The organism is Flavobacterium crocinum, from assembly GCF_003122385.1.
Lineage (GTDB): Bacteria > Bacteroidota > Bacteroidia > Flavobacteriales > Flavobacteriaceae > Flavobacterium > Flavobacterium crocinum.
Genome location: NZ_CP029255.1, coordinates 4383028 through 4844400 on the forward strand (window position 1 = coordinate 4383028; position 461373 = coordinate 4844400).

At 35.4% G+C, this 461373-nt stretch carries 275 protein-coding genes, 2 tRNA genes and 3 rRNA genes (2 of these 280 cut by a window edge); 80 read left to right on the forward strand and 200 right to left on the reverse strand.

Annotated elements, in window-relative coordinates:
• The 44 genes from HYN56_RS19300 to HYN56_RS19525 form a co-directional block, all read right to left on the reverse strand.
• On the reverse strand, positions 1-232 hold the 5' end (the start) of the coding sequence (locus HYN56_RS19300; RefSeq protein WP_240622591.1) for a DUF2264 domain-containing protein. 1787 nt of this gene lie to the left of the window's left edge; the window shows 232 of its 2019 coding nt (coding positions 1-232); the start codon lies at positions 230-232; its stop codon lies off the left edge, out of view.
• Between the two features lie 57 nt (positions 233-289).
• Positions 290-1318 carry a glycoside hydrolase family 43 protein gene (locus tag HYN56_RS19305; protein ID WP_240622592.1) on the reverse strand — a complete coding sequence of 343 codons (1029 nt, stop codon included), beginning with the start codon at positions 1316-1318 and terminating at the stop codon, positions 290-292.
• Between the two features lie 76 nt (positions 1319-1394).
• Positions 1395-2522: a glycoside hydrolase family 43 protein gene (locus HYN56_RS19310; protein ID WP_109193678.1), complete on the reverse strand. Its 1128-nt coding sequence runs from the start codon at positions 2520-2522 to the stop codon at positions 1395-1397.
• 3 nt (positions 2523-2525) lie between these two features.
• Positions 2526-3380 carry a glycoside hydrolase family 16 protein gene (locus HYN56_RS19315; protein ID WP_109193679.1) on the reverse strand — a complete coding sequence of 285 codons (855 nt, stop codon included), beginning with the start codon at positions 3378-3380 and terminating at the stop codon, positions 2526-2528.
• Between the two features lie 310 nt (positions 3381-3690).
• Positions 3691-7575 carry a glycosyl hydrolase gene (locus tag HYN56_RS19320; RefSeq protein ID WP_109193680.1) on the reverse strand — a complete coding sequence of 1295 codons (3885 nt, stop codon included), beginning with the start codon at positions 7573-7575 and terminating at the stop codon, positions 3691-3693.
• A gap of 430 nt (positions 7576-8005) precedes the next feature.
• Positions 8006-9988: a RagB/SusD family nutrient uptake outer membrane protein gene (locus HYN56_RS19325; RefSeq protein WP_109193681.1), complete on the reverse strand. Its 1983-nt coding sequence runs from the start codon at positions 9986-9988 to the stop codon at positions 8006-8008.
• Between the two features lie 13 nt (positions 9989-10001).
• Positions 10002-13334, reverse strand: a complete 3333-nt coding sequence (locus tag HYN56_RS19330; RefSeq protein ID WP_109193682.1) for a SusC/RagA family TonB-linked outer membrane protein — start codon at positions 13332-13334, stop codon at positions 10002-10004.
• 653 nt (positions 13335-13987) lie between these two features.
• Positions 13988-15118: a glycoside hydrolase family 88/105 protein gene (locus tag HYN56_RS19335; RefSeq protein WP_109194871.1), complete on the reverse strand. Its 1131-nt coding sequence runs from the start codon at positions 15116-15118 to the stop codon at positions 13988-13990.
• Between the two features lie 289 nt (positions 15119-15407).
• Positions 15408-19505 (reverse strand): hybrid sensor histidine kinase/response regulator transcription factor, encoded by a 4098-nt coding sequence (locus HYN56_RS19340; protein ID WP_146194613.1) that lies wholly within the window; start codon positions 19503-19505, stop codon positions 15408-15410.
• Between the two features lie 182 nt (positions 19506-19687).
• Positions 19688-22801 carry a glycoside hydrolase family 2 TIM barrel-domain containing protein gene (locus HYN56_RS19345; RefSeq protein ID WP_109193684.1) on the reverse strand — a complete coding sequence of 1038 codons (3114 nt, stop codon included), beginning with the start codon at positions 22799-22801 and terminating at the stop codon, positions 19688-19690.
• A gap of 276 nt (positions 22802-23077) precedes the next feature.
• Positions 23078-24409 (reverse strand): BNR repeat-containing protein, encoded by a 1332-nt coding sequence (locus HYN56_RS19350; RefSeq protein WP_109193685.1) that lies wholly within the window; start codon positions 24407-24409, stop codon positions 23078-23080.
• A 268-nt stretch (positions 24410-24677) separates the two neighbouring features.
• Positions 24678-26960 (reverse strand): heparinase II/III domain-containing protein, encoded by a 2283-nt coding sequence (locus HYN56_RS19355; RefSeq protein ID WP_109193686.1) that lies wholly within the window; start codon positions 26958-26960, stop codon positions 24678-24680.
• Between the two features lie 156 nt (positions 26961-27116).
• Positions 27117-27899, reverse strand: coding sequence for a gluconate 5-dehydrogenase (locus HYN56_RS19360; protein ID WP_205727632.1), 783 nt, complete (start codon positions 27897-27899; stop codon positions 27117-27119).
• Entirely contained in the window at positions 27886-29259 is a 1374-nt protein-coding gene (locus HYN56_RS19365; RefSeq protein WP_109193688.1) for a sugar porter family MFS transporter, read from the reverse strand. The genes HYN56_RS19360 and HYN56_RS19365 overlap by 14 nt, the downstream gene beginning before the upstream one ends.
• Positions 29260-29293: 34 nt before the next feature.
• A complete protein-coding gene (locus tag HYN56_RS19370) occupies positions 29294-30556 on the reverse strand; it encodes a glycoside hydrolase family 88 protein (RefSeq protein WP_240622593.1) in 1263 nt (420 codons plus the stop codon).
• A complete protein-coding gene (locus HYN56_RS19375; protein ID WP_109193689.1) occupies positions 30556-32493 on the reverse strand; it encodes a glycoside hydrolase family 127 protein in 1938 nt (645 codons plus the stop codon). The genes HYN56_RS19370 and HYN56_RS19375 overlap by 1 nt, the downstream gene beginning before the upstream one ends.
• A 572-nt stretch (positions 32494-33065) precedes the next feature.
• Positions 33066-35021 (reverse strand): glycoside hydrolase family 97 protein, encoded by a 1956-nt coding sequence (locus HYN56_RS19380; RefSeq protein WP_109193690.1) that lies wholly within the window; start codon positions 35019-35021, stop codon positions 33066-33068.
• A 2-nt stretch (positions 35022-35023) separates the two neighbouring features.
• Positions 35024-36628, reverse strand: a complete 1605-nt coding sequence (locus HYN56_RS19385; RefSeq protein ID WP_109193691.1) for an alpha/beta fold hydrolase — start codon at positions 36626-36628, stop codon at positions 35024-35026.
• A gap of 42 nt (positions 36629-36670) precedes the next feature.
• Positions 36671-38092, reverse strand: a complete 1422-nt coding sequence (locus tag HYN56_RS19390) for a right-handed parallel beta-helix repeat-containing protein (RefSeq protein ID WP_109193692.1) — start codon at positions 38090-38092, stop codon at positions 36671-36673.
• A 60-nt stretch (positions 38093-38152) separates the two neighbouring features.
• On the reverse strand, positions 38153-39802 hold the full coding sequence (locus tag HYN56_RS19395) for a glycoside hydrolase family 43 protein (protein WP_109193693.1): 1650 nt from the start codon (positions 39800-39802) through the stop codon (positions 38153-38155).
• 24 nt (positions 39803-39826) lie between these two features.
• A complete protein-coding gene (locus HYN56_RS19400; protein WP_240622594.1) occupies positions 39827-40930 on the reverse strand; it encodes a DUF4861 family protein in 1104 nt (367 codons plus the stop codon).
• Positions 40931-41034: 104 nt separating this feature from the next.
• Positions 41035-42480, reverse strand: a complete 1446-nt coding sequence (locus HYN56_RS19405; RefSeq protein WP_109193695.1) for a glycosyl hydrolase family 28 protein — start codon at positions 42478-42480, stop codon at positions 41035-41037.
• A 25-nt stretch (positions 42481-42505) separates the two neighbouring features.
• Positions 42506-43630 carry a serine hydrolase domain-containing protein gene (locus tag HYN56_RS19410; RefSeq protein ID WP_109193696.1) on the reverse strand — a complete coding sequence of 375 codons (1125 nt, stop codon included), beginning with the start codon at positions 43628-43630 and terminating at the stop codon, positions 42506-42508.
• Between the two features lie 90 nt (positions 43631-43720).
• Complete coding sequence (locus tag HYN56_RS19415) at positions 43721-45007, reverse strand: alginate lyase family protein (protein ID WP_109193697.1); 1287 nt, start codon at positions 45005-45007, stop codon at positions 43721-43723.
• 149 nt (positions 45008-45156) lie between these two features.
• Entirely contained in the window at positions 45157-46326 is a 1170-nt protein-coding gene (locus tag HYN56_RS19420; protein WP_109193698.1) for an IPT/TIG domain-containing protein, read from the reverse strand.
• A gap of 25 nt (positions 46327-46351) precedes the next feature.
• Positions 46352-48130 carry a RagB/SusD family nutrient uptake outer membrane protein gene (locus tag HYN56_RS19425; RefSeq protein WP_109193699.1) on the reverse strand — a complete coding sequence of 593 codons (1779 nt, stop codon included), beginning with the start codon at positions 48128-48130 and terminating at the stop codon, positions 46352-46354.
• 17 nt (positions 48131-48147) lie between these two features.
• The gene (locus HYN56_RS19430) at positions 48148-51339 is read right to left on the reverse strand and encodes a SusC/RagA family TonB-linked outer membrane protein (protein WP_240622595.1); all 3192 of its coding nucleotides are present in this window, start codon (positions 51337-51339) and stop codon (positions 48148-48150) included.
• Between the two features lie 410 nt (positions 51340-51749).
• Positions 51750-55946 carry a hybrid sensor histidine kinase/response regulator transcription factor gene (locus tag HYN56_RS19435; protein WP_205727633.1) on the reverse strand — a complete coding sequence of 1399 codons (4197 nt, stop codon included), beginning with the start codon at positions 55944-55946 and terminating at the stop codon, positions 51750-51752.
• A 1029-nt stretch (positions 55947-56975) separates the two neighbouring features.
• Positions 56976-57085, reverse strand: a 5S ribosomal RNA gene (gene rrf, locus HYN56_RS19440).
• Between the two features lie 187 nt (positions 57086-57272).
• Positions 57273-60153 (reverse strand): 23S ribosomal RNA (locus HYN56_RS19445).
• Between the two features lie 134 nt (positions 60154-60287).
• Positions 60288-60361, reverse strand: a tRNA-Ala gene (locus HYN56_RS19450).
• Positions 60362-60453: 92 nt separating this feature from the next.
• A tRNA-Ile gene (locus tag HYN56_RS19455) sits at positions 60454-60527 on the reverse strand.
• 126 nt (positions 60528-60653) lie between these two features.
• A 16S ribosomal RNA gene (locus HYN56_RS19460) occupies positions 60654-62167 on the reverse strand.
• Together the 16S, 23S and 5S rRNA genes with 2 tRNA genes alongside form the textbook arrangement of a ribosomal RNA operon.
• A 1014-nt stretch (positions 62168-63181) precedes the next feature.
• Positions 63182-63820 (reverse strand): MBL fold metallo-hydrolase, encoded by a 639-nt coding sequence (locus tag HYN56_RS19470; protein ID WP_146194614.1) that lies wholly within the window; start codon positions 63818-63820, stop codon positions 63182-63184.
• Between the two features lie 204 nt (positions 63821-64024).
• Complete coding sequence (locus HYN56_RS19475) at positions 64025-65623, reverse strand: RagB/SusD family nutrient uptake outer membrane protein (protein WP_109193703.1); 1599 nt, start codon at positions 65621-65623, stop codon at positions 64025-64027.
• A gap of 12 nt (positions 65624-65635) precedes the next feature.
• Positions 65636-68623 (reverse strand): SusC/RagA family TonB-linked outer membrane protein, encoded by a 2988-nt coding sequence (locus tag HYN56_RS19480; RefSeq protein WP_109193704.1) that lies wholly within the window; start codon positions 68621-68623, stop codon positions 65636-65638.
• Between the two features lie 390 nt (positions 68624-69013).
• The gene (locus HYN56_RS19490) at positions 69014-70594 is read right to left on the reverse strand and encodes a M61 family metallopeptidase (protein WP_109193706.1); all 1581 of its coding nucleotides are present in this window, start codon (positions 70592-70594) and stop codon (positions 69014-69016) included.
• A gap of 148 nt (positions 70595-70742) precedes the next feature.
• Entirely contained in the window at positions 70743-72155 is a 1413-nt protein-coding gene (locus HYN56_RS19495) for an APC family permease (protein WP_109193707.1), read from the reverse strand.
• 59 nt (positions 72156-72214) lie between these two features.
• Positions 72215-73465 (reverse strand): NAD(P)/FAD-dependent oxidoreductase, encoded by a 1251-nt coding sequence (locus HYN56_RS19500; RefSeq protein WP_109193708.1) that lies wholly within the window; start codon positions 73463-73465, stop codon positions 72215-72217.
• Between the two features lie 19 nt (positions 73466-73484).
• On the reverse strand, positions 73485-75269 hold the full coding sequence (locus HYN56_RS19505; RefSeq protein ID WP_109193709.1) for a DUF885 family protein: 1785 nt from the start codon (positions 75267-75269) through the stop codon (positions 73485-73487).
• Positions 75270-75307: 38 nt separating this feature from the next.
• Positions 75308-77530 (reverse strand): S9 family peptidase, encoded by a 2223-nt coding sequence (locus tag HYN56_RS19510; RefSeq protein ID WP_205727634.1) that lies wholly within the window; start codon positions 77528-77530, stop codon positions 75308-75310.
• 241 nt (positions 77531-77771) lie between these two features.
• Positions 77772-78782, reverse strand: coding sequence for a 4-hydroxyproline epimerase (locus HYN56_RS19515; protein WP_109193711.1), 1011 nt, complete (start codon positions 78780-78782; stop codon positions 77772-77774).
• Between the two features lie 2 nt (positions 78783-78784).
• Positions 78785-80368 (reverse strand): aldehyde dehydrogenase (NADP(+)), encoded by a 1584-nt coding sequence (locus HYN56_RS19520; protein WP_109193712.1) that lies wholly within the window; start codon positions 80366-80368, stop codon positions 78785-78787.
• A gap of 66 nt (positions 80369-80434) precedes the next feature.
• Entirely contained in the window at positions 80435-81349 is a 915-nt protein-coding gene (locus HYN56_RS19525; RefSeq protein WP_109193713.1) for a dihydrodipicolinate synthase family protein, read from the reverse strand.
• A gap of 183 nt (positions 81350-81532) precedes the next feature.
• On the opposite strand from HYN56_RS19525, the gene HYN56_RS19530 reads away from it, so the two are divergent.
• The 5 genes from HYN56_RS19530 to HYN56_RS19550 all read left to right on the forward strand — a co-directional run bounded on the left by HYN56_RS19530 (position 81533) and on the right by HYN56_RS19550 (position 91230).
• Entirely contained in the window at positions 81533-82387 is an 855-nt protein-coding gene (locus tag HYN56_RS19530) for an AraC family transcriptional regulator (protein ID WP_109193714.1), read from the forward strand.
• A 163-nt stretch (positions 82388-82550) separates the two neighbouring features.
• Complete coding sequence (locus HYN56_RS19535) at positions 82551-84221, forward strand: M1 family metallopeptidase (protein WP_109193715.1); 1671 nt, start codon at positions 82551-82553, stop codon at positions 84219-84221.
• 25 nt (positions 84222-84246) lie between these two features.
• Positions 84247-86397, forward strand: a complete 2151-nt coding sequence (locus HYN56_RS19540; RefSeq protein WP_109193716.1) for a S9 family peptidase — start codon at positions 84247-84249, stop codon at positions 86395-86397.
• Between the two features lie 30 nt (positions 86398-86427).
• The gene (locus HYN56_RS19545; protein ID WP_109193717.1) at positions 86428-87816 is read left to right on the forward strand and encodes an aminopeptidase P family protein; all 1389 of its coding nucleotides are present in this window, start codon (positions 86428-86430) and stop codon (positions 87814-87816) included.
• Positions 87817-88617: 801 nt separating this feature from the next.
• Positions 88618-91230 (forward strand): T9SS type A sorting domain-containing protein, encoded by a 2613-nt coding sequence (locus HYN56_RS19550; RefSeq protein WP_109193718.1) that lies wholly within the window; start codon positions 88618-88620, stop codon positions 91228-91230.
• A gap of 470 nt (positions 91231-91700) precedes the next feature.
• Here HYN56_RS19550 and HYN56_RS19555 read toward each other — a convergent pair whose 3' ends face one another.
• The 5 genes from HYN56_RS19555 to HYN56_RS19575 all read right to left on the reverse strand — a co-directional run bounded on the left by HYN56_RS19555 (position 91701) and on the right by HYN56_RS19575 (position 103795).
• Positions 91701-93659 carry a glycoside hydrolase family 97 protein gene (locus HYN56_RS19555; protein ID WP_109193719.1) on the reverse strand — a complete coding sequence of 653 codons (1959 nt, stop codon included), beginning with the start codon at positions 93657-93659 and terminating at the stop codon, positions 91701-91703.
• Between the two features lie 25 nt (positions 93660-93684).
• A complete protein-coding gene (locus tag HYN56_RS19560; RefSeq protein ID WP_109193720.1) occupies positions 93685-95853 on the reverse strand; it encodes a family 43 glycosylhydrolase in 2169 nt (722 codons plus the stop codon).
• Between the two features lie 37 nt (positions 95854-95890).
• Positions 95891-97993: a beta-galactosidase gene (locus HYN56_RS19565; protein WP_109193721.1), complete on the reverse strand. Its 2103-nt coding sequence runs from the start codon at positions 97991-97993 to the stop codon at positions 95891-95893.
• Between the two features lie 5 nt (positions 97994-97998).
• Complete coding sequence (locus HYN56_RS19570) at positions 97999-100686, reverse strand: DUF5695 domain-containing protein (protein ID WP_109193722.1); 2688 nt, start codon at positions 100684-100686, stop codon at positions 97999-98001.
• Between the two features lie 61 nt (positions 100687-100747).
• Positions 100748-103795, reverse strand: coding sequence for a beta-L-arabinofuranosidase domain-containing protein (locus HYN56_RS19575; RefSeq protein ID WP_109193723.1), 3048 nt, complete (start codon positions 103793-103795; stop codon positions 100748-100750).
• A gap of 485 nt (positions 103796-104280) precedes the next feature.
• Here HYN56_RS19575 and HYN56_RS19580 point away from each other — a divergent pair, with 485 nt between their 5' ends.
• Complete coding sequence (locus HYN56_RS19580) at positions 104281-105375, forward strand: TlpA family protein disulfide reductase (RefSeq protein ID WP_109193724.1); 1095 nt, start codon at positions 104281-104283, stop codon at positions 105373-105375.
• A gap of 136 nt (positions 105376-105511) precedes the next feature.
• Here HYN56_RS19580 and HYN56_RS19585 read toward each other — a convergent pair whose 3' ends face one another.
• Positions 105512-109192, reverse strand: a complete 3681-nt coding sequence (locus HYN56_RS19585; RefSeq protein ID WP_109193725.1) for a family 10 glycosylhydrolase — start codon at positions 109190-109192, stop codon at positions 105512-105514.
• Between the two features lie 518 nt (positions 109193-109710).
• On the opposite strand from HYN56_RS19585, the gene HYN56_RS19590 reads away from it, so the two are divergent.
• Positions 109711-110640, forward strand: coding sequence for an ADP-ribosylglycohydrolase family protein (locus HYN56_RS19590; protein ID WP_109193726.1), 930 nt, complete (start codon positions 109711-109713; stop codon positions 110638-110640).
• Between the two features lie 282 nt (positions 110641-110922).
• Here HYN56_RS19590 and HYN56_RS19595 read toward each other — a convergent pair whose 3' ends face one another.
• From HYN56_RS19595 to HYN56_RS19620, 6 genes are all read right to left on the reverse strand, one after another.
• Positions 110923-113361, reverse strand: a complete 2439-nt coding sequence (locus tag HYN56_RS19595; protein WP_109193727.1) for a DUF4982 domain-containing protein — start codon at positions 113359-113361, stop codon at positions 110923-110925.
• Positions 113362-113482: 121 nt separating this feature from the next.
• The gene (locus HYN56_RS19600; protein ID WP_109193728.1) at positions 113483-115072 is read right to left on the reverse strand and encodes a family 43 glycosylhydrolase; all 1590 of its coding nucleotides are present in this window, start codon (positions 115070-115072) and stop codon (positions 113483-113485) included.
• Positions 115073-115088: 16 nt separating this feature from the next.
• Positions 115089-116459, reverse strand: coding sequence for a glycoside hydrolase family 28 protein (locus HYN56_RS19605; RefSeq protein WP_109193729.1), 1371 nt, complete (start codon positions 116457-116459; stop codon positions 115089-115091).
• 56 nt (positions 116460-116515) lie between these two features.
• Positions 116516-118366: a rhamnogalacturonan lyase gene (locus tag HYN56_RS19610; protein WP_109193730.1), complete on the reverse strand. Its 1851-nt coding sequence runs from the start codon at positions 118364-118366 to the stop codon at positions 116516-116518.
• A 243-nt stretch (positions 118367-118609) separates the two neighbouring features.
• On the reverse strand, positions 118610-120733 hold the full coding sequence (locus HYN56_RS19615; protein ID WP_109194874.1) for a hypothetical protein: 2124 nt from the start codon (positions 120731-120733) through the stop codon (positions 118610-118612).
• Between the two features lie 203 nt (positions 120734-120936).
• Positions 120937-124554: a DUF4450 domain-containing protein gene (locus HYN56_RS19620; RefSeq protein ID WP_109193731.1), complete on the reverse strand. Its 3618-nt coding sequence runs from the start codon at positions 124552-124554 to the stop codon at positions 120937-120939.
• Positions 124555-124798: 244 nt separating this feature from the next.
• Here HYN56_RS19620 and HYN56_RS19625 point away from each other — a divergent pair, with 244 nt between their 5' ends.
• From HYN56_RS19625 to HYN56_RS19635, 3 genes are all read left to right on the forward strand, one after another.
• Positions 124799-126157, forward strand: a complete 1359-nt coding sequence (locus HYN56_RS19625; RefSeq protein ID WP_109193732.1) for a rhamnogalacturonan acetylesterase — start codon at positions 124799-124801, stop codon at positions 126155-126157.
• 123 nt (positions 126158-126280) lie between these two features.
• Positions 126281-129148 (forward strand): glycoside hydrolase family 2 TIM barrel-domain containing protein, encoded by a 2868-nt coding sequence (locus HYN56_RS19630; protein WP_109193733.1) that lies wholly within the window; start codon positions 126281-126283, stop codon positions 129146-129148.
• A 170-nt stretch (positions 129149-129318) separates the two neighbouring features.
• Positions 129319-130827 carry a rhamnogalacturonan acetylesterase gene (locus tag HYN56_RS19635; protein ID WP_109193734.1) on the forward strand — a complete coding sequence of 503 codons (1509 nt, stop codon included), beginning with the start codon at positions 129319-129321 and terminating at the stop codon, positions 130825-130827.
• Between the two features lie 149 nt (positions 130828-130976).
• On the opposite strand, the gene HYN56_RS19640 is transcribed toward HYN56_RS19635, so the two are convergent.
• From HYN56_RS19640 to HYN56_RS19705, 14 genes are all read right to left on the reverse strand, one after another.
• The gene (locus HYN56_RS19640; protein ID WP_109193735.1) at positions 130977-133418 is read right to left on the reverse strand and encodes a glycosyl hydrolase 115 family protein; all 2442 of its coding nucleotides are present in this window, start codon (positions 133416-133418) and stop codon (positions 130977-130979) included.
• A 234-nt stretch (positions 133419-133652) separates the two neighbouring features.
• Positions 133653-134981, reverse strand: coding sequence for a rhamnogalacturonidase (locus tag HYN56_RS19645; protein ID WP_109193736.1), 1329 nt, complete (start codon positions 134979-134981; stop codon positions 133653-133655).
• Positions 134982-135001: 20 nt separating this feature from the next.
• Positions 135002-136405, reverse strand: coding sequence for a family 43 glycosylhydrolase (locus HYN56_RS19650; RefSeq protein ID WP_109193737.1), 1404 nt, complete (start codon positions 136403-136405; stop codon positions 135002-135004).
• Between the two features lie 43 nt (positions 136406-136448).
• Positions 136449-137789, reverse strand: a complete 1341-nt coding sequence (locus HYN56_RS19655) for a hypothetical protein (protein ID WP_109193738.1) — start codon at positions 137787-137789, stop codon at positions 136449-136451.
• 115 nt (positions 137790-137904) lie between these two features.
• Positions 137905-139239 (reverse strand): glycoside hydrolase family 88/105 protein, encoded by a 1335-nt coding sequence (locus tag HYN56_RS19660; protein WP_109193739.1) that lies wholly within the window; start codon positions 139237-139239, stop codon positions 137905-137907.
• 107 nt (positions 139240-139346) lie between these two features.
• Positions 139347-139676 carry an L-rhamnose mutarotase gene (gene rhaM / locus HYN56_RS19665; protein WP_109193740.1) on the reverse strand — a complete coding sequence of 110 codons (330 nt, stop codon included), beginning with the start codon at positions 139674-139676 and terminating at the stop codon, positions 139347-139349.
• A 3-nt stretch (positions 139677-139679) separates the two neighbouring features.
• Positions 139680-140699, reverse strand: coding sequence for a family 43 glycosylhydrolase (locus tag HYN56_RS19670; protein ID WP_109193741.1), 1020 nt, complete (start codon positions 140697-140699; stop codon positions 139680-139682).
• Positions 140700-140888: 189 nt separating this feature from the next.
• Positions 140889-142412 (reverse strand): sialate O-acetylesterase, encoded by a 1524-nt coding sequence (locus tag HYN56_RS19675; protein WP_109193742.1) that lies wholly within the window; start codon positions 142410-142412, stop codon positions 140889-140891.
• A gap of 171 nt (positions 142413-142583) precedes the next feature.
• On the reverse strand, positions 142584-144527 hold the full coding sequence (locus HYN56_RS19680) for a RagB/SusD family nutrient uptake outer membrane protein (protein ID WP_109194875.1): 1944 nt from the start codon (positions 144525-144527) through the stop codon (positions 142584-142586).
• Between the two features lie 22 nt (positions 144528-144549).
• Positions 144550-147684 (reverse strand): SusC/RagA family TonB-linked outer membrane protein, encoded by a 3135-nt coding sequence (locus HYN56_RS19685; protein ID WP_109193743.1) that lies wholly within the window; start codon positions 147682-147684, stop codon positions 144550-144552.
• Between the two features lie 422 nt (positions 147685-148106).
• Positions 148107-150209, reverse strand: coding sequence for a RagB/SusD family nutrient uptake outer membrane protein (locus tag HYN56_RS19690; protein ID WP_109194876.1), 2103 nt, complete (start codon positions 150207-150209; stop codon positions 148107-148109).
• Between the two features lie 41 nt (positions 150210-150250).
• On the reverse strand, positions 150251-153406 hold the full coding sequence (locus HYN56_RS19695) for a SusC/RagA family TonB-linked outer membrane protein (protein ID WP_109193744.1): 3156 nt from the start codon (positions 153404-153406) through the stop codon (positions 150251-150253).
• Positions 153407-153835: 429 nt separating this feature from the next.
• Entirely contained in the window at positions 153836-155368 is a 1533-nt protein-coding gene (locus HYN56_RS19700; RefSeq protein WP_109193745.1) for a RagB/SusD family nutrient uptake outer membrane protein, read from the reverse strand.
• 6 nt (positions 155369-155374) lie between these two features.
• Entirely contained in the window at positions 155375-158518 is a 3144-nt protein-coding gene (locus tag HYN56_RS19705; protein WP_109193746.1) for a SusC/RagA family TonB-linked outer membrane protein, read from the reverse strand.
• 461 nt (positions 158519-158979) lie between these two features.
• Here HYN56_RS19705 and HYN56_RS19710 point away from each other — a divergent pair, with 461 nt between their 5' ends.
• Genes HYN56_RS19710 through HYN56_RS19730 form a run of 5 tightly spaced genes read left to right on the forward strand, consistent with a single transcriptional unit; the run spans position 158980 to position 168763 of the window.
• Positions 158980-161778, forward strand: coding sequence for a glycosyl hydrolase (locus HYN56_RS19710; protein WP_109193747.1), 2799 nt, complete (start codon positions 158980-158982; stop codon positions 161776-161778).
• 11 nt (positions 161779-161789) lie between these two features.
• On the forward strand, positions 161790-162905 hold the full coding sequence (locus HYN56_RS19715; RefSeq protein WP_109193748.1) for a glycoside hydrolase family 88/105 protein: 1116 nt from the start codon (positions 161790-161792) through the stop codon (positions 162903-162905).
• On the forward strand, positions 162902-165871 hold the full coding sequence (locus HYN56_RS19720; RefSeq protein ID WP_109193749.1) for a glycoside hydrolase family 2 protein: 2970 nt from the start codon (positions 162902-162904) through the stop codon (positions 165869-165871). The genes HYN56_RS19715 and HYN56_RS19720 overlap by 4 nt, the downstream gene beginning before the upstream one ends.
• A complete protein-coding gene (locus tag HYN56_RS19725; RefSeq protein WP_109193750.1) occupies positions 165855-167675 on the forward strand; it encodes an alpha/beta hydrolase fold domain-containing protein in 1821 nt (606 codons plus the stop codon). The genes HYN56_RS19720 and HYN56_RS19725 overlap by 17 nt, the downstream gene beginning before the upstream one ends.
• 35 nt (positions 167676-167710) lie before the next feature.
• Positions 167711-168763 (forward strand): GntR family transcriptional regulator, encoded by a 1053-nt coding sequence (locus HYN56_RS19730; RefSeq protein WP_109193751.1) that lies wholly within the window; start codon positions 167711-167713, stop codon positions 168761-168763.
• 1057 nt (positions 168764-169820) lie between these two features.
• On the opposite strand, the gene HYN56_RS19735 is transcribed toward HYN56_RS19730, so the two are convergent.
• From HYN56_RS19735 to HYN56_RS19760, 6 genes are all read right to left on the reverse strand, one after another.
• Positions 169821-170210 carry a hypothetical protein gene (locus HYN56_RS19735; protein ID WP_109193752.1) on the reverse strand — a complete coding sequence of 130 codons (390 nt, stop codon included), beginning with the start codon at positions 170208-170210 and terminating at the stop codon, positions 169821-169823.
• Between the two features lie 433 nt (positions 170211-170643).
• A complete protein-coding gene (locus HYN56_RS19740) occupies positions 170644-171138 on the reverse strand; it encodes a hypothetical protein (RefSeq protein ID WP_109193753.1) in 495 nt (164 codons plus the stop codon).
• Positions 171139-171151: 13 nt separating this feature from the next.
• Positions 171152-171646, reverse strand: a complete 495-nt coding sequence (locus HYN56_RS19745; protein ID WP_146194615.1) for a hypothetical protein — start codon at positions 171644-171646, stop codon at positions 171152-171154.
• A complete protein-coding gene (locus tag HYN56_RS19750; RefSeq protein ID WP_109193755.1) occupies positions 171646-177720 on the reverse strand; it encodes an FG-GAP-like repeat-containing protein in 6075 nt (2024 codons plus the stop codon). Before HYN56_RS19750 ends, HYN56_RS19745 begins: the two co-directional genes overlap by 1 nt.
• Before the next feature lie 5 nt (positions 177721-177725).
• Positions 177726-178175: a T9SS type A sorting domain-containing protein gene (locus HYN56_RS19755; protein WP_109193756.1), complete on the reverse strand. Its 450-nt coding sequence runs from the start codon at positions 178173-178175 to the stop codon at positions 177726-177728.
• A gap of 731 nt (positions 178176-178906) precedes the next feature.
• On the reverse strand, positions 178907-179293 hold the full coding sequence (locus tag HYN56_RS19760; protein ID WP_109193757.1) for a hypothetical protein: 387 nt from the start codon (positions 179291-179293) through the stop codon (positions 178907-178909).
• A 481-nt stretch (positions 179294-179774) separates the two neighbouring features.
• On the opposite strand from HYN56_RS19760, the gene HYN56_RS19765 reads away from it, so the two are divergent.
• The gene (locus HYN56_RS19765) at positions 179775-180980 is read left to right on the forward strand and encodes a hypothetical protein (RefSeq protein ID WP_109193758.1); all 1206 of its coding nucleotides are present in this window, start codon (positions 179775-179777) and stop codon (positions 180978-180980) included.
• A 676-nt stretch (positions 180981-181656) separates the two neighbouring features.
• Here the strand turns inward: HYN56_RS19765 and HYN56_RS19775 are convergent.
• Genes HYN56_RS19775 through HYN56_RS19805 form a run of 7 tightly spaced genes read right to left on the reverse strand, consistent with a single transcriptional unit; the run spans position 181657 to position 190740 of the window.
• A complete protein-coding gene (locus tag HYN56_RS19775) occupies positions 181657-182949 on the reverse strand; it encodes an HlyD family secretion protein (protein WP_109193760.1) in 1293 nt (430 codons plus the stop codon).
• 2 nt (positions 182950-182951) lie between these two features.
• Positions 182952-185144, reverse strand: a complete 2193-nt coding sequence (locus tag HYN56_RS19780; protein WP_109193761.1) for a peptidase domain-containing ABC transporter — start codon at positions 185142-185144, stop codon at positions 182952-182954.
• 36 nt (positions 185145-185180) lie between these two features.
• On the reverse strand, positions 185181-186371 hold the full coding sequence (locus tag HYN56_RS19785; RefSeq protein ID WP_109193762.1) for a lanthionine synthetase LanC family protein: 1191 nt from the start codon (positions 186369-186371) through the stop codon (positions 185181-185183).
• A 41-nt stretch (positions 186372-186412) separates the two neighbouring features.
• On the reverse strand, positions 186413-186601 hold the full coding sequence (locus HYN56_RS19790; RefSeq protein WP_109193763.1) for a class I lanthipeptide: 189 nt from the start codon (positions 186599-186601) through the stop codon (positions 186413-186415).
• Between the two features lie 22 nt (positions 186602-186623).
• Complete coding sequence (locus tag HYN56_RS19795) at positions 186624-187514, reverse strand: thiopeptide-type bacteriocin biosynthesis protein (RefSeq protein WP_109193764.1); 891 nt, start codon at positions 187512-187514, stop codon at positions 186624-186626.
• Positions 187501-189708, reverse strand: a complete 2208-nt coding sequence (locus tag HYN56_RS19800; RefSeq protein WP_109193765.1) for a lantibiotic dehydratase family protein — start codon at positions 189706-189708, stop codon at positions 187501-187503. Before HYN56_RS19800 ends, HYN56_RS19795 begins: the two co-directional genes overlap by 14 nt.
• A 9-nt stretch (positions 189709-189717) precedes the next feature.
• A complete protein-coding gene (locus tag HYN56_RS19805; RefSeq protein ID WP_109193766.1) occupies positions 189718-190740 on the reverse strand; it encodes an alpha/beta hydrolase in 1023 nt (340 codons plus the stop codon).
• 298 nt (positions 190741-191038) lie between these two features.
• Between HYN56_RS19805 and HYN56_RS19810 the strand changes: the two genes are divergently transcribed.
• The 6 genes from HYN56_RS19810 (at position 191039) to HYN56_RS19830 (ending at position 199647) form a co-directional block, all read left to right on the forward strand.
• On the forward strand, positions 191039-192790 hold the full coding sequence (locus tag HYN56_RS19810) for a helix-turn-helix domain-containing protein (RefSeq protein ID WP_109193767.1): 1752 nt from the start codon (positions 191039-191041) through the stop codon (positions 192788-192790).
• Between the two features lie 112 nt (positions 192791-192902).
• Positions 192903-193076 (forward strand): hypothetical protein, encoded by a 174-nt coding sequence (locus HYN56_RS25110; RefSeq protein ID WP_167398333.1) that lies wholly within the window; start codon positions 192903-192905, stop codon positions 193074-193076.
• A 55-nt stretch (positions 193077-193131) separates the two neighbouring features.
• On the forward strand, positions 193132-194835 hold the full coding sequence (locus tag HYN56_RS19815) for a S8 family peptidase (protein ID WP_109193768.1): 1704 nt from the start codon (positions 193132-193134) through the stop codon (positions 194833-194835).
• Positions 194836-194869: 34 nt separating this feature from the next.
• Positions 194870-196573: a S8 family peptidase gene (locus tag HYN56_RS19820; protein WP_167398334.1), complete on the forward strand. Its 1704-nt coding sequence runs from the start codon at positions 194870-194872 to the stop codon at positions 196571-196573.
• On the forward strand, positions 196570-198774 hold the full coding sequence (locus HYN56_RS19825; RefSeq protein ID WP_109193770.1) for a lantibiotic dehydratase family protein: 2205 nt from the start codon (positions 196570-196572) through the stop codon (positions 198772-198774). Before HYN56_RS19820 ends, HYN56_RS19825 begins: the two co-directional genes overlap by 4 nt.
• Positions 198775-199647 carry a thiopeptide-type bacteriocin biosynthesis protein gene (locus HYN56_RS19830; RefSeq protein ID WP_109193771.1) on the forward strand — a complete coding sequence of 291 codons (873 nt, stop codon included), beginning with the start codon at positions 198775-198777 and terminating at the stop codon, positions 199645-199647. It begins immediately after the preceding gene.
• Positions 199648-200196: 549 nt separating this feature from the next.
• Here HYN56_RS19830 and HYN56_RS19835 read toward each other — a convergent pair.
• From HYN56_RS19835 to HYN56_RS19855, 5 genes are all read right to left on the reverse strand, one after another.
• Positions 200197-200769 (reverse strand): hypothetical protein, encoded by a 573-nt coding sequence (locus tag HYN56_RS19835; RefSeq protein WP_109193772.1) that lies wholly within the window; start codon positions 200767-200769, stop codon positions 200197-200199.
• Position 200770: 1 nt separating this feature from the next.
• Entirely contained in the window at positions 200771-210670 is a 9900-nt protein-coding gene (locus tag HYN56_RS19840; RefSeq protein ID WP_109193773.1) for a SpvB/TcaC N-terminal domain-containing protein, read from the reverse strand.
• 79 nt (positions 210671-210749) lie between these two features.
• On the reverse strand, positions 210750-212717 hold the full coding sequence (locus tag HYN56_RS19845) for a T9SS type A sorting domain-containing protein (RefSeq protein ID WP_109193774.1): 1968 nt from the start codon (positions 212715-212717) through the stop codon (positions 210750-210752).
• 30 nt (positions 212718-212747) lie between these two features.
• Entirely contained in the window at positions 212748-213479 is a 732-nt protein-coding gene (locus tag HYN56_RS19850; RefSeq protein ID WP_240622596.1) for an outer membrane beta-barrel protein, read from the reverse strand.
• A 10-nt stretch (positions 213480-213489) separates the two neighbouring features.
• Positions 213490-214191: an outer membrane beta-barrel protein gene (locus HYN56_RS19855; RefSeq protein WP_109193775.1), complete on the reverse strand. Its 702-nt coding sequence runs from the start codon at positions 214189-214191 to the stop codon at positions 213490-213492.
• A gap of 183 nt (positions 214192-214374) precedes the next feature.
• On the opposite strand from HYN56_RS19855, the gene HYN56_RS19860 reads away from it, so the two are divergent.
• The gene (locus HYN56_RS19860; protein ID WP_109193776.1) at positions 214375-215022 is read left to right on the forward strand and encodes a hypothetical protein; all 648 of its coding nucleotides are present in this window, start codon (positions 214375-214377) and stop codon (positions 215020-215022) included.
• Positions 215023-215928: 906 nt separating this feature from the next.
• Here the strand turns inward: HYN56_RS19860 and HYN56_RS19865 are convergent.
• Entirely contained in the window at positions 215929-216657 is a 729-nt protein-coding gene (locus HYN56_RS19865; protein ID WP_109193777.1) for a hypothetical protein, read from the reverse strand.
• 22 nt (positions 216658-216679) lie between these two features.
• On the reverse strand, positions 216680-217333 hold the full coding sequence (locus tag HYN56_RS19870) for a hypothetical protein (protein WP_109193778.1): 654 nt from the start codon (positions 217331-217333) through the stop codon (positions 216680-216682).
• Between the two features lie 483 nt (positions 217334-217816).
• Here HYN56_RS19870 and HYN56_RS19875 point away from each other — a divergent pair, with 483 nt between their 5' ends.
• From HYN56_RS19875 to HYN56_RS19920, 9 genes are all read left to right on the forward strand, one after another.
• Complete coding sequence (locus HYN56_RS19875) at positions 217817-218569, forward strand: LuxR C-terminal-related transcriptional regulator (RefSeq protein WP_109194878.1); 753 nt, start codon at positions 217817-217819, stop codon at positions 218567-218569.
• 318 nt (positions 218570-218887) lie between these two features.
• The gene (locus HYN56_RS19885; RefSeq protein ID WP_109193780.1) at positions 218888-219298 is read left to right on the forward strand and encodes a hypothetical protein; all 411 of its coding nucleotides are present in this window, start codon (positions 218888-218890) and stop codon (positions 219296-219298) included.
• A 6-nt stretch (positions 219299-219304) separates the two neighbouring features.
• A complete protein-coding gene (locus tag HYN56_RS19890) occupies positions 219305-219784 on the forward strand; it encodes a hypothetical protein (protein WP_146194616.1) in 480 nt (159 codons plus the stop codon).
• Between the two features lie 17 nt (positions 219785-219801).
• Positions 219802-220236 (forward strand): hypothetical protein, encoded by a 435-nt coding sequence (locus tag HYN56_RS19895; RefSeq protein WP_109193782.1) that lies wholly within the window; start codon positions 219802-219804, stop codon positions 220234-220236.
• A 151-nt stretch (positions 220237-220387) separates the two neighbouring features.
• Positions 220388-220852: a hypothetical protein gene (locus tag HYN56_RS19900; RefSeq protein WP_109193783.1), complete on the forward strand. Its 465-nt coding sequence runs from the start codon at positions 220388-220390 to the stop codon at positions 220850-220852.
• Between the two features lie 40 nt (positions 220853-220892).
• Positions 220893-221417, forward strand: coding sequence for a hypothetical protein (locus HYN56_RS19905; RefSeq protein WP_109193784.1), 525 nt, complete (start codon positions 220893-220895; stop codon positions 221415-221417).
• A 91-nt stretch (positions 221418-221508) separates the two neighbouring features.
• Positions 221509-221955, forward strand: coding sequence for a hypothetical protein (locus tag HYN56_RS19910; protein ID WP_109193785.1), 447 nt, complete (start codon positions 221509-221511; stop codon positions 221953-221955).
• A 57-nt stretch (positions 221956-222012) separates the two neighbouring features.
• Entirely contained in the window at positions 222013-222282 is a 270-nt protein-coding gene (locus HYN56_RS19915; protein ID WP_109193786.1) for a hypothetical protein, read from the forward strand.
• Between the two features lie 279 nt (positions 222283-222561).
• Positions 222562-222846: a hypothetical protein gene (locus tag HYN56_RS19920; protein ID WP_146194617.1), complete on the forward strand. Its 285-nt coding sequence runs from the start codon at positions 222562-222564 to the stop codon at positions 222844-222846.
• Between the two features lie 60 nt (positions 222847-222906).
• Here the strand turns inward: HYN56_RS19920 and mobC are convergent, their stop codons facing one another.
• The 3 genes from mobC to HYN56_RS19935 are packed head-to-tail and all read right to left on the reverse strand — an operon-like array spanning position 222907 to position 226558.
• Positions 222907-224883, reverse strand: coding sequence for a conjugal transfer protein MobC (gene mobC / locus HYN56_RS19925; protein ID WP_109193788.1), 1977 nt, complete (start codon positions 224881-224883; stop codon positions 222907-222909).
• A 32-nt stretch (positions 224884-224915) separates the two neighbouring features.
• On the reverse strand, positions 224916-226181 hold the full coding sequence (locus HYN56_RS19930; RefSeq protein ID WP_109193789.1) for a relaxase/mobilization nuclease domain-containing protein: 1266 nt from the start codon (positions 226179-226181) through the stop codon (positions 224916-224918).
• A complete protein-coding gene (locus tag HYN56_RS19935; RefSeq protein ID WP_109193790.1) occupies positions 226169-226558 on the reverse strand; it encodes a plasmid mobilization protein in 390 nt (129 codons plus the stop codon). Before HYN56_RS19935 ends, HYN56_RS19930 begins: the two co-directional genes overlap by 13 nt.
• Before the next feature lie 314 nt (positions 226559-226872).
• On the opposite strand from HYN56_RS19935, the gene HYN56_RS19940 reads away from it, so the two are divergent.
• Both HYN56_RS19940 and HYN56_RS19945 read left to right on the forward strand, forming a co-directional pair.
• A complete protein-coding gene (locus tag HYN56_RS19940) occupies positions 226873-227166 on the forward strand; it encodes a hypothetical protein (protein WP_109193791.1) in 294 nt (97 codons plus the stop codon).
• A gap of 227 nt (positions 227167-227393) precedes the next feature.
• Positions 227394-228131, forward strand: coding sequence for a hypothetical protein (locus HYN56_RS19945; RefSeq protein WP_146194618.1), 738 nt, complete (start codon positions 227394-227396; stop codon positions 228129-228131).
• A gap of 115 nt (positions 228132-228246) precedes the next feature.
• On the opposite strand, the gene HYN56_RS19950 is transcribed toward HYN56_RS19945, so the two are convergent.
• The 3 genes from HYN56_RS19950 to HYN56_RS19960 all read right to left on the reverse strand — a co-directional run bounded on the left by HYN56_RS19950 (position 228247) and on the right by HYN56_RS19960 (position 230618).
• A complete protein-coding gene (locus HYN56_RS19950) occupies positions 228247-228675 on the reverse strand; it encodes an IS3 family transposase (RefSeq protein WP_109193793.1) in 429 nt (142 codons plus the stop codon).
• A 2-nt stretch (positions 228676-228677) separates the two neighbouring features.
• The gene (locus HYN56_RS19955) at positions 228678-229859 is read right to left on the reverse strand and encodes an IS3 family transposase (RefSeq protein WP_109193794.1); all 1182 of its coding nucleotides are present in this window, start codon (positions 229857-229859) and stop codon (positions 228678-228680) included.
• A 291-nt stretch (positions 229860-230150) separates the two neighbouring features.
• Positions 230151-230618 (reverse strand): JAB domain-containing protein, encoded by a 468-nt coding sequence (locus tag HYN56_RS19960; RefSeq protein ID WP_109193795.1) that lies wholly within the window; start codon positions 230616-230618, stop codon positions 230151-230153.
• Positions 230619-230888: 270 nt separating this feature from the next.
• On the opposite strand from HYN56_RS19960, the gene HYN56_RS19965 reads away from it, so the two are divergent.
• Entirely contained in the window at positions 230889-231299 is a 411-nt protein-coding gene (locus HYN56_RS19965) for a DUF6965 family protein (protein ID WP_240622597.1), read from the forward strand.
• A gap of 9 nt (positions 231300-231308) precedes the next feature.
• Here HYN56_RS19965 and HYN56_RS19970 read toward each other — a convergent pair whose 3' ends face one another.
• From HYN56_RS19970 to mnmE, 4 genes are all read right to left on the reverse strand, one after another.
• Positions 231309-231554 (reverse strand): hypothetical protein, encoded by a 246-nt coding sequence (locus HYN56_RS19970; RefSeq protein ID WP_109193796.1) that lies wholly within the window; start codon positions 231552-231554, stop codon positions 231309-231311.
• Between the two features lie 222 nt (positions 231555-231776).
• Positions 231777-232919, reverse strand: a complete 1143-nt coding sequence (locus tag HYN56_RS19975) for a site-specific integrase (protein WP_109193797.1) — start codon at positions 232917-232919, stop codon at positions 231777-231779.
• Positions 232912-233484 (reverse strand): helix-turn-helix domain-containing protein, encoded by a 573-nt coding sequence (locus tag HYN56_RS19980; protein ID WP_109193798.1) that lies wholly within the window; start codon positions 233482-233484, stop codon positions 232912-232914. The genes HYN56_RS19975 and HYN56_RS19980 overlap by 8 nt, the downstream gene beginning before the upstream one ends.
• A 385-nt stretch (positions 233485-233869) precedes the next feature.
• A complete protein-coding gene (mnmE, locus tag HYN56_RS19990) occupies positions 233870-235270 on the reverse strand; it encodes a tRNA uridine-5-carboxymethylaminomethyl(34) synthesis GTPase MnmE (protein ID WP_109193800.1) in 1401 nt (466 codons plus the stop codon).
• A gap of 181 nt (positions 235271-235451) precedes the next feature.
• Here mnmE and HYN56_RS19995 point away from each other — a divergent pair, with 181 nt between their 5' ends.
• Together HYN56_RS19995 and HYN56_RS20000 are read left to right on the forward strand one after the other, a co-directional pair.
• Positions 235452-236285, forward strand: coding sequence for a universal stress protein (locus tag HYN56_RS19995; protein WP_109193801.1), 834 nt, complete (start codon positions 235452-235454; stop codon positions 236283-236285).
• 62 nt (positions 236286-236347) lie between these two features.
• Positions 236348-238120, forward strand: coding sequence for a MutS-related protein (locus tag HYN56_RS20000; RefSeq protein WP_109193802.1), 1773 nt, complete (start codon positions 236348-236350; stop codon positions 238118-238120).
• Positions 238121-238466: 346 nt separating this feature from the next.
• Here the strand turns inward: HYN56_RS20000 and HYN56_RS20005 are convergent, their stop codons facing one another.
• Complete coding sequence (locus tag HYN56_RS20005; protein WP_109194880.1) at positions 238467-238883, reverse strand: winged helix-turn-helix transcriptional regulator; 417 nt, start codon at positions 238881-238883, stop codon at positions 238467-238469.
• A 132-nt stretch (positions 238884-239015) separates the two neighbouring features.
• Here HYN56_RS20005 and HYN56_RS20010 point away from each other — a divergent pair, with 132 nt between their 5' ends.
• Positions 239016-239459 carry a PaaI family thioesterase gene (locus tag HYN56_RS20010; RefSeq protein ID WP_167398335.1) on the forward strand — a complete coding sequence of 148 codons (444 nt, stop codon included), beginning with the start codon at positions 239016-239018 and terminating at the stop codon, positions 239457-239459.
• A 156-nt stretch (positions 239460-239615) separates the two neighbouring features.
• On the opposite strand, the gene HYN56_RS20015 is transcribed toward HYN56_RS20010, so the two are convergent.
• Positions 239616-241217: a Na+/H+ antiporter gene (locus HYN56_RS20015; RefSeq protein WP_109193804.1), complete on the reverse strand. Its 1602-nt coding sequence runs from the start codon at positions 241215-241217 to the stop codon at positions 239616-239618.
• Between the two features lie 595 nt (positions 241218-241812).
• Between HYN56_RS20015 and HYN56_RS20020 the strand changes: the two genes are divergently transcribed.
• Both HYN56_RS20020 and HYN56_RS20025 read left to right on the forward strand, forming a co-directional pair.
• A complete protein-coding gene (locus tag HYN56_RS20020) occupies positions 241813-242343 on the forward strand; it encodes a helix-turn-helix domain-containing protein (RefSeq protein WP_109193491.1) in 531 nt (176 codons plus the stop codon).
• Complete coding sequence (locus tag HYN56_RS20025; RefSeq protein ID WP_240622704.1) at positions 242340-243176, forward strand: IS3 family transposase; 837 nt, start codon at positions 242340-242342, stop codon at positions 243174-243176. The genes HYN56_RS20020 and HYN56_RS20025 overlap by 4 nt, the downstream gene beginning before the upstream one ends.
• A 56-nt stretch (positions 243177-243232) precedes the next feature.
• Here HYN56_RS20025 and HYN56_RS20030 read toward each other — a convergent pair whose 3' ends face one another.
• Both HYN56_RS20030 and HYN56_RS20035 read right to left on the reverse strand, forming a co-directional pair.
• Entirely contained in the window at positions 243233-244927 is a 1695-nt protein-coding gene (locus HYN56_RS20030; protein WP_109193805.1) for a ribonucleoside-diphosphate reductase subunit alpha, read from the reverse strand.
• 18 nt (positions 244928-244945) lie between these two features.
• Positions 244946-245920 carry a ribonucleotide-diphosphate reductase subunit beta gene (locus HYN56_RS20035; RefSeq protein WP_109193806.1) on the reverse strand — a complete coding sequence of 325 codons (975 nt, stop codon included), beginning with the start codon at positions 245918-245920 and terminating at the stop codon, positions 244946-244948.
• Between the two features lie 930 nt (positions 245921-246850).
• Here HYN56_RS20035 and HYN56_RS20040 point away from each other — a divergent pair.
• From HYN56_RS20040 to HYN56_RS20070, 7 genes are all read left to right on the forward strand, one after another.
• Complete coding sequence (locus HYN56_RS20040; RefSeq protein ID WP_109193807.1) at positions 246851-248554, forward strand: tetratricopeptide repeat protein; 1704 nt, start codon at positions 246851-246853, stop codon at positions 248552-248554.
• 260 nt (positions 248555-248814) lie between these two features.
• Positions 248815-250311, forward strand: coding sequence for an ankyrin repeat domain-containing protein (locus HYN56_RS20045; RefSeq protein WP_109193808.1), 1497 nt, complete (start codon positions 248815-248817; stop codon positions 250309-250311).
• Between the two features lie 118 nt (positions 250312-250429).
• On the forward strand, positions 250430-250912 hold the full coding sequence (locus tag HYN56_RS20050) for a DUF2271 domain-containing protein (RefSeq protein WP_109193809.1): 483 nt from the start codon (positions 250430-250432) through the stop codon (positions 250910-250912).
• Between the two features lie 138 nt (positions 250913-251050).
• Positions 251051-253234, forward strand: a complete 2184-nt coding sequence (locus HYN56_RS20055) for a PepSY domain-containing protein (protein WP_109193810.1) — start codon at positions 251051-251053, stop codon at positions 253232-253234.
• Between the two features lie 125 nt (positions 253235-253359).
• Positions 253360-254352: an FAD:protein FMN transferase gene (locus HYN56_RS20060; RefSeq protein WP_109193811.1), complete on the forward strand. Its 993-nt coding sequence runs from the start codon at positions 253360-253362 to the stop codon at positions 254350-254352.
• Between the two features lie 268 nt (positions 254353-254620).
• Complete coding sequence (locus HYN56_RS20065) at positions 254621-257017, forward strand: TonB-dependent receptor (RefSeq protein WP_109193812.1); 2397 nt, start codon at positions 254621-254623, stop codon at positions 257015-257017.
• 35 nt (positions 257018-257052) lie between these two features.
• Complete coding sequence (locus HYN56_RS20070; RefSeq protein WP_109193813.1) at positions 257053-258384, forward strand: hypothetical protein; 1332 nt, start codon at positions 257053-257055, stop codon at positions 258382-258384.
• 106 nt (positions 258385-258490) lie between these two features.
• On the opposite strand, the gene HYN56_RS20075 is transcribed toward HYN56_RS20070, so the two are convergent.
• On the reverse strand, positions 258491-259366 hold the full coding sequence (locus tag HYN56_RS20075; RefSeq protein WP_109193814.1) for an NmrA family NAD(P)-binding protein: 876 nt from the start codon (positions 259364-259366) through the stop codon (positions 258491-258493).
• Positions 259367-259447: 81 nt separating this feature from the next.
• On the opposite strand from HYN56_RS20075, the gene HYN56_RS20080 reads away from it, so the two are divergent.
• A complete protein-coding gene (locus tag HYN56_RS20080) occupies positions 259448-259813 on the forward strand; it encodes a winged helix-turn-helix transcriptional regulator (protein ID WP_109193815.1) in 366 nt (121 codons plus the stop codon).
• A gap of 65 nt (positions 259814-259878) precedes the next feature.
• Here HYN56_RS20080 and HYN56_RS20085 read toward each other — a convergent pair whose 3' ends face one another.
• The 16 genes from HYN56_RS20085 to HYN56_RS20160 all read right to left on the reverse strand — a co-directional run bounded on the left by HYN56_RS20085 (position 259879) and on the right by HYN56_RS20160 (position 288174).
• Positions 259879-260844: a M20/M25/M40 family metallo-hydrolase gene (locus HYN56_RS20085; protein ID WP_240622598.1), complete on the reverse strand. Its 966-nt coding sequence runs from the start codon at positions 260842-260844 to the stop codon at positions 259879-259881.
• Between the two features lie 10 nt (positions 260845-260854).
• The gene (locus tag HYN56_RS20090) at positions 260855-261907 is read right to left on the reverse strand and encodes a sialidase family protein (RefSeq protein ID WP_109194882.1); all 1053 of its coding nucleotides are present in this window, start codon (positions 261905-261907) and stop codon (positions 260855-260857) included.
• A 95-nt stretch (positions 261908-262002) separates the two neighbouring features.
• Positions 262003-263334 (reverse strand): sugar MFS transporter, encoded by a 1332-nt coding sequence (locus HYN56_RS20095; RefSeq protein ID WP_109193816.1) that lies wholly within the window; start codon positions 263332-263334, stop codon positions 262003-262005.
• A 169-nt stretch (positions 263335-263503) separates the two neighbouring features.
• The gene (locus HYN56_RS20100; RefSeq protein WP_109193817.1) at positions 263504-265090 is read right to left on the reverse strand and encodes a SusD/RagB family nutrient-binding outer membrane lipoprotein; all 1587 of its coding nucleotides are present in this window, start codon (positions 265088-265090) and stop codon (positions 263504-263506) included.
• Between the two features lie 16 nt (positions 265091-265106).
• Positions 265107-268205, reverse strand: coding sequence for a SusC/RagA family TonB-linked outer membrane protein (locus HYN56_RS20105; protein WP_109193818.1), 3099 nt, complete (start codon positions 268203-268205; stop codon positions 265107-265109).
• A 263-nt stretch (positions 268206-268468) separates the two neighbouring features.
• Positions 268469-271129 carry a glycoside hydrolase family 3 protein gene (locus tag HYN56_RS20110; RefSeq protein ID WP_109193819.1) on the reverse strand — a complete coding sequence of 887 codons (2661 nt, stop codon included), beginning with the start codon at positions 271127-271129 and terminating at the stop codon, positions 268469-268471.
• A gap of 12 nt (positions 271130-271141) precedes the next feature.
• On the reverse strand, positions 271142-273361 hold the full coding sequence (locus HYN56_RS20115; protein ID WP_394336249.1) for a GH92 family glycosyl hydrolase: 2220 nt from the start codon (positions 273359-273361) through the stop codon (positions 271142-271144).
• Positions 273362-273396: 35 nt separating this feature from the next.
• Positions 273397-274881 carry an alpha-L-fucosidase gene (locus HYN56_RS20120; protein WP_109193820.1) on the reverse strand — a complete coding sequence of 495 codons (1485 nt, stop codon included), beginning with the start codon at positions 274879-274881 and terminating at the stop codon, positions 273397-273399.
• Positions 274882-274917: 36 nt separating this feature from the next.
• Positions 274918-276768, reverse strand: coding sequence for a glycoside hydrolase family 35 protein (locus HYN56_RS20125; protein ID WP_109193821.1), 1851 nt, complete (start codon positions 276766-276768; stop codon positions 274918-274920).
• Between the two features lie 12 nt (positions 276769-276780).
• The gene (locus HYN56_RS20130; protein ID WP_109194884.1) at positions 276781-279093 is read right to left on the reverse strand and encodes a glycoside hydrolase family 20 protein; all 2313 of its coding nucleotides are present in this window, start codon (positions 279091-279093) and stop codon (positions 276781-276783) included.
• Between the two features lie 230 nt (positions 279094-279323).
• Entirely contained in the window at positions 279324-280349 is a 1026-nt protein-coding gene (locus tag HYN56_RS20135; RefSeq protein WP_109193822.1) for an isoaspartyl peptidase/L-asparaginase family protein, read from the reverse strand.
• Between the two features lie 90 nt (positions 280350-280439).
• Entirely contained in the window at positions 280440-281558 is a 1119-nt protein-coding gene (locus HYN56_RS20140) for a putative glycoside hydrolase (RefSeq protein WP_109193823.1), read from the reverse strand.
• Positions 281533-282600, reverse strand: a complete 1068-nt coding sequence (locus tag HYN56_RS20145) for a carbohydrate-binding family 9-like protein (RefSeq protein ID WP_109193824.1) — start codon at positions 282598-282600, stop codon at positions 281533-281535. Before HYN56_RS20145 ends, HYN56_RS20140 begins: the two co-directional genes overlap by 26 nt.
• A gap of 7 nt (positions 282601-282607) precedes the next feature.
• Positions 282608-283573: a glycoside hydrolase family 130 protein gene (locus tag HYN56_RS20150; RefSeq protein WP_109193825.1), complete on the reverse strand. Its 966-nt coding sequence runs from the start codon at positions 283571-283573 to the stop codon at positions 282608-282610.
• Positions 283574-284034: 461 nt separating this feature from the next.
• Positions 284035-285912, reverse strand: a complete 1878-nt coding sequence (locus tag HYN56_RS20155) for a sodium:solute symporter family protein (protein WP_109193826.1) — start codon at positions 285910-285912, stop codon at positions 284035-284037.
• A 21-nt stretch (positions 285913-285933) separates the two neighbouring features.
• Positions 285934-288174 carry a GH92 family glycosyl hydrolase gene (locus tag HYN56_RS20160; protein WP_109193827.1) on the reverse strand — a complete coding sequence of 747 codons (2241 nt, stop codon included), beginning with the start codon at positions 288172-288174 and terminating at the stop codon, positions 285934-285936.
• A gap of 130 nt (positions 288175-288304) precedes the next feature.
• Here HYN56_RS20160 and HYN56_RS20165 point away from each other — a divergent pair, with 130 nt between their 5' ends.
• Together HYN56_RS20165 and HYN56_RS20170 are read left to right on the forward strand one after the other, a co-directional pair.
• The gene (locus HYN56_RS20165) at positions 288305-289363 is read left to right on the forward strand and encodes a sensor histidine kinase (RefSeq protein ID WP_109193828.1); all 1059 of its coding nucleotides are present in this window, start codon (positions 288305-288307) and stop codon (positions 289361-289363) included.
• Positions 289364-289434: 71 nt separating this feature from the next.
• Positions 289435-290151 carry a LytR/AlgR family response regulator transcription factor gene (locus tag HYN56_RS20170; RefSeq protein ID WP_109193829.1) on the forward strand — a complete coding sequence of 239 codons (717 nt, stop codon included), beginning with the start codon at positions 289435-289437 and terminating at the stop codon, positions 290149-290151.
• 200 nt (positions 290152-290351) lie between these two features.
• Here HYN56_RS20170 and nagB read toward each other — a convergent pair whose 3' ends face one another.
• The 49 genes from nagB to HYN56_RS20420 form a co-directional block, all read right to left on the reverse strand.
• On the reverse strand, positions 290352-292265 hold the full coding sequence (gene nagB / locus HYN56_RS20175; RefSeq protein WP_205727635.1) for a glucosamine-6-phosphate deaminase: 1914 nt from the start codon (positions 292263-292265) through the stop codon (positions 290352-290354).
• A gap of 549 nt (positions 292266-292814) precedes the next feature.
• A complete protein-coding gene (locus HYN56_RS20180) occupies positions 292815-294908 on the reverse strand; it encodes an alpha-L-fucosidase (protein WP_109193831.1) in 2094 nt (697 codons plus the stop codon).
• Positions 294909-295312: 404 nt separating this feature from the next.
• Complete coding sequence (locus tag HYN56_RS20185) at positions 295313-296725, reverse strand: glycine-rich domain-containing protein (protein WP_109193832.1); 1413 nt, start codon at positions 296723-296725, stop codon at positions 295313-295315.
• Between the two features lie 204 nt (positions 296726-296929).
• Positions 296930-299752, reverse strand: a complete 2823-nt coding sequence (locus HYN56_RS20190; protein ID WP_167398336.1) for a M16 family metallopeptidase — start codon at positions 299750-299752, stop codon at positions 296930-296932.
• A gap of 155 nt (positions 299753-299907) precedes the next feature.
• The gene (locus HYN56_RS20195) at positions 299908-301977 is read right to left on the reverse strand and encodes a protein-disulfide reductase DsbD family protein (protein ID WP_109193834.1); all 2070 of its coding nucleotides are present in this window, start codon (positions 301975-301977) and stop codon (positions 299908-299910) included.
• Positions 301978-302145: 168 nt separating this feature from the next.
• The gene (locus HYN56_RS20200) at positions 302146-303537 is read right to left on the reverse strand and encodes an alpha/beta hydrolase family protein (RefSeq protein WP_109193835.1); all 1392 of its coding nucleotides are present in this window, start codon (positions 303535-303537) and stop codon (positions 302146-302148) included.
• A gap of 18 nt (positions 303538-303555) precedes the next feature.
• The gene (locus tag HYN56_RS20205; protein ID WP_109193836.1) at positions 303556-305547 is read right to left on the reverse strand and encodes a redoxin domain-containing protein; all 1992 of its coding nucleotides are present in this window, start codon (positions 305545-305547) and stop codon (positions 303556-303558) included.
• Positions 305548-305611: 64 nt separating this feature from the next.
• A complete protein-coding gene (locus HYN56_RS20210) occupies positions 305612-307009 on the reverse strand; it encodes a RagB/SusD family nutrient uptake outer membrane protein (protein WP_109194885.1) in 1398 nt (465 codons plus the stop codon).
• A 10-nt stretch (positions 307010-307019) separates the two neighbouring features.
• Entirely contained in the window at positions 307020-310544 is a 3525-nt protein-coding gene (locus HYN56_RS20215) for a SusC/RagA family TonB-linked outer membrane protein (protein WP_240622599.1), read from the reverse strand.
• 170 nt (positions 310545-310714) lie between these two features.
• Positions 310715-311917 carry a FecR family protein gene (locus tag HYN56_RS20220; protein ID WP_109193838.1) on the reverse strand — a complete coding sequence of 401 codons (1203 nt, stop codon included), beginning with the start codon at positions 311915-311917 and terminating at the stop codon, positions 310715-310717.
• A gap of 100 nt (positions 311918-312017) precedes the next feature.
• A complete protein-coding gene (locus HYN56_RS20225; protein WP_109193839.1) occupies positions 312018-312584 on the reverse strand; it encodes an RNA polymerase sigma-70 factor in 567 nt (188 codons plus the stop codon).
• A 215-nt stretch (positions 312585-312799) separates the two neighbouring features.
• Positions 312800-313447 (reverse strand): Pr6Pr family membrane protein, encoded by a 648-nt coding sequence (locus tag HYN56_RS20230; protein ID WP_109193840.1) that lies wholly within the window; start codon positions 313445-313447, stop codon positions 312800-312802.
• A 48-nt stretch (positions 313448-313495) separates the two neighbouring features.
• Positions 313496-314053, reverse strand: a complete 558-nt coding sequence (locus HYN56_RS20235; RefSeq protein WP_109194886.1) for a YdeI/OmpD-associated family protein — start codon at positions 314051-314053, stop codon at positions 313496-313498.
• Between the two features lie 115 nt (positions 314054-314168).
• Positions 314169-315440, reverse strand: coding sequence for a bile acid:sodium symporter family protein (locus HYN56_RS20240; protein ID WP_240622600.1), 1272 nt, complete (start codon positions 315438-315440; stop codon positions 314169-314171).
• A 141-nt stretch (positions 315441-315581) separates the two neighbouring features.
• Positions 315582-316244 carry an aspartate/glutamate racemase family protein gene (locus HYN56_RS20245; RefSeq protein ID WP_109193842.1) on the reverse strand — a complete coding sequence of 221 codons (663 nt, stop codon included), beginning with the start codon at positions 316242-316244 and terminating at the stop codon, positions 315582-315584.
• Positions 316241-317620, reverse strand: a complete 1380-nt coding sequence (locus HYN56_RS20250) for a four-carbon acid sugar kinase family protein (protein ID WP_109193843.1) — start codon at positions 317618-317620, stop codon at positions 316241-316243. Before HYN56_RS20250 ends, HYN56_RS20245 begins: the two co-directional genes overlap by 4 nt.
• Positions 317620-318861, reverse strand: a complete 1242-nt coding sequence (locus HYN56_RS20255; RefSeq protein WP_109193844.1) for a ribulose-bisphosphate carboxylase large subunit family protein — start codon at positions 318859-318861, stop codon at positions 317620-317622. Before HYN56_RS20255 ends, HYN56_RS20250 begins: the two co-directional genes overlap by 1 nt.
• 249 nt (positions 318862-319110) lie before the next feature.
• Positions 319111-321531, reverse strand: a complete 2421-nt coding sequence (locus tag HYN56_RS20260) for a sugar-binding domain-containing protein (RefSeq protein ID WP_109193845.1) — start codon at positions 321529-321531, stop codon at positions 319111-319113.
• 234 nt (positions 321532-321765) lie between these two features.
• Positions 321766-325293, reverse strand: a complete 3528-nt coding sequence (locus HYN56_RS20265; protein ID WP_109193846.1) for a malectin domain-containing carbohydrate-binding protein — start codon at positions 325291-325293, stop codon at positions 321766-321768.
• Positions 325294-325774: 481 nt separating this feature from the next.
• A complete protein-coding gene (locus HYN56_RS20270; protein WP_240622601.1) occupies positions 325775-328534 on the reverse strand; it encodes an alpha-d-galacturonidase in 2760 nt (919 codons plus the stop codon).
• Between the two features lie 127 nt (positions 328535-328661).
• Positions 328662-329546: a sugar phosphate isomerase/epimerase family protein gene (locus HYN56_RS20275; protein WP_109193847.1), complete on the reverse strand. Its 885-nt coding sequence runs from the start codon at positions 329544-329546 to the stop codon at positions 328662-328664.
• A 264-nt stretch (positions 329547-329810) separates the two neighbouring features.
• Positions 329811-330956: a sialidase family protein gene (locus HYN56_RS20280; RefSeq protein WP_109193848.1), complete on the reverse strand. Its 1146-nt coding sequence runs from the start codon at positions 330954-330956 to the stop codon at positions 329811-329813.
• Positions 330957-331099: 143 nt separating this feature from the next.
• Positions 331100-333850 carry a glycoside hydrolase family 78 protein gene (locus HYN56_RS20285; RefSeq protein WP_109193849.1) on the reverse strand — a complete coding sequence of 917 codons (2751 nt, stop codon included), beginning with the start codon at positions 333848-333850 and terminating at the stop codon, positions 331100-331102.
• A 186-nt stretch (positions 333851-334036) separates the two neighbouring features.
• Positions 334037-335125, reverse strand: coding sequence for a hypothetical protein (locus tag HYN56_RS20290; protein ID WP_109193850.1), 1089 nt, complete (start codon positions 335123-335125; stop codon positions 334037-334039).
• 71 nt (positions 335126-335196) lie between these two features.
• Complete coding sequence (locus HYN56_RS20295) at positions 335197-336765, reverse strand: MGH1-like glycoside hydrolase domain-containing protein (RefSeq protein ID WP_109193851.1); 1569 nt, start codon at positions 336763-336765, stop codon at positions 335197-335199.
• A gap of 281 nt (positions 336766-337046) precedes the next feature.
• Complete coding sequence (locus HYN56_RS20300) at positions 337047-339497, reverse strand: glycoside hydrolase family 95 protein (protein ID WP_109193852.1); 2451 nt, start codon at positions 339495-339497, stop codon at positions 337047-337049.
• 287 nt (positions 339498-339784) lie between these two features.
• Positions 339785-341203, reverse strand: coding sequence for an acetylxylan esterase (locus HYN56_RS20305; RefSeq protein WP_109193853.1), 1419 nt, complete (start codon positions 341201-341203; stop codon positions 339785-339787).
• Positions 341204-341354: 151 nt separating this feature from the next.
• On the reverse strand, positions 341355-344135 hold the full coding sequence (locus HYN56_RS20310; RefSeq protein WP_109194888.1) for a glycoside hydrolase family 78 protein: 2781 nt from the start codon (positions 344133-344135) through the stop codon (positions 341355-341357).
• A gap of 150 nt (positions 344136-344285) precedes the next feature.
• Positions 344286-346148, reverse strand: a complete 1863-nt coding sequence (locus HYN56_RS20315) for a sialidase/neuraminidase family protein (RefSeq protein WP_109193854.1) — start codon at positions 346146-346148, stop codon at positions 344286-344288.
• A gap of 310 nt (positions 346149-346458) precedes the next feature.
• On the reverse strand, positions 346459-347376 hold the full coding sequence (locus HYN56_RS20325) for a glycoside hydrolase family 43 protein (protein WP_109193856.1): 918 nt from the start codon (positions 347374-347376) through the stop codon (positions 346459-346461).
• A 255-nt stretch (positions 347377-347631) separates the two neighbouring features.
• Entirely contained in the window at positions 347632-349200 is a 1569-nt protein-coding gene (locus tag HYN56_RS20330) for a glycoside hydrolase family 28 protein (protein WP_109193857.1), read from the reverse strand.
• A gap of 286 nt (positions 349201-349486) precedes the next feature.
• Positions 349487-350890 (reverse strand): glycoside hydrolase family 140 protein, encoded by a 1404-nt coding sequence (locus HYN56_RS20335; protein WP_109193858.1) that lies wholly within the window; start codon positions 350888-350890, stop codon positions 349487-349489.
• Between the two features lie 156 nt (positions 350891-351046).
• Positions 351047-354199, reverse strand: coding sequence for a DUF6298 domain-containing protein (locus HYN56_RS20340; RefSeq protein ID WP_240622602.1), 3153 nt, complete (start codon positions 354197-354199; stop codon positions 351047-351049).
• Between the two features lie 272 nt (positions 354200-354471).
• Entirely contained in the window at positions 354472-356178 is a 1707-nt protein-coding gene (locus tag HYN56_RS20345; protein ID WP_109193860.1) for a polysaccharide lyase, read from the reverse strand.
• 48 nt (positions 356179-356226) lie between these two features.
• Positions 356227-356916, reverse strand: a complete 690-nt coding sequence (locus HYN56_RS20350) for a DUF3826 domain-containing protein (RefSeq protein ID WP_109193861.1) — start codon at positions 356914-356916, stop codon at positions 356227-356229.
• Positions 356917-357191: 275 nt separating this feature from the next.
• Entirely contained in the window at positions 357192-358904 is a 1713-nt protein-coding gene (locus HYN56_RS20355) for a polysaccharide lyase (RefSeq protein WP_109193862.1), read from the reverse strand.
• A gap of 101 nt (positions 358905-359005) precedes the next feature.
• Positions 359006-360985, reverse strand: a complete 1980-nt coding sequence (locus tag HYN56_RS20360; protein ID WP_109193863.1) for a RagB/SusD family nutrient uptake outer membrane protein — start codon at positions 360983-360985, stop codon at positions 359006-359008.
• Between the two features lie 18 nt (positions 360986-361003).
• A complete protein-coding gene (locus HYN56_RS20365; protein WP_109193864.1) occupies positions 361004-364402 on the reverse strand; it encodes a SusC/RagA family TonB-linked outer membrane protein in 3399 nt (1132 codons plus the stop codon).
• Positions 364403-365094: 692 nt separating this feature from the next.
• Positions 365095-366087, reverse strand: a complete 993-nt coding sequence (locus tag HYN56_RS20370; RefSeq protein WP_109194889.1) for a pectinesterase family protein — start codon at positions 366085-366087, stop codon at positions 365095-365097.
• 193 nt (positions 366088-366280) lie between these two features.
• A complete protein-coding gene (locus HYN56_RS20375; protein ID WP_205727636.1) occupies positions 366281-368299 on the reverse strand; it encodes an aceric acid hydrolase in 2019 nt (672 codons plus the stop codon).
• Positions 368300-368534: 235 nt separating this feature from the next.
• On the reverse strand, positions 368535-370994 hold the full coding sequence (locus HYN56_RS20380) for a pectate lyase family protein (protein ID WP_109193866.1): 2460 nt from the start codon (positions 370992-370994) through the stop codon (positions 368535-368537).
• A 15-nt stretch (positions 370995-371009) separates the two neighbouring features.
• Positions 371010-373340 (reverse strand): DUF5703 domain-containing protein, encoded by a 2331-nt coding sequence (locus HYN56_RS20385; RefSeq protein WP_109193867.1) that lies wholly within the window; start codon positions 373338-373340, stop codon positions 371010-371012.
• Between the two features lie 256 nt (positions 373341-373596).
• The gene (locus HYN56_RS20390; RefSeq protein ID WP_109193868.1) at positions 373597-375021 is read right to left on the reverse strand and encodes a sialate O-acetylesterase; all 1425 of its coding nucleotides are present in this window, start codon (positions 375019-375021) and stop codon (positions 373597-373599) included.
• Between the two features lie 301 nt (positions 375022-375322).
• Positions 375323-378709, reverse strand: coding sequence for a glycosyl hydrolase (locus tag HYN56_RS20395; protein ID WP_109193869.1), 3387 nt, complete (start codon positions 378707-378709; stop codon positions 375323-375325).
• 282 nt (positions 378710-378991) lie between these two features.
• The gene (locus tag HYN56_RS20400) at positions 378992-382333 is read right to left on the reverse strand and encodes a glycoside hydrolase family 2 TIM barrel-domain containing protein (RefSeq protein ID WP_240622603.1); all 3342 of its coding nucleotides are present in this window, start codon (positions 382331-382333) and stop codon (positions 378992-378994) included.
• 131 nt (positions 382334-382464) lie between these two features.
• Entirely contained in the window at positions 382465-383589 is a 1125-nt protein-coding gene (locus HYN56_RS20405) for a glycoside hydrolase family protein (RefSeq protein WP_109193870.1), read from the reverse strand.
• A 43-nt stretch (positions 383590-383632) separates the two neighbouring features.
• Positions 383633-385312, reverse strand: a complete 1680-nt coding sequence (locus tag HYN56_RS20410; RefSeq protein WP_109194891.1) for a glycoside hydrolase family protein — start codon at positions 385310-385312, stop codon at positions 383633-383635.
• A 165-nt stretch (positions 385313-385477) separates the two neighbouring features.
• Positions 385478-387664 (reverse strand): alpha-L-rhamnosidase-related protein, encoded by a 2187-nt coding sequence (locus tag HYN56_RS20415; RefSeq protein ID WP_109193871.1) that lies wholly within the window; start codon positions 387662-387664, stop codon positions 385478-385480.
• 424 nt (positions 387665-388088) lie between these two features.
• Positions 388089-388907, reverse strand: coding sequence for an AraC family transcriptional regulator (locus tag HYN56_RS20420; RefSeq protein ID WP_240622604.1), 819 nt, complete (start codon positions 388905-388907; stop codon positions 388089-388091).
• A 101-nt stretch (positions 388908-389008) separates the two neighbouring features.
• Between HYN56_RS20420 and HYN56_RS20425 the strand changes: the two genes are divergently transcribed.
• Complete coding sequence (locus HYN56_RS20425; protein ID WP_109193873.1) at positions 389009-390223, forward strand: MFS transporter; 1215 nt, start codon at positions 389009-389011, stop codon at positions 390221-390223.
• Between the two features lie 330 nt (positions 390224-390553).
• Here the strand turns inward: HYN56_RS20425 and HYN56_RS20430 are convergent, their stop codons facing one another.
• The 3 genes from HYN56_RS20430 to HYN56_RS20440 form a co-directional block, all read right to left on the reverse strand.
• Positions 390554-392134, reverse strand: a complete 1581-nt coding sequence (locus HYN56_RS20430; protein ID WP_109193874.1) for a sodium:solute symporter — start codon at positions 392132-392134, stop codon at positions 390554-390556.
• Complete coding sequence (locus tag HYN56_RS20435; protein ID WP_109193875.1) at positions 392131-393195, reverse strand: Gfo/Idh/MocA family protein; 1065 nt, start codon at positions 393193-393195, stop codon at positions 392131-392133. Before HYN56_RS20435 ends, HYN56_RS20430 begins: the two co-directional genes overlap by 4 nt.
• Before the next feature lie 200 nt (positions 393196-393395).
• Positions 393396-395903, reverse strand: a complete 2508-nt coding sequence (locus HYN56_RS20440) for an L-rhamnose mutarotase (protein ID WP_109193876.1) — start codon at positions 395901-395903, stop codon at positions 393396-393398.
• A gap of 508 nt (positions 395904-396411) precedes the next feature.
• Here HYN56_RS20440 and HYN56_RS20445 point away from each other — a divergent pair.
• Positions 396412-398088, forward strand: coding sequence for a glycoside hydrolase family 28 protein (locus HYN56_RS20445; RefSeq protein WP_109193877.1), 1677 nt, complete (start codon positions 396412-396414; stop codon positions 398086-398088).
• Between the two features lie 12 nt (positions 398089-398100).
• Complete coding sequence (gene pelA, locus HYN56_RS20450) at positions 398101-399282, forward strand: pectate lyase (protein WP_109193878.1); 1182 nt, start codon at positions 398101-398103, stop codon at positions 399280-399282.
• Between the two features lie 393 nt (positions 399283-399675).
• Here the strand turns inward: pelA and HYN56_RS20455 are convergent, their stop codons facing one another.
• The 4 genes from HYN56_RS20455 to HYN56_RS20470 form a co-directional block, all read right to left on the reverse strand.
• Positions 399676-400506 (reverse strand): amidohydrolase family protein, encoded by an 831-nt coding sequence (locus tag HYN56_RS20455; protein WP_109193879.1) that lies wholly within the window; start codon positions 400504-400506, stop codon positions 399676-399678.
• A gap of 6 nt (positions 400507-400512) precedes the next feature.
• Positions 400513-401310 carry an SDR family oxidoreductase gene (locus HYN56_RS20460; RefSeq protein WP_109193880.1) on the reverse strand — a complete coding sequence of 266 codons (798 nt, stop codon included), beginning with the start codon at positions 401308-401310 and terminating at the stop codon, positions 400513-400515.
• Positions 401311-401635: 325 nt separating this feature from the next.
• Entirely contained in the window at positions 401636-402649 is a 1014-nt protein-coding gene (locus HYN56_RS20465) for a zinc-binding alcohol dehydrogenase family protein (protein ID WP_109193881.1), read from the reverse strand.
• Positions 402650-402821: 172 nt separating this feature from the next.
• Positions 402822-403676, reverse strand: coding sequence for a fumarylacetoacetate hydrolase family protein (locus HYN56_RS20470; protein WP_109193882.1), 855 nt, complete (start codon positions 403674-403676; stop codon positions 402822-402824).
• A gap of 365 nt (positions 403677-404041) precedes the next feature.
• Here HYN56_RS20470 and HYN56_RS20475 point away from each other — a divergent pair, with 365 nt between their 5' ends.
• From HYN56_RS20475 to fucP, 7 genes are all read left to right on the forward strand, one after another.
• Positions 404042-405190, forward strand: a complete 1149-nt coding sequence (locus tag HYN56_RS20475) for an ABC transporter substrate-binding protein (RefSeq protein ID WP_109193883.1) — start codon at positions 404042-404044, stop codon at positions 405188-405190.
• Positions 405187-406335, forward strand: coding sequence for a CaiB/BaiF CoA transferase family protein (locus tag HYN56_RS20480; protein ID WP_109193884.1), 1149 nt, complete (start codon positions 405187-405189; stop codon positions 406333-406335). Before HYN56_RS20475 ends, HYN56_RS20480 begins: the two co-directional genes overlap by 4 nt.
• 174 nt (positions 406336-406509) lie before the next feature.
• A complete protein-coding gene (locus HYN56_RS20485; RefSeq protein WP_109193885.1) occupies positions 406510-407649 on the forward strand; it encodes a CaiB/BaiF CoA transferase family protein in 1140 nt (379 codons plus the stop codon).
• Positions 407649-408905 (forward strand): extracellular solute-binding protein, encoded by a 1257-nt coding sequence (locus HYN56_RS20490; RefSeq protein ID WP_109193886.1) that lies wholly within the window; start codon positions 407649-407651, stop codon positions 408903-408905. The genes HYN56_RS20485 and HYN56_RS20490 overlap by 1 nt, the downstream gene beginning before the upstream one ends.
• A 33-nt stretch (positions 408906-408938) precedes the next feature.
• Positions 408939-410012 carry a Gfo/Idh/MocA family protein gene (locus tag HYN56_RS20495; RefSeq protein ID WP_109193887.1) on the forward strand — a complete coding sequence of 358 codons (1074 nt, stop codon included), beginning with the start codon at positions 408939-408941 and terminating at the stop codon, positions 410010-410012.
• Positions 410013-410109: 97 nt separating this feature from the next.
• Positions 410110-410553, forward strand: a complete 444-nt coding sequence (locus HYN56_RS20500) for a MaoC/PaaZ C-terminal domain-containing protein (RefSeq protein ID WP_109193888.1) — start codon at positions 410110-410112, stop codon at positions 410551-410553.
• 195 nt (positions 410554-410748) lie between these two features.
• A complete protein-coding gene (gene fucP / locus HYN56_RS20505; RefSeq protein WP_109193889.1) occupies positions 410749-412056 on the forward strand; it encodes an L-fucose:H+ symporter permease in 1308 nt (435 codons plus the stop codon).
• Positions 412057-412408: 352 nt separating this feature from the next.
• On the opposite strand, the gene HYN56_RS20510 is transcribed toward fucP, so the two are convergent.
• From HYN56_RS20510 to HYN56_RS20525, 4 genes are all read right to left on the reverse strand, one after another.
• The gene (locus HYN56_RS20510; protein WP_109193890.1) at positions 412409-412897 is read right to left on the reverse strand and encodes a hypothetical protein; all 489 of its coding nucleotides are present in this window, start codon (positions 412895-412897) and stop codon (positions 412409-412411) included.
• Positions 412898-413240: 343 nt separating this feature from the next.
• Positions 413241-414647 carry an efflux transporter outer membrane subunit gene (locus HYN56_RS20515; RefSeq protein WP_109193891.1) on the reverse strand — a complete coding sequence of 469 codons (1407 nt, stop codon included), beginning with the start codon at positions 414645-414647 and terminating at the stop codon, positions 413241-413243.
• Between the two features lie 18 nt (positions 414648-414665).
• Entirely contained in the window at positions 414666-417836 is a 3171-nt protein-coding gene (locus HYN56_RS20520; RefSeq protein WP_109193892.1) for an efflux RND transporter permease subunit, read from the reverse strand.
• Positions 417837-417841: 5 nt separating this feature from the next.
• Complete coding sequence (locus HYN56_RS20525) at positions 417842-418996, reverse strand: efflux RND transporter periplasmic adaptor subunit (RefSeq protein WP_109193893.1); 1155 nt, start codon at positions 418994-418996, stop codon at positions 417842-417844.
• A gap of 265 nt (positions 418997-419261) precedes the next feature.
• Between HYN56_RS20525 and HYN56_RS20530 the strand changes: the two genes are divergently transcribed.
• The 4 genes from HYN56_RS20530 (at position 419262) to HYN56_RS20545 (ending at position 422937) form a co-directional block, all read left to right on the forward strand.
• Positions 419262-420311, forward strand: coding sequence for a sensor histidine kinase (locus tag HYN56_RS20530; protein ID WP_109193894.1), 1050 nt, complete (start codon positions 419262-419264; stop codon positions 420309-420311).
• Positions 420308-421042 (forward strand): LytR/AlgR family response regulator transcription factor, encoded by a 735-nt coding sequence (locus HYN56_RS20535; protein WP_109193895.1) that lies wholly within the window; start codon positions 420308-420310, stop codon positions 421040-421042. The genes HYN56_RS20530 and HYN56_RS20535 overlap by 4 nt, the downstream gene beginning before the upstream one ends.
• A gap of 19 nt (positions 421043-421061) precedes the next feature.
• Positions 421062-421355, forward strand: a complete 294-nt coding sequence (locus HYN56_RS20540; RefSeq protein WP_109194892.1) for a DUF3861 domain-containing protein — start codon at positions 421062-421064, stop codon at positions 421353-421355.
• A gap of 355 nt (positions 421356-421710) precedes the next feature.
• Entirely contained in the window at positions 421711-422937 is a 1227-nt protein-coding gene (locus HYN56_RS20545) for a PQQ-dependent sugar dehydrogenase (RefSeq protein ID WP_109193896.1), read from the forward strand.
• A 260-nt stretch (positions 422938-423197) separates the two neighbouring features.
• On the opposite strand, the gene HYN56_RS20550 is transcribed toward HYN56_RS20545, so the two are convergent.
• The 11 genes from HYN56_RS20550 to HYN56_RS20600 form a co-directional block, all read right to left on the reverse strand.
• Positions 423198-423812, reverse strand: a complete 615-nt coding sequence (locus tag HYN56_RS20550; protein ID WP_109193897.1) for a thioredoxin family protein — start codon at positions 423810-423812, stop codon at positions 423198-423200.
• A 12-nt stretch (positions 423813-423824) separates the two neighbouring features.
• On the reverse strand, positions 423825-424301 hold the full coding sequence (locus HYN56_RS20555; protein ID WP_109193898.1) for a TlpA family protein disulfide reductase: 477 nt from the start codon (positions 424299-424301) through the stop codon (positions 423825-423827).
• 453 nt (positions 424302-424754) lie between these two features.
• Positions 424755-425411: an Imm19 family immunity protein gene (locus HYN56_RS20560; RefSeq protein ID WP_109193899.1), complete on the reverse strand. Its 657-nt coding sequence runs from the start codon at positions 425409-425411 to the stop codon at positions 424755-424757.
• Positions 425404-425997: a hypothetical protein gene (locus HYN56_RS20565; protein ID WP_109194893.1), complete on the reverse strand. Its 594-nt coding sequence runs from the start codon at positions 425995-425997 to the stop codon at positions 425404-425406. The genes HYN56_RS20560 and HYN56_RS20565 overlap by 8 nt, the downstream gene beginning before the upstream one ends.
• A gap of 4 nt (positions 425998-426001) precedes the next feature.
• The gene (locus tag HYN56_RS20570) at positions 426002-426754 is read right to left on the reverse strand and encodes a DKNYY domain-containing protein (protein WP_109193900.1); all 753 of its coding nucleotides are present in this window, start codon (positions 426752-426754) and stop codon (positions 426002-426004) included.
• Between the two features lie 13 nt (positions 426755-426767).
• The gene (locus tag HYN56_RS20575; RefSeq protein WP_109193901.1) at positions 426768-427706 is read right to left on the reverse strand and encodes a hypothetical protein; all 939 of its coding nucleotides are present in this window, start codon (positions 427704-427706) and stop codon (positions 426768-426770) included.
• A gap of 7 nt (positions 427707-427713) precedes the next feature.
• Complete coding sequence (locus HYN56_RS20580; RefSeq protein ID WP_109193902.1) at positions 427714-428436, reverse strand: DUF1963 domain-containing protein; 723 nt, start codon at positions 428434-428436, stop codon at positions 427714-427716.
• A gap of 43 nt (positions 428437-428479) precedes the next feature.
• A complete protein-coding gene (locus HYN56_RS20585) occupies positions 428480-428671 on the reverse strand; it encodes a hypothetical protein (RefSeq protein ID WP_146194619.1) in 192 nt (63 codons plus the stop codon).
• A gap of 63 nt (positions 428672-428734) precedes the next feature.
• Positions 428735-429010 carry a hypothetical protein gene (locus tag HYN56_RS20590; protein WP_109193904.1) on the reverse strand — a complete coding sequence of 92 codons (276 nt, stop codon included), beginning with the start codon at positions 429008-429010 and terminating at the stop codon, positions 428735-428737.
• Between the two features lie 15 nt (positions 429011-429025).
• Positions 429026-429727 (reverse strand): SMI1/KNR4 family protein, encoded by a 702-nt coding sequence (locus HYN56_RS20595; RefSeq protein ID WP_146194620.1) that lies wholly within the window; start codon positions 429725-429727, stop codon positions 429026-429028.
• Between the two features lie 126 nt (positions 429728-429853).
• Complete coding sequence (locus HYN56_RS20600) at positions 429854-431008, reverse strand: immunity 26/phosphotriesterase HocA family protein (RefSeq protein ID WP_109193906.1); 1155 nt, start codon at positions 431006-431008, stop codon at positions 429854-429856.
• Between the two features lie 318 nt (positions 431009-431326).
• Here HYN56_RS20600 and HYN56_RS20605 point away from each other — a divergent pair, with 318 nt between their 5' ends.
• A complete protein-coding gene (locus tag HYN56_RS20605) occupies positions 431327-432244 on the forward strand; it encodes a DsbA family protein (RefSeq protein ID WP_109193907.1) in 918 nt (305 codons plus the stop codon).
• A 202-nt stretch (positions 432245-432446) separates the two neighbouring features.
• Here HYN56_RS20605 and tnpA read toward each other — a convergent pair whose 3' ends face one another.
• Positions 432447-432908, reverse strand: a complete 462-nt coding sequence (gene tnpA / locus HYN56_RS20610; RefSeq protein WP_109193908.1) for an IS200/IS605 family transposase — start codon at positions 432906-432908, stop codon at positions 432447-432449.
• Between the two features lie 394 nt (positions 432909-433302).
• On the opposite strand from tnpA, the gene HYN56_RS20615 reads away from it, so the two are divergent.
• From HYN56_RS20615 to HYN56_RS20625, 3 genes are read left to right on the forward strand one after another with little or no spacing between them, the layout of a single operon-like run.
• Complete coding sequence (locus HYN56_RS20615; RefSeq protein ID WP_109193909.1) at positions 433303-433806, forward strand: hypothetical protein; 504 nt, start codon at positions 433303-433305, stop codon at positions 433804-433806.
• A gap of 28 nt (positions 433807-433834) precedes the next feature.
• Entirely contained in the window at positions 433835-434224 is a 390-nt protein-coding gene (locus tag HYN56_RS20620; protein WP_109193910.1) for a hypothetical protein, read from the forward strand.
• A gap of 38 nt (positions 434225-434262) precedes the next feature.
• Complete coding sequence (locus HYN56_RS20625) at positions 434263-434541, forward strand: PrgI family protein (RefSeq protein ID WP_240622605.1); 279 nt, start codon at positions 434263-434265, stop codon at positions 434539-434541.
• A gap of 69 nt (positions 434542-434610) precedes the next feature.
• Here the strand turns inward: HYN56_RS20625 and HYN56_RS20630 are convergent, their stop codons facing one another.
• The 3 genes from HYN56_RS20630 to HYN56_RS20640 all read right to left on the reverse strand — a co-directional run bounded on the left by HYN56_RS20630 (position 434611) and on the right by HYN56_RS20640 (position 437985).
• Positions 434611-434979: a SpoIIAA family protein gene (locus HYN56_RS20630; protein ID WP_091495544.1), complete on the reverse strand. Its 369-nt coding sequence runs from the start codon at positions 434977-434979 to the stop codon at positions 434611-434613.
• Between the two features lie 308 nt (positions 434980-435287).
• Positions 435288-437216: a metallophosphoesterase family protein gene (locus tag HYN56_RS20635; protein WP_109193912.1), complete on the reverse strand. Its 1929-nt coding sequence runs from the start codon at positions 437214-437216 to the stop codon at positions 435288-435290.
• Between the two features lie 133 nt (positions 437217-437349).
• The gene (locus HYN56_RS20640; protein ID WP_109193913.1) at positions 437350-437985 is read right to left on the reverse strand and encodes an HAD family hydrolase; all 636 of its coding nucleotides are present in this window, start codon (positions 437983-437985) and stop codon (positions 437350-437352) included.
• A 212-nt stretch (positions 437986-438197) separates the two neighbouring features.
• On the opposite strand from HYN56_RS20640, the gene HYN56_RS20645 reads away from it, so the two are divergent.
• Positions 438198-439367, forward strand: a complete 1170-nt coding sequence (locus HYN56_RS20645) for a DUF4861 family protein (RefSeq protein WP_109193914.1) — start codon at positions 438198-438200, stop codon at positions 439365-439367.
• Between the two features lie 178 nt (positions 439368-439545).
• Here HYN56_RS20645 and HYN56_RS20650 read toward each other — a convergent pair whose 3' ends face one another.
• Positions 439546-440661, reverse strand: a complete 1116-nt coding sequence (locus tag HYN56_RS20650) for a substrate-binding domain-containing protein (RefSeq protein WP_109193915.1) — start codon at positions 440659-440661, stop codon at positions 439546-439548.
• Positions 440662-440787: 126 nt separating this feature from the next.
• Here HYN56_RS20650 and HYN56_RS20655 point away from each other — a divergent pair, with 126 nt between their 5' ends.
• The 10 genes from HYN56_RS20655 (at position 440788) to HYN56_RS20700 (ending at position 456889) form a co-directional block, all read left to right on the forward strand.
• A complete protein-coding gene (locus HYN56_RS20655; protein ID WP_109193916.1) occupies positions 440788-441237 on the forward strand; it encodes a YhcH/YjgK/YiaL family protein in 450 nt (149 codons plus the stop codon).
• A gap of 4 nt (positions 441238-441241) precedes the next feature.
• The gene (locus HYN56_RS20660) at positions 441242-441904 is read left to right on the forward strand and encodes a bifunctional 4-hydroxy-2-oxoglutarate aldolase/2-dehydro-3-deoxy-phosphogluconate aldolase (RefSeq protein ID WP_109193917.1); all 663 of its coding nucleotides are present in this window, start codon (positions 441242-441244) and stop codon (positions 441902-441904) included.
• 133 nt (positions 441905-442037) lie between these two features.
• Positions 442038-442850 (forward strand): SDR family oxidoreductase, encoded by an 813-nt coding sequence (locus tag HYN56_RS20665; RefSeq protein WP_109193918.1) that lies wholly within the window; start codon positions 442038-442040, stop codon positions 442848-442850.
• Positions 442851-442973: 123 nt separating this feature from the next.
• A complete protein-coding gene (gene uxuA / locus HYN56_RS20670) occupies positions 442974-444158 on the forward strand; it encodes a mannonate dehydratase (protein ID WP_109193919.1) in 1185 nt (394 codons plus the stop codon).
• Between the two features lie 272 nt (positions 444159-444430).
• Entirely contained in the window at positions 444431-446059 is a 1629-nt protein-coding gene (locus HYN56_RS20675; RefSeq protein ID WP_109193920.1) for a hypothetical protein, read from the forward strand.
• A gap of 183 nt (positions 446060-446242) precedes the next feature.
• Positions 446243-450334 carry a two-component regulator propeller domain-containing protein gene (locus tag HYN56_RS20680; protein ID WP_109193921.1) on the forward strand — a complete coding sequence of 1364 codons (4092 nt, stop codon included), beginning with the start codon at positions 446243-446245 and terminating at the stop codon, positions 450332-450334.
• Between the two features lie 327 nt (positions 450335-450661).
• On the forward strand, positions 450662-451843 hold the full coding sequence (locus HYN56_RS20685) for a glycoside hydrolase family 88 protein (RefSeq protein ID WP_109193922.1): 1182 nt from the start codon (positions 450662-450664) through the stop codon (positions 451841-451843).
• A gap of 4 nt (positions 451844-451847) precedes the next feature.
• Positions 451848-454256, forward strand: a complete 2409-nt coding sequence (locus HYN56_RS20690; protein ID WP_109193923.1) for a glycoside hydrolase family 2 protein — start codon at positions 451848-451850, stop codon at positions 454254-454256.
• A gap of 175 nt (positions 454257-454431) precedes the next feature.
• Positions 454432-456228, forward strand: a complete 1797-nt coding sequence (locus tag HYN56_RS20695) for a glycoside hydrolase family 2 protein (protein ID WP_109193924.1) — start codon at positions 454432-454434, stop codon at positions 456226-456228.
• 97 nt (positions 456229-456325) lie between these two features.
• Positions 456326-456889 carry a DUF2911 domain-containing protein gene (locus HYN56_RS20700; protein ID WP_109193925.1) on the forward strand — a complete coding sequence of 188 codons (564 nt, stop codon included), beginning with the start codon at positions 456326-456328 and terminating at the stop codon, positions 456887-456889.
• Between the two features lie 89 nt (positions 456890-456978).
• Here the strand turns inward: HYN56_RS20700 and HYN56_RS20705 are convergent, their stop codons facing one another.
• Genes HYN56_RS20705 through HYN56_RS20715 form a run of 3 tightly spaced genes read right to left on the reverse strand, consistent with a single transcriptional unit; the run spans position 456979 to position 460803 of the window.
• Positions 456979-459180 (reverse strand): xanthine dehydrogenase family protein molybdopterin-binding subunit, encoded by a 2202-nt coding sequence (locus HYN56_RS20705; RefSeq protein WP_109193926.1) that lies wholly within the window; start codon positions 459178-459180, stop codon positions 456979-456981.
• Positions 459181-459188: 8 nt separating this feature from the next.
• Entirely contained in the window at positions 459189-460169 is a 981-nt protein-coding gene (locus HYN56_RS20710) for an FAD binding domain-containing protein (protein WP_109193927.1), read from the reverse strand.
• Positions 460147-460803 (reverse strand): (2Fe-2S)-binding protein, encoded by a 657-nt coding sequence (locus HYN56_RS20715; protein WP_109193928.1) that lies wholly within the window; start codon positions 460801-460803, stop codon positions 460147-460149. Before HYN56_RS20715 ends, HYN56_RS20710 begins: the two co-directional genes overlap by 23 nt.
• 299 nt (positions 460804-461102) lie before the next feature.
• Between HYN56_RS20715 and HYN56_RS20720 the strand changes: the two genes are divergently transcribed.
• Positions 461103-461373, forward strand: the 5' end (the start) of a protein-coding gene (locus tag HYN56_RS20720; RefSeq protein ID WP_109193929.1) for a cysteine desulfurase family protein. It continues 878 nt past the right edge of the window; 271 of the gene's 1149 nt are visible here — the first part of the coding sequence; it begins with the start codon at positions 461103-461105; its stop codon lies beyond the right edge, outside the window.

Below are 461373 nucleotides of genomic sequence, written 5' to 3' on the forward strand. Positions count from 1 at the left end.
CCGGCTGTTTGGGAAACTTCATCGGATCATCCAGATTATGAATATAACTAAAAGCACCTTCTAGCAAATAAAGTCCGGCATCTTTCCAATGCTTTTTTGTCATTCCTGTATAAGGACTCAGTTTATAATCCGGATTAACAATTTTAAAAACGTTATCCGTATTTTCTTTTTGCTGTGAATATAAAGAGAGACTAAACATTGTGGATAAAAACCACATTTTCAAATTATTCATGCTCATTTTTTTTCTAATTTCTAATGCCAACTATTTATTGATTTTCTTCAAAAGGAACTACTTCTGCAAATAAGGTTTTAATACGACTAATTTATCTCCGGACAAATCGATTTCAAATAATTTTGGAATTCGAACTGTTTTATCTCCCACTTTTTTATGGCTATGAACCGACATCAACCATTTACCTTCAAAAGTTTGAAATAACATGCCGTGACCAAAATTTGGCGGTGTAACAGGATCTTTTTCCTGAATCCATGGACCGTCCAAAGTACCGCTTTTAGAATAAGCAACTCCCTGCGTATAAACATCATAAATCCAGCTCGTCCAAATCATTCCCAAACGTCCAGTTCCTGTCTTAAACAAATAAGGACCGTCTGTAACTTTATTGGGTTTGTCATTTCCATTCGCATCTTTTTCCCTGCTCCAAGGAGAATCACTTGCTTTAAAAAGCAGTTTTCCCTCTCCTACCGATCCGCTTAAATCCGGTTTAAGTTCTATTTTTTCAATTGTTCCGTTGCCATTTTGAAGCCATTCATAACAATAAATCATATAAGGTTTTCCATTTTTATCTACCCAAAATGTCCCGTCTAAAGTCGGTTTATTAGCTGGTAAATAGTTTTCATCTTTCATTGGTATATAAGGTCCTTCAGCCTTATCACTAACCAAAATATGACTCGCACGACGTTCAATGTTGTTATTCCCAACTTTATCTATTATTTTGTCTCTATTGGTAAAAGTCGCAAAATCATAATATTTGTTTTTATAAAAATGAAGTTCTGCTGCCCAAATCATAGGATTGGTTCCCATCCAGGAATTAGGATCTGTTTTAACAATATCATACGGACCGCTCCATGATTTTAAATCTTTGCTTTTCCAGAGTAATCCTCCTGTACCGGTCATATAATAGAGATTGGTTTTCTTATCTGCTAAAATTGCCGGATCGCTTAATCTTATGGAGTCTAAAGGAATTGATTCTTTAAATATTCTCTTTTTTTGAGCCTGTGTCGTCGAAAAAAATAAAAAACATATAAACATTGAAAAAACAAGATGTGATTTCTGTTTCAAATAGTTTTGCTGTATTTTCATTTTACTATTTTTTTAGAATAATGAGTTTAGTTAGCCACTCATAATGTATTAATTTAAAACTACTTTTCAATTACTTTTATTGATTTTCTGTAAAAGCAGCTAAATTCCATTTATCCAACAAGTTTAAAATTGGTCTGCCATTTTCAAATTTTATTGGAAGCCATACGTAAGTTCCATCAATAGGATTTTTAGGATTCCATCGATCCGCCATAAAAATAAACTGATCCTTTTTTCCTTGAACAGGAAGAATATAAGTACTTTGCGAATGAAAAGTCAATTCAGCATCTTTACCTATACACGGATTTCCTAAAGTTTCCCAAGGACCAAAAATGGATTTCGATTTAAAAGATCTAGCCGCATTTGGATCCCACCCCGTACAACCGGAAGTTATCATATAATAAATACCGTCTTTCTTAAAAATAGCAGGAGCTTCATTATGTCCCGCCGGTGCTACTCTTGTCCATTTTTCAGTAAAATCCAGATAATCGTCTGTTAACTCAGAAATATGAAGCGTCAAATTTTCTTCTGAAGAATGAATTAAATACGCCTTCTCATTATCATCAACATATACCGTCATATCTCTGGACATTTGCCCTTTGTCAAAATCCCTGCGAACCAGCATTCCGTTATGAATAGCTGACAACCATTCCGGACTCCAGGACTTTAACTGTTTTTCATTTGCCAAAGCTGTTTTAAATTCCTCTTTAAAATCCAAAGGCCAGACACCTTTATTTGGGCGATACGATTTCACAAATTTGAATGGTCCTTTTGGAGTATCACTAATCGCAAGAGCTGCTTTGGCAGCATCATATCCCTGCCCTTTCAGTTCCAAATGAAACCACATCACATATTTACCTGTTTTTTTATTAAAAATCACTTTTGGACGCTCCATAACGCATCCTTTTGTAATTTCAGATTTAGGATTTTGTTCAACTCGCAGCACAATGCCTTCGTTATGCCAATTGTACAAATCTTTTGAGGAATAACAACTGATTCCTTCCAAAGAAGTGTTTCCTGAACGACCTGAAGTTTTATATTCACCGTACCAATAATACGTTCCAGAATCAAAAAGAATTCCGCCACCATGAGCGTTAATATGCACTCCATCTGTATCTTTCCACTGTTTTCCCGGAACAAAATAATTGTTTTGCGAAAAAACAAAAGAACATACAAAACTGATAATGATTGAAAATTTTAATTTCATTTTTTATTTACTTTTTTGATAAACCCTGATATAATCTATTATGTATTTTGATGGAAGATCAGCTTTGGTAAACGTTCCGCCATTTATTCCTCCAACGGCAAGATTCACTAACAAATAGTGAGGCTGTTGAAATGGACTTATTTTTTGATCTGCCGATGGTATTGTCGCATCAACACTAATTTCATTTAATAATTGATTGTCAACGTATAATTTAATCGAATGAGCATCCCAATCCATTTTCCACACATGGAATTGATATGCCCATGATTTGTCTTTAAAATCAGTCAACTTAAATGTTTCACTGTCCCAAGCTGTATTGGGTTCCTTTGATTTCCATGCTGCATTCGCAAGTATTTTTCCTGTGTAATATTCCATGATGTCAATTTCGCCGTTTGCTGGCCAATTGCCCTTTATTCCCAAACTCCAAAAGGCCGGCCACATTCCTTTGCCCACTGGAATTTTAGCCCTCATTTCAAAGCGTCCATATTGCCAGGAATGTTTTCCTCGGGTAATTAAACAGGAAGAAGTCACTTTTATCGAATCTCTGTTTTTAGCAAAATCTTTATACGTTTTAGATATAAAATCTGGGTTTGGTTTATTTTCATTTCTGGCTTCAATAATCAAATAACCGTCTTTACAAACCGCATTTTCTTTTTGATACCACTGATTTTCCTGGTTTCTCACAAAACCTGTTTCGTAATTCCAGTTCTTTTCATCTGGACGGCCATTTGTATTGAATTCATCTGCCCAGACCAACTTATAATCTTCAGAAGTCGAAACTTTTTGTTTGTGCCTGATGAAACTAAAAAGAAGCATCAGGACAATTCCCAACACCAAAAACTTACCAATAAATCTCATTTTTTATCCTTTTTTAATCCTGAATAATCTCTGTTAATTTTGAGATTTTTCTATTATAACAAGAGATCCCGAAAGATCCCTCGTCAACTCTGCATTAATTAAAAACCAAACTTTACTTAACTCTTAAATTAAACACATAGAAACATAGTTGTTTCTTTATCTAAAAAAGAAAACAGAAAGAAACTAGTTTCTAACACATAGTTTGCTATGTATATTGATGCAAATGAAATGCCTTTACACGGTTGCAAAAAACTATGTCCCTATGTGTTTAAAAATAATTTCACTACACTTTACTTATTTTTTTCATATTTTATTTTTTAATAATTCGGACTGTTGCTTCGGGATGTGATTCTATTTTTACCAGATAAATTCCCGAAGGCTGATTTTCAATATTCAAATGAATGCTGCCATTTACGTTTGGATGGTTTGCTGTTGAAATCAGCTTACCATCCAGCGTATAAATTCCAATTGTTTCATTGTCTTCATTTGTTGGTAAAAGAATATCAAACTGCCCATTTGTTGGATTTGGAAATGCGCTAATGATTTTAACAGATTCTTCTGTCAGCATATTTAAGTCCGATATATTTGCGTTTTTAGCACTCAAAGAACCGGAAGTTGTCAATGTTTTAATCTGAATCGCTGCAGAATATTCACTTTCTCCTCCGGCATTTTCTGATGCAATCTTATAGAAGTAATCTTTATTGGCTTCTAAATTAGTATCGTTAAAAATGCTGTCTTTTACATAAGCATTTATAATATCATAAGTTCCATTAAGAGTTGTGGCTCTTTTGATTTTATAGGATTCTGCTCCCGTCACAAGTGACCATTTTAAATTGATTGCTGACGATGATACTGCTTCACCTGTAAAATTGGTTGGAATTGCCGGAATCGAAGGTTGATCGTAAACCAATATTGCCGAATAAGCTGACTCCACATTGTCTTTACCAATAACTTTAATTCTATATTCTGCATGAGTTCGAACCAGATCTATTTTTGAAAGAACATTGTAGTCTGTTGATTCATAAAAAACTGAGAATGTAGTTTCTCCTGTTAGTTTTCTTTCCAAAACATATTTGTTTACTAACTCCTGATTGGTTCCTGTCCATTTTATGGTAATATTTTTATAATCAGAAGAAAGTGTGTAACTCAGTGTTTCTACTTTTGTTTTCCATAATGGAATATATTCTCTGGATGAATTATAAGCTTTCGTCGATGCATTTTTAGCATAATATTGCCCCGCAGGAGTTAAAACCGTATAATCTGTCGCTGTACTGGAAATTACAGGTGCATTCTGTAGCCAGACATAATTTTGCCAATTTGGATTTCTGGTTTTAAAAGCATCGTTAATCGTCACATACATTGCTCGCGCATCCTGCACCCAATTATATATGGAATAACGTTCTACATAATCGGCACTTTCTAAAACAGCTAAAATCGAAGCTAAATCGTTTTTATGCTTTGTTGCATTGGCATCTGTAAGTGTATTTACATCATCAGGAAAATTATTAGCTGTCCAGTTTGCCCCAATATTCCATTCTGTAATCCAGATTGGTCTTTTGTATTTGTCATAAATGTATTGTAAATCACTTTTCCATTGTGCTGCTGTTTTATACCAGTAACAATGAAGTGCTACATAATCTACTCTGTAATTATTAGCCTCAGCCTGAGTCATAAAAGTGGCCATCCAAGGATTATAAGGATCCGAAGTTGCCGGAGAACCTACTCGTAATCCTGATTTCAAAAGAGCCGGCCAATTGCTTATGGCTGCTTCAACGGTCATATTGGCCTGATCCGGACGATCTGGTTCATTAAAGCCTAATAAATGAGTATATCCTTCTTTAGTATAAGCTGGTGTAAATGAAGGCCACCATTGAGTTTGACGAATAGGAACATATTCTACATTTGGCGTGGTATCCATTCCTGTGTTCCAGTTGTAATACCAGGTAATATTGCTTGAATTGATTGCCTCTGTACTTCCGCCGGCAAGTCCTTTTTTAGTAACCTGATGCCATGTCATTGTTCGGACAAACGAAATAGTTCCGTTTAAATTAACAGGCAAAACCGGAACTTCCAAATCTTCATTTTCTGCAATGTAAACCCGGCTGTAGCCTGATCCGTCTGCACTGGTAGCGAAAGTCGCCATATATCCTTTTTTTAATTTGAATGATTTAATGGCATTGTCAAAAGCCCCTAAATTATCAAATGGAGTTACAGTAGCATACTGCTGTGATGATCCTGCAAAATTTTCCTGAGTAAAAACCTGCAACGGCTGATAGTCTGCAACATAAGGCGAAACCACTGTTCCTCCTCCGTAATTGGTAACATTTACATTTGTACCGTTACCTGCCAAAACACCATTTACTGAAATATATTGCAATTGAGAACTGATTACGTCACTCGGTTTTACGTTTTCAAAATACAAACGATTATCTGCTGAAGTTAAGTTTACCGTCGAATTGATTAATGGATTATTTCCATTTTTAAGATATAAAGAAGCCGTTCCGTTTAAAACTACTTTTGATTTTGCAAAAGCTCCTACAGTGGTGTTGCTTGAAATGTTTGTTGTTTGAAGTGAGGGACTAATTATTTTTTCCGGAGCATAAGCAGCATTTTCAAAAGTAACCGAAGTAATCGCCATATCCACAGCACCCGTTGCGTAATTTTTTCCAATTACAATATTGGCTGTTTCCTGTCCCTGAACTTTTAAATCTGCTATTCCAAAAAGTGCTTTGGCTCCTGTAACATTTACATAATACGTTCCTGCACTTTGTGATTGGAATGCCAAATCTCCTTTTCTTAGTTTATTGACAGCTCCCGTTGTAAAGTTTTTAGTTGCTAAAACGGTTCCTCCACCATTAGCAGCTGTAGAAACCGATACCGTCATTTGAGAACCCGGACTTAAATTCGAAATGTATTCATAAATCCATGAAAACTGATATCCTTTTGAGGCTTCTAATTGTACCGGAAATGAATAAACGGAGTTTTCAAGTGCTGTACTGTCCCATCTGATATACATTAATCTGCCACTGTAAACTGAATTATCGGATTCAAAAGTATGACCGGAAGTTACATCCATAAAACGTGCTCCGCTTGTACTGTTCGCTGTATTAAAAATGCTTGGTGAAGCAACATTTGTCCATCCATAAGCAGCGGGAGTTCCTGCATTATCATTGTAATAACCGTCCCAGGTATTAATTAAGTTTGAAGATTTCAGTTTTAAATCGGCAATAGCCATTAATGCATAATCGCCTGTGATGGTTAGGTAATAATTGCCATCCACATTCGACACAAAAGACAAATCTCCTCTTCGCAATTTATTGGCACTTCCTGTTGTAAAGGTTTTATAAGCAATAACTCCAGATCCGTCAGCAGCTGAGGATATTGCTACATTCAATTTAGCGCCTGCTGCAGCATTAGAAATATATTCATAAAGCCATGAAAATTCATATCTCAAACCTTGCTCCAGCTTAACGGGATAACTATAAGTTGCTGCCGAATAACTGGCATTGTCCCAACGAATGTACATGATTCTTCCGCTGTAAACCGAATTATCGGATTCAAATGTATGCCCTGAAGTAACATCCAGATATCGAACACCAGACGTTGAATTGGCTGTATTCCACGGAAGGCTTGTTGAAGTATTTGCCCAGCCATAATCATTTGGTTTTCCCGAATTATTTCCTGTAACCCCTGCCCATCTTCCCAATAAATTATCAGAGCCATACGCTACTACAGCGCCTGAAGTATCATTTAGAAAATCAAGTGTCTTAGAAGTTAAATAATGTCCGTCCTGATAGATATTTGCAACGCCGTCTTTTATTGCATATCTATAAGTTTGTTCCTGTGCGTTGTCTACAGAAGCACTTAAATTTTCGGGCGTTGATAAGATTGTAGCACTATTAAAAGTTGTTTTATCTAAAGAAGTTCTAAATCCGAGGCCGATTGTGTTTTTAACTTCAACATCTAATCCTCTTCCTACAGCAGAATTGACTTTGGCTTTTACTTCCAAAGTAAACTCGCTTTGATTAGATAATGGAAATGATAAAATATCTGAAGTCGAAGCATTTGTAAAAGTCTTCGAACCATTTAATGTTGTCGCTAAAGTTGTTTTTACAGGTAAATTAGGGGCTTGTGCCTGTATATTGAATACAAAAACCGATAACCAGAATAATATAAATATGTATAGTTTTTTCATAATGAAATATTTGTTTTAAAAATTGTTTTAAAATTTTTGTTGAATGCTTTCATTGGTAACCAACAAAACTATTGGCGTAAGAAACTCTTAAACCACCGATTTTAACTTTAAAAACTGGGCAAAAAAATTCCTTCCGCTTTTATTAACGGGCAAAATTGTATTGAAATGTATTGTGGTATTTTATATTGTTAAACCCATGATATTTTGAATCAGAAGGCACAATATAGTATTCATGCGGCTTGTAATGACTGCTTGTATTATCCTCTTTTATAATTGAGGATAATACTTAAACAGTCGGTAATTATAAAAATTTAGTATTTCAGAAAGTGGGATATTTAACCCCTTAAAGAATGTATCTTAAACTGCAGCGAAATAATAACCATTCCAATTAAATTACTGCAGTTCAAATACTTTTTATTATAAAGCTAATTTAAAGTTGGCTTTCATCTGCGACAGCATCCTGCCATTTATCCCAAACCTTAACGCTAGGATCATAACCATCGTAACCAAAGTTCTGACTTAATTTGCCTTTGATATTAGCCGTTATAGCACTGTTTGGTATTGGCCAGTAATTGTTGCGTTTGTCCATGGTATAAAATTTAGTTCCGTTTGGCACCACAATACCGCTTGGATATTTGTTGTAAAGAGTATAGTGGACAATTCGCTGATACCAATAACTTCCGCCGGCATTATCCGTTCCGGACTGTTTGTCCCAATTGGTTTTACTGTAGGTTTGTCCCCATTCATCAGCCTGTCCGCTGAGTGCGAGACAATGCGAAATACGCTTTAGCTCGACATTCCTCCATTCTTCCAGATAAAGTTCTCTTCCTCTTTCTGCACAAATATCGCCGATAGTTACTGTTCCATACATTTGTGATGCACCAGCTCTCGCTCTAATAACATTTACGTCTTGAGCTGCTCCTCCAACATTACCTTGGTAAAAACGTGCTTCAGCTCTCAACAAATAAGTTTCAGCCAAACGATATAAGTACCAATGTGCTTTACTTCCTGTACTTGCTCCCTGAAAATCATTTGCATTTGGATTTGTTTCATTTACTACATCATGCAGATAGATTTTATACAACGGAAAATCAAACCATTCACGCAGTGTATCTTTTGACAACAATGTAGTGCCATTTTTTAATCTGAAGTTTTGTCCATAATATGCAGAAGTCTTGTCGCTGTATTTAAGATTTTCCATATTTACCCAGTTCCCAACGGTACTGTTATGTCTAAGGTCTTGTTTGTCTTCCACACCATTAACCACCCACATAGGATGTTGCGAATAATAAGAAGCACTAATTGTTGCAATACCACGTCCTAAAGCTCTGGCATAATCGTAGTTAGCCTGATAATTGGCGTTATTTGAAGCAAAACGATTTGCCGCTTGCTTTCCGTCAGGAGTAGTAACTGTACCAGAATTCCAGTTCGGACCAAAAATTCTCATAGATGCAAATGGTAAAAAAGATTGTACTCCACCGTTTGGCATTACCAAAATAGCTTCTCTGTTAGCGGCAATAACTTTATTTTCAGGTCGGTGTAAATCCCAAATCACATTTCTGGTGATTGTCCATGTTGCTGGATTTCCTCCTGCATCAAAAGTTCCAAATGAACCCTGCATCAAAGAATAACCCGATTGATTAATTAGTAAATCGGCCTGATTTTCTGCATCTTTAAATCTTCCGGAAGCCAGATAACACTTAATCAATAACTGACGGCATGCTCCCTTGTTTACCACTCCCAGATAAGGCAGTTTTGATTGTTCCGGCACCCATTCTACAGCCTTTTCCATATCAGCCGTAATCATTTCGATAATGGCTTCTTTTTTAGTTGAATAATAACTTTGCTTAGGTACTTCCAAAATCTTTGTAATCAATGGAATATCTCCAAACTGATAAACCAAGTTAAGATAACGGTATGCTCTATGAAAATAAGCCTGACCGATATATTTACGTTTTACTTCTTCTGTCAAACTTGTTACTTTATCAATATAAGTTAAAACGGTATTGGCATGTTTAATTCCCGTATAAGCTTCCGTCCAGTAAAATCCGAAATAGAAATCATCATTTGTTGAAGTTTTATAACTCATGGTAGGCACCATAGTATTAGCAAAATCAGAAATGGTGCTGGTATTATCTGTTTTTCCATATTTTGACATATCAGAGAAAACATATTCGGTACCAATAGGCACACTATTACCAGCATTGTTATAATGAATATAGTTGTTACGAAGCTGTTTATCGGCACTTGCTAAAACGGCCTGTAATCCACTTTCTGTACTAAAAGTTGCTTCCGGTTCGTAAAACGAAAGCGGATCTGGTTCCAGAAAATCTTCTGAGCAGGAAACAAAAAGAGCAGCAACCGCAACTAAAGGCGCTATTCTTGAAATTTTATTTTGTATATATCTTTTCATTATTGACTAATTTTTAAAGTGAAACGTTAAATCCTAAATTGAACATTCGGGTAGCAAGCCCGCCAGTCTCCGGATCACCATAATATTTCCATTGTTTAGAAGCCGACCAAGTTGCCACATTCTGAACAGAAGCATAGATTTTGAAATTTCTCACATGCAAGCGGGTTATAAGATCTTTTGGAAGTGAATACGCCAAAGAAATATTGTCTAAACGTATAAAACTGCGATCGTATAATTTTGCTGTTCCAGCTCCTGCAGGTCCTCTGGCATCAAGACGCGCCCAGTCATTTGTTGGATTGTCAATTGTCCAATACGGATTTACAAACGGATTGTAGTTATTGGTATATAAACTACCATCATTGTACGTGTTCATATAACGTCCATCCATTGATTTGTGTCCCATGTACGAATACATATTGATCGCCAAATTCCAATTTTTATAAAATGTAAATTCATTGCGAAGCGACCAGTTAATTGGTGGTGTTGTCTGCCCTAAAAATTGTTTGTCTTTTTCGTTATAAGTTGGTTTTCCGTTTACATCATCAGCAGTATAGCTGTTTTCTACTTTTGGGTCACCCGGACGCTGTCCGTATAGTGCTGCTTCAACCGCTTCATCTTTTTGCCAGATTCCAATTACCTTATAATCCCAGATTTGAGAAATAGGTTTGCCAATAAACCATCCGTTGGTTTTATCGTCTGCCTCTTTTCTTCCAATAACATTTCCATTGGCATCTTTAATATCTTCCATATTGCCATACAATTTGTTAATCGTATTCTTGTTGTATGAAAAAGCAACCATCGTAGTCCACTCAAAGTTTGGTCTCTTCATATTTAAAGTAGTAAGACTGATCTCAATACCTTTATTTTCAACCTCTCCAAGATTGGTTGCAATCGATGAAAATCCGGTAAACTCAGGTAAACGCTGACTCATAATCATATCGTGAGTAACCGACTTATAAACATCAATTGTAGTTGTAATTCTGTCATTTAAGAAACCAAGATCAAGACCAATATTAGATGCTGTTGTTTTTTCCCATTGCAAATTAGGATTTGCCATACGGTCTATTCCCAGATATTTCATATCTACAATGTTTCCTGAAGCATCGATATATCCCATAGTTGCACCCGTTCCTGAACTTAAATTGGCTAAAGCCAAGTAAGGATCAGCGAGCGATCTGTTTCCATTTTTACCCCATGATAAACGTAATTTACCAGTGCTTAGCGGTTCCCAATGAAACCATTTTTCTTTATTAAAATTCCAGCCCAATGCTACAGAAGGGAAAGTAGCATAAGGATATGAAGCCCCGAATGCGGAATATCCATCACGACGAACTGTTCCAGTAATCATATAACGATCGTCAAAGGAATAGAAAAGTCTTGCCATTAAAGCATCACCTGTCTGATGTGTATCTGTTGCTGTAAAAGTACTATTAGCAAGTGTTGCATTGGCGATATTATGATATCCTAAAGCATCTGATGGCTGGATGTTATTTGCATCAATACGATCCGACCATGTTTTTAAATCTTCTGCTTCCTGAACGAAAGTTGCGATAATATGGTGCTTTCCATTAAATGTATGATCCCATGTTATGGTATTGTTTATGTTCCAGGTGAATTTTTTACCGTTTTCTCTATCCACTCCAATATTAACAGCATTCCAGTTTTTATTGCCAGCCGACTGGAAATAACGATTGTAAAAGAATTCATAGCGTGGTGCAGCATTAAATGAGTACGTAATCCCAAAAGGCAAAGTTACTTTTGTATTAAAAATAGTATTCAATACAGTATATCCTCTGTCAAGATCCATATATTGGCGATCATAATAGTAGTTATATCCACCAATTGTTGGTCCCATTGGTTGTCTTGCGTAATCACCATTTGCTTCTTTGAAGTTAGCAAACGGGCTGTTTCTTAACATATTGGCATCCCAATAATTCGTTCCTGTTCCAACAGATATATCTCCATCTGAACGATCCTGAAAATTAACGTTTGCTCCAAATTCAAGCCAATCAGTAATTTTAGCATCTACTTTCATATTGGCACGAACAGCAGTATAATCATTACCCTGAATAGCACCTTCTGATGTTAAATATCCTAAAGACATATAATAATTTACTTTATCACTTGCTCCAGAAACACTTAAATTATTGTCGCGATTTATTCCTGTTCTAAAAGTACTATTGTACCAATCGTGTGTTTTTCCTTCTGTAAAGTTCTTTAAAAGCGTTGCATCGGTAATTCCTAAACGCAATCCCCAAACTTCATTCAGACTTTTTCCTTGAATTTGTGAAGCCGGCTGATACGCTAACCATTGCGCCTCTGTAATTCCGTACTGACTTAATTGGTCCGGACTTGCATAATAACCCGGTTTACCGGCTGCTGTTCCTGTAACCCACGCCTCGTAGTTTCCGGTTGTTGTATTGGTGCCATACGTTTTAGCAGTTTCCCAATCCTGACGGTATTTTATATATCCTTCCGGAGAATATACGTTTCTGTAAGCACTTTCATTGACAATCGTCAAGTTTGTAGTAACATTAATAATAGGCTTGCCTGCTTTTCCTTTTTTTGTCGAAATAACAATAACCCCAGCTGCCGCTTTAGAACCATATACCGCTGTCGCAGATGCATCTTTTAAGATATCAATCTGGCCAACATCATCAGGATTAATTTCTGAAAGTTCTCCGTAGAACTGCATTCCGTCTAAAATAATAAGCGGCGAGTTATGATTTGCGCCATCAGGATTGTAAACAGAAGTCTGCCCTCGAATCTGCAAAGATCCTCCTCCTTTTGCAGAAGGGTCATAGCCTACTTTTAGACCCGGAACACCTCTTAATAAATCCTGAACAGTTTGTGGGTTTTGGTTTGCCAAAGCTTCTGCTTTAACCTGAACAATTGATCCGGTTAAATCTTTTTTCTTCATTTTACCATATCCCACTACCACCACTTCGTCTAATGAAGCTGCACTATCTTCTAATTTTATATTAATATTCGTTTTGCCGTTTACTGCTACTTCCTGAGTTACAAAACCAACAAACGATATTACTAATATGGAATTCTCATCTCCCGCTAAAGTAAATTTTCCGTCAAAATCTGTTATAGTTCCTTTTTTTGTTCCTTTAATTAAAACTGATGCTCCCGGAAGCGGAACACCTTTACTGTCTTTTACTTGTCCACTAATACTGTTTTGTGGCTGTACTTTTTCTGCTCCTATTTTACTACTCGATTCAGTAGAAAATGCATGTACTTGAGACAATGAAACTAATACACAAAGTAGTGTGAGTTTCTTTTTCAAATCAAATCCAGATCCATAATCAGGAGCCTTAATCTTCCTAATAAAGTTTGTCATTTTTGGTTGTAAGTTTTGGTTAATTGATAAGTTAATTAGTCTACAAAATATAGAAACGAACGACTACAAGTGTGTTTTTTACAATTTTCTTTTTCAAAATTTTTTAAGCACACATTATCGTTTAATTATCAATAGTTTGCATTACAAATCTATAGCAAGACGCCTAAGCAAAAGGGGGTAATTACAACATTAAAAAAGGGGCAAATCCGTATTTTTAGAGGCAAAACGGGATTTTTTTATAGGAATGACAAAAAAAGCATATTCAAAATGTATGATGTATAATTATTTAAAAGCTGGATATAAATAAACAAGCATTATAATCTCTTAATATTTATCTTAAATAACTTTGGAAAAATGAAAAAATGAAGCAATCTCAAAACATATTTTTTGACTAAAAAGAATCTTTATAAAAATTATATCATAAACAATACCCTAGCGGGGGTAAAATATTTATAGAATTTTAATAAGACAAATGAAAAAAAGCTCCGGAGGAGCGACATATTTTTCATAATCTCTAGTATATGTCGCTCCTCTGGAGCTTTTTTTGTAAACGTCTGTTCTTTGCTATAAATATGACGCTTCTCCGAAGCTAAAAAAAAAGGAAGCTATCTTAAAAGACAGCTTCCTTTTCAAATACAATAAAACGAAATTAATTATTTCACATAACGATAAACCTCTGACGCCGCTAATAAAAAAGCGCCAACTCCAAAATCAGCTGTGGAATTTTTATCGACAACTTGTCCCGGAATTGCTTTTTCGCCAATAGGCTGGACATATCCCAAAGTCCCATCTGGCTGCAGCGCAAAAGTGGTTAAGTAATTCCATGATTTTTGCACTATTGGAAGATATTCTTTTTTATCCAAAAAGCCGTTGTTAATTCCCCACATAAAACCATAAGTAAAAAAGGCTGTACCGCTGGTTTCTGGCCCCGGTGCATGTTCAGGATCCAGAATACTTCTTGTCCAATAGCCGCCTTTTTTCTGTGTGGCAGCGAGAGCTTTGGCCATATCTTTAAAACGGCTGATATACTCTTCTCTATGTTTAGCCGATTTTGGTAAATCCTGAATAATTTTGGCATAACCTGCAAAGATCCAGCCATCTCCTCTAGCCCAAAAATCTTTTTTCCCATTAGCACTTTTGTGTTTTGGATACACATATTTAGCATCACGGAAATATAGCTTTGCTTCTTCATCATACATAATGCTGTCCGCATATTGTAAATAAGAATGGAGTTTTTCTAAATACATTTCATTTTCTGTAACGTTGTACAGCTTTGTCATTACCGGCATTACCATATACAAGCCGTCAACCCACCACCAATAATCGTTTTGTGGCGTACTCATTTCATATTCCATCACTTCACGGGCACGGGCAATTTTTTTAGGATCATTTTTTCCTGTAAAGTTGTATAAATCAATATAGGTTTGAAAACAAATCTGCCAGTCTCCAAACAATACATATTTATCTGTTTCTCCGTAGTTGTATTTCCATTCTGATTTATCAGTTGATTTCGCACCCATCCATTGATTCTTCTCCGCCCAAGCCATCGAATAATCTAAATATTTTTTGTTTTGGGTTACTTTGTAAGCTTCCATATTTCCAGTGTGATAAGCGGAAACATGCCAAAAAGCATTTCCTGATTCCGGATGTGTTGACTGCCAACGGTTATTTACTTTATCGATAATAGCAATTACCTCTTTTTTAGATTCTTTTATTCCGTTTTCCTGTTTTACATTTCCTGTTTTACATCCAATAGTCGCAAGAGAAAGAGAAGCTATTGCCATAAAAAATGATTTTTTAAAATTCATCATTATATTTTAAGATTATAAGGTTTACAATTTTAACCCTCTGAGTGAAATTTAAAAAAATAACCTTTAACACATAGAAACATAGATTTTTATGTCGAAAAAAGAGATCAAAAGAAACTAGTTTCCACACATAGACTATGTGCATTTAAATTAGTGAAACGCCTTTTTTTAATCTTCTAAAAACTATGTTTCTATGTATTTAAAATCATTGCACCCAGCCGTTAGTTTTTATGTTTAATTACTTTTTAAAATTCTATTTTAATTATCACGTTGATTTCCAAAAACTTTCATTCAGTATGTATTTATTATCCTTTACGTTTTGATATTTCTTCTTAAACTCGGAAGGATTTATATTGTAAAATTGCTGAAAGTGTTTTCTAAAATACTTAATATCGCCAAAACCGGCAATTGAAGCGGCCTGACTTATCTGTAAATCTGTTGTGATTAATAAGGTCGCTACTTTTCGCAAACGTACATTTCTGGTAAACTCTGAAACCGATTTACCGGTAATCTTTTTAATTTTTTTATATACCAAAGAATAACTCATTCCTAAATGAAATGCCAAATCATGGACGTTGAAATTCTCCACATCCAAATTGGCATCAATTATATCTACAATTCGTTCGATGAGTTTTTTATCTTCATCAGATAATTTTAGATTCGCTTCTTTTTTGGTAACTGAATTAAGCAGATAATTTTGCTCACTATCACGTCGCGCCAATATCCCGCTGATTCTGGCTAGTAAATAGTCATTGTCAAAAGGTTTTGTAATATAATCATCGGCTCCAACTTCGGCTCCTTTAAGTTTCACTTCTTCCGAAGTTCCTCCGGTAAGCAATATCACAGGAATATGTTTTAATTCTTCGTCTGATTTGATATGCTTGCAAAAAGCAACTCCATTCATTTCTCCCATCACAACATCAGAAATAATCAAATCGGGTTGTACTTTTCTAATTAGAGTTAAAGCTATTTCAGCATTTTCGGCTAGAGTAATATGATATTTTGCGGATAATATCCGTTTTAAATAATTTCTTATTTGGGCATTATCATCTACAACCAAAATACTTTTGGCATCTTTAATCAAATCACTGACTGTTTCAGGTTCTTCAATGGTTTTCAATACATTTTCCTGTATCACGGTGTCTTCCAGAGCTTCCTCTAAAAATAAGGTTCTGTCACTTAAATCTTCCCTGATTTCAATATCCCCAAAATGTTCTTTTCCTAAAGGTATTTTAATTTCAAAAATGGATCCGCCATTTTCATTATCATAACAGCTAACCGCGCCATGATGCTGATTTACAAATTGTTTCACCAAATAAAGTCCAATACCAAATCCCTTGCGGTTGTTTTTTATGTTATTATTGGACTGATAAAATAAATTAAATATTTTCTCTTTATCAGCATCTGAAACTCCTTCGCCATTATCAATCACTTTTATGATAACTTCATTATCTGTACAGCGCAAATTAACCGCAACACTTCCGTTCTCCTTTTCTGTAAATTTTAATGCATTCGAAATCAAATTAAACAGAGCCATTTCTATTTTTTCCCGGTCTACATAGACCAATACCCTTTCTTCAGAAATACTAAAACTGTAATCTATTTTTTTGACTTTGGCGTGATGCACAAAACAACTAAAAACTTCTTTAGCCAATTCTACAATATCAATTTGACCAATTTTAAGTTTTCCCGTTTCGGTTTCCGTTTTTCTAAACAAAAGAAGCTGATCTACCAAACTCAACAATCTTCTTGAATTGCTGTAAACCATTTCAATAGCACCAGGATCAATCTGTTGGTCGGTTCCGTAAATGATATCTTTTAAAGGATTAATAATCATGGTTAAAGGCGATCTGAACTCATGAGAAATATTAGTGAAAAAGGTTATTTTTTTCTCATTAAGTTCTTTTTCCTGTTTTGCCAAATCCTGCGAAAGTTTTACTTCGTATTTAAGATTGGCCTGCTGACGCTGATATTTGTCGACTACATAAATAGCAAGACAAATCATCATGAAATATATAAAATAAGCAAAACCGCTTCTGTACCAAGGAGGTAATATGGTAATCGGGAGCGAAATAGCACTTTTGCTCCAGATTCCTTCAGCATTAGTAGATTTGATTTTCAGCACATAATCTCCTTCTGTGATTTTAGAATAGTTGGCACTTCGAATATTATCTACATAATGCCATTGCGAATCCCATCCTTCTAAAAAATAAGCATAAGAAATTTTTTCAGGAAGACTGTATTCTAAAGCAGCAAAATCAATATTGAGCATTGATTCGTCATAAGGTAATTTCAGTTTATCGATTCCAAAAGAAGTTAAATTGGATTGATCATAAACCTTATTATTTACTTTTATTGTCGTGATAACCAGCTTTGGAAAATCATGAATCTGTGTATTAATTTTTGTATTTATGATATTAAAACCTTTGATTCCGCCAAAAAGGATTTCACCCGTTGAAAGTTTAAGCGCCGCATTATAATTAAACTGATTGCTCTGAAGACCATCAGCATCATGATAACTTGTAATATGTCCCGTTTGAGCATTGTAAACAAATATTCCATTATAAGTGCTGCACCAATAATCTCCTTTATTATCCTTTACAATATTTAATACCGAATTATTTGGAATTCCATCTTTTTGGGTTAGAAATTTCTTTTGCAGCGTCTGCGGATTAAAGATCAAAAGCCCTCCTCCTTCTGTTCCTACAAGCATTTTTTCAGGCGAAACAGCAATAACAGATCGTACCGGATATTTAAGATCAATGACTTTGCGTTGCATTGTTTTTGGATTGAATTCGACTAAATCCGTAAAATTCCCTATCCAAAGATTTCCTTTACTGTCTTCTGCAATTGAAATGATTCCTCTGATTTTGGCATCAATAAAATCAAATTTATCCTGTCTTTCATTATAGCGGTATAACCCTTCATCATCTGGAGAAGCCGCCCACAAAACATTATTCTTAGCGCGAAAAAGCACCCAGAAATTCTTTTGATTTGCTCCCACTTTAGGATTAAAAAAGGTGTACTTTTTGAAATTATGAGTCTGCGAATTAAACAAACAGACACCGCCACCATAAGTCGCAAACCAAGTTCCTCTACTGTCAGTTACGATTGAGGAAACAAAATTATTAGATATCGAATTGGTATTATTGGAGCTGTGGGAATAATTTGTGAATGTATTGGTTTTTCTATTCCACAAACTTGCTCCTGCTCCGTCTGTTCCTATCCATAAATGATCGCTGTCCTGCTCAGATAAGGAAAGAATAAAATCACTTGGAATCGTATTTTTTATCTTTTCATTTTTAGAAATGGTCGTAAAAGGACTTTTTCTTTCCTCAATTTTATTAACGCCTCCTCTTAAAGTTCCAACCCAAACTCTATTTTCATTATCCGAAAAAAGCGAAGAAATAGCGTTACTATTTAATTTTTGCTCATCTGAATTGGCATTAAACAAAGAAAAACTATCCGATGCATAACTATATTTTACTATTCCGTTACCATTGGTAGCAATCCAAAGTTCTTTTTTATCCGGTTTGCACATCAAATCGGAAATAGGATTTTGCAATTCCTGATTTGCATAAATGCGATGTGTTTTATTTATTGAATTATACTTTAATAAACCACCATCAACTCCTACCCAAATATTAGAAAATTTATCACACAAAATGCAGTTCCCCTGCTGAAAATCAGATAAAACGACAACCAGTTTTTTGGCCGTTGCATCCATAGTCACAAGACCAACTCCCTGAACAAAACACCAAAACTTACCCAATTGATCAAAATCCATTCCCTGAACATGGTAATCCCATTGCAGTTTTCCTTTTACATAAAGCGGAATCTGAATAATTCTTTTTTGTTTGGCTCCACAATAAAGCAGTCCTTTACCAGCGGTGCCGATATACATAACCGATTTAAAATCCATGATCTTATTAACTACAAAATCTATTGGCTCTGTCTTAGAGTTTTTTGCATTTAGATAATATCTTCTGCTAAAGTGATTGTTGAGATAATTGTAAACACTTATACCACCTTTTGTACCAATCCAAATCTCATCTTTGGTTCCGCAAATACTTACAACTCTATTATTATTTAGTGAATTAGAATCGTTTGGTTCATTTCTGAAATTTAAAAAATTATAGCCGTCATATCTGCTTATTCCATCATAAGTACCAAACCACATCAGGCCTCTTTTGTCTTTGTAAACCGAAGTAACAGCGTTATTGGCAAGTCCGTTTTTTATCCCGATGTAGCCGATAGTATATTTTTCCTGTCCAAATTTAGAAGCAGATAATTCCCCATCCGACTGTGGTTGAGCCGGAAAGCAAACTAAAAGCATTAAAAATAATAGAATTCTGTTTTTCAAAATGTGCACTGGTTAGGTTAGGTTAAGTTTTTGATGAATCTATAAATAGATGTATTATTTTAAAAAAGCATATGTTGTAAAATTTTATTCCTTAAAAGGCAATTATTCAAAAATATTTAAAAATCAGAAAAACCTATGATGTTTACTCATAGGTTTTTCCTTCCAAAAAGACGAACTACTAACTAATTAATCAATGATACTGTGTAGGAATAGCTGTATTTTTTGCCCAACAAACGATATTGTTCATGTGGCAGACTTCCCCAGCTGTCATCGCCTCCAAGACCTCTTTGCTTGTAATCTACATGCAGGTAAACGGCTTCTTTAGAATCTAAGTTTAAATCAGTCGGATGACGCTGTTCCTTATTTTTTCCCGGATCCAAATCTTCTGTCGAAATATTCAGAGCGCTAAAACCAATTGGCTGTGCGCCGTCAATTCTTAAACCTTGTCCTGCATTGTTTTTTAAAGTCAGCCAACGCACATCTGTTTTATATCCCGATTCCTGTGGACGAATAAAATTTCTTGCATATTGATTGCTCACTTTATCTGAATATTCTCCTATAAACGCTGCCGAATTTCTATCTGAATAATTCTCCCAAGGTCCTCTTCCATAATAACGTAAATTATCAAATGATCCGTTTAGTTTCATACGCATTCCAAAACGAGGCATTTCAGGTAAATCTTTTCCTGTCATATCGATTGAAGACGTTATTTTAATTTCGCCATTATTCTGAATCAAATAATCTACTGTATACGGAACATCAGCTTGCGCTAATTTATAAGCTACTTTTATTCCTAATCCTGCTGTATTTTTTTCATCCAAAACAACACTTACAACTGTCGGATTTTTTGATGCTTCTTTCCAAATTCCTAATTTATTTGGCATACCACTTCCAAAATCATTATCTGTTGGAGCACGCCAGAAATAAGGTGTTGGGAAATTTACAATCACATTCTCTCCTTTTTTTGATGCATATGTCAGAATTTGTCCTTTTTTAAGATCAAATTCTCCTTTACTATTTTCTGTTTCAAAAGAAAGAATATTGTTTGCTTTTGAATACTTTAACTTAGACGCATTATTTGGTTTGGTATTCGATGCAAAATAATTTCCTTTTGCTATTTCAAATTGTGCTCTGGCAAATTCAAATCCTTTTGCTACTAAAGGATCATCGTATTTTGAAAAGGCAAAAACATTTAAAAAATATTCTGAATTCTCGTCAATATCGCCTAAAGAAATTGCTATTTTTTTACTTTGTTCCGGTTCTAAATCAAAACTAAATTCACCTGATTTTACTTTTGAACCGTTTTTAATCAGTTCATACTTAAAGTTATAATTGGACAGATTGGTATAATTAAAATGATTTCTGATTATTAATTCCGTTCTGGTATTTAAAAGAATTTCAATGTTTTGATATACTTTTTTCACTTCCTCTAAAGCTGGTTTTGGTGTTCTGTTTGAGAAAATAAGTCCATCTGCACAGCCATTTTCATCATTCTGAAGACCAGCACCTCCTAAATCTCCTCCATAAGCCCAGAAAACCTGTCCTTTATCGTTTTGAGTTTTGATTCCCTGATCTACCCAATCCCAAATAAAACCACCCTGCATGCGTTTACTGTTATTGATAATATCCCAATATTCCTGAAAATTACCACTGCTTTGTCCCATCGCATGCGCATATTCACACATAATGTACGGACGTGTTTTGTCAGAATTTGCATAATTTTTCATGCTTTTAATACTTGGATACATTGGAGCTACTATATCCGTATTTCTATTTTCTCCTGCCTGCTCAAACTGAACCGGACGTGTAGTATCGACTTTTTTCAGCCAATCGTAAGCATCATAAAAAACTGGTCCGTTACCACATTCATTTCCTAAAGACCAAACAATAATCGAAGGATGGTTTTTGTCAACGGCAAACATTCTTTCGATACGATCTAAATGTGCCGGTGCCCATTCCGGCAAATAAGCTGGATGTTTTTTCTGGTCAAACCAATTCTGCCATTCTGCTCCCATTGCATGACTTTCGATATTGGCTTCATCCACCACATAAAAACCATATTGATCACACATCTCATAAATATGAGGATCATGCGGATAATGACTCATTCTGATAGCATTAATGTTGTGTTCTCTCATTAACTGAAGATCCTTCAACGTCAATTTTTCATTAGGAACGTGACCATTTACATCATCGTGTTCATGAATATTAACTCCTTTTACCATAATGACTTTGCCATTTACAAGCAAACGAGCGTTCTTAATTTCAACTTTTCTAAAACCTGTTTTTTTAGAAATAATTTCTAATGTTTTGCCTTTATTGTCTAATAATGTAATGGTATATCGATACAGATTAGGCGTTTCATTGCTCCATAGTTTTACATTTTCGATTGTCTTTTCAAAATGGATATTTTGCTCTTTATCATTGACTTTTTTGCTTTCAGAATAGATTACTTTATCCTGATTGTCAAATAATTCCACCTTTACAGATGGATTTTTTATTTTATTCTTTTCAAAATATTTTAAAGTGACATCCACATTAAAAAGTCCGTTTTTATATTGATTGTCTAAATCACTTTTTACAAAATAATCCCAAACGGTCGTTTTAGGCATTGCCTGCAGATATACCTCTCTTTCTATACCGCTTAATCTCCAAAAATCCTGATCTTCCAAATAACTTCCATCATGCCAACGGATTACCTGAACAGCCAATAAATTTTCTCCTTTCTTTAAAAATGAAGTAATATTAAATTCAGCCGGAGTTTTAGATGCTTTAGTCATTCCTACTTCTTTTCCATTCAGGAATACTCTCGCATATCCTGAAATTGAAGCAAAATGAAGAATGATTTCTTTATCGTTCCATGAATCAGATACATTAAAAGTACGTCTGTAACTTCCAACCGGATTATAATCGCCATTTATAAAAGGCGGATTTTTTGGAAACGGATACGTGATATTAGTATAAATTGGAATATCATAACCTTGCAGTTCCCAGTTAGAAGGCACCTGAATGTTTTTCCAATTGGAATCATTCAAATTTGGCGCATAAAAATCCATAGGTCTTTGAGAAGGATTTTTAACAATATTGAATTTCCAATTTCCATTCAAACTCTGATACAATTCTGATTTTTGAGGATTGTTTGCTTTCAGTTCCGTTTCATTGCTGAATAACAGAAAAGAACTTCTGCCTTTTTCTTTTCCTCTGTCCAAAATCTGAGGATTTTCCCATTCATTATTCTGGGCATAATTATTTTGCAGACTCCAAAACAAAGCAAGTGCTAATACAATTTTTTTCATTTAACTACACAAAGGTTTTTAAAATTTAATACTCCAAAATTTATTTCGACCAAGGCCTATCGCTCAACATCGAAATAAAAATCAACATCACAAATTTAGATAACGACCTATAAGACAAGAGGGGCGCTACAATAAATTAGAAGGGGTATATCAGCATAAACAACCAAAAAGCGAGCTAATTAGACGATAATTTACATTATTCATAATTATTAATTCAAAAAATGTTAAACAAAAAAAATATACTTATGCTAAAAAAACATTCTTTTTAATCCAATATTAATTTTTTAAAACGGGCAGATTTTTTACTTCCAAAACTTGTACAGGTTCCGGATTTACTTTTACTAATCTTTCTCCATCTGCCTGACTTACATTTTGAGAAAAAATATGAAGCTGTTTTTTCTCTTTCCAAAGTTCTTTATCCAAATTCGGTTCCCATTGTCCGACTGTAAAACGGCTTAAATCTGTTAACTGCCATTTTTTATTTTCTAAACTGGTATAAGCCAATGTGATTTTATTATCACGTTCTTCATCTCTCAAAAGCAAATAGAGCATCGATTTATCAACCAAAATCTCAGGACGTGAAATCGGAATTCTCTTGGTTCCGCCTCCGCCTAAACTAAATGGCTTCTTATGAAAATCGGTATTGATTAAATTCCATTTTCCATCAGCCAAATACACTACTTTATATTGCGGAATACCATTATTGTCCCAATACGTAGTAATGTATGGATTTCCATTTTCATCCACAGTCATTGCTGTTTGGTTAATTAAACTGCTGTTTTGCGGTACTTCCCAAGCATGTTCAGCTGTGTTTTTTGTAATTGGTAAATTGTATTTTTCTCCTGTAGATTTTCGCCATGTTTTTCCTCCATCAGCTGAAAAGGCATAACAAATATCATGGTTTGTTGATACATCCCAGCTTTCTCTCCAAACCCATGAAATGTAAATTTCTTTCTCACCTATACACATTTGCCAATACGCACTGCGCTGGTTTTCGCCATCAATTAAATTATTTTGTAAGGATGTCCATAGCTTCGTTTTTACATCATAAGATTTCATAACCAGATTTCCTCTTCCCGAAGCTCCGGAACGATAGCAGAACAATAAATTTCCATTAGGAAGATTATGGAATTCAGGATAAGTAACTTTACTTTCATCAACTCCTGTCATTGCTTTTTCTTCGCCTAATTCTAAAGTAAACGGTTTTTTACTTCTGGCATAACGCAAACGCGTATCATGATGATCCCAGCTCACATGAAGATAACCGTCGCTGTCTATTGCAATGCTGATATCGTTGTGAGCATCTTTTACATTGCCGCTGTAAGGCGTAATTACTTTATCCCATTTGTTTGAATTTAGTTTTCGTTTTGCCAAAACCATTCTGCCTTCCGGATCGTAGTAAGCTGTATATTGATTTCCTTTAAACGAGGTCAGTGCACTATTTCTAAAAATAACCGTATTAACAGAATTGTTACTCCAGCCTAAGCCTACTTCACTTTCTGTAGTTTTTAACTGAGCATTTACATGAAATGAAAAAAACACCAGTATTAAAAACTTTATTTTACTGATTACCTTTCTATTTAATTGTTTATCTAAAGCTATTTCCATTCTCTGTTTTTTTACAAGTGTTAAGATAACACTTCAAATGTAGTAAACTTTTTAAATTTTACATATTTCTAATAAAAAACATAAAAAAATATACTTTCTTAAAAATTACAATAAATACGCCGAGATAAAGCTATTCAATAAACAAAAGAGTTAAAAAATATTGAAATACAAAATTGCTTATAAACAAGATTCCTTAAATAATTGTATTCAATCCTTAGAAGATATTAAACTAATTGAAGTTTTAATACTACCATAATTATCCTGTTCTTTAGTCTTTAATACGATTATCTAATTTAACACTCAAATATTCACCATCTAAATCAAATGTTGATTTTACTCCATTTACAAGCAAAGTATCAAGCTGTTTTGGTGCATAAAATGAAGCATTGATCAATGGTTGTCCATCGATGTTAACTGACATTGTTTTTCCCTCTAATTTTTGAATCATATTTAATTTTGATAATGAACCAAAATAAGCTTTGTTGTCACGTCGCAATGCGCTACCGTAAATTATACAAATTTCCTTAGCATCATTTGGTTTACTATTTTCATCATAAGTTACTGCAAACATATAAGCATCGGTTTCCCAGCCATCGGCCCATATCCAGGAATTGGAATGCATTAAAGTACCATCTGCTAATTGATTGATCATAATATCCGTAATCTTACCATTATTATGCACACGTATTCCTAGCCAGTCTTTGCCTTCAATTTTCTCTATTTTAGGCATTTTATCTGTTTCTTTTTCTTTTAGAACAATAGCAGTTAATCCCTTAATCTTTCTCGCCGCTACTGGAGATTTAACAGCATAATAGGTCGTTTCTCCTTTTAAATCTTCAGAAGGAGCTTTACGTTCTTCAAAACGTGAAAAGGTTGGATAGTCATGTACAAAATTGGAAGGAGTAATATATTCAGGATATATGGGACGAATAGTTAGCGCTGCTTCGTTGTTTTTTACATTAATATCTACTCCACTCTTTTTTACTTCACCTTCTAAATGCCATAGCCATTCGAAATTACCTTCTTTGTAGGTTTTTAAATCATCAACAATATAAATGATATTATCCATCCATAAAAAGTGTCTAAAATTGCGAGTGAAATTATTAGAGGTAGGACCAGTTGCATTGGCTAAAATATATTTTATGGTACCAGCATCCAACAAATTAGTAAGTTTACCATCCAGCATAGATCCTTCGTATTGCTGATTAACAGGCTGACCTTCTCCATTGAACAAGACTACATTATGTGCCTGACTTTGAAAAAAATAGTCGCGGTAAGCAGGATTTGGATACCAGCAATGACCACCATCTGCAATAAGATTTTCACCTTTATAGTACACTAAAAATGAATTAGCATCAGCATGCGAGTGATTCCAGGTATGTCCACTTTTTACAGCTAACATTGTTGCATCATGTTTCCAGTTATTTCGCAAAGTAGCCCAGCCAAAATCAGCAAATAACTGCGAGTTTTTTAGGTTTGGTTCTTTGGGAGCTTTATTAGTATCCGGATAATACAAAAATCCTAAAGGTGTATTTCTATAAAGTCCTTCTCTGTTGTTACCTGTTTCTGTTTGCTTTAAGTACCATAACATATTATCCTCTTTTTGACCTAAAGTATAGAGAAGCAGCATTACATTTTCTGCTGTAATTTCTGCCCTGCTATCACCAAAATTGAGGCTTTGTATTTTATTATCTCCCTGATAGCCGCAATACATAAAAAAATCTGGCGTATTTTTTAATTCCGGTATTTCTAATGGTTTAGTATTGGGATAGGCATTTTTCCAAGCCAACATATACACTAAAGCTTCAGATATACCAAAATTGGCGTAATTAATACTTTCGTACATTCCTCCATTTTTATCGAAACTTTTGGGTTTATTTTGAAGTTCATCACCAGCAAAAGCAAACCATTCGGGTAACTGTTCATAAAACTTTGCTGCTGCAGTAGCTGCCTGAGGTACTTCGTTTGAAATACTCAATGCTAACAATCCAGACATACTGGCACAAGATGTCCACCAATTGTGTCCCATAGAATTAAGCGAATGAATTCGGGTTGGTTCTAAAAACCAATCACCTAAACCAGGTAGGACTCCATAATTGAATAAGCCCTCAGCAATTTCTTTTCTTTCTGTTTCTGAAAGCATATTGTAAATTCCATCATAGGCAATAGCACTAATACGGCATTTATGAGAAAATCCTAAATCTGCTCGCCAAGCTGGTTTCCGCAACATCATTTCATCGGTACTACTCCATTGTTTACCTCTTATTGAATTCAATAATATTTCTTTTGTTTTTTCGGCATATTTTTTATCATTAGACATTAAATAAGCCAAAGCCAAATAATCGGTCTTCAGTAAATCATTTTTAGAAAGCGCATCATCTGCTTGTTTTTTAATGATTTTCCAAGCTTCCTTTAATCTTGGATCACTATCCGTCATTTTTTTTGCGTAGTTGACTCTTTCCGAAGTTAACAATAATGCAGGGTGCTGCATTTTTTGCGACCATAATAGATTAGAAACTATTATAAAAGCCGCTAAAAGTATTTTTTTCATATTCCAATTTTAAAAAATTGTTTGCCAATCTATATTGACGTGGTAATATTTGCAAAAATAGGCTGCTATACAAGATAACAGCCTACTAAATAACTCAGCTAACAATTAACCAAACTTTTTATCCGAGTCTTAAATGAATATTTAGTGGTAAGAAATCTATTCGTTTGAAGGTTTACCAATTGTAGCCAGTATACCTCCATCTACATAAATTACTTGTCCATTAATAAAATTGCTTGCTTCTGAGGCTAGAAATACGGCGGTACCAGCAAGATCTTCAGGCTCTCCCCAACGTCCAGCGGGTGTACGACTGATGATAAAATCATTAAATGGATGTCCATCTACGCGAATTGGAGCTGTTTGTGAAGTGGCAAAATATCCAGGGCCAATAGCATTAACCTGTACATTATACTTAGCCCATTCTGTTGCTAAACTACGAGTTAACATTTTAAGCCCTCCTTTAGCTGAGGCATAAGCACTCACGTTATCACGCCCTAGTTCGCTCATCATTGAGCAGATGTTAATAATTTTACCCGAGCGGCGCTCAACCATATTTTTAGCCACTAATTTGGACATGATAAAAGGACCAATAAGGTCTACATCAACCACTTTTCTAAAATCGGAGACAGGCATATCTAAAGCTAATACTCTTAGAATAATTCCGGCATTGTTTACCAGAATATCAATTTTACCATGATTTTTTTCAATAAGGGTCACTTGTTTCTCTGCTTCTACTTCATCGGTGACATCAAACACATAACCTGAAGCTTTAAATCCTAAATCCTTATACTGCTCGATAGCCGCATCTAAAGGTTCTTTTAGGTTATTTGTTATAATTAATTCGGCACCTGCCTGAGCCAATCCAATCGCCATAGCCATTCCTAAACCATGTGTCGCTCCTGTAATTAAAGCTGTTTTTCCTTGTAAACTAAATGAATTCATTTTCAACTTTTTTATTAGAATTTTGTATAATAGATGATTTTGCGGCTAAACTTTCTGAAAGTTCTTCGAGCGTTCTACCTTTGGTTTCAGGCATTTGAAAGAATACCCATAATAACTGCCAAACCATCATTAGACAGAAAATAGAGAACACTGTAGTTGCGCCAATTTCATTAAACAAAAAAGGGATAAAAGATGGGATCAACGCCGCCAATACCCAATGTACCGAAGTTCCAAAAGCTGTACCTGCCGCACGTAATTTATTTGGGAACAATTCTGAAATAAATACCCAAATTACTGAACCTTGTCCTACTGCGTGAGAAGCAATGAATAAAAAGAAAAACAAAGGAACTGCCATACCTTTCCACTCAAAATAGAATGCCATAGTCACTAGAGCTAAGGAAACAATATATCCAACAGACCCTAAATACATCAAAGTTTTACGACCATATTTGTCTATTAATGAAATTCCTACCAGTGTAAATACTAAGTTTACCATTCCGATTCCGATGCTGCTAAAGAAAGAAGCCGATTTTTCAAGACCTGCCAATTCAAAAATCCTCGGTGCATAATATAAAAATGCATTGATTCCGGAAAATTGATTGAATAAGGCAATAAAGAAAGCCAGCATTAACGGTTTTCTATATTTTTTCATAAAGATAGATTCGTCTACTTTTTCTTTTACTTTTTCATTAGACATAGCTTCTAATTCCAACTCTGCTTCTTCGGGAGTGTTCACTAGTAAAAGAATTTCTTTTGCTTTAGCTGTATCTTTTTTATAATCAAAAATGTAACGAGGACTTTCTGGGATGCCCAAAACCAAAAGTGTGTAAATTAATGCTGGAGCTGCTTGTACTCCCAACATCCAACGCCATGAATTTTCTCCTATATCCTGTAATAAATAATTGGAAAGAAAAGCAATCAGAATACCGAATACGATGTTAAATTGATATAGTGCCACTAACTTACCACGGTCTTTGGCCGGAGCAATTTCGGATACATAGGTTGGAGCAGCAATAGTTGAGGCGCCAATACCTAAGCCTCCAAGGAATCGGAAAACCGTAAAAACAATCGGGGAATTCGCAAAAGCCGTTCCAACTGCCGACAAAAAGAACAACACTCCAATTAAAATCAAAGTGTTTTTGCGACCTAATTTGTTGGTAGGCAATGCTCCAAAAACAGCTCCTAATACAGTCCCCCAAAGTGCAGAAGACATGACTACCAAACCATGAAACAAATCCGAAGAATTCCATAATGTCTGTAATTGTTTATCGGCTCCCGAAATGACAACGGTATCAAAGCCGAAAAGAAAACCAGCCAACGCCACAACGACCGACCAGTAAATGATTTTTTTATTTTTCATTTTAAAAAAGGCAATTAAAATTTTGGTTTTATAATTAGTTGAGTTTATAAGTAATTAATGGCTTTTGACCCTGTGCAATTTTTTTGTAGCGCAATAATGCTTCTACATAATAATAATCGGCGTAGATAATGGAATAATCAATCTCAGAACCAGCGGGTTTATGTCCTGTAGAATGTAATAAAAGTGCTGAATTATGATTTTTACTCTGATATTTTGCTGATAACTCTTTTAACATCCCCAAGGCTTTTTCATTGTATTCATTAGCCAGATTATTATCAGTTGTATAAACACCCAATTCTAATAATGCAGAGGCAACGACAGCTGCCGCTGATGCATCACGGGGTGCCTTTGGAATTGCAGGATCATCAAAGTCCCAATACGGAATTAAATCTTTTGGTAACCGATCTAAATAAACACGGGTTACTTTGTGCGCAAAATCAAGGAATTTAGGATCTTTCGTTTCGCGATATACCATCGTATAACCGTAAATTGCCCACGCCTGTCCGCGTGCCCACATACTGCTGTCACTATACCCCTGATGCGTAACTCCTTTTATTTTTTTACCTGTTTCTTTATCATAAACTACTGCGTGATAGGAAGTGTAATCGGGTCTAAAATGGTTATTCATGGTTACTGTTGCGTGGCTAACTGCCATATCGTATAATTGTTTTGATCCACCATTTTTGGAAGCCCAGAATAACAATTCCAAATTAATCATGTTATCCATAATGGTATTATGCTGAGGCCATTCCATGTTTGCTACATCGCGAGGCCACGATAAAATAGTCCCCACTTTTGGGTTAAATAAAGTTGCCAATGTATCAGCAGTTTTCAGTAATACTGATTTATACTCCGGATCTTTGGTTAAACGATACCCATTACCGTAACTACAAAATACCTGAAAACCTAAATCGTGATCTGTAGCTGGAGAAACCGAAAGCGGTTTTAAATACTCCGTATATTTATCTGCAATTTTTTTCCACTTACTGTCTGCAGTAGCCTCAAAAAGGTACCATAACTCTCCTGGCCAAAAACCACTGGTCCAATCGGTGTAATCTACCATCCGCCATTGAGTGGCATTAGGTGCTATATTTCTAGGTATTAAACCATTATCTGGAATTTGAGCTAAAGCTTTTGAAGTTTGCTTTACACAATAATTTAATTCAGCATCTACATTGAAATCATTTTCTGCTGAAGATTGAACCAACTGCCTACCACAGCTGATAAACAGCATAAATACCCCCAGTATAACTGTTACTTGTTTGTTTAGAATCATAATCTTATTACTGTAATTCATTATTTATTTAGTTCCCAATAAATAGTATATCGCTGTCTGTGTATATCAGAAATTGGTTTTAATACGTCGTTATTTCCCTTAATCTTAAACAATAAATCATTATTGTTTACTTTGGAAATATTCTTTAGTAATTCCTTAGATGAATAGTTCAGCTTGTTTGTAATCGAAACCGGAACATGATAATCGTAGGTATAATAATCATTGTATAATTTAGGATTACTAAAGGGCGCCGGCTCTATCATATCGGCAGTACCTAATTCGGCCGCCAGGACAATTGGTCCATAAGTTACTGCTACTACTTTTGGATTATCCGGAGTAGGTGTAATCTTTAATGGTAAATCAAATGCCACATCGATAGTATCTCCATTTTTCCACTTGCGATTGAGTACGATATAATTACCCGGTTTTACTGTAACTTTTTGCTGTTCACCATTTATTGAAACTTTAACGCCTTCTGTTGCCCAATTCGGATATCTAATATTTATCGGAACAGCTTCTGAACCCGCTGTATTAATGGTTAATTTGATATTATTTTGATTTGGGAAAGCCGTTTCTTGTTTAATCGTTAATCCTTTCTCTTTCCAAACTAATTGAGATGGAATGAAAAGATTGACAAACAAATCCTTCTTACCATGATAATAAATAAATTCTCCATATTTGGCCTGATTTTCAAAACCACTTCCTACACAACACCAAAAGGAATCTTCCGGTGTGCTGTATACTTTATGGGCACCTGGTTTCATAGGCAGGAAATATGCAACCATTCCTGATTGTGGATCCTGCTGTCCCAAAATGTGGTTATACAAAGCCTTTTCGTAAAAATCAACGTATTTAATTTTAGGATCATAGGCAAATAAGTGACGTGTTAGTTTCAGCATGTTATATACATTACAAGATTCGCCAGTGTATCCACTCAAATGTTCTGATTGATGATCAGGTTCAAAAAATTTTTCTTTATCACTATTACTGCCAGTAATAAAGGAATGATGATCTACTACGGTATTCCAAAAGAACTCAGATATTTCTCGATATTTATTTGTACCTTCTAATTCATAAGCCCGAGAAATACCAATCAATTTAGGAATATAGGTATTGGCATGCTTTTTATTCAGATTGTCTTCCTTATCAATCAATGGATTTAAAGCATCGTCATGATAAAAGAACTCTGCAAGGAACTTATAATTTGGATTTGCTGTAATTTGATATAAAGCATAAAAGGAGTCGTTCATACCTCCAAATTCATTACGCAGCATCGTTTTGCGTTCTTCCTGAGTAAGAGGTTTTAATTTTTGATAAGCCCAATCGGCCATTCCTTTAACCACTTCAAAAGCTTCATTACTATTGCAATACAAATACTGATCAATAAGACCTGAGAATAACTTATGTTGTGTGTACCAAGGCGCCCAAACTTTTTGTCCTTTTATAGCTCTATCAATTAAATTTTCGGGAAAAGCGCTGAGATAACTTTTTTGGTCTAGTGCTTTTTGTATTTCAGCTAAACCGGATACAATACTATCAGATTTCACTTTATATTTACTGTCGCCAGTAGAAGCATACAGTAAAGCTAAACCAGAAAGAATATGTCCTGTACTGTGGCCTCGCAACTCACAATCTAAGGATTCCCAACCACCTAATTTCTTCATGGTAAAATAACCTCCTTCATTACCACTGTATATCCCGGCATTATTACGGAAACTGTGCAACAAACGACTCGCACTAATATCCATAATCCATTTGCTCTCCCGGATCATATTATCCTTAAAAGGACTTTCTAATAATTTCACATTCTGAAGATCAAAAGCTGTTAATTGGACATTTTTAGTATCTCCAACTTTTATTTTTGATTGATGCTGGCCGGGATAATGGGACTGCGCAGATGCCGTTATAGTGGTTATCAAAGAAAATACGATATACTTTGAATGGTTTAAATACTTCATTTTATTTTAAATGTTACTTTTTATTTCTTTTAAAAGATGAAATGCTTTTATAGACTAATTTGTAAATTATAAAAATTGATTAATGTTTAAATTAATAGCTGTGTCCGCTTAGCTAAATTTGATTTAAAAACACAATCCCAATATTAGTTCGTTTTAATTTTTAGGAAGATAAATTATGGTTCAAAGAGTATAAATTATAGTTTTATTAATCTACACAAGCTATAAATGAAGGCATTAGCAGAAAGTAATTTATAAAATTAAATACAACGTGTTGAGTTTTAAATTTAAAAAAGAGGTTGTCCTAAAAATTTGGACAATCTCTTTTAATTTTTATCTCATTTTGTTTTAATAGCTCCAGCGGAGCTTAATATTAATAGAAAAGAAAAGACGTTAAAACATGAAGCTCCGGCGGAGCGACATACATGAAACTTTATAAAAATATGTCGCTCCGCTGGAGCTTTATTCTAGGTGGTAAATAAAATTGCTATAAATATTTCGCTTCTCTGAAGCGTATTTTTTTGTCTAATACTTTTTGGACAGCCTCTTTCTAGTTTACCTAGTTAATGGATAATTTATTTTTTAAGCAATTCACTAATTATAATCGCGACTCCTCCACTCGCTTTTAAATTAAAAGAAAGTGTTTCTCCTCCTTTTATGATTTGTTCTTTAACCGCTACTTTCGTTCGCGTTTGAATTGTATCATCATCCTGAAACGTTTTGATAGTGTATTTTTTTCCTTTAGTTAAAAAAGCGGTCGGAATTGTAATTTGACGTGATTGATTGTTTGTAATTGCTCCAATAAACCAATCATTTCCTTTTTTACGAGCTACTGTAATAAACTCTCCTACTTCACCATTAATGACCTTTGTTTCATCCCATACTGTATGGACTTTATCAAAGAATTCTATTTCTGGTTCGCCTTGGTAAAATGCAGGCTGATCGTACCAATAAAAGAATTGGATTGGACTATAATACACCACGGACAAAGCCAACTGATGGGCATGAGTATTTTTAATACGATTGTTGTAATAAGCAATCGTATAATCAGCTGGGCCTGCTAAAAAACGAGTAAAAGGTAAAATAGTATTGTGATTAGCATCCGGCATTTCTTCGTTACCACCAATCCCTTCTTGTGTCATTAAATTAGGATAAGTACGACTGAATCCTGTAGGACGATATTCATCATGTATGTCTACCATCATTTCATACTCGGCACATTTTTTAATTGCTTCATGAAGCCAGGTCGACCAACGCTGATTTCCAACTTGTACAAATCCGAATTTAATACCTTTAATTCCCCATTTTTTATATAATGGTAAAATACTATCGAGCTGTTGCACTAAAGCTCTTTGATTCACATATACCCAAACTCCTATCCCTTTTGACGAAGCATAAGCCGTTAACTCTGGCATATTGAAATCTTTAGTTTCTGAAACCGTAGTAGCATCAGAACTCATTTTCATTTCCGGACCATACCAACCCGCGTCTAAATGAATGTACTGTAAACCTCTCTCTACTGCAAAATCAACACATTTTTTAGCATCGGTCTGAGTTAGTTTTGCAACACGAATTACTTTACCTGGTTTGATAAAAGCTGTATTTTTTATTTGATTTTCCGGGTTTAGATTCAGTATGATGTCATTATTTGTAATTAAATCTATTGCTTTGTCAGCGACCATGATGACACGCCAAGGCGTTGCATAAGCCGGAATTACATCAACACTTCCATACAAAGCGGCCTGAATTGCATTGGGTTTCGTTGAATTTAAAATCAATTTCATTCGAGAATAATCCACCATCTGCGCTTCTGTAATAGCAACGGTGAGTTTGTTGGATAATTTCATGGTTAAAGGACGTTCACTTTGCCCATTCCAGTTTTTAAGAGGCAGTAAATCATAAGGTCCTTGTGCCCAAGGTTCGTAATAAGCCAAAGTACCTTCGGGCATTGTAAACTGCGTTTGCTCTCCAACAATATGCAGAAAAAGACCGTTGGTAGGTTCAGGAAAATAATAACGAAATGCTACACCTTGATTGTAAGCACGAATTACAACATTCATAAAATAACTTTTATTCTTATCGTAACCGTCTGTCAAATTTTTGGAAGTTTCTTGTCCTTTACGAAATGTAAGCGTCAATTCATTATAATGGTCTGTAATCAAAGTCTTCTCTCCATAAAGCGGTTTCCAGGTTTGGTTTACGGTATTTTTAAATACTCCCTTAAAATTAAGATTCTCTCCCCATACTTTACAAGTATCATTCGGTATCCCTAAAGCCGATTCGAAAGTTTGATTTTCAATCAATACCCCTAATTCTGATTCTAAGACTACAGGTTTTCCTTTATAAGAAAGAGAATAATACATTTGTTTCTTACTTGCTGTAAGTTCTTTTTGGTAAAAAGTAAACTCATAATTACCATCAGGCGAATTTAACTTTTGCAGTGTTTCATTTATAATTGTTTGTGCAAAGACTCCTATCTGTATAAAGAATGTTAAGAGCATTAAACTATATTTTTGATGTATGATTTTCATAATTATTCTTTTTTAATAAAAAAATGATTTTCTACTGGTGTCGCTGATTGTAAGTCTATTTGATTTCCATATTGCCAAGCCACTACTGTAACTTTTATTGGAAACTTCGATTTAGGTGGTATTTTCGAAAAATACAAAGTGTTTTCCCTGATGAAAGCCGGGCCTTCTTTAACATAAAATTGCACCGTTGTATTTTGGTCGGAAACAGCTTTTAATGGCACTTTTTTTACTTTTGCAGTAACATCTTTCAGCGCATCAAACTGAATCGTTTGTTGTCTGCCGGATTTGTTAAAAAGTGGAAATTTTATGTTTACTTGCTGTACTGCACTTTTGTACTTCTTATCACCTTCATTATGTCCTAACAACCAAATATCACAACTTCGCTTTGTATTATTAAAACCCAGCTTATCAAAACTAATTTGAAAGGTTGAATCGTTTACCTTTTTAACTGGTCCGCAAATTCTATCCAATTGGAGTTTTGTAACGGCATGCAATGGAGCAAGTTTAGTATGAGTAGAATCGGAAAAAAAAGCACTTAAATTAAAAGTTATTCCATCTGCTTTAGGTACAAATTTGGGCTGAAAATTAGCATGATTCTTTACTGATTCTACAATTTTACCGTTTTGCTTAAACCCAATAAATTGTTGCTTTTTCCCTCTCGCTCTGGTATAAAATGATTCAGTAGCCATTGCCATTTTTTTATCAAAAACCCAGGAACTAGTTGCGCGGTTACCATTGAATTTATCAAAAGAAGCAGGAACAGTCTGGGGAATCGAATCTTTTCGCCATTTATCCATCAACCAGCCCGAACTTGGCTCTACTTCTTTTAATGTAGTAAAGCCACTAATTTTTGATTTTGAAGGGAGTCTATGAATAGCTGCCGCTTTTATATAGTCTGCCATATATTTTACCAACTCATCCGAATAATCAAAATGACCATGTCCTGCATCAGCAAATAGTGTAATCACACTCTTGGGATGCTTAGCTATGTATTTATATGCGGGCTGAATTCTGGCTTCCCACCATTCGTATTCTCCCATAATAAATAAAGCTGGAATACCATCTATATTTCGATTGCCCCAATCCGGATTAGGCTTACTGCTCCCTGTTAAAGTACTTTGGGGCGCATCGCCATGAATTGAAACTAAAGCTAAGGTACGCTGCGGATTAAATGCGGCATAATTCCATGGAAAACTTGCCATCGCAGAATGTCCAATTGGCACAATTGGTGCATGAGCCAACTCCTTATAACCTGAAATCTCTGCTAATGATTCGAAAATACTTTCGACTATTTTATCTTCATTTTTAGCAGTATCATAAGTCCAACTTACAACAGGAGTTACCCAAACCTCCGCAAAACCCAATTCGGCTAATACTTTTCTGAAATATGTGTGTTCGAGGATTCCTTCTTCAACCATATTATGCTGCCCAAAAACAATCCCTTTTACCTGTTTGCAATTTTCGGGAATCCATAAAAAAGCCTGCGGATGGTCATTTGTTTCTGCTGAAATAGTGGTATTTACTTTTACACTCCATTGCCATACCTGACTATAACCACTTAAATTTAAAAAGCTTATAAAAATTAGTAATCTGAATTTAGTGCTCATTCTTCTTTAATTTTCAATTTTATCAGCATCATCACTTCACTTTTACCATTTACCTTTACCATTCATGGTTTGAGTTTCGGTATTCGTTAACTGCGGTAGGGTCGATTTAATTTCAAGATTTTTAGCATCATCATTTTTTATGATGAAACTGTGCTGTAAATCATTAATTAATACAATATTTTCTGTTGGCATTGGTAAAATAGGAGAACTCATTTCTGCGTGAGCCGGCATCCCAAATCCTAACATTATAGGTAAACTTGGCATTGCTGTTTGAGTATCATTTGCATACAGTTTTACCCGATGGTTTTTCCCTGCAATAGTCGCGATAGTGTGTACCAATGATTTTGGCATGCCTGGAACTAATTCTAATTCTACATCAGCACCTACCGTATTTTCTCTAAGATATAACAATGGTCCAAATTGCATGTCTGCCCTGCAATCACGAACTACTACGTTAGATCCTATTAAAAAACCTCTTTCAGTTCCAAAAGCCTGACAGCCTTGCAATAGCGTTTGATTTTTAGCATCATCTGTCCCACCAATTTCAAAACCGGAACGGGTATTTTTGGAAGTGCAATTACGAAGTGTTACTTTGCCTACTCCGCCATACGTACGAAACCCGTCTTCACAAAGTGCTTTTGTATATCCCGGACTAATCATATAACGACCGTCGCGATTTTGATATACACTTTGGTATTTTAATTTTTCGGCTAAACCACCCGACTCTGCCAATATATCGTTGGTTGTACGCATTTCTCCTTCAGCATAACAATCTTCCAAAACCACATTGTCGGTAACATGTCCTTGTGTTTGGATATAAAAACAGTGTCCAAACGCACGGCTAAAAACTTTGCATCGTTTAATTGTATTGTTTTTACCTGCAATCATAATCCCACTTTGTTTCTGCAGACTGGTCAAATTTGGACCTCCTTTTCCAAACAAATCTCCATATCCATAAGTTGAACCGCTTACATACAATTTGACATCTTCCAATAAGGTATTGTCTCCAAAAATTGAAAGTATATTGCCATTACTTCCTATGTTTTTAGGTCCTGTATTTTTAATGGTTAATCCTTTTATGGCATTACCATTTCCATCAATAAAAATACAGCGAGTATAGCCGTAAGGTAAAATTTTATATAATTCGGTATTGATTTCGAAGGTAACTCCCGTAAAATCAAAGGTGTTGTTATTGCCTTTAAAGCGTAAAAACCAACGAGGAGGACGCTTTTGCTGTCCTGTTGCTTCCGGAAATTCTGATAACAATTTAGTTATCCTGTCTTTCGTTAAATAATCTGCAAGTGAATAGACTCCCGGTTTCATCTGAATATTTTGACCGTTCTCTTTGGCAGACTGTTCTAAGGCTTCGAGTGTTTCAACTTGTTTTACCTTATTTTCGGCTTCTGCCGTAACAGCAGTAAATACTAATATTATTGTCGTTAAAAGTGATTTGAAATTCCTCATTGTATTTCTATCTTTTTTGAATTTTAGCAAGTATAATAACCCGCTATATCCTTTTGTTATTTATTTTGTCATTCTGAACCAATCAAAATCGGCATAACCGCCCATACGAACATTATTTAAACTTGTCGCAAAGATTCCAATTTTAGCCGCTATCCATAAGTCTTTATGCGCTTTTGCCGGTTTGCCAATTTCAATAAAATCAATTCCATTTTCACTATAGCTAAATTGACAATTAGCTTCAGGTGCTGTTACTTTCATTCGCAGTTGCACTTCATTCGAAAGTAACGTTTTTTCTTCTATAACTTTCTCTTGTTCACCATTTATCGCATTCTCTGCAATAACCTGCTGCACCCAATATTTATCATCGTGGAAAGCAATAGCCACATAAGAATAAGACTGTCCCATAAGTAACAATCCTGCTTTTTTACCCGCCGCATTCCATTCTGTGGTCAACTTTACTTTGGTTGTTGCTGTAAAATTTGGCGCTGGCAATTTTTGTAAAAGTAAGTTAGGTACATTCCATAAATTGGGCTCATTCTTCAAGCTCATTGCAAACATTCGCAAGTAATTGGTTTCTGGAATCTGTGCATTCCATTTGACAGAACCGTTCGCATACCATTGCCATTGCAAACCTGGCTTACCATCATTGAACTCATCACTTTCTGCCGGATTCATTATAGTTGATTGTAATTTAGAAAAAGGCTTACTATAACTTGCTACAGGTTCACCAATACCATTACCATCAAAGTCTTTCCCCATTACAGGCCAATTGTCTTTCCAGCTCATAGGCTGTAAATGTAAAACCCTGCCATAAACTCCTTGATCTTGAAAATGTAAAAACCATGAATTGCCATCAGGACTCGTAACCCAGGCTCCTTGATGAGGGCCATTTATTTTTGTACTTCCCTGCTCCAGAACCACCTTATCTTCATAAGGCCCATAAATGTTTTTGGAACGCATTGCAACCTGCCAACCGTTTTCAACACCTCCTGCCGGTGCCAAAATATAATAGTATCCTTCTTTTTTATACAATTTGGGGCCTTCCATCGTATGGTGTTTATCGTGACCATCGAACACATTTTTACCCTCATCAATAACCTTAGTTCCTTCTGAATTCATTTTATTAATAGTCAACAGACTATTGATACCTGCGCGACTACCTGCCCAGGCATGTATTAAATAAGCATTGTCATTTTCCCATAATGGACAAGGGTCAATAATTCCTTTGCCCTCCATAACCAAAATAGGTTCGCCCCATTTTCCGTAAATATCTTTGGTTTTGACCATATAAACACCATAATCAGGATCTCCCCAATAAATGTAAAATTCATTTTTATGAAAACGAATTGCCGGAGCCCAAACCCCTTTACTGTGTTGCGGTATATTAAATACTTCTTCAGGCACTTGTTTTTGCAATGCAAAATTGATGATCTCCCAATTGACTAAATCAGTAGAATGCAAAATAGGCAGACCAGGCGTACAATTAAAACTACTGGCCGTCATATAATAATGGTTTCCTACCCGAATCACATCCGGATCGGAATAATCGGCGTATAAAATGGGATTGGTATAAGTACCATCTCCTTTATCAGATTGCCAAACCTGAGAAACATACGTTTTTTGATTTTGTATTGCATTCTCCTTTTGAGCATCCGCTTTTACGACGAAAAGAAACATCAATAAAAAAGTACTGTATTTTAAATTTTGCATTGTAATGATCTAAGGTATTTGTAATTAATTCGCCGTTACCTGCAAAGGATTTTGAATTATTTCAGCTTGTTTGTTAAGCATCTCATCCCATTGCGTAACCTCACTTACCTGTTTACTTCCTGTCCAGACAAAACCGGCATAAAAAGTGATTTTTTGCGATGGATTGGTGACAATTAACAAATTACTTTGGTCAGGGGTTGTTGAGTTATTAGCAAAGGCCTGAGTAACTAATTCCGGATTCAGTACAATTCCTTCGCCTAAAAAAGTTTTATCAATAGGTTCCCAATGACGGAACCATCCCTTTGTTTTGTTGATATTAATTTCACCTTTTTTATCATGCAGTGTAATTCCAATTGTATAATTTGGGAACTGCTCTTTAGCTTTTAAAATAATATCAAATTTTGAAAAATTACTCCCCAAATCCAATGAGATACGTTTGGTTTCCTTAATTTGATATTGACTCCAAGGAGCATAATCTAATTCGAAAATAGTGCGCAGCGGTCCTTTGGCTATTGTTTTATAGCCAATATAATTTTTACCTACTTGTAAACTATCGTTAACCCAAACTCCTGCTCCACCTGTACCACGACTAGCGCCTACGTGGTAAGGGTCATATCCTTCTCCATGATCGATGTGATAATAACCTGCTTCTTTCACATTTTTAGCATACCAATCATCAATGATAGAATAATCTACTTTTTTAAGCCAAAGATCGATTCCACTTGAAAGCGTACCTCCTTCTTTGCCTTCTTCAACTAACTGCTGTGCTACAGGCCCATAAGCTCTGAAAGCTACTCTATTATTTTCCCAGGCATAATCGTCAATACGTTCCGGGACGAACCGGGAATAGGCTACCGCCTTTGATTGTGATTCTTTTACGGTATCAATCATTAACACAAAATCTGCCACGCTTTTTGCTTGTACCTTAGCCTGAAAAAGCAATTCATCTCCTTTACCATCTTTATCGTAATCAATCCACTGGGTAGTTAGAAACTTATCTGTTCCTTTTAATTTGACACGAACATTTTTTTCTGAATTGTTCTTTAATATTTTTTCAATCTGACTACGCTTTACTGTAACAATTTCTTTTCTGTCAAAATTCAAACTGTTACTGACTTTTATTTCCATTTCATCCGATTTATTTGTGGAAATACAAGCTGTGAAGAAGATAACTGTAAAGCAACAGTTCAATATTAGTTTTAATTGATTACGTATTTTCATATTTTAAATGATTACTTTTTTAATTTAAATGAAAGTTCTTCAACATGTTCGCCTACAAAAAAGCCAGCCATATCTGCTGTTTTATACCATTTAGGTTTTTCCTGCATATCATCATATATTAAAACACCATTTATTTTAAGATTTTCAAATACTATATTTTTTATTTTGCGCTCTTCATTATAACCTGCAATAATTGAAGTGCCGGCATTTTTTCCTACGTAATCAATATTTCGAAAAACGACATTTTCGATACCCCTACCAGGAGCTGTACAATATTTCGTATTATAAAAAACCCGAAGATTTAATAACTGTCCTTCTCTAAAATCTTCAACTCTGATATTTTCAAAAAGAACATTTTTAGCCGTATTATTATCCCCAACATTGATGGTTAAACAGCCCTGATAATCTTGCTGTTTTTCTTTGTGATCCAGAATATCAATATTGCTATAAGTTAGATTTTCAAGTAGTTCCGGATTGTTACTGTTTCCATGTGTTCCAATCAAAATAGGATGACCTACATCTGCCCACAGCGTGCTGTTTTTCATGGTAATATTTTTACAGCCTCCTTTGAAATCTTTTCGGGTGCCATATACAGTTGTACAATCGTCCGATGAACGAATGAAAACCTTATCAAATTGTACATTATTGCTAGCCATAACATTCATTCCATCACCCCAGCCAAAAAAACTGATTGTTTTTACATTTTCAATATTCACCTGATCAGATCCTCCTGTTAAACATTGTGAAGCAAAAATACCTTCTACTTTAATATTCTTAGAGTTTGCAATATGGATACCCAGCTTTATTTCCTGATCTACCATACCACGGCCACAAATAGTAACATTGGACACACTATCTAAACGTATTTCTCCTTTAAGGATAGCTCCTCCAGCCAGATAGATTATTTTATTGGACTGAACATTTAATTTTTGATTTGGAATTTCGTGAACTCCTGGACCAAAGTAAATTACATTGGAATCATTCGGTTTGGGAGGGTTTACCTCTAGTGGATTGGCAAAAAGATGCAAATTGTGGAAAATATCATTATTGATTTCAATAGATAAATTAGCTGGATTATTCAGAACAAAATTCATCACATTTCCTTTTACTTTTGAGGGTATAGTAAGGGCTAAGGGCCTAATTCTAGATTGATTCATTTTAGCTTTTACAGCTGTTACCTGAACTTCAACAGTTCCAGAAAAATCAAAAGAAGCCAATGCCGCAGTTTGCACCGAATGTCCCGTACCAACCACTTGATCTACTTTTATATTGTATACAAAAACATCCTGCCATTTTCCTCCCGACTTTCTAACTTTTACAATGAAATCTGAATTTTTGTTTATTTTATCAGGCGCAGGATACACCACTAAGCTGTCTTTAGTGATAGCAAATAATTTTACTGCAACCAAAAAGAAAAAAAGTGTTAATCTTATTTTATGTCTTAAAATGTGGCTCATTTAATTATATTTGAAATTTTTGGGATTAATGTAATGATGTCTTTTTGTATACTTCGCGCACCATAATAGGCAAAACAGGACTACTGTAAAAAGCCGAAAAGCCAGCTTTATTTGCTTCAACCACATTAACATGGGTTATAAAGAAACCGTAGGTATTTGTTCTCTTATCAATCCAAGGATAAGCACCAGCCCAACTGGGACTGCTAATTAAAATTACGTTGCCTTTCTCATCAAGCTCTTCCCGCCACTCTCCTAATCCGTAAATGCTTTTATGTTTTTTAGACCTAACACGCTCTACATATTCTTTATGACCAATTAAAGCGCCTTTGACTTGATCTGCCTGCATTTCTGTTATGGATAACTTACTTAGTATTTGTCTGTCTTGAAATTTACCCTCATGAGCAATCATATCTAAAAAGTGCATATAATCTGCAAGTGTACTTCGAGCACCTCCACCCAGCATAGGACTATGACCTCCTTCATCGTTTACCGGAACAAAATGGGTGTTTTTCATTCCCAGTGGAACAGCAATATTTTCTAGAAAAAGACTTTCAAAATCTTTACCTGTTGCTAACTCTGCCATTCTGCCCGCTACCTGCATCGCCAGTCCACCGTAACTAAACTGCTCACCCGGCTTGGCTTTCGCTGATAAATTGACAATATGTTTAACCGATTCCTTCAAAGTTTGGTAATTATCTATAACAGAATCTTTAGGTTGATAATCAGGAAAACCCGATGTATGAGAAAAAAGCTGTCTTAAAGTAGCTTCGCCTTTACTATCTTTAAATTCAGGCAGCCATTTATTGACTTTATCCTCCCATGAAAGATTTGTTTTTTCGACAACTGAGGCAATGGTAGCTGCTGCTAGCCATTTACCCGCCGAGGCGATAAAAACCTTAGTTTCTTCTGTGTAATTTCCATAGCATTTTTTAAATACAATATTGTCGTTTTTCACAATCATAATTGCAGCGCCTGAATAATAACTACTAGCAATCCACGCTTGAATTTTTCTATCTAAAAGAGAAAAATCATATCTGTACGTAGTTTTTCTCTCAAGGTTGTTTTGAGCTATTGCATTCAAATTACTTACTGCTATAAGAAAGCTTACTCCAACTATATATCTTTTTTTTAAACCTACAAGAACTGGCATCTATAATATTCGATTTATACTTAATACTATTTAAAATACCCGTAAAACAAATTATGCCGCTTACGGGTATTTCTTCAGTTTCATATAATATTATCTTGAATATAGCAATGTCCCAAAACCTAAATCATCATAACCTCCACTATTAGGATCATACTCGCCACTACCTCCTTCAGGATATGCTAAATCTTTTGCCATTTTTACGTATCTGGCTTTAATCCCTTTCTTTACAGTATAATAGTTGTAAATTCTTTCCCAAGCCGGTCTTATTTGACCACGAGCGGCATCATCAGCTGCAGTTGTATGCGTAATATTATCGCAGTTGGTGTATTTATTAAATGGCACCGCTAATCTTGCATAATTAAACTTAGCTTCATATTCTGCGCCTTTAAGGATTAAATTATCCTTGTAACCGTAAATATCCAATCCCTGAGTATCTGCCATTTGAGCAATTGTACCCAATAATCCCACTACCATAAGAGCATGTCCCTGATCACGTCCGGCTTCCTGAATTTGTCCTAAATCAATATCATCATTAGCACCTTTTGGATGTACGTAATTAATTGCCTTGATTAATTGACCATTACCAGCGCCCTTCATTAAATAATTAATTACATAGGTATATTTTGCAACATCATCATTTAATACAGCAATTGACATAATAGAAGCCAGATTGCATAAATCCCAATTAGCCCAATAATGTGAAGAGCAGGTATTGTAATGAGTTTGCAGGAAATCATAATTTACCGGATAAAAGACATCTAACATCCATTTTTTAAATTTTGCCAGATCAGCGACATTCCAGCCCGAATAATCACGCATAATTTCAGCAGCATTGGCAAATTGGTATCCATAAATACCTGCTCCTAAAGCTTTATTAGAGTCACCGCTGATTCTAGTACAAGTAGCAGCCCAGGCATTTAATATTTGAATAGATTTATTGGCATAAGCTACATCTCCTGTTATTTTCCAACGAATAGCTGTAAGATAAGCCGCATGTGCATCATTCATAGCTGTAGAATAGTTGTCTGATGCTGGTTCTTCTTTAGATCCACCACCTCTAATTAAGGTAGCAACCGGGCCTTTCATTACATAAGTAGCAGAAGCATGACTATTACTGATCATTTTATTATAACCAGCTAGCCAAGGATCTACATTATTAGCTACATTGGTTTTCATACGGTCGAAATCTTCCTTCGAGTGTAATAATCCAGGATGCACAAACTTCATGTTAGCAGGAACAACAATATCCTCTGAAGCATTTGCTTGATCATCGTTTTTATCCTGAGGTAAGCCATAATCATAGGAACATGCTACAAAGGCAATAGAACCAAGTAAAGCCCAAACAAATTTGGTTTTTGTTAATTTTATGTTTTTCATATACTTATTTTTTAATAGGTATTACTGTTCAGCCTGAGTTACTTTGATTCACTTAGCATAAAACTTGACAGTAATACGAAATAATTGATTTAATGATGGTAAACCAGCCAAGTAACACAAAATGCTACTTAGCTTGATTAACTCAAATTTTATAAACCTAAAAAAGCTTTTAGTTCTGCCTGATTCTTAAAGGTGCGGATCCAATCTATTTCATAGCCTGTTTCAGCACCTACAATATCAGCTATTTTTAGCTGTCTGGTTGTAAGTTCTGTTAAAGTTGTATAATCTGCAGACAAGTCATAATAAATTACATTTTGAGCCATTAAATCTGTTTTGTATTTATTGTTTCCAAGATTAGTACTTCCTGTAGGAAGAGGGTCTAAAATGATATTTCCCGTGCCTGGCTTAGCTGCCCCCGTACCTTTAAAAGCGATTTTCATTGCAAAAATTGGGTATTCCGGAGCTTGTATATATTTAGCTTTGGCAGTCCCCCCCGGAGAAGGAAATATTCCATTCATAATAGTATATAAATCGGCACGACGTTTACTTGCTGATGTTCCTAATTGAGTCGGATCAAAAGTTACTTTTAATTTGCCATCTTCTATTTTATAGGATGCATTTTGGGCTGGCAGCCATTGCGGATCCGCCGGATCATCAAACTCAAAAATATATTTCCCTTTAGGAGGTGCGATTACAGTTATCGAAGGCCCTGTTATAATTTGATTTTCCAGCCAAACCCTTACTTTGCCAGTAGCTGCACCTTTTGGAACTATCACACTTATTTGAGTATCAGTTACAGAAACTGGTTTAGCAGATACAGCATCTATGGCTAAATCATTTGAAAATTTAACTGTTACTTTTGAAAGATCAGTTCCAAATCCTTTACCGGTAATCACAACTAAATCTCCCACATTTACAGAGGTTGGAGCAATACCGCTTATTGTTCCTCCTGTTACATATTGAAAATCAGATGTAATAGCAGAATTTGTCCAGACTTTCACTGTAATTGGGCCTGTACCTGCATCTTGCGGCACACGTACCTGAACAGAAGTATCTGTATAACTGATAATTTCAGTAGCGGCTATACCGTTAAAATAAATTTTTGCAGCTTTAACATATTGACCAAAATTGGCTCCCATTAAAGTAACAATACTTCCTGAAGCTCCTGAAGTGGGAGATACCGAACTTATTGTTACCGCAGGATAAGTAACCAATGGATCGCCTACGAATTCTCTTTCCTGATCACTGCAAGAAGTAATAAATAGTATACTTACGAATGCTGTGATTGCTTTTATATTGTTTTTTATAATTTGCTTCATTTTGAATACATTTAGAAGTTCCTAATTAATAACCTGGATTCTGTACCAATTTCCCATTCAATTGTATTTGTGTTAATGGAATAGGAAATAAATAGTGCTTACGCTGAAAATTTCTATTGGATGCAGGATCTAACAGCAAGGCTCTAAGATTTCCTTTTCCTGTAGTTACACTAATTTCGCCATAAGGATATGAAGCTGGTTTATAGATATTTGCGTTCCCTTCGTAATCAGTTCCCTGAATAACAGAACCTACAATTGGCTGATTTAATTCTTGTTCTGCAATACCCCAACGTTTTAGGTCGTCATAACGTGAATTTTCGCCAAATAATTCGATGGCTCTTTCGCGTCTTAGTTCTTCCTGCATATTTAAACCATTTGCTGTAACAAAAGCATTAGTTAAAGCAGGCAATCCAGCTCTTTGACGAATTAAATTGATTGATTCGTTTAGTTCAGCATCACTAATTGCACCGTTTAATTCGAATAAAGCTTCGGCATAAATAAGATACACTTCTGCCAATCGAATTTGAGCAAAATCCTGAGACTCTGTATTTGCTGCTCTGTACGTACCGTATTTATAAGAACGGAATTTTCTGTTAGCATAACCTGATCCACTATCTCCACCAGGCCCAAATAATTTAATGGCTCCCTGTGCTGGTGGTGCATCTGTAGCGACATCTACGAAATAAGAAGTCAATCTATAATCTCTGTTTTTGTATTCATCTTGCACATGTTGATAGCCTTGAAACAAAGGCGATTTGTTCACAGGAAGACCATCAGAACATAAAAACATATCCATAAATTTGCGTGAAGGTGCTAATCTCGAAGAAACCGTATGGCTCAAATTTATACCGCCCTGCAGCAAACCAAAATCGTACTTATTATATAAAATATATTCTTTGTTTGTTCCTTTATCCAGACCTGCAGGATTTGAACCAGCATCTTCTAAATTGAATAAATAACACATACTAAAATTGTTTAGCTGTGTATTGTAATTCCAAAGTTGGTAACCTCCGCTAGTCATCACTTCTTTTGCTAATACAATTGCCTCCTGTAGATAAGCATTTACATTCGAAGAAGCTTCTGCTGTACCTGCTCCAGTAGAAGTTCCATCGCCATCTGTAGTGTTACCAACATATTTTTCCCAAGTTGCTTCGTACAATAAAACACGTGCCTTAAAAGCTTTTGCTGCCCAATTACTTAAATGTCCTTTATCAGCACTCGATATATTTTGTTCTGTAGGCAAATTTGGAATCGCTTCATCTAAATCCTTAATAATCTGTTTCATTACTTCGTAACGACTGTTGCGTTTTCCATACAATACCGCATCATTAATATCAACTACTGTAGTTACAATAGGTACTCCTCCAAAACGTTTTAGCAAGAAAAAGTGATGCCACGCTCTAAAGAATTTTGCTGCCGCCACATATTGCGCAATTGCAGTTTTATCACCTGTATACTGCTCTGCCGCTTTTAGTAATATGTTGTTGGCTCTAATATATTTATATGGATTTGTCCAGTAGATATCTGAATTGGTTGCTATTGTATTACCACGACCTTCTTCTTGTGCTAATGAAGTAAGATCTGTACCAAAGTCCATAAAAGAAAATACACTACTGCTATTTATAGCTTTCCAACTGATCATTTTATTATAAAAATCATTGGATGCGGCTTTAAAATCTGCTGTTGATCTAAAATAAGAAGCTTCAGTTTGTGCATCCAAAGGATCTAATTCCAGGTAATCATTTTGACAACTCGAAAACAATAATACTGAAGACAGCATTAAGGTTAATACTTTATTTTTCATATTCTTCATTTTAATAATTAAAAGGAAACATTAAGTCCTATAGCCAATGTTCTGGTAAAAGGATAAATCGTATTTGAACTATCTCCATATTCGGGATCATAACCGTCTTTTACTTTAGAAAATTCAAACAAATCATTTCCTGAAAAATAAATTCTGAATTTATCAATTGGGAAATTTCCAATTTTCAAGTCGTCCAAAGTATAACCAACGATTAAAGATTTCAGCCTAATGTATTGGTTGTTTTGTAAAGCAAAATCATTGCTTGACCAGTTCCACGCTGCTCTGGTTGTATTAGCAGTCATTCTTGGATATTCAGCATCAGTATTTGTTTCTGTCCAGGTCTTACCTATAAAAGCAGTAGTCTGGCTGCCATATAATGTATTAAATGGATATGAAAGAAAACCTGTTCTAAGAACATTCTGTTGTAACATTCCCTGGAAGAAAATAGAGGTATCAAACTTGCCGTAAGTTCCATTTAAATTAAGCCCATAGACATAATGTGCCTGTGTATCTCCCATAAATTTCACATCCTTCACATCAATTTGTCCATCTTTATTTAAGTCTACTCTTTGAGTATCTCCAGGACGCAATACATTAACTCCTGTTGGTAATGCTCCATTATTATTATTTGCAGCATAATAAGCATCTACTTCTGCCTGATCTTTAAATAAATTGGTTGTTTCATATAAGAAAATTGGGTTTAAAGGATAGCCTAAAACACCATTTGTATTAACACCATTTGTAATAGCTGTCGCATTTTCTTTCTTGAGTAAAATGTTCTGACTGTCTCCCATATTGGCAGCAATACTGTATTTGAGTTTACCAATTTGGCCTCTATACCCCAGAGTAGCTTCCCAACCTTTTGTTTCTAACTCACCTGCGTTAGTTTTTGGAGCAGTTCCTCCCAGAACATCAGGATAGATTACATTGGTTAACATCCCATTATTTCTTTTTTTGTATCCGTCAAATGAACCGAAGAGTTTTTTATTAAAGAAGCTAAAATCAACTCCAAATGTATTCATAGCCACACGTTCCCACGAAATATCATTAGAAGTAATGCCGGCAACGGAGCTGGCTGTTTGTAAGGCTGCAGTAGAACCAAAAAGAGCACTTCCGTTGTTGATATTAGATACATAACTGTAATTACTAATCCCTGATTGAGATCCCATTTCGCCGTAAGAGTATCTTAATTTTAGGTAGCTTAAAGGTTTTAGATTTTTCATAAACCCTTCTTCTGTTACTACCCAGCCTGCCTGAACTCCACCGAAATTGTCCCATTTATTTCCAGTACCAAACTTAGAAGAACCATCACGTCTCCAGCTTCCTTCAAGTAAGTATTTATTTTTATATCCATAATTAACTCTTGCCAAATAAGAATATAAACCGTTATGACCACGACCGCCAGCAGCTTCTACTTTTTCTTCAATAGATCCCATGTTAAGATCGTACACCCCATTATCAACAAATCCCTTTCTGTAACCATACAATCTAGTGTCTTCCGTTTTTTCGGCAGTTATTCCTAATAATCCGGAAAAATTATGATCTCCAATTTGTTTTTCATAATTTAAAAAACCACCATAATTTTGATAGGTTATTTGTTTATCTTCTTGTCTGATCGAAGAAGCTGAATTAACCGATTCTGGTGCTAAATCACCGTACCAGCTATATTGTGGTACTGTGATTTCATATCTTAAGTTTGTGTAAAAATCTTTACTGTATGCAACTTTAGTCTGAAACGATAAACCTTTATACAATTTAAAAGTAGCCGATAGATTCATCATAATCTGATCTCTGATTGTTTCATCTCGACCTCCGTCAACTGTAGCGGCCACACTGTTACGATTACCCGCTATATTAAAGTTTGCATACCACTGTCCATACGGATTTCTGGATGGAAAAAAAGGAGGATCTTGTGCTAATGAGCTGTCTAATCCGGTAGAAGGAGAAGATAAATTATATTTTAAATACGACATATTAGTCTCTAAATTCAACCAATTATTAACCTTATAATCGTAATTTAAGCGAACATTATACTGTTTTTTGCCATCATAGGCTGTTTGTAAGGCTCCCATATCTTCTGAATATCCATAAGACACTCGGTAATTGGTATTTTCGGTTCCTCCTGAAATACTTCCGTTATTGAATGTAGAAACAGAGCTGCCAAACATTTCATCATAACGTGGTGCATTTCCTATGTAAATGTCTCCCCAATACAATGTTGAATATATCCCTGCGTAGCCTGACTGCATCAATTGCAGATTTTCTTTAGACTGCCATCCCCAATAATTGGCCTGCGCTCCATCTTCCTTTGCTGCATCTAGCCAAATTGTCGCATATTGCTGCATAGTCGGCGATTGTGGTCGAATGCCTAAAGTGTTTACTCTAGTAGTCGTAGACAAATCAATTTTCATTTTACCGGACTTTCCTTTTTTGGTTGTAACCATAATTACACCATTAGAAGATCGGGAACCGTATAAGGCAGCAGAAGCATCCTTTAATACTGTTACCGACTGGATATCGTCCGGGTTCATATTATAAAAAGCCTCATTATTTATAGCCGGAGTTCCATCGATTACGATTAATGGAGAACCGCCATTAATTGAAGTCGCTCCACGAATCTGCATATTTATAGCTTCTCTACCCGGTCTTGAAGAACTTCTGGTAATCACTAATCCCGGAGTTTCTCCTTGCAAAGCTAAAACAGGATTGGTTACAGCTCTATCCTGAAAGGTTTTAGCTGTAACAGTTTCTATAGAACCTGTGGAAGTTACTTTCTTCTGGGTACCATAGGCCACTACAATTACCTCGTCCAATTTCTTTTGGTCAGCTACTAATGCTACATTAATTACTGATTTACCGGCAACTGAAATTTCCTGGTCCTGATATCCAATAAAGCTAAAAACTAAAACAGCATCAGAAGAAGGCACACTAATCGTAAAGTTTCCATCAAAGTCTGTGGTTGTACCTTGATTGGTTCCTTTAATCATAATGTTAGCACCCGGGCAACCTAAATTATCTTCGGCAGTTACTACTTTTCCTTTTATTATTATCTGCTGCGTTGCACTATTCAATTCAACCGTTTCCATCATTCCAATCTTTCTCTTTTCTAAAGCGAATGCATGAGAAGAAATGCAAACTAACATCGAACAAAGCAGTGCAGGCTTTAGTCGATTAATTGAATTTGTTTTATTTAAAACAAGTTTATTCATTTTGATTTTTTTTGGTCGTTGATAATTAGTTTAAGTTTGTTACTACTATAATCTTTAAGCAGGTTTAGATTTCATAAATACATTTTTTACGGTTAATAATTTTAATACTCGTAATTTTAAATCGAATTAATTATTAAATCGACAAAATCGAACAATGCAATATTAAAAAATTGGCATTCCAGAGCGTATAAACCATGATTCAAAGAGTATAAATTATATTTCAATATCGCGTAATTGCCTATATATTTGCGAGTTTAAGTACTTTTTGTAGTGTTATCTTTATGGTTAATAATAAAGTTTATTAAGTCACTCCTATTTAAAATAATTAAGGTTACTAATCTCGATTTTTAAGACAATAAAAAATCCGATTTGAATACTAAATCGGATTTAAACAAAGTTCTCTGCTGTTTTTAGTCAATAGACTTATCTTCATTTTTTCTTGTTTTATTTTCTTCTATATATTGTGAAGGCGTTACATTAAAAACTTCCTTAAAAGTCTTCGTAAAATATGCCGTTGAATTGAATCCACAATTATGAGCTACTTCTTTAATCGAAAACGAATCGCTAATCAGCAATTCTGCTGCATATTTTAATTTTATGGTTCGAATAAAATTACTTGGATTTTGCCCCGTCAAGGAACTAATTTTTCGATAAAACTGAGAACGTCCCATATTTAAGGCATTCAGCAAATCGTCTAAAGAAAAATCGACGTTAGTTACATTATCTACAACTGCTTTTGTGGCTTTATCCAAAAATTTTTCATCGAGTGAATTAATCGTTATATCAGATGCCGGAATAATTCCACCTACAGCCGCAAAACGTTCGCGGGAACGTTTACGTGCTTCCAGCAAATTATTAACTCGTGCCTTAAGCACATTAATGCTGAATGGTTTTGACAAATAGGCGTCAGCACCTTTTTCATAACCCATTGCTAAGTCTTCATCTAAACTGCGGGCTGTCAGCAGTAAAATAGGTATATGACTAATTTCAAAGTCACTTTTAAGCTGTTGGCATAATTCGAAACCATCCATTTTTGGCATCATAACATCACTAATTATGATGTCTGGAAAATACTTTCTTATTTTTTCTAAACCAGCAACCCCATTGACTGCTTCTTTAACTCTAAATTGTTCGCTGAGTTCTGCTTTAAGATGACTTCGAAGCACTTTATTATCTTCAATCAAAAGTACTAATGGTCTTTTTTTATCTGCATCTGAAGCGATTGCATCCGAATTTATATTTTCATCAGCTATCGAAATTTCATAATCTGCAGATGAAAGCGCATTCATATTTTTACCTTGGGATGTTATGGTTCCTGCTTCTATAATCTTTTTACCGTCTTCTTTTAAATCTGCCGGAAGTCGCACGCTAAAAGTTGTACCTTGTTTATATTTACTTTCAACTAAAATCATTCCCTTGTGCAGTTCAACAAGACTCTTTGTAAAATTCAATCCAATGCCTGTTCCCGCTTTAGATGCATCGGCATGGAAAAAACGTTGAAAGACTTCTTTAAGCTGTTTCTTTTTAAAACCTATTCCAGTATCAGAAATATTCATCTGAATCATTTTTCGATTGATCGAAGGCCTCAAATAATTCCATTTATACCCTATACTGTCTACAAAAATTTCAGATAATGTCAACGTAACAATTCCTCCATTATCTGTAAACTTAATTGCATTAGACAAGAGATTTGCCAGTATTTTTTCAATTTTATCGGCATCAAAATTTCCATAATATTGATCAAATTCTGATTCAAAAACAAAACGGATATTTTTCGATTTGGCTAAATCTTCAAACAAGAAAAAAGTTTCCCTGCTAAATTTTACAATATCCAGATTAGCAATTTCTAAATGAGATTTACCCAAATCCATTTTTCTAAGATCCAATAATTGATCTACCAAATAAAGTAAACGCTTACTGCTTTTTTGGATTATAGCTGCAGATTTTTTTACTTCGTCAGGATCATTAAAGTGAGTCAATATTTTTTCAACTGGATTTAAAATCAGGGTCAAAGGTGTTCTAAACTCATGGGAAACATTGATAAAGAATTTTAGTTTTAATTGATCCAATTCTTGTTCTTTCTCCTCATTTAATCTTCGGGTATAAAACTTTAATCCAAACCAAATCATGGCTGCTCCTGCAATCATATAGAAAACATATGCCCACCATGATTTCCAAAAAGGAGGAGAAACATGAATCTCAATACTTGTTTTACCAGCATTTTCCCATTGACCATCAATAGCAGCCATTACTTCGAAAGTATAGGAACCAGGAGGCAGATTTGCATAATTTGCAATACGATTATTATCTGCATTGATAAATTCTTTATCCAGACCAGACATTTTATATGCATATTTGACACGCTCCGGATTCTGATAATTTAAGGCTACAAAACTTATTGATATATGACCTTCATTATAAGCCAGTTTTAATTTGTCTAAACTATTAAGATCATTTTCAAATAATACTCTATTATTAATCGTATCACCGGCATTAACTTTTTGATTGAACAATTTTATACCAGAAAGAATAGGTTTTACTTTGTCTGAATTCAATACAATATCGTTGGGATTAAACAAATTAAATCCATTTATCCCCCCGGCTATTATTCGTCCATCAAAAGTTTTGGCTATTGATTTACTTTGAAATTCGAGACCTTGCAAGCCATCATGAACATTAAAATTAATAATCTTACCAGACTTAGGACTTAATAGAGACAAACCACTCTTTGTACTAATCCATATATTTTTATTATTATCTTCCTGTAATCCAACCACCAAATTATTTGGAAGACCACTTGAGGAAGAATAGGATTTTCTCAATTGTAAATGCTTATCTAATTGAAACAAGCCCATATCTGTACCAATCCAAATATTTCCTTTATAATCTTCGATTACCTGGTTCACACGATTGCCCTGGACATTTTTAATTTTAATTTCTTCAAACTGGATTTTCTTGGGTATTCTCGCATCCAATTTATCAAGATTGACATAACAAAGACCTATAGATGTTCCTACCCAAAGTCTGTTTTTAGAATCTACAAAAAGCGAAAAGACAAAATTGCTAATTATACTTTTCGGTGAATTCGGACTATTCTTAAACTGATAAAAACGTTCTGTTCGGGTATCGAATAAATTTAGTCCTGCCAAAGATGTACCCAGCCAAAGTCTTTCTTGTTTGTCTTTGGCAGCACACCAGACTGTATTTTGGCCTATTGAAAAAACATTATTCGGATCATTTAAAAACCGTTTTACCTGACCAGTCTCTGTATTAAACTTATTAAGACCTCTGTCCCAAGTACAAACCCATAACTCATCACTATTGCCTTCAATTACATATAGAATTTTATTGGAACTCAATGAATTTGAATTACCTGGAATATTTTTATAATGTTTATACGTTTCTTTTGTATCATCATACATATCAAGACCTCCTCCATCTGTCCCAATCCAGATACGCTGACGACTATCCTGAAATACTGACTGCGCAATTTTTGTACTTAAACTATTTGAAGTTTGTGTTTTGTAGAAATGATGTCCAAACGATGATTTAAACAAAGCTAATTTGCTTACTCCTTTATTGTATGTGGCTATCCAATACGTTCCTTCTTTATCTTGCAGTACTTTTGACGGTTGATTGTTGGGTAAGGAAAATGGATCATCTGGATTTTGAACGAGATGTTTTATCAATCCTTTTTGTTTGTCTAATAAATACAAACCCTCTCCATCTGTAGCAACCCAAATTACACCTTTAATATCCTGATACAGATGAAAAATGGGTACTGAAAAACTGTCCTGACTAACTTTTTTATGCTGTTTTGTAGTCGAATTATAAACATACAAATGCCCTAAATCATTCCCAATCCAAAATTCGTTTTTATTATCAAGTATAATTTGTTTAGGCAAATGATCTAAAAACTGATTGGCTTCAAAATTTATATTTTGACGTTCGAATACATTTGTTTTGGAATTATACTTATGCAAATTATTTCCCGCTGTTCCAATCCAAAGTTGTCCTTTTTTATCTAATATTAAATTTGAAATATTATTATTATCTAATGCATTACTGTTTTTATAATTTGCTTTATAACGAATTGATTTAAAACTTTGAAAGTCATCTGGAAAAATTGACAAATCAATTTTAATCAAACCATTTTTAGTACCAATCCATAGGAGTTTTTTTTGAGCATCAAATTTTAAACAATTGATTTCCTCTCTCGGATTAGCCTTATCGATAAAATTTTTATCCAGATTGATTTTGTAAAATCTCTGCGCTTTTTTGTCAAAGACATTTAAACCATTACTTGTTCCTACCCAGAGATGTCCTAAATAATCTTCAGTAATTGCATTTATACGATTGTTACTAATGGAATACTTATCATTAACAATTGGCCTGAAAACTTCAAATTCATAACCATTATACTTATTTAAGCCATCAATAGTTCCAAACCACAAAAAACCCTCTTTGTCTTGAAATATTTCAACACAAGTACTACTGGACAGCCCTTTACTGGTATCAAAGTTTTCAAATTTTAAATTAGAAAACTGTGCATTAATATTAAAACTGAGTAGTAGAAATATACCTTTAATTAAATCTTTTATTCTCACGTTTATTATAATTTACCTATAGAGACTATTTTCTTTAGGATTTAGATTATATTGTTTTAGCTTTAATTATACTATTTTTTAAAACTAACTTTTTTTATTATATCAAGTATACAAAGCAAAAGACATAAATTTTATTTAAGAAAGCAAACATCTCAACAAAAAAACGGAATGCTATCCACAAAGACAATTTTAAATAAAAGCATTTTAAATATCTTTAAATTATCAATCATTTACTATAAAATAAAAGTCATTTCGCAATAAAAACAAGTCTAAAATGATGCAATCAATCTACTTTTAGCTTAATTCATCTTTTTTTGGAGTAGCAAAATTTGTACTTCGTGATTTGAAGTGTAATAAGATATTCATTTGAACCAAATAACAGTAAATAAATCAAAAAGGTCCATGTAAAAAAAAGAGCTAAAGTGTTGATCTTAACACTGTAGCCCTATCACTATTTACTATAACACTATTTTTCTTTGCATTTCATTATGCTCTCCACTTATTGATAAAATCATAACACTTTGTATTACAAATGTTTAACTTAAAAAAAAAAAAAAAAAAAAAAAAAAAAAAAAAAAAATGAAAACAAAGTATAACAAAAGTCTATGTATTGAAAGTATTTCTTTAAGAAAATATCATTTAGCGTAAAAAGAACTTTTGTACTTCCTAGTCACATCAAATTTAGAAGAATCTAGTTTAATTCTTTCTAAAGTTTGCTAAAGATTGGATAGTCATTTGAAAACTCCAATTGCTTCTGAGAAAATTCATGTACTATAGCTTTTACATCCGAGGATTTTCTTGCTAACATTTTAACCCTTTAGTATCAAAAATTTCATCGTGATTGAAAAATAAAGAAAAGAATTATTCTGTATTAATTTTGCTCGAGTTTTGTATTTTCTATTTCGTAATAATTAATGGCGTTTCCCTCCGGGCCGGGCTGTCCGCTGTATCTTTTGCTTTTTAAAGAAAAAAGCAAAAGTGCTGCAAAACAAAAAATCCTCATCAAAAACATGATGAGGATTCTTAAAAGAAAGGCGACGACATACTCTCCCACAAAACTGCAGTACCATCTGCGCAGGCGGGCTTAACTTCTCTGTTCGGGATGGGAAGAGGTGAGCCCCGCCGCAATAACCACCTTAAGGTTGTTGGTTATTGGTTTGTTGTTTATAGTTTCTCGTTTTAAACGCTTGACTGATAACATATAACCTTTAACCTTCCGCGGTGCGGACAATATTTTAACATACTGAGATAAAGAAACAAATAAGTTTTATTAAGTTTAAGAAAGTTTCCTCCCTCCCTGGTCTGGGACCAGAGAGGGAAAAGTTCGTACATAAGCTTACGGATTATTAGTACTACTCGACTATGACATTACTGCCTTTACATCTATAGCCTATCAACGTGGTCATCTTCCACGATCCTTAAAAGAAATCTCATCTTGTGGTGGGTTTCGCGCTTATATGCTTTCAGCGCTTATCCCTTCCAAACGTAGCTACTCTGCGGTGCCCCTGGCGGGACAACAGATACACTAGAGGTTTGTCCAATTCGGTCCTCTCGTACTAGAATCAGATCCACTCAAATTTCTAACGCCCGCAGTAGATAGAGACCGAACTGTCTCACGACGTTCTGAACCCAGCTCGCGTGCCACTTTAATGGGCGAACAGCCCAACCCTTGGGACCTTCTCCAGCCCCAGGATGTGACGAGCCGACATCGAGGTGCCAAACCCCCCCGTCGATATGAGCTCTTGGGGGAGATCAGCCTGTTATCCCCGGCGTACCTTTTATCCTTTGAGCGATGGCCCTTCCATGCGGAACCACCGGATCACTATGCTCTACTTTCGTACCTGATCGACCTGTATGTCTCTCAGTCAAGCTCCCTTATGCCATTGCACTCTACGCACGGTTACCAAGCGTACTGAGGGAACCTTTAGAAGCCTCCGTTACTCTTTTGGAGGCGACCACCCCAGTCAAACTACCCACCAAGCAATGTCCCCCGCAACGCGGGGTTAGGCCTCAGATAAACAAAGGGTTGTATTTCAACAATGACTCCACAACGCCTGGCGACGCCGCTTCACAGTCTCCAACCTATCCTACACATCATTTATCCAAGGTCAATACTAAGCTATAGTAAAGGTGCACAGGGTCTTTTCGTCCCACTGCGGGTAAACGGCATCTTCACCGTTACTACAATTTCACCGAGCTCATGGCTGAGACAGTGTCCAGATCGTTACACCATTCGTGCAGGTCGGAACTTACCCGACAAGGAATTTCGCTACCTTAGGACCGTTATAGTTACGGCCGCCGTTTACTGGGGCTTCAATTCAATGCTTCTCCGAAGATAACATCTCCTCTTAACCTTCCAGCACCGGGCAGGTGTCAGGCCCTATACTTCATCTTACGATTTTGCAGAGCCCTGTGTTTTTGATAAACAGTCGCCTGGACCTCTTCACTGCGGCCCTGATTGCTCAGGGCGACCTTTCTCCCGAAGTTACAGGTCTATTTTGCCTAATTCCTTAGCCATGAATCTCTCGAGCACCTTAGGATTCTCTCCTCAACTACCTGTGTCGGTTTACGGTACTGGTACTTATTGCCTGAAGTTTAGAGGTTTTTCTTGGAAGCCCTTAGGCGCACTATCTCTTTGTCCGAAGACTCCGAGTACTATCGTATTTCACCAGTTCCTGCGCATTTCACTACAGAACCTATAGCTAGGTACTTCAACGAACTATTCCGTCAGTTCGCGGCGCTTTCATCACTCCGTCACCCCATCACAGCAATAAGTAGTACGGGAATATTAACCCGTTGGCCATCGACTGTCCCTTTCGGGTTCGCCTTAGGACCAGACTAACCCACAGCTGATTAGCATAGCTGTGGAAACCTTAGTTTTTCGGTGTGCGGGTTTCTCGCCCGCATTATCGTTACTTATGCCTACATTTTCTTTTCCAGCCGGTCCAGAATACCTTACGATACACCTTCAACCCTGCTGGAATGCTCCCCTACCACTTACAATTGCTTGCAAATCCATAGCTTCGGTAATATGTTTATGCCCGATTATTATCCATGCTCGTCCGCTCGACTAGTGAGCTGTTACGCACTCTTTAAATGAATGGCTGCTTCCAAGCCAACATCCTAGCTGTCTGGGCAGACAAACCTCGTTCTTTCAACTTAACATATATTTGGGGACCTTAGCTGATGGTCTGGGTTCTTTCCCTCTCGGACTTGGACCTTAGCACCCAAGCCCTCACTGTTATCAATCATTATATAGCATTCGGAGTTTGTCAGGAATTGGTAGGCGGTGAAGCCCCCGCATCCAATCAGTAGCTCTACCTCTATATAACTAAAATAACGCTGCACCTAAATGCATTTCGGGGAGTACGAGCTATTTCCGAGTTTGATTGGCCTTTCACCCCTACCCACAGGTCATCCGAAGACTTTTCAACGTCAACCGGTTCGGTCCTCCACTGTGTGTTACCACAGCTTCAACCTGCCCATGGGTAGATCACACGGTTTCGCGTCTAACACTACTGACTAAAGCGCCCTATTCAGACTCGCTTTCGCTACGGATCCATGTCTTAAACACTTATCCTTGCCAGCAACGTTAACTCGTAGGCTCATTATGCAAAAGGCACGCCGTCACCCCACTTAAGGGCTCCGACCGCTTGTAGGCGTATGGTTTCAGGATCTATTTCACTCCGTTATTCACGGTTCTTTTCACCTTTCCCTCACGGTACTGGTTCACTATCGGTCTCTCAGGAGTATTTAGCCTTAGCGGATGGTCCCGCCAAATTCAGACAGGGTTTCACGTGCCCCGCCCTACTCAGGATACCACTATTCATTACATTTATTACCCATACGGGGCTATCACCCTCTGTGGCCCGACTTTCCAGCCGGTTCCGGTTCTGCATGCATAAAATGTCGTGGTCCTACAACCCCAACTATGCCGTAACATAATTGGTTTGGGCTAATCCGCGTTCGCTCGCCACTACTTACGGAATCACTTTTGTTTTCTTCTCCTCCGCCTACTTAGATGTTTCAGTTCAGCGGGTTTGCCCACCTATCGGTGTACTATGTCTTCAACATAGTGGGTTGCCCCATTCGGATATCTGCGGATCGATCGATGTGTGCTCGTCCCCGCAGCTTTTCGCAGCTTATCACGTCCTTCTTCGCCTCTGAGAGCCTAGGCATTCCCCATACGCCCTTATTTTGCTTATTGTACCAATCTTGTTACTTAAAACAAGACCGTTTTTTTTGTTTTTGTTACTTATAACAAAAACGCTTTCTACTTTCTTATTATTTTCTTATCTCAATATGTCAATGAACTTTTATCTACTCCTTGGAGCAAATCAGTGGAGAATAACGGAGTCGAACCGTTGACCTCCTGCGTGCAAGGCAGGCGCTCTAGCCAGCTGAGCTAATCCCCCATTTCTTTAGTGATGAGTTATTAGTTATGAGTTATGAATTATTGCTCATAAGGTCTCAACCCCTAAAATTTCCTTTTAATTAAGTCAAATAGTAGTCCCGGGCAGACTCGAACTGCCGACCCCTACATTATCAGTGTAGTACTCTAACCAGCTGAGCTACGAGACTCTGTTTTACTTAATTGTTTATCATTTTTTAAATCAACAGCAAGAGTAATACAATCTAAAATTCCAAACCTGTAGAGTGGCATCTTGTTTCCCATTCGTGCCCTGAGGCTAACAAAATGGGCTCTAGAAAGGAGGTGTTCCAGCCGCACCTTCCGGTACGGCTACCTTGTTACGACTTAGCCCTAGTTACCAGTTTTACCCTAGGCAGCTCCTTGCGGTCACCGACTTCAGGCACCCCCAGCTTCCATGGCTTGACGGGCGGTGTGTACAAGGCCCGGGAACGTATTCACCGGATCATGGCTGATATCCGATTACTAGCGATTCCAGCTTCACGGAGTCGAGTTGCAGACTCCGATCCGAACTGTGACCGGCTTTATAGATTCGCTCCCCCTCGCGAGGTGGCTGCTCTCTGTACCGGCCATTGTAGCACGTGTGTAGCCCAAGGCGTAAGGGCCGTGATGATTTGACGTCATCCCCACCTTCCTCACAGTTTGCACTGGCAGTCTTGTTAGAGTTCCCGACACTACTCGCTGGCAACTAACAACAGGGGTTGCGCTCGTTATAGGACTTAACCTGACACCTCACGGCACGAGCTGACGACAACCATGCAGCACCTTGTAAACTGTCTTGCGAAAGATCTGTTTCCAAATCGGTCAGTCTGCATTTAAGCCTTGGTAAGGTTCCTCGCGTATCATCGAATTAAACCACATGCTCCACCGCTTGTGCGGGCCCCCGTCAATTCCTTTGAGTTTCAAACTTGCGTTCGTACTCCCCAGGTGGGATACTTATCACTTTCGCTTAGCCACTGAAGTTGCCCCCAACAGCTAGTATCCATCGTTTACGGCGTGGACTACCAGGGTATCTAATCCTGTTCGCTACCCACGCTTTCGTCCATCAGCGTCAATCAACCAGTAGTAACCTGCCTTCGCAATTGGTATTCCATGTAATCTCTAAGCATTTCACCGCTACACTACATATTCTAGTTACTTCCTGGTAATTCAAGTCCTGCAGTATCAATGGCCGTTCCATCGTTGAGCGATGGGCTTTCACCACTGACTTACAGGACCGCCTACGGACCCTTTAAACCCAATGATTCCGGATAACGCTTGGATCCTCCGTATTACCGCGGCTGCTGGCACGGAGTTAGCCGATCCTTATTCTTACGATACCGTCAAGCTCCTTCACGAAGGAGTGTTTCTTCTCGTACAAAAGCAGTTTACAATCCATAGGACCGTCATCCTGCACGCGGCATGGCTGGTTCAGGCTTGCGCCCATTGACCAATATTCCTCACTGCTGCCTCCCGTAGGAGTCTGGTCCGTGTCTCAGTACCAGTGTGGGGGATCTCCCTCTCAGGACCCCTACCCATCGTTGCCTTGGTAAGCCGTTACCTTACCAACTAGCTAATGGGACGCATGCTCATCTTTCACCGTTGTGACTTTAATTATAAAGTGATGCCACTCTATAATACCATGAGGTATTAATCCAAATTTCTCTGGGCTATCCCTCTGTGAAAGGCAGATTGCATACGCGTTACGCACCCGTGCGCCGGTCTCTATCTCCGAAGAAATATACCCCTCGACTTGCATGTGTTAAGCCTGCCGCTAGCGTTCATCCTGAGCCAGGATCAAACTCTTCATCGTATATTTTAATATTATATAGTCGATGCCTTATTCCAGTCGGTTTGTCTCGAATCTCTCGATTCTATTACTCTTATTCTATTTTGTCTCGTCTTGTGACGAGACGGCTGTCAATTCAATATGTCTACGAACGTAATTTTGTTTCCTTCGCTTGTTTCTCAAAGCGGGTGCAAAACTAGAAATTCTTTTTGTTTCCTGCAAGAAAAATTTAAAAAAAATTGAAACTTTTTTTTCGTCTCAGTTTTTCAACCTTTCCTCCCAATCCCTCAATGAACTTCCCGTATTTGCGGGGTGCAAATGTAAAAGCATTTTTCAAATCTCACAAGCTTTTCCGAATCTTTTTTTTTGAAAATCTCTTCCCATTTGATCCTTCTTTCCTGTCAGTATTTCTGTGAACGTTTTCGCTGTTGCGGGTGCAAAAGTAGCACCTTTTTCCGCTTTCGCAAGCTTTTTTTCTATGTTTTTTTGTCTTTTTTTTGATCTTTTCCCTAACTTACTGGTAACGGCTTGTTTACAGATTGAATTTTTTTAACAACAAGTAAGATTTTTCTCCATTAATCTATTAATTTGATATTTATTGCTCTTTTCGGATTTCTGTTTTTATGGAATTTTCAAACTTTGAAGCCGCTTTTTAAAGATAAACCTTCTTATGAAAACAGCTCCACTAGCCCCGATAGAAGCGGAAATCCTTTTTGTGGCGGGGTTCGCCACAAAAAGATTGCAGCGGATAGCGGGAAATTGCTCCTCAAAATTTAAATCCCAATTTTTGAAATTCAAAATCCCATTTTACAATCTCTTAAATACCATCTTTCTTTCACGTCCTTTATACGCATTAGACGCACTGCGGTGCGTCTCTACGGAAAAATTGAATTACACTATTATATATATGTATAAAAAACAAACCCGACAGATTTTGCAAACTGTCGGGATGTTTATCATTATACATATAATACAAATGGATTTTATTTTCTGATTCTAAACATTCTTTTATTTACAACCGAACATCAAAGTTTCTGGTCAACAGTCATTGTTGTTCTTAATAATTGTTGTTACTGCTCCAGAACTGTATTCCGGTGTACTTACCAAAACAACTGATTTATCTCCAAATAAATCGTAAGACAGACCTTGTGGACCAATACCCGTTTTTGAAAAATTAAATTTTTGAAGATTTAAATCGTTCCAGTTGTCAGATAATAGTTCCATTGATTTTTTTTGAATCTCAGTATTCCATTGCAAATCACTTATCATAACTTTTTTTGCACTTTTCAGATAATTTAATTTTCTGGAATAATTTGATGGAATATCACTTGGAATTAAATAATCTATATCATTTGACTTATACCCAACTTTTGCCAACTTTTCATTAATAATATCTTCCAGCTCTATAAAAGGTTTATTGATTAGGTTTTGAAAAAAACTGAGTTCTTTTTTATCACGCTTAATTTGGTACATATCAGCATGGCACATTTGATCAATTAAAACTAATCCTTTAGGATGCTCTATTAAGTAACTTGACACAGGAAGCCAAACTTTGCATTTTACCTGTTTTGTAATTCCGGTATAAGAAAATGTATAAAAATTATTGTTTTCATTAGAAGGCAAAAAACCTTCTACTCTTACCTGACCATTCTGTAAATTGTGGACTTTAATTTCCATAATCAAATCATTTTTTATTATTTTAACCAAAAACTTTTTAAAAGTTTACAAACTAAACATTAACATGTTTTTAAATAGTGTTTATTTGGATAATCACATAAATCTAAAGATAAAAAAAAATCTCTATGTATACATTTACAGTATTAAAAAGACAGGAAGCAAAAATTAATCTGCTCCCTATCGAAATTATTATTATAGAACTCTTTAATTATAACCTGGATTTTGTTGCAGATTACTATTGGTATCTCTTACAGACTGTGGTATTGGCAAAATACTTCTGAAATCACCATTTGGCGTATGAGTAAACCAAGATTTTTTAGTAAATACTCCAAATCGTATCAAATCTTGTTTTCTATGTGCTTCTCCAATAAATTCCCAAGCAAGTTCATCTAAGAAACCTCCATACTGAATATCAGCGCCTCCTTCTAATTTGGTAATAACACCAGAATCATAAGTTCCATATTTATAAACACTACCTCCATTCAGTTTAGCTCCTGAAACTGTTGCCTTAGCCGGATTGGTATTTTTAAAATCTCTTTGTCTGATTTGTGAAACAATTACTGCTGCTCCTTCAGCATCTCCAGCTCTTAATAGACATTCCGCTTTAATCATCAGTGCATCTGTGTATCTGTAAAAAGGCACATCATTACTTGTTTGCCCAATATCTCCTGTTCCTATTTCATATTTAACCAATCTGTAACCTTCATTAGGCTCACAGCCATTTACGTTTGTCATGAAATTAATATATTCAAATTGTTTACCATCAACCATTATTGGTTCTCCTTTGCTTGTGTATTGCTTACCTCCCAACCAGCAGTCTTTTAATCTTTGATCATCTGGATCGTAAGTATCAATAAATTGAGGAATTCCTCCAGTTCCGTTCCAAGGCCCACCGCTCATTTCAAATGTTGCCTGACTAGGAGCTGCTAAAGATTTAAATGGCCAATAACTTCCTCCGGTTTTAACCTGATCAAAAGGAATAGATAATATTTCTTCCGGAGATCCCTCGTTTTTAATTTTGAAGTTGTCTGCGTAATTACTTGCCAAACTAAATTTTCCACTGTTTATAATATCATTAACCTCAGCCAAAGCTTCATTATATTTAGGAGTACCAATATATACTTGTGCATTTAAATACAATTTTGCCAAAGTCATTTTAACCGCCCATTTTGTAACTTTTCCATAAGTTTCCGTGTTGTTTTCTTCACTTAAAAATGGTAGTGCTGTTTTTAATTCGCTTTCAACAAAATCATACACCTCTTTTCCTGTATTCTGAACTGGAAGATAACCTGGAGGATTGATAAAAGAAGTTACTATAGGAACGTTTCTAAAATTATCTAACAGTAAATAGTAATAAATCGCTCTTAATGCTTTTAGTTCCTGAATTACTTTATCTTTATTTGGGATACCTTCAATTTGTTCTATTTGATATATTGCTCTATTCACACTATTTACTCCTGTATACATATAACTCCAGTTACCCTCTGCATGAGGAAGCGTAGATCCCCAAGTATGCAGATGCATTGTGATGTAATAATCTCCCCAGCCAATACCGTTTCGTTGCGGTGTTACCAAACAGTCTGATGATTCTTCATACAAATCATGTAAACCATCCCAGTTCCAAAAAATTCCTCTAAACGAAGTATAAGCTGGCGCAATAATACTCGTCAAATCTTCTTCAGTAAGCGTTGTGCCTTCAGCAGTTATTTTATCATAAACTGTCTCATCCAAATTTGTGCACCCAGTTCCTAAAAGAAGTAAACCGGAAATAAGGATCTTATATACTATATTTTGATTTTTCATCTTTATTTTTTTTTAAAAAGTTACATTTAAACCTAAAGTAAAACCTCTTGTAGTTGGATATTTATCTCTGTTATCCAATCCTTGCGCCAATACATTGTCTCTAGCAATCTCTGGATCCAAACCTTTGTATTTTGTAATCACTGCCAAATTATTTGCCGAAGCATATACACGCATTGCACTGATAAACTTATAAGGCTTAACGTCGAAATTATAAGTTAGTGTAACATTATCAAGCTTTGCATAATCTCCTTGTTCTAAATAATAACTAACATATGTTTGATTATAATTTAAAACTGCTTTATCATATACTTTATCAAAAGCTGAAGACAACATATTATAATTGATTGTAGGATTTTCGTAGAACATACGCTGAGAGTTCAATATCTGAAAATCGAAAGCTCCAGTCATTACGATACTTAAATCAAATTTTTTATAGGTAAATGTATTCGTCCAACCAGCAACGTAATTTGGTATTCCGTTACCTAAATACTGTTTGTTAGCATCGTTATATAAATCCGGTGTCAATGTTTTTCTGGTTCCATCAGCAGTTTCAATAATCCATTTTCCGTCTGTAGTAATGTCAACCGATTTTAATCCCCAATAATTACCTATGGACTGCCCAACTTCTAATCTATGTGTTGTAAAAGAGATTGGGTCACCAGTATCCCCAGTATTAATAAAGTTTCTATCAATACTATATAAATCATTTGAAAGACTTGTCAACTTATTCTTATTATGTGAAAAAGTCATAGAAGAATTCCAAATAAAATTTTCTGTTTTAACCGGAATTGTATTTAGCAGAATCTCAAAACCTTTGTTTTCCATTTTTCCAACATTTGCAGTAATGCTAGAATATAAATATGGAGGTGTTGGAACAGCATAATCCCACAACATATCACTTGTTTTTTTGTTGTAAACATCAAAACTTCCACTAATTCTGTTATTAAAAAATCCGAAATCAACACCAACATTCACCTCTGCTGTTTTTTCCCAGCGTAAATCCGGATTAGGATTACTTGCGGGTACTAATCCTTTTACCCATTTTCCGTCATTAAAAAAATAACCATCATAATTATATAAAGTCTGAGACAGATACGATTCTCCAGGAATTACCCCTGTAACACCATAACCTCCTCTTAATTTTAAATTGTTTATAGCAGCCACATCTCTAAGAAAAGACTCTTTATTGATACTCCAACCAGCAGAAACAGCCGGGAAATTACCCCATTTATGATTTTGTCCAAACTTAGAAGAACCTTCTCTTCTAATACTAAGCAAAAGATCATATTTATTATTAAAGTTGTAATTAGCTCTTCCAAAGAAACCAATCAATTTATCATCATTTTTATAACTTGCCATAGATGCTTTTCCATCAGAAAGTGCATTACCTGCTCCTAAATTATTATAAGAAAAAGCGTCTGTTGGGAAATCAAAATTAGATGCTGAGAAACCTTCATTGACAGTATATTGATAGCTGTAACCTCCCAGTAAAGTAAATTCGTGTTTATCTAATTTCTTATTATACTTAGAAGTAAGCTCAACGAAGTCTCTGTCTGTCTGGCCAGTACTTCTTGAAGCAACTCCATTTCGACCGTTTATTGTATTTGAATAGTGTTTTTTCGTTTCAGAATATCCATCCAAACCTGAATTTTTATTTTTGGCAAGTAAAGCACTTACATCCCATCCCGGTAATAAATCTAAAGTAATATTAGCCGTAAACCTCTGCCAGGTACTTTGTCTGTCTTGTTTTGTTTCATTTAAGATTGCAACCGGATTGTAATACTGAAATCTATTGGTTTCTGCATATGTGCCATCAGCATTATAAACTGGAGCAGTAGGGTTTCTAATCATTGCCTGTCTGTAAGCATAACCAGCTGTACCAGGTGAAATTCCCATTTTTTGCGTTCCATTCAATAAGTTTAAATTAATTTTTAATTTATCATTAAACATCGTATGATTAACATCAAATGAGAATCTATATTCTTTGTTAAACGTACCATTAAAAACTCCTGTTTGATCTACATAATTTAAGTTCACTACATAGTTTGTTTTAGCAGTTCCACCTTTAAGGTCTAAATTATGATTTTGAGCAAAACTGCTTCTTGAAATTTCATCCAGCCAATTTGTAGTTGCTCCTTCATCTGTAAAAGGCATTTTAGTACCCTGAGCCAATAAACTTCTTAACGCACCTGCATCCAAAAAGTCTGCTTTTTTAGCAAAATTAGATACAGTCGTAAAAGCAGAATATGTTAGGGTTGGCTGTATCTCTTTACTAACTGTTTTTGTTGTAATTAAAATTACTCCATTTGCTCCCCTTGTTCCATAAATCGCTGCAGCAGACGCATCTTTTAATACCTCGATAGAAGCAATTTCATTTGGAGAAACCGTATCGATTCCACCAGGTACACCGTTGATCAAGACCAAAGGAGCCGATCCTCCTTTTAAAGAAGATACCCCACGCAATGAAATATTGGGTGCAGCAGAAGGATCTCCGGAACCATTGCTAATGGTTAGACCTGCAACTTTTCCTTTAATAAGGTCCGAAGCATCTCTAATTGCTCCTCGCGTAAAATCTTTTTCTTTGATACTCGCAATAGCACTTGTAACTCTCGATTTCTTTTGAGTACCGTATCCGACTACCACAACATCGGCTAATTGCTCCGCATTTTCGATTAGCACTACATCTACTTTATTACCTGAAACTGTAACTTCCTGGGATGCAAATCCGACATAAGAAACAACCAATTTAGAATTTGGTTTTTGAAGTGTCATCTGGAAATTACCGTCAAAATCTGACAATACACCATTATTAGATGTATTTTTTTCCATAATTGAGACTCCTGAAATCGGAACTCCATGAATATCTTTTATGGAACCTTGAATCTTTGTTTGTGCAACGGAAGTTAAAAATGTCAAAAGAAAAAAGATGGTAAATCCCAGTTTTTTCTTTAACAGTTTATTTCCAAAATTTTGCAATACTGAATGGTTAGTAAAATTCATAGCTTTTTGGTTTTTGGTTTTTGTTTAGTTAAAAAATGCTTCTTTAATACACTTAATATTAATTGTGTATTTTAAACACTTGTAAAGTTAAATGATAACCAATCTCACGAAAGCCAACAATTTATCCGAAAGCTATATTATATTATCCTCTTATTATCTTTTTTAAGTCAAAACTGATTAAAAAAAATGGTATTCAAAAAAAATATGTTAATTCCATACAACAAAAAGCATGTAATTTCAAAATACATTAAAAAAACATCAATATTAAATACTCAAAATAATCATTTAATAAGATTCATTCAAAAAATCGAGATATTGACAAAAACTAAAAGCCCATCACAATTAATTAAACTAATTTATGATGGGCTTTTAAATATTCTAATTCTAGCTTTACTGTTCTAACCAGCTGCGCAATATTTTCCTTTGGTTATCATTAGCTGATTCTAAAATCTGAAAAGAAAATTTTCTACTATTTGAAACGGTATCTAATTTTTCATTCAGCTGTAAACCTGCATATTTTAAATAATTATTGTAATCAATTGGTTTTGTGGTATAAACATATTCAAAAATGCTATTTAATGAACATCCTGAGATCTTTTCGCAGGATTCCTGAAATTCAGCATCTGTAAAACCGCGCTGTAATTTTTTATAATATTTCCAATATAAAAGACGCATTACATCATCTAAGGATTTTTGATTCTGTGTTGCTTTACGAATAGCAAAATCCAAAACAAGACCAACAGCAGGTCCTTTTTCATAGTAAGAAATAGATTTAGCTGCATTTTCTCCCTGTTTACCAAAAGGGCCGTCACTCCAGGTTTCAAAACTTGCCTGAGTCAAAGATTGATATGATCTGCCTGGAGAATTCTCAAAAGCATTGATGGCACTTTCTAAATTTTGAAATAAAGTCTGCTCACTTATCAAACTAGCTCTCTTTACAATTAGATATTCATAATAAACCGATAAGCCTTCGCTTACCCATAAAAGATTTGTTTTGCTTCCTTTGTCATAATCAAATGGCCCCAATTCAAAAGGTCTGATTCTTTTTACATTATAATGATGAAAATATTCATGAGCCAAAAAACTCATCATTCTGTTCATTGCCTCCGGTTTATGCAAATCTGAACCATCAAAACTAACCGTTGTATTATTGAGGTGTTCGATACCACCCTGCCCCGAGCCAATTCCTATAAATGTATATTGTTTATAAGGTATATCTCCAATTATGGCTACTGCCGATTCAACAACCTTTTTTAGATTGTCCATAAATTTTACTTTATCAAAATCGCCTATTTTATAGCCTATAAAACGGTGTTGGATTCCGTTAACTTTAAAAGAAGGCAATTCTTCTAAATCTCCAATTAATAGTGGACAATCGTATAAAATATCAAAATCCGGAGCTGTAAATTCATTTGTTTTTCCAGCAATTGGTTCTAAGCCTGTTGCGATTTTAAAGTCTTTTTTTATTCCTTCGATTTTTACAGAAACAGAGGTATTAATGTGTCCATCGATATAGACAAACAAACTATTCGGAATTATATAAGCATGTGAAGCATCCAGATAACTATTGGCTACAAACTGTTTATCGGCTTTTACATCATAACTTAAAGTGAATGGTTTATTCTTTGGCGTCTTAATCTGCCAGCTGTTTTCGTTCAGCTTTTTTACAGCTATATTTTTATTATTAACCTTTGCAGTAAAATTTTCTACCATTTTACTGTAATGCATCAATTGATAATAACCCGGCATCCAGTTTGGCATTTTAAAATCAATTGTTTCCTCCTGCCAGCTACTGCAATATAATTCCACATGAAAATAATGATTTTCAGGATCAGGCATCGAAACTACATATTGCAAAACTGGAGATTTCGTTTGTGAAACCACAGATTGAGCAGTTCCCAAAAAAACGAAAGATAAAAGTAAAAAAGCAAATGACTTTCCTTTTTTGCTTTGTGCTAATGAATGTTTCATACAATTAATAAAGTTTAGAGATGTTCATTAAGTGGTATTTTTTCGCCACGAATTACACGGATTTACACGAATTATATTTTTTAAAACACAACGATTTGTGCTAATTTGTGTAATTTGTGGCAAAAAAACTTTTAAACAATAGTTAGATCTAAGATTTGTCTTTACTCACGAAATAATAATAAATCGGAATTCCTAAAAGCACAATTGCCAATCCCGGTATCGAGGAATTGTATTTGTAAATCAAAAGCATAATACAAATAGTCACAGCTGCAATGATATAAATAAAAGGTAAAAACGGATAACCAATAGCTTTATAAGGACGCTCTAAATCTGGTTTTGTTTTACGAAGTCTAAAAATTCCAGCAATGGTTAAAATGTAAAATATTAAAACGACAAATATTACATACTCTAAAAGTTCATTGTATTTGCCGCTTAAACAAAGTGCCGATGCCCAAATACATTGAATCCATAGTGCTTTTTCCGGCACTCCATTTTTATTTAAATGCCCTAATTGTTTAAAAAACAATCCATCTTTAGCCATCGTATGATAAACGCGGGCTCCGGAAAGTATTAATCCGTTATTACATCCGAAAGTCGAAATCATCAATAATATGGCGATGATATAAGTTCCTGAATTTCCAAAAATATGCTGCGATGCTACCACACCTACACGATCGTTTTCAGCATAGGCAATTTCATTTATAGAAAGAACCGACAAATACATCATATTGGTGGCAATATAAATGATGGTTACAATTAAAGTTCCCAAGAAAAGACTTCTTCCGATATTTTTAGAAGGATTTTTTATTTCGCCAGCAATAAAAGTGACATTATTCCAGGAATCACTGCTGAACAAACTTCCGACAAGACTTGCTGCTAAAGCTCCCATAACCGCAAATCCTGAATAAGGAACCAACGTATTTCCATCTAATTTATTAATAGAAAAACCTGTGCTCCAATTTGCTTTCCAAATATCAGCTTTTGCAGCAAGACTAAAACCAAAAATGATAAGTCCAAATAATGCAATTAATTTTACGAGCGTAAAAATAGTCTGAATCATTTTTCCTTCTTTTACGCCTCTTGTATTCACATAGGTAAGAAAAACAACCAGAATTATTGATGTTAATTGTGCTGCTGATATTTGTAAAAAACTGAAATCTATGATAATATTTTTTTCGCTTAACGAAGGAAAAACATAAGCCGCAAATTTGCTAAAAGCAACCCCAACCGCAGCGATAGAACCAGTTTGTATCACTGCAAAAAAACTCCAGCCGTACAAAAAACCGGTAAGTGAATTGAAAGCTTCTTTTAAATAAACATATTGTCCTCCAGCCTTCGGAAACATACTGCTCAACTCTCCATAACTAAGTGCTGCGGCAATGGTTAAAAAGCCCGTAAATAACCAAATCAGTAATAAAGCACATGCCGATCCAACATTACGAACGATATCTGCACTAACAATGAAAATTCCTGATCCAATCATAGAACCCGCAACAATCATGGTAGCATCTAATAATCCTAATGATCTTTTGAAATTATTTTTTTCTGTTGTTGATTCCATATTTCCTTGTTGTTTTGTTTTTTTGTTTTTGAATGAAAATCTGTTTTTAGAAGCTGTATCTACCCAAACCTTTCTACTTCAAAAGCATCAATATTCATACTTGTAGCTTCTCTGTTTACAATTTCTGAAACCAATTTTCCTGTGCCCGGGCCAAGACTTAATCCCATCATAGAATGTCCGGTTGCAACCACCACATTATTGTATTTTTTTATTCTTCCAATATAAGGCAGTCCATCTGCAGAACATGGTCGGTAACCATACCAAATATCTTCTTCTGATGGTTTTTGAATATCAAATTCCGGCAGGAAATCTTTAACTGCATTTAATATTCCGTTGATACGATGATATTGTGGCTTTTCAGTTGTAGGTACTACCTCCATTGTACCTCCAAATCTAATTTTGTTGCCATCCATAGGCGCTATAGCAACTCTGCCTTCAGCCAGAATAATGGGATGATTTACTTTATAATCAGAATTTTCTAGTGTTATCGAATATCCTCTTCCGGGCATTAGTGATACTTTGGCATTTACTAAAGCCGCAATTTCTCTTGTCCACGATCCCGTTGCAATGACAATTTCATCCGCTTCATAAGACTGTTTATCAGTAATTACTTTTTTAACAACATTATTCTCTTTTTCAAATGAAACCACAGTTTCTCCCGATTGAAACTGAACACCATTTGCTACTAAATGCTCCTTTAAAACTTTCATTAATTTATTTGGATAAACATGTGCATCACAATTGAACTGCACAGCTCCTATTGCATTAATTTTGGTTTGAGGTTCTAATGCCTGCAGCGCTTCATAATCCAGTAAGTTTACATCTAAACCTAATTCTCTTCCTTTAGAAACAGTATGTTCTGCGTGTTTAGCAACTGCTTCGGTTTGAAAAACTTCCAGCATTCCTTTGTGTTCGTAAGCAAATTCAAAGCCTGGGATTTTTTTCCACTCTAAAAACTCGTTCTGACTCAATAAGGATATATCTCGAAGCGGAATAGCCGATTTGGCAACATTTGTTTCGGTAGCACTTTTTACAAAATTTAATCCCCAATCCAATAATGCTTTATTAAAAGAAGGCTTTACATAAAACGGACTTTTAGAATTAAACATCCATTTGAATCCCTGCCAGACAATTCCAGGTGCTGCTAATGGTATAAAGTGACTCGGACAGACATATCCTAAATTGCCATAAGAACAATTGTTTTCAAAATTATCTTTGTCTATCACAGTAACTTTACAACCACTTTGCTGTAAATAAAATGCCGAACTCAATCCTATAATTCCTCCACCTATTACTACTACCTGTTTCATAAATGTGCTTGTATCTTAATTAAAATTTGTAAAATTTCCAGTTGGTTTTAAAATCTCTTTGCAAGGATTGATTAGTCAATAATGCTCTCAACAATTCAATTGGCATCGCATTTTCTCTCAAAATAGCATCATGATATTGCTGATACGTCATTTTCCCGCTTGTGACTAATTCTTCTTTTAAGGCAGTAAACTGCAATCCACCCAGCATATAAGCAATTTGGTATAACGGACTGTAACCGCCTACAAATGATCTTCGTACTTCGCCTTCAGCATTGGCACGTTCATGTCCTACGCGATCAACTAAAAAATCAATACATTGCTGCGGACTCCATTTTCCTAAATGATAGTTTAACGAAAAAATAATTCTTGCACAGCGATGCATTCTCCAAAACAGCATGCCGATTTTATCTTGTGGTGTTTGAGGAAATTTCAAATCCCATAACAGCATTTCCCAGTACAATGAATTTCCTTCCACCCAAAACGGAGTATCAAAATGACGGTATGCTTTGTATCGATCTCTCATAAATTGTTGTAGATGATGTCCCGCAATTAATTCGTGATGAATAGTCGCTCTGGAAAAATTTGGATTATTACCGCGCATGCTCATCATCTTTTCACTATAACTCATAGTACTTGTTGGATAGGAAATAATAAGAGATTCTCCGCCTAGAAAAAAGGGATTAATTTTTTGCGCTTCGGGAGACATCATGTACATGCGCCAGCTTTCTTCTGCAATTGGCGGTATGGTCAAAAGATTATTTTGTTTTAAAAAATCTACCGACTGATTGTATAAATCCAACATTGCCTGCGGTTGATCTCCAGGTGCCACAAAAGAGTTTTTAACTTTTTCTTGCGCTGCTTTCCAATTGTCTCCAAAGCCCATTTCACGAGAGGCTTTTAATAATTCGGCATCACACCAGGCAAATTCTTTATTCGCAATAGCCACCAATTCTTCAGGAGAATACGGTATAAACTCCGTTTGCAGCTGACGAATTAATTCTTCTCTGCCAATTGGATTTCCAACAATACCGCTTCCATCTTCTTTTTGAGTACTGGCATCTTTTCTTTTTGACTTTAAAAGCAAAGCATATTCTCCTAAAGCAACATCAACTTCACTGTAAGTTTTGGGAACCCACCAGGAAAATAAGGGATCGTAACCATTATAAAAGTCAAAATAATTCTTTAAAATTTGCTGTAATCCTTTTGCGTGAGAAGTAGCAAATTCTGAAGAAACTTTATCCAAACCTTCAATTTTCTCGACTTTTTTGATTTGATCTTTGATGGTTTTGCGTAAATCTTCCAGTTCTTTCGCAACTAGTTCTCCATTTACTTTAAGTCCTCTTCGGCGTGGTTTTTCTAAGCCATAAATTTTTTCATCAAAAGGAAAATAGATTTTAATCTTATCATATACTTTTTGCTGCTGTTGTAATTCGTATTCTTCGTTGTTTAAATTTCTATTAAATAAAATATAATCCACTTTGCCATTAGTACTCATGGCATCAAAATTTAAACTTTGGAGTTCTTTTTTATAATCTGAAATTAATTGAAGCCGACGAGTTCTTCGTTCTGGAGTATTGTAATTGTTTTCATTATACTGAACACCAAAAGTATCAGCATTACTGTTGGTGGCATAAAACCGCATAATACTTTCTTTATCGGCTTCATAATGCACCATTGTATTGTTTACTTCGCTCGTTTGCAGATACAAATCAGAATCCTGTGCAAAAAGAGATATTGGACTTACAACAATCAAAATCAATAATCTCGGTAAAAAACTGGTTTTATTTTTTATTATTTTAAGCATTTGTGGTTTTTTGGTTTAATTAAAATAAGTTCCGTTTATTATTGATTTAATTCATTAGTGTTTCGGCTTGGAGGATCAACTCCTAATAAATGTTTTACAAAAAAATCTCGTTTTATCTGTCTTCCATAAGGCCCGCCATCACTGTGACCAACGCCTGGCAAAGGCAGAAACTCAAAAGTTTTTCCCGCTTTTATTAAGGCATCGGCAACACGATAAGTAGATTCTGGCGGTACATTTTCATCGGCTTCTCCAATGACTAACAATAAATCTCCTGTAAGTTTACTGGCATTGGTCACATTAGATTGTTCTTTATAATGTTCTCCAACCGGATATCCCATCCATTGCTCATTCCACCATTGTTTATCGACCCTATTGTCGTGGCAACCGCAGGCGGCAACTCCTGCTTTGTAGAATTCCGGATGAAATAATAAACCGCCTAAAGCATTTTGCCCTCCGGCAGAAGTACCATATAATCCCACTCTTGAATCGTCTACATAAGGATATTTTTTAGCCAATGCTTTTATCCATAAAATACGATCCTCAAAACCGGCATCTTTTAAATTTTTCCAGCAGACATCATGAAAAGCTTTTGATCTATTGGCAGTTCCCATTCCATCAATTTGTACGACTATAAATCCTAACTGCGCCAGACTCTGCATCTCAGTTGTGTAGCGATCCATAAAATTTTTAGGCACAAAAGAATCCTGCGGGCCTGCATAAATACTTTCAATTACAGGATATTTTTTATTAGGATCAAAATCTGCAGGACGGCATATTATTCCCCAAATATCTGTAACTCCGTCTCTCCCTTTCGCATGAAAAGGTTCCGGTAAAGACATTCCTGTAGCGAGATAAGCTGTGGCATCTGATTTTTCAAGATCCATTATTTTTTTTCCATCAGAAGTACGATGAAGTTCAATAATCGTAGCCACATTCGGTTCTGAGTAAGAATCGACATAATATTGTTTGTTTTTCGAAAAAGAAACCAGATGATTTCCTTTTGAAGGAGTAAGATTAATAAGTTTCTTTCCATCAAAACCTATTCGATAATGATGAATATAATATGGATCTTCGTTGGAATTCATTCCGCTTGCCGAAAACCAAATTTCTCTTTTCTTTTCGTCAATACTGTCTACACTTCGAACAACCCATTCTCCTTTTGTAATTTGTTTTTTCTCCTTACCTGTTATCGCATCAATTAAATACAAATGTCTCCAACCGTCTTTTTCAGAAGACATTACAATTTCGTTGCTTTCTTTACCATAATGCGTAAACAATCTGGATTCGTAAATAAAAGTATTGGTCTTTTCATCGATTACAGAACGGGTTTCGGCAGTTTGGGTATTTACTTCGAAAATTCTAAATCTTTGATGGCCTCTTTCTACTTTTTCAAACGTAAAGTAATTTGGATTGTCTTTTCTCCAATGCAATTCTGGCGCATCAAAAAAGTCAATTATTGGAGCATTTACTTTTGTTGTTTTTTGATTTTCGATATGAAACAAATACATTTCATAAGTAGTGAAAGGATCTCCCGGCTGTTTATAAGGCTGGGAATGTAATTCGCCTCGAGTAGTATTGGCTACAGAAGTTAAAACATAATGAACGGGCAAATCGGTAAATGGCGTAATATGATAACCTACCGCATATTTACTATCTGGTGACCAGGCTAAGGAGCCGTATGGTTTTTCTTTTGTGCCGTCTTTTGTGAATTGAATTTCATTTCCTCCAGCGATTGGCTTTATAAATACATTATACTCTTTTATAAAAGCCAGCCATTTTTTATTGGGAGAAATACTGTCTGTCTGAAAAGAATTCCATCTTTGCCATTGCCGATTTAGACTGGGATATTTTGTTTTGTCTTTAGACAGGGAATTTATTTTTTGAATGCTATAATCTGAAAGCTTTACCTGATAATAGTTTTTATCATATTTTAAAGCTATAGAACTTGTTTTGGCATCATAATTTAAACTATCAATAACCAGACTTTTTTGAGGAGTTTTAATTAATGTAACTGAACTTAGGGCATTTCTTAATTTTGGTTCGTCAAATAAAATATTTTTAGTTCCTTTTCCGGCATCAACCAAAATGTATTCGATGATGCTGTCTTTTAGAACATTAGAATACCAAAATGATTTTCCGTCGCTTTGCCACTGTGCTCTTATACTGGTCTTGAAAACGGTATTTTTAACTGCTTTATCCAATAACAAAGCTTTTTTATATCGTTCTAAAATCTCGGTTTTAGAAGGCTGATAGGGTATCATTTCTTTAATCTGCGAGTATAGGTTACAGTTCAGAAATGATACAAAGAAGGCAAAAAGGAGTAAATTCTTTTTCATAGTTATTGGAATACGAGGAAACTTCCCTATTTAATTATAGAAACAAAAATAAGTTTGCCAATAGAACTTTAAACTGCCAAAATCAGGTTTTAAAGTCCTATTCACGATACTGAAAATAAGCTGTAAAAACTTAAAAATAAAGAACGGTTAATTCAGGAATATTGAATTACAAAACCTGAAATCCGTGTGCATAAGGATCGTCTTCCTCATCAATGATTATGGTATTGTAACCATACACTTTTGCCCATCCTTGTATACTGGGAACGATGGCTTTAATATCGTCAATTGCAGTTTCTTCTTCTATTCTGCCAACGAACTTACTTCCGATATAACTTTCGTGTATAAATTCGTCTCCTTTTTTAAGCAGTCCTTTTGCATGTAATTGCGCCATTCTTGCTGATGTTCCTGTACCGCAAGGCGAACGGTCTATCGCTTTGTCTCCATAAAAAACAGCATTTCTACCTGATGAAGTCGGATCTAAAGGTGTGCCCGTCCATAACATATGACTCACATCTCTAATAGTATCATTTTCAGGATGAATAAATAAGTTTGGGTATTTTTCGTTAATTCGTGCTCGCACTACCTGACTGTATTGCACAATTTTACTGGCGGTAAAATCCTGAATTCCGGAAAAGTTTTGCTGCGGATCTACAATGGCATAATAATTTCCGCCATAGGCAACATCAAAAGTTAATTCGCCTAATTCCGGGCATTCTACAGTTAAATTTTCGGCTGCCAAATATGATTTAACATTCGTCAATTTAACCCATTCCACTTTTTTACCAACTTGCTTGTATTCAATTTTTACTAAGCCGGCAGGAGCTTCCATATTTATTTTTCCTGGAATTTTCGGACTAATTAATCCTTCTTCAATTGCAATGGTAATCGTGCCTATTGTACCGTGCCCACACATTGGCAGACAGCCTGAAGTTTCGATAAACAAAATACCAAAATCGTTATCTGGATTCGTTGGCGGAAATAAAATACTGCCGCTCATCATATCATGTCCGCGAGGTTCAAACATCAATCCTTTACGAATCCAATCGTATTGGCTTAAAAAATGCTGTCTTTTCTCGCTCATGTTGGTACCAATTAGATTTGGCCCACCGCCAGCAACTACTCTAACTGGATTACCGCAAGTATGTGCATCTACACAAAAAAAAGTTTTTCTAGCCATATTTAAATTGAATCTCTTGTTTGAACATTATTAACTAATCTTGAAATTCCAAGCGGATTTTCATTTTGAAGTGCCTCTGGAAGTTTGTTATTCGGCCAATTCTGATAACTAAAAGGTCTAACCCATCTTTTAATGGAACCAATTCCAACTGCTGTAAACCTGGAATCTGATGAGGAAGGATAAGGTCCGCCATGCACCATCGACGGACATACCTCTACTCCTGTTGGTAATCCGTTAAAGATTATTCTTCCGACACGATTACCCAAAGCATCCACTACTTCTTCATAGTTTTCAATTTCATTTTCTTCTGCCAAAATACTGCCCGTAAGCTGTCCTTCTAATTTTTCAATAATCGCAACCAGTTCAATTTCGTCTTCACATTGTACTAAAATTGAAAAAGGCCCGAAAACCTCTCTATGCAAAACTGGATTTTCTAAAAAGATTTTGCCCGAAACCGTCAGTATTTTTTGTGAAGCGTAATTAGGATTATCTGTCTTAGCATATTCTGCTACGACTTCAATTCCGTCTTGCGAACTTAACAGTTCATTATTGGATTGATAATTTTTATAAATCGACGGATTTAACATACAACTTGGCGAAATCTTTAAAATCTCAACGGCAAGCTGTTCGGTAAACGTTTTTAAAGCATCACTTTTGATTCCGAGCATCAAACCTGGATTAGTGCAGAACTGTCCTGCACCTAATGTTACAGAACCAGCACATGCCACTGCCCATTTTTCAGCATTTTGTTTTAAGGCTTCTGGTAATAATACAACTGGATTTATACTTCCCATTTCTGCAAAAACCGGAATTGGTTCTTCACGCTGTCCTGCTAAATCATATAAAGAACGACCGCCTTTTATACTTCCTGTAAATCCAACTGCCTTAACCAAAGGATGCTTTACCAATGTAACCCCAACTTCAATGCCGCTGCTGTTCAGATTAGAAAAAACACCTTCCGGCATATTCGTTTTTTGAGCTGCTTTAATTACTGCCGAAGCTACCATTTCTCCAGTACCAGCATGCATGGGATGACTTTTTACGATAACCGGACATCCAGCGGCCAATGCAGATGCTGTATCGCCACCGGCAGTAGAATACGCGAATGGAAAATTACTGGATCCAAAAACGACTACAGTACCTAAAGGACGCTTCATTTTACGAAGATCAACCTTTGGCAAGGGAACTCTATCTGGAATAGCAGTGTCAATTGCCGCTTCAACCCAAGAACCTTCTTCAACTAAATCAGCAAAAGCATTTAATTGCCCGATAGTTCTTCCTCTTTCGCCTTCAGCACGGCCTCTTGGCAAACCCGATTCCTGACAATAAACGTCTAAGAGATTATCTCCTAAAGCCAATATTTCATCCGCAATTGTTCTTAGAAATAAGGCCTTCTCTTTACCCGTAGATTTCTGAAATGTCAAAAATGCTTTGCTTGCAAGAGTTACGGCGGATTCTATTTCTTCATTACTTGCTTCAGTAAACTGCCAAAGATTCTCTGTATTTTCCTGCGGATTAAACGTTTTGAAGGTTTTATCGCCGCTGGCTGACAACTGACTCCCTATGTAATTTTTTCCAGTAATCATGTATTCTATAGTATTTGGTTAAGTAATTCTAAAATTGAAAAAAGTTTTTAAAAAACTTCTTTTCTATTACAGGCTTTTATAGTCTGGCAGCGTTGGTCTATTTTTTAATGAATCATTAATAATAGCCAAAACTCTTTCTCTTTCAGCTCCCATAAGTGGTAACCTTGGTGCACGTACGTATTCCGTTCCTAATCCTGTTCCCACTTCCGCTAATTTAATATTTTGAACCAATTGTGCATTGATATCCAATTCTAATAAAGGCAAAAACCAACGGTAAATCGTCAACGCTTCCTGAACTTTACCAGCTTTCGCTAATTTATAAATAGCAACTGTTTCTTCCGGAAAAGCATCTACAAGACCACCAACCCATCCGTCAGCTCCCATTAGTAAACTTTCTAATCCTAAAGTATCAACTCCTGTAAGGACTTTTAATCTGCTTCCAAAACGATTAATGATTCTGGTTACATTAGAAATGTCTCTTGTAGATTCTTTAACAGCCTGAATGTTATCCAGCTTTAAAAGTTCTTCAAACATATCTAAAGTTACCTCGATCTTATAATCAACCGGATTGTTGTAGATCATAATAGGTAAAGAAGTACTTTTTGCAACTTCTGTAAAATATTCAACGGTTTCGTAATCGGTCGCTTTATAACGCATTGGAGGCAACATCATTAAACCTCTTGCTCCATTAGCTTCAGCCTTGTTTGCTGCTTCAATAGCACCGCGCGTAGTTTGTTCTGCAATATTCATTATCACAGGAACCTTTCCACCAACTATACGAACTGTTTCAAGAATAAGGTCTTGTTTTTCTTCTTCTAAAAGTGTACTGGCTTCTCCTAAAGTTCCTCCAAGAATAACACCTTCTATTCCAGCATCTAATTGATAATTAAGGTTTTTTTCAAACATTTTAAAATCTAAAGTGTCTTCAGCTGTAAAATTTGTGGTAACAGCTGGCATTACCCCTTTCCATTGAATATTCATAATTTATTTGTTTTTATTTATTTCAAAGGTATCAAGGGGGGGTAAAAATTTTATCTAGGAATATTATCAAAAACCTATACAATATTATCTCATTTGCAAGATTTTAACAAAAACTAGATTAATTTCAATTCATCTTTTACTAATTTTCATATCTTTCCGTAAAATATAAAAAATAACCAAGTAATGAAAGTTTTTCCTTTTAAAATCCCAAAGTCAAGCGAAGAGGCATTTATCTATCAAGAAGACTGCGAAACTATTTTTTATGATAAATACCATCAGCACGAAGAAATTCAAATTAGTTATATAAAGAAAGGAGAAGGCAAAATTTTAGTCGGAGATATGATTACCGAATATCAAAAAGGCGACATTATTATATTAGGAAGCAATTTACCGCACGTTTTTAAAAGCGACATTTCTGAAAGCAGAGGAATGTCGGTCATGCTTACGGTCTTTTTTACCGAAAATGGATTCGGAAAAGATTTTTTTAATTTACCGGAATTAAATGCTGTAGAACCTTTTTTTACAGCTATTAAAAACGGAATACAAATTAGAGATGCCAAACCATCTATTATAAGGAAGTTTAAAAAGTTTAAAGAAGCCGATAAATACGATCGTTTTATTCTTTTAATGTCTATGTTAAAAGCCTTTAGCCAGTCTGATAAAAAACATCTCTCTAATTATGTTTTCAACAAACCTTTTACAGATGCTGAAGGGAAACGGATGCAGATGGTTTTTGATTTTGTCATGACGCATTATCAAAAAAACATCACTTTAGACGAAATTGCCCAAATTGCCAACATGACCAAAAATGCTTTCTGCAAATATTTCAAAACCCGAACTAAAAAGACTTTTTTCCAGTTTTTGATTGAAATAAGAATTGAACATGCCGCAAAACTGCTTATCAAAAACAAGGAATTATCGATTATTGAAATTTCGGAACTAAGCGGTTTTAACAACATTTCTAATTTCAACAGAAAATTCAAAGAGATTAAAAAGAAAACCCCTTTTGAGTTTAAAAGTTCCCTTATTAAGTCTTAGCCTATTTTACTCCTTTTTAAGTAATATTCTATTATATAAGGATAATAAAAGTCTAGCTTCAATATCCTAAATCTGCATACTTTTGAAAATGTACACTCTTTTTCTTAATGAAATAAGATTTTGAGTTCAGCTACATTTTCAAACATTTCAAACTTAAAATGCCATGATTAGGAACTATTTAACTCTTGTTTTTTTGTGTTTTAATTTCATTTCTTTTGCCCAAAAAACAAAACCATACACACTGGCAGACACCTTAAGAGGCAGTTTAACTCCTGAAAGACAGTGGTGGGACGTACAACGTTATGATATTACTGTGAAACCTGATTATGACACTAAAATAATAGTAGGAAGCAACACTATAACGTATAAAACACTTAAAGAAAAGAGCAATACCAAAATGCAGATTGATTTGCAGAATCCTCTGGTTATTGATAGTGTTATTCAATCTGGGAAGAAATTAAGTTTTGCAAAGGAAAACGGTGTATGGTATATTAAAACGCCTAAATCTAAAATAAAATCCACCAGCAAAGTGGTTATTTTCTTTAGCGGAAAAGTTCATGAAGCCATAAAAGCGCCTTGGGATGGAGGATGGATCTGGACAAAAGATTCCTTAGCACGTCCGTGGATGACGGTTGCCTGCCAAGGACTTGGTGCCTCTGTATGGTATCCGTGCAAAGATCATCAAAGTGACGAACCGAATAATGGTGCAAGTTTAACGATGACTGTTCCTGATTCTTTAACCGCAATTGCCAACGGAAGATTAGAGTTTAAGAGAAGTAATAATGACGGAACAACTTCTTATAAATGGGCTGTTGTCAATCCGATTAGTAATTATTGCATCATTCCGTACATTGGAAAATATGTCAATTTTAAAGAAACTTATAAAGGAGAAAAAGGCAATTTAGACCTGAATTATTGGGTTTTGGATTATAATTTAGAAAAAGCTCAAAAATACATGCCAAAAGAAGTGCATAATATGTTGAATGCATTTGAATACTGGATGGGGCCTTATCCGTTTTATGAAGATGGTTATCAGTTGATTGAAACCTCACATACCGGAATGGAGCATCAAAGTGCTGTTTCTTATGGTAATCATTATAAGCCCGGCTATCGCGGTAATGACGGCTCCGGAACGGGCTGGGGAATGAAATGGGATTTTATTATTATTCATGAAAGCGGACACGAATGGTTTGGAAACAACATTACCACAAATGATCTGGCTGATATGTGGGTACACGAAGGATTTACCAATTACAGTGAAACCCTTTTTGTTGATTATATTTTTGGAAAACAAGCCGGAGATGAATACAACGCCGGAACTCGCAAAGGAATACGAAACGATCGTCCCATTATTCCCGATTATAATGTAAATGCACAAGGAAGCGGCGATATGTATTCAAAAGCAGGAAATATGCTTCACGCCATTCGTCATGGATTGGATAACGATGCCTTGTTTCGAGAAGTTATTCGAGGATTGGGAAAAGAATTTTATCATCAGACTGTAGATTCGAAACAGATTGAAAATTATATTTCGAAAAAGCTTAATTTTGATTACAGTAAAGTTTACGAGCAATATCTTACCACAACACAGATTCCAAACTTTGAATTTTATTTTAATGAAGATAAGACCAAAGTTTTGTATCGTTACAGCAATTGTGTAAGCGGTTTTAATTTGCCGCTGACCTTAAAAAATGAAACTGATAAAGTTAAAATAATACCATCAGATCAATGGCAGAGTATTTCTTTAGCAAATGATCAAAAGTCTTTATTTGACGCAGCTTCTATTACTAAAATGTATTATATAAATCCTGTTTTGGAAACCAATATAAAGTAAAAATTCAATCATTAATCAAAATACGATGAAGAAAACAATCTCTCTTTTTTTCTGTTTTATCCTGTCACTTTTTTTCCTGACTGCAAATGCTCAAAGACCAAAATGGGCGAATAATAACAGTAGTTATTATACCGCAGAAAAAGGAGAAATAATACAGTACGAATTACCAAACTTTACCAGAAACATAATTGTTGATGCCAAGCAGCTTACACCAAAAGGAAGCGCAAAAGCTTTAGAAGTTAAAGATTTTGAATTCAGTAAAAATGAAAAATTAGTTTTGATTTACACCAATTCAAAAAAAGTGTGGAGACTGGAAACGCGTGGCGATTACTGGCTTTTTAATACCGAAACAAATGACTTGCGACAGATTGGAAAAAACAGGCCAGAATCGTCTTTGATGTTTGCCAAATTATCTCCGGACAATAATTCAATTGCTTACGTAAGCAAGCATAATTTATATGTTGAAGACCTTAATTCCGGAAAAGAAACGGCTTTAACAACTGATGGAACAGATCGTTTAATTAATGGAACTTTTGACTGGGCTTACGAAGAAGAGTTCAATTGCAGAGACGGTTTCCGTTGGAGTCCAGACGGAAAAAGTATTGCATTTTGGCAGATTGATGCTACCAAAATCAAAAACTTCTTAATGATTAACAATACTGATTCGATATATTCTTATACGGTTCCGGTTGAATATCCAAAAGTTGGACAAGATCCTTCAGCATGCAAAATTGGAGTTGTCAATATCGCTTCACAACAAACAACATGGATGAAAGTTCCAGGGGATTCAAAACAACATTATATTCCGTTAATGCAATGGATTCCTGATGGTTCTTCGATATTGGTTGAACAACTAAATCGCAAACAAAATGAAGCCAAACTCTTTTTATGTGACCCTAAAAGTGGCGACGCAAGTCCAATTTATTCTGAAAAGAATACTTCGTGGATTGATATATTACCAACTGAAAATGAAGGCTTAAAATGGATTAACAACGGAAAAGAATTTCTTTGGTTAACGGAAAAAGATGGCTGGAAGCATTTATATAAAATCCGCAAAAACGGAAAAACAGAAACGTTAATTACCAATGGAAAATATGATGTTATCGATATTAAAGCCGTTGACGAAAAAAATGGTTTAGTTTATTTTTTAGCTTCGCCAGATAATGCTACACAACAATATTTGTATAAAACAGCATTAAACGGAAAAGGCAAACTAATAAAAGTATCTCCTGCTAACGAAATCGGAACGCATAATTATCGTTTATCTCCCGATGCAAAATATGCTGAACATCGTTTTTCGAATCATAAAAACCAAAAAATATCGGAATGGGTTAATCTTTCTACTCAAAAGACCATTAAAGAAACCGATCGTAATATGACTGCAAGCGGTAATGTCGAAATGATTCAGATTACAACTGTTGACAATATTACCCTTGACGGCTGGATGATCAAACCAACTCCGTTTGATCCTGCTAAAAAATATCCTCTTTTATTTTATGTTTATACAGAACCTGCTGGTGCAACTGTAAAAGATGCTGCGGGTTATGCCAGTACTTTTTTATATGATGGAGATATTGCTGCCGACGGATATATTCAAATTAGCTTAGATGGAAGAGGAACTCCAGTTCCAAAAGGTGCTGAATGGCGCAAATCAATCTATCAAAACATTGGAATTCTAAACACCCGAGATCAGGCAATGGCGGCTAAGGAAATCCTAAAATGGTCTTTTGTAGACAAAGACCGAATCGCAGTCTGGCGATGGAGCGGCGGCGGTTCTACTACGCTAAATCTTTTATTTCAATATCCTGAAATTTATAAAACAGGAATCGCTATTGCCGCTGTACCCAACCAATTGTTGTATGATAATATTTATCAGGAACGTTACATGGGATTACCACAGGAAAATAAAGAACCTTTTATAAAAGGCTCTCCTATTACTTATGCCAATAAACTTCAGGGAAATCTATTGCTGATTCATGGCACTGGCGATGATAATGTGCATTATCAGGGAGCAGAAATGCTGGTAAACGAATTAGTAAAAAACGGCAAACAATTTCAAATGATGAGTTATCCAAATCGTACGCACAGCATCAATGAAGGCGAAGGAACTACCGAACATTTATCGAAATTATATACACAATACTTAAAAGAACACTGCCCGGGTGGAGGCAGATAATATCATTTTTAATACCATTTTGAAAAAAATATGTTTAGCAGAGAAACTTATATAAACAGAAGGCAAGTCTTAAAAAAAGCAATGGGTTCAGGCCTTATTATCCTTCCCGGAAATGAAGAAGTCGGAATGAACTACCGCGATAATATTTATCATTTTAGACAAGACAGCAGTTTTTTATATTATGCCGGAATAGATCGTCCTTCTTTATTTTTAATAATAGATATTGATGCTGATCTGGAAATTCTATTCGGCGATAACCTGACAATCGAACAAACGGTTTGGGTTGGCCCACAAGATTCATTAAATAGTGATGCAGAAAAAACAGGAATCACAACTGTACAGCCTTTCTCATTTGCAGAAGCTGTTCTTAAAAATGCTGTACAACAGAAACGTGCGATTCATTTTCTGCCTCCTTACCGTGCTGCTATTACTTTAAAATTAAGTTCATGGCTCGATATTCATCCTAATGAAATAGCGAAAAAATCATCCATTCCATTATCTAAAGCAATAATTGCACAGCGTTCTTATAAAACGAATGAAGAACTGATTGAGATTGAAAAAGCGGTAGATATAACGGCAGCAATGCACTTAAAAGCAATACAAAGCGCAAGACCCGGAATGACCGAATACGAAATTGCAGGACAAGTCGAAGGCACAGCAATCAGTCTTGGCGGTCATCTTGCTTTTCCGACAATACTAACAGTCAACGGACAATACCTGCACAATCATGCCGGCAGTAATGTCTTAAAGGAAGGACAATTGGTTTTATGTGACTGTGGAGCCGAAAACAATATGCGTTATGCCGGAGATATGACCAGAACTTTCCCAGTTTCGAAAACCTTTACAACGCAGCAGAAAGAAATTTATAATATTGTTTTAAAAGCTGAAGAAGCCGCTATAGCCACTCTTAAACCCGGAACTTTCTTCAAAGATTCACATCTTACGGCCTGTAAGGAGATTTTAACGGGGTTGAAATCTCTTGGTTTAGTAAAAGGCGATTTGGATGAAGCCGTAGCAGCAGGTGCGCATACCCTATTCTTTCAATGCGGTTTAGGTCACATGATGGGAATGGACGTTCATGACATGGAAAATATAGGCGAAGAATATGTTGGCTACACAGAAACTCTAAAGAAAAGCACCGAATTTGGATTAAAATCACTGCGTCTGGCCAAAGAACTTGAAGAAGGTTTTGTTTTAACTGTTGAGCCCGGAATTTATTTTATTCCGGAATTAATTAATCAATGGCAGGCAGAAAAAAAATACAGTGAATTTATTAATTATGATAAAGTTCAGGCGTACAGAAATTTTGGAGGTATCCGTATAGAAGAAGATTTTTTAATTACGAAAGAATCTTATAAATTGTTAGGAAAGCCTCTTGCCAAAACAGCTGAAGATATTGAAGCATTAAGAACTTTCTAGAGCTATAAAGTAATACTATATTGCTTCCAAATAATGTAGATTTTTTATACGAAGAATTAATGAAACACTTGCAATACGTTTATTGCAGGTGTTTTTTCTTTTATAATATTTAATAGAAAGTTCCATTGCAATGAAATAATGTTATAGTAATTCCAGATAGTTATCGGGATGACGAAATGCAAGCAAATTTATTTTATCTTTTTAATCCTTTATCGTAAAGTTTTTTCCCTTTAGTTTGTCATCCTGACAAAGGAAGGATCTCCATAAGCAACTCTACAAAGATGTTCAATTCAGATTCAGCAGATTTTTATTTAACCGCAAATTTCACGAATTTTCGCAAATTCTTTTTCTCTAATCTTTTTATTTTAGGTAGATTCAGTTGATTTTTAACATCCGTTACTTTAGAAATTCCGTAGGAATGAAACCATATTGTAGCAACGGATTTTAATCCGTTGATTCTAAATTTTCATTGTGCCAGAAGTTCCATAGGAACGAAACATTTTTTCTCAAAATTAAACTTCCCAATATGATTCGAGCCGATGGCTCTATTAAATCGTCTCATATCATTTATACCGGATTAAAATCCGGCGCTACAATATGTTCCAAGCCGATGGCTTTTTTTCTTATTGAGATTGTTAAAAAACAAATCGAAAGTAAATACTGATTAACTTTTACTAATTATCAGATAATTAAGTACATATATTTTCATAAGCACTAGTTTAACTTAGTAGGTAAGGAATAAGATTACATTTTAGCCCGTCAAACTTATTTTAAAACAATTAACAACCAAAAACAAACCTTATGAAAGAAAAAAAACTACCCCGATTTTTATCTTTTCTTCTTCTTACGCTTTTTGTGTTAGCAGCAGAAAATTTAAATGCTCAAACGAATTTAGCCAGACTGAGTTCCACAAAAGTCAGTACTTCTCATGTATCGCCCTGGGAAAGTCTGGCGGCTGTAAACGATGGTTTTACGCCTATTAGTTCTGATGACAAAACAAATCCTGTTTATGGAAACTGGGATGGCGATGCCAATTACAATACCTATAACTGGATACAATATGACTGGGATTTTGCTCATCAAATCAATTCTGTTGCACTTTACTGGTTTACCGATTTTGGAGGTATTTCTCAACCTACAGATGCCTATATCAGTTACTGGGATGGACTTGAATGGATTAATGGTGGTGCTGTAGGATTGGCTTTAAACCAATTTAATACTCTTGGAAATTTAAATTTTAAGACCAAAAAACTGAGGGTTTATTTTAAAAGTAATACCGCAACCGGCGTGGTCGAATTTCAGGCTTTTGGTACAGAAACCACTCAATGTGATGCGACCGCATTAACTGCTTCTCTTAAAGTAAATAACGGAACCGAAAAAAGCCTTAATTATGCCGTTGTTTCTCCAACAGATAATGTGCAGTTTTTAGCTTCTATTGCCAATAATCCAACTGGTGGTAAAATGAAATGGACTGGCCCAAATAATTTTACATCAACTAGTCAAAACATTACACTTTCAAATCTACAAGTGGAGAATTCCGGAACGTATCGTTTTTTATACATTAATGAATGTGGGACGGAAAGTGCTTTATCTTTCTACTTAACAGTAAAAGAAAGCAACAGCGATTTCACGACATGGCCAGGTTATGGCACAACGCTTCATTATGATTTTAAAAGCGACTATCCTGATTTTCCAAAACCAACAAAAAACTTAGAAGAAGATTATCCCAATTACAACGGTTGCAATGGCGTTAAATCGACTAATGTGGGTTCATGGACTTTTATACAAGGGCCAAATGCTAACTCTTTAGTAACAGATGCCGCTGTCGACTTAATGTTAAAACGTTTAGACAGTGATTTTACTTTTTTAAGAGATAATATGGGCTGGCCGCCAGATAAATTATACAGAGCAGGTTATCGCAGTTCAGTATATTTATTTGGGTCTGGATTGTGTACTGATAATGCATCGAATACCGATTTAGGCGGATGGCAAAGCGGTGTTGGCACTCCCGATGGAGAAAGTTGGCCAATGGTACTTTTGTCTTATTATCCAGTTGCGAGTTTTGATCCTAATACCACTTTTCCAGATGCACAATATCAAACTGGAGCTTGTGTACACGAAGGTATTCATGCTATTTATGCTTCTTTGCCGGGTTGTAGAAAATCGGCTTGGTTTCATGAAGGTTCAAATGTCTGGTTGCAGACTGTCTTAGACATTAAAAAAACGGGAAGTACAGACTATAGCAATGTAGATCTAGGATGGCTAAGTGCTGGTTCTGTCATTGCGCCTTTTATTCCGATAGAATGTTATAGCGGCTGGCTTCAGGACGGGACATTTGGAGGGCCTTCTGCTGAAGGTGTAGATTCCGGAGTTCAAAATTCTGAAGGAGTTACGTTGAGATTAACCCGAGATATTATTGGAGGAGTTCAGTACAGCTCTGTATTTCCGACCTTTTTAGGAGAAATCGTCGGCGAAAAAAGTTTGCCTTGGGTATGGAATTATTGCGAAGGACGTGTATTAGAAGGTATTGCAAATGGTAATGGCACTGTAAATGGTTTAGGCGAAGATAAAACAAGAAAGATGGTTCAGGAATACAGAGCCAGATTAGCATTGTCTGATTTCGGAAAATTTGAACAGCCTATTTTAAATTTGTACCGCAATAATATGGGACGCGAATTAGGCCCTGAGCAACCTGCACTTATCAATGTTGAAAAATGGAAAGCAACTCCTTATGCTGTAACTACTGAAGATGAAAACGGCTATTTAATTCCGCAGGAAAAAACACTTCCTGGCTGGTCTGGAGCTAATTTTATTCCGATTCATGTACAAGGAAATCAAGCTACCGTATTTTTTGAGCCTTTAGGAGAAAATATGTCGATTCAATTGTGTTATCGCACTAAAGAAGGAAAAACGGTTTATACACAACCCGTTTATGCAGGCGATTGTATTATTTCTTTTTCTCAGGGCGTTCCTGCCAATGGTGTGATATTCGCCGTAATTTGTAATTCAGATTATGTTTTTGAAAATAATGATACCCGTAAAAAGAAGTTTAACTATAAAATTAAACTGGAGGACGGAGCCGTTAGAACTGCCAGCGCAGATAAAAATTGGTGGGACTGGAAAGCCACAATAAGCGATAATCTTTCTGTAGCCGATTTCTCTAATTCATCTTCTCACTTTTTGATTTATCCAAATCCTACCGATAATGCCTCTATGGTTAATATTAAAGTTTCAAATGAAAATACTGGAACTTATAATTTAAAAATAACCAACAGTACCGGGCAATTAGTTTTTGAAAACAAAAACTACAATCTGGAAGAACAATATTATACTGGTAATTTGTCAAAAGGAATCTATTTTGTAACGATTCAATCACAAAATTTCAAACAGACTAAAAAGATTATTATAAAATAATACCATTTCACTACTCATTACAGACTACATCTTTCGTTTGGAAGATGTAGTTTTTTTTGCCAGAAATTTAATTGGAGCTTTGATAAAGAGCCACTAACTTGAAAATGCTTAGAGGGAATCGTAAGAATAATTAAAAAAAGATTTGCTTAAAAATCTTTGCGTTTCTGCGACTTTGCGAGATTAAAACATAAAGTTTTTGTTTCAGCAACAAGAAATTTGCACGCAAAGGCGCTAAGAAGCTGAGATTTTGAACTTGAATCTTAAGATTAAAAAAAGAAATTAAAAAGGGTTAAATAGAATGGAAAGCATCAAGTTCCTATAGCTAAAAATTTTGCCACGAATTGCACGAATTTCCACGAATTGATTTTTTCAAACTCAATGATTTGTGTTTATTCGTGAATTGCTTCGCCAGTCGCTATCGCTCTAGTCGTGGCGGAAAAAAGCTTTTTATCTTACATAAAGTAAAGTCATTACTTTTGTGTAATAATCGCAGACCAGCCTCCTCCGGAAGCCATTTTAGCCGTTACTTTAGTATTCTTATTAACCGCTATAATTTCTTTTTTATAATCTTGAGCGAATGCTTCAGCGTTGATGCCATCTGAAAAAACTTCCATCGAAAAATTTCCTTCTCCCAGGAAAGAAAGATCTATTGGTAATGCTCTGGCATCTGCATCTGTCATTCCGCCGATAAACCATTTATCTCCTTTTTTTCTTGCCACGACAATATAATTCCCAACAGAACCATGAAGTACAACTGTTTTATCCCAAACTGTTGGAATTTGAGTAATGAAATCAACTGTTTCTTGTTCTTTGTAATATGTTGAGGGCGATTCGCACATCATTTGCAAAGGCGCTTCATACACCACATACATCGCCACCTGATGCGCACGAGTTCCCATTGTCATTGGATTATTAAAACTTATGGCAAAATTTTTAGGTTGTTTATTAATCATTGAACCCGGAGTAAAATCCATTGGGCCTGCTGCCATTCTGATAAACGGAATCGTTACTGTATGTTCTGGTGTAATATCTTCGCTCCATTTATTGTTTTCGTTCCCTCTTACTCCTTCATAATTCAATACATTTGGGTACATTCGGTGTAAACCTGCAGGTTTAAATGCACCATGAAAATCTACTAACAATTCCAGTTTAGCACATTCTCTGGCAATCTGCTCATACGAATTGACCATATATTGGTCGTTGCGCTGCATATAATCAATCTTTATTCCTTTTGCTCCCCAACTTTTATAAGTTTCCAGAATTTGCAATAAGTTTTGATCTAATGGTTTCCAAAGTACCCAAAGAATAATCCCGACTCCTTTTTCTTTTCCGTATCGAATCAATTCTTTAACATCCATTGTGGGATTAAAATCAAGAATGTTGGTAGTCGATTTTGTCCAGCCTTCGTCAAGAATTACATATTCTACTTTATTCGCAGCAGCGAAATCTATAAAATATTTATACGTTTCGGTATTTAAACCCGCTTTGAAATCAACCCCATAAATATTATTATCGTTGTACCAATCCCAGGCTACTTTTCCTGGTTTGATCCAATCGGTATTTTTAAGTGCATTTGGTGCTGCTAGCTGGTAAGACAAATTACTCGATACCAAAGTACGATCGTCATCACTGATAATAAATACACGCCAGGGAAAAGCTCTGTTTCCGTTTGTTTTGGCAATATAATCAGCTTCTTTTGTAATGGTCTGCACACGATCGGATTTTCCATCCTTATCCACTGCTTCTAAAACATATTTTGGAAAAATAGCATTTAAAGTGGTGTTTCCATTTCCTTTTAAAAATAATCCCGGATAATCATGAAGTGCCGTTTCCGTAAATAAAACCTTGGCTTTTGGAGTAGTAAACAAAACAGGAAGACTGCAAAAATCCTTGAACGCAATCTCATTTAAAGATTTATCCAAATACAAACGTTCGTTATGAGAATACATCGATTCTTCCTGCGGAAATAAAGAACGTGAACCGTTAGGAAATGATAACGAAACTTTCTCTGAAACTACATTTCGTTTTTCTTTGGCCTCATCTACAAACTGATAAGCCACTCCGTCATTATAAGCACGGAAATTAAGTTTATAATTTCCCTGATATGTAATCGAAAGTTCCGTGTATTCATCTTTAATTTCAGACTCTTTAATTGGTACTATGGCATGTATATTTTGAGATATACTTTTAACCGTTTGTTTTTTAATCTTCGGATTTAATCCAAAATTGGTTTTAGACGAAAAATCCATTCCGGCTTCAGCATTCTCAATAATTAAATTTCCATTTAATGATGCCGACCAGGAAATTTTATCGGAATGATTCACTTTTATCTGAATACGTCCATCAGGAGATTTAACCTCATAAGTTTGAGAAGAAGCTTGATATGCACACAACAATAAGCCACATAAAATCAGTACTCTTTTTTTCATTTTTGAATGCTATTATTTTTTTATACTATTTTACAGAAGGTTCTTTAGTTGCTTTTGGCGCGGTTTGTTTCAGTAGATTTAGTACCTCATCTTTAGTCAAACCATAATCATACATTTTTAAAGAGGCCATAAAACCGGAGTAATTCTCTCCAATATCTGAAGCTCCAATTATAATTTTTGCCTTTTTTATAGCCGATGACAGCATCATATTCTGAGAGTTATCAAGTACGCCATCGACATAAATTTTCTCTACCACTCCATCAAAAGTCAAAACAATATGATGCCATTTATTTGGTTCCGGAACTTTGTTGTATTTCATATCAAAATGACCGTCCAAATGTGGCGCTGCACCATAATGTCCGCTATTGTAAGCCAATGCATTAAACGAATTGGCTAAATTATATTCAGAACGATCACACCATGAGGCCAAAAACTCTCCTTCTTTGGCTACTTCCGGATTTTTTACCCAGACTGCCACAGAATACGAACCATTCCAAGCCAAAGTTTTAGGAACGGGTTTATCTAATATTAAAGCGCCATTTACAAACTCAAATGCCTTAATTTTATCCTCTTTATCCCAGGAAATCTTTACGTCTCCTGTTTTTGTAAACATACCTCCTAAAGAACCTTTATTAGGCAGACTTTTAAATGAATTTTCGTATTTTTCATTAGTTACATCAATATCGATCACCATTTTATGTGAACTTACAGCTGCTGGTTCTGTGTTTGATTTTTTATTTTCTAATGGTAAAGGAAGCTCAAATAATTCGCTATACACTTTTATGTTCCAAACTGCCGCATAAAGCCCCGTTTTTTCTGTGCCTAGAACTTTTAGTTTTAAGAAACGTGCTGTAACATTTTGATCATCAATCATCGGACTTCCAGAAATGCGGTTTTTTGATTTATCAGCATACAACTGCCAATTTTTTCCATCTGTCGAATATTCTAAAGTGTATTGATAATAATAACTGGCAAATTCAAATTGGGTCATGACCCTTTTTATTGGTTTTACACTTCCTAAATCTATAGTTAAATCCTGCGGAAGAGCGTTACTGCCCGCTTTCCACATAGTAGCATTATTATCATCAGTGGCAAAATCAGGCTTATATTCGTAATCGTGTTCTAACGATTGTAAATGATAATAAGATGATGCGGTAGCACGAGCATTTAAAGCTATATTTTCGGGTACATTTGATTTGACAATTTCTCCTATTCCTTTTGAAGTAGGAATCACTTTTGCAATAGTGGAATCATTTTCGAAAATCATTTTATCGATGCAGACTTGTCTTGCCAGACCACCACGTGTCATTGGATAATCATGTTTATGATACACAATGTAATAATCGTTTCCATCTTCTAACACAGAATGATGTCCCGGGCCATGAGTCGTTTTATCTTCGTTCGTACTCAAAATCGGATTATTAAGTCCTTCTTTAAAAGGCCCGTAAGGAGAATCTGAGTAAGAATAACGTACATTATAAGTTTCATCATGACAAGAAGCTCCGGAATACATTAAAATATATTTATTTCCTTTTTTCATCATATAGGCTGCTTCAAAAGGTTCAGGAGTTTGACTTAAAGGAATATTTTTAGAATTCATCATATTCTTCATCGTAGCACTATTCAATTCTCCAACGGCATATCCGCCATTATAATGCACCCAGGTTCCCCAATAACTGTATATTTTACCGTCGGTATCTCTAAAAAATTGTGCATCTAAAGATGGAAAACCTTCTCTTGGATATCCATTTGAAATAACGGGTTCGTCATTTTCATTGAGTTTTTTCCAAGGCCCGACTGGCGTGTCCGAAACATAACCGTAAATATTACAGCCAATTTCGCAGTTTCCGAAATACAAATAATACTTACCATCATTTCCAACCACAATATCCGGCGCCCAAAAATTGGTAATGGGTTTTGCCGTAAAAGACGGAATTTCCATGGTATAATTGTACCAGTTTTTTAAATCTTTACTGTACCAAACCGTTGGAGCTCCAGAAGCCAGCATTTCATTATCGGTCGTGGCATAGATATAATAAATGTCTCCAAATTTTTTAATAGTTGGATCTGCGTAATATCCAGGTAATATTGGATTTCCAGTTGATAAATTACTCACTTCAACTTTTTTTTGAGCAATGACTTGTAAGGTAAAAACGAGTAGTATAAAGTTGTAAAATATGTTTTTGTTTGACATTGCTAATAAAATTAAGTTGAAGCATTTTTAAATGATATTAATATTTCCAGACCAATACATCGGAAGTTTTTACAGCGTTGTTTCCGAAAATTGCCTTGGCACTTTTTGGTAAACTGATTTCGTAGATTTTATCCGAATAATTGACTGCGATTCCAAAACCATCACGATATTCGACCATTACACCTTCAGGATAATCTTCTATTGCTACATTTTGCTTTTGATACAGTTTTCGCAATACTTGTTTTTCCAGTTCTCCATTTTTAGAATCTACGCCAATGTAGGTTACCGTTCCTTTACCCAAACTTCTGGAAATAACAGCTGGTTTTCCGGCATAAAACTCACTTCCATAAGTCGCCCAAACCTCCGTTTCTTTATTCGGTTTTAATAAATCGCCCCAGCTTGTCCATGCAAACTCCTGATTATTGAACTTTATTACTCCCGGAGATTGTGGCATTAATAAATCATACGATTCTATTTCAGAACCTATTAAGCTCCACATCGGTTCGTAAAACTTTGCTTCCCAAAGATGTCCCAAACGATTTTGTATTCCAGATCGACAGCTCAATACCAAGTTTCCGCCATTTTTAGCGTACAAAGTCAATTTGTCAATCATTTTTTGGTCAATCATCTGATAAGCAGGAACAATCAAAAAAGGATATTTAGAAAAATCAGTCGAATCTCGAACAAAATCAACCGGCGCACCAGAAGATTTAGTGGCTTTATAATATTTCAGAAAATGTCCAATAGTGTTCCATTCCTTAGTTTGTTTGTTTAAGTCGATTCCCATCACATTATCCCCATTAAACAAAATTCCTGTTTTGCGTTTTAAATAGTAATCTGGCAATGCTGCTTTAGCATCATACATTTTGCGCAGCGTATTTATCTCTTTAATAAATTGATTGAACTCTAAACCACCGGGAGTTGGTGTTACTCCGTCTGTGCCAACAATCCCGTAATGATATTGCTCATAACCGTACAATGGCGCGCGAAAACGATACGTACAGGCAAATTTACTGCCACCTGCAAAAACATGCCACAGCCACATACGCACAGTTCCCGGCATTGGCTGCGGATTTATACTTCCCCAGTTGACTTGTCCCGGCTGTAATTCCATACAACCGTACATTCCTTTTAAAGGACGAAAAAAATCATTTGACATTCCGATACTGGAATAATCTCCCAAACGATATCCTTGCGAACCGATTCCTAAACTTCCTCCGTAAACCAGATAACGCGTATAACAATCGAAATCCAGTTCTTTACTCATTCCAACAAAACTTTCATTGTAGTTGGATCTGTAGTTCGAAGTAATCCATTGGTCTTTACTTGCATATTTACGAATCGTAATAGCCTGTGAATCCAGAAAAGTGGCTGTTTCTTCATCTGCAAATCGATAATGATCCAACTGCGAATGTAAATTCATTCCCCATTCTTTATGAAGCGGAATGTTAATTTGTTCAAAATCAGTATAAGTGCCACTCCAAAAATTATTTCCCCAAGCCACATTTAAGGCGTCAATCGATTTGTATTTGTTTTTCAGCCAATTTCGATAACGCTGCTGTGCATCGGCTCCATAATCCAGAAAACGTGCAGGTTCATTATCGACCTGCCAGCCCATAATATTTTTATTATTGCCATATCGTTTTGCCAATTCTTCAATCATTTTTAAAGAATAGCTTCTGTAATAATTACTTGAAAACGAAGCATGCTGTCTAGAACCATGATCTGTTTTGGTGCCGTCTTCATAAGTTGCCAATATATCAGGATGTTTTCGAACCAGCCACACAGGCGGTGTAGCGGTCGAAGTACACATTACAATTTTCAGTTTATATTTAGCGGCAATTTCTACCGCTTTATCCAGCCATTTAAAATCATAAACGCCTTCCTGAGGTTCTAACTGCGCCCAGGCAAATTCTCCAAAATGAGTAAATTCAAAACCCATTTCTGAAATCTTTTTCAAATCCCGATCCCATTGGCTTTGATCCCAATGTTCAGGATAATAATAGACTCCAACAGTAGTTAGATCTTTCTTTGGAAAAAATTTATCGAATTTTTGAGCAGCAATATTTAAACTGATCCCTATTCCAAATAGTCCCAGTAAAAATCCTTTGAGAAAGTGTTTTTTTGATTTTAAATGCATTTATATTATAATTTAATTTTAGTCGCTTTATTGGTCAACGGTATTTCATACGCTCCTCTCACTTTTGGATAAGAAAGTTTTATGTCTTTATCAATTCTTAAATAAGCATTTGGAGTGAATTCGTTTTTACTGCTTAAAGTAATTTCCACTTCCTCTGTTTTTGTGTTATAAGTAATGGTGTCGAAAGTTCCTGCATCTAATGTTAACCACAATTGTTTTGGTGCAAAGAATACTTTAGATTTTGCTGCAGTAGTTAATTTTACGCTTACCAAATCGCCTTTTACAGTAACATTACCACCAAAAGCCAGCCAGCCTAAATCAGCATCTTTTGTAATGTAGGTGGCTGTATTTACCGCATAACCATAAAAACCAGAACCATAATCTCCAGACAAATAATCAATTCTTAGCTCTGTTGGATAAGAGTGAAAAGCGGCAGAACCAAATCCGTCTTCGGTAATGTTTGAAATTCCGCCTAAAAGTCCGCCGTAACCTACTTTCAATAAATACAAATCATCCGATTTTTTTCTGTATTGTCTCAAAACCGGAATTGCATTCAAGGAAGATCCATAATGATGAATCTGGCGTTCTACTCTCGATAATTTTCCTCCATATAAGAAATCCCAATATCTACGTGCATTACCATTATACGCCCAATGCGGCATTGTTGGCATATAAGCTAAAATTGCGTTTAAAGTTACATCCGCTTTTTCATCATAACCAAAATAATCCGACCACATATATACTTCTTCCTGGCCCGTAGAATCCCAAGGCATTTCGCTTCCAAAAGGATAATCCAATGCTTTCCAATGATTGGCTCTTTCTTTCATTTTTGCTTCCAAATCAGCGGCCATTTCGGTCATATTTTCATTTTTCAAGTCTTCCAAAATCAACAGGAATACAGAACCTTCCATTTGACCAAACTGAGCATAATAAGGTGCCAGTTGTGTCATTGCAATTGAAGTATGGTAAGCTTGTTTTAAATACCAATCCCAAGTTCTGGTTTCCACCAAATCTTTATTGTATCTCGCTAATCGATACAATGTCCAATAAGCTGCGGCAACGTGAGGATAGTTATACGATCTTCCCGGATCGTTTGCTTCTTTATGTTTCCAGGCCGCCCAGGTTTTATAATCTACATCTGAGCTATAAGTACCTTTTGGTAGAGAGTCTGGTTCATAATAAAAAACACTTTTTTTAACCCCATATTTATTTTTTCCTTCGCTATACTGAATATTGCCCCAAAGTGTTTTATCAACAAATTGCTCTAATTTTTTGATTTCTTCTTTATCAGGCTGAATATGCTGTTTCATAATTGCCGCAAGCCATCCTCCTGCTCCACCTTCGTCACTTAAACCAGCCACCCAAGCTCTGCTGTCTTGAGTCAATTGCTTTTTGGTTTCGTAATCGTAACTAATTACTGAAGGATTTCTTTTGAAAATAGGATCCGGCTGATCGAACCATTGCTCTGTGGTTAAGAAATGACCGAAATCTTTAATCACTTCGTTTTCAGGTTTGATAATTTTATAATTGATGGTTTGTTTTATACCATTTTTATAATTGATTGTCAATACGGCGCGTCCCCATTTTACACCATGAACACTATATTTTTTTAATCCTTTTGGGGTTTTTCCCTCTTCTTTTATCTGCAATGCTCCTTTTGGCTCAATTTCAAATGAGCTTACCTCACTTTTATAATTCAAAAATAATTGTGATTTAATATCCTGAGGTAATACATATCCCGGAATACTGGTTGCAACAGGAAGTTCTTCTTTTACAAGTGTATTTTGGATATCTTCAATTCCTTCAGAAAGCACTAATTTTAGAGAGAAATTTTTAGACTCTTTTGGTTTCAATACTAATGAAGTCGGTGTATTCCATTGCTGTGCATTTTTCCATTCGTTTTCTGCATAAGCTTTACTGTAGACCATCCATTCGTGAAAACCTTCAAAAACAATACTTCTCGGAGTCGGATCATCCAATAAAGGACGATAAGCTTCAAAAGGCATATTTTCTTTTGGCAATACTACTAATGCAGGCCCTTCTCCGCTTAATCTTTTTACTTCCAGATAACCAGCATCCCTTCCTATATATGGATCAAAAAATACATTTTGAGCATGCGTTTCATTCAGTGATTTTCCTTCTAAAATATTATTGAAAACCATTGGAATACCTAATGCGCCAATCTCAATAGGATTATCCGATTTATTCGTAATTTCAAATCGCATTACCAATTGATTACCATCAAGTTCGTAAAAGCGTTTAACAGTAACTGGAATATTACTTGGTAAAGTATTCGCTAAATCCGCTGCCGCTAAGATTTTTGATGAAGTTGCCAAAGGAGTAACCGCTGCTCGTTTTGCTGCTGTAGAATAACTCTGCCAATCGCTATTTCCTTCTTTAATTCTTAAATTGATATCTCCCAGATGATACAATCCGTCTTTGTCTCTAATTTCAAGTCGGTCACTAGGCGTAAAATCAAAGTTTAAGTTTTTAATGGGTCTTAAACCTGCGACTGTCTGCGATGCTTTTACCAGTTTTAATTGAAAAGCAGGCGTATTTATTTTTTGATAAACCTCTGCAATACCCAAAGAAGGTGTTTTTTGTTCAATTCTACTCCAATAATCCTGAGCCTGAATACTTAGTGTACAGCCCAAAAATAATAATAAACCAAGTCTGTATTTTTTGTTTCCCATCTTTGTTTATGCTTGTTTAGTTTGTTTTTTGTTTGGTTTTGGTCTTGTTTTTTATTTCAATCTATTTCAAAGTAACATCCAGATAAACCGAATGGCGTCCGTATGTATTATAAAATGGTTTAAATTGAATTCCGTCAACAACAAATTCTAATTTCTCCGGATCCCCTTTTATTGATTTACTTAAATCTTTAGCATCTAAAGTTATTTTTCGCCATTCTTTAAGCGGTTCTGTTTCCTGAGCCGCCAATAAAACCGGCCCATAAAATAAGCTGGCAATATTCTGCTGATCCATTACAGGATCTAAATGAAATTGAAACGGCATACGTAATTCAATTTTGTCTCCGTCTTTCCATTTACGATTTAAGGTAAGATAACTGCCTGGAACCACTTTTACTTTGACCTCTTTTCCATTTACTTTTACAAAAAATCCTTTCGTTGCCCAATGTGGTACGCGTACATTTAAATCAAATTTTCCTTCTCCTTTGATCGTTAATTGTGTATGATCTTCATTTGGAAAAGAAGTCGTCTGTTCTATCGTTACATTTTTTTCTTTCCATTTTACTGTTGATGGAACATATAAATTAACATATAAAGCATGATTGTCAATGCTTTTAAAATAAATTGAATTCTGCAATTTGGTGCTGCTTTCCAGAGCTGTTCCATTACAGCAGGTAAAACCATCCATTTTTGGATTACCAAATTGTTTTATTGAACCTGGTCGCAAAGGAACATGGTAGGTATTGGCTGGTGTATTCTCTGCTACCGAAGCCAAAATATGATTGTATAAACCTCTTTCATAATAATCCATATATTCCGCACGCTGATCGTAAAGGAATAAACCGCTGGTCAATTTCAGCATATTGTAAGTCGCACAAGTTTCGTTTTGCCCGCCTGCAGAAAATCCGTTCTCGTAAATTGTTGAGGGCTGACTGATAAAACATTCTGCATTGGCAGGATTACTTGCTCCGGCAACGCCTCCAATACTGTACATATAATCGTTTGTAGTTTTATACCAGAAATTGTCAGCAATACGGTAATAATCAGGCGCTTTGGAATCGTGATACATTTCAAGAGCACCTACAATCTGCGGAATATGCTGATTGGCATGCAAACCTCGAAAAGTATCTACATTTTTTGCTAATCCGTTGGAATGTTTAGCATCACCATAAAATACTTTTATGTTATCAAATAGTTGAGCAACTTCAAGATATTGTTTCTCATTGGTTATTCGGTAAAGACGTGCCATCACTTCATTCATTCCACCAAATTCTCCGGCAATATATCTGTTCCACATGCTGATAAGCGTTTCATTAGGCAGTTTTTTCATTCTAGCATAAACCCAATCTCCCATTCCTTTGGATATTTCGAGCGCTTTCTCATTACCGCTTACTTCGTAAACATCTAATAAACCAGCCAAAATTTTATGTAAAGTGTAATAGGGTGCCCAAATCTGAGTTTTCTGCCCTCCGTAATTGGCTCCTTTTTCCAGCATTATAAATTGATCCGGTGGATAAGCACTGATAAAACCTTTTCCCCAATTCCAGTAATCGGTACGAATTCCTTCTGTACTTAAATCAGAATCATAAGCTGTTTTACCTGGGCCAAAAGGAACTGCCGTAGGATCTGATACTGAAACTCCTCCAGCTGTTTGGGGTTTTCCGGACATTTGAGCCAAATCATAAAGCGTATCGACCAGATAATTCATTTTTTTTGCGAAATCTTCGTGTAACGCACTGTCATATCCTGTACTTGCATACGCCTGAGCAATTGCCGTTAAATAATGACCTGTTGCATGACCACGTAATTTAGTATCCTGTGTATCCCAAACCCCTAAAGCTTCTGCATTTTCTGGTTGTTTTTGTCCGAAAGCGTTGCGAAACATATATAAGAAAGAATCAGGATTTGTCGCTGCAAGTGTTTTAATGAACTTCTCTCTATTCTCAATAAATTTTGTGTCATGTCCATGAGAATCTGAGTTTAAAGCTACTTCATCTAATTCGAAAGTTTTCAGTTTAAGTTCCGGTGGTGCAGCTTCTTTCGTCGCTTGTACTGTGACAACTGCTTTAGGTTTTAGATCTGTACCTGCCACTATTCCTGTCACAGTATATTGTCCTGCTTTTAGCACAGAACTGTTATCTGTTGCTGCCGGCCAAATTACTTTAACTTCTGGGCCTTCAATTCCGTTAGCATATATTCCTTTTAAAGTTCCGGGTAATCTGGGAAGGTCTCCAACTACAGTCTGTACTTTGATATCTGAAACGCCCGTTAGATATTGATTATACAATTGAGGAGTTGTCGCAGGATATTTTGGCAGATCGCCTGTTGGCTGTTCCGGTTCCTCTTCTTCTGCTTCATTTTTGAAAGAATTATGATAAATTTTTCCGATCTGTTTTTCTGTCAAAGGAACTCGGTAGATTCTAAAATCATGCAATTTGGCTTTTAAATAAGAATCTTCGGGCGAAATTGATTTACCAATATTCAACACATTATTTTTTGAAGTATTAGAATCAAATAATTGGTCTAGTTTTAATTTCGTAATTTTAGTCGTACCTGTTAAAACACCATTTACATAAGTATTTAAAGACTTTGATGGAATATCAATTACAACTACCAAATGAACCCATTTATTAATTTCTAAAACAGGTCCGTCTATTTTATACTTCTCTCCTGCTGTCGTAATTTCTGTTTGTAGATTGTTTTTTTCTTTATTCCCTGTCGGAGCAACAAAAAAATGGGTTTTATTATTTTTTCCAAAATCAAAAAAATGCTGATTTCGCTGATCAGAAAGCAAATAAATCCATCCCGAAATACTTAATGATTCTTCGTTTGCAAATACATTTCCCGGAATCGTAACATAAGCATTAGCGGACAGAGAAAGTACTTTTCCGAACTGAGAATCATTTTCAAATTTCATTTTTGACTCTACTATTGTACCATGTAAATTATTTCGGGACCAATCTTTTACATTACCATCAAAGACATAACGCGCAATCAATTCTGTTTCGCCAATACCATCCAAAATCTGATCTCCACCTTGTGCCCGTAAAGATGTTGTACTTATGGATCCAAAACTCAACAGGGTAAATAGTAATAGTCCAGGTATTTTCATATTCAAAAAAATTTAATTTTTAGTTTTAGCTTTAAGAAGAATTAAAATGCCTGAAAAACATTTTAATTGTGTAAAATATACATTTATCAAAAATAGCCAATAATTCTTAGCTATCTGAATATTTTGACAATTGTAAAATTAGAAGCAATAAGCCTATTTATACAACTATATTTTATCCGAAGCCAATACTATATTATCTTAAACCAAACATTTTAATAGTTTTACAGAATAATTCCAATATCAAATCTCGCCTATATTAATTAAAGGATATCATTTTGGATAATTTATAATACTCCGAATAATATAGTATCAGTTTATAATAATATTTGTACTTACGGGCTATTCTATTTTAATATAATTTTGTAAGTGAACCCAAAAACACAAGTATTAAAACATTAAAAATCAAAAGTATATAAATAGAGTTCCTAGATATTTTACCTGAAAAACACGGACACTTTTCATTATTATTTTAATTATTTAAAAACATGAATAGTAATAAAACCTTCATAGTCCTATTTTTTCTAATAGCTATTTTTTCCTGTTCTGAAAAGCAGCATGATTCTGGTTTAGTAACTGCTGATTTAAGTACCTTGACAAAAGATTTTGATAAAGTAGTTATTAGAATGTGGGGCTATCCATTTCTTGGAGATTCGATTACAACTTCTGATACCATTAAAGCAAAGGATGGAAAATTCAGTTATCCCTTCAAAGTAAAAGAAGCTAAAATTGCTTGTTTTATTTTATTTAAAGGCAATAAAAAAAAGGCAGAACTCGGCTTTAAAAATAGAGACGAAAATGGTAAAACTAATTTTGGTGATGTTTATTTAGGGAACGAAAACATAGTTATTTCCGGTGTTAAAGAAACTCCCGTGCAGTCTAATAAAAGCATTCCTTTCAAATATTATCTTGTTAAAATTGAAGGTTCTAATGAAGCAGACCTAAGAATGAGAATAATGAATGGTGAAAATTTTACTTCTGCTGAAAGTATAAAATCCAATCCGGGCACTTATGCCGTTTTGCATCAACTCTTTATTGTTAAAGATCAATATTCTTTAAATCATTTGAGAAAATTGTCCTCATTATTTTCAGATGATCTCAAAAAATCTATTTCTTATTCGAAATTACAAGACTACATTACAAAAAGAGAAGAACTGGAAAAATATGGTTATACAAAAGATTTCAATTTTGTAGATACAAACGGAAAGAACTACTCTTTTGAAGATATTAAAAATGGTAAATCGATGACGCTTCTTATTTTCTGGGCAAGTTGGTGCGGACCATGTCGACAAGAAATTCCGGAACTTAAAAAGCTTTATCATAAGTACAAAGACGAAATCAGTATGGTAAGTTTAAGTATTGATCATGACTATAAAAGCTGGAAAATGGAAGTTGAAAAAGAAAATATGCCCTGGCCGAATCTCTCGCAACTACCCGTAAAACCTAATGGCATAAAAGAAAAATACAACATTAATGCAGTTCCAACTTTAATCTTACTGGATGAAAATGACAAAGTGTTGTTAAATTCAATTAATAATTTATCGGAAATAGAAAAAACAATCAATTCTAAATTGAAAAAATAGTAGGCGCACCAAATAAAGTGCGTTAATTTCCTATCAAACTTTTAATAAGATGTATAAAAAGTCATTATGACATAAAACAATACTCTAAAAAAAACTGCCCGGCTCATTGAAAATGAACCGGGCAGTACTATAAAAACTATTTACGTAAGATGATTTTTTTAGAAGTTGTCTTGCCATCAGTTTTAACCTGAAGTAAATAAATTCCCTGTGTAAAACTTCTAAGGTCAAGTTGTTTCTCTGTACCTTCAAAAATACTTTCAAGCAGCTGCTGTCCCAGGATATTAAACAAACGGATTTCAGACTGCATATTACTCTCCAGTTTTAAATTTAATATTCCTTCTGTCGGGTTAGGATATACAATTAATTGATCAGAGCTCTTAATTTGGTCAATATCTTTCACATCGAGCATTCCTGAACAAGCAGATGTATGCTGAATATCATCAATCCATAACGTCATTGTATTGGCGGTATTATTTTGTTTGACCACAATGGCATCTAAGGTTACAGAGGCTCCTCCTATCTTTCCATTTCCTGTTGTAATGGTAGTTCCTACAGCAGTAGGTAAAAACCATTCATAATAATTCCAGTTTCCATTATTAATAATGGTTAACGGAGGCAGTTCCTCCAAACCATCGGTATCATCAATCCAGGCTGTAATAGTCGCTCCTGTGTTCGCAGTACTTGTTTTTAGCCAAAACCCGAAATACCCCTGATTTCCTGTAAAGACCTGATTGTTAGCTGGAGTTCCTCCTCCGGAAAGTAGTCGAACGACCCAGTTTGCATTTGAAGTTGTATTATCATTTAATACTGCTCTTAAACTCCCTGTTCCGTTTTTAAAATTATCCGTTACTCTTGCTAATGTTGATGTTGTTGCAATTCCGGTAGTGGAACCCGAAGCTGTTGGAGCACTCGTAAATCTTCCTGCAGAAGTTTCGAAAGTTTCCAGAATCGTCCTCACACTTGTTCCCACACAAATTGATGTTGTATACGTACTGCTTCCGCAAGCGTTTGTTGCTGTCAGTGTAATGATTTTAGAACCTGCAGTACTAAAATTTACTGTTGGGCTTGCATCTGTGCTGGAAGCCGGAATACCATCAGAAAAAGTCCAGGCATAAGTAGCCTCACCTGTAGTGGTATTTGTAAAAGTCATGCTTTCGCCAACAGCCAGCTGTGCAGAAGGCGTGGTAAAAGATGCTGTAATAGGCTGTGCAGCATTTACACTAACTGCATTTGGCAATGTTTTAGTGCTTGGCCCCACTGCGTTAGTTGCTGTTAACACCACATTATAAGTTCCGGCAGTCTGATAGGTTACAACCGGACTTTCAGCAGTACTTGTATCGGGAGTTCCTCCCGGAAATGACCAGCTGTATGATGTGGCATTTAAAGAAGCATTTGTATAAGTTACCGTCTGACCCGCACATATTGCAGCAGATACAGGAGTAAAAGAAATTACAGGAGACGCATCTAGCGGCAGACAGTCTACAAAGTGAAAACGCACAGCATCTGCCACCACAATACCTGAAGTACCGTCAGTTCTAATTACTACCTTATTGTCTGTCCCGGCACTAAAATTGTAAGTTCCCAGTGAAACCCATGTTCCGTTATTAATCTGCTGATTTACTGAAACAGTCGACGTTCCTCCTTCGTGAATAATATCTACAGGTACATTATTGGCGCGATTGCTTCCAGCAATATGATTGATAAAAACTTCATATCTTGCTCTTCTGGTAATAGATGGAACAAATGACGCCGTTTTAGTTCCTTTTCCTTCGTTGTTATCTTGTAAATAATTTGTTCCCACAAAACCTGCTACTTCAGAGGTTGATGCCCAATTACCCTGAAGTAATGCATCCGAATTATCAATAGTAATAGTAGTTGAAGCCGGTACAGTACAATTTACACTCTTTGGAGTAAAACTTACAGGAACTGAATAACTGGAAGTTCCCGTTGCAGCACTGTAACTTCTTATCGTGTAATAATAAGTTGTGCCTCCGGTAGCAGCCTCATAAACACCCCCATTGGCCTGATCCCAGATATAATTCTTAACAGTATGAACTATATCATTTACAACGACCGTTGCATTTGGCGTTAAATCGGTCGTAAATCCATTTGTTTGGGTCCATCCCTGCGGAGATTTCGCAACCTGAATAGTATAATCACCTTCTGCAAGATTACAGCTCCAGGAGAAATGTACCGGAGACTCCACATACAATTCTCCTTCTGTGGGACTTACAGCTACCGGAATTATAGGAATCCCACTAATCTTAATAGCTGTCGTATTTGCACTTTCATTATTATTTTTATCTAATGCTGTAACCAAAAAATAATGATTTGATTCCGTTAAATGAGCTCCCGTTAGAGTAAGTTCAGTCGTATTGACAATATCCAGAACTTTTGTTCCATCTTGTTTCATATTAGGAATATCTTCTTGTGAAGGGAATGCGTATATAACGTATTTTATGGCAAGATCACCATCACCTGCAGCAGTTGGGGCGTTCCATTTTAAAAGATTTCCTTCAAGCCTGATATTGGTCGGTTCAAGCGGACAGATATTATCTTTCCACGGCATCGAAGGTGGAAAAGATTTATACTTATACTGATTATTCTGGAGGGCTGTCGTAATCCCTTTTTCGTTGCTTATTATATAACGTGCCGAATAAGAAGTCTGTCCGAAGGTATTGGTCATAGTTGCAATACGGTTCTGATCAATCTGATTCTGAATTTCTGAAGCCGGCCAGTTCTGAGAAGATGAACTCGGTAGACGGTCATATCCCTGACTAACATACAAGTGTCTACCATAAGTTGCTGCCTGGTCATTCCACCATTGAGAAAGTTTAACATAATCCTGAGAGCCACCGATCTTCCAGTACAATTGTGGAGAAATAAAATCTACTTTGCCATTTTGTAGCCAGTTGATTGGATCACAATATAATGCACTATAAGAGGAGTTTCCCGTAATTCCGGCCGGAACACCACTTTTCCAGATACCAAAAGGAGCAACACCGAAAACAACATTTTTATTAGAAGCAGTATTGATAATCTGCAGAGCATCATAAACACCAGCAATCATCCTATTTACATTATCCCTGCGCCAGTCATTAATATCGTTAATGCCATCAGGATTATTATTGGTAAACGTTTCGGCATCCTGATTATTGGCCATTCCCTGATCTGGGTAAAAATAGTCGTCAAAAACAATTCCGTCAACATCGTATCTGGAAGCAATATCCTGGACAATGCTTATAATATAATTTCGTACTTCAGGCAAACCCGGATTCAAAATTTTAAGATTCGAATTATTTGAAGCTGTAAAAACCCAGGAGGGATGCAGTTTTGAAACGTGATTGGCCGCTAAAGGATATGTTCCGACAGCTGCGCGATATGGATTTAGCCATGCATGCAGATCTAGGCCTCTTTTCCTGCATTCAGTGATGGCAAAAGTAAGAGGATCCCAGGAAGGATTTGGAGCTGTTCCCTGAGCGCCAGTCAGCCAATACGACCAGGGCTCTATTGCTGATTCGTAAAGAGCGTCACATTCAGGTCTAACCTGAAAATAAACCGTATTGATTCCGCTGAGCGCTAATTTGTCTAAAATTGTAATCAGCTCTGCCTGTTGCACTGCAGGAGCAGCAGCTCTGTTACTAGGCCAGTCTAAGTTATAGACGGAAGTCAAATAAGTACCTCTCAGATCAGCTTTTGGATTAGCATTTAATTCAGGGCCATTATTAGAACATCCCAACGGGATATTAGTCCCCTGGCTTAAAACAAAGCCGTTAAAAATGATGAAAAAGAACAAATTGAGTAATTTCTGCTTCATAAATACAGTGGTTTTGGATTAGTTATCGTAAATATATTACAAATAAAAACGCAAAAACACGCAAAACAAAAATCAACTTAAACAAAATAATGCTAACCAAACCTTACTTAATTGCAAAATACCGCAAAAATAGTAGATTCACAAGCATTATTAAATATAAAAAACCATCCCAATTTAATATTTAAAAAATTTAAAAAAATATTTTTTTTTTTTAAAGAATAAAACTACAAATAAAAACAAAAACAATCCTTATTTTTAATACCCTTTATCAGTTGCTTTATAAAAGCAAGAAAAAAATAGCTTCTAAATTTTATAAAATCGAGCACGTAAAACATGCAAAATAACGCAAAAAATTAAATCTTTATCAATAAACAACTCCTTCGTAACCATCAACTATAGTTGTAAGAAAAACTGTTTTTTATTTGGAAGATTTGACAAATGTAAAATTAGAGTTTAATTTAGCCTCAAACTACTTATAATATAGCAACGTAGTTTAAATTGTAAAAACAAGACAACTCATGAATCACATTGACAATAAATATAGAATTGAAAATGCTAAGAAATCATTATTAGGTGTATCAATTGGAGATGCGTTTGGTGATAGTTTTTTTGGCGATTTAGACAAAATTTCTGAAAGTATCTATTTAAGACAAATACCTGAAACCACATGGGAATTTACTGACGATACAGTAATGTCTATTGCTGTTTTTGAGGAATTAGAAAGAAATGGAGATATAGATCAGGAAAGCTTGCTAAAAAGATTTTGTATCAATCACGATTTAGATACAAACAGAGGTTATGGTGCAACATTGAGAAGGCTATTAAGAGATATACAAAGCGGTGAGAACTGGCAGGAAGTATCAAAAAAAGCATTTGAAGGACAAGGTTCAATGGGAAATGGAGCTGCAATGAGAGTTTGTCCAATTGGTGCTTACTATTTCGACAATCTACAAAAAGTGAAAGAATTATCAATAAAATCAGCTGAAATTACGCATTCAAATATTGAAGCAATTACAGGTGCTATTGCAATTGCAATTGGTACTGCATTAACAACTCAAATGAAGTTTGATAAGTTTATATTGACACCAAATGATTTTATAGATAAAATTTTAAAAGAATTACCGGATAGTGATACAAAATCGAAGATATCAAAATCCAAAAGTGTATCCTATGATTATCATATTGAAACTGTAAGATCTATTTTGGGTAATGGTATAAATATGACTGCTCAGGATACAGTACCTTTTGCAATCTGGTGTACAGCCCATCACTTACAAAATTTTGAAGAGGGGCTCTGGAAAGCAGTATCTATTTTAGGCGATAGAGATACTATCTGCGCAATTGTGGGCGGAATGTCCATAATGTCATCAGATGTGATAAATATTCCTTCTTCCTGGACAAATTCTGTTGAAAATATTGACAAAAGTCTATTTAGAAGAAATGAATAATTTGATTAACAATCATTAAAATCATTGAACTGAAACAAAATTTATCAAACCACAAAAAAGAAGAGAAATTTAGATTTCTCTTCTTTTAATTTTTAGTTTTAATCAGAACAACATCCTATTAAATACTTTTCCTGTAATCTTTATCTTATTAGATCACTTAAAACTAACTAACAAAAGCATTTTAAGGCTTATTTAAAGAAAAAGAAAAAAAAAAGACGAACTGCTTTGTAACACTACTTACAGCTGTTATAAAATAAATAACATTGTATCTAACTACTTTTATCAGTTTACGGATCCGATTTCAATGCTTCCTTTTCTGAGCCCTTTACCGGTTACTTCCAATTGAATTGTACCGGCAGTTTTAATTGATTTAACCAAAACCACCAGTTTTCCACTGAAAAGCTTCATTTTATTGTGATGAAATATTTCCAATGATGTAGCGTCTCCATTACAAGCTGCTCTGTAAGTTCCAGCTCCAGTAACTTTAAATTCCAGTTCATTGACTGCCGTCGGACATGGAATTCCATTTTTATCTACCACCGAAACCGTAACAAAAGAAATATCATCTCCATCAGCTTTGATCGTTTTACGATCTGCTTCTAGCACAATTCGATAGGGATCTCCAGCCGTTCTAACCTCATTTTCCGCTGCTATTTTCCCATTTGAATCAAATGCCACGACTTTTATGGTTCCAGGTTCATATTTTATATCATTCCACATCAATCTGTAACGGTTCTGCGGCGTTGAATTGTTTTTTTTCCGAACTCCCATACTTTTTCCATTTACAAAAAGTTCAGCACTTTCGTAATTGGTGTAAACAAAAACAGGAGTTACTTCGCCTTCTCTTTCTTTCCAATTCCAGTGTGGCAATATATGCAGCGTTTTATCTTTTGTATTCCATCTGCTTCTGTAAAGGTAAAAACGGTCTTTAGGAAGTCCCGCTAAATCTGAAATTCCAAAATAAGAACTTCTAGAAGGCCATTTTTCATCGTAAGGTGTTGGTTCTCCTAAATAGTCAAATCCAGTCCAGACAAATTCTCCAATAACCCAAGGTTTATCGTCCTGAAGCACAAAATCTTCATCAGGAACATTGGACCAGCTGCAGGCTTCCAAATCATAAGAAGAACTTTGAAAATCATCGTATTCTTTATTTTTTGCCTGAACGACAGGAAATTTATAAATTCCTCTTGAACTTACTGTCGAAGCCGTTTCAGAACCTAATATAAGTCCTTGTGGAAATGTTTTATACGCTTCTTCGTAAAGATGTACTCTATAATTTAATCCCGGAATATCGAGCAAAGCTCCAAATCCAGATTCCATAGTTGCTTTTACCTGATCCATACCAACAGTCACGGGTCTTGTAGGATCTTCACGGTGAAAAATGTCCTGCAACCATCTGGCACGTTTTACTCCTTCAGCTCCCCATTGATCTGGAACTTCATTTCCGGAACTCCACATTACAATACAAGGATGATTTCTTGTCGCTCTTACTAAATTCACAATGTCTTTTTCGGCATATTCTTGAAAAAAGCGATGATAGCCATTTTTTACTTTTGGCTTTGCCCATTCATCAAAACTTTCTGCCAGAAACATAAAGCCCATTTCATCAGCCAGTTCCAATTGTTCAAAAGAAGGCATGTTATGAGAGCTTCTAATTGCGTTGCATCCCATATCTTTTAAAATGGTCAACTGTCTTTTAAGCGCCGCTTTATTTACAGCCGCACCAAGAGGCCCTAGATCATGATGAAGACAAACTCCTTTAAATTTCGTTACTTTACCATTAAGACTAAATCCTTTATGGGCTTCGTATTTAATAAACCGGATACCAAACTTTATATTTTGTTCGTCTTTTAAAGTTCCATCCGCAGCATATAATTTAGTTACCGCTGTATACAAATAAGGCGTTTCAGGACTCCACAAATGAGGTTTGGCAACCTCAATTATTTGATGGAATTTTTGATCCTTCATTTCTCCACCTTTTTGTGTAGCTACAACATTGTTGTCTGCATCTTTTATTTGAGTAATCATCGACATATTACTGCCTTGAAATTCGGCTTTAACATCGATAACAGCATTCTCTCCTTTCATTTCCGGCGTCGTAATAAAAGTTCCCCACTGAACAAAATTTTCCTCTTCTTTTATAACAATGCTAACATTTCTATAAAGTCCCGCTCCCGGATACCATCTTGAAGAAAATGGCATATTAGTCAATTTAACTGCCAATAGATTTTCTGAACCTGCTCTAAGATCATTCGTAATATCAATATAAAAATAGCTGTATCCATAACCCCATTCTCCAATTTTTTTTCCATTTAAGTAAACTTGCGGTTCACTCATAGCGCCCTCAAAAATAAGAAGTGCTTTTTTTCCTTTTTTAAACTCAGGAATAGAGAAAGTATTACGGTACCAGCCCGTTCCAATATGCGGAAGTGCTCCAGTACGACCTGTTTTTTCTGTTGGAATTTTTTCTCCGTTTTGTTCAATTGCCGAAACCTGTTTATCCCATTCTTTGTCAAAAGGTCCGTAAATAGCCCAATCGTGAGGCACGCTGACTTTTTCCCATTTAGAAGTATCGAAATCTATAGAAAAAGCATCTTCTTTTACGGCTGCAGAAAAGCGCCAGTTATCTTCTAAAATAACTGTGCTGGATTGTGACATCATCTTTCCAGATGAAAAAATCAGTACAAATGAGAAAAATATTGATTTTAAAACTAATTTCATTTTTATTAGTGTTCTTTAACCATTAAAACTTAGACTTATCAGGACTTTTATTTTCTTTATTTTTGAAAGTATGTAATACAAAATAGCGATTTCTTTAAGAAGCCAAATATCTATAGTAAAATTACATACTCATAAATGTCAAATCATCCACATAACAAAAAGCTCCAGCTTTTCCATCAGCCAAAAAACCAATCTCTACCTTTCCTCCTTTTACAATGATGTTCGAAATGGTTATGGTTTTCCACACTGCGTTTTCTTCTTTAATGGAATAGAAAAATCTTTTGTTACCACTGACAGCATACATTTCTAAATTCTTAAAATCGGTGCTGTTTTTTATTTTGGCAGAAAGCGTATAAACACCGTCTTTCAGTTTTACGAATGGCGAAGAAGCAATAGTTTGAAAAATCTTTCTTTTAAAATCTATTTTATCACTGATTTCGAGACTTTTCTCTCCAATTACCGTTTTTCGTTCTTCTTCGGTATTAAAATGATTTAAAACAGGCGAAATCGAATCCAACGAAATCTTATTTCCCTTAATAACTTCAGAAAACCAGCCCGTCAGCTGAATCTGAACAGGTTTTACAGGACTCGGAATATGTCTGCGGTCAGCTTCAAAGCTTGCATTTTTAATGTAGTTATTATCTTTTGCTACTTCCCATTTTCCTGTTTTTTCTTCCAGATTCCATGAATTCAGCGAATTAAAATAAGGTGTTGTTCCTTCAAACGAAATTGGACACCATTGGTTATAGCCCAATCCGTTTCCTGCAAAATTGGCCCAGCGGTCACCGCAATAGACTATCGTTTCCTGTTTGCTTCCTTTTACAGAAAAGAAAAAACCAGTTTGTGAGATGTGTGCAAAATCGTCTTCTGTCCCTTTCATTACCTGCATCTCGTTTGTCGGAACATAAGGCCCGCGAATATTGTCTGACACCAAATAATAAGCAAAAGAGGCGTCCCAGCCATAAATATTGGACGCAAACATATAATATTTGTTTTTGTATTTAAACATACAGTTTCCCTCACGGCTTTCGCCTTTAAAAACTTCTGTACAGTCCAAAAGATTTATTTTTTCATCTTTGATACCAATTTCAGAAACATAGATTTTATTTCGCCCTCTTCCGTAAGAATAGATTAAATAAGATTTCCCCGTATCTTCATCTGTAAAAACAGTCTGATCACCCGTGTTGCTCGTTCCAATCATTTTTTCCATATTGATTTTCTGATGCCATTCAAACTGAGCTGTCGGCGAGTCCGAAAGTGTAATCAGTACTTCTTTGTCGTGCTGTACAAATAAGGCATATTTTTTCCACTCTTTGATATAAGCAACTCCCAAACGTCCAACCCAGGTTTTTCCGTTTTCATTTACTTTTTCTTTGGTCAAAACATCCCCTTCAAAAGTCCAGTTGACTAAATCTGTTGAGCTGTAGCAGGTTACCGCCTTAAAAGTTGATGTTGGCAGTGTAACAGCAGGATTATTGCGATAAACATCTGCTTCTTCATATTGCACGCCATACCAATAATATTTTTGGATACCGCTTATTGGATCTGTAAATTTAAAAATACCACCACCCTGACTGTAAATAGGTTTTCCATCTTTGGTTTTCCAAAAAGAGTCATTTTTAATATTCAATAATTGCGCTTCAACAACAGAACCGTTAAAGCAGCATATAAAAACTAAAAGTATTTTGAACAGAAGGGTATTGATATTCATCTTTCTAAAATTTAAATCAGTTTTGAGCACTAAAGTTTTTCACATTTTCATGAATGGATTTTTCTCCCTGAACATTCTGAGCCGTTACATTTTTAAGAAAAACATTTTCGACCGGAAGTTCTTTCTGCGCCAAAATTCTTGAAATAAATTTGACGTTTGTAGCTTTTACATTTTCAAGATAAACGTCTTGAATCGGTGTAAGTCTTCTTTCGATTGTTGGAACTAAATTTCGCCATTGGTATAAAACATCGGTTTCAATTCCGAGAATCCCTTCGTCAATTTTTCCTGAAGTTATATTGGTCATGTGAATATTCTTTACATAACCGCCTCTGCGTTCATTGGTTTTAATGAATAAAAGATGATTGAGTTTTGCTCCATCTACAACGGTGCAATTATCAATAAAAACATTTTCGATACCACCCGAAAGTTCACTTCCAATAGCAACTAGTTGATGACCGTTTTTGACAGTGCAGTTTCGCATTACAATATTTTTTGAAGGCGTGTTCAATCTCCAGGCATCTTGATTACTTCCAGATTTAATCGCAATCGCATCGTCTCCTTGGTCAAAAACACAATTTTCTATCAAAACATTCTGACTCATTTCAGGATCTACACCATCGTTATTATGTCCGTGAGCGTAAACATTCAAATTTCGAAGTACCACATCTTTAGACAAAAAAGGATGAATCGTCCAAAACGGACTGTTGGTAATCGTCACACCTTCCATCAAAATATTTTCGCATCTATTAAACTGAATAAACTGTGGACGAAAATTTGCAGTATCGTTTACCATCTGTCTTTCTTTCATGGGTTTATTGTAAGAAGCCAAATAATATAATCTCTTCAGGCTTTCCATATGCGCTTTGGGTCTTGCAAACCATTGTTTCCAAACATCCATTTTTGCTTTTAATTCACCTTCTCCCGTAATAGCTATATTTTTACATTGATACGCATAAATCAAAGGCGAATAATTATAACATTCATAACCTTCCCAAGTCGAACGTACGGCTGGCAGGTAATCTTTTGGGTTTTCTGAAAAAAGCAAAACTGCCCCTTTTTTTAAATGCAGGTTTACATTGCTTTTAAAATGAATTTTCTTTGTTAACCATTCTCCTTCCGGAATAACCACTGTTCCGCCACCCGATTTGCTGGCCTTAGCAATAGCTTTACTGATTGCCTCAGAAGTTTTATTCAAATCTCCCGCAACAGCACCAAAATCTGTAATCAAAAATTCTTTACAGTTGCTGAAATCAGGAATTTTTATCACTGGCATTTCAAAAGGTGCTTTTACAGTCACTTCTTTTAAGGTTACGCCCGAATAGTTTTTCTTAAACGATAAAAAAACAAACGAAAACACTAAAGCCGTAAAAAGTATTATTTTTTTCATGATTGAATTGATTTTAATCTTATGAATTTCTATTCTTTCTAAAATTAACTTTCAAATTATTTTTTTGCTGATACCAGCACAATATTTGGTTTTGGAGCAGGTTTCATGTCTGCTCCCATATAAAAACTGGTATGCGGAGGCTGATTATAACCAACATTCTGCCATGCAATACTCAATCTGTACTGCGGATCGTGCATGAGCGTATATTGTCTGATTTGGGTCGGAATAGTGGTAGAATAAATTCGCAGCTCTTTATTGTCTTCCGACCTCAAAATCAATTCCTCACGCCAATCGCCCAGAATATCTGCCGAAAGTGCCGGTGTCGATTTTGTACCATTATTAGAAACCGCACCATTTGCTGTAAACAAGCGACCTTTTTCATATTTATCGATATAATTCGAATTGAGAATTTCACGCGATGTATCTCCATCCCAATAAATTAAGAAATTAACCGAACTTGGTGCTTTCCCAACAACGTTGCCTTTCATATCATACAAATTTGGAGAACCTGACCACCAGAATTGAGCGCCTTTACGGGCTGGATCAATATTATCTGCAACTCCTCTTCCAACATCTTCATTTAGAGAATCTGTAAATAAAACTTTTCCATCAGCAGCGGCATAAATAGTAACCCCAGGCCCTTTTGTTCCATTTTCTATTTCATGAATTCCAAAAACTTCTAGACCTGGACGATCAGGATCTAAATCTGAAACATGAATGGCATCTCCATGTCTAAAACCCGTTGTGTACAAACCTTTTCCGTTGTCATCAACACACATCGAACCATAAATAATTTCATCTTTTCCATCATTATCCACATCAGTAACGGTAAGATTATGATTTCCCATACCTGAATATGGATTTTCAGAATCTTTACTATCAAAAACCCATCTTGAAGTTAGTTTTTGATCTTTAAAATCCCATGCTGCCAAAACTGTCCTTCCATAATAACCACGACACATTACAACGCTTGGATGAATTCCGTCAAGATAAGCAACACAAGCCAAAAAACGATCCATACGATTTCCTTTAGTATCATTACCACCGCTTCCGCCATGTCCTCCCCAGCCAGCTAAATCGCCCCTTTCAGCAATATAATCGACTGTTGTAATTAGTTTCCCTGTTTTTCCGTTAAAGACAGAAAGATATTCAGGGCCTTTTAAAATTTTTCCAAAAGTTGCTGAATTTGGATCTCGATCAACCCAGTCTTTTGATGCATCACCTACAACATTATTTTGACTGTCTCTGGTGCCGTCTGCTGTTTTACAAACAAACTCTGAAATTCCGTCGCCATCCAAATCGTACACCATAAACTGAGTGTAATGTGCGCCTTCGCGAATGTTCTTTCCTAAATTGATTTCCCACAAAAATTTTCCTTCCAAAGTATAGGCTTGAAAAACAGGAGGATCTGTAATTCCTGTATGTGAATTGTCATGACCTTTTCCTGTCATGTGCACCACAAGATCATACTTTCCGTCTCCGTCTAAATCGCCAACCGAAAGATCATTTGCTGTATAACCTTCAATTGGTTTTAATACAATTGATAAATAATCTTTGTCAGGACTTGAAGCCGGAATAGTAAAACTTCCTTTTGCATCAGATTCTTTTCCTTTTAAAACCGTTTTTACAAACCAAGTATTTTCTTCTTTAGCATTCGCTTTGGTATCTACAAAGTTTGTTGCGCCAATAATGGGTTTTTCATTCAATTTTACTGCTTTTTTAGTACCACTTTTACGATATAAATTAAAAGCCAGATCATCTGGATCAGTTCCTAAAACACGCCATCCAATAAAAAACTGACCCTTGTTTTTTACAGCAATAACGCCTCGATCGAGGTTTTCCATTTGCCTTTGTGCAGAAATAGAAACCGTTAAAAATGAAATTATTAATAGAATTATATTTTTCATGATTCATTATTTATTATAAAAATTTCACGCTCTAGATAGCTATCGGGATTAAAATGATTTTGGCAGATTAGCAAAGATTTCTCAGGTATTCTTGTCATTCCGAGGAACGAGGAATCCTCGTAAGTGGCTCGACAAAGATTGACGATTTACTTTATGGAGTTCCTTGCGGAGATTCCTCGTTCCTCGGAATGACAAACTAAACTTAAAAGCTTAACATCTGAGAACCTTAGCAACTTAGAATCTTTAAAAAAACTTCTTAAATCCTTCGCTTTTTACTTTCCATGTTCCATCTTTCGGGAAACCCGGATTTTCTTCATTTGTTCCGTCCCAACCCGCGCACATCATGGCTACTGCTGTCAGCAATCCTCCATTTCCTGGAAGATAAAGTGTTAATCGTTCTGCCTGATAATTATGTCCATTTTTTAAATAGGTATTCGTAGTTACATTCATAAACAAGGCATCAATTGCCTTTTCCGGCATTTGCAGACGAGCGGCCGACATAGCCGTCATCGGGAAATCCCAGCCCCAGGTTTTATCCCATGACCAAGTATTCCAAACCAAATCGAAAGTATTTTTCATGATTTTCTTATCCAACAAAGAAGTTTCTGGAAGCATTCCGAAAGTTCCTAAAACCGAAGGATGATCGGTTTTAAATTCTGGATTGGTATAAGAATCCGTCGCACTTTCTGTCGCCAGATAAACCTGATCTGAAATTGGCAGTGGAGACAATTTAGCTAAAACCGTTTCCCATTTCTCAGGTACTTTTTGGTTCAATTTTTTCTTCCATGCAATAGCTGTTTTCAAAGCCCAATTCCAATACGCCAACTCATAAGTCGGATTAAACGTTTCCATAGCTTTAAAACGTTCCTGCGCCGGAATAACGCCCGGCCCTAAAACATAACGGTCTTTTTTAGCATCATAATTAGCAAACGAAGCTATAAAATCTGCGGTTGCAAAAACTCTTTCGCTGTATAAATCTAAAGTTGCTTTTTCAGGTTTATTGCGATATATTAATTCAGCATAGGTAATAAAATGAGGTTGCTGCCAAATCAGAAACGAACCTACAGATGACGGACTTTCGTTACCATCAGGATCAGTCATTTTCTGCCATCTTGCTCCTTCAAAACCTTGTCTTTTGGCAATATTTTTTGCTTTATCAAAAACTTTCTGATACCACGGAAGGCTTTTTTCTAATAAATCTGCTCTGTTCCAAAGTGCAAAATGAACACCGTGCCACCAATGCATTTCTAAATGTGGCTTTCCATACCAACTGTTGTAAGTTAATCCTGTTTCCTGCGGAGGCACTTTTCCCGTACATTGTACTTTGGTTAGATACTGCGACAAAACTACCCTGCGTTCCAATTCTTTGGCGCGTGAATCTGTGCTTCCAGAAAAATCAACTGCTGCTCCGCTTTTCCAAAACTGCTCCCAGCCTTTGATACTGCTATTTTCGATAACCAAAAAAGAAGAATTTGAAACTGGTTTTTCCGCTAAAGCGAAAAGACAGCTTAATTCTAATACATCTATATTTGAGGGTTCTAAAACAAAATAATGTTCGCCTGTTTTCTTAATCTGCGCATTTCCTTTCCAATTTAAACTCACATTATACGAAATGCTGTCCATTACATGTTTTACAACAGCCTGTGTTTTAGATTTTTCTGTCAGAGTGCTTTTATAATCCTGTTTTCCTTCCCATTTTGTTCCCATATCAGCCCAATCTCCTGTCGGAAAAGGAATTCTTAAACTGATTTTCAGTCGTTTTTCTTTCAATAAAGCGGACTTAACTTTTACACCAATTTCATCTTTATCCTGATGCGAAGCAGTATAAACGGTTACCGGAGTTCCTTCAACTTCAAAATAACTTTCAATTTCGCCCGTCCATAAATTCAATTTTTGGGAAATCGACTTAAGGTCGCTTGGCTGCACCATGCTTCCGTCTTTTTTAGTGATTTCAAAACCTAAATTCCCCAATTGCAATAAATGCGGATTCTGCCTGAACCAGTTTACCGCCTCAACTCTTCTCGTTGGTTCCTTAATCTGAACAGTATATGAAATGTATCTTCCATACTGTTTGTAATCTCTTAAAGTCTCTGAAAATTTATAGCCGTTTACATTTTTATAACTGTCCCAGCCCCATTCTGACTGTGTTCCCAACGGAATTCCGTTTTGATACGTTTTTGGAAAAGTCTGAAGTCCCGTGGCATCCACCGTAAAGGCAAAAGCGCCATTCCCGACTGTCAAAGAAGCCAGCGTATCGATTGCCGTGATTTGAACATTATGTCGTGTTACCAAGGCTTTGCGGTCTATTTTTTGAGCAAAAAGTGATGCCGAAAATAGGATGGCAATAATTGAAAATTGTTTTTTCATTGGGTTAGTTTTTTGGTTTCTGATTGAAATGAAATTTTTACCGCAAAGCACGCAAGTTTTTTTACTAAGCATTACGTTTTAAAACGCAAAGTTCGCAAAGCTTTATCTACACAAAGCTTTGCGAACTTTGCGTTTTTTTTTAGAATTCCAAAAGCAAAAAAACTTGCGTGCTTTGCGGTTAAATCTCAAGCTGTTCCATATTATTATCTAATTAAAGTCAAACTCATCAAACCAATCACCACATCATTAGCAATGGTTTTCAAAGTCAAACTTTTTAATGTTTTATTTTTATCCAATGGCAAATCCAAAATGGTTCCCGCACCGCCTTCGACTCCATAATTGGTAAGTCCTTTTATAGGTTTAAAATCTTTAAAATCTCTCGAAATTTCTCCCGATTTCAGATAAATTCTTGGTGGTTTTGGAGCATCGGTGGTAAATGCTAGTCCGTCAGTAAAATAATCCTGCTCAATCGGCCACCAGTTTTCCGGATTTTTAAGTGCTAAAACTTCCGAAGTTCCGTCTGTATAATTTACTATGATTTCACCATTTGTCATTCGGCTCTGCATCGGATTTGTCGTTCCTGCAACCATAAAATAAACATGCGATGCTTTTCCGGATAACGGAATCATAACACTTTCCGGATAATTATCCCACATGGAAGTGAAAACAATATTTTTTTGGTCTGCTGCAGAAGGCGTTTTAAATACAATTCCTTCGGAAGAGATAATTTGTTCTTTGTTCTTGGCTTTTTCACGAAGGCCGCTATCATCAATTTTCACCTCTAAATTGGGATAACACCAATTCCCGATTCCCTGTTTCGGAAGCTGTAATGTCGTAGTTTTCGGTCTTGGCGAAAGATATTCATTGGTAAAAACATCGGTAACTTTAGCATTAAAATAAGACGAAAGAGCAATCGATTCCTGTTTATGGGAAGCCGAAAACGGAATATCCCAATTGATTATTTCCACATTTTGAATGGATGAATTGCCATTTTTAATTTCCAATCTGTTGGTTCCCGGCATTAAATCCTGAACCGGAATTTGAACTGTTTTCTTTTCTAAAACATTAAAATTAATTGGCTGGCTCGCTTTTTCATTTGTATTTAAAACCAAAGAACCTTCAATCTTTTTTACAGTATTGTTTTTAATGGAAATTTCCAAAGTATTCCCTTCTGTAAGTTTTGCTGCAGCTTCTAATTTTGGTTTAAAGTTAACTTCAACAGGATCCCACCAAGACATTTCGCCTTGTTTCAGTTTTATAAAAAACACGCTGTTTCCTTCTCCATTAAGCTTTGCATGAAGCTCATTTTGAGTTTTCGAAATAGCACTTAAAACTGACTGCGGATCGTAAACCGAAAGAATTTCAGCTTTAAAAGTCATCAGATGTAAATCTTGACCGCTGGTATAAAATGGGGTCTGTTTTTTTTCTTCTAAAGGAAAGCCTTTCCAGTTTACAATCACATCATAAATAGCACTATAAGGCACTTCAATACAAATTTTCGGTTTTCCGATGTTTTCCGAAATTGCTTTGTATGAAGCAATTTTGCCGTTTATCATGATGTTTTGAATTTTATCAAAAGGTGCATCCAATAACAGTTTTAAACTCATTTTGGACTGAAAACGATTTTCGATTTTATAGCTGTCTTTTTTATTTTCCCTTTTAAAAGAAAAGGAAATATCAGGAATTTCAATTGAGGCTTGATCCCATTGAGAAGGAAAACCCGGAGAAATAGTCAAAGTTCCCGCTAATGCATCGGGCTGAATTCCGTAAAGTCCTTCAACTAAAGTCCTTGAAGCCATTCCGATTGGGTCGGCAAAATCACGATACAACTCGCCACGCATTGCATCTTGGTACAAAAGCTGTTCAAAAGCACCCGGCGATGCTCCCAGATACATACTTTCTATCAAAGCGCTTTCCCATAAATGATACGCTTTTTCGCTTTGTCCGCCCTGCCAAAAAGCCAAAGCTGTATGCAATTGTTCCGCCAATGCCACATTATTGACTGACCAGGTGTAAGGCTGCCAATTGGTTGTACTAATGGTAAACAAGTCAGTTCTATCTAATCCTTCTGCTTGAATCGGGATTCTAGGAATCTGTTTATCCACATAATGCAGCATCTGAAAACTTTCAAAAGGAGTAGCCATTTCTGAATCAATCGTATGATAAATGCTCCAGACTCCGGGAGTTTCGTGCAATAATCTATTTCCTAAAGCGTCTTTATACTCTGCAAAAATTCCTTTATTAGGAAGCCATAAAATCTGATTGGAAGCTTTTAAAATTTTATCAGCCTCTTTTGAAAATGGAAGTCCATCTTCTTGTATTTTTTGGGCTGCGGATGCAATGGTTTTATTGGCATAATAATTATAAGCCGAAGAATGAATTACGCTGCCGCCACTATACTGAAGGGCATCGCTCGCCCAGATAGAAGCGTATGCATCATAAAGACCATCGCCGTCTGCATCGAAATTTCGTTTTTCCCAGTTAATATGCCTTTGAAGTACAGGCCACATTTCCTTCATAAAATCAGTATCTCCAGTCCATTTAAAATGACGCAGCATCTGATCTATAAAAACCAGATTCATATCATAATGATGTGCCACAGTATTTTTATTCGGATTTCTGCTGATGTAACCACTGCTGAACATGGATGTTCCTATTTCTTCTTTCTGTCTTGCAAGATTTTTTTCAGGATCAAACACCACAGGGCCATTTTCAGGACTTGTAACCTGTGAGTTGCTGTAACTCTTAAAATGAGATTTTGCACGATCATGCCATCCTAAAGGATCAGCTGTGTAAGCACCGCGCCAGGCATTAAGATACATTCTCCATGCTACTGCCCCATGCAGATAAGCTGGACTTTCCCAAATTCCGTCAGAAGCAATTGCAAGTGCTCCACCCAATGTATTGATATAAGGATCTGGTGTAACAACTTTTACCCTATTCGCTAAAACTGTTGTCTGCTGCACAGCTTCTTCATAAAGTAATGCAATATTTTTTTGTGTAAGATTTTGTGCTTTTTCAGGAGTCAGAAGCCAATAATTTTCGTTTTGAAAGTTCTTGACTTTTCCCGCAACCACCATTAGTGATTCTGAATTGGAATTGTATAATTCTAAAGGGGAGTTTTGTTTTTCGGCATTTGCCAAATGAACAGCTGAATCAGGAAAATAACCTGTTAAACTCTTATTGTTTCCGTCTTTTTGTTTGTTGCTTTCTGAACCATATTCCAACAGAAAAGACTGTTTTTCTAAAGTATACTTATTATTGATACAATATTCAGGTTTTAAATAAAACACCGATTCGGGGTCGGCTCCGATATCTCCGTCACGACTGAACTTTTTACCTGTCGCTCCACCGTAAACCCACATGAGACTGCACTCTTTTGGCACATTGACACCTGATACTTTCAAAATAAAACCTTCTTTATCTCTTAAAGCGACTACATCAACAATCAGTCTTCCACTTCCCAAAATAGCATCTTGAATTTCGTAATGCATGGTTCCTTGAACATAACTAGTATGAATTTTTGATGCTTCAGTAATCCATCTGCTGTTTTTACCACTTATTAAACCCAATTTAAAATTGCCTCCCATTCCTGGCATGTAGAGTGCAAATTCTGGTAAATCGCCCGCCTCTGCCCTAAATCCAGTATTGGAACCATAAAGTGCTCTATTAAATTTTCGGGTGCCATTTTTTAATACAAAACTATTTCCCTCAGGTGCGTAATGAATTTTACGCGTCATTTTTTCCTGTCCGTTTATTACAAACGAATTCAAGAAAAGAATACCGGTAAATACTGCAACAAGGGATGTTTTAGATTTCATAAAATGGCGAAAAAATTATGTTTTTAAAATAAATACATAACGAAATTATTTATTGATTTTTTTATTAATTCAATATTATTTTCATGCAATTTCCTTGTTTTTTCATTACATCGTATCCTGTACATACCTGACTTATGCAATAAAACTTTACTTTTTTGATCGTTTTTTAACATCATAGTACAGGATACTATATAAAATCATAACAATTAGATTTGAAAATAAAATAAATTAAAATCTTAAAAAATTGACTAAATTTTTCACATATTCCTATTTATTCTTGTTCTCTGTTTTGATCTCGTTTCCTTTGTTTGCGAGCAATTCCACCAAAACTATCTTTCCGGCCAAAGCCGTTTTGGAAGACAGTCTAAAAAAGACAATACTTTTTCAGTTTGGCAACGATTTAAAAATCAAAAAAGGAATTGCGGTAACAAAATCTTTGAAATACAAATCTGATCTAGGATATGGATTTGACTTTAATACCGAATCCAACCTAAAATTAAACTCCAATTCTTTTTCTATTGAAAAGCCTGTCTACTTTTCTGTAAAACTTCCTGAAGGAAATTATCAAGTTGAAGTAGTTTTAGGAAGTCCTCAAAAAGACCTTAAAACAACCATAAAAGCAGAATCCCGCCGATTAATGGTTAATGAGTTTATTGTAACAAAAGGAAAATCGGCAGTACAAGTTTTTAATATAAATGTTAGAAATCCTAAAATTGATGATAATTTGAATGTTACTCTTAAAGACCGCGAAAAAGACATCTTAGATTGGGATGATAAATTAACCCTTGAATTTCTAGGCGAAACAGCCGTTCAGAGTATCAAAATCACAAAAAAAGACAATTTAACGGTTCTCTATCTAGCCGGAGATTCTACTGTTACCGACCAAGATGTAGAGCCTTGGGCATCGTGGGGACAATTTATCACTGCTTATTTTAATGAAAATGTTGTTGTAGCAAATTATGCTTATTCGGGTTCTTCATTAAGTTCTTTTAAAGCCGGCAACCGCTTGAAAAAAATACTTTCCCAAATCAAAAAAGGAGATTATCTTTTTGTGGAATTTGGTCATAATGACGAAAAAATTAAAGGCGCCGGCAATGGACCATGGGAATCGTATTCCAATTTACTAACCGAATTTACTCAGGCAGCTAAAGATAAAGGCGCAACTCCAATTTTAGTTACCCCAACACAGCGCCGTTTTTTTAATGAAAATGGCACTCTAAAAGATACACATGGCGATTTTCCTCCAGCTATGCGTGCTGTAGCTCAAAAAAACAATACCGCTCTTATTGATATTACAAAAATGACAACTGAACTGTATGAAACATGGGGAGACGAAGTGTCTCAAAAAGCTTTTGTACAATATCCCGCCAACACATTTCCTGGTCAGGAAAAAGCACTAGACGACAACACACATTTTAATAGTTTTGGAGCCAACGAAATTGCGCTTTGTGTAATTAAAGGAATCCGACAGCTTGATGTTCCGTTAAAAAAACAAATCAAAAAAGATATTCCAGATTACGATCCGAAAAAACCTAACTATATTTCAAGCTGGACACTGCCAATAAGTGCTCGTTTTGAAATTTCTAAACCAGATGGAAACTAATACCGATTATACAAAATATATAGTCCAATAAATTGTACTATTATTTTGTTATATCGGCATTATACTAGAACATTATTGGTATAAATAATAAATGCAATTAGTATAACCAAAGAACCAACTTTTATGCAACTAAAAAAACTTAAAATTCAGTGGATCACAGCACTGACCATTTTTATTTCGTTACACCTTACAGCGCAGCAGACTGACAAAATCTATCTTTCGGGAAAAGATTTTGAACATCCTGTACAATGGGATTTTTACTGCACCGACGGTAATAACAGTAAAAAATGGTCAAAAATAAATGTCCCTTCTCAATGGGAATTGGAAGGTTTTGGGGAATATACCTACGGTCGCTGGTATAAAGAACTAAACCAAAAAGAACCAAGCAAAGAAGAAGGTTTATACAAATATGAATTTGAAGTTCCAGCGTCTTACAAGGACAAGGAAGTGAAGATTGTTTTTGGCGGTGCAATGACTGATACTGAGGTAAAAGTAAACGGAAAGCTAGCAGGCGCTATTCATCAAGGCGGTTTTTATGAGTTTAAATATGATATTTCATCGTTAGTAACTTATGGTGCTAAAAATATTCTGGAAGTCCATGTCTGGAAACACTCTGCCAACAAATCGGTTAATGCAGCCGAAAGAAGAGCCGACTGGTGGTTGTTTGGAGGTATTTATCGTCCGGTTTGGCTGGAAGTTTCTCCGAAAACAAATATTCAGCATATAGCCGTAAATCCAAAAATGGATGGCAGCATCACAGTTGATTTGGATTTAAAAAATATTGCAAAAAATACCACTTTAGAAGCTTCGCTAAAAGGTTTAAACGGAGAAAGTCTGGAAGCTTTTTCTTTTCCGCTTAAAGCGAAAACTACTAAAGAAAGGATTTCGGCACAATGGAAAAACATCAAACCTTGGAATCCGGAAAGTCCTAATTTGTACGAGTTGCAATTGGTTTTAAAACAAAACGGAAATAGTATTCATGAATACAATAAAAAAATAGGTTTCAGGACTCTGGAGTTTAAAAAACAGGACGGAATTTACGTAAACGGAACTAAAATTGTGATGAAAGGAATTAACCGCCATTCGTTTTGGCCGGAAGGAGGACGAAGCACCAGCAAAAGAATCAGCGAACTGGACGGAAAACTAATCAAAGACATGAACATGAATGCTGTCCGAGGGCATTATCCTCCAGACGAACACTTTCTGGAAGTTTGTGATTCTCTTGGAATTTTTGTTTTAAATGAACTGGCAGGCTGGCAAAACTCATACGATACTGAAACGGGAACGAAATTGGTCGGCGAAATGGTAACACGTGACGTCAATCATCCATCTGTAATTATTTGGGATAATGGTAACGAAGGCGGCTGGAATTATGAAGTCGATAAAGTTTTTGCTGAAAAAGATCCACAGAAACGAATAGTGATTCATCCGTGGGCTGATTTTAACGGCTGGGATACGCATCATTATCCAACTTACTTAACCGGAATGCATCGTTTTAATGCGGGCGAAAATGTGTTTTTCCCAACCGAATTTATGCACGGAACTTATGATAACGGACACGGAGCAGCACTCGAAGATTTCTGGAACCGTTACAAAGAAAGTCCGCTTTTTGCTGGAGGTTTTATGTGGGCAATGCTCGACGAAGCTGTAAAACGTTCTGACTGGACTGGAGATGTAAAATTTGATTCGAAAGGTTCTTTGGCTGCCGATGGAATTTTAGGGCCTCATCGCGAAAAAGAAGGAAGTTATTATACTGTAAAAGAGGTTTGGGCACCAATCCAGTTTCTTCCGAAACAAGTGACTCCAAACTTTGACGGTTCTTTTCTGATTACAAATGATTATTTGTTCAGCAATCTAAATTCGTGCAGAATGGAATTTAAAGTGCTAAAATCTGATGCAGACGTTTTATACAGCAATAAAAATGCACAAGCAATAAGTTCTGGTAAAATTCAAATTTCAGATATAAATCCGGGAGAAACACGTAAAATTCAGTTTGCGGTTCCAAACAATTTTGCTGAGGGAGATGTACTTTCCATTACCGCTTATGACCAGTTTGACAAAGAAATTTATACCTGGACATGGCCAATTCATAAAGCACTTTTTTATGCAAATAAGTTTTTAGCCGTTCAAAATACAAAAGCAAAAGCATCGGCAATTAAAACTGCAACCGAAGTTACTTTAAAAGGAAATAATGTTACCGTTGTTCTCAATGCTGCTAATGGAGAAATTACTTCTGTTAAAAACGGAATTTCAACTATTCCATTAACAAATGGCCCGCGTCCTATCGGAATGAAAGCGAAACTAAAAGACATTCAGGTTTCACAAGAGGGAGATAAAGCAGTTTGTTTGGTTTCGTATGTTGGTGGAATTTCAACTATAAAATGGACAATGGAAGCTGACGGAAGATTTAAAATGGAAATGATTGTACTGAAAAACGAAAAAGCACCAAGCGGTTTTGATGGTTTTGACGGAGCATTTTTTGAAGATAAAATCAATTCTTTCGGAATCACTTTCAGTTTTCCGGAAAAGGATGTCACGGGTATGAAATGGTTTGGAAGGGGGCCATACCGTGTTTGGAAAAACAGAATAAAAGGCACTACCTACGGAATTTGGGAGAAAGATTATAATACTACGATAACAGGAGAAAGTTTTGAAAATCTGGTATATCCTGAATTTAAGGGCTATCACGCCAATGTTATTGGAGCAAATTTAAAAGCAGGAACTTCTTCTTTTAAAGTTTTCAGCGAATCTGATAATCTATTTTTGAGATTATTTACTCCAGATTTGCCTAAAAATGGTTTCCCTGGCAGTTATCCGCAGCCGGCTTTTCCGGAAGGAGATATTTCGTTTATGTATGAAATTCCAGCCATGAGAGATTTTAAACCTCTTGAACAGCAAGGGCCTCAAAGTCAGCCTACCAATATCCGCATCAAAAGCGGAGACGAAGGAATCAAAATGAACCTATGGTTTGATTTTAGAGATAAAATATAGTTTTAAGTTTAAATACTAAAATCTTTTAACCGCAAAGAACGCTAAGATTTTTATCTGTTGATATTGAAAGAAAATAAGTTCGCAAAGCTTTGCGCTCATCGCGTAAACCCTTGCGAACTTTGCGGTTAAATAAATATGCATAACATTATTCAAAATTTATAATTCAAAACATGAAATTATTTACAATACTTACTGCATTACTTTTGGCTGTATTATTTTTCAATTTTACATCAAAACAAGACAACAGACCTACTCTTTTTATGGTTGGAGATTCGACTGTAAAAAATGGAAAAGGAGATGGAGCCGGAGGTCTTTGGGGTTGGGGAGATTTCATTGGGCAATATCTCGATACGACAAAAATCAAGATTGAAAACCATGCTTTGGGAGGCACCAGCAGCCGTACATTTCAGGATAAAGGATTGTGGACAGCAGTTTTAAATAAACTAAAAAAAGGAGATTATGTTCTGATTCAGTTTGGACACAACGACAATGGCCCTGTAAATGACAGTTTACGTGCAAGAGGTACTATTAAAGGAATTGGTTCTGAAACCCAGGAAATCGACAATATCTTGACCAAAAAACACGAAATTGTACATACTTACGGCTGGTATATTCAAAAGGTAGTTCGTGAAGCGAAATCAAAAGGTGCAATTCCGATTATTTGCTCTCCAATTCCGCGCAATGACTGGCAGAATGGAAAAGTACCTCGAAATGACACATCATACGGATTATGGGCCAAACAGATTGCGGAAAAGGAAAACGTAACTTTTATCAACCTAAACGAAAAAATGGCTCTTGAAATGGAAAAATTTGGCGAAACAAAAGTTACCGGAACTTATTTCTATAAAAAAGACCATACGCATACATCAGCAAAAGGAGCTGTACTTTCGGCTTCTGTTATTATTGATGAATTGAAAAACAGTAAAAATTCATTAAAAAAATACATTTTACACAATCCAAAAATTGTACTTCCTGCCAAGAAAAAAGTCTTTTTGATTGGCGATTCGACTATGGCAAACAATAACAATAATCCTGATGCCGTTGGTTGGGGAGTTCCGTTTCCGAAATATTGCGATACGACCAGAATTGAAGTTATCAACAAAGCACGCGGTGGCAGAAGCACCAGAACTTTCGATTATGAAGGTTTATGGAATGAAGTAAAAAACCAGCTGGAACCCGGAAATTTCATTCTCATTCAGTTTGGACATAATGATGCTGGCGATATTGACAAAGAAAAATTCAGAGGTTCCCTGAAAGGAAACGGCGAAGAAACGCAGGAAGTTACCCGTCCAGACGGAACTAAAGAGATTGTTCATACTTTTGGCTGGTATATGGAGAAATTCATTCGCGAAGCCAAAGAAAAAGGCGCAATTCCAATTGTCTTGAGCCAAACTCCACGTAATGAATGGCCAAATGATAAAGTAGAACGAAGAACTGATACTTATGGCAATTGGTCTAAAATTGCGGCAGAAAAACAAGATGTTCTTTACATCGATTTAAATGAAATTGTGGCGCAAAAATATGAGTTACTTGGAAAAGAAAAAGTAAAAGCTTTTTTCCCAAAAGACCACACCCATACTGGTTTGGAAGGTGCACAGTTAAATGCACTTACTGTGGCTGAAAGCATTCAAAAATTAAAAAACTGCAATTTGAGGGATTATATTGAAATTCCTAAATAAAGCAGTTAGGGATTTGAAGTCCTTAAGGTTGAAAACTTATTTTTAGCCACAAATTTCCACAAATTAATTTGTGGAATTTGTGGCTATTTTTTTAACTAAATGTAAAGACTAAACTTTTAGTTTGAACTAGTTTTGAAGCCCCTAAATTTTTATTTCAGCGGAATTTCATAAGTTCCTCCTTCGGCAGCTAAGTAAACTGCTAATTGGTCGAGTACAATTCCGGTTTGATTGACTTCAATCTTAACAATATGTTTTCCTTTTGAAAGATTTGATGCTGGGATTTTTACTACTGCACTGTTTCTAAGCACATTTTCTTTCCAGGTTTTATCACGGTCTTTGGTGTTTATCTTAAAGTATTCTGTATTATTTCCGTCTATCTTGATTCCGATTTCATGGTCAAAATTATTGGAATGTGTTGGAAGCAGTCGCACTTCAATCTCATATTCTCCTGATTTTCGAATTTCAAATTCATAAGAAACAGACGGTTTTTCCTTTTTAAAATAACGCTGCGTAAACGGAAACAAAGTCACGGCATTATCATTATATCCTAAACCTTCAATTGTTTTCCATTGATAATTTTCTGTGTCATTTTTAGAAGTAAATTGATTTGCCTGAATGTGAATTCTATCTGTTGTTTTTACTGACTTTTCTTTAGAATTTTCACTCTTTTTAACTGTTTCAAAAACGGGCAGTTTTCGTGGTTGCATTGACATCATATGATTCCATTTGCCATTGCTTACTTTTTCATTATAAAAACTGGTCAATTCCTGAATTTTCTCAAAAGCCTGAGCTGCTAAAGCATTATACTTTTCTTTTTGAGTTACATCTGAAACTGTAGCTGCTAAATTCCAGTACAAAAATTTGTAATTCATATAAGCAGCACCTTTAACAGGATAAACCATCAATTGAAACCACGCGTCTTTTCTTTCCTCAGGAATAAGCTTTTCCAGTTCGTCTATTTTTTGGACTAGATTTTCATAAGCTTTTATTCGGTTTAAGGATTCTTCTTCAGAAAAATCAGAAAATTTAACAGGAGTTGTTGGCTCCGTCTGGCTCCATCCCATATATTCAGGCTTTCTGAGCATTGCCAAACGGTAATATTCTTTGATAATTAATGCCGACTCTTGACTTACTGCAGCAGAAAATTCTCTTGCCATCCAGTTTTTCAGATATTCATCAATTCCATCAGACTTGATGCTATTGATATTCCATGCCAAATCCAGAAAAAATTCGGTATCGTATTCTGCTGGTTTGATATCACCTACATTGACAATCCACATTTTTTTTGCACCATTTTGATAGGCTTTTGTCATTTCATACCAAATCAAACCCGGCTGTGTAGTGCTCAGCCAAAGATAATCATGAGGACGTCCCCAATAACTAATGTGGTAATACACACCGCTTCCTCCTGTTCGCTTTTGCTCTTCGAGACTGCTCAAACGACGAATGTAACCGTAATTATCATCAGGCCAAACAAGCGTTATATCGTCTGGAACTTTGAGTCCGTTATCATATAATTCCAGTACTTCCTTATACGGAACAAAAGCCTGTGGAATGGCTGAAAGCGGTTTTTTAAAAGTGTTTGAAAGCATCTCACGCTGGTTTAGAATAATCTTTTCTACCATTGCAATCGATTCCTTTAAATCTTTTGCGCCTTCCATTTTACTGTCGTGAACACCGCGCATTCCTAAGGTCATAATTGTTTCATTGTTAGCCGATTTTAATTCATCCAATCGCTCCTGCCAATATTTATCGACCTGAGATTTATTCGTAAAATAGTTGTAATCGCCGTAAATCTTCGGTTTCCATTCGTCAACATTGTTTCTCAGCATCGGCTCGGCATGAGAAGAACCAATCACAATTCGATATTGCTGTGCCATTTCCTTATTCCCCGAAAGGGTAAAAAAACCTCTTGTAGAGGGATGCATGGCGGGCCAAATTGTATTCGCTTTTAGACGCAGGAGTAACTGAAAAATTTTCTCATAGGTTTTAGGGCCGATATCTCCTGTTTCCGGCTCAAAAGTTTTGGCTGCCCAAGGCTGTAATCCCCAGTCTTCGTCATTTAGAAAAATACCTCGATACTGCACAGATGGAGCTTCAACAATTCCTTTTGATGGAAGATACAACGAAAGATTTTCTTTTTTTAACGGATGAACATCTGCCCACCATTTCCACGGAGAAATTCCGATACGTTCGGCAATTTCAAAAACTGCATAAACAGTTCCTCTAACATCTGAACCAACAATAAGAAGATTATCTTTTTCTTTTTTAATTGAAAATTTTTCCCATTGATTCGCTAATTCTTTCTGATAGTTTTTGGATTGAAATAATTTTGAAGAAATCTGACCAACATAAATTCCCTTTTTTGAAACCTTATTTGTAGTAACAATTTCAGGACGTTTTCCTGTTATTTTCTTAATATCGTCTGCTAGTTCGTTTACAGCCCAAACAATTAGTGAATCCGTGTTTTTGTCAATGAAAATGTTTACTGCATGATTGGAATCTGCAATTAAAAACTGCACTGATTCTTTATTCTGACCAAAGCAATTTAAAGCAGTTATTGCGAAAATTAATGTTAGTATTTTCTTCATTTTTATTTTCTTTTGCCACAAAGGCACAATGGCACAAAGTTATTTTTTGGAAAACTCATTATTTGGCTAAAGCCATTCTAGCATATTCAGTACCTCCAGCTAAAGCTGGAGGCAATTCAATTTAATTTTAAAGGTTTAGGTTTAAATTTTGTAAAATCAAACGTTATCTCTTTCACACTTTGGATTTCTTCAATTCAAAACCTTAGTATCTTAGAGGCTTAGCATCTTAGAACTTTAATTCACATGTTGCTTGTTCACATAAACATTCTTAAACGTCACACCATTTATCAAACTCTTGTCAATATTTGTTTTTACTGATTCTATATTTAGGTTTTCGAAAATGAAATTAGACAAGCGAACATTCGGGTCGTTTTCTACTCCATAAAAAGTATCGCATTTCAATTCGATGTTTTTCATAGTCACATTATCGCCGTAGGAAAGCGGAATATCTGGGCGTCCTTTCAAATCAAAGAATTGTTTCCAGGCAAAAACAGCTAATCCTGTTTTGGCTTCTCCTTTAACATCTTCAACTCTGATATATTCGTAACGTTGCGGTGTGTCAGGTCTCATTTTCAGCCACAATAATCTTGAAGCGCCGTCAATTTTACAATTGCGCATAATTATATTTCTATTGTGTATTGCCTCGCTTCCGTTGGTCAAAGCGGAATGGCAGAAACCGAAATTACAGTCTTCAATAATAATATTCTTGTTTGCTCCATTGTTTGGATCCTGGTCTGCATAAGGCCCTTTTCCACCTTTAAGCGCAACAGCATCATCATTAACCGACATATAACAGCCTTTAACCAAAACATTGGTGCAGATATCGACATCAATAGCATCGGTACTTGGCGCTTTATCTTTAACGTGAGGAGAAAAAATATACAAATCGAGCAGTTTAACATTATTGCATTTGTAAAAATGATTCGTCCAAAAACCGGAATTAATCAATTTTACATCCTGAAACTGCACATTATTTGAATTCCACACAAATACTAATCTAGGTCTCGAAACTTCCAGATTGGTGCATTTTGGATTTTCTTTACGACGCGCCCAAAAAGCATCCCAGTATTTTTTCCCATTTCCGTTAATCGTTCCTTTTCCTGAAATTGAAAAATTATCTACTCCGTAAGCATTGACTACAGCCGGGAAATAATCTAAATTCTGTCCTTCCATTCTGGAAGCCATAATAGGAAAATCAGCTATATTATCAGAACCTTTCAAGACACCGCCTTCGCTAACATACAACTTAGTTTTAGGTTTAAAAAACAAAGCCCCGCTCAGGAAAACACCTTTTGGAATTACAATTACGCCACCACCGTTTGTGGCTGCTTTGTCAATTACCTTCTGAATGGCAGCTGTTTGTATTTTAGTGCTATCAGTTCCCACTCCATGGTCTGTAATTTTATATTGTTTACCTAGACTTTTAAGCTCCAGTTTGGTATAATCTTTAAACCATGGCGTGATTTCACTTCCATCGGGAAATTTATCATTGCTGTATTTTTGTGAAGATGCATTTTGAACCATTCCTAAAATGCAAAAAACTAAAGTGAAAAACTTTTTCATTGTACCTTATTTTTGTTTTATTATCTAATGGCAATCTGGGTTATAGAAATATAATTTCCTGTACTGCCGTAATTTGATTTTCTTTTGTCTGACCAATTTGGCCTTTCTCCAGTTCCATAAACTGTCAACATATAAGTATCTTTTTTTAAGACTGGAGATTTATAAACTGTTGTTTCCATTGCACTTTTACTGTACATATCGACAATTGCGCTATTAACGTTTTTTCCTTTTTCATCTGTAATAACAACTTTAGCATAACCGTTTTCACTGCCAACCAAACTCGAAAAACCAATCTGTTGTCCTTTAAATTGTACAGAAAATGAAGCATTTTTATCATCTGATTTGCTTTCTGACATCCTATTCTCTTTTACAACATGATTCCAATTGCCAGAATATTTAATTTTTGAATCTGTGTTTTTTAAGATTTTGTCTGCATTTTTTGGTACAGACACAATTCCAGTCTGTAAATCAATCTGCCAGCTTTCCTGATACTCTGGAATTTTTAAAGAAGTTCCGGAAATAGTAAGCGGCTGCCAGACATAAGTTGCCGAAGAGGCTTGTTTTGGAAAAGACCAACGATCTCCCATAAATATATAACTTGTTGTTTTTGTTCCCTTAACAGGCAAAACAAATGTCGACTGGGAATTCCATGTCAATGTTCCTTCGGGAGCAATTAAACCACGCGATTCCCATGGACCTTTAATTGAATTTGAAGTGTAATAATAATTGTCATTTCGTTCCCAGCTGGTTAGATGCGAGCCAATAAAATAATACAACTTATCTTTTTTAAGCATGGTTGGCGATTCAAAACCTGTTGTCATACTTTCGTTTACTTTTTCTGTAACCGACTTATAATCATCACTCAATTTGTAGATTTCGCCTCCATGAATTAGGATATATCCTAAACCGTCATCGTCTTGAAAAGTTCCCATATCCCATTTTTTGATCGGTTTTCCTTCAAACAAAAGTGGTCCTTTAAATGTATACGGTCCTTCGATATTTTTTGAAACTGCGTAACCTACAAACTGATCTTTATAGGTTAAAGAATCGGCATGCATATACATTACATACTCAGCTGTTTTCGGGCATTTCATCACTTTTACTCTTTCTCCGACACGATTGGGACCTAATTTTCCTTCTTTTTGCACCGGCAAAGCCACGCTTTCAAACTTCCAATTATAAAGATATCTGGACGAATAACAATTAAATCCTGCAAATGCATTACTGTCATCAGAATGAGCTTCTCCAAAAAGATAAAACGTCTCTTTTTCTTTTACAATACAAGCTCCGTGTGCACTAACAATATTCCCATTTTGATCAAACCATGGTATTCCAGAATAAACAGCATCCATTCCACCCGATTTCTGAGCAGAAGAGATCATGATATTAGTAAAGAAAACAATCCAGAATACTGCTTTTTTCATTGTTTATATTTTTGTTTTAATTGGATTTGGGATTTTAATAAAGCTATTTTCTTTTCAACCAGTCTTTTGGCACATTTACAATGCAGATATTCAAAGTTCTGTTATCCTCAGAAAGCATTGCCGACTGAATTTGAATTTTAGTTCCATCCCTGTTAAAAGTCGGGTGAACATGATCTGCTGCGGTTTGTTTATGTCCTGTCGTCAGCATTATCATTTCATTGGTTTTACGATCAATCAGATATAAACTTCTGGAGAAATCATCTCCAACAGCCCATCTTCCGTCAGCAGAACCGTGTACGTGCCATAATCCGCTGCCGCTTTTGGTCTGTCCGGCAATAATCATTTCGCGGGTTCTTAAATTTACAATCGCTAGACCCGTTGGTTTTTCTCGAGTTCCCGAATTTCCCCAATTGCTTTCTTGCCCTGGATTCTCGGGATTTCTGATTTCCGAACTTTCAGTAACTTCAACTGGAGTTTCTTTTTGAATATCAATTTTTCGGTGTCCCATAATGGCCATTGCCACCTCATCTTTAGAAATTACCGCTTCATGTGTTACCCATTCATAATCTGATTCAGGATACAATGGTCTTAGGCCCGTTCCATCTGCCATAACCGTCCAAGTGCGCTGAGGCGATTTACCGCCCGTTTCCCAGCAGAAAACAAGTTCTCCCGGATTCCAGATATTCGATTGAATATGCCCTACCTGAAACGGCACCGAAACTACATGTTTCAACTCTCCAGTTTTTATATTCATACTGCCAATACCTCCAGGGCCTGCTCCCATATTTCTAGGGCCATAGTTTTTTTCAATTTTAACATTCGGATCTAAATGTTTTGCAGCTTCTTCTCTCCCAATTCTAAAATACACACGATCTTCGTTGGCATCCAAAGCCATATCTCCTGATGCTCCCATTTCTGAAGGTGTTATCGCGCAAATACGTTCATATGCTTCAACAGCTTTCATTTTTCCAACTTGGCTATCCTTAAAAACGTTTTCCAGATTTACTTCTATAATCTGCATCGTATTTTCTTCGCCTTTGCGCATATAATACAATTTCATCGATTTTTGCGCCATACACAAAGTACCGCTGTAACCGCCTTCTGTAACCTGGACCATCACGCCTGATTTTTCATTTACCGCAACTGCATCGCCATTGGCTCTTTTGGTTCTAAAAATAAGCCACTCGCCGTCTGCTGTCCATTGTGGATGAGTCGGATAGGTTTTGGAATCACCTGCCGATTTCGTAGTTAAAAAAATCAAATCAACACCCGTAACAGGATCTTTAATTATCTTTTTCTCAGATGGAAAACGTCTTCCTATCTGACCAAAAAATGTCGCCGAAAAAAAAAGTAACAATATAATTGAGATTGATTTGAATTTCATCCGTTTGCTTTTGATTAACTTTCTACTAATTGAAACTATAGTTATGTCTTAAAAATCAGAACGATAAACTGTGAAACACATATCGCATAACCCTTAACCCATAACTCGAAACCTATTATCCTTTAATTTTCAACTGAATAGAACTGTCATTCATTTCAAATTGATTATTTTTTAAAAGTGTGATTATTTCAGCTCCAGCCAATAAAACCGGTCCGTAACCGTGGGCTGCAAATAAGTTTATAGGACGGTAATAGTAAAAAGCAGGGTCAAATGCCATTCCGGTTCCTACGCAGGTTCCTTCTACCTGACCCTTTTCATTTACTTTGGAAGCTACTGCATTCCAAGCCAATAAAACTGCAGGTGCATAAGCCAATTTATCCACATATCCTCGGTTGATTGCTCTTGCAATAGAATAGGTATAAATGGCAGTTGCCGAAGTTTCAAGATAAGAATCGTTTCGATCCAGCAATTGATGCCAAAAACCTGTTCCGTCTTGATATTGCATAAGCCCAGCGATATGTTTTTGAAGCTGCGCCAGAACCTGAGGATATCCCGGATGATTTTTTGGGAGCACTTCCAATAATTCTACCATAGTCATCACTGCCCAACCATTTGCTCTTGCCCAATGAAACTCGGGGTGTGTCTGCATTGACTCTACCCAGCCGTGCATATAAATTCCTTTTTGACTGTTGAACATTCTTTCTGAAAACTGGTTGACTTGTTTTACAGCATCATCAAAATATTTTTTATCTCCAGTGTAATTCCCCATTTGTGCTAAAGCCGGAACACTCATGAACATATCATCCAGCCAAAGTGTATTATTTTGCGGTCTGTTTCTCGCTAGTGTTCCATCTTTTAAACGATATTCTTTTTCGCTTATATATTTAATAAAGTTATTGATAACAGGATCAACATTGGCATTTAATCCTCCTTTTTTAGCTTTGATGAAAGCAGCACAAAGTGCTCCGGCATCGTCTAAAGCATGTGGTTTTAAAACAGTACGAATTGGTGAATCTTGTATATTTTCGCTTTTAAAATTTTCAGCAAGATCCGCTATTAATTTAATTCTCTTATTGGCATAATCTGCATATTCTTTTTTTCCTGTTGCTTCAGTCGCCAAAAGCATTCCGGCATAAGTAACACCCCATTCGTAACTTGTAAGCCTGAAAGAGCCTGGAGAAAAAACAAGTTTTCCTTTTGCTTTTTTGAAATCTTTTACTTCTGAATTATCACTTGCATTGAGAACTTTTGAAGCGGTATTTTCTTCAAGGAAATTATATACCCGATTTAAAACGGCCTCAATATTATTTTTTTCCGGAACAACATAAGGCGTTACATAATCCGGCTGCATGGCATGCAAAGGTGTGGTTACATCATTTGTCTGTGCATTCGCGGAAGCAAAAATTCCAAATGTGGCCAAAGCTATAATTTTTACTGGTGAATAGTTCATAGTTAGTATTTTTGGTTAATAAGATTCTATTTAGCACTGCAATAACAATTTTGGTTTCCCAAAGTGGTCTATTGTCATTGAAAGCGAAGAAGTTATAAAATTATTTTTTAATCTAAATGAAAAACTTCTTTTAACGAAATGGCAATCGGAGAATTATCGGGATTGGTATCCATTATATCCGCCATAAAAGCCCACCATTTTTTTACTAATGGATGGTTCGGCAGATGCTTTTCATCAAAATTGGGACTAATTTTTTGAACTGCAAATAAAATCAGTGTTTCTTCATCTAAAAAAATACTGTAATCCTGTATGCCGGTTTCAGACAATAAAGCCTGTAACTCTGGCCAGATTTCGTCATGTCTTTTTTTATATTCTGCTTCAAAACCCGGTTTTAATTTCATTTTGAAAGCATTCCGAATGGTACTTTTATTTTCCATTTTCTAATGTTTTAAATTGATTTGAACTGATTTGTCACGATTACAGCTGATTTCTCCGTTATGATATTCAAGTTCTGCAACCTGTATAGAGCTTCTTTTGGTTTCATAGTTGTCAACTCCTTTGTTTTCTGGAGTCCTCCCTGGATGAGTGAAATAAAAAACATACGCTTTTCCATCATTTACCACAACATCTGCATGTCCTCCAATTACTTTATCATCCTGACCAGTTCCGGGAAGCTGCAGTATATTTTTTTCCTGCCGATTCCAGTTTAGAAAATCTTCTGAGGAATACACATTCAGTCCTCTCCATGAATCAGAAATCATCCAGTTTTTCCCTTTCCAAACAAAAACTTTTGGGCCTTCGCCACGGTCTTTTATAATTTTTGTAACGCTGTCTTTCCAATTATACAAATCATTACTGTCTGCATAATAAATTGATTTTCCATCATTTTCATTATTGTAAAACATTCTCCAAGTTCCATTTGGCAATCTAAAAACTGAAGCATCAATACATCGGTCAGAAGCCAATTTTAGTTCCGATTCAAACTTCCAATCCATCAAATTGCTGCTGGTAAGATGAATTATCGAACGCGGATGATACCAGTCATTAAATATTCCTGGAACAATCGTTAAATACATATGGTATTTATTTTTGTATTCAATTACATCTGGAGCCCAGTACGTTATATCTTTAAGTTTATAATTGATGTTACAAGTGTCTTTATAGGTCCACTTTGCACCGTCTTTTGAAACTGCAATTCCTATTTTAGTTCCATGCACCCATGTTATTCCTTTGGCTGTAGCATCATTTGCTCTTCTGTTGGTATAAAACATAAACCACAGCTTTTCTTTTTTATTCCAGATAATCGTAGGATCGGCAGCACCGTCATAAACAGGATCACGATACAATGGCTTTGGAGCTGTATGTTTTTGATCTTCTTTATTTTCTTTTTGAGCTATCATTGTCAAAGTGAACAACACAGTTGCAAGATTTAGAAAAAGATTTTTTAGTTTATTTTTCATTTGGTTTTGTTATTTTTTGCTCAATTTTGTCATTCCGAGGAACGAGGAATCACACTCGGGATTCGATAAAGATTGGCGACATACTGTGTCGAGTTTCTAGTGTGATTTGCTCCGCCTATTCGCTATCGCTCGAGTCTCGTTCCTCGAAATGACAAACTAGACTTACTTTTAAACAAACTCTACAAACATTTAATTTTTAATATTTACCCAATCATCGGTCCTAAAAGGCGATGCTGGAAGATTTTCTGTATTAAATAAATTTGGATTCGGAACGGCTTTCCACGCAAAACGCACCGCTTCCGGATTTTTTACTTGTGTTGAAGAAACGATAATTGTTTTACCCTCAATTTTTGCATCGGCAGGATAAAAAACCTGGTCACTTCCTGCAATTTCAAATTCTTTTAAATCAGCTGTCTTTTTAAATCCGTTTTGTACTTCATCAAAAAACAATTGAATCTTCTTCTTTTTGATTTTCATATGATTATAAGCTGGTCCAGAATACACTAGATTCTTTTCGTTATACGTTTTAGATCTTGCCAGTAAAGCCAAACGATAACCAACGGTTTGTTTGTCTATAGGATGAATATTGTTTTCATCTCCGACATCTGTAGTCACAACCATTCCTGTATTTGGAACCGATTTTGAAACCAATAATTGTGCTTCTCTTATATCAGGATTCTGACCTTTGTGTGGCGTGATCTGAACAAAATAAAATGGAAAATCTCCCTGATTCCAATCGCTTCTCCAGTTTTTTATCATAGCTGGAAAAAGACTTCTGTACAAAAATGCTTTTTCGGCATTACTTTCTCCCTGATACCAGATTACCCCTTTTATAGTATAATTGATTAAAGGATGCAACATCGCATTGTACAAGACATAAGAAGTTTTATTCTCTTCCTTTTTCGGTTTTTTAAGCTCCGTTTTGGTTAAATCGTTATTGTTTGAAATTCTTTCGGCTTTTAAATCTGCGTAATATTTTTCCAGTTTCTCCTGAAATAATTTTTCGTTTTTGGCATCATTTTCTAATATTCCCAAAAAATCTGGATTTTCTTCCAAAACCTTTTGCGAAGTCCATGCTTCTGCTTTTGTTCCTCCCCATGAAGAAGAAATTAATCCTATTGGCACTTTCAAATTTTGGTACAAATCGCGTCCAAAAAAATAAGCCACGGCAGAAAATGTCTTGATTGACAGAGGCGAACATTCTTTCCAGTTTGCGCTGACATCATCTAAAGGCTTTTGAGAGGCTTTGGTCGGAATGGTAAATAATCTGATTGATGGAAAGTCGGCGCTTTGAATTTCTTCTTCATAATTTTTGACGCCGGTTTTCCAAGTGCCGTCTTCCTTTCCAACAGGAAAATACATATTTGATTGTCCGGAACAAACCCAGACTTCTCCAATCAGTATGTTTTTAAGAATGATTTTATTTGAAGCTTCAATTGTTATTTCATATGAATTTTCGCTTCCTTGAGGCGTTTCAACAACAGTTTTCCATGTTCCGTCAGTATTAGTTGTAATTTCTAATGCATTCTGCTGCCATCCTAACTTAAGATTTATTTTTTCATTTGGAGAAGCCCATCCCCATAAATTCACTTTTGAATTTTGCTGCAAAACCATATTATCCCCTACCAAAGCTGGTAGTTTTACTTGGGCTGTCAAAGTTAATCCCAGTCCAAAAAAAATAAATAATACAAAAATTTTTACCGAATAAATCATTAGTTATACAATTTTAATCCTAAAATTTTAAAGATATGACACTAAATCATTATTGGTATCCTGTAGTGCCCTGTTTATTGAATGCATCAAATAAATATTTCTGATTATCTTTAAAACATAAAGAACCGCCAGTTTTGAGGCGGTTCTATTATATTTAAAAACTTAAAAAAATTAATACCCCGGATTCTGCATTGCTTCTTTTTCTGCAGCACTTAAAGGCCTGCCACCTGCATAAACACCATCCAAAAAGGTCTGTGGAATCGGACGCAGATTATGATACTCCTGAATATTTGGAGATGCTTCGATATTATAAGCTTTAGCTCTAGCTATCAAAGTTTTAGTCCTACTAAGATCCTGCCAGCGGTGAAACTCGCCGCAAAGTTCTCTGGTTCTTTCATTTAACACTAAACACAGCATTCTGTCGTAATCTGATCCGTAACCTAATTTTGTAATCACCGCCATATCTTCAGCTGGCAGTGCAGCAATACTTGAAATCGTCAAACTGGTTGCATTTGTTGTAACGGCGATATTATTAGATTCATAATATGAATTTTCAGGAATATAAGAAATTGGAATTCCTGCCTGTCCTGTCGTCGTCCACGCTGCAGATCCATCTACATACGCAGCACGATTCTCGCCCGTTTTATAAGCCGCGCGGGTACGAACAGCGTTAATATAAGGCAAAGCATCTGCAAATGAAGCTCCTCCTGCTTTTGCTAAACGAATTTTTGCTTCGGCAGCCATAAGATACGTTTCTGCAGAACGTGCCAATATTATATCACGTGATCCCTTTATATTACTTAAATCGATTCTGTTTCCATCCATATATTTACTTAAAGAAGGAAATCTCACATCGGCCATTAAGCCGATCTTATCTGCTGCATAAGCTACATAAACGCTCGGAATTGTTTTTCCTGTTTTAGGATATATGATAGCATCAGTATTTTTAGTTTTAGCAAAGCGGGTATCAGAAGCATTGTTTACCACATACATAATTCCTAAATCTCCATTTTTATAAATAGCTCCAGAGGCATTATTTACAATACTTTTAGTTTGGAAGCTTTTCCAAAAACGGGAATCGTTTACATGATCAAAAACATCATATACAAAATAAGTAGGTGCCAGACGGCTAAACGGCCTTCCTCCTGCTAAATTACGTCTCATCTGCGGCAACTGATCGTAAGTAGAAAGAAAATACAAATGCTGCTGATTACCGCCTGTAGTCAGAGTGCTGTTATTAAACTGTGCCGATAGTATTAATTCTCCAAGCTTCTCATTTGCTCCATCTGCAATGGTATAATTCCATAAATTATCAAAATTTGGTGCCAGCGGATGATGAGAAATAACCTCATCTGACAAAGTAACTACTTGTTGTAAATCGGCTGTTTTAGTGGCAGAGTTCCAAGCATCATTAATTTCACTTGCACGAAACAAATAAGCTTTTGCTAAATAATGCGCCGCAGCATCTTTCGTAATTTTTGCAGGAGCTCCGGCATTTGAAAGTAAATTATAGGCTTGTGTAAAATCGGCAATTACCTGAGTTAAAACTTCCTGCGGTGTTGCTCTTGTAAATTCTAACTGAACCGTAGTACTTGTTTTAAGAACTAAAGGAACTGCTCCATACTGGTTTACTAATTTTAAATAATTAAAAGCTCTTAAAAAGTAGCCTTCTCCCAAGGCTGTTTTCTTGATAGCATCATTACTTGACACAATATCAGTAGCGGCTTCGATTAACTGATTAGCATTTCCAATTCCAATATACAAATTATCCCAATTAGTATTTGCTGCAACTGTATTGGCATTATTAACTGTCACAAAAGCTTTAAAACCTGATGAGTATGAATTCCAAATCCAGTTTGAAGGATCTCCTCCGGCATGAAACTCATCTGTTCCCGATTGTGAAACGGCAAGAGGCACTTCGCCCACAAATTCGGCAGCCAAAACCTGATAATTTGTTCCTATCGCTAAAGCCTGGATTCCCGCTTCGGTTTTATAATAATCTTTACTATATGCAGTAGTCAGTTCTTCGTCAAGAAAATCTTTGTTACATGAAGTGCTTAAAGCAGCAAGAGCAAGCAGCATCACAGTAATATATCTATTTTTATAATTTTTCATAATGTTGTCTTTTTGAATTATTTTAAAATTCGACATTCAGTCCTAAAGTCATCCCACGGTTTGAAGCTGTTGTCTGCGTATCCAAATCAGTCCACTTCACTTTAGTAAAAATCATCCCTAAATTATTAGCCTGGCAGTATAATCTTAGCTTTGCAAGACCTAATTTTTCTACAAATTCTTTATCAAAACGATACCCAAGAGAAATGTTTCTTATTTTCAAAAATGATCCATTTCTATATCCCAGAACAGGATAATAAGGATCTCCGGTTCCTGCAGAATAAATTGGTTTCTGATATTCTGCATCTGTATTATTATCTGTATAATAATCAATTTTTCTCTGGCTTCCTTTTGCACCTTCATTTTCTCCCAAAGTGTCATATAAATATCCCATACGACCATAAACAAAAATTGAAAAGTCTAAATTTTTATAAGTAAAAGTATTTGTCATACCTACAATGTATTTTGGATCTTTGGAACCAATAATTACACGGTCGTTATTCGCATCAATTTTATAATCACCATTCTGATCTACTGGTCGCGCATTACCAAAAGAGAAAATATTTGAACCTGCAGCGGCATTAAATTTTGCCATTTCATCGGCATCCTCGGGTCTCCATATTCCATTTGATTCAAAACCATAAATTACATTTTGAGAATTTCCAATAAACAAGTTGTTGTTGATATCATCAAATTTTCCATTTTGAAGCGATACGATTTTGTTTTGCTGATAAGAAGCACTGATATTAGTTGTCCATTCAAAATCTTTAAGCGCAACGTTTATCGTATTTAAAGTAAGCTCAACACCTTCTCCTTCAGTCTCTCCAACATTTCGATACGTATCTTTAACCCCAGTAGTTGTTGGCACACTGCTTTTTAGTAATAAATCAGTTGTTTTGCTTGTGAAATAATCCAAAGCTCCGGAAATTCTGTTACTAAACATGGAGAAATCTATACCGTAGTTGAACTGTGCAGTTTTTTCCCAGCCTAAATCAACATTTCCTAAGGAAGTATTATTGGTTACACCAGATCCAGTTGGATACACAATACCAATTAAAGGTGGTTGTGTTGCATATGCAGGAACAGCGGCGTTACCAGTAACTCCATACCCCACTCTAAGCTTTAATTGGTTAAGCCAGCTTACATTTTCAAGAAATTTTTCTCTATTAATTACCCAAGCCGCAGATGCACTAGGAAAAAAGGCCCATCTGTTGTCTGCTGCCAATTGTGATGCTCCATCATAACGCCCGGACGCGGTAAGCAAATATTTATCTGCATATCCATAACTTACCCTTCCCATATAAGACAATAATCCGGTATCTGTTAATCCTGAAGAATATCCGGCAAGTGTAACGTTTGCAGGATTCAAAGCATTCCATTTGTTTGCCGGATTTTTAATATCATTAGCAGACATTGAGCTATTTTCATTATGATATTCTGTCTGGCTCATTAACAACGTTCCTCCAATATTATGATTTCCGAAAGTTTTATTATAAAGAAGCAAATTATCCAGTGTATAAGAGATCGTTTTTTCATTTGCAAGCGAAGCAAAACTTGTTCCCGAACGAATAGCCGATTTACCATCTAAATAAACACCGTCGCGGTAAGAAGTAAGATCCGGACCAAAATTCATTCGGTATTTTAATCCGTCTAGTTTAGAAGAAATTGCTCCTAAGTCAAACTGCGCATATAAACTACCAAAAGCACGAAGTGTTACACGCTGGTCCTGAGACAATTTATATTCATCAACAGGAGTTCGAATAGTGGAATCTCCTCCAGGATTGTCAATTCGGTTTCCATTACTATCATAAGGAACCGCATAAGGAAGATTTGTTCGGGCTGTAGCATAAATTCCCGTCGAACTTGTAACAGCAGTTCTTCCTACATTAGACTGTCCGTATTCGTTTATACCATAACTGGTATTCAGACTTACTCCCATGGAAAACCATTTCGTTGGAGTAATATCTACATTTGCTGTACCACTGTATCGTACATAGCTTTGTCCAAACAGTGTTCCAGTATTATTTAGATATCCAAATGAACCGTAACCTTTCATTTTTTCAGTTCCACCACTCACTGCAATAGTATGTTGCTGCGTATTTCCTGTTCGGGTTACGAATTTGCTCCAGTCTGTTGTAGCAACTTTAGAACCGTCCCATGTTGTTGTAAGATTCCCATTGGCATCTCTCCATCCTTTTTCGACATTTGCCCACGCGGAAGGATCTGCAGAAGCCAGGAAAATCAATCGGTCATTTTCAATAGTTGGAGCATCTCCTTTTGGGAAGGCAGAAGGATTAGAATAATATCTACCCCAACGACGAAATTCAATATACTCAGCTGCAGACATCATTGGAGCGTTTTCATGAATTGTTTCCGTCATTAATGAAGTATCGTAATTCAAAGTAAATCTTCCGTTTTTACCTTTTTTAGTGGTTACGATAATAACTCCATTTGCACCACGAGAACCATAGATAGCCGTTGCTGAGGCATCTTTTAAAACATCAATAGTTTCAATATCTGTAGGATTTAAGAAATCTATACCTCCAGAATTGGCATCGACACTAATTTTACCTGTTGAGGAATCTGTAACCAGTCTTGAGTTTAAAGGAATACCATCTACTACATAAAGAGGTGCATTTGAAGCAGAAATAGAACGAGCTCCGCGAATTGTAATACTACCGACAGTTCCGGGACGTTCATTGGATGAAACATCAACACCTGCCGCTTTTCCCTGCATGGCCTGAACTGCATTTACAACTGGTCGCGATGCAATTTCTTCTGCATTTACACTTACAATTGATCCTGTAAGATCTTTTTTCTTTTTAACACCGTAACCTACTACGACTACCTCCTCCAGAGAATTGTCATCCTCTTTAAGTACAACATTGTAAACAGCTGCCTGTCCAACAGGGATTTCCTGTTTCTTAAAACCGATAAAACTGTAAATAAGAACGTCACCCGAAGCGGCATTAATGGAGTAACTTCCATCCAGATCGGTGCTTACCCCACTCTGACTTCCTTTAATGAGTACATTGACTCCGGGAATTGGTAATCCGGCGGCGTCTTTTACAGTACCTTTCACTACTTTGCTCTGCGCATAAATGCTTGTATGAAATAATACAAGCATGCCTATTAGCAGCACATTCAATTTGTTTTTCATAAAAGTAAAATTTGGTTAAATGATTAGTTACTCAAATTTATCCAGAAGTTAATATCGCTGTGTCCTGTGGTGTCCTGACTTACACACCTAATTTACAGTGTATTAAATACACTTATTAAGATTTTTTTAACCAATAAAATCTTCAAAAGCCTTAATTTTAAAAGGAAACATTAAAAAATCATTAAAATAAAACATACCAACCGAATCTATAAGATTATCGTAATTTTTTGAAAAAATTTTTACCAACAAATAAATTAACAGGTAAAATAACTAAGATTTTAATATTCTAAAGCTTCCTTTTAAAGCATTCGAAAATGCCCATTGGCTTTTCATGATACTACCTGCTTCTTAAGTTCATTAAAATCCAAAAAAAAATCGTCTCAAATGAGACGATTTCTTCTTCAAAACAAAACAAAAACGTACTAATATCCTGGATTCTGCCATGCTGCTTTTTGCGCACTAGACAAATTTGAACCATCATCATTTAACAATCCATCAATAAAAGATTGAGGAATTGGACGCAATTCATGTTTATTAACTGTAATATTTGGTGCAGCCTCAGCATTAAATGCTTTAGCACGTTTAATAAGCATTCCTGTACGAGAAAGAGTTTCCCAACGTTGCCATTCTCCTAAAAGCTCACGAGTTGACTCATTAAGAATAAAGTTTATAGCACGTTCTTTATCTGTTGAAGCTCCAACTTTAACCATAACCGCTTCATCTTCCGCAGGTAAATTATTAGGGAAAGAAGTTAATCTTAAATCAGACGCAGCCGTTGTAACCGCAAGTGTTGGATTAGACAAATAGTAAGTATTCATATCTAAATTTGATGCTGTAAAGGCTGTAGCTGAAGTTCCGGTATTTAAAGGATTTACTTTGAACGCCTGAGAACCATCATTATAATAAGATCTGTTTTCACCCGCTTTCCATTGTGCTCTAACTCTTACTACGTTGATATCCTGCATTGCATTTCCATACTGACCAAGACGAGCATAACATTCAGCACGCACTAAATAAGTTTCTGCAAGACGTGCCATAATTACATCACGATGTGAATCACCTCTTTCAGCTGTACGAGATCCGCACTCTGTTTTATTAATACCTGCAAAGAAGTTACAAATTGGCTGGTTTTTAAATGTAGGTGCTACATAAACTCCATTTTGATATAATACCGAAGAGTTAGGTACAAATTGTCCTTTTTTAACTGCCAAAGTTCCCGAAGTTGCAGTTTGTCTCGCTCCAGTATTCCACTCTGGAAGACGACCATTGACGTCTGTCCAAGTTGGTGCCTGTACGCTACAGCCAAATTTAGCATTGTTATAGGTATTGTCATTTTTAGTATTCAAGATCATTACAATACCTGGATCTCCAACTTTGACCCCTGATGGATTAGGAGCAACTACAGTATTAGCACCATAAACAGTTCTGAATGTTTTCCACATACGTGCATCATTTACGTGATCAAAAATTCCATAAGTATATTCAGTTGGACGGCAACGCTGAAAATCCATGCTTCCTATCCAAACACCACGTCGTACCCATCCTCCAGAAAAACTTGAAAACTGAGGGGCAAAATAACTGTAAGTACGGTTTCCAAAACGACCAACTGTAGCCGCATCTGCATTATGACCTGCAGCCATCAAGATTTCACTTAATTGCTCATTCGGACAGTCAATTCCAGTCCAGTTGGCATATAAGTCACTATAATTAGGCGTCAATGGTCCACGTGCTGTAATGGCATACGAACAAGCATCTATTGCTTCTTTTAGATCAGTATCTTTATAAGCAGCATTCCAGGCGTCATTACGCTCAGATGAACGGAACAATAATGCTTTTGCTAAGAAATGCGCAGCAGTTGCTTTTGTCCATGTAATCCCTTTTCCATAAGTAAAAACTTCACCTTCAAAAAGAGTGTAAGCATTACGGAAATCAGATATTACCTGTTCCCAGCATTTTTCCTCTGTAGCACGCTCATAGTTTCGAACAACTCCTTCAATAGGTTTTGTCTGCAACACAACACCTCCGTATTGCGCAACAAGTCTGTAATAGTTATATCCTCTTAAAAAATAAGCATGCGCTAAGCAGCGATTTCTGATTTTTAAATCTGAGATTACGGTTTCTGCTTTAGCAATGATTGTATTACAAGATGCAATACCATAGTACATTTCATCCCAAAGTGCATTTGGATTCGTCGCATTCCCATTAGCTGCTCCTGTAGAAGTTGATGCCCCTACTGGTCCAAATCTATTGTCATACGTATTCCACATTTCGTTGGTAAGATCATTTGCATTGGTAAACTCGTCTGTACCATACAATGTATTTCCATAAGACCATTCAAAACCAAAATGCCAGCGGATATTACCATAAAGTGACACTGTCAATGCTTGAAGACCTTCGGGTGTATCAAAATAAGCTGTTGAATAAGCATTTGTTTGTTCTTCGTCTAGAAAGTCTTCTGAACACGAAGCAAAAAACACCCCTGTCATTAATAAAAGACCGATTCCTATATTTTTTAAATTATTCATTTTTTCACATTTAATGTTATACTTCAATTCGCCACAATTCATTAAAACCCAACTTCAACGCCCATAACAAAACTGCGATTGAAATACGTTCTATTAGTGTCAAAATCATACCAATCCAGTGACTGGTAAATACTTCCCGGATTAACTGCCTGAACATAAAACTTCATGTTTGCCAGCCCAATTTTATTTGCAAAATCTTTAGATAAATTATACCCCAAAGAAATATTACGAATTTTTACAAATGCCGCCTTTTGGAAACCAAGAAGTCCAGAAAAAGCATCTGCAGAACCTGAAGTTGCCTGGCCTAAAATTGGTTTTTGAAATTCAGCATTTGGATTATCCGGAGTCCAGTAATCTGTTTCACGCTGATTAGCATGAGCGGTTAAAGCTTCACCTCCTAAAGAAGCCGTATACCCCATACGTCCATAAAGATTTATTCCTAAATCAAATCCTTTATAAGTAAAGTTGTTATTCCATCCCATTGTCCAGTTAGGATTACTGTTGCCTACAACTACACGATCAGTACCATCCATTTTATAATCACCATTCTGATCCTTAGGTCTTACATTTCCTGGTGTAAATTTGTAACCATTAGCATTCCATTTCGCCATCTCCGCAAGATCTTCCGGAGTATTCTGCCAGATTCCTTGATTATCATATCCATAACGAACAGCAATAGACTGACCAATGAACCATGAGTTACTTACCATATCTTGCGCACCATTTGCCAAACTAACGATTTGATCTTTTTGCCATGCACCGTTTAAATTAGTTTCCCATGTAAATCCACTTGCAGTTTGCACTGGAATAAGATTTAAAGTTACCTCAACCCCATGATTTTTGGTTTGTCCAATATTGGAAACAATGTATGGATAACCTGATACCGGTGGAATATCAACTTGTAACAATAAATCTTTAGTATCTGATTTATAAACATCAACAGTACCACTAATTCTGTTTTTTAAGAAACTAAAATCAAGACCAAGATTGTATTGTGTCGTTTTTTCCCAACCTAGGTTTTTATTAGGCATTCCCGTTTGAGTAGAGGTATAATAAGGTTCATTTGTAGTAAAACCGATTACATTGCTCATACCGTTAAAAGGAAGAAATATTTGACTGATATTTCCTAATGTTCCGTAAGGATCAACAGAAGAGTTCCCAGAAGTACCAACACCTAAACGAAGTTTTAGATTATCAACCCACTGAACATCTTTCAAGAATTTTTCATTGTTGATACGCCATGCTAGCGCCGCAGAAGGAAAAAAGTCCCATTTATGTCCTTCAGATAACTGCGTAACCCCATCCCAACGTCCTGAAACTGTCAATAGGTAGCGATTATCGTAACCATAATTCGTACGAATCATATAAGAACTAATAGCACGTTCCGTAAGACCTGAACTCATACGAGCATTATTAGCAGCATTTGTAGCATCTACTGATCCCATTGCATTCCATAAAAATGAAGGTTTAGGAATATTATTAGCACTCATTGAAGAGTTTTCTATATTCCAAGATGATGCTGTTTGTAATAATGTTAGACCTACTTTATGTTTCACAGCAAATGTGCGATCATAATTAATAATATTATCCACAGTCCATGATAAATCTCGACGGTTTTGAAGGCGTGCATAATTAACCCCTGCACTACCATTTGAATTTACTTTTAATGATGATGTTCCATCAATATAAGCTCCTTCTCTCCAGTGACGGTAATCTGGTCCGAAGTTTAATTTATAAGTAAGTCCTTCTAACGATTTTGTCATTTTACCGAAGTCTAAACTAGCAGAAAAATTAGCCAAAATACGCATGGTCTGAGATTGCTGTGTACTTTTATTCCACTCATCCATCACAGTATAAACTCCTGATTCACCCCCTGGATTAATAATCAAATTACCATTTGCATTATAAGGAACAGCGATATTATAAATTTGTTTCGCTGCACCATAAATAGCATCTGGAGCAGTACCGCTTCTTGCGCTTAAAGTTGACATACCATAATCTTGCTCACTCCATGAAACATTGAATGAAGCATTCATTTTAAACCAGTCTACCGGAGTAATATTTGAAGTCAGTTTTGCAGTATAACGTTTGTACCACTGCCCTTTTTGAGTACCTTGATTATCCAGATAACCAACAGAACCATAAGTATTTACTTTTTCAGAACCACCACTTGCACTAATAACATGCTCTGTGCTAACTCCTCCTTGAGTTACATAATCTGTCCAATCTGTATTGGTTACCTTTGAAGCATCCCAAGAACCGCTTGCCCATCCTTTTAGCACATTATCTCTAGAGGTCTGGCCATCTAATGCACTATCAAAAATTAGTTTATCATTATCATAAGTAGGGGTTGCTGGATTAGCATATTTAGTTGGATCAAGATTGTACGCAGCCCAACGTCTGAAAGTAATAAAGTCAGACGCACTCATAGATGGCGATCTATCAACAATTTCAGAAGTAGTTACTGTACCAGCATAGTTTAAAGTAAATCTTCCCGCTTTTCCTTGTTTAGTGGTTACAATAATAACTCCGTTTGCGCCACGAGATCCATAAATAGCAGTTGCTGAAGCGTCTTTAAGAATATCCATCGATTCGATATCCCTCGGGTTTAAAGTTTCAATGGCAGAGGCAGACATTAATGGCACACCATCCACAACATACAAAGGATCGTTACTCGCTGTTAAAGATCGGGTACCACGAATACGAACGGTACCAAGACTACCCGGACGCTCATTTGTTGTGATATCAACCCCGGCAATTTTACCCTGTAAAGCTTCAGTCGCATTTGAAACAGGTCGATTCATTAACTGCTCAGCATTTATAGTCGAAACTGCTCCTGTGACATCAGATTTCTTCACAGTTCCATACCCAACAACAACAATTTCATTAAGTTGAGCTATTTCATCGTTAAGCACTACATTAATTTCCGAATTAGTTCCAACAGTCTGTTCAACGGTTTTAGAACCTGTAGAAGAAAAGACTAAAACCTGCCCGGCAGAAGCACTTATTGAATACTTTCCGTCAAAATCAGTGCTTGTTCCCTGCTTTGTTCCTTTGATAATAACGTTGGCTCCCGGAATAGGCAGCCCAGATACGTCGGTAATTGTACCTTTGACCGTTTTGTTCTGTGCGTAACCCAATGTATGCATAAATACACACATACAGAAGACCGCAAATAGACTCCATTTGTTTTTCATAAAAAGTTAAATTTGGTTAGTTAATCAGTTATTCCAAATTTATCCAGAAGCATTTTGCACCGTATCCTGTTGTATCCTGACTTATATACCTAATTTACAGTGTATAAAATACACTTATTAAGTTTTTTTTAACCAATAAAATCTTTGCAAGCCCTGATTTCAAAAGGAAAAAACCAAAAAAACATTTAGAAAAAACAAATCAATATAATAATTAAGATTCTCGTAATTTTTTATATTTTTTTTTACATACTAAGAAAATAATACTCAAAATAAGTGCGATTTCAACATTTAAAAATCTATTTCCACAACATTTAAAATTATTTTTTTCAAAAATACTATCCTGTTTTAATCATATCAAAACAAAAAAATCGCCTCAAATGAGACGATTTCCTCTTCAAAAACAAAAAATAATGCTTGGGGCAAAATTTATTAATCGTAACCAAGATTCTGATCGTACAATCCAGGAACTGCCAGTATTTCTGATAACGGAATTGGATATAACAATGAATTATTATCAATAGTCCTGATTTTATTCTCAGTATCTTCCGCAGCTTTCCAGGCATTCATAATTGTCACAGCTTTGCCTGATCTTATTAAGTCAAACCATCTTGTTCCCTCTGCAAAAAACTCCTTTCTTCTTTCTTCAAATAATTGATCCAAAGTAATATTAGAAGCATTTGCAGCAATACCTGCTCTGGTTCTTACTTTATTTACAATATCATCAACTTCTGCCTGCGAACCTCCGCCACCATGCAGTGTACATTCAGCCATTAACATTAACACATCTGTATAACGTGTAATCATAAAATCGACTCCCCAGTCCTCACGACCGTTTCCGTATCTTGTCGCATCAATATATTTTTTAAAAACCGGAAGTGTATAACTGCCTTTGTATGTTCCGGAAGCCACCGTATAACTTGTTGCAATTCCGAATATTTTTCTTTTATCCGTTGCGGCAAACAGGCTCATAAATCCGTTTGAAATAGGTCGAGATTCTAAAGCTCCTTGTGCCGACAAGTTTAAAGAAGCAAAATAAGGCTCATAACCTAATTCTACCATAAAATTACCTCCTACCGGAGTTGAAATATTCTGCGTATACGGAATTACAAGTACATTTTCTTTATTAGCGTTCCCTTCTGTTTTAAAAATCGGATCGTAGTCTGCTCCAAATGCATACAAACCACTTAACTTAATATCATTTAATTCTTTATATGCCTTATCCCATTCATTTAATCCTAATGTTGCACCATCAATTCCGTAAGTAGGACTTGAACGTGTCATATACACCAATCCTAATAATGCCTTTGCACCATATTTTGTAACACGGCCAAAATTTGCAGTGTCATAGGATGGAGGAAGATCAGTGATAGCCAATTCTAAATCTGAAATAATTAGTTTATAAACATCTAAAACAGCTGTTCTTGGTATTTTTGCTGCTTCTTGTGCTGTTAATGTTTTATCTATTAACGGTACTCGGCCAAACCATCTTACTAAATCAAAATAACAAAATGCTCTCAAAAAATGAGCTTCTGCAGCCATTGCAGTTTTATCAGCAGGATTTGTAAAAATCGCATCTCCTTTTTCTGCTATTTTTTCAAGTAACTGATTGGCTTTATAAATCGCATTGTAATTCGTTAAATAAGCTTCCTTCACATAAGTATTAGAACTTATAGAAGTATAAAAACTGTTGATTCCTTCCCAATCTCTTGATGCCTGTGTTGTAGCCATCAAATTATCCGATCTTGTTTCGCTTAAATTCATTAATCGGTTAGCGTAACCATAAACAGATGTTCCATGAAAAGCTATCGAATATGTTGCATTTCTAGCTTGTACAAAATCGCCCGGAGTCGCATAAAAGTTTTCGATTGTTCCCTGTGACAAAGGCAACTGTGTCAATTCATCTGTACAAGATGACTGTGCAAATAATAAAACACCTGCTGCTATGATGATATATTTTTTCATTTTCTTTTAATTAAAATTAATATTAAGCCCAATTACTAAAGATTTTGCCAAAGGTGCTCCACCATAATCAACAGGAACAGAGAAATCACTATTTGAACTTGCCGAAGTATTCACTGCTTCCGGATTAAAACCTACTTTGTATTTATTCCAGTAAAACCAGTTTTCTCCTGTTACATATAATCTGGCGTTATCAATTCTTGAAATTCCTTTAAGCGCTTGTCTTAAGTTATAACCAATCGAAATACTTCTAATACTCACATAATCCGACTTATACAACCAGTCTGAGTTAGCCTGATAACCAAAAGATGTTCTCCAGTTTCCTCTAACGGCTGGATCCACGTTTAATGAATTTTCTACAGATCCCATTCCGGTACGGTCAATAGCACGTCCTGTTAAGCCGTAAACTGTTCCTCCGTTTTGCCCTTGAACCAAAACATTTAAATCTATATCTTTATATTTAAAAGTATTGGTAATTCCCCACGTGTATTTTGGAGTTGGATTTCCTAAATCAACACGGTCTTCTGAATTGATTTTTTTATCTCCGTTCTGATCCACATATCTTGGATCTCCCAGTACTAATTTATTTCCTCCAATTGTAGTTCCACCTGCATCAATATCTGCCTGAGTCACTACTCCGTTCTGTTTCAATCCAAAAATTGTATACATTGGCTTTCCTACTTCCAGTTTTACAAACGGAACTCCTCCGTCATACGCATTACTGATTTCAATTTTAGACTGACCAGGACCTAATGCTAAAACTTTATTTTCATTGTGACTTATGTTTGCAGAAGTTCTCCATTCAAAACTTGGTGTTTTAACATTTAAAGAGTTCAACTCAAATTCCCATCCCTGATTCTGCACTTCTCCAATGTTAGTTAAATACGTCTGAAAACCAGAATCTCCCGGGACCGGAACTCTTAAAAGCAATTCGCTATTATTTTTCCTGTATAATTCGAATGTTCCGGTAAGTCTGTTTTTAATAAATCCGAAATCCAAACCAATATCAATACTTTTTGATTCTTCCCAATGCAATGAAGGGTTTGGTATAGAAACGGCTCCCTGACCAATTGCGACTGCGCCTCCAATGGTGTAATTGTAAGTACCCAGAGTTGCATATTGCGCATAACTACCAATGTTATTACTTCCATTTATACCAGTGCTTGCTCTAAGTTTTAATTCGGTCAACCAGTCAACATTCTCAAGAAAAGCTTCTTGTTTCACTCTCCATCCTAACGAAAGAGAAGAAAAAGTTCCCCATCTTCTGTCGGTACCAAATTTTGAAGATCCATCACGTCTGATACTAGCAGAAAAAATGTATTTTTCTTTGAAATTATACTGAAGACGTGAAAAATAAGAAAGTAATGTATTTTTCTCGGCAGTAGTAGAACCGATGGATCCCGCAGGAAGCGTTTCTATACTTGAACTGTTATAAAGCGCTCCGGATGACATGGTAGATTTTGTAATTTCATAAGAATTAAAAGACTCTCCTAAAAGCACATTAAAACTGTGTTTTCCAAAAGTCCTATCATAAGTAAGCGTATTTTCATTTACGATATTTTGTCTTCTATAGGTATTATATGCTCCTCTGATACTTGCAATAACATCATTTGGCGTGTAACTTTCATTTACATTGTCTGAGTTATCAAAATTAATAGTACTCTTTAAAGTAAAACTTTTTGCAAACTGATAACTAGCATATCCTGAAATTAGATTTCTGTACATGGAATTTCTTCCTGTTCTTGCTAAAGCGTTAAGCATATTTGTTGTACTAGAACCCCATGCATAACGAGTTGTATATTTTTCTCCTGCAGCGTTTGAAGCACTTTCAAAAACTGGAGTTGCAGTAAGAGCTTTAAACAAAGTATTATCTTTTCCTTCAACCCCCGGATCATTTTTAATGGAATATGAAGGCGCCAAATTGATTCCCATTTTAAAGTTTTCAGACAACTTAACATCTACATTTGCTCTTGCAGAAAAAAGAGAATAATCTGTTCCAATGATGTATCCAGTATTTTTTTGATAATTGGCAGAAACATAATAATTTACAGCATCTGTAGCTCCAGAAGCCGTTAATTGATAATTACTGAATTCTCCAGTACGGAAAACTTTATCCTGCCAGTCAATATAGTCCAATCCCGGATGTCCCGGCATATCCCATCTGTCATCATACAAGTATGTAAAATATCTTGAATTTGATGTAGTAAGTGGAGTCGCAGGGTTTACCGCATTGTAAGCTGCTATTCTTTGTGCTGTAGTCTGACTTGCAGATGCTCCGGCAATTCCGGAACCTACCCATTGTGAATCGATCATTGTTTTTGCACGTTTAATCCATCCTTCTGCAGAGAGCATATCCACTCTGTTTGCTTCTTTATTAACTCCTCCGTAAGTATTAAAAGTAAATTTTGGTTTTCCTCTTTTACCTTTTTTTGTGGTAATAATCACTACCCCATTCGAAGCTCTGGAACCATAAATCGCAGCTGCCGAAGCGTCTTTTAAAACTTCAATCGAAGCTACATCATTTGGGTTCATGTTGTCAAGCGGACTTCCGTTAGAAAAGCCTCCATTGCTGTTTGAACCCTCAGTATAAATTGGGAAGCCGTCAATAACATACAAAGGTTCATTTCCTGCGGTAATAGAACCAGCTCCTCTGATTTCTATACTAAAAGGCTGTCCCGGAAGACCTGTAGTCTGCTTTACACGAACTCCAGCTACCTGACCGATTAATCCTTGGTCAATTCTTGAAATTGGACGTTCTGTAAAAGTTTCTGTTTTAATTCCTGAAATTGCTCCAGAGGTTAGTTTCTTCTTTTGAGTACCGTAACCAATTACCACAACTTCATTTAAGTTTGCGCTCTCAGCTTCAAGCGATACATTGTAACTCGCATTAGCCCCAAGTTTTACTTCTTGTTTAACAAATCCCACAAACGAAAAAACCAATGTTTCTCCGGGTGCGGCCGAAATAGAATATTTACCGTCGAAATCTGTACTGGTCGACCTGCTGGTTCCCTTTACAATTACATTAACACCTGGTATTGATAATTTGGCTGGATCTGTCACGGTTCCTGTAACCGTTTTTCCTTGCGCATAGCCTGATGAATACGCAAACAAAAATAAGATCATAATCAGTAAGAGATTAAGATTGTTCTTCATAGAGGTTTAATTTGGTTAATTAATATTTAGCTAGTAATCCAAATGTATCTAGAAGCAATCCTCGTGGTATCCTGTGGTATCCTGTTAGAATTCAATAAATTACAATACAAACACAATTTTATTATGCCTTTTTTAACGAGATAAATAGTGTCAACATATTGATTTTCAAATAAAAAAATCCTCCTAAAAACAAAATTTTCACATTGAAAATTTATTTCAAAAATTTTTAAACTATTATCTGTTTAGTGGTTTTAAAAAAGAGTATTATTCAAAAACAAACAGCAATAATTGTAAATAATACATTTATTAAATTCTCAAAAAAACAGGACGCTACAGGATAGCATTCTGACTCACAAAAAATATTTTTACTCTCTCATTATATCTAGTTAAGAAAGAAATTAATTCATTAAACAACTAAATATAAACACCTTACCAACTATAACTGACCAACCACTTAAAAAATGAGAATACAAAAATCATATATCGTATTTTTCCTCTTCATAACTCTAATTTCTTTTAGTCAGAAAAATGAAAAATCTCCCTGGCCGCAATCTTCTAATATAAACCAGCCCTGGACAAGATGGTGGTGGATGGGAAGCGCAGTAGACAAACCTAATTTAAAGAGAAGCCTAATCGATTTTTATAAAGCAGGAATTGGGGGTGTTGAAATTACTCCGATTTACGGGGTTAAAGGAGAAGAAAAAAACTTCATCGATTATCTTTCTCCAAAATGGCTGGAAATGCTTGATTATACCATTCACGTTGCAGACAGTCTTCATATGCAGGTCGATATGGTATTGGGTACAGGATGGCCATACGGTGGCTCTCATGTTACGCCTGAATATGCCGCTACCAAACTTATTGTCGAGAAATATCCTCTTAAAAAGAACGAAACAATCGACAGGATAATTAAACTGGAAAACAGCAAAGAAAAAAATCCCGCTTCACTTTTGTATGTTGTAGCTTATGGAAGTGACGGATCTTATATCAATCTCACAGATCAGCTTGCGGGAAGCAAATCGAAATCAAAAGACAAAGGTTTTGACGGAAGTGCTGTTTCGCTTCCAAATCCAGAACCTAACAAACTAAAATGGACTGCAAAAAAAACCGATTATACGTTATATGCCGTTTTTACAGGTAAAACAGGACAGCAGGTAAAAAGAGCTGCGCCGGGAGGAGCTGGTTTTACATTAGACCATTATTCTGAAGAAGCATTAAACGCTTATACTGTTCCGTTTAACAATGCTTTCAAAGGACGTGAAGGAAAAATCAGAGCTATATTTAATGACAGTTATGAAGTTTATGGAACGGATTTTACTCCTACATTTTTTGACGAATTCTTAAAACTTAGAGGTTATGATCTTAAAAAACAACTGCCTTTATTGCTCAATGAAACTGACGATGAAATAAGCAACAGAATACGAAGCGATTACCGACAGACTATTGGTGATTTATTACTGAATAAATTTGACAAACCCTGGACGAAATGGGCCAATTCTAAAAACTTTAAAACCAAACTGCAGGCCCATGGTTCTCCCGGAAATTTAATTGATTTGTACGCTTCCGCTGATATTCCGGAATGCGAAACTTTTGGTTCGATGCCTTTTGATATTCCAGGCTTTAGACGCGAAAAAGAAGATATTCGTCCCGGTGATGCAGATCCTGTTATGCTGAAATTTTCTTCATCGGCGGCGCATATTTCAGGAAAAAATCTCGTTTCTTCTGAAACTTTTACCTGGCTTCGCGAACATTTTAAAGCGGCATTGTCACAATGTAAACCAGAAGCTGAAGATTTGATGCTGAACGGAATCAATCATATTTTCCTGCACGGTTCTACTTATTCACCAGACAGAGCTGCTTGGCCGGGGTGGCAGTTTTATGCTTCAGTAAATTTTAATGCCAATAACAGCATTTGGGAAGATGCTCCTGCCCTATTTTCTTATATCGCTAACTGTCAATCATTACTGCAGCTAGGGAAATCAGACAATGAAATCTTATTGTATTTCCCAATTTTTGATACTTGGAACGAATACAAAAAAGGCACTTTGTTTTTTGAATTTAAAATTCATTCTCTTTCCGAATGGCTGCATGGAACCTCATTTTATGATATGACCAACAAGCTGATGAAAAAAGGATATGGTGTTGATTTTATTTCAGATAATTTCATAGCTGATGCCAAAGTCATTGATGGTAAAATAGTGCTACCAGGAGGAACTTTTAAATCTTTAATTATTCCTTCTTGCAAAAAAATGCCTTTGGCAACGCTTCAAAAATTAATTGAACTGAAAAAAGCTGGAGCTGCAATTATTTTTGAAAATCTGCCAGAATCTGTTCCCGGTTTTTATGATTATAAAAAACAGGAAGAAAAACTGCAGTCTCTTTTAGCTGAAAACAAAGAGGTAAAACCTGTCTCTGATATTTTTACAGCATTAGAAAATGTACAGATTTACCCTGAAACACTTGTAAATACAGGTTTAAAATATACCCGAAGAACAATCGACGGAGAAAAAATATACTATTTAGTCAATCATACCACCAAAACAATTGATGATTTTATTCCATTGCAGATCAGCAATAAAGAAGTTATTATTCTTGATCCTTTAAATAGGGAATTTGGCAATGCCATCGTCAAAAAAACAGGTGATAAAACATTTGTCAAAATCAGAATAGAACCGGGCAAATCTTATTTTCTAAAAACAGAAAACACGGCGTCACAAAAAAAATGGAGTTATTTTGAACCTACTGCCGAAGCTGTTCCTCTAAATGGAAAATGGAAAATTACTTTTGATAAAGGAGGCCCTAAACTGCCAAGCCCAGCCACAATTTCAAATTTGGAATCATGGACAAAATTAAGTCCTGAAGCCGAAGCCTTTTCAGGCTCTGCAACCTATACTTTGGAATTTGACAATCCGAATGTCAAAACAGAATCTTGGAATCTAAATCTGGGAGATGTCCGAGAAAGCGCAAAAGTATGGCTAAATGACCAGTATATTGGCACAGCTTGGTCTGTTCCATATCAGTTAAATATTGGGAAACTAAAATCAGGCAAAAACATTCTTAAGATTCAGGTAACGAATCTTTCTGCCAACAGAATTCGTGACAAAGAATTAAAAGGAGAAGAATGGAAGATTTTTTATGAAATCAATATGGTCGATAAAGATTATAAAAAATTCGACGCTACAAAATGGAGCCCGATGCCTTCCGGATTATTAGGCCCTGTAACCATTACTCCTTTAACCTCTAAACTAACTATTAAATAACGATATCTAAAATGAAGAAATTACTTTTAATATTCGCTATAGGCGCTTTTTATAATGCCACCGCACAGCAGTTTGACAAAAAAATAGTACTCAAACAAATGATTTTGGCCAATGATTATTTTATGCAGAAATGGCCTGAAACAGGAAAAACAATTATTACGAATAAAGAGCGCCCAAGTAATATTTGGACAAGGGGAGTTTATTATGAAGGATTAATGGCACTGCATGAAATTTTTCCGAAAGAGGCGTATTATGATTATGCCATGTCATGGTCTGAGTTCCACAAATGGGGATTCAACGGTGGCAACACTACCCGAAATGCAGATAATTACTGTGCAGCCCAAACCTATATTGATTTGTACAATCTGGAACCGGATTCTAAAAAATTAAAAAATACAAAAGCCAATCTGAATATGCTTTTAAACACGCCTCAGCTTGATGACTGGTCGTGGATTGACGCTATTCAGATGGGAATGCCTGTTTTTGCGAAAATGGGGGTTTTGGAAAAAGACAATCGTTATTTCGAAAAAATGTATCAAATGTATATGTATTCGAGAAATAAACACGGCGACCACGGACTTTTTAATCCAAAAGACGGTTTATGGTGGCGTGATGCCGATTTTGACCCTCCGTACAAAGAACCAAACGGAGAAGACTGTTACTGGAGCCGCGGTAATGGCTGGGTAATTGCGGCTTTAGCAAAAGTATTGACCATTATTCCTGAAAATGCACCTCATAGAGATCAATATGTAAAAGATTTGAAAGCAATGGCTGCTGCACTTGTTCCAATTCAAAGACCTGACGGTTTTTGGAATGTGAGTCTGCACGACCCAACTAATTTTGGAGGAAAAGAAGCTTCTGGAACTGCATTATTTGTTTACGGAATGGCTTACGGCGTAAACAACGGTATTTTGAAAAAAGAAACATATCTTCCTGTAATTGAAAAAGCCTGGAATGCCCTTACAAAAGAAAGTCTTCACGAAAACGGATTTTTAGGATTTTTACAGTCAACTGGAAAAGAGCCTAAAGACGGACAGCCATTATCTTATGAGAAAATTCCTGATTTCGAAGATTACGGATTAGGCTGTTTTTTACTGGCTGGTTCAGAAATTTATAAAATGAAATGATGAAGAAGACTCTCTTATATACTGCGTTAATTCTATTTACTACCGCTTTATTTTCTCAGGAATTTAAGAGAGAAAAATACAATTTCAATTCTGATTGGAAACTGAAAGCAGGTGATTCTAAAAATGCGGAATCGCCTGCTTTTAATGATAATTCTTGGGAAAATGTCACGCTCCCTCATGCTTACAATCAGGCAGAAGCTTTTGAAAAAGATATTGAACATCTTACTACAGGAATTGTCTGGTATCGCAAAAAATTCAAACTACCAAAAGGCATTAAAAACAACAAAGTTTTTATAGAATTTGAAGGAATTCGTCAGGCAGGCTTCATCTATGTAAACGGACAAAAAATTGGACTTCATGAAAATGGCGTAATGGCTTTTGGATTTGATATTTCAAAACTGCTTAAACCTTATCCGCAGGAAAACTGTATCGCACTCCGAATTGATAACGACTGGAAGTACAAAGAACAAGCTACTGGAATACCTTATCAATGGAATAACATTAATTTTAATGCAAACTACGGCGGTATTCCGAAAAATGTATTTCTTCACATTACTGGAAAACTATATCAGACATTACCGCTTTATTCTAATCTAAAAACAACCGGAGTATATATATATCCTTCTCAAATAAATATAGAATCCGAAAATGCGGTTATCAATGTTGAATCCCAAATTAAAAATGAATTTGATACTCCTAAAACGGCAACATTTGAAGTTGTGATAGAAGATTTGGAAGGAAATCAAAAAGCTGTCTTTTCAGGAGACAAAACTATTGTGCAACCTAATGAAACCAAAATTGTCAAAGCACATCAATTAGTTGAAAAACTGAATTTCTGGAGCTGGGGATATGGGTATTTATACAATATAAAAACAATTTTAAAAATTGATGGAAAAACGGCTGATGAAGTGATAACCCGAACAGGTTTCAGAAAAACTGATTTTAAAGAAGGACAATTTTGGCTCAACGATCGTGTATTGCAGTTAAAAGGTTATGCACAAAGAACCAGCAACGAATGGCCTGCCATTGGTATGTCGGTTTCGGCATGGCTCAGTGATTTCAGCAATAGAATGATTGTGGAAGGAAATGGAAATCTGGTGCGCTGGATGCATGTCACACCTTGGAAACAAGATATAGAATCCTGTGACAGGGTCGGACTTCTGCAAGCAATGCCAGCAGGCGATGCCGAAAAAGATGCTCAGGGCGATATTTGGAAACAACGAGTTAATTTGATGCGGGATGCTATTATTTACAATCGAAATAATCCGAGTATTATTTTTTATGAAAGTGGCAATGAATCCATCAGCGAAGCGCATATGCACGAAATGAAAAGCCTTCGCAATACCTATGATCCTTTTGGAGGACGCGCTATTGGTTCTCGTGAAATGCTAGATAGCCGTGAAGCGGAATATGGCGGCGAAATGCTTTACATTAACAAAAGCGCTGGAAAACCGCTTTGGGCAACCGAATATTCAAGGGATGAAGGACTTCGTAAATATTGGGATGAGTTTTCTCCTCCCTATCATAAAGAAGGCGATGGCCCCTTATACCGTGGTAATCCTGCTGAAGCTTACAATCATAATCAGGATAGACATGCTATTGAAAATATTGTACGATGGTACGATTATTATCGAGAAAGACCGGGAACTGGTAAAAGAGTCAGTTCTGGTGGGGTCAATATTATTTTTTCGGATTCCAATACGCATCATCGCGGTGAAGTAAATTACAGAACCAGTGGCGAAGTCGATGCCATGCGGATTCCGAAAGACGGTTTCTGGACACATCAAGTAATGTGGGATGGCTGGGTGGATATTGAAAAACACCGTACACATATTATGGGGCACTGGAATTATTCTGATTCCGTAACCAAAACTATTTATGTGGTTTCAACAGCTTCTAAAGTTGAGCTATTTTTAAATGATTCTTCACTAGGTTTTGGAAATAGAAGCAGTGAATTCTTATTTACTTTTGAAAATATAAAATGGAAATCAGGAACCTTAAAAGCGATTGGTTATGATGAAAACGGAACAATTCTGAGTGAGGATTCTAAAAGCACTTCTGGCGAACCTTATGCCATTAAATTAAAACTAAACACCAATCCCAATGGCTTAACTGCCGACGGTGCTGACACAGCATTGATTGATGTTGAAACAGTTGATAAAGAAGGAAATCGTTGTCCAATTAGCAACAATATGATTTCTTTTACTTTGGAAGGCCCTGCAGAATGGCTTGGAGGTATTGCGCTTGGCCCTAAAAACTATATACTTTCTAAAAAAATTCCAGTTGAAAACGGCATCAACAGAGTTATGATTCAGTCGATGATACAATCAGGTAAAATTAAGATTAAAGCCGTTTCTGAAGGATTACAACCTGCTGAATTAGTTTTTGAAAGCAAACCAATAGAAATTTCAAATGGACTTTCAAAACAGCTTCCAGGAACTGGTCTTCCATCTTACTTAGAACGTGGTCCAACTCCCAAAACATCCTCTTATACCATAAAAAGAAAAAACGTTGAAATCTTAAATGCTGTCTCTCCTTCAAACAATAATGACACTTACAAAAGTTATGATGATAATGAGCTGACGGAATGGAGAAACGACGGAAACATCAATACTGGAACTATAACATATACGCTGGCAAAACCATCAATCGTGAACGAAATTGTCGTAAAACTTACCGGCTGGAGATCTAAAATTTACCCAATCAGGATTTTGGCAGACGGACAGGAAGTTTTTAAAGGAAACACAACTCAGAGTCTGGGTTATATTACAATTCCATTAAAACCTGTCTTGGCTGAAAAAATTACAATTGAATTGATTGGCATTAATACCGAAAAAGATAATTTTTCGAAGATTACGGAAGTAGATCCAACAAAAGAACTTGACTTATTTAAAGATAAAACATCCGTTGATGCGTCGGGACAGTTACGCATTGTAGAAATAGAATTTTATGAAAAAATCGATTAACATCCAAAAACTAAAAGCAACCACATTTTTAGCTTCTTTATTGATCAGTTTTGCTGCTTCGGCACAAAAGAAAGAAATACCATTATGGGATAAAATTCCTGATGAAATTCAGTCAAAAGACTACGTAGAAAAAGTAGATTACAATAAAGACGGAATTGCAGAAGGTGTCAGAAAAGTAACTGTACCAACTTTAACAGCTTATTTTGCCGATCCTGAAAAATCAAACGGAAGTGCTGTCATTATTTGCCCTGGAGGAGCTTACGGAATGCTTGCCATTAATAAGGAAGGTTTTAAAGTTGCGGAATGGCTTAACAATATCGGCATTCATGCTTTTGTGCTCAAATACCGTCTGCCAAACGATTTGATAATGAAAAATAAAACCGTCGCTCCATTGCAGGATGCACAGGAAGCACTGCGTATGGTGAGACGCAATGCTATGAAATGGAAAATTAATCCGAACAAAATTGGCATAATGGGATTTTCTGCCGGAGGACATTTGGCTTCTACTTTAAGCACTCATTATAACGACAAAGTATATATTCCGTCTGATACAACCAGTGCAAAACCTAATTTTTCTATTTTGATTTATCCTGTTATTTCAACTCAGGAAGGTATTACGCATCAGGGATCAAAAGACAATTTGCTTGGAAAAAATCCAGAATCTTCCTTAGTTGATTTTTATTCTAATGAAAAACAGGTAAATGCTGCAACCCCAAAAGCTTTTCTGGTTCATGCAACAGATGATAAGGCAGTTCCTGTAGAAAACAGTATCAATTATTATTTGGCTTTAAAAAAGGAAAAAGTTTCAGCTGAAATGCATTTGTATGAAAACGGCGGTCATGGTTTTGGTTTAGGCGTAAAAGGAACCAATACTTTCTGGCCAAAAACTTGCGAAAAATGGCTTACTGCAAATAATTATACTCTTAAGTCCGATGCTTATGTATTTACTTATTTTAAAGGGAACGGCGAAGACGGACTACATCTGGCATACAGCGAAGACGGTTATAAATGGAATAGTCTTAAAAATGACACTTCCTTCTTAACTCCTGAAGTCGGAAAAGATAAATTAATGCGTGATCCCTGCGTAATCAAAGGTGGAGACGGATTATACCACATGGTCTGGACGGTAAGCTGGACAGACAAAGGTATTGGATACGCTTCGTCCAAAGATTTAATTCATTGGTCGAAACAAGAGTTTATTCCGGTTATGATGCATGAAGAAAAAACCAGAAATACTTGGGCTCCAGAAATCACTTATGACGAAAAAAGCAAAGACTATATGATTTACTGGGCCTCTACTATTGATGGAAAATTTCCTGAGACAAAATCGGAAGAAGAGAAAGGTTACAATCATCGAATTTATTATACCATAACCAGAGATTTTAAAAAATTCAGCAAAACTAAACTGCTTTATGATCCAGGCTTTAATGTAATTGATGCTACTATTGTAAAACAAGATAAACAATATGTAATGTTTTTAAAAGATGAAACCCGAAATCCGGTACAGAAGAATCTTAAAGTTGCTTACAGTAAAAATCTGACCGGATCTTACAGTAAAGCAAGCGAGCCGATTACAGGAAACTACTGGGCAGAAGGGCCGACTGCTGTAAAAATCGACAACAGCTGGATTGTCTATTTCGATAAATATAGGGACAAGAAATACGGAGCGGTTAAAGAAACTGCTAAAGGCTGGGAAGATATTTCGGAGCAGATCAGTTTTCCAATTGGAACACGTCACGGTAGTGTAATAAAGGTTTCTGCAACAGAATTAAATACTTTGAAAAAGGAATCAGGCAGTAACTAACCAATTAATGCTCTATAATTAAAACCATACCAATCATGATACCACCAACAGAACATTCAGAAATAAAAATAGATTCCAATTCCAGTGTTCCTAAATATATTCAGGTTGCAAACAACCTGGCTGAAGAAATTTTATCTGGAAAAATAGAAAAAGGACGTAGACTACCGTCTATTAATGAACTGAGCAAGGCTAAATCTATTTCACGTGATACTGCCGAAAAAGCTTATAAGGAATTAAGAGACCGAAATCTGGCTTTTTCTGTAATGGGCGTTGGTAATTTTGTTGTTATGGATGATGAAAAATCCAATAACATTCTGTTTTTAATCAACAAACCCTGTACCTACAAGATGGAAGTTTATAATTCCTTTGTAACCACTATGGGAAGTGATGTTCATGTTGATATGCATCTTTATTATAATGACGAAAAGTTATTTATTGAAGTCATGAAAAAAAACCTTCATAATTACAACTATTTTGTAATTATGCCTCATTTTCGAAACGCAGTAGAAGGTCACGTGAATTATACTCCGAATGTGATCAGTTTTATTGAAAATATTCCGAAAGAGAAACTGGTGATATTAGACAATTCCTGTGAAGAGATTACCGGTGATTTTACAGCAGTTTATCAGGATTTTAAAACAGATATATTTAATGCCCTGAAGGAAGGAATTAAAAAATTAAAAAAATATAAAAAAATAATTTTTGTCCATCCTGAAAAAGCAGCTTTCCCTTCTCCAGGAGCTCTCGTTGATGGCTTTGTAGAATTTTGCAATGCCTATAAATTTGAATACGAAATTACCGAAAAAATCTATGATGGATTAGAATTTAAAATCAAAGAGGCTTATATTACTATTGAAGATCATGACCTGGTAAACCTAATTCAGCAGATTAAAGAGAAAAAACTTAAAATTGGAAAAGATGTAGGTGTCATTTCATACAACGAAACTCCCTTAAAAGCACTTCTGGACATTACGGTAATGAGTACCGATTTTAAAGCGATGGGGCGAAAAGCAGGTGATCTAATCCTTAGTAAAAAACAGGAAATCTCAAAAAACCCATTTCGGTATATCGAGCGTTCTTCACTCTAGATACAAAAAAAATAGCTTTATAACAGTAATGGCAGCGCTACTCTTGGCATAGTCTGGATAATTTAATAAAAAATTATATATTAAATATCAGAAGAGAGAAAATACGCATGAATAAATCTTCCAATTCAAATAACTCCCCTCTCCAACCAACCTCCCTCACTTGTCATGATCACAATTAAAAATAATCAAAAAGAAAAAGAAAAAACAACTAACTAACTAACTAACTAACTAACTAACTAACTAACTAACTAACTAACTAACTAACTAAAACTAACTAACTAACTAACTAACTAACTAACTAACTAACTAACTAACTAACTAACTAACTAACTAACTAACTAACTAACTAACTAACTAACTAACTAACTAACTAACTAACTAACTAACTAACTAACTAACTAACTAACTAACTAACTAACTAACTAACTAACTAACTAACTAACTAACTAACTAACTAACTAACTAACTAACTAACTAACTAACTAACTAACTAACTAACTAACTAACTAAACTAACTAACTAACTAACTAACTAACTAACTAACTAACTAACTAACTAACTAACTAACTAACTAACTAACTAACTAACTAACTAACTAACTAACTAACTAACTAACACCCTTAAATAAACCTATCTCTCTAACCAACTTCCTTCTCACCTGTCAGTATTAAAAATGAAAGCAGTCCCCAAAAAAAATATGCATCTACCATTGTAAAAATTTCATTTTATTAGCATTACCTAATTTGAAACACTAAGTATGGCAAAAGTGTTTTAGGTCTTGTCAAAAGACAAAAAAGGAAAGAGACGACCTACTGGCCGTCTCTCTTTTTATAAAATTAAATATTCTTTTTCAGTCAGTTAAGTGGTTAAACTATAAATACATCTAATCTGTAACATTACCCTCATGCTTTTTATTTTTTCCATAAAATACATTATATAAACGCAGAATTATTATTACTCAATCTAAAGCTGAACATTCACTTATTTCTCCACTACGAAATAATAAAAAGGCCTCTTAATACGAATATTAAGAGGCCTTAACAGAGACTAAATCTACTTACAAAAATAGACTCACCATAAAAGAAAGCAAACTAATCACCATGAATCTTAGCATATATTTACCGTTTTTCGGTTTATATACTAGTAAAATTTTCTCATACCTTTTATTAAACAACAGTATAAAATAATTAATAATAAGTGGTGGCAGAAAATATAATAGTAATGCTTCAATATTAATTTCAAATCTTTTTAGCACATAATTTTCCGAATATATTGAGTAATTTAAACCCTCCGGTAGTATTTTTTTCAAAGTGATAATTATTGCCATAAATAATACACTTAAAAAGGCACTTAAAAACATCATCGTTTGAAATTTCCATTTACCATTATTTGACTCCTTAGATTTAGTGATCACATCAACACAAAGTTGATCATAAATTTTTATCATTTTATTTTATTTTTCACAAGTATATAAATCTTAGGCAAATGATCCAATTCTATAAACAGCTACTCTTGTCGCCAAAACAGTCCAGCAGGCTGGATTGCTTACCAGTCCAAAAGTAACAATTGTAACGCGCACCTCCCCCTTTATTTAATAATAAGGCCTCACTTTTTTGAAAAGGTTTCCAGGAAGTAATATCTTTTAGCAATTTAGTGGCTAGAGATAATTGATAATAAGAATTAAAATTTTATTTATAATATTCCACTTTACATGTTGCAAAGTAAAACCAAACTCTTTACTTGACACAACCTCCTAAAAGAGAAATTAATTTAAACAGATATTATTGAATAATAATGAAAAAAGACAGTTAAAAACTGTCTTTTTTTCTAAACTTAATAGGCAAAACATAATTCTGTTTTTACTATTTCCTCATTTGTTATCACTTTCTTGTAACCATATTTACTACATCGTGTTCAAAAAAATCACTTAAAAAATAGAAAACGTTATTTCCTTCTTTTAATAAGCAGCATTTGCAATCATTCAAATACTCTTTATCTTTTAAAGGAAATATATCATTCAAAATTGTAATATCTGATAAAAGCATTCTTTTTTTCTCTGATTTAAACAATACAAATTTGAATATACGCACCTCAAATGTTTTCAAAGTCAAAGCATTATGATCGATTTCTATAGCTTGAACAGTTCTATTGATTACTTTCCCTTTTCGGCATAATCCTAAAAAAGTTACGGTGTTTATTACAATTATACCAGCTTCAAACAACCAAAACTTTTTATGCTCAAAATTATCCGCCGCCACAATTGCGAAACTGCATGGGAGAATCACAAAGAGAAAAGTAGAAAAAAGATTAGCCAAAATTAATTTCTGTATTTTTTTTACAAAAGCAGCAAGCTTGTAATTGGCCCTATATGTCATTTTCAATATTTTTTTAGCTTTTTAATACATCATTTACTACAGCATCATCAAACTCTTTGTATAAAAGATAAAATTCCGTCTCCCCTGATCTTAAAATATAACATTCAACAATACCCGGTTTTTTATTTTCTCTCATTGGGAATTCATTCAGTGCGATTTGAAGCTTCTTACGATCAATCCTTAAGTTTTTTCCTTTGAGCAGAAACAACCTAAATATCCTAAAATCATAGGTTTTAATAAGTATTTCTGAATCATTTCTTTCGATTTCTTTTATTGTCCTGTTGAATATTGATGCAAATCTGATATAGGAAGACATAAATAATATAGTAATTACCACAACGCCCAACAAACCCAATATCGCATTATTGCTTAAACCATCCTTATCCCCTCTAGAAATTCCAAAACCGATAAAAAGCATAAGGAATATACCATAAACATTAATTTTTAAAAGTCTTTTTCTGTAATATAAAACCCAGGAATCAAGAGTCCTGTTTGCACTGTAAACCATTATTTATTTTTATTTTTCTTATATTCTTCACTCATGTTTCTGTAATCGATAATCGTATACCAATTTGTACCTATTGCTGAATAACTCCAAAATCCAGGTCTTAAATAAAAAGCATCTACATACGCACCTCCATTTCCTAAGGTTACAAAGAATACTCCCAAATCATTTGCAACCTGATAATACAACTGCATTTTTCCAACTTCTGTAGGTTTAGCACCATTCATTCCATCAACTAATTTACCAAGCAGTGCACCGGAATTGGAAGGAAAAGCATCCGCAATTGGTTCTTCATGTGAAAGATACATTCCTAGTCTTGCTGAATTAGCTGCTATTCTATACACTCCATCCACAACGAGTGCTGTACTAAAGCCAGCTGTGAAACCTTCAGCCGTCAAACCAGCAACAACCTCTACGCCTCCCCCCAATACACCAACACCTGCATTGACTACACCATACCAATTAGTCTTTTCAATGTAATCATCTACGCTCTCTTTTAAACCTGATTTGTCATCACTGTCATACCCCCAATCCGTGTTCCATTTTATTCCAAATACAAATCCGGCATTATTGGATGCGGCTCCCCAGTCGCCCGTCTGCTGATATTCACTATATGCTCCCGCAAAATGGGCTATACCAGATGCGATTAATGCTCCTCCGGCGTAAGATGCTACGCCACTCGTAACTAGGGTCAGAACAGCTCCGCCAACAATTTCTACAGCAGCCAGAATATCATTAAAGGTTATCTTAAATTTTTCCCCAGTAAAATCAGTATACATCAGGGGATTATTTAAAACATAACTGTAACGATTATGGTTTTGCGTATTATAGATATCCTGAATAAAATTATCAGGCTGCATAAAACGATGCAGTTTTGGGTCATACAATCTTGCATTCATATTAATCAATCCCACACTCTGCAAGTGCTCATGACCAGTATAACCGCGATCTAAAATGGTTAAACCCCCAAGATCAATTCCTGATCCATCCTTTACAGCTATTATGTTACCCCACGCATCAAACAGCCTTTTTTCCACTATAGTCCCTGACTGATCTGATACAGCAACTATCGAATTTTGGTAATCACGCAGCAAATATAAATATTTCGGTGTAGTCCCATCACTTTTTAACACTAATGGCGCACTGTAGGCATCTCCTCCAATATAGGTAACAAATTCTACAGCTCCAGATGCTTTATCCAGCTTAATTTCCATTGTGCCGTCTGCAGAATAATGTTTTTGATATTGCCTTAATGTTTTTTCATTCTGCAATCCACCATAAAACATTCCGCTTCGCATATTATTGTCATTATATATAAAGCTTATCCTGTCAACACCTGCTTCTTCAATTTCGATCGGAGTTTTAAAAGTATTATAACTTACAACCAATGAAGGTCTTCCTGAATAATACGTCAAGGCCTGCTGTGTCGGATCGATTGATGTGTTGCGATACGGCTGGTCTGAAGAATTGTAATTATAGGTTCCTAAATTATTCTGTGTAATTCTTCCAAGATCATCATAGGACTGCCCCTCCTGATTCCCCGAGGCATTTGTAAATTCAATTAAACGGTCAGCAGAATCGTATTTAAATGTCTCATTCCAGTTAAACAAGCTGTTTGTCCTGCTGTTCAAAACTCCTTTCTGCCCATCAAAAGCAGTATTCAAAGTCAGCAGATTATTGGTAGGCGTTGCTGCCTGATCAAATTTGAATTGAGATGCATAGCCATTAGAATCATAACTATTTGTGATAGCAACTGGTCCGTTTAGAGCTGTCAATATTTGCCCTTTTGCATTTAGCGTATTTGTCTGCCATAAGATGGCTCCAGTCTGTCCATCTAATATTTTCCAGCGCGTACCATTGCTATATTTATATTCAATTTTACTTGTACTTGATGCACCGGCCAAAGCAGTAGACGTTTCAGTCGCTATTCTTCCAAATCCATCATAAGTAAAGTTTTTTGTAAATTGAGCATAAGGTGTTGTCTCAACTGTTGTGATTATCCTTTTTAAACTATCATAAGTAAAATCATTTATGGTTGATGTACTGTTGGCCAGATCATCAAATTTACTTTTAACCAGTAATTTCGAATTGCCTTCATAAGTATAGTAAGTTTTGGAACTAGATGTGCCTGCATTCCCAGTTACAGTTTTATCCTTAATTCTTCCAATATCATCTATTGTAAAATCTGTAACTCCATTAGCATTGGTCTCTTTGGTTAATTCACCAAAATCATTATACTCATACCTGAAAATTCCGGCAGACGAATCCTTTAATTCCGTCTTTCGTCCCCAGCCATCCTGAAATATTTCAGAAACTGCTCCTGAAAATTCAGTCTTTCTCAGGTTCCCATTTGCAAAATAAGTATAATAGACTGATCCTCCGGGAGTATCTGTCACGGAAACAATTTTGCCCATTGCATTTTTTGTTACCTCTTTCGATTTTGAATTCTCTGTAATTGTCGATTTTGTAGTAAGCGGGGTATAATCACATTTTATCATCTTTCCGGTTGATGAAGTACTTTTTACAAACCTGCCATACTCATCGTATTCAGTTTCATTATATAAGGACGCACTACCGCTTAAATAAGGCTCACTAATTTTGTAATTTCTGTTATAAATGTCATATGCATAATCTACAGATGAAAAATTACCTGTCACGTCTTTAACCTTCACTTTTATTTTTCGTCCCAAATCATCGTAGGTTTCTTCCAGACTGCTCGAATCATCTCCTGTTTTTGTTATTATTATTTTTTCCGCACTGCGGCTGTAGGTATACGTATTGCTTTTACCCAGATAATTTGTATCGGTTAGTTTTTTAAACCAGCTGTCGTAAGTATAAGATGTACTTAAATTAAATTCATTTACTTCTGAATTTAATACCCCTGAGCTTAAATTATAATCATATGTCTTGAATAAACCGTTAACATCAGTACTTTTAATTATAAATCTTCCCGAAACATCATAAACGAAACTGTATTCTCTTGGCGTAAGATTTCCGGCTGTTATCGTTTTCTTTATTATATTACCAAAGTTGTCATAGTCATTCTTTTCTGTTACGAAACTTGTGGAAGCATCTCCCTTTTTTCTTATTTTCTCTAACAATCCGTAATTACCGGACTTATATTCATACTGCTCTTCAGAAGACATTACACTTCCTGTTACAGAAAGAGTCTCCGTCTTTCCAGAAGGCACGCCAACATAGTAAGGCAGAGCATTTTCTGTGTTATAAGATGTTGTAATAGATGCTGTCTGGGTGACAGCACCACCATCCTTGAGCACAGTGGTTACTGTCAAGGGTAAATTAAACTGATTATAACTTGTTGAAATCTCCTTGCTTGTACCGTCTAAACCGTTATATTCTGCTGATGATGTATTTTTTAATTTAAAAACCTTATTGCTCTGAAGCACGTCATTATTATACGTAAATACCGATCTGGAAACAAATGATGAAGGTGTAGAAGCTAGTGGAGACTGGTAATCAAGCACTGAAAAACTTTCAATCTCTGCTCCTCTTAAGGAGATATCTCGTTTAGAAACTGTTGAAATTACCCTTCCATTGTTAGAATGCCAATTTGTTCTTGTAGTCGACTTAAACCCAAGAAAACCCAGTCCATCGGATCTCGAAACAGCACCCGCATAACCAAAGAGTTGCTTTTTGTTGTCATTGGCATTGGCACTTTGTTGTTCTAATTTAGTTACAATCTTATAATTAGGAGCCGCAACAATATCTATATAAGGAAATGTTTCGGCAAAAGGTGTCGGAGTATAAAATGATTGGTCCGGAATCTCTTTTAACGGACTATAACTAATTATTTTCCTAACTCCATTACCGTTCTTAACTACACTTAGAGAATATTCCGCACTAAAATCAAATTTCGAGTCAAAAGCATAAATCTGACTGTCACTAATAAGCCCTATTGATGAATACTGGTTATTTGTCTTCGGAGAAAGAAATATCGCAAGCGGATAACTCTTTATCGCTGTTGATGCCGTAGTCTGATAAGTCGGCGTTGCTGAAGCCCTAAACTCAGACCCCAAATTCTTGTACACTGTAATTAGTGCACTTCCAGTTGAATTTGATTTAGTAAAAACGGATCTAAACTGAACTATATCCGTCTTTCCATCAGCATTTATATCTAACGGAATAAGATCACAGGTATTCACCGCCGTACTGTTATCCGTATATCCCATATTGGCAAACAAATAGGTCTGAGGGGATTTTACAAATGCAGTACCTGTTGAAAGAAATTTAAGATAATCATAAGATGTGGCGCCCGCACTCTTTGTGATTATAAAATCCATTTTGCCATCACCGTTATAATCACCGGGCAAAATTGTCTGAGCAGTTTTTATATCGGTATCGACAAACTGAAATAACAACTCAATCTGATTATTATTATTCAAAGAATAAACATAAACTTTTCCGTTCATGAAATGAAGAAGATCAGTTTTCCCGTCACCATTAACATCAAAAGTCTCCATTCTACTGTCAGAACTGTTATAATAGTACGGAAGAGTTCCCGCATCATTTACAAAATTGTCAGTTTTTCTTCTGTCCAGATCCACAAAATACATTTTACCTGTGCTGCTTGAAAAGGAATAACTTTCAGATTCCCCTGTACGCGGATCTACCTCACATGCCCATTCATTAATATCCTTGTCCAAAGCAATGACATCTGTGAGACCGTCACCATTAAAGTCTCCACTAAAGAAAAACTTCTCTTGTGCCCTGTTTAGATAATCATAGCAACTCTGCGCATCTCTTCGTGGAAAAACTGCTTTTTTAGTGTTTTCCAGTCCAAAACCATAAGTAGAATTAAAATAGGTATTAAAGTTTACTGCATTGGCATCTGATGCATCTAACTGTGCGACAGTCACTCCCTTATAATAATACATTTTACCATTTGGAAGCAAACCGGATGATGGAAAAATATTTTCAAAAGCACCGCAGGACACTTTTTCAGGATACGTAAATGAGCTACTTCCCACATCTTTAAAAAGCCAGAATTCCTTTTTCTGATTAGTTCCCGTTGTAGGATACAAAGCAAAATCAACATTGCCATCGCCATCAAAATCTCCGGAAATAGCAGCCGCATTCTTAGAATTGACAGATCCCAAGGGCGTATTGGAAACTGTTGGTTTTGGCTGTATAACTTCACCACTTATTGCATAATAAAAAGCTGTGGGAGGATAACTCTTAGTACTATCACCATTCTTTTCGGTGATGTAGGTCAACTGCTCGTAATTTAGAGAAGTAGTATTATAATCTATGACATAATTTTTGAATTTGACACCATTTCCGATCACATTAATGCTGGTTAATTTCTTAGTCCTGCTAAAACTTTGCCCGCCAACATACCCTTGTTCAGGTCTTATCCTTGTACCGTAATTAAATCTTATTTCATTTATCGGCGTTGCAGCTGATAGGCTTCCGTATGTTACGGATGAAATATCCAGTATATTGTTTGTCTGCGAATAATTATAGTTAATTCGCACTCCCTGCGCATTCTCCCAGTATGTTATCGACCATTCCGTAATTGAACGGGAATCAGTGGAATTGCCGTAAAAAGCTTTGGAACCGTCAGGATACTCAACTTTGAAATAAGCCGGTCCATAATTTGCCCCATTAGGATGTACTCCCAAGGAAGTAATTTTTATGTTTGAAAAATTTTCAGTTTCATAAATAGTCTGATCAGCTCCATAGTTTCCTGATGTGCCATTTTTAATAATTAATCGATTCCCGTCAAGAGAAAAACGATCCAGATTATCAAAGTCAACAGGATCTATAACCCCATCATGAAATTTCGTCGATGCAATTCTCTGAATTGTCGAAATCCCTCCAATATTCCAGCCATAATAACCTGCATTTCCATTTCCGGACTGGCTATTATACATCAAACTTATTTGGGGCACAACTCCGTTTATTCCCGGAGGACAACTTACGGGCATTGTATAATTTGCAGCTCCGGACAAAGTAACGGATAACTCCCCTGGTGTCGAACCTACTTCTGAATTTTGGGCTGAAATAGTAAAATTAAGTCCAAGTAATAAAAAAAATGTAATGTAAAATTGTTTCATATTTCCTACTGCTTAATAATTTTAATTGATTTTTCATCCCCATTTTTATACTTTAAAGCAATAAGATATACTCCCTGGGAATACTCCGCAAAAGAGACATTTAAAGTGTTTAGGTTTTCCAGATTGTTATAAGATCTAAGTAATTGTCCGCTAACTGAATAAATAAGTGCTGAAGAAAGCATATTCAAATCTACTGATTCCCATTTCAGATAAAGCTCTTCCTTAACGGGGTTGGGATAGTATGAGATATTATCTCCAGGGAAAAACTGCTGGAGATCTTCATCTACAACTGCTTCAATTTCCTTAATCTCTCTTGCTGGTTTCGAACTGCATCCGGTAAGGCATAAAGTCCGTATAGTTTGATTTCCTGCCAAATCATAAGTGAAGGTAATTTTTTGCTGCGAGTAAGTTACCGCATAGACAGCAAAAAACGTCAAAGTAATAAGACGTTTCATAAAAAATAAATAATTTAAAAAAATAAACACTTGTTAAAAAAAATGCAAAAGAATAAATTTAATATTACAAATCAAGTAACTCAATGTTAAATTTTAAAAAAAAAAAAATCGACCAAATGCTTAATTGTATCGATTAAAAACAAAAAATAGAACACTAAGAAATAAAAAACTTACTTTTTAGTGTTTAACAATTAAGGAAATTCAAGCTCTAAATTTTTATTTATTCCTACATTGGAGTTGCCACAAAAAGTTAAGACAAATAATAATGTTTTTCTCAGATAGCAACGCCCCCTGTATTTGAAGAGTGTTTCGACGTTTTAGGCGGAGCCGATAATAAATTTACTATAACAAAAAATCTTTTTTATTACCTTTGACCTTATGCGGACCAGCAGGTTTAAAAGTTGACCTGTTAGTTGCCCCATACAAATGAAAAGCTGAAATACCCAGTATTTACGGGGGTTTATTATACCAAGCGGGAACCTCTTTCTTCACCCCACTATTTCAAAAATACTTTTCAAATCCCCATCTCTTTCCAACCAACCTCCCCTTCACCGGCCAAAATCAAAATAAAAAAATCTGAAAAATCAAGAACAATCTAAACAAAGAGAAGAAAACACATAACTAACCAAAACATTTCATCATAACAAAAAGTATCCGGCAAATAGAAAATCACTTTAAGCCTCTGTTAAATAAAAAACCTATTTTTGAAAAAAGGAAAGTCTATATATTTGTCAAACATTCTGACTCAATTGAGTCTTCAAAAAGTCTGCTTTTTCGCAGTAAGCGGCACCTGGAAAAAATTTATCTTTTGATCCTTCGGAATATTTAATAACACTATACAGATATTGAATTGCTTTATTTTTATCGGATTGATAGTAGAATAATGGAGTTTGATAATTAGCCTTAGCTTTTCTATTATCAATGTTTTCTCTTATGGCTTCTGTCCTATAAGCCTTTGTACAAAAGATTTGTTTTCTTGGGTTATGCACACCATCAAAATACAAATCGTGTAATTGATCCTTAGACAGTGTTGGCTGATCTTTTTTGGGAGAGTGAGCAACTACGAAAACAGGAAGTAGTACAGAATATACGATTTTGATAAATTTATACAGAATCATTATTGAGCTGTCTCACAAAAACAAGGCATCTCTAAAGAATTATATTAATAAACAGTTTGTTTTTGAATCGATCACAAATCATTAACCATCAATACTTTACATATTAATTTTACAAAATTCCTGAATTACGTACCGATATTCCCGAATTTCGACATACAAGATTTGCTGGTGCTTTCGTGTTTGTCTAGTTTTGGTTTCAGAAAAATGAGATAATTTTTACAGAAGACGTCACTGCTAGAAACAAATCACAATCTATTGTAATTGGCCAATTACAAGAAGTATTTTCAAATGGAATTTTTCTTTTTATAATGTATTTGTGATAAAAGTTATTACATAATCATTAACTATTAAAAAAGGAGCAGTCCATTTTGCTGTAAATGAAATTTATCACAACGATAGAAAATAAAAAAAATATCGTTTAAACTGCCATTATCAGCTATGTAAGAAAAAAAAATTATTAACCACCCAGTATTAATGTAATATGAACAAAATAATTAAGTCATTCGTTAGTTTCTTTATTGCACTTTTTCTTTTCTCGTGCAGTAACGATGAGTTAGAAAAAAATCAGGAAAATGCAAAAGTTACTAACACTAATTTAGAATTAGCGAAATTTTCAAATCTTAACATTGCCCAAAATGTTGAAGCGGATTTTCAAAATGTCAACGAAATTAAAAAAGATAATTTTAAGATTTCAGAATTTTCAGCAAAAGAAAAAATTGTAAGTAGTTTTGAGTCTGACCTTCTACAGGGCCAATTGAAATATCAAGGTGTCACAATTGAAAATGAAGGCAGATCACAATCGTATTTTCTAGAAGTTTTTGCGCTTGAGGAAAGTGCCGTTTATCCTGGGACGATCACTGAGTTGAAGGACTTTTCAGGAGGACTGAATGTTTATTCTTTTAGTGGAGAAAATTTAGGCTCAGTTGTGGTTAGAAACGGAAAAGCGACAAATGTTTCAGGAAAAGATAAGTTGGATGTTTTGACAAAAGCAATAAATTTGTTTTATGCTCCGTCGAACAATACAAGCAAAATTCCTTTATGCGACAAGACCTATACACAGGTTGTAGAGTTGACTGAAGACCATTGGCGAATAGTTTACAATGGAACTAAAATTTTATCTGTTGCGTATGAAGGTCAGAAAGTGACAAGAAGCACTGCTATCCTGCCTTACCCTTGTGATGGTTCAGGAGATGTAGATGCTATAAAATTGCAACGAAAGGCGCACTATGAACGTTATAATGAAAATGGGCAATATCTTGGACCAACTTCTAATCTTGATGGATTTGAAGTAACTACCAAAGCCCAATACGATCTATTGGTAAGCAATACAAATCATAACGGAACTGATATGACACTTGACGTGTTCGAAAATAATACATCTCAAGCTTCTGTAAAATTGTATGTAGTACCTTGGGCTGGTGTTAAAGTGACAGTAAATGAAAAGAAAGTTGGAAATAATTATGTAGTAGAAAATGTAATAAGTACCACATTTGGTATGTCCCCTTCTTTTAACTGGGAACAAACAAATTATAGATTGACTACAAATGGTTCGACAACTACTATCTTCTTAGATGGTGTTTGGTCATATGTAGAAGGAACAGGAATCGTTTATCGAGAAGTGATCACTTACGGGGTATCTTTTAATAGTAGAACCGGAAAAATAATTGAAGGTGTAAGAACTTATTAAAAATTATACAAACTATGGAAGATATAACAATCAATGCTTTTATAGTCTCATTTTTAGTGTGGCAAATATTTAATCTAGCTACTTTGGCAGGAATAATTTATTTGTTGTATCGATTGTATAAAAAAATAAAAAAAAATTATTTATTAATAGATTCTAAACCTCGAATGACGTTCGAGGTTTTTCTTTTTTTTCAATTTAAGGTTGATTACTTCTGGAAGTATATTACAGATTAGTTTTTTTTATAATATAAACACTTAAGGGACTGATTAGCGAAAAGTCAGAGGCATTTGCTCAACACTAAGGAGAAGATTTTGCGTAGAAGGAGCTGAATCCCTTGGTTTTAATTTGTCCTCTCTAGAATAATTCAGTACAACGAATATAAAAGTTTCAACGATAGTTCTAAAAAACAAAAAAGCTCCAGATTTCTCTGAAGCTTTTATCGTTGTAGCGGCGACAGGACTCGAGCCGGCAACCACTAAAAGTTTTTTTCAACATTTTTTTATCTTATTAAACCCATGCTTGCCATTAAAACCAACATTCCTTTCTAACCGATGTCGCTCTCACTGGCCAAAAACAAAAAAACGAAATAATTAAAACAATCTAGAAAGGAAAGAAAAACATATTAAAACTAACTAAACTAGTAAATGTTCCTTTTCAATTTTCTGTACTGCCATTTCTAAACCTGTTCAAATATACTTTTGAACTGATATAATATTCTTTCTATCAATCGTAAATCCTCGGTTACAATCTCAACACTTCCTTTCATTTCCTGCTGAAAAACAATTTGTTTATCATAAGACGTTTTCAATCCGTTTGGCAGTGTAACATCAACCCGTAAATTACCCTCTTTATCCGGAACTAATGAAATGTTTTGGATCTCCCCTTTCAGTACCCCAAATTCGCGATCCGGATAATTGGCCAAACGAATATTGACACGCTGACCTACTTTTATTTTTCCCGAATTTAATGCCGGAGCTTTTACTTTTCCAATAAAACCATTTTTGGCATCCGGAATTATAGAAAAAACATTATCGCCAACATTGGTCGTCTGATTTTCATTCCAAACCTGAAGAAAAGTAACTACACCACTCACAGAGGATTTCAGAGTATAAGACAGCTCCCAATCTTTTATTACTTTTTTAAGCTGATAAAAAGACTGCGCCATACTTCGTCCTAAGTTTACTTCTTCCCTGGTGCTGTTTATCTGCGAATTCTGACTTGATTTTGTATTATCAATCAAAGATGATTTCAATTGTGAAATCGAAGACAAAAGGCTTCTGTAATTCTTTTGCGCTTGTAAGAATCCCAGCTTCTTTGCTTCCATTTCCTGAGCCGAAATAATCCCCTTATTGAACAAAACTTCAAAACGGGCTATTTCATTTTTTTGCAGCTCCAGTTCACTTTCATTGATTACCTTTTGCTGTTGCAAAATATCCAGTCTTTCTTTTATTTGAATTTTCTCTGAGCTTTGCGCCCTGCTTTCAACCTCAAACGGATGAAGGTTTTCATTAAGTTCCTGAGCCAGATAATCTTTCTGAAAAACAGCAAATGCACTTTCTATTTCCCCTAATTGCTTATTTTTTAATGATCCAAAAGGAAATGCTTTTCCCGAATTAATATCATAACTATCTACAATGCTTTTCAGTAAAAAAACATCTTTGTAATTGGCTGTATTTTCAATAATAGCCAGTGTACTGTTTTTGGAAACTAGCGTTTTATCCTTTACCAGAATAGCTTCAATCCTGCCGGAGGATTTTGATACAATTTTCTCAGGCGGAATATTGGTTGTAATGACAATTTCGGCATTTACAACGTCGGGATATTTAACAAACCAAGACACAAAAAACAACATGACAATTATAGCAAATATAAGAACCGTTCCCCATCGGATCATCCAATGCGGTACTTTGGTCAGAATGTCCTGAACTTCCTCGCTTCTTAATTCAAACGTATCTTTTTCTTCTGCCATGATTAATTCCCTAATTGCAACTGGTTTTTAACCAATTCAAAATAATTCCCTTTTTGTTCCACTAATGCTGAATGATTTCCTCTTTCGATAATTTTCCCTTTATCCAGAACCACAATCTGATCGGCATTCATTACTGTACTTAATCGATGTGCAATAACTACTACTGTTTTGTTTTCAAAAAAGATATCCAGCTTTCTCATAATTTCTTTTTCATTATTGGCATCCAAAGCAGAAGTGGCTTCATCAAAAAACAGAATTTCAGGATTTTTATACACTGCCCTAGCAATCAGCAAACGTTGTTTTTGTCCTGTACTCATTCCTAGTCCCTCGCCTCCAATTTTCGTATTAAATCCCAATGGTAATCCGCTGATATATTCTTTAATATTAGCAACATCCGCTGCATATAATAATCGTTCTTTATCCACTCTGTCAACACCAAAAGCAATATTATTGGCAATGGTATCGCTAAAAATAAAACCTTCCTGCATCACTGCCCCAATATTCGATCTCCAGGCTTTCTGAGAAATATTTTTAAGCTGCGTATTTCCAATTGTTACTTCTCCTTTTTCCGGTTCGTAAAACTTTAAAAGTAATTTCATCAGGGTTGTTTTTCCACTCCCGCTAACCCCTACAATGGCAGTTACTTTATTGGCCGGAATTACGAGACTTAAATTATCCAGCACAGGAATATCTGATCCCAGATAACGATAAGAAAGATTTTTGATCTCAATATCGGAATCAAAAGGTACTTCGTTCGTTTGATGTTCTTCCTTTTGCAGTTCATCTTCTTTTTGGTGAATTTCCGACAATCTTGCCAGTGAAATTTTTGCATCCTGCAATTCTCGTACAAATTCTATTAATTGGGTAATGGGCCCGTTTAAGCTTCCTACAATAGCGCTAATGGCAAGCATCATCCCTAAAGTTATAGAACCTTCGATCACCAATTTTGCAGAAAGCAGAATGATAAATATATTTTTTAATTCGTTAATTACCGAAGAACCTATTGTTTGCGTCTGTTCCAAAACCAATCCTTTTATAGAAACCCTGAAAAGTCTTGCCTGAACATATTCCCATCCCCATCGTTTTTGTTTTTCGGCATTATGAAGTTTTATCTCCTGCATTCCGTTAATAAGCTCCATTACTTTATTCTGCTCATTTGAAACTTCCGCAAAACGTTTGTAATCTAAAGCTTCTCTTCTTTTTAAAAATAATGTAATCCATCCAAAATAAAAAACACTGCCCACAAAGAACACCAAAAATATCTGCAGATTAAAATAGGCCAGAACAGCTCCCATCACAAACATATTTATAACAGAAAAAAGTACATTTAGAGAAGATGTGGTAAGGATTTTTTCTATACGACGATGGTCATTTATTCGCTGCATGATATCTCCTGTCATTCGGACATCAAAAAAAGAAATGGGCAGATTCATTAACTTAATAAAGAAATCTGAAATAAGCGAAATGTTTATTCGGGTAGATAAGTGAAGTAAAATCCAGCTTCTGATTAATTCCAGTCCAGTTCTTCCTGCAAAAATAAACAACATGGTAAAAAGAATTAAGTAAATGAAATGGATATTCTGATTCTGAATTCCAACATCTACAATACTCTGGGTTAAAAACGGAAAAATTAAATTGAGTAAACTACTTGCCAGAAGCCCAATTGCAAGTTGAATAAGAAACGATTTATACTGAAATAAGTACTTAAAAAGAAATCTAAACCCTAAACCTGAATTCTCTTCTTTATCAAAATCAGATTCAAAAAAATTCGGTGTAGCCTCTATTAACAATGCAATACCTTCTCTTGTGGTATCATGAGCATTATTGCCAATCCAAAACTTTACGAATTCTTCTTTGTTATATTCTAAAAGTCCAAAAGCAGGATCAGAAATATAATATTTACCTTTTTTTATTTTATAAAGTACAACATAATGATCTTTATTCCAGTGAAGAATACACGGTAGAGGAGCTTCTTCTATTCTTTGTACAGATAATTTTACTCCTAAAGTCCTAAAGCCAATCTTTTCGGCAGCGTCACTCAAAAAAAGCAAATTACTACCTTCACGAGTTGTTTCGCTAAAATCCCGCAACTCCTGAATATTGATTGTCTTACCGTAATATTTAGCTATAATTTTTAAACAGGTTGGGCCACAATCTTTGTGATCGGCTTGTCTGTAATGAGGGAACATTTTCAATTTAGATAAAACATTAAGAATAAATTAACAATATATTTAGTACAGCAAAAAAAAGTTGCTCCAATCTGCTATTTTATATCTGGCTGTTAATAAAACTAAACCAACTCCCCAGACTCCATTTAACATCGTCTCTTTATCAATTGTATATATTTCTTGTGAGTTCTGTCTTTCTTTTGGAAATAATATATCCCCTTCGATAGACAATTGAATTTCTATATTTCTCAGTAGCTCAGTCTGCCAATACTCAATCTTATATTGGAGCGATTCATTGTTCTCCATCTCATTCAATTTATATAAAATATAATAAATACCAGACAAACCATGGCAAAATCCGGTATCAAAAAATGAATAATCACTAAAATGTACAAGTCCTGATTCACTAATACTGCGCTGAAGAATTAAACTCAGCATATTATAATATTTTTCTAATACCAATTTGTTTCCCGAGATTTTCCCATAATACAAGATAGCATATGCAATACCTAAATCTCCATAACACCATGCAAGACGCGAATGACATGTAAGCTCTTTAGATAAGGGAAAACCAGCTCCAAATGAACTAATAGACGGAATAGTATTTTCAAAAAAAAGAAAACTATTAAATATTCCATTCAATAGTATATCTATATATTCATTTTTAAATTCCAGTGCTTTTAATCTTGTCAAAAAGACAAATATACCAGGCAGGCCGTGTGCTAATCCGAGGTTAATGTTTCTACTCTCTAATTCATACCAAAAAATCCTTCCATCAATCTCTTCTCTACAATTATATAGTTTTTCAATAAGACTGTTAATTAATTCAGCAAAAACATTAAATCTCCCTGAATCCAATAAGTATTGAACTTTTCCAATACTACCGTATAACAAGTCAAAATTAAGATCATTTATATTTAATCTTAAAGATTGAAGTAAAAGAGATTCTATATCGTCAAGTAATTCTTCTGTATCAATAATCCCACATTTTTTTATATAAGCTAAAACATATCCGGTTCCATCAAAACCTTCCAATATACCGGTTTGAAATTCATAGCTTGAAAATACATCGATAAAATTATCCAATAATTCTCGGGCTATTACTTTATACTTTTCTTCCTTAGAGTAAGTATATTTTGTAGCAAAATACAACAATGCTCCAAGATCATTTTCAATTACCGGTTTAGACATTTTAAGTGCATTTAAATAAAATGCATCTTCAATTTTAAATAATATTTTTTCTATAGAATCCATACAAAAGAAAGCTGGAAGTTTTTATACTTCCAGCAGTTTAATTAACAACTTGTACTTACAGTAGAGGCTGAAATATCAACCCTTCCGGAATTGCAGCAATCTTTTCCTCTATCAGAGCCTCTTTTACAGCTTGCAATACTTATTGCTTCCTGCTGCCCACCATTTATCATTCTCATTTCTGCCTTATTTAAGGCTGTAACTGTTTTCTTGTTTAATTGTAACTTTTTCATTTTAATAACAATTTGTATCTACCTACTCTTTGAAGGATTTTCGGCTATCTCCTGTTTCATACTTGGTTCTGGAATACTTACCGTCGTAATATCTGTATAAAAGATCGTAGATTACCCACTCGTGTAATCGCTGCTTATTTTTAAACAGTCTATTACAGTGCATATGCAGTAGACTATCGATAAGATAGTCTACTCTTCTTCTGCCATCTTTTTCTTTCTCTTTTATTTTAATTACAGCGTTTTGGCTGTTCTTTCTGTGCTCCTTAAATAATTTATCGAAAAAAACATCCCGGTTTTCTAAACAAAGGAATATTTGTTCTTTGTTTGTTCTGTATTTTTGACTTAAGGACTGATTAATATTTTTGTTAGTCTGAAATTCAGACGCAAAACCATTTTTCAAAATTTCAATAAGCTCTCTTTTTTCCTTTAAATTATATTCACAGTCATTCAGAAATTCATCGATAAACTTCATACCAAATAGCCATCGTTGATCTGTGTTACTAAATTTCTTTATAAGCGATAAATTAAATTTGCTATTTGCATAAAAAAGAGTTTCACAATCTTCTATAGTTTCAAGTCCATATCTTTCTATTTCTCTTTTATAAGTATCTATCTGTATTTTATGAATGAAATGATTAGAAACATAGTATTTTAATTTTTCATGGATTATTTTTGCTATCTCCGAAATATTATTGGTCGTTGTAAGATTAAATCTGATTCTTATATGACTATCCGGATCATAATACCTTATATAAAACCATTTACTGATATAACCTTTTTTCAGAAAAATATCTGCAATTGGTTTTATGACCTCTAACAGAACTTTATCACTTGTATCTTCACCAAGATAAATTTTATAATACAGCCATTCACTTCCAAAATAGTAGTTCCTATTTACCTTATTTTCTGACATCGCTATTTGCTTTAAAGTTTTTATAAAATGAAAAAATAATTTCGTTAGTAAATTTATCCTCTCCTCTGTTTACTAAAGTCTTGTTATCATCAAATAAAAATTCTTTCAATTTTGCAAAGCCACTACTTTTTATAGTTTCGAGTATAATTTCACAATCAAGAATATTCTCCAAATTCATTAATAATAAATTATCTCCTCCGGTAGAAAGTAAAACTTTTCCAGGTATATTGAACTCATTCAAATATTTCTGAAACTTTTGAACATTTTCTACATCAAAAACATCCTGTTTCAATAAAGTCCATTCAGCTAAAGAAAAAATCATATTTTTATAAGATACCCTTGGCAGATATCTGTTCTCAGCTAAAATGTCTGGCCATTTAAAGCTCAGCGAACGTCTTGTATTCTGATTTTGCAAGTCACATAAAAAATTATAGATGGGAAGAGCATTAAAAGAATAATTATGAGCATTTGACAAAATGGGCTTTATTCTTTTATTTAACCTTTTAGATCTTAGCAATAGTTCATTATCATGAACAGAAATATATAAATCTGAAATACCTATTTGATTCTCCAGCGGTAATTCGCTTTTAGCTAAATAAGGAATTTCGTATTCCCTTGTAGAATATCGATGTGTTATGTTTCCTGTTCTGGATTCTGGTAAATGAACAATTTCAGCAAGAATTTTATCCTGATTAAGTTCTTCTTCTTTATGATAAATTTCACTTATAAAATCATCTATCCCTGAGTCCAAATAGCTAAACCGTCCTATTAACCTGGATGCTGATGATCCACCTGCAAATTCTAAATGTATTAAACTGCTACTTAAATCTTTTTCTGAACTTAAAATATTGGTCATTACCGAAAAAGTATCCGGCAGATTATTCCAGTTTTCTGGCAAATTGGTAAGATCGCCATCTTCGAATTCAAGTACATGAAATCCTTTCTGTAAAACTTCTTGATATTTCCTTATGATAATATCATCAATATTTTTTGACAAATAACTACTGTTAACAATAAAAGATGGAATACTAACGGGAATATCATCAATTAAACCCGAAATAATGTTTCCATTTTTTATGTGACCATAACCAATTCCCAATTCCGGATCCAAAGCAATAGCCAACGGGATTTCGGCAGTCTCATATCTTTCATAGAAGGATTTTTTAAAATCTGTTAAATTTTTATTTTCCTCGAATGTGGTCATTCGGTTTAGGACTCTTATTCCATCATAAATCAAATCGCTTATCTCAGAATTTAAACTATTTTTAATATAATTGATTTTCAAATCTTTCTGAATTAAAAACCTGGAAGATTTACCTTTTTTTTCTAATAGGATTTCACTTAACTCTAAATGTTTTGCTACATTGCCTGGATAGATATCTTCATCAAGTTTTTTTAATTTTGAAGAAACATCAGTAAGAAAAAGATCTAATGCTATATCAGTGGAGTTTAAATCTCTTCTTATTTTTTCAAAATAATCCGTTCCTGTTAAGTTTGGCATTAAATTACTCACCAGAATCTGGCTGTCGATAAGTTCATTAATAAAATTCTCTGCATCCTCTATGTTTATATCTTTTCCGATAATAAGATTTATTAACTGGTCCATTTTCAATCCAGTTTCAGCAGATTTCAAAATCTTATTTAGATATACCGAATTATTAACGGAAACTGTAAAATGATTTCTCTTAAAATTAATGTACTTGTATTCAACATATCTCAGTTCATTTCCAACTTTATAAATTGAATTATTTGGATAATACAATAAGTTTTTCCGCAATTCCTTCTGGGCTTCGATATCATTTACCATTGAACACAAATAGTTCATATCAATGCGAGTCACTTTTTTATGTCTTGAACTATTGCCCAATTGAATTATTGTCTCCGATTCTTTAATGTCACCAATGGCACATCCGCTGAATGTACCAAAGGGAGTGCACCTAGCTCCCATTCTGATAATATATTTAGATAAAGAAAGCATCAGATTTTTAGGAAGGTCCAAAGCATCATCATTTATATATTTCAACATTACCTGGTGTAAATCTGGCGATGCAATATATAAAGCCTCTGAAACATCTTCCCTACGACACAAATCCTTAATTTTCTTATCATTCAGATTATCAATTTCTCCTAAAGACAAAAATGGTGTTCTTAGAATAAACCTGTCAAATACTCTATAGTGTTTTTTATTTTTCAAGAGATCAAATTATTTTTGGCTAAGTATCCAGTTAATTATATATTTTTCTGCTTCATCATTTATTTTGTACATACTTTGATCTGGTACCCCCAATTCCTGATTGTTTAAATAATGATTTAACCCATCAAAAACTTTCATTTGAATATTGTTATTTTTAAATGATTTTAACAACTCTACATTACCTACAGGATCTACATTTCTGTCTTCTGAACCAATAACGTAAAGCATTGGCAGAGAAATGTTTTTATAAAAAGGTCGGGAATCTATTCTTAGTATATCCATATAGACCGGCAAACTGATATACCATCCAAATTGTTTTTCTTTGAAGCCTGATTCTTTCATAGATTTAATAATGATCTTTTTTAAATCAGGATTACTAAGCGAACTATGTTGTCCAACAATTTTGTCGATACTGTCTATAGCAGCATATTTAGTGTTTTCATCGGGATACTGAAGATTTCTTTCTTGTTTATTGACTCCTGTTTTTATCTGATATTTAAAAATTGCTCCTCGGGGGAAAATAGGAACAGCCCATTGTAAGAGATAGTCAACAGTGGCACCTTTTTCTAGAGCTCCGACAGAAATCATTCCGCCTTCACTGTGTCCTAACAATATAATTTTCTTGTTTTTTAAGATTGCTGTTTGCTTCAGACTTTTGATTAAGAAATACAAATCCCAAGATTTGCTTGTTATACCATTTCGAACATTACTGAATACACCTTCTGACTCGCCAAGCCCCCTTTCATCATATCTAAAAACAGCTAGATTATTCTTTAGTAAACCCTCCGCTAAAATAAAATGATTGTTTCTTGTATCCTTGCCAGAACCAGGCACTATCACAACCACTTTTTCAAAGCTGTTTTTAGGAGTAATTAAACTACCTCGAAGAATAAAATTTTCATTTTCCTGAATAGCGGAAATATCATAATGGTTGTAGTTCTGCTGATTTTCCAACTCTTTTTCATATTGCAACGATTCTTGGGAATAACTCATTACTGAAAGACAGAAAAAAAAAATAAAATGTTTAATCATTATATATATTATTTAAAACAAAAAATATTAAGAAAAGATCATTTCTCCTTTACCCCAAAAAAAATCAAAAGTAAAAAGCAAGGTTATCATTTCAGAAAGCAAAACTATACCCATGTATTATTTCTTACAAATTATATTACTCGAAATTCCTGAATTCAGAACCAAAATTCTGGAATTTCAATACAAAAAAAACATAAACAACTAATTACAAACAAGATAAGATTTAATAAAAAAAGCTATTAATTTGCTTATATAGTAATGAGAAATGTATTTTTGTTAAATAAATTAAGACAAAACAATGCATTACTTCAGAAATCGAAAAAAAATAATCCTATACTTGCTGTTACCTTTTTTTTTGACTGCTCAAAAATCTGTAAAAGACAATCTCACAGATTTATCCTATGATGATTTACATAATTTATATTTCACTAACGTAAATAATCCTAAAGTGCAGATTTTGTACACTGATGCGTATATGAAGAAGGCAGTAAAGGAAAACAATAATATTCGAAGAGCTAAAGCAAATTACCAAATTGCACTTTTATACTACAAGTCAGACACAAACAAAGCGATCCAGTATCTTGACAGTGTCATCAAATATTCTAAGGGTAGTAATGATAAATACTTTCCTGCCGCTGCTTATTGCGAAAAAGCCGATTTTCTTAAAACTCAGTTTAATTTTAAAGATGCAATGCTTAATTATAACCTTGCTGAAAAGGCCGCATTGCTGACCAATATTGACTATTATTATGTAGTACGAGATTATATAGCGGTTACCAAATCTGAAGATTTAGGGGAATATATTGAAGCATTAAATATATACAAAGAATGTTATGTGTATTATCAAGACAAAGATACAAGAAGCTCAAACTATGCCGGAGAGTATGTAAATGTCATTTTTGGATTGGCCGACTGCTATAAGTCTTTAAAAAAGACAGACTCCACTTCATACTATAATAAACTGGGTTACAGGGAATCTAAAGCAACTAATAATGAAGAATATAAAAATCTTTTTATTCTAAATGAAGGAGCAAACCAAGTACTAAAAAGGAATTATGTTGCGGCACTGGATAGTATTAACAAGGCATTGCCAAAAATGATTGAATATAACAATACAGGAAATGTGCTGGCTGCTTATTTTTATTTAGGTAAAACATATGAGGGATTAGGTAAAAAAGCAATAGCAGCAGAAAATTTTATACGTGTAGATTCTATCTACAAAGTGACAAAGGAAATCAGCACAGAGTTTATGGATGGATATCCCTATTTAATCAGTTATTATAAAAATTTAGGAGACAAGGAAAAACAGTTAAAATATATAACAACCTATATGTCCATCGACAGTACATTACATAAAAATTATCGTGAATTAAATAAATTAGTGTATCATGAATATGATACACCACACTTAATTTCTGAAAAAGAAAATCTTATTAATTCTCTTAATAAAAATAAGGTTAAAACATATTGGGGCATGGGATTTTTATTCTTAACCGTTATTGTTTTAGGGAGTTTTGCATTGCATCAGTATCGAACTAAAAAACAATACAGATCAAGATTTGAAAAAATAATAAAAGAAACAAACCGAAATGACAATTATCAAGTCAACAAAGAAAACGAAACCGGAACTGATCCTGATAAAATTGGGGATATTGGCATTGGGGAAGAATTAATCAATCAGATTTTAGAAAAGCTCAATCGCTTTGAAAACGACAAAGAATATCTGAGGCCTAATATTACAGTACAAATTTTATCTTCAACGTTTGAAACTAATACAAAATATGTGTCTAAAATAGTTAATATATACAAGGAAAAATCATTTATTCAGTATATAAATGATTTACGAGTTGATCATGCTATTGGTCAATTACAAGAAAACAATAAACTAAGAAAGTATACTGTTCAGGCACTTGCATTAGAGTTCGGTTTTAATAACGCGGAATCATTTTCAACCGCTTTTTATAAAAAAACAGGTATAAAGCCAACTTATTTCATTAAAGAGTTAGATTCATCAACAAATCAACAAAACGACTACAAACCAACCATTTAACAAAAAACAAAGAACCCGAAATTCCTGAATTCCGATAACCACAATAAGTTATTTTATAAATCCCCACATCTCAGGTTATATATTTGCGAAATAATAATTTAAATTTATAAAAATGAAAGCGAAAAAAGTAAACAGAGAAGCTAATAAATTTTCTTTAGAAAAGTTTGAAGTGGCTAAATTAAAAAACCTGCGTTTAATTACTGGTGGAGGAATAGAACAAGATGACCCACCAATTGATGATACTAAAAGTAATGGCAAGGGTTCTTCAAATCAATGCAATAAGTAAAAATATTTCTTCCCCAGATACAGCTCTCTAAAAAGTATCTATATTTGCCCAAAAAATGAAGTTAATAAATCTTTCTTTTTTCTTTTTAATAATGCTTGCAGGATGTAAGTCTCACAAAGACCTATTTAATCCTGAGAAGATTATCACTAAAAATGATCTTTCCGCAAACTCATTGAAAACTTGGTATCAGAAAGATTACATTACTGATACAATTCCGGGAATTTCACTGGACAAGTGGTATAATCTAAATAAAAAGAAACCTAAAAACAATGGAATTATTTTAGCAGTAATTGACACTCAAATCGATATAAACCACGAGGACTTACAAGGACAATTATGGACTAACACCAAAGAAATACCTTATAATGGCATTGATGATGACCATAATGGTTATATTGATGATATAAACGGATGGAATTTTATCGGAACCAGAAGCGGCGGATACACCGTTTGGAACAGATATGAATATGTCCGTATTGCAGAAAAATGGGGAGCATTATTTAAGGATAAAACAGAATCTCAAATAAATGCCAAAGATGTTTACAAATATAAAGAGTATCAAAGAGCTTTAAAAATACTTGGAGAAAAAGCACCTTATTATAAAAGATGGCTCAAATCCCTTAATTACAGAGTTGCCGTTTATCCATTAGCAAAAGATACTTTAAAATATTTTTTCCCAAAAGAAGATTACACATATAAGCAGCTGGATAGCTTGTATAAAAAGTATAAAGTTAATGACAAAGAATTTTGGCAGAGACGCGATGATGGAGATAAAGATTTAGGGGCCTTAATTAGCTGCATGATGATCAATTTGGATCTAAATCAAAAAAAGTTAGAACAAATAAAAGATCACCAAATACAACTGGATTCGACGGTAAACAAAAACTTAAATTTAGACTACAATGAACGCTTACTAATTGGCGATAATCCTGATAACTTAGAAAAAGGTTATGGTAACAATAATGTAAGCAATAATAAAGGAGGACATAGATCACTGCAATACCATTGTACAAAAATGGCAGGAATTATTGGAGCCAATAGAGAGAATAACGTCGGCATAAAAGGAATTCTCCAAAACGTTAGAATTATGCCCTTGAGCATTTCTTCACCAGGGGATGTAAATGATAAAGACATTGCCATGGCCATACGTTACGCTGTAGATAATGGGGCAAAGGTTATCAATATGTCTTTTGGGAAAGAGTTTTCTATGCACCAAGAATGGATAACAGAGGCATTTAAATACGCTGAAGAGCATAATGTTTTATTAATTCATTGTGCAGGAAATGACAGTGTCGATATAGATAAAGAGCCATTTTATCCAAATGATACTAATTTTGAAAATTTTGAGGAAAAATGCTCAAATTTCATCAATGTAGGATCGGTGACCCATAAATTAGACAGTAGTTTTGTCTCTGATTTCTCCAATTATGGCAAACAAAATGTTGATTTGTTTGCCCCCGGCGACCAAATATACACTATCACTGCAAAGAGTGGTTATACATTCGATTCCGGCACATCGATGTCCGTACCAATGGTGTCAGGAACAGCTGCATTGATCTGGTCCTATTATCCAAATCTTACCGCTGCCCAGGTTAAACGAATTATTATGGACTCTGGAACAGCTTATGACTTAGAGGTCATAGTCCCAGGCACGAAAGATAAAAAAGTTCCTTTCTCAGAATTATCAAAATCGGGAAAAGTTCTAAATGTTTATAATGCTATGCAGCTTGCCAAAAAAATCAATAAAAATAAAAAATAGATCTAAGATCATACTTAAAAAGTTAAAGTCAGCAATGAAACCTACCCTATTTTTTATTGTCTTTGTTTTCTTATCCGTCGGATGTAAAAGCAAAAAGAATTTAAATTCTTCTATAATATCTTCTCCAAAAAAGGAACTTTCTGCCAAAGAAATGCAAACATGGTATCAGAAAGATATCCTTTTAGATGGGATACCCGGCATATCATTGGACAAATGGTATGCATCGAATAAAAAGAAACCGCAAAGTAAAGACATCATTGTAGCAGTAATCGATACGCAAATTGATCTGAATCATGAAGATTTACGGGGACAATTTTGGACAAACAGCAAAGAAATTCCAAACAACGGAATCGATGATGATAAAAACGGGTACATAGATGATATAAACGGCTGGAATTTTAAAGGAAATAAGAATGGAGACTATCTTGTTTGGGGTAATTATGATTACGCACGCTTAGTGCGGGAATGGGAACCATTATTCAAAGACAAAACGGAACCTCAAATCGATTCTGATAACTTACATAAATACAAAGAGTACAATAGGGCTTTAACAAAGCTAGAAGACGAAAATAAATACTATAAGAATTGGCTAAAATCTTTAGACCATAATGTTGTTATTTTTCCACTAGTAAAAGATACTTTAAAATATTTTTTCCCTAAAGAAGACTATACATACAATCAGTTGGATAGTCTGTATAAAAAATACAAAATAAATGATAAAAGATATCGACAAAGACGGGATGATAACGATAAAGATCTGGGAGCATTAATCAGTTATATGATGATCAGTCTTGAAGTTGACCAGAAAACTTTAAAAGATGTAATAGACCAACAGACCTATCTCGATTCTGTAGTGAATAAAAACATAAATAAAAATTTCAATGATCGTATATTAATAGGTGACAATCCCAATGTTTTAGAAAAAGGTTATGGCAATAACATTTTAAATAATAAAGTAGAATATCAATCTATACAGGATCATTCAACTAAAGTGACAGGAGTTATTGCAGCCAACAGAGAAAATAACATCGGTATTAAAGGGATTGCGCAAAATGTGAAGATTATGCCCTTAAACATTATCCCTGTAGGAGACGAACAGGATAAAGACGTTGCCATGGCAATATTTTATGCTGTAGATAATGGAGCAAAAATAATTAATATGTCTTTTGGAAAAGAGTTTTCTTTGCATAAAGAATGGGTCGAAGAAGCATTTAAATATGCTGAAGAACATGATGTTCTTCTTGTTCATTGTTCTGGAAACAATGGATTTGACATTGATAAAAACCCATTTTATCCAAATGACAGTGATTTTGAAAATTATAATGAGAAAAATTCCAATTTTCTCAATGTTGGATCTATCACGCATAGACTGGACAGTACTTTTGTTTCCGATTTTTCCAATTACGGAAAACATAATGTAGACATCTTTGCTCCAGGAGATGAAATATATTCTACAAGTACAGAAAATAGCCATTATAAATTTGATTCCGGCACTTCATTTTCAGGGCCAATGGTATCGGGAACCGCAGCTATAATCTGGTCTTATTACCCTAATCTTACCGCAAAAGAAGTCAAACAAATTATTATGGATTCAGGGACTAGTTATTCAATAGACGTAATATTACCGGGAACTGAAGACAAAAAAGTTACGTTTACAGAATTATCTAAATCTGGAAAAGTCCTAAATGTTTACAATGCCATGAGGCTTTCCAAAAAGGTCAGCAAGAAAAAGAAATGAAAACAGAGTTTAAAATTTCATCTTTCCCACAATTTGTATTAAGAACCCCTATACTGTCAATATCTTTCTATCTTAATCTTTCTAAAAAATATGATAAGGAAAAGGTAATTGGTATATACAATAAGTCACTAATTAAAGAGGCTCTTAACCTGGCCTCGCCAGAGTTTGTTCAGGAGCTTGATAAATGGGCTGGCAATTATGATGGTTTACAGGATCAAAATAGAACAACAGCAGAATTTGCTTTACTCAGATACATTGCGAGAATGTCTTCAAGATGCACGCCTTTTGGGCTGTTTGCCGGATGTTCTGTTGGGAAAATTGATACTGAAACCAATATAATATTAGATTTTCCCGAAAAACACAAACGGTTTACTCAGTTTGATATGCAATTCTGGGTAGCATTATTGTTAAATATTGCTAAACGAGAAACAGCAATTCCTTACTTAAAATATTACCCTAATTCTTCTATTTATGAATTTGGTGATTTTTACAGATACATTGAATACAAATACAGAAAAACTAAACGTGAACATAGTATTACATCTTTACGAAAATCTGAAGCATTGAAAGAAATAATATTAAAAGCGAAATCAGGCTTAACTTTAAATGAAATGATTTCTATTTTAGTAAACGATGATTCTGAAAAAGAAGAAGCCTGTGAGTTTATAATGCACCTTATAACCTTCCAGTTTTTAGTAAGCGAAATAGAAGCCACTGTAACAAGTAATAATGAACTAGAAAGAGTTTTATCTATTTTAAAAAACATTCCAGATTTAAAAAAAGAGTATCAATTTTTAAAAAACATAAATAAACAAATTTTAGATCTGGACACTTCTTTAATTCCATCTGAAAGCCAATACAAAAAAATCAAAGAAAATATCCTGAAAGAAGAATTTGAATATGATGAAAAATATCTTTTTCAAACCGATTTAACTACAGCCACCCTATCAAATAGTTTAAATGCAAATATTACAAAAAAAGTAACTAAAGGGCTTTGTTTTTTAAATGGCATACAGCCTAAAAACGATTCCAGTAATCTTAAGGCATTTATTAAAGTATTCTCTAAAAGATATGAATCTCAAGAAATGCCGCTAATGACAATTTTAGATACAGAATCTGGATTGGGTTATCCGATAAAACATGACATGAATGATTCGCACGAAATACTGGAGGCTTTCTCTTTTAAACAAAAAAAAGATAAAAACGAAAATCAAGTGTGGACTTCCTATGATTTTATTTTAGAGAAAAAACTTCAGGAATGTCTTTCGAAAAATCAAATAAAAATAGAATTATCAGAAAGCGATTTTCCTAATTTCGATGCTAATTTTGATTATTCTCCCGTCACATTTTCAACACTAATTGAAATTTACAATAACGAAAAATTAGCCATTGAATCTTCAGGAAATATCAGCGCCGCAAAATTTTTGGGGCGATTTTGCAATGGGAATTCTGAGATTCATAAGCTAACCCAAGAGATTATTGAAAAAGAACAAAACTATCACCATGATAAAATTTTAGCTGAAATTGTTCATATTCCACAATCCAGAACGGGGAATATTTTACGAAGACCTGTTTTAAGAAATTATGAAATTGCCTATTTGGCAAATTCAGGTGTTGAAAAGAAAAACACTATAGATTTAAATGATTTATTCGTGTCCATTAGAAATGATAAAATTATACTACGTTCTAAAAAACATGATAAAGAAGTTATTCCTTGCCTTTCAAACGCTCATAATTTTTATAATAATTCTTTACCAGTATATCATTTTTTATGCGATTTACAGGCACAGAACACAAAGCCAATATTTAGTTTTAATTGGGGAATTTTAGAATCTCATTATAATTACTTCCCGAGGGTTGAATACCGCGAAATTATACTTTCAAAAGCGAAATGGATTATTACTAAAGAAGAAGTTAACTCCTTTTTAAAATTAAACGGCAAAGATTTGTCTGAAGCATTCTTAAATTGGAGAATCAGCAAAGACATTCCGCACCTTGTTAATTGGGTTAATTCTGACAATACCTTGTTATTAGATTTTCAAACAGAAACTGGAATTCAATTGTTTTTAAAGTCAGTTAGAAATAGAGACAAAATTGTTTTGGAAGAATTTCTATTTACGGAAGAATCTATTGTAAAAAACATTTCTGGAGAAGGCTTTAGCAATCAATTTATAGTATCATTTTTTAAACATCAATCATAAATGCAGAGATTTTTTTGCTTGGGAAGTGAATGGCTGTATTATAAAATTTATACAGGAGTTCAAACAACTGATTTGGTTTTGCTTGAAAAACTATATCCTGTTATTTTACAATTAAAAAAGAAAAAAATCATCCAAAAATGGTTCTTCATTCGATATCAGGATACTGACACGCATTTTAGGATTCGATTTCTAGTCGAAAACAGAAAGGATTTAGCAAAAGTAATTCAAATGCTTTATCGTCCTATAAATGATTTAATCCAAGAGAATTTGGCGTGGAAAATTCAAACTGATACTTATAAAAGGGAATTGGAAAGATACGGTGAAACCACCATTGAAGATTCTGAATTTTTGTTTTGGAAGGATAGCGAGTTGGTGATTCAATATCTTTCGCTAAAAAAAACATTTACAAAAAAAGAAATGGAACTGTTGTTCAGTTTCTGTTCTATTGATTCTTTTTTAAACTCCTTTTCGTTATCGATTTTAGATAAGTACAATTTAATGGATAGTTTGCAGCAATCTTTTAAAGAAGAATTTGGGGCAGATAAAATATTAAAAAAAGAACTTGATAAAAAATACAGAGAACTAAAGGACGAACTTGGATGCTTTTTAAGAGGAGAAACCAAAAAAGATTTTCCTGATTTTTTTGAAATCATTGAAGAAAAACAAAATCAAATCGCAGAAAAAATATTAGAAACAAAAAACGCAATTCAAATCTCTATTTACGATTTTTTAGCAAGTCATATTCACATGATGATTAACAGACAATATACTTCTAAACAAAGAATGTATGAGCTTATTATCTATGATCATCTATACAGATATTATAAAACTTTAAAGTATGAAAAAAAGAATTCTCTTAAGTTAACACTGTAGCACATATTCTAAAATTCACAAGCTGCTCATCCTTTTTAAATCATCATAAAAGCGGTTCGAGAATTGTCCAGTTAGGCTACTAAAATTAACCGGTATCTCTGGGCGAGAAAAGGACTCAAACCAGAACATTGCAAACCACATTAAATGCTATGGAACTGAAAATAATTCAACCATTCTTCCCTTCAAATCAACATTACTTTCCAACCAACCACACTCTCGCCGGCCAAAATCAAACTAAAAAATCTACAAGAATTAAAATTATCTAAAAAAGAAGAAACCCCACTAACTAACTAACTAACTAACTAACTAACTAACTAACTATTAAAGAAAGAAGGACATGTTTTTTGCATCAACCTGCAGTCAAAACGAAAACCGGACATTGCAAAACGTCCGGTCGTCCTTCTTTACGTATCAAGTGCCTTGTCGCAAGATCTGTTTTTGCTTTTGAACCTGTGGAAGCTTGAACACTGCAAACGGCAAGCTGATCAACGAGCCTTGATTATATCCTTGTTCCTATACACTGGTAAACAGGATCCTGCCAGCCGCTGCCTATATTACATTGCCCTCCACATCGGTCGTACGCGGCCGGTGCAGTTCATGCCACCTCCTCTCAAAGGATCGGATATTGGCCATGTCCTTACCCACCAGATCCGCCAGTTTCCTGACCTCTTTTTCAAAACTGCTTTCAGAACCTACATTGCCTAATTTGTATTCCGGAGAAAACATCATATGGAACAGCGGCGGTCCCTTGTAGTCATCGTTCCTCAGACGCATGCTTGTGGAATCGTGCGGCGGAAGATGGAAGTTGATCCCTTCGCAGTCCCCCAGTTGATCCAACGATTCCAACTTTTCACCTAGCTGGAAGATATTCAGGTTTATCTTGATCCATTTGTCGCCCTTCACCATCGTGGCATTGACAAGGTGCAGCTCACCGTTATCTGCCAGCCTGCAGAGCTCGTAGGAATAGCCTCGTATATTTGTATCATACTGCCCGAACCACGAGCTTTTGAATGGGGACTTCACGTAACCGTTCCTCTCCAGTCCCGGAATTCCATACTCCTTGAAAATAGCATTCCTGGCATCCAGGAGCTCCTTGTCCGATTTTTTAAAACTTGTACTCATATTAGTCTCTTGTATTTCTTTGGGCTGCTATGCCACCGCCAGCGCCCACAGTCGCCGTTTTGGCGGCATTCCCTAGACCTTGGCTGGTGGTCCTGTCTATAATGACCTGTGCCCCCCTGTTGATTGCTGTTCTTTGATTTCTGGTCAACCCGGAGGTGTTAAATTTGCTTTCCACCGTCAATCGTCGCCCGGTAAATATGTTTTTCATGTCATGGTCAAATAATGCTTTGGCTTGTCTTCCTGTTGGAGTCCTTCCGCCAGTCATAACCTGAGCCTTGCCTTGACTGACATAACCTCGACCTCTGTATTTGATTTCTGTAATGGCTTCTCCTAATTTTCCTTTAGCGCTTCGTGATAAATTATTCGTCGAATTTTTAACGGCATTCCCTACCAATTTCCCTCCAGCTCCTAAAACAGCTCCTACGGTTCCATCAACTACAACATCTCTAACGGTTGTTTTTTGTCCCTGAATTGCTCTGCTCGCAGCACCTCCAACGGCATTAGCTCCACCAGAAACACCTGCAGTTACCAATAAACTGGCTCCTCCAGTAAATCCTGCGGCTCCTCCTACAACAGCACCTTGTACCGCGGCACCACCTACGGCTTTCCAATTATCTACTTTACCGTTTTTGTATAATTGGGTTCCTGCTTCTATTGCACCTCCTATAATACCGCCAATCAATGCTCCTGCGGCAGCAGTGGCACAATTAGGACATTCTCCATCTGGATCTACATATTTTACAGGGTTATTGTATGAAAATGCATAAGATGTTAAGTTGAATGAATTAAACCCTCCTCCGTTACTCGATTCTGGCTCATCAAAAAAGTCTTCTTTAAACATTAAAGGATCGACACTTAACCACAAACTAGCTTTCATATCGAGATACCTTGCTCCATAATAGGTTAAGTTTGTTTCTCTATCTAATTCCTTGCCGTTAAACAAATAAGGAGACGAAAACGAAGTTGCATGTTCTTCAAACAAAATCTCACCAAAAGCAATGTATTCTACGTGCTGTGAAATAGAACCATTTTTGGCTGTAATATAGGAAGTACTTCCCAAATGATCAGCATGAAAATAAAAAATATCATTTTCTGGCATTCCGGTTCCTGTAAAACCTTCTCCTGCTTGTACGGTAGTTGGTTCTATTGGAGGGCCAAATTGTACTGGCGGACCTGGAACATCTCCCGGAGCATTAAAAATTGGGTTTCTAGGCCATCCTTCCGGAGGTTCTTGATTTTCTTCTACAGGTTTAAGTACTTCACTTGGATACGGATTCCCTGTAAATTCTGGCGTAGCATAGATTCCTTGCTGTGTTGGAGGTCCTGGTGGTAAACCTAAACTTTTCACATAAGCATCTAACGCCTTTTGCTGTTCTGCACTAAGATTGGTGTAATTTACACCTCCTGCTGTTAAACCTAACGGCTGGGCAAAAGTTCCGTTACCCAATTTGCTCACAATTCGTCCACTTCCTTCAAAATAATGTTTGGTAAATTTACCTTTTCTTATTACAAAATACGGACTTACATATCCTGTATAATCATCTGTATGTATAATTGTAGCGGCGTTTTCTCCGTTTATTACAACATTTTGAGAATCGGCTGAACTTTTAATTACACGTTCTCCATTACTATCATAAGAAAATTGATAAATTCTTCCATTATCATTAATTCCCATCAGTCGATTTTCCTCGTCCCAAGTCATTTTTCTGAAACTTTGAGTTTCCGTATAACTCGTTGGGTTTCCGTTTCCATCATATAGATATTCGCGAGGATCTTCTTTAGCTGTTTCAACAATTTTACTCGGTGCATGCGGATGTAATTCGTTATCGTAAGCATAATCTAGAACATATCCTTTTTGCTCATTGTTCAGCGTATGAAGCAAATCTTTCTTTGTAATATTATGCATTTTATTATAGGACATATTCAGCTCATAACTGGCTTTGGTAAACTCTCCTTGATAAGAACCTTTTGCCGATTTTAATCTATAATAATCATCATATTGGTATTCTTGAGAAGAGGTTCCTCCTAAGCTGTTGTTTATTATTGGAGCTGTATTTTTAATGCTTAATACGTTTCCAACCCTATCATAACCATAAGCATTGTTTAGGACCTGTCTTTCTCCGCTTCTTACCTGTAACTGCTGTAATCTTCTCATTACGGCATCATAAGTATAATTCGTTTCGGTGTCGTTACCATATTTCAGGTATTTACGCTGTTCGAATTCATCATAGCTCAATTGCTTGATATAATCGTAAGTATGGCTTTCTTTTTTACCTTTCATACTTTGCAGATTTCCAGCGCGGTTATAAGTGTATTCTACTACTTCTCCATCAGGATAGGTCATTTTCTGGATACGATTCCATGTATCGTATTCAAATTGTGAAATATAAGTTTGTACATCTGTAGGCGTAATACGAAGTGTGCGAATTTCTTTTTCAACCTCTCCTAATTTCCCAAAGAAAAATTCTTGTCCTCCAGTTGCATCCTGTACAAACCACACTCTTCCTCGTCGAGATGGAGTTCCATCAGCTTTTCCATAATTATATTGTACATTATTCTGTGGATTCTTAGGGTATTTTATAAATTCTAAACGATTATAATTATAGACATATTCTACAGCACCGCCATTTGGAACGGTATTTTTTAAATCTTGCGTTATGCGTTTGGTTAAATTTCCTGCCAAATCATATTCCATAGTTGTTGTTCCAGCATCTGGATGCGTATATTCAATACGTTTTCCTACCCAGTCGTAACTCATTCTGGTAATATGATCCATGGCATCCGTTACTTTTACCGTTTCTCCCAGTGCATTAGTTTCAATCTTTGTTACCAAATCATTTTGTACAACGGCTACATTTTGCCCTGCAGCATCTGTATAAGTTGAACTTGTTCTGTTTAAAGCATCTGTCTGTGTTGTATTTAGTACTGACAGTCCATCATGATTGATAATGGTATAAGATGTTGTATTGGTGCTTCCATCTGGCAATGTTACTTTAATTGGACGCCCAACCTCATCATAATCGGTTTTAGTTGGCTCAACATTAGACACTGCTGTACTAAAATTATTATCCATCGTAGTGGTCGTGGTTGGATAGTAGGTGGCTATTGGTCTTTCTAATCCATCATAAATTATACGCCCCGAAACAACGTGAGCTTCCTGATCTGGACTTCCGGGCTGTGTAAATAAACTTGCTGTTTTCTTTACCTGCAAAGGTCTTCCTAATCCATCTGTATACGTGTAGGTTTCGATGTCTTTGTCAAGTTCTGGATCATAATTTCTAGTTTTGGCATACGGAACTTCTGCTTCTGGAAAATATTCATAAGCAATCGTGTATGGTCTGCCTGAAGCAATTTCATAAGGCCCTTTTATTGTTGATACACGACCTTTTGTATCCAAAGTATAAATAGTACTTTGATCGTTACGATCTGTTGTTTTAAGAGGCACTCCAAAACGGTAATCGAATTCTACTTTGTTCTGATAACCAAAGGCGTCTTTTATTTCGGTCATGTATTGGTGATTTTCTGAATCAAATACATATTCCAAAGTCATACGCTGTCCTTTATGATTGACAGGACCAGTAATTTTTTCGATATTTCCGTAAGTATCATATGCAATATCAGTAACAGCAATTTTATCCGCTGCACTGTAATTGCTTATCTGCGTTACTTCTGCTGTTGCAGGATTTACAGCCGCGGTTCTTTTACGTCTTAATCCTTCACTTGTGTAAACTTCTAACTGTTTTGCTATACCTCCATAATATGGATTAATGCTTTCATGATATGCTATTTTGGCTGTAACTTTATCATCAGCTGAACCATTTCCTAAATCTTCGTACTGAATGATGTTTCCGTTTGCATCATAAGTATTGAAAATATTCGTTTCTAGATATTCACCTCCTGCTTCGTAAATTTTTTCGTTGGTATGAATTAATCCAGCAAAAACTCTTTTATCGTCACATGATGGTAAATTTAATTCAGATTCCGAAATACTGGCTTGTGTAGCAACATCTACTAAGCTGTATTCATTTTCAGACTCTTTGCGTATTTTGCCATCCTTATCTAAAGTATAGCTGCGCTTTAAAAGATTTTTTCTAAAATAATCGTGATTGTGATATTCTTGAACCGTTGTCGAAAATAATGAATTATCAGACGCATCTATTTCTTCTTCGATTACCTTTTCAAAACCATAAAACTCTCTTTCGCGACGATCATGATAAGCATTTTCATATCTAAATTTAGCTATCGAATTATCAATACCATCTCCAACATGTCCATCAAAAACTGTAACGGTTTGTAAAACCCATTTAGCTGATGGATTTTCGTAACTTGGTTTTATTAGTTCGTAATCTACCGTATAACTATTTCCTGCCCCATTGGTAACGCCTTTTAATTTATTAGTCCTTTTGATATTTGATAATTGTGCTGTCAAATGTCCATCTTCTTTTGAAACCACATAATCTAAATTTCCATCACCATCAATATCCATAAAAGTTCCTTCAGAACGGTTTGTGCTCCATCCTTGGCTTCCTCCAAGAGTTGGTGTAATACGAAGCAGCCAAATAACAATGTCTATTGAGAAATTAGCATTCATTCCGTAGCTTACTCCTTTATTCTGATTCATTTCTGAATATTTCGGATAGACAACTGGTGCTGCAAAAGAATTACCTAAGTTTAAGGAAACCTGCATGGTACTTCCTTCATATTTAATTTTATCAGCAAGTCCGTCACCATTAATATCCATAAGAGATTCTTCACTATCAGATTGTGATCTTGCATAATTGGCTCCACCAGAAATAGATCCTTGTTTGATACTAAAACCTAAACCAGCACTCCAATCTGTTGATTTACCTCCATTCAAACTTTTGTGGTTCCATTTTTCTGCCGGTAAAAATCCGTATCCAGTGTTCAAATAAACATCACCAGAATCTGAAATTTTATCTGGAAGTCCATCCCCATTAATATCACTATGAATCATTGCCGCATGATCTTCTCCTTTTCCTTGAGAAGCACTTACCGCAATACTATTACCTCCCTTTTCTGCCTCTTTTGACGCGGTTTCTTTAGCAGCATCTCTTTTTACGTTAGATTTACCAACGGTCATACTAATTGAATTTGATGGAGCTCCGTGGCTGTAGCTTCCTCCAAAATTTGGTCCCTCCGTACTTGTTTTAGAATGGCTGAAGTTATCTCCCATATTGACTACTTCGTTGGAAATTTTCCCAACTGGAGCTGTAAGCTGCACATTTTCTCCACGAATATAATCTGGAAATTTATCTCCATTAAAATCGCTCATTGTTTGTGTTACGTAAGAGTCGCCATCAATTGACTTACTATAACCAACATTGGCAGGTCCAACAGACGCTCCAGCAGAAAGACTTTTACTTTTACTTTCGCTTATCATATCCAGCGCAGAAGTACTGCCGCCAGGCAGATTAGGAAGTGTAAAGTCAGTATACTCCGAAATATCATCTTCTCCCAGCCTTGATGTACCAATTGTTGGTCCTTGTATGTATATTCCTTCCTCTAAACCTTCCCATTTTGCTTTAGTATAAGACGGATTTAATGATACAAAATAACTTTTTGCAACTTCATAGTCAGTTCCTTCATAACTTTCAGGATCTGTATTTCCTAAATCGGGTGTTGTGCTGTAGGCATCTGATTTTTTTAGAAGTGTCTGATCAATAGTATTTGATGCTAAATTTCCATTAATAGCAAATCCACACCATTGACGATAATACAATCCTAAACTTCTTTCATCGTCATTCAAAAGACTATAAATACTGAAATCATCTGTAGCCTGGTTCCATACCGAAGCATTGACTATATCTGTAACTTGAACTTGAATATTTAGGGCATCAGCTTTTGGATAATTCTTAATAATAGTTATAGATCGTGCATTAGAAACTGTCATTTCTAATTGAATTGGAACTCCCAAAACAGCATCCGGATACGTAACGGAATTATCAAATGCATTATTTACCAAACTCAAAATGCCTGCTGTAATTTGATAACGATTACGTGCTAATAATGTATTATTTTGTTTAGCAGAAATAATAACATCTCCATCAAAATCATTAATATTACCTGGATATTGAGCAGGAGTTGCGAGTGTCAAATCCTGGGCTAGAATACTTAGTTTTACTTTTCCTGACGAAGTAGAAGTTACACCAGTCATATTATAATTTCCTTCTCGTTTGTTGTAAAACAAATGAGAAACTCCTAAGGGAACTTCTTTTACCAATTCTCCTGGATAAGCAGGAACAGTAACAGTCGGCGTAAAAGAAATTGTCTGCCAATTGATATTGGTTTCTGTCTGTAAGGACAATGATACCATAGTCTCAGCTTCAAATGCAGGCAGCGTAATTGATGACAAATCGAACGAACCAACCTCATTGGCTAAGAAAGTTTTTTCATAAAGAATAACTGGAATCTGAGACAAATCTAAATATGTTTTTTTGACAACCAGTTTGATGTGATCTGAGGTAACAGGTTTATTTAAAATCCCTTTCAAAACGACATTTCCTGCTACCGGCACGACTCCGCCTTCATTAGAACTGCTGAAAAAATCGGTACTTGCTTGATAAGTGACCAAGGAATACGCGTTTACATCTTGTAAAGAAGCTGGAATGGTAAAATCACTTTCTGTTGTATTTCCATTAGTTCCCCTGTCAAAGTGTTTGATCTGCGAATAAGTAATGGTTGGATCCCAGTTTACAGTGTCAAAATTCCCATCTTTAACAGAGCTAACTCTAAAATACAATCGTTCTCCTTTTTCTACGGCAATGGCCGTATTTTGTTTGCTCTTAGTACCGTAATCTGTAGCCGCAATTGCTTCGTTCCAAATTACTGTATTTCCTTTTTGAAAATACAAATGAACCCCATCGGCTTTGTCTTCACCGGCATTATTTACATATTCCTCACGTCTTTTAATTCGTTCTGGAGTAGATTCAGGAATTAATTGATATTGATGCGATACCGAAATTATCCCTTTTACAGGAGCTTCCCACATACGCACAACATCGTGAAGCGGATTTTGTTTTTCTATCTCTTCCAAAGGAATAGTTGTATAACCTGGAATAGTAACATTTCCTCCTCCAAAAACTGGTGACGGTGTACCCGCACTGCTATTCTTGAAGGTTGGGATTCCATTTTCTAATCGGTTGTAATATACCTGCCCATTACGAACAAAATCAACAAGACCATCTCCATTAAAATCCATGAAATAGGCTTTGGTTTTATTACTGGAACGCTGTTGATCAAAACCAATATTTCCATAAGTCATATTTAAATCGACACCCCAGTTAAACGAACTAGATTTTGAAAATCCTACATCACTGATATTAAGTTCTTGAAGATCTCCAAAAGCCAGCTGCCCAGTTCCTGCCAAGTTTTTTCGATAATAAACACCATTATTATTTTTGAATACTTTATCTGGCAATCCATCTCCGTCTATATCCTCTAAAGTGGCAATAGTTTCAGAATTTCCCCAGTTATTTCCTCCATGACCACCAATAGTAAATCCTTTTAAACTTCCAGCATTAGTAGCAAAACCCAGACCAAGCCTATAACTTACTCCTGTTGTAAAACCTTCTGTACTGCTTACCAGAGAATGTTTTCCTGAAAACAAAGCATTAGTAAAAGACGGAATAGAGTTGTTTTTTAAATTGTCACTTGGTACGCTCCAACTTTCTTCAGGTCCAAAAGGATTGTATTTTCCTGAAGCATCACGAACATCATCAAAGTAGTCTAATTTATTGGTGTAAAACAACTTGGACTCTGTATCATATTCTGAAACCGATTCTAACAAAGTCTTTTTAAAAGCTCCTTCTTTGTATTGCAGTTCATAACTGCGAATCATGTCGTTTTTGTAACGTACTTCAATTTTTCTTAACAATTGATTGTTTAACTGCTTAAAACCTAATCTTGCAGATAGTTGTACATCCTGACGGTTCGGTTCACCTAAATCACCATTTTTTACAAACGTAACATTGTAATTTCCTTTTTGAGAACCAAAACCTGTATAGTATATTTTTTTAAGATAAATGCCACCATCTCTTTTGTCATATTCATATTCTACCGTATTTCCGTTCAAATCAACTTGAAGACAAAGTGCCCAATACCCAATGTTTCCGTTCGCGTCTTGAAGCACACCATTTACTGAAAGTCCAGACGTTGTACCTCCATAATAACTGGCATTTCCGCTTTTATCTTTTACTACCCAATAATAATCTTTTGGTGATGCTCCTTTACGAATGATCTGCTGGAAAGCACCTTCGCGTCTTGGAAAGAACTGTTTATCTGGTGTTCTTCCAATCCATTCTGCCCTGTGTGAATTTGGTATTAAAGCTTCTCCGCTAATGGTATAACTTTCTGTTTCGTTTGCTGCATCATATCGTGGTGCTCCCCAGCGCGTTTCAATACTTACAGAAGGAACAGAAACATCCCAGCCCATTCCGGCCCAACTATGGCCGCCATCACTATCATACTGTAATTTTAAAGAAGGCTGCATTCCTCCTCTTCCATTTGGAACGACAATAGGAAAAGAAGTACTTGCAGTTCCGCGTACGTTTGGAGTTGGCGGTTCTATAGATTGAATTCCAACCAGCGGACTAGCTGCTTTTAAATCTTTTATGCTTGTTGGTGTATAACCAGAAGTTTCTGGAGATTCCGGCATTTTTACAATTCCTGCAATAAAATCGGTAAAATGTGTTGTTTTTGCTGTAATTAATCCCTGTTTAACGTCTAACGAATCTTTGCTGACTTCCTGCCAAAGACGTTTGTCTTCATCAAAATAAAATACATTTATATCCTTTTCTGTATATCCTTCTGGAATTGCCTTTTTGCTGTAAGGAAGTGAAAGTGTCGCAGCTTTTTCAAAAATGGTTCCATGAGGCAGTAATCTAAATCCTGCATTCCCATTAGTAACATTCACCATTGAAGCGTTTAAAGGTGCAATATCTATTTTTCTTAAACCACTTACCGAAATGGTAAGATTGTTTTTTAAGGCACCAACTGGAAATACTGCAGAAAAGTTTTTGTACTCTAAATTATTGGCTGTCTCAAAATTAATATCCTTAAAAACACGTTCTTTGGCATTTTCAATCGGTCTAAAACTTTCTACTTTTAAAAACTGATTTAATTCTATTTTTTCTTTTAAAATTAGACCTCTCACAGTCTCTTTTAGCACAGGAATAAACCGGGTCGTATTTTCTGCATCTAAAACCAATTCAAATTCTGGCTGATTTACATCTACAGAAATTCCTGCAATGGTAAGTTTCTTTATTTTGGATGGAAAATTTGTCCCTTTTATGTACAATTTATTTGCTGCTTTCAGGAGTTTAAAATTATTTTCTTCTGGAATATTTTTTTTATATACTATTCGTACGTTTTTAATTTTATATCCATTTGAAACTCCTTCTGGCGCTGTAAACAATAAAACGTTATCACCAGTTCGAAGAGAATTCTCAGATAATAATTCGGCTTGTTTGGTCCAGGCTTTATTTTGCGATACAAATTGTCCTCCAATACTTGGTTCATTGTTTAGACTTCTTGAGATCGATGCTGTCTCATCGTAACCAAACAAATCATATTCCAGATAGGCATTTTCATCAGCTTGCGGTAATTCATCAATTTTAAGATGAAAAACATTATCATAAGCATCATCCACTTCATCAAGGCTGTTGATTCCTATAATTCCTTGTTCAATATCAGCAGAAAATAATTTTGTGCCTTTACTTTCATTCTTTACCTCAATATCAGCATCTGATTTTGATTCTGAAATCGCGGATTCTTTTTCTGAAAACTTATCCGTAATAAAAGAAGGAATTTTATAATCACCTAAATTGGAAGCAAACAAAAATGTACCTATTAAAAATAGCAGGAATATAATTTTCTTTTTCATAGAGCTGGTTAATCGATTGCTAATAATCGGTTTATATTATATTTCGTTCTGCAGGAAGAATTTTTCTTCGACTGTAGAATTATTTCACAATAACTTTAAAGGCTTTAGTGCTAAAATCTGATTTTACCTGTACCAGATACATTCCAGAAGGCGCTGTGATAGTATCTTCATGCAGATAAGTTTCGATCTGGCTGTATTTTTTTTCTTTTAAAAGCGATCCCGTCAAAGAATAAATACTGATTGTGGCATTTGTCTTTTTAGCAAACTGCATTGCAAGAGCAAATTTACCGTCGGGTGTAGGATTTGGATATAAGATCAAAACACTGCGATCTGTAATTTCCTGACCGTCTGTTAGCACACTAATTTTCTTAGACGTTTTACATTCTAGATCATTTATCAATCTCAGCTCGTAATCGCCGGCTTGATCTATTAGAATTTTTGGATTATCATCAACAAAATTACCTTCGTAAAACCATTCATATTGATAATTTCCCGTTGGAAGATCCTTACTTGCATCCAAAAGCACCGCATTACCATCTGTCAATAAATACTCCGATTTCAGGTTAGGAAAAGTTCCTTCTTTATCGGCAACAAATACTGTTTCAGCATACAGATTGCCTCTTTTATCTTTTACGATATAATCATAAGTTCCCGAAGAAAGCTGCACTCCACTCTGACTTTTTGCCGCCTGATTCCATTGTTTTACAACGGCTTCACTTCCCTCTTTTTTAACCGTAACAGTAAAAGGTGCTTCACCTCCTTCAATAGTATAATTTAATTCACCTGACCCTGTTACACCACAAATGGCTTCTGTAATCCAGACTCTGCTGAACATTTCTGGTGCTACTTTTAAAGTAAATTTTGCTGTTCCAGATTTATGTTTGTTCCAATCAAAATCATTTAAAACTAATTTCCCTGTACTGGCAGTACTAGCCAAACGTATATATTCTGAATCATTCTCATCATAAGTTCCTTTTCCCGAATAATCAACCAATAACCAGTAATAAGTATCTTTAGGCAGCGTTCCTTTTATAAAAGATGGGTTAAAAGACCAGTCTAAACTCAAATCTGATGGATTTGTAAAATCCAATTGCCATTCTCTCGAAACACCAATCGGCTCTCCTTGTTCTTGTTTTTTAACTAGAAGATTTTTACCATTATCACTCCAAAAAGTAAAGTAATTATTAGGAATCGTATTTGTTTTACTTTTCATTTCTATTGTCAAAAGCCCTTCTTCTGCCATATTACTGCTCTTTACTTGCAGCAATCCGCTGGCATCATCACGACCAACTGCGGTTATAGAAGATGTAAATCCTTTATGTTTATCGACATCCCAAATAGTTTCTCCTTTACTGTTTAAGTAGTTTTTATTATCAAACTGGGAAAGTGAAATTCCGTATTTTACAGCCAAATAACTTGCTGCTTTTTGAGTTTCTACACCATTTAAAACACGGCTGTAAACCAAAATTTCGCTTATGCTTCCTTTAAAATCTTCTGGCGGTAGTTTTTCTGATTTTGATTTCTGGCCAATAATAAGCGATGACAACTTTGCAACACTATCAGTAACATGCTGTTGAAAGAAATGAATATTGGCTTTATGGGGTTTGATTTTTTCCTGATAGGACTGGTAAGAATATTTCTTTAAATCGACCAATCTTTTATTTGTTGCCGTAGCTATTATTTTTTGAGGATCATTTATGGTCCATAAAAACTGTTCCTTTAAACTGTCTTTTACTTTATACACCATAAAAAGGGTATGACGTCTTTTGCTGTTAACGCCTAACGGAACAATTAATGAATCATGGGCAGTATCAAAAACAATACTTGGATTAAAATTAAAAACAGCTCCATCTTGTTTTTGAAGAGATACTTTTGCTTCTTTATTGTCTACAAGACTCTCCCAGTAATAACTTTCGCCTGCACTTTTAGATTTTAACCAAAAAAAAGGTTCTGAAACAGCTCCGGGCAGTACTTTTTGCTGCGAGAATGTCAAACTTACAGTAAATACTGTGATTAAAATTACCAGTAAAAAAATCTTTTTATTCATAGTAAAACTGATTGTTACGATGCTGTTTTTCTAAAAATTCCCTAAATCATCAAAGTCAAAAGAGTAACCTATAATCAATGAAATACTATTGACTTTGTTTTTGTTTTCGCTGTAGCGATGTCCATTTTCTTCCGTCATTAAAGCATCCGAAAGTCCAATGGTATATCGTGCTCCAATAGAAAAGTTAGAGCTAAATTCGTATCCTGCTGCAAGCATTCCGTAGAAGTAATTTTTGCCACTCAAAGATTCTCTCAGTACTTTTTGAACATTTGCATCTGTTTCAAAAGGAACTCCTGATTCAGCAAATATTTCCTGTGCATTTGATGAATATTTGATATTATCACCCGAGATATTAAATCCGATATATGGACCCGCTCCAATGTAAAATCCTTTGTAAGGATAAAACTTAAGCTGTGCCCCCACATTAATATAGTTGAAAGCAAAAGTCATTTTATATTTCAGTCCTTTGATATCTTCATAATTCAAATCTGTTGACTGACCAGAATAAGAAACCTCAGTTTGAATTGCCAATTTTGCATAAGGATATTTCCAGTTAATGAAAAAACCGCCAGCTCCTCCAAATTTTCCTTCCTCTTTTAAAGTGTAACCGTCGTAAATACCTTTTGGCACAATAACGTCTGGAAGATTAGACATTTTCGAATAAATACCTCCCGCAAAAAGGCCGTAAGTAATTTCTCTCTCGCTTTGCGCGAAAACAGATTTTGTGTTTATCAATAAAAACAGAAGAATAATTTTTTTCATTATTTTTTAATTACCATTTATGAAAACTATAGCCTAAAGAAAAACAAAAAACACTGCTTTTGTTTTGGTTCTCTATAAACTGGAAAGAAGATGCATTACTTTTAACCATATCTTTTACACCCAGATAATAGCGAAAATCGAAGTGAATACTTTTATGAAGCTCATAACCCAATGCAAAACAAAGCGCAAAATCATCAGCACCATCAAGACCATCTTTGTAGAACTGTCTTGTTGCTACATCATACATTCCGTCCGCTTCATTAGAAGAATAACTAATATCATTAGCAGATAAATTGACTCCGTAGAAAGCTCCAAATCCCAGATTTAAACCTTCGTAAGGATAAACTTTGTATAAAGCACCTATTTCTAAATAAGCATAATTAAGTCCGAGTTCAAATTCTTTCCCAACAACATCTCGATATTTCACGGTTTCTCCAGACTGTCTGAATAAGATTTCAGGCTGTATAGCAACACGAGTATCATACAGTTTACAGTTAAGAAAAAATCCCGTTTCAAGACCATATTTGCCTTTGCTTTCCAGAGTACTGTTGTCAAAAGTATTATCACGGCCTTTTATCGTTTCAGGCAGATTACTAAAGGAGGAATGAATACCACCCACTTTTAATCCGTAGGTAATATTGGTTTCATTTTGACTATAAAGGCTTATGTTAAAAAAAAAACTTAATATTATTAAGTGGAATATTACTTTCATTAAAAAAATTTTTACGAATATAAATATTAAATATAGTTTTGACCAACAAAAAGCCGACAAAATAGGCGATAAATCCGACAATATACCTGATTTCATGTAACAAATAATTTGAAGATTACTTCTATATTTGCTTGATTCATAGAAAAATCACTCTACATATTTCTTTCATAAATTAAAAAGATCATGAAACATCCTATTTTTTTTCTGTTTATTTTGATGTTGTTTAGTAGTACTCTTCAGGCAAAATACCTTAGAGCAACTTTATTTATGGAAAATGGGGTTATCAAAAAAGGCTTGGCAGAAAAAGTACAAAGCACCGATTCAAAAGTTAATTTCAAGACTGACGATGCGAGCAAAATAGAAAAAATAGCAAGCAGGGAAATCAAAAGAATTGAGTTTGAAGATGCTGATGGTACCACCTATATAGCTGAAAATTTATATGCTGTAACAGCAAACATTTTAAGTGGAAAGTTTTCGAGATCAAATAAAAAAAAGTGGTTTTATATGATCTATGATAAAAATGCGAGAATCGGCTATATTACAGAAACGGGCAGTAACAGGCCCAATGCAGGAGGAACCAGCAGAGTGATTACTTATGGAAATACTGCTTATTTTTTTGGAAAGAAAGACAGTGAAGAACTCGTTTTTGGTTATTCAGAATCCAGCGGCAGTAATCTGGCTGTAGGCACCGATTCATTAATCCGCAAAATGGCTGCTGAAGCTTTTGGAGACTGCCCGCATATAATGGACGCCATACAAAAAACAGATTTCGGCCAAACGCAGGCAATAGATCAGCTCAAAGCGATTTTTGAACATAATACCTGCCCATGATCCTATCCATAATGAGCGGAAATCCAGCAGGTCCGGAACCAGGGAACAAACCCTCTGTGTTTTGAAATCACTGCCACTGAAAAGATATTCCCCAAGCCAAAACCGGCGATGTATATCCTATAATTTTTTGTATCTTTAAATTAGTAGTTGTTTTAGATAATTTTCTCCCGACACAGGTCTTTCCATAGTTAAATGGTCCGAAGTAAAATTAAATCTAAAAATTATGAAAATCGTAATTAGGATCGGTATGTTCAGCCTGAACGCTGAAAGATAGAAATCCAGCAAAATCAATTACTAGAGAGTTTTGGTTCGAAACTGTATACATTTTGTCAACACTATTTCAAATTATTACTAAAAACTGAAAACCGAAACATAAAATGGATTAAGCCTTTTAGCCCCGATAGCAGTGGAAATACTTATGTGCCGGTGTTCGACACGCAAGATTGCAACGCATAACGGGAAAAGCTCAAAAACTAATATCTCATTGCGTAATGGAAATTGCATTTATCTTCGATCTACCCTACAGCTAAAACAATAAAAACTAACTAACTTTTTAATAATTCTCTCAATTAAATAAATGATTTTACGCCGAACCATCTTCATCATTACTGGCCAAAATAGAAAACATAAAAAATCTAAAACTAACCCACAAAAGCTCAAATAAAAAAACAGCCCAAAGGCTGTACTAATTTCTTATGCTATTTAATTATGAATATCTGATTTTGATTAGAGGCAATAATTAACCACCAATATATCTGATACATTGCCCAAAAGCAATTTATGTCTTGTTAAAAAAAAAAGAGGCGGCCATTAGGCCATCTCTTCTATTTACTCCGTAAGCAAAATTATATTCTTTTAAGGTTCTTCAAGCTATTAGTTTATAAAACCTAAACTGTAACAAGGCCCTTAAGACAATAAAAACAATTCGGAAAATTCTATGTTTTCGCCATTTTTCACAAAATCGATCTGAAGTGGAAGATAAATTAAATCCTTTACACCTTTTATAACCACAGCGTTATCTAATTGCTCAATTTTCCTGAACATTACCAAAAAAAACTCCATACCGTTTGAAGCTGTTTCCAAATGTCTTTTCAGAACAATTTCATCATTTCTTTCCAACGTAAAATTAGCTTCCATATTAAACTCCTTAAAATTGACCCAAATTGACGCCCTGTATTGTTCTCCAAACAAAACCACATCGGTTTCAACCATACGATAGTCAGCACATAACTTCATTTCAAGTCCTTTTCTATAGGCATAATCGCTTGAAATTTTGAGACTTTCATTTTTAAGTTCGGCAGCAGCAAACTGAAGCATATCATAAGCTTCTTTCCAAATCAAAAGTTTTTGATCGTAAAAATCCAATTTTAGAAAATAATCATAATCAATAACCTTTTTATAGGTAAACTGTCCTCCATAGTAGTGGAGAAAGTATGGTTTTCCATAAGCTTTCTGAAGCTTTTCAGAACTTTCATAGAAGAATAAGTTCAGGTATTTTATTTTCTTTCCATTGTATTTATCACTAAGTAGCCTGTTCATTAATATGGACAATGGAGTGAATTTATCATCTAAGGTCTTGATTGAGTCAATACCGTCATTAAATCCAAAGAGTGTTCTTTCTATCACTAATTTCATTTTTTATTCAATTTATATATTTCTAAGGCCTAATTCTTAGACCAGTCTCAAAATTTCTTGGGTACGGATAGATCATGCCAGGTATTTTCCATGTACCAGTTGAGTTAAAGTGCAAACTTCTCAGGTATGTCTCGTTAATATGGGCCTGGAATTTCGGCAGCACCTCCGAAACTACAGATGTAGCTCCTTCACCAGCCATTTTCAAAGACTGATTCATTCTTATAAGATCTGCATCTGAAACACCAAATTTAAACAAATTTCCCTCACCATCATAAATGGTGTAATTAACACTAGGTTTCATGGAAGCTGATGACGTTGTAAATTCTATGGGAGAGTCTGCAACTGCTGTGTTGCTCATATTAATGGGTTCTGATTGGCTTTTTAAGGATTTATCATACTTCATCTGAGCATCTTTAGTTGCATTATTGATATTTCCTGCAACAATAGAAGCTGAAGGTTTAACCTCTGTACCGAACCAAATTCCTGAACCGCTGGCTTTAGCCGCTGAAAATCCGGAAATACCTCCTCCAACTGCACCGAAAGCTGCTGCCATGCCCAAACCTTCATTCCAGTCTCTGCCGGATATCACATTGGTCATTGCTCCTAGGGTAGCTGAAGTACCAGCGCCTGATAACGCACCAGGAATGATTCCAACTGCCCCTATAGCTGTACTCATATACGCCCCGGCAGCGCCTGAGATAAACCAAAGTTAATTTCTTGTCTGAGGATTCTGAATCTAAATTTTATATTATTGAAGGTAATTTTAACTGTACTTTCCTCTCCTTCACCGGCCAAAACAACAATTAAAAAAGTTTCAGAAAAAAACATAAACAAAACTAACTAACTAACTAACTAACTAACTAACTAACTAACTAACTAACTAACTAACTAACTAACTAACTAACTAACTAACTAACTAACTAACTAACTAACTAACTAACTAACTAACTAACTAACTAACTAACTAACTAACTAACTAACTAACTAACTAAAGAACAGCCCAATCTCCATAACATAAACAAGAAAAACGTTTCTAAAAGTATTACGGCCGTACATCAGCCCTGGAAGCATTTCTAAAAATAAAAAAGTAGCCCTTGTATGATTTGAGCATTTTTTTATGTTAATTTGTTTTAACAACCGTTTAACAAACCTAAAATCTATGCTATCCGAAATCCAAGGACTCCATGATGTATGGATGGCCAACCGTACAGCCAGTAAAACCAAAGCAAGAATCTCATTTGACGATCTTACCAATTCCATTATCAGCACCGGGCCTTTTTCCTTCTATATCATTGATTTTTTTGACATGTCCCTCTCCCATATCAGCCCTTCCATTTATGAAATGCACGGCTTCGATCCGCAGACCATTACCTTCAATGACATACTTGGGGCGATCCATCCCGAAGACGTGGAATTTGTGATCAAGGCCGAAGACTTTCTGACGAAATTCTTTTATGAGAATGTGGGACGCGAAAAACTGCTTACTTATAAGATCAGCTACAGCCACAGGGCGAGATTAAAAAACGGCGAATATGCCCTGTTCAACCATCAGGCCTTGATGCTGACAATGGATGATAACGGCGGATACGGAAAATCACTGAACATACATACACGCATCGATCACCTCAGTAATCATAACACCTATAAAATATCCCTTATAGGCCTGAACGGCGAGCCCTCTTTCATGAATCTGAGCCTTGATGGGACAGACAGGAAAAACAGGGAATTCTCCAAAAGAGAAATGGATATCATCAGACTGTTGGGAGAAGGCCTGAACAATGATGAAATAGGCAGAAAACTCTTCATCAGCCCGCTCACGGTAAAAAAACACCGCAACAACATACTGGCCAAATCGGATTCAAAAAATACGGCTGAACTTATAAAAAACTGCATGCTGCAGGGAATTATTTAAAACCGCCTGAAAAATACTCCTTTTGGAGTATTTTTTCTATTTTATGCATCATCTAACTTTGTAGATGTCTTCAGTCCGGATTTAATAAAAAAACACATGTGCTGAAAAGCATATTTTTTTTTACTTTTTAAAATTTCCAATACTTGCGGCGTGCTGCGGCGTTCCGCACGGACTGAAATAATATAAAACGGATTTTTCAGCTGATGACACTTGCACTGGAAAGGCATGCAGGATTCAGTTTCATCGGCGGACATTCTCTTTTATGCGCCATCTGAAGCAGGTAATATAAAAAAATAGCTAAAACCAAATACCAAAACTATGAAACCATTAACAAAACACGCAAAAAAATCATTTATCCTACTAACTCTTATCCTTACAGTACTTGGAACCGGCCAGATCCAAGCACAGGGTTTCAGTCCCAAAGATCTTGACGGAAACTGGACCAGGAATGACGGCATGATGATCAGCATTTCCGGAACCGGAACATTTGAGGAAGGAGGAAATGCACTGGTAATGTCCGTCGGACAGAGCGGCTGGCCTGCAAGCACTGCACATTATGCCTTCAAATACAGAGAGATAAAATATGTCCAGGGCAATACCTGGAAGGGGATTAATTACCGCCACAGAACAGAAACGAACGCAAGAGTAAAAGACGGAGAAGCGATTTTTGTTATGAGTAATGACAAAAAATCTTTCAAGGCAAGCGGGTATACGTATATCAAAAACTAAATGGTAATGAAAAAACTAATAACTGTTTTATTTCTTTCGGCAGTGTTGCCTACCGTACAGGGCCAGGCCAAAAAACCAACCAAAGAAGAGACCATACAATTTATACAAAAAACGGTAAGTAACGCAGGAAGAGATTTAGAGTTTCAAATTAATGACACTAAAGTTTCCTGGAAAAATATAGAACCAAGTATTGGATTAAATTATAACCGCGAATTTACCAATGTCAGATTCGAAAAACTCTTGGAAGTATATCAATCGTCACTTTCAAGCGGTGAAAACTCCAATGTAAGGATTAAATTCTCAGTCAATACAATTAAGTACCATCTAACCGGCACGTTTTACGATGAAATTAAGGATCTGACCATTGACGATAAAGATGGGTTTACAATTGTCGTTCCCAGAGAAAAAGTACAGAGCATCATTAAGGCTTTCGATAGATTAAAAGAAATCACTATAGAAGAAAACAAGGATCCTTTTCAGAACTAAATCGAAACATCGGAATTATGAAATCATTGTTGTCAATCATGATCATAGCGTTATTTTCTGTAAACCTTGCCGCGCAGGATGTCAAACAATTTCTCTTTGTGGGTATTTATGAAAACACTAAACGAGGCTTTTGCGGTGATTACGAATACATTACCGCGCCAGTAACTTCGTACAAGGAATATGAACACAGGAGAAGTCAATTTAACTCTGGTCTGGCGAGTGACCCTAAAAAAGAATCCAAAACAATTCTGGTGGAGAATAATGAAGTGGTAATTATCTTTTCTTATGAAAAAAAAGCATCTGGCTGGAACTGTAAATCAAATATAAAGAGTTCCATAAAAGCAAAATCTTTAGAAGACTGCAAAAAATCCCTGGAAGCGATGGTGGCTGCAGATCCTGCTGATTTTGCAACGCCGCCCAAGATTGATTTTATATGGCCCGAAAAAAAATAAAACATCCCGTAAAAACGATAATTTATCAGGATCCACACAGATCATCTCAAGCTTGAAAACATTTATTTAAAAACAAATCTACCGGCTGAAACACATAAAGAATAACAATTGTAACCTAATAACCTGCCAAAAGTTAAATTCAGCATTATATATGGATTTAGAAATCAAGCGATTTTTTTTGCCTTTAATTCTGGTATTGTCGGGTTTAGCTCAGGCACAGTCAAAAGAAGCCCTTCAAAAAGACATCTCGGACGACTTGAGCTACAAACATATTACCTACGGCATAGAAACAAAAAAATCACAGATAAGCATCTACCAGATCGAATTCAAAGACTGCGTGATGAGTTATCCCGTTTTTATAAAAAAAGAAAACAAAACAGAACGATATACCGTCAGGATCCTCCTTTCCGGAATTGATAAAATCACGATGGCCAGATCAGAAAACGGATACAATGTGATAAATTTTACAACTGGGGGGAAAAGCATAATTAGGGAATATCCGGACGGTACCCTGTTGCATGAAGTAAAACAGAGCATTCCATTAAAAACCTCTAACCCAAAAGCCCTTGAGAGTTTTAAACAACTAAAGGCAGCATGCGGCGGAAAACCAAAATAATGCAAGGCATATCCCAGCTAACAGACAACAGCAGATCATTATGAAGCTAAAAGGCATCGAAAAACAATTCTGGTGGCATTTCGGACAGATAAACGATTCAAAAGGCATTCCAGAGGAAATATCCGGCATATCAGGCGTGGACAACAGCGACTATAATGATGAGTATTTTGAAATACTTACAGGCAGGATAAAAATTATCCATTCGATCTATCTTAAAGAGACCGCAGTGACCGATGAAGGATTAAAACATATTTCAAAGATAAAGCAGTTGAAAAGCCTTACCGTAATGAAACATCCCCAAATAACCAAGGATTCCCTTCCCTATCTCAACGCTCTCGTTGATCTGGAGTATCTTGATATCTGGAGAACCGGCATCATACTGGAGGATCTGAAGGCTCTCGACCAGTTAAAAAAATTAAAAGAAATATATGTTTCTTCCGTAAGGGAATTGGAAGACGGATCCTTTTCTGAATTGGATTCGGATAAGATTTTGGAACATGTCATCGAACTTGAGGCTGTCTTTCCCAACTGTACCTTTTTTGTCGATTTTAAAAAATATCCGTAATCCGCTGCCTTGGTATCAGCAGAAGCATTACTTTCCGAAAAACTAAATAACAAAACTAAAAACATCCATTAACTTTCTAAAATCCAAAATTATGAAATCCCTTTTTACCATTTTATTCTCGATCCTCCTCACAAGCGCCTTAACCGCACAGAACAAGCCTGAAACACTGAAATGGCTTAACAAGCACAAAAAATACATTACCATGATCAACCCGAGCGGCTACAGCAGCAAGGATTTCACAGTGGAAATGACCGAGAGTTTTATCAGGGCGGAAAGTAGAAACGATGGGGAAAAATATGAAACCAAAATGTACTGGTCACAGATAAAAAAAACAATGCTCGGCCTGACCAGCGGGGAGAAAGGCTATGTAACGCTTAATACGGAAGATGAAGGATTCTCCGCGCCTTCGATAACCTTGTACCTGTCCGATTACAGTACAGAAATGAGGGAGAAGCTGACACTTATGGCAAATCTGAGCGGCACCGATGTGATGATGCAGACATTGGACCTTAGAGGCAGCTCCATTTTTGGAAATTAAGCCCATGACAGATTATCTGCATCTGATTTCCCAGTAATAATAATTGAAAACAGCATCATGACAGCACTTTTCAGCGAAGCTTTTGAAAAATACATTTTAAACAAGAGAGTAATCTCATGGGGATTCCAGCATGAAACCAGAGTGATTCTCCCGGACGGTCATCCCTCATTTCCTTCCGGTTATTACACTGAATATGAAAACGGCTATAAGATGATAGCCAGCGGATCGACGCTTCACAAGACAAATATTCAGGAAGCCATGATATTGGATCCGCAGGGAGTCCCAATTGCCAGAGATTCAGAAGACACGAAGCCTTACGAATTCTAAAAAATGAATTATCGCTGCAAAAACCCATACTTGTTTTTTCTGTTTCAAAAAGATGCTTTATCAGATCAGGTATAATCCTACTGATAAGGCATTTTTCTTAAAAAAGATTTTATCCAAAAACATTTCCCTGCCCAAGTCATCACATCCCTCACCGGCTAAAATCAAACGAAAGAAATCTTCAACAATTAAAAGCAATCAAAAAAAATGAGAGAGAACATCTAAGAAAGAACAGCTGCTTAAGAAAAACCGCAGGATGCGATTTCCCGTATATAGATAAACATGGAAACCTCATCTATCACATCAAAAATACTCCAGATTCTTTCCTCCCGATACGACATGAGCTGTTCTCTGGAAGAGCTAACGCAATTGATCATTCCAAATGATGGCAGCTCTATTCTATCTGGTGAGATTACGGCAACTGAAAAGGAAAACCAGGCAGCTGTATTGGAAACCCTGATCCAGCTGGATAGTCAGGGTCTTATCTTTTTGGATTCCGATGCCGACAGAAGTGTCATCACAACTAAAGGGATGCTTAAAGTGCATAACAGGATTTTATGCAATTAATTTCAGTGCTGAGCGGACACGCCTGCTCAATTCCAGCTTATTAAGTAAGGCACCAAACTCTCATTTTTTGACAATCAAATGTTTTAACGCAGGATCCTGAAAAAGCCTCTCCATTTCAGTATAAATAATATCCTGCACATCCTGCTTGATCTGCATATAGTTCTGCTGTATCATGGCATTATCTAATTTTCGCACAGCAGGTATTTCAGTATAGCCTTCCTCCTCTTTTCTAAGCGCTTCATGATCGTTTACAATCTGGGAATGAAACATTTTCAGATCAATTTTACAGTCAGGATCATCGGCTGTCATCCCTGCAAATTCGCCCGAACTTAAAGATGAAATCTTCGATGGAGGAACTGCCGCTTCGAGCTGTCTGGAACGACTGACCGAAGTATCGGAGCTGTTGATTGATATGCTTTCACGGTCCTGCATGATCTTCCCGAAACGTTCTGAGAGCTGCTTGGCAGTGTCCCCCGTAACCTGTCCTGAGATGATGTTCCCGGTAATGTTCATGATCACATCGGCCTGCTCCCGCCCGTAGTCTTTTCGGAGCTGGCTGAAGTCCTGTATCCCCAGGCAGGTGGCCACTTTATTGCTTCTTGCCGTGGCAATCAGGCTGTCCATATTGTTGAGGTAAATGGTCGGGAACTCATCAAAAATAAGGCTGGATTTGAGCTTCCCTTTTTTGTTGACCAGTTTGACCAGACGGTTCACGTAAAGGGATAATACGGCTCCGTAGATCTGTATCTTCTGGGGATTGTTTCCCATGCAGACAATCTTGGGTTCAAGGGGATTATTGATGTCGAGCGTAAAATCATTTCCCGACAAGACATAATACAGCTGGGGCGAAGAAAGCCTTGCCATGGCAATTTTAGCTGAGGCGATCTGCCCCTCCAGCTGCTCCATGGCGTCATTGAGATAGGCATTGATAAAGGGATTGATGAGCACCTCAATTTCTTTATCGGTGCGCAGCAGGGTAAAGAGGCTGTCATAATCCGCCTGCATGAGCTCGATGACATGCGGCAGGGTGCAGAACTCCCCGTTATTGTATCTTCTGAGATACCATATTACCGCCGACAGAAAATTGATGGGCGACTCCACAAAAAAGTCCCCCTGTTTTTTGATCCACTCGCGATTCAAACCCAATAAGATGGTGCGCGCCGATTCAGAGGCATCGGTAATATCCTCCATGCTCTGCGGATCCAATGGATTGCAGCGGTGCATGATAGTATCAAAATTGATGAAGTAGCATTTTGGCATCACGGTATAGACATGCCTGTATTTCTCAAAGGTATTGTAGACGATTTTGGAAAGGTCATCGTACTTGAAATCATAGACAAACATACTGAAGCCTTTGGCGATGTGCTGGGTGATCACGTGCCGTATCACAAAGTAGGATTTGCCCGAACCGGGGCTGCCCAGCACCAAGAGCCCGCGGAAGGGATTGATGATATTGATCCAGCTCAGACGAAGCTTCTTTTTAAGATAATAACTCGCCGGCAGGTTGATGGAATACTCGTTTTCCAAGAGCCGCTCTTCCTGAGGAAAGGTCTCGTTCTCGCTGTTGAATATATCACCTGCTGCCAGTCTCTCTTTGATGATGCGCGAGAGCAGCGTTCCTCCCGAAAGCACCAGCAGGAATCCCAAAACTGTCAGCGCCATATACAGCAGCGCGCAGACCAAAACCGCACCTCCGAAAAACAGAATCAGACCGCTCAAAAAATAAAAAACCAGCCCTGAAACCAAATAATATACAGCTGTTTCAAACTGCATCTTCTCATCCTTTCTGCCTTTTGCTCCTAGCAGGGAAACCGCCAGAAGTCCCAGCGCCAAAAGTTTCGAAATATGAAAACTTTCAAATAATCCTGTCTTATAAACCGAAACCAGAATCTTGTCCCCGAAAGCTCCCGTCAGTTCCCAAAACCGGAATGCCCCATAGCAGTAATAATAAAAATGAAGCATCAGAATTATGATGCTCATCAGTCTTGTCATATCGAGTATTTTTCTCAGCGCCTGTTCATTCTCTCCCGTCTGCATAGCTGTCAAATTTTACCGTTGTCCGTGCCCCATCATTTCAGATCCGGGCGTCCTTTTCTTTTTCTTTTCTTTCTTCTGGCCTTAAACTTTCCTAGCACATAATCACCCTGCCATTCGGGCTTCATCAGCTCTTCGAGTCCTTTGGTATTGATCTCCTGACCCCTTCCCTGCAAATACTCTTCGAAATCACTATCCTGGGCTTTCTGCAGCACCTCTCTATTGCCCGGAATCTTTTCTTTTTCCGATCCTGCCGCGCATCTTTCCAGTACTGCTTTGGCACTGTAATTTCTTCCCAGAGCACTGCCGTTAAACACACATCTGGTGACATGATCCACATAGGTAAGACCATACAACAGACCTGCATCACTCTTTCGCAGCACTGTATTGATTCCCTGCTTTTCAAGCATTGAAACCAATTTTTCCAGACTGATGTTCTTACCAAAAAGAACACTATCCACTGCGCTTCTGATTCTCTTTTTTTCAAAGGCTCTTTCGGTATTGTTCAGTACAAATTTTCGTTCCAAAAAAGACAGTGTCGGGCGCATTGAAAAGTCACTCGCTTTGATGGGAACGCCGACCGGTTTTCCATTTCGGCCTATTATACAATAAACCAATCCCCCAGCCTTAAAAATTCTGGATTCCTCGCTGCCCCTGTCTGCCTTTATATTGTAGAGCTGCAGCACCGCATTGAGCTCTGCAAGAGAGGTATATTTATAAGCTGAAATAACCGTCTGAAGCACATTTGACATGGCCTTTTTGGATTCCATTTTCCCGTACTGCGCCTTGGTAACCGGAATTGGTTTCAGCGCAGAAAAAACTTGCTTTTCTGCATCTTCGGCGCGCACCAGCCTGAAGTCTTTTTCAATCTCTTTCCTGGCCTTCTCGGACTGGTTCCGACCGATGTTCTGCATGTCAATTCTCGAGCCGTCCGGTCTGACCTTTATCGACACGATATGGATGTGCGGATGCCCAGCATCATGATGCTGATAGACCAGATAGGGCTGCTGCCCGAAACCTATTCTCTCCATATAGCTGTGGGCAATCTCCATGAGTTTTTCAGCGGGATAATTTTCCGACGGATGAAAGTTTAAAGAGATGTGCACGCTGCCTCGCTTCACATTGCCATTAAGTGCATTCTGGTTCAGCAACCTGTTGAGTTTTAACGACTGGTTCATGCGCGAAACATCCATAGGATAATTCCCTTCTCCGATGCACTGGGCCTTTCCCCCCTTTACCTTGTTTTCGTTGTAAGTGAAGATGCTTCTGACCGAGTGGCCGGTCTTAATTACTGCAACCATTTTCCAGCTGCTTTCTCAATACAATGCTGGATGATTTCCACTTTTCCCAGCAGTTCACTTCGCTGGTTCTCAGTATCGGTAATCCAGTTACTGAACTCCGGGATTTGTCTGAGGGTATGCAGTTTTTTAACAGCCTGGTTGAAATTGTTTGCAATACCGTTTAAATCTTTTCGCAGACGGATAATTTCAAGCATTATCTCATCCATGGATTCATTTCTGTAATTGACCGTACTAGGTCTGTTTAAAAGACATTTCCTGAGGTATTCGCTCATCTGACGGCAGGTGGTTGCCTTAAATCTTTTTACAAGCAGATTGTATTCAGCCGCGGTAAAACGCACCGCCGCAATACGGTTTCGATTTAAATTCTCTTTCTCCATTGTCTTTCCCTTTCATTTCCTTAAACATGATTTTTCAGGATTTCTTCCTTTCAGGATCACTGCCGCGAGTTCCGAGGACAGGGCAGCCGGATGCGTTTGTTTAACAAACGGACATCTGGCCGACTGCAGGAACGAGGCAGTCCTGTAAACACCTATCAAACATCCTGTGCAAAAGAATATCTTAAAGCGATTCCCGGACGAAAGTAGAAAAGCCTTTCGGATTGCACCCATCCCGTCCATATTTTGAACGGGATGTTTTTAAAGCTTCCGCGTATCTTTGAAAGAGTTGATTATTAATTTAAAACGTTGAAATTATGATGACAGAAGATTATGCATTGAGGGTGTTCGATACTATTATGAGCAGTCCCGGAATGAACGAAATGGTGAGGATGGACATGAAGATTTCACGAAAAAATGTGCTGCTGCTCCATTACATGATTGAGCGCGGCAGTACTGAAAATGAGGGCAGTCTCCCACTACTGCTCAAGAGTATTCCAAAGGAAAATACAAACGAGATCAGGCAGCTCTTTGAGGAATGTCTCCAGAGGGCCGGCCTGACCGAACTGATCCAGAAACTTTCAGATCTGGCAGAACAAAAAAAACACTAAAAATGAAAACTGCCGGCTCAAAATCGCCGGCTTTTCATGATTTCTTCAGCCGCTGTGGCCGGGCAGAAAACAACACAAGGAAACGGTATAAATGTTTTGCATCGATAAGGAATTCAAATAAGATTTTTCTTTTTCCGTAAAGAAAATAAACGTACTTTTACGTACGCACAAAGTTTCATAAAACACTGTAAATAAGTAAAATACAAGCCATTTTAAAATCAAAAAAAGTGAAGACGTATTTAACATCCCTAATTTTAGTGTTTTATTTAAACATTAAAGCTCAGGTCCATCTGGACAATTCCGTTTTTGCAGTTGTCAAATTCTCATACAATGAGCCTGGAGAAATGCTGGTAACAGGAGGAATCTGCGGTACAGGCTTTTTAATAAACGACTCAACGGTTCTTCTGGCAAATCATATCCTTAACAGAAGTAATTTCATTCCAAATCCCGGATATAAATTTGTGCAGTTCTGGCTGCTGAAAAGAGGAACAAAACTAATTATACCACTTTCAGCCGACTATCTACAGAGTATGGAGGACATAGAATCCACCGTGGTTAGGCTGCCAGAAATTGTAAAGTGTGATTTATTAATATCCCAAGACAAAGCTAAACCGGATGAGGTGGTTCAGAGTTTCGGACATTTAAACAGTATGCCGGTGACAGATGCACACTGGGAAAATGATACTCTTGTAATTGACGGTTATAATTTGGAGAAAAGCAAATCAGATGCTTCAGGCCGGATCGTCGAAATCAGAAATATTTCCATTAATGCGACCGATGTCAAATTAACTGATGTAAAAGTAATTCAGCCTTCATTTAAAGGCAATAGAGGTATGTCCGGTGGCCCGTTAATTTCCAACCAGAAAGTAATAGGTATGATGTCATTTGGATTTCCTGCTGATCTGGAAATTAAGGACACCGTGTTTGCAATAGCCATTGACCAGATAATTACAAGGTTAAAATAATTTAAAGTACAAAAAATGCAGATTTCAAATGGCCCTTTTTCTTTTTCAATATTAAAAAATTCATAAAACTATCCTCCTCCGGGAAAAAACTCTCAAGTAAAATTGTAATAGGTCCTTATTTGTTTTTCCCCTTGGCAGACAATCCCATTTCACTCATATATTTCCGTACTGTTCTTCCTGACAGCTTATGTCCGGAATGCTGAAGTACTGCCGCAATCCTGTCGCTTCCATATCTTTTTTGGAAGGCCCAAAAAACTGCGGTTATTTCATTGTACATTACAATCTTTTTCTTCTTTGTTTCATTTAGGGGATTTATTTTCCATCTATGGTATTCCCTCCTGTCCACGCTTAAGACTTCTGTCATTAATCGGATGGAATACTGAAATTCATTTTTAAGGATGAAATCAAAAATCTCGTATTTCCCCTGAATAATGCAAGGACCGGCATTTTTTAGAATTTCAAATTTCAGCTCGGATTTTTTTATCTTTTTTTCCAAAAGAAGTATTTCAGCGTTATGGTCCAGCAAATTGTTTTTCTGTTTCATTATTAAAGACTACCTTTCAAATAATATTCTTCATTAAATTGCTCAATGGTCTTATAGTTCAGGGCTGTATGAATCCTTTTGACATTATACCAGTTTTCAATGAATTCAAATATTTCAGCCTGCAGCTGTTTTCTGGTCAGCAGCCTGCTGTTGCCTTCTCTTAATTCCCTTTTCAGCGAGCTGAAAAAACTTTCTGAAATTGCGTTGTCGCAGCTGCATCCTTTCCGGCTCATACTTCTGGTAAATTTATATTCGGCAAGCAATCTGGTAAAAGCTCTGTTGGCATACTGCACGCCCCTGTCGGAATGAAATATCAGTCCTTTACCAGCATTGCGCCCGGCCACCGCCATACGGAGGGTGGGCAGCGTTGTATTTTTACTGTCCAGCCGGGTCCCAAGATTCCATCCAATTATTTTCCGGTCATACAGATCAATGATGATGGTCAAATATAAAAAACCTTCTACAGTAGGCAGGTAGGTAATATCGGATGCCCAAGCCTGTGAGTGGGCCTGTACTTTAAAATTTCGGTTCAACACGTTTGGCGCGATATAGTAATTGTGTCCGGATTCCGTTGTAATTTTTGTTTTTCTTTTTTTAATGCGACGTAATCCCAGCTCTCTCATATAAAAGGATACCTGTCTCATGCAAATCACATATCCCAGACTTTGTAATTCCTTGGTCAGCTTATTTCTTCCGTAATGTTTATTAAACCGGAAAAATATTTTTTTTAAATCCTCTTTCAAAAGGGCTATCTGTTGCTGTTTTTCAGAAATTCCGTCCTTCTTCCATCTGTGATATCTGCCGTAGCCAACTTCTAAGACTTCGCACATTTTCAGTATCGAATAATTCTGTTCGTTCTCTTTTATGAAATGGTAGAGGATTAAATTTCCCCTGTAAAGATAAGAAGCGGCCTTTTTTAAAATCTCAAATCGGAGTTCTGATTCCTTTACGTTTTTCTCCAGATCAAATACTTCTTTTTTATCAGGATGCACCCTGTCATAACCTACGCCCCTGAAACTGCCATGTCCAAAATTTTCGTATTCTTTCCTCCATCTCCAAATCAGGTTCCCCCTAATTCCCAGCTCTTCGGCAAAAGCTTTGACACTGTTTTTTTCATAACTTATCTTGACCGCATTCTCTTTAAAGATACGGTCAAACTTTTGGTACTTTTTTTTTACATCCATAATATTATCCTTCCTTGTTTTAAAAGACGTAAACATCATTGTTAAGAGCTACCCCTGACAGGATGATCATCAAACACTCACCCTTATCCTTCAAATACCCGGTTAACAAAACTTACACTGCCTTGTCCCGAGATCAGCCTGTATTGAAAAGTTTGTTTTTCAAATTTTTAATAAACCGCCCTGATACTTTTTAAAAACATTATAACATACCTAAATTTTAGACAAATGTATGCGGCTAACACTTAGGCAGACCTAATTTATACATTAAAAACGAATCCCTGAATAAAGGCGCTACAAAACGCCTTCATCGGTAAAGGAATAATAGCTTTCGCTGGTAACAATCAGATGATCCAGCAACTTGATATCCAGCAGTTCCCCTGCATGTAAAATCTTTCTGGTGAGAATCTTATCTGCTTCTGAAGGCATTGTATTTCCGGACGGATGGTTATGGGTTATGATGATGCCTACAGCACCAGTTTTAAGGGCGGCTGCAAACAGCAATCTGATGTCTACAACAGTGCCTGCAATGCCTCCGGAAGATGCTTCATATATGCCCAGCACTTTATTGGCCTGATTAAGCAACAGTACTTTGAACTGCTCCAGGAATTCGATCTTGCCGGGATCCCAGCATTCCATCAGTATTGCGTAGGCAGATCTTGAGGAAGTGATCTTTGGCCTGTCGGAGCTTTTTACTTTTGTTCTATAAACCAGATCGATTTCACAAACGGTTTTCCAGCTGCTGTTTTCTTGTGTTTCCATGATGCTAAATAGTTAAAGATTAATTTTAGCACCGCCCTCGGGCAGAAGGGAGCAAGCGCAGAAAGCAACGCAATAAAGCAGGACGGATGTCCTGCATTTATGGGGGAATTTTTTGCAGCGCCCCCGACCGACCTGACCGACCTTTGTGATGGAATTAAACGGTATTTACATCCCACCGCGCTCACATCCGAAAATGGCTCGGCACTCCCTAATATCAAAAAGAAAGCCCTCAGCATAATGGAAGAATAAAAAAAAGCATTTGTATGGTTCATGCAAGCATTTGGACATCAAAACGGTGCAGAAACCATACGCAAAACACTGCTAAAAATGTATCTTAAGACCGATTCCAGCTTTGCTATATGTGATCTTTTGAAGTATTTTTGCGGCATGAATCATGAAGAAATAAAGCGCTACTTTGAGAACAATCCGCCCCCAAAGGAAGTAAGATTGACAGAATGGGCAAACATTACCGATACGCAGGTTTTCCTGAGAAGCTGCTACAGCACCATCAGAAACTTTAACGGACCGATAGACCGATGCCCTGCATGGTGGCATTTGAGGGATTTATATCTCCTTATAAAACGTACAGCTGCCCCACAGACCATTCCAGCTGGACAGACTCTTGCAGATGAAGAAACTATTTCGGAAGAAGATACAATGGAAGAAGAAATAAATACCTAGAACAATACTTTACTTGATAGTAATAGTATCCAAAAGATTTTCCTGATTTATAAAAGCGGTGATATATTGCTGCACTTCGTTTTGCTTGTCGGAAGAAGTTTCAAAAGTATTGATATGAAACTCCTCATCCTGGTCGAGGATATGAATAATCTCGGTATACCCCTTTGAAATCAGGCTTCCTTTAAGTTTTATAACAGTGAGCTGCTGGCGTGCATCCAAATCTTTTCTCACTCTAAGTTGTATTGCTTTATCCATTGCCAAAGATTTGTTTAAGATGGTATGAAAATTTAAAATCAAATATAATAATTTTGGACTTACCCCTTATTTTCTCAAATGTTAAAAACAGATCATTCAAAATTAACGGTTCATTTCTAAAGAACAGACCAACCATTATCCATTTGTTTTATAATAATATAAAAACACCTCATTAAATGAGGTGTTTCTTTAAAATTCTAAAAATAAAAAAACAAGATTTATTTACAGCAAAGAAATCTTATTTGCTGCATCCCTTTTCTTCTGATCAATTACTTTGGCATATATCTGTGTTGTCTTAACGCTCTTATGTCCCAGCATTTTTGAAATAGTAAAAATATCTGTTCCTGCAGTCAGCTGCAGTGTAGCATAAGTATGTCTAAAGCAGTGGAAGGTAATATGCTTATTAATACCTGATAATGCCACCCATACAGGGAGCGCACGGTCAACATCCCACTTATTTAAGTCTTTAAACACCTTTTCATTCTCTCCTCTTCTCTTTCCCAAAAGCTCAAAAGCTTCATCAGAGATCGGTATGGACGCAGTGCCTTCCGTTTTCTTCTGCCTGAAAATGATATAGTGGCCGTCATCCTTAATATAGTGCAATTCTGACCAGGTCAGCTTCGCAATATCGGAATATCGTACACCTGTAAGAACAGAAAACATTGAAATCTTACGTACAGTCAAATTTGGACAAGGGGTTGCAAACAATCGTCGGGTTTCCTCTAGAGTCATAAAATTCCTTTGGGATTCCATTTCTTTTATCGATCCTATCTTTGCATTAATATCTGTTTTCAATTTATCTTCTTTATATGCCGCTTTCAGTGTAGTTTTTATTTTATTGTAATAAGAAAGAGCTGTATTGCGTGACAGCTGTTTTTTATTCTTTCTCAAACTTTTAGCTTTCAAAAGATAATCCCTGTAATCTTCAATTAAAGAAACAGTCACATCCTTAAATAACAAATCGTTTCCTTTTAAGAAAGCCTCAAAATGGAAAATAGCACAGCCCCAGATTGATAAATTGTTTCCAATCTTTTTCTCTCCTAATTTTTTATAATACTGCAGAAAAGATTCATTCCCGACTGCCTGAATTACAAGCTGCTCTTTTTCAAATGCAGAATAAATTTCACTTTTGTTTATTTCATTCTGTCTGCGCGCACGAATGAGCTCCGCTGTATGTAGACTTTCTGTATTGGCGATTTTCTGGTACTGGTCAGCTGGTTTTTGATATACGTAAATTTTTAGAAATTCGCGTCTCGTATAATCATTTGATTCCACATTCCATACAGGAGGATAAAAATCTAAATAAAGCGACATTCTTCCCTGAGAAATAGCTTTTTTTCTAATTGTTACAATACTTTTACTCATGGCACTCCGTATTAAATAATGAATCTAAATCGCTCTTGGCAACATATACAAACTTGCCAGATTTATATTTTACGATTTCCTGTCTCTTCAGTATTCCATACAGTGCCGAAGGGGAAACATTAAATTTTATCTGCGCTTCGGACATGGAATAACATTTTTCAATTCCAGGAAATTTTCCAGCTTCTGAGCTATTTGGCTTAAGGCCATTCTGCAAATCCTCAACAAACTGGTCGATAAATTCTCTTCCAATAAAAGTTCTGGAGCCTAACTTTCCTACTGTAAGTTCTTTTCTTGAAATTGCCCTGTAAAGCGTTCTCCTGCTTATTCCGATAAAAATGCTGGCCTCATCTATGCTGAGAAACTCAAGTTTTCCCAGCCGTAGCATCTCAGCATTATTAATCGATTCCCTTTGCAGTCTTGCTGCCTCTTTTTTATTTTTCCTTCTCCTTTTTTTGTAGCTCTTACTCCCGCAGGCAAGGGAGCAGAATTTTGTTTTGATTGTTTTTGCCGTAAATTCATTATTACAGAACTGGCAGACTTTGGTAATCCTAATGTTTGAACTCATAATTTTAAAATTTAGGTTTCCTACATTACTTAAAAGCTCTTTAAACTGCCGCTATCATGTCCCAAATAGATTTTTCCCTGATATATTCTTTAGAAATATCTTTGGACACATAACAAACGATGTGTTTGTTTTAAATGTTTTTGCTAACTTCTTTATCAGAAATTAACATTATATAAAACCTTTAAAAATGCCCAAGTGTGTCATAATTCATCCCTTTTTGTCACAAAGTTTGTACCTCGAAAACCGAGGTACAAATGAGGTACAAATTTTAGCAAAACAACACCCAAATATTCAAAAAAACACTTCAATAAAAAAAGAGCCAAAATGTTAATTACCAACATTTTAGCTCTTTTCGTATTTTTTTCTTTGCGTTTCTTTGCTCCTTCTACTTGCCGATGCAAAAATTTGCAAATATATTCCCCAACAATTCATCATTAGAAACCTGACCTGTTATCAATCCAAATTGGTAAAGAGCTTCACGAATATCCAAGGCCATAAGATCACTCGAAAGGCCAGATTCTAAACCGAATTTTACCTTTTGAATTTCATCTAAAGCTTTCAATAACGAATCGTAATGTCTTGTATTGGTTACAATTGTTTCGTTATTACGAAGTGCACCTGTATTCACAAACGATAATAATTCATTTTTTAAATCCTCTACTCCTATTTTTTCTTTCGCAGAAATCAATAAAAGTTTTGCATTAAGGTTTTCCAGTTTACTGGTGATATTTTGCACTTCATCTGTAGATAAAATATCTTTTTTATTCACTACAATAAGCAATGGTTTCAACGGATATTTATTCTTTATTTGTTCAATTTCTGAAACAAAATCAGAACTTGAAGCCTGGAATTTCAATCCGTCGAATAAATAAATTACAACTTGTGCTTGGTCTATTTTTTCGAATGTTTTTTTGATTCCTATACTTTCTACAACATCTTTGGTGTCGCGAATTCCGGCAGTATCAATAAATCTAAAACCGATTCCGCCGATAACCAATTCATCTTCTATTGTATCACGGGTTGTTCCCGCAATATCAGAAACGATTGCTCTTTCTTCGTTCAATAAAGCATTCAGCAAAGTCGATTTTCCAACATTGGGCTCTCCAACAATGGCGACCGGAATTCCATTTTTAATTACATTTCCAACTGCAAACGAATCGATTAATCTTTTTAAAACAAATTCGATTCTGTTCAATAATTCATGAAACTGAGTTCTGTCAGCAAATTCTACGTCTTCTTCTGCAAAATCCAATTCTAATTCGATTAAAGAAGCAAAGTTTAAAAGCTCTTCACGAAGTTTTGCAATTTCATTACTGAATCCGCCTCGCATTTGCTGCATGGCAATTTGGTGAGAAGCTTCATTATCAGACGAAATCAAATCGGCAACCGCTTCTGCCTGAGACAAATCCAACTTTCCGTTTAAGAAAGCACGAAGTGTAAATTCACCAGCATCAGCCATTCTACAGCCTTTTCTCAGTAATAACTGAATAATCTGCTGCTGAATATAAGTTGATCCGTGACAAGAAATTTCAATCGTGTCTTCTCCTGTGTAAGAATTTGGACCTTTAAACACAGAAACGAGGACTTCGTCCAACGTTTTTGTTCCGTCAATAATGTGTCCTAAATGAAGTGTATGTGTTTTCTGTTTCGTTAAATCTTTGTTTTTGATAGATTTAAAAACCGAATTCCCAATGCTAATGGCTTCGGCTCCGGAAATTCGAATTATGGCAATGGCTCCGGCTCCAGAAGGTGTAGCCAAAGCAACTATAGAATCTTGATTTATCATGCAGCAAAGGTACAAAAAAAGCCCAAATTTAGTAAGGACAAACTTTCCTTTAAGTTAATCTCAAAAACTTTTAAATTAAAGAATATTAACAAATTATTAAGTGTTAAAATACTGATAATTATCAGGTTATTTTTTGTCAATAATGAGTAAATTTGAGAGATAAACCTTAATACTCAATAAAATGAAAAAGATACTTTTCCCTACCGATTTCTCTGATGCTGCTACAAACGCATTTGTCCATGCTTTAGAATTTGCTAAAGTTGTAAAAGCCGAATTGATCTTGCTTCATACATTTGAGATTCCTGTTTACGACAGCCAGTTCTTTCCAGAGAATTATGCTTCTATATACAGTTCGATTGAATTGGCAAAATTTGAAATGTTCAAAGATGAAATTCCCAAACTGCGTGCTATCGCCTCTGAACGAAAATTAGATGATATTGTGATTAAACACCGCTTAATGGATGGCGATCTTATCTATAATCTTAAAAATGCAGTAGAAGAAGACAAAGTCGATTTTGTAATTATGGGTACCAATGGCGTTTCAGACTGGACGAAATTCTTTACCGGATCTAATACCAGCTCCGTAATTTCAGGTGTTGAAGTTCCTGTTCTTTGTGTTCCAATCGATGCCAAATATAAAAAGGTAAAAACAATTGGTTTTACAACGCGTTACCGCGAAAAAGATAAAAAGGAACTTAAAAAAATTCTGAAAATCGCAAAAAAAACAGATGCTAAAGTCAAAAGTTTATATGTAAAAACTTCTAATTCTGATGTTGCTGATGCTACGATTAAAGAATGGGAAAAAGAATTTGCAGATGAAAATGTCGAATTTTTAGTTTTACCAAGTGATGATGTAAAAGATACTATAACAGATTTTATCCTTTACAAAGACATTGATATTCTGACTACTATTACACATAAAAGATCATTCTTTGAAAGTCTTTTTGATTCCAGTTTCAGTAAAAAAATATCAAAAGAAGTTTCTATTCCTGTACTGATTATGCACGAAGATTAAAGCTGAATATCGACCGATTTTGTCTCTTAAAAGCTATATTTGTATTTCAGTAAAATAATACAATGAAAGCATATCAGGACAAAGTCGAAATCTATTCGGAACAATATTATAAAACCAACAAAAAATACAACAGCATAAGCCTTTTGAGGTTATTAAGTATTTTTCTCTTATTGTTTTTTATGTTTCAATACATCAAAACAGATGAAATACTTTGTGTTATTCTGGCTGTTTTATCTTTTGCTGGTTTTATTTTTTTAATGAAAATACATTCGCGATTATCGTTTCAGAAACTGCTTGCCGATACGCTTTTAAAAATTAATAGAAACGAAATTACTTTTTTAAAAAGAGAAAAAACACCTTTTGAAAACGGAACAGAGTTTATCGATTTTCATCATCCATATGCCTACGATTTAGATATTTTTGGAGAACATTCTTTATTTCAAAACCTAAATCGAACAGCAACATTTATTGGAAAAAAAACACTTGCTAACCTTTTATTGCATACACTTTCTGAAACTGAAATTTTAAAAAATCAGGAAGCCATCAATGAATTAAAAAACAAACTGGAATGGAGACAGGAATTTCAGGCTTTTGGAATTATAAGTGAAGATTCAAAACAATCTTATGAAGCAATAAAACATTGGTCTTCATTTAGAAATAACGCCTTACCTAAAGTTTTAATTGCACTTTCAATTATACTTCCAACATTATTTATTGGATTCCTAACGGCTTATTTTATTACTTCAAAAATTATCATCCTTTCGTATCTGACTTATATTTTTATCGGGAATTTAATTGTCTTGGGAGCGGCCACTAAAAGAATTAAATCCGAGATAGCCAAAGCAGATAATATTGATAAAATCATCAAACAATATAGTTTATTGATTGAAAAAATTGAGAACGAATCTTTTCAGTCTAAAAAGCTAATTGGTTTGCAGGAACAACTTATTTATAAAAACACAAAGGCAAGTCTGCATTTGAAACAGCTTTCTGAATTGTTTTCAAGAATGGACACTATAAATAATTTTGTTACCGCACTTTTATTCAACGGAACGTTTTTATTTAATCTGCACGTTTTAAAAGCGCTTTTAAAATGGAAAGAAAACTATTCTTCAGAAATTGATCACTGGATTTCTATTATTGGCGAAATCGAAGCTTTAAACAGTCTTGCCAATTTAGCTTACAATAATGTTGATTTTGTTTTTCCGGAAATCAATTCTGAATATAAAATTGAATTTAAAAACTTAAGCCACCCGCTCTTAAATCCTGCTACAAGAATTGGAAATGATACTAATTTTTATCCGCTTTCTTTCGTAATTCTGACGGGTTCTAATATGTCTGGAAAAAGTACCTTTTTAAGAAGCTTAGGAATCAATATGGTGCTTGGTGGAATTGGCTCAGTTGTTTGTGCATCAGAAGCTAAAATACATCCACTTCCAGTATTAGTTTCAATGCGATTATCAGATTCTTTATCGGATAGCGAATCTTACTTTTTTGCTGAAATTAAACGTTTAAAACAGATCATGGATGAGCTTGAAAATCAGCCTGCTTTTGTTTTATTAGATGAGATTTTAAGAGGAACAAATTCCGACGATAAAAGAAACGGAACAATTGAAGTAGTTAAGAAGATTATTTCGAAAAAAGCGATTGGTGCTATCGCAACACATGACATAGAAGTTTGCTTAACAACCAACGAATATCCCGAAATTTTGACGAATCAATGTTTCGAAGTAGAGATTCAAAACAACGAATTACACTTCGATTATAAACTTAGAAATGGCATTTGTAAAAACAAAAGCGCTACGTTTTTGATGCAGAAAATGGGAGTTATTTAAGGGGAAAAGTTATGAGTTATGAGTTATGAGTTATGAGTTATGAGTTATGCTTAAGTTTCTAGCTTTCTTTATGAAATGATTTAATCTCGCAAAGTCGCTAAGACGCAAAGTTTTTACCATTTCATAGAATTATCCTCAATCTTGTCATTTCGACTGAAAGGAGAAATCACACTAGAAATTCCGCATACTATTTCGACAATCTTTGCCGACATGTGAGTGTGATTTCTCCTTTCAGTCGAAAATGAAAAACTATATGGTTACTTCATTAAAAAACTTAGCGACTTTGCGAGATTAAATCAATACCCTATTTATGATCTTTTAACTTTTAACTTTTAACTCATAACTTCTAATTCAAGCCTTCTTTCAGTTTTTTCATTCCCTTTTCTATAAACTCTGCTTTGTTATTTTTAGCTTTAGCTATGAGGTTTTCTCTTACTTTCGGAATCTCATAATATTTCTCAGCCCACAAACTAATTTCCACTAAAACAGGAAACAATTCAATTCCTTTTTCTGTCAATTGATACAGCACTTTTGCTTTACTTTCTGGATGCTGCAATTTTGTGATTATACCATTTTCTTCCAAAACCAAAAGTCGGCTGGCCAGGATATTGGTTGCAATTTTTTCTTCTGACTTTAAAAAATCACCATAAGTACATTGCTTTTTAAAAGTTAAATCCCTTATTATCAACAATGACCATTTATCTCCCCATATTTCTAAAGAAGTACTGATCGGACATTCTGATCTCTTTTTTGAACTCGCCATAAAAATACCATTAAAAATAACTTGCATTTTGCAAGTAATCAATATCTTTGTACTTGCAAAATGCAAGCAAATTTATTCAATAATATCAAGCGAACCAAATTATATAGTTCTATACATTTAAAATCAATTAAAATGGACAACAAAAGATTAGAGTTTTTACAAAGTTATATCGGAAAACATTTTACAGGAAGTCCTTCTCCTTTTGCACATTGGCTAAATGGAAAAGTAATTGCTGTTGAAAAAGAAAATGTAGAATTCGAGTTTGAAGTCAGAAAAGAAATGACAAATCCGGTTGGAATGCTTCATGGCGGGGTTACAGCAGGAATGATAGACGATTGTATTGGCGTTAATTTCATGGTTTTAGGTCTTGAAAAGTTCTATCCAACAATCAACCTGTACATCGATTATTTTAATCCTGCATTTGAATCGCAAACTGTTATCGTAAAAACTACTTTGGCAAAATTGGGAAAAACAATTATCAATATTAAAGCAGAAGTAATCAATAAAAATACTTCTAAAATAATGGCTCAGGCAAGTGCTAACTTAGCAATAAGTGATGTTAAGATTCCTGTTTAATTAAAAAAAGCTCATTCAAAGTTTTAAACTTTGAATGAGCTTTTTTTAACTTTGTGGAGTTACTTGCGAAGATTCTTCGTTCCTCAGAATGACAAACTGCACGTGTACTCCTATTATAGTTTAACTTGGAATTTAATTTATTGGAATTTTAAATATTTATTCTTCATACATTTCCATCCATAAACGGGTTTCTTCCAGATCGAGTTCCTTTTCTATTTTTCTGAAAATTTCTTCGTTTACAGATCCTTTTTTATGCATACTTTCCAAATTATTACGCTCGACATTCAAAAGGTCAATTTGGACTCTCGTAAACTCGTTAAAAATTTGTCCGCCTAATACTTTTCCGTTTCCAAAAAAGTTAGCTGGAAGTTCCGTCTTTTGCAAACGGTTAAATTTTACTTCGTATTTACTTTTTATGTTATGCAGTAATTCATCATCCAATAAAGAAAAATTATCTTCAATATGCGTAATCGTTTCAGAAACAATTTTATTACGAATATCATATTCTTCTGCTAAAATAGAGTAACGTTCAATTTTAAGCTTTTTAATCAGCCATGGAAGCGTAAGTCCCTGAATAACCAAAGTGGACAATATCACACAAAAAACCAGATAAATGATCAGGTTACGAAGTGGAAATTCTTCTGTTTTGTTTAACATTAGCGGAAGCGCCAAAGCAGCAGCCATAGAAACGACACCACGCATTCCCGACCATCCGAAAACAATCATATTGCGATAATCAAATTCTTCTTTTTGACGAATCTTTTTACTAAACATCCTAGGCAACATTGTTGCAGGCACAACCCATAAAAAGCGAACAAGAATTACGACTACACTAATAACGGCTCCCCATAAAAATAAAGAAGTTCCTGAGTAACTGCCAATTCCTTCCATAATCTGCCTTAACTGCAATCCGATTAAAATGAAGATTAAACCGTTTAAAATATTATTCAGAACATCCCAAATAGTATTGGTCATAATCCGGCTTTCATGAGAAAAAATAGTGCCCGATCTTGCCGCCAGAAAAAGTCCCGTAGTTACTACTGCCAAAACTCCTGAACCATGAAAGTGTTCCGCTAATAAATAAGCTGAAAACGGAGTAAGCAGCGTTAAAGTCACCTCGATAATATCATCGCAAACAAATCTTTTATGAATATAGTACATTACAAAACCAATAGCCAGACCAATTGCGATCCCTATAACAGACATTAAAACAAAATTCAACCCAGCCTGCCACAAAACAAAATTCCCGGCTGTTATGGCTGTTAAAGCGTATTTGTAAGCAACAAGGCCACTCGCGTCATTAAGCAAACTTTCTCCTTCTAAAATGGCAATCAATCTTGGATTTAATCCTAAACCTTTTGTAATAGCTGTTGCTGAAACTGCATCCGGAGGCGAAACAATAGCGCCAAGCAAAAAGGCTAACGGCCAGGAAATATCATCTATGAGCCAATGCGCCACAACGGCAACCAATCCTGTAGTAAAAAATACCAACCCAACAGCAGCTAATGTAATCGGACGAATTGATTGTTTAAAATCCGACCAGCTGGTATGCCATGCTGCATGATACAAAAGTGGCGGCAGAAAGATAATAAACACAATTTCGGGACTCAGCGCAATTACAGGAAGCCCCGGCACGGCGCTGATAATTACACCGCAAAGCACTAAAACAATAGGTATTGGAAAATTATATCTTTTACTAATAAGGCTTAAAAATGCTACACCAAAAAGTAGCATTATAATAACGGTAATATTCTCCATTTAATAGGCGGTATTTATCGATTTTGGAATTGAAATTTCGAGCACTAAATTAAGATTTTTACAACTAAATTAAAATATCATTAAAAAAGAAAAACGATTTATTGACTTACATCAAACTTTTGCCGATTGAAGTCTAAGGATAGTTTTTTTTATTCTTTGTTGAGCTACTTGCGGAGATTGCTTCGCCAGTTCGTTTTCATTCGTGTCTTTGTTCCTCAGAATTGACAAGAATGATGATGAATTAGATGTCGATATTCTTTGTGGAGCTATTTTCGGAGATTCTTCGTTCCAGAATGACAAGAATAATGGTGAAAATATTTACTTCAAAAAAATCTGTAAAATCTGTAAAATCTGCGAGAGAATTTTTAATTAATTTTGATTGTGGAATTACTCACCGAGATGTACTTAGTCAATTTGTTGTCGCTCGAGTTTCCTTCGTTAATATGACAAAACTTTGTAGAAAATCTTTGTGGAGTTTCTTGTACGATCCTTCGTGCCTCAGGATGACAAATCGTACACATAAAACATAAAAAAAAGCCGAATCTAAAAATGTGAACTGCCCCCAAAAAGTTAGACACTATTTGGGGGCATTTTTATGGAAAGAAAAATCAAGTACAATTATGAGTTTAAACTTCGGTGTGTAAATGAAGTTATAAATAAACATCGTTCAGTTAATTCAGTTGCGAATGAAAATAATTTTGACGAGTCAAATCTGAGAAAATGGGTTAAGTTTTACCAGAAGTATGGCAAAGAAGGTCTTTTACCCAGGAAGAATCAGATATACAGTGTCAAGTTTAAGCAAAATGTATTGCTGAAAATTACTAATAAGTCTTTATCTTTGAGAGACGCCTGTCTTGAATTTAATATTTCTAGTGAATCTGTTGTTATTCAATGGCAGAAAAGATATAAAGATCAAGGTATCTTAGGCTTAAAAGATCAACCTAAAGGAAGACCTAAATCTATGAACTTCAAAAGAGCTAAAAAGAAATCAAACAAACCCTTGACAAGAGAAGAAGAACTCTTACTTGAGATAGAATCATTGCGATGTGAAAATGCTCTTTTAAAAAAGTTCAATGCCTTAGTTCAAGCCGAAGAAGCCAAGCAAAACAAAAAGCACAAGCCATAATAGAATTAAGGCATGATTATGATCTGGGCATCATGCTAGATCATATGAATATGGCAAGAAGCAGTTATTATTACTACGAGAAAAAATATCAAGCCAAAGATAAATACAAGGATATTAAAGAGCTGATTGAGCAAATTTACCATCAACATAAAGGTCGATTTGGTTATAGACGTATTACTTTAGAAATAAAAAACAAAGGTATTTTGATTAATCATAAAACGGTGCTCAGGCTAATGAAGATTTTAGGTCTAAAAAGTTTAATTAGGATAAAAAAATACAAATCATATAAAGGAGAACATGGAAAAATAGCTCCCAATATATTGAAACGTAATTTTAAAGCGGTAATGCCTAATCAAAAATGGGCTACAGATGTTACAGAATTTAATGTCTCAGGGAAAAAGCTGTACCTCTCTCCGATAATTGATTTATTTAATGGAGAAATTATAAGTTATGACTTGTCTGAAAGACCCACTTTTAATCAAATCTTATCAATGCTTGAAAGATCTTTTAAAAAAATACCCAATCAAACTAATTTAATATTGCACTCAGATCAAGGATGGCAGTATCAAATGAAACAATATCAGTATCTATTAAAACAAAAAGGAATTAAACAAAGTATGTCCAGAAAAGGGAATTGTCTGGATAACGCTATAATTGAAAATTTCTTTGGAATATTAAAATCTGAACTTTTTCATCTTAAAAAATATAGTTCGATTAACCAATTAAAACAAGAAATAATCGACTATATAGAATATTATAATAATGAAAGAATAAAACTTAATTTAAAAGGAATGAGCCCGATACAATATCGAGCTCACTATTATCAAATTTAATTATAAATTCGTCTAAACTTTTGGGTGCAGTCTAATGATTCGGCTTTTGTTTTTTATTATGATTCACAACTACTGCAAGAAACAAGACTTGTCACCAATTCTTTAGAAACACTTTGGCTTCTTTGGTAATACAAACTTTTAACCCCTTGCTGCCAGGCTTCAATCATTAAACGGTTTACATCTTTAATAGCCAATTCTGCCGGAATATTAAGGTTCAAACTTTGTCCCTGATCCACAAATTTCTGGCGAATTCCAGCTTGCTGTACAATTTCCAACTGACTGATTTCTTTAAATGTTTTAAAAACATCTTTTTCTTGTTGTGTCAATTCCGACATATGCTGTACGCTACCTCCATTCAGCATAATTCCTCTCCATACTTCTTCATTATCTAAACCTTTTTCTTCAAGTAGTTTTTTAAGGTATTTATTTTTACGCATAAAATTACCTTTACTCAATCCGGCTTTGTAATAGTTACTGCTGAAAGGTTCAATACCTGGCGAAGTTTGTCCTAAAATTGCAGAAGATGAAGTTGTAGGCGCAATTGCCATTGTGGTTGTATTTCGTCTTCCATACCCTTTTAACAATTCCGGTTCCCCGTAAATTCTAGCCAATTCCTGACTTGCTTTATCTGCTTTATCGCTGATATGTTTGAAAATCTCAGTAGTTTTCATTTTAGCTTCCATTCCTTCAAACGGAATCATATTTTTCTGTAAATAAGAATGCCATCCTAAAACACCTAAACCTAATGCACGGTGTCTTTTGGCAAATTTATTGGCAGCAGAAAGGTAATAGTTTCCTTCTGTTTTTTCGATGAATTCCTGTAAAACAGCATCTAAGAAAAAGATTGCCAGTTTTACAGCCTCAGTATCTTTCCATTCTTCATACAATTCTAAATTCATAGAAGAAAGACAGCAGATAAATGATTCGTCATGAGTTGACGGAAGCATGATTTCGCTGCATAAGTTACTCGCGTTGATTCTTAAATTTTGATCTTTATAAACTTGCGGTTTATTTTTATTTACGTTGTCACTAAAAAAGATATAAGGTAATCCTTTTTGCTGACGGCTTTCTAAAACTTTTGCCCAAACTTGTCTTTTTTCTGCATCACCATCAATCATTTCCTGCATCCAGTAATCCGGCACGCAAATACCTGTAAACAAGTTCTGAATTGGGTTTCCTATACTTTTAATCTTTAAAAACTCTTCAATATCCGGGTGATCAACATCCAGATAAGCTGCAAATGCACCACGGCGAACACCACCTTGAGAAATAGTATCCATTGCAGTATCAAAAAGTTTCATAAAGCTAACTGCTCCACTACTCTTTCCGTTGTCTGTTACGGCGCTTCCGCGTTCACGTAATTCACCAAAATAACCGGAAGTTCCACCACCAATTTTAGTCTGCATGATTACTTCACCCAGTTTATGCGTGATTCCTTCAATTTTATCCGGAACGTGAACGTTAAAACAAGAAATCGGCAAACCTCTTTCTGTTCCCATATTTGCCCAAACCGGAGAACTGATACTCATCCACCCTCTTTCGATCATTTCAACAAAAGATTCTTTTAATTCCGGTTTGTATAATCTTTTGGCAGCAGCGGTACAGATTCTGTCAATTGCACCTTCAACTGTTTCACCTTTTAAAAGATAACCACGATTTAAAATTTGTTCGCTTTCTGAATTTTTCCACCACATTTTACTGTCGTTCTGTGGTTCAAAATTATTTACTGGGGTTGTGTCTATTGTATTCATAAGTATTCCGGGCTTGTATTAGAAAAGATCGTTTGCTGTAATGCTTTTATCGTGTTTAGTATATTCTACTGGACGTTTTGCAAAGAAATCGTCTAAACTGTTTGCAAAAACTTCTTCTTCAAACCAAGCCATCGCCGCGTAATCTTGTGGCGATACATTAAAAATTGTTTTAATATTAATTTGTCTTAAACTTTCGTCAACTCTAAATTTCATAAAGTTTACCAACTCTTCTTTGTTGATCGTTTCAATTGATCCATCTTCAAAAATCCAGTCTAAAATAGCTGCTTCAACATCAATTGATTCTTTAACCGTTTCACGAATTAATTCTAAAGTCTCAGCATCAAAATATTCCGGAAACTCTTCACGAATTTTATTGATGATGTAAATTCCGCCATTTGCATGAATCTGCTCATCGATTGAAGTCCATGCGATGATGTTGCTTACGTTTTTCATGTATCCTTTGAATCTTGTAAAAGAAAGTAAAATCGCAAACTGACTAAACAACGAAACATTTTCAATTAGAATACTGAACAAAATCAGCGAAACCATGTACTTTCTGTTGTCCTGAGATTTAGTATCTTTTAAAACATTTGAAAGATAATCTACACGTCTGCGAACTACAGGAACATCCAAAAGTTTTTCGAATTCATCATTATATCCTAAAACTTCCAATAAACGAGAATAGGCTTCAGAATGTCTAAACTCACATTCTGCAAAAGTAGTTCCCAGTCCGTTGAATTCCGGTTTTGGAAAATGTTCGTATATATTACCCCAAAAACTTTTTACGGCTACCTCAATCTGTGCAATAGCCAATAAACTATTTTTGATTGCTGTTTTTTCAGCTCCGTTTAAGTGCGCATGAAAATCTTGTGTATCGGCTGTAAAGTCTACTTCGGTATGTACCCAGTACGCTTTATTAATCGCCTCCGTAAATTGCAGAACCTCTGGATATTCGAAAGGTTTATAGTTGATTCTTTTATCGAAAATTGACATATATATAGAGTTTTAAGTGACAAAATGATGTTAGAAAATCGTGCGCTTTAATTTGGGGAGTGGTATTAGCGTGCTTTCTATAATTACAAATTTAGTCCACAGTTATTCTTTTGTCCAGTTTTAGATGTTAAAAATCCATTCAATTATCAACAGTTTGAAAACTTCAAAATTTAGGGATTTTGTAAATTTTATTAACAGGAAAACAATCTTATGTAATTATCAATGAGCTAGCTGTTTCCCTAAACTCAATGTTAAGTTATCAACATTTAAAAGTCATCATTTTTATAGTTATTTCCAAAACAGTTATCAACAGCTCACTTCAAAAAATGATAATCTGCACATTCAATCTAAAATAAAAAAACATCTTTTATTAATAATTATTCTAAATAATATTTTCGGGCTTTCCCAAAAAAAAATAATTGTAAGTTTTTTAATTCCAAACCATTACATTTAATTTAATTTTTGACCATCAGCTAAAATTTGTCTAAGAAACTCAAAATAGCTCTTATTTCAGGTATAATTCACCCCAAAATAAGTTCAGAATTCAAAAACGTCTGAAAAAGGAAAACATCATTCCGTACTGATGTAAATTTGGAAGATAAAAAAGAAAGTAAAAGGCTTCTGAAAAATAATATTTCTTCTTATTACTAAAAGATAAATTAACATGCTTCTTTATTTTTTCATTATCAAAAAAAATTAAAAAGGGGTATTAATACCTGATATACTATTTTGGGAATACTTTAAATTGCCCTAAAAATTCTAAAATTAAAAACTAAAGTATAATATTGAAAATATGCATAAAACCAGAAAATAAACGAGAAATGTTTTATTTAAAATCAACTAAAAATCAATATTTTAAAAACGGAACTCTCTCATAACCTAACTTTATTATCCATTATTATTACAATTTCATCTGCCAAAGAAAAATTAATGTCTGCCAAAAAAATATATTTCGTTGTTTTACTTTGTTACGCATTCGCCGCAAATGCTCAAAAATTGCAAATTAAGTGCTCCGAAAACTATCTTAAGGATATTGAATCTATTCTTTCTCAGGAAAAGAATTTTGGTACTGATACAATTGCTTTAAAAAAATACCTTTATCCTTTAAGTCAAATACCTAAATATCAAATCCTTTACGATGGCTTATTAGCAAATGGCTATGGCAATTTTTCTAATTCTAATAATAAAACTTCCAGTAAATACTATTTAAAATCTATAGAAAAAGCAAGAACTTCCGGAAATGTTTCTTTGATAGTCTGGTCGCAACTTAATTATATCAATCATTTATACTATTACAGGGATTATATTAAACTGACTCCTTTTCTGTTAGAACTAATGGAAAAAATCGAACCTTTAACCGCTCATCAAATTATTATTGCAGACGAAACTTACAAAAGAATCGGATGGATATTGCAAACATTTGGAGATTACCGTAAATCGTTGCAATACCTAAAACTAGCAAAAGAAACAACTCAAAAAAACAGTTCACAATATGCCGCTATTATTAATTCGATTGGTTTAAATTTTTTCCATTTAGGAAATTATAAAATGGCTGCTTATTATTTAAACGAAACAGCCAAACTCTCCAGACAGATTCACGATGATGTCCGATACGCTAAAGCTCTTGGCGATTTAGCCATGATTAGTGAGAAGAAAGGCAATTTTAAAACCGCTATTGATTTATTACAAAAAGACATTCAGATTTCTGAACAATATCAAAGCGATCAGAATACGATGTATGCTTCTATATTATTGGCCGAAGTATTCTTAAAAAACAACCAACCTGAAGAAGCTAAAACATTTTTAGACAAGGCCGGAAATATAGCAATTGCAAAATCTTATTTTAAAAAGTCGGAATTACAGATTATTAAATTAAAGTTGCAAATTCTAAAATTGCAAAACTCAACCGAAAACGAACTCCAATTAAGACGCCGAATGGTTGTTCTTGAAGATTCACTAAAAAATGAAGATGGCGACCTTGCTATTAATCAGGCCAACTGGATTATAGAAAAAAACAAATATCAGCAACATATCGATGAAGCAAAGAAGATCATTAAATATGAGACTACCCTAAAAAAATTCTACCTTATTATATTTATAATGTTTTTTTCTACGGCATTGATAATATTTATTCATTTCAGAAAAAAATACAAAAACAAGCATCTCAAATACGAGCAAAAGGTAAAAGCTTTAGAATTAGAAAAATTAAAAGCAGAACAACAACTTAACGAAGTTCATCAGGACTTAAAATCTCAGATTAATTATTTAAAAGAAAAAAACAATCAGATAAAAAAACTTAAAACAGTAATTGAGAATATTACAAACTCATCTTCTTCTTATCTGGAAAAAAAAGAAGGAAAATTGAACGCTCTGCTGGAATCACATTTAATGACGGACGATAACTGGAATGTCTTCAAGCAAGAATTTCAAAAAGAATATCCGAGGTTTTACAGCCAGCTTCAGGAAAATTTTCCGGAAATGAATGAGTTTAATGAACGAATCTTACTGCTTCAAAAACTCGATTTCAGTAATAACGAAACTGCAGAATTGCTGGGAATAACAAGTGATACGGTAAAAAAAACAAAGCAACATCTTAGAAAAAAACTAGGAAATCAGTACGATTCACTTTTTTAATTCCTAATTTATTTCGGGTCTTTTCAAATTCAAATTATAGCTATAAAAAACCTTGCATTAAAAAAAAATTAAAATCTGCTTAAGCGATTCTTAATTTTTAGAAAAACTGCATCAAAAAACGCTATTAATATTAAATTGTTCTTGGTTTAAGAATATAAATCTCTACATTTGCCTTTATTTTTAATTATTCTAAATAGATGATTAAAATTTCCAAAAGTAAATTAAGTCTTGTATAATTCAATAACCATAAATAACATATTATGAAAAAGAATTTTTTCGTTTCTTTTGCTCTTGCTGTCACATTTTTTGCGAGTGCACAGCAAAAAAATGCTTTGTTGGAACAATCTTTCTGGAAAACTTCTCCAAGTGTAGAAACTGTTAAAGCAGAGATCGCAAAAGGAAATAATCCGGCTGAAGCAAATGTAAATGCTTTTGATGTTACAACATTGGCCATCAATAATGATGCTCCAATAGCAACTATCAAATTCTTAGTGGAGCAGCCAGGAAATTCAATTACAAAATTAACTCACGATAATCGTATTTATTTACATTGGGCAGCTTACAGAGGCAATACCGAATTGGTGGAATATTTAATTTCTAAAGGTTCTGATGTTAATTTTGAAGACAGCCACGGTACAGCTCCGGCAGATTTCGCCGCTTCAAACGGTCAGTCAGATCCGGCGATGTATGATGCTCTTTTTAAAGCGGGTGTTAATCCGACAAAAAAATATGCAAATGGTGCCAATCTTTTACTTTTAGCGATTGCTTCTGATAAAGATTTAAAAGCTGCTGAATATTTTGCTACAAAAGGAATGTCTTTAAAAGATGTTGACAGCGATGGCAATACTGCTTTTACTTACGCCGCAAGATCCGGAAATATTCCGCTTTTGAAAAAACTTTTAGAAAAAGGAATTAAACCTACTGATACTGCTCTTTTAAACGCTGCACAAGGAAGCAGAAGAGAAAGTAATACTTTAGAAACTTATAAATATTTGGTTGAAGAAGTAAAAATCAAAGCAACTGCACAAAATAAAGCGGGACAAAATGTATTGCATATTTTGGCAGGAAAACCAAATCAGACCGAAATTATCAAATACTTTTTAGACAAAGGTGTTGATATTAACAAAGCTGATAAAGAAGGAAATACGCCGCTAATGGCAGCTGCTTCAGCAAGAGAAATTGCGGCTTTAGAGCTTTTTCTTCCAAAAGCTAAAAACATAAATGTTCAAAATTTAAAAGGAGAATCTGCTTTGACTTATGCAGTAAGAAATGGTTCACCGGAAGCTGTAAGTTTACTTTTGGCTAAAGGAGCTGATGTAAATGTAAAAGATAAAGACGGAAATAATTTAGGTATTTATTTAGTACAATCTTATCGTCCGGCCGGAAGAGAAAGAGAAACTCCCAAACAAGATCCGTTTGATGCTAAAGCAAAATTACTTCAGGATAAAGGACTGAATCTTGCAACAGCTCAAAAAGATGGTAACACTTTATATCATTTAGCGATCACTAAAAATGACGTTTCTCTTTTGAAAAAAATCACTGATTTAAAAGTAGATGTTAATGCTAAAAATAAAGACGGTTTAACGCCTTTACACAGAGCAGCTATGATTTCTAAAGATGATGAAATTCTTAAATATCTGGTTTCTGTTGGAGCTAAAAAAGAAATTAGCACTGAGTTTGATGAAACTGCTTATGCTTTAGCTAAAGAGAATGATTTGCTTACAAAAAACAATATCTCCGTAGAATTTTTAAAATAATACTGGAAAGTTAAGAGTTTAAGGTTATGAGTTATACGTTCAACGTCATACCGAACGCATACTCTTAACTTAAATTTTGAACTCATAACATATAACTTATAACACATAACTTAAATTCATGAAATCTATATTCAAAATTGCCCTAACAAGTGCTTTTATCTTTTTACTTTCTTTTCAGTCTAATGCACAATCAAGCAAATACAAATGTATGTTGCAAATGAACAATTATATGGGAGAAGGGGCTTATATCGTAGTTTCTTTAATTAATGCAAACGGAGAATACGAAAAAACACTTTATGTAATGGGTGATGACAAAAAATGGTACAAATCATTAAAAGAATGGAACAAATTCCACACTCAGAAAAATGATGATATCAGCGCTAAAACGGGTGCTTCTGTTACAGGTGGAGACCGCAGTATAACGACTATCGAAATCGAAAATTCTAAAATTAATAAAGGATACAAATTACGTTTTGAAACGGCTGTTGAAGATCAGAAATATTATGTAAGCGATCTTGAAATTCCGCTTACGACAGAAGGTATGGCTGAAAAAACAGACGGAAAAGGTTATATCAAATATGTAAGATTAAATAAAATATAAAACTTTAGTATTTTACTTTTAACTTATTCTTAAAGTATAAATTCTATTTTTATACTTTAAGCTGAGATCCGGGCTTTGTCAAAGTTTAAAACTTTGACAAAGCTTTAAACATTTAATTCCATTTCTAGAATACACGCAATGACTCTTTCCTTTTGGCGTTACGCGCACTTGGCTTTAGCCTTATTTTCTTCTGTTTTTTTGCTTTTGGCTTCGGTAACCGGTATTATTCTGGCTGTCGACGCAGTACAGGAAAAAACACTTCCGTATAAGGTTGAGAATTTTAATAAAATAACATTGGAACAAACCCTTCCAATTTTAAAAAATACTTATCAGGAAATTACAGAATTAAGTGTTGATTATAACCAATTTGTAACGCTTCAGGCAATGGATGAAGATGGAAATGATGTTAATGCTTATATCGATCCTAAAACAGGTAAAGCTTTAGGAACCCCAGTAAAGAAAAGCGAATTTATCAAATGGGTTACCAGTTTACACCGTTCTTTATTTTTGCATGAAACCGGAAGATTTTTTGTTGGTGTAATTTCTTTTTGTTTGTTGCTGATTTCTATTTCCGGATTTGTGCTCGTTTTAAAAAGACAGCGTGGCATTCGTAATTTCTTTTCTAGAGTAATAAAAGAATATTTTGCTCAATATTATCATGTTGTTTTAGGGCGATTGGCATTAATCCCAATTCTGATTATTTCGCTTACAGGAACCTATTTATCTCTTGAAAGATTCAACTTTTTTATGGGTGAAGAAAAAGCAAAACCAGTTAAAACAGAACTTTCGGCGAAAGCCAAAACTGCTTCAATTTTTAAAACAACTTTACTATCCGATGTAAAGAAAATCGAATTTCCTTTTACAGATGATCCAGAAGAATATTATATCATTGAATTAAAAGATCGCGAAATCGAAGTCAATCAGGTTACAGGAGCTGTAATTAGTGAAAAACTTTCGCCAATGACTGCACAATATGCAGCTTTGAGCCTTGATCTTCATACGGGAAGAATTAACGGAATCTGGGCTGTAATTTTAGCAATCGCCTGTATCAATATTTTTTTCTTTATTTATTCCGGTTTTGCCATTACTTTAAAAAGAAGATCAAGCCGAATCAAAAATAAATTCAAAGCGCAGGAAAGCAGCATTATTATTTTGGTAGGTTCTGAAAATGGCAGCTCTTTTAGGTTTGCCAATGTCATTTCAAAACAATTGATTAATCACGGTTATAAAGTTTTTGTTACCGAATTAAATCGTTTTGCTGCTTATCCAAAAGCCGAACATATTATTGTTTTTTCTTCGACTCACGGTTTAGGTGATGCGCCTTCGAACGGAAATAAATTCAAAGCATTGCTGGAAAAGCAAAATCAGGAACAACAAATTAATTTTTCTGTAGTTGGTTTTGGTTCTAAATCATATCCCGATTTCTGTGGATTTGCAGTTGAAATTGATCAACTTCTTGCTAAACAAAATTGGGCAGACCGTTATTTAGACCTTCAGACTGTAAACGATAAATCGGCTGTAGAATTTGTAGAATGGGTAAAATTATGGAGCGCTAAATCCGGGATTCCATTAGCCACAACTCCGTCATTATACAATCATGTTCCAAAAGGCTTACAGAAATTGATGGTTTTGGATAAAACTCCAATTTCAGATACCGAACACACCTTTATATTGACGTTACGTGCCAGTTCAAGAGTCAAATTTGTTTCCGGTGATTTACTGGCAATTTATCCTGCAAATGATTCCAGAGAACGCCTCTACTCTATTGGAAATCATTCCGGTAATATTCAGTTGGTTGTAAAACTGCATCCAAACGGATTAGGTTCAGGATATTTGAATAATCTGGAACCCGGAAATACGATAAAAGCAAGAATCATTAAAAATCCTGCTTTCCATCTTCCAAAGAAAACTTCGAAAGTGGCTTTAATCTCAAACGGAACCGGAATTGCTCCTTTTCTGGGAATGATTGAACAAAATAAAGCGAAGAAAGAAGTTCATTTGTACAGCGGATTCCGAATGGTTACTCCAACTTTGATGGCTTATAAAAAATTTGCCGGAATAATGATTCAGAAAGAACATTTGGAGCATTTTCATGTGGCATTATCCCGTGAAGCCGAACATATTTATGTAATGGATTTAATTAAAAATGATGCCGTCTTCTTTATGAATTTATTGAAATCTGGCGGCGTTATCATGATCTGCGGTTCTCTGGCGATGCAAAAAGATGTTGAAGTTATTCTGAATGAGTTATGCTTGTCTAATGGCACAAAAACGCTTGAAGAATACAAAGAAAACGGACAATTATTAACGGATTGCTATTAAGATTGGTGATTTTAGATTTTAGATTTTAGATTTTAGATTGCAGATTGGAATTTGGGATTTAAAATTTGGGATTTAAATATTTTGCTCCGCTTGAACATTCATTAATTTTTTAATAACGATTTTTTATGCAAAAATCAATTATATATAAACTTCTGATTCTTTTTTTAATGCTTCAAAGCTTAGTTGGTTATTCACAAGTTTTACGAAAAAGAACCACACTTTTAATGGGCGGAAGATTTGATATTAGCATTGTAGCAAAAGATTCACTTTCTGCAGAACAAAATATTGATGAAGTAATTGCCGAAATTACCCGCATTGAAAATCTAATCTCAGATTGGAAACCGGATTCGCAGGTTTCTGAAGTGAATCAGAATGCAGGAATAAAACCAATAAAAGTAGATCGCGAAGTCTTTGAATTGGCACAAAGAGCCATCAAATTATCTGAAATTACGAATGGCGGCTTTGATGTGAGCTTTGCAGCAATGGACAGAATCTGGAAATTTGACGGTTCTATGACCGAAATGCCTTCGGCGGAAGCCATAAAAAAGTCGGTAGAAAAAGTAGGCTATAAAAACATTATTTTAGACAGTACAACATCTACAATTTTCCTAAAATTAAAAGGAATGAAAATTGGTTTCGGTGCTTTAGGCGAAGGTTATGCAACCGATAAATGCCGTGCCATGATGATTCAAAAAGGAATCGAAGCCGGAATCATAAATGGTTCAGGTGATATGAGTACCTGGGGAAAACAGCCGAATGGAAACGATTGGAAAATTGGAATAACCAATCCGTTTAAACCTGAGAAAATTTTAGCGGCAATTCCATTAAAAGACGGCGCTATTACTACTTCCGGTAGTTATGAAAAATTCGTTGTTTTTAATGGCAAACGTTATTCTCATATTATAAATCCTGCAACAGGATATCCTGCAACCGGTTTATGCAGTGTTACTGTAATAGGTCCAAACGCAGAAACTGCCAACGGATTAAGTACTTCCATGGTGGTTTTAGGTCAGACTGAAGGATTATCATTACTTCAAAAATTTCCGCAATACAGCTGTGTTATGATTACAGATAAAGGTAAAGTGATTAAGTCTAAGAACTTCGCTTATAAGTTATAATCGAAACGCTCTTTTAATGGCAAAAATGCGAACTTTTAAACCATATAAGTTATATAAGTGATTTAAGTTTTTCTTAATTGTACTTATATAACTTATATGGTTTTATTTTTTGACAACATCCAATTAAATATTTAAAAATCAAACACTTAAACAGCTATTTTTCAACATTAAAATCTCTAATGTAAATCTAATGATCTTCTAACGGCTTTATTTAGATTAAATTTAAATTATCATATAAGTTTGCAGCACTTTTTATGCAAAACTCAATATGAGAACAATTTTACTTCTATTTTTTATTACGCTTACAAGCTGGTCACAAACAGGAAATCTTACAGGAAAAGTGACTTTTGGAACTGACGAATTAGCTTACGGTTCTACAGTTATAATCAAAGGAACTCAAAAATATGCCATTGTAAACGATTTTGGCCGTTACGAATTTAAGGGCTTAAAATACGGTGAATATATTCTGGAAACTTCTTCTATGGAAGGTCAGACAAGAATTACAAAAGTAACCATCAATAAACCGAATACAGACCTTAATATTTCATTAGACCGAAATGGCCCTAAAGATTTAGAGGAAGTTGTAATTAAAAAATCTTCTATTAGAAAAGAAATAATGGAAAAAGGATTTGCTGTAAATGTGATCGAAACACAGGAAGCGGCAAAAAGAAACCTGCAAACCAATGATTTACTGGATCGTTCCGGAGGTGTAAGAATCAGACAGAATGGAGGTTTGGGGTCTGCAGTAACTTACAATATTAATGGAATGTCCGGAAATGCGATACGAATATTTATCGATGGAATTCCGATTCAGACTTATGGGGCATCTTTTAGTTTAAATAGTATTCCGCCTGCTTTAATTGAAAGAATCGAAGTTTATAAAGGTGTTGTTCCTGCAAATCTTGCCGATGATTCATTGGGAGGAGCAATCAATGTGATACTTAAAAAAGGATCTAAAAATATGATTGCCGCTTCTGTTTCTTATGGTTCGTTTAATACTATTCAATCGAATTTTAGCACTACCTACCGAGATAAATCTGGTTTTACTGTTAAAGCAAACGGATTCCAAAATTATTCTGACAACGATTATGAAGTCTGGGGCAGATTTGTTTACAATATTTTACCAAACGGACGCTACGATTACATCAGAGCAAAACGATTTGATAGTATGTACCGATCTTACGGAGGCAGACTTGAAGCTGGTTATACTGACGTAAAATGGGCAGATAATTTTTCAATTAGTTATAATGGTTCGGAGGATTACAACCAAATTCAGCACGGTCAGTATATGACAAAACCTTATAAAGGACGTTTCAGTGAATCTGCTGCAAATGTGTTTAGCATCAATTACAACAAAAAAGATTTTTTAATTAAGAATCTTGATTTCTCAGTAATTTCTGTTTACAGCCATAGAAATGATGTTGTAAACGATACTGTAAAATGGAATTACAACTGGAACGGTGAAAAGGCAATTGGATTATATGGAGAACCTATTTTATCGGTATTTGGTGCACAGCAAGGAGCTCCTACTATCAATCATCAAAAATTAGATATTTTTAATACAAGAGCTGGTTTGACCTATAACATTTCTAAAAACCACAAGATTCTTGTTAACGGAATGTTTTATACCGTTGACCGAAATGATAAAGATGAAATGCTACCGGAATTGATTCGTAATTTTTTAGCAACACGTGATTTAGATAAATCAGTTACTTCTTTTGCTTATGAAATGCAGGCTTTTCAATCACGTCTAAAAGCGAACTTTTTTGTTAAAAATTATTACTTAAAAACAGAACAGGTTACACCTACAATATTAGTCAATCAGGATGGTCAAAGATCTGTAGTGATGGTAAATGATGTCAGAAACACTGATTTTACAGGATATGGTTTTGCATCTTCTTATGCTGTTCTCCCAAAAGCACTAGTGATGGTTTCTGCCGAAAAAGCAATTAGATTACCAAATGAAAATGAAATATTTGGACTTCCCGGTCAAAACGTTCTGGCTAATCCTAATTTAGGTCCGGAACAAAGTGAAAATTTTAATGCCGGTTTACGACTAGGGCCGTATTTAATTCATAATCATAAATTTTCATTTTACGGAAATGCCTTTTGGAGAAATATAAAAGGTAAAATTGTACAGCAAATAAGTATTCGTGTAAACGAAGCGGTACAAGCTACTCCTTTTGTCAATTTAGGAAAATCTCAATCAGTTGGCTTTGAGACATCTGTTCAATATTCATTTAAAGATAAATTATTTGCGGGGGTAAATCTTTCTAAATTCAATTCACTTGTTAAGGATAAATACGATACTAACGGAAATATCCTCCCTAATTACAACAAACAATTACCTAACGAACCTTATTTTACTATTAACGGAAATCTTCAGTATAACTTTAAAAATGTAATTCAGAATAAATCAGAATTAAATCTTTATTACTACTGTGGTTATGTCGATCCATTTTATACTTCCTGGCTTGAAATTGACAGAACTACAGCTCAGTTTCCACAGGATTTGGGTTTAAGTTATGCCTTTCCAAATAAACAATTTGTAGTAAGCTTTGATGCTAAAAATATTTTTGACGAACAGGTTTATGACAATTTCGCTGCCCAAAAACCCGGAAGAGCTTTCTACATCAAACTCAACTATGCTATTAGTAAATTTTAATTACTCAATAAATAACTATTTTAAATACAACAAAGATGAAAAAAAACACATTTAAACTATTTACATCTGGTTTATTACTAGGTGCATTAGCGTTGACAACTTCTTGTAGCAGTAGCGACGATAACAATAATTCTGAACCGGTAAACCCGATAACTGATGGAAGATGGATTACTGTAGCAGGAGCTTTGATGCAAACAGATCCAGGTGACGGAAATGGCGGAACCAGAGTTTACGCAATTAGTAAAGAAAATGCTATTGATCCTAACTTTTCTGTAGACGTTTACACAAATGGTACTGCTGTTCAATCTACCCGAACAGCGCGTTTACAATCTTCTGTAGATGGAAACACTCTTTTCAATATCACTTATACTGGTGCAAACGGTGGTGAGTTTATGACTTACAAAGTTAACGGAGGAAACAATTTTGCAGAATCTACAGCAAAAGTAAATATTTCTCAATACGCAGGAACATCTCCAAGATGGGTAAAACTTTTTGATGGAGACAAAACTGGTGTTGCTGTAAACGTTACTGCTCCTGTTGTAAATACAAATGCAGATAAAACATATAAAAACACAAGAGGAATTGCTACTGTATTATCTTTAGATTTACAGCAAACTTTAATTTCTGCTTTCAAACAATATGAAATTCCACTAACTGCTGAAGAAGAAGCTCTTGGACACCATATTTTCCGTTTAGATGCGCCAACATTAAACAAAGCAGGAAACAAATTAATCATTGGAACATGGATGCGTAAAACAGATCCGGCAACAGGACAAAACGCGGCAAGTTTTACACGTTTAGGTTCAAAATCTGTTGTGGTTGATTATCCTTCATTAGAAAATCCTAAAGTGATTACGTCGACTGTTGGATTTGGTGATACAAGCGGATACAGAAGTTTTAACAGCTTCGTTGCTACAGACGGAAATATCTACCAGGCTACACAAAGAGATACTCAAAAAGGTTCTTATATCTTAAAAATCAACCAAAGCAATGAATATGATAATTCATATGTATTCAGTTTAGATACTGCTTTAGGAATTAAAGGTTCTTATATCGATGCGTGGAGATATGTTGGAAACGGAATTGCTTATGCGGTTTACACTTACGAAGGAACAACTCAGGGTTTCCTTGCAAGATTAGATTTAAATGCCAAAACAGCTACAAAAGTAGAAGATATCGCTTACGATACTAGCTTAGATTTCGGTCAATACCAAGGTTTTGTTGTGGATGGAAACAACTTCTACATCGCTGTTACTCCAGTTGGAAAAGACGGTAACATCTACGTAATTGACATTCCTTCAGGAAAAGTTACTAAAGGTGCTAAATTAGTAAACAAACCAGGAAACCACTACATTGGGGTATTCTAAAAAATATACAGTTATGATTACAAACTGTATGTAATTCATCACTTGAGTTTTTTTTTAATTGAACATTCCGCTTCTATTTATAGTAAGCGGAATGTTTTTTTTAGAATTAGAATTTTGAAGCAAATTCTTTAGCAAATTCTTCTAGTTTAATTTTACCTTCCGCTTTTCCATCATTTGTTAGAAAATCAGCTGCGATAGTATTATTTCTTAATCCGCTTCCCATTTCGGTATACAAACCGGCCATTTCTTCCGGAACTCCTGCTTGTGTCATTCCTCCAAAATATTGTTCGTCTGTAAATTCTACCCAAGGAAGTTCAGGTTTACCAATAGCATTTCCAAAAGCTTTTACAATATCTGAAGGTGTTTTAACATCACTAATAATGTAACGTACATTTTTTCCTTCTGACTTTTTCTGTAATTCTTCGGCTGCAGCCCAGGCAATATCTTCCGGATGTACTAATGGAATTTGATTATCTGTTGGAAAATTAGCTCCCATTATCCCCGCTCCTTTTATCATCGGAATATCATTGAAGAAATTGATATAGAAATAACCTGCTCTCAAAAAAGTGATAGAAGTATCTAATTTTTCGTAGATTTTCTCAATGTTATGCAAGCCGGCAATGGGTCCGTTTCCTGTTGGCAAATCAGCTCCAATACTGCTTAGCATTACTACTCTTTGAATATTGGTTTGTTGGATTGCTTTAGCGAAAGCGTCACCTGCTTCAGTAGTGTTTTTAATAATATTTACGCCGCCCATATTTGGCGGTGTCATGGCAAAAAGCGCATCTGCTCCTGCAAATGTTTCTGAAAGAAAATCAGCATCGCTAACTGATCCGATTTCAGCTTTTGCCCCCAATGCTTCAATCGCAGCTTTTCGATCTGCATTACTGCTGATAACTGTTACATCATGACCTGATTGTACTAATTGAGCCGTTAATGGCTTTCCGATATTTCCTAATGAACCTGAAATTATAATTTTCATCTTTAAATGTTTTTTTATTTAACAAGACAAAGGTATATTTGTACTTACTTTTATACAAGTACTTACCCTAAAGTATGTATTATGACAGCAATTAAAGAATCGTCTACAATTCAGGAAAACAAGCAATATGCTTTGGAAAAATGTCCCGTGACTTTTGTTATGGAGAAAATTGGAGGTTATTGGAAACCTATTATTTTATATCATTTATCGACTGGAGATAAACGTTACAGCGAACTAAAAAGAGCTATTCCGGCCGTAACAGAAAAAATGCTGATTCAGCATTTGAAGCAACTTGAGGCTGATGGTTTGGTCATTCGCGAAGCTAAACCTGTGGTACCGCCTTTTGTAACTTACAGACTCAGCGATGCCGGAAACGGACTTTTACCCGTAATTGATGCGATGGCTGCATGGGCTTTTAAAGTAAAAGACGGCGTCTATGAAATTTAATAGACACCGCCTTTTCAAACAACAAAAACTAACTTAACTAATTTTAAAATGAGACTATCTTTATTTTAATTCTGTTTAATGAAAACTAAATTTTCTTCATAATTGGCTATCTCCGTTAAGGCATTATAAATATATTTTGCCACTAAAGCGCCTCCATCAGAATTAATCAAATCAATATCGTCATCAGGCGTATGATATTGCGGATGTCCACCGGTATGAAATCCAACGGCAGAAATTGATTCTTTATAGAAAGAAACATGATCTGATCCTCCTACATCACCTGCGTGAATCACAGGATTTAATCCGCTGTTTTCTTGTAGTTTTTTCATTAATTCTACTCCATTAGGGAAAGTTCCTGCACCACCCATATAAAGTTCTTTTTTATCGTTTAGTCTTCCGACCATATCCATATTCAGCATTACTTTTACGGCCTCTTTTGGAACTGGTAAATGACTAATGAAATATTTTGAACCTAATAATCCTTCTTCTTCTCCACTGAAAGAGATAAAAATGATACTTCTTTTAGGTTTTATTTTTTGCTTTGAAATTTCTTCTAAAATACATAACAAAGCCGAAACTCCCGAAGCATTATCATCTGCACCGTTATGAATGGCAAAAGCTTCTTTCTTTTTACTTCCGGAACCTTGTCCGCCCCAGCCCCAATGATCGTAATGCGCTCCAATAACGATGTATTCATTTTTTAGTTTTGAATCTGAGCCTTCGATATAACCAAGTACATTCTGTGTCGAAACACTATCTGATTTCATCTTATTAATTCCCTCTTTTACAAAAAGTCGAAAGGGTTGGTAATAAGAATTCCTGAATTCTTTTAAGCCATACTTTTTAAAATACTTTTCAATATAAGCTGCTGCTTTGTTATTTCCTTTTGTGCCCGGAAAACGTCCTTCTAATTTATCAGAAGACAAATATTTATCATGTTTGTAAAAGGTCTTAGACATCTCATTATTTTGTGCATTCAAATGAACACCACAAAATAAAATGCTCGCAAAAAGGTATTTTAAAGCTTTCATATTGTAACAATTACAGACTAGGTTCAAAAGAGGTATGTTTAATATATTTACGATCATAAGTATACAATACATGAATTCTCTTATCACTGGTCTGAATTATAGCTGGATAACTAAACTCCCCTTTTTCCTGTTTTTCAAGATCAAATAGTTTCTTCCAGTTCAGACCATCCTTTGAGTATTCTACATCCAAAATATTGCGCCCGTTAAACCAGTCCTTTCCTTGTGGTAATGGGTTATTAACCAATAAGAAAAGATTCTTATTTACCGTTAAAGCATCAATTCCCGAATTGGAATTGATCACGTTGATTGTATTGGTTCTAATCCAGCTTTTCCCGTTATCACCCGACCAGCTTGAAACTATTTTATTGTGTTTGCTTCTGGATAACATTTGAATATCAGTGGTACCGTGAACTAAAAATGTTGGCTGAATGATATTAAAATTCTGATTGTTTTCCACTGCTATTTTCTTCCAGGAATCCGTTAGTTCTGTATATTCTTCTACATGAACTCTCCATTCGTCAGTATTTACACTTTCTGTACTGCTTCCGCATAAAATTACTCCCGGAGTAGTTTCAATAGGTTTATTACGAATGGGACCGTAAATTCCTTCCGGAAGGTATTTTGGTTCTCCCCAGGTTGTTCCGTTATCTTTTGAAACGATCATAGCACCAAACCATTCTCTTGGATTCTTTCCAACTTTATAAAACAAATACAAATTCTGGCTTTTAGCTTTAAAAAGAACCGGATTCCAGCAAGGCAAAGTATCTGCACCTTTTATTAAAGGCTGAATCAGTTCTTTTGGCGTCGACCATTTTTTATCTTTATAATCCGCAATATAGATTCCCACATCTTTTGCGCCTTCATATTTTCCTCCAAACCAGGCTGCTAAAATTTCGTTTGGTTTATGTTCCACCAAAGTCGATGCATGACTGTTTGTTGTTACAGGAGGATCTGCAATATAACTACTTTCGATATTAACAGCTTTTGTTTGAGCTTTTAATCCATTAAAAACAAGAAAAATTGCCAGTAAAGCTGTTAGAGTATATTTTGTTTTTGATATCATTTTTTTTCTTTTTTTTTTAGAGGAAAGAAGCAAGAGGAAAAACTTAGAAAGTAAAAATCTTGTCTCTTGCTTCTTGCATCTAAAACATCTTTAATCTAACTCTTTTTCAAACCTACTTTATGTCCGGAAATAGCATAATAAAGGATAATAATATAACATGGTAATAGAATCCAATATCCCTTTGTTGAGGCAGAAGCTGTTGCATTTACTTCGCTAATTCCCTGAGCAATAAGATCTGCTTTTGTTCCGTCAACAAATTTTCCGTACAAAGGCGGAATCACAGCTCCACCTGAAATTGCCATTACCAATAAGGCTGCACCGGTTTTTGTGAATTTTCCTAAACCATTTAATGTTAAAGGCCATACTGCAGGCCAAACCAGAGCATTTGCTACACCCAATGCAGCAACGAATAAAACAGAGGTAAAACCGGTAGAAAATACGATACAGAAAGACAATACAATTCCTAAAACGGCACTTACTCTTAAAGCTAAAGCCTGAGTAATGTATTTCGGAATCAAAAATGCTCCTAATGCATAAGTGGCAACCATTGCCAATAAGGTAAAAGTGGTAAAAAATTTAGCATCTGCAGCAGGAAAACCTAAAGCGATTCCGTAAGCAATAATGGTATCACCTGCAATTACTTCTACTCCCACATACATAAACAACGTTAATACGCCTAACCAAAGGTGAGGAAACTGGAAAATGCTTGTTTTAGCTGTTTTTCCTTCTTCAGCTTCTTCAATTGGGGCTGCTTCTACGTTTGGTAACGGTGCTTTAAGAATTAATAATCCTAAAACAAATAAAACAATCGCCATAGAAATATAAGGTACTACTACACTGTCCGCCATATTATCTAATAAAGTATTCTTTTCTGAAGTACTTACATGACTTAATTTTTCCTGAATTTCGTCAATACCGGATAATAAAAGAGAACCAAAAATAAGAGAACCTAAAGCACCTGCAATTTTATTACAAATTCCCATAATAGAAATTCGTTTTGCAGCACTTTCAATTGGACCTAAAATCGTGATATACGGATTTGAAGCAGTCTGTAACAAAGTCATTCCCGCGCCCTGAATAAAGATTCCTGTCAGAAACATCCAATACGTTCTGGCTTCTGCAGCAGGAATAAAAATTAAAGCTCCGAATCCCATAATGAATAATCCTAAGGACATTCCTTTTTTATAACCAATTTTAGATAAAATAAAAGAAGCCGGAAGTGCCATAACCACAAACGAAATATAAGATGCTGAAGCAACCAGTAATGACTGCGCCGATGTTAATTCATTAATCGTCTTCATAAACGGAATCAATGCGCCATTGATCCAGGTAACAAATCCGAAAATAAAAAACAGACTTGCAATTATTAATATTGGCAATAAGTTTGGTTTGGTTTGTGAGGAGTTAGTGGTATTTGTGTTAACCATTTTTATTTTATGTTTTTGTGGTTTGATGATTTATTGAATTGGAGTTCATCATCATCGAGTTAATAGAATTTTTATGTCAATTACTGACATCTGGATAAAACAAAAGGAGAGTTACCTCTCCTTTTGCGTTTTAAGTAAGGACTGTGTCGATCTTTACTCACCAAATTAATTATTTTGTGTCCCACCAAAGTCTTGTTCCACCTGAATCAGCACCGCCTAATTTTACGATACCATCTTCAACAGCAGCTTTGTTTGATGAGTACTCATTTGTAGTATAAATAATTCTTTTCATTAAAGATTTACCAACTCCTGCATCCGGATTATCTGTATTTAAAACCGGATAGATTACTTTAGCATCACTTCTACGTAAATCTGCCCAAGCTTCCCAAGATTCAGGGAAAATTGCTAAGTATTTCTGAACTGCAATCTGTGTACGTTGATTAGCAACAGAAGAAGACCAAGCTACAGGCAATTTAACTGGAATATCCTGTAAATCTAAAGTTGGATATAATGTTAAGATGTTTGGCAATGTTGGTAATGTAGAACCATTGATGTAAGCGTTAACTACAGCTGCATCTGTTATATTCCATTGTGCAAGAGATAATCTAATACCTGTTTCATACAAAGTTTTAGCATCGCCACCCATGTTCCATCCATTTAAAGCTCCTTCTGCTCTTGTTAAGTAGTTTTCAGAAGCCATAAAGATTTCAATGTTTTTAGTTTCACTAAGTGTATTATTTGCACCATTTCCTAAAACTTCGTTGTTGAATTTAGAGAATTCAGTAGTTCCAAATTGATCTTCTAAACCTCCAACAGGATTTCCTCTATAAGCTCCAGTTGCAACTGGTGCAAACCATTTTGATAAACGTGGATCCTGGTATCCAACTAAGATACTTTCCATAGAAGCAGTCATTACATAACCCCAGCTGTTTACAATCATGTTTAGGTTGTTTGGAGTAATGTTGCTTGCTTTAAAAAATGCACTCTGATCGTTAGTCTGCATAACTCCTGCAGCTACAGCAGCTTCAGCCTGAGTTTTAGCTTTTCCTGGATCTTTATCAGAAATTCTCATTGCTAAACGCAATCTCATACTGTTACCAAAAATTCTCCATTTGTCAACACTTCCTGCATAAACTCTGTCGTTTGGAGCAAGAGAAGCAACTGTTGCAGTTGAAGAAGCTGTTAATGTAGCATTAGCTTCATCCAACAATTTGAAGAAATCTTCGTAAATAAATTCTACACTATCATAAGCAACGCTTTCTTTACCATTACCTGCCTGAGTGTAAGGAATTGGTCCGTAAGCATCAACCATTTGGTTGTACATGAAAACTTTCCAGATTTTAAGTACAGCTGTAGCTTCTGCATTAGTTTCAGATGCTTTTAAAGCATTTGATAAAGCTGGTACAGCAACTGTATAAAATCTTGTCCATCCTCTACCTTCGTATCCGTTAACGAAAGCATTTCTTTCAGTTCCATATCCACAGTTTAAATAGTGAATAAAAGTTGAAGATAAGATACCTGTAGCAATACCCCAAGTACCCTGATCATCTACACCTGGAGAAGAGTAAGAACCGTTGTGTATACCAGCATACAATGCAGAAGCAAATGCAGGACCAGCCAACGTAGCATCTAACTGATCTTCAGTCAATGAATTAGGATCTTTGTTTATTTCATCAAAGTCACCGGTACAGCTTGATAAAATCGAAACTGCCATCAATGCAACTCCTAATGTTTTTATTTTAAATCTATATTTCATGATATATCTTGTTTAATTAAAATCCAAATTTAACATTTACTCCGTAATCTCTCGTGGAAGGAATGTTGAAAGATTCAATACCTTGTAAGTTACCTGTACCTGCTCCTGCTTCCGGATCAAAGTATTTAGCTTTGTTTAAGAAGAAGAATAAGTTTCTACCTACTAAAGAGAAGTCGATACTTGAGAATCCTGAATTACCTAACATTTTTTTAGGTAAAGAGTATCCTAAAACAAGCTCTCTTAATCTGATGTTTGTAGCATCATAGATGAATGGCTCTGCAACTGGAGTTCTTTGTCCAATAGCTGTCCAGTATTGTTCAGCAGTAATACTTGTAGTATTTTGAACAAATCCTGAAGAAGTTTCAACCCAACCGTCAACAACAATTCCACCTTCTCTTCCTGCTAAAGTAACATCACTTACCCCTAAACCAGCTTGTCTAGCCTGAGTATATGAAATAACTTCACCACCAATTCTGAAATCAACTAAGAAGCTTAAAGAGAAATCTTTGTACTTAAAGTTGTTTTTGAAACCTCCTGTCCAGTCTGGATTGAAGTTACCAGCACGGAAATCAAAACCATTTGTTGCTAAAGGAATACCTGCAGAGTTAACAAGAATCTTCATTTCTCCTGTATTAACATCAAGACCTCTTTGGAAACCTTTAATGTATAAATCACCGTACTCACCACCCTGAACAACTTTACTTCTTACTAAACGTCCTTCACCTAAAACTAATTCATCTCTTCCATCATAAATAGATTTTACTTTTGATTTATAAGAAGCGTAGTTAGCTGTAATGTCCCAAGTAAAGTTTTGTGTTTGAATTGGAGTTGCAGTAAGTGTTACCTCGATACCTTTATTTTGAATATCACCACCATTTACAACAGCTCTTGAATATCCAGAAGACTCAGGAGTATTGATGTAGAAAATTTGGTTTTTAGTTAATGAATTGAAATAAGTGAAATCTAATCCTAAACGGTTGTTGAAGAATCTAATATCAGCACCAAACTCTGTAGAAGAAGAAATTTCCGGTTTTAAGTTTGGATTCGCTTTTGTGCTTTGTCCGTATAACATACCACCATTTCCTCCAATGTAAGAGTATCTTTGTTGTGTTTGGTAAGGATCTGTATCGTTACCAACTTCAGCGTAAGAAGCTCTAACTTTTGCAAAACTGATTGCTTCCGGTAATGTAAACATATCAGAAAGTACAGCAGAAAGACCGAAAGATGGGTAGAAATAATCTGTTGGTAATGTAGAAGACCAGTCATTTCTAGCTGTTACGTCTAAGAATAAATAGTTTCTGAAACCAAGTTGACCAAAACCGTAAACAGAGTTGATTCTTTTTTCTGAAGCTGTAGAGGTAGATGTAACAGTCTGAACGTTACTTAGGGCAAAGAAATTTCTTTTACTTAATACACCACCTGAATTTAAAGCTGAACTATTTTGTTGCAATGCATTCGCACCAGCATTAAGTCCGACAGAAAAATCACCGAATTTTTCATTGTAAGAAAGTAACGCGTCAACGTTTAACTCGCTAACTGTTTCATAAGATTCGCTGTAAGAACCCATGTTGCTGTTAAATGCATTTGTAGCGTATCTGTTTCTTACGTTTTTGTTTGTCATTTGGTCTAAACCAGCTCTACCTTGTAAGCTTAATGTTTTTGTAATCTCATATTTAAGAGACGCTAAACCAATAAATCTGTTTCTTTTGTCTGTACGAGCATCATCTCTTAAAGCAGACCAGAATGGGTTTCCACCAGGAGCTCCTGTTTCGTCAAGGAAGTAGTTTACTTGTCTTTGTCCTGCAGCATCAAAATATTCGAAATTTTTGTAATCGTTATAAGCGATACTACGAGGTAATAAGTAAGCAGATGTACCAATAGATTCCTCACCAGTTCTTAATAAGTTATCGATATCCTGAACGATGTAGTTTGTTTTAACATCTAAAGATAATTTATCAGAAATTTTGCTTGTCAATCTTAAGTTAAGATTGTGTCTGTCCATTGCATTTCCTCCAACAATACCTTCAGCACGTGTGTTAGTATAAGAGAAGTATCCTTGTGCTTTTTCGTTACCAGTTGTTACTGTTAAAGTATTAGCTAAGTTATAACCCGTTTTGTAAAAATCAATTACGTTGTTTGGTTGTGGAGAATAGCTTTGAGTAGCTGGTCCCGCGTAATTTGGGTTACGAACTAACTGCCAGTTAGAAACCTGACTTCCGTCTAATCTGCCTCCCCAGCTTGAAGAAGAGTTTGGAACATAAGTTCCGTTCGTTCCTTGTCCGTACTCGTTTTGTAAGTTCATCAAATTATAAGCAGAAGATGCCATAAAGTTAGATGATAAAGATACAGATGTTTTTCCGGCTTTACCTGATTTAGTTGTAATTACGATTACACCATTTGATGCACGTGATCCATAAAGAGCTGCCGCAGACGGTCCTTTAAGAACAGTCATCGAAGCGATATCTTCCGGGTTAATGTTAGAAATACCATCTGGCTGTGTAGTTCCTCCTGTATCAATATCAGGATTACCTGTTGTGGTACCGTTACTAATTGGCACACCATCTACAACATATAAAGGCTGGTTGTTTCCGTTAAGAGATCTGTTACCTCTTAAAGTAATTCTGGAAGAAGAACCAACACCATTTGAAGTAGTAGAGAAGTTAAGACCAGCAACTTTACCAGAAAGTGAGTTGGCAACGTTTAATGATCTTGCTTCTGATAATTCGTCTACTGAAACGTTTTGTGCAGAATAAGTAATTGCTTTTTTCTCTCTTTTAATACCAAGAGCAGTTACAACTACCTCTCCTAATTGTTGTGTGTCTGCACCTAAAGACACATTAATAGTAGTTTGTGATCCTACAGCAACTTCTTTTGTAGCAGATCCTACATAAGTAAATACTAAAACTGAAGATGAGCTTGGAACACTAATGCTATATTTTCCATCAAAATCTGATGAAGCACTTGTTTTAGTTCCTTTAACAATAATATTTGCTCCAGGAATCGGAATCCCGCTAACAGCATCTGTTATCGTTCCTTTTACTGTAGTCTGTGCTTCCAGGCTTTGGAACCCGAAGATACATATGACGAACAGTAATTTTAGTACGTTTTTAATCATATTAGTTGTTTTTTTAGAGTTAATAACATGTTAAATTTAAGAATACGTTTTGTTAACAATACATAATTTCGACAAATGACAATTTTACAAAGGTGTTGGTGAAACTTTGGTCGAAAATTGAAAGAAAACGTTTTCATTTGTAATCCAACTCTGCCTTATTTTAAAAGCTAAAACTCTATTATTTGAAGAGATTTTGACCTTTTATAATTGTATTCATTTTTTTAAAGCAAAAACGCCGAAAAATATTCGGCGTTTTCAGGTTTTTAGTTCAAAACCTTGAATTTAGTTTTCAATAAATCGGTCGAATTTCCGCCCACCATAACTTCGAAATCTCCAGGCTCTACAACACGCTTCATTTCTCTGTTCCAAAGAGATAGCTCATCCGGAGTAAGTGTAAATTCAACATTTTTTATTTCACCTTTTTTGATATTTAATCTTTTGAATCCTTTTAACGTTTTTTCAGGAGTTGTTGTACTGCTGTAAACATCATTAATGTACAATTGAACCACTTCGTCTCCGTCTCTGTCTCCGACGTTTTTAACATCAACAGAAACCTTTACTTCGCCGTTTGGCTTAATTTCAGTAGTATTCAGTTTTAAATTAGAATATTCAAACTTCGTATAACTCAATCCGTAACCGAATGAATATAAAGGATGTTCGCTTTCTGCAACGTATTTATGGATCGCAGATGGCTTTTGGTTATAATATATAGGTAACTGCCCAACCGATTTTGGAACCGTAATTGGTAATCTTCCGCCTGGATTATAATCTCCAAATAAAACGTCAGCCACTGCTCTTCCACCTAATTCACCTGGAAACCATCCTTCTAAAACTGCCGGAATATTTTCAGCAATCCAGTTGGTAGAAAGTGGACGACCGTTTAATAACACACAAACTACCGGAGTTCCTGTTTTTTGAATTTCTTCAATCAATTGCTGTTGGATTCCGAATAAGTCTAAAGAAGCAACGTCTCTATTTTCTTCTACCAATTCGTTAGATTCTCCTAAAACAACAATCGCAACATCAGCTTTTTTAGCGGCATCTATTGCCGGCTGTAAGTTTACTTTTTCTAAATTCCAACGGAAATGAGCTCTGGCTCCCCAGCCTCCTTCCCACATTTCGATGCGGACTTTATATTTTTTACCTTTTTCGATATTTTTTGGAACCGTCACCATACTTGTTGCTCCTTTTGTCCAGTTGTCGATTACCAATTGGTCATCAATGTACATTCTGATTCCGTCATCAGAACTTAAACCTAACCAACCGTCCAATGCTTGATCCGATTTTAAAAATCCTGTCCATCTGATAGAAAAATCATCTACATTCACACCATCTCCGGGCGCCCAAGGCCAGTCAAACTCTAACTGACTGTCGATACGAGTCAATGCTGGAGTTCCTTCTAATTCTCTATTGTTGAAATATTCTCCTTTTAAACCATTTTGAGATTCGTCTGGAGTAAATAAGTATTTAGATGGGATAATTTGTCCTTTTACAATTAATGGAACACCTTCTTCATAAACTACATTAGCCGTTTTTCCAACCAACTCCTTAACTCCTTCATAAACCGTCATTCCAACGCTGTTTTTCGGAGCATACCCCCCCAATCTTGAAGCATTTGCATTTGGTCCGATAACTGCAATGTTTTTCAAAGATTTACTTAAAGGCAAAGTATTGTTTTCGTTTTTCAATAAAACCATTGATTTTTGAGCTGCTTCCAAAGCAACCGCTTGGTTTTCTTTAGTATGAAAACGCTCTTTAATCAGATTTTTTTCTGTGTACGGATTTTCAAATAATCCTAATAAGAATTTCAAACGTAAAACTCCTCCCGCAGCACGGTCAATATTTTCCTTCGTCAATTTCTTTTCATTTACTAATTCAATAATGGTATTCTGCCAAAATTCATTACTAAAATCATAAAACTGCATATCTACACCAGCAGAAACTGCTTCTCGAATAGCGTCTTTTGGAGAATCAGCTACTTTGTGAGTTGTCTGAATGTATTTAATAGCTCCCAAATCTGAAACTACAATTCCTTTAAATCCCCATTCTTTTCTCAAAACATCCGTCAATAACCAGTGATTTGCAGCACAAGGAATTCCGTCTAACTCAGAATAAGCACACATCGTTCCTAAAGCACCGCCTTTTCTAAAAGCTTTTTCGAAAGATGGTAAATGGTCTTCTCTTGCAGAACGTTCTCCAACCAAAATCGGAGAAGAATTTCCTCCCGCTTGTGGAATACCGTGAACCGCAAAGTGTTTTGGTTCTGCAATAATAGAACGATCTGATTTTAAATCGTCTCCTTGTAATCCTTTAATGAAAGCCAAACCAATTTCGCTGTTCAAAAAAGCATCTTCCCCAAAAGTTTCAGCAACACGTCCCCATCTTGGTTCGCGTCCTAAATCTAAATTTGGTCCAAAACCAAAATGAACTCCATGTGCTCTGGCTTCCATACCAATTACTTTACCCACTTTGTCCATCACAGCAACATCCCAGGTTGCTCCAAGTCCAATGTTCATTGGGAAAGCTGTACTTCCTTCGTCTAAATATCCGTGAAGCATTTCACACATAATCAGCGCCGGAATTCCCCAACGGTTTCCTTTAATTACATTCGTTTGTAAATCATTGATCATTTTCGCTGAACGTGGATACAAATCATGAATTGCTCCAATTCCTAACTTCCCGATTTTTTCTGCCGATTTAGATTTAGCAAAATCTTCTTTATCTTTAAAAAAATCTCCTCTGTACATATCCATCTGACGCACTTTTTCTTCAAGCGTCATACGGCTTAGCAAGTCTTGAACTCTCTCTTCTACTGGTAATTTCGCATCCTGATACGGATACTTTTTCTGGGCGTGGGTTTGGTTTAAAAAACCAACAGCCATTACAAAAATAATGGCCGTTTTCCTCATTTTTAATTGTAACATTGTTGTGTGTGTTTAGTTTTGAATCACTTTAAGTTTAGTTCCATTCACAAAAGCGTCGTGCGAAATAAAAAAAGTATTAAGTGATTTTTCGTTTAGCTCAATCGAATTGATTTTTCCACCATTATTTTCTTGTCTTTCAATGATGATGCTTTCTTTTTTATAATATCTTGGATCTAATTTAATTGTCACTCTATGAAACATTGGCGTTGTAATGGTATAAATTGGATCTCCCGGCGATATTGGATAAATTCCCATCATCGAATACACCAACCAAGCCGACATGGTTCCGGTATCATCATTTCCTGGTAATCCTTTTGGTTCATTTTTGAAATATTCGCGAACCAATTTCTTTACCATATCCTGAGCTTTATATTCTTCTCCTTTTACATAATTGAATAAATATGGATTGGCAATATCTGGTTCGTTTGCCATATCAAACTGTTTGCTATCGAAGATTTTCTGCAATTGTGCCGAAAATGGTATATCACCTCCCATTAATTTCTTCAATCCGACAATGTCGTGAGGAACCATAAAAGCGTATTGCCAAGCATTTCCTTCGATAAAGCCAACATTTTCTTCAAAATTGGCTCCTGAATTTGGATCAAATGGCTCGTACCATTTTCCGTCAGCTGTTCTTGGACGAAGCAGATTTAAGTTTTTATCAAATAATTTTCTGTAGGATAATGAACGTTCTTTAAAACGTTTTACATTGTCTTTGTCACCGAATTCGTTGGCCATAAGCGAAATAGAATAATCTGAAATATTGTATTCCTGAGTTGTAGAAACTGGGCCTTTATTGTCGGTTGTTAAATATCCTTTTTTGATATAATCTTTCAATCCAGGACGAAGCGGATTATTTTCAACATTATCTGCGCCTTTCAACATCGCATAATAGGCCTTATTAACATCATAATCACGAATTCCTCTCATATAAGTATCTGTAATTACAATACTTGCAGGGTCTCCAACCATGGTAAAAGTTTCAGTCGAATTCAATTCCCATTTTGGTAACCAGCCGTTTTCATCGAACATATCCAACATACTTTTTACCATATCCGATTGCTGTTTTGGATAAACCAAAGACATTAAAGGATGGACATTTCTATACGTGTCCCACAAAGAAAATACGGTATAACGAGTATCTTTGGTTTTAGCAATTTTAGTTCTTTTGATTACAGGATATTCTCCGTTAATATCATTTAAAATATTTGGATGAATTAAAGTGTGATACAAAGCCGTGTAGAAAATCGTGTTATCTTCTTTTGTACCGCCTTCAACCAAAATTTTAGAAAGCTCTTCGTTCCATTCGTTATAGGTTTCTTTGTAAATTGCATCAAAAGTTCTGTTGCCTACTTCTTTTGCTAAGTTTTCACGGGCATTTTCGATACTTACGTACGAAATTCCGATCTTCACTTCAACCGTTTCTTGTTTATCGAATTTATAGGTAAAATAACTTCCAATACTATCCCCCACAACGGTTTTGATTGTATTTTCCATCATTCTTGCTTTTCCGTTGTAGCCCATCCATTGTGCTTCGACACCGTTGTATTTCGTAGGTTTTTTCCAAACTCCAAATTTATCGGCAGGTTTAGAAAATTGAGCCACAAAATAAACTGGGTAAGCATCTTCCGGACTGTTGTAACAAAATGAACCAACTGAACGCATTCCTTCAATTTCTGTAGCAGACACGACTTTTATCATCGCGCCTTCTTCATTTGTTAATCCTAAACCAAGATTTAATAAAATATTAGATTGCCCTTTCGGGAAAGTGAATCTGCTAATCCCAACTCGTTTTGAAGCGGTGAATTCGCCTTTTACTTTGTATTTATCGATGTTTACGCTATAATAAGCAGCTTTTGCAACTTCATTTGAATAAGTAGATCCGTATTTTAAATGATCGATTTCTACATTTCCAGTTGTTGGCATCAATAAAATAACACCTAATTCCGGACAGCCAACTCCGCTTAAATTCACCTGACTAAAACCAGTCAAAAATTTGTTTTCATTGACATAAGGATTCGAAAGCCACTGACTGTCTTTTTCCATTGGAGTATTTTTAACTCCCGCCACATTAAACGGACTAATACTTGCCATTCCGCGCGGAGCAATTGGCCCCGGATATGCTGCCCCATAATTGGAAGTTCCAATAAACGGATTGACGAAATCAGCAGGTTCCTGCGCAAAAATTGTAATGCTAAAAAACAGCATGTATAGAATACATGCTGTTTTCATTTTATTTTTAATATTTAAAACCATAGGCTTCATTTTTATCTGTTGATCGCTTCAATTTTTAAAGTCCAAGCTTCTTTTGCAGGAAGATTATTTCTTAAGCTTTCCGGAATAATTACTTTAAATCCGTTTCCTTCTTTTGTCCATTTTAAAGACGTTTTAGAACCTAACAATGTAATTTTTGTTCCTTTTTTAGGACTGATAGCTTTTACAGTAACTTCAGCAGGAATTTTATCTTCTCCTTCTTTAGCTAAATAAAATGCAAATACGTTACCTCCTTTATTTTGTGTGAAACAAACATTTTCCTCTTTGTAAGGCTCGATTGGTTTTGTATTGTAAATTGCCGTGCTGTTTACTTTCATCCAATCTCCGTAAGCTTGTAATAAATCGTAAGCACCTTTATCCCATTCTCCTTCCGGACTTGGAGCAACGTTTAATAATAAGTTTCCGCCTTTTGCTACAATATCAATCAACAAATGAATTCCTTGTCTCCCTGTCATGTATTGAGCACCTGGAGAATAAGACCATCCACCACCAGCTGGAATACAAGATTCCCAAGGATAAGGCAAAGTTTTAGCAGGAACACGTCCTTCCGGAGTTAAGTAGTTTTGGTTTTTACCATGAACCGCTCTGTCAACCACAATCAAACCTGGTTGTTTTTGACGTGCTTTTACAACCAATTCATCCATTTTCGGATCTTGATCTACCACTCTGTGTTTGATGAAACCGTTTTTAGATTCGTTTTCAGTAAATTTCTCGTCGTAGTTTTCTTTGATGTTTACCTGGTCTCTTTTTCTAACCCATCCTCCATCTAACCATAAGATATCTACTTTTCCGTAGTTAGAAAGAATTTCTAAGATTTGGTTGTGCGTGAAATCAACATATTTCTGCCATTTTTCAGGGTATAAAGACGGATCGTAATTTACGTTTCTATCGAATGGTGGAAAATAAGGATCCCAGTAGTTTTCGTTATGCCAGTCTGGTTTAGAGAAATAAGCTCCAGTTGAAATTCCTTCTCCTCTAAAAGAGTTAAAAATTTCTTTTAAAACGTCAGCTTTTGGATTAGTATGAAAAGGAACGTCTTTACTCGTAATTTTATAATCAGAGTATTTAGTATCATACATATTGAATCCGTCATGGTGTTTGGTGGTAAAAACCATGTATTTCATTCCTGCATATTTCGCAGCTTTTGCCCATTTTGCAGGATCAAATTTTACAGGATTAAATGTTTTTCTTAAACCTTCGTAATCTTTAATATAATCATTATAATTAGATGGATTACTTCCTTTTTTACGTTCACACCATCCATAATCTTCAGGACAGATAGACCAGGATTCTACAATTCCCCATTGGCTGTAAGTTCCCCAGTGCATTAGCAAACCAAATTTTTTGCCTTGCCATTCGTCTAAGTTTTTTAATACTGCCGGGTCTGTCTCTGGTACGTATCTTTCATCTTCATAAATGGCCTGAGAGAACATTTGTACTGAAAATAAAAGGGCGATCATGAATATTCCTTTTTTCATCTTTACTCTAATTTATAATTTATTATTCTTTGTTTTTTAGTTTAGTTTATCCAATATCGGTTGATCTGTAAAAATTAATTCTGTCTGAGCATTTTCATTAAGCTGCTCCAATATAACAAAATTGTTTACCCCTTTGTTCAACCAACAGCCTGGCACATATAGCGTTTGTTGTGGTCCTACTTTCCAGTAGCGTCCAAGATTGTGTCCGTTAACAAATACAATTCCCTTTCCCCAATTGGTCATATCAAGAAAAGTATCGGCTGGTTTATCGATGTTTACTGTAGCTTCATATAAAACTGGTCGTCCAGGTTTTACCGTTTCAGTTTTAAGAACTGGAACTTCACTCATCGGCATTTTATACATTTCCCATCCGCCACTAATTTCATATTCATTAATGAATACTGGAGAAATAATTCCTTTCGTATTATGCACTATTTCGGCTCCGTAATTAATACGTCCCATATTTTCAACCAGAATTTCTAAAATACCGTTGAAAGGAATAGTAACTGTCAACTCGTAATTTTTGAAAACTCTATTCAATTCCCCAACCTTAGCTCCATTTACATAAACTGTAGCAAAGTCTCTCAATCCTTGTATTTTTAGTTTACCGTTAATTGGCTGCGTAAAACGTTTGCGATATAAAACATAACCATGTCCCTGACCTAACTTTTCAAATGTTAATGGCTGGTCATTTACAACCGCTTTTTCTTTTTTGATCCAGCTTAAAACATCCATACTGGCTTGAACAGGCTGATTAGGGTATTTTACAACTGGTATTTTCTCTGGAATCGGCGCTAATTTCGTTTTAGAATACTTTTGCATTACGTCACGAATAGCCATGAATTTTGGTGTTGCCCAACCTGCTTCGCTAATAGGCGCATCATAATCATAACTCGTAATATCCGGCTGAATATCACTTTCTTCATTATAATTTGCTCCAGAAGTAAATCCAAAATTAGTACCACCGTGTACCATATAATAATTAAAAGAAACACCTGCGTCTAGGTACTTTTTAGTCTGACTTGCAATCTCCTCAGATCCAATTTTAATAAATGGTTCTGCCCAATGATCCAACCAACCAGAATAAAACTCTGCCACCATATAAGGTCCTTGTCCTTTATGGAATTTATCAACCTGCTTTTTTAAGTTTTCTATATTTGATTCTCCATTTGCGGTTGGCAATACGCCTTCAACAGCACCTCCTTCAAACAGCCAAGTTCCGTCAGAAGTAAAAAAAGGCTCTGGAAACCCAGTTTCTTTAAGCATATTGTAAATGGCTGTTTTGTATGCTTTATGATCTTCAGCTCTAATATCCGTTCTTTGAGAAACATACGAACCAAATTCATTTTCAGCCTGAACCATAATAATTGGACCTCCCTGATTTGCAAAATTTCCTTTTACCACTGCATACAACTGTTGCAGATACGTTTTACAAGCTTCCAAAAAGGCTTTGTTATTGGTACGAATTACCAAATCTTTATTATTTTGCAACCACCAAGGATATCCTCCAAATTCCCATTCACCACAGGCATATGGTCCTGGTCTAAGAATTACATATAATCCTTCACTTTTAGCAATACGTAAAAACTCAGCTAAATCTCTATTTCCTGTTTTAAAATCCCATACACCTGGCTCAATTTCATGATAATTCCAAAACACATATGTTGCCACGGTATTCAATCCCATAGCTTTAAGCATTTGCAGTCTATGTCTCCAATATTCTTTAGGAATACGCTCATAGTGCATTTCGCCTGAATGTATTTTTATAGTTTTCCCATCTTTTTGAAATTCTCCATTAGCTATAGAAAATCCTTTTGTTTGAGCGTTTGTAAAAAACGGCATCAAGCAAATCAATAATACTCCGAGCTTAAATAATATCTTATTCATTTTTTAAAATATTTAATTCACCAAAATCTCATCCACAAATAACCAAGAACTTTCTCCTTTTGGACTTTTCTTTAAGTTGCCTCCTATTACTTTCACAAAACGTGCATTTTGTTTTTGGAAATTAATTTTAAAATCCTTCAATTCCGGAACTGGATTTACCGCATATGGACGCATTACTTTTCCAACTTGCGTGTATTTAATTCCATCATTAGAAATTAAAACTTTCACCTGAATTGGGAAATTAACTCCTGCTCCCTGACTTTCTAAAGTTCCCACAATTACTTGTTCTATGCTTTCTACTTTTCCAAGATCGATTACCAATTCCATATCATTAACTAACCAAGCCTGCCATTGTCCGTCATGGAAATTCTTACTTCCTCTGATTGAATTAACCATTGTATTGGCATCTCCTTTATAACTCTGATTAAATGGAGTTAAATATTTTACTTTCTGAGCAAATGCTTTATGGAAAACTATAGTATCTGTGAATGTTTTTCCAACTGGTTTTTCATCCTGAAATAAAGAAGCTTTTAAAACCGTTGTTTCTTTGATTTCGATTGGAGTTGTATATTTTATTGCGTGATGATCAATGTTCTGATTTCCTAAAACATAACGAATATCTGGATTTGGGAACTCATTTTTCAACTCCACTTTGACTTGTTTATTTCCCAAATCAGCTATTGAAGAAGCCGTTACCAAATAAGCACTTTTCGCATAATTTAATCCCTGATAATCGTAACGTTTAAACATTGAAAACAATCTTGATGTAAAATCGTTCCAGTTACGCTTTTCTTTCGGACTCCACAATGTTTCTGATAAAGCTGCCAATCTTGGGAAAATCATGTATTCAGAATCTTTCGGACCTTTAATATGTTCTGCCCATAAATTAGCTTGACCTCCTAAAACATGTGATGCTTCCTGAGGTGTCATTGTTGCAACTACTGGATCAAATTTATAGACTTCACTTAACGGATTATATGCATCAAAAGCTAAAGGTTCTTCATTTTGAGGTCCTTGGTAAAAATTGAAATAACAAGGTGTTTCTGGTGTCATAATTACGTCATGACCTTGATCTGCAGCTTCAGTTCCGCCTTTTGTTCCTCTCCAGCTCATTACTGTTGCATCTGGAGCTAGACCACCTTCTAAGATTTCATCCCATCCAATTACTTTTTTACCTTTAGAATTGATGTATTTCTCCATGCGTTTTACAAAATAACTTTGCAATTCTTCAACGCTTTTTAAACGTTCATCTTTAATTCTTTTCTGGCAATGCGGACATTTTGCCCAATTGGTTTTAGTAGCTTCATCACCTCCAATATGAATATATTTTGATGGAAAAATGGTGATTACTTCATCGATTACATTTTGCAAAAATTCAAAAGTCGTTTCTTTTCCTGCACAGTAAATATCTGTCAAAGGCCAAACTCCTCCAGAAGGAACCCCAATTCTCTGATCAAAACAAGCCAATTCCGGATAAGAAGCAATGGCACTGCTCACGTGCGCCGGCATTTCGATTTCCGGAATTACTTCAATTCCTTTTGTTGCGGCATATTTTACAATTTCTTTTAATTCTTCTTGCGTGAAAAATCCGCCGTAAGTTCCTTTTTGATCAGCTGTAACAGCAAGTCTCGCGTTCCAGGATAAATTTTCCTGATCTACTCTCCATGCACCAACTTCTGTCAGTTTTGGATATTTTTTGATTTCAATTCTCCAGCCTTGATCGTCCACTAAGTGCATGTGCAAAACATTCATTTTGTGCGCAGCCAAACGATCGATTGTCGCTAAAACATAATTTTTATCAAAGAAATGGCGAGATAAATCTAACATTAAACCTCTCCATTTAAAACGAGGTTCATCATTAATAGTCAAACTTGGAATTTCCCATTTTGCAGAAGTAATCGCAAACTGACTTTCGATTGCTTCAGGAAGTAATTGTCTGATGCTTTCTAAAGCGTACAGAAAACCATTATTCCCTTTTGCAGAAATAACAATATTCGTTGGATTTACATCTAAAACATAAGCTTCATTTTTTAAATTCGGATCTGTTTTCAATAAAACATAATTACTCGCAGGAGCTTTTGTAGTTACTTCTGGTTTCCATCCTGCAGCAGTCCCAAATTTTGAAGCCAATGCATTTGCAGCATCTTTTTGGAAATCACCGTTTACCACAAACTTTGTATCTTTTGTAAATTCAAAAACGCCTGTTTTAATAAGGGTCTGAGTCGGCTTTGGAATGATGCGAATATCACTTTCCGTGTACACTTTCTGCGCGTTAGCCGAGAAAATTGAAGTGATAATGGTTAATAGGAATAGTAATTTTTTCATTCTTTGTTTTTTGGTTTCTCTGTCTGGTTTGTTGTTAAAACCCAAGAGAGGTGTTTTTTAGTTTTTGTTTGTCATCCTGAGGAACGAAGGATCACACTAGAAATTCCTCAAAGTAACTCCTCAATCTTTGGGAAGCTACTTGTGTGATCCTTCGTTCCTCAGGATGACAAAACTGTGTCGAAAAAACTTTGTCAAAGTTTCAAACTTTGACAAAGTTCTAAACGTAATAATTATTTATCCCAAGACATTTTAAATTTCGCGTCTTCCATTCTGTGACCTTTTGCATCATCAGAAACCGCGTAATTAAATCCTGATCTTAGACTGTAACCTGCATATTCGCCGTTTTTATTTAAAGCAATAAAACCAACTTGCAGATACTCCATATCTTTATGATTTTTGTGTTTGTTGTAAATACGCTCTGTGATTTCCTTGCAAGCATCATAAGGAGATTTTCCCTGACGCATTAATTCGACCACCATCGCGCTTCCTGCAGTTCTTATAACCGCTTCTCCCAATCCTGTTGCTGCTGCGGCACCCACTTCGTTGTCCAAAAAAAGACCCGCGCCGATTATTGGGGAGTCACCGACGCGTCCGTGCATTTTCCAAGCTGCTCCACTTGTCGTACAGCCACCAGAAAGATTGCCCTCTTGGTCTAACATTAGCATACTTATGGTGTCGTGGTTTTCGATGTTAATGACTGGTTTGTATTTTGAATCTTCCAGCCATTTTTTCCAGTCTCTTTCCGATTCTGGCGTTAGTAAGTTTTCTTCTTTAAAACCTTCAGACAAAGCAAACTGCAATGCACCTTGCCCTGCTAACATTACGTGAGGCGTATTTTGCAACACTCTTTTTGCCACAGAAATTGGGTGTTTGATTCCTTGCAGAAAGCAAACAGAACCGCAATTACTGTTATGATCCATAATACAGGCATCAAGAGTTACTTTTCCTTCGCGATCCGGATATCCTCCGTAACCAACACTACGAACGGTCGGATCGGCTTCAGGTATTTTCATTCCGGCTTCGATAGCATCTAAAGCCGATTTTCCTTCTTTTAGATTTTTCCAGGATTCTTTATTTGCAGGTAAACCGTGATTCCATGTCGAAATAATAATTGGTTTTTTCTGCTTTTTTTCTTTTGGTTCTGCCGTTATTTCTTCATTTTCATGATTAGCAGCAAATCCGCTTACGCCCAAAACAGAACTTATCGCCAAGGTGCCTAAAGTCGTTTTCTTAATAAAATTTCTTCTATTTGACATGTCTTTTGGTTTTAATTCAACTTTAAGAAACAAATTATTCTTAATGTTGCTAAATTAATCAGTAATAATTTTTAATCCCAGTAAAATCGACTACAAAGCCGATTTTACCTCTCTAATCGTTTTTAAATTACTATCTGATAAGGCATTTCCGTCAAAAAATGAAACTCCGGTTGCGCCATTTTTCTTTGCTTGAAGAATTGCTTCTTTTAATTCTGCATCCGATTTTAATCCCGGAATGTAAATTCCTGTATTTACTTTTGTCGGTTTTCCTTCTAAATCGGCTACACCTTGTTTTGTTGCGTAACCTACCCAGTCAATTTCTTCATCATAAAAACTATGATAAATCATTGGATATACTTCATCAATATTCCATTTATCCCAACGCTGACGCACCATGTGATCTGCCATTTCCGGATAAGGAAATACTGCCGCTGTTAATTTTTTATTGTGTTTGTGAGCGATTTTATACGCATCATCAACCACCGCTTTTACAGCATTTAATCTGAAGTTTTTCCACTCCATATCAATGGAAGTATTGTGGCTGTTTTTTGGATTCTTATGATGTTCTTTTTCGAATTTGCTTACACAGGCATCACAATAACAGAAATCAAACTGTGGTAATTCTGTATCCTGAACCAAGTTGTATTTTGGCAACAAACTGATTGGCAGGAAAATATCCGGGAAACGAATGTAATCTAAATGTACACTTTCAATTCCCTCAACTTTTGCCAAACCTTCTACTAAACCTAAAACGTGGTTTCTGGATTCTTCTTTAGTCGGACAAAGCCATTGGTAATAATCTACATACGGACGATTATCAAAACAAGACTTTCCTTCCTTGCTTACTTGATACCAATCTGGATGCTGCAAAGCGATTGAATCGTTTGGACGGTTCATTGCCATAATCCAGGCATGAACTTTTAGGCCTTCTTTTGTGGCAAGAGGCACTAATCTTGCTAATAATTTCGGGTCAGTTTGAGTGTTAATTAAAACTTCGTCAATTCCGCCATCTTTGTATTTTTTAAATTCTTTCGAATAATCTGCATCCGATTTTTTAGCGTCAGCAGTTGTCCAAACTCCAAAAGTGAATTTTCCGTTTTCCTGATCTTTATTTTCTTTTTGTCCGCACGAGAATAAACTCAGCGAAAGCGCTAATACTAAAACTTTTGATAGTTTTTGCAGCTTATTCGTTCGTAATAATTTTACCATCTTCTTTAATTATTAAGGTTTTGTTTGAAAAAGGACTCTTTACCAAGATATTAAATCCTGATGAATGATTTTCTAAAACTGGTTTTAAAACTTTTCCATCAACAACTATATTTTTTTTACTGATACTTTGCAGTGATTTTGCCCATGATTTATTTTTATCAAAATATCTCTTTTGAGCACGGTACAATGTATACAGTTCCCATTTTACTTTTTCTTCCTGCGGAATTGTGAATTTATCATCGCTTTCTTTTGAGGAAAAATATACATAAGCCCATTTTTCGGGCTCATGCATATTGATGACTCCCATAGGCGACCAAACCCAATTGTATTCCGGGAGAAACTTTCCTTCTGAATCTTTTTTTCTTTCGTATTTTCCGTCAACGATAGAATGCTGCCAGTTTACGCGAGAGAAATTGACTCTCCAAAACTTATCTTTTGGAACAATATTATCGAAATACGATGTTTTATAAACCGACCACGGAATGGCGATTTCTAATGTCCAGCCTTTATCATTGTCTGAAGCATTATTTAAAGTTCCGTCTACCTTTACAGCCGATTTTAATCCGTCTATATTCCAGTCATTTAAAACGGTGTTTTTTTCTCGGTACGGTTTATTGATGAATAAATCCCAAGCTGTATTTAGCGCATTAATTTCTAATTCATAATAATTGTGTGTATCATTATCCGGATCGATAAAAACCTCAAAATCATTATTGTAAAAAATAATTGTATCACGTTGTCTTAGATTTGCCCAAACATGAGGCTCTTCCATTTTTGCCAGGATATAGTAGTATTTATCGTCCCAAAGCATCTTAACCTGAGTTTTGTATTTTGGAGTTTCAACGCCTTCTATGTCGACAAAAGGAGTTGTCCAAGATGCTTTTTCCCAAGCTTTGTCTGCTCCGTCTCCGTCAATAACAATTTCGCTTGAAGTTTTATACGCAACATAACTTTTCGGCGTAACCGGTTTTTCAGATTGCGCATAACTCATCAATCCAACAAAAAAAACGGCAAGGGACAATAAATTACTTCTACTATGCATCTTTATATTATAAACTATTATTTTTTGTAAACTCAATCACTTCGCTCAGTTTTCCGAAAGCGATTGCAACATGAGTATCTGCAGCTCCGTAATAAACTGCCAATTTATCTTCTTCAATATCATGTAAAGCAGCACATGGGAAAACTACATTTGGCACATCTCCAACCATTTCATACGTTTCTGCAGGCCCTAATAAATAAGGCTGTGTTCTGTATTTTACCTGATCTGGTGAATCAACATCTAAAAGAGCAGATCCCATTGCATAACGGAAACCATTGCAAGTATTGATAACTCCGTGATAAATCATTAACCATCCTTCGTCTGTCAAGATTGGAATTGGTCCTGCACCTACTTTTGTACACTGCCAGGCACTTTGCTCAAACGAACTTGGTTTCATCACCAATCTGTGCTCTCCCCAATATTTCATATCCGGGCTGTAGCTGATCCAGATATCTCCAAATGGCGTATGTCCGTTATCACTTGGACGGCTTAACATCGCATATTTACCGTTGATTTTCTGTGGGAATAAAACTCCGTTTCTGTTGAATGGTAAAAAGGCATTTTCACATTGGAAAAATTCTTTAAAATCGAAAGTATAACCAATACCAATTGTTGGTCCGTTGTAACCGTTACACCAAGTAATCCAGTAACGATCTTCGATCCAAACTACACGAGGATCGTATTTATAAGCAGATTCGATCATTTCTGTATTTCCAGATTTCATCTCAATTGGTTCGTGGTTAATGTCCCAATTGATCCCATCTTTACTGAAACCAGCAAAAATATTCATCTGAACTGCTTTATTATCACATCTGAAAACCCCAGCATATCCGTCTCCAAAAGGTACAACTGCACTATTGAATATACTGTTTGATGAAGGAATCGAATATCTGTCGATAATTGGATTCTCAGAATATCTCCACATTACATCTTTACTGTTTTCGGGTCTGTCTTGCCAAGGAATAGTACTCATTTTTTGTCTTTTTTATTTATTAGTTTTTTGTTTTATTCTTTTTTAAACACATAGAGACATAGTTTTGCTTTGTCTATAAAAGGCGTTTCACTTGTTTAAACAAACATAGCTTTACGTTTTTTATACATTTTTTTTGTCATCCTGACGAAGGAAGGATCACACTAGGAGCTCCGCAATCTATGTCGCCAATCTTTGTCGAGTTACGTTTGTGATCCTTCCTTCGTCAGGATGACAAACTGCATGGTTAAAAAACTTTGTCAAAGTTTATTGTACATACCAACACGGCCAATCTTACGTTCCCGTAGTTGAAACTACGGGCTATATTTAAAATCTATGTGTTAGAAACTAGTTTCTTTCTCTTCTTTTTTTCAACATCAAAAAAATCTATGTTTCTATGTGTTTAAAAAATTATCGAATCAAAATAATCTCCTCTAAAATCCTGATTCTATATTCTATATTCTTTATTCTTCAATCTTCCTAACTCTATCCAGCCAAGTAAACTTCAACACTGTAGTCGTCACTAAGAAAACCACCAAAGCAACACCCGCTTTTGGATAATCTCTGATGATAAAGTAAATCGGAAGCAGAATCATGCTTGACTGCCAAATAATTCCAATTACACAATTCATCATATCTAAATAGAAATCATTGTTTTTCTGGAAAGATTGATCTTCCGATTTCAATTGTTTGTAAACTGGCCCCCAGAATCCCCACGGTCTAACATTGCTGTAGAAAGATTTTAGGACTTCCATATCAGTTGGTTTGCTTAGGTAAGTTCCTAAAAGGCAACCTAAGATTGAGAATCCGAAAATTAATGGGAATAAATAAATTGATGGTACTTCTGAAAGCTGGTGTAAAAATGTTCCAGGAGCTAAATTTCCTTTATTTTGATCTAAAATAAACTGAAGAGAAGCAGCCACTAATCCGCCGACCATTCCCCAGAAATAACCCCATCCGTTGAAACGCCACCAAATCCATTTTAAGAAGTTGGCTGCCACATATCCTCCATATAAAGCACTTGTAATCCAAAGTGTTAATGAGTTGATAGAATCTGCGAAGAATCCCATGAAAACTCCTAAACCAACCACTAAGAAAGAAGAAATTTGACTTACTTTGATATAGTGTTTGTTTGAAGCAACTGGTTTAAAATATTTTTTATAAATATCATTTACTATATAAGCTGGTCCTGCATTTACAAAAGCTGAGAATCCAGACATGAACGCTGCCAATAATCCCGCTAAAAGAATCCCTTTAATTCCAACCGGGATATAAAGATTCACCACTTTTGGCATCAATAATTCTAAATCTGCTCCCGTTAAATTAACGTTTGCATTTAATTCCGGAGCTAAATTTACTAAAGCGATAACCACAATTCCTGTGATTAATAAATATCTTGGAATAAATAAAATCAAATTGGTAAAACCACTCATATAAGCCGCTTCTTTTACCGATTTTGTAGAAAGAACACGCTGTAAATCGTAACTTGGAGTTGGTCCCGCAACGCTGGCAAAGAATCCTTTGAACAAAGTCATTCCGATGAAAGCGCCAAACATTTTATAACCTTCTGTATCAATCAATCTGTTGAAAGTTTCGAATTTATCACTCCATTGTGTTTCAAATTCCCATCCGAAGAAAACATTTTTCCATTCTGGTGTAATTACCGAATTGATCTGAATATCTGTATAATTAATGAAAGCATAACCAGCGATTAAAACTCCGGCAACAATCATAATGATATATTGTACAACTTCTGTCGCAACAACAGAAAACATTCCGCCTTTAACTGTATAAATTGTAGTTAAGAAAATGATTAACAATGCATAAGCCTGTTCAGACGTTAAAAAAACAGAACCATTTAGGTGAACTGTTAAATCCCAAGGAAGTATGATAGTTACAAATTTTCCAATCCCGACGAAGAAATAAGCAATAAAACCAATTGTAGAAATGATTGCAAAAATCGCTACAATAATATGTGATGCTTTTCCTGCTTTGTCACTTCCAAAACGAGTTAAAATCCACTCAGAACCTGTCATCACTTTTGATCTTCTAATCCAGACTGCGAGGAACATCATGACGAAAATCTGATTCCAAATTGGCCAAAGCCACATAAACATGAAACTTTTTACACCATATAAAAATAAAACGCCAATCATCCAGGAAGTTCCCGAAACATCAAACATTCCAGAGCCGTTACTTAAACCTAGAAAATACCATTTGATAGATTTTCCTCCCAAGAAATAATCATCTAAGCCTTTAGATGCTTTTCTCGAAATCCAGATTCCTATACCGACCGACATTACGATATAGATTAAAATGATTGATACGTCAATAATGTTCATTAAATATTTATTTTGAATTAGTTAGTTTAGACCCCAATTTTGGTTTGGCTGTGCTCCCATTACAAAATGAAGGACGCCGCCATTTAGCATTTCCTGGTGAGAGATTGCTGTTTTATTAAATGTTTTTCCGTTTAAAGTAGCCGATTGGATATAGAAATTCTTCTCTGAAACATTCTCTGCTTCAATTACAAAAGTTTTTCCGTTTGGAAGATTTAAAGTTGATTTCTCGAAAATCGGACTTCCAATTTCGTATTCTCCAGAAGCTGGATTCATTGGGTATAATCCCATTGAACTAAAAACATACCAAGCCGACATTTGTCCGCAGTCTTCGTTTCCGCTTAGACCGTTTGCTGTTGTATTGTATTGTGTGTCTAAAATATGACGCACCCAATATTGTGTTCTCCAAGGCTGTCTGGCATGGTTAAACATATATGCAATATGGTGGCTAGGCTCGTTTCCATGCGCGTATTGTCCAATCAAACCAGAAATATCTGCCGAAACATTGTTTCCTGTAATCTCAGAACTCTCTGTAAATAACTGCTCTAAACGTTTGGTGAAAGTGTCATTTCCTCCGTGAAGTTTAATAAAATCATCCACATTATGAGGCACAAACCAACTGTGTTGCCAAGCGTTTCCTTCAGTATAATCCGTATGTTCTCTGTGATTCGAATGTTTTGGATCGAAAGGTTCGTTCCAGGATTTTCCATCTTCCGATTTTCCTCTCATGAAACCAGATTTGGCATCAAATAAATATTCGTATGCTTTTGAACGTTTAGAGAAAAACTCATAATCAGCTTGTTTTCCTAATGCTTTTGCCATTTGAGCTACACACCAATCGTCGTAAGCATATTCTAAAGTAATCGTAACCGATTCATCTAATAAGTTATACGGAATATAACCGTATTTTTTGTAGAAATTCAATCCGCGTTCGTCTTGCATCATGGTTGCTTTCATCGCTTCGAAAGCTTTTTCAGCATCAAAACCTTTAATGCCTTTCATGTAAGCATCAACGATAACCGGAATCGAATGATATCCTGTCATGGTATTGGTTTCATTAGCATATAATGTCCAAACGGGAAGTATTTTTTTAGTTTCATAATAGGCCAACATTGAGTTCACTAAATCGGAAACCTTTGTTGGTTCTAATAGCGTCAGCAATGGGTTCTCTGCTCTAAAAGTATCCCAAAGCGATAATGTAGAATATGCTGTATAATCTTTAGCTGTAATAATTTTATCATCTTCTCTTCTAAACTGACCGTTCTTATCGCTGTACGTTACAGGCGCAACTTGTGCATGATATAAAGCGGTGTAGAAAATTGTTTTTAGAGAATCAATTGGTGTTTCTACTTTAATTTTACTTAAAGCTTTATTCCATTCTAAAGTCGCATCCGATTTTGCTTTTTCAAAACTATAGCCTTCAGCATCTAAATTCCCTTTTGCATTTTCAACACTTACAGAAGAAAGTGCCACTTTTACTCCTAATTCCTTAGAATTTTTAGAATCGAAAAATAATTGTAAAGCTGTATTTTCTCCTTCGGCACTTTTGCCAGAAACTACTTTTTTATCAGCTGTGATAATTGATTCTGTAATTGGTTTAGAAAATTTGGCAACAAAATATACTTTCTGATTTTTTGCCCAGCCCGTACTGTAACGGTATCCGCTAATTGTATTGGCATCTTCAATTTTGATAGACGTTTTTAATGCCTTATCCCAGTTAATCGCAAAACCAAGATCAACAACAACAGACTGAACGTCGTTATTATTATAGGTATATTTATGGTATGCGGTTCTTTGCGTAGAAGTTAATTCTACATTGATTTTAGGATCCTCAAGAAAAACTTGGTAAGAACCCGGTGTTGCTTTTTCGTTAACATGATTGTATTTTGATTTATATGGAAGGAAATCGCGTGAAGCGGCTTTGGCGGTTAAATCTAATTTTTTGTTTGTCGGCATAAATAAAATATCTGCCAAATCACCGATTCCTGTCCCGCTTAAGTGTAAGTGACTAAATCCGGAAACTATCGAGTCAGAATAATGATAACCAGAACACCAGTCCCAGCTTGAAATTCCATTATCCGGACTTACTTGTAACATTCCGAACGGAACTGTTGCCCCCGGATACGTATGTCCGTGACCGCCAGTACCTATAAAAGGATCTACATAATTTGTTGCAAAACTTTTGTGATCTTTGTTTTTATCAACTTTTATTTTGCAACTTGCAATAAAAATTACCGTTAAAGAGAGCAGAGTAATTTTCCTCATATCAAAACAATATTAATTTAACTTTAAATTTAGATAAATTCAACTTTTACCAAAATAAATTTAGACGGACGACATTTAAACAGCTCTAAACATCAAAAAAAAGTAATAAACGACATTTTATACTATCAATATGATTTTCAACTCAAGCAAATCTTATAAGCTTCCTGTTCGCTATCATGCCTACTTTTGGTTATCCTATTTTATGCTTAATACACTTCGTTGGGGAAGCTATTTTAACGATTATGTGTATTCCTTAAAAACAACATTATTGGGTTTTCCAATTCACATGGCATTATGTTATCTTAACATTTTAATTTTAATGCCCTATTTGGTTTATCGTAAAAAATACTTTCTATATATCGTAACCGTTTTGTCTGCCATTTTTGTAATGGTTGTGCTGAAATTTAATCTTACCTATTTATTAATTACACATAACGTCTGGCCTGAAGGACCACAAACGATCAACAAACTTACTTTAAATTATACAATAGATATGATGATGGGCGAATTGTATGTAATGACTTTTGTAACCGCAATTAAAATCACACTTGATCTGTTACAGGAACAAAGACGTGTTACCGATTTGGAGAAATCTCAACTGGAAACCGAACTGCTGTTTTTAAAATCCCAGATTTCACCACACTTTTTCTTCAATACCTTAAATAATATCTATTCTCTTTCTGTAGAAAAATCAAACAAAACGCCTAAAATTGTTTTAAAGCTTTCCGAACTAATGCGCTATATGCTTTATGAAACAAAAGAAAAGAAACAATCATTAGAAAATGAAATTCTATGCATTCAGAATTATCTTGATTTGGAAAGAATACGAAACGGAGAACGACTTGAAGTCAACATGTACATTTCCGGAGATATTCATGATAAAGAAATTTCACCGGTATTATTACTGACATTTGTCGAAAATGCATTTAAGCATGGTGTCAACAAAAACACAGGAAATGTCGTTATTGATATTAACTTCAAAGTAAAAGGAGAATTTTTATATTTTGTAATTTCAAACCCGATGCCTGAAATTACCGTACATAAAGATAATTTTAACAAGTCAAGTGGTATAGGTATTGAAAACGTCAAAAAAAGACTGGAACTGGCATATAATAAAAGTGACTATAAGCTTTCATTTAAAAATAAAAAGAATATTTTTGTCGTTAAGCTAGCTATAAAGGTCACATAGTCTCGCTTTTAAGAGTTTAGAAAACTATACCTACAAAAAACCAAATATCGGCCTAAATAATATATTTACAAATGAAAATAAAGTGTTTAATTATCGATGATGAGCCATTGGCAATAAACGTTATTAAAAATTATATTGAACAGATTGAGGAGCTGGAATTAGTAAACACCTTTAGTAATTCTATTGAGGGATTAAATTTCTTGAAAAACAATACTATTGATGTAATTTTTCTGGACATCAACATGCCTGTTTTAGACGGTATTAATTTTATCAAAAGTTTAGAAAATCCACCGTTGCTTATCATTACAAGTGCTTACGATCAGTTTGCAATTGAAACTTACGAGCTTGATGTTTTGGATTATCTGGTAAAACCAATTGAATTTCCACGTTTGATGAAAGCCGTAAACAAAATCAGCAAACGTCTTAATAACACAGTAAGCAAATTACCGCAGGAAAACAGCAAAGAAAACCCTTTTATCTTCGTTAAAATCGACAAGAAAAAAATGAAGAAGATTTTCCTGAACGAAATTCTGGTAATCGAAAGTTTAAAGGATTATTTAAAAATCAGCACTACTTCCGGAAAATTCATCATTCACAGCACTTTATCTGATTTTACAGGATTATTACCGGAAAGAGATTTCATCAGAATCCACAGATCCTACACGATTGCGATTGACAAAATTGACGCTGTCGAAGGAAACAGCATTGAAATTGAAGGCTTACGATATGTAATAGGAAGATCTTACATAGACGAAGTGAAACAGAAAATCCTGAATTCATCGATTTAAGTTAAAGGTTATACGTTATGGGTTATACGTTTGAGATTAAAGTTTCTTCAACTTATAACTTATAACCCATAACTTTTTTACTTCTAAACCATATAAAAACGAAAATGCGGCCAACCACGACCGCATTTTCTCTCAATTATAGGTAACTAACCAAAATAAACCATGAAATAGTCTATTATCTTTATTGCTGCAAAAAGCACTTAGAAATGATAACGTTTAAACGCTTCGATAGCCGAATAATCTGCTAATCCTAAGTTGTGGTATTTCTCTGCAGTCAATCTGTTTCTGTCTTCAACTCGCACCCAAAACTCTCTGCTGTCATCACCCTGAAACATAACTCCGTCTTTTTGAGACTGGTGATAAAAAATAGCATGTCGTTTCTTTAAAACCTGATCAGGACTCATTGGTACTGCCATGTCAATCTGGTACGATTCCCATTCATGCCAGGCGCCTCTGTAAAGCCAAACCCAGCAATCTTTCATAAAGTCGTTGTGTTTTAATCTTTTTAGAGCTTCAAACAAACTGTCTAAACATACTTTATGAGTTCCGTGCGGATCTGCTAAATCCCCAGCGGCATAAATTTGATGCGGTTTTATTCTTTCAATAATATCACACATGATGTCGATATCTGCATCCGAAAGATTATTCTTTTTAACTGTTCCGGTTTCGTAAAACGGAAGATCTAAAAAATGTACATTAGAATCCGGTAAACCTAAATAACGTGTCGCTCCAAAAGATTCACTTCTTCTAATTAATCCTTTTAATTTTCTAACTTCTAAAGAATCAATTTCATTTCCGGTTCTGTTTTGAAGAAATTCAATTATTTTATCAGACATTTTAGAATCAGGATTCAATGCTTTTGAAATCTCTGCAAATTTCAAAGCTTCTTCATTTGAAACTGCAATATTTCCAGATGTCTGATATACCACATGAACTTCATGACCCTGCTCTATCAAACGATCAAAAGTTCCTCCCATCGAAATCACATCATCATCTGGATGCGGACTAAAGATGATTACTCTTTTCTTTTCCGGCATAGAACGTTCCGGCCTGTACGTATCATCAGCATTGGGTTTTCCTCCCGGCCATCCTGTTATGGTTTGCTGCATTTTATTGAACATTTTAATATTCAAATCGTATGCAGTTCCTTCTTCTGTCAAAAGACTCGACATTCCGTTGTCGTTATAATCTTTGTCCGTCAGTTTTAGGAAAGGTTTCTTCGTCAACTCACTTAACCAAGCCACCGCTTTTAATTTTAACTCATCTGTCCAAACACAAGACTTAACCAGCCAAGGCGTTTTTACTCTTGTTAGTTCAGACGAAGCTTCTGTATCTAGAACAAATGTTGTGTTGTTATGCTCTTGCAAATACGTAGCTGGAACTTGCGAAGAAACTTCTCCTTCGATTGTCTTTTTTATAATTCCTGCTTTACTGATTCCCCATCCCAGTAAAACAATTCTTTTTGCATTTCTTACAGTACCAATTCCCATCGTAATGGCTTTTCTCGGAACATTATCTATTCCTAAAAAAGTAGAAGCTGCATCAACTCTCGTTACATGATCCAGCGTAATACTTCTGGTCCCTGAATTTACGTGAGAACCTGGTTCATTAAACCCGATATGTCCCGTTCTTCCAATTCCAAGAAGCTGAAAATCCAATCCTCCATAAGAGATAATTTTCATCTCGTAATCGATACAATATTGTTGTAATTCCTCGGCACTCACCTGTCCGTCAGGAATATTTATATTTTCTGAAGGAATATCTACATGATGAAACAAATGCTCATGCATAAAATGATAATAACTCTGCATATCATTTTTATCCATCGGATAATATTCGTCCAAATTGAAGGTAACTACGTTAGCAAAACTAAGTCCTTCCTCTTTGTGCATTCTAACCAGTTCTTCGTAAACTTTGATAGGAGAAGATCCTGTAGCCAAACCTAAAACACAAGGTTCGTTCAGCTCGTTTTTCCTCTGAATTAAATTAGCAATTTCCCGAGCGACTAATAAAGAAGCTTCTTGCGACGATTCGAAAATAACATTGTGAATTTTCTCAAAACGAGTCTCTTCAAATTTCCCTGCTTCTCTAAAACCTATATCTTCTTTAATCATATCTCTCGCTGATTTAATTAATGCAAGATAAAAGTAGAATTATAATATCTGTTATTACGAAAAATTCGACTAATAACGGCTGTCGTTCGTCAGAAAACAAAATAAGGCTGTTTCAAAAAAACACTTTTTTTTTAAGCTTCGGAGAAGCTCAATATTTATAGAAAACAATCAACGCTTACAATACAAAAGCTCCAGCGGAACGACATATTTTTCTACAATTGCATTATATGTCGCTCCGCTGGAGCTTTTTTTATTTGTTTTATCGCAACTCTATAAATATTTGACCCCGCAGGGGTTCTCACTTATAAAATTATTACAAAACCGTTGTGTGAAATAGAGCAAAATAGTTTCATTCAAGAATTAAAATCTAATTTTATCTGCTAAAATCCTTTTAAAATCTGCGTGAAAAATTTACAAGCAAAAGGATTTCACGCAGATTTTAAAAGGATTTTAGCAGATTTAGACAGATTTACATCTAAGCTAATTTAATAGAATTAAAAAAAATAATTTCACCAGACGGGTTATTATAAATATTCCAATATCTGTCTTTTATTCAACAACTCCAATTTCAGCAATCGAAACTGTTTGTGTTTTTCCTACAGCTGCTGTAGCAACAAATTTCAAAAATCTTGCTTTAACCGTAGAAAAACTTTTAACTTGTTCAATTGGATTGTGTTTAATATTGGAGAATTCTCCTTCGGATTGTTTGTCCCAGTAAAAACTGTCTGCGCTTGTATACAATTCATAATTTGAAATCAGTCCCAAATTACTTCCTACTTGCTGTGGAGTATAGGTAAAACCTTTTATACTAACCAATTCTCCCATATCTATAACAACGGTTTGCGGAAGTTTGTTCTCATTATTTCCAAAAGCCCAATCGGTATTAGCATCGCCATCAATAATTCTTTCAGCTGATTTATCATCTCCGCTTGAAACCGAAATCACTTTCCATTTTTCTTTAGAAACACCATATTTTGCTGATTTGACCGCGCTGTTGATTTTCTCTTTCGTATTTCTTGCAATAGCTTTTATTTCTACCGCTTTATTATACTTAAATGGTGCTTTGTATAAAGTGCTTTTTTCCGAAGGTGTTTTGCCATCCAAAGTATAATAAATCGCAGCTCCTCCTTCTGATTTCATCGTAACCAAACCATTTTTATCTCTGCCAATGTGTGGTTCTTTTACAAAAGTCGGGGCATTGTACGCTTCAATTGTACTGATTACAAATCCTGCTTTCGCATCCAGAATATTAACTCTAAGTGCCGTTGCTGTAACGCGGTCTAAACGCAGAATTCTTTTGTAACCAATTGTAGTTTCAGTGGCAATGGTTTTCCATTGTCCATCCACTTTTGCTTCGATAGAAAATGCTTTTACACGCTGTCCAAGTTTAATATATTCCTGAAGCAAAACTCTATTGATTTCCGTTGGCTTTTTAAACGTAAATTCAACCGTAGCTTCTTTTACCTTATCATCAGTTGCCCAATAGGTATTTTTATTTCCGTCACTCACATTTTGTGGACCAAAATTAGAATCGTTTGCACGAATGTTCGAAGCCTGAACCTGAGTTCCTGCTAAAAGTTCTCTGCTAAAATCGGCTTTAATTGTCGCAACCAGTTCTTTTAATCTTGCTTCATCATTTTCATGAACTAAACCGCGTCTGTCTACTGGAAGGTTTAATAATAAAGTAGCGTTTCGTCCAATCGATTCATAATAGATATCGACCATTTCGTCAAGCGAACGTACTTTATCGTCTTCAACCGAATGATAAAACCATCCTGGTCTGATGGAAACGTCTGCCTCTCCCGGAACCCATTTTTCTCCGTCTTCATGACCAGACATAAATTCGCTATAATGTACTTTTCCTGCCAATTCATCTTTTTGGCGTAATAAAGACCAATTCGTTTTTCCTGCACGTCCTTCTTCGTTTCCAATCCATCTTGCTTCAGATGGACCAACTCCCCAAACCAGCGTTTTTGGTGCGATACTGTAAATTAATTTATAAGTTTCGTCCCAATTATAATAAGTTAACGTATTGATTTTTCTGGTTTCGTTTGCGCCTCCATAATATCCATCGCCGCCGTTGGCACCGTCAAACCACATTTCGAAAACATCACCGTAGTTGGTCAATAATTCTTTTAACTGATTTCTGAAATACGTAATATACTCCGGTTTGCCATATTGCGGGTGATTTCTGTCCCAAGGAGAAAGGTATAATCCTAATTTTAAATCGTACTCTTTACAGGCAGCAGCCAATTCTTTTACCAAATCTCCTTTTCCATTTTCCCAAGGTGAATTTTTAACTGAACGTTCAGTATAAGCTGAAGGCCAAAGGCAAAAACCATCATGATGCTTGGCAACCAGAATAATTCCTTTCATTCCGGCTTCTTTTACTACTCTCGTCCATTGACGAACATCCAATTGCGACGGATTAAAAAGTTCCGGCGATTCGTCTCCAAAACCCCATTCTTTATTGGTAAAGGTGTTTAATGAAAAATGTACGAAAGCATAAAATTCCATTTCCTGCCAATCGATTTGTTTCTGCGTTGGAACTGGTCCAAAAGGTTTTGGTGCATTGGTAAATTCCTGTCCAAAACTGCTAAAAATTACACCAAAAAGACATAAAGAAAGGTAAATGTTTTTCATTGCTGAGCTGCGTTAAAAGAGTCTATAAAACATAAATGTACTATAAATTGATATTTGATGGTAAGAATTTCGACCAATAACAGGTTTAAAAGCATTTATGCTTTTAAATGTTCCGTAGGAACATCTCACCGGTAGAAAATGATTAGTCCATTTGTTTACGTTCTGTAGGAACGTTTGATGTGTTGTATTATTAAAAAATGGCAAAAACACAAACGTTCCTACGGAACGTGAAATGCCGGTAACGTTATAATTTTTTCTACCAACGAAACATTCCTACGGAATGATAACTGATGTAAAAAAAAGAGCTCTTTCTAAAAACAGCTCGCAATTCGTTTTTTCAAGTTAGCTGTGTACGCTTACTAATTCAAAATACTTCTGAAAAAATTAATGCAAAATGTACTTTATTAATCTCCACCTCCACAGCCGCCGCAGGAACTGCCACAAGAGCTTCCGCAGGAACTGGAAGAACTTGAACACGAAGAACCACAGGATGATGATGAGGATGAACTTGAAGTCCCCGAATCTTTGCTGAAAAAGTTATTAGAACTAGAATTTGTACTATTAGCTATTGGAATAAAAAAACTGGAGAGTACTACACTTCCATATAAAAAATAATTCCATTCCCAATTGTTTTGGACTTCATTATTATTTCTGATTTCTTTTTTTAATGCAGATGAAATGACCTTAGAAAACATAAAAGTTGTTAGTCTATTGATATAGCCAATCGAAATTAATACTAAAGGAACAATTGCTAATAATAAAAATGTTATGGGTTTGCCTCTCCAAATCCCCGTAATAAATCTGCTGAAGATAATACTGAGCAATACTCCTAAAACAATCATAACAGCAGTAGCAATAAATGCAAATTCCTTTGAGGTAATAACTCTGTTTCTAATTCTATACGTTGCTTTTTGTAATTGGTCAAAAATGGGTTTCTGTTTTACAGTGTGACATAAATCTTTATAAGAAACAGATTCGGAATCTCTCATAAATTCAATTACACAGTTTTCATATTTATTATCCCCTAAACTTTTATCAAGTAATTCTAACCTGTTATCTGTTCTAATTCTAATTTTTTTATTCTGAATCAAATTATTGACAACGCCATGAATCACTTTTTCCAGTTTACCTTCTTTAAAGAAAACCAACTCCAAAGCAGACAGATTTTGAACAATTGGATTGGATTTAATTCTATTATATAAGGAAAGAAAACTTCTTCTGATATAAAATTCCAACAGCATAATAATTGCAAAAAACACTATAAAATAGCCGATCAGAAAATCTGGATTTTTAATTTTTATTAGAATAGGAAAAATCAAAAGACAAACTGGAATCGAAGCAATTATAGCATATTTTAAAAAGTTTCTTCGAAGTGTAGCAACATTAAATCTGCTATGGACAAGTTCTAAAGAATCAAGTTCATTGGTATAATACCAAACTTCCAAAGGCTGTTTTCCAAAGTTGATTTCATACAACTCTTTGGTACGTTCTTTCGCTTTATGAAACATTTCAAAATCAGACCGATTATGAGTCGACGGAATATGTTCGATTCTTTTGCCTAAAAGATTACAGAAATCGGTATATGAGTTTGTAAAAATTAAATGCTGATGCCAGACAATATCCACTATTTCTGAAGGCGAAACCATTTCACTTTGAGTTGCGGCCAAAAACATGAACTTTTTATATTCTAATAAAGCAACTTGAGTAAAATATAATGTCCAATGATTTTCGAGCGCTAATCTTGTAGAAAATCCGTACTGCTCTGTGGCTTTATCAAAGTCAAAACCCTGAACTTTTTCCCAAAGAATTTTATCCATAAAGAAACTTTAATCGTTGAATTCAGATCAAATATAACAGGTAATTTTTGTCTGACAAATTAAGTTGAGAAAATACTCCGTTACATTTTAAACTAAAAAAAAAGAGCTGTCAATTAAGACAGCTCTCCGTAGGTTTTTCAAGTTAGTTGTATATGCTTACTAATTCAAAATACTTCTTAAAAACAAATGAAAAACCAATGTATGCTAATATTGTGGTCCAGCAACCTGCGGTTTCGATTTCATGATTACTTCAACTGTACTTGGTTTTGCGAAGAATTCTTTAGCGAAAGCTTTTAAATCGGCTGCTGTGATTTCGTTTAAAGTTTTTTTGTAAATAACGTCGTCTTTGAACGTTTCATTGTTCAATATCATATTATTTAAACTGCTTAGCCAAAATCCGTTTGTCAGGACTTTTTCTGCTCTAGCTTTTAAAACCGTATTTTTAACCGATTGAATGTCTTCTTCTTTCGCTTCTTTTTGTTGCATTAAAGCGATTTGCTCGTAAACAATTTTCGTTAGTTTTTCTTCTTTTGCAGGATCACTGTCAAAATTAATCGTCATTGAATATTCATCAGACGGCAGACGGCTCACTGAATTAGAGACATGAACACCATAACTTCCGCCCTCTTCTTCACGAATTAAGTCCAGGTATTTTTTAGACAATAATTCAGATAAAATATGCATTGTAAATACATTTTTATAGTTGTACGGAAATTGTTTTACAAATCGAATGTAAACACTCGCTTTTGGAACATTCATCTCGCGAACCAATAACTGCTTTGCAATTCCCGGTGCTGGATCTAAATGATTGTCAACATAATTTTCTTTTTTGTTTGCATCTGCTGTTATACTTCCAATATATTTTTCCAATAATGCAATGGCATTTTCAGGAAGATTTCCGGTAAATACAAAAGTAAAATCGGCTGCATTTTGAATTCTTTGTTTATAGATTTCCGAAGCTTTTTCGAAACTCAATCTTTTCAGAAAATCTTCATTCAACAAAGGAACTCTTTTGTTATGATTGTAATTTAACTGCGAAATAGTATCCTTAAAAACTTTCGGATTGGTATTCGCAGCGTTTTCTAAAGAATTACTAAAACCGGTCAGCATTCTTGCGTACGAATCTTTATCAAATCTTGGCTGTTCAAAATAGAGATACAGCAATTGTAATAAAGTCTCAAAATCCTTTTGGTTACTTGAACCTTGAAAACCTTCCGTCAACTCTGTAATATAGGGTTTTACGTTAGCGATTTTACCGTTTAATTTATCTTTTAAATCAGTGCTTTTAAATGCGCCTAAACCCGAACTTTCTACCAAACTTACCGCAATTTGAGAAGACGGAATATCTTCTGTTTTAATTAATGAACTTCCTCCTAAACTATAAGCAGAAAACAAAACTTCATCTTTTGCTAAAGTCGTTGGATATAAAACGATCTTGGCTCCATTTCCTAAAACATAACTTTTCGCTCCTTTTATTCCTTCAATCGGCGTTTCTTTTGTCACTTTAGAACCTTTCAATTCTGCTGTAATCAAAGGCTGATCTGTATCGGTTTCTTTGTATTTCTCAAGAAGCATTTTCTTAACTTCTGCCATGATTTTCAGATAATCTTCTTTTGAAGGATATACTACATCGCTTTTATCCGGGCCTGTAACCGTCATCACAATATTATCGGTTGTCTGAAGCTTTTTAACCGCCTGATTGATCTCTGAAAGCGTAATCGAAGCCAATCTTTTTTTTATGTTTTCATACTCCGCTTCAATGCTTTCAAACGGAACCGCTTTCAGAAAATATTCCACTAATTGTTCAGAGAAAGTATCATTATCAATTTTGTCTTTATTCTGAAGCAGATTTTCATAATAACTCAAAACACTTTCTTTGTTTCGGTCTAATTCTTTTTGTGTGAATCCGTAACGAATCGCTCTTTCGGTTTCGATCATCATTTCTTTGAAACCTTCCAGTGTTTTATTGTTTTTTGGAACCATATATAAACTGTGCGAATTGGTTAGTCTTGAAACTTCCGAAGGTCCAGTTGCCATTTTTAGTACAGCGGTTTCATTGTTTTGAATAAATTCCTGATAACGTCTGTTCATCATATCGGTTGCCAGATTATTGACTAAATCTCTTCTGATCTTTTCGTTATTCTTTACTTTATCATAGTCTTTTTTGTAGTAAAGAATAATTGAAGTTTCCTGCGCTTCTTTATCTTTTGCCAAAACATATTCCATTCCTTTATTTTTCGGAATTGAAACATAATAACGTTCTGCTGGATTCTTAGGCATTTCTATAGAAGAAAAAGTTTCAATGATTTTCTTTTCAATTTCTTTTACATCAATGTCTCCAACTACAATAACAGCTTGTAAATCTGGGCGGTACCATTTTTTATAATAATCTCTAAGAACCTGATAATCAAAATTATTAATAATATTCAAATCGCCGATTACATCACGTTTTGCGTATTTAGAACCTTTGTATAACGTTTTATCAGTTTCTAAACGAAGTCTGAAATCAGAATCACGTCTGGTGCGCCATTCTTCTCTAATTACGCCTCTTTCTGCATCAATTTCTGAATCTTTTAAAGAAAGAAAACCTGACCAATCGTGTAATGCCAAAAGACAGGAATCAATTAGTTTTGAATCTGTTGCCGGAACATTACTCAAATTATAAACGGTTTGATCTTGTGCCGTATAAGCATTGATATCGGCACCAAAACGAACTCCTTTTTTCTCCAGCATATCGATAATTCCTTTTCCTTCAAAGTTTTTTGTTCCGTTAAAAGCCATGTGTTCCAGGAAATGCGCCAATCCGTTTTGATCGTCGTTTTCTAAAATTGCGCCGACATTTTGAGCGAAATAAAAACAAACACGGTCTTTTGGAAATTCATTATGTAGGACATAATATTTCATTCCGTTTTTTAATTTTCCCGAAACTACGTTTTTGTCCAACGGAATTGTGGTCGAAAACTGGGCAACGCTTTTTAATCCGATTAAAAGGACAAAAAGCCAATATTTTAATTGAAAGATTTTCATTTGATACATTTTATTTTTGGGTTGATTGGTACGCGGATTTAACGGATTCGCTTTCGCGAAAACGCGGATTTTCACTGATTTTAGTATAATATTTAAAAAAAATCCGTTTTTATCAGCGTCTTTACGAAGTAAATCCGTTTCATCCGTGTCCCAAATTATTTTTTAAAGTTCCGGACTCCTTCCTGAAGCCACTCATAATATGCCTTTATATCTGGATTATAAGCCGATGGTTTATTCAAATCATTTTCCTGATGATCCATTAAAACGTAATACGGCTGTGCATTGGTTTTGTATTTCAGAATCTGAAGTTCACTCCATTTCTGTCCTGTATATTTTAGGACTTTGCCTGTAATTTTGGAAGTAACTTGTTCCTCTTCAGATAAAGGCCTTTTGTCGTCTACATATAAAGAAATCAGAACCACATCATTATTTAGAACATTCAAAACTTTTGGATCCGGCCAGACACGTTCTTCCATTTTACGGCAGTTTACACAGGCATATCCTGTAAAATCTAACATTATGGGTTTGTTTACTTTTTTCGCATAAGCTAAACCTTCCTCATAATCATGAAAAGTCGGAATTCCGTTTGGACCGCTTTCTGCGCCTTCTGGCAATGCTGTTTTTTCATTGTTTTGAGTTACAACATTTCCAAATCCATTTGGCGATTCACTGTATTGTTTTGCCGGCGGAAATCCACTGATATATTGCAAAGGAGCGCCCCAAAGTCCGGGAATCATATACACCACAAATGCCAGAACCATAATTCCTAAACTCAGTCTTCCAACAGAAATATGAGTTACAGGCGAATCATGTGACAACTGGATTTTGCCAAATAAATAAAAAGCTAAAACAGAGAATATGGCAATCCAAATGGCCAGGAATACTTCTCTTTCTAATAAATGCAATTGTAAAACTAAGTCGGCGTTGCTTAAGAATTTAAAGGCTAAAGCCAATTCTAAAAATCCTAAAACCACTTTAACGGAATTTAACCAGCCACCCGATTTTGGAAGTGAATTCATCCAGCCCGGAAAAGCGGCAAACAAAGCAAACGGCAATGCAATCGCTAATGAAAAACCAAGCATTCCGACAATGGGAGCAATTCCTGCCTGACTTGCCGCCTGAACTAATAAAGTCCCGACAATTGGACCTGTACAAGAAAACGAAACAACAGCCAAAGCCAATGCCATAAAGAAAATACCAAAAGCGCCACCCATTTCCGACTTCTGATCAATTTTCGTCAGCCATGAACTTGGCAATACAATTTCGAAAGCGCCTAAAAAGGACAAGGCAAAAACTAATAAAAGCAGGAAAAATACAATATTGAAAACGACATTGGTTGCTAAAGCATTTAGTGCATCGGCTCCAAAAATCGCTGTAACCAAACTTCCTAAAATCACATAAATTACGATAATAAAAATACCATACATCATGGCATTTCTAATTCCGGTTGCTTTGGTTTTACTTTGTTTGGTAAAGAAACTTACCGTCATTGGAATCATCGGGAATACACAAGGCGTAAACAAAGCCGCAAGACCTCCTAAAAAGCTGAAGAAAAATAATGTCCATAAGCTTTCTTCAGGAGCTGTTTTTCCTGTTGAAGTTTTTGCTGAATTATTTAAAGTTTCAGGAGTGTCCTTGCTGGCAATGCTAACAGAATCTGTTGTGTTGTTTGTGGTATCCTGTTTAGTAATTGATTCGTCTTTTGGAGCCAAATCTGTATTTTTTTCTTCTGGAGCTGTACTTGCTAATTCTTCGTTTTTAACTGGTACATCCGATTTTTTAAAGGTAAATTTTACTTCTTTTTCTCCCGGAGGCAAACAGCTGTTATCATTGCAGACCATAAAAAATATTACAGCATCAATAGTAAAAGCAGCGTTTGTTTTTCTTTCGATATTCTGTGTAAAAATGGCTTTATCTGCAAAGTATTTAATTCGCATATTAAAAACAGGATCGTCTACTTCGTGTCCTGCAGGCTCGACTACAGAACCTATTGTCTTGTAGTTTTTAGACTTTGGAAAAGTAAAACTTGTCGGAGCTGGTCCTCCAGAAGGAACGTTCTGAGAATAAATATGCCAGCCTTTATCAATTTTAGCAATTATACTCAAAGTATATTTGTTTTCTCCTATTTCTTTTACTGAAGTGGTAAATGAAACGGGATCGTAAATTTGGGCTGTAAGATTGCTTATCGCAAAGAATATTGCGATAAAAAGAAATATTTTTTTCATGATGAAAATATTGATTTTTATTTAGATTTCTCTTTTTTGTCATCCTGACGAAGGAAGGATCACATGTGAAACTCGACAAAGCAGGTCGCCAATCTTTGTAGAATTTCTAGTGTGATTCCTCGTTCCTCGGAATGACAAACAGAACCATTAAACTCTTTTAAAAAAGTACTATTTTTTATATCGAGCCAAAATCCATTTTGAAATATCCTCTAAAACTTCTGTAGCAAAAACTTCATCGAGCTCTGAAACTTCTTTCTGAGTACAAGTTTTACAATGCTGATACATGTGATTTAAACCGGGATAAATCTTGGTTGTCAAATCTTTTGTACCTAGATATTTTTTAAATGAATCAATATTCTCCACAGCAGGAACCTGAATGTCTTTGTCTCCATTTGCTATAAATACCGGAACTGTAATCTTTGGCAGATAGTTTTCTGGTTTGTAATGAATCGTGTAACGATACCATTTCCTATCGGCATCTTTTCCATAACGGTATAAGAAAGTCTGATCGCGTCCATCCCACATTTGTACTTCTTTTAAAGTTGTGGTGTCTTGTTGTTGCATCCATTCTTTTAACTTTACTTCCATTGCAGGCTGTGCAGATTCATTGTCTTTGGTATCATAAACCACTTTAAACATAATGTTGTACATTTCCATCTGTTTGGCTACAACTTTATCTGAGAATTTATAACTTTTTAAAATAGCTGTGTTTTGAAGATTCAGCATTTCTAATCCGCTTACGCCAACACCAGAAAGACTGATCATAAATTTTACATCTTTATTTCGTGAACTTACGATTGAGGCAATCATACCGCCTTCGCTGTGTCCGATTACTCCAATAAAAGAGGGATCTATATTTTTATCACTTTTTAAATAGGCGATTTGTTCTTCAACATCATTAGCAAAATCTCCTGTTGTGGCATTTTCAAAATCTCCAGTAGTTTTTCCATATCCACGGTCGTCTACACGTAAAGAAGCGATTCCGTTTTTTGCCAGATAGTCTGCCAAAACGGTAAAAGATTGTCTTCCCATATAGGTATAATTACGATCATGCTGTCCTGTTCCTGAAATTAAAATCGCTAATGGATATTTCTTTTTTCCTTTCGGAATAGTTAATGTTCCGCCATAAGTCAATTTTGTATTTTTTCCTAGAAAAGTCATATCAATAACCTGATAAGGATATGGCTTTTTAGGATGCTGCGAAAAATATAACGGTTGGATTTCTTTTTCTTTTTTTAAAACAATTGCTGCGTTTGGAATTGAATAATAATTAAAAATTCCTGAAATCGCACTTTTATCGACATTGTATTTCCCTTTAAAAGAAAATCCATACATCTCATTTTTAAAGGATACACTATCACCTTTTACAGTTGTGGCTACTTTTTTATCGATATCTAATTCCGGCATTTTCACACTTAAAGAATCTGTTTTGTATTTTGCCAAATCTCCCGATAAAACAATTCGGTACGAATGGTACTGTCCCTGCCAGATGGTTTGTGAAAAACCAATCTGACAGCACAATACTGCTATACTGAGATATAAAAAATTAACAATTTTCATTTTATAATCTTAACTAAATTATTTTTTCTCAGCTTTTAAATAGTCAACGATAATCGAAATTTCATCAACCAATTCGCTTGGGCTTCCAAAATAACCATTAGACATCCATCTTAAATTTCCATTTTGGTCGATAATCATTTTTTCAGGAATTCCAGAGAAGTGAAATGCTTTTGAATACTTGTCATAAACCGCATCGAATTTTCCTGTTTTTGGATTTTTACTATCATACAGAATTGTAAAATCAAAACCTTTTTCTTTAATAAAAGCCTGAGTCTGCGCTTTAAAATCTTTAATGTATTCCATTGTATCTACAAAATAGAATTTCACATTATCATCGGCTTTGTATTTGTTTACTGCCATATTCATTCCTGGCATTGCATTTTTACAAGGTCCGCACCACATCGCCCAGAAATCTAAAACTACAATTTTACCTTTTTGATCGGCTAATTTTACTTTTCCGCCACGGCTGCTTTCCATTTCAAATCCATCAATTGGAAGATTGATTAATTCTGAGATTAATTTCTTTTTATGCTCTTCATTTTTATCTGCTTTTAAAGAATTTAAGTAAGTCTCGAAATCAGCTTCTTTTTTACCTTCTTTTAAATACAAATCTTTTAAAGTTGCAATTATTACAGGCGTAACTTGGTTTTGTTTTGCTGCTTCTAAAATATAAGCTTTAGCTTCTTCGGTCTTTCCTTCTCTTAAAAGCATTCTTGAATATACTTCGTTATAAGAAGCATTTTTAAACTGCATTACAGGTTTTATTTTGTCCAAATATTTTCTTTCTAAATCATAATTTTTGAAAATTTCCTGAAGTTTTGCATACGTAAAAAACTCTCTAGCTCCAAAGTTCAAACATTGCTCCTGCCATTCTTTCAATGATAATTTCTGTGCATATTCCTTTGGAACAACTGCTTCTCTACTTTCTAATTCAGGATAAATTACATCTGCATATTTTTTTAATGTTTCTAAAGAGGCTTTTTCGCTTCCTTCCTGATCTCTGTCAAAAGGAATAGATACTAAATGCCAAGCATAATCTAATACAATTCCGTATGACGCTTTCTTTACATTGTTGATTGCATAATTGTAATCTTTGTTTTTTACGATATAATTGTAAGCAATGGCTTTGTACATTTTATCGTAAAAAAGTGCTTCTGTATCAGTAACTACATCTTGAAAGTTACTTTGCGGAAAGTTTTTCTCAAAGGCATTGTATAAAGCTACTTTTTTATTGAAATCAGCCTCATTGAATATTTTTTTAATCTCTAAATCACGAGCCCAAACGCCATTTGGATATTTAGTCACTAAAACCTTTTGAACAGAATCTGTGAAGGCTTTATTGGCTGGTTGCGGCATTAAACCTAATGTTTTCTGAATTTGATACTGTGTGACGTTGCTTAAGTTATTTTCACTCAAAATAAAACGAAGTTCTTTCTTGAAAATCGGTGACACATCTCCTTCAGTTGACTGTTGTTTGAATTTTAAACCATAAGAGAAAACATTTTTACGTGTTTCAGGATGGTATTGCAATTCGTATTTAATCCACATCAAACCTACTTCATCTCTTATATAAGCACTATCGTGCACGACATTTGGAACTTCATCCATAAATGCTCTGCTTCGTAAAAGTCCCCAGCCTGTGTAAGCTCCTGGAACTTGTGCAAACATATAAGCATGAGGCATTTTTTCTCCTCTATCTACGATGGTATCCGATTTAAAAACACAGTTGATAAAAGAAGCATGATCTGAAAGCTTCATTTTTGCAGTCCATTTTTTATCTCCGTCAGCTTTCAAAGTGATATCGTTTATAAGCCATTTAAAGTTATCATAAGTATATACGACTACGTTTACATATTTCGCATTGGAAAGCGGTCCATTAGACGCATCATACGTTAATGTAACCTCGTCTCCTGGATTTGGATGTTCTGGCGAAAGCTTAATCGCCATTTCTTGAGCAAATAAAGTGGTAGTGATACTAAAAAGAAATAGTATCAGTTTGATATTTTTCATGTCTGTTATTTTTTGATTTTAGTGCACTCAAAGAATGATGAGTGCACTTTTATGAGTAATCTAATTATGGATTCTTTTGTAAGTTTGGAGCGTAATCGTAATAAATTGGAGCATACGGCATTTGGTAACGATCGCTGTTTGGAGCAAGTGTAAATGTTTGTCCTGCAAAAGTATGTGTAATAGTTCTAGCAAATTCAGGTTCTTTGTTCAATCGTTTCAAATCAAACCATCTAAAATTGCCATGTCCCATTAATTCTCTTCGTCTTTCTGCCAACACTTTAATTAAAGCATCTTTACTATCTGTTGCTGTCATGGCAACATATTCTGTAGCTCTAAATCTCTTTTGTCTTAACTTATTTATTTCAGTCATTGCCAAATCTCCTGAACCTGCCCTTGCAAGACATTCAGCTTTGATTAGCATCATCTCTGGTACTGTTGGCCCTCCGTTTCGGCTTTCTCCTGTTAAACCTTCTTTAGCATAAGTTCTTCCTATTGTATAATCAGAACTAAAAGTACTGGTTGGCTGTGTAAACAATACATAACGCAAATCATTAGTATCAAATGAATCTATTAATTCATTACTTAATGATAAAATTTGCGGTGCATAAGTTAACGAAGAATATCCGTTCCACTTTGATAAAATTAATTCTCTATCCAGTCTTCTGGTTGGAAAAGCACTAAACTCGTAATCTTCCAGATTGTTTAATGTACTTTGAATTGCTAATGACTTTTCTGCATTTTCTAAAGCTAAAGGATAATTACGCATATACAAATACGTTCTTGCTAAAAGTGCATAAGCCGAGGCTCTCGAAGGAAACGCAACATTGTTACCCGAATTAATTGGTTTTAACCCTGAATTTACAGCATCGTTTAAATCACTTAAAATAATATCGTATGCATTTTGAACAGTACTTCTTCTGATATTGTCTGAAACTGTTGGAGTTGTAAAAAGAACAATTCCCAGATCTGTTGCTGCTGTAGTGGCATCATAAGCTTTTCCAAAAGCATTTACCAAAGTTAAAAAGATAAAAGCGCGATGTACTTGTGCTTCACCTTTAATGGCTAGTTTTTGAGCTTCTGTTCCTTCTTTACTTTGCATTACTTCATTGATCACAATATTAGCATTGTACAAAGCACTATACATGCTATTCATATTATAATCTAATTCACCATCAAAATAAATTTGATCTGCCCACTTGTATTGATTCACAAAAGGACGATTGTAATCTGAAGCACTTAATGCAGTCGTCTGCGCTTCATTTTGAAAACTTATATCATCTGATGCTACATCTAAAGCTCCATAATTTATGTCAAATGCATATGTATTATTTAATAGATATCTGTAGTTTTCAGTTTCTTCGGGTATTAATCTACCCTCGGTTTTGATATCAACGTAATTATCACAGCTCAAAACAACTGCTCCTAAAGCTATTATCGTGATGTATTTTAAATATTTTTTCATCTTTAAAAAATTAAAAATTAACATTAAAACCAATTGAATACATGGCCATTGCCGGCAATTTCATGTTAGTTCCCGTGTAAGGTAAAAAGTCAGGATCTAAACCGTCTTTGTTTTTTCTCCAGAAGAAACCAAGATTTCTAGCTGTAAAAGTTACCGAAGCACCTGTTATAGAACCTCTGTTGATTAAGTCATTTAAATCGTATTTTAGCGAAAGCTCTCTAAAACGAATATGGTCTCCTTCCATAATACGGTTATCTGAAGACAAATACCTCACAAGACTAGTACCAGATGAACCCACAATTCCTGGAACTGACGTAGTAGCCTCATCTCCTGGGGTTCTCCATCTCTGGTCAATATCCGTATTTAAATCGTATCTGCTAAATCTTCCTGATCTGTCTACATAACCTCCATAAGTTGGTTTAAACATTACATAATCAAATTTGTAAGTTGCCAAAATATATAATGACAATTTTTTATACGTAAAGGTGTGGCTAAAACTTCCAAAATATGATGGGATATTGGTTCCCATGTATTTCATATCCTCAATGTCTTTTAAAGAAGTAAAAGAGTTTACAATATTACCAGACTTATCATATACCTGAGTTCTACCAGTTGCATCTAATCCTGCTGATCTAAAAGCAAAGACACTGCCCAATGGATAACCTTCAACTGGCGGTGTTCCACCTGATCCATTTAAATACTGACTGAAATTTTGAAAACGAGAATCGGTTACTTCCGTAGTATTGTATGTAACTACAAGACCAGCATTCCAAGAAAAATCTTTTGCTTTTAGAATAGTTCCGTTTAAACTTAAATCGACACCATTTCCAGATAATGTTGCTGCATTTTGTGTTAACGAGTTATTTTGAACTCCGTAAAATGGAGAAATTGGGAACTCTACGATCAAATCTTTACTATTCTTTTTATAATATTCTACAGTACCGCTTAATCTACTGTTTAAGATAGAGAAATCTACTCCTAAGTTTAAGATTGCTGTTTTTTCCCAACGTAAATTAGGATTTGCCGGCTTACTTATTGAAGCATAAGGCAGCTGTGAAAAACTATCTAAATTATTTAAAGTTATATTGGTAAAAGGAAAGACTTCCATATTAATATTACCATTGTAACCATAACTGGCTCTTAAACTTAAGCTATTAAATAAGTTACTGTCTTTTAGGAAAGATTCTTCTTTAATATTCCATCTTGCTCCTGTTGACCATAAAGGTGTTCTTCGTAGTTTTTTATCTACTCCAAAATTGTTGTAGTCATCTAAACGGGCACTTCCTGTAAGTGTATATTTGTTCTTATAAGTATAGCCTGCATTTGCATAATACGATAAAAATCTTCTTCGAACATCTTTATGCTCGTTACCATATTGCAGCGTGTAGTTGTATCCGTTTACATCAACATAATTTAACGACGGAAGATCTACAGAAGTCTGCGTTTTTGGATTATATCCAAATAATGTTCTACTGTCTTGACTTTCTCTCGTTTCTCTTGCTTCAATACCTGCCATTGCGTTAATCAAATGATCCTGACCAATTATACCATCATAATTTAACTGTCCTCTCATCGTGTAACTGCTCGTTCCAAATTCGTTATTTTGATAAATACCTCCTAGCGGAATTGCATGTACTAAATCACCATTACTGTTTATAGATGTTGCCGAATTGATTCTATCACGTGCATAAAAAGTATTTTCATTGAACATATTATCATTTGATGTGCGTCCATTTTCTATTGAATAAGTTCCTACAGCATCTAAACCTTTTAATAAAGGAGCAGTAGCCGAAATGGTAGCTCCAAAATTTAATTCGCTTGATGACTTATCACTATTGTTCAATTCATCTATATAATTGTAAGTCCATGGTAAATACCCCTGTTGCTCCAACGCCATAGTTTGTGCACTATAATAACGGTGGTAATAATTTACTGAATTTCCATCCTCTCCAACAATTTGATCGTAAGGCAATAACGTATTTGCTGAAATTCCTAATGGAGAAAGTCCTAAAGCATTCATATTGTATTTAAAAATAGAACCTCTCAAGCTTGTGTTCATTTTTAAATAATTGAAAAGCTTAAAGTCCTGATTTGATAACAAAGTCAAACGTTGTCCGCTATTTCCTTTTGATTGAGTTTCTTCTTTAGAATACGATCCAGACATGAAATAAGAGTAATCATTTTGTGCACCACTAAACGATAAATTATAATTTTGAGTGGATGATGCTTGGAGCAAATACTGTTCTGTCTGTCCATAAGTATTACGATTACGCAATATATCTAAGCCGGCGTTTCTCTGAGCTTCAGAGATTGCACCGCGTTTGTATTGAAACATCAAGTCCATTCCCTGACTAATAGGAGGAGCTAACATATACGTTATACTTGCCGGATCTGTAACCAAATTTTTATCTACAAATTCCTGTTCTAAATTTAAAACCTGAGCTGAATTCATTAATGGAAGTTTTGATAAGGAAGGCTTATTCGAAAAACCATAATTTTGAGAAAAATTGATTCTCGTTTGTCCCTGCTTTCCTTTTTTAGTATCAATTACCATTACTCCGTTTGCCGCTCTTGCACCGTAAATAGAAGCCGAAGCTGCATCTTTTAAGAAAGTAATTTTCTCAATATCATTCGGATTTATCGTTCTGATATCTAATTCTGTAGGCGTACCATCAAGTACAATTAATGGCATTGCATTAGACCCTGTTATACCTTCAAAAGTAGATTTTCCTCTAATGGCAAGATTATAACTATTTCTGCCTTGACCATCTCCATATGTAGTTCCATAAACAAAAGTGTTATCAGAATCCTGAATATTTAATTGCAGACCAGCAACCTGCCCTTCTAATCTATGAAGCACATTGTTTACAGGAACTTTTTCTAAATCTTTGGCTGTAATTGCAACATAAGATCCTGTAGAGCGCTCTCTATCAATTTTTTGATATCCTGTAGAAACAATCTTTACTTCATCAAGCTTGCTAACATCTTCCAATAAAACTGGATTGATAATCAAACTATCCGTAACAGTAACCTCTGTTTTTTTGTATCCTAAATACTCAAAAACAAGAACATCGCCTTTTTTAGCCATGATTTCATAAGAACCATCAAAATTGGTAATAGCACCATCTTTAGTTCCCTTTACCCAAACAGTTGCTCCAATTAAATATTCTTTTTTCGAATTGGTAACAACTCCTTTAATCTTTATTTTTTCTTCTAATACAGAAGTTTGGTTTGTTTTTACTTTTGGATTTAATGCAATAACAATCAATTTGTTATTTACAAATTCTGCTTTATAATCGTCACCAATTAATTCTTTGATAACAGCCATAACATCGGCTTTATTTGCAGAAATATTTACTCTTCTCTGAGCATCAAATACATCATCACTGTAGAAAAACTCTACATTGGTTTTTCTTGTAATTGTTTTTAAAACGGCAGATACAGATTGGTTTCTTGCATTTATAGTTACCTTTTGCGCATAGGCAAAAGCGACTATATTAAAAAGAAATATCGATAATATTAGGGATTTCTTCATTAGGTCAAGAAATTTATCCCAAAGCGCGGATTTTACCCCACAATCTTTTGCGGATAGGTTTTTTTTCATACTTTTAAAATGTTTTGGTTGGTTAATGGATTTCGAACTCTTTTTGTCGACTGAACAAATACTCGCCGGGAAATACTGCAATATTTTCCGGTTTTCTTTTTTTACTTACTTACGGTTACTTCATACGTTTGGTTTACTTTGGTTATTTTATATTTAACATTGGATGATTTACTAATAATATCCAGAAAATGATCAATCGGTTCATCTTTTAAAACAATTCCCGTAAACTTAATCTGCTCTAATGCCTTTTGTTCGAACTTCACATTAAAGTTGTACCATCTTGCCATTTTGGTCAAAATGTTTTTCAGGTTTTCATTTTCAAAATAGAATTTACCGTCTTTCCAAGCTGTATAAGCTGACGGATCAACTTCAACCACTCTCAAAGCTTCGTTTTTAACTCTTGCCTGTTGTCCTGGTTGTAAAATAGTTTCTTCTGCTGGCTTAGATTTACTGATGTCAGAGACTTTTACTTTTCCTTCCGTAAGTGTCGTTTCAAAGTTTTTGTCTTCTTCATAGGCGCTAACATTAAAATGCGTTCCTAAAACCGTAACATTTCCGGATTTTGTTTTTACTGTAAAAGGACTATGCGTATTTTTAGTTACTTCAAAATAGGCTTCTCCTTCAAGGGTTACTGTTCTTTTGTTTCCGCTAAATTCTACAGGATATTTTAAAGAGGATTTGGAGTTCAGCCAGACTTTTGTTCCGTCTGAAAGACTTACAGCATAAATACCGCCGACAGGAACAATTAAAGTATTATCTCCAGTAGAAACTACACCTTTTAAATCTTTAGCATCATAAACCAAAACTTTGTTTACGTTGGAAATAACTCCATTTTTAGAAACGATTTTCTCTTTTTTCGGTTCTAAAGAAACTACTGTTCCGTCAGCCAAAACTAAAGTCGGATTGTTATATTTTGGTTCAATACTTTTTACAACTACTTCCTGATTCTTTGAAGTTTCTCCATTATTCATATAAAAGAAAACAGAAGTGATTCCTGCAAGAAACACCAAAATAGCGGCGTACTTCCAAAATCTTTTATAATTGAAAAGAGAGATTACAGGCGAATCTTCAAAACCAAGTTTTTCTTTGATTCTTTCGAATGCTGCGTCAGTATCAATAGATTTGTAAAATCTTTCTTTTGATTTTAAAGTTTCTAAATCAATAACTTTCTGATAATATTCTTGATTTTCGGGTACAGAAAGCCACTCTTGCAAAAGAGCATTTTCTTCAATCGATAATTCTCCTACAAGCAATTGTTTTCTTATAAGAGCTGCGATTATAATTTCTTTCTTTCCTTGGGACATATTTTTTGATATTAAGTGTCGGTTATTAACAGTTTAAGTAAATGTTATATAACTAAGAGTATGAAATATCAAAAATGGGTGGAAAGAATTTTGATTTTTTTTAAAGAAAAAGCAAAATAAATAAAAGTTCGGAGTGATTTTTAAGTTTTTCCTTCAATAATTCTATGGCGCGGGCACGTTGTGACTTCACTGTATTAACGGAAATATTAAGCTGATCGGCTATGTCTTTATACTTCATCCCTTCCAGACAGGAAAGTTCAAAAACTTCTTTGCATTTTTCCGGCAAGGAATTTAAAGCGTCTATTAAAGTGGAATATAATTCTTCTTCCAGAATATTAAAATCAAACTCTATAGTCTCGTCTGAAAGTTTATGATCTAATTCGACTACTTTTTGTTCTTTTTTTAAAGCCAATAAAGAACCATTGCGAACCATGGTGTATAAGTACGATTTGACATCGACTATTTTTTCGAACTTGATTCGGTTTTCCCAAAGTTGCAACATGACGTTTTCTACCACTTCTTCGGCAAGAAAATTATCTTTTACAAAAGTGAAACTATAGCTCACAAGACGTGGATACAAAGAATAAAATAGTTCTTTGTAATACGTTTCATCAATTCTGATATTTTCTTGTTCTGAGCTGATTTTCGTCTTCCTTTCTTTGCGCAAATATAAATTTTATATCAACAAATCATCATTTTTACCAAATAATTATCATCAAATTCCTTAAACCACTGCAAAAAAGTAAGAATAAAATGCTGATTTGTATTTTTTATCATTTGATGTTTTCTACTAATTGTCTTCAAAAAAAATCTTCTTTTTCTATTTACGTCAAAACAGGATGTCTTAGTTTTTTAGAAAAAGACAATCTTATAATCAATACTTTATCTAATGAGAATATTTTTTAGTTTGGAGACAAAAATTAAAACATAAGACAAAACCACAAATGCTAGTAAAACAAATAATCCGTTGGTCATGGCTGTGGGAAAACCCAATTTTACGGCATCAATAAAAGGATAAGGATAAAAATCGGTGTAAATACCATGAAATAAGGTATAAACAACATAAATTATTGGGTAAATCAGCCAAAGCAGAATAGTTTTCAGAGAAATCTTTTCTAAATCAACATAAAAAAGCCAGTAAAAGAAAAACAAAACGGGCACAACCGTATGGAAAATTTCACTGACAATACTGTGAAGTCCTTTTAATTCGACAACTTGGCGAAGCAGTAAATTAAAAACGAGTCCGACAATTATAATGTAAACTGTTATAGCGGTAATTGTTGTAGTTTTTCTGAAAAAAGCACTTATCTTAAATCTTCTTCCGAACAGATTAAAGGCACTGCAGATAAAAACAATCGAATTAGTCAAAATGGTAAAGAAACTGAAAAAACGAACCAACACACCAAAAAGCGTAAATTCTGAATTCTCTAATAATAAATAAAACTGTGTTGGAAGTGCGTAAAGTTCAAGAGCTAAAATAATACCCATTAGAACTTCACTCCCTATTTTTGTGGTATTTTCTCTTTCCATAATTTACTTCATGTATGGACACTAAAGTAGGAATTTCAGTCGAAACTTTTACAGAACTCTCTTCTTATTTTCGCTTTCTTTTATTGTCTTTTCGAGACGTGATTGTCTTGTTTTTTCCTGCTTCGCACTCATAATCCAATGAATCATTACTTTTTTGTATGAAGGTGCTTGTTTATTGAAAAATTCCCAGGCAATTACATTACTCTTAAATTGATTTTCGTACTCCAAATTAAGTGGAACAGGTTCTTTTTCGTGCGAATAAATTTTGGACTTATTTTCGGTTCTAAAACTAAAGGCTTTTAAACCGGCATCAGTCATCAATCCCGCTTTAGTCAAATCTTCCATTTTCTGAATATTAATGGCACTCCAAATACTGGAAGTTTTTCTTGGAGTAAAACGAATCGTATAACTATCCTTGTCAATAGATTTTCGAACACCATCAATCCAACCAAAACAAAGCGCCTGATCTACAGATTCCGACCAGCTCATAGAAAGCTTTTTGCTCGTAACTTTATAAAAACCAACCAAAAGCTCTTTTTCGTGTTGATGGTTTTTCTCCAGCCATTTTCTAAATTCTAATTGATTTTCGAAGAAAGTTGGTCTCATTTTTCTATTTTTTTTATAATGAAAAATTATTAACATAATTCAATACGGCTCTAAATTACAAACTTCCGTTTAAATTGCTTTAAACGGAAGTTTTACTTTACAAAATAATAAGAAATCAGGAAACAACTTCTTCCTCATCCCCTTTCTTTCGCCAATAATTAGCCAATAAAGAACCTGAAACATTCATCCACGGACTAAACACAGCTGAAGCCAAGCCCAAAGTTGCCAGTTTCCCCATTGAACCAGCCAATCCTGAAGCCATGCCGCCATTTTGAAGCCCCACTTCGAAAGCGATAGTCTGACTGCTCTTTTTGTCCAGACCGCTTAATCTGCTGAGCCAATAGCCCAAAAAATAACCCGCTCCGTTGTGCAAAACCGAAGCCAAGAAAAGTAAAAATCCAATCTGAATTAAATTATCTCTACCCGCTGCTGTGGTTACCAAAGTAAAATAAATGATTCCGAACATAGAGAAATACGGCATAATCGCGTCAATTTTTGGATATACTTTATACAATAAATGATATAATGTACCAACGATAAAAGCACCGCAAGTGAAATTGATTATTTCTAAAATATGTGAAACTGTACTGTCTTCCGCAACTGCCAATGTATCTCCGAAGAAAAGGATAATTGCCAGCCAAACCGCTGAGATGATAGTCAGAATATAAATTCTCTTTTTTGCGAGAGTTCCATAGTTTTTCAAGATATCGTGAACCATCGCTGCTGCCAAAGGCACAAGAACAATTTTAATAATTTCCATCATCATATTGAAGAAATGCACTTCGACCATAGTTCCTGCAAATATTTTCATCAGAAACGGAGTCATTACTGGTGCTGCCAAAGTTGACATAGCTGTTACAGTTACTGACAAAACTAAATTTCCTTTGGCAATATACGTCATCACATTAGAGGCTAATCCGCTGCTGCATGAACCAATCAGGATAATTCCCGCCGCAATTTCAGGTTCGAAACCAAAGGTTTTGGCAATCAGAAAACCCATAATCGGCATAATGGTAAAATGTCCTAATAAACCAATCAGCACGCCTTTGCCCGATTTCCGAATACCAGTAAAATCTTCGATGCTCATCTGTGTTCCCATTCCAAACATTACCATTTGAATGATAATCAGAATAAGCCATTTGTTGCGCATATCGAAACTGCCCACGTGTAGGAAAAATTCAGGATAGAGCAGTCCTGCACAAACCGCTGTGATGATCCAAAAAGTGTATTGATAACCGCTTAATACTTTCAGATGTCCTATCCCAATAGCAATACTTGAAAAACCAAAGATTAATCCCAATTTCCAGATAAGATCCATTTGCTGCTGCCAGCCCAGACCTGCTGCAATAAAGAATATTGGGATAGCCCAAAGAAAATATTTACGCATACAAATAATTATTAAAACATGTTATTATTCATTTCTTCCAAACCATATAAGGCATATAAGATTCATATAAGTTTTCTTTTTGCCTAATGCTTAAATGAACTTATATAACTTATATGGTAAAAGTTAATCTGTTTATTGTTTTTAGAAATAAAGCTCCGCCAGTTTTTTCATTGCAATAGCTGGACTTGCCAAAATCGGAACTAGTTTTTCTTCGGCACTTAAGCCATCAACAACACGTGCCATTGAAGCCTGAGCCAAAACAATTACATCCACTTCTTTCATTAATTCTTTCAAAGCTTTGGCTACCATTTCGTCATGTTTAGCCGAATCTCCGCTCATTAAAGCTTCAAAAGCGCCCTCGCATAATTTAGAAGTAATCGTTGCGTTTTTGCCTGCCAATTCCGCTCTTCTTCTGACCAAATCACTGGTTGGTTCCAAAGTAGTTGGCAAAGTAGCAATCACACCAATTTTACTGCTGATCTGCACTGCTTCATCCGCCATTGCCTGATCTACACGAATCACCGGAACGGTGCTTAAAGTTGCAGCCGTTTCAATCGCAGCTCCAATAGATGAACAAGTTACCAAAATTACATCGGCTCCTGCATTTTCAGCGGCCTGAACATGGCTCACGACTCTCGCTGCTGTGTTGGGCATTAATTTTCCTTTTTTGATTACGTCTTTTATCAAGCTGTCATCCACTATATTGAATGTTTCAATTCCCTGTAAAAACTCATTGCTTAATTGCTGAAATAACGGAACCAATGTTGCCGATGTATGTACAAAACCTAAAACTTTTGCGCTCATAATTTTTCTCCTTTTAATACTTTTATAAAATAATCGGCAGTGCCTACTTGTCCGCCTTTAAAATTCATTTCTATTCCATTTACCCATTCATTGTCCGAAACAGCTTTGCAAAGCGGAGCTCCTGGAGCTATTGGCGCAATCATTTCCAGCGCAAGAATATCCAATTCCGAAGCGGCATAACTCGAAGTATCGCCACCTGCAAAAAGGATTCTTTTTATTTTGACAGTCTTTACTACTTCTTTGGTTATTTGTCCCAAAACACTTCCATAAATCGAACTGCATTGTTTCTGAATTTCATTTGCTGAAAATCCTTTTGATTTAAAAAACAATTCGGTTTCTGCAATACGCGAGTCGTTTGAACCTTTGCTGGTATGTAAAATGGTACTTTTACCCTGATTGAAATTGTCAACAATTTGAGCAACAGTACTCTTTATAATTTCAGCCTGATTTTGAATAGCAACAGCTTTGCTTTCTAATGCAATTTCCAAAAATCCATTTTGCATAGCATATTCAATTTGACTCGATGTTACTGGAGAACAGCTTCCTGATAAAACGAGTATGGGCGAAACTTCTCCTGCTGATTCAAATGCGATTTCGTTTCCGATGACTTTTTTGTCCTTCCAATCTAATCCCAAAGCCATTTCGATTCCGGATGAACCTACAGAAAACAATGTTTTTTCGGATGCTAATTCATTAAAAACACTTCCGATAGTTTTCAGATGTTCCAAATTGAATCCGTCGAAAAACAGAATTTCGGCTTTGTTATTAGCAACTTTTTCCAGAACTTTTTCAGAACCTTTTTCTATTGTCGTTAGATTGACAAGATTGATGGATTTCTTGGTTTGTTTTGCTAAATGAATGGTTAAATCCCCTTCCAAAGCAGGTGTAACGGGATGTTTACTCATAGACGGATGACGGTCTAAACGGAAAATTTCTCCGTTTCCAATAGTTCCCATTCGGGCAAACAGATTTCCGAAAACACAAAACCGTCCCAAATGTGGTGCAGATGGCGAAACCAAAACTGTTTTTTGATTGAAAACTTCGCTTCCAATTTCAATTGCTTTTCCAATATTTCCAACGTGTGATGCAGAATCGAAAGTAGAACAGACTTTATAATGAAAATGTGCAGGTTGAAAACTTTTCAGGTTTTCGAAAGCGGGAAAAAGTTCTATTTCCATTTCTGAAGGCGACATCGATCGGCTTTTTCCCGCCAGACCAATTGCCTGAATTTCCGGAAAACGATCTAAGTCTTTTTGAGTCGGTTTTCGAAGAAAGAGAACGGTTTTCACTCCGGCCAGCGTCAGAAATTCCAAAGCATCCGTAGAACCCGTGAAATCATCGCCATAATAAGCCAATAGCAATTTATTGTTTTTCATTACTTAGAAAATTTCTTAACCGATTCGGCAAATTCAGGATATTTCAAAGCGGTTTCTTCCACAGACAAACCGTCAACAGCTCCTGTCCAAGCCTGCTGTAATGCGTTTACTCCTGCTTTTGGCCCCATTGGATGTGCTAAAATTCCGCCGCCTGCCATATACAGCAAATCGGTGGTTTGGGTTCTTCGGTAAGTTTCTACCGCTTGTCCGCCCCATTGTCCCGAAGACACTACCGGCAAGATTTCGTATCCGCCTAAAAACGGTTTCAAACAGGATTTTATCGAGGTCACTACCGAATCATCCGATTCCCAAAATTTATTCTGGATGCCATTGACGTGCAGTTGATCGACTCCTGCCAGACGCTGGATTTTTTGATACGCCGGAAATTCAATTCCCAACAAAGGATGTCGGTTCAGCATTCCCCAGCCATTTCTGTGTCCGTGAATTACGAGTTCGCCCTGATCGCAGATTTTTTTTGTTCCCGACAAGCCGACACTATTGATGCTGATCATCGCACAGCTCCCTTCTTCCTTTTTAATCAAATCGTATTTTCGTTGCATTTCGTCAATTTCATCGCTGATATTGAAGGCATACATTACTTTTCTACCTGTTTTTTGTTCGTTGTCCCGAATGATTTTCATAATCGCTTTTACCCTTTCGTCAAAAGGCGAATTGGAAGCTGATCCCATCAATTCGTCATCTTTGATAAAATCGATTCCTGCATCAATCAGTGATTTTACCAAAGCCGCAGTTTCCTCCACGCTCATTCCGATGCTTGGTTTTATAATCGTTCCAATCATCGGTCTGTCGGTTACGCCACAAGATAATTTAGAACCTTGGATTCCGAATTTTGGTCCTTTGAAATGAATTTGGAAAGAATCCGGCACTTCAAAATCCATTAGTTTTAACCCCGTAAATTGTGTGATTTCGTATAGATTTCCTTGTAAAGTGCTGATTAAAACCGGCAGATTATAGCCAAAATTTTCTATCGACCAGCTTACTTTTACTCTTGCTTTTTGATATTTTTTCCCAGGAATACTGCCACCTGGAATGGATGGTTCGTCTGCCAAATCCAATAACTGAATATCCTCTACCCTTGCTGCAAAACGTTTTTTCAATTCTTCGGTTTCGCCCGGAACTGACACAAAAGTTCCTGAAGACTGTTCGCCTGCCAAAACCGCCGAAGCCTGTTCTACATCATAAGGGGTTTCAATAAGATATTCTGCAAAAACTCTTTCCATCTAATTTATTTTTTAAGAAATTCTAAATAAATGAATTTATAGGAAGTAAGTGTCCTGTGGTGTGAGGGTTACGGAAGAAATCTGAAAAAAATTAAAAATTTCTATTTTCTTTTCCTTCTTTTAGCTTTTAGCAAAAGAAAAAGATATAATGGACAGCCAACCTTTCTGGCAAGACTCACAAAATAAATGTGGTTATCAACAAAAAAACTCCATTATTTCTAATGGAGTTTTCTAAGTTTTTATGTTTTCTTAATTCACTTTAATCACAACTGAAGAAACTGGAATTCCATTTCCTGCCGTCGCCTTCAACTGAATATTCTCTTTCTTTCCGTTCGACTGAATAATCACTACACATTTCCCATTAAATAATTTGCAGGAATTTGCTTTAAACGACTCCAAATTGGCTTGATAACCATTATCAACTCCAACTAATTTTCCTCCACCAGTCACTTCAAAATTAATTAAATCCATTGCGTTTGGCACTAAGTTTCCCTCCTTGTCAAGCATTGAAACCGTTACGTAAACCAAATCATAAGTATCATTTTTAATTGCAGTTTTATCAACTTTTAAATCAATTTTAGAAGCTTCGCCAGCGGTGCGAATTTCCTTTTCTAAAACCACTTTTCCATCTTTTCTGGAAACGGCTTTTAAAGTTCCAGGTTCAAACTTCACTTTCCATTCAATATGCAGATCATTATTTTGTTTTGATTTTTTGCCAAGCGATTTTCCATTCAAAAATAATTCTACTTCATCAGCATTATTGTAATATGCCCAAACGTTTATTTCCTGCTCTTTTTTCCAGTTCCAATGTGGTAAAATATGCAGAACTGTTTTCTTCGACCATTCGCTTTGGTACATATAATATACATCTTTTGGAAGTCCGGCTAAATCGACAATTCCGAAATACGAACTTCTCGCAGGATACGGATACGGATCAGGTTCGCCTATATAATCAAATCCCGTCCAGATAAAAGTTCCCGCCATGAAATCCTGACTTTTAATGGTTTTCCAGTTTTCTTCGTGCGTTGCACCCCAATACGATTTTACCTGATCATAAGCCGAAACCGTCCAATCTGCATTTCCGTCAAACGGAGCGCCGTGTTTGGTTGGCCACGCTTTAATAACATCCGATTGATCGTAATGTCCACGCGTTTCTAAAGCAGAAACACTTTCTGAGGCTAATATTTTTTGTCCTTTAAATTTTGTTGGAAAATCTTTGTAATCTTCATGTTTATAATTGAATCCCAAAAGATCCAAAGCTCCAGATTGATAAATGAAGTTCTTCTCAATTACATTTTCGGTCAAAGCCGAAGTTACGGGACGAGTTGTATCTAGTGATTTTACAATTTTTGCTAACTCTCTTGTAATCGCAATTCCTGTCGAATCAAACTGTTCTCTGATTTCGTTTCCGATACTCCACATCATAACCGATGGATGATTACGGTCTCTTTTGATAAAATCTTCTAAATCCTGTTTGTGCCATTCGTCCCAATCTTTGTGGTAATCGTTGGTTACTTTTTTCTTCTTCCAAACATCAAAAGCTTCGTCCTGAACGATAAATCCCATTTCGTCACATAATTGCATCATTTCCAAAGAATGTGGATTATGAGACATTCTAATAGCGTTTGCTCCCATTTCTTTCATCAGAGTCAGTTTTCTTCTAACCGCATGAATATTTTCAACTGCTCCCAAAGCGCCATTATCGTGATGCAGACAAACGCCGTAAATTTTAGTCGGAACACCATTTAAAGAAAATCCTTTCTCTGAATCGAAATTGAAAAATCTAAATCCTAGAGGCGTTTCATAATTATCAACCAATTTCGATTTCTCGTAAACTTTGGTAATAACTTTATACAAATACGGATTCTCTGTACTCCATAATTTCGGCTGATTCAAAACCAGATCATGAATCTTTTTCTCAGAGGTTTTAACTCCGATTTTCTCTGTTGAAGTGAAATTAGCAACTTCAACATTTTCTGCATTTACAATCGAAGTAACCAGTTTAAATTCTTTAGCGGAAGCATTATCATTATCAATCGTAACTTCTACACGTATTTTTGATTTTTCTGCTGAAACTTCTGGCGTAGTTACGAAAGTTCCCCATTTTCCAACGTGTAGTTTTTCATTAGCAACCAATCTCACATTTCTGTAAATCCCAGAACCTGTGTACCATCTCGAATTCGGCTGTGCATCATTATCGACTTTAACAGCAATCGTATTTGATTTTCCAAAGTTCAAATACTGCGTTAAATCATAACCAAAAGAAATATAACCATTTGGGCGAACTCCCAATGATTTTCCATTAATGAAAACTTCACTGTTCTTAAAAACACCGTCAAATTCAATTGAAATGGTTTTGTTTTTCCAATTTGCAGGAATAGTAAACGCTTTGCGATACCAACCTTTTCCCGCTGGTAAAAATCCTTGTGCTTGCTTGGTTTTAGCATCTTTATCAAAAGCGCCTTCAATACTCCAATCGTGCGGTAATTGAAGTGTTCTCCAATCTGATGCATTGAAATTGGCATTTATTGCTTCGGGATAATCTCCTAATTTGAAGTTCCAGTTTTTATTGAAATCTTCTACAATTCTGGCTTGTTTTTGTGCAAAAATTGATACTGAAAACAATAAGGCAATTGTAATTTTTTGAAATATGTTTTTATGCTTAATCATAAATATGTTTTTTATTCTAATCTAAAATTCGACTTGATTTTTGTCATTTCGACCGAAGGGAGAAATCACACTAGAAACTCCGCACAGTTATTTCCCGTCTTTGTAGAATCCCGCGTGTGATTTCTCCCTTCGGTCGAAATGACAAACAGCATGGATAATTGGAACATAAACGCACTCCTGTGCGTCTCTACAATAAAACCTTGGTGTCTTTGTGCCTTCGTGGCAAACCACCATTTACTGAAATTCGAAGTTATCTAACATTAGTCCCTTCAAATCATCACCTTCCAACGTAATTTTATAAGTTCCTGCATTAATGTAACCTCCAGAAGTCGTATTTAAAATCTTCCATTTTTCTGTTGAAGAAGGAAACTCAATCGTATCATTTCGCATTAAGATTCCGTAGGCATCTTCCATTTTGAATTTCACTTTCATCGGAGTTTCATTTCGGTTCATAAAACGGAAACGCATTAAATAAATTCCGGCAACCCCGGGTTTTACTTCAAACTCGATACTGTTATTGGTCTTTTTAGTGAATTCAATATAATCGGCTTTTTTGAAATTTCCTTTTTCAATTCCAGTTCCCGTTGTTTTTGTCTTTTCGGCTTCGATAATTACAACTGGTCTAGAATCGTCTTTTTCACCCATATCGTAAGTTGGAACTACTGCAATTGTGTTTATAGTTTCTGAATTATCAAAAAGAACTTTCTCGTCTTTCTTTACTTTTTTAGTGAAAACATCAAATGAAATTCCGTTGCTGTTCTTCGCTTTTTCTTCTATTTTTTTATAATCTGAAAGCCCTTTTAATATCTTTATTTTATCATCAACTAAAATATAAATAGTCGATTCTTCTTTAGCATTAAACGAACCTTTATTTTTAGAATGAGATGAAAACTGCAAATAATCTGCTCCAAAAACTTCCGAAGGCAATTCAGTAAAAACAATATCAGAATCTGAATATTGTTTTGAATTAATATCCAGCCATGAAGCTATTCTGTTGGTTTTATCATAAGAATCTAAAACCAAATTCTGAATATTTTTTGAAGATTCTGACGCAGGTCTTGCATGAATATCTTTTGTCGCAATCGCAATCGCAGAAATAATTGCCTGCGAAGCTTTTACATTCGGGAACGAAATCACAATTTTTCCATTTTTGCTTTTTACTTTGAATGTTTTCTTCAAAGCGTTATCATGTCCAGCTTCTGCCCAAATATCGAAATCTTTTAAAACAACATTATCGTTGATGGCTGCGTCAAACAAACGCCAGCCTTTACAGTCTAACCCTCCGCCAGTTCCGTACCAAGGTTCTGTGAAATATAATTCGACTAAATATTCTCCGTTTGGTGCAGGAAATTCGTAACGCAGTTTATCAACTCCGTATCTGAAACTTTGAAATAACTGTGGATCTTTTGTACCGTTTATTGGATCGAAAGTGGTTCTCTGACTGGCAAAAATGTCTGGAAGTTTTTCAAAATTATCTGTCCAAGATAAAGAACCCCAAGTATTTTGTCCGTTCTTATGAGTATCCGTTAACCAAGTATTTCCAGCAGAATCTGTCAATTCAGAACCTCCGCAATTTACTCTGTAAATATAATTATAGCCACTTTTGGCTTTTGTAATATCAACTTTATTGGTTGTTAAAGCATCGAAATTTGGCGCTTTTGGCAGATTATTTAAAATGATATAATCTTTGGCAATCGCTTTTCCGTTTACATACCCAACGGCATATAAAACATTGTATTTAATGTCAACATTATTAAACTGAAAATGCTGTCCGATTCCCGGATTTTTTAGTTTTCCAAGTGAAGCTTTATTGACATCATTAAACAATTCTACTTCATCACAATTCGAATAAATATCGATTCCGTTTTGGAATCCCGGTTTTTCCCAACGGCTTGGCCAGGTATGCGAAACGATATACACCATCGGATTGGTTTTGTTCGAAACATAATTCGCTCGATACATATAAAATGCATCCAAAGGTTCGCCCCAAATGGTAAAAAGTCCTTTGTAATTTACTGGACCGACTTTGTCAATGTCTCTAAAACCTTCTCCGTTTTGAACTCGTCCCGGATTTTCGTGCGAAGCAAAAAGCCAGTTGAATTGTCCCGCAATTTTGTCTTTTACCGATTCGGCTTCTCTGACTTTAATTTCCATTAATTGAGAAAAACGATTCTCGCTTAAAGTTCCTTTTTGGTCAAATTCTCCTTCTGTATGTAAATCGGCTGAACGCCATGCGCCGTATTCTCCATTTAATAATTGAGTAGTCATTTCCAGATGGTATTTTAACGGATCTCCACCATAAGTTCCCGACCAGTTTTGAACGACATTCCAATCGGTTCCTTCTCCACCGTTACAAGTTGTTACGATGCGCTGTGAAGCTGATAACGGATCCATTTCGCGGATAATCTGCGTGCATTCTTCAGCAAATTCCTTTGGAATGGTACTTTCATTCTGCAATCCCCACATCACTACAGATGGACTGTTTCTGCGTTCTTTAATCCATTCTCGTAAAAGAGTTTTGAAGTTTTCTTTAAACTCAGGTGTATCGTACCAAATATGTGCCGAAAACTGACTCCAAAACAGAATTCCGTTTTCGTCTAACTCTTTTTGGTATAATAAATTATGAGGCTGATGTGCTTCTCTAAAAGCATTAAATCCGCCTGCTTTGATTTGTTCTATTCGGGAATGAATCATTTCGTCTGAAAACGAATGACTTTTTCCAATCAAATGTTCGTATTCGCAAATTCCGTTTATAAAAACAGGTTCATCATTAATAAAAAAACGATTGTCTTTTCCGTCACGGCTAACTGGCCAACTTACCCAGCGAATTCCGTAAGGCGTTGTTAATTGATCGATTATTTTTCCATTTTCACAAATTGAAGTCACCAATTTATACAAGTACGGATTGGATGGCGACCATAATTTTGGGTTTACAATCTCTGGAAGTGTCAGTGCTATTTCCTTTGTTTCTCCCGAATTAATTTTGTTATCGCTTTTATTGATAGCAACTTTCTTTCCCGAAGCATCCAAAAGAATATTTTCGATAGTCAATTTTCGTTCTGAAGTGCTGTAATTCTTGATTTCTGTAGTGGTATGAAGAATTGCTTTTTGTTTAGAAACCGATTTATCGTTCCAGATATGAACACCGAAAGGCTGAATTCTAACATCGTTTGTAATAACTAAAGTAACAGGCCTGAAAATTCCCATTGGCTGAGAGCCTTCTGAAAACCCCCATTCTCCTGAACAGCCGCCGCAAACCCAAGGCAAATCGGCAATAAAAGAGGGATGCGCTGCTTTAACTACAATGATATTTTCTTTGTCGAAAGAAACCGCTTTGGAAATGTCTAAGGTGAAAGTAGTTCTTCCGCCTTTGTGTTCGCCTACTTTTTTACCATTCACCCAAACCGTTGCATACGAACTTACGCCTTCGAAATAAAGAAAATGCTGTTTGGAACTGTCTTTTTTATCGAGTTTCAGCGTTTTTTTGTACCAGGCAGTACCGTGTAAATTTCCATGTTTTGTTCTTCTGAAACCATAATACTGATCCCAATTGTGAGGCACACTAACCTTCTGCCAATTGGAATCAGTTTCTGGATGGTCTACAAACCTCTCTTCCTGTGCTGGAAGATTTTCCAAGATTACGGTTTCCCAAGACGAATTCAGCGAAATTTCTTTACGAAACTTCCCTGAATCTTTGCTCTGACTCCAAACAAAGCAAAGACTTGAAAAAAAACAAAAAATAAAAAAAACTATTCTATTCATATTTTCTAATTCCTGCAAGGTTTTTAAAACCTTGTAGGTTTAACTTTTTAACGTTCATTTTAGATACCTACAAGGTTTTGGAAACCTTGCAGGAAATCGTAAGCTTTGTCATTTCGACCGAAGGGAGAAATCACACGCGGAACTCGACAAAGATTGGCGAATTTCTGAACGGAATTTCTAGTGTGATTTCTCCCTTCGGTTGAAATGACAAACTATGTCGAGTTTCTTGCGAAGATCCCTCGTTCCTCGGGATGACAAGATTGTGTTTATACTTTTAGCAAACCTGACGGGTTTTGAAAACCCGTCAGGTTTAACTTTGCTTATATTCGCGTGAGGGATTGAGGCGGTATCCTTTTATGAAGCGGAGCGGATAAAAGATATAGCCGAAAGCCCGACCCGAAGGGACACGCCCAAATTATTCTTTTAATTCTAAACTTTATTATTTACCTACAAGGTTTTGAAAACCTTACAGGAAAACAGATTAATAAAACAACCAGTCAATAGCTGCTTTTTCTCCTGCATCAATATATCCTACATCACGTGGTGTTATCGTCTGATCTGCATCGATGAAACCTAAAATCAATACCTTTCCTTTTCCTAAATCTAATTTATTCTCGCCCGGCTGGAAAGTATAGGTATGAATGTTTACACGTGGTAAATCTTTTAAATTCATAGCGCTTGCCAGAATTACTTCAGCTTGACCGTGCGCATTTCCTGCTGCATCAGTTTCTAAACTTGGCGGTAATAAAAATCTTTTTTGATCCGAATTGAAATAACCCACCACTAATTTAACGGCTTTAGTATTTCTAAACTTCAAATGTGTTCCTTTTTCGTTCTGATCGTTTTCTACAAAAGTAAAACCTTTTAAGTTTTGAAGCTCTGGTGCTATTTTAGTCAATTCAGAAATATCTGTTCCGTACACTTTTGTTCCGGTTTTTACTAAATAGGTTCCCGGTTTTTCGTCGATGAAAGTTACTTCGGCTGGTTTCCAAGGTTTTCCTTCTTTTGTTTCAATTTTACCATCTTTAGAAGATTTTAGCTTCTCTAGATTTCTTTTAAAATTAGCCAATTCACGCTCGTAATGTGGTAACAATTCTGCCCAGGTTTTGTTGTTTCCGTCGTCTCCTCCAATCGGAATTCGGCGTTGAGCTGTCTGCATACTGTTGGCATAGTAATACGTATCTTTTGTCAAGTTTACCAATAATTCGTAATACTCAATGCTTTTTTCTAAATGAGGCATGGCTTTATCTAAATCGGCAATGTCGTTCGAATAACTGTATCTTAAAACCAATAAAGCGGCTTTTACTTTTTCTGAAAAGAAATCGGCGAAAGCCTTATAAGCATGAATATCATTTTTAAGACGCTCAAATTCTTCTTTGTCTTTAGTGACGCTTGCTTCAGCTTTGTCGATTGCTTCAACAGCTAATCTTCCGTGTTCTGTAATTTCAGCAATAATTTGCGTTGGAAGCTCGCCCGAATGTGGTTCTTTATTCCATTCTTTTTTAGCATATTCTAAAAGTAATTCACCTGCAGGCCCACAAGATTCGTGGAATCCCGGATATACTCTCCATTTGGACGGATTTACCAATTGACTTTCAAACATTCCTAACAATAAAGTTTGACGGTTTCCTTCTGTAATTCCGAAACGTCTTAATGTTTTGGGAGCAATCTCTCCTGTTTCTTCGTAAGCTTTTAAAATATTGTTAGCAGCTTCCTGAGAAGTTCCGTACTTCGAAGCCAAATCTTTATCCCAGAATTTTACTTCTTCATTACGGTCTCTTTTGCTATCCCAAGCGTATCTTGCCCAAGCTTTGTACCAAATCCAGTCGCGATCCATTTCTAATAAACGTTCTCCTGATTTCGTTTTATCTGCCGAATATGGCCAATCCCAATACGAAGCTTGCGGATACAAGTGTAATGCATTGGCTCCGTGCACGCTATGCATTGCTTTAACCGTTTTTTGGATAAAATCTGGAGAACCGTATCTAAAAGGCTCTAAGTTTGCCAAAATATGAACGTTCTCAATATGAATTGATTTCAAAGCGCTCAGTTGTTTATGCGTTTCTCCCCAAGGTCCGCCCGGAGTGTAAGTTGTTAAAGACTCTCCTGTATATTTACTTTCTGTATAAAGGTTTTTGTATAGCGGAAGTGATTTTTCCATCACCAAAGGCCCGTCTGTATCATGAGAACGTAAAATAATCGGTGGTTCTTCTGTTTTTCCTAATGCTTGCAAACCATCGCGAACACCCGGAATAATGGTTTTAGTAAACCATTCTACATCATCATCGACCGTATTGATAGCTTCTCCCAAACAAACCATTAAACCAACATTTGGGTATTTTTCGATAAAAGCCGCGATAGATTTTCTGGTATAATCTGACAACAAAGGCGTAATTGGTCTCGAACGATCTTGCGTTTTAATGTTATAATGCTCTGCAAAAGGCTTAGAAACAATAATATTATAAAACATCTGAATGACCCAGATTCCACGTTTGTTGGCTTCTACGGTTAAGAATTTATAGATTTCTTCATTCTTTTTGAAATCTTCGTCGCTTACTTCTACAGCAAACGGATATTCTTTTAGTTTTACTAAAGATGCAAAAGGGTGCCCGTTCCATAAGTACAAAGAGTTCATGCGGTTTTCTACCAGCATATCCAAATATTTTATCCATAAAGCTTTATCATAAAACCAAGGGAAAGTTTCTGGTGTATACGGATATTCGTAAACGTCACGACCTGGAAGATAAACTGGTTTCTGCATTCCGATGCAAGCTCCTCTCAAAACCATTTCCGGGCTATCATCAATATTGATTTCTGAAGGAAGTTTTCCTGAAGCTTTAATTTTATCTGTTACTTCTAAAGCGCCATACAAAGCTCCGCTTGCATCTGTTCCTTCAATATAAATTACATTATTTTGAGTACGAATCTGAAAACCTTCTTTCTTGGTTAATTTGCTATCGTCAATTTTAGCGTTTTTCGCATTTTTCTTCCAGAAATCGGTTCCTTTTTCTCCAATTACAATTACTTTATCTTTTGATTTTTTGAATTTATCAGAAGACGTTACGCTGAATCCTTTTGCTGAAAGGGTTTCAGATAATTTCTCTGCTCCAAATTTTGCTCTCGGCGAATTGACATCACTCACAACAGTGATGTTCTGCGCTGTCGCCAAAGAGATGTTAAGACATAAAAAAAGTAATTGTAAATATTTCATGGTATAATTTAATTCATTAAAAATTCCCATCTAGTTTGTCATTTCGACGAAGGAGAAATCTTCGCAAGTAACTCCGCAACGAAAATCCAATCTTTGTAGAGCTTCTCGTGGAGATTTCTCCTTCGTCGAAATGACAAAAATGAGAAAACTATATTTTTTAATTCTGGAAAATCTTCTTCAAATAAGCTACGTTTGCTCCGTAATTGGCTTTTACATTGTGCACTTGAGTTACGTCGCGAGAACGTTCTACAATTAGCCATCCACTCCATTTCATTTCATCTAATGTTGCTTTGATTTTTGGCATATCAATCGCTTTGTCATTTTCTAGCCAAAACTGATCGGTATTTGAAGCATGAATCTGAGCCAAATATTTCTTTCCTAAAATTTTCAATTCTGATGAAATGTCTCTGCCATTATCAACTGCATTAGCAAAATTGAATGAACTTTTGATGTATTTTGAACCTACTTCGTCTAATAATTTTTTCTCTTCAGTAGCACTTAAAGAAGTTTCAATCGCTATAACTCCTCCTATTTTACCAACTTCCTTTCCAGCCCATTGTAATCTTTTAATAACTTCTGGGCGCAATTCCGGATTTTTAACTAAGTCTGTCTGAGTTCCTAACGGAAGATACGCCACTTTTACTTTCATGTTTTTCATTGCCTGAATACAATCTGTAATCATGGGTGTGATTTCTCTTGTAGCAAAAGATTGTGCATAAAATCCCGACATCGCAATCGAACTGATTCCAACTCCTGTTTCTTTTGATTTATCTAAGAACTTTTGTCTTTCTACAGGATCGCCCAGTTTACTGTCGAAAGTTGGGCGGTTTCCCAAACCTCCCATATCCAGTTCTATTCCATCAGCTTTTATTTCAGCTGCTAAAGCAAAAGAACCTAATTTTTGTCTTTTTAAAATCATCCAGTCGCAAACCGCAACTTTATATTTTTGCTTTTTGTTGGAAGACTGAGCCGTCGCACAGCTGTTAAATGTTATTGATAGAACAACAAATAGCGCAACAATTAAATTTCTTTTAAATTTCATACTTATATATTTTTTACCACTCGCGATAGCTATTGGGATAAATGAATTAGAAAAGATTAAAAAATCTGCTTGATCTGCTCAATCTGCGGGAAAATTTTTTACTCTCGCAGATTGAGCAGATTTTAGAGATTAACTAAAATAAAAAATCATTTTAATCCTTTTAATCTGTGGCTTTATATTTTTTTTCCACGAATTGCACGAATTTTCACGAATTAATATTTAAAAAATTTGTGGAAATTAGTGAAATTCATGGCGAACTTATCTTTACTCTTCTTCCGCTTTTACTGCCGTAACCACTTTTCCTTCTTCACCCGGCCAAACTCCGTTTTTAATTGGAAGCGCTACTAATTTGCTAGGATCGATTTTCACATATTTCAGTTTTTCTCTTCTCCAAGTATATACAATATGTACCATTCCATCTGAACTTTGAATCATCGAAGGATAAGAATATTGACTGATTTTTGAATCTTCTAAAACTAAAGCGGCATTCCAGTGAATTCCGTCTTTAGAAACCGAAACATTCAATGGCGTTCTTGGGCCTTTTGCTTCTTTTCCTGGAGGTAAAACGTGATTGTAAACCAATAAATGTCTGCCGTCTTTAAGTGTTACAGCATCTGTTCCCGAGTTGTTGTTTGGTAATCCAATTAACTCAACATCCGACCAAGTTTTTCCGTTGTCTTTTGAGAAGGTGCTGAAAATAGCTCTGTTTCTAGTTCTTCCGATAGCCTGAATACTTCCATCTTTATGAAATAAAATACTTGGCTGAATCGCATTAATTTTTTGTTTTCCTCTCGGAAGCGTATCGCCCATTACCCAAGTTTTCCCGAAATCCGGAGTAGATTCCATACGAAGTCTCCAGCCGTCGCCTTCGATACTTGACGGACATAACAATGTTCCGTTACTTAATAATACAGGTTTGTTTTTGATTGGCCCTAAGAAACCGTCTGGCATTTTTTTAGCCTCAGACCAGGTTTTTCCGCCATCAGATGAAGTTCTGATTACGCCCCACCATTCTGATGGTTTTGGACCTATTTTGTAGAATAACATTAAATCGCCACCCGGAATCTGATATAAAACTGGGTTCCAAGTTGGTAATCTCGGGCCTTCTTTCATGACACCGTCGGCTACTTTTACGCCTTCGTTCCAAGTATCGTTTCCTTTTGGTTTAATGGCCACATAAATGCAAACATCTGGGTGTCTTTCGTGCGTTCCTCCAAACCATGAGGCAACTAAATCACCATTTGTAGCTTCGACAATTGTAACGGCGTGGCAAGATGGATAAGGTGCTTTATCGTAAATAAACTGATCTACTAAAATTCCTTCTTTCCAAGTCTTTTTTTCTAAAGCCGACTTACAACTTCCTAAAAGGAAAAGTCCAAACAAGACAAATGCTAATTTTGTTATCTTCATTCTTAATTAAATTATGAATTATTTTTTCTGACTATAAATACATACCCAACATTTTTTTAGGTAAAAATATTTAATAAGTGTAAAAATAACACCAAAAAACTAACAATGCATCCTGTACTGTCCCGAATTATTAAAAATGCAGATTATTTAACGTTTATTGCATAATTTCCTGACGAAAGTGTAACAACTATTTGATTTTTTTCTATTGAATGAGCATAAGAAGTTTTATCCAACTTTTGTTTATTAATTGAGATTGCAGAAACAGCAATAGCAGGAAGATATACTACAGCCGTTGTATTAGCAGGAATAGTAATATTCCAAACTAAAGCTTTTTTATCCTTTTTCCAGTCACTTTTAATCGTTCCGTAAATCGATTCGTAAGAAGCATTTACATAAGTCAATCCTGCATTAAAATCTGGTTTCATAATGATTTGTTTGAAGCCTGGAGTTTCAGGATTGCTTTTGATTCCGGCCATATTTTCGTAATACCAAATCAATAAATCACCTAAAAGCATCACGTGATTTTGCGAATTCATTGCTGGATCTGCGGTGTTTCCGTTCCAAAGTTCCCAAATGGTTGTGGCACCGTTTTCGACCATATAACCCCAGCTTGGATACGTTTTGTTTGAGGCCAGTTTGAAAGCCAAATCGCCACGACCAAAATTGGTTAACGTTCGCATTAAAAATTGTGTTCCGATAACGCCAGTGCTGACATGACCATTTTTGGTTACTTCCACTTCATGAACTAAATTTTCGAAAACTTTTTGCTCTAATTCCTTCGGAACCATTCCGAAAGTTAAAGGCAGTAAATTCGCTGTCACAGTATTATTGGCGTAACTGTTTTTTGCTGTATTAAAATATTTAGCGTTGAATGCTCTTTTAATTCTTGAAGCTAATTCGTCGTAATGTTTGATATCATTTTCAGCATTCGCGATTACCGCAAATTTCTTCATTATATTTAAAAGCTGATAATAAAAAGCACTCGAAATCAATTCACCATCTGTTAAACGAGAAGGATCTTTGGAACGAATTAATTCCAATGACTCAGGCGGAACACACCAATCGCCATATTTGTCTTTGGTCATAATATCGTCAACCAAATAGTTTTCTTCCATATAATCCATCCATTTTTTCATAGACGAATATTGTTTTTCTATTACTTTTTTATCGCCAAACTGCTGATACAGCATATCTGCAACAGTAATATACGTTCCCGGCCAAGTCACATTATCTCCGTAATAACGCCAAAAAGCTGGCGCTACATCTGGAATTCCGCCATCAATAGTTTGTGAGTTTTTAATATCGTCTAACCATTTTGCATACAAGGTCTGATTGTCGAATAAGAAACTTTCTCCATAAGCTCCAGTAGTTCTGTCCCCTAACCAAGGCTGACGCTCGTTTCGTTGCGGACAATCAATTGGCATTCCTTTATAATTACCGCTGATTCCCCACCACGCATTTTTAAAAATCTGATTCATAATTGGGTTTGAAGAATCAAAAGTTCCTGTTGTGGCAATATCATCATAAACCACTTTTCCAACAAAATTCTCTAAAGCTGGTTTGGTTTTAAATCCTGAAATCTCCACAAATCGAAATCCGTGAAAAATAAAACGTGGTTCCCAAACTTCTTCCCCTTCACCTTTTAAAGTATAAATATCAGTTGTTTTAGCATCGCGTAAATTCGCAATATATAACGAACCATCTGGCTGTAAAGATTCGGCAAATTTCATTGTGATTTTGTCGCCCGAATTTCCTTTCACTTTCAATTGCAACCAGCCCACCATATTTTGCCCCATATCCAGGATATAAGTTCCTTTTGGTGTTAGTTTGATCGAAATCGGTTTTACTTCACGTTTTACCTTCATATTCGCCGACATCTGTCCTTCATAGAATCCGCCCGGTTCCTGAACATATTCTGCCGAAAGCCATTTTTTATCATTAAAATTGATGGTATTCCAGCCTTTCATTTCTTTACGGGCATCGTATTCTTCGCCGTCGTATTCGTTGTTAGATAAAATCGGTCCGTCAGTTGTAATTTTCCAAGTATCGTCCGTTCTAATTACATCTTTACTCCCATCTGTATATTCTACAAACAACTGCAAAACCATTTTCGGATACCCAAAAGTTTTGATTTTATACGGTTTATAATCCTGACGCATCGTGAAAAAACGTCCGTTTCCTAAAATGGTTCCCAACGCATTTTTACCTTCTTGCAATTGCGAAGTCACATCAAAAACATTGTATTTTACATTCTTGGTATAATCTGTAGGAACGGGAGCTAAAACCTGATCTCCAATTTTATTTCCGTTAATGTAAAACTCGTACAAGCCCATTCCCATGATATAAACTTTGGCACTTTTGACTTTCTTTTTTAAGTCGATTTCTTTTCTTAAATATCTCGCTGATAATCGAGAATACTGCGAAATACTATCTCCTTGAGAAGTTTTTTCATACCCAATCCATCGTGTTGATTTCCAGTCGGCATAAGTCAAAATTCCGATGCTGAAATGTGCTGTTTCTTTTGATTGAACTTCTCCTTTATTGGTAAAAACCGTTACTTTCCAATAAACATCTTGTCGGTCTTTTAGCTTTTTTCCATTATAAATTACATTTACAGATTCCTCGCTTTGTACCTTTCCGCTGTCCCATAAATCTGCGTTTCCTGCATTTAATTTTTCTAAAGATGACGATGCTAAAACTTGATAATGAGTTTGTTTTACATCATTAATATCTGCTTTAATTTTCCAGCTTAATCTTGGCTGTAAAACGTCAATTCCTTCTGGATTGGTCAGCATTTCGCATTTTAAATCACTCACAATGATTTTGGTTTGGGCTTTCGCCGAAATTGTGAAAAGTGAAATGATTAAGGTAAGATGTAAAAAAAACTTTTTCATGATATTGTTTAAATAATGTCAAGTCCCAGAGGGACGATATATTTATAGATTTTATAATAGTTAGTTAGATAAGCCCCAGCGGAGTGACATAATTTTCTATAGATATCGCTCCGCTGGAGCTTTTTATCAATTGGATCTTTATTTTGCTATAAATATTAAGCTTCTCCGAAGCTCAAAATTAGATTGTTAAGGATTTATAAATCGTCTTAATTTGTCCAATGTGCTTAAACTCTCAAACGCTATTTTATTTCGTTCTAATAATTTACTTGTTTCCCAACGTATTTTCCACTCTGGATCTTTCAGCTTTTGTCTCAGCTTCGATACTATAGATGGATTACTCTTTAAAACCTGTTCATTAATCCAATCAGGAAGAAATTCCAAGGCATTCAAACGAGTTTCAAATTCTTTATAATCTAAACCCTTCAGCAGTATTTCTCTAACCCTTTCTGCAGGATAAGAATCTATTGTCTCGACAATAATCTCATTAATAACAGAAGAAAGTTCCTTTACTTTATTTTGCTCTAATCCTATTTGGTAAACCCTTCTGAATTCATCTGAAAGAAAATCTGCCCATTTGTCAAGATCCTCATCCTCACTCAATGCATAATAAACAAATCTAACTTTATCTGGCTGTGCATAAATATTGTTTTCACAAAAGCGCTTTACTGACTCTAGATCTTTTACCGCCAATTTCTGAATGTCTTTAATGGCTTCTTCAGATTCCTCATATTCAAGATCGTAATATTCATCTAGCGTGATGATCTGGTCAAAATCATGTATCGGTTGGTAAACTATTTTATTTTCGCTCATAGTGCTTGGTGTAAACTTTGGAGTATATTCTTTTAGAAGTTCTTTAATTTCATTTTCAGATACATCGTAATCATCTATTTTTATTTCGATCGTTTTCTGCTTATAAACAAAAGTGAGGTAAAACTCCTTGTATGACAAATTGTACTTTGCCGTGTGTTCTGTTTTGGAAATAACTCTTGGAAATATAATATCTTTCCATTCATAAAAAATCTCATTAAGTTCTAATCCTTCTTGTGAGAAAATTATTTTTTTATGAAAATTAAAGAGAGTCATTAACGCCTTTTTTCCATAAACCACGATAAACAAAACAGCAACAATTGGTAATATCAAATCACCAAATTTAAATGTAATCTTTTCAACATTTATGATTGATAAAAAGTAAATACCTAAAACCACAAATACCATATTCCATGCAATATGAAATACACCACCTTTGATCGAATAATTTAATACTGTTTTCTCCAAATTTTATTTTTAACTAAATCAACTTTATCTGCTAAACCCGACAGGTTTTAAAAAACCTGTCAAGTTCAAAATTATTCAGAAACTAACTTCTCCAATCTCTCAGAAACTGCAATTTCTTTCCCGTTTTTAAAGATTCTAAAACCTTTTCCTTTTTTATATTTTTCTCCTGTTTTATCCCAAAGAATGGTAATAATATTTCCGTGATACAAAACGTTATCCAAACAAAACCAATCCCATTTTTCTTGCGGAATCAACGGATTTACTTCAATCTTTTCATCAGCTCTTGGACGTAAACCAACCAAACCCGTAATCACTAAATCGTTAAAAGTGGAATGATTATAATACCGGCTTCTTTCTCTGTCACCCATTAACCAATAGCCCGTTGTTTCGTCCAAATACTCGCCAAGATAAGGTTTTCCTCTATAATATTGTGATTGAACATACAATTCCATTTGCTTGAAATAATCGGGTTTAGCAACAAAGTTCTGATTGTAATTATTCAAAACATTAGCTAAAGCCGTTAACGTCTGCGAACTTGCAAATGGCCAAATCGCGCCGTCCCATTCGCAGGTTCCTGTTCCGTGTGTTCTAAATCTTGGACTTCTTCTTTCAGCCGTTGTCAAACCAAACGGAGCCGAAAATCCTTTTTCATCCTTAATCTGCTCCCAAGCTTTTTCAAATCCTTTGTTTTGCTCTGGAAGATTAAAATACCAAGGAATAAATCCGATGGCTTCTCGAACTTGTGCTAAAGTATCTTTTTCTGTAAAAGTCTCAAAAAATTCGCTTTTAGAATTCCATAATTTGGTTTCGACTAATTGTTGTAAAACGTCAGCTTTCGCTTTGAATTTGGTTTCTGTTTCTTTATCACCTTTCATTTCAGCCATTTTAGAAATCGCTACAGCATTTCCATACATATAACTATTTATCGTTGGCCTAGCATTTTGTACTTTACGCCCGCCACTTAAGGATTCCTCCATTCCATCTTTTACATCGTGTTGCCAAAACAGTCCGTCTTTACGCTGGCGATCTTTTTCCCAAACGGCATAATCTGTAACCATATCTGGGTACAAATCCAATAAGAATTTTTCATCTTTATTCACCAAATAACGATTGTATAAGGCATCGGCTGTCCAACTGCTGAATTTATACAATTTCCCCATTGGTTTTCCATCATTTCCCCGATACCAGATTTTCACGTCCTGCTCCAAATATTGCGGGTCATGAACCCAGCGGAATTCATTGATATGATGTCCCAAAGCACAGCTAATCATATTGTATTTATCGGCATACGAACGGTCCACCAAAAACTCCGTAATCGCAAATCCCTGTGGTGTTTTCTTGATGTGTTTTCGCGCACTCCACCAGCGGAAATAATAAATCTCCTCAAAATTCTGCTGCGGACATTCAAACAGTGGAATATTTTTTTCCATCCAAGTCCAAGCTGAATCGTTCGGAATCGCAAATTTCAAATTTTCATCTTCCATCGTGTTGAAATAATCCACATAATGTTTGAAGTTTTTTTCTTTTAAAATAACCGATTTTCCTTTTTGTGAATGATCTACAGTCGATTTGCAACTGCTGTTTATACAAGCAACGACAATTGAAAGTATTATTATTTTATGTTTGAGATGTTGTAACATATTCTAATTATTATTTTAAAACTAATTCTTTGGGCGTGTTCGCCGTGGCGAATCGTCCTGTCCGTTCCCGCTTCCCGATGAAAAATCGAGAGAGCTCCACTCCCATCACTCACGCAAGAGACCTTTACGTTTTCTCACTCCTGCAAGGTTTCCAAAACCTTGTAGGTGTTTTATTTTATTCACAGGATTTATCATTTATACCTACAAGGTTTTGAAAACCTTGCAGGAAACGTATCGAGACCTGACAGGTTTTAAAAACCTGTCGGGTTTAATTCATTATTTTAATTCCCCACAAAAGTATAAGTCTGCCCCGCTTTCATATTCACATCGTAAATATTGTACGTTGGCAATTGTACTTTAGGCAATTTTGCTTCATTAGAAATAATCGGCTTCTTCACTTCCACATCATAAAACAACGGATTCGGATTTTTTCCTTTTGCTTTTTTAAGCGAAGAACCTTTTAAAGTATTTTCTACTTTCAATCGGCAGTTTCCTCCAATTTTCGAATAGATTTTCAACTCCGAAACTTTATTGTTTTTCCACGTCATATCAATTACAAATCCGCCTCTTGCCACTAACCCTTTTACATTTCCATCTTTCCAAACAGTTGGTAAAGCAGGCAATAAATGAATCGCATCTTCCTGACTCTGCATTAACATTTCGGCGAAGCCGGCTGTACATCCAAAGTTTCCATCAATTTGAAAAGGCTGATGCGCATCCAACATATTCGGATACGTTCCTCCGCCTTTTCTTTGATCTGCTGTTACCAAATGCAATTGATCCTGAATTAATTTATAAGCGTGATTTCCGTCTAATAATCTCGCCCACAAATTCACTTTCCATCCCATTGACCAGCCTGTAGATTCGTCTGTTCTGTAAATCAAAGATTGTTTGGCCGCTTCAAATAATTCAGGTGTTTTTATTGCCGAAATCTGATTACTCGGATACAATCCATATAAATGCGAAACGTGTCTGTGATTGTCCTTCGGGTTATCCCAATCGTCCTGCCATTCCTGTAATTGATTGTGTTTTCCGACTTTCATTGGTGGCATTTTTGCCAAAGCATCACTTACTTTTTTCAAATAAACAGGATCCGGAGAAACCAATCCCGAAGCTTCCATAACATGCGTAAACAAATCAAAAACCAACTGATTATCCATTGTTGTTCCCGATGCAATTGTTGCTTTTCCTGTTCCGCCTGCGTGTGTATTTTCAGGCGAACTTGACGGCACAACAACTAAATATTTCGTGTTTGGATCTATCACCATAAAATCCAAAAAGAAATCAGCAGCGCCTTTCATGATGGGATAAATTTCTGCTAAATATTTTTTATCACCTGTATATAAATATCTTTCCCATAAATCCTGACAAACCCAAGCACCGCCCGTTGGCCACATTCCCGAAGCAGCGGAATCTACTGGAGCAGTAACACGCCAGATATCGGTATTGTGATGTAAAACCCAGCCATTTGCATTGTACATTGTTCTTGCCGTTTCTGCACCAGTCACAGCTAACTCTTTTGCCATTTGCACAAAAGGTTCGTGCATTTCCTGCAAATTGGTTACTTGTGCTGGCCAGTAATTCATTTCGGCATTGATGTTTGTAGTGTATTTACTGTCCCAAGGCGGAGTGACCATATCGTTCCAAATTCCCTGTAGATTAGCTGGTTGTCCGCCCGGCTGTGAACTCGAAATTAAAAGATAACGTCCAAATTGGAAATATAACGAAGCTAACTGTGGATCAAACTGTTTCGAGAAATCTCGGATTCTTTCGTTTGTTGGCTTTTTAACTAAATCATTTGAACCTAAATTTAAAGATACTCTGTTGAAGAATTTTTGGTAATAATCAACATGCGCTTTCTTTATTGTTTCAAAATCTTTTACTTCGGCTTTAGCTAAGTAGTCTTTGCTTTTTGCAATTTCATCTCCCGAAATATCCTGATAGTTTTTGAAGTTCGTAGCAATTGAAATATATAAAGTCACTTCATCAGCCTTGTTAATGCTTAAAATGCCGTTGCTGGCATCGATTTGCCCCCCTTTGTTTTTAGCCGTTAATCGACCTTGAAATTTTACTTTTCCTTTTACGCCTTCAAAGTTAGTTCCAACTCCAGAAAGTATAATCTGGTTTCCTTCTGTCGAAGCCACCGTTTTATCAATCGGACTGTTCATGAAAACATTACAAGTAATCTGTCCCGGCTGACTCGCAGTAAGTTTTACCACAATAACCTGATCTGAAAATGCAGTTAGAATTTCTCTTGTAAATTCAACCCCGTTCACTTTGTATTTAACTTTCGCTGTCGCGTTGCTGATATCTAAATCACGATAATAATCCGTATATCTTTGATGTCCTGCGAATGAAATATAAACGCTTCCAAAAGTCTGATACGGCATTCCGTCATTGGTTTGCGACATAATATCCTGTGTCGCTAAATTCTGTGCTTCATCAAATTTTCCATCAAAAATTAACTGACGAACTATTGGAAGTGCCTTTATTGATTTAGTATGCGCATTGCTGTTTGGAGAACCTGCCCAAATCGTTTCTTCGTTCAATTGTAAACGTTCTACAGCTGGATCGCCAAAAACCATGGCACCCAAACGTCCGTTACCCAAAGGCAAAGCTTCGTTCCAAATTGCAGCTGGTTTATCGTACCATAATTTTAGGTCATTTTGTGCTGTTGCTGTCAAGGAAAAAATTCCAAAACAGATTGCCGTTATTTTAATTTTTAACTTCATAGTATATTTTTTTTTCGCCACGAATTACACGAATGGGCACGAATTATTTTTTAATTTTCATTTCAATTCTCTAATTTATTTTGCCACAGATTAAAAGGATTTCCACTGATTAAAAATCTGCTAGACCTGCAACTCGAGCGATAGCAAACTGGCGAAGCAAATCTGCGTGAAAAAATTTTACTCCCGCAGATTTTGCAGATTAAGGAGATAAAAAAATCCTTTTAATCTGTGTAATCTGTGGCAAAAAAATAATTCGTGCCCATTCGTGAAATTCGTGGCAAACTCTATTACTTCTTAACCTCGTAAACTTTCAGATTTTTTTCTCCGAACATTTCATATAATTTGTTAATGTCTTTCAAAGCATTTTTCGGTAGTTTTTCTCCTTTATCTCCAAAAACTAACAACTTTTCTTTTGGTTCAATCACACAAGTCGATTCGTCGATCTCGCCTTTATCGTTCTTCACTTTATTCAAATCTAAATTTAAATATTTCGCCATAAACGGATACAAAGCCATACGTTTCGAGATTCCGAAATCGTGTCCTTCTTTTGCAAAATGAGCGTTTTCCACTAAATCTTTCTTTCCGTATAATTCATACGTTCTTTGGATAAAAGGAAATTCCAATTCAGGAACTGCTAATGTCCAGTCTTTTCCATCAGAAACAATTAATTGTGGTTTTGGAGCCATCATTGCAGAGATTTCAGCATTATTTGTTCCGTTTCCGCATAAGTGAATGCCACGACCACTTTCGCATGGACAACCACCTGAGAAATGAGAAGAAACCATCACAACTGGAGCCGAAACTTTAACGCGATCATCAATCGCCGATAAAAACATCGTATGTGATCCTCCGCCAGAACCTCCTGTTACACCAACTCTCGTCATATCGGCATTTTTTACGGTTGCCAAATAATCCAATAAACGAATTCCTGTCAACAATTGAACTGTCGATGCGATGCTGTTTCTGTGTGTTTCTTCTGGAAACTGCAATAACGATTCTCCCCATGCAAATAAATCGTAACCTACTACAATGGCGCCCATTTTGGCCATCATGGCACAACGGTACTGCTCGTCTTTTCTATATCTTCCGTCTCCGAAATGCCCGTCTGGCGTAATAATTACAGCAGACTTTTTATTGAACGGGTACGGTTTGTAAATCGATCCTGTGGCATAAACTCCCGGAAGAATTTCCAAAGCAATATTTTCTACACTGTAGTCTTTGTAAATTCTTTTTGGAGTTAAAAGTGGTTTAGACTTGGGCATTGGGGGTGCCTTTTCTAATCCAAATGATGCAATCATACAAGCTTTTAACTCCGTTTTGCGTTTCTCCCATTCTTCTTTGGTCGAATAAAGGCTTTCTAAGTAAAACAAGCGTTCTTTTCCTTTATCTACCGAAACTTTATGGTTTTCATACTTGCGTATGATGTAGGTTCCATCGGGTTGTTTGAAATACATCAATTCAAACGGCGCTAAAATGTTCGTTAGCGAAAGCGCTAAATTTCCAGGTTCAATTCTCCAATCGGCATAATCCAGTTCTTTTCCTTTTAATAAACCTCTGTCATCGTTGATGGTTACGTTAAAAACAGTTTCTATTTTTTTTAAAGTCTCTGAAACTGGCTTTCTAAAATTAGTATCAGAAGTGCTTTGCGCATTGGCCAATGTCAAAGCAAAAATGGAAACTAAGAAGATGTATTTTAAATTTTTCATTTTAATATTGTTGTGTGTTGGAACACTGATGACACGGATTCGCTATCGCGAAAACACTGATTTACACGGATTTTTTATTTATTTAAAAAAAAAAGAAAAATCCGTTTTTATCCGCGTCTTTACGAAGTAAATCCGTATCATCCGCGTTCCATTATATTGTGCATTCGATTGTATAAATTCCTGAACCAAGTTCTAATATCGGTTTCTTATCTTTTTCGTTATAACCTGCCCTAACCTTTTTATTGTCAATTTTTATTTCTGAATTTTTAGCAACCGGCAATTTTATTGTCGCAGTTGTATTCACCGGAATCTGAACTGTCAGAATAAATTTTCCGTCTTTCTTTTCCCAAGAAGAAGCAATTTTTCCGTAAACTGATTGATAGTCCGCTTTCGCGAAAGTCATATCGCCCACCACTTCCGGTTGAATAAAGAAATGTTTGAAACCCGGTTTTTCAGGGTCTGATTTGATTCCCGCTAAACTTTGGTAAAACCATTCTTCAATTTGCCCTAACATAAAGTGATTCCACGAATTTCCTTTTCTAGGATCCCATTGTTCCGTTAAAGTGGTCAAGCCAAATTTAATCTGAAAGCCATAACCCGGCGCATCATAATGATTATGCATTCTGTACATCGTTTCGTTTTCGCCGTTTCTTGCCAAAGTCTGGAATAAATAACGGTTTCCAACATCTCCTGTTGTCAAACGATCGCCTTTTTCTTTGATATCAGCTAGTAAATTCTGCATTACTGCCTCTTTATTTTTCGGTTCTACGATATCCATAAAAATCGGAACAGCATTACTAAACTGACTATTGGTTCCGTATTTCTTTGTTTCTTCATTAAAAAATTCCTTGTTGAAAGCCGTTTTAATCTCAGAAGCCAAAGCATTATATTTCTCAAAATCTTCCATTTTTCCTAATAATTTTGATGCTTTTGCTACTAAATAAGCTCCATAATAGTAATGAGAAGTCGCAGAAAGGGCAATCGGGCTATTTTTAGAATATCCTGCCGGATGCGTTCCGTAATCATACCAATCGCCCAATCCGTGCGAAACGATATGGTTTGTTGCTTTCGTTCCTAAATAATCCACGTAGTTTTTCATTACAGGAAAATATTTTTCTAACAATGAAGCATCTCCATAATATTCATAATACATCCAAGGCAGAATTACGCCTGTAACTCCCCATTCTGGAGAATCGGTAAAGTCGCCACCAAAAATGACATATTCAGGGACAATTGTCGGAATTAAACCATTTTCTCTTTGCGAATCAGAAATATTCTGCATGGTTGCAGGAAGGAAAGTCTGAAGATTGTAATTGAACATTAATCCAGGTCCATTCAACTGAATTTCCTCCAGCCATCCTAACTTTTCACGTTGCGGACAATCGGTAAATACACTTTGAAAGTTACTTTTGATCGAATTATTTATCAATTCGTGTGTTTTATTGAAAATCTCATTCGAACATGAAAAACTTCCTGCTTCTCCAGCCGAATTGTAAATGAAATTCGATTTCAAATCAACTAAAGTTGGAAGTTCCTTATTCTTATCTTCTTTGTAATTAATGTTTTCAATCTGAACATACTGATAACCGTAGAAACTGAATTTTGGCGTCCATTCTTCAACTCTATCGCCTTTTAAAGTGTAATCGTAATAATAAGGTTTTCCAGATCTTCCTTGTGCAATTGTTCCTTCTTCATTTAAACCTTCAGCCACCCAAACACGAATCGTTTGTCCTCTTTTTCCTTTTACTTTGATGGTTGGAAATCCCGAAAGATTCTGTCCCATATCAAAAACATAGAAATTCGGTTTCAGCTCTTTTACGGTTTTAACTTCGTATTGTTTCTGAATGGTAACTGGCGGTGCTGTCTGAGGTCTTAAAACACCTTTTGGTGCTTCCTGAATAACTACTTTTTTCCAATCTCTATCTTTAAAACCTTTACGATTCCAACCTTTTTGCTCTAAACTGGCATTGTAATCTTCTCCCCCAAAAATACTGTTGTACGTAATCGGACTTTTGCTGTATTTCCAGCTTCCATCAGATTTTATAATTTCTTCTGAACCGTCATTATACTTGATTTTCATTTTAAAGAACAAAGTCGGCGGACCAAAACTTACAAAGAATTTAGTATATCTTTCGGCAAGCGTATTGTACATTCCGTTTCCTAACAAAACACCAATTACGTTATCGCCTTTTTGAAATTCTTTTGCGCTTAACTCATAAACATTGTAATTAACCGTTTTATCATAATCGGTCCACAAAGGCGCAAACTGGCTATTGCCCACTTTTTTTCCGTTGATAGTCAATTCATAATGTCCTAAACCTGAAATATAAACAATGGCTTCTTTGATTTCTTTTTTTACTTCGAAAGGTTTACGCAACATAATACTTCTGCGTGCCAAAGAATCGGAAGCATTGATAAAGGAGTTCTTTTTTTCTCTGTTGAAAGTGGCTGTGTGGTAATTTCTTCCTTCAGGCAAATGGCTATCGGCTTTGGTAATCGCTCCAATCCAAGTCGGATTTAAATCTGATTCTAAAGAAGCAGTTCTGAAAGTAGTTGTTTTGCTCCATTTAGAAACTTTCCCTGATTGATTCCAAACTTTCACTTTCCAGAAGTATTTGGTTTCGCTTTTTAATGGTTTTCCATTATAAACGATATGCAGATTTTTATCTGTATTTACTCGTCCGGAATTCCAGATATCTCCATCGTCATTGTTTAGTTTTTCTTCAGAAGAAGCTACTAAAATCAAATAAGCGACTTGCGATGCATCCGATTCTTTTGAAATTAATTTCCAGCTCAATCTAGGCTGATTCTCGACAACTGCCAATGGGTTTTCGGCCATTTCTGTCGTTAAACGTACAGGCAGAATTTGTCCATTTGAAATGAACGTAATTAAAAAGCTAAGTCCTAATAAAATGTTTTTGAAATTCTTCATTCTAACTTTTAAAATTGAACGCTGATAAAACGGATTTACTTCGTAAAGACGCGGATAAAAACGGATTTTTTTATTTACTCTAAAATATAAAATCTGTGTTAATCTGCGTCTTCGCGGTAGCGAATCCATTTCATCCGCGTTCCATAATTTTTACAACTTTTTAGTTATCAACGATTCGATATTGAATACTGCTTCTGGAATTAATTTTCCGGTTTGAGGCAGATCATCGTAATCGTCTGTGTCTGGCGCTGTGTCCGGATCTGGCGAATGTCTCTGTTCCCCTGTACGGAACATGATTCGCTCGAAACCGTCTGTTGGCGCGTAAAATATCTTTGTTGATTCTTTTCCATCATTTACTTTTATAGTGTACTGACGGTTTTTAGCATCTAACTTAACTGTGATTGTATATGCTTTGTTTGCTTCGTATTTTGTAACCGAACTCAAACGCGCGCCATTTTTCACCTTTAATTCTCCATCCGAATCAAAAATCAATCTTACCGATGGTAAACCTTGTTTGTTTTGGAATTCAATCTGTAATAAACCATGATTGTTTTGTTCTGGTTTTACTGTAAAAACAGCTTCCATTTTTGATGCAAAAGGAATAACTCTTTCAGCACGAGAATAATCAAAATAATCCTGATCTCTTAAAGTCAGCCATTTTTTACCATCGGCTTTCTTTTCGATTTTTGTTGATGCCCACGAAAGGTCATAAGTATTCCACAATTTTAATTCTTGTCCGTCTGGAAGAGTATTGAAAACGTCATTTACATTTTCGGTAACCACCGAAGTAACAGGAACGGGAATCGATGCTACCCAAATATCTTCTTTGTTCATACTGTAACCGACCCAGATTTTTCCGTCTGGCGGAGTTCCGTTCTTTTCTGTGATTCCACGAACGTATTGAGGGCCTGCCGATTTGTAGTTTCCACCGTAACGCATCGGACTTACTTCTCCGTGAACCAATAATAAATCTTTATAATTTAAACCGTCGTCACTTGTTGAAATAGCCAAAGGCCAACGATATTCTGACGGATTGTAAAGTGTTGCATAACGATTGTCTGATGTTTTTTGTCCCCAGATTTTAGCATTGCTGTTTACAAATCCCGGAGCACGCAATGGCATATAATCCCAAGATTTCCCGCCATTTCTGCTGATTGAAGTTAAAGCGTGTTTCCATAAACCAACGACATTTCCGTTTGGCAAATGATAATAACTAAAGGCTTTGTAAGGTTTCTGTAACGGAATCAATTCATCGTCACGATCGGCTTCTTCCACCCATTGCTGTAAAACTAATGGTTCTGATAAAATTTCTTCGCAGGCTTTTTTCAAACCTTTGTCTTTCGATGCAGTGTAAAATGGGAATTTCGATTTCGATTTGTTCCATGTTTTGTTGTATCTGATGAAATAGATTTCGCCAAAACTTCCGTCTTTTTTGATTTCACGAATAACACGACCAATTCCTTTTCCGTCATTTGGATCGTCTTTTTCATCCATCGCAATTCCGTAATAGGCTAAAGCAAAAAGCCGGTTGTCTTTTGATGTATAAAAGCCCATTCTTTGGTGCATAATGGCATCCAAATTTTTGGCAACGCCTTCAACGCCTTCTTTCTTCCATCCGTCAGGAATTCTATAAATTGGGAAAATTACTTCTGGTTTTGTCCATGTTACACCGTCTTTAGAAGTCATTAATAAAGTTTGGCTTGGCGGAATATGTTCGCCCGAAGGATCGCTTAAATAATGCAAATAAAAGGTATTGTTCCAATACGCCATCATCGGCTGGTGGTTGTAGGTCCATCCAAAACCATCTGCTTTTTCAGGATGTTCACGGCTGGCGCGCATGATTTGTGTGGCGTGAACTCCAACCGCTGGACTTAATTGTCCGTGATGGTAATCGATGTTTGAAAGTGTTTTACCAACATAACGCACCGTGTCATTTTGTGCATTTATAGCGGTGCAAGCCAAAAGGATTGTGGCTGTGATGATGTTGGTTTTTATGTTTTGGAAAGTAATCATTTTACATTTTTTTTTGTTTCACGCAGATTTTGCAGATTTTGGCTGATTTGCTCAGATTTAATTTTAATCCTTTTGATTTATACAGATTAAAAAATCTGCTTAATCTGCTCAAATCACTTTTAAATCTGCGTGAAATTTTTCTAAACTTTTTTTATCTGCTTGATCTGCTAAATCTGCGGGAGAAAATTTTACTCTCGCAGATTTGGCAGATTTGACAGATTTTTATTTTTTTCTTTGCCACAGATTACAAGGATTAAAAAGATTTTTTCTATTAATCTGTGAGAATCTTTATAATCTGCGGCTATTAAATTTATTTTCTTTCAATTAGTCCCTTTAAAACGTCTGCAGAGATTGTTGTAATCGTTCCGTGTTTGTGTCCTTCGGGAAGGCTTATTTTGGAAGATACATCTTCGAAATGAACAAAATCTGTTGTGCTTAACGCTTTATAATTTTTTGAACCGTAATTGTCATAATACAACAGCCAGTTTTTACCGACTTTTACCACCGTTGGGCCTTCTGATAAATACTCCGTTAATGGCGCAGAACTTTTTTGAAACGGTCCTAAAGGCGATTTTCCGAAAGCTACTTTTATATTTCGCATCGGTCTTGTGTTGTCTTTCAAAACCAAAACATAATCTTTCTTTCCTTTTTTAACTATTACACAATCAATTACGCTGAAGCCTGGATCGTAATATAATTTTGTATCCGAAAACGTTTTGAAATCTTTTGTCGTTACATAATACATTCTGTGGTTGTTTTTCTCGTCTTCTACTCCTTTTTCAAATCGGAACGGAATTGTCGATGCCCAAATGATTATGTATTCTTTTTTCACATCATCATAAAAAATCTCAGGCGCCCAAACGTTTACGACTTCTGGTTCGTTTTTCATTACGGGAATGTATTGCTGTTCTGACCAATGAATCAAGTCTTTTGAGCTTGCATAACCAAAACCATTTCCGCCTTTCCAGTCGGTTGTCCAAACCATGTGATACGTTCCGTCAGCTCCTTTTGTGATGGATGGATCACGCATGATTTTACTGGCTCCGATTTCGGGTTTTAAAAATGTTCCTTCTAATCCTTTCCAGTTGTAACCGTCTTCGCTGTACGCCAAATATAAGCCTTCTGTTGCAGGTTCTCTAAACGACGTAAAAAGATATAAATCTTTCTTTTTCTGCGAATAACTAATCGCAAAAAGTGAAAGGGTTAGTATGATGAATATTTTTTTCATGTCTTGTTTTCTTTTCCTGCAAGGTTTTCAAAACCTTGTAGGTATCTTTATGTTTAATCCAGAATCCTATTGATTCCAAAAAAGCCAAATCTTTCTCTTTAGCCCCGATCGAAGTGGAAATCCTTGTGAACTGGGGTTCAGTTTACAAGATTGTAACGAAGAGCGGGACGATGTTTCCAAAAATGCCTGATATTTCTGCTTCTAATTATTAATACCTAACAGGTTTTAAAAACCTGTTAGGATACGTCTAAATGATTATTCTGTAATTGCTTTTTTATCTAAATCTTTTCCCTTTTTTACTGCTGTTGTTACATTGTTGAACACATTGTTTTTCAGGAAAATATTTTTGGTGTCTTTTCCATTCGCCTCGATAAAAATATCGGTTTGATTGAATGGAAAATTATTGTTGATCAACGCATTTGAAACATTATCTAATTTGATAACCGGAACTCCTTTTATGGCTGTTGAAGATCCTACGTTGTCTAAAATTATATTTTTTGAATCTGATATTTTGAAAGAAGAACCAATTGTCGCATTTACTTTTACATCATGAAATTCAACATCTGTGGCTGTGTTTACCGTAAAACCTTCTTTTCCGTCCATATTGATGTTCGAGAAAGTAATGTTTTGGATTGGCATTTCGGTAATTCCTAAAATCTGTCCAGCTTTGTTTACGTTTGAAGCCGTAATATTGCTCATATGAATATTTCTGAAAATCGGCGTTTTCTCCGTAACAGGTTCAACTGTAGTTCCTTTATCGTAAAAAAGGCTCAAAACGATGGCTTCTTCTTTGATGTTTTTCATGACGATATTATCGACGCGAATATCTTCTACCACTCCGCCTCTTCCACGAGCCGATTTGATACGGATTCCGCGATCTGTCCCGTCAAAAACACAATTTGAAATCGTGATTTTTTTGATTCCGCCCGACATTTCGCTACCGATTACAACACCGCCGTGACCGCTTAACATGGTGCAGTTGGTGATGGTTACATTTTCTGTTGCTTTTCCGTATTTACGTCCGTCGCCGTCTCTTCCTGATTTGATTGTGATACAATCATCGCCAACACTGATATGGCAATTTGAAATGTGAACATTGGTACAAGAAGAAGGATTGATTCCGTCTGTATTTGGCGAATGCGGATTAAAAATCGAAATTCCGGTAACGGTTACATTATCACAAAATTCTGGGTTGATTGTCCAGAAAGGTGAGTTTTTAAAGGTTACGCCTTCAATTAAAATATTTTTGCAGTTGTAAGCTTGGAAAAAAGATGGTCTGAAAAACTTTTTATCAACTGTTCTTTTATAATACGGTTCTGTGTAAAGTCCTTTATTTTGCTCTTCCCACATGGTTTGGTATTTGGTTGGAGGAAGCGGTTCTTTGGCTGTTTCGATTCTGTACACTTCGTTCCACCACGCTTTTCCTTGTCCGTCGATTACGCCTCTACCTGTAATGGTAATATTTTCTACATCTTTTGCGTAAAATAAGGGTTGGAAACTTTTCATTACAATTCCTTCGTAACGCATTTCTACATACGGAAGAAAATCATCGAAGTTCTCTGAGAACTTTAAAAGTGCTCCAGAATCTAGATGGATTGTAATGTTGCTTTTGAGTGTTAAGGCTCCTGTTAAATATTCTCCTGCTGGAAAAAAGATTGTTCCTCCGCCGTTTTTAGAAGCTTTTTCGATGGCATTCTGAATGGCTTGAGTACATTTTATTCCTTTGTTGTTTCCGCCTTCGTTTAGGATGTTTAACCAGCCGTCGTTTGCGAAAGTGGTGTTTAATCCGGTTATGAAGCAGAGTATTATTAGTATGTTTTTCATAGTTATGTTTTTTTTCTCTCGCAGATTTGGCAGATTGTGCAGATTTTTTTTTCTGCCACAGATTTTACAGATTAAAATGATTTTTTTTCTGCTTGATCTGCAAAATCTGAGAGAGTTTTTTATTCTCATTTTTTGTCATTCCGAGGAACGAGGAATCTCATTAGGAATTCCGTAAAGTAATTCGCCAATCTTTGACGAGCTTCGTGTGTGATCCTTCCTTCGTCAGGATGACAAGATTGTGTGTAAATGCTATTGTTTAAACCTGACAGGCTTCTAAACTCTTACCTTACTTTGTCTTCAAAATCAGAACCCAGTCATTACCATCTTCTTTTTTTCCTTCTGGCTGAAAATTTTGAGTTCCTTTGTTATCAAATGTTCCGATTTTAGTTTTCTTGCCATTTCTTGGATTGTACCAACTTGCTTCGAATTTGTCCCCAGCAATTTTTCCTAGTTTTACTTCTATTATTCTTCCGTTATAAGTGTATAATAAAGCGTATTTTTCTCCTTTTATAGCTGGAATATAATCGTATTTTTCTCCTTGATTCACCACTAAAGAAACATCTGGGACTCCTTCTAAAAATGGCACTTCTTCCATTAATTTCTTAATGTAAACCATTTGTTTTGCTCCAGGTGCATTAATCGCTGACGTCCATAATTCTTTGTTTCCGTAAGCTGGTTTATCGCCTTTTCTGAACATCTGCATTACAGCGTTGTGTCCGTATGTGTAACCTGCAGCGCCTGATAAAACCGACCAATATCCGTAACGGCGAACGTCGTTTGCTGTCCACTTTGGCTGAAGTGTGTCGTGTAAACCGTGTGGAATTCCTTCGTAAGATGGTTCTCCGTCAAGTGTAGGTTTTGTTGGTTTTAATTCGAAATCTCTAAGAACAAATTTGTAATTGTCTTCTTTGAAATTCGTTTTTACAGAATCCTGATTGTATCTTCTGTGTCCTGACTGGAACATATTGAAATCCAACCATTTTGCATTATGATAATCATCTGAAGAATCGGTTCTTCCAAACGGGTGGAAAGTCACTAACTGGTTTGGATTATTGGTTTTTAATGTATTTCCGATAGCGTTCCAAATATCCTGAAATTCATTTCCGTGTGTGTCTCCACCGTTTAACCAGATTACATTGGTTCTGTTTTTATATCGATTAGCTAAGAACTTAGCATATTCAGTTGCTTGTTCTTTGCTTACTTTATTTCCTTTTGAAACATTGGTTCCCCAAACTGGAACCATCGCTACATAAATTCGGTTTTTCTGAGCTACGTCTAAAGTGTAATCTACGTGATCCCAATAGTCGTATTGTTTTGCATCTTTGAAATCATTTCCTGCCGTAATCAAAGGTTTTGAAACGTCTTCGTTGATCAAAGCAGCATCACCATAAACGTTAACGGCATTGATGTTATGCAAAACCATTACCTGAACTACATTAAATCCTTTGTCTTTTCTGTCTTTGAAATATTTCTCAATTCCTGCTCTGTCCAGTTTTCCGAATGCCAGCCAGCCTGTGTCGCCAAGCCAGAAAAATGGTTTTTCGTTTTCGGTAACAAAATAATGCTGATTTTTAGATACTTTGATTTCAGGCAGAGTTGCTTTTGTTTTGGCAGATTGCGAAAACCCGCTTTGTGCTGTCAACATAAAGCTTATACAAAGAGCGTATAAAGATTTTATTTTCAGATTCATTTTGGTTTGTTTTTGAATTGTGTTCTTATTTTCTTGCCACAGATTTCACTGATTTAATGGATTTCCCAGGCTTTGTCTTTATATTTTTTCCCGCAGATTTAACAGATTAGGAAGATTTTATTTTTAATCCTTTTAATCTGTGAAATCTGTGGCTAACTATTTCTTAATTAAGAAAAGCACTTTTTCTTTTATTTCAGCTTGAGGGACTGTCACTTGTTTTCCTCCACTTATATTGGCTTTTTTCGTTATATTTCCTGTTGCTGCATTGATGGCAAATACTTCAAATGTTCCTTTTTCGTTTGATAAATCGATTGTGATATCCTGATCGTTTTTCAAATAAAAAAGATAGCTTTTTCCTTTGTTTTCGAGTTTCCAAAGATTGTCTGAAAACGTATTTCCATCAACTAATTTCATTTCGCTTAAAGCGGAATAAAACTGAGGCAGTTCAATTTTTGGAATGTTTGGCAATGAAGCTCCAGCCATTAAAGCCGACCATCCGAATCTTGAAGAACCGTCTGTTGAATATAAAATGACTTTTTCAGGATATTTTTCTCTGTATTCTCTAACTGCACGATACACCTGATTATCGGTTTCTTTTCCGGTTTTCAGTTTTCTGGCGTGCTGTCTTGGTGCTAAATTAACGCCTCCTTGCGGTGCGTAAGCTGAACCGTCTTCTTTGTAATACCAATAACGAATATCGATTACATCAACGGTTTTATTTCTTTTAGCATCATTTAAAATAGCATCCTGAACGTCTTTAGTAGCACTTAATCCAATTAATCCTTTTTTGCCTGTTTCATCTTTCCACTTTTGGGCTTGGTCTAACCAAAATTCCATAAAATGTAACGGACCTGTATACTCGGCACTTGTCAATTGAATTACGTTGCTGTTTTCCTGAAAGTTTTCGAATGATTTTCTAATGAAGCCTTCGTGTAATTTTCTTCTTTGAGCATTCGTAATATCGTAAAACTGCTCCGCCATAAAAATACGTTTGTCTCCTGCGTACGGCGGTGGCTCAGGAAATCCTGTGCTGTTGATATTGTTTGCAGAACGCCAAGGTGAACTTGCCCAATGTGCTCCAGCTTCTAAAATATTATGCTGAAAATATTGCTGATTGATTAACAATTGTCCGTTTGGTTCTGCCAGCGTTGCAAACTGCGCTAAACGACTCCAGTACCAATCGTTGAATTTTGTTAAATCGTATTTACTTAAATGATCCCAAGCAAAATCTTTTCCGCTTCTTGCGAAAGGCTGTTCGTAAAACGGTGGCCAAACATCATCATCAATTCTGCGAACACGTTCGTGATCATCCATTCTTCTGTCATACCACAAACCGTAATTGTGTTCTAAGGCAACAATATTATTTTTAGTCAAATAATCTACCGTTTCCTGCACTTTATCGGTCAATCCGTTTCCTGTTCTTCCTGGAACGAAACGAGTAATGTGCGGTGTTGATTTGTTTACGAAATCGTCTGTTAAATCACCTCTCCACCATGCTACGTTGGTTTGTTTTCCTGCAATTACTTTTCCTTCAAAAGTTAACCAGCCATTTTCTGTAGTTACTTTAGAAGTTGATTTTTCTGTTTTATTTGAAGCAACTTTTAAATCGTTTGCATTTTTTAAACCCTTACTGTCTGTATTAATCGGATTTGCTTTTGAAGCTTCTGCAATTAACTCGTGTAGACTTTTTGCGGTTGTTGCTGAATTTTTAGTTAATTCTGCAGCTACTTCTACACTCGGGCTTGAAGAAGCTTCTGAACCTAAATCATAGATAAAAGGCTGAACTGGAAGTTTTCCTAATCTGGCTTCTAACTGTGTGTAGAATAAACTTCTTGGACTGATATGTTCGTTTACGTTTTTCCAATGTCCGTTTCCTCCAAATTGTCCCCAAACTCCAAAAGCCCAGTTTTGAGCTGTTGGCGGACTGTAACATTCTACTTTTGATGCCGATGATTCCCAGATTACAGAATTCGCAGATGTCCATCCTGCGCCTCTTCCGCCTTGTTCTCTGTTGTTATAGCTTAATGCTTTTCCGTCGATATTAGCGATGTCAAATAAAACTCCTGTTGCCCAGCTTCCAATTGCACCGCTGCTTTCGAATGGTAAATGTGATTCGCATTGTACGAAAGCATTTGGACCTGTTGTCCCGAATCCGCCAACGGCAAAATCATGATATCCAAATTCGGAGTAACAACGCTGAAATAAAGTCTGCTGACCTTCTGTATAAAAAGTATGTCTTCTAAATGAAGCTATTTCTGAAATAGGTTCTGTAGCAATACAATCTTCAACCGTAACTTGCTGACTTGTTTTTAAAACCGTAACAGCTCCTCCTGCAAAATGTTTGAAATTCACTTGTTTTACCCAAGTATTTCTAGAATTTTCTATACTTATTGCTTGCCATCTATGTTCTTCGTCTTTTAAATTTGAAGGGGTGTAAGTTGATTTCAATAAGATATTTTCAATTCCGATATGTTCAATTCTTCCTGCCCATGAGTAAACCGTTACTTTCGAAGTCCCGAAAACATCATCCAAAGACATTGTTATTGGTGCGTTTATGGTTACTTCGTTTCCGTTTATTTTGGTTACGACACGATTCCAAGTTGTAGTCCAATCTCCTTTTTTCCAGCCAATCCAAGAAGTTTCTCCACCAAAATCCTGCATGTTTACTTCTTTAATGAAATTATCCGTTAAAGGTTTACTGATTTCGATTTCGTCTCCCACTTTTAATTTTGAAGTATTTTTTAACAGGATTTTCTGAGTTCCAAGTGGAGTATAAGCGTTGGCAAATTCAAATGAATCTTTATACACTCTATCGTTTATGCCTACAATTCTAATTAAAGCTTCTCTTTCTAATCCGGTTCCTAAAAGTACGGTTCCGTTTTCCGAGTTACCGCTTCCTCTTAAAACTACTCCTGATTTTCTGATATATAATGTTCCGCTAATTTTGAAAACTCCATTATCCAACAAAACAGCTCCACGAAAACCTGATTTATCTGGTTTTAATGCACTTACATAATCAATTGCATTTTGGATTTTTTGTGTTGCATCTTCTTCTTGCTGAGAAACAAAAATCTTGTTTTCCAGATTTGGAAGTGCGGCTTCAGAATTTCTATATCCTGCAAAAGAAAAATCAGGGATTTGATTTCCTTGACTATCTGTAGTGAAAGAAAGTTTGCCTTCTTTGGTTTTAACGATATCTGGGAAATTGTTTTGGGCTGTGATGTTTCCGCTAATGAAAAGAATGATACACATTAACGAAAATGTGTTTTTATAAGAAGAAACTATATTTTGTAATTGATTGAAATTCACTTTTTCTTATTTTAAATTTCAGAATTTAGGCTTTAGATTCTTAAAATTAACCTTTTAAGGAACAATAAATTTATAAAATCCTATTTTCTCCAATCTTGTCATTTCGACGAAGGAGAAATCTTCGTTGCTATATCGCCAAAGATTGATATACTTTGTGGAGCTTCTTGCGAAGATTCCTCGTTCCTCGGAATGACAAACTTTGGGTATATTCTTTGTGTTATTAAACCTGACAGGTTTTAAAAACCTGTCAGGTTTGCGTTGAGAATACTTAACTATTGCAACAATGACTTTAACTTAGCCAAAGTATCTGTATTATTTTCGATTTTCGTCCAATCTGTTTTACTAGTTGGATCGATTCCGTTAAAATACTTTTCTATATTCGTATATCCGTCTCCATTCGCATCTTTATTAGCATCTGAAGCGTCATTTGGATTTAAACCATATTTCTTTTCCCAAGCATCTGGAATTCCGTCATTATCAGAATCCTTATACGCTTTTCCTTTGTAAGTCGGATATCCTCCAACTTGGTTAGGATGTGTTATAATTCCTTTTTTGTAAGAATCGGCAGGTAATCTTCTTTTGATATATTCTTTTCCGATTGCATTTTCTAAACCGTCTTTTACTTCGATTTTTCCTGTTCTAACTTGTTTTAGGATTCTTTCATCTACAGCATCTCTTTTTGGAATTGTTGCTCCAACATTTGCTAAAACAAAATCATAAGCTTCTTCTGCCGACATGATATTAAACTTTGGCATCGAGAAAGGTTTTGGCTGCTTAATAGCTTCTAAAAATTCTTTCGTTTCTGCTTCTGGAAGGTTTTCCAATTGTACTCCACCATTCCAGTTATCTGCTGTAACTTCAGGAGAGCCTACTATAAAATTTCCTGAAACATATGCTCTTCCGTATTGTTTTGGCTCAATATATCCAGACTCAGGTTTTACAATTCTATGTGAAATAGGCTCGTTTACAGGAGTTATTGGTCCTGGTTTAAAATAATTGTTGATAATGTTCAACATCGAACGATAATCTCCCCCGTCAAGTGTACGATTCCACCAATTGAATACTACGTTATTCACAAAATTAAAGTCGCCGTACATTCCGATAGAAGCATTTCTTGAAATGTTGTCTGCCCATAAATTGCGCATAAAAGTACTATTTAATCCGCCGATTGTACTTCCGAAAGCATGATTGTACGTATCTAAACCTTCTGATGAAATAGTGTTTTGTATCGTGATATTACAAGCAGGAAGTTTTTCCAGTTTTGATTTTGCATTAGCTGCAAACTGATGTCTGTATAAAGAAATATTTTCGTCTAATCCCCAGCTTACAGAGCAGTGATCTACGATAATATTCCCCATTGGGTTTCCTCCAAGAGCATCGTCTCTTCTTGTAACTTCAGTTGCACCACGTCTGAAACGCATGTGTCTAATAATGACATCGTGTGTATCAATTTCTAAAGTTTCTCCCGCAATACAGATTCCGTCACCCGGAGCAGTTTGTCCTGCAATGGTCACATAAGGCGCACGCATGCTGATTCTTTTCTTTAGCTGAATAATTCCTGAAACGTTGAAAACAATCGTTCTAGCTCCTACCGCTTCACAGGCTTCACGGAAAGTTCCTTTTCCGCTGTCTTCTAAACTTGTAACTACAAATATTTTTCCGCCACGTCCACCTTGCGTGTAAGCTCCGCCACCTTCAGCACCCGGGAAAGCAGGAATATCAGCAAAAACAAAATCTTTTGGATACGAAGCCCAAGGTAAATATGGTTTCCCTTGTTTTGCTTCTTCTTTGATTACGTGAAGATTAGCATTCCAGATTTCGCTCAGCCTTTTTTCTTCGTCAGCTAAAATAGCATCTGCTTTTGCCTGAACATCTTTTGGAATTACAGGATATTGGGCATACGCCGCTGAAACAAGCGAACAAAATGAGAAAGCCATTAAGGTTCTCTTTAAATTACGGTTTGGAAAAATATTTTGCATTGTATTGTGTGGTCTAGTTAATAGTTTTTGGTGTAAAGTTTTAAGAGATTATTCTTTCGAAGTAGAATCTTTTGATTTATTCTTCTCTCTTTCTTCGATACGTTTATGCCAGTCAGCACTTTCTTTGTTTAAATCGTAACCTTGTTTTGATAAGTAGTTATTGATTCTTCCTTTGTACTTACCAAACCATCCGTGTTTTTCTTTAGAAGAACCAGCGTCCATTGCATGTTCTCTGGCTTCTACTAAAGCTTTGTAGATGTAATCTTTTTGTTCTGCCGTTAAGTTTGGAAGCATATCGTTATAACCTGCCACTGTGATTGGAAGAACGCCATAAGTCATTCCGTCTTTAACTTCAGTTATTTTGTCTTCTGACAATTCTTTACCTAATTTTTTAATGTACGATTTGTGCAGTTTTGCAATTGACTCGTCTGCTTTTGTTTTCAGTTTGTCAATTTTCTCGTTTTGTTTTTCTTTAGCTAAAGAAGTATCTTCTTTTACTTTTTTGATTTCAGCATCTCTTCCATCCTGAATTTCAGTTAAATCTCTGAATTGCTGAGCGATGATATTGGAAACTGCTTTTTCTTTTACTTCGTTCTTCAAATCTAATTTGGTAACGATTTTTGCAGCTCTTTCGTTGGTAACTTTTACATATTCAGGATCTAAGTGTTGCTGAGCATTTAAAGTTGAAAATGCAAAAACCAGCGATAATAAGCCTGCGTTTATTTTATTTAGTGCCATTGTCTTTCTTTTTTAGTTATTTTTTAACTCAATCATAAGGCCAACGGCCTTTAAGCAACACAATAGGATAAAATCCTATGAATTACAAATCATATAGCAAAGCCCTGAAAGGGCGCAAGCTTTTGTCTGTATTGCATTAATTGCTTTCGCCCTATCAGGGCTTTTTTTCTTTTATACATAGGACGTTGTCCTATGTTAGTGCTTTGAGCCTTTCAGGCTCTTTTCAAAAACATTCCTGTTTACTAAGAAACAAGAATGCTTTCAAAAACTGTTCCTTATTTTAAATCTAATAAAGGTCTAACTAATGTTTCTTTGTTATTAGCCAAATCTTTCCAGTCTACTTTTATCGCAGGATTTACACCGTTGATGTAATCTTCGATATTAGTATATCCGTCTCCGTTTAAATCTCCTTGTGCATCAGATGGATCATTTGGATTTAAACCATATTTTTTCTCCCATGCATCCGGCATTCCATCTTTGTCTGTATCTACATAAGGTTTTCCTTTGTATTCTGGATATCCACCAACTTGAGAAATATCGGTGATAATTCCTTTTTTATAAGAATCCATCTGTAAACGTCTGTGTTCGAATTGATAGAATTCTTTTTTCTCTAATCCTTTTGCATATTCTGGAACTCCTGTTTTTACAGTTCTTACAATTCTTTCATCTACTTTATCTCTTATTGGTAAAGTCGCTCCAACGTTTTTAAGTACGAATTCATAAGATTCTTCAGCAGTCATAAATTTGTTGAACCAAGGCATTGGAAAAGGTTTAACTGCTTTCATTTTAGCAAAATATTCTTTTGCTTCATCGTAAGTCATTAATTCTCCTTTTTTATTTTCTAACTGAATTCCGCCATCCCAGTTATCTTTAGTCACTTTTTCGTTTCCATTAACCACGTTTCCATTTACATAAGCTCTACCAAAAACCATGTATGGTAATTTACTTCTTCCCGATTCTGGTTTTAAGATTCTATAGCTGATTGGTTGTGTCAAATCGGTTACTGGACCTGGTTTATAGAAGTTGTTGATGATGTTGTAGTTTGCAGTGTAATCACCACCATCTGTTGATCTGTTGTACCAGTTGAAAACCACATTGTTTACGAAATTGAAAATTCCGTTCCATCCGATAGAAGGGTTTCTTCCTGCATTATTAGCCCACATATTTCTCATAAAAGAACAGTTTTCTCCACCTAAAGTACTTCCAAAAGCGTGATTATAAGTATCCAGAGCTTCTCCGAATAAACTGTTTTGGATTGTAATGTTTACTGTTCCCACTTTAATATCTGGATATCCAGGTCCTGGATTATACATATGTCTGTAAATTGACATGTTTTCGTCTAATCCCCAAGTTGCAGAAACGTGGTCTATCATGATATTTCCAACAGGATTTCCTCCAATAGCATCATCACGACGTCCTACGAAAGTTTCTCCACGACGGAAACGAACGTGTCTGATAATTACATCATGCGTATCAATCCAAGTTGACTCTCCTGCAATACAAACACCATCACCAGGAGCTGTCTGTCCGGCAATTGTAATGTAAGGCGCACGAATAATCAACGGACTTTTCAATCTGATAATTCCGGCAACATTAAATACGATAATTCTCGCTCCCCCTTGTTCACAAGCTTCACGCAAAGTTCCTGGTCCACGGTCTTCTAGACTTGTTACCGTATAAACTTTTCCACCACGTCCACCAAAAGTGTACATTCCTCCACCTTCAGCACCTGGGAAAGCAGGAATTTCTGCCTGTGGTAAATCGGTTGGTCTTGCTGCCCACGGAATATATGGCTTTCCATGTTTTGCTTCTTCTTCAATGACTACTAAAGCTTTTGTCCAGGCTTCATCAGAAAGTCTTTGAGCTTCTTCTTTAATTGCTTTTTCCTGAGCCTGAACTTCTGGACTAATCTTCGGATATTGGGCAAAACATTTTGCGCTTCCCAAAAAAAGCAGAGATGATGCGATAAATAATGCGGAATTTTTCATGTTAATTTGTAGTTGTGGTAATTCTTTTTAAACAAATCACCTGTATCTTTTGACGAATACAGGTGAAAAGCTTTAATATATTATTTTTTTAAAATTTAAATTTATTCTTGGTAGTTGAAGGTTCCAAGTCCACCAAAGTTATCATTCCAACCAATAGTTTGCAGCAACCAAGGATTTGACGTTAAAGCTGTAGTATTTAAACCATTAATGTAGTAGTTCGGATTAAACTTAATATTTACAGCTGCTCCATTAAAATTATCCATAGGCGTAACTAAATTTGTACGAATAAAGTTTGTATTGTAGAATGTTGCTAAAGTTGCTAATTGAGCATTGAAATTTGTTGCATCAGGATCAGCTACTATACTTGCACGTGCAGTTGCCAATGGATCTGTAGTTGCAGACGTTGTTGCAACTCTATATTGTAAGAAGTTACCAGTACGTTTTGTTCCGTTAATTGGAGTTAAACCTAATTTGCTTACAGTACCTCCAGTAACCCCAGGTAAAACTTCATTATCATATAACATCCATCTTTGTACATCCCAAAAACGTTTTCCTTCGTAAGCTAACTCTACCCTTCTTTCATATAAAACAGCTTCAATTGCTTTGTATTTATCAGTTAGTACACCAATTCCGTAATTATTATTCCCTTGAGGGATACCAACACGATTTCTAATTCTTCCTAAATAAGCTAAAGTATTATTTGTCTGACCTAAAGCGGCATAACATTCAGCGATATTCAACAATAACTCAGCATAACGATATTCAAAAATATCAGTTCCCGAATATTGGAAGTTAGTTTCTTTACTAGCAGCAGTATTTGACATTTTTCTAATGAAAGCCGGACTAGATATAGCGGTGTTTCCATCTGAAAAACCTGCTTTATTTGAGCCATCTACCCAGCGGTATGCCCAGAGAACACTATTAGGAGTTTCTTTGCTTCCCCATTTAACACCAGAAAAAGCAAATGTTCTATAGAATCTAGGATCTCTATTAAGGAAGAAAGTAAAATCGTTGTAACCATTTGCTGCAGTCGGTCTACTACCATCCGCCATTGGGAACAAATCAATCATTTCTTTAGGAGCAGCGACTCCTCCTCCTGTTCCACCTAAGCTTAATAAACGAATTCCTTTTTCCCAAGAATTATTAATAGCTTGCGATGTAACACCAACTCCACATAGTTGTACCGTGATAGCTTCTGAACAAAATGCATTATCAATTAAAAACATTTGTTCCCATTGTTTTGCAGTACTTCCATATAATCCATATCCGTCAGCAGTCAATTGAGCTTCTGCTTCCAATCCAGCCTTTAAAGCCGCTTCCCAACGCTCGTTTGAACCATCCCAGTTTTTATTAAATAAAGGACTTGCAAATGTTAGAAGTACTCTTGATTTTTGTGCTAAAGCTGCTCCTCTTGTAAAACGACCATAAGAACCAGAAGCCCAATTTCCAGGCAATAAACTTGCCGCCATGTCTAAATCTTTTACAATTTGTGCTACAACTTCAGAAGGTTTAGCTCTTGGAATTTGAATAGATGGATCATTAGCTGACGCAGCCTGAACAGTCGTAACAATAGGAACTCCTCCATAAACACGCATCAAATCAAAGTACTGCATAGCACGCATGTAATACATTTGCCCTTTTGCCTGATCACGAAATGTTTTATCTAAGTTTGAACCTTTTACATCAATATCTTCTAAGAAAGCATTACATTCTCTAATTCTATTATAGGGATGATTATTAATGCTTGTTCCTAATTTTGCTCCATAATAACCACTTGCATCCTGTGAGTTTATAATGGTTTTATTAGGATTTATAAAATCCTGTGTCCCACCTAATTCTTCTGTCAATCTTGAATTGGTATCTGTATAGGAACCAATAACTGTAGCTGTCGGCGATTTGTAAGCGTTATAAAAATCATAGTACTGATTGTCTACATAGGCTTGCGCACGCTCTTGTGTCTGGTAGAATGTATCATCGTAAAAACCATAACCTTTCTTGTCCTTTAGAAAATCATCACTACAAGAAGCAGCACCTGCAGCAAGTAATAGTGATAGTGTTATATATTTAAATGGTGTTTTCATAATTTCTTTTAATTTAGATTAGAATGATACGTTAAAATTAAGCGACCAAGTTCTAAGTGTAGGATAATTTACAGAAGAATTATCATACATATTTCTATAATGATCCGGATAAGGATTGTATAAATCCCAAAGATTATTACCTGTTATACCTAACGTGATAGCAGCGATTTTCGTGTCTGCAAAAACTTTCTTAGGAATATCATAATTAAGACTTAAGTTTCTAACAAAACAACGGAAAGTATTTAGCTGCCAAAAATCTGATGGGCTAGACATATAAGTCCATTGTGCAACGTTAGGATATTTACCATTTGGATTATCATCACTGTACATATCTCTCCAGAAACTCTCACGAGACCACATATTGTGCGCAGATGAAGTGCCTTGGTTTACTAAGTCAACAAAATTGGCTCCTCCCCAAGAAGTTGATATTTGAGTTCTCAAAGAAAATGCGTCATATTTGAAACCTAAGTTTGTTATGACATTATAAGTTCTACTGCTGTTTGCTAATTTCACATAATCATTTTCTTTGATAATTTGCCCATCAGCCCCTGACATTGAACCATCTGGATTAAGCTGACCTGCAACATCCTGATAAGCCAAAGATCCTTTTCTCATTCCGGCAGCAGAATTAATATCAAAATATCTTGGTACTCCACCAACTGCAGTAGCACGTTCTGTTAAATATGCCCAATAATTTGCAATATCTTCATCTGTACGCAAAATACCATCTCCTGTTGATGTTCCTTTCCAAACTGCAAATCCCCATACTGGATTAAATGTTGAATAACTCTCTCTTTTAGTTTGATTAGATGGAACCATATTTCCCTGATCAGGATACAATTTGATTTCATTATTGTTATAAGCAAAGTTTAATCCAACATTATAACTCATATTACTTTTTATCTTATCACTCCAATTAAGGCTAATTTCATGTCCCCATGCATCAATCCTACCGTAATTTTGTTCAGCATAAGCTCCTCCTACAGAAATTGGCACACCTACGGCACTACTCATATCTGTCAACATTTCTTTATTCTTATCATAATAGAAATCATAAGTTAAGCTTAATCTGTTTTTCAACAAAGTAATATCAACTCCTACGTTGTTTTTTATAGTAGTATCCCAAGTTACATCTCTATTTGGATTTACTCTAGGAGTTAAACCATTTCCGTTCCATCCACCACCACTAGTAGCTGTACCAGGACCGAATTGAAATCCTTTATCTACGATAAGATCATAATACTGTTCCCACCTCCATGGCATAATATTATCTTTACCCGTTTTCCCGATAGAGTAGCGAATTTTAAAGAAGTCAACCCATGGCACACTTTTTTCAAACCAATTTTCTTTAGACATTACCCAACCGACTTGAACAGATGGGAAAGTTCCCCAATAATTTTCCGGCGCAAATTTTGTCGAAGCATCACTACGAAGAATAAATTGGAACAAATATTTTTGTTTAAAACTATAATTCAAACGTCCAAAATAAGACAACGTACCTCCCTCTACTTTTGTAGCCTGACTATTAGAAGTACTCAATGTACCGGCTGTACGATAATCTCCTAAATAGTCTTTTCCAGTTTGTTCGTATGCCAAACGTGTAAATGTACTATATACTTCAGAAGCTTCACCTCCTACCATAGCCCCAATTTGGTGATCTCCAAAAGTTCTGTCGTAGTTAATCAAGAAATCTCCCTGGGTACTTTTACCATTTGTAGTATTATAATATACTCTAGAGTTTCTTACGTTAGTTTCTAGTATATAACTACCTGTCGGATTAGTGGTAGCATTATAAAAACTAGGATTAGCTGCGCTCGCTAAGTGTTTGTCTTGAAGTTGGTAATCTCTAATTCTAACTAAATCGTATGGCAGTTGAATTTGTTCATTGTAAGTTGAACTTTGATTTCTTGAATAACTTACTTTGAAAGATAATCCTTTTACTGCTGCTACCTTATAATTCAATGAAGCATTGACATTAAATGTATTATCATCAGTAGTCTGATGTGAACCATTATTTAAATTTGCAAAATAGTTCCAGCCTGCAATATTATTATTTGCATTTGCACTTCCAAAGTTTTTGTTTGAATTAGGAAATGGAGATACATAATAATTTTTCCCATCCAAAGTTGTCTCCCAAGGCACATGTTGTGGCATGTGTAACAAGAATCCATAATCAGCTTGTTCTCCACCTGCTGCAGAACCATAACTACCGTCACTAATATTTGATGATGCTTTAGTAAAAGATTTATCGATAAATCCAACATTTCCAGAAACAGAAGCAGAAAAATCTAAATTCTTAGCAATTTTTGCATTAATACCAGTACGGAAATTCCACTTCTCATATTTTTGATATCCTAAATTAGCATCTTGTGTCAGATAAGTTGCACCAGCAAAATAGGTAATATCTTCGCTACCACCACTCACGTTGAAAGAGTGTTTTTGTTGAATAGCCGGTTTCCAGGCTTCATCTAACCAGTTATAATTTAAACCTTTCATTTGCTCCAATTCTGAATCTGAATATATGGTAGCCGGATCAATTACAGCTGGAGCTGCTACTCTTGATTTAAAATATCTATTACTAAAAACACCAAACTCATAAGCATTCAATACTTTACTATGACTAACAGCATCATTTATAGCAAATTGACTGTTATATGAAAATTTTGCTTTACCTGCTTTACCACGTTTGGTTTTTACCACAATTGCTCCTTGTGAAGCACGAGAACCATAAATCGCAGCCGAACCATCTTTTAAAACCGTAATACTTTCAATTTCTGAAGGATCTAATCTATTAAACTGTTCTAATGTAGGTTTACCGTTACTTGGATCTACCTGAATCATATCGTCAATAATAATCAATGGAATATCAAACCCCCCATCTTTAGACAAACTAAAAGTTTGACGAATCTGAATACTTCCCGCTTCTCCGGGACGACCAGAACCACTAGTAACATTAAGATTTGGAACTAATCCTTTTAATGCATCAGATAAATTAGTTACTGGCAAATCCATTACATCATCTGGTTTGATAGTAGCAATAGCTCCAGTAAGTTCCTTCTTCTTCTGACTACCATAACCAACTACTACAATATTTTCTAATTGATTGAAATCGTCTTCCATTTTCACATTAACAATAGAACGATTATTAAGAGGTACTTCTATCTTTTTCATTCCAATGAAAGAAAAAACTAATGTTCCTCCACTTTTAACTTTAATCTGGTATTTTCCATTGTAATCTGTAGTGACTGAATTTTTAGTAGATTTTTCAGTTACGTTAACTCCCGGTAACAGGCCACCTAAATTATCGGTAACTGTTCCTGTAACTGTAACTTGATTACTTGAGTTTTGAGCAAAACTCAGCACACTCATCAGTGTAAACAAAAGAAAACTACATCTTTTTATAAGTGCTTGTTTCATAAATGTTTTTTTTGGTTAGGTTATTAATTGTTAGTTAGTCATGTTAAATATGCCTCATTAAATAATAAAATTTAACTTAAAGAAGTCTTAAAGAATTTTATTAAATGTCTAAAACACATTTATTTTTTTGTATCCCAAAAATATAACGATACTATATTAGAACCGTCCTGCTCTATCCTGTTTTAATCATGTATTCTCAAAAAAAAACACTTAAAAAAAACAATATTAATAAAAATTGGATGGAAAAAATAAATTGAATAAAATATTTGAGACAAATGTTTGCTTAAAACAAAATTTAATATCCTGTTTTGACTTAAAAACAATAAGATTTTTATCAAAAATAAACATCTACTATTTATTCTGCAAAATTAAATACATCACAACTGATTCCTAAGTTCTTACAAAAATGCCCTTTTTTACGAAAACGATAGAGTTAATTAGTAAAAAGAAATACATTTTACACTAAAAAGCCTACAAAACAAATACAGGATAGCGAAAAGTAAAGCAAAAAAAATAATTCTAAAAAAAGAAAAATTTAAAAGTAAATTCTGATTAATGAAAATTAAATGTCCTTAAAGAGACTTTTAAAAAAATTGAAACAATAAAAAAACCTGCCAAAAGACAGGTTTGTACACTATTAACAATGTTTTCTTTGAAATATTATTTGTTCTATATTTAGTTAAAAATAGAAATCACTCTTTTTCAGTAGGATTCCATCTGTTCAAAACTAAATCTCTGCTATATTTTTTGATATCGTCTTTCGTTAATTGATGCGACCATGATACTCGTTGTGAAATATTTTTTGCACTTGCACCTTTACTTCCGTATTCTGCGTAATAAGCCGTTTTATCTTTGTCTGGAAATCGAGTATCAATCCACGCATTCCAACCTTCGGGAATAATATGTGAACCTAAATCTGTATTGATAAAAACAGTTTGCGCATAAGGTCTCCAAGGTCTTCCCAGAAATACTTTATCTACCAATTTGTCTTTTGCCGTAAGTTTACAATCCATAAAAACAAAACCATAAGCCTGTCCTTGCGGAGTCGAAGCTGCTGTAATATAAGAATTGATTAAACTTTCAATTGTACATTTATAGAAATAAGCCGTTGCTGCACCAAAAATAAAATCAGTTGTTCCGTTGATGAAACAGTTTTCAAAATAAATGCGCGTATTTCCTTCTGATAAATAAAGGGTATCCTGATTGGCTAAAAGATTGCAATTCTTCACTATAACTCGATCGCCTTTAATATGAAGTGCAACTGCCTGTCCTACTCTACCCGCTGTATTTTCAACAGTTAGATTTTCTAGTGTGCAATCATTTCCCTTAACCATGAAAGAATACGAAGTTCCTGTTCCAAATTCTTTTTTCCCTGGAGGATCAGGTTCGCGAAGGGGTTTTCCAGAATAATCATCAAATGAAATAATAGTTTTATTTCTATCTGTTCCTTTTAAAGTAATAAAAGGTTTAGAAACCGGAATTTCTAACTTCTCAATATATTTCCCAGGCTTTATAGTAATTACAACTCGTTTTTCTGAATTGTCTTTGACATTATTTATCGCTTCCTGAATGGTTTTAAAATCTCCTGAACCGTCTTGAGCAACGGTTAATGATAATTTGTTATCTAGCGTTTGGGCTGATAGAGAAAGTGTTGTTATTAAAAATAGCGTTAGAATGTATTTCATTTTTTTATTAATCTTCTTTTTGTCAATTTCGACGAAGGAGAAATCTCCGCAAGTGACTCCGCAACAATTGTCCAATCTTTGTCGAGCTTCTTGCGGAGATTTCTCCTTCGTCGAAATGACAAACTGTGTGGTTATTAAAATCCGTTTTACTCCGCGTTTTGCCAAGGGCAATCCGTTTCATCCGCGTACCAAATTAATGCGACATCCAAACCGTCATTTCTCCTTTTCCCTTATTTCCCCATGCAAAATACGGAATCAGCTTTACTTGTACCGTATTTTCATTTTTAGCAGAAAGCGGTTTGTATAACGTTTTTTCCCATGAATTATTAGAATTTATTACGGCTTCAGCATCAATACTAACTAAATTTCTATTGTTTAATGTAAAAGGATTCGTTTTAAATTGTGAATTCACTTTTAAAGCCACATCATTCACACTAATTTTAGCTGGCAATTGATTCGATTCTAAACAATACACCAAAGGACCTCTTTTTACAGCGACTTGATTTTTAACTTCTTCTACTAACGGATTGGCTTCCATCAATTCAACTGGCATTGGAAGATTCAATTCAATAACATCTCCTTTTTTCCATTTTTGATTCACTTCGAAATAAGTGCCTGAAAAGATTTTACCAATAATCTGTGAGTTGTTTACAAAAACTTTTGCACCTGAACCCCACCCTGGAATTCTTAAAAGAATTGCATAATCTTCTTTTGGCGCTTTGATAATTTTCAAAGTAATTTTTCCATCCCAAGGATAATTAGTCTGCTGTTCAATTTGCAATGCTTCTCCGTTAATTGTTTTAGTATTCAAAGAATTGCTTCCGTATAAATTGACAAACAAACCTTCTTTGGAAAGACTGTAAGCATAATTTCCAACTTCGGCAATTGTTCGAGTTACGTTTGGTGCACAACAGTTTGACAAAGCAATGTAACCTTCGCGTTCGTTGCCCCATCTTTGGTGAAACGGCAAATCATTTGAAACATTTAGGGGATTATTGTATAAGAATTTTTCTCCTTCCAAATCCATTCCCGAAAGTACGCTGTTATAAAGTGCCAGCTCTACAATATCAGCATATTTGGCATCTCCAGTAATTTGGAGCATTCTCCAGTTCCATAAAACATTTCCGATATTGGCGCAGGTTTCGGTATGAGCGGTTGCGTTTGGCAATTGAAATGGTCTTCCGTAAGCCTGATGAATTTTCTGAACTACAGTTGGATCATAAGAAGTTCCGTCTGGCGAAACCCCATCGTACAAAGCACCACAACCTCCTGTAATATACATTTTACGATACGTCACATCGTCCCAAATGGATTCTAAATTGTCTAACAATTTCTTTTCGCCTGTTTCAGCATACAAATCAGCAATTCCTGCATACAAATAATTCGCTCTTACAGCGTGTCCCATTGCGGTGGTCTGCTGTCTAAACGGAATTCTGTCCTGATTATCATCGGTTCCGTCATTTGTAGTTCCGCGAATGTCGATAAGATTATTGGCTAATTCTAAATATTTAGGATCTTTTACTGTTCTGTACATCTCAACAATTCCCATATAATGTGATGGACAAATTGCATTTCTGGCCAATTCTGGTGATGCTTTTTTGTAGAAATCATACAAGAAATCGGCAACTCCTTTGGCAATATTCAGGAAATTTGTTTTTCCTGTAGCACGATAATGAATACAAGCAGCAGTCATTAAATGTCCCATATTGTATTTTTCAAAGCCTAACTGCTTTTTCACTTCTTCCGGGCCTAAAGTTCCCCAGCGTTCGTCAATTAAAACCGGAGTATGGATATAGCCGTCTTTACGCTGTACTTTCGCGAAAAGCGCAATGGCTTTATCCATTTCGGCATCGAGTTTTTTATCTTTTGTAACGGCATACGTTGCCGCCATTCCTTCAAAAATCTTGTAGAAATCACCATCATGAAATGAAGGTCCTTTAAAAGCTCCTTTGCTTAATCCTGCTGCAATTTCGAAGTTTTTGTATGCATGCGAAATCTCGTCATTATGATACAAATCCCACATATAAGGCAAGGTATTTTTGGTTTCTACATCAAATTGTTCTTTCCAAAAACCGTTTGTCCATTTTACATCTTGTAAACCAACACTCTGTAATTTCGAATACGGACTTTCTGAATTGGCAACCAAGCCTTTGTTCTGTGCAAAGATTACGGTTGAAAGAAATAAAGAGGATATGATGATGTTCTTTTTCATTTTGATATAAATTTAATCTGCTGGATCTGCTAAATCTGCGAGAGTTTAAATTTTTCTCGCAGATTTAGCAGATTGCGCTGATTTATTTTTTTCTTTTAATCTATTATAATCTCCTAATCTGATTTTTTTTTCACGCAGATTTTGCAGATTTTAGCAGATATTTGTTGATTTTTATTCTTTAAGAAAATCTGCGCAGATCTGCCTAAATCAGTCAAAATCTGCGTGAAACCTTTTTTTATTTTACAAAGAAATTAATGGTTCTGCTCATTGAATCTCCGTCTGCATCTTTTACTGTTAGGAGAAAAGAAGCAAATCCTTTTTCCACAGTTGTAAACTGAATTTCTTTTCCTTTTAAAACCACTTTTCCATTTTTAAGATCAGAGAACGTGTAAACAGGTTTGTTTTCATAACCTTTGAAATAATCAGCAGCAGTTAAAGTCTTTTTTTCTCCCGAATTTACAAAATAATGAGGTTGCGCCAACCAGTCTAAATAATTATCCAACTGCGTGAATCCGTCTTTGTCTGTATCTTGATTAGCATCTGAAAAATCTCCTGATGCCGAATTTTCATTTAAACCAAAAGCTTTTTCCCACCAGTTTGGCAAACCGTCATGATCGGTGTCCCAATCAGCTGGGCGGGTTTCTGAAACAAAGTTAGGCCATCCTCCTGCATCTTGTTCGTTATCAATCATTCCGCCTAAACCGCTTTTGCTACCTTTATAAGTGAAGGTTCCTTTTAAAGTTTCGTCGATGATTCGGTTATCGTGTTTGTCAAAAAACGGCTGATTTGCCCCAACATCCGAAAGCACATTTTTATACGCTCCTTTCGCTGATTGTGTATTTACATATGAAGGAAAAAATGGTTTATCAACGAAAGTTTCATATACTACTTTTTCATTATTGCTTATAGTAGATTTTCTTCCTTTATCCTGAGATTTTTCGTCAAAATAACCCGGCATTATATTTCCGTCAAAATAGTAGCGTTGCATTCCTTTTCCAACACCTTCGTGCTGTGCATTTAAAGCTACAAATATTTTAGTTGAAGCACCTGGCTTATAATAATTGTTTACAAAATTTACTTCATTCGCACCACCGTCAGTTGTTCTGGTTCCCCAGTTGTAAACCACATTGTTTGTAATATCCAGTCTTCCCGTATAGTAACCGTCTCCGTTTAAACCTCCACCAATACTCCAGTTACGACCTTGATTATGTGCCAATAAATTATGGTGAAAACTTCCAATATCACCGCCAATCGTTGCGGCGAAACCGTGCATTTTTCCGGCAGGATATTTATCATGTCCCGCAACATTTAAAGCTTCTGAAATTAAAGTTCGTTGTAACGTAATATGATGCGCACCACGTGAACTAAAAGATTCATCGATTGTCCAGCTTATCGAACAGTGATCAATAATACTGTAATCTGCACCCGTTAATCCCATTCCGTCAAAAGTAGTTCCGCCTCCAATTCTTACTTTCAAGAAACGAATTACTCCATCATTTCCTGTCAATCCAATTGGAGCTCTGCTAATCGTAATTCCTTCTCCCGGAGCCGTTTGTCCAGCGATAGTAATATAAGGCTGATTTGCAACCAATCTCGAAGCCAATTTGATATTTCCTGAAACATTAAAAACAATCGTTCTTGGACCAATCTCCTGATTAATAGCATCGCGTAAACTTCCCGGACCATCGTCATTTAAATTGGTTACTTCAATCACTTTTCCTCCACGACCTCCTACTGCATAACGTCCGTAGCCTTCTGCACCTGGAAACGCCAATTGTGCAGGTTTAAATGACCAAACATTTCCTAATGTAACTTCGCCATTATTATCCACTTCATCTACTCTCCAGTAATATGTTGTTCCGCTATATAAATCAGAAACTGAATACGATTTCTCAGTTAGTTTTCCTTTAAATTCTTTTGAAGATTCAGTTGCGTTTTCTACTGCATTTTTGTCTTCACCGAAATATATTTTATGCGATGCTACGTTTTTTACAGCATCCCATTTTAGAGTTAAAGTTTTACCCACTTCAACATGTTCGTCTCTGTTTTTAGGTTCAGGAGTTCTGGCCTGATTCATTAAATTTGGCGTATCAATTTCAAAACCGTTGATTACAATCTGTTTTATAATATCTGGGTTTGAAGTTGGATCAATTTCAAAACGAACGATTACATCTTTTCCTTTTTCAGCATTAAAAGTAATATACGCCATCGAAGCATCAATTTTAGCATTGGCTCTCTGACTTGCATTCACGGTTTCCTGAAGTTTTCCGTTTACGTAGATTTTAATTGGAGAAAAAGTTTTTCCTGTAATGACATCAAAAGCGTTATGAAAAGTCAAAAGTGTATGTTTTCCTGCTTTCAATCCGCTGATTTTCAATTCCAAATTTTCGGACGTAACCAAACCATCACTTCCTAATCTATTGTAAAATGGAGCGCTCATTCCAACTTTGTACCACTTTGAAGTAAAGTTTCCTTTTAACTTAAATGACACATTATTAAATGATTTTTCGGCTTCTTTTCCTTCGTTAATTACCCACGAATCATAACTTGGATCATGGACTTCTTCCAGTCTTCTTTGAAAAAAGTCAAAATCGACTTTTACAATTTGTTTATCAGTATTTTGAACTGATTGTGCTTGTCCGTTTGTGGTCAAAAGCATGGACAAAACAGCACCACTTATTAATTTCTTAATCATTTTTGTTAGTAATAGTTAGTTTAATTTTGTTTTCTCTACTTCAGATTTTCCTAGCAGATTTATAATGTCTTTTTTTCTTTCTTCTGGAATTACTTTTAAAACCTTCAATTCTCCATTTAAGAGTTCAGCTTCAATTGTAGTATTTTGTTTGGCGTGTAATTTAAAGTGCACATTCCATTCTTTTGGCCACGCTGGAAAAAGATAAATCTTGCCGTCCGTTTCCTGCAAAAGCATTTCCTGCATGCCAATCATTCCCGATCCGCCCCAATTATGATCTGGAACCCAATCAAAGCCAGGGCCCCAAAAAGCTGGAAAACGTCTATCCGAATTTACCATTTTTAGTGTATTGTATTTCATCGCTTCCTCGGTTAAACCTAAACGAGCGGAGAAAATATTGTCTTGTTTCCAGCCAATATGACTTCTGAATTTTAAAGCATCTGGATCGTATTTCCATGTATTCAAAGCTGTTTCTAAATCTGGTTTTCCAACACCATAAATTCCCCACGGATAAACAGGATATAATTGTGGAACTTCAGAATTATTAACTCGTTCCCACGTTTTGGCAGGAACTAAAACTTTATGATTTTCAATTTGCCCGAAATTTAAAGGCGGGATTCTCGTTTGGAAAGCTTTTAAATATTCCAAATCTTCTTTAGACAATCGATTCGACGAAAGGTTTAAAAGATTTTCTGTAATTACCTGTAAAGCAGAAATTGTACTGTTAGCATTATTCGCCATTTTATAAGTTTCTGCTCCTGAACCCGGAAAGAGAATTAATTTTCCATTTCCGTCCAAAGCTTTTCTTCCTCTTTGTTTGGCTAAATATTGATAATGTTCATCAAAAAATCGAAGACAGCTGATGATGAATGGATTGTATTTCTGAATATCTTCTCCTCCATATTCTTTTTGCTGAAGCATCATTTGGCAGAATTCTAAAACCGTATCCCATTCGTATTCCAGCCATGCATTGTATTCCATTCCCGGATCATAATCTGCGGGACGCTTCCATTCGTATTCGGCCGGATTTGGTAAGCCGAAATTTTCTAATTGTTCTGTAAATGAAGCACCGTTATGATTCCAATACACTTTAGAGCGTAATTCGGCATTTTTTTGAAGAGTTACATAATAATCCAATTGCGATTTCATCATATCAAAATCCCCGCTTTTTATCATCGGAAAATAAACCAATCGCTGGTTTTGAGCCGTCATGGTTCCTCCACCCCAATTTCTGAAATCGGGTGTGAAATTTAGGTCTTTATTGGTGTAAACAGGATCAACCGTAAAAAGTCCACCGTTGAATTTTGTTGGATATTTTCCATACGCATTGCATCCCAACATATATCGGAACAATTGATAATTCTGCCCAATTTGATATACCGTATCTTTGGCAGTTGACTGATTTTTTTGAGTAAAAATAAAACTGCGATTCCAGAAAGTATTCCACCATTTTTGAGTGTTTTTTTCTGCTTGTTTTGCTGTGTTTTTGTTTGCCGAAATCAAACTTTTCAATCCATTATCCCAAGTATAAAAATCAGATTGATTGGTATTTAAATAAATTTCTAACGAATGTTTTTTGGATGGTTTTATGCTTGTTAATTTAAAACCTTTAAAATCGGTATCCTGATATTTCCCAAGATATGTTCCGTCTGGTTTTAAGTTATCGGCTTTCATAAATCCACCGAAAGTCAGATTCGCAATCGGATTCAGCATTTGGTCTTTGACCGATTCCATTTTTTGCTGTTTTACCGCAACATCAAAAACCGTGTTTTCTCGATTTCTGTGGTAAAATTTGATGCCGTTATTTTCAAACGAAATAGAATCTTTATAGGTAATAAGTTCTCCCTGAGGCGCCCATTTATAAGAATTGGCATTATTTTCCTTCCCTTTCGGATAACGGTTTTGATAACGCCAGCTTTCGTACGAAGCCGTCATTTGCAACGCATTTTTACTTTCTAAATCAACATGAATGATCGGTTTAAAAACATCTACCCAAAGTTTGATTTTAGTATCATTCTGCCCAACCAAAACATAACCATCTTTAAGTTTTAATTCCTGATGAAAACTGTTTTTCCCTTCAAACGGATTCGGCGTTAACGTTACTTTTACTCTTCCTAATTTCAGTAAAGTATTATGTTCATCAAAAGTCCCACTTCGTGAAAAATAAAAATACAAATCGCCTTTCTCTACCCAAACGTTCATACCAATATCACCGCCTCCCAAAGGCATAGATTCTGATGAATTATTGCTCTGCGTTGTCCAAACCTGATTGTAATTATCAAGCGCAGGGATTTGCGCTTTAAGGCAAAGCGTAGTGAAGAGAAGTAGTAATAGTATATTATTTTTCATCGTTTTTCTTTCCTGCAAGGTTTTTAAAACCTTGTAGGTATATTTTTTTATTTTCTCTCGCAGATTTAGCTGATTGAGCAGATTTATTATTATCTCATAAATCTGCCAAATCTGCGAGAGTTATAAATTAAGCGTGTCTAAATCTTTGTCGAGTTACTTGCGGAGATCCCTTGTTCCTCGGGATGACAAACTAGACGTTAAACTCATAATTCAAACACCTACAAGGTTTTGAAAACCTTGCAGGAGCATCCGTATATTACCACTCGTCTGTTCTAAACGAAGAAACCGGTAAACCGCCTGCGCTAAACAATTCCGCTTTAGCGAAATCTTTCCATAAATAACGAACTGCCACTGGATTTTTTACTTTATCAGAACTCAAAACCACTGATTTTCTTCTTACAACAGTTTTTGCCGGATAAAAAACTTTGTCTGTTCCCGCTATTTCAAAGCCTAAAACTTCTTTATCATAAGATGTAATTCCGTTATTAACATCATCAAAAGAAACCGTAACCGATCCATCTTTTATTTCCATTGATTTGTATTTCGGGCTTTCGAATTCGAAACCTTCAATTCCGTACGTTCTTGCCAAAGCTTGAAAAGCCAAACGGTTTCCTCCTTTTTCCTTATCCATTGGGTGAATGTTATTTTCTTCTCCAACATCCATTAAAACTGCCATTGCTGAATTTGGAATTTCCTTTGAAGCTCTAAACTGTGCTTCTCTCAAATAAGCTGAATTGTACTTTTCTAGATAATCTTTTGGATGAAATGAAGCGTAATTAAACGGCGCAATCTGAGCGAAATAAAAAGGAAAATCTCCCTGATTCCACAACGTTCTCCAACTGCTGACCATTTTCTTCATTAAAGCGGTATATTCAGAAGCTCTTTCATAATTCGACTCGCCTTGATACCAAATACAGCCTTTGATTCCATAACCAACTACAGGAGAAAGCATTCCATTAAACAAAGTCGTTGGAACACGATTTGGGTCTTTTGCTAATTCTTCTTTTGTGTTCGGAATTTTAGCGCTAGCAAAATCTTTCAGCATTTCTTTGTTCATCCAAGCTTCCATGCTTGAACCGCCATACGAAACGTGAATTAATCCCACAGGAACATTTAAAACTTCCTGTAAAAGCGATCCAAAATACCAAGCTGTTGCACTAAAATTGGAGGTTGATTTTGGAGAAGCTTCTTCCCATTTTCCTTCGAAATCCTGTAAAGGTTCCAAAACCGTTGCTCTTGGAATCGTAATTAAACGAATGTTTTTATTGGTTGATCTTACGATGATTTCGTTTCCGTTTTTAACAGGCTGTCCCTGAAAACCTTTTAATGGCATTTCCATATTTGACTGTCCTGAACAAAGCCAAACTTCGCCCAACAAAACATTTTTGATGGTTACTTTTTCGTTTCCTTCGGATACTTCAATCGTGTATGGGCCACCAAAAGAAACCGTTTTTAATTCTGTTTTCCACTTACCTGAAGCGTCTGCTTTTACTTTGTAAATCTTAGAATCCCAAGAAGTTTTGATTACGATGTTGGCATTCTTTTCTGCCCAGCCCCAAATTGGTGCGCTGGATTTTTGCTGCAGCATCATATTGTCAGTAAACAATGCTGGCAGTTTGATTTTTGCATTGATTTGAAAGGTTGCTAAAATCGTTAATAATGCAATAATTGTTTTTTTCATTTTCTATTTATTTTTTGCCACAGATTAAAAGTATTATTTGGATTTTTTTTATCGCCACGAATTCACGAATTTTCCTCAATTCTCCCCCTTTTTATGTGTACTTATTTTCTTTTTTAATTGCCTCCAGCTTTAGCTGGAGGATTATCAAATCTTTCTTCTCAATGGGCTTTAGCCAAACTAATTATTTGGCTAAAGCCCTGTTGTGGATTCTTCTAAACCTCCAGCTAAAGCTGGAGGCAATTAACTTTTTTCTTTGTCAAAAAAAAAAATCTTTTTTAATCCTTTAATCTGCGGCTAAAACTTATTTTTCTTTTACGATACTTACTGGCCCCAATAAACCTGCTTTCAACAACGGTTCTCCTTCTAAACGAAATGGCGCTGTTGTCCAAGTTAATCTCTCTTCTTTTGGCAATTTTTGATCGCCAATTAATCTGTTTCTCCAGGTATTTGTGATTTTAATTTCTATTGTATTTTTTCCTTTTTGTAAAGCTTTTGAAATATCAGTTTTGAAAGGGAAAGTCCAAAGTGTTCCGCAATCTTTTCCGTTGATTTTGATTTCGGCAATATTTGAGATTTCTCCTAAATCCAACCAGATTTTATCTGTGTTTTTTCCTTTCCAAACAAAATCTTTTCTGTAAATCACAGTCCCTGAATAATATTTAATCTGATCATTTTCAGAAGTACTCCAATCAAAAAGCTTGTTTGTTTTTACCACTTCTTTCGGGCCTTTAAAAGCTGAATCAAACTGCAATTCCCAATTTTCATCTAAAGTCTGAACTTTTTCAAATTCAGAAGATTTTCCATGTGCTAAAACTTCTTTCGTTTCTCCTTTAAAAATCACAAAACCAGATTCGTTGGCATCTAAAGCTATCGAAACAATTGTTCTTCCGTTTTCTATTTTCCAATTGGCTAAAGTCGAAGTTTGATCTGTTACAGGATTGTACCATTGTGGCACTTTTCCAGCTATTCTGAAAGACGCATCAAATGTTCTTTTTTCTCCTTTTTGATTGGAAATAAAATAAACATCTTCCGTATTCGATTTACGATGTGTCCACGCCAATGTTTCTGAATCAGCTCGGTTTAAATTTGGAAAATAAACGTCTTGTGTGATTCCGATGGAAGTAAAATCATTTCCTAAATACGGTAATTTAATAACTGTACCTTTTCCTATTTTCCATGTTGATGAATTAGAATTATTCCAGATTTCTTCAATTACATTCTGCCATTTCTTTTGATCGGCTTCTGATTGAATTCCCGGCTGAATATTTGGTTTTTCATTTACAAAAATGGTTGCACCGTCTTTTAGCAATTGTAATATTTTTTCGGCGGAAGCCAAAGAAAGCATCTTATTGGGTGCCATTTTATGACTTCCCGGAAAGAATAAAGCGCCGTATTCAATTCCGCCCTCAAATGAAATTTTTCCATTTACCACTTTCGCACGATTAATTAAAACATCGGCATTGAAAGAATCGTATTGATATCCATTTAGCGGATTAATCCATTGGGATAAATCAGTTATGTTTTTAGAATAGGTCACTTCTTTCGGCATTTTAGCCGTTGGCTGACCTTCATTTTCTAAACGGATTTTCTCGCTTTCTAATCTTTCCTTTCCAAAAACATTGGGCATAAAAGGCACTAAACGATCAGGCACAAAAGAACGAGAAGGAAAATCTTCACCAATAAAAACCGCCAAGTCGATTACAGGTTTTCCTTTTTGCAACTGAAACTGTACTCTTTGGCAATAATCAAACCAAGCTTTTCCAGGTTTCCACCAAGTTTGGTCTCTTTGGAAAAAAGTTCCGATATCATCCAAAGTCATTCCTGGTTTCCTGTCCGTCCACGGATTATGTACAAAAACATGATAAAATAAACGGTTAATTCCTAAGGCATAATTGCGGTCTGCTGTTGTTTTTAGATTTCCGGGATGTTCGTCCCAATCCATTCTCAGCGCTGTAAAAGATTCTGCCTGAATAATATCTTTTCCGTAAATATGTCCGCCCGAAATGGCATCGATCATATCAAAAGGTTTGTCGTGTGTCGGGCTTTTCAGCCAAAATTCACCACCTGGATAATCGACATATTTATAATGCAGCAAAGCATCACTCATCATTGTTGGCGCAACGTTTTCTGAACTTAACTTAACGTTATATTCTTTGGCAATCTGAGCGACAGTTCCGTAGAAATTATCAGCTACTAAATCGGCAATTGTTTTGCGAACATCGTATAAAACTTTCTCTGAAAAATCGGCATTTTCTATCGGAATTCCAGCCATAACTGGAAGATATTCTACAAGATCGTAGCCACGTCTCTTTTTAAATTCAGCCTGAAAAACCGAAGACCAATTTTGGCTTCCACATTCCCAGCTGTCAAAATGCAGAATTTCTAAAACTTTTGAAGCTAATTCGGGCCCGGCCGAGCGAACGGCTTCCCCAAACCAATGATCCAACTGAAAACGAATTAATTCTGGATCGAATTTATCAACTTCCAGTCCTTTTCCTGCTCCGCCAGTGGCATTTTCATGTCCTGTCGAAGTATGTCCCATTCGGATGATTTTCCACTTTCCTTTTGGTGCTTTCCAGTTCAAATTTCCTTCCGCATCAACAAAATTCGAAATATTGATAATTTCTGATTTTTTGAATGTATCAGAGTTTGGAATTTCTTTTTCTGTAGTCTGTGGAGTCAAACGCCAAATCGCTCCTGATTTCCCTTCGTAATTATCAATCAGAGATTGATTTGAAAGGGTTATTTTACTCACTTTCAAATTTTGTTTCCACTTCGCAAAATCCAAATCTTCTGCTCCAGGTTCAGTTCCTTTTGGATCATAAACAAATCTGAAATATTTTGCCGTAACAGGCGTAATGGTGTGTGTATTTGGGAAATCCATATCCTGCCAACCGTGACGTGGTGCAATCATTCTTTCGTGGAATCTAAAATTGACTCCATCATCACTCACTTCTACAATCAGACGCTGTGCCTGAAAATCTCTTCCTTTGGTTTCAATCACAATAGATTTACAGGTAAAAGGCTGTGCAAATTCATACTGAATCCAACCTGCATCAGCAAACTTGAAGTTTTCATCTTTTTTAGGATCAGCCAAAAACGAGGCATCGGTATTGTTTGATGTCGTTACTTTTGGCAATTGAATTTGCGAAGTAATTTGGTATTCCTTTATCGGAATAGCAAAAGTAGCAATGTCTTTATAATAATCTTTGTAATGCTCTGGAACTGGTAATTTCGAAACAACTTTTTTACCTCCTAAAATTTCAATCGTTGACCAGACTACTTTCTGCATTGACATTTCTGGGGTAATCCACGGCCCTCCTGCAACAGCAAATCCGTCAGCTCCGTGAAAAGCTAGTTTCAAACCTAAACGATCTGCTTCTTTGAAAGCCCAATGAATCATATCCCAAAATTCAGGACTCAACTGTAAAACCGGCGGGTCTATCAATGGCGGATTGGCTGGACCTTTAATAGTCATTAAATAAGCGCCCGCAATGCCGGCTTGTTTCATGGCTTCTAAATCGGCTGTGATTCCTGCTTTAGAATACGCCGATTTCATCCAATACCAATACACCCAAGTTTTGGAGGATTCTAATGTTGGTTGAAAAGATTCTTTTTTATAGACTTCCTGTGCAGAGACAATACTTGCAAGGAGAAGGATAAAAAAGAGGTGTTTTTTTTGAAACATTATTCTTTGTTTTTTTTATAATCTGTTTTATCTGCCAAATCTGCGGGAAAAATTTACTCTCGCAGATTTGGCTGATTTGGCAGATTTTTTACTTTTTTTTCGTCTTTTTTGTCATTTCGACGTAAGGAGAAATCTTCGTGAGTAGCTCCGCATGGTAGATCACCTTTGTAGAGTTTCTTGCGAAGATTTCTCGCCCCTCGAAATGACAAACTGTACCTTAAACTTTTAGTTCTTAATTTTAAAATTATCAATTATCAATTATCAATTATCAATTATCAATTACTAATATTTAAACTTCTTCAAACTACTTTCCAACTGATTCTTAGAACCGCTGAAAGGCATTAAATAAAAACTATATTGATAATATCCTGATTTAATCTGATACTGCTCTAAAGGCTGTGCAACCAATGTCCAGCTGTCATTTCCTCCTACTCCCATTTGGATTAAATCGATATTTACAGTCAAGAATCCCGGATCTTTCAAATCGTATGTATGACCAGATGAACTCAAGTTTTCTTGTGTATACGGCCATGCGCTCATGCTTAGAACTTTGGTATCGTTTACAACTAAAAATCCGTTATTTTTCTGTGGGGTACTTAATGCCATCCATCTCACATCACATCGGTTTCCATTTTCCTGTGGTTTTGGGTAATGTTCAATAAAATCATTTATTGGAAGCGAATATTTCCCAACAAACGAACCAAAACTTCTATCGCTGTAATTTTCCAGTTCGCCTTTTCCGTACCATGAAATTTGGTCGAAACTTCTTTTAACTCCCATTTGCATTCCGATCTTTGGAATGTTTGGCAGTTTGTCTGATGCTTTTAAGCTGTAATCTACTTTTATTAGTCCATTTGGTAAAATATTGTAGATTACTTTTACACTTGCGCTGTCTTTTATGACTTCGTAATCGCTTGTAACCTTAATTTCAGAAACCGATTTGTCAATTTTAATATTGACCAATTTTGGTTTTGCTTTGTACCATTGTTTCAGCAGTTTTTGCGATTTCCATCCACGTTTATCGTTGTCTGTAAGCGGTCTTACGAAGTTTGGTAATAGCGGTGCAAAAACTTGTTCTTCTCCGTTAAAAATATAAGAACTCAAAGCTCCGTTTGTTTTTCCAATTGTAATGTCAAAAGTTTTTCCTTTGATTTTGAAATCGGAATCTGATTCAGAAACATTCAGCGTTTCTTTTTTAGATTCTGGAGAAACGACTTTTTTCTTTTTCAATATAAACTGATCTTCCGCGACAGCGTAACCTTTTGATGCCCAAAGCTCGTCTTTTGAAAGTTGGAATTCTATATTTAAAATATATTCGGCATCGGCTTTCATTTTTGGAAGATAAGAACTGATATCTAAAGTTGTTGATTGCCCTGCTTCTACTCTTAACGGTTTTAAAATCTGAGTTTTAACTACGTTTCCATTTTCCAACACTTTTAAAACTGGAATATATCCTTCTAAAGATTTAACGGCCTGACGATTTTTGATTTCTAACTGATTTCCATTTAAAGTCGAAATCGCTGGCTGATACACCCATTTATTCTCAAAAATAGAACCTTTTGGTTTTCCGTTAGAATCTACAATTCCTTTTGTATTAAAGTTTCCGTCATGATATTTTTCGCCAAAATCTCCTCCGTGCGCAAAATAATTCTGACCTGATCTCGAATCGAATTTCAAGATTCCCTGATCTTTAAATTCCCAAATACAGCCTCCAATAACTCTTGGAAGCGAACGGAATTCATCCCACAATTCTTTTAAATTTCCAACTGAATTTCCCATTGCATGAGAATATTCCACAAAAATAATTGGACGTGTATCTTTCTTTTGATCTACTAAAAATTTAGGTGTGAAAACACCCGGATAAAAACGGCTCACCATATCGACATACGAATCATCCTGCGGATTTTCAAATCGATACGCGTGATCGATTGTTTTTGGATATCCTGGATCAAGCGGATCAATATATCCGTCTAATTTGGCATTTCCCTGCGCTGGTTCATAATGAACTGGACGTGTAATATCAAAATCATGAACCCAACCCGACATTGCGGAATGATTTGGCCCTTTTCCCCCTTCGTTTCCTAAACTCCACATCACGACCGAAGGATGATTTTTATCTCTTTCGACCATTCTGATGATTCTTTCCATATAAGCATTTGTCCAAAGCGGATCATTGCTTAATTTCCCTCCAATTCCATGTGTTTCCTGATTGGCTTCGTCCATGACCATGATTCCGTATTGATCGCATAATTCGTAGAAATAAGGATCGTTTGGATAATGGCTCGTACGTATAAAATTGAAATTGAACTTTTTAATCGTGGTAATATCTTGTTTAATATCCTCTCTCGTAACGGCTTTTCCTCTTGTTGGATGATGATCGTGACGGTTTACGCCATATACATAAGTTTCTTTTCCATTAATTAGCATTTTACCATTTTCTTTTGAGAATTCAATCGAACGAAAACCTATTTTACAGCTTTTCGCCTCAGTAACATTGCCATTTTTATCTTTTATGGAAATAACCATTGTGTATAAATTAGGTTCCTCTGAACTCCATTTCTTTGGATTTTTAATGGTTTCCTGAAAAAATCCGAAACGAACATTGTCCAGACGAGGATAACTTTCGTTGATTAAATCTATCACAGGTCTTTGAAGCGGTTCTTTGAACATTGCCGTGTTATTAGCATCGTATAACTGAACGTTCATGGTGTAATCTTTAATTTTTGCTCCAGTTAAATTCTCCACTTTTGGACGAAGTTTAAAAATCGCGTCTGTATATTGTTTATCTAATTTGGTTTGAACAAAGAAATCCTGAATACGCAATTTCGGTTCAGCCATAATAAAAACTTCACGCTGGATTCCGCTCATGCGCCAGTGATCCTGATCTTCTAAATAAGAACCATCTGTCCAACGTATTACACGAACTGAAACTACATTTTCTCCTGCTTTTAGATAAGGTGTAATATCAAATTCTGATGGCAGAAAACTGTCTTCGCCATACCCTAAAAATTCTCCGTTTAACCATACTTCAAAGCCTGAACTTACCGCTCCAAAATGCAAAGTCACGGTCATATCTTTCCAATTTTCCGGAACCGTAAAACTTCTTTGATAAGAACCTACTCCGTTATAATCTTTAGGAATATAAGGCGGGTTTATAGGTCGAAACGGATAAACGGCACTTTTGTAAATCGGATTATCGTATCCTTTCATTTCCCAGTTTGAAGGCACTTCGATTTTATCCCAACCTGAAACGGTGTTTTTATAGAAATCTTTTGATGCTTCTTTTAGATTTACTGCATATTTAAAATCCCAATCGCCGTTTAGCATTTGGATTCGGCTCTTGGTTCTGTCGCCTTTTAAAGCATCTTCAACACTTGCATATGAATAGGCAGTCGCTCTTGATGGCTGTCTGTTGATGCTTGTAATGGTTGGATCTTCCCAAGGAGCAAATTCGTATTTTTTATGCAATTCTGGGACTCCCGCTGGTTCTCCTGTTACGGATTGGGCCTGTGTGAAATTTGTGAATAGTACAATGTAAAATGTATACGTCAAAAATCGTAATCTGAAAAATGGATTATTATATTTTGATTTTGATGTAAACATTGGTTTTATATTATTGTTCATTATTATTTTGATTCAATTGTCCCTATGGGACAAAATTTTCGATGCGCTATTTTTTTTCTACCGACGAGAGCCTCCTAACGGAGTCATTTCAGTTGAGAGTATTAAAGTATTTCATAACTCATAACTCATAACTATTTCTTAGCCTTTTTCTCCGGCGGTGCCACAAAATTCAATTTGCTTTTTCCTAAATCTTTAGACGTTGCGATGGCAATTCCTCTTTGCTCTGCTTTGTTAACAGCACAATAAAAATGATAGACAACGCCATCATGTTTTACCACAAATGACTTATGTGCAAACAAATCGTCGTATGGTTCTGATGATTTAACTAAATCGTCGCCTTTCCAGTCCGTCCAGTTTACTAAATCATTTGAAACGGCGAAACGGTTAAATGCACCTTGATTCCAGCCCGTCCAAAAAGCTCCAAAATAGAACATTACCCAAGTATCATTAATACGCTGAATATAAGCGTCTCCTGAGATTCCTTTATGATGGTTTATTAAAGTTTTATCGCCATAACGTTTCCATGTTTTCATGTCGTTTGATACTGCCATAGCAATACGCTCAGCACCTTTTGCAGGATTGATACTATCGCCACGAGCATTGTAATACATGATAAAATTGTGTCCTGTAACTTTGTCTTTATCACGAATTACACTGTTTTTATACATTGTACTATTATCCCACCATTTGGCGTCTTTATCTTTTGGAGTCAAAACCGGATTTTCTAACCTTTGAAATTCGTGTGGTTTTGTCGGAGCTTCTTTTGTGTAAGCCATTCCTATTGATAAAACACCCGCTTCGTAACCTTTGCTGTCTCCTCCAAAATAACTCATCCAGTATTTATCATCATATTTTTCCCATTCGTAGCTTCCGCCCCAGGTCATGTCTTGCAACGAAATATAGCCTGCTTTTTGGTTGGCGTCCCAATGTTTTTCATTTTCTGAGAATGACATTACTTTTCCTAGATGTTTCCAATCTAAAAGATTGTCGCTTTCTGCTAACCATGTTTCGTAACCTCTTCCGTCGTAAATTAAATACGTCATGTACCATTTACCGTCTTTTCTAAACACACTCGGGCAATCCATCTTATATGAATTATCAGTTGGAACCATTACTAAACCGTATTTATAAGGCGTTTTGATTTCTTCGTAAATCTCCTGCATTACGCTATCGGTAATTTCTCTTTTCTTGTATTTGGTTGCACAGCTGGTTATAGCAAGTGCTGAAATGGTTAGGATTAGGTATTTAATTTTCATTTTTATGTTTTTTTTGCCACGAAGTCGCTAAGGCACTAATTTTTTATTTCTTTAACTCTTTTAATTTAGACTCCATGACGTCTTTATTCAGTTTTACTTTTACCATTCCTGTTGGATGAAATCTTCTTTTCAAATCGATCGCATTATAGACTATTGTGTAAACGTCATTTCCTTCGGGGATTAAACACAATGGTGTTCTCATAATATCCCACCATTTATCGACTTTGGTTTCGATTGGTAAATAATGGGCTTCTGCCCAATTAACGCCGTCTGCTGATAATGAATATGCAATCATGTTTGGCAAATGATGCCCCCAGCCGTCTGGACCTCCGTCGAAAATCGCGATATACAGTCCGTTTGGTAATTGACTTACAATTGGATTTTCTACAAATAACGGATGCATGGTTTTAATGGGTTCCAAACCTTTATTCATTCTCAACCAAGGCCCTTCTAAACTTTTGGATTCGGCTAAAGCCACAAACCAGCCTTTTCCTGATTTTTTCGGATAATCTGCCCATGAATTAAATGGATATGCACCGCTATAAAATCCGAAGTATTTATCGCCAACCTGATACGGAAAAAACGAAGCAACACCCTGACGACCTTCCCAAGGCTGAGAATCTAGTCCTGGTTCCATAATGATTCCCATATCTTTATACGGCCCGCCAATTCCGTTGATTCCTTCGACTGTTGATTCGCAACGCCAAATTCTTCCGAATGAATGATTTGGTTCTATTTCTTTACTTACAGTATACGCCAAATAATAGCCGTACCATTTGTTTGCTTTTTCATTGAAAACCGGCATATACGACCAAATTGCAGCACGACGATCATTCATCGGGTTATCATCTTCTGTAACCGCATAGACACCACTTGCTTGGTAGATTGTAGATTCTCTTTTCCAATGAATAGCATCTTTACTTGTCCAATGTCCTATTTTGGTTTTTACACGATCATAATAGTAATCAACGCCTTTTTCACCCGCTCTTTCTGTTGGAAACATATGATACGTATCGCCAACTTTTACCACACGTCCGCCTTCAAAACCTCCCTGAATGCCTTCTGTTCCAGACATTCCTTCATCAATAACGGGTTTGTTTTCTCCGCCTATAATTTCGAAAAGCGGTTTCTCATCTGAAAATCCTTCAACGATAAAAGTTGGATTCCAAAGTTTTCCATCTGGTAATTTAACATCTCTGGCATTTAACTGCTGGTCGCTTTTCAAAACTCCCAAAACAGCAAACAATCCTTTTTGATTTGGTAATATAGTGTGAGTTCCTTTTCCATAAGGAATTGCATAAACACTTACTGGCGGTAAACCTGTAATTGTAACTCCATTTTCAAGAATCTCATTATTATTTCCAATTTGATTGGATTGCAGATATTCAGCATCTTTATCCTGAAAAACACCAATCATAACAGTTACTGGTTCCTTAAATTTTAATTGTAAAGGTGCATTAGTTCCATTTTTATATTTCTCTAAAGGAAGTTCAATTCCAGTTAAACCTTCTAATTCTGGAGCTAAACGAACAATATTGTGTTTACTTCCTGAAAATACATGAGCGTATTGTGTGGTTTTGAACGTTTTGTAATTGGATTTTACAATTTCAAATGATGCTGGTTTCCATGCTGTGGTTTGTGCTGTGGCTTGGATGCAGACAGCGATTAGCATTAGGAAAGCGGTTTTTAATTTGAAGTTGTATGTTGCATTTTTTGAAAACATTGTTTTTATTTTTTTGTGTTTTGTCATTTCGACCGAAGGGAGAAATCGCACTCGTAACCACAAAGATTGTCGACAATTGTTGCGGAATTTCTAGTGTGATTTCTCGTTCCTCGAAATGACAAACTGAGCGTTATAAGCTGTAGATTAAAAACTAATTACTAAGAACTATAGAGCTTTGTAACTCACTTTATACTCCACATTCGGTTTTACAATCAATTGATATTTATTTTTTGCTAATTCTGTAATCGTTCCCGAGTTTGTTTTGGGTTTGCTGGCACTTTCAAAAATCAATTTTCCTTCTCCTTCACCTGATTTTACTTTGATTTCTTTGGTACTACAATACACGGCAACTTCTCCGTTTGGTGTTGGCACTTTTCCTTCCATCCATTTTAAACCGCCTAAACTAGGTTTGATTTCGTATTCTGAATATCCTGGAGCAGTTGGTTTTACACCTAAATAATATTTTCCTAGTAAATAAATCGGACTTGCGCCCCAAGCGTGGCAAAGGCTTTTCCCGTAAGGACGACCATACATCGTTAAATGTTCCGTTCCTTTTTTGTTGGGGTTGTATTCTTCCCAGAAAGATGTTGCGCCTTCATTCAACATTCCGCCCCAATAATCTTTCATTTCTTTTAAAACATAATTCTGCTCGCCCATTGCGCATAAAGCTTCCAACTCATAAAAACGCATATATGGCGTTGTGATTTGAAGGACATCTTTATTCAGTAACACTTTATTTTTTACACTTTGTTTTTGTTCTTCATTAAAATAATTGAAGAAAATTCCAAACATATTCGCGTATCTGGTTACTATGTTTTGCATTTTTCCATCGATACGCTGATGTTTCATCACGTTTTCTTTTTTATCCCAAAAGACATCAAATAATTTCGTTTTTAAATCAGTTCCTAATTTTTGATATTGTTTTTGGTCTTCGGTTTTACCAGCAATTTCAGCACTTACTGCCATTGCTTCAAGGCTTCTCGCTAAAAGCATTTGCTCAAAACTCACTTCACCTGTTTTTGGCAATCCGTCTGCCCAGTCAATAAAAACCCAATCGCCTTCTAATGGTTCAAGGAATCCGTTTTTGTTTCTTCTTTCTAAACAAAAATCCATAAGTGATTTCATTCTCGGATAAAAAGTTTTGATGAATTTCGTATCGCCTGTGTGCAAGTAGTAATCGTAAACACCTACAAACCAATACAACGAATAATCCATTATGATATTTACATGAGCCGTTACAGGGTCTTTTCCGCGAAGCGCTAACAGTGTTCGTTCTACCGAAGCCGAATCAAAGAATAAATAATAATTCATCAAATAACTTTGATATGCGTCGCCAGACCAAACCCAACGGTCACGTTTAATTCCGTCGATAAAAAATTCACGAGACGTTAAATGCATTGTGTAAGCCGACACATCCCAAATTTTATTCAATTGCTCATCCGATGATTTGAATGCGCCACGATAGTCTAAAGGCAGATACTCATAAAGCATCGAAATCGAATCGTATTTTACTCCTGCATCTGCTTGCACCTGAACATAACGGAATGCTTTTGAACCGTTATGAGTGTAAATTTCAGATTGTTTTCCATCGAAAGATAGATGATCTAAAGTTTCGCATTTGGCAGAATCCAAAGCTTCTTCACGAGATTCTCCATAATAAAGAGCTAGTTTCCCTTTTCCTTTTAAACCATGAATTTTGATATAACCAAAAGTCTCTTTTCCAAAATCTACCAACTGACCCGCTCCAATTTTTTCTGTTTTTTTAGCACTTAAAGGTTTTGTCGTCAATTTGAATCCGGAAGGTTTGCTTTCTGGCGAATTAAAATTCCAAGAACCAACAGGAACCCATGGCGTACCAGATTGTTGCGCTTTTCCGGTTTCGTCAATCCAAAGTTTATCTTCGTTAGTAACTTTCCATGAAGCATCAGATTTAACGTATTTTCCATTAATATAAATAGCCGGCAATACTTCCTGATTATAAACTTTAAAGGAAATTTTGTGTTTTCCCGCAGGAACTGCGATTGATTTTGGTTGTCCGTAAATCTGAACGCCGTCTAAAAGCAATTGAAAAGGTCCTTCCGAGTAAATTTTCACTTCGTCTGGCTGCGGAATATCTACTTCTGTTTGAAAAGTAACCAAAGCATACGGACTATAATATTGCCAAAGCGGAGGAAATACGGCTTCACGTTCGGTGCGTCTTACCTGCATTTTATTGCTTAACCACACTTCGAAATCTCCTGGATACCAAATCCATGTCGCTTCTTTTGAGTTTTCCTGTGCCGATGATGGCAAACAAAAAATAAGGGCAACAAAAATAAGCAAGATCTTAAAAATGGAAGAGCGGTTTAGCATAGTAAGTGTATTTTGGGACTAAAGATAAGTGTTATTTTTACATTTGACAACCTGCACTATCCTGCTATTTCATGAAAAACAATACTTTTTGATAATTTTTTAAGGGAAAAATTATGGCTTATCACTTTTTTAGTACTAAAAAAAATAATGTTACAATTTTTGTGGGACGCGGATGAGACGGATTCGCTATCGCGAAGATACGGATGAAAAACGGATTTTAATTATTTGCTCTTTCTTGTCATTTCGACCGAAGGGAGAAATCACACGCGGGATTCCACAACGTTTGTCGCCAATCTTTGTAGAGTTACTAGTGTGATTTCTCCCCTCGGTCGAAATTGACAAAAGATTGCGTTTATTTTAGAAAAACTAAAAGAAAAAATCCGTGTAAATCCGTCTCATCAGCGTTCAATGTTATACTCAAAACCTAAGCAATCATTCTATCGTTCTCATTTTCATCTTCTAAAATATAATTAGAAGGCGTTTTTCCTAAATGCTTTTTGAACATATAAATAAAGGCGCTGGTATTTTCGTAACCTAAATTGAAAGCAATCTCTTTTATGGATTGTTTTTCGCCCAAACGTTTTATGGCTTCTAATAATTTTAGACGAGTTCGCCAGTCGCTGAAATTCATTCCAAGTTCTTTAATAAACAATCGGGATAAAGTTCTGGTACTCATAAAAGAAAGCTCGGCGTAATAATCTATTGTGTTTTTACTGGCAATATCTTCCATTAAAAGCTCGACTACTTTTTGTAATCTTTCATGATTAGTTGTAGGCAAGAAAGTGGCACTTGGCTCAATTAAAGCCAATTCATCCAAAAAAACCGATATAATTCTATGTTGCGGAGGCGTTAAATTTCCTTCTATTCCAAAAGAAATGATTTTGAAAACCAGTTGCTTTAAAAACATCGGAATATCAAAAGAAAAACTCTTCTCTGGTAATCCTTCCATTGCAGAAGGATCGATAAAAACGCTGTAATAATTAACGTCTTTCTGAAAAGTAACCTGATGTTCTACTCCGCCTGGAAGCCACAAACCCTGTAACGGATTCACAACCCAAATATGATTGCCCACAACCACGTTCATTACACCACGGGTTGCATAAATTAATTGTCCTCTGGGATGCGAATGCGAAATACACATTTCATTGGTTACCATTTCGGTATAACCAATAACAGGAATCGATGGATCAACTCTGTATCCATGTTCCTGCGCCATTCGATATGTCCGAATCTGGTTATTCATTGTCCAAATATAGCAATTCCGACATTACTATTCTTTTAATCTTTGCAAAAAATAATACAGCTGTTGTTTTTTAACCTAATTTAAAAATCAAAAAATATCTCATGGACACTATTAAAGCAAATCCTGACATAGTTAAAAAAACCACCTATTCGATCTTATTTATCATCAGTTTTTCTCATTTAATTAATGATCTTTTACAGGCTGTTGTTCCTTCTATTTATCCTCTTTTAAAGGATAATTTCAATTTAAGTTTTACTCAAATCGGAATCATTACTTTTACTTACCAAATCGTGGCTTCTATCCTTCAGCCTTTTGTGGGAATGTATACCGATAAAAAATCTAAACCATATTCTCTGATTGTTGGAATGTGTTTTACCATGATTGGGCTTTTCTTTGTTTCGATCGCTTCGAGTTTTATCAACTTATTATTATCCGTAAGTTTAATTGGAATTGGTTCTTCGATTTTCCATCCTGAATCTTCACGTGTAGCGCATTTGGCTTCGGGCGGAAAAAGAGGTTTGGCGCAGTCTATCTTTCAATTGGGAGGAAATGCAGGAAGTGCCATCGGACCTTTATTAGCAGCATTTATTGTAATTCCGCATGGACAATCTTATATCGCTTGGTTTTGTATTATTGCGTTAGTTGGTGTTTTTGCTTTGTATAAAATTGCGATTTGGTACACGGCACATTTATCTGAAAGAAATGCTAATAAAGCTTCTCACCAAATTGAAACACATCATTTGTCTAAAAACAGAGTAATTGCTTCGTTAATTATTCTTTTGGTTCTGATTTTCTCTAAGTATTTCTACATGAGCAGTATTACAAGTTATTATACTTTCTTCCTTATAGATAAATTTCATATTACGATTCAGCAATCACAAGTATATTTATTCTTGTTTTCTGGCGCTGTTGCTGCAGGAACTTTAATTGGAGGACCAATTGGAGATCGATATGGCAGAAAATATGTAATCTGGGTTTCAATTCTTGGTGTTGCTCCGTTTACTTTGATGTTACCTTATGTTTCTCTTTTCTGGGTTGGAACTTTATCTGTAATTATCGGGTTGATTCTTTCTTCGGCATTCTCAGCAATTTTGGTCTATGCAACTGAATTAATGCCTGGAAAAGTGGGACTTGTTGCGGGTCTTTTCTTCGGATTTGCTTTCGGAATGGGCGGATTGGGTTCTGCTGTTTTAGGAAAAATTGCCGATGCAACGAGTATCGAATATGTATTTAAAATTTGTGCATTCCTGCCTTTAATTGGGGTTATTACTGGATTCTTGCCTAATTTAGAGAAGAAAAAGAAAGCTCAGGAATAATTTAATCTCGCAAAGTCGCTAAGACGCAAAGTTTTATTTTAAAAATTAAGTTTTAATTGCGTCCCGATAAATCGGGATGAGAAAAAACATAAAGCTCAAAAGGCTTTAGCTAAATTGTAGATATTTGGCTAAAGCCTTTTTCTATCCTATTACATATACCTCCAGTTAAAACTGGAGGCAACTCATAAAATAGCTTTGCTTTATTTACAATCTTTTTCAAAACATAGCGCGTGGTTTCAACCACGGGAAACGTATTTTGGCAAACGTAATGTTATACATTGCATTCCCGTGGTTAAAACCAAGGGCTATATTTGAAATCCTTTGAATTTATTAATTCCCATTAAAAACCAAATACAAAACCAAAATCACCAATCCCAACAAACCAAACAAAAGCTTCACCTTTTTACTAGTTTTAGGAATATCCGTTTCATCTGAAACATTAACTTCGGGATTTCTATCAGTTAAAGAAATCATGACAGCTGTAACTAAAAGCACAGCAAAAATGTAAAACGAAATCAATAAAAAGTGAGGCCAAACTGGATATTTATCCGCAGGGAAAATCCATAAATATAAAACCCCAACAAACAAACTAAAGGCAGAACCCCAAGAAAGAGTTGCATTTACAGCTTTTTTTGTAGTACGTTTCCAGAAAACACTCAAAAGAAAAACAACAGATAACGAAGGCGCCAAGAAACCTAAAACGGCCTGAAAAATGTTGAATAAATTCTGTCCCTTGATATTGTCAATCGCAACAGCAATCAGAATTGCAAAAACACATCCGGCAGCAATCGTTAAACGACCAATTTTAATCTGATCCTGAATCGTCGCCGTCGGGTTGATTTTCTTTACATAAATATCATTGGTAAAAACGGTACTCAAAGCATTTAACGAAGAACCAATTGTTCCCACCAAAACCGCAATCATCACGCAGATTACCAAACCGTTCATTCCGCTTGGGAAAAGGTTCGTAACCATGGTCATATAAGCTAAGTCAGAATTGCTTCCTAATTCTGGATATAAGGCATAACATAAAATTCCAGGTAAAATAAATAACGGAAGCGCCATCACTTTCAACCATCCGATAAAGTTTACGCCAAGCTGTCCTTGTTCTAAGTTTTTCGCACCTAAAACACTCTGCACCATCGATTGATCGGTACAGAAAAAAGCAACCGCCGCTACAGGATATCCTAACAAAATAGCAGGCCACGGATAACTCGCATCATCAGAAGGGCGAACTAAATTCCAAAAGTTTGAAGGTGTTTTTGCAATTAAAACATCGATTCCGCCTAACTTTTGTAAACCTAAAAAGGAAAGAGTTAATGAAACGACAATCAACAGAATCATTTGGAAAACATTTACTTTAGCAATCGCTTTTAAACCTCCTGCAAAAGTAAAAATTCCAGAGAAAATCACTAAAACCGTAACACTCTGCCACATCGGAATTCCTAAAATCTGACGTACTAAAACACCTCCACTGAATAATCCTAAAGACAGCCAGCTTACTAATATTTTTACCAAAGCATACCAAGCCAAAATATTCTGCGTACTGTCGCCATAACGTTTCCCCATATATTCGGGCATAGTGCTTACTTTACTCGCAATATATCTTGGCGCAAAAACCATTGCCAAAAGCAGTAAAAAGACAAAAGCATACCATTCGAAATTTCCTGCTACAATTCCAGTAGCGTAACCAATACTCGCAAAAGCCAATAACGACGAAGGCCCAACGTTGGTTCCCCACATATTAAAACCGATGCTGTACCAGTTTAATGAATTTCCGGCCAGAAAAAGCGTTTCGTTTTTCTTTCTCTGTTTCATACTTACCACATATCCAATGACTAATAAAGCCACTAAATAACCCGCTACAATCACAAAATCGAGCGTGGTTAATTTATCGTAGATGCTGTTCATAGCCCGTATTCGTTAAGAATATCGGCAATTTTAACCGGCATTCCAGTTTGCAAAGATTTATCCATTGCTTGTAATAAAGCTACGGTTCCAATTCCTTCTTCCATGTTTGGATACGCTTCAAAACCTTGCTCGATACTGTCCACAAAATATTCTAAGTAGTTCTGATATTCCCCACCGTGATGACTTTGTCCTTCAAAACGGAAATAATATTTTATCGTGCTGTCGCCCCAAGTAATCACTTTTTCTTCTCCAGTTTTATCAGTAACTGCATAACGCAATTCATGATAATCGGCCTGACTTGCTCCTTCTGTTGCTCTTAAAATCGTACTCATGCCGCTGTCACGTTGTGCTGGCTGAGTCGGCGAAGTATACACACCGCTTACACGGGCAATTCTTCCATCGGTTGCTTTGAAGATAAAATGCATTGTGTCTTCATTCTTTAATCCTGCCGATTGTCCGTTACTGCTGATCATTCCGTAGCCCATCACTTCCTGAATATTCGGCAAATACCATCTAATAAAATCTACAGGATGACTCAAACCTCCGTACAGCCATTTAAACGATTGCAAAAGCGACCATTCTTTCTTCAAAAACCATCTGTGATCGGCGTGGTATTGTGCTTCAATCGTAATCAAATCCCCAATTAAACCTGCTTCGTAATCGGCTCTTTGTCTTTTGGCTGGTTCGAAGAAACGAGAACTTTGTCCAATGAAAACTTTCTTTCCAGTTGATTTGCTTAATTCTAATAATTCTTTGGCATCCGAAAGATCGTCGATAAACGGTTTTGTACAAACTACATGTTTTCCGCTTAATAAAGCTTGCTTTACGTGTTGTGCGTGCAGATGATCCGGCGTATAAATCGCGATAATATCAATCGAAGCATCGTTTAATAAATCATCGTAATTGGTGGTGTACGAATGAAAATCGAATTCTTTTGCGCGCTGTTTGCACAATTCTTCGTTTCGGTCGCATATTTTAACGAGCTCTAATTTTGAACTTTCTATAGCAGCCGACATTGTGCTTCGTCCTTCTCCAAGTCCCAGAATGGCTATTTTTAACATTGGTCTTTATTTTAGGTTTTTGATAGTTATGATTATCCTAACAGTTTTCAAAAACCTGTTAGGTATGTTTTTTAAGCCACAGATTGAAAGGATTAACACAGATTAAAAAAATCATTTTAATTCTTTTAATCTGTGGCTGTTATTTCTTTGAACTCATAGAATACCTAACAGGTTTTGGAAACCTGTTAGGATACTAAATACTATTTCGTTTCTACTTTATTCAAGAAAATCCAAGTTTCGTCTGGTTTTGCGCCTTCAATTCCAGATTGGTATTTTTTCATTAAGGCGTTCCATTGATCTACTCTTGGGTTATTTTCTGTTGTTTTCGGATTTAGTTTGTCCAGATTTTCACCTTTCGGAATACTGATAACCAAGATCAATTGTCTTTCGTTTTTAAAGACTTGTAATTGCTGGAAATCGGCATTACAGAAACCTTTGGCAACTTCCGGCCATTTTTCGAATTGTGTTTTATGATGCTCTACATATTCTTTTTGCAGTTTCTCATCAGCAGGAAGATTCGCCGTTAAAACCACATTTTCCCAATCCGATGCTGGTTTTGAATCTTTACATCTTTCGAAATTTTGGAAATCGTAAACCAAATCTTCATAGATTTTAATTTCTAAAGAAGGAAAAGCGCCCGCCAGCTTTCGCTTCGTTCTTTCGGGCTGATTCATTTTCCCATAAATCACCAAATGATTTTTCCATTGGTACAATTCCTGACCGACAATTCTAAAACCGGTTAAAGTCGATTTGATTTTTTCGATATCAAAATCAGAACCTATCAATTCGATCGCATATGGTTTTGGCATTTCCTGCAATCCCCATTTTTCATCGATTACAACTTCTTTTTCTAAATCTTTATAAGGCGCTCTAATTCCGGCTGCATCTTTTATTTTAGTGCTTACATACGGATCGTTGTGTTCCCAGATATTTCCTTTTGGGCCATTATGGTTTTTAAGGATTTTCTTTTCGGCAATCCAGTTGTTTTTAATGGTAAAACCTTCGCTTCCTTCATCGGTATACAAATACAGCCATAAAAACGGATCGTGCGCATACGGACTGTTGTAAACCTTGTCGATATAATTTTCTTCAATTCGGCTACCAGGTTGAGCCGAAAGCGTATAAATTCCAGCAACATCATGTAAATGTTTGGCATAATGATGAATTTTATTCGCCAGAATTTTATTGTTCTGCATTACATTTGGCGTATGCGTCCAACCCCATCCCATTGCCATTCCGGAATACGATACATCCGAAATTTCGTTGTGTTCAATCGTAATGTTTCGAACAAAACCTGCACTGATTCCCAGAGTTCCCCAATCTTCATTGGTTACGTTGGTGATTAAATTATCCGAAATGACTTCATCCGAACACATTTCTCTTTCGTCTTTTATGATTAAAGGTAAATGCGCTTCAAAAGCTTCTTCAGAGAAAATTCCAACATTGATGGCACTTCCGCCAATATCTTTAAATAAATTTCCTTTTACGGTATTATGATTTGTTCCTTTATTTAAATCTAAACCAGTTGAAGCCAAATGCTCAAAACGACACAATTCAAACTGAATATTATTGGCATAATTCACTTCCACCGCAGCACGAGGTCTTCCCACCCAAGCCTGATTCTCTAAATTCGTCTGATTTGGTGTTCCAGGAACTTTCAATTTATAAGCATCTAACAAATACAAACCAGATTGCAACGGCACATGACCTTGCTGCGAAGGACGAAGCCAGTTGCTGTACTGAAACGAAATTCCTTTAAATTGAAAATGATGCACGGGAGAATCGATTGTTCCTTTTACTTCCAGAAGATTTTCTAAAAATGGCGCAGTAACTTTAGCTGTATTAATCTCTTCTCCATCTCTTGGAATATAATAGATTTTGGCATTTTTTTTATCCAAATACCATTCGCCCGGTTCATTTAGAAGCGAAAAAGCATTGTTTAAGAAATAAGCTGAGTTTCCGTTATTTTTAGAAATCCACGGTGCTGGCCACGGGTGTTCGCTTTGAATACGGCTTTCTGGTTCTTCAAATGAAAGTTTGGCGCTGTCTTTCTGCACTTCAATATTTTTGATGCGAAGATTGGCATTCGACCACCATTGCACAATAAACATTTCCATTCCCGGTTCAAACTTCACTGATTTATCCTTAAACGGAATCCAACAGGTTTGTTCTTCGTGATCCCAAGACAAGATTCTTTCCATTGCGTTTCCAGCCGTATTTTTGGCTCTAACTGCCTTTTTATCGTTGACCCATAATTGTCTGAAATCAATTAAAGTTCCTGCTTTTGTTGGAGCATCTGCCACCCAAACCGAGCCTTTTTTTAATCCGTTGATTACAGTTGTAGATTTTTTCCAGTTTTTAATTTCGATTCCACCGCTTATAATTGGTTTTGCGTTTGCATCAGCCTCGATTGTCGTTGGGCTGTCAGCAGTTCCAGAATCTTCTGGTCTTACAAATAAAGGTTCGTTTAAATAATACGTTCCGTTCATTACTATGATACGAATTCCGTCTTTTATGGATGGATCTTTTAATCGGCGAAGTTCTCTGGCTTTTCGCATTGCCATGTGAACCGTTGCCAACGGATTTGATTTTGTTCCGATGTTCGAATCTTTTCCTGATGGCGAAACCCAGATTTCAGCACCACTTGCCGAAATTGTGAATACCATCAAAAAAACAATCAGTAATTTGTTGAAAGGAATTAAACACATTATTTATAGTATTGATTTTTTTCTTGTGCTAAAATTACAAGGCATTTATTTAAAGTGCTATAATTTTTACAAATAAATGTATTTTTAACACTTTTACCAAATAACAGGGACAATTTAAAAGAATATAAAATCACAGGCATCCTGTACCCTCCTGCAATATTGCATTGAAATACTTTTCTATCATTAAGAAATTAAGAAAGTTAAGTTTGGATTTGTGAAAAAGCGAAGCTTAATTTATCTTGAAATATTAAGTAAATTACACAACGTAAATTTTTAAATCCCTTAATATCTTAATGGTAAGAAGAAAATTAAGCATCATAAAAAACAATACACTTATTTTAGAAACATTTGATAACATCATTTTAAGCGCTAAGTTAATTTCTATTTAAATTTCGGTTAAAATGATTTTTTTTAATAGATTTGTGTAATCGATTACATTTAAAAATTATTATTTATATGAAGTTAAATTTTCATATAAATAAAATAAACACCAAAAAATTTGCTAACAATGAAAACCAACCGACTACAATTTGCTTCTCTTGCACTTGCTCTTGTGATGTGTCTGAGTACTAAGAATCTCAATGCCCAAAATGCCTCAGACGGCACTTACCAAAACATTGAGTTTAAAATGTCTAAAATTAACGAACCTGTTATTCCTAACAACACCGTAAATCTGAAAGACTTCGGAGCTGTAAACGGGGGTTATGTTTTAAATACCAAAGCTTTTGCTGATGCGATTGATGCGTTGTCTAAAAAAGGTGGTGGAAAACTAATTATTCCTCCTGGAATCTGGCTTACAGGCCCAATTATATTAAAAAGTAATATTGAGATGCATGCTGAAAGGGGTGCTCTAATAAAATTTTCTCCAGACAAAACTTTGTATCCTTTGGTTGAAACCAATTTCGAAGGTTTAAATACTTGGCGCTGTATCTCTCCTATTTATGGTAAAAACCTTGAAAATATAGCTTTTACAGGAACTGGCGTTTGGGATGGTTCAGGAGAAGTATGGAGACAGGTTAAGAAAAGTAAAGTAACAGACAGTCAATGGAAAGAGGTTATTGCAAGAGGTGGCGTTTTAAATAAAGACAAAACAAGCTGGTATCCATCAGAGGTTTTTATGAATGCCTCAAAAGGTGCTGATCAAAATGTACGTCCTGACTTAAAAACAAAAGAAGAATTTGAAACCATTCATGATTTTCTTCGTCCAGTAATGGTAAGCATTCAAAACAGTAAAAGAGTTTTATTTGACGGCCCTGTTTTTCAGAATTCGCCAGCTTGGAATATCCACCCTTTTATGGTTGAAGATTTGATTGTTCGAAATGTAAGTGTTCGTAATCCTTGGTATTCTCAAAACGGAGACGGTCTTGATGTAGAATGCTGTAAAAATGTTTTGGTTGAAAATTCAAGTTTTGACGTGGGAGACGATGCCATCTGTATCAAATCCGGAAAAGATAAAGACGGACGAGAAAGAGGTGTTCCTTGCGAAAACATCATTGTAAGAAATAATATCGTGTACCATGGTCACGGTGGAGTTACTGTTGGAAGTGAAATGTCTGGAGGTGTAAAAAACCTTCATGTTTCTAATTGTACTTTTATGGGAACAGACGTAGGTTTACGTTTTAAAAGTGCCCGAGGAAGAGGTGGTGTTGTAGAAAACATCTTTATTTCGGATGTGTTTATGACTGATATTCCGTCTCAGGCTATTTCTTTTAATTTGTATTATGGAGGAAAATCAATTGCCGAAACATTAGAAGAAGGCGGAGACAAAGTGGTCAACAAAGCAATGCCTGTAACAGTTGAGACACCTCAATTCAAAAACATTTCGATTAAAAATATCACTATTAAAGGTGCTCAGCAAGCAGTATTTTTACAAGGTTTGCCGGAAATGAATTTAGAGAATATTGAAATCACGAACTTAATTGCCAAAGCAGAAAAAGGTTTTTCAATTATTGATGCTAAAGAAATAAAATTAAACAACTTACAATTGGATATTCAGGCTAAAAATGCATTTGAGATTTACAATGCTCAAAATCTTTCTCTAAAAAATGTAGCATTTAATCCTTCTTCTTCAAACACAATTACGATTGCAGGTGAAGCGAGTAAAAATATCGATTTAAGTGGTTCTAATTTATCAAAAACCACTACGGTTGATAAAAGCGTTCCTAAGAAAGCGGTTAAATTCTAATACAAACGTTCCATGTTCAATTCCGTAAACAAATCGAAATTAATATCAGTAACGTTTTGCATCTTTTCCGCGTTATTTTTAAATGCACAAACAAATAGCGAAATAAGCACCAAACCTTTTACTGACGGGACTAACCATTGGTATTTTATCAAAGACAAAACCAATATTATAAATCCAATTCCGAATCAGCCCAAATATACTGAAACGGATTACACCAAAATCGCCGATAATATTCTGTATTTCCAGCGTGACAATGGCGGATGGCCAAAGAACTACGATATGAAAGCTATCTTGACGCCACAACAAGTTGACAGCGTTGTTAAAACAAAATATATTGAACATACGACTTTTGATAATGAAACGACTTACACTCATATTCATTATCTGGCACAGGTTTATACTCTTACGAAAGATGAAAGGTATAAAGATGGCTGTCTCAGAGGTATAAATTTCACCTTAAAAGCCCAATATCCAAACGGAGGCTGGCCACAATATTATCCGCTGGAAAAAGGATATAGTCGCCATATTACTTTTAATGACGGAGCTTATATGGGAATTATGAATCTCTTGAAAAAGATTGTAAATAATGATCCTGATTATGCTTTTATAGATGCTAAAACCAGAAAAAAAGTAACTTCAGCTTATCAAAAAGGATTGGACTGTATTTTAAAAATGCAGATTAAAGATAATGGAAAATTAACTGCTTGGTGCCAACAGCACGACGAAATTACGCTTGAACCAGCCTGGGCGCGTAAATTTGAACCGCCAAGCATCTGCAATGCTGAAAGCGTTGATGTTGTTTTATTTTTAATGGACATTGATAAACCAAATGAAAAAATTATTAATGCCGTGCAAGGTGCAGTAAAATGGTTTCAGGATTCTAAAATCTATAACACAAGAGTTGAAAGTTTTGCAGCTGAAGAAATGGAATCAAAATACAAGAAAATCAAGAATGACGTTAGAGTGGTAAACGATCCAACTGCTTCACCAATCTGGACGAGATATTATGAATTAAAAACACATAGACCTTTGTTCTCTGATCGTGACAGCGAGTTTTTATATTCTCTAGCCGAAGTAAGCCGTGAAAGAAGAACAGGTTATGCTTGGTACACTGATAAACCTGAAAAGGCATTAAAGAAATATCCAGAATGGCAGAAGAAATGGGCTTCGGATAATAATGTTTTGAAAGAGTAAACGGTAATTTTAGCAATTTCGGCAGAAGGGAGAAATAACCCGAATCCTATATTCAAACATAGCTCTTGGTTTCAACCACTGGGACGCAATATTGTCAAGTCCGGTATTGTATTCCCGTAATTGAAACCACGGGCTATATTTTTTGCATCATTTTTGATAATAGGCCAAAGGCCTCAAAGCATCACCATAGGACAACGTCCTATGAATTGATATAGACCAGAGGACAGCAAAAGCCCTGAAAGGGCGTAAGCATTAATCGTCATGTAATTGCTTACGCCCTTTCAGGGCTTTTTTGCATATCTCTATTTGCTGTCACTGGGCGTTGCCCGGTGTTCATGGTATGAGCCTTACAGGCTTTTATAATCTATGAGCTAACTCATAACAATTCATGGCTTACAACTTATAAAACTCATTCGCATTTTCAAACCAAATCTTATTCTGGTCTTCAACAGAAAACTTCGAAATATAATCTTCTAAAGTCTTTACTACTTCATCATAATCTGAAGCTACATTTAAGACTGGCCAGTCTGATCCGTACATTAATCTATCAACTGAAAAGTTTTCAAAAATTACATCTAAATACGGTTTAAAATCTTCTGGTTTCCAGTTTTTCCAATCGGCTTCTGTGACCATACCTGAGATTTTACACCAAACATTGTCGTATTTAGCAATTTCTTCAATGCCACTTTTCCAAGAAAAAATAGTTTCTGATTTAATATCTGGTTTTGCAATATGATCGATTACAAACTTTTGATTTGGAAAATCTTTTACCAAACTTATTGCTGCTGGTAATTGGCGCTCAAAAATTAATATATCGTAAGTATAATTAAATGCTTTTAACGCTGTGATTCCTATTCTAAATGCTTCTCCAAACATAAAATCATCCGCTTCCCCTTGCACAACATGTCTGAAACCTTTCAGTTTTTTTTGATCTGAAAAGAATTGCAAACGTTCTTCAATGTTTTCATTTCGTAAATCTATCCAGCCGACAACTCCTTTTATGAAATCATTTTTAGAAGCCAAATCCAATAAAAAATGAGTTTCTTCTTCCGATTGGCTAGCCTGAACGGCAACACAACCTTCAAACTGGTTTTCCTTTAATAATGGCTCTAAATCTTCAGGAAGAAAATCTCTTTGGATATTCTGCATCGTTTCATCAATCCAGCTGTCTCGAACGGGATCAAACTTCCAAAAATGCTGATGGGAATCTATTCTTTTACTCATAACTTTTTAATTAACATCGCTGATTAATGCACGGTCTAAATGTACGTAACCTCCATCCACAAAAACAAATTGTCCTGTAGTATGTGATGATTTTTCAGAAATGATGAAAAGTGCCGTATCAGCAATTTCTTCTGTTTTAGTCATTCGGCTTTCTAATGGAATCGTTTTACTAATTTTTTTCAAGACCGCCTCTCCATCTGGCAATGTTTTAATCCAATCTTCATAAGCCGGCGTATAACTTTCAGCAATAATAATGGCATTCGAACGGATTCCGTACTGAATCAAATCTACTGCCCATTCTCTTGTTAAGCCTAAAACTCCGCCTTTCGCAGCAGCGTAACCAGAAGTTCCGCCCTGTCCAGTTAAGGCAACTTTTGAACCAATATTCAAAATATTACCTTTTGATTCTTTTAAGTATGGAAGTGAATATTTAGCTAAAAGAAAATAACTTACCACATTCAGTTTCAAAGAATTCATAAAATCCTCGTAACTCGAATCTAATCCGGCGCCATCATTAACACCAACGTTGTTGATAACAGCATCGATTCTTCCGTATTTAGCTCCAATTACTTTTACAGCATTTTCTATCGCAACAGGATCGGTTACGTCAGTCTGTACAAATAAAGAATTAACACCTCTTTTTTGAAGTCTTTCCGCGTATTCGAAACCTCTTGCATTTCTGTCAACCAAAACCGGAATCGCGCCTTCATCTGCTAATCTATTAACGATAGTTTCTCCAATACTGCCTTCTTTTCCAGCCGAACCGGAAACGACAACTATTTTATTTTTTAAGTTTAAATCCATTTTTGTGGGTATTAAAGTTTAGTAGTAGTTAGATTTTTAAACACATAGAAACATAGATTTTAAAACCGTTCAAAGGCGTTTCACCCGCATAAATACACATAGCTATGTGTTAAGAAAATAGTTTCTTTTTTATTCTCTTTTACAAACAATAAAAATCTATGTGTCTATGTGTTTATATATTTTTCCTCATTTTTGTCATTTCGACGAAGGAGAAATCTTCGTGAGTAGCTCCATACAGAAATTCGCCAATCTTTGTAGAGTTTCTTGCGGAGATCCTTCCTTCGTCAGGATGACAAACTAAAGCGTAAATTCTTTATCAAAAAAACTATTCTATTTCAATTAACGCCTTAATCACATTATTTTTAGGATCAATCAAATTCCCAAAATCAGTAATCATTTCATCAAAACTAGTTCTGTGCGTGATGTATTTTTTTGGATCGATTTTTCCTTCTTTCAGGCATTTCATTACATATTCGAAATCTTCGATTGTAGCATTTCGGCTGCTCATTAAAGTCGATTCTCTTTTGTGGAAATCAGGGTGACTGAAACTCAATTCTCCTTTTTGAAGTCCGACCAAAACAAATCTTCCGCCATGCGAAATATAATTGAAAGCGCTGTTCATTACTTTCTGATTTCCAGTCGCGTCAATTACAACATTTGCCATATCGCCGTTTGTCAATTCAGCTAATTTTTGAGCAACATCGTCATTCAACGGATTAATCGTTTCGTCTGCTTGTAACTGTTCTTTACAGAAATTCAACCTGTAATCATTAATATCCATAACGATAACTTTTGCTCCGGCAATTTTAGCAAACTGAATTAAACCAATTCCGATTGGTCCCGCTCCCATTACCAAAACAGTATCTGTTGGTTTAACCGCTGCTCTTCTAACCCCGTGTGCAGCAATTGCCAATGGTTCTACCAAAGCCAATTCATCATAATCTAAACCTTGACCGTGCAATAAATATTGTTCCGGAATCGAAACATACTCAGCCATTCCGCCATCAATATGAACTCCAAAAACTTTGATATTTACACAACAGTTTGTTAAACCATTTCTACAGGCAACACATTTTCCGCAGTTGAAATACGGAATAAACGTTACTTTATCTCCTAGTTTAAAGCCTTCAGCATTTCCTTTTACATATTCTGCGGCCAATTCGTGACCTAAAATTCTTGGATATTCAAAATACGGCTGAGTTCCTCCAAAAGCGTGAATATCAGTTCCGCAGATTCCGATTCTTTTAATTTTCAATAAAACTTCTCCCTCTTTTGGTTCTGGAATATTGGTTTCTTTTAATAGAAATTCCTGAGGTTTTTCGCAAACTATATATTTCATTTTTTTGTTTCGTTTAAATTTCTAATTAGACGCGGATTATGCAGATTCGCTATCGCGAAGACACGGATTAAACGGATTTTTTTATTATTTTTATTAAACTTAAAATCCGTTTAAATCCGCGTTTTTACGAAGTAAATCCGTTTTATCCGCGTCACAATAACAGATAGTTATATTACTTTTTGTAAGCTACAGCCTTTTGTTTGCTTGTTCCTAAACCTTCAATTCCAAGCTCAATAACGTCACCTGCTTTAATATAAATCGGATCCGGTTTTATTCCTAAACCAACTCCAGGAGGCGTTCCTGTGCTGATAATATCACCCGGAAGTAAGGTCATAAACTGACTTAAATAATGCAGTAAATAAGGAATTTTGAAAACCAGATTCAATGTGTTACTGTCTTGATATTTTTTACCATTTACAGTCAGCCACATTTTTAAATTATCCACATCGGCGATTTCGTCTTTTGTTGCTAAAAATGGTCCAAGAGGCGCAAAAGTGTCACTTCCTTTTCCTTTTGCCCATTGCCCTCCGCGTTCCAATTGAAAAGCTCTTTCGCTGTAATCATTTAACAAAGCATATCCAGCCACATAATCCAAAGCCTCTTCTTCTTCCACATAACTTGCTTTTTTGCCAACAACAAACGCCAATTCTACTTCCCAGTCTGTTTTTTCACTGTTTTTTGGAATAATCAAATCATCATCCGGACCGCATAACGAGGTAGTCGATTTAAAGAAAATAATAGGTTCTGTCGGAATCGGTGCATTGGTTTCTTTGCAGTGATCGATATAATTTAAACCAATGCAGATAATTTTTGAAGGTCTTGCCACTGGTGAACCCAAACGTACTGAAGCATCTACTTCTGGCAAAGCCGAATTACTTTCTAATGCTTTTTGCAGTTTTTCTAATCCGTTCTCTTCAAAGAAACTTTCGTTAAAATCAGTTACAAGTGAAGAAACATCATATCTTTTCTCTCCAATCAAAACTCCGGGTTTTTCTTTTCCGATTTCTCCAAAACGTATTAATTTCATAATCGTATATTTTTAGTTGTTAGTTTATAATTTGCAGTAATTCTTCTTTTATTCATTTAAAATTCTTCAAAAAGAACATGGCAAAATTAATAAATGTAAAAATCACAATTACAAAAATACTTTTTAAAAATTAATATCCGACCTATATTTTATTTTCCGTTAATGAAAATGACTAAACTTTAAATTTTTATAACAATTTTTAGACGGTTTGTAAAAATTATATCACTAATTATCAATTTATGTAAAAAAGATTTCTTAAAAAGAAAGGATTTCTTGTTCATTTCAATCTTATTCCTACTTTTGTAATTGTAAATTTTACATTTATTATTTCAATCGATTTCACTACCCAAAATTCCTATACAAAAATGATAAAATTAAAAGGCATAACTTGGAATCATACAAGAGGTTTGCTTCCTATGGTTGCCACATCGCAGCGTTTTACAGAACTACATCCTGAAGTTGAAATTTCCTGGGAGAAAAGAAGCTTACAAGAATTTGCCGATGCCTCTATCGAAGACTTAGCCAAAAGATTTGATTTATTGGTAATCGATCATCCTTGGACAGGTTTTGGAGCGCAAACCAAAGCGATTCTTCCGTTATCTGATTATTTATCAAACGAATATATTAAAGACCAAGAAAGTAATACTGTTGGAAAATCGTACGGAAGTTATGTTTTTCATGACAAATTATGGGCATTGCCAATTGATGCTGCAACTCCGGTTGCCTCTGCCCGATTGGATCTTTTAGAAAAAAATAATTTAGAAGTTCCTAAAACTTACGAAGATTTATTGGTTTTAGCGAAAAAAGGCTTAGTCGCTTTTGCCGGAATTCCCGTAGATGTTTTAATGAGTTTTTATATGTTTTGTTGCAGTTTGGGTGAAGCTCCTTTTCTGTCTGAAGAAAAAGTGATTTCTGAAACCACAGGAATCAAAGCCCTTCAAATGTTTAGAGAATTGGCGCAGTTGATTGATCCTGCTAACTTTAACAGAAATCCAATTCAGGTTTACGAAGCAATGGTCAATTCAGACGAAATTGCGTACTGCCCGTTTGCTTATGGTTATTCCAATTATTCTCGCATTGGCTACAGCCAAAACCTTTTACATTTTTATGATTTAGTAAAATTGAATGAGAATCCAATGATTTCATCTTTGGGCGGAACTGGTTTGGCTGTTTCTTCATTCAGCGAACATATTGAAACTGCCATAAAATATGCAGAATTTACTTGTTCATCACAAATTCAGCAAAATATTTATACCGATAATGGCGGTCAGCCGGGTCACTTACAAGCTTGGAAAAGCCAGAGAATTAATGGCGTGACACATGATTATTTCAAAAATACACTCCCTGCTTTAGAGCGCGCTTTCCTTCGTCCAAGATATTATGGGCATATGTATTTCCAGGATCATGCCGGAGATGTAGTTCGCAATTATTTGATGAATGGCGGAGACGAATTAAAAGTTTTGGAAGAAATGAATTCGCTTTACGCGGAATCTCTAAAAATCCAGACGGTATGAGACCTTTAGAAGGATTAATTGTTCTGGAATTCTGTCAGTTTTTAGCAGGACCTTCGGCTGGATTAAAACTGGCTGATTTGGGCGCACGCGTTATCAAAATTGAGCGTCCCATAAAAGGTGAAGCGTGCAGACAATTGAGTATTAAAGATTTATTTGTAGACGACAGCAGTTTGCTTTTTCATACCATTAACAGAAATAAAGAATCTTTTGCTGCCGATTTGAAAAATCCTGACGATTTGGTTTTAATTAAAAAACTAATCGAAAAGGCTGATATTATGACGCATAATTTCAGACCTGGAGTAATGGAAAAAATTGGTTTGAATTTTGAAAACACTCTAGCTATTAATCCACAGATTATTTACGGAACCATTACAGGTTACGGAAATGAAGGTCCGTGGGCAAAAAAACCGGGACAAGATTTATTGTTACAATCGCTTTCCGGATTAAGCTGGCTAAGCGGACGCAAAAGTCAGGCTCCAGTACCCTTTGGTTTGGCTGTAGCCGATTTAATGTGCGGGAATCATTTTGTACAGGGAATTTTAGCAGCACTTTTAAAAAGAGCTAAAACCAAAAAAGGAGTTTTGGTTGAAGTCAGCTTGCTGGAATCTATTTTGGATGTACAGTTTGAAGCCATTACTTCTTTCTTAAATGATGGAGGACAACAGCCTGAAAGAGGTGATATTAAAGGAAGTGCACATGCTTTCTTAAGCGCTCCTTATGGCGTTTATCCAACTCAAGACGGATATTTATCGCTGGCAATGGGCGATTTAATTTTCATTGGAAAAACTTTAGGTTTAGATTTAAACGCTTTCGCGGATAAACATCTTTGGTTTGAAAAAAGAGATGAAATCAGAACGATTTTGAGTGAAAGAATTAAAACCCAAACTTCTGATTACTGGATTGAAATCCTGCAAAAAGAAGGCATTTGGTGCGGAAAAGTTTTCAATTACGAAGAATTAGATAGTCAGCCTTTTGTAAATGAATTACAACTGAAACAAACTGTAAAAAATACCGAAGGTGAAACGATGATAACGACCAGAAGTCCGATTCAGTTAGACGGTGAAATTTTATTAAGCGAAAAAGCCGCTCCAAAAGTAGGACAAGATAATTTGAATATACACGAAGAGTTTATTCAAGCTAAATAAAACTCAACAGATTAAATTAAAATCTGTGTAAATCTGCTTTTATCTGCACAAATCTGCGTGAAAAAATCTATACGCAAAAGGTATTTCACGCAGATTTAAAAAGATTTTAGCAGATTAAACTAGATTTTAATTATTGAAAATAAGGATTAAACAATAAAACGGTTAAACAAAAAAATGAAACCTTTAGAAGATTATTTAATTATAGATTTCAGTCAGTTTCTTTCGGGGCCGTCAGCGAGTTTGCGTTTGGCTGATTTGGGCGCACGCGTTATAAAAATTGAAAAACCGGGAACGGGAGATATCTGCCGTACTTTATATACTTCTGATTTGATTATGAACGGCGAATCGTCTGTTTTTCATACCATCAACAGAAACAAAGAATCTTTTGCAATTGATTTTAAAAAGCCTGAAGAACTTCAAAAACTAAAAAAATTATTAGCCAAAGCTGATGTTGTGATGCATAATTTTAGACCTGGAGTTATGGAACGCATTGGTTTGAGTTATGATGACGTAAAAAGCATTAATCCGAATGTGATTTATGGTTCTATTTCAGGTTTTGGAGAACATCCTGATTTAAAAGATTTACCGGGTCAGGATCTGCTTTTACAATCGTTAACCGCTTTAACGTGGTTGAGTGGCAATCAAGAAGACGGTCCAGTCCCAATGGGATTGTCGATTGTGGATATGCTTGCTGGAGCGCATTTAGCCCAAGGAATTTTGGCAGCTTTATACAGAAAAGCAACGCATAATATTGGCGCACAAATTCAAGTCAGTATGTTGGAATCGGCATTTGATTTTCAATTTGAAACGATTACGACATATTTTAATGACGGAGGCGAATTGCCCGTTCGAACTAAAACCAATAATGCACACGCCTATTTGGGCGCTCCATACGGAATTTACAAAACCAAAAACGGCTATTTAGCATTGGCAATGGGATCGATTCCTGTTTTAGCTTCTTTGCTGCAATGTGATGCTTTATTGGCTTTCCCTGAAAATAAATTTACACTTAGAGACGACATAAAAAATATCCTTGCCGATCATTTACAAACGCAGGAAACACAGTTTTGGTTGGATATTTTAGAACCTGCAGACATTTGGTGTGCAGGAGTTTTAAATTATCAACAATTATTTGCTGAAGATGGATTTAAGGTTTTGAATTTTACACAGCAAGTCGAAATGTTGGATGGCTACACTTATAAAACTACACGCTGTCCGATAAAAATTGACGGCGAATATCTGACTTCAGGAAAAGGTTCGCCAAAACTGGGTCAGGACAACGAGAAAATTATTAAAGAGTTTATAGACTGCTGATGGAAAAAATTAGAATCGCCGTTCGAAAATTCGATCCGTTCGAAAGTACACTTCAAAAATTATGGGATGCATTTTCACTTCAAAATAATATAAAAATTGAAGCCGAAATGGTTGCCTTAGAACTTCACGATTTGTATGAAACCACGATTTCTGAAAAAGGTTTAAAAGAAGGAAAATGGGACATCGCCCATATTAACACTGATTGGATTTATGACGCTGCAAACGAAAATGCGGTTCTTAATTTATTTCCATTAATTGGAGAAAATCCGCCAGAAAATTTTCCTTTCGGATGGCATAAATCGCTTTTACATTTGCAGAAACTAAGTAACGGCATTTTCGGACTTCCTTTTCATGATGGTCCAGAATGTTTGATTTACCGAAAAGATTTATTCGAAAACGAAACAGAAAAAGAGAATTTTAAAAAACAGTTTGGTTACGAACTTGCTACTCCGAAAACTTGGCAGGAATTCGCCCAAATTGCCACATTTTTTAATCGTCCCGAACAAAATTTATATGGTGCTGTTTTTGCCAATTATCCGGACGGGCATAATATGGTTTTTGACTTCTGTCTGCAATTATGGACGCGTGGCGGTTCTTTATTAAACAACAAAAATCAGATTGACATTCATAACGAAGCAGCAATAAAAGCATTGGATTTTTATCGAAAAATGGTCAATGACAAAAATGCTGTTCATCCAAAATCAAGAGAATTTGGCTCTGTTGAAGCCGGTTTGGCTTTCGCCGAAGGACAAGCTGCAATGGCGATCAACTGGTTCGGATTTGCTTCTATGGCAGAAGTAATTGAAGAATCGAAAGTAAAAGGAAAAATCGATATTACTTCCCTCCCATCTGATCCGGGGCATAAAACAGCTTCTTTGAATGTTTATTGGCTGTATACCATTGGTTCGGGAAGCAAACACCAAAAGCTAGCTTATGATTTTTTACGTTTTGCAACAACGCCAGAAAGCGACAAATTATTGACAACCGAAGGCGGAATCGGATGCCGAAAATCGACTTGGAAAGATGCAGAAATCAATACTTTGATTCCATTTTATCACAAACTGGAAATGCTTCATGAAAATGCATTGACACTTCCTCAAACGCCAATCTGGCCAAAAGTAGCTGAATTGATTGACGGCACTGTTTTAAAAGCGATTGAAACTGATATCTCATCAGCTATAATTTTAGAGGAAACTCAGAAAAAAATTAAAGAATTAAGTCAAGGAACAACATTACACAGCTCTGTCAAAAATTAAACTTGACAGACTCAATTTCAAAATATAGAACAAATGAATATTCCCTATAAACCTTTACTTCCCCAAACAGAACAGCCTATTGTGATTATTGGAGCAAGCGGTATTGTAAAAGATGCGCATCTTCCTGCTTATGAAATGGCTGGTTTTAAAGTTTTTGGTATTACCAACAGAACGATTTCTAAAGCATACGATTTACAGAAACAATTCAAAATCGATCATGTTTTTGAAAGTGTTGCCGATGCAGTTAAAAATGCACCGTCAAACGCTGTTTACGATATTACGGTTCTGCCTGATCAATACATTGAAATTCTGGAGCAATTACCTGACGGAGCTGCGGTTTTAATTCAGAAACCAATGGGAAATGATTTGGCTCAGGCACGTGAAATCGTAGAAGTCTGCGAAAGAAAAAATTTGGTTGCGGCAATCAATTTCCAATTGCGTTTTGCATCTTTTGTAAGCGCCGCCCGATATTTAATCGATCAGGGAATTATTGGCGAATTATACGATTTAGAATTTAAAGTAACTGTAAATACACCTTGGGAATTGTTTCCTTTAATTAAAGAACATCCAAGATTGGAGATTCTTTTCCACAGCGTTCATTACATCGACTGTATCCGATCTTTCCTAGGAAATCCTAAAAGTGTTTATGCTAAAACAGCCAAGCATCCGCTTAAGAAATTATCTTCAAGCCGATCTACGATTATCTTGGATTATGGCGAAGATAAACATGTTGTCATCAATACAAATCACGATCATCATTTCGGTCCAAAACATGAAGAAAGTTACATTAAATGGGAAGGAACAAAAGGCGCCATTAAAGCAAAAATGGGCTTGCTGATGAACTATCCTGACGGTCTTCCGGACGTTTTTGAGTATGCTTTGCCGAGAAAAGATAATGAAAATGAATACGAATGGACAGAAGTAAAACTGGAAGGCTCTTGGTTTCCTGAAGCTTTTATTGGTGCAATGTCTAATCTGATGCGTTACAAAGAGGGTTCTGACGAAAAATTGTTTGCCAGCGTTCAGGATGTTTTAGGAACAATGAAGGTTATAGAAGCGTGTTATGTGAGTAGTAAAAACGGTGGAATTTCTTTTGATGAAGTGTAATTAAAACACTATATTTCAAAACCAAAAAAAAACAAATTTCAATCTTCTTCAAAACGAACGTATTTTAGAAGTAAGGCTGATAAAAAATATCTAGAATATGTATTTTAAATCGACTTTTTTCGAAGATTATCAAATCGACGACAAACGAGTAACTTTAGGCAGAACCATTACAGAAACTGATTTTGTAGTTCATGCCGGGCACACTGGGGATTTCTTTCCGCACCACATGGACGAAGAATGGTGCAAAACACAACCATTCGGACAAAGAATTGCCCACGGAACGATGGTTTTTGCTATCGGAATCGGATTAACGGCTTCTGAAATAAATCCTGAAGCTTTTTCAAGAGGATATGATAAAATGCGTTTTGTAAAACCAGTTCATATTGGCGACACCATCCATTCAGAAGTTACGATTTCTGAAAAAGGCGAAGCTAAAAATCCAGAAATGGGAACTGTAACAGAACACGTAGAAATCATCAACCAACGCGGTGAAGTCGTTTTGGTATGTGATCATTTACTTTTAGTGAAAAAGAGATCCTGAGATACTAAGACTCTAAGCCGCTAAGGTTTTAAATACTTTGCGACTTTGCGTCTTTGCGAGACTAAAAAAAAGACTGCTTTAAAATAATCTCGCAAAGACGCAAAGTCGCAAAGAAAAAATAAAAAGACTTTGAGTCTCCTTCATCACAAAACAAAAAACTTCCAAAAAAAAACAACTTAAAAAACTATCTAAACAATGCAAATTACAAACCAAGCCGGCGATCAACATGACGCACCTTTAGAAACTGGAAATGGTACTGTTAATTATAAAGTTCCATTTATTTTAATTACCAGTTTATTTTTTCTTTGGGGAATGGCTCACAATCTGGATTCTGTTTTGATTCCACACTTAAAGAAAGCCTGCGAATTAAACAATAGTCAATCCACATTGATTGATACTTCTGTCTTCTTCGCTTATTTTATAATGGCAATTCCTGCGGGAATGCTAATCAAAAGATTTGGTTACAAAACTAGTATTATTGTTGGGTTATTAGTTTTTGCTACAGGAGCATTTTTATTTGTTCCAGCTGCAGATTCAAGAACATATGAATTGTTTTTATTTGCTCTATTTGTTATTGGTTGTGGTTTAACAATTCTTGAAACCAGTGCAAATCCTTATGCTACTATTTTAGGTCCAGCAGAGGCTTCATCAAAAAGAATAAATTTAGCGGCTTCTTTTAATGCTTTGGCCGCTGTTGTTGCTCCATTTGTGGGTTCACTATTTATTCTCTCAGGAACGAATCATACAAAAGAACAAATGGCTGCAATGCCGGAGACTGAAAAAGCAGCTTATTTATTAGGTGAAGCTCAGGCTGTGAAAATGCCGTATATTGTTTTGGGAACTGTATTGGTTTTAGTAGCTATAGCTTTTTATTTCATGCACCTTCCTTCTATGAAACCAAAGCATACGGAAGTTGAAGTTAAGCCTGGTTTTTTCTCTGTTTTAAAATTTAGACATTTAACATGGGCTGTTGTAGCACAGTTTTTCTATGTTGGAGCACAAGTATGTGTTACTAGTTTCTTTATAAGAATTGCTCAGCAAGGAGCAGGTTTAGATGAAAAAACTGCTGCTTTTTATTTAGGAGGTTATGGTTTTTTATTTATGGCAGGACGTTTTATTGGCACTTTCTTTTTAAAGTTTGTAAAAGATTACGTTTTACTTTCGATTTACTGCGTTATATCCGCTCTTCTTTCTCTAGTAGCTATATACGGATCAGGAATGGGAGTTCTTTACGCTCTTGGAGGAATCGGGTTCTTTATGTCAATTATGTTCCCTACTATTTTCTCTTTAGGAATTAAAGGTTTAAAATCGAATACAGAAACAGGTTCTTCCTGGTTGGTTATGTCGATCGTTGGAGGTGCTATTATTCCTTACGGAATGGGAACTTTGATTGATATGAATCATGATGATATTCAGTCTGGATATGTTATTCCTTTAGTTTGTTTCTTGATTATTCTTTCTTTTGGCGCTATTGGACATAAAGTAAAAACGATTTCGGAATAGTTTTTTAGCCATAGATTATTTGGATTAAAAGGATTCTTTTAGCCACGAATTACATGAATTAGCACAAATCTATTTTAAAAATATCAATTGCCTCCGGCTTTAGCTGGAGGTTTTTTGTTTATGCAAATAAAAGGCTTCAGCCAAACTAGGCACAAAAGTTTGGCTAAAGCCAATAAATGTAGAATCTATTAACCTTCAGCTAAAGCTGCAGGCAATTCATTTTAGACACACATTAGCTTAAATTACACCTTTTATAAAAATAAAAATTCTTGCTAATTCGTGTAATTAGTTGCTATCATAAATCAAAAACGCCTCCAATTGGAGGCGTTTTCTTTCAGTCATGTTTTTTGGATTAACGGTGATTTCCGTTAGAGTGATCGTGGTTTTTGTCAGACTGTTTTTTGGAGTTATTTCCTTTGCTTTTACCTTTGTCATTTCCGTAATGGTTTCCGTTGTTTCCTTTTGGTTTTTCACCTCTGTTTTTCTGAGGTTTTCCAACATAACCTTTTGGATAAGATTTTATATGTTTAGCATGATAATAATAAGGAGCATCTCCTCTGTAATCTGTTAAAACAACTTTGTAACCAGAATACAAATCATAGTTTCTGTATCTTGACGGAAGTCTTTTTTCACGCATCCATTTACCTCCATTGTCATAGATAAATACGTTCTGATTTATATCATAATATACATCGATATCTGGCAGGTAATAATATCTGCTGTCATCATAACCTTGTGGTCCCCAATTTGGAGGAGTTCCAATATTTACATTAACCGATACTTGCGCCTGGGCAAAAAACACACTCATAAAGAGTACTGAGGCGAATACTAATTTTTTCATGATCTTTAGTTTTAATATTTATTTTAGTAGATAGGAGTCTAAATTAATGCCAATATTTAAGATTATCGCATTCATTATACGGAAACTGGAAAATAATCGACGAATAGTGCTTTACAGCCGATGTACATTCAATAAAAAAACGCCCCATTTCTGAGGCGTTTTATAGTCATGTTTTTATTTAAATTAAGTGATCATCAAATGATCCTGATCGTGGGAACTTAAAGTATACTTTAATTACTTTATCCATTTCCAAAGGTAAATCCAATTCTATAATAATCAATTATTTATTAGACGAAAGGTATAATTATTCCGACAAACGACAATTTTTATAAACAAAAGAATTTTACTTCCAACCGCCACCTAAAGCTCTATACAAATTAACTACAGCTTGTAATTTCTGTAGATTATCATTAATACCACTTAATTGAGCTGATAAAAGATTTTGCTCTGAAGTTAATACGTCTGTATAGTTGGTCGCTGAGCTATATTCCAAGAGCTGTTGTGTAAAATCAACTGCTTTTTCTAAGGCTTCAATTTGTTTTTGTCTTGAATCTTCTTTTTCAACAGCCATTTGATACGAATACAATGCATTTGAAACTTCCTGACCTGCTACTAATAAAGTCTGCTGGAAATTATTATAGGCTTGTAATTGTTGTGACTGAGCCGTTGTTAATCTCATTTTATTCAATCCCTGATTAAAAATTGGCTGTGTTAAACCTCCAATAATAGAATAAAAGATAGAATTACTGAAGAAGTCTTTTAACTCTAAATTTGAAAATCCTGTACTGGCTGTAAGCGTTAAACTTGGATAAAAATAAGTTTTAGCCAAATTGGTTGCTTCAAAAGCTACTCTGAAATTAAATTCTGCCTGACGCACGTCCGGACGGTTTTCTAATAATTGAGCCGGCATACCGATTGCAATAGTTTCCGGAATAATCTGAGTTCCTAGTTCTCCTCTTTCAATTGTTCCAGGGCCTTGTCCTAATAAGATATTTAGAGCATTTTCTGTTTCACGAATGCTTTGTTTTAAATCCGGAATCAATACTTCTGCGGCATGCTGATTGGCTTCACTCTGAACAACTGCTGCACCTGTAACAATGGCTCCTTCTTTTAAAGCTTTGATTGTCTCCACATTTTTAATACGGCTTTCTAAAGTTTCCTGAGTAATTTTCAGTGATTTATCATAAGCCAAAAGCATAAAATAATTATTAGCAATATCTGCAATCAATTGTGTTTGTATCGCTTGTTTTGCTGCATCACTTGCTAAATAAGTTGCCAAAGCGGCTCTTTTAGAACTGCTCAATTTTCCCCAGATATCAGCTTCCCAGGAAGTACTTGCTCCTAATTTATAGGTTGTAGTTAAAGTATTGATATTGATTCCTGCCGGAAAATTAAGTCCCGCCTGTGATTGTTTGTTATGAGTAACATTGGCGTCCAATTGCAATGTCGGATAATATGCCAATTTACTTTGACGCAAAGAAGCACGAGCCTGTACAATATTCTCAATCGCATTTTTCAGATTCAGGTTCTGATCTAATCCTTTCTGAATTAAAGCGTTCAGTTTCTCATCTTTAAAAACACTCTGCCACGGCATATCAGCAATTGTAGTCGAATCTGTAGAAGACTGATCACGGTACAGCTGATCTGTTTTTAAAGTTGTGGGACGTTCGTATTTCTTGGTAACGGAGCACGCACTTAAAAGTGCGGCCGTCATTACCATTAGAATATATTTATTTGAACTATTAATCATTTCTTTCTTAATTAAATTTTACTCTTTATGAGCTTCTATTAAATGAATTTCCTCTTCATCATCGTCGTCGTCGTCATAACCATCTTTTGCAGGTCCGCTTATTTTTTCCTGTAAGTTTTGGAAAATGATAAAAAGAACCGGAATTACGAAAACTCCTAAAATAGTTCCGATCAACATACCTCCTACTGCTCCTGTACCAATCGATTTGTTACCAACAGCTCCCGCTCCTTTGGCAAACATTAAAGGAACAAGTCCAAGAATAAAAGCAAATGAAGTCATCAGAATCGGACGTAAACGTGCTACCGCTCCCTCAATTGCCGCTTGTACAACCGGAAGTCCTTTACGTCTTCTGTCCAAAGCAAATTCGACAATCAAAATACCATTCTTGGCCAGAAGTCCAATCAACATGATTAAGGAAATCTGTAAATAAATATTACTATTCAGTTTAAAAATAATCGAGAACAAATATGCTCCTGCTAATCCAAATGGAATTGACAATAATACCGCAAAAGGAAGAATATAACTTTCGTATTGCGCACTCAACAAGAAATAAACGAATACCAAACACAATAAGAAAATGAATATCGTTTCACTTCCGGAAGCTAACTCTTCACGTGTTAATCCAGAAAACTCGTAACCATAACCTGCCGGAAGGTTTTCTGCCGCAACTTCCTGAATGGCTTTAATCGCATCTCCCGAACTATAACCCGGTTTTGGTGCTCCCGTAATAGAAATTGACGTAAATAAGTTAAACCTTGAAATAGATTCCGGCCCAAAAACTCTTGTCATTTTAACAAACTCCGTAATTGGCGCCATATTTCCTGCACTATTACGAACAAAGATTTTATTTAACCCTTCGGTATTTGCTCTAAACTCAGGAGAAGCCTGAACCATTACACGATATTGTTTTCCGAACTTATTGAAGTTAGAAGCATACAATCCACCATAATAACCCTGCATTGTGGATAAAATGGTATTTATAGAAACTCCTGCATCTTTAGCTTTCGCTAAATTGACATCCATCATATACTGAGGGAATCCCGGGTTAAATGGAGTTGTGGCGTATTGAATTTCCGGACGTTCTGATAGTTTAGCTAAGAATTCATTATTCACTTTAAAGAATTCAGCAGTTGTATGTCCTCCTTTATCCTGTAATTGGAATTCGAATCCACCACTTTGTCCAAAACCCTGAATAGTTGGCGGCGAAATAAAGAAGATACTGGCCTCACGGATTCCGCTGGTTTTAGCAAAAAGTTGTCCAATTACATCATCAACACTTAAATCACGCTGATCCCAAGGATATAATTTTACGATTACCATACTGTATGCACTACCTGCTCCTGCCGTAAAGTTCTGTCCAACGATACGAAGTGTATTTTTAACTCCCGGGATTGTCTTTGCTATACTATCAACTCTTTTGGCAATAATATCCGAACGCTCCATAGAAGCTGATGGCGGTAAACTGATATTCGCGAAAACAGTTCCCTGATCTTCCGAAGGAACGAAAGCTGAAGGCGTGGTTTTCATCATATAAACCAATGCCACTCCAGCAATAATAATAGAAGCTAATGCAATCCATTTTTTCGCAGAAAGAAAACTTACCGAACGTTTGTATCTTGCTGTTACATTATCAAATGCAACGTTAAACGAAGTATAAAAACGCTGTAAATAGCTTTTATGTTTATGATCGTCTGCATGCGGTTTTAGTAAAAGCGCACATAAAGCCGGACTCAGTGTTAAGGCATTTACTGCCGAAAGAATAATCGCAACTGCCAGTGTAATACCAAATTGTTTATAGAAAACCCCTGTTGATCCGTTAATGAATGTTACCGGAATAAATACCGCCGCCATTACTAATGTAATCGAAATAATCGCACCCGAAATTTCGTCCATTGCATGAATGGTTGCTTTTTTAGCCGATTTATATCCGTGATCGAGTTTGGCGTGCACCGCCTCCACGACCACAATCGCATCATCGACCACAATACCAATGGCGAGTACCATTGCAAAAAGCGTTAATAAGTTAATCGTAAATCCGAATAAATTCAGGAAGAAGAACGTACCTACAATCGCAACAGGAACTGCAATTGCAGGAATTAAAGTAGATCTGAAATCCTGAAGGAAAATAAATACTACGATGAAAACCAATATAAAGGCTTCAATCAAAGTGTGAATTACTTTCTCAATAGAAGCATCAAGGTTTTCGTTAACATCCACCATAATGGTGTATTTCATTCCTTTTGGAAAACTCTTAGCTGCTTCTTCAATCAGTTTTTTAGAATTGATGATTACATCACGAGCATTAGACCCCGGAGTCTGGCTAATGGCCATCGCCGCCGATTCTACACCATTTGTTTTAATTGTTGAAGAATAACTTAAAGATCCTAGTTCTACTTTAGCTACATCTTTAAGTCTCAACATCTGTCCATTTCCAACCGATTTGATAATAATGTCCTCAAATTCTTTGGCAGATGTTAAACGTCCTTTGTATTTAATTACATATTGAAAAGCCTGATTTCCGTTTTCACCAAATTTACCTGGCGCCGCCTCAATATTCTGTTCAGCCAAAGCAGCAGAAATGTCGCTCGGAATCAGTTTGTATTGCTGCATTACGTCTGGTTTCAGCCAGATTCTCATCGAGTAATCTTTTGCGCCAAAAACGGTTACATCACCTACTCCAACTACACGCTGAATCTGCGGTACAAGATTGATCTTTGCATAGTTTTGAAGAAACGTTTGGTCGTAAGCTTTATCGTCACTGTATAAAGAGAAAATCAATAAGTTACTACTCTGGCTTTTGGTTACTGTAACCCCAGCCTGAGTTACCTCTACAGGTAATAAACTTGTTGCTCTGGAAACCCTGTTCTGCACGTTTACCGCTGCTAAATCAGGATTGGTTCCTACTTTAAAGAAAACTTTAATAGAGGCATTTCCGTCGTTTGTTGCTGTAGAAGTCATGTAAGTCATGTTTTCTACACCATTAATTTGTTCTTCCAGCGGAATTACGATACTTTTAAGTACCACATCTGCGTTGGCTCCGGTATAACTTGCTGCCACGTTTACCGTTGGCGGTGCTATATCCGGATATTGAGAAATCGGTAACTCAATTAGGCCTAAAACACCTAAAATAACGATAATAACAGATATTACCGTTGAGAGTACGGGTCTTTGTATAAACTTTTTAAACATTTCTTTTATTTTAAATCGGCGTAAACTGTTTCCGGGCTTTGATTATGGGCTTTAATTTCAGTTCCTTCTTTTAGCGAAGCAACACCTTCTAATACGATTTGGTCACCAGCTTGTAAACCGCTTGTTACTACATAATAGTTTCCTGCTGTATTTTCAAGTACTGTGATATTAGCATTTCTCGTTTTACCATCTTTACCTAAAACTACTGCGAACATTTTATCCTGAAGTTCAAATGTTGCACTTTGAGGAATAATAATTCCGGCTTTTACTTCTTTTGGAATACGAACTGTAGTACTGCTTCCGCTTCTGATAATTCCTTTTGGATTTGGAAAACGAGCTCTTACATTTACGGTACCGGTTTCTGTATTGATTAATCCGTTTACCGTTTCAATATGTCCTTTTTGATCATAAGCAGAACCGTCTGAAAGCACCAGAGAAACTGCTGGCATATTTTTCAATTTTTGGTTTAATGAAGCTCCCGCATCTTTAGTAAAATTCAATAATGATTTCTCATTCATTGCAAAATACGCATATACATTACCAATGCTTGAAACTGTTGTTAAAGGTTCGGTCGTATTGGAACTTACCAAACTTCCTAAACGGAAAGGAATTGAGCCAACAACTCCATTTACAGGACTTGTAACGGTAGTATATCCTAAATTAACTTTAGCATTTACCAAAGCTGCATTAGCCTGAGCTAAAGCTGCCAAAGCCGACTCATAAGTATATTGAGCTGATTCTAAATCGTACTTACTGATAATTCCTTTTTCTACTAAAGGTTTTACTTTGTTTACAGCCAATTTTGCTGCGCTTAAATCTGCCTGAGCACTTTTAATACTTGCAGTTGCTGTACGAACTTGCTGCTCATATTCCGGAGCGCTGATTTTAAATAAAGGTTGTCCCGCTTTTACTACAGCTCCTTCGTCAACAAAAATTTTATCGATATAACCTTCAACTCTTGGACGAATCTCTATGTTTTGCTGCCCTTGAATACTAGCAGGAAAATCGCTGTTTAGTGTAGCAGATTCCGGCTGTAATGTCACAGTCTTATACTCTTTTATCTGCGGTGCTCCGCCAGCCTGAGCCGACTTATCATTTTTACCACAAGATGCGATAATAAATGCTGCTGCGAGAATACTTAAAAATGATTGCTTATTCATTGTGAAAAATGTGTGATTATCGATTATATGACAACAAAAGAACTAAAATATAACAAACGAAAATTTTCAAATAGACGAAGAGTGAAAGATAATCGATAAAGGCAACCTTAGAACCGATGGACTTTTTGAAAATATTAAACAAGCGTTTAATTTTTGTCTTATCGGTTCTAAAACACTTTTTAGAGATTCTAAATCCCTGTTGGGCGATTGCCTAAAAATTGTATTCGAATAAAATGTAATATTGCCCTTAAAACTACAAACTGCAATGACACCTAACTTTTTTAGACCCTACTTATTCACTGGATTACACATTCTTGGATGGTTATTATTAGGGTATCTTATGCTGTTTTATATTCCATTAACCTGGAATGTAGTGCTTCCGTCGGCATTTTGGCTTTGGCAGAGCATTATTTTATTTTTACTGATTGTTGTTTTTTATTCGACAGCAAAAATCATTGTACCCAAAACAATTATAAAAGACAATACCTCTCCCTTTTTACTTTGGGCATTGCTGGCTATTTTAAGCATGCAGTTAATTGCCTATTTTTATACTTCTCAAACAGATCTTCACAATCAAATTAGTAAGGCAATTGGTTTTACAAAATATAAAAATCCTTATTTCGATAACTATGTTTTTACACTGACACTGTTGGTTTTAGGAATAAGCACAAGCTGGGCGATGCTGCAATATTGGCAGAAAGCCGCACAACACAAACAAAAATTAGAACAAGATAAAACTGCAGCCGAACTGGCAATGCTGAAAGCGCAGATTAATCCGCATTTTTTCTTTAACTCCCTAAACAGTATTTATTCGCTTACTTATACTGACATTGAAGATTCTCGAAATGCCCTGCATACTTTAAGCCGAATGATGCGCTATTTGCTTTACAGCACTGAAGGTGAAAGAACTACTTTATTAAAAGAAGTCGAATTTCTAAAAGACTTCATTGCTTTAATGAAGCTGCGCGCCAACAGTAAACTAACCATTACAACAGACATTCCTGAAAAACTGCATGATTACCCAATTGTTCCCATGTTATTACTACCTTTAGTAGAAAATGCATTCAAACATGGTGTGCACGCCACTGATAAAAGCGAAATACACATTAAACTTGTACAAAACGGAACCGATTTAGATTTTGAAGTAGAAAACACTTTCTTCGAAAAAGTCTCTGTTCCCGATGAAGGCGGAATCGGTTTAACCAATACCAAACGCAGACTGCATTTGATTTACCCAAATCATCATTTTATGACTTTTGGCGTAACTCCTGATGGAACTTATAAAATTAAATTGAAAATAACTTTAGAGCAATGACCGTATTAAGATGTATAGCAGTAGATGATGAACCATTAGCTTTAAAATTGGTAGAAACTTTTATTCAGCAGACACCATTTTTAGAATTAATTACTACCTGCGACAACGCTGTAGATGCGATGGGTATTATTAGAGCAGAAAAACCAGATGTCGTTTTCTTAGACATTAATATGCCCAATCTAACAGGAATGGAATTAGCAAGACTTTTACAAGAACAGCCTGGACCTCTTCCTAAAATCGTTTTTACAACAGCTTACAACCATTATGCAATTGAAGGTTATCGTGTTAATGCCGTAGATTATCTTTTAAAGCCTTTCAGTTACGAAGAATTCCTGCGCGCAGCTAATAAAGTGCTGCAATTACATGAAGAAGCCAATAATAATGCCTTTCAAAACATTGCAGCCGATGATGAATTTATCTTTTTAAAAGTCGAGTACCAGTGGGTTCGTATTTCATTAAAAGACATTTGTTATATCGAAAGTTTAAAAGATTACGTAAAAGTACATCTTGAAGATTCGCAGAAAGCTGTACTCTCACTTATATCCCTTAAAGCTTTAGAAGAAAAACTTCCGTCAGCAAAATTCATGCGAGTTCACCGCTCTTTCATTGTTTCATTAGATAAAATAAGCGCCATTACTAAGAACTCCATTTTTATTGATAAGATAGAAATTACAGTTGGCGAACAATATAAAGAAGCCTTTAAAGTAATGGTTGATAAATGGCTTAAATAAAATTAGAATACAAAAAATTATGGAAAAAAGATCAAACAAATATTACTTAACATTAAGTCTTAAGCAATACGCAAATGGTGAAACTGAACCTGCAAAAGAATTAGGAATCGAATTTGATAATCACGATGAAATTTTTGGAATCATTGACAGAATCAAAGAAAAGAACATTTTTGCTGACGATTCAGAAGCTGTTCAGTTTGCAATCGGATTAAAATTATTTAGCGAAATCAAAATTAAAAATCGCAAAAATCCACTTTTTGAAGAATTAAATGAAGTTTTTCCTGTCTTCATGAAAAAACTAAAAAGTCTTTAAGAATCCCTTTAAATTCAAGACCTCATCGATATTGCCTTTCAAAATTTGAATGTTAAATTTAAGATACGAAATAAATAATCTAATTTTTATTGACAATAATCTCTCACAAATTTCCGTTTCAATTAAGCATGTCCCACTAAATGCTTTTCCAAAAGAAGTTTAATTTCTGCTTTTTGAAATTCTTTTGCTTCAGATAAAATGGCACAAAGCATTTAGGCATTCTTAATTGAAAATATAATGAGAATTTATTTCGAAACTGACCATTTCATTTTAAATAAATCTCCAAAAACAATCTTCTCTTTCGAAATGTTCGATAATGCATAATTTATTTTTTAACCATTAAAATGAAAGCATTATGATAATTCAAAAAAGTATTTTACTTCTTGTTGGTGTCTTAGCCTTAAGCAGTTGTTCCAACAATGACAATGATGACAATACCAATACAGGACCAACAGGACCACCTGTAGAAACTGGTACTGCCAACACTACCTATCAGCCAGCATTTTCCGGACAAACACGTGCAGGAAGCATTCAGACTACCACCGAAATTGAATCTAAAGTTATCACCAGCGGTTTAAGCGCTCCCTGGGGCGTTGCTTATCTTCCTGACGGACGTCTTTTGGTTACTGAAAAAGCGGGAAATATCAAAATTGTTACTCAAGCGGGGGTAATTGGTAATGCCTTAACAGGAGTTCCAGCAGTTAATCCAGCAGACCAGGGAGGTTTACTAGGAATTTGCCTTGATCCTGCTTTTGAAACAAATAGAATGATTTATTGGGCATTTTCAGAAGCTGTAGCAGGCGGCAATATCACAGCGGTTGCAAAAGCAAGAATATCTAATAATGAAACTGCTCTTGAAAACGTGACCGTTATTTATCGTTCTAATACACCTAATGCCAGCACACTGCATTATGGAGGCCGTGTTTTATTTGATAAAACCGGAAATTTATTTGTAAGTATTGGAGAGCGATCTGTATTAGAAACTCGCCCATTGGCACAGGCTGTAAACAGTAGTTTAGGAAAAGTTGTCCGAATTACAACTAACGGACAAGCCGCTACAGGGAATCCAACTTTTACAGGAACTGGTGCTTTGTCTGAACTTTACAGTATCGGTCATAGAAATCCACAAGGATTGGCACTTCACCCAACAAGCGGAGAATTGTGGCAGAGCGAACACGGGCCAAGAGGCGGCGATGAGATTAACAGAATTAAAGCGGGAGCTAATTATGGATGGCCGACAATAACTTACGGAATTGAATATGGCGGTGCAAAAATTGGAGACGGAATTACACAAAAAGAGGGAATGGAACAACCCGTTTATTATTGGGATCCTGTAGTTTCTCCAAGCGGAATGACATTCTATACGGGAAAAAGAGTTCCGGAATGGGAAAACAATTTATTTATAGGCGCTTTAAGTGGCATGCATATTGTGCGTTTAGCTTTTAAAGACAATAAAGTGGCCGGAGAAGAAAGATTACTGGCCGGAGAAGGTCAAAGATTTAGAGATATTACACAAGGAAAAGATGAAGCATTATACGCCGTTACCGATCAAGGAAGACTTTACAAAATTGATAAAAAATAGAAAGTAAACTTGTTCATTATACTAGCCAAAAACGCCCCAATATGGGGCGTTTCGTATTTTTAAAAATTTTGTTTCAGGTTTCAAGTTTCAGGTTGCTATGCTTTGTGTTTTTCTCACCGCAAAGCACGCAAGGTTTTTTGATATGTAAAATCTATAGAAAACGCAAAGTTCGCAAAGCTTTGTGTAAAAACTTTGCGAACCTTGCGGTTATGTATCCATATCGTATATCAACCTGAAACTTGAAACCTGAAACAAAAAAATTAAGCTTTCGCTTTTCTTTTTACTGTACAGCCAATTTCTTTTGTTTGCGTGATAGCTGGTTTTTGTCCGCTTTTTAGTGAAGCAATTACATCTTCAGCATATTTTACTTTATCGGCTTTGTTTCCTTCCGGATCGTTGTCGATCGCTCCAACGTATTCTACAACGTTTCCTTTTGAAGTTTTAGAAATAATGAAAACATGTGGTGTACGTTTTGCGCCGTATTCATCTGTAATTTTTTGTCCCGGATCAAATAAATATGGGAAAGGATATTTCTTCTCTTTTGCCAAATCCTGCATTTTAGCAAAAGTATCTGCAGTAGAAGCTTCTGGATCGTTTGGATTAATTGCAATTACAGGATATCCTTGTGGTCTGAATTTTTTATCTAAATCGATAATTCTCTGCTCATAGCCAATTGCATACGGACAAGTATTACAAGTAAAAACAACGATGTAACCTTTTGCATCTTTAAAAGTTCCAAAAGAAACTTCTTTGTTGTCAACATTCTTTAGCTTAAAATCTGGTGCTTTATCTCCTGCTTTAAGAGTTGTTCCTGTCTGCGCCTGCGCCAGAAAAGCAGAAAACGCTAACGCGAATAATAAAATTATTTTTTTCATGGTTTACGGATTTTATAGTTTTTTATATTCAGTTAATAATTGTTCATAGGTAAATTCACTTTCTACAAATTTTCGTTTGTCTCCTTTTATAAAAAGTGTTGCCGGAATACTTCCTGACCAGCTTGCATCAATTCGGTCAATGAATTCCTGCGGATTGCTTTCGTTTAAAAGAAATACTTCATTTTTTAGATTTTTCTTTTTCACAAACGGAATAACATTCGATTCTAATTTGGATTTAAAATCAAGACTCACTAATAAAACAGCCAGTTTTTCTGATTTATGTTCGGTACTTAATTTTTCAAAATGGGGTAATTCTTTTATACATGGAGCGCACCATGTTGCCCAAAAATTAACAACATAAGTACTGTCTTTTCCGTTTTTGATTCTTTCATTCAACTGACCGATATTCATCAGTTTAACTTTCTGACTGTATGCTGAAGCGGAAAAAATAGTGAATATAAATATAGAGAGAACTGATTTGATTTTCATAAAAAACGCTTTAGGATTAATTTGAGCCTTACAAATATAAACTAATGGAATCTTACTTTTTGTTAATGAAAATTTAACGAGTCTTTTTTTGAGATGCTAAGAGACTAAAACTCTAAGTTGCTAAGATTTATGAATCGTTCCTATGGAACTTTATAATCTTTGTACATATTATACAACGGATTTAAATCCGTTGCTACAAAATGAAACATTCCTACGGAATTTCCGGATTTTGTATTTGGAAAGAATCGTATTCAAACATAATATAAAAAGAACCATCGGTTCGACCGTATTTTGTAGCGCTGGATTTTAATCCAGCGTCAAGAAACCGTACAGCAAAAGAGAGCCATAGGTTCGGCACATTTTTAATCAATATGTATCGTTCCTATGGAACTTTAAAATCTTTGTCCATACCATACAACGGATTAAAATCCGTTGCTACAAAATGGAACATTCCTACGGAATTTTAAAAGAAACTAAAATCTTATTCAATTCAATTACATTTTCCCTATAACGTGGATAAACATCAATATTCCTTACACTATGATTCTGATTATTGGTCATCCCAACTCCTTCTATTTCTGAAAATCCGGATTCCATAATTAAACCATTTAAAATACAATCGGCTATATATTCAGAATGAGTTTCAAATTTTGGAATTAATTCAAGGTGTTTGGAAATAAACGGTTTTAGAATAACTCTTTGATCTTCTTTAATTCCTGTCATTGGCAAAAAAAGAAGAAATAATTCAGGATATTTTTCAAATGCTAATAATTCTTCTAAAGTAAAAAACCACGCTTCAAAATGTCCGCCCAGATTTCCAATATAAATATCATTAAGGAAAAAATTGATTTCATACTCCTGGAATTCAATCGCGTAATTTAAATTATCATTGATTTTTTCTGCAATGTATCTTGGATTTTCTTCTATATCTTCTTCATTAAGAAACAATCTTTCCCATTCATATGCTTTCGTTTCATCTGTTTTTACTACTTCCAGAACCTCATCAATGTTTATTTCTTTTTCATGATCGCAACCTCTTGACCAGCAGAAATAAAATTTCCAGAAAAAAGTGTTATTACTGATTTCGTCTAGTTGAATTTTTCTATTCATGTATCTCTACTTTAAAAGGATAAGTAAAATCAGCCGTATAATCTTGTTTTTCAACAGAAGATTTTAATACGAACTCAAAAGTAGGTTCCATACTTTCAAACTCTTCTATTTCTCCCGATACTGTTTCTACTTTTAAAAGTTGTTTGGTTAATCCAGCTAAAATAATAACCGAATACCAGCCATTTGGCAATTCTATTGTTGCGTGTTTATATTTCTTTAATAATCCTAATTTGGTTTCTGTAAAATCTCTTAAATAGGGAATTGTATAAAGATAAATTCTGCCATTCACTACCTTCAAACAATATCCATCACGTTGATGCTGCACTTCGTTTCCTTGTTTCAACAACTCTGGCGTTTCATCTGATAAATTAAAATAAACGGTATAAGGATAATTTTCAATTCCTATCATGGGTACTATTACTCCTTCTTCTACAACTCGGTCACCGGTTTCTTCTGTGGTAAATTCCGTAAGAAGGTCATCGGGAAGGTTATTCTTTATCTTGTATTGAAGTAAATAATCGGGATCACCCAGAATAAAATAATCCATTAGATCATTTAAAACTTCATCAAATTTATATAATGCCATAATTTTAGAGTTTGGTTCTTTTTCCCATATAGTAACTGTATTCTTTATCAAAAGCATATCCTCTTTCGTTGATCACTTTAAAGTGAAAATCATTCAGACTTTTCGATTTTATTGCTTTCACTTCATTACTTATTGTTCTGATGAAATAAGCTTGTTTATTGTCTTTGGCATAAAATGCATTATCGCATTCCAGATAATAAGTACCGTCTAAGCATTCGTCCAATATTTTAAATGTTTTTGGATCTGCTTCCGGAATTATCTCTCCTCTAAAGAAAACATGATCTTTATCCATTGCCAGATTTTCGATTAATTCAGGATGTGGAATTGTAAAAGATTCCAAATCGACATTTTCAATTCGTTTTACATCTCCAAAATACAGTTGATCCTCAACTTGAATGTGATAGTTGTTAAGATGTTTTGCTTTACTAAGATCAAAAGGCATTTTATCATCGTGGCGATAATAGTTTCCGTTGGAGAAAGTATATCCTTTTTGAATGTCTATGATTTTAAAATTATCTGGTTTTGCATCTTCTATTATTGAAAAAGCGGTAAAAGCACTTTGGATATAAACATGATTTTTATCTGCAAAATAGATTGTAGAAGCAAAACCATCATTATCAAATTCTGCGTTAGTGGCAACTATTACAAAAGTCTCAAAGTCAATTGTTTTATAAAACTTTTTAAACACTTCACTGTCATAACAAAGAATAAATTTATTGTCTATAATTTTATAACCGTGTCCTAAATCTTTTATCATTTTGATTTTTTTTCTATCTGATTATTTCCAGTTCGTTTGAGCCTTTGGGTTTATGCAGATAAAATATATGCACTTTAGGCATTGCATTTTTTGCAGTCTTTGAAATCAATGGAGAATAACCATAAGTGGTACTATCTTTGCAAATCAAGGTTACAATTTTTCCGTTTCCATAAAACTTCATTTCAGCATTTTCACAAGGATAAATAAAATTTCGTTCTTCATTTGCATACTGGAGCATTTCGTTTGATAAATCTTTTTCTAAATCTGCTCCAAACCAAGGTTTCGATTCTGCTTCTTCATGAATGCTTGTTTTTAATAACTTGAGATATTCCTGTTGTTTTTTTGATGCCAAAATACTTTTAAAATTCTTGTAAAAAGCATCCACGTGTTTTCTTAAATCAGGGTCATTTCTTAAATCTCTGCTTTCACTCCAGCCTTTAATTTTCCATGTGATATCTTTATCATTCACATTAAAAGAGGTTTTAAACTCCATAAACGATTTATCAGACTCTATTTTAGGTGTTTCAAAAGATAAAATTTCCCATTCGGTTTGTATGCCTTTTTCTCTTGCTTCTGCTAAATCCAGTATGGATAATGGTTCTGTATTTTTCTTTACACTAATTTTTACTTTAGCTGTTTTATTTACTGTCTCATCAAAAGAGGTTTCTGTTTTCTTTTGCGGATAAATCCTTATTGTAATATCCTGCTTTCCTGGTTTCAGAATATATTGATTAATTTCTTTTTTTAAAGAAAATCCACCTCCTAAACCAAAAAAGGAAATTACAGGCACATCATTTACCAATATCTCGTCGGAACAATCCTGATTTTCATATTTTAAAGTAAATAACATTCCTTTCTTAGTTGCGATTGGTTGTTTTTTATTCTCGCAAGCATATAACTGAATTACAGAAATAAACAGCAAGAACCTAATTATTAAATATTGTTTTTTCATTCTTATTTTATGATTGTCCCCAGTGAAATTCACAGTTACTGAAATTCAGATTCTTCAAATCATTTTTATCAATTAAAACGCTGAAAACACCTTCGTCATTAAAACCGTTTTCTCCAATCTGCAGAAGCACTACTTTATCTGAATTGACAACTTCTAATATTTCTTCTTCCTGCCACTGGCAATGTGTAAAGATTCCGAATATTTTAGAAGTTTCGCTTCCTGCAAAATAATCCCATAATACACCTTCATCGTTGGTATATTCTTCTTCATCTTCGTATTCAGGCTGACGATAACGGCTTGTCAATTTTTCGGTATTAGCAAAAGCTTCTTTGATTAAAACACCTTCAAAGAAATTGTCTTCATGGTCTTTTACTACTCTTACCAATTCGCTGTTATCTATATCTGCATAAACTACAAGTCCTTTATCTTCCATAATATCGGCAAAAAAGAATAAATGTCCGGTTTTAGGTAAAAGCCCCAATTTATCATGTGGAGCAATTTGTTTTAAATCCAACTGACCTGCAAAACGCAAATCATCTGGATATGGAAAATCTTTTGGAAGATCTGCAATTGGTCCTCCATAACGGGAATGTCCCAGCGGAATATCAATTGTACTGGCTTTTACCAATAATCCATCTTCAAGTAAAATCTCTGCTACTTCTACACTGTCTCCATAATAATGTTTTGTTGCCGGACGTAATTCTATGATGTCAAATGTTTCGTTTTTCATACTACCTATGAGATGTTCCTAGCGGAACATTTTTAATTAATTTTTAAATTTCAAAAGGATGCTTTTCCAATAAAAGACCACTAATTTCTTCTAATCTTTGTTTGTATTCTGCCTTTAATTCCTCGCTGATTTCATCTTCTGTTTCGTAGATTTCATCCAGTTGTTTATTGAGATAAGCGAATTGAAGCCATTTCTCAAAATTCAATCCTAAATCAGTAAAGTTTTGAGTACACATTTCTTCCTGATTGTGATCGTAGAAATAAACCTTGTTTTCATTATCAAACAACCAAAAATCGCCTTATCCGTTTTGAGCAAAAAACCAGAAGTTTTTTATTGTCTCTTTTGAATTTTCAGACCAGTAATCGCGATTTGAAAACTCTTTTGTTTGATTGAAGGATTCAACGCTGTCAAACAAAATACATTCTGATGAAATTTCAACGGTTTTGATCTGAGTGACAATATCTTTATATAATTCAGCAAAAGGAAAAGAAAGCGATTTTGGAAAGTTTTTAATTGATTGTTTATTTATTATAAGCTTTTCTTTTATGTTTTGAATAGACAGAATTGTAAACATCTTTTCTTTTTTAAATTAATACTCTTCGTCTTCTTCATCATAATCCTCATCATCATACGAAAGATAAGACCAGTCAATATCTATAATATCCAAAATAGCATCAAAACGCTCTTGATCGCTACTTCCAATAAAAGAAGCCGTGCAATTATTATCCTTATCAAAAGACAAACTGATTATATCATAAAAATCATCTGTATATACTTTTTGATTGTCTCTGCTGATTTCGGGCACGAAAGTCCATTTTTCCTCAACTACTTTTACTATTTCAGCATCAATGTCACCAATATAATTTCCGTTGTATTGTAAACCGCCTAAAGTTCCATTGTAAACTCCCATAAATAAAAAGAAGTCTTCTGTAGTTTGTGTTTCAATTTCCCATTCCGATTTCTCGATTGTATCATAATTTCCGTAAACCGGCGGGTTATCCAGTTTTAATTCTTCCTTTTTGATTCCCCAAATCGCGACATTCTGATTTTCTTCATAAATAACTAAAAAGTTATCATCCGAAAATCCTATTTCCTCTTCAGGTTTCAGCAATCGATTATAGGCATAATTGAGATTTTCTTCTTTTCCTAATTCCAGATAGTATTCTTTAAGTTTTGCTGGAAGAGCACTTTCTAAATCCTTTTCAAGTTCAAGGATTTCGGCTTCTGAAAATCCGTAGTTTTCATTTTCGGAAAGATTATAAAGGCGTTTAATCTTTTGAATATAATTCATTTTGGCTTTGTAAATTTTTATTGAAACGTGAAAATACATAATTCCTTGTAAGATTGCGATTACTTTATGATTGATAATACAAACTTAATTGAACTTTACCATAAATATTCCTGTCTCTGATTTACTTTATAATTTTAAATTCTCCTCATAACTTTTATTTGCATCTAGTCCAAAAAATGAAAAAATCTCTTTTTTAAATTCGAAGTTTTCTGGACTACGCAAATCCCTTTTTCTCATGTAATCATTTCCATTCCAATAAGGATTGTTTGATTCTTCTAAAATACATTCATTTAATTCATCGATATCTAAACCAAAACCAATACCCTCATTTCTATATAGACTAGTTTCATATAATCCGTTTTTTGTTTTTCCCCTTGAAATTAAGTATTTATCAAATTTGTATACATCAACTTCTTTATATATCAAACCATATTGTAAATAAACAGTACCTCTATCATTATTATTAATACTTTTGCCATAAGAAATCAAAGGATCTAAATCAGAATATTCTAATACTTTATGTCCAATAATCTTATTCTGTCCGTAAAAAAAATGATTATCCATTATAGCTTGCGATGGTAAAGCATCACAACTCAATAATTCATTCAGATCTATATTTTCAGTGTCAGATATTTTATGGTAAACCTTAACAATCAAAGGTCTTCCCATTAGATTCTTCAATCCATAATTTTTATTAGCTTCAAAATCCTGATTTTTTCGAAGTTTAGCAACATCCATTAAAATTCTTCCAAATCCCCAATTCCTTCTGCCAATTTTAAAGCTAAAGAAGTCACCTTCTTTGAATTTACAATTAAGGCGTTTTGATAATTTAAAATTCTCTATATCAAGCAAATCATCATTTGTAGTTTCTTTTTGCCATTTATTCAGCCATTCTTTAAAACCATTAATAGTTTTGTCTTCAAGATTAGTTGAAAAATAACTAGTTTGCGTTGTATAATTCGAAATAGACAAATAATCACTAAAAAAGCTTAAATAAACACCAAATGGGCTAAATGATTGTGTAGCGGTAAAATTCAACTTCTTTGGTTTACCTTTTGTTGTTTTTGGCAAAAGAATAGTTCTATTATCTGTTGTCTTTTCGTAAAGTTCCTGTTCAAGATATTGATTCTCCGAAACAGTTATTTTCTTTCTTACAATATCTTCTTTATCAAAATACAAATACATATCTTTTAGTTTTACTAACTCCCAATCACTTTCAACTGGCAGTAGTCCTAGATATTTCCTTTGCTCATTATTTAGTTCAAATACTATTTTTTCCATATTTAATTCAAGTAAAACTTTATAAAAAATAATTTATGCAACTTACAAAAATGAAAGCATAATTAAACATTGAATAAACCTAAAAGCTCAATAAAAGATATTTTAGGACTATATTAATGAATTCAAACATCACTAAAAATTCTGACTTATATAGTCACATTTTTTTGACTAATTGACTTGTGATTAATTACTGACGAACTTTGCTTGGAAGTTAATTTTTAAACCTAAGCGAAAATTAGAAACAGTTATATGAAAGTACTTTCGCTATTCTTAATCTTGATTTGCAGTGTAAGCTGTCAGTCTCAAACGCATTCTAAAATGAACGAAAACAAAACCAATCCGTTTTTATGTGATCCTGTGAGCGGAACCTGTGAAATGCCTGTTGGCGAATCATCCAATGAAAATGTTACTATCAAATCCGAAAATAAACCTGTAAAAATTATCTATTATACTGATCCTATCTGTTCTTCTTGTTGGGGAATCGAACCTCAGCTTCGCAAATTAAAACTGGAATATGGCAATTATTTCGAAATTGATTACCGTATGGGTGGATTATTACCCGACTGGAGTTATAACAGCGGAGGAATCAGCAAACCCTCTGACGTAGCGCATCATTGGGATGAAGCAAGTTTATATTACGAAATGCCAATTGACGGCGATGTTTGGCTGGAAGATCCTTTGAATTCTTCTTATCCTTCTTGTATTGCAATGAAATCGGCACAAATTCAGAGTAAGGAAAAAGCGGTAAAATTTATGCGAATCCTTCGCGAGAAATTATATCTGGAAAAGAAAAATATTGCCAAATGGGAAAACATAGCTGAGGCAGGAAAACTTGCGGGTCTTGATCCTGAAAAACTAAAAAAAAATTATGAGGGCGATGCCAAAAAGCTTTTTGAAGAAGATTTAAAACTAGCAAAATCACTTGGTGTCAGAGGGTTTCCAACCTTATTTTTTTCTGATGGAAATACAAATCAATTAACAGTTTATGGTTCTAAACCTTATTCTGCTTATGAAAATGCTTTATTGGCTTTATATCCCGAAGCCAGAAAAGAAAAATTCGTTTCTAAAAATACCTTATCGATTTTCGAAGTTTATCCAACTTTAGCTCCAAAAGAATATGCGATTATTCAGGATATTTCTGTTAAGGATGCTACAATTATTCTGGAAGAATTATACAGTAAAGGAAAATTAAATAAGAAAACCATAAAGAATGGTTCTCTTTATTCTGTAAAATAACATTCTGTTAATTTCGTTCCGTAGGAGCGTTTGATTGATTACAATAAAAATGACATCAGACGTCCCTACGGGACGAAATATTAAATGCAACATTATTTTTCTACCGATGAGATGTTTCTAGCGGAACATGATTTTTTTGACAAAAAATATTTTTCATGGAATATCTTAGTGTTGCTATTTATCCCTTAGATATTCTAATTATTTATTGAATTGGCTCTTTAAAAATATATCTATCATCATATTCTATTTCAAAAGCTCTCAATTGCTTTTGATATTCCTCTAAAAATGTTTCTTTTTTATGATGCTGTTCCTGATTTTCTATGTATCTAATGACATTCGATACATGACTTCTTGAATATGAAAATGCTCCATATCCTTCCTGCCATGCAAAATTTGCACATAACTTTTGCTCTTTAATCCATTTTGTTGTTTCAGATTTTACATTTTGCATAAGAGACGAAATAGACTGTGTTGGTCTCATTCCGATAAATATATGAATATGATCAGGCATACTATTTATACACAACATTTTATGCTGATGTGACTGAATTATACCTGTAATATATTTATGCAATTTATCTTTCCATTCCGGTGCAATTAATGCTTTTCTATATTTTACTGCAAAAACAAATTGTATATGTAATTGTGTGTACGTATTTGCCATAATTCTACCGATGAGATGTTCCTAGCGGAACATTTTTTTAATATTTGCTATAAAATTCAGAATAATCAAATAATCCATATGTCCTTAAGAAGACATTAAAATGTCATGTTGAGACAAAATGAAGCAACAAATTCTCTAATTTATGTTCTGCTAGGAACATCTCATCGGTAGAACTCAATATTAATCGCCATTTTATTTCGTCCCGTAAGGACGTTTTTGATAATCCCCATTTCGTTTCAACATTTTAAGATTTTTAGAATTCAAAAAAGAAAATATAACCAACTGAAAATTATAGAAATACCAAATATATTTCTGTAATACATTTTGGCAATTGCCAAATTAACTTTGTAAAACAGGCATATTTCAAATCAAGATTAACATTAAAAAAGAAATTATGAAAAATCTAAATAACGAAAATTATGGTCAATACGATCCTGATTTTATAGACCAAAATACTCCCGTAGATTATCAGGCTGATTCTTTTTATGATGAGCAAAATTTATTTCAAAAAAGAAACGAAGATAACTACGGAGAACAAGATCCCGATGTTATGGATCAAAATACTCCTATAGAAAATGAAAACGCGATTTATGAAGAGGATTATGACCAATATCAGTATCAGGAGGAATTTATTGATGACGGAAGAAATGCTTCCAATGATAGTCATCAAAATGAAAGTATAAGAGCAGAAAATATTCCGAATCAGGAAAGAATTATTAATGAAGACGGATTAATCACAAATGACAGTGAAATAAATCATCAAAATACGGATGAAAATAATATCCAAACTGATATAAATCAGGAAAATGATGAGGAAAAAGAACGAGATTTGGATAAAGATGAAGAACTGACTGATTTTGATGCTGAACATTATCCTGAAAATCATCCAAGAGAGTAATTTTTACTCACATGTGAAATAGATTATTATGGAAATTGTAACACAAATCATTTGGCTTTTTGTTCTGGCTGTACCAATCGCTTGTATTAGCTGGACTGTAACACATGAAGAAATTTTTAGAGAACCTCATGAGTTTTGTGTCAGACGTTCCAAAAATGACAGGTATTTAATGTCAAGAAAGTTTTTCTATCTTCTCACATGTGAATATTGCTTTAGTCATTATGTTACCATTGCCTTTTTAATCCTTTGTGATTATAAACTTTTGTTAATTGACTGGAGAGGATATATTTTGGCAGGCTTTTCGCTTGTTTTTGTAGCAAATGTTTACATGAGTCTTTTTGCTTTACTGCGCCAGGCCATTAAAAAAGAAAAGGTTGAAATCGAAAAAATCGAGAGTGAAACTGAAACAGAAAAATAATAAAAACATACAAATAAGTAATAACTAAATAAATTAACATGATGGACAATTTGAATTTCATAGACCCACTTTTACACGGTATCACTCCTGAACCAAATAAAAATCTTAATCTTTCTGTAAAACAAATGGTCTTTGCAGGTGTAGGAGCGCTTGTTGCTTCGGCTGTTTTAAAAAAGACAGGTCATCCAAAAGCCAGTGCAGTTGTCGGAAGTATTGCCTTGCCAATTTTAGCTTCTGCATGTTATAAAAAATACAGTCAGGTAACGAAAGAAAAAATCGATGCTAAATCTAGCAGTGGTATCGAATACAATCATTAATACACGAAACAATTATATAAAAAGAGAAAGAGCACTAAACAGTGCTCTTTCTCTTTTTATAACTTAGGCTTAAGAAATATTTCCTTCTACCCAGTTTAATGCCTTATTGAATTCTACTCTTTTATATCCTCGAAATTCACCTGGAATAATAAAACTGAATCCGTTTGTGAAAGATATGATTTCATCGGTATCTGTTACAATTGCGGCTCTGTTCCATTTTCCAAGATGTTCTAATCCAAGAAGGGCGTCCTGAAGCCAGGCTCCCGCAGTGAAATTCTGAATATCGGTGTCTAAAACCAGTAGAAAATTAATTTCGTTTATCTGTTTTACCAGATGCTCAACAGCAGGAACTACTGCTGTTAAAAAATCGTCTTTTGTTACTTCTGCCAAAGCTCTAAAGGCTACAACATTATCGGTAGTGTCAATTTGATGTATCATATTCAGTACTTTTGAATTATTTAATGAAGTTTGTTTTAGATTTCAAAAATGTTCAATCCATACTCAAATATACTTATTATCAACCACATAGAAATTATATTTAACTATTAGTTTATTATATTATTTCGAGTGACTTAATTTTTTTTTTTACCGCAAAGTGCGCTAAGAATTACGCAAAGGACGCAAGGTTTTTTATCTAAGATTATGCTCATAATAGCAAAGTTCGCAAAGCTAAACATACAGCTTTGCGAACTTTTTTATTTATAAAATTCAACTTAAAAAATTCTTTGCATGCTTTGCGCAAAATCTTAGCGCTCTTTGCGGTTAATCTCACCAGTATGAAGATTAACTGTAAAATGATCAGCAGGTACTTCATGCATGAATTTATTGAAAATTACGAAAAACAATTTCATCTGCTTTTGCAAAGGTTTTGATGCATCCTCTTTAGATTCTAAAAAAAGCTTTGATAAAACTTTATAAGATACCACTCTCTTTTCCGAAACATCGGCAAAAGCCAATTCATCAGCACTTCTAAAACGATAAAAATCAATTAAAAGATCTTTTCCTGTCCAACTAAAATCTTCACTTTTAAGTTTGTTTTGAACCAAAATTTGCTCTGATTTTGTTTCAGCTGTTTTCCACTCTTTCTCAAACTGACTTTTATTGTTCAAGATAAAATCAAAATCGGAATCAGATTGTACATTCGCTAAAACTAATAAATCTTTTGCCGAAACATTCAAAAGAAAATCTTTAAAAGCAACAGGCCAATCGTCTTTTAAAAAGCGTAAACGAACTAATTCCTTTAAATGAAAATCGGTAAAATCATGATAATTTTTAGTCTTTAGAATATCTATATTCCAAATATCTTTAGAGTTCTGACTTTCTAAAAACTGATATTCCATTTTATACAAATCAAACAATTCATCGTATCTCGGAACATTATCAATTGTGATGGTTTGAATATCTACAACATTATCTTTCTTTAAAGTCAGTAATTTATAGGCTGGAATATAAGCAGCAAGCGACGGTGTTTGAATATTAACCAAAGTATTTCCTTTTTGAGTTGTTCTAACTCCTGTATCATTAATATGCATGTGTCCGCCAAAGTGAATCTTTAAGCCAGCATCGGCAAAAACCTGAGCAACTTCTTCAACCGGAACTCGGTTTAATTGCCATTTATTTGGCCCTAGTAATTCTTTTATTTCTGCGGAAGCATCATCATTAAAATCAATAATTGGAAAATGGCTAAAGGCTACTAAAGTTTTTCCTTGTTTTTTGGCTTGCGCCGAAATGGCTGAAACCCATTTAATCAGATGTTTTTTGTTTGAAAGTACATTATTATAACCCGTACTGGCTTCAGAATAACTTTTAGAATCTTTTGGATCACCATTCATTTTCTTCGGAATATAAACGTTTCCATCAATTGCCATTAACCAAAGTCCATCAATTGGTTCTACCACATAACTCACATCCGGAACTTGATAACCAGGCGTTACCTCATACATTCGGTTAAATAATTTTGAACTTTCTAATGCCTTTTCAAACGAATAATTCTCGTTTGTATAGTTAGAAAATGGAGTTGCCCAGAATTTATAATTTTTCTTAGGGTGAAAACCGAAGTTTTTCAAATTATCTGTAATTCCTAAATAACCCATTTTAGCAATATCGGCTGTTATGACAATAGGCTGTTCAATTTGTAGATTGGGCTTATACATGCCGTCTTTGCTATAAATGGGCTGACTTTTACCTTCTTTTCCTAAAAAATCTTCTTTGCCAGATTCTTGTGCAAAGGGTCCAACTGGGTCATGATTTCCTGTAGTAATAAAAAATTCTATTCCGTAGTTTTTTTGATATTCATCTAAAATCTTTGCCAAACCGCGAACATGAATTGGCTGGCCATCATCTGTATAATCTCCGGGAAGTGCGACGTATTTTATCTTTCGCTTGGCGATATCTTCCAATGCCGCTAAAAAGGCAAAATAATTTTCATTAAAAATTCGTGTGGAATGAAGTTGAGAAGACATAGTTCGTACCAACGCGTATTGTCCTGTCTTCGGATTTAAAACTCCTTTATAATCTGAATCTGAGAAACCTCCAAATAAATCCTGAAGATGCACATCAGATAAAAAGGCAATTTGCGTTCCGTTCAGGTTTTGTTTCTTCTGTGCATTTAACGAACAAATAGAAAAAGAAATAAAGACAAATATTTTCAGAAAAGAAATAACTTTAGTAGGCATAAATTCAGGTGTAGAATGGGCTGTTTGTAAATATTGTAATTCTATAAATAGAAATGCAATTTTATTGATTCTACCGTGAATTCTCTTTATGCTATTGTTATCGAAAGATAATTTTTAGGTACATCATAAAATTTTAAAGTTCTAATAGTATTTTTAATTCATCATAAGAATGAAAAAGAATTGCGCCCTCATTTTTTAAATCTTCGTTGTTAAAACCGTTCGCAAAACCAAATACTTTAAAGCCACCGTTTATTCCTGCTTGCACGCCTGCAACACTATCTTCTATTACAACGCAGTCTTCTACATTAAACCCCATTTCTTTAGCAGCATGCAGAAAAATTCCCGGATCCGGTTTCCAGCTTTTAATAATGTACGAACTAAATATTCTGCCTTCAAATCTGTCAAGTAAACCGGCAAGTCCGAGATTAAGTCTGATTTTTTCTAATGGTCCGCTTGAGGCTGTACAATATGGTATTTTAAGGTTATCCAGAAAATCAACAATACCTTCCATAGGTTTAGTTTCTTTTTCGAAAGCTTTAAAACTTCTATCTCTGTAATTGGATTCAAAATCCTGAGGAAGTTTCTTTCCGATTCCGTTTTCGATCTGCAGAAAACAATCTTTGAGACTTCTGCCGTTAAAAAGATGATAAGCATCTTCTAATTCCATTTGAAATCCGTGTTCAGATGCCATTTCAAGCAATATTCCGTTACCTATCTTTTCTGTATCTACCAAAACACCATCACAATCGAAAATAATACATTTAACCATTTCTGTTGATTTTCATTTAATTATAAATTCTCACTAACTCTAAGCGAGCGAATGTAAATTACAAAAAATATCTATTTTCAATTTTATACTTTTTTGTTAATTTTCAACATTCTGTACAGAATTACTCCTCTTTTGTATTTCGATTTATTTTATGATTTGTACTTTTATAAAATCCTATCAAACCGATTTTTAAAAAATTAAATTTATAAATTTTGAAGAAGTACTTTTTTTTTACCGCAATTCTGGCTGGAACTTTTACAATTCAGTCGCAAAACAAAATCATCACAATCAACAATAACTTAAAAGTCGACAGAGAGTTTGAAACCGTTGAACTGACAAAGAAGATACTTGGATTAGCTGCAGATGCTAAACTTGAAAATTATGCTGTCAAAAATCTCAGTAATAACTCTTTCCTAGAAACACAAACTGTAGATAATGACGGCGACGGAACAATGGATGTTCTTTTATTTCAGCCCAAAATAAAAGCTTCTTGCAAACAGGATTTTGAAATTTTGGTTGGAACTAATCCGAATGCTTCTAAAACGATTAGCTGTTATTCTCGCTTTGTTCCTGAACGAACCGATGATTATGCTTGGGAAAACAATAAAGTGGCTTTTAGAACTTATGGTCCTGTTGCACAAAAAATGGTTGAAGATAATGTTCCAGGTGGTACTTTGACCAGCGGAATTGATGCCTGGCTAAAAAGAGTTGAATATCCAATCATTAATAAATGGTATGAAAAGACTGTTAACGGAACCGGAAGTTACCATAAAGATACCGGAGAAGGTTTAGACAATTTTCAGGTTGGGCCGAGTCGTGGCGTGGGCGGAACTGCTGTAAATATTGATGGAAAATATTATTTTTCTAAAAACTTCATTAGCTGGAAAACCATCACAACCGGACCAATCAGAACGAGTTTCATTCTAACTTATGCCGACTGGGATGCAAAAGGCAATAAAATAACAGAATCTAAACTAATTAGTTTGGATTATGGAAGTCAGCTTTCCCGTTTTGAAATTAATATTACAGGAACTAAAACTGTAACTGCCGGACTGACGCTTCATGATAAAAAAGGAACTACTGGAACAAACTTAAAAGAAGGCTGGTTAAGTTATTGGGAACCTATCGATGACTCTGAAATTGGTTTAGGTCTGGTTGCTCCAAAAGGTACTTTAATCAGTTTTGATAATCATGTTACGGACGAAAAAGACTTGAGCAACCTTTACGGAAACATCACTGTTAAAAACAATAAAGCCATCTATTATGCCGGTTTTGGATGGAAAAAAGGAAGTCCGTTTCAGACTAAGCAAGAATGGGAAAAATATTTAAGTTCTTTTGCAGAGAAGATTAATAATCCTTTGACTGTAAAAGTGAAAAAGTGATTTTTCTTTTGCCGCAAAGGCACTAAGACACAAAGTTTTTTCTTATTTAATTTAAGCATAGCCCGTGGTTTCAACCACGGGAAACGTATTGTGTTTATGCATTGTATTCCCGTGGCTGAAACCACAGGCTATGTTTTAAAAATGATAAACTCTAAAGGGTTTACTCGTAAATCTACGATCAAACGGATTTCCTTGCAGGAAAATAATTCTCCTTCAAAATAATTTCCAGCGGAATATAATGGGTTCGATCCGCATCTTCCTGAAGAACCAATTTCTTATACAAATAATTAATTCCCATATACCCTTGATCTTCGGGTCTTTGGTTAATTAAGAAATCAATTACGCCTTTGTTGAGATATTCTATATTTTCTTTCAATAAATCATAACCAATAATCCGGACGCCTTTTATATTGTTTTTGTGCAGAAATTCGGCAACAATATAAGCACGAGAATTTGGTACAAAGACACTATTTATTCCGGAGAACATTTCTAAATTTAATTGATCTATTCTGGAATCTTTTAAAGTCACTTCCGAAAATTTGAAATTAGTCAGTTCGTCATGATCTTTAAAATAAGAGTAGAAACCATCAATTCGCTGTAAATAAACCGAAGTACTTTCTATTTCTCTTGTGATTTTAAAAATCAAAACCTGTCTTTCGTTTTTAACAGCAAAACTGATTAACCTTCCGGCAAGATACCCGCTCTGAAAAGCATCCTGTCCAACATAAGCATGCTGATTCCCTTCTGAAATATTAGAATCAATCATAACTACAGGAATATCTTTCTTTTTATATTCCTTTAAAAATTGAACCGAATCTTCGTAAAAAATTGGTGCAAATAACAATCCATCACACTCGAACTGCATTACTTCCTGAACTGTCTCTTTGAAAGATGCTAGATTATAATCATAGAAAAAATAATCCAAAACAATTCCGAACTTACTAAATTCTATTGCTGCTTTTTCAATCCCTTCAACCTGCTTTTTCCAATATTCTAAAGTCTCCGATTTTGGAAGAAAAACAGCAAAGTGAAATTTCTTATTCAAAGCCAGATTACTCGCCAAAATATTTCGTTTATAACCAAACTCTTCGATTATCGCATTCACCTTATCAACGGTTTCCTGCGCTACTTGTCCGCGTTTGTGTATAATCCTGTCAACCGTTCCCGGTGAGACATTGGCTAACTCTGCAATTTTTTTGATCGTTATGATATTGATTCTTTTTAAGTTAAAAAAATAAAAGCAGTGCGGTAAATTTAATTTTATTTTATAAAAATAAGTTGTTTTACAATGCATTTTACATACATTTGTAAAAATACCGTGTACGCACACGGCAAATATACACATAACATTAAAAAAACAATTCTTTTTTTCTGTTATCTATTGAAAACTAACTATTAAAACCAGAAAAATCTATACAGAATGATAGTAGATTCACTACAAAATGCTGCTAAGTATTACAGCCTTCACCCTAATTTTCAAAAGGCATTTGATTATGTAAACCAAAACGATATTGCCAATCTTGAGGAAGGCGCTTTTGAAATTGGCGAAGGTTTAAAACTAATTGTAATTATCGGACAAGGAAATACAAAAGAAGAAGCCGTTAAAGGTTTTGAATGTCACGATAAAAATATCGACATACAGATTTCTATAAAAGGTCCTGAAACTTTTGCATGGAAACCGAGGGAAAAATGTATAAATCCAAATGGCGATTACAGCGATGAAAGAGATGTTCGTTTTTTTCATGACGCACCGGATACCTTTTTTCAATTACAGGAAAAACAATTTGCTATCTTATTCCCTGAAGATGTTCATACTGCAATGATTGGCGAAGGGTTATTGAAGAAAATTGTAATCAAAGTAAAAATATAAAGGTATGAGCACAATTCAGAATTCTATAGACGTTATTTTGAAACAAGGAATGCTTCCTTTATATTTTAATGCTGATGAAAACAAAAGTGTAACACTTTTAAAGACACTTTACAATGCAGGAATTAGAGCAATAGAATATACAAACAGAGGCCCTGAAGCGATTTCTAATTTTAAAAAACTAATTGAAGTTAGGAATGCAGAGTTACCGGACATGTTATTAGGAATCGGTACAATCAAAAACTTAGTTCAGGCGGAAACGTATTATTTAGCGGGTGCTGATTTTTTTATTAGCCCGGGTTTTGTACCAGAAGTTGCTTCTTTTTTGATAGGTAAAGAAGTACTTTACGCACCGGGCTGTATGACTCCAACTGAAATTATTGCCGCTGAAAATGCAGGAGTAAAATTCATTAAACTTTTCCCAGGAAATATTTTAGGTCCTGATTTTATGAGCGGCATCAGAGATGTATTTCCAGATCTAATTTTTATGCCAACCGGTGGTGTTGATACCACTAGCCAAAGTATCGAAACGTGGTTTAATGCCGGTGTTTCTGCTGTTGGAATGGGAAGCAAACTAATCAGCAAAAAAGTAATGCAGGAAGAAGCTTATGATAGAATCGAAGAAGAAACCAAAAGAGTTTTGGAATTGATTAAAACAATAAGAACTTAAATTTAAAATCCAAATTTTGAAATCTCAAATTCCAAAATCTGGTAAAACAAAAAAATAAAATCAAGAACATAAATACTTTTATTCTCAAATTGGAATTTGGAATTTCAAGTATTTGGAATTTAAAAAAAATAAGATGAATTCAATATTTAATTTAAAAGGAAAAATTGCTTTAATAACAGGAGGAGCAGGAGTACTAGGAAGTCGATTTGCAGATGTTTTGGCACAACAGGGCGTTATTGTTGGAATTGTTTCTCAGTCACTGGAAAAAGCAGAAAGTACAGTTAAAAACATCGAAGCAAATGGCGGACAAGGCTTTGCTGTTCAGGCGAATGTTTTAAACAAAGAAGAATTAGAAAAAGTAAAAGACCAAATTGTAGAAAAATACGGTTGTCTTGACATTTTAATCAATGCTGCGGGAGGAAATATGCCAGGTGCAACAATTCAGCCGAATCAGGCCATTTATGATATGAAAAGCGACGATTTACAAAAAGTAGTCGATTTGAATATTATTGGAACAATGCTGCCAACTCAGGTTTTTGCCGAGCTTTTTGCCAAGCAGAAATCAGGAAACATCATTAACATTTCATCTGCGTCAGCACAAAGACCTTTAACCAGAGTTGTAGGATATTCTGCTTCAAAAGCGGCAATTGACAATTTCACGCAGTGGATGGCTGTTGAATTAGCACAGAAATATGGTGAAGGACTTCGTGTAAATGCTATTTCACCTGGATTCTTTATTGGGGAACAAAATCGTGCTTTGTTATTGACTCCGGAAGGAAAATTAACTCCAAGAGGCGAAAAAATCATCGATCATACTCCAATGGGAAGATTTGGAAGCCCGGAAGATATTGACGGCGCTTTATTATTTCTTTGCAGTGACATGTCAAAATTTGTAACGGGAACCATCTTAAAAGTAGATGGCGGATTTGCTGCAACGAGCATTTAAGATTTCTCAAACTCCTGCAAGGTTTCCAAAACCTTGTAGGTATAAATATTTAAAACAATAACTTTAAAATCATACCTACAAGGTTCTGGAAACCTTGCAGGAAATAAAATCAACATTATAAACATGGAACAAACATTAAGATGGTTCGGACCAAATGATCCTGTTTCTTTACAAGATATCAAACAAACCGGAGCAACCGGAATCGTAACGGCTTTACATCATATTCCAAACGGACAAGTTTGGAGCATCGATGAAATCATTAAACGCAAAGTTGAAATCGAACATGAAGACGGCGATCCTAAAAAAGGTGCTTCTGGTTTAACCTGGTCTGTTGTAGAAAGTATTCCGGTTCACGAAGACATTAAAAAACAAACTGGAAATTATCTGCAGTATATTGAAAATTATAAAGAAAGCATTCGCAATTTAGCTCTGTGTGGGATTAAATGTGTGTGTTATAATTTCATGCCGGTTTTAGACTGGTCAAGAACGGATTTATCTTATACGGTTGAGGACGGATCGAAAGCACTTCGTTTTGATATTAACGCTTTTGCCGCTTTTGAATTGTTTATTTTAAAAAGACCGGGAGCTGAAAACGAATATTCAGCAGAACAGACTCAAAAAGCAAAAGACTATTTTGAAACTATGACAGCCGAAGATAAAGTTAAGTTACAGCAAAATATTCTTGCTGGACTTCCTGGTGCTGAAGAAGCTTATAGTGTTGAAGATTTCCTTGTAACTTTGAGTGCTTACAATCATATTGACAGGCAAGCTCTTAAAGACAATCTTTTCTTCTTTCTAAAAGAAATTATTCCGGTTGCTGAAAGTAAAGGCGTTTTAATGGCTATTCACCCGGACGATCCTCCTTATCCGATTTTAGGTTTACCGAGAGTTGTAAGTACAGAAGAAGATTTAATCGAGTTAATGAACGCTGCTCCTTCTCCATCCAACGGATTTACAATGTGTACAGGTTCATATGGTGTAAGAGCCGATAATGATTTACCTGGAATGGTAAGACGTCATGGCGATAAAATGAATTTTATTCACTTGAGAAGCACACAACGCGACGAAGAAGGAAGTTTCTACGAAGCCAACCATCTTGAAGGAAATGTTGATATGTACGAAGTTGTGAAAGCCATTTTGGAAGTTGAAAAAAGAAACAACAGCACTTTGCCAATGCGTCCCGATCACGGACACCAAATGCTGGATGATCTAAAGAAAAAAACAAATCCGGGTTATTCTGCAATTGGCCGTTTAAGAGGTTTAGCAGAACTACGCGGACTTGAAATAGGGATTAAACGATCTTTATAGGTTGTTTTGCCACTAAGACACAAAGATTTTTTATAGGCTTATGTTTTAGTCTCGCAAAGTCGCAAAGACGCAAAGTTCTTTCTCATTTTTGTCATTCCGAGGAACGAGGAATCTCCGTAAGCAACTCCACAAAGATTGCCGATTTAGTTTGTAGAGCCACTTGTGGAGATTCCTCGTTCTTCGTCAGGATGACAAACTGGACTAAAAAAAACTTTGCGCCTAGTGCCTTAGTGGCAAATCAAAAAAACTAACTAACCACAACCACAAAAACCATGATTCGCCAAGCCATTATTGTCTCCTGTGGCTTTTTTATGAATACCATATTGGCGCAGGAATTACCTAAAATTATTACTTCAAAAACAAACTATCTTCCTGATTTTAGTTATGCGGGCTATCATTTCGGCGAAAGCCAAATACCTGAAGTCACCGGAAAAATTATCAATGCAGCCGATTTTGGCGTGAAAACCGATGATCAGCTTGACGACTCAAAAGCTTTATTGAAAGCATTTAAAGCGGCTAATGCTGTTGAAGGAAATGTCATTTTGCAATTACCGAAAGGGAAAATTATTCTAAGCGATATTCTCTATATCGAAAGGAGTAATTTTGTTCTTCGCGGCGCCGGTTCTGATGAAAACGGAACTGAAATCTACTGTCCAAGACCGATGATGTATCTTAAAGATCCTGAATCTCTGGCAGAACTTCGTGAATATTTAACCACTTTCGACAAAAGACAACGCGAATCTGAAAACAATGTCGATTTGCCTTTTTCTCAATATTCCTGGTCAGGAGGATTTATCTGGACACAGGTTCCGAGTGAACGCGTAAAATCTTATTTGGATAAATATGAACCTGAACCAAATGTTCTGGCGAAAGTCAGTTCTGGAAAAATGGGAGAATTTACCATCAATGTTTCTGATGTTAAAAATCTGAAAGCTGGAGATATTGTTGAGTTACAATTATTCAACAAAGAAGGCGAAAACGGAGAAATCATCAAAGATTTATACCAAGGCGCTAAAGTAAAACCAGGATCACATCACTGGCAGTTTCCAAAACTTCCTATTGTCAGGCAACAAGTTGAAATTTTGAAGATTTCGGAATCAAAAATAACACTTAAAACACCGTTGACTATTTCTATCAAACCGGTTTATCAGGCGCAATTGGTAGAATGGAAACATTTAAATGAAGTTGGAATCGAAAATCTCCGTTTCACTTTTCCTGACATTCCAAGAGTCGCACATCATGTTGAACCCGGAAATAATGGGATTTTCTTAACCCGTTTGTTTAATAGCTGGGTAAAAAACATCAAAATAACTAACGCAGATAGCGCTATTTTAGCCGAAGAGGTTTCAAATGTAACCGTTCAGGATATTACAACCGATGGACCGCATTTAGCTCATTATACCGTAACTTTGGGCGGTGTTCATAATGTATTGGTCAAAAATTTAAAGATTTATAATAAAACAGTTCATCCTTTAAGTTTCAACACTTTTGCAACGAAAAACGTGTATCAGGATTGTGAAATTTTTACCGATGCGCTTTTAGATCAGCATTCTGGTGCCAATCATCAAAATTTATTTGATAATATTACAGTTCATATTACTCCGGATAAAAATAACAGTTACTTTTTATTTGGCGGGGGCGGAGCGGAATACTGGAAACCTTCACACGGACCTTTCAGTACTTTTTGGAATCTAAATGTTCAGGTTAACAATCCCGATCTATCCAAATCGGTTTTATTATACGGAATGAAAGATGGCGCTTTTGCAAGAATCATCGGAGTTCATGGAAATACAAAATTTGAAATCAAATACGATGTTGATCCCTACATTGAGTTTTTAAATCAACCAATAGAAAAAATTTCGTCATTATACGATTACCAATTAAAAAAACGCTTAAAATAGCTCTAAATATCTGCCACAGATTCCACAGATTATAAAGATTACTTTTCTATATGTTGAAAATTAGCCACGAATTCAACAATTTTCCGAATCAATTTATTCAATAATTCGTGAATTCGTGACTAACAAAAATCTTTTTAAATCCGTAAAATCTGTGGCAAAAAACTTCACTATAATTTAAACGCTATGAAATATAAAGTAGCTCTTCTTACAATAGTATTTGTTTTCGGAAATCTATTTTCCCAAAATAAATTTCGCCTTAGAAATATCTCCACAACCGACGGACTTACGCAAAGTTCTGTTATTGCTATTCATCAGGACAAGTTTGGACAAATGTGGTTTGGTACCCGTGACGGTCTTAACAAATATGATGGCAGTCACTTTACGATTTATCGAAATGATGTTTCTGATAAATTTTCCATCAGCAATAATGATATTTTAGCAATTGAAGAAGACAAGTCAGGTAAAATTTGGGTTGGAACTTATAACGGATTAAACTGTTATGATCCGGTTTCAAATAAATTTACGAGATACCTGCATACCAAGGTCAATCAGACAATTAGCAATAATGCTGTTTGGAGCATTCGGGAAATTGGAGGCGAAATGTGGTTTGGAACTTCAAAAGGACTAACTATTTACAACAAAAAATCAGGATCATTTACATCCGTTTTTCATTCAGATGAAGATCCTTCAACAATTCCCAGTAATAATATTCAGAATATTTTAAGAACCAAAAAAGGTGAAATCTGGATTGGAACTACTAAAGGTCTGTGCAAACTCACAAATAGAAACGGAGCTAAACTTTCGTTTAAAAATTATCCGCTCAATTCAGCTGATTTATTAAATGTACAATCGGTTATTGAAGATCAAAGCGGAAATTTATGGGTAGGAACAAAAAATAAAGGACTTTTAAAATTTGACTTAAAACAAAGGGCTTATACTTCTTTTTTAGAAGCCAGTAAATACCGTGAAATCAATACCGATATCCGATCGTTAGTTATTGATAAGCAAGGCTCTTTATGGGTTGGGGCTTACGATGGAATTTATATTTTAGGAAAAGATAAAAGTCTGCAAAAAATCAACAACAGCAATAACAGCATTGGAATCGACAAAGTAAAATCGGTTTTCATGGATAGAAAAGGCTCCATTTGGATTGGCTGCTATTACAAAGGCGTTAATCTTTGGGATGTTTCCAATGTCAATTTCTCAAACTACAATCAGAACTCGAAAAAAATTCCGATGAGTTTTGACGTAGTCAGTTCCATAATTTCTGATAAAAACCATAATATCTATTTTGGAACCGAAGGCGGAGGTATTACCATTTTCAATAAAAATACAGAGACAGTAAGTTATATCAACAGTAAAACCGGTCAAACGAATAAAAATGATATTAAAGCAATGTGTCTTTCCGATGATCATATTTTGTGGATTGGAACTTTTTCTAAAGGATTATCTGCTTATAATACCATTTCAAAACGAATTGAAGATAATCGAATCACGCCTGATTTAAGTGAATTATTAAGAGATACCGGAGTTTACTCACTTAAAACAGAAGGAAATATTCTATGGATTGGAACTTTCGGAAAAGGTTTGGTGCGCTACAATACAGTAGAAAAAACCTTTGACATTATTGGAAATGACAATACAAAACCTGTTTTTCTGACCAATAATATCGTTCGAACCATTTTAGTGGACAAACAAAATTTCGTTTGGATTGGAACTCAAAACGGACTCAACCGTATTCCGCTAAAAAATTTCAATCCAAAAAAATATACCATTCAGCATTTCTTTTACAATCATGCTGCTTTATCAGGCGATGATATTTTGACTTTATTTCAGGATTCAGAAAAAAAAATCTGGGTTGGAACTAAAGCAAAAGGACTTCATTATTTTGATGGAAAAAGATTCAATCATATTCATCTTCAAATTGGAAATACAGTTATTACCTCTATCCATTCTATTCTGCAGGATGATGATAAAAACTTATGGATTAGTACCAATCAGGGAATTATCAAATACAACACAACAAGAAAAGCAATAGTAATTTACGATCAAAAAGACGGACTGGCAAGTAATGAATTCAATGATAATTCAGCTTTAAAACTATCTTCAAATCAATTTTATTTCGGAAGTCCATCCGGAGCAACGTTTTTTGATGCAACAAAGATTTCCTTGAACAATTATGCTCCACAAGTTTTAATTACCGATTTAAAAATCAAAAACGAAACAATACATGCTGATGACAAAGATGGCATTTTAGAAAAAAACATTGGCTTTACCCAAACCATAACACTGGATTATGATAAAGCTAATTTTACGATCAACTTTGCTATTCCAAATTATATCCGATCTAAAAACAATCAATACAGTTATCGTTTGACCGGATTAGAAAACAACTGGACAACAACAAAAAATACCGAAGCCAGTTTTGCCATTCAAAATCCCGGAACTTATACTTTTGAAGTTCGCGGCGCCAATAATGACGGAGTATGGAATCAGAAACCGACAACTTTAACAGTAATCGTTAATCCTGCTCCCTGGCGTAGTATATGGGCATTTTTGCTATACGGAATTGTTATCGGTTTAGGATTATACGGTTTGATCTGGATTATGAAATCAAAAGCCAGACTAAAACAAAAACTGGAACTCGAATATCTGGAAACTAAACGTATTGAAGAAAACAACAAATTAAAACTGGATTTCTTTACGAATATCTCACACGAATTCAGAACACCATTAACTTTAATTCTGGGGCCTTTACAGCAGATTTTGGCAGATTATAACGGAACAAATGAAATGTACAAAAAGCTTTTAGTTATTGAAGGCAGCGCTAATCATTTATTAGGTTTAATTAATCGTTTAATGGATTTTAGAAAACTCGAAAATCATCAGGTTGCACTGGAATCGGCAAACGGAAATATCGTAAAATTTACCAAAGAAATTTATTTATCATTTATTGAATATGCCAAAGATGGCGGTTACGATTATACATTTGAAACTTCTGACGATGAGATTCTGGTTTATTATGACCGATACAAACTCGAACGTGTATTTTATAATTTGATTTCGAATGCTTTTAGATATACACCAAAAGGCGGTACAATCAATATTAAAATCAATCACGATCAGGAAAACCTTTTTATAGCGGTTGAAGATTCAGGAGTGGGAATCGCCGAAGAACATATCGATAAAATATTTGATTTGTTTTTTGAAGTACCAACACATAATCAGGTTCAGAAAAACTATAATAAAGGAACCGGAATTGGGCTTTCGATTGTAAAAAACATTGTAAAACTCCACAAAGGTTCTATTGATGTGACCAATAAACCAACAGGAGGCGTTATTTTTAAAGTAACACTGCCTCTGGGACGCGAACATCTTTCTGACAGCGAAATTATTACCGATTTTAGAATCAGTGATGATATTGAGCAATACGCGGCGCAGTTAGAACCTTCTGAAATTATTGAAAATGAAGACATCGAAGATTTAATTGTCAACGAAGAAAAACAAACCATCCTTCTTGTTGAAGATCATAAAGTATTGAGAAAGTTTATGAAAAACCTGCTCAAAAAAGATTACAATATTATTGAAGCCGAAAACGGAAAAATTGCCTTTGAGAAAGCTTTAAAATATGTTCCGAATTTGATTATCAGCGACGTAATAATGCCTGAAATGGTAGGAACAGAATTGTGTTCAAAAATCAAAGAGAATTTAAAAACCAGTCATATTCCTGTAATTCTTTTAACTTCCAGATCGTCATTAGTCTATAAATTTGAAGGATTGGAAAGTGGTGCCGATGATTACATCAGTAAACCATTCAATTTAATGGAATTCAGACTTCGTGTTAAAAATCTACTAAACACAACCGAACGTCTAAGAATCAAATTTTCGAGCGAAGACAGTTTTATACCATCAGAAATTACAGTCTCTTCACTGGATGAAGAATTATTGAAAAAAGCGTTTAAAATCGTTGAAGAAAATATTTCAAACGAACAATTTGATATTCCGTTTTTCTGTTCCGAATTGGGTGTCAGCCGAACCATGCTATTTTTGAAAATTAAAGCCTGGACGAATTGTACACCAAATGAATTTATTCATGAAATTAGACTGAAACGTGCAACTCAATTATTGGAACAAAATAAACTGACCGTATCTGAAATAAGCTATAAAGTTGGTTTTAACAACCCTAAATATTTCAGTAAATGCTTTCAGAAAAAATACGGTGAGACACCATCTCAATATGCAGACAAATTCTATAAATCTTCTGCTACAATTTAAAAAACCATTGTTTTAAAGGCTTAAAAAAGGGTATCTGTATTTTTAGATACCCTTTTTTGTATTTCTATATCGTTTTCGGCTTCTACATTTGCGATATGAAAATCAAAAAAACAAACTTCCTGTTATTGCAGATTCTATTTGTCATTCTCATAATCGGAATGAGTTTATTGCTTTTCTACTTTACCTAAACTTATTAACCTTAAACCTAAAAATCAATGTTTACAACCGTAAAAAAAACCAATTTAAATCAGCTTTTTTCTGATAGCTAATTCATCCAGTTCACAACTAAAATTTAGTCCCGATACTAAAAAAATATATTATTTAAATATGAAGAATGTTAGTTTCATTTCTCTGGTTCTTGGGTTTGCATCGCTGGCAACAGCATGCAAATCCGGAATTAATTCTCAAACAAAAAATCCACTATCAGTAAATAATCTGCTGGATACACGTTACAAAATGCTGTTGGATTATCCGGTTGATTCTATGTCGATGCCAAGAAGTATGAACATCAAAACCAATGAAATCCGTAAAGTTCCGTCAAAAGACTGGACAAGCGGTTTTTTTGCCGGAAACCTTTGGCAGTTATACCGATTGACGGGAGATTCAAAATTCAAAGAACAAGCTGAAAAATGGACTGCTTTCAGCCGAAAAGAAAGTTACAATAAGAATTCACACGACATCGGTTTTAAAGTATTTTGCAGTTTTGGAGAAGCCCTGAAAGTAGAAAACAAAAAAGAATATGAAGCTGTAATTATTAAAGGCGCAGAAACTTTATGCAAAAGATTTGATCCAAAAGTAGGTTCAATTCGCTCCTGGGATTTCAATAAAGAAATCTGGGATTATCCGGTAATCATTGACAACATGATGAATTTAGAATTGCTTTTTGAAGCTTCTAAATTATCCGGAAATCCAAAATACCGAAACACTGCCATTCAGCACGCCAATACGACATTGAAAAACCAATTCAGAGAAGATAACAGTTGTTATCATGTCATCGATTATGACCCTGTTTCAGGAAAAGTTAGAAAAAAAACCACGCTTCAGGGTTATAATGATGATTCTGTTTGGGCTCGAGGTCAGGCTTGGGCGGTTTACGGTTTTACAATGGCGTATCGTTATACCAAAGACGAAGCTTTTATAAAACAAGCCGAAGCTACTGCCCTTTTCTTTATGGCAAATAAAAACCTGCCGGAAGACGGAATTCCATATTGGGATTTAAAAGATCCTAGCATTCCAAATTCGGCACGTGATGTATCTGCTGCAATGGTCATGGCTTCTGCCTTATACGAGTTGTACGGATATACTAAAAAAGATAATTATCTGGCTTTCGCCGATAAAATGATGAATTCCGTTCAAAGTAAAAACTACATTTTAGATTCTAACATTAAGGCTCCATTTCTCTTTGATCACAGCACAGGAAACTGGCCAAAACAAGATGAAATTGATGAACCAATAATCTATGCTGATTATTATTTTCTAGAAGCTTTATTAAGAAAAAAAGCCTTATAATCTTATGAAAAAACGACATTACAATACATTTTCAATTTTTGCGCTTTTTGTTTTGTTTCAAATTTGTCTGAGCAGTTTTGCTCAGACAAAAAGGAACATTAATGACAATTGGCTTTATTTAGAAAATGATACCCCAAATTTAAATGAAGCACAAAAAGCGTCCAACTGGACTTCTTTAAACTTACCTCATACCTGGAACGCCGAAGACGCAACCGATTTATACCCCGGTTATCGTCGTGATGCAAGCTGGTATCAAAAAAAATTAAATATTCCGCAGATCGACAAAAACAGTGTTTATTCTTTATACTTTGAAGGATCAAATGTGACTACAAAAGTATATGTTAACGGAAAAGAAGCGGGAAGCCATATTGGCGGTTATATTGGTTTTTCTATTGATATTACCAACTTCATCAAAGAAGGAAACAATGACATTTTTGTTCGTGTAGACAATAGCTACGATATCGAAATTATTCCGTCTCAAAAAAGTGATTTCTTTATTTACGGAGGCATTACACGCGATGTATGGTTGATTTCACAATACAAAAATCATATTGATGACGTAAAGATAACAACACCAGAAGTTTCAGCTAAAAAAGCTTCTGTACAGATTGTTTCTTCATTTGTAAATTCAGATAATTCAAAAGATTTGTCGTTAACGGTTACGCTTTCAAATCCGAAAGGAAAAAAAGTAGTCAGCAAAACCATTCCTGTTTCAGCTAAAACTTCAACAATTACTTTTGAAAACATCAAAAATCCTGAGCTTTGGTATACTGATAATCCAAACTTGTACAAACTGACAGCTGTTTTATCAGAAAAAAATCAAATCCGAGACAGTGTTTCTGAAAAAGTAGGCTTCAGATGGTTTGAATTTAAAGATCATGGGCCATTTTACCTTAACGGAAAACGTCTGCTTATTCGAGGAACTCATCGCCATGAAGAACAAGCCGGAGTTGGCGCTGCGATGAGCAACGAACAGCATTGGGCTGATATGAAATCAATTAAAGAAATGGGTGCTAATTTTGTCCGTTTAGCGCATTATCCTCAGGATCCTGAAGTTTATAAAGCCTGTGATGAACTTGGTCTTTTGGTTTGGGATGAATTGCCGTGGTGCCGAGGCGGTATTGGAAATGAGGTTTGGAAAACCAATACCAAAAACATGCTGGAAGAAATCATCAATCAGAATTACAATCATCCGAGTATTGTTATCTGGTCTTTAGGAAACGAAATCAACTGGCTTCCTGATTTTCCTGATGGAGATAATGATAAAAGAACCAATGCTTTCTTAACCGAATTAAATGATTTGGCGCATAAATTGGATCCAACCCGAAAAACGGCTATCAGAAAATATTATGAAGGTTCTCATATTGTAGATGTATTCTCTCCTTCTATCTGGTCTGGATGGTATTCCGGAAGTTATAAAAGCTATCAAAAAGCAATTAACACTTATAAAAAAGAATACAAACATTTTATTCATGCTGAATATGGCGGTGACAGTCACGTAGGTCGTCACAGCGAAAACCCTGTTACAGGGGAAAATGTGATAAAAGCAGAAGGCTGGGAAGAAGCTATTGTTCAGACTAAAGTGGCTAATATTGCCCAAATTGGAGACTGGAGTGAGAATTACATCGTGGATTTATTTGACTGGCATTTGCATGTATCTGAAAATGATCCAGAGTTTGTGGGTAATATACAATGGGCATTCAAGGATTTTGCAACGCCTTTACGTCCGGAAGATGATATTCCGTACATGAATCAAAAAGGACTTACAGATCGAAATGGAATTCCGAAAGATGCGTATTATGTATTTAAAAGTTATTGGGCAAAAGAACCTTTCACTTACATAGAATCACATACCTGGACAGAACGTCAGGGTCCTGAAAATATCCCAAGAACTATCAGCGTTTTCAGTAACTGCGAGAAAGTAACTTTATTTCATGACGGAAAATCATTGGGCGAAAAACAACGCAATCTTTCTCTATATCCAGCCAATGGCTTAACCTGGGATGTTACCTTCAAAAAAGGAGAAAATATTCTTCTTGCGATTGGCAAAAATAAAGATGGAAAAACCGTTTCAGATACTTTAAAAGTGAATTATCGTTTTAATAAAAATGATACCGCTTCTTCCCTGCAATTATCTGCAGAGAAACTGAAAAATGGAAATTTTTTAGTAACAGCTATTGCGATTGACAATAACAATTTACGTTGTCTGGATTACGAAGAAAGTGTCTATTTTCAATGTTTAAAAGGTGGAAAAACATTAAAAAATCAAGGAACGCCAACTGGAAGCGAATCCATCAGAATGGCAAATGGAAAAGCATCTATAGAAGTGATTCCTGATGGCTCAGGAAAGCCAATTGAAATGACAGCACTCAATCAAAGTTTCAAAGGGGAATATTTGAAGGTTGAACCTTGATAAATTTAACCGCAAGGTTCGCAAAAGTTTACGCAAAGTTCGCAAATTATTCATGCTTTGCATTTTAGCAGTTTTGCGAGAATAAAAATAGAAAGTCTTAGCGAACCTTGCGTAAAACCTTGCGCCCTTTGCGGTTAAGCCTCATGCACAATTACAAAAACAAATTAATACAAAAATGAAAAAACTATTAACCGCGTTACTCCTAACCTCATCCGTTTTGGCGTCTGCACAAAATCTAATATCAAACGTTCCAAACCGAAATACCACTTCGTTAAACGGTGTATGGAATTATATTGTCGATCCTTATCAAACCGGCTTTTACAGCTTTCACCTTGATCAATACGACAAAAGTGAAAAACCGGCAAAAGGAGCTTTTTTTACGAATTATCATGCTCAAAACAAGCAGGAATTAGTAGAATATGATTTTGATAAATCGCCAACAATCAATATTCCGGGTGACTGGAACTCGCAGGTTACAGAATTAAAATACTACGAAGGAAATGTCTGGTTCAAAAAGTCTTTTGATTATAATTTAGATTCCAACAAACGCCTTTTTGTTTATTTGGGAGCCATTAACTACAAAGCCGATGTTTATTTAAACGGAAAAAAACTAGGAACACATGAAGGTGGTTTTACTCCGTTTAACTACGAAGTGACTTCAATTGTAAAACCTGTCGGAAATTATCTCGTTATTAAAGTAGATAATACACGTCATAAAGAAGATGTTCCGACAGTAAATACCGATTGGTGGAATTACGGTGGAATTACGCGTGATGTAACTTTAATTGAAGAAGAAAATTCTTTTGTGGAAGATTATAATATTCAGTTGAAGAAAGGGGATGCAAATGTTATTTCCGGTTTTATTAAAATCAATAATTTCAATCCGGCACAAAATCAGGTTTCTATTTCTATTCCGGAATTAAAAATCAATTACAAAGGAAAAATTGGTGCTGATGGAATTTTAAATTTTGAAATTCCTGCGAAAAAAATCTCTTACTGGTCACCGGAAAATCCAAAGTTATATGACGTGACTGTTGACTTTAACGGAAAAAAATTAAATGACAAAATTGGTTTCAGAACGATTGAAACAAAGGAAGATAAAATTCTTTTAAACGGAAAACCTGTCTTTTTGCGCGGCATTTCGATTCACGAAGAAAATGCCAAAGGCGGACGCGCCAATTCTCAGGAAGATGCTTTACGTTTATTGAACTGGGCAAAAGAATTAGGTTGTAATTATGTTCGTCTGGCACATTATCCGCATAACGAAAACATGGTTAGAGAAGCAGATAAAATGGGATTAATGGTTTGGGAAGAAATTCCGGTTTACTGGACAGTGGAGTTCAAAAATGAAAACACCTATAAAAATGCCCAGGATCAGTTAACCGCAGCGATTACAAGAGATAAAAACAGAGCCAGTATTGTTATTTGGTCTATGGCTAATGAAACTCCGGTTTCTGACGCTCGAAATACTTTTATCACAAATTTGGTAACTCATACAAGATCATTAGATAAAACAAGATTAATCAGCGCAGCCTTATTATCACATAATGGAAAAATTGATGATGAAATTGGTAAATCGCTTGATATTATTGCTTTCAACCAATATTTGGGATGGTATGGCGGTAACTTAGAAAATGCTGAAAAGACATTCTGGACTACGCCATACAACAAACCTGTTTTTGTTTCTGAATTTGGAGGTGATGCCAAAGCTGGTTTCCATGGAGAGAAAAACGAACGCTGGACAGAGGAATATCAGGAATATCTGTACATTCAGAATCTAAAAATGATTGAAAAAATTCCTCATTTAAGTGGAACAAGTCCGTGGATTCTGGTTGATTTCAGATCTCCAAAAAGATTACTTCCGGGTATTCAGGATGGTTACAATCGTAAAGGCTTAATCTCAAATGATGGCGAGAAGAAAAAAGCATTTTACATCATGCAGAACTGGTACGCAAAAAAGAGTAAGGAATAACGAGTATTACCAATTCATTAACAAAAAACAAACTGGAATTATATGATTTTTCTTCATTATTAATTTACTTTGTAATAATTCTAAAAATTGTAATCCTATGAAAAAATTATGTTTATTGGCAGTTACATTGTTTGCTGCTTTTACAGCTCAGGCACAAGATGTGGTAAAATTTGCTCCGCTTGATGCCAGTCCGGTTGATATCTCTTATTTTCCAAACAAAGCAGTTAAATTCAAAAAAACAGACAATCCAAATCCGGTTGTAAAAGTTACTTACGCAAGACCTTCTGCAAAAGGAAGAACTATCTTTGGTGACGTTGTAAAATTTGGTGAAGTTTGGAGAGTTGGTGCTAATGAAAATACCGAAATTAAATTTTACAAAGATGTAACTATCGGCGGTAAAAAAGTTCCTGCGGGATACTACAGTTTATTTGTAATACCTGAAAAAGATAAATGGACAGTAATCATCAACAAAGAATTAGATTTATGGGGTGGTTATGCTTATGACGAAAGCAAAGATGTGGTTAGAGTTTCTGTTCCTGTAAAACCAGTTTCTACTCCAATCGAGGCTTTATCAATTGCTTTTACAACTCAGGGCAACGTTGCAAATCTTGTTATTGGCTGGGATAAAACAACCGCTGAATTGCCAATTACGGTTAAATAAGTTTTAATGATATATGCCGCGAAGGCATAAAGTCGCAAAGTTTTTTTTAAGCTTTGCGACTTTTTAACCCTCTTTAATCTGCTAAAAATTTAAGCAACAGTTTCTATAATTTTATCCAACGTAATTGGTAAATCTCTAACACGTTTTCCGGTTGCGTTAAAAACGGCATTTGCAATTGCGGGTGCCATTCCAACCAAAGCAGTTTCACCCAAGCCTTTTGTTCCCATCGGATTACTGATTGGGTCTTTTTTGTTTACAAAGAAAACTTCCTGTTTCTCAATATCAGCATGAACCGGCACATGATAATCAGCAAAATTATTATTGATTGGACGTCCAAAACGATGATCGATTTCCAGCGCTTCCATCAATCCCATTCCGATTCCTCCTACTGCACCGCCAAACATTTGTCCGGCAGATGTTTTTTGATTGATTACCGTTCCAATATCGGCACAGGAAACCACATGTGCCAATCGTATTTTACCCAGATTCGGATTCACTAAAACTTTTACAAAGTGCACTGAAAAAGAATAAATGGAATATTTCTTCGCTTCTTCGGCCGCTTTAGACAGATTTTCAACTTCCAATCCTTCTAATTTGTTTGCAGTAAGTAAAGAGGTTAAAGCAATAGACTTAGAACTATTATTCTTAGCAGCAATCAAACCATTTGCAAAAGTTAAATCTGTTATAGCGATTCCTTTAAAAACCGGATTTTGAGCTGCCAATTCCAAGGCTTTACTAACCAATAAATTACAAGAATCATGAACTGCAGAACCAACCGATGAAGTTGTAGCCGATCCTCCTTGAGTTGGGCCTTTTGGCAATCCGCTTTTTCCCATTTCCACAATGACATTTTCAGCAGGAAGTCCTGTTATTTCTGCACCAATTGCAGTCATCATTGTTGCTGTTCCTGGTCCCATGTCATTGACACTACATTGCAGCACTAAATTACCATCTGGTAAAAATTTTGCTTTTACCGAAGTTGGACTTCTGTAACAGCCAAAAGTCCCCGTTCCCATTCCGTAACCAACAAGCCAGTTCCCTTCTTTAACAGAACCAGGTTCATTTTTACGGTTTTTCCAGCCAATACGTTCCATTCCGCCTTCATAACATTCCAGAAGATATTTACTGCTCCACGGTTTATTTTGTTCCAAATCTTTTTCAGCATAATTCAGTTTACGGAATTCGATTGGATCTAAGTTTAATTTATAGGCCATTTCATCCATCGCACATTCTAAAGCAAACGAACCCGTTGCTTCTCCCGGGCCACGCATCCAGATTGGTGTACAGGTATCCAAAGGGACAATTCTATAACGTGTAGAAACATTGGCACAATCATAAATAAAACGGGACATGTTTACCGTTCCTTCCATAAAATCCTCATAACTGGAAGTCATTGCTACAGCTTCATGAGTCAAGCCTGTCAGTTTACCTGCTTTTGTAGCTCCAAGACCCATTTTCTGAATCGTAAAAGGTCTGAAACCTACATTGGTAAACATCTGTTCGCGATGTAAAACTAATTTCACCGGACGATTTAATTTTTTTGCGCCCATCAAAGCAGCGATTTCATAAGGCCAGGTATGTAATCCCATTCCAAATGCACCTCCTAAATATTCAGAAAACACCGAAACATCATCAACTGGAACATCAAAAACTCCGGCAACACTTCTTCGTGTCCCTTCCACTCCTTGACTTTTAGTGTATAAAGTCGGTTTATTTCCATCCCATTTAGCAATGATATTCGCTAATTCCATAGGGTTATGAACCTCAGTTGGAATCGTATATTCGGCTTCTAAAACAACTTCTGCATTTTTGTAGCCGTCATGTTCTCCACGATGGTAATCGTTTCCTTTTTCGGTATCTATTTTTTTCTCTTTATCAGCCGCTTTTTGAAGATCTGTCGAATGTTCTTCTTTAAAATAATCTGCTTTAATCAGACTCGCTGCATATTGCATACGTTCAAAAGTATCTGCAATAACCAAAGCGATTGGCTGATCGTAATATAATACCGAATCGTCTTTAAAAATTTGCAGCGGCTGCCCAAAGTTACGTTTGTCTTTTGCTTTTTGATATCCTGAAGGTTTATCGACATTTAAATGTGTAATGACGGCCAGAACTCCCGGTGCCCATTCTGCTTTTTTAGTATCAATACTTTTGATTCTTCCTTTTGCAATGGTACTTCCCACCAAACAACCATATACCACACCTGCTGTTTTATATTCAGCAGAATACGTTGCAGCACCCGTGACTTTAGCAAATCCGTCAACTCTATTAATATTACTTGTCTTGCTCATAATTCTAATTATTTTGATGCTGCTATAGTAAGTGCTTCTGTTATCGTATTGGCTCCAAGCGTAATTTTAAAATCATTTCCGCCGTAAGTTCTGGCCCCTTTCATTGCTAAATCACCCGCTTGTCTAAAAACTTCTTCTGAAACTGTTTTTCCTTTTAGAAATTCCTCTGCTTCAGTCAATCTCCAGGGTTTATGCGCCACACCACCCATGGCAAGTCTGACATCATTTATCACATTATTTTTTAAATCCAATGCCGCAGCAACAGAAACCAATGCAAAAGCATAACTCGTTCTGTCACGAACTTTCAGATAATAAACATTTTTAGTAAAATTATGATCCGGAATTTCAATAGAAGTAATCAGTTCTTTTGCTTCCAGAGTATTGTCTTTTTCAGGTGTATTTCCTGGCAGACGATGGAAATCTGTAAATTTAATTTGTCGTTTTCCTTTTGGTCCTTCAACTAAAACTTGCGCATCTAAAGCCGCCAAAGCAATACACATATCACTTGGATGAACGGCAATACAACTATCTGAAGCTCCAAAAACAGCATGCATTCTGTTGGAACCGCCAATCGCACCACAACCGCTTTTAGGAGTTCTTTTATTACACGGCATATCGGTATTATAATAATACGAACATCTTGTTTTCTGCAGCATATTACCGCCAACTGTTGCCATGTGTCTGATTTGTTGAGAAGCTCCCGCTGCTAAAGCCAAAGACAATAACGGATGTTTTTCTTTTATTGCACCATCTTCGGCAACCTGACTGTTTTTGGCCAAAGCACCTATGGAAACTTTACCTTTTAAAAACTCAATTTTCTTTAAATCCAGACCGTTAATATCAATTAGTTTGTCTGGCGCAACAACATTCTTTTTCATCAAATCCACCAGATTTGTTCCGCCTGCAATAAACATCGCTTCTTTCTCTTTGCTGATATTCGTTACGGCCGAAGCTGATGATAAAGCTCTAATTATTTGGAAATTTTTCATAACTCTTCCCTCCTTCCTTCACTTCCGTTATAGCATCTACAATATTATGGTAAGCACCACATCTGCAGATATTACCACTCATATATTCTCTGATTTCTTCTCTGCTGTTAGCATGTCCTTCCTTTATACAGGCAATTCCCGACATGATTTGTCCAGGCGTACAATAACCGCACTGAAAACCATCATGTTTGATAAAAGCTTCCTGCATTGGGTGTAGTTTCTTTCCTTTCGAAAGACCTTCAATAGTGGTAACTTCTGCATTTTGCTGCATGGAAGCTAAAGTTAGACAAGATAAAATTCTTGTTCCGTTGACATGAACTGTACAGGCACCACATTGACCGTGATCGCAACCTTTTTTGGTTCCGGTAAGCTGTAATTGCTCTCTTAGTAAATCGAGCAAGGTAGTTCTTGGCTCAATATTAAGATTGTGCTTTTTGCCGTTTACTTCAATAGATAGCGGTACTGTCTCTAAATACTCCGCTATTTTTTCATCCCATTTATTCTCTGAAGCCATTACCAACGAAGGTGGTGTAAAGGCAAGCGCAGTAAAAAGCCCCGATTTCTTTATAAAGTCGCGGCGGGAATTGGAGTCATTCTCCGTTACTTCTTTCGGATTGTTTTTTTTAGAAGCCATTCTATCTATCTTTAAATTAGCAAAATCACTTTGGTATTCTAACAAATTTAACAATCTTAAATCACAAAAAGTTATGAAATTCAAACATTAGGCTTATTTAGAATAATTACAATTTTTATTTAACCGCAAAGAACGCAAGCTTTTTTACTATTTACACCTTAATAAAAACGCAAAGTTCGCAAAGCTTTATCGATTCCAGATTTGCGAACTTTGCGGTTAATTATGATAAAAAACTTTGCGTGCTTTGCGGTTAAAAAACGTCTTAAAATTGTACTTTTACAAGACCAAGCTTTTATTTAATGTCACATCAACAAAATATTTATCTGGATAATAATGCCACGACTCGTGTTGATGAACGCGTTTTGAATGCAATAATTCCTTATTTCACAGATTTGTATGCCAATTCTACAAGCAGTCATATTGCTGGATTAACAATAAACGAAGCTGTAGAAAATGCTGCCTGGCAGGTTGCTGATTTAATTAATGCCAATGCTGAAGAAATTATTTTTACTTCCGGCGCTACAGAAGCTATCAATTTAGCCATTAAAGGTCTCGCAAACCAAGACAAAA

Bases quoted from the DNA above. Each gene is read 5' to 3' on its own strand.
- HYN56_RS19325 (WP_109193681.1), bottom strand. From the start codon at position 9,988: ATGAAAAGATATATACAAAATAAAATTTCAAGAATAGCGCCTTTAGTT.
- HYN56_RS20215 (WP_240622599.1), bottom strand. From the start codon at position 310,544: ATGAAGAAATCCCTAATATTATCGATATTTCTTTTTAATATAGTCGCT.
- HYN56_RS19590 (WP_109193726.1), top strand. From the start codon at position 109,711: ATGAATCACATTGACAATAAATATAGAATTGAAAATGCTAAGAAATCA.
- HYN56_RS20495 (WP_109193887.1), top strand. From the start codon at position 408,939: ATGAATATTCCCTATAAACCTTTACTTCCCCAAACAGAACAGCCTATT.
- HYN56_RS19940 (WP_109193791.1), top strand. From the start codon at position 226,873: ATGATGACAGAAGATTATGCATTGAGGGTGTTCGATACTATTATGAGC.
- HYN56_RS19495 (WP_109193707.1), bottom strand. From the start codon at position 72,155: ATGGAATCAACAACAGAAAAAAATAATTTCAAAAGATCATTAGGATTA.
- HYN56_RS19595 (WP_109193727.1), bottom strand. From the start codon at position 113,361: ATGAAATTAGTTTTAAAATCAATATTTTTCTCATTTGTACTGATTTTT.
- HYN56_RS19965 (WP_240622597.1), top strand. From the start codon at position 230,889: ATGCAAGCATTTGGACATCAAAACGGTGCAGAAACCATACGCAAAACA.
- HYN56_RS20150 (WP_109193825.1), bottom strand. From the start codon at position 283,573: ATGAGTACTATTCCTTGGCAAGACAGACCCGAAAACAGTAAAGATGTA.
- HYN56_RS25110 (WP_167398333.1), top strand. From the start codon at position 192,903: ATGAAAGCGAAAAAAGTAAACAGAGAAGCTAATAAATTTTCTTTAGAA.
- HYN56_RS19995 (WP_109193801.1), top strand. From the start codon at position 235,452: ATGAAAAAGATACTTTTCCCTACCGATTTCTCTGATGCTGCTACAAAC.
- HYN56_RS19475 (WP_109193703.1), bottom strand. From the start codon at position 65,623: ATGAAAAATCAAAATATAGTATATAAGATCCTTATTTCCGGTTTACTT.
- HYN56_RS19320 (WP_109193680.1), bottom strand. From the start codon at position 7,575: ATGAAAAAACTATACATATTTATATTATTCTGGTTATCGGTTTTTGTA.
- HYN56_RS20570 (WP_109193900.1), bottom strand. From the start codon at position 426,754: ATGATAAAAGATTTAGGACACGGTTATAAAATTATAGACAATAAATTT.
- uxuA (WP_109193919.1), top strand. From the start codon at position 442,974: ATGGAACAAACATTAAGATGGTTCGGACCAAATGATCCTGTTTCTTTA.
- HYN56_RS20180 (WP_109193831.1), bottom strand. From the start codon at position 294,908: ATGAAAAACATTTACCTTTCTTTATGTCTTTTTGGTGTAATTTTTAGC.
- HYN56_RS19900 (WP_109193783.1), top strand. From the start codon at position 220,388: ATGGATTTAGAAATCAAGCGATTTTTTTTGCCTTTAATTCTGGTATTG.
- HYN56_RS20015 (WP_109193804.1), bottom strand. From the start codon at position 241,217: ATGGAGAATATTACCGTTATTATAATGCTACTTTTTGGTGTAGCATTT.
- HYN56_RS20250 (WP_109193843.1), bottom strand. From the start codon at position 317,620: ATGAAAAACAATAAATTGCTATTGGCTTATTATGGCGATGATTTCACG.
- HYN56_RS19605 (WP_109193729.1), bottom strand. From the start codon at position 116,459: ATGAAAAAAATAATACTTTTTACGGCTTTAGTGTTTTCGTTTGTTTTT.
- HYN56_RS19430 (WP_240622595.1), bottom strand. From the start codon at position 51,339: ATGAATAAACTTGTTTTAAATAAAACAAATTCAATTAATCGACTAAAG.
- HYN56_RS20260 (WP_109193845.1), bottom strand. From the start codon at position 321,531: ATGATTAAGCATAAAAACATATTTCAAAAAATTACAATTGCCTTATTG.
- HYN56_RS20315 (WP_109193854.1), bottom strand. From the start codon at position 346,148: ATGATTACTTTCCAAAACATAAAAACCAACATCATCACAGCCACAATC.
- HYN56_RS19350 (WP_109193685.1), bottom strand. From the start codon at position 24,409: ATGGAAATAGCTTTAGATAAACAATTAAATAGAAAGGTAATCAGTAAA.
- HYN56_RS19655 (WP_109193738.1), bottom strand. From the start codon at position 137,789: ATGAAATTCAAATCAATCTCAATTATATTGTTACTTTTTTTTTCGGCG.
- HYN56_RS20145 (WP_109193824.1), bottom strand. From the start codon at position 282,600: ATGCATAGTAGAAGTAATTTATTGTCCCTTGCCGTTTTTTTTGTTGGA.
- HYN56_RS20420 (WP_240622604.1), bottom strand. From the start codon at position 388,907: ATGAATAACCAGATTCGGACATATCGAATGGCGCAGGAACATGGATAC.
- HYN56_RS19930 (WP_109193789.1), bottom strand. From the start codon at position 226,181: ATGGTTGCAGTAATTAAGACCGGCCACTCGGTCAGAAGCATCTTCACT.
- HYN56_RS20365 (WP_109193864.1), bottom strand. From the start codon at position 364,402: ATGAAACAAGCACTTATAAAAAGATGTAGTTTTCTTTTGTTTACACTG.
- tnpA (WP_109193908.1), bottom strand. From the start codon at position 432,908: ATGGCAAATACGTACACACAATTACATATACAATTTGTTTTTGCAGTA.
- HYN56_RS20555 (WP_109193898.1), bottom strand. From the start codon at position 424,301: ATGAAAATCAAATCAGTTCTCTCTATATTTATATTCACTATTTTTTCC.
- HYN56_RS19820 (WP_167398334.1), top strand. From the start codon at position 194,870: ATGAAACCTACCCTATTTTTTATTGTCTTTGTTTTCTTATCCGTCGGA.
- HYN56_RS19520 (WP_109193712.1), bottom strand. From the start codon at position 80,368: ATGATTACTGGAAAAAATTACATAGGGAGTCAGTTGTCAGCCAGCGGC.
- HYN56_RS19895 (WP_109193782.1), top strand. From the start codon at position 219,802: ATGAAATCATTGTTGTCAATCATGATCATAGCGTTATTTTCTGTAAAC.
- HYN56_RS20270 (WP_240622601.1), bottom strand. From the start codon at position 328,534: ATGGGAATTTTTAATGAATTAAATTATACCATGAAATATTTACAATTA.
- HYN56_RS20465 (WP_109193881.1), bottom strand. From the start codon at position 402,649: ATGAAATATATAGTTTGCGAAAAACCTCAGGAATTTCTATTAAAAGAA.
- HYN56_RS20295 (WP_109193851.1), bottom strand. From the start codon at position 336,765: ATGTTACAACATCTCAAACATAAAATAATAATACTTTCAATTGTCGTT.
- HYN56_RS20050 (WP_109193809.1), top strand. From the start codon at position 250,430: ATGAAATCTATATTCAAAATTGCCCTAACAAGTGCTTTTATCTTTTTA.
- HYN56_RS20200 (WP_109193835.1), bottom strand. From the start codon at position 303,537: ATGAAAATTGTTAATTTTTTATATCTCAGTATAGCAGTATTGTGCTGT.
- HYN56_RS20160 (WP_109193827.1), bottom strand. From the start codon at position 288,174: ATGAGGAAAATTACTCTGCTCTCTTTAACGGTAATTTTTATTGCAAGT.
- HYN56_RS19540 (WP_109193716.1), top strand. From the start codon at position 84,247: ATGAAGAAAACAATCTCTCTTTTTTTCTGTTTTATCCTGTCACTTTTT.
- HYN56_RS20205 (WP_109193836.1), bottom strand. From the start codon at position 305,547: ATGAAAAATATCAAACTGATACTATTTCTTTTTAGTATCACTACCACT.
- HYN56_RS19875 (WP_109194878.1), top strand. From the start codon at position 217,817: ATGCTATCCGAAATCCAAGGACTCCATGATGTATGGATGGCCAACCGT.
- HYN56_RS20035 (WP_109193806.1), bottom strand. From the start codon at position 245,920: ATGTCAATTTTCGATAAAAGAATCAACTATAAACCTTTCGAATATCCA.
- HYN56_RS19740 (WP_109193753.1), bottom strand. From the start codon at position 171,138: ATGACATATAGGGCCAATTACAAGCTTGCTGCTTTTGTAAAAAAAATA.
- HYN56_RS20510 (WP_109193890.1), bottom strand. From the start codon at position 412,897: ATGAAAAAATTAGTATTCGCCTCAGTACTCTTTATGAGTGTGTTTTTT.
- HYN56_RS20070 (WP_109193813.1), top strand. From the start codon at position 257,053: ATGAAAAAAAACACATTTAAACTATTTACATCTGGTTTATTACTAGGT.
- HYN56_RS20490 (WP_109193886.1), top strand. From the start codon at position 407,649: ATGGAAAAAATTAGAATCGCCGTTCGAAAATTCGATCCGTTCGAAAGT.
- HYN56_RS19480 (WP_109193704.1), bottom strand. From the start codon at position 68,623: ATGAATTTTACTAACCATTCAGTATTGCAAAATTTTGGAAATAAACTG.
- HYN56_RS19640 (WP_109193735.1), bottom strand. From the start codon at position 133,418: ATGAAGAAAATACTAACATTAATTTTCGCAATAACTGCTTTAAATTGC.
- HYN56_RS20370 (WP_109194889.1), bottom strand. From the start codon at position 366,087: ATGAAATACATTCTAACGCTATTTTTAATAACAACACTTTCTCTATCA.
- HYN56_RS20375 (WP_205727636.1), bottom strand. From the start codon at position 368,299: ATGAAAAAGAACATCATCATATCCTCTTTATTTCTTTCAACCGTAATC.
- HYN56_RS20090 (WP_109194882.1), bottom strand. From the start codon at position 261,907: ATGATATCAAAAACAAAATATACTCTAACAGCTTTACTGGCAATTTTT.
- HYN56_RS20115 (WP_394336249.1), bottom strand. From the start codon at position 273,361: ATGAAAACAGCATGTATTCTATACATGCTGTTTTTTAGCATTACAATT.
- HYN56_RS19755 (WP_109193756.1), bottom strand. From the start codon at position 178,175: ATGAAACGTCTTATTACTTTGACGTTTTTTGCTGTCTATGCGGTAACT.
- HYN56_RS20675 (WP_109193920.1), top strand. From the start codon at position 444,431: ATGATTCGCCAAGCCATTATTGTCTCCTGTGGCTTTTTTATGAATACC.
- HYN56_RS19920 (WP_146194617.1), top strand. From the start codon at position 222,562: ATGGAAACCTCATCTATCACATCAAAAATACTCCAGATTCTTTCCTCC.
- HYN56_RS20405 (WP_109193870.1), bottom strand. From the start codon at position 383,589: ATGAAAATTAAATACCTAATCCTAACCATTTCAGCACTTGCTATAACC.
- HYN56_RS20605 (WP_109193907.1), top strand. From the start codon at position 431,327: ATGAACGAAAACAAAACCAATCCGTTTTTATGTGATCCTGTGAGCGGA.
- HYN56_RS19410 (WP_109193696.1), bottom strand. From the start codon at position 43,630: ATGCCAGTTCTTGTAGGTTTAAAAAAAAGATATATAGTTGGAGTAAGC.
- HYN56_RS20680 (WP_109193921.1), top strand. From the start codon at position 446,243: ATGAAATATAAAGTAGCTCTTCTTACAATAGTATTTGTTTTCGGAAAT.
- HYN56_RS19720 (WP_109193749.1), top strand. From the start codon at position 162,902: ATGATGAAGAAGACTCTCTTATATACTGCGTTAATTCTATTTACTACC.
- HYN56_RS20255 (WP_109193844.1), bottom strand. From the start codon at position 318,861: ATGGAAAGAGTTTTTGCAGAATATCTTATTGAAACCCCTTATGATGTA.
- HYN56_RS19575 (WP_109193723.1), bottom strand. From the start codon at position 103,795: ATGAAAATACCTGGACTATTACTATTTACCCTGTTGAGTTTTGGATCC.
- HYN56_RS19765 (WP_109193758.1), top strand. From the start codon at position 179,775: ATGAACAAAATAATTAAGTCATTCGTTAGTTTCTTTATTGCACTTTTT.
- HYN56_RS20240 (WP_240622600.1), bottom strand. From the start codon at position 315,440: ATGCGTAAATATTTTCTTTGGGCTATCCCAATATTCTTTATTGCAGCA.
- HYN56_RS20380 (WP_109193866.1), bottom strand. From the start codon at position 370,994: ATGATTAAGAAATTAATAAGTGGTGCTGTTTTGTCCATGCTTTTGACC.
- HYN56_RS19560 (WP_109193720.1), bottom strand. From the start codon at position 95,853: ATGTCAAACAAAAACATATTTTACAACTTTATACTACTCGTTTTTACC.
- HYN56_RS19400 (WP_240622594.1), bottom strand. From the start codon at position 40,930: ATGGAAATAAAAGTCAGTAACAGTTTGAATTTTGACAGAAAAGAAATT.
- HYN56_RS20440 (WP_109193876.1), bottom strand. From the start codon at position 395,903: ATGTGTTTAATTCCTTTCAACAAATTACTGATTGTTTTTTTGATGGTA.
- HYN56_RS19360 (WP_205727632.1), bottom strand. From the start codon at position 27,899: ATGAATTCATTTAGTTTACAAGGAAAAACAGCTTTAATTACAGGAGCG.
- HYN56_RS19750 (WP_109193755.1), bottom strand. From the start codon at position 177,720: ATGAAACAATTTTACATTACATTTTTTTTATTACTTGGACTTAATTTT.
- HYN56_RS19855 (WP_109193775.1), bottom strand. From the start codon at position 214,191: ATGAAAGTAATATTCCACTTAATAATATTAAGTTTTTTTTTTAACATA.
- HYN56_RS20060 (WP_109193811.1), top strand. From the start codon at position 253,360: ATGCAAAAATCAATTATATATAAACTTCTGATTCTTTTTTTAATGCTT.
- HYN56_RS19330 (WP_109193682.1), bottom strand. From the start codon at position 13,334: ATGACAAACTTTATTAGGAAGATTAAGGCTCCTGATTATGGATCTGGA.
- HYN56_RS19510 (WP_205727634.1), bottom strand. From the start codon at position 77,530: ATGATACCCTATCAGCCTTCTAAAACCGAGATTTTAGAACGATATAAA.
- HYN56_RS19565 (WP_109193721.1), bottom strand. From the start codon at position 97,993: ATGCATTTAAAATCAAAAAAACACTTTCTCAAAGGATTTTTACTGGGA.
- HYN56_RS19860 (WP_109193776.1), top strand. From the start codon at position 214,375: ATGAAACATCCTATTTTTTTTCTGTTTATTTTGATGTTGTTTAGTAGT.
- HYN56_RS20140 (WP_109193823.1), bottom strand. From the start codon at position 281,558: ATGGTAAAATTATTACGAACGAATAAGCTGCAAAAACTATCAAAAGTT.
- HYN56_RS19555 (WP_109193719.1), bottom strand. From the start codon at position 93,659: ATGAAAAAAAGAGTACTGATTTTATGTGGCTTATTGTTGTGTGCATAT.
- HYN56_RS20460 (WP_109193880.1), bottom strand. From the start codon at position 401,310: ATGGATTTAAACTTAAAAAATAAAATAGTTGTCGTTTCCGGTTCGGCT.
- HYN56_RS20415 (WP_109193871.1), bottom strand. From the start codon at position 387,664: ATGCTAAACCGCTCTTCCATTTTTAAGATCTTGCTTATTTTTGTTGCC.
- HYN56_RS20660 (WP_109193917.1), top strand. From the start codon at position 441,242: ATGAGCACAATTCAGAATTCTATAGACGTTATTTTGAAACAAGGAATG.
- HYN56_RS20445 (WP_109193877.1), top strand. From the start codon at position 396,412: ATGAAAACCAACCGACTACAATTTGCTTCTCTTGCACTTGCTCTTGTG.
- HYN56_RS19310 (WP_109193678.1), bottom strand. From the start codon at position 2,522: ATGAAATTAAAATTTTCAATCATTATCAGTTTTGTATGTTCTTTTGTT.
- HYN56_RS20230 (WP_109193840.1), bottom strand. From the start codon at position 313,447: ATGGAAAGAGAAAATACCACAAAAATAGGGAGTGAAGTTCTAATGGGT.
- HYN56_RS20170 (WP_109193829.1), top strand. From the start codon at position 289,435: ATGAAAATAAAGTGTTTAATTATCGATGATGAGCCATTGGCAATAAAC.
- HYN56_RS19970 (WP_109193796.1), bottom strand. From the start codon at position 231,554: ATGGATAAAGCAATACAACTTAGAGTGAGAAAAGATTTGGATGCACGC.
- HYN56_RS20275 (WP_109193847.1), bottom strand. From the start codon at position 329,546: ATGAAATTTAAAAGAAATTTAATTGTTGCGCTATTTGTTGTTCTATCA.
- HYN56_RS19865 (WP_109193777.1), bottom strand. From the start codon at position 216,657: ATGAAATTAGTGATAGAAAGAACACTCTTTGGATTTAATGACGGTATT.
- HYN56_RS19845 (WP_109193774.1), bottom strand. From the start codon at position 212,717: ATGAATAAAAAGATTTTTTTACTGGTAATTTTAATCACAGTATTTACT.
- HYN56_RS20235 (WP_109194886.1), bottom strand. From the start codon at position 314,053: ATGAGACCAACTTTCTTCGAAAATCAATTAGAATTTAGAAAATGGCTG.
- HYN56_RS20475 (WP_109193883.1), top strand. From the start codon at position 404,042: ATGATAAAATTAAAAGGCATAACTTGGAATCATACAAGAGGTTTGCTT.
- HYN56_RS19695 (WP_109193744.1), bottom strand. From the start codon at position 153,406: ATGAAAAACAAATGGAGTCTATTTGCGGTCTTCTGTATGTGTGTATTT.
- HYN56_RS19425 (WP_109193699.1), bottom strand. From the start codon at position 48,130: ATGAAAAATAAAGTATTAACCTTAATGCTGTCTTCAGTATTATTGTTT.
- HYN56_RS19645 (WP_109193736.1), bottom strand. From the start codon at position 134,981: ATGAAAAAGTTTTTCACTTTAGTTTTTTGCATTTTAGGAATGGTTCAA.
- HYN56_RS20135 (WP_109193822.1), bottom strand. From the start codon at position 280,349: ATGTCAAATAGAAGAAATTTTATTAAGAAAACGACTTTAGGCACCTTG.
- HYN56_RS20575 (WP_109193901.1), bottom strand. From the start codon at position 427,706: ATGAAAAAACAATATTTAATAATTAGGTTCTTGCTGTTTATTTCTGTA.
- HYN56_RS20530 (WP_109193894.1), top strand. From the start codon at position 419,262: ATGACACCTAACTTTTTTAGACCCTACTTATTCACTGGATTACACATT.
- HYN56_RS20075 (WP_109193814.1), bottom strand. From the start codon at position 259,366: ATGAAAATTATAATTTCAGGTTCATTAGGAAATATCGGAAAGCCATTA.
- HYN56_RS20265 (WP_109193846.1), bottom strand. From the start codon at position 325,293: ATGAATAGAATAGTTTTTTTTATTTTTTGTTTTTTTTCAAGTCTTTGC.
- HYN56_RS20280 (WP_109193848.1), bottom strand. From the start codon at position 330,956: ATGAAGATAACAAAATTAGCATTTGTCTTGTTTGGACTTTTCCTTTTA.
- HYN56_RS19745 (WP_146194615.1), bottom strand. From the start codon at position 171,646: ATGGTTTACAGTGCAAACAGGACTCTTGATTCCTGGGTTTTATATTAC.
- HYN56_RS19785 (WP_109193762.1), bottom strand. From the start codon at position 186,371: ATGGATTCTATAGAAAAAATATTATTTAAAATTGAAGATGCATTTTAT.
- HYN56_RS20585 (WP_146194619.1), bottom strand. From the start codon at position 428,671: ATGTGTACTCAAAACTTTACTGATTTAGGATTGAATTTTGAGAAATGG.
- HYN56_RS20285 (WP_109193849.1), bottom strand. From the start codon at position 333,850: ATGAAAAAGTTTTTTTTACATCTTACCTTAATCATTTCACTTTTCACA.
- HYN56_RS20185 (WP_109193832.1), bottom strand. From the start codon at position 296,725: ATGGATAAAATTCTTTGGGAAAAAGTTCAGGGTTTTGACTTTGATAAA.
- HYN56_RS19890 (WP_146194616.1), top strand. From the start codon at position 219,305: ATGAAAAAACTAATAACTGTTTTATTTCTTTCGGCAGTGTTGCCTACC.
- HYN56_RS20245 (WP_109193842.1), bottom strand. From the start codon at position 316,244: ATGAGCGCAAAAGTTTTAGGTTTTGTACATACATCGGCAACATTGGTT.
- HYN56_RS20055 (WP_109193810.1), top strand. From the start codon at position 251,051: ATGACTCTTTCCTTTTGGCGTTACGCGCACTTGGCTTTAGCCTTATTT.
- HYN56_RS19975 (WP_109193797.1), bottom strand. From the start codon at position 232,919: ATGAGTAAAAGTATTGTAACAATTAGAAAAAAAGCTATTTCTCAGGGA.
- HYN56_RS19490 (WP_109193706.1), bottom strand. From the start codon at position 70,594: ATGAAACATTCATTAGCACAAAGCAAAAAAGGAAAGTCATTTGCTTTT.
- HYN56_RS19910 (WP_109193785.1), top strand. From the start codon at position 221,509: ATGAAATCCCTTTTTACCATTTTATTCTCGATCCTCCTCACAAGCGCC.
- HYN56_RS20515 (WP_109193891.1), bottom strand. From the start codon at position 414,647: ATGATTAATAGTTCAAATAAATATATTCTAATGGTAATGACGGCCGCA.
- HYN56_RS19390 (WP_109193692.1), bottom strand. From the start codon at position 38,092: ATGAGGAATTTCAAATCACTTTTAACGACAATAATATTAGTATTTACT.
- HYN56_RS19935 (WP_109193790.1), bottom strand. From the start codon at position 226,558: ATGGAGAAAGAGAATTTAAATCGAAACCGTATTGCGGCGGTGCGTTTT.
- HYN56_RS20155 (WP_109193826.1), bottom strand. From the start codon at position 285,912: ATGAACATTATTGACGTATCAATCATTTTAATCTATATCGTAATGTCG.
- HYN56_RS19805 (WP_109193766.1), bottom strand. From the start codon at position 190,740: ATGATTAAACATTTTATTTTTTTTTTCTGTCTTTCAGTAATGAGTTAT.
- HYN56_RS20545 (WP_109193896.1), top strand. From the start codon at position 421,711: ATGATAATTCAAAAAAGTATTTTACTTCTTGTTGGTGTCTTAGCCTTA.
- HYN56_RS19760 (WP_109193757.1), bottom strand. From the start codon at position 179,293: ATGATTCTGTATAAATTTATCAAAATCGTATATTCTGTACTACTTCCT.
- HYN56_RS20595 (WP_146194620.1), bottom strand. From the start codon at position 429,727: ATGAATTATATTCAAAAGATTAAACGCCTTTATAATCTTTCCGAAAAT.
- HYN56_RS19505 (WP_109193709.1), bottom strand. From the start codon at position 75,269: ATGCTTAAAATAATAAAAAATAAAACCAGTTTTTTACCGAGATTATTG.
- HYN56_RS20000 (WP_109193802.1), top strand. From the start codon at position 236,348: ATGAAAGCATATCAGGACAAAGTCGAAATCTATTCGGAACAATATTAT.
- HYN56_RS19600 (WP_109193728.1), bottom strand. From the start codon at position 115,072: ATGAATATCAATACCCTTCTGTTCAAAATACTTTTAGTTTTTATATGC.
- nagB (WP_205727635.1), bottom strand. From the start codon at position 292,265: ATGATTAAAGAAGATATAGGTTTTAGAGAAGCAGGGAAATTTGAAGAG.
- HYN56_RS19795 (WP_109193764.1), bottom strand. From the start codon at position 187,514: ATGTCAGAAAATAAGGTAAATAGGAACTACTATTTTGGAAGTGAATGG.
- rhaM (WP_109193740.1), bottom strand. From the start codon at position 139,676: ATGGAAAATAAAAGTACCATTCGGAATGCTTTCAAAATGAAATTAAAA.
- HYN56_RS19690 (WP_109194876.1), bottom strand. From the start codon at position 150,209: ATGAATAATTTAAAAAATATAGGAATCGGTCTTTTATTAATGACAGGG.
- fucP (WP_109193889.1), top strand. From the start codon at position 410,749: ATGCAAATTACAAACCAAGCCGGCGATCAACATGACGCACCTTTAGAA.
- HYN56_RS19470 (WP_146194614.1), bottom strand. From the start codon at position 63,820: ATGGAAATTAAAGTCCACAATTTACAGAATGGTCAGGTAAGAGTAGAA.
- HYN56_RS19355 (WP_109193686.1), bottom strand. From the start codon at position 26,960: ATGAAAAAAATACTTTTAGCGGCTTTTATAATAGTTTCTAATCTATTA.
- HYN56_RS19705 (WP_109193746.1), bottom strand. From the start codon at position 158,518: ATGAAGAACAATCTTAATCTCTTACTGATTATGATCTTATTTTTGTTT.
- HYN56_RS20540 (WP_109194892.1), top strand. From the start codon at position 421,062: ATGGAAAAAAGATCAAACAAATATTACTTAACATTAAGTCTTAAGCAA.
- HYN56_RS19380 (WP_109193690.1), bottom strand. From the start codon at position 35,021: ATGAAAATCATACATCAAAAATATAGTTTAATGCTCTTAACATTCTTT.
- HYN56_RS20065 (WP_109193812.1), top strand. From the start codon at position 254,621: ATGAGAACAATTTTACTTCTATTTTTTATTACGCTTACAAGCTGGTCA.
- HYN56_RS19680 (WP_109194875.1), bottom strand. From the start codon at position 144,527: ATGAAAAATTATAAAAATAGATATATTACTGTGATGCTGCTTGCTCTT.
- HYN56_RS20695 (WP_109193924.1), top strand. From the start codon at position 454,432: ATGAAAAAACTATTAACCGCGTTACTCCTAACCTCATCCGTTTTGGCG.
- HYN56_RS20325 (WP_109193856.1), bottom strand. From the start codon at position 347,376: ATGAAAAAAATATTCATCATACTAACCCTTTCACTTTTTGCGATTAGT.
- HYN56_RS20085 (WP_240622598.1), bottom strand. From the start codon at position 260,844: ATGAAAGCTTTAAAATACCTTTTTGCGAGCATTTTATTTTGTGGTGTT.
- HYN56_RS19500 (WP_109193708.1), bottom strand. From the start codon at position 73,465: ATGAAACAGGTAGTAGTAATAGGTGGAGGAATTATAGGATTGAGTTCG.
- HYN56_RS19635 (WP_109193734.1), top strand. From the start codon at position 129,319: ATGAAATTATTTACAATACTTACTGCATTACTTTTGGCTGTATTATTT.
- HYN56_RS19815 (WP_109193768.1), top strand. From the start codon at position 193,132: ATGAAGTTAATAAATCTTTCTTTTTTCTTTTTAATAATGCTTGCAGGA.
- HYN56_RS19550 (WP_109193718.1), top strand. From the start codon at position 88,618: ATGAAAGAAAAAAAACTACCCCGATTTTTATCTTTTCTTCTTCTTACG.
- HYN56_RS20100 (WP_109193817.1), bottom strand. From the start codon at position 265,090: ATGAAATATAGATTTAAAATAAAAACATTAGGAGTTGCATTGATGGCA.
- HYN56_RS19570 (WP_109193722.1), bottom strand. From the start codon at position 100,686: ATGGGAAACAAAAAATACAGACTTGGTTTATTATTATTTTTGGGCTGT.
- HYN56_RS19825 (WP_109193770.1), top strand. From the start codon at position 196,570: ATGAAAACAGAGTTTAAAATTTCATCTTTCCCACAATTTGTATTAAGA.
- HYN56_RS20650 (WP_109193915.1), bottom strand. From the start codon at position 440,661: ATGCATTGTAAAACAACTTATTTTTATAAAATAAAATTAAATTTACCG.
- HYN56_RS20395 (WP_109193869.1), bottom strand. From the start codon at position 378,709: ATGTTTCAAAAAAAACACCTCTTTTTTATCCTTCTCCTTGCAAGTATT.
- HYN56_RS20615 (WP_109193909.1), top strand. From the start codon at position 433,303: ATGAAAAATCTAAATAACGAAAATTATGGTCAATACGATCCTGATTTT.
- HYN56_RS19735 (WP_109193752.1), bottom strand. From the start codon at position 170,210: ATGATAAAAATTTATGATCAACTTTGTGTTGATGTGATCACTAAATCT.
- HYN56_RS20220 (WP_109193838.1), bottom strand. From the start codon at position 311,917: ATGTCCCAAGGAAAGAAAGAAATTATAATCGCAGCTCTTATAAGAAAA.
- mnmE (WP_109193800.1), bottom strand. From the start codon at position 235,270: ATGATAAATCAAGATTCTATAGTTGCTTTGGCTACACCTTCTGGAGCC.
- HYN56_RS19660 (WP_109193739.1), bottom strand. From the start codon at position 139,239: ATGAACTATTCACCAGTAAAAATTATAGCTTTGGCCACATTTGGAATT.
- HYN56_RS19830 (WP_109193771.1), top strand. From the start codon at position 198,775: ATGCAGAGATTTTTTTGCTTGGGAAGTGAATGGCTGTATTATAAAATT.
- HYN56_RS20455 (WP_109193879.1), bottom strand. From the start codon at position 400,506: ATGAGTAAAAGAATAGATTCCCATCAGCATTTTTGGAAGTTTGATCCC.
- HYN56_RS19835 (WP_109193772.1), bottom strand. From the start codon at position 200,769: ATGAGTACAAGTTTTAAAAAATCGGACAAGGAGCTCCTGGATGCCAGG.
- HYN56_RS20580 (WP_109193902.1), bottom strand. From the start codon at position 428,436: ATGAAAAACGAAACATTTGACATCATAGAATTACGTCCGGCAACAAAA.
- HYN56_RS19725 (WP_109193750.1), top strand. From the start codon at position 165,855: ATGAAAAAATCGATTAACATCCAAAAACTAAAAGCAACCACATTTTTA.
- HYN56_RS20190 (WP_167398336.1), bottom strand. From the start codon at position 299,752: ATGAAAATCTTTCAATTAAAATATTGGCTTTTTGTCCTTTTAATCGGA.
- HYN56_RS20665 (WP_109193918.1), top strand. From the start codon at position 442,038: ATGAATTCAATATTTAATTTAAAAGGAAAAATTGCTTTAATAACAGGA.
- HYN56_RS19395 (WP_109193693.1), bottom strand. From the start codon at position 39,802: ATGCAAAATTTAAAATACAGTACTTTTTTATTGATGTTTCTTTTCGTC.
- HYN56_RS19700 (WP_109193745.1), bottom strand. From the start codon at position 155,368: ATGAAAAAATATATCATCATAGCAGCAGGTGTTTTATTATTTGCACAG.
- HYN56_RS20030 (WP_109193805.1), bottom strand. From the start codon at position 244,927: ATGAATACAATAGACACAACCCCAGTAAATAATTTTGAACCACAGAAC.
- HYN56_RS20120 (WP_109193820.1), bottom strand. From the start codon at position 274,881: ATGAAAAAAGGAATATTCATGATCGCCCTTTTATTTTCAGTACAAATG.
- HYN56_RS19535 (WP_109193715.1), top strand. From the start codon at position 82,551: ATGATTAGGAACTATTTAACTCTTGTTTTTTTGTGTTTTAATTTCATT.
- HYN56_RS19365 (WP_109193688.1), bottom strand. From the start codon at position 29,259: ATGAAAAATAAAAAAATCATTTACTGGTCGGTCGTTGTGGCGTTGGCT.
- HYN56_RS20635 (WP_109193912.1), bottom strand. From the start codon at position 437,216: ATGCCTACTAAAGTTATTTCTTTTCTGAAAATATTTGTCTTTATTTCT.
- HYN56_RS19610 (WP_109193730.1), bottom strand. From the start codon at position 118,366: ATGAAAAATATAATTCTATTAATAATTTCATTTTTAACGGTTTCTATT.
- HYN56_RS19870 (WP_109193778.1), bottom strand. From the start codon at position 217,333: ATGAGTACAGCTATAGGGGCAGTTGGAATCATTCCTGGTGCGTTATCA.
- HYN56_RS19530 (WP_109193714.1), top strand. From the start codon at position 81,533: ATGAAAGTTTTTCCTTTTAAAATCCCAAAGTCAAGCGAAGAGGCATTT.
- HYN56_RS20165 (WP_109193828.1), top strand. From the start codon at position 288,305: ATGATTTTCAACTCAAGCAAATCTTATAAGCTTCCTGTTCGCTATCAT.
- HYN56_RS19905 (WP_109193784.1), top strand. From the start codon at position 220,893: ATGAAGCTAAAAGGCATCGAAAAACAATTCTGGTGGCATTTCGGACAG.
- HYN56_RS19675 (WP_109193742.1), bottom strand. From the start codon at position 142,412: ATGATTTATTCGGTAAAAATTTTTGTATTATTTATTTTTTTTGGACTG.
- HYN56_RS19670 (WP_109193741.1), bottom strand. From the start codon at position 140,699: ATGAAAAATAAACTAAAAAATCTTTTTCTAAATCTTGCAACTGTGTTG.
- HYN56_RS19525 (WP_109193713.1), bottom strand. From the start codon at position 81,349: ATGAATATTCAATGGAAAGGGGTAATGCCAGCTGTTACCACAAATTTT.
- HYN56_RS19775 (WP_109193760.1), bottom strand. From the start codon at position 182,949: ATGGCAGAAGAAAAAGATACGTTTGAATTAAGAAGCGAGGAAGTTCAG.
- HYN56_RS20470 (WP_109193882.1), bottom strand. From the start codon at position 403,676: ATGAAATTAATACGTTTTGGAGAAATCGGAAAAGAAAAACCCGGAGTT.
- HYN56_RS20040 (WP_109193807.1), top strand. From the start codon at position 246,851: ATGTCTGCCAAAAAAATATATTTCGTTGTTTTACTTTGTTACGCATTC.
- HYN56_RS20310 (WP_109194888.1), bottom strand. From the start codon at position 344,135: ATGAAGAATTTCAAAAACATTTTATTAGGACTTAGCTTTTTAATTACG.
- HYN56_RS19950 (WP_109193793.1), bottom strand. From the start codon at position 228,675: ATGAAACAGAAAAACAATTTGCTGGACCATAACGCTGAAATACTTCTT.
- HYN56_RS20500 (WP_109193888.1), top strand. From the start codon at position 410,110: ATGTATTTTAAATCGACTTTTTTCGAAGATTATCAAATCGACGACAAA.
- HYN56_RS20710 (WP_109193927.1), bottom strand. From the start codon at position 460,169: ATGAAAAATTTCCAAATAATTAGAGCTTTATCATCAGCTTCGGCCGTA.
- HYN56_RS20520 (WP_109193892.1), bottom strand. From the start codon at position 417,836: ATGTTTAAAAAGTTTATACAAAGACCCGTACTCTCAACGGTAATATCT.
- pelA (WP_109193878.1), top strand. From the start codon at position 398,101: ATGTTCAATTCCGTAAACAAATCGAAATTAATATCAGTAACGTTTTGC.
- HYN56_RS20110 (WP_109193819.1), bottom strand. From the start codon at position 271,129: ATGTTACAATTAAAAATGAGGAAAACGGCCATTATTTTTGTAATGGCT.
- HYN56_RS20620 (WP_109193910.1), top strand. From the start codon at position 433,835: ATGGAAATTGTAACACAAATCATTTGGCTTTTTGTTCTGGCTGTACCA.
- HYN56_RS19515 (WP_109193711.1), bottom strand. From the start codon at position 78,782: ATGGCTAGAAAAACTTTTTTTTGTGTAGATGCACATACTTGCGGTAAT.
- HYN56_RS20705 (WP_109193926.1), bottom strand. From the start codon at position 459,180: ATGAGCAAGACAAGTAATATTAATAGAGTTGACGGATTTGCTAAAGTC.
- HYN56_RS20005 (WP_109194880.1), bottom strand. From the start codon at position 238,883: ATGGCGAGTTCAAAAAAGAGATCAGAATGTCCGATCAGTACTTCTTTA.
- HYN56_RS20485 (WP_109193885.1), top strand. From the start codon at position 406,510: ATGAAACCTTTAGAAGATTATTTAATTATAGATTTCAGTCAGTTTCTT.
- HYN56_RS19370 (WP_240622593.1), bottom strand. From the start codon at position 30,556: ATGAATTACAGTAATAAGATTATGATTCTAAACAAACAAGTAACAGTT.
- HYN56_RS20690 (WP_109193923.1), top strand. From the start codon at position 451,848: ATGAAAAAACGACATTACAATACATTTTCAATTTTTGCGCTTTTTGTT.
- HYN56_RS20305 (WP_109193853.1), bottom strand. From the start codon at position 341,203: ATGAAAAATTTAAAATACATCTTCTTAGTTTCCATTTTTGCTTTGACA.
- HYN56_RS20130 (WP_109194884.1), bottom strand. From the start codon at position 279,093: ATGAAAAAATTACTATTCCTATTAACCATTATCACTTCAATTTTCTCG.
- HYN56_RS19415 (WP_109193697.1), bottom strand. From the start codon at position 45,007: ATGAAAAACATAAAATTAACAAAAACCAAATTTGTTTGGGCTTTACTT.
- HYN56_RS20715 (WP_109193928.1), bottom strand. From the start codon at position 460,803: ATGGCTTCTAAAAAAAACAATCCGAAAGAAGTAACGGAGAATGACTCC.
- HYN56_RS19305 (WP_240622592.1), bottom strand. From the start codon at position 1,318: ATGAAAATACAGCAAAACTATTTGAAACAGAAATCACATCTTGTTTTT.
- HYN56_RS20625 (WP_240622605.1), top strand. From the start codon at position 434,263: ATGATGGACAATTTGAATTTCATAGACCCACTTTTACACGGTATCACT.
- HYN56_RS19955 (WP_109193794.1), bottom strand. From the start codon at position 229,859: ATGGATGTAAAAAAAAAGTACCAAAAGTTTGACCGTATCTTTAAAGAG.
- HYN56_RS20125 (WP_109193821.1), bottom strand. From the start codon at position 276,768: ATGAATAAGATATTATTTAAGCTCGGAGTATTATTGATTTGCTTGATG.
- HYN56_RS20525 (WP_109193893.1), bottom strand. From the start codon at position 418,996: ATGAATAAGCAATCATTTTTAAGTATTCTCGCAGCAGCATTTATTATC.
- HYN56_RS20600 (WP_109193906.1), bottom strand. From the start codon at position 431,008: ATGGAAAAAATAGTATTTGAACTAAATAATGAGCAAAGGAAATATCTA.
- HYN56_RS19545 (WP_109193717.1), top strand. From the start codon at position 86,428: ATGTTTAGCAGAGAAACTTATATAAACAGAAGGCAAGTCTTAAAAAAA.
- HYN56_RS20300 (WP_109193852.1), bottom strand. From the start codon at position 339,497: ATGAAGTTAAAAATTAAAATAACGGCAATCTGTTTTGGAATTTTTTCC.
- HYN56_RS20590 (WP_109193904.1), bottom strand. From the start codon at position 429,010: ATGTTTACAATTCTGTCTATTCAAAACATAAAAGAAAAGCTTATAATA.
- HYN56_RS20480 (WP_109193884.1), top strand. From the start codon at position 405,187: ATGAGACCTTTAGAAGGATTAATTGTTCTGGAATTCTGTCAGTTTTTA.
- HYN56_RS19420 (WP_109193698.1), bottom strand. From the start codon at position 46,326: ATGAAGCAAATTATAAAAAACAATATAAAAGCAATCACAGCATTCGTA.
- HYN56_RS20685 (WP_109193922.1), top strand. From the start codon at position 450,662: ATGAAGAATGTTAGTTTCATTTCTCTGGTTCTTGGGTTTGCATCGCTG.
- HYN56_RS20350 (WP_109193861.1), bottom strand. From the start codon at position 356,916: ATGGCACTAAATAAAATAAACGCAGGCTTATTATCGCTGGTTTTTGCA.
- HYN56_RS19885 (WP_109193780.1), top strand. From the start codon at position 218,888: ATGAAACCATTAACAAAACACGCAAAAAAATCATTTATCCTACTAACT.
- HYN56_RS20385 (WP_109193867.1), bottom strand. From the start codon at position 373,340: ATGAAAAATAATATACTATTACTACTTCTCTTCACTACGCTTTGCCTT.
- HYN56_RS20560 (WP_109193899.1), bottom strand. From the start codon at position 425,411: ATGAATAGAAAAATTCAACTAGACGAAATCAGTAATAACACTTTTTTC.
- HYN56_RS20390 (WP_109193868.1), bottom strand. From the start codon at position 375,021: ATGAAAAAAACAATTATTGCATTATTAACGATTTTAGCAACCTTTCAA.
- HYN56_RS19580 (WP_109193724.1), top strand. From the start codon at position 104,281: ATGAATAGTAATAAAACCTTCATAGTCCTATTTTTTCTAATAGCTATT.
- HYN56_RS19630 (WP_109193733.1), top strand. From the start codon at position 126,281: ATGCAACTAAAAAAACTTAAAATTCAGTGGATCACAGCACTGACCATT.
- HYN56_RS19345 (WP_109193684.1), bottom strand. From the start codon at position 22,801: ATGAAAAAAATTGTATTAGCACTTGCTTTGTTTTGGAGTCTGCAAAAT.
- HYN56_RS19850 (WP_240622596.1), bottom strand. From the start codon at position 213,479: ATGAAAAAAATTATTCTTCTGTTTTTATTGATAAACACAAAATCTGTT.
- HYN56_RS19405 (WP_109193695.1), bottom strand. From the start codon at position 42,480: ATGAGCCACATTTTAAGACATAAAATAAGATTAACACTTTTTTTCTTT.
- HYN56_RS19710 (WP_109193747.1), top strand. From the start codon at position 158,980: ATGAGAATACAAAAATCATATATCGTATTTTTCCTCTTCATAACTCTA.
- HYN56_RS20435 (WP_109193875.1), bottom strand. From the start codon at position 393,195: ATGTTAAAAATAGCCATTCTGGGACTTGGAGAAGGACGAAGCACAATG.
- HYN56_RS19685 (WP_109193743.1), bottom strand. From the start codon at position 147,684: ATGAAAAACAAATTGAATGTGCTGCTAATAGGCATGCTTGTATTATTT.
- HYN56_RS20550 (WP_109193897.1), bottom strand. From the start codon at position 423,812: ATGAAAAAAATAATTTTATTATTCGCGTTAGCGTTTTCTGCTTTTCTG.
- HYN56_RS19790 (WP_109193763.1), bottom strand. From the start codon at position 186,601: ATGAAAAAGTTACAATTAAACAAGAAAACAGTTACAGCCTTAAATAAG.
- HYN56_RS20080 (WP_109193815.1), top strand. From the start codon at position 259,448: ATGACAGCAATTAAAGAATCGTCTACAATTCAGGAAAACAAGCAATAT.
- HYN56_RS20010 (WP_167398335.1), top strand. From the start codon at position 239,016: ATGGACAACAAAAGATTAGAGTTTTTACAAAGTTATATCGGAAAACAT.
- HYN56_RS19650 (WP_109193737.1), bottom strand. From the start codon at position 136,405: ATGAAAAAAGCAGTATTCTGGATTGTTTTCTTTACTAATATCATGATC.
- HYN56_RS20425 (WP_109193873.1), top strand. From the start codon at position 389,009: ATGGACACTATTAAAGCAAATCCTGACATAGTTAAAAAAACCACCTAT.
- HYN56_RS20020 (WP_109193491.1), top strand. From the start codon at position 241,813: ATGGAAAGAAAAATCAAGTACAATTATGAGTTTAAACTTCGGTGTGTA.
- HYN56_RS19730 (WP_109193751.1), top strand. From the start codon at position 167,711: ATGATACCACCAACAGAACATTCAGAAATAAAAATAGATTCCAATTCC.
- HYN56_RS20105 (WP_109193818.1), bottom strand. From the start codon at position 268,205: ATGATTAAAAACGTACTAAAATTACTGTTCGTCATATGTATCTTCGGG.
- HYN56_RS20195 (WP_109193834.1), bottom strand. From the start codon at position 301,977: ATGAAAAAAATATTTCTTTTTATCGCAATATTCTTTGCGATAAGCAAT.
- HYN56_RS20360 (WP_109193863.1), bottom strand. From the start codon at position 360,985: ATGAAAACACCATTTAAATATATAACACTATCACTATTACTTGCTGCA.
- HYN56_RS20640 (WP_109193913.1), bottom strand. From the start codon at position 437,985: ATGGTTAAATGTATTATTTTCGATTGTGATGGTGTTTTGGTAGATACA.
- HYN56_RS20410 (WP_109194891.1), bottom strand. From the start codon at position 385,312: ATGTTTTCAAAAAATGCAACATACAACTTCAAATTAAAAACCGCTTTC.
- HYN56_RS20400 (WP_240622603.1), bottom strand. From the start codon at position 382,333: ATGAACAATAATATAAAACCAATGTTTACATCAAAATCAAAATATAAT.
- HYN56_RS19620 (WP_109193731.1), bottom strand. From the start codon at position 124,554: ATGAAATCTAAAACATCCCTTGTTGCAGTATTTACCGGTATTCTTTTC.
- mobC (WP_109193788.1), bottom strand. From the start codon at position 224,883: ATGCAGACGGGAGAGAATGAACAGGCGCTGAGAAAAATACTCGATATG.
- HYN56_RS20335 (WP_109193858.1), bottom strand. From the start codon at position 350,890: ATGAATCTGAAAATAAAATCTTTATACGCTCTTTGTATAAGCTTTATG.
- HYN56_RS20430 (WP_109193874.1), bottom strand. From the start codon at position 392,134: ATGAACAGCATCTACGATAAATTAACCACGCTCGATTTTGTGATTGTA.
- HYN56_RS20565 (WP_109194893.1), bottom strand. From the start codon at position 425,997: ATGGCATTATATAAATTTGATGAAGTTTTAAATGATCTAATGGATTAT.
- HYN56_RS19315 (WP_109193679.1), bottom strand. From the start codon at position 3,380: ATGAGATTTATTGGTAAGTTTTTGGTGTTGGGAATTGTCCTGATGCTT.
- HYN56_RS19980 (WP_109193798.1), bottom strand. From the start codon at position 233,484: ATGAGTTCAAACATTAGGATTACCAAAGTCTGCCAGTTCTGTAATAAT.
- HYN56_RS19840 (WP_109193773.1), bottom strand. From the start codon at position 210,670: ATGAAAAAGAAAATTATATTCCTGCTATTTTTAATAGGTACATTTTTG.
- HYN56_RS20345 (WP_109193860.1), bottom strand. From the start codon at position 356,178: ATGCAAAATATTTTTCCAAACCGTAATTTAAAGAGAACCTTAATGGCT.
- HYN56_RS20630 (WP_091495544.1), bottom strand. From the start codon at position 434,979: ATGATACATCAAATTGACACTACCGATAATGTTGTAGCCTTTAGAGCT.
- HYN56_RS19375 (WP_109193689.1), bottom strand. From the start codon at position 32,493: ATGAAGTATTTAAACCATTCAAAGTATATCGTATTTTCTTTGATAACC.
- HYN56_RS20045 (WP_109193808.1), top strand. From the start codon at position 248,815: ATGAAAAAGAATTTTTTCGTTTCTTTTGCTCTTGCTGTCACATTTTTT.
- HYN56_RS19915 (WP_109193786.1), top strand. From the start codon at position 222,013: ATGACAGCACTTTTCAGCGAAGCTTTTGAAAAATACATTTTAAACAAG.
- HYN56_RS20330 (WP_109193857.1), bottom strand. From the start codon at position 349,200: ATGAAAAACATACTAATAATACTCTGCTTCATAACCGGATTAAACACC.
- HYN56_RS19585 (WP_109193725.1), bottom strand. From the start codon at position 109,192: ATGAAGCAGAAATTACTCAATTTGTTCTTTTTCATCATTTTTAACGGC.
- HYN56_RS19715 (WP_109193748.1), top strand. From the start codon at position 161,790: ATGAAGAAATTACTTTTAATATTCGCTATAGGCGCTTTTTATAATGCC.
- HYN56_RS20210 (WP_109194885.1), bottom strand. From the start codon at position 307,009: ATGAAAAAATATTTAAAATACATCACGATAATAGCTTTAGGAGCAGTT.
- HYN56_RS19615 (WP_109194874.1), bottom strand. From the start codon at position 120,733: ATGAAAAAACAATTTTCAATTATTGCCATCCTATTTTCGGCATCACTT.
- HYN56_RS20700 (WP_109193925.1), top strand. From the start codon at position 456,326: ATGAAAAAATTATGTTTATTGGCAGTTACATTGTTTGCTGCTTTTACA.
- HYN56_RS19810 (WP_109193767.1), top strand. From the start codon at position 191,039: ATGCATTACTTCAGAAATCGAAAAAAAATAATCCTATACTTGCTGTTA.
- HYN56_RS20655 (WP_109193916.1), top strand. From the start codon at position 440,788: ATGATAGTAGATTCACTACAAAATGCTGCTAAGTATTACAGCCTTCAC.
- HYN56_RS20355 (WP_109193862.1), bottom strand. From the start codon at position 358,904: ATGAAAAATTCCGCATTATTTATCGCATCATCTCTGCTTTTTTTGGGA.
- HYN56_RS19335 (WP_109194871.1), bottom strand. From the start codon at position 15,118: ATGGCAATAGCTTCTCTTTCTCTTGCGACTATTGGATGTAAAACAGGA.
- HYN56_RS19960 (WP_109193795.1), bottom strand. From the start codon at position 230,618: ATGGAAACACAAGAAAACAGCAGCTGGAAAACCGTTTGTGAAATCGAT.
- HYN56_RS20535 (WP_109193895.1), top strand. From the start codon at position 420,308: ATGACCGTATTAAGATGTATAGCAGTAGATGATGAACCATTAGCTTTA.
- HYN56_RS20095 (WP_109193816.1), bottom strand. From the start codon at position 263,334: ATGGTTAACACAAATACCACTAACTCCTCACAAACCAAACCAAACTTA.
- HYN56_RS19385 (WP_109193691.1), bottom strand. From the start codon at position 36,628: ATGAGCACTAAATTCAGATTACTAATTTTTATAAGCTTTTTAAATTTA.